This is a genomic window from Streptosporangium sp. CA-115845, from assembly GCF_050943795.1.
In the GTDB taxonomy this organism is placed as follows: Bacteria; Actinomycetota; Actinomycetes; order Streptosporangiales; family Streptosporangiaceae; genus Streptosporangium.
The window spans coordinates 4,445,873-4,899,730 of sequence record NZ_CP191988.1 but is presented as its reverse complement, the minus strand read 5'-3'; the positions used below and the strand labels follow the sequence as shown (position 1 = coordinate 4,899,730).

405 protein-coding genes, 1 tRNA gene and 19 pseudogenes (2 of these 425 only partly in view) are annotated in these 453,858 nt (G+C 69.3%); 184 read left to right on the top strand and 241 right to left on the bottom strand.

From position 1 onward, the window contains the following. A protein-coding gene (locus tag ACQP0P_RS24595; RefSeq protein WP_433382064.1) for an IS256 family transposase crosses the window boundary here: on the top strand, positions 1-443 show its 3' portion. Its footprint begins 826 nt before the window's first position; 443 of the gene's 1,269 nt are visible here — the last part of the coding sequence; its start codon lies beyond the left edge, outside the window; its stop codon occupies positions 441-443. 172 nt (positions 444-615) lie between these two features. Then, positions 616-813 (top strand): hypothetical protein, encoded by a 198-nt coding sequence (locus ACQP0P_RS24590; protein ID WP_433381458.1) that lies wholly within the window; start codon positions 616-618, stop codon positions 811-813. A 131-nt stretch (positions 814-944) separates the two neighbouring features. Here the strand turns inward: ACQP0P_RS24590 and ACQP0P_RS24585 are convergent, their stop codons facing one another. Continuing rightward, the gene (locus ACQP0P_RS24585; RefSeq protein WP_433381455.1) at positions 945-1,952 is read right to left on the bottom strand and encodes a hypothetical protein; all 1,008 of its coding nucleotides are present in this window, start codon (positions 1,950-1,952) and stop codon (positions 945-947) included. Between the two features lie 78 nt (positions 1,953-2,030). Between ACQP0P_RS24585 and ACQP0P_RS24580 the strand changes: the two genes are divergently transcribed. Next, positions 2,031-2,621, top strand: a complete 591-nt coding sequence (locus ACQP0P_RS24580; RefSeq protein WP_433381452.1) for a TetR/AcrR family transcriptional regulator — start codon at positions 2,031-2,033, stop codon at positions 2,619-2,621. A gap of 270 nt (positions 2,622-2,891) precedes the next feature. Here ACQP0P_RS24580 and ACQP0P_RS24575 read toward each other — a convergent pair. Then, positions 2,892-3,463 (bottom strand): annotated as a pseudogene (locus ACQP0P_RS24575) (Tn3 family transposase). Positions 3,464-3,626: 163 nt separating this feature from the next. Between ACQP0P_RS24575 and ACQP0P_RS24570 the strand changes: the two are divergent. The 4 genes and pseudogenes from ACQP0P_RS24570 to ACQP0P_RS24555 all read left to right on the top strand — a co-directional run bounded on the left by ACQP0P_RS24570 (position 3,627) and on the right by ACQP0P_RS24555 (position 6,152). Next, complete coding sequence (locus ACQP0P_RS24570; RefSeq protein ID WP_433381449.1) at positions 3,627-3,905, top strand: DUF4158 domain-containing protein; 279 nt, start codon at positions 3,627-3,629, stop codon at positions 3,903-3,905. A 7-nt stretch (positions 3,906-3,912) separates the two neighbouring features. Then, on the top strand, positions 3,913-4,251 hold the full coding sequence (locus ACQP0P_RS24565) for a hypothetical protein (protein WP_433381446.1): 339 nt from the start codon (positions 3,913-3,915) through the stop codon (positions 4,249-4,251). 283 nt (positions 4,252-4,534) lie between these two features. Beyond that, positions 4,535-5,809 (top strand): annotated as a pseudogene (locus ACQP0P_RS24560) (transposase). A gap of 151 nt (positions 5,810-5,960) precedes the next feature. Beyond that, entirely contained in the window at positions 5,961-6,152 is a 192-nt protein-coding gene (locus tag ACQP0P_RS24555; RefSeq protein ID WP_433381443.1) for a hypothetical protein, read from the top strand. 2 nt (positions 6,153-6,154) lie between these two features. Here ACQP0P_RS24555 and ACQP0P_RS24550 read toward each other — a convergent pair whose 3' ends face one another. Both ACQP0P_RS24550 and ACQP0P_RS24545 read right to left on the bottom strand, forming a co-directional pair. Further along, complete coding sequence (locus tag ACQP0P_RS24550) at positions 6,155-8,044, bottom strand: hypothetical protein (RefSeq protein WP_433381440.1); 1,890 nt, start codon at positions 8,042-8,044, stop codon at positions 6,155-6,157. Then, on the bottom strand, positions 8,029-8,796 hold the full coding sequence (locus ACQP0P_RS24545; protein WP_433381437.1) for an ABC transporter ATP-binding protein: 768 nt from the start codon (positions 8,794-8,796) through the stop codon (positions 8,029-8,031). The genes ACQP0P_RS24550 and ACQP0P_RS24545 overlap by 16 nt, the downstream gene beginning before the upstream one ends. Before the next feature lie 58 nt (positions 8,797-8,854). Here ACQP0P_RS24545 and ACQP0P_RS24540 point away from each other — a divergent pair, with 58 nt between their 5' ends. From ACQP0P_RS24540 to ACQP0P_RS24505, 8 genes are all read left to right on the top strand, one after another. Then, entirely contained in the window at positions 8,855-9,463 is a 609-nt protein-coding gene (locus tag ACQP0P_RS24540) for a TetR/AcrR family transcriptional regulator (protein WP_433381434.1), read from the top strand. 171 nt (positions 9,464-9,634) lie between these two features. Further along, entirely contained in the window at positions 9,635-10,285 is a 651-nt protein-coding gene (locus ACQP0P_RS24535; RefSeq protein ID WP_433381431.1) for a recombinase family protein, read from the top strand. A 188-nt stretch (positions 10,286-10,473) separates the two neighbouring features. Next, positions 10,474-11,418: a DUF6262 family protein gene (locus ACQP0P_RS24530; protein WP_433381428.1), complete on the top strand. Its 945-nt coding sequence runs from the start codon at positions 10,474-10,476 to the stop codon at positions 11,416-11,418. A gap of 60 nt (positions 11,419-11,478) precedes the next feature. Beyond that, positions 11,479-12,258 (top strand): transposase family protein, encoded by a 780-nt coding sequence (locus tag ACQP0P_RS24525; protein ID WP_433381425.1) that lies wholly within the window; start codon positions 11,479-11,481, stop codon positions 12,256-12,258. A 521-nt stretch (positions 12,259-12,779) separates the two neighbouring features. Then, positions 12,780-13,313 (top strand): hypothetical protein, encoded by a 534-nt coding sequence (locus ACQP0P_RS24520; protein ID WP_433381422.1) that lies wholly within the window; start codon positions 12,780-12,782, stop codon positions 13,311-13,313. After that, entirely contained in the window at positions 13,310-14,233 is a 924-nt protein-coding gene (locus ACQP0P_RS24515; RefSeq protein ID WP_433381419.1) for a hypothetical protein, read from the top strand. Before ACQP0P_RS24520 ends, ACQP0P_RS24515 begins: the two co-directional genes overlap by 4 nt. Before the next feature lie 38 nt (positions 14,234-14,271). Next, the gene (locus ACQP0P_RS24510; RefSeq protein ID WP_433381416.1) at positions 14,272-15,609 is read left to right on the top strand and encodes a hypothetical protein; all 1,338 of its coding nucleotides are present in this window, start codon (positions 14,272-14,274) and stop codon (positions 15,607-15,609) included. A gap of 135 nt (positions 15,610-15,744) precedes the next feature. After that, a complete protein-coding gene (locus ACQP0P_RS24505) occupies positions 15,745-16,077 on the top strand; it encodes a hypothetical protein (RefSeq protein ID WP_433382062.1) in 333 nt (110 codons plus the stop codon). A 100-nt stretch (positions 16,078-16,177) separates the two neighbouring features. Here the strand turns inward: ACQP0P_RS24505 and ACQP0P_RS24500 are convergent, their stop codons facing one another. After that, the gene (locus ACQP0P_RS24500) at positions 16,178-17,518 is read right to left on the bottom strand and encodes an MFS transporter (protein WP_433382059.1); all 1,341 of its coding nucleotides are present in this window, start codon (positions 17,516-17,518) and stop codon (positions 16,178-16,180) included. Positions 17,519-17,594: 76 nt separating this feature from the next. Between ACQP0P_RS24500 and ACQP0P_RS24495 the strand changes: the two genes are divergently transcribed. From ACQP0P_RS24495 to ACQP0P_RS24480, 4 genes are all read left to right on the top strand, one after another. Further along, positions 17,595-18,320, top strand: coding sequence for an AraC family transcriptional regulator (locus ACQP0P_RS24495; RefSeq protein WP_433381413.1), 726 nt, complete (start codon positions 17,595-17,597; stop codon positions 18,318-18,320). Positions 18,321-18,468: 148 nt separating this feature from the next. Then, positions 18,469-18,666, top strand: a complete 198-nt coding sequence (locus ACQP0P_RS24490; RefSeq protein WP_433381410.1) for a Tn3 family transposase — start codon at positions 18,469-18,471, stop codon at positions 18,664-18,666. 434 nt (positions 18,667-19,100) lie between these two features. Next, positions 19,101-19,601: a DUF6193 family natural product biosynthesis protein gene (locus ACQP0P_RS24485; protein ID WP_433381407.1), complete on the top strand. Its 501-nt coding sequence runs from the start codon at positions 19,101-19,103 to the stop codon at positions 19,599-19,601. A gap of 39 nt (positions 19,602-19,640) precedes the next feature. Then, positions 19,641-20,564 carry a recombinase family protein gene (locus ACQP0P_RS24480; RefSeq protein WP_433381404.1) on the top strand — a complete coding sequence of 308 codons (924 nt, stop codon included), beginning with the start codon at positions 19,641-19,643 and terminating at the stop codon, positions 20,562-20,564. Positions 20,565-20,592: 28 nt separating this feature from the next. Here the strand turns inward: ACQP0P_RS24480 and ACQP0P_RS24475 are convergent, their stop codons facing one another. After that, positions 20,593-20,904, bottom strand: coding sequence for a hypothetical protein (locus tag ACQP0P_RS24475; RefSeq protein ID WP_433381402.1), 312 nt, complete (start codon positions 20,902-20,904; stop codon positions 20,593-20,595). A gap of 152 nt (positions 20,905-21,056) precedes the next feature. Between ACQP0P_RS24475 and ACQP0P_RS24470 the strand changes: the two genes are divergently transcribed. From ACQP0P_RS24470 to ACQP0P_RS24460, 3 genes and pseudogenes are all read left to right on the top strand, one after another. Beyond that, positions 21,057-21,719, top strand: coding sequence for a class I SAM-dependent methyltransferase (locus tag ACQP0P_RS24470; protein WP_433381399.1), 663 nt, complete (start codon positions 21,057-21,059; stop codon positions 21,717-21,719). A 152-nt stretch (positions 21,720-21,871) separates the two neighbouring features. Then, positions 21,872-22,039 carry a hypothetical protein gene (locus ACQP0P_RS24465; protein ID WP_433381396.1) on the top strand — a complete coding sequence of 56 codons (168 nt, stop codon included), beginning with the start codon at positions 21,872-21,874 and terminating at the stop codon, positions 22,037-22,039. A gap of 32 nt (positions 22,040-22,071) precedes the next feature. Continuing rightward, positions 22,072-22,410: pseudogene (locus ACQP0P_RS24460) on the top strand (recombinase family protein); the annotation flags it as partial. A 318-nt stretch (positions 22,411-22,728) separates the two neighbouring features. Here ACQP0P_RS24460 and ACQP0P_RS24455 read toward each other — a convergent pair. The 6 genes from ACQP0P_RS24455 to ACQP0P_RS24430 form a co-directional block, all read right to left on the bottom strand. Beyond that, positions 22,729-29,313, bottom strand: coding sequence for a papain-like cysteine protease family protein (locus ACQP0P_RS24455; RefSeq protein ID WP_433381393.1), 6,585 nt, complete (start codon positions 29,311-29,313; stop codon positions 22,729-22,731). After that, positions 29,310-29,867 (bottom strand): hypothetical protein, encoded by a 558-nt coding sequence (locus ACQP0P_RS24450; protein WP_433382056.1) that lies wholly within the window; start codon positions 29,865-29,867, stop codon positions 29,310-29,312. The genes ACQP0P_RS24455 and ACQP0P_RS24450 overlap by 4 nt, the downstream gene beginning before the upstream one ends. A 352-nt stretch (positions 29,868-30,219) precedes the next feature. Then, complete coding sequence (locus ACQP0P_RS24445; protein WP_433381391.1) at positions 30,220-30,375, bottom strand: hypothetical protein; 156 nt, start codon at positions 30,373-30,375, stop codon at positions 30,220-30,222. Between the two features lie 320 nt (positions 30,376-30,695). Next, the gene (locus ACQP0P_RS24440) at positions 30,696-31,157 is read right to left on the bottom strand and encodes a pyridoxamine 5'-phosphate oxidase family protein (RefSeq protein WP_433382053.1); all 462 of its coding nucleotides are present in this window, start codon (positions 31,155-31,157) and stop codon (positions 30,696-30,698) included. A 344-nt stretch (positions 31,158-31,501) separates the two neighbouring features. Beyond that, positions 31,502-31,987, bottom strand: a complete 486-nt coding sequence (locus ACQP0P_RS24435) for a recombinase family protein (RefSeq protein ID WP_433381388.1) — start codon at positions 31,985-31,987, stop codon at positions 31,502-31,504. A 108-nt stretch (positions 31,988-32,095) separates the two neighbouring features. After that, positions 32,096-32,518 carry a heavy metal-responsive transcriptional regulator gene (locus tag ACQP0P_RS24430; RefSeq protein ID WP_433381385.1) on the bottom strand — a complete coding sequence of 141 codons (423 nt, stop codon included), beginning with the start codon at positions 32,516-32,518 and terminating at the stop codon, positions 32,096-32,098. Positions 32,519-32,605: 87 nt separating this feature from the next. On the opposite strand from ACQP0P_RS24430, the gene ACQP0P_RS24425 reads away from it, so the two are divergent. Together ACQP0P_RS24425 and ACQP0P_RS24420 are read left to right on the top strand one after the other, a co-directional pair. Next, complete coding sequence (locus ACQP0P_RS24425; protein ID WP_433381382.1) at positions 32,606-33,031, top strand: hypothetical protein; 426 nt, start codon at positions 32,606-32,608, stop codon at positions 33,029-33,031. A gap of 145 nt (positions 33,032-33,176) precedes the next feature. Beyond that, positions 33,177-33,425: pseudogene (locus ACQP0P_RS24420) on the top strand (Tn3 family transposase); the annotation flags it as partial. 138 nt (positions 33,426-33,563) lie between these two features. Here ACQP0P_RS24420 and ACQP0P_RS24415 read toward each other — a convergent pair. Then, positions 33,564-34,756 (bottom strand): annotated as a pseudogene (locus ACQP0P_RS24415) (RNA-guided endonuclease InsQ/TnpB family protein); the annotation flags it as partial. A gap of 263 nt (positions 34,757-35,019) precedes the next feature. Between ACQP0P_RS24415 and ACQP0P_RS24410 the strand changes: the two are divergent. After that, positions 35,020-36,197, top strand: a protein-coding gene (locus tag ACQP0P_RS24410; RefSeq protein ID WP_433358989.1) for an IS3 family transposase whose coding sequence is annotated in 2 segments (ribosomal slippage) — positions 35,020-35,278 and positions 35,278-36,197 — 1,179 coding nt in all. Because the reading frame shifts where the segments join, the coding sequence is not laid out codon by codon here. A 348-nt stretch (positions 36,198-36,545) separates the two neighbouring features. Here the strand turns inward: ACQP0P_RS24410 and ACQP0P_RS24405 are convergent. Beyond that, positions 36,546-37,958, bottom strand: coding sequence for a glycosyltransferase family 39 protein (locus tag ACQP0P_RS24405; protein WP_433382050.1), 1,413 nt, complete (start codon positions 37,956-37,958; stop codon positions 36,546-36,548). Between the two features lie 429 nt (positions 37,959-38,387). Further along, positions 38,388-39,386 carry an SDR family NAD(P)-dependent oxidoreductase gene (locus tag ACQP0P_RS24400; RefSeq protein WP_433381379.1) on the bottom strand — a complete coding sequence of 333 codons (999 nt, stop codon included), beginning with the start codon at positions 39,384-39,386 and terminating at the stop codon, positions 38,388-38,390. Between the two features lie 85 nt (positions 39,387-39,471). Here ACQP0P_RS24400 and ACQP0P_RS24395 point away from each other — a divergent pair, with 85 nt between their 5' ends. Beyond that, positions 39,472-40,071: a TetR/AcrR family transcriptional regulator gene (locus ACQP0P_RS24395; RefSeq protein WP_433382047.1), complete on the top strand. Its 600-nt coding sequence runs from the start codon at positions 39,472-39,474 to the stop codon at positions 40,069-40,071. Positions 40,072-40,097: 26 nt separating this feature from the next. Here ACQP0P_RS24395 and ACQP0P_RS24390 read toward each other — a convergent pair whose 3' ends face one another. Beyond that, a complete protein-coding gene (locus ACQP0P_RS24390; protein ID WP_433381376.1) occupies positions 40,098-40,559 on the bottom strand; it encodes a hypothetical protein in 462 nt (153 codons plus the stop codon). Positions 40,560-40,591: 32 nt separating this feature from the next. Between ACQP0P_RS24390 and ACQP0P_RS24385 the strand changes: the two genes are divergently transcribed. The 3 genes from ACQP0P_RS24385 (at position 40,592) to ACQP0P_RS24375 (ending at position 42,797) form a co-directional block, all read left to right on the top strand. After that, the gene (locus tag ACQP0P_RS24385) at positions 40,592-41,284 is read left to right on the top strand and encodes a DDE-type integrase/transposase/recombinase (RefSeq protein WP_433381373.1); all 693 of its coding nucleotides are present in this window, start codon (positions 40,592-40,594) and stop codon (positions 41,282-41,284) included. After that, positions 41,269-42,243, top strand: a complete 975-nt coding sequence (locus ACQP0P_RS24380; protein WP_433381370.1) for a Mu transposase C-terminal domain-containing protein — start codon at positions 41,269-41,271, stop codon at positions 42,241-42,243. The genes ACQP0P_RS24385 and ACQP0P_RS24380 overlap by 16 nt, the downstream gene beginning before the upstream one ends. 320 nt (positions 42,244-42,563) lie before the next feature. Continuing rightward, the gene (locus ACQP0P_RS24375) at positions 42,564-42,797 is read left to right on the top strand and encodes a DUF6245 family protein (RefSeq protein ID WP_433381367.1); all 234 of its coding nucleotides are present in this window, start codon (positions 42,564-42,566) and stop codon (positions 42,795-42,797) included. Between the two features lie 57 nt (positions 42,798-42,854). Here ACQP0P_RS24375 and ACQP0P_RS24370 read toward each other — a convergent pair whose 3' ends face one another. Continuing rightward, complete coding sequence (locus ACQP0P_RS24370; RefSeq protein WP_433381364.1) at positions 42,855-43,208, bottom strand: tyrosine-type recombinase/integrase; 354 nt, start codon at positions 43,206-43,208, stop codon at positions 42,855-42,857. 58 nt (positions 43,209-43,266) lie between these two features. On the opposite strand from ACQP0P_RS24370, the gene ACQP0P_RS24365 reads away from it, so the two are divergent. From ACQP0P_RS24365 to ACQP0P_RS24355, 3 genes are read left to right on the top strand one after another with little or no spacing between them, the layout of a single operon-like run. Continuing rightward, positions 43,267-43,698, top strand: coding sequence for a hypothetical protein (locus ACQP0P_RS24365; RefSeq protein WP_433381361.1), 432 nt, complete (start codon positions 43,267-43,269; stop codon positions 43,696-43,698). After that, on the top strand, positions 43,692-43,925 hold the full coding sequence (locus tag ACQP0P_RS24360) for a helix-turn-helix transcriptional regulator (RefSeq protein ID WP_433381358.1): 234 nt from the start codon (positions 43,692-43,694) through the stop codon (positions 43,923-43,925). The genes ACQP0P_RS24365 and ACQP0P_RS24360 overlap by 7 nt, the downstream gene beginning before the upstream one ends. Then, positions 43,922-44,875 carry an NAD(P)-dependent alcohol dehydrogenase gene (locus ACQP0P_RS24355; RefSeq protein ID WP_433381355.1) on the top strand — a complete coding sequence of 318 codons (954 nt, stop codon included), beginning with the start codon at positions 43,922-43,924 and terminating at the stop codon, positions 44,873-44,875. Before ACQP0P_RS24360 ends, ACQP0P_RS24355 begins: the two co-directional genes overlap by 4 nt. A 16-nt stretch (positions 44,876-44,891) precedes the next feature. Here ACQP0P_RS24355 and ACQP0P_RS24350 read toward each other — a convergent pair whose 3' ends face one another. Then, complete coding sequence (locus tag ACQP0P_RS24350) at positions 44,892-45,104, bottom strand: Tn3 family transposase (RefSeq protein ID WP_433381352.1); 213 nt, start codon at positions 45,102-45,104, stop codon at positions 44,892-44,894. 444 nt (positions 45,105-45,548) lie between these two features. After that, a complete protein-coding gene (locus tag ACQP0P_RS24345; protein WP_433381349.1) occupies positions 45,549-46,124 on the bottom strand; it encodes a dihydrofolate reductase family protein in 576 nt (191 codons plus the stop codon). Positions 46,125-46,289: 165 nt separating this feature from the next. On the opposite strand from ACQP0P_RS24345, the pseudogene ACQP0P_RS24340 reads away from it, so the two are divergent. After that, positions 46,290-47,482: pseudogene (locus ACQP0P_RS24340) on the top strand (RNA-guided endonuclease InsQ/TnpB family protein); the annotation flags it as partial. Between the two features lie 39 nt (positions 47,483-47,521). On the opposite strand, the gene ACQP0P_RS24335 reads toward ACQP0P_RS24340, so the two are convergent. Beyond that, positions 47,522-47,815 carry a hypothetical protein gene (locus tag ACQP0P_RS24335; protein ID WP_433382571.1) on the bottom strand — a complete coding sequence of 98 codons (294 nt, stop codon included), beginning with the start codon at positions 47,813-47,815 and terminating at the stop codon, positions 47,522-47,524. Between the two features lie 57 nt (positions 47,816-47,872). Continuing rightward, positions 47,873-48,178: an ATP-binding cassette domain-containing protein gene (locus ACQP0P_RS24330; protein WP_433381346.1), complete on the bottom strand. Its 306-nt coding sequence runs from the start codon at positions 48,176-48,178 to the stop codon at positions 47,873-47,875. 105 nt (positions 48,179-48,283) lie between these two features. Here ACQP0P_RS24330 and ACQP0P_RS24325 point away from each other — a divergent pair, with 105 nt between their 5' ends. Beyond that, positions 48,284-48,862, top strand: coding sequence for a TetR/AcrR family transcriptional regulator (locus tag ACQP0P_RS24325; protein ID WP_433381343.1), 579 nt, complete (start codon positions 48,284-48,286; stop codon positions 48,860-48,862). Between the two features lie 463 nt (positions 48,863-49,325). On the opposite strand, the gene ACQP0P_RS24320 is transcribed toward ACQP0P_RS24325, so the two are convergent. Further along, positions 49,326-49,631 (bottom strand): hypothetical protein, encoded by a 306-nt coding sequence (locus tag ACQP0P_RS24320; protein ID WP_433382568.1) that lies wholly within the window; start codon positions 49,629-49,631, stop codon positions 49,326-49,328. On the opposite strand from ACQP0P_RS24320, the gene ACQP0P_RS24315 reads away from it, so the two are divergent. Continuing rightward, positions 49,528-49,842: a MerR family transcriptional regulator gene (locus ACQP0P_RS24315; RefSeq protein ID WP_433381340.1), complete on the top strand. Its 315-nt coding sequence runs from the start codon at positions 49,528-49,530 to the stop codon at positions 49,840-49,842. The two genes, ACQP0P_RS24320 and ACQP0P_RS24315, sit on opposite strands and share 104 nt — an antisense overlap. On the opposite strand, the gene ACQP0P_RS24310 is transcribed toward ACQP0P_RS24315, so the two are convergent. Next, positions 49,725-50,003 (bottom strand): hypothetical protein, encoded by a 279-nt coding sequence (locus ACQP0P_RS24310; protein WP_433382566.1) that lies wholly within the window; start codon positions 50,001-50,003, stop codon positions 49,725-49,727. The two genes, ACQP0P_RS24315 and ACQP0P_RS24310, sit on opposite strands and share 118 nt — an antisense overlap. 49 nt (positions 50,004-50,052) lie before the next feature. Beyond that, positions 50,053-52,131 (bottom strand): alpha-galactosidase, encoded by a 2,079-nt coding sequence (locus ACQP0P_RS24305; RefSeq protein WP_433381337.1) that lies wholly within the window; start codon positions 52,129-52,131, stop codon positions 50,053-50,055. A gap of 109 nt (positions 52,132-52,240) precedes the next feature. Between ACQP0P_RS24305 and ACQP0P_RS24300 the strand changes: the two genes are divergently transcribed. The 13 genes from ACQP0P_RS24300 (at position 52,241) to ACQP0P_RS24240 (ending at position 68,664) form a co-directional block, all read left to right on the top strand. Further along, entirely contained in the window at positions 52,241-53,446 is a 1,206-nt protein-coding gene (locus tag ACQP0P_RS24300) for an ROK family protein (RefSeq protein WP_433381334.1), read from the top strand. Positions 53,447-53,574: 128 nt separating this feature from the next. After that, a complete protein-coding gene (locus ACQP0P_RS24295; protein ID WP_433381331.1) occupies positions 53,575-54,843 on the top strand; it encodes an ABC transporter substrate-binding protein in 1,269 nt (422 codons plus the stop codon). A 1-nt stretch (position 54,844) separates the two neighbouring features. Beyond that, on the top strand, positions 54,845-55,816 hold the full coding sequence (locus ACQP0P_RS24290; RefSeq protein WP_433381328.1) for a carbohydrate ABC transporter permease: 972 nt from the start codon (positions 54,845-54,847) through the stop codon (positions 55,814-55,816). 1 nt (position 55,817) lies between these two features. Next, a complete protein-coding gene (locus ACQP0P_RS24285) occupies positions 55,818-56,654 on the top strand; it encodes a carbohydrate ABC transporter permease (RefSeq protein ID WP_433381325.1) in 837 nt (278 codons plus the stop codon). A 4-nt stretch (positions 56,655-56,658) separates the two neighbouring features. After that, positions 56,659-58,662, top strand: a complete 2,004-nt coding sequence (locus ACQP0P_RS24280) for a beta-galactosidase (RefSeq protein WP_433381322.1) — start codon at positions 56,659-56,661, stop codon at positions 58,660-58,662. Further along, positions 58,659-60,530 (top strand): glycoside hydrolase family 5 protein, encoded by a 1,872-nt coding sequence (locus ACQP0P_RS24275; protein ID WP_433381319.1) that lies wholly within the window; start codon positions 58,659-58,661, stop codon positions 60,528-60,530. Before ACQP0P_RS24280 ends, ACQP0P_RS24275 begins: the two co-directional genes overlap by 4 nt. Before the next feature lie 15 nt (positions 60,531-60,545). Continuing rightward, on the top strand, positions 60,546-62,552 hold the full coding sequence (locus ACQP0P_RS24270; RefSeq protein ID WP_433381316.1) for a phosphocholine-specific phospholipase C: 2,007 nt from the start codon (positions 60,546-60,548) through the stop codon (positions 62,550-62,552). A 7-nt stretch (positions 62,553-62,559) separates the two neighbouring features. Beyond that, on the top strand, positions 62,560-63,276 hold the full coding sequence (locus ACQP0P_RS24265) for an EamA family transporter (RefSeq protein WP_433381313.1): 717 nt from the start codon (positions 62,560-62,562) through the stop codon (positions 63,274-63,276). Between the two features lie 316 nt (positions 63,277-63,592). Continuing rightward, positions 63,593-64,993 carry an FAD-dependent oxidoreductase gene (locus tag ACQP0P_RS24260; RefSeq protein WP_433381310.1) on the top strand — a complete coding sequence of 467 codons (1,401 nt, stop codon included), beginning with the start codon at positions 63,593-63,595 and terminating at the stop codon, positions 64,991-64,993. 100 nt (positions 64,994-65,093) lie between these two features. Continuing rightward, complete coding sequence (locus tag ACQP0P_RS24255) at positions 65,094-66,344, top strand: MFS transporter (protein ID WP_433381307.1); 1,251 nt, start codon at positions 65,094-65,096, stop codon at positions 66,342-66,344. Between the two features lie 32 nt (positions 66,345-66,376). Next, positions 66,377-66,724, top strand: a complete 348-nt coding sequence (locus ACQP0P_RS24250) for an ArsR/SmtB family transcription factor (RefSeq protein WP_355567469.1) — start codon at positions 66,377-66,379, stop codon at positions 66,722-66,724. Then, positions 66,721-67,035, top strand: a complete 315-nt coding sequence (locus ACQP0P_RS24245) for an FAD-dependent oxidoreductase (protein ID WP_433381303.1) — start codon at positions 66,721-66,723, stop codon at positions 67,033-67,035. The genes ACQP0P_RS24250 and ACQP0P_RS24245 overlap by 4 nt, the downstream gene beginning before the upstream one ends. A 342-nt stretch (positions 67,036-67,377) precedes the next feature. Then, on the top strand, positions 67,378-68,664 hold the full coding sequence (locus ACQP0P_RS24240; protein ID WP_433381300.1) for a M28 family peptidase: 1,287 nt from the start codon (positions 67,378-67,380) through the stop codon (positions 68,662-68,664). Between the two features lie 90 nt (positions 68,665-68,754). Here the strand turns inward: ACQP0P_RS24240 and ACQP0P_RS24235 are convergent, their stop codons facing one another. The 4 genes and pseudogenes from ACQP0P_RS24235 to ACQP0P_RS24220 all read right to left on the bottom strand — a co-directional run bounded on the left by ACQP0P_RS24235 (position 68,755) and on the right by ACQP0P_RS24220 (position 71,191). Continuing rightward, positions 68,755-69,168 (bottom strand): arsenate reductase ArsC, encoded by a 414-nt coding sequence (locus ACQP0P_RS24235; RefSeq protein ID WP_433381298.1) that lies wholly within the window; start codon positions 69,166-69,168, stop codon positions 68,755-68,757. Beyond that, a pseudogene (locus tag ACQP0P_RS24230) lies at positions 69,161-69,519 on the bottom strand (arsenic resistance protein); the annotation flags it as partial. The pseudogene ACQP0P_RS24230 and the gene ACQP0P_RS24235, both read right to left, overlap by 8 nt. A 45-nt stretch (positions 69,520-69,564) precedes the next feature. Then, positions 69,565-70,569 (bottom strand): annotated as a pseudogene (locus ACQP0P_RS24225) (methyltransferase domain-containing protein); the annotation flags it as partial. Positions 70,570-70,579: 10 nt separating this feature from the next. Beyond that, positions 70,580-71,191 carry an ArsR/SmtB family transcription factor gene (locus tag ACQP0P_RS24220; RefSeq protein ID WP_433381295.1) on the bottom strand — a complete coding sequence of 204 codons (612 nt, stop codon included), beginning with the start codon at positions 71,189-71,191 and terminating at the stop codon, positions 70,580-70,582. Positions 71,192-71,839: 648 nt separating this feature from the next. On the opposite strand from ACQP0P_RS24220, the gene ACQP0P_RS24215 reads away from it, so the two are divergent. Next, positions 71,840-74,200: a molybdopterin-containing oxidoreductase family protein gene (locus tag ACQP0P_RS24215; protein ID WP_433381292.1), complete on the top strand. Its 2,361-nt coding sequence runs from the start codon at positions 71,840-71,842 to the stop codon at positions 74,198-74,200. 211 nt (positions 74,201-74,411) lie between these two features. On the opposite strand, the gene ACQP0P_RS24210 is transcribed toward ACQP0P_RS24215, so the two are convergent. The 20 genes from ACQP0P_RS24210 to ACQP0P_RS24115 form a co-directional block, all read right to left on the bottom strand. Then, positions 74,412-75,371 (bottom strand): GNAT family N-acetyltransferase, encoded by a 960-nt coding sequence (locus tag ACQP0P_RS24210; RefSeq protein ID WP_433381289.1) that lies wholly within the window; start codon positions 75,369-75,371, stop codon positions 74,412-74,414. Positions 75,372-75,529: 158 nt separating this feature from the next. After that, a complete protein-coding gene (locus ACQP0P_RS24205; protein ID WP_433382044.1) occupies positions 75,530-77,836 on the bottom strand; it encodes a heavy metal translocating P-type ATPase in 2,307 nt (768 codons plus the stop codon). Between the two features lie 183 nt (positions 77,837-78,019). After that, the gene (locus tag ACQP0P_RS24200) at positions 78,020-78,241 is read right to left on the bottom strand and encodes a heavy-metal-associated domain-containing protein (protein WP_433381286.1); all 222 of its coding nucleotides are present in this window, start codon (positions 78,239-78,241) and stop codon (positions 78,020-78,022) included. After that, positions 78,238-79,509, bottom strand: coding sequence for a pyridoxal phosphate-dependent aminotransferase (locus ACQP0P_RS24195; protein ID WP_433381283.1), 1,272 nt, complete (start codon positions 79,507-79,509; stop codon positions 78,238-78,240). Before ACQP0P_RS24195 ends, ACQP0P_RS24200 begins: the two co-directional genes overlap by 4 nt. Positions 79,510-79,516: 7 nt before the next feature. After that, complete coding sequence (locus tag ACQP0P_RS24190) at positions 79,517-79,942, bottom strand: FixH family protein (RefSeq protein WP_433381280.1); 426 nt, start codon at positions 79,940-79,942, stop codon at positions 79,517-79,519. 61 nt (positions 79,943-80,003) lie between these two features. Further along, entirely contained in the window at positions 80,004-80,255 is a 252-nt protein-coding gene (locus ACQP0P_RS24185) for a hypothetical protein (protein ID WP_433381277.1), read from the bottom strand. 6 nt (positions 80,256-80,261) lie between these two features. Beyond that, positions 80,262-82,172, bottom strand: coding sequence for an ABC transporter ATP-binding protein (locus ACQP0P_RS24180; protein WP_433381274.1), 1,911 nt, complete (start codon positions 82,170-82,172; stop codon positions 80,262-80,264). Beyond that, positions 82,165-83,931 carry an ABC transporter ATP-binding protein gene (locus ACQP0P_RS24175; RefSeq protein ID WP_433381271.1) on the bottom strand — a complete coding sequence of 589 codons (1,767 nt, stop codon included), beginning with the start codon at positions 83,929-83,931 and terminating at the stop codon, positions 82,165-82,167. The genes ACQP0P_RS24180 and ACQP0P_RS24175 overlap by 8 nt, the downstream gene beginning before the upstream one ends. Before the next feature lie 294 nt (positions 83,932-84,225). After that, entirely contained in the window at positions 84,226-85,506 is a 1,281-nt protein-coding gene (locus ACQP0P_RS24170) for an ATP-grasp domain-containing protein (protein ID WP_433381268.1), read from the bottom strand. A 38-nt stretch (positions 85,507-85,544) separates the two neighbouring features. Continuing rightward, positions 85,545-86,774 carry an ATP-grasp domain-containing protein gene (locus ACQP0P_RS24165; protein WP_433381265.1) on the bottom strand — a complete coding sequence of 410 codons (1,230 nt, stop codon included), beginning with the start codon at positions 86,772-86,774 and terminating at the stop codon, positions 85,545-85,547. After that, positions 86,774-87,931, bottom strand: a complete 1,158-nt coding sequence (locus tag ACQP0P_RS24160; protein ID WP_433381262.1) for a GNAT family N-acetyltransferase — start codon at positions 87,929-87,931, stop codon at positions 86,774-86,776. The genes ACQP0P_RS24165 and ACQP0P_RS24160 overlap by 1 nt, the downstream gene beginning before the upstream one ends. A gap of 7 nt (positions 87,932-87,938) precedes the next feature. Next, the gene (locus tag ACQP0P_RS24155) at positions 87,939-89,225 is read right to left on the bottom strand and encodes an ATP-grasp domain-containing protein (RefSeq protein ID WP_433381259.1); all 1,287 of its coding nucleotides are present in this window, start codon (positions 89,223-89,225) and stop codon (positions 87,939-87,941) included. Positions 89,226-89,310: 85 nt separating this feature from the next. Beyond that, the gene (locus ACQP0P_RS24150; RefSeq protein WP_433381256.1) at positions 89,311-89,658 is read right to left on the bottom strand and encodes a carboxymuconolactone decarboxylase family protein; all 348 of its coding nucleotides are present in this window, start codon (positions 89,656-89,658) and stop codon (positions 89,311-89,313) included. A gap of 60 nt (positions 89,659-89,718) precedes the next feature. Continuing rightward, entirely contained in the window at positions 89,719-90,072 is a 354-nt protein-coding gene (locus ACQP0P_RS24145) for a M28 family peptidase (protein WP_433382041.1), read from the bottom strand. A gap of 66 nt (positions 90,073-90,138) precedes the next feature. Next, positions 90,139-90,315, bottom strand: a complete 177-nt coding sequence (locus ACQP0P_RS24140; protein WP_433381253.1) for a hypothetical protein — start codon at positions 90,313-90,315, stop codon at positions 90,139-90,141. A 134-nt stretch (positions 90,316-90,449) separates the two neighbouring features. Then, positions 90,450-91,487, bottom strand: coding sequence for an inorganic phosphate transporter (locus tag ACQP0P_RS24135; protein ID WP_433381250.1), 1,038 nt, complete (start codon positions 91,485-91,487; stop codon positions 90,450-90,452). Then, on the bottom strand, positions 91,469-92,218 hold the full coding sequence (locus ACQP0P_RS24130; protein WP_433381247.1) for a CTP synthase C-terminal region-related (seleno)protein: 750 nt from the start codon (positions 92,216-92,218) through the stop codon (positions 91,469-91,471). The genes ACQP0P_RS24135 and ACQP0P_RS24130 overlap by 19 nt, the downstream gene beginning before the upstream one ends. Positions 92,219-92,630: 412 nt before the next feature. Beyond that, on the bottom strand, positions 92,631-94,124 hold the full coding sequence (gene gpmI, locus ACQP0P_RS24125) for a 2,3-bisphosphoglycerate-independent phosphoglycerate mutase (RefSeq protein WP_433381244.1): 1,494 nt from the start codon (positions 94,122-94,124) through the stop codon (positions 92,631-92,633). 26 nt (positions 94,125-94,150) lie between these two features. Then, positions 94,151-95,476 (bottom strand): 3-phosphoshikimate 1-carboxyvinyltransferase, encoded by a 1,326-nt coding sequence (aroA, locus tag ACQP0P_RS24120; RefSeq protein ID WP_433381241.1) that lies wholly within the window; start codon positions 95,474-95,476, stop codon positions 94,151-94,153. Positions 95,477-95,572: 96 nt separating this feature from the next. Next, positions 95,573-95,773 carry a hypothetical protein gene (locus ACQP0P_RS24115; protein ID WP_433381238.1) on the bottom strand — a complete coding sequence of 67 codons (201 nt, stop codon included), beginning with the start codon at positions 95,771-95,773 and terminating at the stop codon, positions 95,573-95,575. An 867-nt stretch (positions 95,774-96,640) separates the two neighbouring features. On the opposite strand from ACQP0P_RS24115, the gene ACQP0P_RS24110 reads away from it, so the two are divergent. Together ACQP0P_RS24110 and ACQP0P_RS24105 are read left to right on the top strand one after the other, a co-directional pair. After that, positions 96,641-97,633 (top strand): LuxR C-terminal-related transcriptional regulator, encoded by a 993-nt coding sequence (locus tag ACQP0P_RS24110; RefSeq protein ID WP_433381235.1) that lies wholly within the window; start codon positions 96,641-96,643, stop codon positions 97,631-97,633. Between the two features lie 144 nt (positions 97,634-97,777). Further along, positions 97,778-98,134, top strand: coding sequence for an ArsR/SmtB family transcription factor (locus ACQP0P_RS24105; RefSeq protein WP_433381232.1), 357 nt, complete (start codon positions 97,778-97,780; stop codon positions 98,132-98,134). 31 nt (positions 98,135-98,165) lie between these two features. Here the strand turns inward: ACQP0P_RS24105 and ACQP0P_RS24100 are convergent, their stop codons facing one another. Together ACQP0P_RS24100 and ACQP0P_RS24095 are read right to left on the bottom strand one after the other, a co-directional pair. Continuing rightward, a complete protein-coding gene (locus tag ACQP0P_RS24100; RefSeq protein WP_433381229.1) occupies positions 98,166-98,549 on the bottom strand; it encodes an ArsR/SmtB family transcription factor in 384 nt (127 codons plus the stop codon). A gap of 120 nt (positions 98,550-98,669) precedes the next feature. Beyond that, complete coding sequence (locus ACQP0P_RS24095; RefSeq protein ID WP_433381226.1) at positions 98,670-98,828, bottom strand: hypothetical protein; 159 nt, start codon at positions 98,826-98,828, stop codon at positions 98,670-98,672. A gap of 237 nt (positions 98,829-99,065) precedes the next feature. Between ACQP0P_RS24095 and ACQP0P_RS24090 the strand changes: the two genes are divergently transcribed. From ACQP0P_RS24090 to ACQP0P_RS24075, 4 genes are all read left to right on the top strand, one after another. Next, positions 99,066-99,830: a class I SAM-dependent DNA methyltransferase gene (locus tag ACQP0P_RS24090; RefSeq protein WP_433381223.1), complete on the top strand. Its 765-nt coding sequence runs from the start codon at positions 99,066-99,068 to the stop codon at positions 99,828-99,830. 516 nt (positions 99,831-100,346) lie between these two features. Beyond that, positions 100,347-102,944 (top strand): rifamycin-inactivating phosphotransferase, encoded by a 2,598-nt coding sequence (rph, locus tag ACQP0P_RS24085; protein ID WP_433382038.1) that lies wholly within the window; start codon positions 100,347-100,349, stop codon positions 102,942-102,944. A 490-nt stretch (positions 102,945-103,434) separates the two neighbouring features. Further along, the gene (locus ACQP0P_RS24080; RefSeq protein WP_433381220.1) at positions 103,435-103,776 is read left to right on the top strand and encodes a YciI family protein; all 342 of its coding nucleotides are present in this window, start codon (positions 103,435-103,437) and stop codon (positions 103,774-103,776) included. 32 nt (positions 103,777-103,808) lie between these two features. Then, positions 103,809-104,975 (top strand): RNA polymerase sigma factor, encoded by a 1,167-nt coding sequence (locus ACQP0P_RS24075; protein ID WP_433381217.1) that lies wholly within the window; start codon positions 103,809-103,811, stop codon positions 104,973-104,975. 362 nt (positions 104,976-105,337) lie between these two features. On the opposite strand, the gene ACQP0P_RS24070 is transcribed toward ACQP0P_RS24075, so the two are convergent. The 3 genes from ACQP0P_RS24070 to ACQP0P_RS24060 are packed head-to-tail and all read right to left on the bottom strand — an operon-like array spanning position 105,338 to position 107,537. After that, positions 105,338-106,300: an ABC transporter permease gene (locus ACQP0P_RS24070; protein ID WP_433381214.1), complete on the bottom strand. Its 963-nt coding sequence runs from the start codon at positions 106,298-106,300 to the stop codon at positions 105,338-105,340. Beyond that, on the bottom strand, positions 106,297-107,139 hold the full coding sequence (locus ACQP0P_RS24065) for an ABC transporter ATP-binding protein (protein ID WP_433381211.1): 843 nt from the start codon (positions 107,137-107,139) through the stop codon (positions 106,297-106,299). The genes ACQP0P_RS24070 and ACQP0P_RS24065 overlap by 4 nt, the downstream gene beginning before the upstream one ends. Continuing rightward, entirely contained in the window at positions 107,136-107,537 is a 402-nt protein-coding gene (locus ACQP0P_RS24060) for a GntR family transcriptional regulator (protein WP_433381208.1), read from the bottom strand. Before ACQP0P_RS24060 ends, ACQP0P_RS24065 begins: the two co-directional genes overlap by 4 nt. Positions 107,538-108,478: 941 nt before the next feature. Between ACQP0P_RS24060 and ACQP0P_RS24055 the strand changes: the two genes are divergently transcribed. Next, the gene (locus ACQP0P_RS24055) at positions 108,479-109,084 is read left to right on the top strand and encodes an RNA-guided endonuclease InsQ/TnpB family protein (protein ID WP_433381205.1); all 606 of its coding nucleotides are present in this window, start codon (positions 108,479-108,481) and stop codon (positions 109,082-109,084) included. A 67-nt stretch (positions 109,085-109,151) separates the two neighbouring features. On the opposite strand, the gene ACQP0P_RS24050 is transcribed toward ACQP0P_RS24055, so the two are convergent. Next, positions 109,152-110,303 (bottom strand): cysteine desulfurase family protein, encoded by a 1,152-nt coding sequence (locus tag ACQP0P_RS24050; RefSeq protein WP_433381202.1) that lies wholly within the window; start codon positions 110,301-110,303, stop codon positions 109,152-109,154. A gap of 10 nt (positions 110,304-110,313) precedes the next feature. Continuing rightward, positions 110,314-110,973 (bottom strand): ArsR/SmtB family transcription factor, encoded by a 660-nt coding sequence (locus ACQP0P_RS24045; RefSeq protein WP_433381199.1) that lies wholly within the window; start codon positions 110,971-110,973, stop codon positions 110,314-110,316. 58 nt (positions 110,974-111,031) lie between these two features. Between ACQP0P_RS24045 and ACQP0P_RS24040 the strand changes: the two genes are divergently transcribed. Both ACQP0P_RS24040 and ACQP0P_RS24035 read left to right on the top strand, forming a co-directional pair. Next, the gene (locus ACQP0P_RS24040) at positions 111,032-112,366 is read left to right on the top strand and encodes an MBL fold metallo-hydrolase (protein ID WP_433381196.1); all 1,335 of its coding nucleotides are present in this window, start codon (positions 111,032-111,034) and stop codon (positions 112,364-112,366) included. Beyond that, positions 112,363-113,586 (top strand): MFS transporter, encoded by a 1,224-nt coding sequence (locus ACQP0P_RS24035; RefSeq protein WP_433381193.1) that lies wholly within the window; start codon positions 112,363-112,365, stop codon positions 113,584-113,586. The genes ACQP0P_RS24040 and ACQP0P_RS24035 overlap by 4 nt, the downstream gene beginning before the upstream one ends. Before the next feature lie 9 nt (positions 113,587-113,595). Here ACQP0P_RS24035 and ACQP0P_RS24030 read toward each other — a convergent pair whose 3' ends face one another. Continuing rightward, complete coding sequence (locus ACQP0P_RS24030; protein WP_433381190.1) at positions 113,596-113,937, bottom strand: YciI family protein; 342 nt, start codon at positions 113,935-113,937, stop codon at positions 113,596-113,598. Between the two features lie 204 nt (positions 113,938-114,141). Here ACQP0P_RS24030 and ACQP0P_RS24025 point away from each other — a divergent pair, with 204 nt between their 5' ends. Beyond that, the gene (locus tag ACQP0P_RS24025; RefSeq protein ID WP_433381187.1) at positions 114,142-115,476 is read left to right on the top strand and encodes an aminotransferase class V-fold PLP-dependent enzyme; all 1,335 of its coding nucleotides are present in this window, start codon (positions 114,142-114,144) and stop codon (positions 115,474-115,476) included. A gap of 60 nt (positions 115,477-115,536) precedes the next feature. Here the strand turns inward: ACQP0P_RS24025 and ACQP0P_RS24020 are convergent, their stop codons facing one another. The 10 genes from ACQP0P_RS24020 to ACQP0P_RS23975 all read right to left on the bottom strand — a co-directional run bounded on the left by ACQP0P_RS24020 (position 115,537) and on the right by ACQP0P_RS23975 (position 124,546). Then, the gene (locus ACQP0P_RS24020) at positions 115,537-115,887 is read right to left on the bottom strand and encodes a DsrE/DsrF/TusD sulfur relay family protein (protein ID WP_433381184.1); all 351 of its coding nucleotides are present in this window, start codon (positions 115,885-115,887) and stop codon (positions 115,537-115,539) included. Continuing rightward, positions 115,884-116,702 carry a phosphonate ABC transporter, permease protein PhnE gene (gene phnE / locus ACQP0P_RS24015; protein WP_433381181.1) on the bottom strand — a complete coding sequence of 273 codons (819 nt, stop codon included), beginning with the start codon at positions 116,700-116,702 and terminating at the stop codon, positions 115,884-115,886. Before phnE ends, ACQP0P_RS24020 begins: the two co-directional genes overlap by 4 nt. 47 nt (positions 116,703-116,749) lie before the next feature. Further along, the gene (locus ACQP0P_RS24010) at positions 116,750-117,508 is read right to left on the bottom strand and encodes a phosphonate ABC transporter ATP-binding protein (RefSeq protein ID WP_433381178.1); all 759 of its coding nucleotides are present in this window, start codon (positions 117,506-117,508) and stop codon (positions 116,750-116,752) included. Beyond that, positions 117,508-118,407: a phosphate/phosphite/phosphonate ABC transporter substrate-binding protein gene (locus tag ACQP0P_RS24005; RefSeq protein WP_433381175.1), complete on the bottom strand. Its 900-nt coding sequence runs from the start codon at positions 118,405-118,407 to the stop codon at positions 117,508-117,510. The genes ACQP0P_RS24010 and ACQP0P_RS24005 overlap by 1 nt, the downstream gene beginning before the upstream one ends. 11 nt (positions 118,408-118,418) lie before the next feature. Next, positions 118,419-119,651 (bottom strand): acyl-CoA dehydrogenase family protein, encoded by a 1,233-nt coding sequence (locus ACQP0P_RS24000; RefSeq protein WP_433381172.1) that lies wholly within the window; start codon positions 119,649-119,651, stop codon positions 118,419-118,421. A 72-nt stretch (positions 119,652-119,723) separates the two neighbouring features. Then, entirely contained in the window at positions 119,724-121,049 is a 1,326-nt protein-coding gene (locus tag ACQP0P_RS23995; protein ID WP_433382035.1) for an MFS transporter, read from the bottom strand. 236 nt (positions 121,050-121,285) lie between these two features. Then, entirely contained in the window at positions 121,286-122,521 is a 1,236-nt protein-coding gene (locus ACQP0P_RS23990) for an ABC1 kinase family protein (RefSeq protein ID WP_433381169.1), read from the bottom strand. Positions 122,522-122,575: 54 nt separating this feature from the next. After that, positions 122,576-123,307 (bottom strand): hypothetical protein, encoded by a 732-nt coding sequence (locus ACQP0P_RS23985; protein ID WP_433381166.1) that lies wholly within the window; start codon positions 123,305-123,307, stop codon positions 122,576-122,578. Positions 123,308-123,318: 11 nt separating this feature from the next. Next, entirely contained in the window at positions 123,319-124,050 is a 732-nt protein-coding gene (locus ACQP0P_RS23980; protein ID WP_433381163.1) for a DUF6073 family protein, read from the bottom strand. Between the two features lie 52 nt (positions 124,051-124,102). Then, positions 124,103-124,546, bottom strand: a complete 444-nt coding sequence (locus ACQP0P_RS23975; RefSeq protein ID WP_433381160.1) for a hypothetical protein — start codon at positions 124,544-124,546, stop codon at positions 124,103-124,105. A 252-nt stretch (positions 124,547-124,798) separates the two neighbouring features. On the opposite strand from ACQP0P_RS23975, the gene ACQP0P_RS23970 reads away from it, so the two are divergent. Together ACQP0P_RS23970 and selB are read left to right on the top strand one after the other, a co-directional pair. After that, positions 124,799-124,890, top strand: a tRNA-OTHER gene (locus tag ACQP0P_RS23970). 42 nt (positions 124,891-124,932) lie between these two features. Next, positions 124,933-126,702 carry a selenocysteine-specific translation elongation factor gene (gene selB / locus ACQP0P_RS23965; protein WP_433381157.1) on the top strand — a complete coding sequence of 590 codons (1,770 nt, stop codon included), beginning with the start codon at positions 124,933-124,935 and terminating at the stop codon, positions 126,700-126,702. 93 nt (positions 126,703-126,795) lie between these two features. On the opposite strand, the gene selA is transcribed toward selB, so the two are convergent. The 4 genes from selA to ACQP0P_RS23945 form a co-directional block, all read right to left on the bottom strand. Continuing rightward, positions 126,796-128,070, bottom strand: coding sequence for an L-seryl-tRNA(Sec) selenium transferase (gene selA, locus ACQP0P_RS23960; RefSeq protein WP_433382032.1), 1,275 nt, complete (start codon positions 128,068-128,070; stop codon positions 126,796-126,798). 117 nt (positions 128,071-128,187) lie between these two features. After that, complete coding sequence (gene selD / locus ACQP0P_RS23955) at positions 128,188-129,255, bottom strand: selenide, water dikinase SelD (RefSeq protein WP_433381154.1); 1,068 nt, start codon at positions 129,253-129,255, stop codon at positions 128,188-128,190. 112 nt (positions 129,256-129,367) lie between these two features. Further along, positions 129,368-129,919 (bottom strand): carboxymuconolactone decarboxylase family protein, encoded by a 552-nt coding sequence (locus ACQP0P_RS23950; protein ID WP_433381151.1) that lies wholly within the window; start codon positions 129,917-129,919, stop codon positions 129,368-129,370. Between the two features lie 282 nt (positions 129,920-130,201). Continuing rightward, complete coding sequence (locus ACQP0P_RS23945) at positions 130,202-130,882, bottom strand: winged helix-turn-helix transcriptional regulator (RefSeq protein WP_433381148.1); 681 nt, start codon at positions 130,880-130,882, stop codon at positions 130,202-130,204. Between the two features lie 76 nt (positions 130,883-130,958). On the opposite strand from ACQP0P_RS23945, the gene ACQP0P_RS23940 reads away from it, so the two are divergent. Beyond that, positions 130,959-131,528 carry a carboxymuconolactone decarboxylase family protein gene (locus tag ACQP0P_RS23940; protein WP_433381145.1) on the top strand — a complete coding sequence of 190 codons (570 nt, stop codon included), beginning with the start codon at positions 130,959-130,961 and terminating at the stop codon, positions 131,526-131,528. A 25-nt stretch (positions 131,529-131,553) separates the two neighbouring features. Here the strand turns inward: ACQP0P_RS23940 and ACQP0P_RS23935 are convergent, their stop codons facing one another. Further along, entirely contained in the window at positions 131,554-133,824 is a 2,271-nt protein-coding gene (locus ACQP0P_RS23935) for an ATP-dependent Clp protease ATP-binding subunit (protein ID WP_433381142.1), read from the bottom strand. Positions 133,825-134,086: 262 nt separating this feature from the next. Continuing rightward, a pseudogene (locus ACQP0P_RS23930) lies at positions 134,087-134,194 on the bottom strand (ArsR family transcriptional regulator); the annotation flags it as partial. Between ACQP0P_RS23930 and ACQP0P_RS23925 the strand changes: the two are divergent. Continuing rightward, on the top strand, positions 134,153-134,299 hold the full coding sequence (locus ACQP0P_RS23925) for a hypothetical protein (RefSeq protein WP_433382563.1): 147 nt from the start codon (positions 134,153-134,155) through the stop codon (positions 134,297-134,299). The pseudogene ACQP0P_RS23930 and the gene ACQP0P_RS23925 overlap by 42 nt on opposite strands. 6 nt (positions 134,300-134,305) lie before the next feature. On the opposite strand, the gene ACQP0P_RS23920 is transcribed toward ACQP0P_RS23925, so the two are convergent. Together ACQP0P_RS23920 and ACQP0P_RS23915 are read right to left on the bottom strand one after the other, a co-directional pair. Further along, a complete protein-coding gene (locus ACQP0P_RS23920) occupies positions 134,306-134,656 on the bottom strand; it encodes a VOC family protein (RefSeq protein ID WP_433381139.1) in 351 nt (116 codons plus the stop codon). Between the two features lie 123 nt (positions 134,657-134,779). Beyond that, positions 134,780-136,228 carry a DHA2 family efflux MFS transporter permease subunit gene (locus tag ACQP0P_RS23915; RefSeq protein ID WP_433381136.1) on the bottom strand — a complete coding sequence of 483 codons (1,449 nt, stop codon included), beginning with the start codon at positions 136,226-136,228 and terminating at the stop codon, positions 134,780-134,782. 297 nt (positions 136,229-136,525) lie between these two features. Between ACQP0P_RS23915 and ACQP0P_RS23910 the strand changes: the two genes are divergently transcribed. Then, positions 136,526-137,893 carry an LVIVD repeat-containing protein gene (locus ACQP0P_RS23910; protein ID WP_433381133.1) on the top strand — a complete coding sequence of 456 codons (1,368 nt, stop codon included), beginning with the start codon at positions 136,526-136,528 and terminating at the stop codon, positions 137,891-137,893. 105 nt (positions 137,894-137,998) lie between these two features. Here ACQP0P_RS23910 and ACQP0P_RS23905 read toward each other — a convergent pair whose 3' ends face one another. The 11 genes from ACQP0P_RS23905 to ACQP0P_RS23855 form a co-directional block, all read right to left on the bottom strand. Continuing rightward, the gene (locus ACQP0P_RS23905) at positions 137,999-138,934 is read right to left on the bottom strand and encodes a hypothetical protein (protein ID WP_433381130.1); all 936 of its coding nucleotides are present in this window, start codon (positions 138,932-138,934) and stop codon (positions 137,999-138,001) included. A 5-nt stretch (positions 138,935-138,939) separates the two neighbouring features. Then, positions 138,940-139,590 (bottom strand): NADPH-dependent F420 reductase, encoded by a 651-nt coding sequence (locus ACQP0P_RS23900; RefSeq protein WP_433381127.1) that lies wholly within the window; start codon positions 139,588-139,590, stop codon positions 138,940-138,942. Positions 139,591-139,682: 92 nt separating this feature from the next. Continuing rightward, positions 139,683-140,123 (bottom strand): acyl-CoA thioesterase, encoded by a 441-nt coding sequence (locus tag ACQP0P_RS23895; RefSeq protein WP_433381124.1) that lies wholly within the window; start codon positions 140,121-140,123, stop codon positions 139,683-139,685. Then, the gene (locus ACQP0P_RS23890) at positions 140,120-145,723 is read right to left on the bottom strand and encodes a type I polyketide synthase (RefSeq protein ID WP_433381120.1); all 5,604 of its coding nucleotides are present in this window, start codon (positions 145,721-145,723) and stop codon (positions 140,120-140,122) included. Before ACQP0P_RS23890 ends, ACQP0P_RS23895 begins: the two co-directional genes overlap by 4 nt. A gap of 6 nt (positions 145,724-145,729) precedes the next feature. Beyond that, on the bottom strand, positions 145,730-146,671 hold the full coding sequence (locus ACQP0P_RS23885) for an enediyne biosynthesis protein UnbU (RefSeq protein WP_433381117.1): 942 nt from the start codon (positions 146,669-146,671) through the stop codon (positions 145,730-145,732). Then, positions 146,668-148,581 (bottom strand): FG-GAP repeat domain-containing protein, encoded by a 1,914-nt coding sequence (locus tag ACQP0P_RS23880; protein ID WP_433381114.1) that lies wholly within the window; start codon positions 148,579-148,581, stop codon positions 146,668-146,670. The genes ACQP0P_RS23885 and ACQP0P_RS23880 overlap by 4 nt, the downstream gene beginning before the upstream one ends. Then, on the bottom strand, positions 148,578-149,492 hold the full coding sequence (locus tag ACQP0P_RS23875) for a DUF1702 family protein (protein ID WP_433381111.1): 915 nt from the start codon (positions 149,490-149,492) through the stop codon (positions 148,578-148,580). Before ACQP0P_RS23875 ends, ACQP0P_RS23880 begins: the two co-directional genes overlap by 4 nt. Before the next feature lie 341 nt (positions 149,493-149,833). After that, positions 149,834-150,244, bottom strand: coding sequence for an SRPBCC domain-containing protein (locus tag ACQP0P_RS23870; RefSeq protein ID WP_433381108.1), 411 nt, complete (start codon positions 150,242-150,244; stop codon positions 149,834-149,836). A gap of 103 nt (positions 150,245-150,347) precedes the next feature. Further along, entirely contained in the window at positions 150,348-150,686 is a 339-nt protein-coding gene (locus ACQP0P_RS23865; protein ID WP_433381105.1) for an ArsR/SmtB family transcription factor, read from the bottom strand. A 226-nt stretch (positions 150,687-150,912) separates the two neighbouring features. Further along, complete coding sequence (locus ACQP0P_RS23860) at positions 150,913-151,617, bottom strand: ArsR/SmtB family transcription factor (protein ID WP_433382029.1); 705 nt, start codon at positions 151,615-151,617, stop codon at positions 150,913-150,915. Between the two features lie 66 nt (positions 151,618-151,683). Continuing rightward, entirely contained in the window at positions 151,684-152,850 is a 1,167-nt protein-coding gene (locus ACQP0P_RS23855; protein ID WP_433381102.1) for an NAD(P)/FAD-dependent oxidoreductase, read from the bottom strand. 210 nt (positions 152,851-153,060) lie between these two features. Here ACQP0P_RS23855 and ACQP0P_RS23850 point away from each other — a divergent pair, with 210 nt between their 5' ends. Next, positions 153,061-153,726: an ArsR/SmtB family transcription factor gene (locus tag ACQP0P_RS23850; RefSeq protein WP_433381099.1), complete on the top strand. Its 666-nt coding sequence runs from the start codon at positions 153,061-153,063 to the stop codon at positions 153,724-153,726. Continuing rightward, positions 153,723-154,013 carry a sulfurtransferase TusA family protein gene (locus ACQP0P_RS23845; RefSeq protein WP_433381096.1) on the top strand — a complete coding sequence of 97 codons (291 nt, stop codon included), beginning with the start codon at positions 153,723-153,725 and terminating at the stop codon, positions 154,011-154,013. The genes ACQP0P_RS23850 and ACQP0P_RS23845 overlap by 4 nt, the downstream gene beginning before the upstream one ends. 288 nt (positions 154,014-154,301) lie before the next feature. On the opposite strand, the gene ACQP0P_RS23840 is transcribed toward ACQP0P_RS23845, so the two are convergent. The 3 genes from ACQP0P_RS23840 to ACQP0P_RS23830 all read right to left on the bottom strand — a co-directional run bounded on the left by ACQP0P_RS23840 (position 154,302) and on the right by ACQP0P_RS23830 (position 159,267). Beyond that, positions 154,302-156,284, bottom strand: coding sequence for a hypothetical protein (locus tag ACQP0P_RS23840; protein WP_433381094.1), 1,983 nt, complete (start codon positions 156,282-156,284; stop codon positions 154,302-154,304). Positions 156,285-156,717: 433 nt separating this feature from the next. Beyond that, complete coding sequence (locus tag ACQP0P_RS23835) at positions 156,718-158,202, bottom strand: IS1182 family transposase (protein WP_433381091.1); 1,485 nt, start codon at positions 158,200-158,202, stop codon at positions 156,718-156,720. A gap of 225 nt (positions 158,203-158,427) precedes the next feature. Beyond that, positions 158,428-159,267: an IS5 family transposase gene (locus tag ACQP0P_RS23830; RefSeq protein ID WP_433381088.1), complete on the bottom strand. Its 840-nt coding sequence runs from the start codon at positions 159,265-159,267 to the stop codon at positions 158,428-158,430. 280 nt (positions 159,268-159,547) lie between these two features. Here ACQP0P_RS23830 and ACQP0P_RS23825 point away from each other — a divergent pair, with 280 nt between their 5' ends. Then, a complete protein-coding gene (locus ACQP0P_RS23825; protein WP_433381085.1) occupies positions 159,548-160,054 on the top strand; it encodes a hypothetical protein in 507 nt (168 codons plus the stop codon). Between the two features lie 23 nt (positions 160,055-160,077). Here ACQP0P_RS23825 and ACQP0P_RS23820 read toward each other — a convergent pair whose 3' ends face one another. After that, positions 160,078-160,794 carry a GNAT family N-acetyltransferase gene (locus ACQP0P_RS23820; protein ID WP_433381082.1) on the bottom strand — a complete coding sequence of 239 codons (717 nt, stop codon included), beginning with the start codon at positions 160,792-160,794 and terminating at the stop codon, positions 160,078-160,080. A gap of 151 nt (positions 160,795-160,945) precedes the next feature. Here ACQP0P_RS23820 and ACQP0P_RS23815 point away from each other — a divergent pair, with 151 nt between their 5' ends. Continuing rightward, positions 160,946-161,677 (top strand): HAD family hydrolase, encoded by a 732-nt coding sequence (locus ACQP0P_RS23815; protein WP_433381079.1) that lies wholly within the window; start codon positions 160,946-160,948, stop codon positions 161,675-161,677. A 125-nt stretch (positions 161,678-161,802) separates the two neighbouring features. Here ACQP0P_RS23815 and ACQP0P_RS23810 read toward each other — a convergent pair whose 3' ends face one another. Further along, positions 161,803-162,777 (bottom strand): helix-turn-helix transcriptional regulator, encoded by a 975-nt coding sequence (locus ACQP0P_RS23810; RefSeq protein WP_433381076.1) that lies wholly within the window; start codon positions 162,775-162,777, stop codon positions 161,803-161,805. A gap of 136 nt (positions 162,778-162,913) precedes the next feature. Here ACQP0P_RS23810 and ACQP0P_RS23805 point away from each other — a divergent pair, with 136 nt between their 5' ends. Next, a complete protein-coding gene (locus tag ACQP0P_RS23805; protein WP_433382026.1) occupies positions 162,914-163,309 on the top strand; it encodes a RidA family protein in 396 nt (131 codons plus the stop codon). Between the two features lie 76 nt (positions 163,310-163,385). Then, positions 163,386-163,808: a DUF488 family protein gene (locus tag ACQP0P_RS23800; RefSeq protein ID WP_433381073.1), complete on the top strand. Its 423-nt coding sequence runs from the start codon at positions 163,386-163,388 to the stop codon at positions 163,806-163,808. On the opposite strand, the gene ACQP0P_RS23795 is transcribed toward ACQP0P_RS23800, so the two are convergent. Continuing rightward, complete coding sequence (locus tag ACQP0P_RS23795) at positions 163,711-164,349, bottom strand: alpha/beta fold hydrolase (RefSeq protein WP_433381070.1); 639 nt, start codon at positions 164,347-164,349, stop codon at positions 163,711-163,713. The two genes, ACQP0P_RS23800 and ACQP0P_RS23795, sit on opposite strands and share 98 nt — an antisense overlap. 203 nt (positions 164,350-164,552) lie before the next feature. Next, positions 164,553-165,158 (bottom strand): TetR/AcrR family transcriptional regulator, encoded by a 606-nt coding sequence (locus tag ACQP0P_RS23790; RefSeq protein WP_433381067.1) that lies wholly within the window; start codon positions 165,156-165,158, stop codon positions 164,553-164,555. A 90-nt stretch (positions 165,159-165,248) separates the two neighbouring features. Here ACQP0P_RS23790 and ACQP0P_RS23785 point away from each other — a divergent pair, with 90 nt between their 5' ends. Next, the gene (locus ACQP0P_RS23785; protein ID WP_433381064.1) at positions 165,249-166,643 is read left to right on the top strand and encodes an MFS transporter; all 1,395 of its coding nucleotides are present in this window, start codon (positions 165,249-165,251) and stop codon (positions 166,641-166,643) included. Positions 166,644-166,698: 55 nt separating this feature from the next. Here ACQP0P_RS23785 and ACQP0P_RS23780 read toward each other — a convergent pair whose 3' ends face one another. Both ACQP0P_RS23780 and ACQP0P_RS23775 read right to left on the bottom strand, forming a co-directional pair. Next, positions 166,699-166,926 (bottom strand): hypothetical protein, encoded by a 228-nt coding sequence (locus ACQP0P_RS23780; protein ID WP_433381061.1) that lies wholly within the window; start codon positions 166,924-166,926, stop codon positions 166,699-166,701. A gap of 246 nt (positions 166,927-167,172) precedes the next feature. After that, positions 167,173-167,562: a RidA family protein gene (locus ACQP0P_RS23775; RefSeq protein ID WP_433381058.1), complete on the bottom strand. Its 390-nt coding sequence runs from the start codon at positions 167,560-167,562 to the stop codon at positions 167,173-167,175. A 67-nt stretch (positions 167,563-167,629) separates the two neighbouring features. On the opposite strand from ACQP0P_RS23775, the gene ACQP0P_RS23770 reads away from it, so the two are divergent. The 6 genes from ACQP0P_RS23770 to ACQP0P_RS23745 all read left to right on the top strand — a co-directional run bounded on the left by ACQP0P_RS23770 (position 167,630) and on the right by ACQP0P_RS23745 (position 171,197). Next, entirely contained in the window at positions 167,630-168,232 is a 603-nt protein-coding gene (locus tag ACQP0P_RS23770) for a CGNR zinc finger domain-containing protein (protein ID WP_433381055.1), read from the top strand. A gap of 312 nt (positions 168,233-168,544) precedes the next feature. Beyond that, positions 168,545-168,892: an ArsR/SmtB family transcription factor gene (locus ACQP0P_RS23765; protein WP_433381052.1), complete on the top strand. Its 348-nt coding sequence runs from the start codon at positions 168,545-168,547 to the stop codon at positions 168,890-168,892. After that, a complete protein-coding gene (locus ACQP0P_RS23760) occupies positions 168,892-169,398 on the top strand; it encodes an SRPBCC family protein (RefSeq protein WP_433381049.1) in 507 nt (168 codons plus the stop codon). Before ACQP0P_RS23765 ends, ACQP0P_RS23760 begins: the two co-directional genes overlap by 1 nt. Then, complete coding sequence (locus ACQP0P_RS23755) at positions 169,398-170,018, top strand: dihydrofolate reductase family protein (RefSeq protein ID WP_433381046.1); 621 nt, start codon at positions 169,398-169,400, stop codon at positions 170,016-170,018. The genes ACQP0P_RS23760 and ACQP0P_RS23755 overlap by 1 nt, the downstream gene beginning before the upstream one ends. Positions 170,019-170,169: 151 nt before the next feature. After that, positions 170,170-170,301, top strand: coding sequence for a hypothetical protein (locus ACQP0P_RS23750; RefSeq protein WP_433381043.1), 132 nt, complete (start codon positions 170,170-170,172; stop codon positions 170,299-170,301). Between the two features lie 155 nt (positions 170,302-170,456). Beyond that, positions 170,457-171,197: a VOC family protein gene (locus tag ACQP0P_RS23745; RefSeq protein ID WP_433381040.1), complete on the top strand. Its 741-nt coding sequence runs from the start codon at positions 170,457-170,459 to the stop codon at positions 171,195-171,197. 42 nt (positions 171,198-171,239) lie between these two features. Here the strand turns inward: ACQP0P_RS23745 and ACQP0P_RS23740 are convergent, their stop codons facing one another. Both ACQP0P_RS23740 and ACQP0P_RS23735 read right to left on the bottom strand, forming a co-directional pair. Continuing rightward, on the bottom strand, positions 171,240-171,839 hold the full coding sequence (locus tag ACQP0P_RS23740) for a hypothetical protein (protein WP_433381038.1): 600 nt from the start codon (positions 171,837-171,839) through the stop codon (positions 171,240-171,242). 203 nt (positions 171,840-172,042) lie between these two features. Beyond that, positions 172,043-172,456 (bottom strand): hypothetical protein, encoded by a 414-nt coding sequence (locus ACQP0P_RS23735; protein WP_433381035.1) that lies wholly within the window; start codon positions 172,454-172,456, stop codon positions 172,043-172,045. A gap of 76 nt (positions 172,457-172,532) precedes the next feature. On the opposite strand from ACQP0P_RS23735, the gene ACQP0P_RS23730 reads away from it, so the two are divergent. Both ACQP0P_RS23730 and ACQP0P_RS23725 read left to right on the top strand, forming a co-directional pair. Next, complete coding sequence (locus ACQP0P_RS23730) at positions 172,533-173,051, top strand: sensor histidine kinase (RefSeq protein WP_433381032.1); 519 nt, start codon at positions 172,533-172,535, stop codon at positions 173,049-173,051. Then, a complete protein-coding gene (locus tag ACQP0P_RS23725; protein ID WP_433381029.1) occupies positions 173,048-173,302 on the top strand; it encodes a response regulator in 255 nt (84 codons plus the stop codon). Before ACQP0P_RS23730 ends, ACQP0P_RS23725 begins: the two co-directional genes overlap by 4 nt. A gap of 63 nt (positions 173,303-173,365) precedes the next feature. Here the strand turns inward: ACQP0P_RS23725 and ACQP0P_RS23720 are convergent, their stop codons facing one another. Beyond that, on the bottom strand, positions 173,366-174,067 hold the full coding sequence (locus tag ACQP0P_RS23720; protein ID WP_433381026.1) for a TioE family transcriptional regulator: 702 nt from the start codon (positions 174,065-174,067) through the stop codon (positions 173,366-173,368). 91 nt (positions 174,068-174,158) lie between these two features. Between ACQP0P_RS23720 and ACQP0P_RS23715 the strand changes: the two genes are divergently transcribed. Next, the gene (locus ACQP0P_RS23715) at positions 174,159-175,325 is read left to right on the top strand and encodes an erythromycin esterase family protein (protein ID WP_433381023.1); all 1,167 of its coding nucleotides are present in this window, start codon (positions 174,159-174,161) and stop codon (positions 175,323-175,325) included. A gap of 198 nt (positions 175,326-175,523) precedes the next feature. Here ACQP0P_RS23715 and ACQP0P_RS23710 read toward each other — a convergent pair whose 3' ends face one another. Both ACQP0P_RS23710 and ACQP0P_RS23705 read right to left on the bottom strand, forming a co-directional pair. After that, a complete protein-coding gene (locus ACQP0P_RS23710) occupies positions 175,524-175,667 on the bottom strand; it encodes a hypothetical protein (RefSeq protein ID WP_433381021.1) in 144 nt (47 codons plus the stop codon). Continuing rightward, positions 175,664-176,296, bottom strand: a complete 633-nt coding sequence (locus ACQP0P_RS23705) for a class I SAM-dependent methyltransferase (RefSeq protein ID WP_433381018.1) — start codon at positions 176,294-176,296, stop codon at positions 175,664-175,666. The genes ACQP0P_RS23710 and ACQP0P_RS23705 overlap by 4 nt, the downstream gene beginning before the upstream one ends. A 202-nt stretch (positions 176,297-176,498) precedes the next feature. On the opposite strand from ACQP0P_RS23705, the gene ACQP0P_RS23700 reads away from it, so the two are divergent. After that, entirely contained in the window at positions 176,499-177,095 is a 597-nt protein-coding gene (locus ACQP0P_RS23700) for a helix-turn-helix domain-containing protein (RefSeq protein WP_433381015.1), read from the top strand. A 436-nt stretch (positions 177,096-177,531) separates the two neighbouring features. On the opposite strand, the gene ACQP0P_RS23695 is transcribed toward ACQP0P_RS23700, so the two are convergent. The 3 genes from ACQP0P_RS23695 to ACQP0P_RS23685 all read right to left on the bottom strand — a co-directional run bounded on the left by ACQP0P_RS23695 (position 177,532) and on the right by ACQP0P_RS23685 (position 179,636). Continuing rightward, positions 177,532-178,083, bottom strand: coding sequence for a hypothetical protein (locus ACQP0P_RS23695; protein WP_433381012.1), 552 nt, complete (start codon positions 178,081-178,083; stop codon positions 177,532-177,534). A 19-nt stretch (positions 178,084-178,102) separates the two neighbouring features. Further along, on the bottom strand, positions 178,103-178,678 hold the full coding sequence (locus tag ACQP0P_RS23690) for a hypothetical protein (protein WP_433381009.1): 576 nt from the start codon (positions 178,676-178,678) through the stop codon (positions 178,103-178,105). Positions 178,679-178,841: 163 nt separating this feature from the next. After that, a complete protein-coding gene (locus ACQP0P_RS23685) occupies positions 178,842-179,636 on the bottom strand; it encodes a TetR/AcrR family transcriptional regulator (protein ID WP_433381006.1) in 795 nt (264 codons plus the stop codon). 85 nt (positions 179,637-179,721) lie between these two features. On the opposite strand from ACQP0P_RS23685, the gene ACQP0P_RS23680 reads away from it, so the two are divergent. From ACQP0P_RS23680 to ACQP0P_RS23670, 3 genes are all read left to right on the top strand, one after another. Further along, positions 179,722-180,666, top strand: coding sequence for an ATP-binding cassette domain-containing protein (locus tag ACQP0P_RS23680; RefSeq protein ID WP_433381003.1), 945 nt, complete (start codon positions 179,722-179,724; stop codon positions 180,664-180,666). A 64-nt stretch (positions 180,667-180,730) separates the two neighbouring features. Then, positions 180,731-181,552, top strand: coding sequence for an ABC transporter permease (locus tag ACQP0P_RS23675; protein ID WP_433381000.1), 822 nt, complete (start codon positions 180,731-180,733; stop codon positions 181,550-181,552). A gap of 65 nt (positions 181,553-181,617) precedes the next feature. Then, a complete protein-coding gene (locus tag ACQP0P_RS23670) occupies positions 181,618-182,100 on the top strand; it encodes a DUF1707 SHOCT-like domain-containing protein (RefSeq protein ID WP_433380997.1) in 483 nt (160 codons plus the stop codon). A 336-nt stretch (positions 182,101-182,436) separates the two neighbouring features. On the opposite strand, the gene ACQP0P_RS23665 is transcribed toward ACQP0P_RS23670, so the two are convergent. Next, entirely contained in the window at positions 182,437-182,913 is a 477-nt protein-coding gene (locus tag ACQP0P_RS23665; RefSeq protein WP_433380995.1) for a DUF6194 family protein, read from the bottom strand. Between the two features lie 87 nt (positions 182,914-183,000). On the opposite strand from ACQP0P_RS23665, the gene ACQP0P_RS23660 reads away from it, so the two are divergent. Next, positions 183,001-183,729, top strand: a complete 729-nt coding sequence (locus tag ACQP0P_RS23660) for a MerR family transcriptional regulator (RefSeq protein ID WP_433380992.1) — start codon at positions 183,001-183,003, stop codon at positions 183,727-183,729. A gap of 98 nt (positions 183,730-183,827) precedes the next feature. Here ACQP0P_RS23660 and ACQP0P_RS23655 read toward each other — a convergent pair whose 3' ends face one another. Further along, a complete protein-coding gene (locus ACQP0P_RS23655; RefSeq protein ID WP_433380989.1) occupies positions 183,828-184,016 on the bottom strand; it encodes a RidA family protein in 189 nt (62 codons plus the stop codon). A gap of 132 nt (positions 184,017-184,148) precedes the next feature. On the opposite strand from ACQP0P_RS23655, the gene ACQP0P_RS23650 reads away from it, so the two are divergent. Both ACQP0P_RS23650 and ACQP0P_RS23645 read left to right on the top strand, forming a co-directional pair. Then, on the top strand, positions 184,149-184,715 hold the full coding sequence (locus tag ACQP0P_RS23650) for a YciI family protein (RefSeq protein WP_433380986.1): 567 nt from the start codon (positions 184,149-184,151) through the stop codon (positions 184,713-184,715). Then, positions 184,712-185,326, top strand: coding sequence for a class I SAM-dependent methyltransferase (locus ACQP0P_RS23645; protein ID WP_433380983.1), 615 nt, complete (start codon positions 184,712-184,714; stop codon positions 185,324-185,326). The genes ACQP0P_RS23650 and ACQP0P_RS23645 overlap by 4 nt, the downstream gene beginning before the upstream one ends. A gap of 463 nt (positions 185,327-185,789) precedes the next feature. On the opposite strand, the gene ACQP0P_RS23640 is transcribed toward ACQP0P_RS23645, so the two are convergent. Further along, entirely contained in the window at positions 185,790-187,322 is a 1,533-nt protein-coding gene (locus tag ACQP0P_RS23640) for a long-chain-fatty-acid--CoA ligase (protein ID WP_433380980.1), read from the bottom strand. Positions 187,323-187,435: 113 nt separating this feature from the next. Continuing rightward, entirely contained in the window at positions 187,436-188,245 is an 810-nt protein-coding gene (locus ACQP0P_RS23635; RefSeq protein ID WP_433380977.1) for a helix-turn-helix transcriptional regulator, read from the bottom strand. On the opposite strand from ACQP0P_RS23635, the gene ACQP0P_RS23630 reads away from it, so the two are divergent. Next, on the top strand, positions 188,181-188,951 hold the full coding sequence (locus ACQP0P_RS23630; protein WP_433380974.1) for a histidine kinase dimerization/phospho-acceptor domain-containing protein: 771 nt from the start codon (positions 188,181-188,183) through the stop codon (positions 188,949-188,951). The two genes, ACQP0P_RS23635 and ACQP0P_RS23630, sit on opposite strands and share 65 nt — an antisense overlap. 293 nt (positions 188,952-189,244) lie before the next feature. Here ACQP0P_RS23630 and ACQP0P_RS23625 read toward each other — a convergent pair whose 3' ends face one another. Then, complete coding sequence (locus ACQP0P_RS23625) at positions 189,245-189,376, bottom strand: hypothetical protein (RefSeq protein WP_433380971.1); 132 nt, start codon at positions 189,374-189,376, stop codon at positions 189,245-189,247. Positions 189,377-189,393: 17 nt separating this feature from the next. Here ACQP0P_RS23625 and ACQP0P_RS23620 point away from each other — a divergent pair, with 17 nt between their 5' ends. Then, positions 189,394-190,251 (top strand): metalloregulator ArsR/SmtB family transcription factor, encoded by an 858-nt coding sequence (locus ACQP0P_RS23620; protein WP_433380969.1) that lies wholly within the window; start codon positions 189,394-189,396, stop codon positions 190,249-190,251. After that, the gene (locus ACQP0P_RS23615; protein WP_433380966.1) at positions 190,248-190,847 is read left to right on the top strand and encodes a dihydrofolate reductase family protein; all 600 of its coding nucleotides are present in this window, start codon (positions 190,248-190,250) and stop codon (positions 190,845-190,847) included. The genes ACQP0P_RS23620 and ACQP0P_RS23615 overlap by 4 nt, the downstream gene beginning before the upstream one ends. Positions 190,848-191,573: 726 nt before the next feature. Here the strand turns inward: ACQP0P_RS23615 and ACQP0P_RS23610 are convergent. The 5 genes from ACQP0P_RS23610 to ACQP0P_RS23590 form a co-directional block, all read right to left on the bottom strand. Then, positions 191,574-192,002: a hypothetical protein gene (locus ACQP0P_RS23610; protein WP_433380964.1), complete on the bottom strand. Its 429-nt coding sequence runs from the start codon at positions 192,000-192,002 to the stop codon at positions 191,574-191,576. A gap of 543 nt (positions 192,003-192,545) precedes the next feature. Beyond that, a complete protein-coding gene (locus ACQP0P_RS23605) occupies positions 192,546-192,812 on the bottom strand; it encodes a hypothetical protein (RefSeq protein ID WP_433380961.1) in 267 nt (88 codons plus the stop codon). A gap of 147 nt (positions 192,813-192,959) precedes the next feature. After that, the gene (locus ACQP0P_RS23600) at positions 192,960-193,343 is read right to left on the bottom strand and encodes a VOC family protein (protein WP_433380958.1); all 384 of its coding nucleotides are present in this window, start codon (positions 193,341-193,343) and stop codon (positions 192,960-192,962) included. After that, positions 193,340-193,666, bottom strand: coding sequence for an ArsR/SmtB family transcription factor (locus ACQP0P_RS23595; RefSeq protein ID WP_433380955.1), 327 nt, complete (start codon positions 193,664-193,666; stop codon positions 193,340-193,342). The genes ACQP0P_RS23600 and ACQP0P_RS23595 overlap by 4 nt, the downstream gene beginning before the upstream one ends. A gap of 22 nt (positions 193,667-193,688) precedes the next feature. Further along, entirely contained in the window at positions 193,689-194,123 is a 435-nt protein-coding gene (locus ACQP0P_RS23590; protein ID WP_433380952.1) for an SRPBCC domain-containing protein, read from the bottom strand. A 195-nt stretch (positions 194,124-194,318) separates the two neighbouring features. On the opposite strand from ACQP0P_RS23590, the gene trpM reads away from it, so the two are divergent. The 3 genes from trpM (at position 194,319) to trpA (ending at position 196,814) form a co-directional block, all read left to right on the top strand. Beyond that, complete coding sequence (trpM, locus tag ACQP0P_RS23585) at positions 194,319-194,450, top strand: tryptophan biosynthesis modulator TrpM (protein ID WP_433380949.1); 132 nt, start codon at positions 194,319-194,321, stop codon at positions 194,448-194,450. Between the two features lie 268 nt (positions 194,451-194,718). After that, positions 194,719-195,963: a tryptophan synthase subunit beta gene (trpB, locus tag ACQP0P_RS23580; RefSeq protein ID WP_433380946.1), complete on the top strand. Its 1,245-nt coding sequence runs from the start codon at positions 194,719-194,721 to the stop codon at positions 195,961-195,963. Continuing rightward, positions 195,960-196,814 carry a tryptophan synthase subunit alpha gene (trpA, locus tag ACQP0P_RS23575; protein WP_433380943.1) on the top strand — a complete coding sequence of 285 codons (855 nt, stop codon included), beginning with the start codon at positions 195,960-195,962 and terminating at the stop codon, positions 196,812-196,814. The genes trpB and trpA overlap by 4 nt, the downstream gene beginning before the upstream one ends. A 320-nt stretch (positions 196,815-197,134) precedes the next feature. Here trpA and ACQP0P_RS23570 read toward each other — a convergent pair. Beyond that, positions 197,135-197,200 (bottom strand): annotated as a pseudogene (locus ACQP0P_RS23570) (hypothetical protein); the annotation flags it as partial. 340 nt (positions 197,201-197,540) lie between these two features. On the opposite strand from ACQP0P_RS23570, the gene ACQP0P_RS23565 reads away from it, so the two are divergent. Continuing rightward, positions 197,541-198,524 carry a DUF2804 domain-containing protein gene (locus tag ACQP0P_RS23565; protein ID WP_433380940.1) on the top strand — a complete coding sequence of 328 codons (984 nt, stop codon included), beginning with the start codon at positions 197,541-197,543 and terminating at the stop codon, positions 198,522-198,524. Positions 198,525-198,599: 75 nt separating this feature from the next. Here ACQP0P_RS23565 and ACQP0P_RS23560 read toward each other — a convergent pair whose 3' ends face one another. Next, positions 198,600-200,339, bottom strand: coding sequence for a glycoside hydrolase family 2 protein (locus ACQP0P_RS23560; protein ID WP_433380937.1), 1,740 nt, complete (start codon positions 200,337-200,339; stop codon positions 198,600-198,602). Beyond that, positions 200,336-201,625 carry an MFS transporter gene (locus ACQP0P_RS23555; protein WP_433380934.1) on the bottom strand — a complete coding sequence of 430 codons (1,290 nt, stop codon included), beginning with the start codon at positions 201,623-201,625 and terminating at the stop codon, positions 200,336-200,338. Before ACQP0P_RS23555 ends, ACQP0P_RS23560 begins: the two co-directional genes overlap by 4 nt. A 302-nt stretch (positions 201,626-201,927) precedes the next feature. On the opposite strand from ACQP0P_RS23555, the gene ACQP0P_RS23550 reads away from it, so the two are divergent. Then, positions 201,928-207,393 carry a carboxyl transferase domain-containing protein gene (locus ACQP0P_RS23550; RefSeq protein ID WP_433380931.1) on the top strand — a complete coding sequence of 1,822 codons (5,466 nt, stop codon included), beginning with the start codon at positions 201,928-201,930 and terminating at the stop codon, positions 207,391-207,393. 226 nt (positions 207,394-207,619) lie between these two features. On the opposite strand, the gene ACQP0P_RS23545 is transcribed toward ACQP0P_RS23550, so the two are convergent. Beyond that, positions 207,620-208,825 (bottom strand): Cmx/CmrA family chloramphenicol efflux MFS transporter, encoded by a 1,206-nt coding sequence (locus ACQP0P_RS23545; RefSeq protein WP_433380928.1) that lies wholly within the window; start codon positions 208,823-208,825, stop codon positions 207,620-207,622. A 345-nt stretch (positions 208,826-209,170) separates the two neighbouring features. On the opposite strand from ACQP0P_RS23545, the gene ACQP0P_RS23540 reads away from it, so the two are divergent. Further along, a complete protein-coding gene (locus ACQP0P_RS23540) occupies positions 209,171-209,506 on the top strand; it encodes a VOC family protein (RefSeq protein WP_433380925.1) in 336 nt (111 codons plus the stop codon). A gap of 128 nt (positions 209,507-209,634) precedes the next feature. On the opposite strand, the gene ACQP0P_RS23535 is transcribed toward ACQP0P_RS23540, so the two are convergent. The 4 genes from ACQP0P_RS23535 to ACQP0P_RS23520 form a co-directional block, all read right to left on the bottom strand. Then, positions 209,635-210,921: an RNA polymerase sigma factor gene (locus tag ACQP0P_RS23535; RefSeq protein WP_433380923.1), complete on the bottom strand. Its 1,287-nt coding sequence runs from the start codon at positions 210,919-210,921 to the stop codon at positions 209,635-209,637. A 15-nt stretch (positions 210,922-210,936) separates the two neighbouring features. Next, a complete protein-coding gene (locus ACQP0P_RS23530) occupies positions 210,937-211,356 on the bottom strand; it encodes a YciI family protein (protein WP_433380920.1) in 420 nt (139 codons plus the stop codon). Between the two features lie 277 nt (positions 211,357-211,633). Then, entirely contained in the window at positions 211,634-212,590 is a 957-nt protein-coding gene (locus ACQP0P_RS23525; RefSeq protein WP_433380917.1) for an epimerase, read from the bottom strand. A gap of 487 nt (positions 212,591-213,077) precedes the next feature. Continuing rightward, positions 213,078-214,037 carry an NlpC/P60 family protein gene (locus ACQP0P_RS23520; RefSeq protein ID WP_433380914.1) on the bottom strand — a complete coding sequence of 320 codons (960 nt, stop codon included), beginning with the start codon at positions 214,035-214,037 and terminating at the stop codon, positions 213,078-213,080. A gap of 785 nt (positions 214,038-214,822) precedes the next feature. On the opposite strand from ACQP0P_RS23520, the gene ACQP0P_RS23515 reads away from it, so the two are divergent. The 3 genes and pseudogenes from ACQP0P_RS23515 to ACQP0P_RS23505 all read left to right on the top strand — a co-directional run. Beyond that, positions 214,823-215,104: a heavy-metal-associated domain-containing protein gene (locus ACQP0P_RS23515; RefSeq protein WP_433380911.1), complete on the top strand. Its 282-nt coding sequence runs from the start codon at positions 214,823-214,825 to the stop codon at positions 215,102-215,104. A gap of 143 nt (positions 215,105-215,247) precedes the next feature. Next, positions 215,248-216,675: an MFS transporter gene (locus ACQP0P_RS23510; protein WP_433380908.1), complete on the top strand. Its 1,428-nt coding sequence runs from the start codon at positions 215,248-215,250 to the stop codon at positions 216,673-216,675. 133 nt (positions 216,676-216,808) lie between these two features. After that, positions 216,809-217,324: pseudogene (locus ACQP0P_RS23505) on the top strand (cation transporter); the annotation flags it as partial. 810 nt (positions 217,325-218,134) lie between these two features. On the opposite strand, the pseudogene ACQP0P_RS23500 reads toward ACQP0P_RS23505, so the two are convergent. Next, positions 218,135-218,302 (bottom strand): annotated as a pseudogene (locus ACQP0P_RS23500) (cation transporter); the annotation flags it as partial. A 1,012-nt stretch (positions 218,303-219,314) separates the two neighbouring features. Between ACQP0P_RS23500 and ACQP0P_RS23495 the strand changes: the two are divergent. Then, a complete protein-coding gene (locus ACQP0P_RS23495) occupies positions 219,315-219,947 on the top strand; it encodes a DUF305 domain-containing protein (protein ID WP_433380905.1) in 633 nt (210 codons plus the stop codon). 382 nt (positions 219,948-220,329) lie between these two features. Here the strand turns inward: ACQP0P_RS23495 and ACQP0P_RS23490 are convergent, their stop codons facing one another. From ACQP0P_RS23490 to ACQP0P_RS23480, 3 genes are all read right to left on the bottom strand, one after another. Then, positions 220,330-221,430, bottom strand: coding sequence for a winged helix DNA-binding domain-containing protein (locus ACQP0P_RS23490; protein WP_433380902.1), 1,101 nt, complete (start codon positions 221,428-221,430; stop codon positions 220,330-220,332). Then, positions 221,427-221,852, bottom strand: a complete 426-nt coding sequence (locus ACQP0P_RS23485; protein WP_433380899.1) for a hypothetical protein — start codon at positions 221,850-221,852, stop codon at positions 221,427-221,429. The genes ACQP0P_RS23490 and ACQP0P_RS23485 overlap by 4 nt, the downstream gene beginning before the upstream one ends. 127 nt (positions 221,853-221,979) lie before the next feature. Beyond that, complete coding sequence (locus ACQP0P_RS23480) at positions 221,980-222,597, bottom strand: DinB family protein (RefSeq protein ID WP_433380896.1); 618 nt, start codon at positions 222,595-222,597, stop codon at positions 221,980-221,982. A gap of 62 nt (positions 222,598-222,659) precedes the next feature. Here ACQP0P_RS23480 and ACQP0P_RS23475 point away from each other — a divergent pair, with 62 nt between their 5' ends. After that, complete coding sequence (locus ACQP0P_RS23475) at positions 222,660-223,715, top strand: helix-turn-helix transcriptional regulator (protein WP_433380893.1); 1,056 nt, start codon at positions 222,660-222,662, stop codon at positions 223,713-223,715. Between the two features lie 213 nt (positions 223,716-223,928). Here ACQP0P_RS23475 and ACQP0P_RS23470 read toward each other — a convergent pair whose 3' ends face one another. From ACQP0P_RS23470 to ACQP0P_RS23455, 4 genes are all read right to left on the bottom strand, one after another. After that, positions 223,929-224,813 carry a F510_1955 family glycosylhydrolase gene (locus ACQP0P_RS23470; RefSeq protein WP_433380890.1) on the bottom strand — a complete coding sequence of 295 codons (885 nt, stop codon included), beginning with the start codon at positions 224,811-224,813 and terminating at the stop codon, positions 223,929-223,931. A gap of 49 nt (positions 224,814-224,862) precedes the next feature. Next, positions 224,863-225,813, bottom strand: coding sequence for a M56 family metallopeptidase (locus tag ACQP0P_RS23465; RefSeq protein ID WP_433380887.1), 951 nt, complete (start codon positions 225,811-225,813; stop codon positions 224,863-224,865). Further along, positions 225,810-226,178 carry a BlaI/MecI/CopY family transcriptional regulator gene (locus ACQP0P_RS23460; protein WP_355618943.1) on the bottom strand — a complete coding sequence of 123 codons (369 nt, stop codon included), beginning with the start codon at positions 226,176-226,178 and terminating at the stop codon, positions 225,810-225,812. The genes ACQP0P_RS23465 and ACQP0P_RS23460 overlap by 4 nt, the downstream gene beginning before the upstream one ends. Before the next feature lie 230 nt (positions 226,179-226,408). Continuing rightward, a complete protein-coding gene (locus ACQP0P_RS23455; RefSeq protein WP_433380883.1) occupies positions 226,409-226,987 on the bottom strand; it encodes a PadR family transcriptional regulator in 579 nt (192 codons plus the stop codon). Between the two features lie 102 nt (positions 226,988-227,089). Between ACQP0P_RS23455 and ACQP0P_RS23450 the strand changes: the two genes are divergently transcribed. The 5 genes from ACQP0P_RS23450 to ACQP0P_RS23430 all read left to right on the top strand — a co-directional run bounded on the left by ACQP0P_RS23450 (position 227,090) and on the right by ACQP0P_RS23430 (position 230,536). Further along, positions 227,090-227,734, top strand: coding sequence for a class II aldolase/adducin family protein (locus ACQP0P_RS23450; RefSeq protein WP_433380880.1), 645 nt, complete (start codon positions 227,090-227,092; stop codon positions 227,732-227,734). Further along, positions 227,731-228,621 carry a VOC family protein gene (locus ACQP0P_RS23445; RefSeq protein ID WP_433380877.1) on the top strand — a complete coding sequence of 297 codons (891 nt, stop codon included), beginning with the start codon at positions 227,731-227,733 and terminating at the stop codon, positions 228,619-228,621. The genes ACQP0P_RS23450 and ACQP0P_RS23445 overlap by 4 nt, the downstream gene beginning before the upstream one ends. A 68-nt stretch (positions 228,622-228,689) precedes the next feature. After that, a complete protein-coding gene (locus tag ACQP0P_RS23440) occupies positions 228,690-228,896 on the top strand; it encodes a hypothetical protein (RefSeq protein WP_433380874.1) in 207 nt (68 codons plus the stop codon). Position 228,897: 1 nt separating this feature from the next. After that, entirely contained in the window at positions 228,898-229,104 is a 207-nt protein-coding gene (locus tag ACQP0P_RS23435) for a tautomerase family protein (RefSeq protein ID WP_433380871.1), read from the top strand. Between the two features lies 1 nt (position 229,105). After that, positions 229,106-230,536: an aldehyde dehydrogenase gene (locus tag ACQP0P_RS23430; RefSeq protein WP_433380868.1), complete on the top strand. Its 1,431-nt coding sequence runs from the start codon at positions 229,106-229,108 to the stop codon at positions 230,534-230,536. Between the two features lie 41 nt (positions 230,537-230,577). On the opposite strand, the gene ACQP0P_RS23425 is transcribed toward ACQP0P_RS23430, so the two are convergent. Continuing rightward, entirely contained in the window at positions 230,578-231,159 is a 582-nt protein-coding gene (locus ACQP0P_RS23425) for a hypothetical protein (protein WP_433380866.1), read from the bottom strand. A gap of 282 nt (positions 231,160-231,441) precedes the next feature. After that, positions 231,442-231,867, bottom strand: coding sequence for a hypothetical protein (locus ACQP0P_RS23420; protein WP_433380863.1), 426 nt, complete (start codon positions 231,865-231,867; stop codon positions 231,442-231,444). 335 nt (positions 231,868-232,202) lie between these two features. Between ACQP0P_RS23420 and ACQP0P_RS23415 the strand changes: the two genes are divergently transcribed. Further along, entirely contained in the window at positions 232,203-232,469 is a 267-nt protein-coding gene (locus tag ACQP0P_RS23415; protein WP_433380860.1) for a hypothetical protein, read from the top strand. A gap of 324 nt (positions 232,470-232,793) precedes the next feature. Here the strand turns inward: ACQP0P_RS23415 and ACQP0P_RS23410 are convergent, their stop codons facing one another. From ACQP0P_RS23410 to ACQP0P_RS23400, 3 genes are all read right to left on the bottom strand, one after another. Continuing rightward, complete coding sequence (locus tag ACQP0P_RS23410) at positions 232,794-233,093, bottom strand: hypothetical protein (protein WP_433380857.1); 300 nt, start codon at positions 233,091-233,093, stop codon at positions 232,794-232,796. 188 nt (positions 233,094-233,281) lie between these two features. After that, on the bottom strand, positions 233,282-234,433 hold the full coding sequence (locus ACQP0P_RS23405) for an ArgE/DapE family deacylase (protein ID WP_433380854.1): 1,152 nt from the start codon (positions 234,431-234,433) through the stop codon (positions 233,282-233,284). Between the two features lie 242 nt (positions 234,434-234,675). Beyond that, the gene (locus ACQP0P_RS23400) at positions 234,676-235,791 is read right to left on the bottom strand and encodes a diaminopropionate ammonia-lyase (protein ID WP_433380851.1); all 1,116 of its coding nucleotides are present in this window, start codon (positions 235,789-235,791) and stop codon (positions 234,676-234,678) included. A gap of 116 nt (positions 235,792-235,907) precedes the next feature. Between ACQP0P_RS23400 and ACQP0P_RS23395 the strand changes: the two genes are divergently transcribed. The 3 genes from ACQP0P_RS23395 (at position 235,908) to ACQP0P_RS23385 (ending at position 238,133) form a co-directional block, all read left to right on the top strand. Next, entirely contained in the window at positions 235,908-236,828 is a 921-nt protein-coding gene (locus ACQP0P_RS23395; protein ID WP_433380848.1) for a LysR family transcriptional regulator, read from the top strand. Positions 236,829-237,037: 209 nt separating this feature from the next. Next, entirely contained in the window at positions 237,038-237,256 is a 219-nt protein-coding gene (locus ACQP0P_RS23390) for a helix-turn-helix domain-containing protein (RefSeq protein WP_433380845.1), read from the top strand. A gap of 88 nt (positions 237,257-237,344) precedes the next feature. Further along, entirely contained in the window at positions 237,345-238,133 is a 789-nt protein-coding gene (locus tag ACQP0P_RS23385) for an inositol monophosphatase family protein (RefSeq protein WP_433380842.1), read from the top strand. A gap of 378 nt (positions 238,134-238,511) precedes the next feature. Here the strand turns inward: ACQP0P_RS23385 and ACQP0P_RS23380 are convergent, their stop codons facing one another. Both ACQP0P_RS23380 and ACQP0P_RS23375 read right to left on the bottom strand, forming a co-directional pair. Next, positions 238,512-239,072, bottom strand: coding sequence for an isochorismatase family protein (locus ACQP0P_RS23380; RefSeq protein WP_433380839.1), 561 nt, complete (start codon positions 239,070-239,072; stop codon positions 238,512-238,514). Positions 239,073-239,164: 92 nt separating this feature from the next. After that, entirely contained in the window at positions 239,165-240,433 is a 1,269-nt protein-coding gene (locus ACQP0P_RS23375) for an RNA-guided endonuclease InsQ/TnpB family protein (protein WP_433380836.1), read from the bottom strand. A gap of 11 nt (positions 240,434-240,444) precedes the next feature. On the opposite strand from ACQP0P_RS23375, the pseudogene tnpA (ACQP0P_RS23370) reads away from it, so the two are divergent. Further along, positions 240,445-240,880 (top strand): annotated as a pseudogene (gene tnpA / locus ACQP0P_RS23370) (IS200/IS605 family transposase). A 452-nt stretch (positions 240,881-241,332) separates the two neighbouring features. Next, positions 241,333-241,794, top strand: a complete 462-nt coding sequence (locus ACQP0P_RS23365; protein ID WP_433380833.1) for a hypothetical protein — start codon at positions 241,333-241,335, stop codon at positions 241,792-241,794. 185 nt (positions 241,795-241,979) lie between these two features. On the opposite strand, the gene ACQP0P_RS23360 is transcribed toward ACQP0P_RS23365, so the two are convergent. Further along, positions 241,980-242,411 carry a nuclear transport factor 2 family protein gene (locus ACQP0P_RS23360; protein WP_433380830.1) on the bottom strand — a complete coding sequence of 144 codons (432 nt, stop codon included), beginning with the start codon at positions 242,409-242,411 and terminating at the stop codon, positions 241,980-241,982. 93 nt (positions 242,412-242,504) lie between these two features. Between ACQP0P_RS23360 and ACQP0P_RS23355 the strand changes: the two genes are divergently transcribed. Together ACQP0P_RS23355 and ACQP0P_RS23350 are read left to right on the top strand one after the other, a co-directional pair. Continuing rightward, entirely contained in the window at positions 242,505-243,074 is a 570-nt protein-coding gene (locus ACQP0P_RS23355) for a PadR family transcriptional regulator (protein WP_433380827.1), read from the top strand. Further along, positions 243,061-243,333, top strand: coding sequence for a GDSL-type esterase/lipase family protein (locus ACQP0P_RS23350; protein ID WP_433380824.1), 273 nt, complete (start codon positions 243,061-243,063; stop codon positions 243,331-243,333). The genes ACQP0P_RS23355 and ACQP0P_RS23350 overlap by 14 nt, the downstream gene beginning before the upstream one ends. A gap of 12 nt (positions 243,334-243,345) precedes the next feature. Here the strand turns inward: ACQP0P_RS23350 and ACQP0P_RS23345 are convergent, their stop codons facing one another. Next, complete coding sequence (locus tag ACQP0P_RS23345; RefSeq protein WP_433380821.1) at positions 243,346-243,552, bottom strand: hypothetical protein; 207 nt, start codon at positions 243,550-243,552, stop codon at positions 243,346-243,348. A 122-nt stretch (positions 243,553-243,674) separates the two neighbouring features. Here ACQP0P_RS23345 and ACQP0P_RS23340 point away from each other — a divergent pair, with 122 nt between their 5' ends. After that, positions 243,675-243,968, top strand: coding sequence for a DUF2795 domain-containing protein (locus ACQP0P_RS23340; protein WP_433380818.1), 294 nt, complete (start codon positions 243,675-243,677; stop codon positions 243,966-243,968). A 125-nt stretch (positions 243,969-244,093) separates the two neighbouring features. After that, positions 244,094-244,906, top strand: a complete 813-nt coding sequence (locus ACQP0P_RS23335) for an aminoglycoside 3'-phosphotransferase (RefSeq protein ID WP_433380815.1) — start codon at positions 244,094-244,096, stop codon at positions 244,904-244,906. A gap of 172 nt (positions 244,907-245,078) precedes the next feature. Here the strand turns inward: ACQP0P_RS23335 and ACQP0P_RS23330 are convergent, their stop codons facing one another. From ACQP0P_RS23330 to ACQP0P_RS23320, 3 genes are all read right to left on the bottom strand, one after another. After that, on the bottom strand, positions 245,079-245,948 hold the full coding sequence (locus tag ACQP0P_RS23330) for a bile acid:sodium symporter family protein (RefSeq protein WP_433380812.1): 870 nt from the start codon (positions 245,946-245,948) through the stop codon (positions 245,079-245,081). 128 nt (positions 245,949-246,076) lie between these two features. Next, on the bottom strand, positions 246,077-246,526 hold the full coding sequence (gene soxR / locus ACQP0P_RS23325; protein WP_433380809.1) for a redox-sensitive transcriptional activator SoxR: 450 nt from the start codon (positions 246,524-246,526) through the stop codon (positions 246,077-246,079). Positions 246,527-247,013: 487 nt separating this feature from the next. After that, a complete protein-coding gene (locus tag ACQP0P_RS23320; protein WP_433380806.1) occupies positions 247,014-247,892 on the bottom strand; it encodes an alpha/beta fold hydrolase in 879 nt (292 codons plus the stop codon). 157 nt (positions 247,893-248,049) lie between these two features. On the opposite strand from ACQP0P_RS23320, the gene ACQP0P_RS23315 reads away from it, so the two are divergent. Both ACQP0P_RS23315 and ACQP0P_RS23310 read left to right on the top strand, forming a co-directional pair. Continuing rightward, positions 248,050-251,427: a BTAD domain-containing putative transcriptional regulator gene (locus ACQP0P_RS23315; RefSeq protein WP_433380803.1), complete on the top strand. Its 3,378-nt coding sequence runs from the start codon at positions 248,050-248,052 to the stop codon at positions 251,425-251,427. Positions 251,428-251,833: 406 nt separating this feature from the next. Further along, the gene (locus tag ACQP0P_RS23310; RefSeq protein WP_433380800.1) at positions 251,834-252,751 is read left to right on the top strand and encodes a nitroreductase/quinone reductase family protein; all 918 of its coding nucleotides are present in this window, start codon (positions 251,834-251,836) and stop codon (positions 252,749-252,751) included. Positions 252,752-252,932: 181 nt separating this feature from the next. On the opposite strand, the gene ACQP0P_RS23305 is transcribed toward ACQP0P_RS23310, so the two are convergent. After that, on the bottom strand, positions 252,933-253,289 hold the full coding sequence (locus tag ACQP0P_RS23305; RefSeq protein WP_433380797.1) for a hypothetical protein: 357 nt from the start codon (positions 253,287-253,289) through the stop codon (positions 252,933-252,935). Between the two features lie 578 nt (positions 253,290-253,867). Here ACQP0P_RS23305 and ACQP0P_RS23300 point away from each other — a divergent pair. After that, entirely contained in the window at positions 253,868-254,233 is a 366-nt protein-coding gene (locus ACQP0P_RS23300) for a YybH family protein (protein WP_433380794.1), read from the top strand. Positions 254,234-254,308: 75 nt separating this feature from the next. Here ACQP0P_RS23300 and ACQP0P_RS23295 read toward each other — a convergent pair whose 3' ends face one another. After that, positions 254,309-254,854, bottom strand: coding sequence for a MarR family transcriptional regulator (locus tag ACQP0P_RS23295; protein ID WP_433380791.1), 546 nt, complete (start codon positions 254,852-254,854; stop codon positions 254,309-254,311). A 94-nt stretch (positions 254,855-254,948) separates the two neighbouring features. On the opposite strand from ACQP0P_RS23295, the gene icmF reads away from it, so the two are divergent. Continuing rightward, entirely contained in the window at positions 254,949-258,200 is a 3,252-nt protein-coding gene (gene icmF / locus ACQP0P_RS23290) for a fused isobutyryl-CoA mutase/GTPase IcmF (protein WP_433380788.1), read from the top strand. 28 nt (positions 258,201-258,228) lie between these two features. Here icmF and ACQP0P_RS23285 read toward each other — a convergent pair. The 3 genes and pseudogenes from ACQP0P_RS23285 to ACQP0P_RS23275 all read right to left on the bottom strand — a co-directional run. Beyond that, positions 258,229-258,602, bottom strand: a pseudogene (locus ACQP0P_RS23285) (response regulator); the annotation flags it as partial. Next, positions 258,524-258,826, bottom strand: coding sequence for a serine hydrolase domain-containing protein (locus ACQP0P_RS23280; RefSeq protein ID WP_433382023.1), 303 nt, complete (start codon positions 258,824-258,826; stop codon positions 258,524-258,526). The gene ACQP0P_RS23280 and the pseudogene ACQP0P_RS23285, both read right to left, overlap by 79 nt. Before the next feature lie 36 nt (positions 258,827-258,862). Continuing rightward, a complete protein-coding gene (locus ACQP0P_RS23275; RefSeq protein ID WP_433380785.1) occupies positions 258,863-259,021 on the bottom strand; it encodes a hypothetical protein in 159 nt (52 codons plus the stop codon). Positions 259,022-259,422: 401 nt separating this feature from the next. Here ACQP0P_RS23275 and ACQP0P_RS23270 point away from each other — a divergent pair, with 401 nt between their 5' ends. Beyond that, complete coding sequence (locus ACQP0P_RS23270) at positions 259,423-261,438, top strand: glycosyl hydrolase family 28-related protein (protein ID WP_433380782.1); 2,016 nt, start codon at positions 259,423-259,425, stop codon at positions 261,436-261,438. Positions 261,439-261,700: 262 nt separating this feature from the next. Here ACQP0P_RS23270 and ACQP0P_RS23265 read toward each other — a convergent pair whose 3' ends face one another. The 3 genes from ACQP0P_RS23265 to ACQP0P_RS23255 are packed head-to-tail and all read right to left on the bottom strand — an operon-like array spanning position 261,701 to position 268,913. Next, on the bottom strand, positions 261,701-265,780 hold the full coding sequence (locus ACQP0P_RS23265) for a S8 family serine peptidase (RefSeq protein WP_433380779.1): 4,080 nt from the start codon (positions 265,778-265,780) through the stop codon (positions 261,701-261,703). Positions 265,781-265,817: 37 nt separating this feature from the next. After that, positions 265,818-265,949 carry a hypothetical protein gene (locus tag ACQP0P_RS23260; RefSeq protein WP_433380776.1) on the bottom strand — a complete coding sequence of 44 codons (132 nt, stop codon included), beginning with the start codon at positions 265,947-265,949 and terminating at the stop codon, positions 265,818-265,820. Positions 265,950-265,982: 33 nt separating this feature from the next. Further along, entirely contained in the window at positions 265,983-268,913 is a 2,931-nt protein-coding gene (locus tag ACQP0P_RS23255; RefSeq protein ID WP_433380774.1) for a helix-turn-helix transcriptional regulator, read from the bottom strand. 826 nt (positions 268,914-269,739) lie between these two features. On the opposite strand from ACQP0P_RS23255, the gene ACQP0P_RS23250 reads away from it, so the two are divergent. After that, positions 269,740-270,366, top strand: a complete 627-nt coding sequence (locus ACQP0P_RS23250; protein WP_433380771.1) for a hemerythrin domain-containing protein — start codon at positions 269,740-269,742, stop codon at positions 270,364-270,366. Positions 270,367-270,618: 252 nt separating this feature from the next. Here the strand turns inward: ACQP0P_RS23250 and ACQP0P_RS23245 are convergent. From ACQP0P_RS23245 to ACQP0P_RS23180, 14 genes and pseudogenes are all read right to left on the bottom strand, one after another. Continuing rightward, positions 270,619-271,215: pseudogene (locus ACQP0P_RS23245) on the bottom strand (RNA polymerase subunit sigma); the annotation flags it as partial. A gap of 135 nt (positions 271,216-271,350) precedes the next feature. Then, a pseudogene (locus tag ACQP0P_RS23240) lies at positions 271,351-272,607 on the bottom strand (RNA polymerase sigma factor); the annotation flags it as partial. A 48-nt stretch (positions 272,608-272,655) separates the two neighbouring features. Continuing rightward, positions 272,656-272,994, bottom strand: a complete 339-nt coding sequence (locus tag ACQP0P_RS23235; RefSeq protein WP_433380768.1) for a YciI family protein — start codon at positions 272,992-272,994, stop codon at positions 272,656-272,658. 190 nt (positions 272,995-273,184) lie between these two features. After that, positions 273,185-275,470 (bottom strand): heavy metal translocating P-type ATPase, encoded by a 2,286-nt coding sequence (locus tag ACQP0P_RS23230; RefSeq protein WP_433380765.1) that lies wholly within the window; start codon positions 275,468-275,470, stop codon positions 273,185-273,187. Positions 275,471-275,533: 63 nt separating this feature from the next. Then, on the bottom strand, positions 275,534-276,388 hold the full coding sequence (locus ACQP0P_RS23225) for a universal stress protein (protein ID WP_433380762.1): 855 nt from the start codon (positions 276,386-276,388) through the stop codon (positions 275,534-275,536). A gap of 301 nt (positions 276,389-276,689) precedes the next feature. Then, positions 276,690-277,451: a sulfite exporter TauE/SafE family protein gene (locus ACQP0P_RS23220; protein WP_433380759.1), complete on the bottom strand. Its 762-nt coding sequence runs from the start codon at positions 277,449-277,451 to the stop codon at positions 276,690-276,692. After that, entirely contained in the window at positions 277,448-278,041 is a 594-nt protein-coding gene (locus ACQP0P_RS23215; protein WP_433380756.1) for a rhodanese-like domain-containing protein, read from the bottom strand. The genes ACQP0P_RS23220 and ACQP0P_RS23215 overlap by 4 nt, the downstream gene beginning before the upstream one ends. A 66-nt stretch (positions 278,042-278,107) precedes the next feature. Continuing rightward, positions 278,108-279,454: a rhodanese-like domain-containing protein gene (locus ACQP0P_RS23210; protein WP_433380753.1), complete on the bottom strand. Its 1,347-nt coding sequence runs from the start codon at positions 279,452-279,454 to the stop codon at positions 278,108-278,110. Positions 279,455-279,675: 221 nt separating this feature from the next. Beyond that, a complete protein-coding gene (locus ACQP0P_RS23205; RefSeq protein WP_433380751.1) occupies positions 279,676-279,903 on the bottom strand; it encodes a hypothetical protein in 228 nt (75 codons plus the stop codon). Then, positions 279,900-280,505, bottom strand: coding sequence for a rhodanese-like domain-containing protein (locus tag ACQP0P_RS23200; RefSeq protein WP_433380748.1), 606 nt, complete (start codon positions 280,503-280,505; stop codon positions 279,900-279,902). The genes ACQP0P_RS23205 and ACQP0P_RS23200 overlap by 4 nt, the downstream gene beginning before the upstream one ends. Next, positions 280,502-281,899 carry an MBL fold metallo-hydrolase gene (locus tag ACQP0P_RS23195; RefSeq protein WP_433380745.1) on the bottom strand — a complete coding sequence of 466 codons (1,398 nt, stop codon included), beginning with the start codon at positions 281,897-281,899 and terminating at the stop codon, positions 280,502-280,504. The genes ACQP0P_RS23200 and ACQP0P_RS23195 overlap by 4 nt, the downstream gene beginning before the upstream one ends. A gap of 232 nt (positions 281,900-282,131) precedes the next feature. After that, entirely contained in the window at positions 282,132-282,401 is a 270-nt protein-coding gene (locus ACQP0P_RS23190) for a metal-sensitive transcriptional regulator (protein ID WP_030914234.1), read from the bottom strand. A 60-nt stretch (positions 282,402-282,461) separates the two neighbouring features. Further along, entirely contained in the window at positions 282,462-283,790 is a 1,329-nt protein-coding gene (locus tag ACQP0P_RS23185; protein WP_433380741.1) for a phosphoribosyltransferase family protein, read from the bottom strand. Between the two features lie 333 nt (positions 283,791-284,123). After that, a complete protein-coding gene (locus ACQP0P_RS23180) occupies positions 284,124-284,489 on the bottom strand; it encodes a hypothetical protein (RefSeq protein ID WP_433380738.1) in 366 nt (121 codons plus the stop codon). Between the two features lie 156 nt (positions 284,490-284,645). Between ACQP0P_RS23180 and ACQP0P_RS23175 the strand changes: the two genes are divergently transcribed. Next, positions 284,646-285,074: a pyridoxamine 5'-phosphate oxidase family protein gene (locus ACQP0P_RS23175; protein WP_433380735.1), complete on the top strand. Its 429-nt coding sequence runs from the start codon at positions 284,646-284,648 to the stop codon at positions 285,072-285,074. On the opposite strand, the gene ACQP0P_RS23170 is transcribed toward ACQP0P_RS23175, so the two are convergent. The 6 genes from ACQP0P_RS23170 to ACQP0P_RS23145 all read right to left on the bottom strand — a co-directional run bounded on the left by ACQP0P_RS23170 (position 285,071) and on the right by ACQP0P_RS23145 (position 291,664). Beyond that, positions 285,071-286,768: a GAF domain-containing protein gene (locus ACQP0P_RS23170; RefSeq protein WP_433380732.1), complete on the bottom strand. Its 1,698-nt coding sequence runs from the start codon at positions 286,766-286,768 to the stop codon at positions 285,071-285,073. The genes ACQP0P_RS23175 and ACQP0P_RS23170 overlap by 4 nt on opposite strands. A gap of 70 nt (positions 286,769-286,838) precedes the next feature. Next, positions 286,839-287,393, bottom strand: coding sequence for a hypothetical protein (locus ACQP0P_RS23165; protein WP_433380729.1), 555 nt, complete (start codon positions 287,391-287,393; stop codon positions 286,839-286,841). Between the two features lie 326 nt (positions 287,394-287,719). Beyond that, complete coding sequence (locus ACQP0P_RS23160; protein ID WP_433380726.1) at positions 287,720-288,571, bottom strand: universal stress protein; 852 nt, start codon at positions 288,569-288,571, stop codon at positions 287,720-287,722. 175 nt (positions 288,572-288,746) lie between these two features. Then, positions 288,747-289,784 (bottom strand): zinc-dependent alcohol dehydrogenase family protein, encoded by a 1,038-nt coding sequence (locus tag ACQP0P_RS23155; RefSeq protein ID WP_433380723.1) that lies wholly within the window; start codon positions 289,782-289,784, stop codon positions 288,747-288,749. 59 nt (positions 289,785-289,843) lie between these two features. Next, positions 289,844-290,698, bottom strand: a complete 855-nt coding sequence (locus tag ACQP0P_RS23150) for a universal stress protein (RefSeq protein WP_433380720.1) — start codon at positions 290,696-290,698, stop codon at positions 289,844-289,846. A 75-nt stretch (positions 290,699-290,773) separates the two neighbouring features. Further along, positions 290,774-291,664: a universal stress protein gene (locus ACQP0P_RS23145; protein ID WP_433380717.1), complete on the bottom strand. Its 891-nt coding sequence runs from the start codon at positions 291,662-291,664 to the stop codon at positions 290,774-290,776. Positions 291,665-291,958: 294 nt separating this feature from the next. Between ACQP0P_RS23145 and ACQP0P_RS23140 the strand changes: the two genes are divergently transcribed. Together ACQP0P_RS23140 and ACQP0P_RS23135 are read left to right on the top strand one after the other, a co-directional pair. Then, positions 291,959-294,061 (top strand): glycoside hydrolase family 65 protein, encoded by a 2,103-nt coding sequence (locus ACQP0P_RS23140; protein WP_433380714.1) that lies wholly within the window; start codon positions 291,959-291,961, stop codon positions 294,059-294,061. Positions 294,062-294,172: 111 nt separating this feature from the next. After that, positions 294,173-294,814: a response regulator transcription factor gene (locus tag ACQP0P_RS23135; RefSeq protein WP_355559500.1), complete on the top strand. Its 642-nt coding sequence runs from the start codon at positions 294,173-294,175 to the stop codon at positions 294,812-294,814. 12 nt (positions 294,815-294,826) lie between these two features. Here ACQP0P_RS23135 and ACQP0P_RS23130 read toward each other — a convergent pair whose 3' ends face one another. Further along, positions 294,827-296,527, bottom strand: a complete 1,701-nt coding sequence (locus tag ACQP0P_RS23130; protein WP_433380709.1) for a sensor histidine kinase — start codon at positions 296,525-296,527, stop codon at positions 294,827-294,829. Positions 296,528-296,684: 157 nt separating this feature from the next. Between ACQP0P_RS23130 and ACQP0P_RS23125 the strand changes: the two genes are divergently transcribed. Then, the gene (locus ACQP0P_RS23125) at positions 296,685-297,548 is read left to right on the top strand and encodes a universal stress protein (RefSeq protein WP_433380706.1); all 864 of its coding nucleotides are present in this window, start codon (positions 296,685-296,687) and stop codon (positions 297,546-297,548) included. Between the two features lie 196 nt (positions 297,549-297,744). Here ACQP0P_RS23125 and ACQP0P_RS23120 read toward each other — a convergent pair whose 3' ends face one another. Both ACQP0P_RS23120 and ACQP0P_RS23115 read right to left on the bottom strand, forming a co-directional pair. Beyond that, a complete protein-coding gene (locus tag ACQP0P_RS23120) occupies positions 297,745-298,293 on the bottom strand; it encodes a dihydrofolate reductase family protein (protein WP_433380703.1) in 549 nt (182 codons plus the stop codon). Between the two features lie 103 nt (positions 298,294-298,396). Next, on the bottom strand, positions 298,397-298,594 hold the full coding sequence (locus ACQP0P_RS23115) for a hypothetical protein (protein ID WP_433380700.1): 198 nt from the start codon (positions 298,592-298,594) through the stop codon (positions 298,397-298,399). Here ACQP0P_RS23115 and ACQP0P_RS23110 point away from each other — a divergent pair. Continuing rightward, positions 298,577-301,648, top strand: a complete 3,072-nt coding sequence (locus ACQP0P_RS23110; RefSeq protein WP_433380697.1) for an ATP-binding protein — start codon at positions 298,577-298,579, stop codon at positions 301,646-301,648. The two genes, ACQP0P_RS23115 and ACQP0P_RS23110, sit on opposite strands and share 18 nt — an antisense overlap. A 110-nt stretch (positions 301,649-301,758) precedes the next feature. On the opposite strand, the gene ACQP0P_RS23105 is transcribed toward ACQP0P_RS23110, so the two are convergent. The 4 genes from ACQP0P_RS23105 to ACQP0P_RS23090 are packed head-to-tail and all read right to left on the bottom strand — an operon-like array spanning position 301,759 to position 304,192. Continuing rightward, positions 301,759-303,045 (bottom strand): SLC13 family permease, encoded by a 1,287-nt coding sequence (locus ACQP0P_RS23105; protein ID WP_433380694.1) that lies wholly within the window; start codon positions 303,043-303,045, stop codon positions 301,759-301,761. After that, positions 303,042-303,503 carry a CBS domain-containing protein gene (locus tag ACQP0P_RS23100; RefSeq protein WP_030914291.1) on the bottom strand — a complete coding sequence of 154 codons (462 nt, stop codon included), beginning with the start codon at positions 303,501-303,503 and terminating at the stop codon, positions 303,042-303,044. Before ACQP0P_RS23100 ends, ACQP0P_RS23105 begins: the two co-directional genes overlap by 4 nt. A gap of 44 nt (positions 303,504-303,547) precedes the next feature. Continuing rightward, positions 303,548-303,814, bottom strand: a complete 267-nt coding sequence (locus ACQP0P_RS23095; protein ID WP_433380690.1) for a hypothetical protein — start codon at positions 303,812-303,814, stop codon at positions 303,548-303,550. A 33-nt stretch (positions 303,815-303,847) separates the two neighbouring features. Next, positions 303,848-304,192, bottom strand: coding sequence for a hypothetical protein (locus tag ACQP0P_RS23090; protein WP_433380687.1), 345 nt, complete (start codon positions 304,190-304,192; stop codon positions 303,848-303,850). A gap of 126 nt (positions 304,193-304,318) precedes the next feature. On the opposite strand from ACQP0P_RS23090, the gene ACQP0P_RS23085 reads away from it, so the two are divergent. Together ACQP0P_RS23085 and ACQP0P_RS23080 are read left to right on the top strand one after the other, a co-directional pair. Then, the gene (locus ACQP0P_RS23085) at positions 304,319-305,365 is read left to right on the top strand and encodes a HAMP domain-containing sensor histidine kinase (protein WP_433380684.1); all 1,047 of its coding nucleotides are present in this window, start codon (positions 304,319-304,321) and stop codon (positions 305,363-305,365) included. Next, complete coding sequence (locus ACQP0P_RS23080) at positions 305,362-306,012, top strand: response regulator (RefSeq protein WP_433380681.1); 651 nt, start codon at positions 305,362-305,364, stop codon at positions 306,010-306,012. Before ACQP0P_RS23085 ends, ACQP0P_RS23080 begins: the two co-directional genes overlap by 4 nt. A gap of 49 nt (positions 306,013-306,061) precedes the next feature. Here the strand turns inward: ACQP0P_RS23080 and ACQP0P_RS23075 are convergent, their stop codons facing one another. Continuing rightward, positions 306,062-307,063 carry an Acg family FMN-binding oxidoreductase gene (locus ACQP0P_RS23075; RefSeq protein WP_433380678.1) on the bottom strand — a complete coding sequence of 334 codons (1,002 nt, stop codon included), beginning with the start codon at positions 307,061-307,063 and terminating at the stop codon, positions 306,062-306,064. Between the two features lie 3 nt (positions 307,064-307,066). After that, a complete protein-coding gene (locus ACQP0P_RS23070) occupies positions 307,067-307,573 on the bottom strand; it encodes a CBS domain-containing protein (protein ID WP_433380675.1) in 507 nt (168 codons plus the stop codon). A 405-nt stretch (positions 307,574-307,978) separates the two neighbouring features. On the opposite strand from ACQP0P_RS23070, the gene ACQP0P_RS23065 reads away from it, so the two are divergent. Both ACQP0P_RS23065 and ACQP0P_RS23060 read left to right on the top strand, forming a co-directional pair. Next, positions 307,979-308,650: a pyridoxamine 5'-phosphate oxidase family protein gene (locus tag ACQP0P_RS23065; RefSeq protein WP_433380672.1), complete on the top strand. Its 672-nt coding sequence runs from the start codon at positions 307,979-307,981 to the stop codon at positions 308,648-308,650. Positions 308,651-308,935: 285 nt separating this feature from the next. After that, a complete protein-coding gene (locus ACQP0P_RS23060; RefSeq protein ID WP_433380669.1) occupies positions 308,936-309,925 on the top strand; it encodes a sporulation protein in 990 nt (329 codons plus the stop codon). Positions 309,926-310,014: 89 nt separating this feature from the next. Here the strand turns inward: ACQP0P_RS23060 and ACQP0P_RS23055 are convergent, their stop codons facing one another. After that, positions 310,015-311,514 carry an MDR family MFS transporter gene (locus ACQP0P_RS23055; protein WP_433380666.1) on the bottom strand — a complete coding sequence of 500 codons (1,500 nt, stop codon included), beginning with the start codon at positions 311,512-311,514 and terminating at the stop codon, positions 310,015-310,017. Positions 311,515-311,663: 149 nt separating this feature from the next. On the opposite strand from ACQP0P_RS23055, the gene ACQP0P_RS23050 reads away from it, so the two are divergent. Next, on the top strand, positions 311,664-312,260 hold the full coding sequence (locus tag ACQP0P_RS23050) for a TetR/AcrR family transcriptional regulator (protein WP_433380663.1): 597 nt from the start codon (positions 311,664-311,666) through the stop codon (positions 312,258-312,260). Between the two features lie 78 nt (positions 312,261-312,338). Here ACQP0P_RS23050 and ACQP0P_RS23045 read toward each other — a convergent pair whose 3' ends face one another. The 5 genes from ACQP0P_RS23045 to ACQP0P_RS23025 form a co-directional block, all read right to left on the bottom strand. Then, positions 312,339-313,523, bottom strand: a complete 1,185-nt coding sequence (locus ACQP0P_RS23045) for an RNA-guided endonuclease InsQ/TnpB family protein (RefSeq protein ID WP_433380660.1) — start codon at positions 313,521-313,523, stop codon at positions 312,339-312,341. Continuing rightward, positions 313,516-313,941 carry an IS200/IS605 family transposase gene (gene tnpA / locus ACQP0P_RS23040; RefSeq protein ID WP_433362464.1) on the bottom strand — a complete coding sequence of 142 codons (426 nt, stop codon included), beginning with the start codon at positions 313,939-313,941 and terminating at the stop codon, positions 313,516-313,518. Before tnpA (ACQP0P_RS23040) ends, ACQP0P_RS23045 begins: the two co-directional genes overlap by 8 nt. A gap of 200 nt (positions 313,942-314,141) precedes the next feature. Continuing rightward, the gene (gene crcB, locus ACQP0P_RS23035; RefSeq protein ID WP_433380657.1) at positions 314,142-314,516 is read right to left on the bottom strand and encodes a fluoride efflux transporter CrcB; all 375 of its coding nucleotides are present in this window, start codon (positions 314,514-314,516) and stop codon (positions 314,142-314,144) included. Next, the gene (locus ACQP0P_RS23030) at positions 314,513-314,854 is read right to left on the bottom strand and encodes a DUF190 domain-containing protein (protein ID WP_433380654.1); all 342 of its coding nucleotides are present in this window, start codon (positions 314,852-314,854) and stop codon (positions 314,513-314,515) included. Before ACQP0P_RS23030 ends, crcB begins: the two co-directional genes overlap by 4 nt. Next, the gene (locus ACQP0P_RS23025) at positions 314,851-315,321 is read right to left on the bottom strand and encodes a FluC/FEX family fluoride channel (protein WP_433380651.1); all 471 of its coding nucleotides are present in this window, start codon (positions 315,319-315,321) and stop codon (positions 314,851-314,853) included. The genes ACQP0P_RS23030 and ACQP0P_RS23025 overlap by 4 nt, the downstream gene beginning before the upstream one ends. Positions 315,322-315,589: 268 nt before the next feature. Between ACQP0P_RS23025 and ACQP0P_RS23020 the strand changes: the two genes are divergently transcribed. Next, entirely contained in the window at positions 315,590-316,504 is a 915-nt protein-coding gene (locus ACQP0P_RS23020; protein ID WP_433380648.1) for a DMT family transporter, read from the top strand. Here ACQP0P_RS23020 and ACQP0P_RS23015 read toward each other — a convergent pair. Next, positions 316,501-319,398 carry a BTAD domain-containing putative transcriptional regulator gene (locus ACQP0P_RS23015; protein WP_433380645.1) on the bottom strand — a complete coding sequence of 966 codons (2,898 nt, stop codon included), beginning with the start codon at positions 319,396-319,398 and terminating at the stop codon, positions 316,501-316,503. The two genes, ACQP0P_RS23020 and ACQP0P_RS23015, sit on opposite strands and share 4 nt — an antisense overlap. A gap of 208 nt (positions 319,399-319,606) precedes the next feature. Between ACQP0P_RS23015 and ACQP0P_RS23010 the strand changes: the two genes are divergently transcribed. Both ACQP0P_RS23010 and ACQP0P_RS23005 read left to right on the top strand, forming a co-directional pair. Beyond that, positions 319,607-320,566, top strand: a complete 960-nt coding sequence (locus ACQP0P_RS23010; protein WP_433380642.1) for a M23 family metallopeptidase — start codon at positions 319,607-319,609, stop codon at positions 320,564-320,566. Between the two features lie 78 nt (positions 320,567-320,644). Next, complete coding sequence (locus tag ACQP0P_RS23005; protein ID WP_433380639.1) at positions 320,645-322,084, top strand: N-acetylmuramoyl-L-alanine amidase; 1,440 nt, start codon at positions 320,645-320,647, stop codon at positions 322,082-322,084. 86 nt (positions 322,085-322,170) lie between these two features. On the opposite strand, the gene ACQP0P_RS23000 is transcribed toward ACQP0P_RS23005, so the two are convergent. Further along, on the bottom strand, positions 322,171-323,058 hold the full coding sequence (locus ACQP0P_RS23000) for a hypothetical protein (RefSeq protein WP_433380636.1): 888 nt from the start codon (positions 323,056-323,058) through the stop codon (positions 322,171-322,173). A 366-nt stretch (positions 323,059-323,424) separates the two neighbouring features. Here ACQP0P_RS23000 and ACQP0P_RS22995 point away from each other — a divergent pair, with 366 nt between their 5' ends. Further along, positions 323,425-324,246 carry a putative protein N(5)-glutamine methyltransferase gene (locus tag ACQP0P_RS22995; protein WP_433380633.1) on the top strand — a complete coding sequence of 274 codons (822 nt, stop codon included), beginning with the start codon at positions 323,425-323,427 and terminating at the stop codon, positions 324,244-324,246. A gap of 118 nt (positions 324,247-324,364) precedes the next feature. Here ACQP0P_RS22995 and ACQP0P_RS22990 read toward each other — a convergent pair whose 3' ends face one another. From ACQP0P_RS22990 to ACQP0P_RS22970, 5 genes are all read right to left on the bottom strand, one after another. Continuing rightward, positions 324,365-324,907, bottom strand: a complete 543-nt coding sequence (locus tag ACQP0P_RS22990; protein ID WP_433380630.1) for a dihydrofolate reductase family protein — start codon at positions 324,905-324,907, stop codon at positions 324,365-324,367. A 60-nt stretch (positions 324,908-324,967) separates the two neighbouring features. Beyond that, positions 324,968-326,011, bottom strand: a complete 1,044-nt coding sequence (locus ACQP0P_RS22985; protein WP_433380627.1) for a sigma-70 family RNA polymerase sigma factor — start codon at positions 326,009-326,011, stop codon at positions 324,968-324,970. A gap of 136 nt (positions 326,012-326,147) precedes the next feature. Continuing rightward, entirely contained in the window at positions 326,148-327,086 is a 939-nt protein-coding gene (locus ACQP0P_RS22980; protein ID WP_433380624.1) for an NADP-dependent oxidoreductase, read from the bottom strand. Positions 327,087-327,232: 146 nt separating this feature from the next. Continuing rightward, positions 327,233-327,892 (bottom strand): TetR/AcrR family transcriptional regulator, encoded by a 660-nt coding sequence (locus ACQP0P_RS22975; RefSeq protein WP_433380621.1) that lies wholly within the window; start codon positions 327,890-327,892, stop codon positions 327,233-327,235. Between the two features lie 135 nt (positions 327,893-328,027). Then, a complete protein-coding gene (locus tag ACQP0P_RS22970) occupies positions 328,028-329,269 on the bottom strand; it encodes a TIGR03619 family F420-dependent LLM class oxidoreductase (RefSeq protein ID WP_433380618.1) in 1,242 nt (413 codons plus the stop codon). 144 nt (positions 329,270-329,413) lie between these two features. On the opposite strand from ACQP0P_RS22970, the pseudogene ACQP0P_RS22965 reads away from it, so the two are divergent. Further along, a pseudogene (locus ACQP0P_RS22965) lies at positions 329,414-329,518 on the top strand (AsnC family transcriptional regulator); the annotation flags it as partial. A gap of 135 nt (positions 329,519-329,653) precedes the next feature. Here ACQP0P_RS22965 and ACQP0P_RS22960 read toward each other — a convergent pair. Next, the gene (locus tag ACQP0P_RS22960) at positions 329,654-330,634 is read right to left on the bottom strand and encodes a DUF6183 family protein (RefSeq protein ID WP_433380615.1); all 981 of its coding nucleotides are present in this window, start codon (positions 330,632-330,634) and stop codon (positions 329,654-329,656) included. A gap of 189 nt (positions 330,635-330,823) precedes the next feature. On the opposite strand from ACQP0P_RS22960, the gene ACQP0P_RS22955 reads away from it, so the two are divergent. The 4 genes from ACQP0P_RS22955 to ACQP0P_RS22940 all read left to right on the top strand — a co-directional run bounded on the left by ACQP0P_RS22955 (position 330,824) and on the right by ACQP0P_RS22940 (position 333,848). After that, positions 330,824-331,000 carry a hypothetical protein gene (locus tag ACQP0P_RS22955; protein ID WP_433380612.1) on the top strand — a complete coding sequence of 59 codons (177 nt, stop codon included), beginning with the start codon at positions 330,824-330,826 and terminating at the stop codon, positions 330,998-331,000. A 228-nt stretch (positions 331,001-331,228) separates the two neighbouring features. After that, positions 331,229-332,056: an orotidine-5'-phosphate decarboxylase gene (gene pyrF, locus ACQP0P_RS22950; protein WP_433380609.1), complete on the top strand. Its 828-nt coding sequence runs from the start codon at positions 331,229-331,231 to the stop codon at positions 332,054-332,056. Then, entirely contained in the window at positions 332,050-333,093 is a 1,044-nt protein-coding gene (locus tag ACQP0P_RS22945) for a hypothetical protein (RefSeq protein ID WP_433380606.1), read from the top strand. Before pyrF ends, ACQP0P_RS22945 begins: the two co-directional genes overlap by 7 nt. Then, the gene (locus tag ACQP0P_RS22940) at positions 333,090-333,848 is read left to right on the top strand and encodes a thioesterase II family protein (RefSeq protein WP_433380603.1); all 759 of its coding nucleotides are present in this window, start codon (positions 333,090-333,092) and stop codon (positions 333,846-333,848) included. Before ACQP0P_RS22945 ends, ACQP0P_RS22940 begins: the two co-directional genes overlap by 4 nt. 60 nt (positions 333,849-333,908) lie before the next feature. Here the strand turns inward: ACQP0P_RS22940 and ACQP0P_RS22935 are convergent, their stop codons facing one another. After that, the gene (locus ACQP0P_RS22935; protein ID WP_433380600.1) at positions 333,909-335,066 is read right to left on the bottom strand and encodes a winged helix DNA-binding domain-containing protein; all 1,158 of its coding nucleotides are present in this window, start codon (positions 335,064-335,066) and stop codon (positions 333,909-333,911) included. 11 nt (positions 335,067-335,077) lie between these two features. After that, entirely contained in the window at positions 335,078-336,289 is a 1,212-nt protein-coding gene (locus tag ACQP0P_RS22930) for a cytochrome P450 (RefSeq protein WP_433380597.1), read from the bottom strand. A 176-nt stretch (positions 336,290-336,465) separates the two neighbouring features. Here ACQP0P_RS22930 and ACQP0P_RS22925 point away from each other — a divergent pair, with 176 nt between their 5' ends. Next, the gene (locus ACQP0P_RS22925) at positions 336,466-339,000 is read left to right on the top strand and encodes a S9 family peptidase (protein ID WP_433380594.1); all 2,535 of its coding nucleotides are present in this window, start codon (positions 336,466-336,468) and stop codon (positions 338,998-339,000) included. Further along, a complete protein-coding gene (locus ACQP0P_RS22920; RefSeq protein ID WP_433380591.1) occupies positions 338,997-342,269 on the top strand; it encodes a non-ribosomal peptide synthetase in 3,273 nt (1,090 codons plus the stop codon). Before ACQP0P_RS22925 ends, ACQP0P_RS22920 begins: the two co-directional genes overlap by 4 nt. Here ACQP0P_RS22920 and ACQP0P_RS22915 read toward each other — a convergent pair. Together ACQP0P_RS22915 and ACQP0P_RS22910 are read right to left on the bottom strand one after the other, a co-directional pair. Beyond that, on the bottom strand, positions 342,240-343,673 hold the full coding sequence (locus ACQP0P_RS22915; protein ID WP_433380588.1) for a hypothetical protein: 1,434 nt from the start codon (positions 343,671-343,673) through the stop codon (positions 342,240-342,242). The two genes, ACQP0P_RS22920 and ACQP0P_RS22915, sit on opposite strands and share 30 nt — an antisense overlap. A gap of 274 nt (positions 343,674-343,947) precedes the next feature. After that, on the bottom strand, positions 343,948-344,406 hold the full coding sequence (locus ACQP0P_RS22910) for a winged helix-turn-helix transcriptional regulator (RefSeq protein ID WP_433380585.1): 459 nt from the start codon (positions 344,404-344,406) through the stop codon (positions 343,948-343,950). 97 nt (positions 344,407-344,503) lie between these two features. Between ACQP0P_RS22910 and ACQP0P_RS22905 the strand changes: the two genes are divergently transcribed. Next, positions 344,504-345,157, top strand: a complete 654-nt coding sequence (locus ACQP0P_RS22905) for a DUF899 domain-containing protein (RefSeq protein WP_433380582.1) — start codon at positions 344,504-344,506, stop codon at positions 345,155-345,157. Between the two features lie 41 nt (positions 345,158-345,198). Then, positions 345,199-345,738 carry a pyridoxamine 5'-phosphate oxidase family protein gene (locus tag ACQP0P_RS22900; protein WP_433380579.1) on the top strand — a complete coding sequence of 180 codons (540 nt, stop codon included), beginning with the start codon at positions 345,199-345,201 and terminating at the stop codon, positions 345,736-345,738. 61 nt (positions 345,739-345,799) lie between these two features. On the opposite strand, the gene ACQP0P_RS22895 is transcribed toward ACQP0P_RS22900, so the two are convergent. The 4 genes from ACQP0P_RS22895 to tnpA (ACQP0P_RS22880) form a co-directional block, all read right to left on the bottom strand. After that, entirely contained in the window at positions 345,800-346,561 is a 762-nt protein-coding gene (locus ACQP0P_RS22895) for an ion transporter (RefSeq protein WP_433380576.1), read from the bottom strand. Between the two features lie 269 nt (positions 346,562-346,830). Continuing rightward, on the bottom strand, positions 346,831-347,469 hold the full coding sequence (locus tag ACQP0P_RS22890; protein WP_433380573.1) for a TetR/AcrR family transcriptional regulator: 639 nt from the start codon (positions 347,467-347,469) through the stop codon (positions 346,831-346,833). A 162-nt stretch (positions 347,470-347,631) separates the two neighbouring features. Beyond that, positions 347,632-348,816, bottom strand: coding sequence for an RNA-guided endonuclease InsQ/TnpB family protein (locus ACQP0P_RS22885; protein WP_433380505.1), 1,185 nt, complete (start codon positions 348,814-348,816; stop codon positions 347,632-347,634). After that, on the bottom strand, positions 348,809-349,234 hold the full coding sequence (gene tnpA, locus ACQP0P_RS22880) for an IS200/IS605 family transposase (RefSeq protein WP_433380502.1): 426 nt from the start codon (positions 349,232-349,234) through the stop codon (positions 348,809-348,811). Before tnpA (ACQP0P_RS22880) ends, ACQP0P_RS22885 begins: the two co-directional genes overlap by 8 nt. Before the next feature lie 154 nt (positions 349,235-349,388). Here tnpA (ACQP0P_RS22880) and ACQP0P_RS22875 point away from each other — a divergent pair, with 154 nt between their 5' ends. Beyond that, on the top strand, positions 349,389-350,819 hold the full coding sequence (locus ACQP0P_RS22875; protein WP_433380570.1) for a carboxylesterase/lipase family protein: 1,431 nt from the start codon (positions 349,389-349,391) through the stop codon (positions 350,817-350,819). A 25-nt stretch (positions 350,820-350,844) separates the two neighbouring features. Here ACQP0P_RS22875 and ACQP0P_RS22870 read toward each other — a convergent pair whose 3' ends face one another. Beyond that, positions 350,845-351,690 (bottom strand): poly(ethylene terephthalate) hydrolase family protein, encoded by an 846-nt coding sequence (locus tag ACQP0P_RS22870; protein ID WP_433380567.1) that lies wholly within the window; start codon positions 351,688-351,690, stop codon positions 350,845-350,847. Positions 351,691-351,849: 159 nt separating this feature from the next. On the opposite strand from ACQP0P_RS22870, the gene ACQP0P_RS22865 reads away from it, so the two are divergent. Beyond that, the gene (locus ACQP0P_RS22865) at positions 351,850-352,983 is read left to right on the top strand and encodes a PucR family transcriptional regulator (protein WP_433380564.1); all 1,134 of its coding nucleotides are present in this window, start codon (positions 351,850-351,852) and stop codon (positions 352,981-352,983) included. 144 nt (positions 352,984-353,127) lie between these two features. Here the strand turns inward: ACQP0P_RS22865 and ACQP0P_RS22860 are convergent, their stop codons facing one another. The 3 genes from ACQP0P_RS22860 to ACQP0P_RS22850 all read right to left on the bottom strand — a co-directional run bounded on the left by ACQP0P_RS22860 (position 353,128) and on the right by ACQP0P_RS22850 (position 358,119). Continuing rightward, on the bottom strand, positions 353,128-354,222 hold the full coding sequence (locus ACQP0P_RS22860) for a lytic polysaccharide monooxygenase auxiliary activity family 9 protein (protein ID WP_433380561.1): 1,095 nt from the start codon (positions 354,220-354,222) through the stop codon (positions 353,128-353,130). A gap of 194 nt (positions 354,223-354,416) precedes the next feature. Continuing rightward, positions 354,417-354,773, bottom strand: a complete 357-nt coding sequence (locus ACQP0P_RS22855) for a beta-L-arabinofuranosidase domain-containing protein (protein ID WP_433380558.1) — start codon at positions 354,771-354,773, stop codon at positions 354,417-354,419. Further along, on the bottom strand, positions 354,730-358,119 hold the full coding sequence (locus ACQP0P_RS22850) for a BTAD domain-containing putative transcriptional regulator (protein ID WP_433382020.1): 3,390 nt from the start codon (positions 358,117-358,119) through the stop codon (positions 354,730-354,732). Before ACQP0P_RS22850 ends, ACQP0P_RS22855 begins: the two co-directional genes overlap by 44 nt. A 177-nt stretch (positions 358,120-358,296) precedes the next feature. Between ACQP0P_RS22850 and ACQP0P_RS22845 the strand changes: the two genes are divergently transcribed. From ACQP0P_RS22845 to ACQP0P_RS22825, 5 genes are read left to right on the top strand one after another with little or no spacing between them, the layout of a single operon-like run. Beyond that, positions 358,297-361,056: a hypothetical protein gene (locus ACQP0P_RS22845; protein ID WP_433380555.1), complete on the top strand. Its 2,760-nt coding sequence runs from the start codon at positions 358,297-358,299 to the stop codon at positions 361,054-361,056. Then, a complete protein-coding gene (locus ACQP0P_RS22840) occupies positions 361,049-364,507 on the top strand; it encodes a DUF6603 domain-containing protein (RefSeq protein ID WP_433380552.1) in 3,459 nt (1,152 codons plus the stop codon). Before ACQP0P_RS22845 ends, ACQP0P_RS22840 begins: the two co-directional genes overlap by 8 nt. Beyond that, positions 364,504-367,500, top strand: coding sequence for a hypothetical protein (locus ACQP0P_RS22835; RefSeq protein ID WP_433380550.1), 2,997 nt, complete (start codon positions 364,504-364,506; stop codon positions 367,498-367,500). Before ACQP0P_RS22840 ends, ACQP0P_RS22835 begins: the two co-directional genes overlap by 4 nt. Continuing rightward, positions 367,497-372,365: a hypothetical protein gene (locus ACQP0P_RS22830; RefSeq protein ID WP_433380547.1), complete on the top strand. Its 4,869-nt coding sequence runs from the start codon at positions 367,497-367,499 to the stop codon at positions 372,363-372,365. The genes ACQP0P_RS22835 and ACQP0P_RS22830 overlap by 4 nt, the downstream gene beginning before the upstream one ends. Next, positions 372,362-374,143, top strand: coding sequence for a hypothetical protein (locus ACQP0P_RS22825; protein WP_433380545.1), 1,782 nt, complete (start codon positions 372,362-372,364; stop codon positions 374,141-374,143). Before ACQP0P_RS22830 ends, ACQP0P_RS22825 begins: the two co-directional genes overlap by 4 nt. Positions 374,144-374,257: 114 nt before the next feature. On the opposite strand, the gene ACQP0P_RS22820 is transcribed toward ACQP0P_RS22825, so the two are convergent. Together ACQP0P_RS22820 and ACQP0P_RS22815 are read right to left on the bottom strand one after the other, a co-directional pair. Beyond that, entirely contained in the window at positions 374,258-375,469 is a 1,212-nt protein-coding gene (locus ACQP0P_RS22820) for an acyltransferase family protein (protein WP_433380542.1), read from the bottom strand. Next, positions 375,469-378,273, bottom strand: coding sequence for a condensation domain-containing protein (locus ACQP0P_RS22815; RefSeq protein ID WP_433380539.1), 2,805 nt, complete (start codon positions 378,271-378,273; stop codon positions 375,469-375,471). Before ACQP0P_RS22815 ends, ACQP0P_RS22820 begins: the two co-directional genes overlap by 1 nt. Positions 378,274-378,383: 110 nt before the next feature. Between ACQP0P_RS22815 and ACQP0P_RS22810 the strand changes: the two genes are divergently transcribed. The 3 genes from ACQP0P_RS22810 (at position 378,384) to ACQP0P_RS22800 (ending at position 380,672) form a co-directional block, all read left to right on the top strand. After that, positions 378,384-379,148: an SDR family NAD(P)-dependent oxidoreductase gene (locus ACQP0P_RS22810; RefSeq protein WP_433380536.1), complete on the top strand. Its 765-nt coding sequence runs from the start codon at positions 378,384-378,386 to the stop codon at positions 379,146-379,148. Positions 379,149-379,263: 115 nt separating this feature from the next. Further along, positions 379,264-379,692, top strand: a complete 429-nt coding sequence (locus tag ACQP0P_RS22805) for a VOC family protein (protein WP_433380533.1) — start codon at positions 379,264-379,266, stop codon at positions 379,690-379,692. Then, entirely contained in the window at positions 379,689-380,672 is a 984-nt protein-coding gene (locus ACQP0P_RS22800; protein WP_433380530.1) for a class I SAM-dependent methyltransferase, read from the top strand. Before ACQP0P_RS22805 ends, ACQP0P_RS22800 begins: the two co-directional genes overlap by 4 nt. A 3-nt stretch (positions 380,673-380,675) precedes the next feature. On the opposite strand, the gene ACQP0P_RS22795 is transcribed toward ACQP0P_RS22800, so the two are convergent. Genes ACQP0P_RS22795 through ACQP0P_RS22785 form a run of 3 tightly spaced genes read right to left on the bottom strand, consistent with a single transcriptional unit; the run spans position 380,676 to position 383,186 of the window. Further along, complete coding sequence (locus ACQP0P_RS22795; protein WP_433380528.1) at positions 380,676-381,188, bottom strand: S26 family signal peptidase; 513 nt, start codon at positions 381,186-381,188, stop codon at positions 380,676-380,678. Beyond that, on the bottom strand, positions 381,185-383,005 hold the full coding sequence (locus tag ACQP0P_RS22790; protein WP_433380525.1) for an ABC transporter ATP-binding protein: 1,821 nt from the start codon (positions 383,003-383,005) through the stop codon (positions 381,185-381,187). The genes ACQP0P_RS22795 and ACQP0P_RS22790 overlap by 4 nt, the downstream gene beginning before the upstream one ends. Positions 383,006-383,018: 13 nt before the next feature. Continuing rightward, entirely contained in the window at positions 383,019-383,186 is a 168-nt protein-coding gene (locus tag ACQP0P_RS22785) for a hypothetical protein (protein WP_433380522.1), read from the bottom strand. A 33-nt stretch (positions 383,187-383,219) separates the two neighbouring features. On the opposite strand from ACQP0P_RS22785, the gene ACQP0P_RS22780 reads away from it, so the two are divergent. After that, positions 383,220-384,434: a tetratricopeptide repeat protein gene (locus ACQP0P_RS22780; RefSeq protein WP_433380519.1), complete on the top strand. Its 1,215-nt coding sequence runs from the start codon at positions 383,220-383,222 to the stop codon at positions 384,432-384,434. A gap of 19 nt (positions 384,435-384,453) precedes the next feature. Next, positions 384,454-384,717, top strand: coding sequence for a hypothetical protein (locus tag ACQP0P_RS22775; protein ID WP_433380517.1), 264 nt, complete (start codon positions 384,454-384,456; stop codon positions 384,715-384,717). Positions 384,718-385,078: 361 nt separating this feature from the next. On the opposite strand, the gene ACQP0P_RS22770 is transcribed toward ACQP0P_RS22775, so the two are convergent. The 6 genes from ACQP0P_RS22770 to ACQP0P_RS22745 form a co-directional block, all read right to left on the bottom strand. Next, positions 385,079-388,318, bottom strand: coding sequence for a M28 family peptidase (locus ACQP0P_RS22770; RefSeq protein ID WP_433380514.1), 3,240 nt, complete (start codon positions 388,316-388,318; stop codon positions 385,079-385,081). Positions 388,319-388,456: 138 nt separating this feature from the next. Beyond that, a complete protein-coding gene (locus ACQP0P_RS22765) occupies positions 388,457-389,419 on the bottom strand; it encodes a LysR family transcriptional regulator (RefSeq protein ID WP_433380511.1) in 963 nt (320 codons plus the stop codon). 697 nt (positions 389,420-390,116) lie between these two features. Next, the gene (locus tag ACQP0P_RS22760; RefSeq protein WP_433380508.1) at positions 390,117-390,944 is read right to left on the bottom strand and encodes a polysaccharide lyase family 8 super-sandwich domain-containing protein; all 828 of its coding nucleotides are present in this window, start codon (positions 390,942-390,944) and stop codon (positions 390,117-390,119) included. Then, positions 390,913-392,097, bottom strand: coding sequence for an RNA-guided endonuclease InsQ/TnpB family protein (locus tag ACQP0P_RS22755; protein ID WP_433380505.1), 1,185 nt, complete (start codon positions 392,095-392,097; stop codon positions 390,913-390,915). Before ACQP0P_RS22755 ends, ACQP0P_RS22760 begins: the two co-directional genes overlap by 32 nt. Next, on the bottom strand, positions 392,090-392,515 hold the full coding sequence (tnpA, locus tag ACQP0P_RS22750) for an IS200/IS605 family transposase (RefSeq protein ID WP_433380502.1): 426 nt from the start codon (positions 392,513-392,515) through the stop codon (positions 392,090-392,092). The genes ACQP0P_RS22755 and tnpA (ACQP0P_RS22750) overlap by 8 nt, the downstream gene beginning before the upstream one ends. A gap of 355 nt (positions 392,516-392,870) precedes the next feature. Further along, positions 392,871-393,143: a hypothetical protein gene (locus tag ACQP0P_RS22745; protein ID WP_433380499.1), complete on the bottom strand. Its 273-nt coding sequence runs from the start codon at positions 393,141-393,143 to the stop codon at positions 392,871-392,873. Positions 393,144-393,292: 149 nt separating this feature from the next. Between ACQP0P_RS22745 and ACQP0P_RS22740 the strand changes: the two genes are divergently transcribed. Both ACQP0P_RS22740 and ACQP0P_RS22735 read left to right on the top strand, forming a co-directional pair. Then, on the top strand, positions 393,293-393,967 hold the full coding sequence (locus ACQP0P_RS22740; RefSeq protein ID WP_433380496.1) for an ISL3 family transposase: 675 nt from the start codon (positions 393,293-393,295) through the stop codon (positions 393,965-393,967). Between the two features lie 371 nt (positions 393,968-394,338). Further along, positions 394,339-394,902, top strand: a complete 564-nt coding sequence (locus ACQP0P_RS22735; RefSeq protein ID WP_433382017.1) for a transposase — start codon at positions 394,339-394,341, stop codon at positions 394,900-394,902. Between the two features lie 50 nt (positions 394,903-394,952). Here the strand turns inward: ACQP0P_RS22735 and ACQP0P_RS22730 are convergent, their stop codons facing one another. Next, complete coding sequence (locus tag ACQP0P_RS22730) at positions 394,953-395,141, bottom strand: hypothetical protein (protein ID WP_433380493.1); 189 nt, start codon at positions 395,139-395,141, stop codon at positions 394,953-394,955. Positions 395,142-395,225: 84 nt separating this feature from the next. Continuing rightward, positions 395,226-395,588: a hypothetical protein gene (locus ACQP0P_RS22725; protein ID WP_433380490.1), complete on the bottom strand. Its 363-nt coding sequence runs from the start codon at positions 395,586-395,588 to the stop codon at positions 395,226-395,228. Positions 395,589-395,769: 181 nt separating this feature from the next. Here ACQP0P_RS22725 and ACQP0P_RS22720 point away from each other — a divergent pair, with 181 nt between their 5' ends. The 5 genes from ACQP0P_RS22720 to ACQP0P_RS22700 all read left to right on the top strand — a co-directional run bounded on the left by ACQP0P_RS22720 (position 395,770) and on the right by ACQP0P_RS22700 (position 399,562). Further along, on the top strand, positions 395,770-396,318 hold the full coding sequence (locus tag ACQP0P_RS22720) for an HAD domain-containing protein (protein WP_433380487.1): 549 nt from the start codon (positions 395,770-395,772) through the stop codon (positions 396,316-396,318). Beyond that, complete coding sequence (locus ACQP0P_RS22715) at positions 396,315-396,686, top strand: nuclear transport factor 2 family protein (RefSeq protein WP_433380484.1); 372 nt, start codon at positions 396,315-396,317, stop codon at positions 396,684-396,686. Before ACQP0P_RS22720 ends, ACQP0P_RS22715 begins: the two co-directional genes overlap by 4 nt. Before the next feature lie 247 nt (positions 396,687-396,933). Beyond that, positions 396,934-397,755 carry a lysostaphin resistance A-like protein gene (locus ACQP0P_RS22710; protein WP_433380481.1) on the top strand — a complete coding sequence of 274 codons (822 nt, stop codon included), beginning with the start codon at positions 396,934-396,936 and terminating at the stop codon, positions 397,753-397,755. Beyond that, positions 397,752-398,906, top strand: a complete 1,155-nt coding sequence (locus tag ACQP0P_RS22705) for a sensor histidine kinase (protein ID WP_433380478.1) — start codon at positions 397,752-397,754, stop codon at positions 398,904-398,906. The genes ACQP0P_RS22710 and ACQP0P_RS22705 overlap by 4 nt, the downstream gene beginning before the upstream one ends. After that, the gene (locus ACQP0P_RS22700) at positions 398,903-399,562 is read left to right on the top strand and encodes a response regulator (protein WP_433380475.1); all 660 of its coding nucleotides are present in this window, start codon (positions 398,903-398,905) and stop codon (positions 399,560-399,562) included. Before ACQP0P_RS22705 ends, ACQP0P_RS22700 begins: the two co-directional genes overlap by 4 nt. A 296-nt stretch (positions 399,563-399,858) precedes the next feature. Here ACQP0P_RS22700 and ACQP0P_RS22695 read toward each other — a convergent pair whose 3' ends face one another. Continuing rightward, positions 399,859-400,272: a MarR family winged helix-turn-helix transcriptional regulator gene (locus ACQP0P_RS22695; RefSeq protein ID WP_433380472.1), complete on the bottom strand. Its 414-nt coding sequence runs from the start codon at positions 400,270-400,272 to the stop codon at positions 399,859-399,861. A gap of 276 nt (positions 400,273-400,548) precedes the next feature. Here ACQP0P_RS22695 and ACQP0P_RS22690 point away from each other — a divergent pair, with 276 nt between their 5' ends. From ACQP0P_RS22690 to ACQP0P_RS22680, 3 genes are all read left to right on the top strand, one after another. Next, positions 400,549-401,475, top strand: coding sequence for a quinone oxidoreductase family protein (locus tag ACQP0P_RS22690; protein ID WP_433380469.1), 927 nt, complete (start codon positions 400,549-400,551; stop codon positions 401,473-401,475). Positions 401,476-401,498: 23 nt separating this feature from the next. Then, entirely contained in the window at positions 401,499-402,719 is a 1,221-nt protein-coding gene (locus tag ACQP0P_RS22685) for an FAD-dependent monooxygenase (protein WP_433380466.1), read from the top strand. A 184-nt stretch (positions 402,720-402,903) separates the two neighbouring features. Beyond that, positions 402,904-403,131, top strand: coding sequence for a Tn3 family transposase (locus tag ACQP0P_RS22680; RefSeq protein WP_433382014.1), 228 nt, complete (start codon positions 402,904-402,906; stop codon positions 403,129-403,131). An 85-nt stretch (positions 403,132-403,216) separates the two neighbouring features. Here ACQP0P_RS22680 and ACQP0P_RS22675 read toward each other — a convergent pair whose 3' ends face one another. From ACQP0P_RS22675 to bla, 14 genes are all read right to left on the bottom strand, one after another. Next, positions 403,217-403,753 carry a transcriptional regulator gene (locus ACQP0P_RS22675; RefSeq protein ID WP_433380463.1) on the bottom strand — a complete coding sequence of 179 codons (537 nt, stop codon included), beginning with the start codon at positions 403,751-403,753 and terminating at the stop codon, positions 403,217-403,219. 1,208 nt (positions 403,754-404,961) lie between these two features. Next, complete coding sequence (locus tag ACQP0P_RS22670; RefSeq protein WP_433380460.1) at positions 404,962-405,720, bottom strand: MBL fold metallo-hydrolase; 759 nt, start codon at positions 405,718-405,720, stop codon at positions 404,962-404,964. Positions 405,721-406,150: 430 nt separating this feature from the next. Beyond that, positions 406,151-406,705 carry a hypothetical protein gene (locus tag ACQP0P_RS22665; RefSeq protein WP_433380457.1) on the bottom strand — a complete coding sequence of 185 codons (555 nt, stop codon included), beginning with the start codon at positions 406,703-406,705 and terminating at the stop codon, positions 406,151-406,153. Positions 406,706-406,710: 5 nt separating this feature from the next. Continuing rightward, the gene (locus ACQP0P_RS22660) at positions 406,711-407,169 is read right to left on the bottom strand and encodes a hypothetical protein (protein WP_433380454.1); all 459 of its coding nucleotides are present in this window, start codon (positions 407,167-407,169) and stop codon (positions 406,711-406,713) included. 39 nt (positions 407,170-407,208) lie between these two features. Further along, positions 407,209-407,991, bottom strand: coding sequence for a hypothetical protein (locus ACQP0P_RS22655; protein ID WP_350924984.1), 783 nt, complete (start codon positions 407,989-407,991; stop codon positions 407,209-407,211). A gap of 25 nt (positions 407,992-408,016) precedes the next feature. Beyond that, positions 408,017-408,517: a hypothetical protein gene (locus ACQP0P_RS22650; protein ID WP_433380450.1), complete on the bottom strand. Its 501-nt coding sequence runs from the start codon at positions 408,515-408,517 to the stop codon at positions 408,017-408,019. A 48-nt stretch (positions 408,518-408,565) separates the two neighbouring features. Further along, the gene (locus ACQP0P_RS22645) at positions 408,566-410,107 is read right to left on the bottom strand and encodes a hypothetical protein (protein WP_433380447.1); all 1,542 of its coding nucleotides are present in this window, start codon (positions 410,105-410,107) and stop codon (positions 408,566-408,568) included. Next, complete coding sequence (locus tag ACQP0P_RS22640; RefSeq protein ID WP_433380444.1) at positions 410,104-411,678, bottom strand: pyridoxal phosphate-dependent decarboxylase family protein; 1,575 nt, start codon at positions 411,676-411,678, stop codon at positions 410,104-410,106. The genes ACQP0P_RS22645 and ACQP0P_RS22640 overlap by 4 nt, the downstream gene beginning before the upstream one ends. An 815-nt stretch (positions 411,679-412,493) precedes the next feature. Next, positions 412,494-413,474, bottom strand: coding sequence for a glycoside hydrolase family 11 protein (locus ACQP0P_RS22635; RefSeq protein ID WP_433380441.1), 981 nt, complete (start codon positions 413,472-413,474; stop codon positions 412,494-412,496). Between the two features lie 313 nt (positions 413,475-413,787). After that, positions 413,788-413,967 carry a hypothetical protein gene (locus tag ACQP0P_RS22630; RefSeq protein ID WP_433380438.1) on the bottom strand — a complete coding sequence of 60 codons (180 nt, stop codon included), beginning with the start codon at positions 413,965-413,967 and terminating at the stop codon, positions 413,788-413,790. A gap of 14 nt (positions 413,968-413,981) precedes the next feature. After that, complete coding sequence (locus ACQP0P_RS22625) at positions 413,982-414,290, bottom strand: transcriptional regulator (protein WP_433380435.1); 309 nt, start codon at positions 414,288-414,290, stop codon at positions 413,982-413,984. Then, the gene (locus ACQP0P_RS22620) at positions 414,287-414,772 is read right to left on the bottom strand and encodes a hypothetical protein (protein ID WP_433380432.1); all 486 of its coding nucleotides are present in this window, start codon (positions 414,770-414,772) and stop codon (positions 414,287-414,289) included. The genes ACQP0P_RS22625 and ACQP0P_RS22620 overlap by 4 nt, the downstream gene beginning before the upstream one ends. A 331-nt stretch (positions 414,773-415,103) precedes the next feature. Further along, a complete protein-coding gene (argG, locus tag ACQP0P_RS22615) occupies positions 415,104-416,552 on the bottom strand; it encodes an argininosuccinate synthase (protein ID WP_433380429.1) in 1,449 nt (482 codons plus the stop codon). A 171-nt stretch (positions 416,553-416,723) separates the two neighbouring features. After that, on the bottom strand, positions 416,724-417,659 hold the full coding sequence (gene bla / locus ACQP0P_RS22610) for a class A beta-lactamase (protein ID WP_433380426.1): 936 nt from the start codon (positions 417,657-417,659) through the stop codon (positions 416,724-416,726). 112 nt (positions 417,660-417,771) lie between these two features. Here bla and ACQP0P_RS22605 point away from each other — a divergent pair, with 112 nt between their 5' ends. Both ACQP0P_RS22605 and ACQP0P_RS22600 read left to right on the top strand, forming a co-directional pair. Continuing rightward, positions 417,772-418,653: a LysR family transcriptional regulator gene (locus ACQP0P_RS22605; RefSeq protein ID WP_433380423.1), complete on the top strand. Its 882-nt coding sequence runs from the start codon at positions 417,772-417,774 to the stop codon at positions 418,651-418,653. Between the two features lie 36 nt (positions 418,654-418,689). Then, on the top strand, positions 418,690-419,580 hold the full coding sequence (locus ACQP0P_RS22600) for a serine hydrolase (RefSeq protein WP_433380420.1): 891 nt from the start codon (positions 418,690-418,692) through the stop codon (positions 419,578-419,580). Between the two features lie 153 nt (positions 419,581-419,733). Here the strand turns inward: ACQP0P_RS22600 and ACQP0P_RS22595 are convergent, their stop codons facing one another. From ACQP0P_RS22595 to ACQP0P_RS22585, 3 genes are read right to left on the bottom strand one after another with little or no spacing between them, the layout of a single operon-like run. Then, complete coding sequence (locus ACQP0P_RS22595) at positions 419,734-423,357, bottom strand: condensation domain-containing protein (RefSeq protein WP_433380417.1); 3,624 nt, start codon at positions 423,355-423,357, stop codon at positions 419,734-419,736. After that, positions 423,321-425,786: a non-ribosomal peptide synthetase gene (locus ACQP0P_RS22590; RefSeq protein ID WP_433380414.1), complete on the bottom strand. Its 2,466-nt coding sequence runs from the start codon at positions 425,784-425,786 to the stop codon at positions 423,321-423,323. The genes ACQP0P_RS22595 and ACQP0P_RS22590 overlap by 37 nt, the downstream gene beginning before the upstream one ends. A 56-nt stretch (positions 425,787-425,842) precedes the next feature. Further along, complete coding sequence (locus tag ACQP0P_RS22585; RefSeq protein WP_386308593.1) at positions 425,843-426,046, bottom strand: MbtH family protein; 204 nt, start codon at positions 426,044-426,046, stop codon at positions 425,843-425,845. Between the two features lie 120 nt (positions 426,047-426,166). Between ACQP0P_RS22585 and purF the strand changes: the two genes are divergently transcribed. From purF to ACQP0P_RS22565, 4 genes are read left to right on the top strand one after another with little or no spacing between them, the layout of a single operon-like run. Continuing rightward, entirely contained in the window at positions 426,167-427,666 is a 1,500-nt protein-coding gene (gene purF / locus ACQP0P_RS22580; protein WP_433380411.1) for an amidophosphoribosyltransferase, read from the top strand. Positions 427,667-427,698: 32 nt separating this feature from the next. Further along, positions 427,699-428,409: a class I SAM-dependent methyltransferase gene (locus tag ACQP0P_RS22575; RefSeq protein WP_433380408.1), complete on the top strand. Its 711-nt coding sequence runs from the start codon at positions 427,699-427,701 to the stop codon at positions 428,407-428,409. Continuing rightward, positions 428,406-429,647 (top strand): DegT/DnrJ/EryC1/StrS family aminotransferase, encoded by a 1,242-nt coding sequence (locus ACQP0P_RS22570; protein WP_433380406.1) that lies wholly within the window; start codon positions 428,406-428,408, stop codon positions 429,645-429,647. The genes ACQP0P_RS22575 and ACQP0P_RS22570 overlap by 4 nt, the downstream gene beginning before the upstream one ends. Before the next feature lie 40 nt (positions 429,648-429,687). Then, on the top strand, positions 429,688-430,716 hold the full coding sequence (locus tag ACQP0P_RS22565) for a hypothetical protein (RefSeq protein ID WP_433380403.1): 1,029 nt from the start codon (positions 429,688-429,690) through the stop codon (positions 430,714-430,716). A gap of 7 nt (positions 430,717-430,723) precedes the next feature. Here the strand turns inward: ACQP0P_RS22565 and ACQP0P_RS22560 are convergent, their stop codons facing one another. Then, entirely contained in the window at positions 430,724-432,169 is a 1,446-nt protein-coding gene (locus ACQP0P_RS22560; RefSeq protein ID WP_433380400.1) for a cation:proton antiporter domain-containing protein, read from the bottom strand. A gap of 236 nt (positions 432,170-432,405) precedes the next feature. Here ACQP0P_RS22560 and ACQP0P_RS22555 point away from each other — a divergent pair, with 236 nt between their 5' ends. Genes ACQP0P_RS22555 through ACQP0P_RS22545 form a run of 3 tightly spaced genes read left to right on the top strand, consistent with a single transcriptional unit; the run spans position 432,406 to position 435,593 of the window. Next, on the top strand, positions 432,406-433,116 hold the full coding sequence (locus tag ACQP0P_RS22555; RefSeq protein ID WP_433380397.1) for an LmbU family transcriptional regulator: 711 nt from the start codon (positions 432,406-432,408) through the stop codon (positions 433,114-433,116). Between the two features lie 12 nt (positions 433,117-433,128). Then, the gene (locus ACQP0P_RS22550; protein WP_433380394.1) at positions 433,129-434,841 is read left to right on the top strand and encodes a non-ribosomal peptide synthetase; all 1,713 of its coding nucleotides are present in this window, start codon (positions 433,129-433,131) and stop codon (positions 434,839-434,841) included. Continuing rightward, positions 434,838-435,593, top strand: a complete 756-nt coding sequence (locus ACQP0P_RS22545; RefSeq protein ID WP_433380391.1) for a thioesterase II family protein — start codon at positions 434,838-434,840, stop codon at positions 435,591-435,593. Before ACQP0P_RS22550 ends, ACQP0P_RS22545 begins: the two co-directional genes overlap by 4 nt. Before the next feature lie 2 nt (positions 435,594-435,595). On the opposite strand, the gene ACQP0P_RS22540 is transcribed toward ACQP0P_RS22545, so the two are convergent. After that, positions 435,596-436,948 (bottom strand): MFS transporter, encoded by a 1,353-nt coding sequence (locus ACQP0P_RS22540; RefSeq protein ID WP_433380388.1) that lies wholly within the window; start codon positions 436,946-436,948, stop codon positions 435,596-435,598. 121 nt (positions 436,949-437,069) lie between these two features. On the opposite strand from ACQP0P_RS22540, the gene ACQP0P_RS22535 reads away from it, so the two are divergent. From ACQP0P_RS22535 to ACQP0P_RS22525, 3 genes are read left to right on the top strand one after another with little or no spacing between them, the layout of a single operon-like run. Continuing rightward, complete coding sequence (locus ACQP0P_RS22535; RefSeq protein ID WP_433380385.1) at positions 437,070-437,828, top strand: FkbM family methyltransferase; 759 nt, start codon at positions 437,070-437,072, stop codon at positions 437,826-437,828. Continuing rightward, positions 437,825-439,057, top strand: coding sequence for a cytochrome P450 (locus ACQP0P_RS22530; RefSeq protein WP_433380382.1), 1,233 nt, complete (start codon positions 437,825-437,827; stop codon positions 439,055-439,057). The genes ACQP0P_RS22535 and ACQP0P_RS22530 overlap by 4 nt, the downstream gene beginning before the upstream one ends. A gap of 12 nt (positions 439,058-439,069) precedes the next feature. Beyond that, positions 439,070-442,330 carry a non-ribosomal peptide synthetase gene (locus ACQP0P_RS22525; protein WP_433380379.1) on the top strand — a complete coding sequence of 1,087 codons (3,261 nt, stop codon included), beginning with the start codon at positions 439,070-439,072 and terminating at the stop codon, positions 442,328-442,330. 107 nt (positions 442,331-442,437) lie between these two features. On the opposite strand, the gene ACQP0P_RS22520 is transcribed toward ACQP0P_RS22525, so the two are convergent. After that, a complete protein-coding gene (locus ACQP0P_RS22520) occupies positions 442,438-444,363 on the bottom strand; it encodes a B12-binding domain-containing radical SAM protein (protein WP_433380376.1) in 1,926 nt (641 codons plus the stop codon). Positions 444,364-444,522: 159 nt separating this feature from the next. Between ACQP0P_RS22520 and ACQP0P_RS22515 the strand changes: the two genes are divergently transcribed. Next, the gene (locus tag ACQP0P_RS22515) at positions 444,523-445,290 is read left to right on the top strand and encodes a HalD/BesD family halogenase (protein WP_433380373.1); all 768 of its coding nucleotides are present in this window, start codon (positions 444,523-444,525) and stop codon (positions 445,288-445,290) included. A gap of 110 nt (positions 445,291-445,400) precedes the next feature. On the opposite strand, the gene ACQP0P_RS22510 is transcribed toward ACQP0P_RS22515, so the two are convergent. Then, positions 445,401-446,840 carry a DHA2 family efflux MFS transporter permease subunit gene (locus tag ACQP0P_RS22510; protein WP_433380370.1) on the bottom strand — a complete coding sequence of 480 codons (1,440 nt, stop codon included), beginning with the start codon at positions 446,838-446,840 and terminating at the stop codon, positions 445,401-445,403. Positions 446,841-446,975: 135 nt separating this feature from the next. Here ACQP0P_RS22510 and ACQP0P_RS22505 point away from each other — a divergent pair, with 135 nt between their 5' ends. Next, a complete protein-coding gene (locus ACQP0P_RS22505) occupies positions 446,976-447,626 on the top strand; it encodes a TetR/AcrR family transcriptional regulator (RefSeq protein WP_433380367.1) in 651 nt (216 codons plus the stop codon). A gap of 92 nt (positions 447,627-447,718) precedes the next feature. On the opposite strand, the gene ACQP0P_RS22500 is transcribed toward ACQP0P_RS22505, so the two are convergent. Next, entirely contained in the window at positions 447,719-448,510 is a 792-nt protein-coding gene (locus ACQP0P_RS22500) for a TetR/AcrR family transcriptional regulator (RefSeq protein ID WP_433380364.1), read from the bottom strand. 76 nt (positions 448,511-448,586) lie between these two features. Between ACQP0P_RS22500 and ACQP0P_RS22495 the strand changes: the two genes are divergently transcribed. Together ACQP0P_RS22495 and ACQP0P_RS22490 are read left to right on the top strand one after the other, a co-directional pair. Further along, positions 448,587-450,884, top strand: coding sequence for an ATP-binding cassette domain-containing protein (locus tag ACQP0P_RS22495; protein WP_433380361.1), 2,298 nt, complete (start codon positions 448,587-448,589; stop codon positions 450,882-450,884). Positions 450,885-451,098: 214 nt separating this feature from the next. After that, a pseudogene (locus ACQP0P_RS22490) lies at positions 451,099-451,233 on the top strand (acyl-CoA dehydrogenase family protein); the annotation flags it as partial. 360 nt (positions 451,234-451,593) lie between these two features. On the opposite strand, the pseudogene ACQP0P_RS22485 reads toward ACQP0P_RS22490, so the two are convergent. After that, a pseudogene (locus ACQP0P_RS22485) lies at positions 451,594-451,713 on the bottom strand (ketoacyl-synthetase C-terminal extension domain-containing protein); the annotation flags it as partial. 45 nt (positions 451,714-451,758) lie between these two features. After that, the gene (locus tag ACQP0P_RS22480) at positions 451,759-451,914 is read right to left on the bottom strand and encodes a hypothetical protein (RefSeq protein WP_433380358.1); all 156 of its coding nucleotides are present in this window, start codon (positions 451,912-451,914) and stop codon (positions 451,759-451,761) included. Between the two features lie 202 nt (positions 451,915-452,116). Here ACQP0P_RS22480 and kstD point away from each other — a divergent pair, with 202 nt between their 5' ends. Next, on the top strand, positions 452,117-453,858 hold the 5' portion of the coding sequence (kstD, locus tag ACQP0P_RS22475) for a 3-oxosteroid 1-dehydrogenase (RefSeq protein WP_433380355.1). It continues 28 nt past the right edge of the window; 1,742 of the gene's 1,770 nt are visible here — the first part of the coding sequence; it begins with the start codon at positions 452,117-452,119; the stop codon falls past the right edge of the window.

Sequence of the window (453,858 nt, the reverse complement as noted above, 5' to 3'; positions counted from 1 at the left end):
CCTCCTTCCGTTACGCCGCCCGCCGGCACTGGGACGCGATCGCCAAGGCGCTGCGGCCGATCTACACCGCCCCGACCGAGGCCGCCGCTTTGGAGCGGTTCCATGAGTTCGCCGAGACCTGGGGCGGGCGTTATCCGGCGATCGTCAAGCTGTGGGAGGACGCCTGGGCCGAGTTCGTGCCCTTCCTCAACTTCGACGCCGAGATCCGCCGGGTGATCTGCTCCACCAACGCGATCGAGTCGGTCAACGCCCGGATCCGCCGCGCGGTCAAGGCACGCGGCCACTTCCCGAACGAGCAGGCCGCGCTCAAGTGCGTCTACATGGCGATCATGAGCCTGGACCCGACCGGGAAGGGCCGCAAGCGCTGGGTCAACCGGTGGAAGGCCGCGCTCAACGCCTTCGCGATCACCTTCGAAGGCCGTCTGACCCCGACCTCCCGATAGAACCAATCAAAACTGAGTTACACCGTTAACTGGACACACCCTAGGGGAACGATGAGCCGGGGTTAGTGTCACATGATTTGACGCTCTGCGGGACGATGGCTGTTGACCTGCGGTCGGAGCGTGTGGCGCAGGAGTTCGAGCAGTCGATCTACAGGGTGGGACGGCAGTTCTGATGGCAGTGCCGACGATGACGCCGCAGCAGCGGGCGAAGGCCTTGGAGAAGGCTGCCCAGGCTCGCACGGCGCGTAGCGCGCTGTTGGCCGCCATGAAGTCCGGTACGACCAGCGTGTCGGGGGTGGTTGAGAAGCGCCGGGTCGGCGGATTGACCAGGCAACAGCGAGAACGCCTGCTGCAGGCACTGGCCGGCTGATCGCCGAAGATCAGCCGGGTGTGGGCCTCATCCACCCCGATGGGGCTCGGCAGGGCGGCCCGTACCTGGCAGAGCCATCATGAACCAGGTCATCTCACGGGTGCGCCGTCCGCGATTCTCGATCGGCGGAGTCAGTGATCGTCTCGTGCGTCGGCGAAGGTGGCGCCGATCTCTGTCATCCGCTCGGCCGCGTAGGCGGGGTCGATCAACGCCTCGGGGGTGTGGATGCCGGGCGGCGCGGGGTCGCCGCGCAGGCCGAGCAGCCGTTCGACGCCGAGGGCGACGCCGAGCGCCGTCAGGGGGCGCTGCCCCTCCGGGTGGAGGAGGTAGCGGCTCGTCCTCAGTGGTGCGCCCGCGCGGTCCACGCCTTCGAGGTCGATCTTGACCTCCGTGGACGCGGGTCCGCCGCGGCGCCGGCCCGCGGATTCGCCGATCGCGAACGCGAAGCGGACGTTGGGCGCGCCCGTCGCGACGGCCAGGCTCGGCACGTCGAGGATGGGGACGATCTGGCCGGGCAGCACGGCGCCGTCGACGCTGGTGACCTCCACCTGCGCATCGGGGCCGCTGACCCAGCCGAAGACGCCGTCGCGGCGGACGTGCCCCGCCGAGGTGGCGGCCAGCAGGCGTGCCATGTCCGCCGTGGCCGCGGGCCCGCCGCTGTCCTGTTCGTCCAGTACGCCGCTGACCTCGATGGTGTCGATCCGGTCGTACTCTCTGGCGAGGTCGAGCACCGCGAGGACGACGAGCCCGGCGTACCAGTGGCTGGCCAGCAGGATCGGCGCCGCGCCGGCTCGCAGGCCGGCGGCGACGACCTCGGGGCCGATGTCGACCAGGCCGCTGGAGATGCTGACGTACGGCAGGCCGCGGTCCTGTGCGTAACGCAGTCCGTTCAGGTGGCTGTCCCACACCGTTGCCACGATCGCCGAGTAGCTGTCGGTCCGCTGGAGGCCGAGGTCGCCTCGCCGCAGATCGATGGTCACGGCTGTCGCGGCGCCGAGCTCGTCGGCGACCCGGCGGGCGCGGCCGAGATCGCGGCCCGCGATCGTCAGCGGCAGTTCCGGGTGCCACCGGCGCAGGAGGGCTGCGGTCCCCGCGCCCGCCTGGCCGGATCCGCCCATGATCAGTACGGAGTGCTCCACGGTGATGTCCTCTCACTAACCTACATTCTGTAACTTACATTTTGTAGCTTATGCTGAGAGGCAACGCAAGGGAGGACGATGACCACGGGATCGACTCGCCTGTCCAAGCCGGCCAGGCGGGAGCAACTGCTCGACACCGCCATGGCGATCGTGCGCGCCCACGGCACCGACAGCCTCACGCTGCTCAGCCTGGCGGAGGCCGCCGGAGTGAGCAGGCCGATCGTCTACGACCACTTCGGCACCCGCCCCGGCCTGCTGATCGCACTCTACCGGCGGCTCGACGAGCGGCACCGGACCGCCTCGAAGGAGGCCCTGCGAGATGCCCCGGCCGTCCCCCGCGAGATCGCCCGCGTCCTGAGCGCCGCCTACTTCGCCTGCGCCACCGACATGCCGGAGTGGACCGCCGTCTCGGCCGCACTCAAGGGGGACCAGGAGATGGAGGCGATCGAGCGCGAACTGCTCGACGACTACACGGACCTGATGGCCACCGCCCTGCGGCCGTACTCCGGCCTCACGCGGGAAGCCCTCCGGCTGCGCTGCGCCGGCGCGCTCGGCGCGGCCGAGGCGATCGCCGCGGAGCTGAACCGGGGGCGGGCCACCGTCGCCGAGGCCATCGCGGCGCTGATCGACCTGACCGTCGGCAGCATCGACGCCGGAGCCCAGGACTGACGCTGTCGCGGCCCGTTGTGTGGTGGTGCTGTGGAGGTATCGGGTGGGCCCCGTGCAAACGGTCGCCCCGGCGGGCACGGCGCGCCTAGCGTCGCAGGGTATGCAGACAGTGGACGTCCTGGTCGTGGGGGTGGGCCTGGCCGGCGGCTGCGCACAGCCGCCGGCCAGGCCGCCGACAGCCTGTCCGTCTGGGCGGGCCGCTACCTGGAGCAGGTGCAGGGCGAGCATGGAGACCTCGGCGTGCTCGCGGTCAGCGCCGGTGAGGACGCCTTACCGCCCGTAGAAGATCTTGTCGTTGGCGGAGTTCCAGTTCTCGACCACCTGCAGCCCGCTGTTGATCTCCCGCCTGAGCCCTTCGTCGGCGAGATAGTCGCAGGCGAAGATCGTGCGGATCACCCGGCCGAGTTCTTCGAGCGCGAGATAGACGGGCTGCTGGCCTTCAAGAAGCGGCGCAGCACCTGGTCGGCCTCGTTAGTCCGCAGCCGCAGGGCGGTCGCGTACTTGATCAACTGGTCGTAGTCGCGGGCGATCAGGTCCCAGTCGATCGGGCGTTTCTTCAGCACCTTCTCCAGCTTCGGCCACGGCGCCTGGTTGGCCGACGGGGCGTACATCTGGATTGCGCCGATGTTCTTCAGCCGAGGCAGGAGCTTGAAGCCGAGTAGTTCGGTGAAGGCGAATCCGACCAGGCTGGCGCCGTGGGTGTCGGTGTAGTTGGCCCCGATGTCGGCGTCGGTGCCGTGCCGCAGCAGCCCCTCGATCATTGCCGCGACCTCGCTGGAGGAGCATGCCTTGAGCTGGGAGTAGATGCACAGCCGACCCTTGTCGACGTGCCAGTAGATCATCACGCCGTAGCCGCCGTAGCGGGCGTGAAACTCGGTCATCAGATTGGAGTCCGGGGCTGAGGAACAGCGGTACAGCCGCTATCGGTGAGATTGATCTTGTTCTTGGTTGGACCGGTCCGGCCCGGCATCGGCTCGATCACCGCGTCCTCGGGCGTGGATCTGGATGGATATCGTCCGCGCCGTGCCGGTGGAATTTCTGACAGATGAGCAGGCTGCGGCGTATGGGACGTTCGCCGAGGTGCCGATGCGATCGGAGCTGGAACGGTTCTTCTACCTCGATGACGTCGATCGGGACTTGATCGCGCTGCGCCGAACCCGGTCACATCAAATCGGCTTCGCTTTGCAGCTCTGCACGGTGCGCTACGTCGGCCTTTTTCTGGAAGTTCCCTTGGATGTGCCGTGGCCGGTGAACGCTCATCGGTCCCGATGTCGACGACGGTGACAGCCGGATGCGTCAGTCCTTGACGGAGCGATACAACACCGTCCGGCCGTTCCTGACGCTGCTGGGTGACTCGGCTGCGCTGGGCGCCGCCTCCGGTGGCAGGCGGGTGCTGGCAGCGGTGAAGCGATTGCCGGTCTTGGCGCGGCGGAAGATCAAACAAAAGCCGCTGCTGTCCAAGGAGATCGACGAGAAGTTGGTGCCGCCGATGTGGCGGCGCGCTGTCTACGCCAATCCGGATCTGCCCACTGGCTCGGTCGATCGCGACGCGTACGTGATGTGTGTGTTGGAGCACCTGGTCAAGGCTCTGCACCGGCGTGACATCTACGCCGCTCCCTCCCACCGCTGATCCGACCCTCGCGCCCGGCTGCTGGATGGCCCGGCCTGGCAGGCGGTCCGCGAGGATGTGCTGGCCGGGCTGAACTTGGAGGCGCCGGTGGCTGAGCATCTGGCCGAGCGGGTCACGGCGCTGGACGCTGCCTGGCTGCAGATGGCCGAGCGGCTGAAAGAAGCCGGCGAGGAGGCCAAGGTCTCCATCGTCGCCTCCGACAGGGGCGGGCCCAAGCTGAACGTGGAACGCCTGGGTGCGCTGGGCGAAAGCGAGTCGCTGGCTGCGCGCGACCACTTCGGCGATGCTGCCGCGTATCGACCTGCCGGACCTGTTGTTCGAGGTGAACGCCTGGACCGGATTCCTGGACGCCTTCGTCCACCTGGGCGACGGCGGGACCCGCATGGACGACCTGCCCACTTCTCTGGTCGCCCTGCTGGTCAGCGAGGCGTGCAACATCGGCCTCACGCCTGTGATCAACCCGCACTACCGGGCGTTGACCCGTGACCGGCTGGCTCACGTGGACCAGTACTACCTCCGTGGCGACACCCTCGCCGTAGCCAACGCGGCACTGATCGGCGCCCAGTCGGCGGTGCCGATCGTACGGTCGTGGGGCGGCGGTTTGCTCGCCTCGGTGGACGGGCCGCGTTTCATCGTGCCCAAGCACAGCATCAACTCCGGCCCGTCGCCCAAGTACCTCCACTTCAAGCGCGGTATCACCTGGCTGAACGCGATCAACGACCAAGTGTCGGGTATCGGGCAGATGGTCGTGGCCGGCACCCCGCGTGACAGCCTGCACATTTTGAACGCCCTGCTGAATCTGGACGGCTGAGTGAAACCGGAGATGGTCACCACCGACGACGCCTCCTACTCCGACATGGTCTTCGGCGTGTTCGACATCCTCGGCTACCGCTTCTCGCCGCGCTTCGCCGACCTGGCCGAGGGGCCGCGCGGAATCTACGGGCCGCTGGGGGCGCTGGCGCGTAACAGGATCAACACCAAGAAGATCACCACGTGGTGGCCGGACATGCTCCGCGTGGCCGGATCTCTGATCACCAACCAGGTGAGGGCCTATGACCTGCTGCGCATGTTCGGCCCTGACGATCGTCCCACCCCGCTCGGGCAGGCGTTCGCCGAGTACGGTCGGATCGCCAAGACCCTGCACCTGTTGGCGGTGATCGACCCGGTCGATGACACCTACCGGCACCGGGTCAACCGGCAGCTGACGATTCAAGAAGCCCGCCACACCCTGGCGCGGGACGTCTGCCACGGCCGGCGCGGCCGTATCCACCAGGCCTACCGCGAGGGGCAGGAAGACCAGCTCGGCTCACTCGGCCTGGTGCTCAACGCGATCGTGCTGTGGAACAGCCGCTACTTGGACGCGGCCGTGACGCACCTGCGCGCCCACCCGCCCAAGGAACGTGAGGTTCTGGATGAGGATGTGGCCCGGCTGTCGCCGCTGAGCCAGCGGCACATCAATCTCCTGGGCCGCTACAGTTTCGCCGCCTCCCAGCCGGGCGAGGGGTTGCGGCCGCTGCGTGATCCAGCGGCTCGCGACGCCGAGGAGGATCTCGACTAAGAGGCAAGGGGCCTTCTGGGCTCAGCAGGCGCGGGTGGTCCCGTCCTGCACGACGGCCGAGGGCCTCGATGGAAACAGGTTCGGCAGGAGGTGGGCTGCAGCAGGTCGCGTCGACCTCCCTGGCCGTGGTTCAAGCCCTCCGCTCTCGAACGTGGCCCCCAAAAAGGCAGGAATTGATCTTGGTGGCCTTCGTGGTGGTGTCGGATTAGACATCAGTTGCTTCGGCGCATACGCCACCGACGACCTGCTCCACCAGCCGGAAGCCGTCAACCCCGCTCTGGCCGAGGTCGACCGCTCTGCCGTGCAGCTGGCCGCCCGAGGACACCAGTTGTTTGCCCGGTAGCGCTATGCGACGGGTCGGCGTGATCTGGCCAGGTAGTGGAGCCCGATTCCCAGACCGGTGGTGAGCAGGACAAGTCCGATGACGATCATCACAATGATCGTCGGCCATTGGAGGCTTTCCGGCAAGTGCAGTGCCACGAACCACGAACGGTTGATCTCTCCAGTGGAGAGCATGATCGCGGGTACCACGCCTTGCGCCACCAGGGGTACCCAGCACAGGGTCAAGCTGGCGACGACATAGGCCCGTCGCCCGGCGGGGGCGAGGTCGAGGCCGAGTCGACGCAGACCCAGATCAGGCTGGGGTCGCTGCTGCAGGCCTGCGGGCCTTCCAGGAAGGCCGGCCGCGATGATCGTCGGGCGTTTGCGTTCCGGCCGGGTGCCGGAGCGCAGACGCAGCAGGAGATCGGGGGCGATGCTCTGGAGCCGAGCGATCGCGATCTGGCCCAGCAGCCACGCCAGGCTCACCCCGCTGGCTACGCCCACCAGTGGTCCGGCCCAGATGGGGCCCTGCCGTACGGCTAGGAAGGCCGGTGTGGCGCTGGCCGCGGTCAGGATCAGCATCAGCAGGACCTGAGCGAAATCGGTGCCGTTGTCCAGCAGATTGCCGCCCCGGCGGTGCGGATCGCCCAGCGGAACCGGACGCAGGACCGACACCAGCACGGTGCCCCCCGCTCCGCCGCCCAAGACGGCGGGAATCAGCGCAGCCAGCCACAGCCAGACCTCATGGTGGCCGGAGGCGACGACCAAGCCGACGGTCAGCAGCACGGTGGGCGGCGCGGCGATAAGGAGCCAGCCGAGCTGTCGGCCGCGCACATCGTACCGAATCGCACCCGGGATCATGATCTTGGCCCACAGTTCGGTCCCATCGTCGCCGTAGAGGTTGGCGGAGATTGCCGCGACCCACACCGCGAACAGCAGCCCGGTCCACGGTAGGAACACCGTCGTGCCGGCGGCCAGCGGCAAAAGGCAGAAGACCAGCGCGTACGCCAGGGCGAAGCAGACGAAGTGGAAGCGTTGCAGGTCGCGGGTGTAGGTGCGCAGCTCGCGGGCGGCGACCGCGGTGACCGGGCCGCGTACCCACCGGTCGGTGGCGGCCCGGGCGGGGCGCCCGCTGGCGCGCCGGGTGGTCAGCCGCCGCTGGATCAGTACGGCCCAGCCGTACAGACACCCCACGCCGAGTGCGGCCAGGCCCGCCAGCGCGGCCGCGGCCACCAGCCAGTCACCGCGGGCCGCCGCTTCGACGGCGGTCAGACCCCAGCCCGAGGGAAGGGCGCGCACCCAGCCGGCGACCACGCCGGGGAACCCGGTGTCCAGCATCGCGCCGGCCAGCGGCGACAGCACCCAACCCGAGTGAAGAGCGGCCAGAACCGCCGCACTGACCAGAGCCGCCAGCGCGGCACCTGTGCGTGACCGCATGACCTGGCCGAGGGCGGCGGTGACCAGCCGGGAGGCGATCACGGTGAAGGCGAGTTGGAGGATGACCGCCACCACCGCGACCGCCGTCGCCCCGAACCCGGTCGCCACGACCACCAGTCCGGCCAGCGCCACCACGGTCACCGCCGGTGCGACGCCGATGAAGGAGGCGGCGGCCAGGCCGATGGTCAACACGCGCGGGGACATCGCCTGCAGAGAAAAATACTCGGGGCGCAGAGTCTCATCCCCGCCGCCGAACAGAGCAGGCCCCACGAGCCAGCCGGCCGTCCAGACCGCCAGCGCTGCACCGAGCAGGTCGAACCGCAGCGACGCCACCGGATAGTCCCGACCGGCGAGCAGCACGACCGCGCCAGCGAGCGCCAGGCCCACCCCACCACCGAAGATCATCTGAGCGGCGCGCTGCCCGCTCATGGAATTGCGCTGGACGGCCAGCTTCATCCGGATCAGGACGCCAACCACGCCAACTCCTCCATCTCGGGCAGCTGGCCACCGACCAAACTCACGAACCGCTCCTCCAGACTCAACCCACCCCGCACCCGCGCCAACGGACCCGACGCGACGACCTGGCCCGCGTCGATCACCGCCACGTGGTCGCACAACTGCTCCACCAGGGCCATCACATGGCTGGACAGCACCACCGTCCCACCACCGTGCACGAACCGGCGCAGGATCACCTTGATGGTCGCCGCGCTCACCGGATCGACCGCTTCCAGCGGCTCATCGAGGACCAGCAGCTTCGGCGCGTGCAGCAGGGCGGAGGCAAGACCGATCTTCTTGCGCATGCCGGTCGAGTACTCCATCACCAGAGTCCGCTCGGCCGCCTCCAGCCCGAGGGTGTCCAGCAACTCCTCCGCCCGGCGATCGACCGTCGAACGCTCCATGCCACGCAGCAGACCGGTGAAGCGCAGCAGTTCCTGGCCGGTCAGCCTCTCGGGCATCGCCAACCCGTCGGGCAGCACACCGATCAGCTTCTTGGCCCGTACGGCGTCCGCCCACACGTCAACACCGAAGATCTCGGCGCGGCCCGCATCCGGCCGGAGCAAACCCACCGCCATCGACAGCGAGGTGGTCTTGCCGGCTCCGTTGGGGCCGACCAGGCCGAAGAACGAGCCGCTCGGCACCTCCAGTTCGATGTGGTCCACGACGCGTTTGCGGCCGAACGTCTTGGTCAGTCCCGCCAGCCGTAGCGCCGTTGATTCCTCCATGCCCATCCTCCATCCAGCACGGCACGTGCCGTGCTGGATGGAGGATGAAGGAATCTAGTCCAAGATGTCAATACGGCACGTGCCGTTCTGCTACGGTGACAGGGTGAGGGCGAAGAGCGCCGACCGGACCACGGCCATCATGCGGACCACCCTGGAACTGGGCCAGGAGATCGGCTACGCCAAACTCAGCATCGAAGCGGTCGCCACCCGCGCCAGTGTCGGCAAGCACACGATCTACCGGCGCTGGCCGTCCAAAGGGGCCCTGTTCCTCGATTCCCTCCTGTCGTTGAACGAACCGGAACTGGACTACCCCGACACCGGCGACATCGTCGCCGACCTGCGCACCCAGATCCACGCGGCTATCAACCTGCTGGGCCGGCCGCCACTTGGCCCGCTGTACCGGGCGCTCGTAGGCGAAGCTCAAAATGATCCCCAGGTCGCCGTCGCGCTCAACGAGCGCTTCATCGCCCCGCAGGAAGCCAAGACCGTCGCCCGGCTGGAAAAAGCACGCGAGCAGGGGCAGATCTCACCCAACTTCGACCTGGACCTGGCGATGGCCATCCTGTCCGGGCCGCTGTACTTCCAGTTCCTGATCACCCACGAACAGCTGACACATACCTACGTCGACCGCGTTCTCGAAGCCCTCCTCGTCGGGATGAGACCAAGAGATTGAGTCTCTTCTCCGAGTCGGGCACCAGCGCAGCGCATCTCCTTCAGAAAACGCTCGTTTATTGAAGCCTCCGCGGCCGGGAAGGGCGACCTGGGCGGACAGCCTTCAAAAACTCGCTTCAATAACCTGGTTTCTTCAACTACCCCGGACACCGTTTGTTGAGAGAATCCAGGAGTGACGGCCGCCCTTCCGGACCTTCCCGAGGACTTCCTCGCCGCCTTCCCCGCCGTCCGCTCCGAGATCCGCATCGGCTACGCCCGCGTCTCCACCCGCGGCCAGAGCCTGGACCGCCAGATCGACGCCCTGACCACCGCCGGCTGCCGCAAGATCTTCGCCGACAAGAAGTCCGGCAAGAACGCCCAGCGCCCAGAACTCGCGGCCTGCCACGCCTTCCTGTCCGCCGGCGACACCCTGGTCGTGCCCGAACTGGCCCGCTACGGCCGCTCCCTGCACGACCGCATCGCCATGGTCGGCGACCTGCGCCGCCGCGAGGTCGGCTTCACCAGCCTGCACGAGCAGCTCGACACCACGACCCCCGGCGGCCGACTCGTCTTTCACGTCTTCGCCGCCTTGGCCGAGTTCATCCGCGAACTCATAGTGGCCGGCACCCACGAAGGCCTGGCCGCCGCCAAGGCTCGCGGCCGCACCGTCGTCGACGCCGATCTCCTCAAGGCCGCCCGAGACCTACTCCCGGACCCCGAGCGCTCCGTCACCTCGATCGCCAAGCTGCTGGGCTTCTCGGTTGGCACCCTCTACAACCACATCCCCGATCTCCAAGAGCTCCGCTCAGGACAGCACACGATGACCCCTATCAAGAAGGCCTGACCTCGGAAAGATTCCTCGTTCGGGGCAGATGACACACCGGTGGCAGGCATCGCGACCACCAAGATCAATCTCACCGATAACGGCCGTACCGCTGTTCCTCAGCCCCGGACCTGCTGCCCGAGGCCACCTGGACCGACATCCGCCGCCGAACCGAAACGCCTCCCGCCGACCAGTACCGACTCCCGGCAGTGCGCCGATACCTCTACCAGCGCATGACCGGCTCAGCCCTCTACTCACCCTCTGGCTTCCTGAACCTGGACTCCACCGACAAGATCTGGAACCTGCCGGTCATCTTGACGCCGTCGCTCCTGGCCGCTCTCGACGAACACGCCGCCTCCTACCTGGCCTCGCACGGCATCGGCGAGCCCGTCACCTGGTCTCCGCCCCTGGCGCTGGTCGACCACCTCGACCTCGCTGGCCGAGACATGCTCCTGCCTGACGCCGAAGGCGCAGCCAAGCTGATCAGAAGCCACCTCTCACCAACAGCCGCCGCCAATGCGCTCGGCACCACCCCCGAGCACCTCAGACTCGCCTTCGAACCCAAACACCCGACGCCAGGGCGGCTCTGGGCGCAGCACCGACCAGATCGCTGCGAAGGAGTCGAGGACCCCATGCCCAGGGACGCCGACGTCACCTCCTTAGACGAGGTCCGCGACAGGACGTCGGACGGAGCCACCGTCAAACGGACCCCGGCCCAGGTGCTGCGTGAGGCCAGAGCGCGCGACAGCGAGATCAAGCGAGGCCGAGTACTCAAGACCCTCGAGGAGATGTCCGAGGCCGGAGAGAAAATCACCTTCCTCAAACTCGCTCGCACTGCCCGCGTCTCGAACTGGCTGGTATACGCCGAGGGACTGCGCGAGCACATCGAGGAAGCGATCGAGAAACAAGGCAGGCCCGTTCGCGAGGCCGAACTGGGCTCAGGCACCTCGGCCGAAGCGCTGGCGGCCGACCTGGAACTGGCCACAGCCGAGCTCAGAACCCTGCGCGCGGAACGCGACCGGCTCAAGGCGGGAACAGCCCGACTACGGGAGGTCGAAGCCGAACGTGATCGGTTGCGAGAGGCACTGAGCCATTTTCATCGTGGCGGAGTGGGCTTGGGGCCTGGTCGGGCGGCGTGTCGGTGCTCCAGATAGGACGAGACTCCCGGTAGGACAGCGGTCGACCAAGAACGACAGCCCTGTCCGGGAGTCTCGTTGCTCACCTATGTTGCCAGCATCCCTCTGTCCACCCGCAGCCTGACCCGCCTTAGTGAGCTGATCCGGGGCCGACGAGCCGTGCTGGGCGGTCGGTGGCGGCTGCCGGCCCACGAGCAGGCGTTGATGACGTTGGCGCACCTGCGCAACGGCGACACCCTCACCCGGTTGGCGGCCGGGTTCGCGGTGTCGGTCAGCACCGTCTGGAGGTATCTGCGCGAGGCGATCGACCTGCTCGCCGGGCACGCGTGGGACCTGGCCCGGGCGGCGGCTCGGGCCACCCGGCTGGCCTACGCGATCATCGACGGCACGCCGGTCCCGATCGACCGGGTCGCCGACCAACGGCCGTACCACTCCGGCAAGCACCGCCGGCACGGCGTCAACGTCCAGATCCTGGCCGACCCGGCGGGCCGGCTGGTATGGGCCTCGCCGGCGCTGCCCGGCGCGGTCCACGACCTGACCACGGCCCGCAGCCACGGCCTGATCGACGCCCTGACCACAGCGCGGGTGATGACCTTCGCCGGCAAGGGCTACCAAGGCGCCGGCGGCACTGTCTGGACCCCGTTCAAACGCCAACCTCAGCGACCGAAGCTGTCCGCCCGGCAGAAACAGGTCAACCGCCACCACGCGAAGATCCGCGCTCTGGGCGAACGCGCCGTCGCTGTCCTCAAGACCTGGAAGATCCTGACCAAGCTGCGCTGCAGCCCGCACCACGCCACCGCCATCATCGCCGCGATCACCGTCCTCCAACACACCGAAGACGACCGCTACTCACGATGAAAATGGCTCACTGAAGGCATCCGAAGAGGAATTGGAGGCAGCGCTGCAGGAGAACAGCACCCCGCTCAGGGAAATGACACGGAGCGCGGACTCAGCGGAACGCCCAGCTCACGGACTCGCCATGTGACATCGGAACGCGGATCCTACACCCAGAACCCACAGCCGATCTCGATGTACCGGATAACGTGCTCTGGTCGCGTGACCGCGGTCTCGGCGCCCTCGCAGGTCTACGCCGTCCAGCTCGGCGGCATGTACTGGATAAGGGCCTGTTATCCACTACATGCGCCCGGCGCGTTCTCGGCAGACTGTTCCCGGCCGCGACCAGTGGAAAGGTCGGCCAACGACAGGTTGACGGGAAGCCGCTCAACGAGACGAGTGTGGGCGGCGTTCGATCCCTCACGCGTAAACCGGCGAACAAGTCAGGCGCGGCGATCATGACTGTGCGTAGATGGACCGCTACTTTGTGCACGCATCTCATCGAGGCGTGACACCCGAGTCGCGCGACTCACCGAAAGAAGAACATGCGCAGCATCCACCTATCTGGCTCCTTCGTCATGCTCACCTCGGCATTGGCCATCGCCGCCGTCTGCGTTCTCGCCCCCGCGGCCGCGGCGACGAGCGTTGCCTCCCCCAGCGATATCGTTCAGCCTCCGGCTCCTCCCACGGAGCCGGAGGAGCCCTGTCCCGGCGGGGAACCCAAGCCGTGCGGCGCACCGGCGAAGGAACGGGACAGCGTCAACTCCGACCGCGAAAACGCCCAGAAGGACATCGACGCGGCCAAGGACGACATCGCCGCGGCCAAGGAGAAAATCGCCGAGTGCCCTCCGGGATCCAAGCAGTGCATGGAGAACCTCACCGGTGACGGTGCCGAGCAACGCAAGGGCATGGACACCGTCCAGCAGGCACTGAACGGTTTCCAGCCCGCGCCGTCGGACAACGCCGCCTCGGTCATGGACGAGACGTGTGACACGTTCGCGTCGGCTCTTCCCGCCGCGATCACCGCCTCCGACGACTCCGCCCTGCTGACCAACGTTTGCGAGCTGATGAACCCGTGATCACCATGAACACCCGCATCCGCCGGATGTCGCTGCTCTCGGCCGCCGCCCTGGTCGCGCTCGCACCCTCGGCCGCGTTCGCTGACCCTCAGCCCGAGGTGCCCACCGCACAGGCCTTCGACGGCGACAAGCCGCTGCCCTCGACGAGCCAGGTGACCGAGCGCTGTGCCGCGAATCCCGGTAACTGCCGATTCCAGATCGACCCGGCGGCATCCCAGGAGTACTACAGCGCCGTCAAGTCCCTCGGCAACGCGGTCATCAACTGCACCCAGGACCCGATCGAGATGACCCGCATGATCACTCTCCAGACCGGCAGCACCGACAACCTCGGAGGCGAGATCACCGGCAACATCTCGGTGGAAGGGCAGATCAACGCCTCCGGCGAGGTCTCCGCCGGAGTGAACGCCGAAGGTCACGGAAACTTCGACACCCCGAACAAGGCGCAGGGCCCCTCGGCCCAGGTCGGAGCCAAGGGCGGTGCCACCGGCAGTGGCAAGCTGGGCGGTTCGCTCGGGGTCAAGGGCGCTTTCGAAGGAGCCTTCAAACTCCACTACCAGCGCGGCTGGACCAGGGAGCACACCGAGTCCACCACCTACAAGGCCGTCGTCCGCCACGGCGACGCCCTGGTGTTCGGAGCCAGCGCCGCCATGCAGCGGGTCGCGGGCAAGCTCACCGTCGGCGGCGGGCTCCTGGTGCGCGACGTCGTCGTCGACGGCCCCTCCACCGTCAACACCAGCACCTTCGTCGCCAACACCTTCACCGTGCCCGGCAACACCTGCGACCGGCTGCGGCCCCCGGGCAGGACCGGCACGGGCGGCGCCCCCCGCCTGGCCCACAGCACCGGGCTCTGGGCCGTCCCCGTGCTGCCTCAGGGCTCACGACTGAAGAAGCACACCGTGCTCACCGCCGAGCGTTCCTGACCGTCCCGTCAGAGCACACCCATCCCATGGAGATCATCATGAAGACACCGCACGTCTCGGGCCGGACCGGTGCGGTCCGGGTCGCCGTCATCGGCGGCGCCCTGTGCCTGGGCCTGTCCACCACCGTGCAGCCCTCACACGCCGACCAGCCCGGCGGCGAACCCGTCGCCGTCATCAACGGTGACTTCGCCCTGCCCGCCTTCACCGGCACCGCCGCGAGTCACGTGCCGACGCCGTATGTCCACGGCTGGTCTGCGGGGGGGACCAACGGGGCCGGCACGTCCTACGGCGTCCTGCGTTACCTTGGCACCAACTCCGGACATCCGGACGGGAAGGCGGCCGTGCTGCTTCGCTCTCCGGTCGCCGCTACCCACTCGTTCAAGCAGCGGCTGCGCGGGGTTCGCGCCGGCGCGCAGGTCACCGTCACCTTCGACGACAGCCCCGGCGTCGCCCCCCAGTGCACCCCGGCGGCCGTCGCCGCCGGCCAGCCCTACACCGTCGAAGGCGCGGGCGGTGCGGTCAGCGATCGAAACACCGCCCCGGACCCGGACAAGAAGGCCAACACCCTCGGCAAGGGCGCCTGGCGCATCGGGCAGACCTACACCTTCACCGCCGGTGAGAACGAGCCGCTGCTCACCTTCACCTCCCAGGTAGCCGCCCCGGCCAACGCAGGCACCAACTGCGGTCCCATGATCGCCGACGTGCGGGCGGTCCACATCCCGCCGCCCGTGGACAAGACCATCCCGAAGAACGCCCTGCCGCCCTCCGAGGCCTTCTACGGCAATGACCGCAGGACGGTGGCCGATGCGGTGAACTACTGCGCCGCCGCCCGGAACAACTGCGTCTTCACCCCGGACGAGACCTACTCCTACTCCTACTACGAGCCCGCGCAGGTCAACGGCGACACCTACATCAACTGCACCCGCAACGCCCTCACCCGCACCCGCCCGGTCACCCTCACCGGACGCTCCTACGGCGACCTGCCCGCAGGCGCCGGACTGCCCGGCGGCGCGACCCCCACCATCATGGCCCAGCAGTTCACCACCGGGTCCGCGACCGCCCCCGACTGGAACCCCTCCCTCACCCGTAGCGTCACCGAGATCTTCCAGCCCTCGGAGGTCTCGTGGATCGAGACCCAGGCCGGTCGCCGGCGCGCCGAAGGCTGGTTCACCTCCAACCCGGCTCCCGCCGACCCACACACCCAGTGGCGCCTGTACACCGTCCTGGACCACCCCTCCACCGATCTCTCCGACCGCATCTACCAGCGCACCGGTCCGATGACCGCATTCGAAAAGCAGCGCTGCCAGTCCGACCGCCTCACCGCCCCCACCCCCGTCGGCGCCGACACTCCCGCAGGCGCCAACCGCATCCCCTAGCACTCCGCCCGGGACCCCCGGTCGCGGCCCGCTGCCCGGGTTTGGTCGCGCGGGCCGCGGCGGGGCCGACACGATGCCAGGCGTGTACAAGGCGGACATCAGTGAGGAGCCCGACCCGCCGGGCGAGGCCTCGGGATCCGAGAGGCCAGGGCGCGGCTGGCCGAGCTCGTCGAGCGGGCCGGGGCGGGCGAGCCGGTGGTGTTGCGTCGGCGCTGCCCGCAGCGCAACGCCGCGGCGCTGCTGCCCGTCGAGGCGGTCGAGGTCTGGCAGGCCCACCTCGCGGCGCAGGAGGCCGAGCTGCGGCGCCGGGCCGGACCGCACTCGGTGAGCGCAGGCCGGCCGGGACGCGCGGCGTGGTGTGCCCGGGGTGTAGATCGTCGTTCATGCATGTGGTCTTCACGGGCCCGGTCGTCATCGCCCTGGTCAGCCATGGCGATGAAAATGATCTTGATCTTCGGTCTTTTATAAATAGCTGATTGAGAGAGGCCGTTGTGTAGGGCGAAGCGCCCGGCCTTCGCCTGGATCGTCCATGACGCTGCGCAAGCGGCTTAGCGAGAAGCCGCTCCCTTCAGGGAGCGGAGGAGTCGCGTCCAACTGGTTGCCGCGGGCCGCTTGCACGCGACGGCAGCAGCACGACGATGATCACAGCGCCGAGCGCCACGCAGACCGCGCCCGCCGTGAGCCCGCCTGAGTAGCCCATGATGGCCAGCGCGGCCACCCCGACGGCACCGCCGACCTGCTGAACGGAGGTGAACAGGGCCGAGCCGAGGCCGGCGTCCTCCTCGGTGGTGCCGTCGACCGCGGCCACCGCCATAACAGGCAGGCTCAGCCCGTTGCCCACACTCAGTATGAGCATGCCGGGCAGTACGTGGGCGATGTAGGAGTCGCCCGCCGCCACGCCGGACAGCAGCAGCAGGCCGGCGATGTTGACCAAGAACGCCAGCAGAAGCGCCCAGCGCGTCCCGGTCCTGAGCGAGAGGCGGGAGGACAGCCACATGCCTGCCAGGATGCCGGCGCCGTAGGGCAGGTAGGCAATGCCGGCCAGGAACGGGCTGTAGCCCAGAACGGTCTGCACCTGGATCATCAGCAGGAACGACATCGCGTACATCGCCATCGAGAACAGCAGGGTCGCGCCGTTGGCGACCGCCCGCGTCCGCGAGGCCAGGAACGATGCGGGCACCAGCGGCGCCGCCGCCCGCGACTCCACCACCAGGAACGCCGCCGCCAAGGCGGCGGAGAACACGACGGCCCCGATGACGATCGGATCGCTCCAGCCGGTCTCTCCGGTCCGCAGCAGCCCATACACCAGCGACACCGCAGCACCGGTAACCAGGACCGCGCCGGGAACGTCGAGGCGGCGTCGGCCGGGGGCGCGGGACTCGGGGACCAAGCGCGGGAGCAACGCCAGGGCCACGGCGACGATGGGCAGGTTGATCAGGAAGATCCCGCGCCAGGACACCAGGTCGGTCAGCGCCCCGGACAGCACCAGGCCCGAGGTCCCGCCCAGGGCCGCGATACCGCCCCAGACGCCCAGCGCCTTGGCCCGCTCCTCTGGCCCCGGATACAACAACGTGATCATCGACATCGCGGCAGGGCTGGCCATCGCAGAACCCGCGCCTTGCACAAACCGCCCGATCACGAGCTGCCACGGCTCCTGCGCCAGCCCGCAGGCCAGGCTGGCCACCCCGAACAGCGCCACCCCGATGAGGAAGACGCGACGGCGGCCCAGCAGATCCGCCATCCGGCCGCACAGCAGCAGCAGCCCGCCGAAGGCCAGAAAGTAGGCGTTGACGACCCAGGGCAACCCGGACGCGCTGAAGCCCAGCTCATCGCGGATGCTGGGCAGGGCCACGTTCACGACGGTGTCATCGAGCACGAGCATGAACTGGACAAGACACAACACAATCATTGGCACCCGACGACGCTATGATCTGCCGCATTTGGCCACAATCCGCGATGAGGCCAGACTATGTCGCATGGAGGACATGGGTGCAATCATCGTCGGCCACTTCCCGCTGTCATCAGGGGACTGGATCCCCCCTCACAGCCACACCCACCACCAGCTCGCCTGGACTCGCCACGGCGTCCTGAGCGTCAAAGTGGGCGAGGTGCACTGGGTCCTGCCGCCCACCAGAGCTCTGTGGCTGCCCGTGGGTGTCACCCACGCCACCGGCGCGACCCGCGACGCGGTGCTGTGCAGCCTGTACCTGGCGCCGGAGCGCTGCCCACTGGACTGGCCCGAGCCCACCGCGGTCGGCGTCGACGGCCTGCTGGCCGAGCTGATCGGGTACCTGGCCCGCACCGACCTCACCGACGACGCGCGGCTGCGCGCCGAGGCGGTGGTACCCGACCTGCTACGCCCGCTGCCCACCCGGCCCATCGACGTGCCGCAACCCACCGACGAGCGCGTCCGGGCGGTGGCGGCCGCCCTTCTAGCCGACCCCGCCGACCCGCGCAGCCTGGAGGCTCACGCCCGCGCGGCGGGCGTGAGCAGACGGACGTTGACGCGGTTGTTCGTACGTGACACAGGCATGAGCTTCGACCACTGGCGCACGCAGGTACGGCTGCGCGCCGCCCTGCCGCTGCTAGCCGAGGGGCAGCCGGTGTCGCGGGTGGCACACGACGTAGGGTACGCCACGGCGAGCGCCTTCCTGGCCGCCTTCCGCCGCACCGTCGGCACCACACCCCGGCGCTACCTGCTCAGTCGTTGACTTTGATCTTCTCCACGTGAGCCGAGGAGATGACCCTGGCAACGCGCTGACGGCTTGTCCAGCACGGGCTAAGTGGTCGACGGGCCGCCAGCGCTGGTAACGGTTGCGGTGAAAGGCCCACCGACCCTCGTCGCTGCAGTAGGTGCTTATGGACCGGGCACTCGATCAGCTCAAGGCCGAGGGCCACCCTCTGGCCGAAGAAGACGTCGCACGCCTGTCGCCCTTCATCCGCCGGCACATCAACGTGATCAGCACCTACTCCTTCGCCCAGCCCGACCTTGGTCCTGCCGGCGTCCGGCTGCTGCGTAACCCCGATGAGCCGGATTGGGAGGACGACATCTTGTAGGTGGCGGCGATCAACATCATGGGGGCGGAATTGGTCGACTCCGCCCCCGCACCGGATCCAATCAGAACGCCGTGCCCGGCCTGCTGGAACGAGCCGCCGATCCAATCGGATCCGATCCCGGCTTCCGCCTCCTCTTTTCGCCCCCTACGATGGCCGCCCCAGCACGCTGCACGGGCAGAAGATCGGAACGTCATGAGCCGCGAACCAGACCCAGCCGTCCTCTACCCGGACGTGGCCGCCCACGGCAGCCTCGCCGCAGCACTCCAAGCCACGGCCGCTGACCAAGGCTGTCCCTTCCATTGGCCCTCACCCCGTCCGATCCACTGCGTCATGCCACGATCGCCAGCGTCGTCCCGCATCGCCACGCGTCCTACGTCGCAGCGTGGCATCACGAACGGCGCTGGAGTATCTGGGGCTCGTCCAACGACAGGCTCATGATCTGCGGTAACACCAAGGACCTCCGTGAGCTTCCTCAAGTGATCCGCGGTTGGGCCGAGGGAGCCGGCCTCGACGAGATCGGGCAGGCTGCGCCCTTCGACCTCCTGACTGGACGTTTCGAGGTCCCCGACAACAACGTTACCGACGTCATCGCCTCAGAGTGGCAGTGGCTACTGAAGGACGCCGATGACGCCGACTGGCCGCAGTACCAGGCGCTCATCGAATCCGCCCACGCCGAACCGAAGCTCCGCAGGCTCTACCCCTTCACCAGCCACTGGGCGCTGAGCTTCTCCGACACGCCCCACTACCCGTTCTCCCCGGCCTTCGTCTCGATCGAATCACCACGGGGAACCGGCGACTACACCATCAAAGAGTGGCGGAACAGCCCCGTCCTGCACCACGTCACCACAGCCGCCGAAGCGATCGCCATCGCCATCGACCGAATCCCCGCAGACCTCCTGCAGACACCTTCTGAGGGCCCTGCACAGGACTCCTGAAATCAACACCGGGCAACCTGGGAAGGGACACGATCGGGCATGGCCGACCGCATCTATCTTCGGCATTCCACCGACAAGCAGACCGACGCCCGCCAGCGGCACGCCCTGGCCGCGCCGCTGGCCGCCGGCGCCCCCATCTATGAGGACCCCGCCACCTCCAGCCGCCGGCTCTCCCTGGACCGTGCGGGATTCGCCCGGCTCCTACACGAGGCCGCCGTCGGCGACACCATCCGTATCGCCGACGCCGCCCGCCTGTTCCGCTCCGTCGCCGACATCCTCGCCCTGCGCCCCGTGCTCATCCGCCGCGGCCTGCACCTGCGGGTCGAATCCGGGCTCCTATCGGGGATCGACCTGGCCAGCGACGACCCCGGCACCAAGATGATGGTCTCGGTCCTTGCCGCAGTGCTGGAGTTCCAGCGCGACATGATCAGCAAGAACACCCGGGAAGGCGTCGCAGCCGCTGAAGCCTCCGACAAGACCCTCGGCCGCCCCGCTGCTCTCGACACCGAACAGACGGTCGCCGTCGTGGCGGCCTACCGGGAGGGCACCGCCGTCAAAGCCCTGGCCCGTCGGCACCAGGTCGCCCCCAAAACCATCCGCCGCGTCCTTGACGCCGCCCGTGCCCGCGAACTGCCCAACTACCTCGCCATGGCCCCGGCCGACACCGGCGAGCCTGCACCCGACCCAGACGTGACCCTCGACCTGCCCGGCCTGCTGGCCGACCACCTGCGCACCATCGGCAACGAAGCCGTCCGCCAAGCCCTCGCGTCCGGGCAGATCATCCGCCGTGGCCACGGTTATTCGGTTCGCCTCGCGGCCCCGCTTGCGCTTCATCGCGCCGCGCTGGAGCAAAGCGCCACCCTTGCCGACGGTGCCGGACCGGCCGAGCGCAAAGCGCACCGAGCCTACGCCGCCCGCATCACCGCTGAAGCCGACCCTGGCCGGCGGCGCAGTCCCCGCTGAGCGCTCCGCTGTGGCGTGACCGGCGCGTTCACGCTACCAGCCACACCTGCAGGTTCTGATCGTCGTCGGAGTCCGGCTCGACCCTCATCCCGGCCGATCTTAACGCCACCGCGTAGGTGCCGACCTGCTCCCGGGCGCCGTTGGTGAGTCCGGTGAAGGCCACCAGGAACGGCTGGCCCGTCCCTCCGCCCTCGACCACGAAGTCGTTCCGGCCGTCGCTGAACTCCATCAGCCCGGTGCCACGCAACGTGTCACGAACACGCTCGGCGTCGCGATCGCGCTCGCTCCACAGCGGCCGCCGCCCCAGGCCGTAGCCGAACTTCGGTTCGTCATCGCTCATAGCCCCACCGTAAGCGCCCACCGGCCACAGTCCAGGGCTGGCGAGGTCGCCGTGCGTCGTGTGGACCCACTCCACCCAAGTCGCGCATCACAGCTGTTGCGCGCGGAGATGATTGTTCAGTGGGCCGCGCGGACTTGATGTTTGAATGAATCATGACCGCGAGATATGACGGCCAAGCCGAGTGGTACGACGACTACATCGGGCCCGGTGCCACCGCCAACATCGCTGACATAGCCGATCTTCTAGGCCCCGGTGAAGGCCTGTGTCTGGACGTCGGCTGCGGCACCGGCCTCTACCTCGATGCCATCCGATCCACTGGTCGAACCGTCGTCGGCCTCGACCGCTCAGCCGACCAGTTGCGCCTCGCCCGCCGCAGGGACGGCGCCCCGCTCCTCCAAGGCAACGCGACCACGCTCCCGTTTGCCGCGGACACCTTCGGCACCGTCACCGCGCTCTGGGTCTCCACCGATATCGGCGACTTCGCCGGGCTGATCAAGGAGGCGGCCCGAGTGCTGCTTCCGGGCGGGCTTCTGCTGTTCTACGGGGTACACCCCGGTTTCAACGGGCCGCACATCGAGCTCCGTACCGACGGAGCGGTGGTCATTCACCCCACCTACCGGCTCAAGGGCTGGCACAAGCGCTCGCCGTGGTGGCGCGAAGGCGGGGTCCGAGACCGGGTCGGCATGAGCCACGTGCCGCTGCCCGACCTGATCAACGCGTTCATCGACGCGGGGCTGAGTGTCGATCGGCTCTCCGAGCCACGCGAGCACCCCGTCCCATCGGTGCTGGCGGTAAGGGCGTTCCACCGAAACTGACGTGATCGCCCTCCGTGGGTGGCCGACCCCCACCGGCTCACCCACAAGCCGTGACCTGCGAAAACGCTCTCGTGAGACGCATCCGAACGGAAAGTCACGGTAAGCCACTCAACGCTGCTCTGCTAACGGGACTTTTCGTTCCGATGCTCGTCATGCCCCACTTCCTGTTCACCTGGCTCAAGTCCCAAGGCATCGACGACGCCCTCATCCAGCCCTACTCCGGCCACGCCAGCCGCACCTCGCTGGAGATCTACTCCAAGATTGCGCTCGGACCCGCCCAGGAAACCTACGACGGCGTCATCGACCAGTTCCCTGTGTAGATAACCTCTCACATCCCTGTCCACCTGCGGGAATGTCACAGATGGCGGCTGGTGGGGTCAGCCTTACCGACAGGCCAACTCCTGGCCCTCGGTGCCCCCGAAGACCGGATCTACTCGACCGCGGCTTCTCCGGCACCACCCGCCGTAACCGCGCCGGCCTCGACCAGGCCCTCGCCGCCGTGTGGGACGGCAGCTTGTTCACCGTGACCAAGTTCGACCGCTTCGCCCGCAACACGGCCGAGGCCAACCAGATCCTCACCGGCCTGTCCGGCCGCGGCGTCCTGTTCGACCTGGGCGCATCCGTCTACGACTGGAACGACCCGTTCGGGCGGTTGTTCCTGCAGACCCTCGCCATGGTCGCCGAGTTCGAGGCCAACCTCGGGCACCTGCGCACCCGCGAGGGCATGGCCCTGGCGAAGAAGAACGGCAAGCTCAAGGGCAAGCAACCCAAACTGCCCGAACCCCGCCCGGCGCTCCATCCGCCGGCGATACGCCGAGGGCGAGGTGTCCCTGGCCGACCTGGCCACCGAGTACAGCGTGGGACGCTCCACCATCCACCGCATCATCCACGGGCCAGAAACCTCCAGGTAGGGCGATCACACCCCGAAGCTGGCCGTCACACGTTGTGCAAGATCATTGTCAGCGCCAACGGCTGTTCCTGGGTTCCTCGACCCCGTACCTGGAGGGGCTCAAATGGTCGCGTCGGACGGGGTGGCCGTTGCGGCGATTTTGAAGACGGTTCCTTCGAGGAGGTGTTTCGGGCCGTCGGCGGCCGCCCAAGGGGTGGCGGCGTACCACATGTCCAGGAGCGAGGTGCTGGCCTTGATGGCGTCGCGGGCGCCGAGGAGTGAGTTGAAGGAGGAGGGGTCGGTCACCCTGACGGTGGCGGTGGGGGTGTCGTACTTTTCGTGGAGCCTGTGGTCCTGGCCTCGGTAGCAGTGGAAGTTCTCGACGTCGCCGAAGCGGCCGTAGGTGCCCGGGGTGAATTCGTCGGTCTTGCCGGGGAGCAGGTCGCTGGGGTTGAGCAGGACTCGGCGGACGTGGCCGCGCGCATAGGAGTCCTGGAGCAGGTGGAGGAGGGATCCGATGGCCCGGCGGGGCAGGTCGAGCGACGTGCAGGCACTGTCGTGGGTGAGGAGGGTCTGCAGGGTGTCGGACCCGCGCGGCAGGGACGCAGCGGTGAAGAAGTCCGCCAGCGTGGTCGAATAGGCCGTTCCATCAGCCGCCGTCACGTGTGAGGCGATCGGAACGGCGTCGAGGCGGTCGGCCCCGGTCACGCCCTCGCCGATGGACAGCCGGTACATGACCTCGGCCCAGAGCATGATCTTGGCCAGGGTGTCTTCTGGCCGTTCGCCGACGGTCTCGGCCATGGCGTGAAGGAACTGCAGGTCGAAGTAGTGTGATCGCCCCGTCAGGTTGGTCACGTTGTTCACGACGGCCTTGCCCGCCAAGGTGAAGGCGAAGAGCGAGGAGGCGCCGGTGCTGAACTTCCAGTTGTCGGTCCGGTCCTCGTCGAACAGCAGCACGGCCGGGTCGTCGTTCCACAGGACGCCGCGCAGGAACTCGTTGACGGCCTGATCGGGTCCCGGGCGCGGCCGGGACGGGACCGGGACGGTGGAACCGAGCAGTGCGGCGAGGGTGACCGTCTCGTGGACGGGCTCGTTCTTGTTGAACGGTCCCTCGATCAGGTACCCCTCGGGTTTGGGTTTGGGGATCGGCTCCAGGAAGTGCACAACTTGGGGGCGCAGGGCCTGGCCCTTCGCCTCTTCCCGGGCCATGTCCTCGTAGCCGCGGACGAACTCCGCGAACGTCAGCGTCTCCTCGGTGCCCGTGTTCGGGTCGATCAGGGTGAAGTCGGTGCCGACCCCGTCCGGGGTTCCGGTGCCGCTGATCCGGATCAGCACCCACGCGTGCGGCGAAAACAGCTGCCCCGGACCGGCGTCCCGGGTCATCCACAGCGGGCCATAGGTCTTCAGCCAGTCGACGTATTGCTCGAGCCGGTAGGAGGCCGCCGGTTCGGCGACCATTCGGCTGCGCAGCACGAAGTCGTCCTTGTCCTCGGTGTACAGGCCGGTGTCGTCGGTGTAGAGCTGCCGGTACTTCTCCCCGGCGGCGCCGACCGCGTCCTCGACGGAGATCGACCCCTGTTTCCTCCAGCCGATGAGCATCGCTGCGGAGACGGCCCAGCAGTCGTTCTGCCGGGTCTGCCGCAGGTGGGGCACCATGGTCGCCTCGGCGAGCACCTTCGACGACGCCGTGCCGCGGATGGTCACCGATTCGCTGTTGCCCGAGCTGTCGAGGCGGCTGGCGGTGACGTCCTTGCCCTGCGACGCCGCAGTCACCGCGGCCTGGCTGAGCGGTGTGGCGGCGGCCTGGCTGGCCGCTTCGGCTTGGGTACGCTTGCCCGCGCCGCCGTCGATCTGCTGCTGCAGATGGTCCTTGACCAGGCCTTTGGCCTCGTCCTGGCTGATCGTGCCTGCGTTCTTCGCCGCGCTGATCGAGTCCATGATCTTGCCGCTGTTCTGGGTGTTGTGGCTCTGCATGGCCATCTCCTTCGCCATCTCGGCGAAGGCCTTCGCGTTCTCCTGGTTCGACAGGTAGGTCCGGATGACGTTCTGCTGGTTGGCGTCCAAGCCGGTGATGTCCTTGAACACCCCGCTCTGGCCGAGCAGCTCCGACAGGCCAGCGAGCCCGGCGCCGGGGGGCGGGGTGCCGGGCACGTTCTGCACGTTGACGATCGGGGTGGCGAACTCGCGGAAGGCCGCGCGCCAGTCTTCCAGGCTGGGCGTGGGGACGGTGACTGGGGCGATCGCGGTCGGCTCGTCGGCGCCGAACCGCGCCCAGTCCTGAGCCCGGTCGGTTTCGATCTTCTCGCAGGCGTTGCACGCGCCCTGGACGGCCTCGGCGAACAGCCCGTGCGACGGCACGCTGACCCGGTAGGGCTCGACCGGCGTGAGCGGCTTGTAGTGGTCGAACAGTGTGACGGGCTCCGTGCCGCCCTCCGCCGTGACTTGGACGAAGGAGCCGCTGACCCGGTAGCCGGGGGCGACCGGCAGCACTAGGCAGTTGCCGGCCACCGCGATCACCTCGTTCTTCACCACCGAGGCGAGGCTGCGGAAGCCGGCCGGTCCCGGCACGGGGGTGCCGTCGGCCGCGTAGACCTGGATGCTGAACCCGTCGAGCAGCATGTACCTGCGGTCCGGATTGAGCCGGCTCCAGAGGACCTTGTTGTAGTGCTCGAGGTTGCTGTTGAGGTGCTCGAGCAGCGCCGCAGCGAGGTAGCGGTCCTCGCGGCGCGGGTTGCGCTTCTCATCGGGCCGTTCCGGGATGTCCAGGTCCACGCCGTCCAGCAGGTCATCACCGGGGCTGCCGCGATAGAGGGGGCCGCGGTAGTGGGCGGTGGAGTAGTCGAGCCGGACGTCCTCGACGTTCAGCGTCACGTAGCTCCGCAGTGCCTGGGCCCTGGTGTCGGCCACGGTGAGGCGCAGTCGCGGCGGCAGCTGGTCGCGACGCCTGCTGGTGGTCCCGGACAGGTTGACGTCGATGACGCGCTCGCCGCCGGTGTACCGCTGGGCGGCGGTGACGTCGGTGGCGAACTCGGTCAGCCGGAGCGTGTTGACGATCCGGTCGAATACCAGCGGCGCGATGTCGTTGTTGAAGATCTCGTCCCATTCGGAGATCAGACGGCCGCGGAAATAGTAGGTGAGCATGGCCAGGACGTCATCGCCGTACCCCAGCAGGCGCGCGTAGATCTCCCACTGCCGGCGGTCCCGGACGCCGTTCTGGAAGAAGTCGAGTCCGGACACTTGAACGGTCACGCCGTTGGCGGTGATGCTGCCTGGATCGAAGTTGGTGACCCGTATGCACTCGGCGGGCGGCACGTGCTCGAAGTTGGCGTCCAGGCTCATGAAGGCGTCGAACACGGCCTTCCTGCCCTCCACCTGCGCCGTCTTGTACTCGATGTTCGAGCCGGGCGACCCCGGCAGCCCGGTGAACAGCGTGGACAGGCCCCCGGTCAATCCGGCGAGCAGGGTATCGGTCCAGACGTGCTTGACCGTGGCCGCCACGTCGACATTGTCCGTGGTGACGGTCTTGCGAATCACCGGAAGGCTCTTCACCCGGTCGTACCGCGTCCGCGGCCGAGGCAGGTTCACGCGCAGCCGGAGACCCCCGCTGAGGAAGCGGATCGTCTCCTGATCGTAGGAGCCGGCGGGGAAGTCGACGTTGGCGTAGTGGGTCCGAATACGCTTGATCGCGTCGAAGCTCCTGCCAAGCGGATGCAGGCGCCCGGATCCAACCTCCGCGGCGTCCGGTTGAAGGTAGGTCTCCGACGGCATGGGCAGCAGCGCGGGGGCGAGCACGTCCCGCCACCCGCTGACGTTCTCCACCGAGAAGCGCGCCAGCAGCAGTGGCACGAAGACGCACTCCTCCACGGACACCAACTCCTGGAAGATCGCGTAGTGCCGGAGCACCTCGAAGTACATCATCGTGAGGCTGTGGCAGTGGTTGTGGTTGGCGATCACCTCGCTGGTGACCCCGAGCCGCTCGCCCTGCTGCACCGTGGTCACGATGGACGCGTTGAGCTGCCGGTAGCCCTCGGCGTTCTGCAGGATCGACTGGCGCAGCTTCTCGCTGAAGAACTGGGCGACGTCGCGGGAGCCGTCCTGGGCGGCCTCGCTGCTCGACTGCGCCCAGCCGCCCGCGATGCCGATCACGGCGCTGCCCGATCCCCCGTAGGCGCCGGTGCCGCCGTATCCCTGGCCAGCTGTGCCGAAGCCGGCACTGATTCCGGAGGTGTCGGCCCTGGAGCTGCCGCGCAGGGACTCCGCTAGCGAGCCGGCGAGCCGGCTGGTGATGACCCGCTCGTCGACCAGTCCCATCGCCAGCCGTTCGTCTTGGCTCAGCTGCTGCGACTCCGCGCCGACCAGGGTCTGAGAGGCTTCTACAACCACGATCTCCTTCTTCTGGCCGGGCGCCAGCGGCAGCGAGTACTCCAGGTCGCCCAGGGAGTAGCCGTCGGCCTTGAACTGCGCCCGGTAGTGGAGGATGTGCCCGGTGGCGACGCTGACAGCCTGGGCGAACTCGGCGCCCGCGTCGTGCGGCGGCACCGGGACCGCCACCGGCCGGACGGACGGCCCGAGCTTGGTCCAGTTCAGCGGCCCGAGGCCGGAGACGGGCACCGGTTCCGGGGGGTCCTGCCATCCGACGGGGTTGTTCAGCCCGACGGGCAGCCGGTACCGGGTGGTGGTGTCGCCGACAAGGTCGTAGTGCACGGATGTGCCGACGGTGTCGATCGCCTGGGTGACCAGCGAAATCGTCCCCGCCGCCGCGTCGATCACCTCGACCGCCTGGGGCAGGAACGGGTGGTCGTCGGCGTCGAGCTGGGTGCGGGTGGCATCGAGAACGGCGACCACGGCCTCGAGGTGGTTGCGCGCCTCGGCGAGCACGGTCGCGGTGATCGGCGGACCCCCCGCCGCGAACGCGGCGGCGACCGCCACGGCGTGCGGATGAACCGCCTCGAGGGCCTCCAGGTTCCGGTAAACGAACGCCAGCTTGGGGGTCTCCTCGCGCCTTTGGCGGGCCGCGGCCAGCGCCACCGCGGACCGGTTCTGCAGCCTCGCTGCTTCCGCCGTCAGCGCGGCCGCCTCGGAGACGTCGATGGCCTGCAGCCCGGTCTCCTGCCTGATCAGCCGGTAGGAGGCGACGTCGGGGTCGGAGATGCGGACGATGGCCTGGTAGGGGAACTCGTTGATGGTGCGGTTGGGCTTGGAGAGGTTGACGCAGGAGCCGCCGATGTCCTGCGTATAGGTGTCGGAGCCGATGAGGTCGACGAAGTCCGGGAGCCGGTTGGACGTGCTGGACCCGCACCCGCAGTCCTCGCCGTCCTGGTTGGGAAGATGGGCGTTCCGCACCATTAAGTAGAGGAAGTCGGTTGAGATGGTCCGGTTGGCCGCGTCGGCGACGATGGGGATGTCGGCCGGTTCGTCGGGCGCGGCCGTGCAGACCGCCTGGGCCTCGACGAAGGCGCCGTACGGGTAGGGCATCCCGAAGTTGCCGCCGGTGTCGATCGCGGCAGCGCCGACCAGTCGCCACGTGCCCTTCTCGGCGGTCCTGGCTCTGATGACGACGAGGACGTCCTTGGTCGCGCAGGTCCGGTTGACCAGGATCACGCGGCCCCGCAGCCGCAGATTGGCGTCAACCGGCGAGGTCTGCGGTGTGGTCAGCTCGGTCGGCGTCTGGCGCGGCACGGTGATGCGCAGATCCGCGAGGGCCAGGTCGCCGCGGTCGAACTCCTCGCTCCACAACGTGGCCCCGGCCAGGCCCTGCACGCTCACCCGCAACCGTCCGCGCACGGCGCTGCGCAGGACCGCCCTGCCCTCGATCAGCACGAAACTGGCCGAACGCTCGGTCACCTCGATTTGGTCGTCGAAGCGGAAACGGCGGCTGCGAGGCAGGCCGTTCGCGTCAGTCCACTCGACTCCGAGATCGAAGGCGGAGAAGTCCTTGGCGGTGACGATGACGTCGTCGGTTGCCTGGACGGTCAGGGTCCCCGCGACCACCAGCGGCCTGATCTCGGGAATGGTCAACGGCACGTCGACCAGGTCGGGATGGCCGGCCGCGAGCGCGCCGACCGTCTGTTTGGCGACCTGCGCCGAGGTGAAGGCCGCGAGCTGCGCCGACAGCCGCGCGGCAGCGGTATCGGAGTACACCAGGACCCCGTCGGGTGTGACCTGGGTGACGTAGCAGACGGCAGCCAGCGCCATGGCGTCGGTCTCCAGCCCGCGGAGCCTGGCGCGCAGGGCGAGGAACGGGTTCTTGGCGACGATGAAGTACCTGGGTGGGGGGCCCGCGACCGCCACGGTATGGCTGAGTAGCTCCACACGGTCGCCGAGGGCGAGGTCCGGCAGGACCAGGACGTCCAGGTTCTGCTCGCCGAGCGGCTGGCCGTCCTCAGTGAGGTGGCGCACGAGCACCGAGACGGTGAGGGCGTCGATGTTCCCGGCCGCCACCGCCGCGACGACGAAGCGGGCCGCGTTCTGAGCCGATTCACCAGTCGGTCCGGACACGAGCTCATCGGGCAGGTCGACGCGGTAGATGTCGCGATCCGCGGGCTGCGTGAACGACGCGTCGACGGTGTCACCAGAGAACCGCCCAGACACGGTGCCATCGGCATCGATGCCGAGAACAAGCCTGGGAACCTGCACGAGAACCTGGACGACGGCGTTCTCCCCCGCCTCCCCTGCATAGGTGATGTTGCGCTGGAGCACGATCATCGGAGCCCCCTGAGCTCGTCGGACGAAGTCATTCTGAGCGCCCTTGACGAGCCCGACAATCCTGAAGCGCTGGCCTGTTCCGGCCTCGCAACGGCGGGGGCGGCATCGCCGAGGACGATGCGCCACCAGGTGATCGCGGAGCTCCGGCCAGGCGAGCGCGCCGAGGTCGTCAACGCGGCGCACGATGGCGCAGCTGGCCACCGCGGCCGCCGACGACGTGGCCCGGCCAGAGCCCCGGTCGACGCCCCACGGCCCGCCGCTCCCCATACGGCCGCGCCCGCCGGGGACATCGACCCGGAGACCCGCCGCGCCGTGGGCGCGGCCACGCTGGCCTTCCCCGGCCGCCAAGCCCCGGCCACCATCGAGCAGCGCACCGGCAGCTGTCGGCCATCACCGAGGAAAGAGGTAGCATTTTGGATCTTCCGCGACCGGCGACCGGCGTGGGTCCGCTCGGTCAACACGTTCGCGGAAAACAGCACCGCCGACAACAGTGCCGCCCACCGTGGGCTGTCGTGCTCTTCCAGGCGGCCCTGCGGGAAACCGCGAAACAGCACTTCTTCGACCAGGTTTCCGGCCAGGCACGTTTCCTGCACGACGGCCGCGCTCTACCCCGGCGGTCCGCTACGGCCTCGGTGGCTTCGAGTTCGGCAGTGAGGCGACGGACGGCCTGACAGCGCGTGGCGTGACCGGCACCTCCCGGGGTCCTTCTCCCCCGCGCCGATGCCGTGTCGGGCTCGGGCCCGACACGGCGGGCTGATATCCGAGTGAGGAGCCGAGAGGTTCCTCACTCGTCGCACCGGCAAACCCTGCCCCCTGAGATCACATATCCTGCGCGTTCGAGCCCGCCGGTTCGCCGAGATGACCCCGGCGGATCGGCCTCGAAGCCGGTGGGGCACCTGCGGCGCCTCACCCCTGCGTAATGTCCTTGACGTCGTAACGCAGATGGACCATGCCGTTACTGAAGCGCCGCTCGTCCAGCAGCGCCAGGTTGACGCGCACATCGTCCGGAAAGAAAGCGTTGCCGCCGCCGACGATCGCCGGTCCGACGAAATCCGAGCCCACTCCAGAACGAACGGCTCCTGGTCAGGCACTGTGTGCGCGGTCTCCCAGTAGACCGTCGTGTCGTACCTCCGGCGGCCGTAGAGGTATGTGCCGATCGACCGCCCGTGCTCGTTGATGAACTTGTGCGACTCCTCCTCGGGGCGGCCCCAGCCGAAGTCGCCGTCCGTGTCGCTCACGTAGCCGTCGAATGACGTGACCATCGAGTAGACGAGTCACCCATGGTGGGCCTCCTTGCCTGTCCAGACAATTGATCTCACGATTGATGTGCAGCCTGTCGCCGACGACCCGCGCGGGATGCTCGCGGTCGTGGCTGGGCCCTCCTACCGGGGGCGGGTGACACGGAGTCGCGCGTCGGTGACGTTGTCGAAGCGCGAATCCCCTCCCCGGATCAGGACGAAGTGTCGCCGCACGTCGGCACGGTAGGCCAGCAGAGGGCCGGACGGCGCGAGGTCGTCGCCGGTGAGTTCCCTGCCTGTGGGGAGGCGGGCGTTGAGCATCGTCAGGGCCGCGACGGGATCGTCGGCAGGGCCGGCGGTCGCTTCGAGGTAGAGCGCCTCGGCACCGCCTACAGGCGCGTGGGAGTCGAAGACCGTGATGGCCACGTCCGGGCGTTCGGCGAGGTTACGGGAATGCCTGCTGTCCGGTGCCGACACCCAGACGAGCCGGTCCTCGTCGAGGGCGGCGAAGAAGACGGGAGTGGCCCACGGCCGCCCTTGGCGATCGGCGGTGGCGAGCACGAGGTAGCGGCTGTCGCCGAGCAGCCGGGGAACCGTCGCCCACATGTTCGTCACCGGCCGCGGACCCGGTGGGTGAGGTGCTTGTCGGCGGTGAAGTCCGTAATCGGTGCGATCACATGCCTGCCTGTGGGCGCCGATCTGTCCACCGCGCTCGTGTTCGCCATCGTTCCCCTTTGCTTGTCGGCTTGCCGACACATCTTCGCGTTCACCCCGATGCCTCATCAATGACAAGATCTGGAACAATTGTTCGGCCACACTGAAGAATGAGGGAGCGGTGGAGCGTCAGGACATCGAGGTGTTCCTCGTACTTGGGGCTTGAGCAGCAACCGAACGGCCCGTGGCGTTAACACGCGCTATCGCCGCTGGCCGTTCCGATGGAGGCGGCCTGATTACTGGTCCGGCTGGGCCTGGTGAGGTAGCAGGTCGGCGAGCGCGGTCCGTACGGCGGCGCGGCTGACTCCGTGGGTGCGTGCGAGGGCGGCGACCGACGTGCCCTGATCCTGGAACGCCGCCCGCGCCTCCTGGCGCCGGGCGCCGTCGAGGGCGGGAGGCCGGCCGCGGTGGCGCCCTTCGGCCTCGGCGGCGGCGATCCCGACGGCGGTGATCACGTTGATGAGCAGGGCGGTGGTCGCCTCGTTGGCCACCAGGTCGTGGACGTTCGACAGCGGTCCGGACAGGACGCGCAGGGCGACGCCGCGGGCCTGGCACCAGTCGCGGACGGCGTTGGTTATGACGACCAGGTCGCGGCAGATCCGGAACAGCTCCGACACCGTCAGGACGTCCCCGGGGTGCGCGGCGGCGGCGACCTTGGCGAACGCGGGCCGCTCCAGCGCGGGGATCTTGGAAGTGGTCGCCGGGTCCTCGAACAGCAGCACGCCCTCGGCGGGGCGGAATACTTCTAATCCCGACACTCCATGCGGGCCGCCGCGAGGCACCACCTCGAGAACGTGCGACTGAGCGCTTCAAGGGACGGCGCCCGCTGGCTACAGGGCTTCGGGGCCTGTTTTAGGCCCGATGTTGAGGATGCTGCACACCTGGTCGGCGGGGCAGTCCGCGGGGTCGGTGAGGGTGGCGCGGTGTTTCAGGTCGTGGAGTGCTGCGCGGGCGTGGGTGAGTTCGGCGAGGCGTTGTTCGACCTGGGTGAGGTGCTGATCGATCAGGTCGGTGACGTGTTGGCAGGGTGGGTGGCCGCTGTCGCGGATGGTCAGGACGCTGTGGATTTCAGCGAGGGTGAGTCCGGCGGTCTGAGCGTCGCGGATGAAGGTGAGCCGGGTGAGGGTCTGGGGGGGATAGTCGCGGTAGCCGGCCGGGGTGCGGGGAGGCGCGGGTAGCAGGCCGGTGTCTTCGTAGAACCGGATGGTCTTGGTCGTGAGACCGGACCGGGCGGCCAGGATCCCGATGCGCATGCTGCCAGCCTACGGTTGACCTTCCAGTGCACTGGAACCTTTATCGTCGAGACGAGGTAACGAAACCGGCCCGGGGAAGGGGCGATCATGCTGGAGTTGACGGTGCTGACCGTGCCGGACTGCCCGAACGATCCGGTCATCCAGGAGCGTCTCGCCGAGGCCCTGGCCGGTCTGCCGGAGGCCCGGTTGGTCCGGCATATGGTCACCGACGAGGGGGAGGCGGCCCGGCTGGGGATGCACGGGTCTCCCACCTTGCTGATCAACGGGGTTGATCCGTTCGCCGCGCAGGGCACCCCGACCAGCGTGTCCTGCCGGATCTACCGTGATGAGACCGGGCGCGGCGCGGGCGCTCCATCGGTGTCCGCGCTGCGGCTCGCGCTTCAGCGCGCCGACGATCTGCCGGGCGTGACGGCACTGCCTAGCACGGCGTGCCGGAGGCGGTGGGTCGTGCCGGGCTGGGCCGTCTGGCACCGGTGGAGGGCGGGTTGCGGGCGGTGCAGCAGCGGGTGCTGAATGCCTTGTTCCAGCAGGTAGACGGCGGCCGCCTGCAGGCCGCCGTGGCAGGCCCCCAGAACGTCCGGTCCACCTCGACCGCGGCGGGAGGATCGGCGGCGAAATGGGCGTGGAGAACTGAAACAGCGCGAATACCGTGCCGCACTACGGCAAGGACGGCGCCCTGGCCGGCCCGGACAGGGAGCACGCCGAGATCTCGATGCTCGCCCTGCACCTGCTCCAGTCCGTGCTTGTCCACGTCAACACCCTGCTGATTCAGCAGGTCTTGGCCGAACCGGCCTGGGCATCGCGGCTGAGCGAGGAGGACCGGCGCGGCCTGACCGCGCTGTTCTGGTCCAATGTCAACCCGTACGGCACTTTCCGCCTGGACATGGACAAGCGCCTCGACCTGGGGCCCGCCGCCGTGTCCCGCCCCCGCACCCCGGCGGACACCGCCGGCCGATCGCGTACGGAGACACAGTGAATGTGACTTCCAGGACTTCACCGACCCAAGGTTGACATCCTCCCCCTCGTAAACGAGGGGGATTCCCACGGTCGCCCGTGAGGGTTCCTGCTTCACCGCCAGTCGCCCGCCAGGAGAAATCCCCTTTGAGGTCTTACACCGGCTCCACAGGCGTTTCACCTCTCCGCCAGCCCGGCGGCGAGGATGTTCTTCGCGGCGTTGACGTCCCGGTCATGGGCGGCGCCGCAGGCACACACCCAGTCCCGGACGCCCAACGGCATGGACCGCTGGATCGCCCCGCACGCCGAGCACAGCCTGGAGGAGGGGAACCAGCGGTCCACGACGAGGAGTTCCCGCCCGTACCAGGCGGCCTTGTACTCCAGCATGGACCGCATCCGACGCCGGCTCGCATCCGAGATCGCGCGGGCCAGGCTGTGGTTCCTCACCATGTTGCGCACGGTGAGGTCCTCGATCACGACCGTTTGGTTCTCACGGACGAGACGAGTGGTGACCTTGTGCAGGTGATCACGGCGCCGATCACCGATCCGGGCATGGACGCGGGCGACCTTGAGTTTCGCCTTCCGCCGGTTGTTCGACCCCTTCTCCGTGCGGGCGAGGCTGCGCTGAGCCTTGGCCAGGCGCTTGCGGTCGGCCCGCTCGTGCCCGGGGTTGACGATCTTCTCCCCGGTGGAGAGGGTGACCAGGGCGGTGAGGCCCGCGTCCACCCCAACCGTACTCGCGGCCGGGGGGAGCGGGGTGATGCGCTCCTCGACCAGCAGGGACACGAACCAGCGCCCGGCCGCGTCCCTCGACACGGTCACCGTGGACGGCTCGGCCCCCTCGGGCAGCGGACGCGACCACACGATGTCCAGTGGCCCGTTCATCTTCGCGAGGGTGATCCGGCCGTCCTTCCATCGGAAGGCGCTACGGGTGTACTCGGCGCTCGCCCGGGACTTCTTACGGGACTTGAACGTGGGGTACTTCGCGCGTTTGGCGAAGAAGTTGGAGAACGCGGCCTGCAGGTGGCGAAGCGCCTGCTGGAGCGGGACCGAGGACACCTCGGACAGGAACGCGAGGTCCTCGGTCTTCTTCCACGCGGTGAGCGCGGCCGAGGACTCCACGTAGGAGACGCGGCGGCCTTCCTGGGTGTAGGCGCGGGTGCGGTGTTCGAGGGCTTTGTTGTAGACGAGGCGGGCGCAGCCGAACGTGCGAGACAGCTCCGCTGCCTGCTCGTCCGTCGGGTAGAAGCGGAACTTGAATGCCCGCTTCACGATCTGCGCCATGTTTCACACTCTACTGCAAGATCAGTTAAGTGTTGGGTGGGGTGGGTCGTGCGGGTCCAGGCACGCTCAGGCGCTAGAGCGCCTTCCCGCTCCCGTTTCCTCCAGCGACACCCACGCCCACACCTTCGTGTGCCCTGCTGCCGCCCCCGACACCGGGCGGCCCCACCAGCGGCCCGCAGCCCACAGCGACACCCACTGAGGTGCTCCAAGGATTCCGGACAGACCACTCGCTAGGGTGGTAACAGTCCGAAGGAGATAGAAACATGCCGAAAGGTTCCAGGCGTAGGTTCAGCCAGGAGTTCAAGGACGAGGCTGTGCGCATGGTCCTCGATGGCCCCCGTACGATCGCCGAGGTCGCCAGAGAGTTCGGCGTCCACGACACCACGCTCGGCAATTGGGTGAACACCTACAAGCGAACGCGTGCGGAAGAAGAACCGCACTCCCTCAGTGGCCCCGAGCGCGCCCGGTTGCGTGAACTCGAGCGGGAAAACTCCGAGCTCCGCGAGAAGCTTTCCTTCTTGAAAAAAGCCGCGGCCTTCTTCGCGGCCGAGAACAATCGGTGACCGCGAAGTTCGAGTTGATCGACGCGGAGAAGGCCAACCATAAGATTGTGAAAATGTGCGACTGGCTGGAGGTGTCCCGCTCGGGGTATTACGAGTGGCGCGACCGGCCCGCCTCGGCGACCGCGCAGCGTCGCGACCTGCTCCAGGACCTGATCGCGGGCATCTTCTACGAGCACGAGGAGGTGTACGGCTACCGGCGCGTCCACGCCGAGTTGCTGCGCCGCGGTGAGCGCTGTTCGGCTGAGCTGGTACGGGTGCTGATGCGCGAGCTGGGCCTGCTGCCGGCGCAGGTGCGGCCCTTCACGCCGAAGCTCACCGAGCAGGGCGCCTTCCGGGGCATCCCCGACCTGGTCAGACGCGATTTCACCGCCGTCCGGCCCGGCGTCAAGCTGGTAGGCGACATCACCTACATCCCGACCTGGGAGGGGTTTTGCTACCTGGCCACGGTGATCGACTGCTACAGCAAGGCCGTGGTGGGGTGGGCGATGGCCGATCACTACCGCACCGAGTTGATCACCGAGGCGATAGAGAACGCGGTACAGGCCTTCACCATTGAAAAGGACGCGATCTTCCACTCCGATAGAGGGTCGAACTACACGTCCGATGAATTTGGTGCCGCACTGAAGAGGTTGGGTATTCGGAGGTCCGTTGGCCGTACCGGCATATGTTACGATAACGCCATGGCCGAATCGTTCTTTTCGGCGTTGAAGAACGAGTGGCTGAAACGGTATGTTTTCACCAGCCGGGCGAAGGCTCGCCGAGCCGTGATCCGTTATATCGAGGGCTTCTACAATCGGCGCCGACTTCATTCATCTGTTGGTTACCGGACGCCATTCGAAGTCCTCGACGAGTACACAGCACTTCAGTCGGTGGCGTAGCTCACGGCCGCAGATTCCGCTGTCCGGAATGATCTCAGCCCCTCACACGCCCACCGCGAGGCCTGAGCCGGAGGTGACCTTGGATCCCCGGCCGACCTTCGATCCGCAATCCCTCACCGCCTCGCGCGCACGCGCGTAGGGGCTCCCGAAACTCCCACGCCTTCCTCCCCTCTCCCCTCGCCCCTTGACGGCTCGTCGCCGGCGCGCGGCCGACTGTCCGGTCCGGAGCGGACGAGCGCCAGCGAGGACGCGCCGGACCGGACCGACGGTAAGCGTCGGCCACCCTTCGGGCCGGGGGCGAGAGGGGACCTGCGACGCGCGGTGCTGATTGGCAGGGTTCCAGCGACGTTATTTGTCAGGGGCAGCTCCTACCTCAGCTTGGGGTTGTTGCTCGGCATCGTTTCGTTCATACAGGGACAGCTGCCTGGTGCCGAAGGACCAGTGGGCTGTTCGGTGGAATCGCACGTCTTTCTGCAGCTCTACCGCGTTGCCGTAGCTCTTCGCCCCTTCTACCACCCAGATACGAGACAGCCCCGTAGCCGCGTGATGAAGTCGGTCGGGTGGAAGCTCGCCGAAGAACCGGTCGGCGTGCAGACTCCACGTGTCGAGCCGGGCGACGGAGTCGGGATAGGGAAGCGTCGACATCCAGTTACCGGCGGGAACGTAGAGCACGGCGTCACCGGGTCGGGCTCCGTCTCGCAGCGTGTGAGCGAGGGCGCGAAGGTTGTCAGGTCTGCTGAGCGACTCCCGAATGGCCACCTGTGACGGCCCCGTGAGCGCGGTGAGTACGGCCAGTAAAGCCGCGGGGATCAGATACGTGGCGGCAGGCATCCTGTGGGCAGTCCAGGTGGCGATGCGGGCCATTCCCACTCCGGCTGCCAACGCCAGGGCCGCGACGCAGTGCAGCACATAGCGCGGATAGAAGATCGGCTGACTGATCAAGGAGATGGCGACCATGAGGCCACTCGGAACCACCAGCCACGGCAGGGCCACGATCCGAACCATCGGCCGGATCGGTGCGCCCATGCCCAGGACGGCGAGTGCCGTGATCGTCACGATCACCGCTGGGTTCCCCCCGAACACGAGCCATCCCAGATGCCTGGCCGTGGCAAGACTGGGCCGGGGAAGCCAGGAAACCAACCCGAACTGCGTCCAGGCCACCAGGGCCAGTGGTGCCGTCAGCGCACACGCGGCCGCAGCCGAGACGATCCAGCGCACCCACGCGCCACGCGGGTGGCGACAAATCAGCATGACCGCGTGGGCGGGCAGGATGAACAGGGCGTACAGATGCAGCCATGCGGTGATCACCAACATGATCGTGTAGACCGTCCATAGCCGCAGACGGCGGCGACCCTGGTCGGCATCGATCGCCAGCACCAGAAGGTAGGTGGCGCCGATCACCAAAGCGCTCACCAGTGCGTACTGGCGAGCCTCTTGGGCGTAACGACTCACTACGGGCAGCAACGCGTAGATCAGACCGGCGAACAGCCCCGTTGCGGGTGAAGCCACACGTCGGCCGAGCGCCGCCAGGACGGCTGTTCCCGCGGTGGTGGCGACCACGGACGGAAGCCGCATCGCGGTCTCGCCTGTGCCCGCAATCGAGGAGACAAGGTGAAGTAGTACGTAGTAGAGGCCATGCACCAGGTCCATATGGCGTAAAACAGTGGGCAGATCCGCCAGTGGACGACTGGCGATCGATACCGATACTCCTTCATCGGCCCAGTAGGAGGGACCATCGATCCGCCACAGGCCAAGAACCATCGCGATCACAGCCGGGACCACAACGGTCAGTACGGAAGCGCCAGGCGCCCGCATCCTCAACATGTCCCCCGAACCAAGCGGGCGCCGAACCGGACACGCCCGCCAGTCGGCACCTCACACCCCGATGAAGCGACCCCACTCAATGTGGCGATCCGCTACCAAGATCAATAAAGTGGCACCTTGGGACAATACAGACTTGAGGACCTCCCGGCTGCCTATTTCTCCGGATTGCCCTTTTACTTCCTCACGCTATTTCATCCTGATGATCGTTAATGGAGAAAGGTGCCTCCGACCTGCGATGATCGGATTGCCTAGATCACGAGATCGCAGAGAACGGATGCACCTCACAGGCGGTCACCTATAAAACAGACCCCCATCCGTCCCCGGGCCGCGTGACTGAGCACGCGGTCCGGGATGTGGCTCATCGCGTCATGCGGAGGCCGCGTCGGAGTGGACTCCCTGGTCAAGCAGGGCGTTGATCATCTCCTGGAGTTGGTCGCGTCCGACGGTGCCGAGTGCGCCGGTCAGGGCCTGGGCGAGCTTGCCGAACGGGTCGTCCATCGGCAACTCCTTCACCTTCTCGGCCAGTTCCTCCACGCTCCACAGCCCGTCTTTGTGGATGTGGCCACCGAGGGACCAGCCGTGGTTGACCGCGACCGTTCCGCCCCGTACCGACAGCACCTGGCCGGTGAGCGGGCAGGTTGCGCTGGCCAGGTAGGCGGCAACAGGCGCACTGGCGGCTGGGTGCAGTGGGTCGAACCGGCCCGCTGGCGGTTCCTGGCTCATGCCTGGAACGGCGAGAGTGAGGCGGGTGCGGACCATCGAGGGCGAGATGCAGTTGACCCGCACGCCGTACCGGCCGAGTTCGAGGGCGGCCACGGTGGTCACCGCCGCGACCCCGGCGTTGCCCGCCGCGTAGGAGACCTGCGCGGGCAGCGGGTTGAGCAGCCCGGAGCCGGAGGAGGTGTTGACCACGGCGCGGTCGGCGTGGGCCCCTGCCTGATACCGGTCGCGCCAGTGGCGGGCCGCCCAGTGCGTCACCGCGAAGGTGCCCTTCAGCTTGACGGCCACGACGTCGTCGAAGTCCTCCTCCGACAGGTCGGTCAGGCCCATGTTCCGTTCGATGGTCGCGTTGTTGACCACTACATGCAGGTCGCCGAAGGACTCCAGGGCCGTCTCCACCATGCGGCGGGCGCCGTCCCAGTCGGCGACGCTGTCGGTGTTGGCCACGGCCTGTCCGCCGCGGGCAGTGATCTCTTCGACGACCTTCGCGGCCACGCCGGCGTCGCCGCCCGTGCCGTTGATGGCGACGCCGGGGTCGTTGACGACGACCTTGGCGCCTTCGGCGGCGAAGAACAGCGCCTCTTCCCGCCCGATGCCGCGCCCTGCTCCGGTGATGAGGACGACGCGTCGGTCCAGACTTCCCATGGATGATCACCTTTCATTGACTGCAGTCTATGTAGTGATTCACAGTATGCATCAATTCGGAAGATGAACTAAACTGCCCTGCGTGATGGAAAAACACGGACTGCGGGAGCGCAAGAAGCTGCGCACCCGGCAGGCACTGATCGAGGCGGCGGTGCGCCTGTTCGAGGACAAGGGCTACGACCAGGTGACCGTGGCCGAGATCGCCGACGCCGCGGAGGTGTCCCCCCGCACCTTCTTCCTCCACTTCCAGGCCAAGGAGGATGTGCTCCTGGCCAATGCCGACGTGCGCGTCGATCTGGCGCTGCAGGTGATCGCCGAGCGCCGCGCCGGGGAACGGCTGCCCGAGGTGTTGGTGCGGGCGATGGACCAGATGATCGCCAACACCTGGGACAGCGACCTCCCCAGCGGGCTCGCGGCACTGCGGGCACGGCTGGCGGCCTCGGTGCCGGCGCTGCAGGCCCGGCTGCTGCAGCGTTACCTCACCGCGCAGGCCGAACTGGCCCAGGCGCTGCAGCGGGCATTCCCCGACAGACTCGACACGATCACCGCCTCCGCCCTGGTCGGCGCGATGGTGGGCGCGATCAGCGCATCCGCACTGACCGCGCTGCAGCGCGGCGACGGACCCAACGAGGTACGGAACGCCATGCGGCAGGCCATGGCCTTGGTGGCGCAATCCGTCTCCTGACCCTGTCCATCCCAGCCATGATTCGTTCAGAACTGCGCGATGAGCCGCCAAATCTCCTGTGAGCTGGGATTTCGATGCGCCCCGTGCCGGGCCTCCCGGGCCCCACGCCGAGGCCGGTGTAGCTGGTTGATCAGGTGTGTGATCCTGACGGTGACGACACCGACGATGAGGATTGACCGGGCCTCACCCGCCTTGGCCCGTTCGATCAACGCCTCATCCGTCTTGATCTTCGCGCTGGACTCCCGGGCCGGCACGGACTGGTCGAACGGCATCACCACCTCATCGACCTGGTGGATCGCAGAATGCGACCACTCCCCGGTTGGCCCGGTCCCGGTTACCGTGAAGCCATGAACAGGCCCGGCGCAGGGGTGGAGCCATCGCCGCCGCTGGCGCAGTTGACCGTGACCGCGCGGGAGAAAGCCGTGCGGCGATTTGGGATCTTGCAGCCTCACCTGGAAGACACCATCGCTTTGTCCGAGGTCGCCCATACAGGCAAGATCTTGGTACGGACGGCCCGGCGGTGGGTGGCGCGCTACCGCCGGGGTGGTCTGGCCGCTGCCTGGCCCACGAGGGCCGCAAGCGCTACGCCGATGTCTTCGAGCTGATCGGCCGCCGGGAGGTGGACGCGCCGAACGCCAGCTGGCAGGCCGACCAAACCGAGCTGGATTTCTACATCCTGACCGAGGACGGCACCCCGGCCAGGCCATGGCTGACGCTGATCATCGACGAATACTCCCGGGCGATCGCCGCCCACAGGCTGAGCCTGGAGGCACCCAGCGCCATAGGCGCCGCCTTGACGCTGCGGCGGGCAATCTGGCGCAAGGGCGACCCACACTGGCAGGTCTGCGGGATCCCTGCGGTCTTCTACACCGACCGCGGCTCCGACTTCACCTCGGCGCACCTGGAACAGGTCGCCGCCGACCTGAAGATCCGCCTGGTGTTCTCCCTGCCCGGTCAGCCGCGCGGCCGCGGAAAGATCGAGCGACTGTTCGCCATCGTGCACCAGATGTGCCTGTCGACGCTGCCCGGCTACGCGCCCGCCAGCCTGCCCGACCGCGCTGGTCAGGCCCAGCTGAGCCTGACCCAGCTCGATGAGGCCCTGAACACCTGGATCGTCGGCCACTACCACCTGCGCGTTCATCCTGGAACCCGCCAGCACCGGCCGCTCGCTGGGCGCAGGGCGGATTCCTGCCGCAGATGCCCGACTCCCTAGAACAGCTGGACCTACTGCTGCTCACCGTTGCCAAGCCCCGCAAAGTACACCCCGACGGCATCCACGCGTTCGGCCTGCGCTACCTGGACCCCACGCTGGCCGCGTTCGTCGGAGAAAGCGTCGTCATCCGGTACGACCCCCGCGACCTGGCCGAACTGCGGATCTTCCACCGCGGCGTCTTCATCTGCCGGGCGATCTGCTGCGAGTTCGCCGACACCGTGCGCGGCTCCCGCTACATCGGCCTGTGCTACGGCCCCGCCGGCGTCAGCAAGACCTTATCGGCCCACTCCTACGCGCGCTGGCCGGAACAACGCCCACTGCTGGAGATGCCCCACGCCCTGGCCGACTGGTTCCACGTCGGCGCTAACCGGCCCGACTGGCACGCCGTGCTCTACACGCCGCTGATCAACACCCCGCCCGGCCGGGCCCTTACGGACCTGACCGGCTTGACCAACCGCCATGCCATGGTCCGCGCCCGCGACATCGACGCCCCCAAGCGCGAAACCAACCTCCACGGTGCCAGCCTCTACACCGAACTCGTCATCATCGATGAGTCCGAACGGCTCACCACCCGCGCCCTTGAGCAGGTCCGCGACTTCTATGACCGCAGCAGCCTGGGGCTGATCCTCATCGGCATGCCCGGCATCGAAAAGCGCCTGGCCCGCTATCCCCAGCTCTACAGCCGCATCGGCTTCGTCCACCACTACCGCACCCTGGCCGCCGACGAACTCGCCACCGTCCTGACCACAGCCTTCGCCCGCCTTGGCCTGGGCATCCCCGATGCCACCACTACCGAGGCCATCGCCGCGATCAACCGCACCACCGCAGGCAACTTCCGGCTGGTCACCCGGCTTCTGGAACAAGCCGAACGGGTGATGAAACTCAACGACGGCGTCGATCGAATCACCGCCGAGGTCATCGACGCTGCCCGCGATGCTCTTGTCATCGGAATCAGCTGACCACCCGCTGCTGTCCGTGACGTACGCGGCCAAATAATGTTGCAGATTCCCGGCCAAGCTGCGTTGCAGGTCACACGGCCGCCCCGCTCCTCACGTGCCCGCGCATAGGGGTGTCGCGAAAGTCGCGAAATCAACGTCGCCCGAGGACCGCCACGCCCTACGGTGAGCGGCCATGCCCCTCCCTCCGCTGTCGTCCGATCTGCCCGCCTCCGCCCAGCAGCTCGGCGCCGCCCTGGCCGCCCTCGGCCTGTACGACGCGAACACCGCCGACGAGCACGCGGCAGAGGCGGCCCGGCTCAAGCGGGGACGGCCCCTACCGGATGCGGCTGGCCAACGCCTTGCTCGGCGCCGTGCAGATCGAGGCGATGCTCACCGAGACCGCCGCCACCGACACCGAGGGCCTGGCGGCCGCGCACCGCCGGCAGTTGGCGACCGCGGGCGTCGCCGATGACGCCGAAAAGCTGACGGGCTTCTTGCGCTGGCAGGCGCTGCGGGTGGCCGGCCCCTTGAAGCTCATCGCCCAGGATGGGGTGCCGGTAAGAAATGTGTCATGAGCCCCAAACAGCGTTGATCTTGTGGCTCATTGATCCAGGACCGCCGGGCGGTAGACGTCAGGTATGACGGGCTGTCTGATCTCGGTGTCGGCGGGCAGCACGGATTTCGGCGTCTGCGATCTTGTCATCGAGCAGCGCATACAGCTGGATGGTCTCGGTGGAGACGCCGGCGTTGATGAGTTCGGTGGCGTGGGCGTGGCGCAGTTGGTGGATGTCGATCTCGACGCCGACGGCGGCGCAGTAGGTCTGCCAGCGATGGTGGGCGGCGTCGTAGGACAGCGGCCCGCCGGTGCCGTTGATGCTGGCGCGGAGCAGCGGGCCAGCGGTGTACGCGAACCCGAGCGGGGCCCCTCTCCGCAACACCGCGCCAAGCGCTATGGCGCCGCCGGTCGTGTAAAAAAACTTTGACATGATGTCCAGGGCGCTTTACATTGATTGATGTCAGCTTTGTTTTACATGAGGAGCGGGCATGGCCTTCGAGGAAAAGCGCGCCTGGGTGATGATCGTGGTCTCCGTCGGCGCGTACACGATCTACGTGGTGACCATCCTGGGCCGGGTCGGCGAAGGCTCGCTCGCCGACGTCGCCTACGCGGGAACTCTGCTGTGGACCATCGGTGGCGCCATCGTCGCCGCGATCGTGGCCCACATCGCGATGGCTATCGCGGGCGGCCGTGGCGCCGACCGCACTGACGAGCGCGACCGTGAGATCAACCAGGTCAGTGAGCGCATCGGGCAGTCGATCGTCGTCATCGGCGCGCTCGCCGTACTGGTCATGGCCATCGCCGAGCTGCGCCACTTCTGGATCGCCAACGCCGTCTACCTGGCGTTCGTGCTGTCCTCGGTGCTCAGCTCGTTTGCCAAGATCATGGCGTACCGCAAGGGCGGCTTCCAGACGTGGTGAAGCCGACGCAGGTCACCAACGCGATCCGGGCCCTGCGGTTCGCGCACGACGAGATGACCCAGGCCGAGCTGGCCGACCGGGTCGGCGTCACCCGCCAGACCATCATCGCGATCGAACAGGGTCGCTACTCCCCCTCGCTGGAGATGGCGTTCCGCATCGCCCGGGTGTTCCGGGTCGGACTCGACGACGTCTTCCAGTACCCCGACACCGAAGGAGACCCCTCATGAGGGCGATCGTCCAGGACGAGTACGGCCCGCCGCACATGCTGAGCCTCGGCGAGGTCCCGATCCCGACGCCCGGAGCCGACGATGTGCTGATCCGGGTACACGCGGCCGGCGTCGACTACGGCGTGTGGCACATCATGACCGGGCTGCCGCTCATCGGCCGCCTCGGCTTCGGCCTGCGCCGGCCCCGCAACCGCGTGCCGGGCATGGACGTGGCCGGCGTCGTGGAGTCCGTCGGCGCCAACGTGACCGCGTTCCGCCCCGGCGACGAGGTGTACGGCGCGGCGACCGGCACGTACGCGCAGTTCGCGCTCGCCCGCCCGGGCAAGCTCGCCCGCAAGCCCGCCAACCTGAGCTTCACCGAAGCGGCGGCCGTACCCGTGTCAGGGGTGACCGCGTTGCGGGCCGTCGGCCAGGTCGCCGCCGGCGAGAAGGTGCTGGTCATCGGCGCCGGCGGCGGAGTGGGCAGCTTCGCGACGCAACTCGCGGTCGCCGGCGGCGCCCACGTCACCGCCGTGTGCAGCACAGCCAAGGCCGACCTCGTCCGGTCACTGGGCGCCCAGGCCGTCATCGACTACACGCGCGAGCCGCTCACCGGGACATACGATCTGATCATCGACATCGCGGGCATCCGGCCGCTGGCCCTGCTGCGCGGGCTGCTCACCGAGCGCGGCCGGCTCGCCATCGTCGGCGGCGAGGGCGGCGGTCGATGGTTCGGCGGGCTCGGCCGGGTGCTGGCCGTCCGGCTGATCACCCCGTTCACGCGCCAGCGCCTGGAGGCGCGGATCGCGCTGACCCGCACCGCCGACCTGGACGCGCTGCGCGACCTCATCGAGGCCGGGACCGTGCGACCGGCCGTCGGGCGCACGTACTCCCTGGCGGAGGCCTCCACCGCGGTGGGTGACCTGGCGGCGGGCAACGCGCCCGGAAAGCTCGTCATCACGGTTGAGTGACCCCGGGGCGCCGGGATCAAGGTCCTGCGGCGAGTCTTGGCAGAGAGGTGCATCCGATGACGGTCGACAGGACCCGGCCGTCGTGGATGACCATGTCCCGGCCGGTCAGAGACTTGCCGCGCACCGGGAAGCGCTGCCCGTCCGAGGACGACATCGTGCCGCCGCCGAACCTCTTGGCCAGTTCCAGCGTGTAGTGGTGGTTGACGATCACGGTGTCGGCCTCCCGCACGTACCACTCCTGCGTCCAGGCCAGAGTGTCGCAGAGCAGGCCCTTATCCAGTACATGCCGCCGAACTGGACGGCGTAGACCTCGTGGTTGTACAAGTGGTTTCTGGCTCCAGTCGGAGAACTCGGGGCCAACTGAGGTTCGCCAAATCAACCGGAGACCGGGGGTGTCCAGTTAACGGCGTGCGCCGAAAACCGTACAGTCCCCGCCCTGGCCGTTGTCATCGCCTGGGGCCGCTTCGGCCCTTATGCCTTCTGACCTCTGCCGCGTTCTAGAGAGCCATCAGCAGCCGTTGAGGGCGAGGACGGCGCCTTTCGATACAGCGTCTTCTCCCTCAGATGCACCTCCCGGCGAGCGATTAGCCGCTCGATGGCCATGCGCGAACGGACCGGGGTTTCCGAGTCTGGAACCGTCAGCCGCTTGGTCCACGCCGGGACCGTCGGCGCTTCATGGCCGCGCTCGCGGCACCATCCCAGCCAGGACAGCACCGACGCGCGGCGGGCGTTCCCGGTGTTGACCGCAGCGGTGCCCCACAGCACTTCCAGAGCCTCGCCGAGCCGCGTCGCCGTCTTGCCCACCCCGATCCCGGTACAGGCTGCCCGCCAAGGCTCCGCCGCCGACCAGCCAGATATCCTTGCCCTCCTGGTTCTTCAGCTCGCGCACGACCGCGGCGGGATCGCCGGAGACGACTTGGACGGCCGGATCGAGGCTTGCGGACAGGGTGCGGGAGAAGACGATGTGACGCAGGTGCGGGTAGGCGTCGGTGAACCCGGCCTTGAGCCCGACCTCGTAGGAGTGCCGTCCTTCCAGCACGGTGTCGAAGCGGGTGCCTGGGGCGGTGACGCCCAGGGCCTGGCGCGCCGGGCCGGGCAGGGTCTCGGGGTACTCGGCGACGATGTACTGCGCGTAGTCGTCGGCGATCGGCCAGAACCCTCCCGGGCCGGTCGGGTCGGCGCCGTCCGGACCGGCGATGAAGCCGTCCACGCTGGAGGCGACGAAGTACACGAGCTTGCGTTTGGTCATCGAACCAACTTTCATCAGATACCTCCGAGGAGACCCCCGCCTTCAGGCGGGGGGAGGAGTCGGGCTCCTGCGGAGCAGGACAGGGGCAGGCGATTCGCCGCCAGGCGGACCGCCGTACCGAACACACGCACGATCCTCAGCTGATCGCACGGTATGGTGTGAGGCGTGGCGCAGATCGTGAAGCGGGCCTACAAGTACCGCTTCCACCCGACCCCCGAGCAGGCCGGCGAGCTGGCCCGGACGTTCGGCTGTGTGCGCCTGGTCTACAACAAGGCCCTGGAGGAACGCACCCGCGCCTACACCCTCCAAGGGCGTCGCGTCTCCTACGTGGAGTCCTCCGCCCGGCTGACCGAGTGGAAGCGCGGCGGTGCCTACGACTTCCTGTTCGAGGTGTCGTCGGTGCCGTTGCAGCAGGCGCTGCGCCATCTGCAGGCGGCGTTCTCCAACTTCTTCGCCAAGCGTGCCAGGTACCCCACGTTCAAGTCCCGCAAGAAGTCGCGGGCGAGCGCGGAGTACACCCGGTCGGCGTTTCGCTGGCGTGAGGGCGCACTGACGCTGGCGAAGATGGACGCGCCGCTGGCCATCGTGTGGTCGCGTCCCCTTCCCGAGGGCGCACAGCCGTCCACCGTCACCGTGAGCAGGGACGCGGCGGGCCGCTGGTTCGTGTCCCTGCTGGTCGAGGAGAAGATCAGCCCTCTGCCGCCGGTCGAGCAGAGCGTGGGGGTGGACGCGGGCATCACCGCACTGGCGACGCTGTCGACCGGGGAGAAGATCGTCAACCCGCGTCACGAACGAGCCGACCGGCGCAAGCTGGCCAAGGCCCAGCGGGCGCTGGCCCGTAAGGAGAAGGGGTCGAACAACCGGGCCAAGGCGAGGCTGAAGGTCGCCGGGGTGTACGCCCGGATCGCCGACCGCAGAAGGGATCACCTGCACCAGGTCACGACACGGCTTGTTCGCGAGAACCAAGTGATCGCCGTGGAAGACCTGACCGTCCGTAACCTGGTCAAGAACCGCTCGCTGGCCCGCGCCGTCTCGGATGCGTCCTGGCGGGAGTTGCGCTCCATGCTGGAGTACAAGGCCCGGTGGTACGGGCGCACGCTGGTAGCGGTGGACCGCTGGTTTCCCAGTTCGAAGCTGTGCTCGGCGTGCGGCGCGATCCAGCGGTCCATGCCGTTGGGGGTTCGCGAGTGGGTGTGTGCCTGCGGTGCCGCCCATGACCGGGATGTCAACGCCGCGAAGAACATCCTCGCCGCCGGGCTGGCGGAGAGGTAAAACGCCTGTGGAGCCGGTGTAAGACCTCAACGAGAGTCCTCTCGGGCGGGCAACCGGCGGTGAAGCAGGAACCCTCACGGGCGACCGTGGGAATCCCCCTCGTTTACGAGGGGGAGGATGTCAATTCAGGAACAGGTGGAGCGGAGCGCGACGGCGTCGCGGGAGGCCATCGTGTCGAGAAGTGCGGTACCACGTCGCTGGAGCAGTCTCAGGGTGAGGACGGGGACCACGGACAGGACGGTCACCCACCACAGGCCGCCGGCTCGCGCCGATGACGCCGGGCAGGATGGCGGCCGGCAGGACACTGGAAAGACCGTCATCTGCCCGCCGGTCGGATCGCCCGGATAGACGCGGTCGCGGGCGCCGGCGCCCACGGCCGGCATCACGAGCGCCAGCAGCGGCGCGATGGCGCAACCCACCGCCGCTGCGGCGACCGCGCCACCGACCGGCGCTATAGCGCAGCACCTCGGTGGCGGTCAGCCACTCAGGCAGGGATCTCCGTCCATCATGACGCCGAGCTGCGCGAGCGCCGCCTCCCGATCGGCCCGCAGGTCGTGGCCGGCGATCGTGATCGAGCCCGAGGTCGGTTCCCGTAACCCGCACACGGCTATCAGGGTGGTGGTCTTGCCGGCCCCGTTGGGGCCGACGATGCCGTAGCAGATCCCCGCCGGACCCTCAGGCTGAGCCCGTCGACGGCGCAGACGGAGCCGAAACGCTGGGTGAGGTTCGCCACCTCGATGGCAGGGACGGAGAGGTCGAGCACGGACGTCCTTCCTGGGCAAGTCTTACGCATATATTGGAACGGCACGTGTCGTGCCGTTCGCCATTCTGGGCGCGCGCCGCCGCATCTGTCAAAACGGCACGTGCCGTGCCGATAGAATGACGCGGTGACCACCAGTCAGGATCGAGCCACCGCCCGCACCAGGGCGATCATGCAGGCCACGCTCGCGCTAGCCCAGGAGGCCGGCTACACCAAGCTCAGCATCGAGGCGGTCGCCGCCCGCGCCGGTGTCGGCAAGCACACGATCTACCGCCGCTGGCCCTCGAAAGGCCTGCTGTTCCTCGACTCGCTCCTGTCGCTGAACGAGCCCGTCCTCGACTACCCCGACACCGGCGACATCGTGGCCGACCTGCGTCGGCAGATACACGCAGCGGTCGATTTGCTGGCCAATCCGCCGTGGGGCCCGCTCTTCCAGGCCTTGGTGGGCGAAGCTCAGTACGACCCCATGGTCGCCTCCGGCCTGAACGAACGTTTCATCCGCCCGCAGGAGGACAAGACCGTCGCCCGCCTACGGGCGGCCAAGGAGCATGGGCAGATCTCGCCCGATTTGGATCTCGACCTGGCCATGGCGATCCTGTCCGGTCCCCCGTACTTCAAGCTTCTGATCACCCAGGAGCCGCTGACGCATGACTACGTCGATCGCTTAGTCGAAGTACTGCTCGCCGGGATGAAACCGAGGACTTGAGACAGAATGGACAACGCGAAAGGCGTTCCTCACGCTCAACATCGTGCAGGGTGAGTCGTCGAGGAGGTCCAGACCGAGCTTGGGGCCGTGTGTCCGGGCGGCGGCAAGGTCGTCAGCGTCTTGTCGCTCCTGCATCCGCGCCGTGGTCGTCGGCGCCGGCGACGGCCCCCGCCCGGGGGCTGCTCGATCGCCTGGTAGCCGGTGGCGACCGCCTGCCACTCGTCCTGGGACAGGCGATACGCGCATCGCGAGGACTTCTCTGAGCGTCCCTGAGACGCTCGCACCCTTCCGCCGCAGCGGTCGCCGATGCCGGAGAACGCCTCTCCCGACACCGCGCCTCCACCGCACTCCGCCCCGGCTCGGGAGGTACAGGCATCGAGTGTGCTGCGACCGCGCCTCGATGACGTGGACCCGGACCCGCCCGGGGGCGACTTCACCGCTCTCGCCGTGGCTGGGTGGGCGATCAGAGCAGGCTGGCGGGGATTGGCTGAGGACGTCGGCTACGCCACCACGGCACAAGCTGGACCACGCCGAACGCGACCTCGGCGATGAGGAACAGCCACAACAGCCGCGTGGCGCCGTGGGCCAGTGCGTATGCCTGCCATGCTGCGAACAGCATGCGCGCGGCGCCGTCGAGCAGTCCGTGCACCGGTAGTGGCCTGACGATGCGCAGAAAGGCCCAGACCACGACGACCGAGCCCATCAGATTCGCGTACAGGGTCTGCATCGGGTCGAGTGCCGGCAGGGCGCCCAGTATGACCAGGGACACCATCCGGTTCTACGAGAAGGTCGGCCTCGTCGCAGGTCGACGGCTGGCCAATGGTTACCGTGACTTTCCTCCCGAGACGGTGGCCTGGCTGCACTACGTCCGCACGGCGCAGACGCTCGGATTCTCACTGGCGGAGATCCACAGCAGGTTTCCGGCGGTATCGGTGATGGCGAGGAAGAGCAGACCGTGTGTTTTGTGCTTGCCTGAGTAGTTTTTGCGGTTGTCGTTCCCGCTGCGGCGCCGGGTACGGATCAGGGTGCCGTCGATCAGAACGGCCTCACCGCCGGCTTTGGTGATCTTTTTCAGGGCGCGGTCCGGGCGCGGCGCCCGCGCCGCCATGTCTCCGGGGACTACGCGCTCCAGAGCGGCCACTCACTCGACGACATCCGCCTCACCACCGCCCTGCCCCTGTAGGAGTGATTCAGGCGATACGGGTCAGGCGGACGAGGGCGCTGGTGTGGTCGGTGCCCGGCAGTTCGAGGGGCAGGCCATGCGCCAGGAGGACGGCCCCATGATGGACGGCCCCCGTGTCGTCGTCGCGGTAACGGGCGTCCGGGTCCAGGCCGCGCAGCCGCAGCGGGACGGGCGGGGCCCCGAAGCGGGAGGAGAGCCGCCAGGCGAGCACGACCACCCGGTCGTCCGCGACGTACTGCGCGCCGGTCAGCGGCGGCTCCCCCAGCCGGTGGTGAACGCCGTGCTGGACGACCGGGCGGATCTCCTTGTAGATCGCGACCAGCTCCGCCGCCTCCGCCCGCTCGGCGGCGCTCCACCGCGACAGGTCGCCGCCCACGCCGAGCACGCCGGCCATCGCCACGTGGAAGCGGAACCGGAGCGGCAGCTCCCGGCCGGTCAGGAAGTGGGGGCTGTCGGTCACCCAGGCCGCCATCGTGCGGGTGGGATAGATCTGCCCGTACCCGTGCTGAATCGCGATCCGGTCGACGGCGTCGGTGTTGTCGGAGGTCCAGGCCTCGTCGGTGCGGCGCAGCACACCGAGGTCGACCCGGCCTCCGCCGCCCGCGCACGCCTCGATCCGCAGCCGGGGGTGGTCGGCGCGCAGCCGGTCCATCACCTCGTAGACGCCGCGCACGTGCTCGATCCACACCCGGCCCGGGTCGCCGGTCCCGGGCCGTCCTGCCTCGGTGAAGGCCCGGTTCATGTCCCATTTGAGGAAGTCGATCGCGTGGCCGGCCACCAGCCGGTCCAGCCAGTCGTGCGCCCACGCGGCCACCTCGGGCCGCCCGAAGTCGAGCACCAACTGGTTGCGCAGCAGCGTGCGGCGCCGGTCCGGCTGACGCAGCACCCAGTCGGGATGGGCGCGGTAGAGGTCGCTGTCCGGATTGACCATCTCCGGCTCCACCCAGATCCCGAACCGCATGCCGAGCCGGTGCACCTCGGCGATCAGCCCGTCCAGCCCCGCGGGGAACTTGCCGGGGTTCGGCGTCCAGTCGCCGAGCCCGGCCTCGTCGCTGTCGCGCGCGCCGAACCAGCCGTCGTCCATGACGAACAGCTCCGCGCCGACCTCGGCCGCCAGGCCCGCCAGGCGCTTCTGCCCCTCCTCCGTCACCGCCCAGCCGGTCGCCTCCCACGAGTTGTAGAGCACCGGACGCGACTCGGAGGCGGCGGGCAACACGTGCCGCGCGATGTAGGCGTGCCAGGACCGGCTCGTCCCGCCGAACCCGTCGGGGCGGTACAGGCCCGCGAACACCGGCGTCTCCAGCGTCTCGCCCGGCTCCAGCCGCCAGGTGACGCCCTCATGGCCGAACCCGCCACTCCAGCACAGGCGTTCGGCGGGCGAACGATGCAGCGTGATCCGCCAGCTCCCGCTCCAGGCCAGCGCGGAGCTCCACACCTCGCCGTGCTCCTCGCCGGCCGCGCCGTCATCGATCATGACCCACGGATTGGCGTGGTGCCCTGACACACCCCGCCGGCTGGTCAGCACGGTCTCGCCCCCGGGCGCGGCGTCGCGGCGCAGCCGGAACTCGCTCCCCCACGCCCCGGTCACGTGGCTCAGCCGGTAGGCCGCCAGGTGGGGAACCGCCCACGAGGCCGAGTCCGCGCGCAGCAGCTCGATCGGCGCGCCGTCCCCGGTGTGCCGCAGCACGGTCCACCGCTCCAGCACGTCGACGTCCGCGTGCACCCGGTAGTGCAGCTCGACGGCGAGCGGATGGCACCGGTCGCGCAGCAGGATCGTCAGGTGGCCGCCGTCCACCGCGTGCCCCTCATACCGCCACTCGATCTCCTGTCCGCCGCCGGGGAAGCGGACCTGGAGCGCGGACGGCCCGAACCCGGTGACGGGCAGCTCCGCCCTGTCCGCCCGCGGGTGTTCGAAGCTGCTGTCCGCCGGGTCGCGGAACCGCGGCACCGCCGCCGCCTGCTCCAGCGTCAGCGGGCGTCCCCAGTGCACGTGCCGCGGCGTGCCGTCGTCGTCCAGCCCCAGCGCGTACGCGGTCGTCGGCGTGCTGAACAGCCAGATCCGGCGCTGGGGGTCGTACTCGATCACGGTGGGGCACTCCTCGTGGGGGGCGGCGTCGGTCCGGGGAAATGTAGCGCCGATCCGCGCCGAATTAAATTCTTGACGAAGTTAATTAGTAAACCCTACGGTAACTCGCATGCCGAGAAGCCAGGGCTCCGGGGCGCCCATCACCAGTCCCGCCGCCAGCGCGGTGTTCACCATGGTCCTCACCCGGGGCCCGGTGAGCAGGGTCGACGTGTGCCGGCTCACCGGCCTCTCGTCGGCGGCGGTGACCAAGGCCGCCCGCCCCCTGATCGAGGCGGGCTACCTGCGGGAACTGGCCCCCACCGAGCGGACGGCGCCCGGCGCGGGCAGGCCCGCCAGCCCGCTGGCGATCACGCCCGAGCGCGAGTACTTCATCGGCATCAAGATCACCGGTGATGACCTCATCGGCGTGGTCACCGACCTCGGCTCCCGGATCGTCGCCGCACGCCACCACGCCGTGCCCGGCTTCGACGTGCGGACCGACGCCTCCGCCTCCCCCATGGAACCCGCCGACGTGGTCACGGCCCTCGCCGCGACCGTCGCCGAGCTGCTGGACGAGCAGCCCGGATTCCGGGAGCGGACCCACCGGCTCGGCGTCGCCATCTCCGGCGACGTCGACCGCGCCGCCGGGATCGTGCGCTACTCGCCCTTCCTCGGCTGGCGGGACGTCCCGCTCGCCGCCCTTCTGAAGGAGGCCACCGGGCTCACCACCACCCTGGAGAACGACGTCAAGGCCCTCGCCACCGCCGAGCAGTGGTTCGGCGCGGGCGTCGGCGCGTCCTCCTTCGCGCTGGTCACCATCGGCACCGGCATCGGCAGCGCATTCGTCGTCAACGGCGGTCTCGTCTCGGGCGCGTTCGGCGTGTCCGGGGAGATCGGCCACGTGCCGATCGGCATCGACGGACCGCGCTGCCACTGCGGCGCGACGGGCTGCCTGGAGGCGCTGGCCTCCACCCAGGCACTGCTCACCGAGGCTCGCCGCGCCACGGGAGTGGACGACCTCACCATCGACCAGGCGGTCGATCTGGCCCGCTCGGGCGACCGTGTCCTCCGCAAGACCTTCGCCGTCGCCGGCCGAGCCATCGGCCTCGGCCTGGCCGTGGTGGCGAACCTCCTCGGCCCGGAGAGCCTCGTGGTCTCCGGCGAGGGACTCGACGCCTACGACCTGTTCGAGGAATCGATCCGCGAGGCGTTCTCCGCCCAGGCGTACGGCAGCGCGGCGCGGTGCGGCCTCATCATCCGTCCGCTGCCGTTCGAGGAATGGGCGCGCGGCGCTGCGGCCGTCGCCGTCCAGTCCCTGGTCACATCCTCAGGCTAGGGAGCGTTCGCGGATCTCCGCCACGGCGAAGCCGAGAGGATCCGCGCATCACGACCTGGCACCGTCTCCGGGAACGCAGGCCCGCCTCATGGGCCGACGCGCGCCCGGCCCCAGGAAGGAACCCCCCAATGAGCACTTCCCTGACATCCCGCCGCGCCTTCTTGGGCGGCTCGCTTCTCTTCGTCGGCGGCGTGGCGCTCGCGGCGTGCGGCGCGGACGACGCCGTCAAGGCCGGCGCCAAGGTCACGCTGCAGCAGTGGTACCACGCCTACGGCGAGGCCGGCACCCAGCAGGCGGTGATCCGGTACGCCAAGGAGTACACCAAGGCCAACCCGGACGTCGCCATCAACGTCACCTGGATCGCGGGCGACTACTCGGCCAAGCTCCACTCGACGCTGCTCACCCCGAAGGCGCCCGACCTGTTCGAGATCGGCGACTTCCTGTACATCGACGTCAAGAACGGCCTGCTCGCCCCGCTCGACGACCTCGTCAAGGGGCAGGAGGCCGAGTACGCCGAGGCGACGCTGGCGCCCGCCATGGTCAAGGGCAGCCACTACGGCCTGAAGATGATGAACGACGCGATGGTCCTGTACTACCGCAAGAGCATCCTGGAGAAGGCCGGGATCGCCCCGCCGCAGACCTTCGCCGAGCTGGCCGCCGCCGCCAAGAAGCTCACCAGCCGGGAGCAGAAGGGGCTGTACGTCGGCGCCGACGGCATCGGCAACGCGTCGTACCTGCTGCTCTGGTCGAACGGCGCGGAGCTACTCGACCCCGAGGGCAAGAAGGTCATTTTCAACTCGCCCGAGGGCGTCGCCGCGATCGGCGGCCTCAAGCAGCTGCACGACGACAAGTCGCTGCTGCTGGACTTCACCACCGACTGGGGCGACCCGGCCGCCTTCATCCAGGGCGCCACCGCCATGCAGTGGTCCGGCCTGTGGGCCATGCCCGCCATCAAGAAGGCCCTCGGCGACGACTTCGGCGTCATCGCCTGGCCGAAGTTCGGCGACGCGGGTCAGCCCGTCTCCCGCATCGGCGGCTGGTACGCGGCCGTGAACTCCAAGAGCAAGCACGTCGAAGAGGCCAAGAAGTACCTCAAGTGGCTCTGGATCGAGCGGACCGATCTGCAGAAGGACTGGTGCGTCAGCTACGGCTTCCACGTCCCGGCGCGTAAGAGCGTCGCCGCGCAGACCACCGAGTTCTCCTCAGGCCCCGCCAAGGAGGCCGCCGACGTCCTGGCGAACACCAGCAGGGCCTACTCGAACCTCTGGAACACCGCGATGGACACCGTTTTCGCGCAGGCCGTCGTGCAGATCGCCAAGAGCGGCGGCGACGCCAAGACGCTTTTCGACGAGGCCGCGGTGAAGTGCCAGGCCGAGCTCGACAAGCAGCTGGCCTGACATGTCCGGCACAGCGACAAGCGGGCGGGCGGCCACGGCCGCCCGCCCGGCCGCCGTCCAGCCGTCCGGCCGCCGCGGCCGGACGGACTGGCGGGCCGTGGGTGCGTTCACGCTGCTGATCGCGCCCATGCTCATCGGCCTCGGCCTGTTCAAGTACGTAGCCATCGGCTGGAGCTTCCTGCTCAGCTTCAGCGACGCTCGCGGCACCGTCGACCTTGGAGCCTGGGTAGGCCTGGACAACTACCTGTACCTGCTCCAGGATGAGGCCTTCCGCTCCTCGATGAGCGGGATCATCCTGTTCACGATCTTCATTGTGCCGGTGACCTTCGGCTTCTCGCTCGCGATCGCGGTGCTGCTGCACGGGATGCGCCGGGGCCGGGCCTTCTTCCGCACCAGCTTCCTCATCCCGGCCGCCGTCTCCTACGTCGTGGCAGCCTTGATCTGGAAGATGAGCCTCTTCAACGGCCTGCCGTCCGGCGTCGCCAACACCATCGGCGGCCTGTTCGGCTGGGACGTCATCTCCTGGATCGCAGGCGTCGACCCGCCCCTGTACTGGATCGTGATCATCACGGTCCGCCTATGGCTCCAGGTCGGCCTCTACATGATCCTTTTCCTGGCGGGCCTGCAGGCCATCCCGATTCACCTGTACGAGGCGGCGGCGCTGGACGGGGCCTCCCGGTGGGCGCAGTTCCGGCACATCACGCTGCCGATGCTGCGCAACACCTCGGTGGCGATCCTGATGCTGATCCTGATCGGCGCGTTCCAGGCCTTCGACGAGTTCTACAACATCTTCACCACCACCACCGGCAACGCCACCGCCCCGGTACGGCCCCCGCTGGTCGTTCTGTACGACACCGCGCTCAAGGGCCAGGACTACGGTGTGGGCTCGGCGGGAGCGTTCATGCTGACCATGCTGATCGTCGTGGTGACCCTGCTGCAGGGCCGTGTTGTCGGATTCGGCCGGAAGGACTGACATGCGCAAGACCAAGCGCACTCCGGCGAAGATTCTGGCCTACCTGGTCGTCGGCGTCGCCGCCGTGCTCTTCCTGGTGCCCTTCTACTTCATGCTCCGCGGCTCGCTGATGACCAGCCTCCAGATCACCGATCCGGACTGGCACTGGCTGCCCGACCCGTTCAGCCTGCAGGGTTTCATCGACGTGTTCGAGGACCCGTCCGTGCCGATGGCCCAGGCGCTCGGGAACTCCTTCGTCATCGCGATCATCACCGCGCCGGTCTCCACCCTGCTCGGCTCGATGGCCGGCTACGCCCTGGCCCGCATCCCGGTACCAGGGCGCGGCGCGGTGATGTCCTTCATCATCGTGACCCTGATGATCCCCGCCTCCGCCACGTTCGTGCCGACCTTCGTACTGGTCAGCGCGATGGGCGGGGTCAACACGCAGTGGGGCATCATCGCGCCGGGCCTGTTCAACGCCTTCTCGGTGCTGCTGTTCCGCAACTTCTACCTGAAGTTCCCGCAGGAGATCGAGGAGGCCGGCCGCCTGGACGGCCTCGGCCACCTGGGCGTGTACTGGCGACTCGCCCTGCCCAACTCGGGCGCTCTGCTCGCCTCGCTGGGCACGCTGTCGTTCATCGAGAGCTGGAACGCCTTCCTCTGGCCCCTGGTCGTCGGCCAGGAGCCGGAGTCGTGGACCGCCCAGATCGCGCTCTCCACCTTCCTCACCTCGCAGGCGATCAACCTTCCCGCGCTCTTCGCCGGCGCCGTCGTCACCATCCTCCCGCTGGTCGTGGTCTTCCTGGTCGCCCAGCGTCACATCGTCCAGGGCATCGCCGCCACTGGCATGAAGGATTGAGCACATGCGTTCCACCAACCGCCTGCCCGGTCTGGGCTTCGGCGGCGACTACAACCCCGAGCAGTGGCCCGACGAGATCCGCGCCGAAGACATGCGCCTGATGGGCGAGGCCGGGGTCAACCTGATCACTCTCGGCGTCTTCGGATGGGCGCGGGTCGAGCCCGCTCGGGGCGAGTACGACCTCTCCTACTTCGACGGGGTGATGGACGAGCTGGCGGCGGCGGGGATCACCGTCGACCTCGCCACCATGACCGCCTCGCCGCCGCCGTGGCTGGCGGCGGAGCACCCGGAGATCCTGCCGGTCACCGCCTCCGGCGCCGTCCTGTCGCCGGGCGGCCGCCAGCACTACTGCCCGTCCAGCCCGGTCTACCGCGACCGGGCCGCCCGGCTGGTCGAGGTGCTCGCCGAACGCTACAAGGACCACCCCGCCCTGGGCTTCTGGCATGTGGGCAACGAGTACGGCTGCCACGTCGCGGAGTGCTTCTGCGAGGAGTCGGCCCGCGACTTCCGCCGCTGGCTGCGCGAGCGCTACGGCGACGTCGAGACGCTGAACGCGGCCTGGTGCACGGACTTCTGGTCCCAGCGCTACACCTCCTTCGACCAGATCCTGCCGCCCAGGATCGCGCCGACGTACGCCAACCCGGCCCAGCAGCTCGACTTCAAGAGGTTCGGCAACGAGGCGCTGCGCGCGTGCTTTGAGATCGAGGCGGCGATCCTGCGGCGCGTCACACCGGATGTGCCGGTCCTGACGAACTTCCTCGCCCACCACAAAGCGGTGGACGTGCACTCCTGGGCCGACAGGATGGACATCGTCGGGCTCGACAGCTACCCCGACCCGTTCTGGCCGCGCTCGCACGTGGCGGCCGGCCTGGCCTACGACCTCGCGCGCTGCGCGCACGGCGGCGACCCGTGGTACCTGGTCGAGCAGGCGCCGTCGGCGGTCAACTGGCGGCAGCGCAACGGCGTCAAGGCGCCCGGCCGGATGCGCCTGTGGAGCTGGCAGGCGATCGCGCACGGCGCCGACGCCGTCATGTACTTCCAGTGGCGGCAGTCGCGCGGCGGCGCGGAGAAGTTCCACTCCGGGATGGTGCCGCACGGGGGCACGGACACCCGGGTGTTCCGGGAGGTCGCCGCCCTGGGCGCCGAACTGGCGGCCGTGCCGGAGCTGGCCAGTACCCGGGTGGCGAACGAGGTGGCCGTGCTGTTCGACTGGAACAGCTGGTGGGCGCTCGAACTCGACTCCCATCCGTCCGACGGGCTGAAGGCCGTCGACCGGGCGCAGGATCACTACGGCCCGCTGTTCGACCTCGGCGTGGGCGTGGACGTGCTGCCGCCCGGCGCGGACCTGTCCGGCTACAAACTCGTCGTGATCCCCAACCTGTACCTGCTCACCGAGGAGCACGCGAAGAGGCTGGCCGGCTACGTCTCGGCCGGAGGCCACCTGCTGGTGTCGTTCTTCACCTCCGTGGTGGACGGCAACGACCGGGTCCATCACGGCGGCTGCCCGGGGCCGCTGCGCGCGCCGCTCGGCCTGCGTGTCGACGAGTATCTGCCCGCCGCCGAAGGCGAGACGTTCCCGCTGGGGGAAGGCACCGCCGATCTGTGGCGGGAGGACGTACGCCTCGAGGGCGCGGACGTCCTGCTGGCCTTCCCCGACGGCACGCCCGCGGTCACCAGGAACCGGTTCGGCGCGGGCACGGTCCGGTACGTCGCCACCCGCCCCGACGAGACGATCATGCGTGCGGTCATGGCTGAGGCGCTCGCCGAGGCGGGCGCCGAGCCGGTGCTGCGCGGCCTGCCCGAGGGTGTGCAGGCGGCGGTGCGCACGGGCGGCGGCCGGGAGTTCCTGCTGCTGCTCAACCACACCACCCAGTCCCACACGGTCGATCTTCCGCACCGGTTCCACCACCTGCTCGCCCCCGGGCGACCCGAGGTCAAGCAGGTCGTCCTCCACCCCCTCGACGTCGCGGTTCTCGCGCGTCACCCCCTGTCCGAGGAGCCCACATGAGAGCACGAGCGTTACTGGCGGTGCTCGCCGCCGCACTCAGCACCCTGACCGTGGCCCCCGATCCCGCCGTGGCCGACACGCCGCCCCCTCTCGAGACGTCCTGGGAAGGGCCGCTCAGCACGCAGGGCCGCTACATCGTGGACGCCATCGGAAAGCGGTTCAAACTGCGGTCCGGCAACTGGCACGGCTCCAGCGGCACCTGGACCGGCAGCGGCGACGACGAGGACCCGGCCAACAACTATGCGTCGGAGACCTCCCATCGGGTCCCGCTCGGCCTGGACCGGGTCCCGCTCAGCACGCTGGTCGCGGACTTCCGCGCGCTCGGTGTCAACAGCGTGCGGCTGCCGTTCTCCAACCAGATGCTCACCGACTCGCGGCCGGTCACCGATGCGGGCGTGGCGGCCAACCCGCAGCTGCGCGGCCTCACCCCGCTGCAGGTCTTCGACAAGGTCGTTGCGGCGCTCACCGCCGACGGGCTCGCCGTCATCCTCAACAACCATACGACCACCACCCGCTGGTGCTGCGGCGTCGACGGCAACGAACGGTGGAACAGCGGCCAGACCACCCAGAAATGGGTGGACGACTGGGTGTTCATGGCGCGGCGGTACCGGGCCAACACCCGGGTCGTCGGCGCCGACCTGCGCAACGAGGTACGCCGGGACACCTGGGACAACCCCAACTGGGGCTCGGGTGACAACCATGACTGGGCCGCCGCCGCGCAACTGGCGGGCGACCGGATCCTCACCGAGGCCAACCCCGATCTGCTGATCATGATCGAGGGGATCAACTGGTCGGGCATCCCCCTCGACGGCTTCTGGCACGACCGGCCGACGCTCAAGCCGGTCGCGGCGCTCTCGCAGACCCTCGTCCGCTCGCACAAGCTCGTCTACGCTGCGCACTTCTACGGCTACACGGGCCCACAGCACACCGGCGCGGACGGGCTGGGCGAGACCCACGACTACCGGTACCGGGATCTGAGCCGCACCGACCTCTTCGCGGTCATGCGCGACTCCGCCACCTACGTGGCGACCACCCCGGACCGGCACTTCACCGCCCCCGTGTGGATCAGCGAGTTCGGCATCGGCAAGGACGCCTCCGACCAGGACAAGACCTGGTTCGCCAACATGGTCGACTTCCTCGTCGAGAACGACATCGACTACGCGTACTGGCCGATGGTCGGCTTCCAGGAGAACGACCAGGGCAACATGTGGGGGCTGATCCGCTACGCCGCCGACGGCGGCCGACGCAGTGTCACCGACACCGACGACTGGCGGGCGGCGCACTGGCGCCGCCTGATCGCGGCCACCGGACTCGCCGGGCAGCCCGCCCCTGTCCGCACCTGGTCCATGCTCCGGGCCATCCACGCCGACGCGAACCAGTCCGCGCGCATGCGGGCCAGGAGCGACTGGGACGGCGGCGCGCGCAAGCTGTCCTGCCCGGATGACCAGCGCCTGATCGGCATCAGCCAGAAGGGCCAAGGCGGGCTGTGCACGGACGCCGAGGTGGCGAACCTGTGGGGCTCCGGCGATGCCACCGTGGTGACCAGCGAGAACGTCACGACCGACTGGGCGGCCGGGTTCACCAAGTACCAGTGCCCCACCGGCGCGTTCATGAACGGCTACAGTCTGCGCGGCGACAGGGTGTCGGCCGTCCTCTGCGCTCCCGGACGGATCCCGCTGGCTGGGGCCGGGCGGACGCTGTGGGACGACCGGGGCAACAGCCGTCCCGCCTCCGGCGAGGGCGGCGACTACGCCACCGGCTACTACAAGGCGCAGTGCACGTCCGACGAGTACGCCGCCGGCGTCGCATTCTCCAACAAGGTCGGCCGCTACGGCACCCCCGACGCGCTCTACTGCCGCAAGTTCTGAAAGGCATCTCCTCTCTTGTCTGCTCTTCCCCCGTCCCTGCTGGCGGCGCTGGCCCGGCCGGCGCCGCCAGGGGGGCTCGGCGCTCTCCGGCATGTCGTGTTCTTCATGCAGGAGAACCGCTCTTTCGACCACTATTTCGGGACACTGCGCGGAGTGCGTGGGTTCGGCGACCGCAACGCCATCACCCTGCCGGACGGCAGGCCGGTGTTCGACCAGTCCGGAGTCCTCCCCTACCCGGTACGCGACGGCATGGGTCACCGGAACCTGACCGAAGGCGACCTCCAGTACGTGGAGGGCGTGGACCACGAGTGGGACACCGGGCAGCGGACCAGAGGCGGCGGCTGGCACGACGGCTGGATCGCGGGCAAGGGGCCGGGGGCGATGGTCCACTTCGACCGCCGCGACCTGCCGTTCCAGTTCGAGCTGGCCGAGACCTTCACGCTGTGTGACGCCTACCACTGCTCGATGTTCGGGCCGACCAACCCCAACCGCCTCTATCACTGGTCGGGGACCGTCGGCTACGAGCCGTCCGGGCGGCGCACCACCGCCAACGACGCCTGCGACGAGGACACCCACCCGGGCTATCCGTACACGTCCTATCCCGAGCGGCTGACGACGGCGGGCAAGACCTGGCGGGTCTACCAGGAGTGGGACAACTACCAGTGCAACTCCCTGGAGTACTTCGCGTTCTTCAAGCGCATCGCCCGTGAGGCCCTGGCCCACACGCCCTGCCGGAGCCTGCACTCCTTCTACACGTCGATTGCCGGGCTGCCCCCGGAGGAGCGGGAGGAGATGCTCACGGCGCTGCGCGAAGGCGTCGAGGCGCTCACCCCGGCCGAGCGGGACGCGTACGAGCGGGGCCTGCACCGGGTCCCGCCGGGGCGGCTCGCCGCGGCCTTCCGCGCGGACGTCGCCGAGGGGCGGCTGCCCCAGGTCTCCTACATCGTCGCGCCGGAGGCGTACTCCGAGCACCCCGACCCGTCCAGCCCGGCGCACAGCGCCAGCCTCATCTACGAGGTCCTGGACGCGCTCGCCGCGCACCCCTCGGTGTGGGAGCGGACCGCGCTGTTCCTCACCTTCGACGAGAACGACGGATTCTACGACCACGTGCCGCCTCCGCTGCCACCGAAAGGCACCGAGCACGAGTTCGTCGACGGGCTGCCGATCGGGCTCGGCTACCGCGTGCCGACGACGGTCGTGTCGCCGTGGACCGTCGGCGGGTACGTCTGTTCGGAGGTGTTCGACCACACGTCGACGATCCGTTTCGTGGAACGCTGGCTGGACGTCGCCGAGCCCAACATCAGCCCGTGGCGGCGGCAGGTCGCCGGAGACCTCACCTCCGCGTTCGACTTCACGTCGGCCCCGCCTGCCGTACCCGCGGCGACGGCGGCCGAGGCGGCCGTGACCGTGCCCCCGTTCCGAGTGCGCTGGCCGGCGACCCCGCCCGCCGAGAGGCGGCTCGCCGCGCAGGAGCCCGGCACTCGGCCCGCCCGGCCGTTGCCGTATCGGCCGGAGGCGTCCGCCGTCCTGGCGGACGACGGGCTGATCGTCAGCATGACGGACGCCGGGGATCGGGGCAGCCACTTCGCGCTCTACCCGTACGCCGGGGAGTTCGCGTTCCCGTGCCACTTCGACGTGCTCGGCGCGCAGTCCCGCACCGTCCCCGTCGGAGAGGACGGCTACCAGCTGACCCTCACCGGCCCGAACGGGTTCCGGCGCGAGTTCACCGGCTCGTGTACGGGCCCGGCGGCCCGGACGGCGGTGTCCTCCTGCGGCGACGGCCGGCGGCTCACCGTGACGATCGCCAACCCAGGACCAGCGCCGTTGACGTTCACGCTCGACGCGCTCGCCTACGGCGTCGGCCGGCGCGAGGTGGCCGTCGCGGCCGGGGACCGGGCGGTCGTCGACTGGGACACCGCGTCCGGCTGGTACGACCTGCGGCTGACCGTCGCCGAGGACCCGTCCTTTCACCGCCGGATGATGGGCCGCCTCGAAGACGGCCGTGCCGGCGCCTCCGGCTGACGCGCCCGTGTTCTCCGCTGTCGCGGTCCTGTTCGCCGGTCTGCTGCACGCCACGTGGAACGCGCTCGCCAAGGCGGTGCCCGACCGGCACGCGGCCTTCGGCGTCATGGGGATCACCCAGTCGCTGATCTGCCTGCCGCTGCTGCCTTTCGTGGCTCCACCCGCGCCCGGGTCCTGGCCGTATGGCGTTGTCTCGATCGCGATGCAACTGGTGTACATGCTGCTGCTCATTCGCTGCTACGAGCTGGGCGACTTCGGCCAGGTCTATCCGATCGCCAGGGGGATCGCGCCGCTGCTCGTCGCCATCGTGGCCACGTTCCTGGGAGAACGGCTCACGATCCTCCAGGTGTGCGGACTGGCCACGACATGCGGCGGGCTGGCGGCGCTGGTGCTCGCCGGGGCGGGACGGCAGCGCATGCCGTCCCGCCAGGCCGTGACGGCGGCCATGCTGACCGGAGCGACCATCGCGACGTACACCGTGGTGGACGGCATAGGCGTACGGGAGTCCGGTACGGCGCTCGGCTACACGGTGTGGATGTTCGCCGTCGAGGGGGTCCTGGTCTTCGCGCTGATGACGGCTGTACGCGGCCGGGCGATCGTGGCCGCCTCGCGCGACCGCTGGCGGGTCTCGGCCGGCGGAGGGGCGATCTCGATGCTGTCGTACGGGCTGGTGCTGTGGGCGCAGACCGGCACGCCGAACTGGCCGACCAGGCGCAGCACCTGACCAAGCAACTCGCCGACCTGAGCGACCTCCAGGTAAGCCTGCAGGCGTGTTGCCCGCCGGCGGAGTGCGCGCCGGATTCTCCCCGCACCGTCGGCGAGCGAGGCGTACTGAGGCGATAGCCCGAGATGGCAGGAGTCGCCGGGTACCCGCACCTCACAACTTAGGCATCCATCTATATTGACAATCCTCAAATCAATGAGGCAGGCTAGGTATTACTTTGACAGACTTCTAAGCAGTCGAGGGGTGGGTAGGGCTCGATGGACCGGAGCCCCCGGCACCCTTGACGATCAGCGCGCGACTCACAGGAGAGACGATCATGAGTGATGGACAGCGCGGCCCGGCGGCCGTGGAGACCGAGCCGTTCACCTCCGAGGGCGGCGAACTGCCCGTGGTGGTGATCGGTGCGGGCCTGGTGGGCCTGGCCGCCGCCGCCCACCTGGCCGAGCGCGGCCTGGACTTTCTCCTCCTGGAGTCCGGACAGCAGGCCGGGGCCTCGATCGCCCGATGGGGACACGTGCGCACCTTCAGTCCATGGCGCTACAACGTCGACGCCGCCGCCCGGCGCCTGCTCCAAGCCGAAGGCTGGGCCGCACCGGATCCCGAGTGGCTGCCGACCGGCACCGAGCTGATCGACGACTACCTCGCCCCGCTGGCCAAGCATCCGGCGATCGCCCCCAACGTGCGCTTCGGTGCGGCGGTGACCGCGATCAGCCGCCTGGGCTATGACCGGGTCCGCTCCACCGGCCGCGAGCAGGTGCCGTTCCTGATCCGCCTGACCGACGGCCGCGAGATCCACGCCCGGGCGATCGTCGACGCCTCCGGCACCTGGACCACGCCCAGCGTGCTGGGGGCGAATGGCCTTCCCGCCTACGGTGAGGCCGAGGCGGCGGCGCTCATCGACCACGCGCTGCCCGACGTGCTGGGCGCCGACCGCGAGAGGTACGAGGGCCGCCACACCCTCGTGGTCGGAGCCGGCCATTCGGCGGCCACCACTCTGCTGGCTCTGGCCCAGTTGCAGGACACCCCCGTCACCTGGGCGATCCGGGCGGGCAGCGCGGCACGCGCCTACGGCGGCGGCGAGGCCGACGCGCTGCCCGCGCGCGGCGCGCTCGGCACCCGCCTGCACGCCCTGGTCGAGGACGGACGCATCCAGCTGCTGACCGGTTTCTTCACCCACTCCCTCACCAAGGCCGACGGCCAGGTGACGGTACTCAGCCGTGACTCTTCCGGCACCGAGCAGTCCATCACCGTCGAGCGCGTCGTGGCCGCCACCGGATATCGGCCCGACCACTCCATCGCCTCCGAGCTGCGCCTGGAGCTCGACCCCATCCTCGGCTCCACCCGCGCGCTGGCTCCGCTGATCGACCCCAACCAGCACTCCTGCGGCACCGTCCCGGCCCACGGCGTCGACGAGCTGTCCCACCCCGAAAGCGGTTACTACGCGGTGGGCGTCAAGAGCTACGGTCGCGCCCCCACCTTCCTGATGGCCACCGGATACGAGCAGGTCCGCTCCGTCGTCGCCGCGCTGGCCGGGGACTGGGAAGCCGCCCATGACGTCCAGCTCGACCTGCCCGAGACAGGTGTGTGCTCCGCCGGCCTGGCCGAGGCACAAGAGCAGCGGGTCGGCCTGGCCACCGGCATCAGCGGTGGCCTGCTCGCCACCCCGCTCCCGCTGGTCACCCTCGGCGGCAGCGACGGTGGTGGCTGCTGCGGCTGAACGCGCCGGCCATCGACCAGCACCGAAGCCGCAGACACAGGGAGCGTCAGATGTCTGAGGGATACCCCACCGCCGCCCAGAAGGACGCCGGTGACCGCGGGTGAGCTCCACCGCTGAAGCCGCCACGAAAGCCGCCGCTCCCACCCCCGGGAGCGGCGGCCGGCCGCGCTTGGCCCAGGGGTGGCGCATCGTCGCAGCCCTGGCCGTGACACAGACCATCGGCTACGGCGTGCTCTACTACGCCTTCTCCGTCTTCCTCACCCCCATGGCGGCCGATCTGCACGCCGGCGGCGCCCAGATCGCGGCCGCGCTGACCGGCTCGATCCTGATCGCCGCGCTGTGCGCCCCGCTGGTCGGCCGCCTGCTGGACGCCCGCGGCGGCCGGGGCCTGATGACCGCCGGGTCGATCATCGGCACGCTCGCCGTCCTGGCCTGGTCGCGGGTCGAGAACCTGCCCCAGCTGTACGCGGTCTTCGCCGCGATCGGCATCGCGTGCGCGATGGTGTTGTACGAAAGCGCCTTCGCCGTCATCGTCAGCTGGTTCGACGGCCCCACCCACGGCCACGGCCGAGCCAACGCCCTGCTCGCGCTCACCGTCGTCGCCGGGTTCGCCTCCACCATCTTCCTGCCGCTGACCGGCCTGCTGGTCGACTCCTACGGCTGGCGCACCGCCCTGGTGGTCCTGGCCGTGATCTACGGAGCGGCGGCGATCCCGTTGCACGCGCTCGTCGTGCGCCGCCCCACCCGCGCCGGACATCGGCCGGCCACGACCCACGAGCGGGCTCAGGTCGTCAAGGCCGCCACCCGTCGGCGGCCGTTCTGGCTGCTGGTGATCGCCTTCACCGCCAACGGCGGCGCGGCAGCGGTGATGTCCATCCTGCTCATCACCTACCTCATCCATCTGGGCCACTCACCCGTCCTGGCCGCCACACTGGCCGGACTGCTGGGGGTGCTGTCGGTGACCGGCCGCCTGCTCACCACCGGCCTGCAACGCCGCCTGCCCGCCGCCCTCATCGCCGCCGCGATCTTCGCCCTGCAGGGCGTCGCCGCCGCACTGCTTCCGCTGGCCGGGCGCACGGTGCCGGGCGCCATCGGCTGCGTACTGGGGTTCGGGCTCGGCTTCGGCATCGCCTCCATCACCCTGCCGCACCTGCTCCTGCAGCGCTACAGCACGAGCGCCTACGCCTCGCTGTCAGGCCGCATCGCCGCCTTCTCCGTCGCCGACAAAGCCCTGGCGCCGCTGGGCGCGGTCGCGCTGGCCCAAGCGGTCGGCTACCAGTGGGTGATGGCAGCCGTTGCGGCGGCCTGCGCGATCGCCGCGTTCGCGCTGGTCGCCTACCACCGCGTATGATTTAGACAAATGTCAAATTAAGGGGTTGTTGTATGACCGCCGCCACCACCCAGTGCTGTGCCCCGATCGCCCGCGAACCCATCTCACCAGCCGACGCGGCCGAACTCGCGGCGGCGCTCAAGGCGGTCGCCGACCCCGTCCGGTTGCGTCTGCTGTCGATGATCGGCTCCCATCCCGGCGGTGAGGCGTGCGTGTGTGACCTGACCGGCGCCTTCGACCTGAGCGCCCCCACCATCTCCCACCATCTCAAGACCCTGCGGGTGGCCGGGCTGATCGACAGTGAGCGGCGCGGCACCTGGGTCTACTACTGGATCGTCCCCTCGGCGGTGGCCCGGCTGAGCGCGCTGTTCACCCCGCTGGCCGAGCCCGCGAACACGTGAGCCCGACCGAGGCGACGGCACCATCGCCTTCGCCGCGGCGGGTCGACGTGCTGGTGGTCGGCGGCGGGCAGGCCGGGCTGGCTGCGGGCTACCACCTGCGTCGAGCGAAGGCCGATTTCGTCATTCTCGACGCCCAGAACCGGCCGGGCGGCGCCTGGCGGCACGCCTGGCCCTCGCTTCGGCTGTTCTCTCCCGCCCAGTACAGTTCACTGCCGGGCCGGCGGCGTCCAAGCGCGGGGAGAATGCCGCCTGGGCCGAGAGCGCGTCTCACCATTTTGATTAGATATCCCTCTAACTTGACATCCTTCTAATCAAAGTGAAATGCTGACCCTACTTAGATATACGTCAAATCCGAGTGTCGGTGCAGCGCAGGAACGTGCGCCACCGGCCCGAAAGGGGTACGCCATGGCAAGCGAGAGCGCCGGTGGATTCATCGGGAACCTGCAGGAAGCCTTCACCCCGCCCGCGGCCGGCGGATGCTGCGGAGGCCCCGCTCCCACCGCATCCAACGACGCCGTTTCCGTAGCCGTGTCGTGTTGCGGAGGTACGACCGGGGCCGAGCAGACCTCCCAGACCGAGGGTCGCGGCCAAGCACCGGCCACCTCGACCACCCCGGCCGCCGCTGCCAGTAACACCTCCGGCGGATGCTGCGGATGAGCTCCCCGACCCCCGCCTCCCCGCCTGTGCCGCCAGCGGCGGCCGAGGCCCCCGGCCTGGCGGCCGCCCTGGAACAGGTGAGCGCGCGGCGGATGCTCGACTGCGTCGCGGAGCTGGCCGCCGACCACTATGCGGGCCGCCGGGTGGGCACCCCCGGCGGCCACGCCGCCGCCACCTGGCTCGCCGACCGGTTACACATGCTGGGCGCCGACGTTCGGCTTGACCCGTTCGATGTCGCCGAGGTGCGAGAGCTGTATCGCACACCGATGTTGCAGTGGAGCGCCGGCCGGGCAACCCGGCGGTTGGAGCATCGCCGCGATTTCGCCGAGCATCTGGCCTCGGCCGAACTGCCCGATCCGTGCTCGGCGCCGCTGGCGGACGCGGGCACGGCGGATCTCGGCGGGCGCTGGGTGCTGGCTCCGGCCGGCGAATGGGCGCAGACCTGCCGGCGCGCCGAAGCCGACGGCGCCCTCGGCGTGCTGACGGCCCGAAACACCGACGACGACGGGTGGATGCCCAAAATGATCGCCGGGCCCGCCCGGCATGCGGTGGCGGTCATCGGAGTACGCACCGACCTGCACCGGCAGCTGGCCGATGCCCTCGCCGCGGGGGAAGTGACCGTGACCGCGTCGGCACCGCTGCGCGCGGTCGGCGTCGGCGGTGTCAACGTTCACGGCCACCTACCGATCGGGCCGGACGTGCTGGACGAGGGGGCAGGGGAAGGGACGGCGGGTGGGCCGCGGGTGCTGCTGACGGCGCACTTCGACGGAGTGGGCGACGACCCGGACCGTCGCCTGCCCGCCGCGGCCGACAACGCCTCCGGGGTGGCCGCGATCCTGGAGGCCGCCCGTGTCCTCACCACCACCTTGACCGTGCCGGTGGATCTGAGGGTGTCCTTCCTGGACGCCGAAGAGGTCGGCGCCTGGGGTTCGGCCCGCCACGCCCCCGCTGTGGCACCGGGCACCCAGGTCATCAACCTGGACGGGGCCGCGCAGCTGCACCAGGCCGCCGCGGTCGAGGCGGGCGGCCCGGCCCATGCCCTGCTGGCCGTCTTGGATCAGGCCGGGCGCCGCACCGGCGTGGCATTGCGGGCCGGAGCGATGGCCTCGGACAACCGTCGCTACGCCGCGGCGGGACTGGCCGCGATCGGCATCGGCATGGGCATGCCCGGCTACCAGACCCCCGCTGAGACCCCCGACCGCGTCGAGCCGGCCACCCTGGTGGCCGCCGCCCGCCTGCTCGTCTCCACCGTCTGGCTGCTGGCCGGCACGCAGCGCCCCTGAGCGGGGCGCCTTGTCGGACCTGGACCGTCGGCGTGGACCTGCGGTCCAGGCGTTCGGGCCACGGGCCCGGCTCAGGCAGCCCAGGCCGGGTCACCGGGCGTCGAGATCGGCGATCAGTTTTTCGACGCGGGCTCGGATCTCGTCGCGGATGCTCCGGACGGCCTCAATGTCCCGGCCGGAGGGGTCGTCGAGCTTCCAGTCCTCGTACCGCTTGCCGGGGAAGAACGGACAGGTGTCCCCGCAGCCCATGGTGATGACCACATCGCAGACCCGCACGGCTTCGACGGTCAGCACCTTGGGCTGCTCAGCGGCGATGTCGATGCCGACCTCGGCCATCGCCCGCACCGCGACCGGATTGATCGTCTCTGCGGGCTCCGACCCGGCCGAGTGGACCTCGATCCGATCGCCCGCCAAATGGGTGAGCCAGCCGGCGGCCATCTGGGATCGGCCGGCGTTGTGCACGCAGACGAACAGGACCTGGGGCGTATCGGCTGTGTCAGGCATGGACCGATCCCTTTGGTGCGGGGGTGGTGGAGAACAGGCGGCGGCCGACCAGGCTGACGTAGACCAGGGCGACCAGGACGGGCACCTCGATCAGCGGGCCGGCCACCCCGGCCAGGGCCTGGCCGGAGGTGACCCCGAAGACGCCGACCGCGACCGCGATGGCCAGCTCGAAGTTGTTGCCCGCCGCGGTGAAGGCGAGCGTCGTGGTGCGCTCGTAGGTCAGGCCGATCGCCCGGCCGGTCAGGAAGAGCCACCCCACATGAGGGCGAAGTAGGCCAGCAGCGGTACCGCGATGCGCGCCACGTCCCCGGGTCGGGAAGTGATCGTGTCGCCCTGCAGGGCGAACAGGATGAACGCGGCCAGCAGGGCCCGGCCGATGCCGTGGGCCTGGCAGTCGGGGCGGACATAGACGCTGTGCTCGACGACTCCGGCGTACACCGCCCTGGCCGAGACCGGTGAGGCGGCCACCCAGCCGACGACCTCACCTGTGTCGGTGTCGACGGCGACATAGCGCGGGTGCGTCAACTTATCCCCGGTGAAGCCCTCCCAGCTGGGTGCGAGCGTCTCGAAGCTGGCTTGGCCGGTGTCCAACCCCGCCTGATAGATGGCCAGCACCTGCTCGGCGTCGGTCTCACGCATCGGCCGGATCTCCAGCCCCGGCGAGATCGCGGGCTTGACGGCCTGGATGATGGCCGAGTGCACTCCGTCGCCGTGATCGGCCGTCAGCGTGATCGAGGTGGCCACGAACCCGGTCGCCGCCAGCAGAGCCCGGTATTCGACGATGGTGAGGGATCCGGCAATACAGCCCACCCGCTGCTCGGTGGCCGCGCGTCGCTGCGCCTCGACGGCTCCGCCGGTTGCACTGTCGGTGACGACGTCACTGATGCCCAGGCGGCCGCCGGGCCGCAGAACCCGGAAGGTCTCAGCCAGCACAGCCGCCTTGTCACTGGACAGGTTGATCACGCAGTTGGAGATGACGACGTCGACCAGGTGATCCGCCAGCGGGATCGCCTCGATCGTGCCGCACACGAACTCGGTGTTGGCCGCGCCCGCCTCCGCGGCGTTACGCCGGGCGAGTGCGACCATGTCGGCACTGGCGTCCAGGCCGTAGACCTTTCCGTACGGGCCGATGCGGCGCGCCGACAACAACACGTCGATGCCGCCCCCGGAACCCAGATCGAGCACGGTCTCGCCTGTGCGCAGCTCGGCGACGGCGACCGGGTTGCCGCAGCCGAGGCTGGTCCGCAGCGCGCCCTCGGGCAGTCCCGCGGTGTCGTCGTAGCCGGCCGCGCCGAAGCAGCCGTCGGCGAACGCATCGGGAGCGCAGTCCACGACGCTCTCACCGGCCAGCGCCGCGCGGGCCAGACCGGAGTAGCGCTCGACGACCTCCTCATGTGCCATGGCGTGCTCCTCAGTCGCAGGTGGAGGTGGCCGGGACGGGGTTGCCCATCACCACGTCGGCGGCGGTGGGAAAGCACCGCACGCACTCTTCGTTGATCCGGTACAGGCTGGAGGTGCCGTGCCGCTCCACCAGCACGAACCGCACCTCGGACAGGATCTTCAGGTGGTGCGACACCGTCGACTGGCCCACCCCGCAGGTGGCGACGATCTCGCTCACGGTCATCGGCTCGCGCCGCCGGGCCAGCAGCGACACGATCTGGATGCGGGTGCCGTCGGCCAGCGCCCTGAACCAACTCGCGTACTCCTCGGCCGCCTCGCGCTCCAGCGGCTCCAGCTTCTCATTCATCGAAAATCGACGATAATCGATGAATGCCTGACTGGCAACGAGGCCGACGCCGAGATCCCGGCGACGAGGATGCGCGTCGAACAGGTCACCCTTGGTGGGCTTCCGCCACCCCGCGGGCTCCCTCAGAAGGCTCATGAGAGCAGGCGGCTCCCTGCCGACGGGAATGTGGAGTTGACCGTTCGCGGTGCCGTCCATGCTGTTGGAGGCCGCGCTCCATGCGGCGACGACGACGGAAGGGGCGGGCGAGCCGACCACGAGGACGAGGGGATCCAGCATTGCCCGCTCCTGCGGTCGCAGGTGAAGCGGTGCAAACGTGATCGCTGCCGAACCTCCGTTGTCGATGTGCGGACGGGCGCGACGGTTTGGAAAGTACCCGGGCACCGAAGGAGCGCGCACCGGATAGTGCCGGCCGCTGGAGCGTGACAGACGTTCGGCACCAAAAGGTTTCGGCCGGACAGGCAGTGGTGGCACCAAGATGCCGGGCAACTTGCTGCCTGGCCGGACCACTTTCCCGGAATGGGGCCGGTCACAAGAGTGGTGCCGTACGACACAGCAATCCCTTGAATGGGGGCGGCGGCACAACGACCTCATTCACGCACCGAATGCCGATCGATTCACGGGGAATTCACAAGATTTTCACGATCCATAAACGTGGTGATTTATCCACGTCCGCGATCGCCTGCGCGAAAAGCCACGGCGCCCGCCCACTCCGCGAGAATTCATTGCGACGGGAGAACTTCCTCAGTGGAGCAGGACAACACACTTCCCGCAGATCATCGAGGTGTCACGCGGCGCGGGATACTGCGGGGCGCGATGCTCGCCGGCGCCGGAACCGCTGCGGGAGGAGTCCCGGGCATCGTCCCCTTCGCAGGTCAGGCCGCGTTCGCCGCGGCCGCGCCACTTCCGGCTCGCCTCGAATCCACCATGCCGGACTTCGCAGTGGGATCGGCGGCGCTACGTCCTGACCGTGTGGTCAACGGCGCCTGCCAGTTCTGCAACAGCAACTGCCGGATTCAAGTCGCCCTAAAACTGGGCCGGGTGCTGGAGATTCGCGGTGAGCAGGCGGATCCGGTGCAGGATGGAAACCTGTGTGTCAAGGCTCCCATGATGACCGAACTGGTCTACAACCCTCTGCGCCTCACCACGCCGCTTCGCCGCGTTTCCGGCCGGAAAGGCGATCCCGACAGCCGTTTCGCGCCGATTTCCTGGGACGACGCCCTGGACGTCATCGCGCGCCGGTGGCTTGCCCTGCGTGACGCCGGAGAGGCCCGCGCCATCGCCAACCGGACCACCGGCCGACTCCCCCGGGGCACCGGCTCACTCGTCTCGCGGGTCTTCGCCCTGCTGGGCAGCCCCAACGACACCGACGTCGGCCCGGTGTGCAACGACGCCGGCGGCAACGCGCTGGCCACCACGTTCGGGCTGGGGAACTTCACCAACGGCTACGGCGTCGACGGCGCGACCGGCAAGGAGGACCTCGGGGCGGCGAAGTTCTTCCTCTTCCTGGGTACCAACCAGGGCGAGACGCATCCGGTGACCTTCGCCCACCTGCTACGCGAACGCAAGCGCACCGGGGCGCGTCTGGTGGTCGTGGACCCGCGCAGCACCCCCACCACCGAACTGGCGGACCAGTGGGTGGCTCCCAAGCCGCACACCGACTTCGCCCTCGCTCTGGGCATGCTGCACCACATCGTCACCACCGGCCGCCACGACAGGGCCTTCGTCGAGCGGTGGGTGCTCGGCTTCGACGAGCTGCGCGAGCATCTCATGGCGCGGGGCTACACCCCCGAGTGGGCGGCCGGCATCACCGGTGTCCCCGCCGCGACGATCCGGCGGCTGGCGGTCGACTACGCGACCATCCGGCCCGCCGCGATCTTCTGCAACGCCGGCATATCCCACCAGTTGGGAGCATTCGACACATACCGCACCCTGGCGATGCTCGCCGCGGTGACCGGCAACGTCGGCGTGCCCGGCGGCGGCTGCAACTTCATGCACAACACCTGGCCCGGCGGGCTGAACCTCCCTCCGTTGAAGGTCACGCCGCCCAGCCGGGGGCCGGCGCTGCCCGTCGGACCCGACTCCTTCGCGGAGTCGATCCTCACCGGTCGCCCTTACCGCCTCAAAGCGATCATGACGGAGGGCAATCCGCTCATCAGTTCGGCCAACACCGGCAAGGTGCGCGAGGCATTCGCCAAGCTGGACTTCTACGTCTACACGGGCCTGTTCATGGAGGAGGCCTCCTACTACGCCGACATCATCCTTCCGGTCTGCAGCGGCCTGGAGTTCGAGGGCGTCTACATGCGCCGCGACGACCGGGCCATTCGCTGGCAGGACGCCGCGGTGGAACGGGTCGGCGAGTCACGGTCCGATACCGAGATCTGGATAGACCTCGCCCACGCGCTCGGCCGCAACGACCGCCGCCATTCCTCCTCGTACTGGACGGATGCCTTCCCCGCGGAGTGGAGAAAGTACGCCACGCTGTGGGACACGTTCGTCGCCCACACCCCCGGGATGGGGGGCATGACCCGCCAGCGGCTGCGTGCGCGCACCGAACCGCTGCGTTGGCCCTGCCCGAGCACCGACCACCCGGGAGTGAGCACTCTCTATCTCGACCACCCCAGCTGGTACAGGGCCGCCGAGTCGCTCGACCCGGCCAACCGCGGCAAGCGATTCCTGACGGCGAGCGGCAAGGTCGAGATCCACACACCAGAGCTGGAAAGCCGACTGGCCCCGAGCGGGCATCATGCCCTGCCCGCCTTCTACACCCACCCGGAGGTGACGGGTGCGCACCCGACCATCGCCTACGAGGACCGTTACGTCACCAACCCGCTCAACCCCGGGGCGCTCACCCAGCCGGTGCGCCTGGGCGTCGCCGGCTCCGACGCGGTCCATCGCAAGTACCCGCTCATGGGAATGACCGGCCGCCCCAGCGTGGTGCACTTCGCCTCTGTCACCCACTGGACTGCCACCGGCAAGCGGCTCAACGGCATCCGCCTGGTGCAGATCCATCCGGCCACCGCCCGCGGGCTCGGCATCGCCGACGGCGATTCGGTCGTGGTCGAAAGCCCGCGCGGCGCGGTGAGCGGCACAGCCCTGCTGGACGAGGGCATCCGCGCCGACACCATCTATCTTCCCAACACCTTCGGCCCGGCCCAGCGAGTTGGCGACGGCTACGACGATCCCCGCTACGAGGCGGCCAACACCCTGATCGACGATCGGCTCTACGACAACCTCTCCGGCCAGCAGGCCTACAAGTGCTTCGCCTGTCGCGTCCGCAAGAAGTGACCCGGTGACCGCGGGAGGCCGACGGGCTTCGCCTGCCGGCCTCCCGCGTCTCGGACGCTAGATCTGAAGGGGCAGCAGGTCTCAGCCGGCGCCCGGAGGGAAGGCCAGGGTGTCCCAGCCCGCTCCTTTTACGAACTCGTCGGGGAGCGCGTCGAAGTCAGGACATGTCAGGGTGGGTAGGTCGAGCATGGCTGTCTCCATATGTGTCGGACTATCGGGTGGTGGTGTCGAGCGACGGCTTCCGAAGGTGATGCACTCGCACGCCGGTGAGGTAGGCCGGGCTGTAGGGCCGCAGGTCGAGACCTTCGATCGAGCTGAACATCTCCAGTCGCAGCGCCGCCCCACGCTCCGGCCGGCCGTCGGGGCCAATGGCGTAGGCCAGCACGAAGGACGGGTCGGTGAGGGCAGCAAGGTTGACGATCCGGTCGGCCTGGTCGGAGCCGGATTCGGGGTCAACGAGGTGGGAGGGCAGGGCGACAAACCCGAGGCGGCTCTTGAAGCCGAACAGGCCCGGCTTGGCCAGGTGGCCGTAGAGGTTGGGGTCGCTGCCCAGGCTTACCCAGGTGAACCCGCGTCGGCGGGCCTCCTTGATGACCTCCATGTAAAGCAGGCGGGCCAGGCCGGTCGCGTGGTACTGGGGTGCCACCGCGCTGAACCGCGCCCGCACCTCGTCCTTGTCTCGTGACTGCAGGCTGATGCACGCCCCGGCAAGGCTTTCGCCGTCCCACGCGCAGGCGGCGAAATACTGTTCGCCCGCGGCCAGGATCCGTTCCCGGTGCTGGACGGCGATGAGCCACCCGTGCCGCATCGCGGTGACCTGGCTTTCGTACAGGAGCAGGAACTCCTCCAGCAGCTCCGGGGACACCGGACGGACCTCGAAACGCAACCCGGCGGCGAGGCCTCGGCGACGTGCCGCGAAGACGTTGCGCCGGTCCCTGCTGTTCAGGCCGTTGAGAAACTCCTCCTCGCTTCCCGCTGTGGCCGCGCGCCAGACGACGACCTGCGGTTTGGGAAGGAAGCCTGCGGCGGCGAGCTCCGCCCAGCGTCCGGTCGGCGGGTTTTGCACACGCACGACGTCGACCTGGTGCCGGTACCGTTTCCAGTTGCCGTCCAGTGCCTCCTGGACGCTGACCACGGCCATCGGCACGCCGGCGGTCGTTTCCCGTGTCACCGGTCCTCTCCGTTCGTCTCAGTGGGTGCCGCCCACGACATGGCCACCGCGTCCGCCGGTCTGTCCTGGGCTTCCAGCATCCGGGACAAACCACTCAACGTCTGGGACACGGCGCGGTAGTACACCCAGGTTCCCGCCGCTCCGCGGTGATGAGCCCGCTAACCGCTTCTAGTCCCGCCGGTCGCCTGGAGCGCCCTGCCAGGAGCAGCCGTGCCGGCAGCCGGCGGTTCGGTGGCCGGCCCCGGGGCGGGAGACTGAGCGTCTGCCTGGAAGCGGCGCAGTCTCAGGCTGTTGCTCAGTACGAACACACTGGACGTCGCCATGGCAGCCCCGGCGATCATCGGGTTCAGCATGCCCATCACGGCCAGCGGGATGGCGGCGACGTTGTAGGCGAAGGCCCAGAAAAGGTTACCCTTGATCGTCTTCAGCGTGCGCCGAGACAGCCGTACGGCGTCGGCCGCCGCGCGCAGATCTCCGCGGACCAGGGTGATGTCGCCGGCCTCAATGGCCGCGTCCGTGCCGGTGCCCATGGCGATTCCCAGATCGGCCTGGGCCAGGGCGGCGGCGTCGTTCACCCCGTCGCCGACCATCGCCACCACGCGACCGTCCCGCTGGAGCCGTTTGATCACGGCCACCTTGTCGGCCGGCATGACGTCGGATTCGACGTCGGCGATCGCGACCTGTGCGGCGACGGCCCGCGCGGCTCGCTCGTTGTCACCGGTGAGCAGGACCGGGGTGAGCCCGAGGCTGCGCATCTGGGCCACGGCCTCGGCGCTGGTGGCCTTAACCGTGTCGGCGATGGCCAGCATGCCGCGCACCTGTCCCCGCCATCCGGCGAAAACCGGTGTCAGGCCGAGCGCTTCGGCCTCTTTTCGGTGCTGCTCCAGCTCGGCGGGCATCGACAGTTCGGAACCCAGCCAGCCGGCCCGGCCGACGAGGACGGTCACTCCGTCGACCTCGCCTCGCACTCCCAAACCGGTGCTGCCCTCGAACGCGGCGACGGCGGGCAGCGTCCCGGCGCGGTCACGCGCGGCGGCCGCGATGGCCTTCGCGATCGGATGCTCAGAGGCGTCCTCCAGCGCGCCGGCGAGCTTGAGCACCTCGTCGGTGTCCTGGCCGGGTGCCGCGACCACGTCAGCCAGCCGCATGGAGCCGGTGGTGACCGTCCCGGTCTTGTCCAAGACGATGGTGTCGATTCGCCGCGTCGACTCGAGGATCTCCGGGCCTCGGATGATGATGCCCAGCTGGGCGCCGCGCCCGGTGCCGACGAGAAGCGCGGTCGGTGTCGCCAGGCCGAGCGCGCACGGGCAGGCGACGACGAGGACGGAGACGGCGGCGGTCAGTGCCCCGGCGACATCGAGGCCGTTGCCGAGCCAGAATCCGAACGTGGCGGCGGCTGTCGCCACGACGACGGGGACGAACACCGCGGCGACCCGGTCGGCGAGGCGCTGCACAGGCGCCTTGCCTGCCTGTGCCTGCGTCACCAGCCGGGCGATCTGGGCGAGCTGGGTGTCGGACCCGACGCGCGTCGCCCGGACGATCAGCCGCCCGCTGGCGTTGACCGTGGCTCCCGCGACCGGGTCCTGCGGCCCTACCTCGACCGGCACGCTCTCACCGGTCAGCATGGAGGCGTCCACCGCGGAGGTGCCTTCGACGACGACCCCGTCGGTGGCGACCTTTTCGCCCGGCCGGACGATGAAGAGATCACCGACGGCGAGCCGGCCGGTGGGCACGCGGATCTCCTGACCGTCCTTGAGCACCGCCACGTCCTTGGCGCCGAGCTCCAGCAGTGCCCGTAGTGCCGACCCGGCGCGGCGCTTGGAGCGGTGCTCGGCATAACGTCCCGCGAGAATGAAGACGGTGAGGCTGGCGGCGACCTCCAGGTAGATGTGGTGCAGTCCTTCGCCGGCGATGGGCCGCATCACGAAGGGCATCTGCATTCCCGGCAGGCCCGCGTACCCGAAGAACAGCGCGTAAAGCGACCAGCCGAACGCCGCGATCACGCCCAGCGAGATCAGCGTGTCCATGGTGGCCGAGCCGTGTCTGAGGTTCTTCCAGGCCGCAATGTGGAAGGGCCACGCCCCCCAGGTCGCGACCGGAGCCGCGAGTGTCAGCGACAGCCACTGCCAGTAGGTGAACTGCAGTGGTGTGATCATCGCCATGGCCACGACCGGTAGGGCCAGGGCCGCTGATATCGCCAGCCGCCGGCGCAGGGCGACCGCTGTCTCGTCGCCGGAGTGCTCGTCGGCCGCGGTGCTTTCCGTACCTTCCTCGGTGACCGGTTCGGGGGTCGGCAGGGCCGCACTGTAGCCGAGGGCCTCCACCACGGCGATCAGATCGTCGGCGGAGACCTCGGCGTCGTGTTCGACGTGCGCCTGCTCGACGGCGAAGTTGACCTCGGCCCGCACGCCGGGCATACGGTTAAGCTTGCGTTCGATACGGGCCGAACAGGAGCCGCAGGTCATGCCGCCGATCAGCAGCGTGACCTCCGACCGTGTCGCGAGCCCCGGAGCCGATCCGGACACCGGCCTCATCTCCTTTCCACCGGGCCTACAGCTCCACCGGGGGCACGAAGGTCCCCAGGACGTAGGCGAGCACGAAGATCACTGCCAGCAGCAGCACGAATCCCGCGACCTTGACGCTGCTTTTCACGAAAGGACTCCGGCGAAGCGGTATCCGCTCGTCTCCACTGCGGCCTGGACGGCTTCCAGGGAGACGGGGGTGTCCGCGCTGATCTGTACCCGGCCGGCCTTGGGATCGATGTCGATCGCCGCAAGGCCCGGGATGGCGGTGTCCAGCGCGTTTCGTACCCGCTTGGCGCATCCGCCGCACGTCATGCCTTCCACCGCGTACGTGGTGACGACGCTCATGGGACTGTTCCTTTCCAACCGGTGTCGGGGTGTGCGGCCGAGGGTTGTCGGCTGGCCGTGGTGACCGTGCTGTCAGGGGCGGCGGACAGGAAGTCGCGGATGCGTTCCAGTGCCTCGCCGAGTGCTTCGGGGCTCGCGACGTAGGAGATCCGGATGTGGTGCGGGGCGCCGAAGTCGGCGCCGGGCACGACGGCGACCCGTGCGGCGCGCAGGAGCCGCTCGGCGAAGGCCGCGGCGCTGTCGATCTCCTGGCCGTGGCGGCTTGGCCCGTAGGCGCCCGCCACGTCGACGAAGGCGAAGAACGCCCCCTGGGGTTCGACGGCGAGCCGGAGGCCGGGAAGCGCGGCCAGGCCGTCGCGCAGGATTCGCCGACGTTCGTCCAGCGCCGAGCGCCGCCGCCGGAGCTCGGCGACCGGTTCCTCGCGCAGCACCGTCAGCGCGGCGTGCTGGGAGATCGAGGACGCGGCCGAGGTCGTGTGCCCCTGCAGGGCGGCCATCGCGGCGATCACGGGTGGCGGGGCGGCGGCGAAACCGACCCGCCATCCCGTCATCGCGAAGGTCTTCGACCATCCGCCGACCGTGACGGTCCGCTCCCGCACCTCGCGGCCCAGCGACGCGACGCTGACGAACTCGGCGCCGTCGTAGACGAGGTCACCGTAGATCTCGTCGCTGACGATGGTCAGGCCGGCGCCCAGCGCCACGTCGGCCAGCGCCGCCAGCTCCGCCCGGTCGTAGACGACGCCCGTGGGGTTGGAAGGGCTGTTGATCAGCAGCACCTTGGTACGCGGGGTGATCTGTTCGGCGACGGCTCGCGGCGTCATCTTGAAGCCGGTGCCGGCTTCGGTGGGCAGGACGACCGGGGTTCCGCCGGCGAGGGTGACCATGTGGGGGAAGCTCACCCAGTACGGAGCCTGGATGATCACTTCGTCACCCGGGTCCAGCAGGGTCGCGAAGGCGTTCGCGAGAGCCTGCTTGGCGCCGTTGGTGATGATGATCTCCTCACCCGTGTAGGGGGCGTTCCACACGTGGGTCAGTCGTGCGGCGACGGCTTGGCGCAGCGGTGAGATGCCGGCCACGGCCGTGTACCGGGTGAGGCCCCGGGCGATCGCCGCGGCTCCGCCCTCACATGCCTCGCGTGGTGTCGGGAAGTCGACCTCGCCGCCGGTGAGGTTGATGACGTCGACGCCGTCTTCGGCGAGCTGTTTGGCGCGGGTGTCGAGTGCCGCTGTGCTTGACGGCGGCAGCTGCGCCGCACGACGACTCAGCATGCTCTCCCTACCTGGCCCTGATGTTGAACCGGACCGCTGCCGGTGGATTCGAGCCGTGGCTGACCTGCACGTTCAGGACCCAGTAGCCGGACATGCCCAGCACGAGCTTGGACTCGTACGCGTCGCCCTTGCGGGTGGCCGTCTGCTGCCCGCCGCGCATGTTCATGCTGGGCATGTCGTAGTTGACCTTCACCTCGGCGTCTTGGACGACGGCTCCGGCGGAGTCCTTGATCGTGAACTGTGCGGTGGTGGCCGTCCCGCCCTTTGCGGGACAGGGATCGGTGGTGAGCTGCACCGTGAGACCGGCGTTCTGCTGCTGGGTGAGGCATTCGGCCGGCGACCTGGTGTCGTCGGCCCGGCTCTGCGTGCAGCCCGCCGCGGTGACGATCGCGATGGCCGCGGCTGCCACGGTCCGAAGTGAGCGCCTGTTCATCGCCTGCCTCCTGTCCTGGGTTCCTCGGTCGGTCGCGCGGTGCGCTGCCCGCGGGCGGCTGTTATCCGCAGCACGAACTCTTCGCGGCCGGGGCGGCCTCGGTCTCGGCTGCGGGCCTGGGGCCGCAGCACGAGGCCTTCGCGGGCTTCGCGGCCGGGGCTGTCCCGGTCTCAGCCGTGGCCTCGGCGGCGGTTTTGGCTGCGGGCCTGGAGCCGCAGCACGAGCTCTTGGCCTCGGGCTTGGCGGCGGGCAGCGGCTCGCTTTGGGCGGCCGCCCAGAACAGCTGGCCGAGGTTCTGCTCGGTGACAGACATGGGGCTCTACTTCCTTCCAGCGGGTTGTGCGGTGTTTTCTCCGGTCTGGACTTTGCACAGTTCGGCGAGGCGGCTGTCGCGGGTGAGAAGCTCCACCGGCGTGCCGGACTCGACGATCCGGCCTTCTTCGAGGACGAAGACGCGGTCGAGGTCCTCGACGAGGGTCAGCCAGTGGGCCACGACGATCGCGGTGCGCCCTTCCAGCAGCCGCCGAATCGCCGCCAGGACGGTCAGCTGCCGGGCCGGGTCCACGCTGGACACCGCCTCGTCAAGGATGATCACTTTGGGGTTGGCGAGCATGGCGCGGGTGAGGGCGACGAGTTGCCGCTCCCCGGCGGAGAGCCGGGAGCCGCGCTCGCCCACCCTGGTCTGGTAGCCGTCGCCGAGTTCGGCGATCACCTCGTGCGCGCCCAGCGCGCGGGCGGCCTCGACGATCTCCTCCTCGGTCGCGTCGGGGCGGCCGAAGCGGATGTTCTCCGCCACGGTCCCGTCGAAGAGCTGAGCCTCCTGGGTGACCAGCAGGATCTGCTCGCGTACGGAGGACTTGGTCACCTGTGACAGGTCGTGGCCGTCGATGCGGATCGTGCCCGAGGTGGGCGTGTAGAAGCGGACCAGCAGCTGCATGAGCGTGCTCTTGCCGGCACCGCTGGCGCCGACGACACCGACGTGTTCGCCGGGGCGGGCCTCCAGCGACACGTCGTGCAGGACCTGTGTCCCGTCGTCGTAGCCGAATCCCACGCGGCCGATCTGCAGATGGCCCCGGACCTCACGCAGCGGGTAGCCGGTGTCGTCCTCTTCCGGCAGGTCCAGCACCTCAAGGATGCGCTGGGCCGAGACCGCCATGTCGGAGGCCTGGCCCAGCTGGTTGGCGACGTCGCGGACCGGGTTGAGCATTCGCTTGGAAAACAGCGCGAACGCGGCCAGTGTGCCCGCGGCCAGGGCGGCGCCCTGGGCCATGCCCATCGAGGCCATCATCGTGTCGGTACCCAGCAGCATCCAGGTCATCGGCATCATGCCGGCGGCCAGGTCGAAGAAGAAGCCTGATCCGAGCGGGTGGCCGTTGATGATCTGAAGGCCGCCGAAGAAGATCAGCAGTGCCAGGGCGATGTGGACGGTGAAGCCGAGGTAGGAGGTCAGCCAGAGCCGTTTGGTGGAGAGTCTGTTGTGGACAGCCGTGTAGCGGGCCGATCGCTGCTCCAGGTCGGCCATCATGGTGTCCTCGCGGCCGAAGGCGCGGATGTCGGCGAGGCCGTCGATGCGCTGGTTGAGGTAGCCGACCATGCCGTCCCACGCCTCGCGCTGGTGACGGGTGTCGGCCTTGAGATGGCGGGTCCAGCGCAGCGCGATGAGCACCATGAGCGGGATGACCACGAGCGTCGGCAGGGCCACCCCGGGACTGAGGGCGAGCAGGAACACCGCGAAGGCGATGAACCACACGGCGCTCTGCACGAGTTCCATACCGGTCTTGGTGATGTATCCGCGGAACCGTTCGGCCTCGAACAGGACCCGGGTGACCCAGGTCCCGCTGGCCTGGGAGACATGACGCGACAGCTGGACGTTGTGCAGCCGGGCCACGAGGTCGTTGCGCAGGGTGACGGTGATCCGCTCGTTGACCCGGATCATCGCGATGTTGTAGGTGATGCGGATGATGTTGTCCAGGACCGCGAGGACCACCAGGTTGATCGCCGTTCCGGCGACGGCTTCCATGTTGCCCGTGACGATGTGGCCCACGCCGAGCATCACGGCGTACATCTGGGCGATCGTCATGACGGAGCTGAGGATGGTCACCAGGGTCGCCAGGGCGATCCATCCGGCGTGGGGCCTCAGGTAGGGAAGGAAGCGCCGCACCGCCCGGCGGAGTGTCTGGTTGACCTCGCCCGGGTCGAGGGTGGCCGTCGGCACAGCCGTCTCAGCCATTGCCCTGGCCTCCTTCCTGTACGCCGGCCGGCGCCAGCGGCCGACTCGCCGCCCCGCCGCCCGCCTCGCCGCCCGCCGTGTCGGTCTGGTCGTCAGCCGTCTCGTCGGTGAGGGAGTCGGGGGGCACCAGCGCGCCGTTCCTGAGCGCGATGACGCGGTCGACGTACCGGGTGACGGCGAGTTGCTGGGTGGCGATGATGAGCGTGCGGCCCTGCCGGACCCGCACGATGGTGTCGAGCAGTTCGGCCTCGGTTTCGGCGTCGAGGTTCGCGGTGGGGTTGTCCAGCAGCAGGACCGCGGGATTGACCAGCAGTACGCGGGCCAGGCCCACGCGCTGGCGTTCGCCGGCCGACAGGTCAACGGCGTTGGCGGCGAGCGTGCGGGTCAGCGGGAAGTCGCCGAGGCCGGCGGCGGCCGCCGCCTCGGCGATCTGTTCCGGTGTCGCGCCGGGCCGGGCGAAGCCGATGTTGTCGGCCAGCGTCCCCTCGAAGATCCACTGCCGTTGCGGCAGGCACACGACCTGTCGCCGTATCGACTCCAGGTCATAGCCACGGACGTCGACGCCGTCGTAGGCCACGACCCCGGCCTGGGTGTCTCGCAGCCGGGCGAGCGCGTGCAGCAGGGTCGTCTTGCCGCTGCCGGTAGGCCCGACCAGGGCGACCGCCTCGCCGGCCCGCACGGTCAGGCTGACGTCGTCGAGGACCCGCCGCTCGCCGATCTCGACGGCGAGGCCGGTGGCCGACAGCGCGCCGCCGGGCGCCGGCATGGGCAGGGTCTGCGGTTCCACGGTCAGCACGGGCCGCGCGTCGATGATTCGCAGTAGTCGTTGCGCGATGACCACCGAGCGAAAGATTCCGTTCGCGTGCATGGTCACCATGTGCATGCTCATCTGGACCATCATGATCAGCGCGGTGAGGGCGACGAGGCTGCCCACGGTGATCTGGCCGTCGACGACCGCGTTTCCCCCCAGCCACAGGGCGATGGGGGTGGGCAGTGCGCCCACGACGTTGAGGATGGCCTCCCACCGGCTGTAAGTGGTCTTCATGCTGCCCCTGCGGGCGGAGAGCTCTTCGTTGATCTTGTGGAGCCGATCGGAGGCGGCGTCCTCGCGGCCGAAGGACTTCACCACCCCGATGTTGGACAGGGATTCCCCGACGCCCGACAGCAGGTTGGTGAACTGTCCCTTCACCTCGCCGAACACTCGTGACAGGCGCCCCTGGACGGTCAGGTTGCCAAGGATCACGATCGTCAGGGGAATGGAGGCGATCAGCGTGGTGCGCACATCGATCAGCAGCGCCACCAGGTACATCACCGAGGTGACGAGGATCTGGTTGATCAGTTCCAGGATCCCGCCGTTGGTGAGGCCGCGTACGAAGACCGCGTCGGAGACCAGGCGGGTCAGCGCCCGGCCGCCGGCGGCCTCGGCCGTGTCGGCGGGCCCCAGGTGCAGGAGCTTGCGGAACAGGTCGTGGCGTAGGTCGTTGACGGCCTTGCTCGCGACGTTGAAGCGCAGCTGCTTGCCCAGGTGGAGCAGAGCCGCCGAGGCCGCACCGATGGCGAGGACTCCCAGGGCGACCCCGAGTAGCAGGCCGGGATCGCCTCCCAGCACGCCGGTGTCGATCGCGACGCGGATGATCAGGGGGATGGCGATGGTGCTCAGCAGTCCGGCCAGCATGGTGGCCGTGGCCACGATCATCGCGCCGCGGTAGCGGAGCGGGTAGCCGTAGATGAAACGTAGCGCGTGAAGTGACTCTTTCACGTCCCTCTTCCTTCTGGCCGGGCCTGCGGCGTGCGGCGCGGTCCACACCCGTGGGGGCGCGGACCGCGCCTGGTTACCCGTGGTGGCCGTGGCCTAGTCGCAGCACGCACAGGCGCAGCTGCATTCGGCGCCGTCTTCGGCTGCGTCCTCGATCCCGCTGGTCTCACAGCAGCCCGAGCCGATCATGTCTTCCGCCATGTCGTCCTCCTTGCTGATTTACTAATTCCAAGATTATCGAATCAGATCCTCTGGGCCTCGTCAAGGAACCGCGACCCCCTGTCGAACCGGCGAGCGTCAGCAGCAGGAGGTGTGCGGTTTGTCGACCTCGTCTTCGGCGTTCTCCAGCGGCTCGACACGCAGATCCAGCTGTTTCATGATCCGTTCGTGGTCGCGGGTGACCTCTTCACGGCTGTTGCCGGCCACCACGATGCGGCCGAAGGTCCCGCCGCGCGGGTGGTTGATCGCCAAGACCGCCTCCCCGGGGCTGACGTCGAGCTCGATCACGGGTGCCACCGGCGACTCCAGGCCCTCGATGGCGCGCAGGGCCTCCTCGCGGTACCACAGCCTTCCTTCCTTCTCGAAGACGATGCTGTGGTACATCCCGACGGCCGCCTGCGGGATGTCGGGCTGGATCTGCCGGCCCAGGGCGGCCTCCACCGCCGCCAGCGTCAGCTCGTATCCGGTGGTCGCCGCGATGAGCGCGACGCCCTGTCCTCCCGACACCCGTGGGTTGACCTCGACGACCTTCGGCCCGTCGTCGGTGAGGATGAACTGCAGCAGCGCCACCCAGTTGTCGAGCCCGAGGGCGGACAGGACCCGTTCGGTGAGCTCGCCGAGCCGGGAGTGCTCCTCTTCGGCCAGGGCGCTGGGGAACCAGCCTCCCAGCTTGACGAATTTCGGTGGTGGGCCGACCTCGCCGGTGAACACGTACAGGATCTTCGTCCGACCGTCCGCGCGGCTGGCGAACACGCCGATCTCGGGACCGATCAGATACTCCTCGACGAGCGCGCTGTCGCGACCGCCCTCCAGAATGTCCGTCACAGCCGTGGAAACCTCGTTGGCGGTGGCGCAGTGCATGAGCCCGGCCGCGCTGGAGGCGTCCCGGGGTTTGACGATGACGGGCAGGCCGATCTCCTGGGCGGCGCTCACCCCCTCCTTCGCGTCGCGAACGACCCGGTGCCGCGTCACGTCGATGCCGGCCTCGGCCAGGCGCCGGTGGGTCGCCGCCTTGTCGTTGCAGTTCCAGGCCGCCTCGCTGGTGATGCCGGTGGTCAGTCCCAGCCGCTCGCGCAGCATGCCGGCCAGCGGGACGAGGCGGTCGACCTGGCTGACCACCGCGGTGAAGGGCCGCAGGGCGTGCACGCGCCGGACCTGTGCCACCACCGCCTCCCAGTCGTCGAAATCGACCTCGATCGGGATGTCGGCCGCCGCGAGCAGGTCGAAGGAGATGGACTCGTCGGCGAAGCCCACCTCGTAGGTGGTGCGTTCCTTGAGCATCGTGACGGTGCGTCGGCCACCGAGGACGAGTACCCGCGTCCTGTCGCCTGGCGCGTGCGGTCCTGCGTTCTTTGACACGTGGAGGTCACCGTCCTCATATGGGGTGTCGCATGGGGCTAGCTCGTGGCCTGGTCGATGTGCGGCCGGAGGGTGTCGATGATGCGCCGGTAGGCGGGTGCCAGCGGGTTTTCGGTGTCGGCGTAGACGACGACGCGTCCGTACACCCCGCCGTCGGGGTGCTCCAGGGCCAGCACCCGCTCCCCTGGCTCGACGTCCATGGAGACCACGGGCGAGGGAGCGGCGTCTTCGGCGTCGGTGAGCGCCCGCGGGTCATAGCCGACGGTTCCGGAGGCGTCGAAGGTGACGCAGCGGTAGCGGGCGTATCGGGCCACTGGCGCCCGGCGGGTGACGGGTCGGCCAAGGGCCACCTCCGCCGCGGCCCGGACCATGTCCACACCGCAGACCGCCTCGGTGACCGCGCACAGCTGCCCGCCGGGGGGACGAGCGCTGACATTGATCACCGCCGGGCCCGAGCGGCCCAGCCGGATCTGCGTGTGGGCGATTCCGTTGTCGAAGCCGAGCGCGCGCAGGGTCGCGGCGACGAACCGGCCCATCTCGTGCTCGCCGCGCTCCCCCAGCCCGCTGGGGAAGTCGTAGCCGACTTCGAGCGGCCGCGGGCCGGGCGCGGTGTGCTGGGCGAGCACGCTGACCACCTCGGTGACGCCGCCGGCGGTGAGGGTCTGCACGGCGTACTCCGGCCCGTCGATGTACTCCTCGATGAGGAGATTGGGATTCGACTCGTCGCGCAGCGCCACCACCGCCTCGGCGACCTCTTTCGGGTCGCGGCACAGCCGGGTGCCCCGGCCCGCGGCCGCGATGATCTTCTTGATCAGCACCGGGTGGCCCAGCCGCCGCGCGATGGCCTGCGCCTCGCTGGGGTCGGCGACGAGGGCGTAGGCCGGCCCGGGGATATCGTCGGCTTGCAGGGCCAGGCGCATGCGCAGCTTGTCGTGGCAGTTCAGTGCCGCGGCCAAGGCCAGTCCGGCCACGTCCAGGCGGGCGGCCAGGAAGCTGGCCAGGGGAAGATGGGCGTCGTAGACGCTCAGCACGGCCTCGACGGGATGGGCGTCGTGCAGCCGCCGCAGCGCGGTCTCGGCCGCCGGCCAGTTGTCGAGGTCAAGGTCCAGCGGCACATCGACGGCACAGGTGAGGTCGAGCGGCGTGGGGTCGCCGAGCAGTACCGTGCGCACGTCCATCTGCGCCAGCACCTGCACGATCCGGCGGCCCGACACGCACACCAGGCTTGGCCGCCTGTCGTCGGCCGGCTCGGACATCGGCTCGGACATCAGCAGCACCTGCTCGCCACGCCGAGCCCGTGCGCGGAGGCCTGGCTGCGGATCTCCACCTGCCGGCACCAGGCGTGCAGCAGCGCGTTGCTGCTCCGGTCGGCCGCCTTCAGGGTGAGGAAGAGAGGAGTGCCCATCGCGCCGTAGCGGCGTTTGACCACCCCGTTGCCCCGGCCGAGGTTGAGCACGCGGGTGTCGGTGGTGATCGCCGCCTCGATGCTGTGGGCGATCATCGAATGGTACGGCTCGAAGACGGCGTAGTGCCCGGTCTGCAGGCCCGCGATCCACAGCGCCCACTCCCCGCCGAACTGCCACCCGCCGAACATGGCCAGTACCTCACCCGCCTCGTCGGCGGCGACGATCGTTCTCTCGTACGGCCGCAGGTGGCGGCTGAGGGCCCGCAGGTAGTGTTCGGGCAGCACCTCGACGGGGGTGTCGTGCTCACGCAGTACGGCGTGCGCGAGCCGGACCATCGTGGTGGCCTGCGGCCGGGCTTCGGCGATGACCAGGCCTTCGGCGCCCTGGCGTTGTTCACGTCGCAGCCTGCGCCGGCGGCGTCCGGGCAGGGTGTCCCAGTGCTGCGCCGGTGTGGTGCAGGTGGTGTCGAGCCGGTAGGCAGTGGTCAGGTGCGCGGTCGCGTATCCCTGCCCCAGCAGCCGTCCGGTCAGGTCGTCGGCCGGGGCGTTCGCGACCCCCCAGGCCCACGCCCCCAGCGCGGTGGCCGCGCGTTCCAGGCCGGTGACCAGCGCGTGCGCGGCGGCCCGGTGGCCGGGCAGTGCCAGCGGACCGCCGCGCAGTCCCGCGAGGCTGTGCGCGAGCAGGATGGGGCCACCCGCCCGCAGCGCGACCGGCGCGCCGAGAGTGAAGACGTACTCCAGGCGCGGGCACTGATGGACCAGGTAGGCCGGGCACACGCCCACCAGTTCCCGGCCGGCGTAGGCGAGCAGGTGTGCGGGCTCGAAAACGCCCGGGGGGGCCTCCTCGAAGGCGGCGAGCCACTCCCAGGCGTAGAAGATCGCGCCCTGGCACCGGGTCACCACGTCGTTCCAGGTGGCGCGGTCGATGCCGGCCACGCTGCGGACGAGTTCCACCCGGTAGCGATCGGCCGGCTCGCCGAGCACGTCGGGGCCTGCCAGTGTCGTCGCATGACTGGTCACGATCACCTCAGCAACAGGACTTGAATTCGCGGCTGTCTGATTCCTGACAGGCCAGGCCGTCGAGCCGGTTCACCCGCAGCCCGAGCGCCTGCCTGATACGGCGGACACCGTCGGCGACGTCGGCGGCCGCGTGGCCGAAGACCACGATCCGGCCGTACACCCCGCCTTCGGGGTGGTCGGCCGGCAGCACCGGTTCGCCCGGTGCGACCTCGATCTCGACGATCGGCGCCGTCGCCTGGACGAGATCCGACACGTCGATTCCCGTGTGGTAGGTCACGAAGCCGGGCTCGTCGAAAACGACGCTGCTGTACAGGGCGTGCGTGGCCTGTGGCCGCTCGGCGCTGACCGCGAGCCCGAGGGCGAGCTGGGAGACCGCCCGGGTCATGTCGACGCCCGACACCGCGGCCGTCATCTCCACCAGCCGGCCGCCTGGGCGGCGGGCGTTGACCTCCACGATGCGAAATCCGTCCGGTCCGCGGCGGACCTGGGTGTGGCTGACCCAGTCGCTCACCCCTAGCGTGGCCAGGGCCGAGGCGACGAGGTCGCCCAGGGCCGCCTCGTCACCGGTGCCGAGCCCGCTGGGATGTTCGTAACCGGTTTCGACGAACACCGGCGGCTCGGTCATGTGCTGGCGAAAGACGCTCAGCAGCCGGGTGCGGCCGTGCTGGGTCAGGGTCTGCACAGCGTACTCGGGTCCGTCGACGTACTCCTCGACCAGGACCCCGGGCTGGGTTCCAGACCCGGCCTCGGCCAGGACGGCCGAGGCCGCTTGCCGGACCTCCTGCGGGGTGAGGCAGTGCCGGACGCCGAAGGCGCCGGCCCCGTCTCGGGGTTTGACGACCACTGGCAGGCCGATGTCGGCGGCGATCCGTGCGGCGTCGTCGGCGTCGTCGGCCAGGCCGAAGGCGGGCACGGCGATTCCCGCCTCGCGCAGCCGGTTGCGGGTCCGCCATTTGTCGTGGCAGTTCCACGCCGCCTCGAGGCTGAGCCCTCTGGGGTCGGCGAGCAGCCGGCCCGCCAGGTGGGCCATCAGCGGGATCCGGGGCTCCACGTGGGTCAGGACGGCCGCGGGGGCGACCCCGTCGAGCTGGTCGCGGACCACTTTGAACACCAGCTCCCAGTCGTCGACGTCCACGTCGACCGGCACATCGGCCCACGGCATGCAGTGCAGCGGCACGCGCCGGTCCAAGTGCAAGATCCGGTAGCCCAGCTGGTGCAAGACAGTGAACTCCCGCTGGGCTCTGCCGCCGATGAGGACGACGGTGCCCGCCAAAATCGTGCCGTCGCCTGTCATCGGCGCTCCGTTCTTTGCCGCGGCTGTGCTCGATGTGGCCGCCTCGGTGCCTGCGTCGAGGTCTGCGCCGAAGCGGCCGGGCCCGCTAACAGCAGGTGTTGGCCTTCTTGACGGGTGCGGCGGCGGCCTGGGCGGGACGCTGCAGGGCGTCCAGCTTCAGCACCTCGACGATGCCGGCGACCTGGCCGATCTCCTCGTTTCTCAGGCCGATCTGCTTGGCGGCGGCCAGGAAGGAGCGCACCATCTCCTCCCGGCCCAGCAGCAGGGCCGCGGCCAGGGCCACCGCGGCTCGCGCCTTGGGGTCGAGCGCTCCGCCGTTGAAAACGGCGTTGAAGAAGTTCTGGTAGCCGTCGGAGAAGCTGGCGTGGCTGTCTCTGACCTCGGGGGCCAGCTGGATGAGCTGGCTGGCAATGCTGGGCGCCGCGGTCGCCATGGGAGTACTCCTTCGGGTGGTGTCAGCGTCGTGTCCCGGGCCGGAACGGCCCCGGGTGTTTCAGGTGCCGCTCTGCTGGGCGGGGTCGAGCGCCATGCGGGCGGCGGTGACCAGCAGCAGACGGCCCGCCTTGCGCAACGCGCTCGGCTCGATGCGGTCGGGGGTATCCAGCGGCGAGTGGTAGTGGGCCGCTCCCAGGCCGAGTCCCACCGCCGCCAGTCCGGCCGCCGCGTACTGGCGGTTGTCGGAGGCCACCGGCGCGACGGCCGGCGGGATCTTCAGCGTGCGGCCGGCCTGGTCGAGGATCTCTGCGATCGCTTCGGTGCCCGGCCCCAGGTCGACCGCGACCGCGCCGTTGAACTTGCCGGCCATGTCGAGGTTGACGGCATCGGGCCGGACACCGGCGGCGAGCAGTTCTGCCGCGTGCTGCCGGGATCCGCGGGCCCCTACCTCCTCGAGCCTGTGGGCGTGGATGCCGCCCTATCCTCCGCAGCAGCCGCTGCCGGTGTCGTCCAGATCCAGCTCGGCGAGTTCCAGCTCGACCGGGCCCGAGGCCGGCTCACCGCAACACCCCGACGTCACCGCGGCCGCGCTCTGGGCGGGGTCGGAAACGAATCCGCCGATCACGGGAGCGTCCGCGTCCTGTCGCGTCTGCATGGCCAGTTCCTCTCACTCGACTTTGGTTTGAAGAATCCTTAATTAGGAGATCATCGAATCATGGATGCTGTCAATGGAGTCCAGGCAAGCGGTTCTCACTGCGGGGCCGCCGGAGTGACCCGGCGGCCCGGACCTCAGGCAAGCAGCAGGTATGCGCCGGCGGCCACGGCGGCACCGACCGGCGGGGTGCAGAGCCAGGCGATCAGGAGATCGCGGACGGTCTTCTTGTTGAGCCGGGACAAATCGTTGGCCGCGATACCGGAGATGGCGCCGGCCGAGACCTGGGTGGTGGACATGGGCAGGCCCAAGGTGGCACCCAGCCCGACGAGGCTCGCGGTGGTCAGGTTCGCGGTGAACCCCTCCACGTGTGGGATCTTGATGACGGAGTAGGCCAGGCGATCAGCGATGCGCGAGCCGCCCACGATGCCGCCGAGGGCCATGGCGACGGTGACGGCCAGCAGCAGGGTGGTGGTCGTCATCCCGCCGATCATCGCGAAGGAGCCGATCGCCACGATCTTGGGGGCGTCGTTGAGGCCGCGGGCGAAGCTGGCGAGCCCGCTGGTCATCCAGTGGCCGATCCCGATCGCCTTCTGCGCCCTGGTCGGTTCCACGTCCGTCTGCGCGGGAGCGGTGGCGGTCATGGTCGCCGAAGCGCCGACGGGCGGCTCGGCGGAGGCGGCCTTTTTTCTGGCGGACCTGGCGACGATCTTGCGGGTGACGACTCCGAGCACGGCCGAGATCGCGTACGCCACCAGGATGCTGAGCAGCAGCGGCTGCACGACCTTCGCCAGCAGCCCGTTCCACTGGACGGCGTCGGCGGCGAACAGGCTGCCGGCACCCAGCAGTGACCCGACCAGGGCGTGGGTGGTGGACACCGGCAGTTTCAGGACGGTGGCCAGCACGACCCAGGACACGGTGCCGATCAGCACCGCGGCGGCGAAGGCCGCGGTCGGGGCGGCCGAGACGATCCCCTTGGAGAACAGGGCAGTCATCTTCGAGGCGAGGCTGAGCGACACCAGGCAGCCGAGGGCGGTGGTGACGGTTCCCCACATGATGGCGGTACGGATCTTGGTGACGCCCGCGCCGGCGAGCGTGGCGACGCCCTTGGGGACGTCATTGGCGCCGTTCGCCGCGGCGAGCGCCACGACGAGGATCAGGACGAGGACTTCCATGGAGCAGCAGCCTCCAGTGGTGGGGTGACGGGGGGCGTGATGGTCGCGGCATGCTGGATCGCGGCATCGACGAAGGCCTCGATGAGGGGGTGGATCGAGGCGGGCGTCGAGGACAGCTCAGGCTGGAAGAGGGTGCCGATGAAGAACGGATGGTCGGCCAGTTCGACGGCCCGGGGCGCCTTCTCGGCGTCCCAGCCGCTGATCACCAAAGAGCTCCGCTCGATGAGGCCGACGTAGTCGGGGTTGAGGCCGTACTTGCAGTGGAAGGTCTCGACCGTCTGCTCGGCGTGGGCGTAGACCGATGCCAGGCGGCTGCCGTCGCCCAGGAGAAGCGAGGCCTCCTCTCCCGCCAGGGAGCAGCACAGGGCGGTGATCAGGGGGGTTTCGGCATCGGGGTCGTACTGCACGTCGTCGGCGTGGGGCAGGTCCAGCACGTTTCGCGCGTACTCGATCAGGGCGTGCTGGAAGCCGCCGCACGTGCCCAGGTACGGGATGCCGCTTTCTCGGGCCAGCCGGATCGCCAGCAGCACCCCCTCCTTGGAGGAGTACGGCGATCCAGGAATCACCCATATGCCCGCATAGCCGGTCAAGGCCTCCGGGTCGGTGATGGTCAGGGGGGGAATCCAGTCGACCTCGACGCCCAGGTGCGGGATGAGGGCCTGCAGGCGGGGGTGGGCCGGTACCGTGGAGCTGCGGTCTCCGATCAGTGCGATCCGCGGGCGCTCGATCATTGCGTGTTCTCCTCGTGAATGCCGGCGAAACGGCCGGTCCAGACAAACCATGCGGCACCACCTCGTCCGTGCCGGCCTGCGTGCTCACCGCGCCGTACAGGACCAGCAGCGGGTGCACTTGGGGGCGCCGGGCCCTCAGATGGTCGGCGAAGGTGACCATTTGGGGCCGGTCGCCGATGTTGTGCACGCACAACACCTGATTCATCCCGTCGGCGCTGGTGCGCAGCGGCGCCCACAATCCGGGGCCGGCCTGCACAGGGCAGGCCGTGGAGTCCGGCGCGAACGCGCCGGCGGTGCGCCGGTTGCTCAGCGGCCCGCCCTGCCAGACAGGCGCGTCCGAGCGTCAGCGTCTCGACAAGCTTCCCCACAGCCACCGCCCGCGGAGAGCCGTCGCGATCCGGCGCGTGGGCGCTCACAGCAGGGGCCTGCCCGTCATGGCCACGCCGGGTGGGCACCCCAGCAGGGCCAAGACGGTGGGGGCGACGTCGGCGAGCGTGCCGCCGACGCGTACCTCGCGGGCCGCCGGCCCATCGGGAGCGGGAACCACGACGAGCGGCACCGGATTGGTGGTGTGCCCTCCATAGGGACGCGGGCCGCCGTCGGCACCGGGCCGCACCATCTGCTCGGCGTTGCCGTGATCGCCCACCAGCAGTACCCACCGCCCGGTCTCACGGGCCACCGCACAGATGGCGCCGACCGCCTCGTCGGTGTGCTCGGCCGCGGCCACAGTGGCCCGGGCGTCGCCGGTGTGCCCGACCACGTCGATGTTGGCGAGGTTGGCCACCACCAGCGCGACGTCGGTACGGCGGGCGGCCTTCGTCACCGCCGCCACCACACGCGGCAGGTTCATCCCCGGCGCGGACCGGTAGTCCGGTGGGCTGTCGGCGGCAATCCTCACGTGCTCCTCGACGTCGCGGACCCGGGCGTCACGGCCGTTGAGGTAGTAGGTGACATGCTCGAACTTCTCGCTCTCGGCGATGCGCACCGAGCGCAGCCCGTGACGCTCCAGCTCGTCGGCGAGCCCCCCGGAGGCGTCCGCGCGATCCACCAGCGGAGCGATCGCGGCCCGGGTGTCGTAGCGGGCCAGGCTCATTACTGTGACACCGCGCGGTTCCAGATGTGTCACCAGGTAGTCGGCGAGCTGCTGGATGCGGTCGCTGCGGAAGTTGGTGAACAGCACGGCGTCGCCGTCGCCTATCGCGCCCAGCGGAACGCCGCCGGCGTCGGTGACCACGCTCGGCCGCACCCAGACGTCGCTGGATCCGGGGCCCCCGATCGCGTCGCGCGGGTGCGCCACGCCGGTTCCGGTCCCGTCGGCCATCGCGAGCGCGGCCGCGCGGGTGAGCTCCAAGTCCCCGCTCTTGTCCAGCGCGTAGCCACGCCCCACCACGCTCGCCACCCGACCGGCGCCCGCTTCGGCGGAGAGCTTCTCGACCCGCTCCAGGTAGGCTGCCGCAGTGCCGTCGGCGACATCGCGACCATCGGTGATTGCGTGGATCCACACCGCGCGCACGCCCTCGAAGACCGCGATCCTCAGCAGCTCGCGCAGGTGGTCGACGTGGGCGTGGATCTGGCCGTCGGAGCACAAACCGACCAGGTGCAGGGCCCGTCCGCTCGTGGCGAGCCGCGCGCAGACCTCCTTCAGCAGCGCGTTGGCCGCCAGCGCCCCGCTGTCGATCTCCTGCTGTACCAGCAGGCTGTCATACGGTAGCGGCCGCCCGGCGCCGATCACCATGTGCCCGATCTCGGAGTTGCCGACCGTTCCCGGCAGCAACCCGACCGCCTCGCCGGACGCCTGGACCAGGGTCGCCCCCCGCCCGGAGGTCAGCCTGTCCAGATGAGGGGTTGAGGCCTGGCTGAGCGCGTTGCCTGGATCCGGCGGCGCGTGCCCCCACCCATCCAGCACCAATACGATGCCTCCCGCCGCCGGGCTCATCGGGTCGACACCCCGTCGGGGTAGAGCGTGTCGAGGGTCTGCCAGAACGTCGGGAACGACTTGGCGACGCAGCCCGGATCGCGGATCACCACCCCCTCGGTGCGCAGGCCCGCGATGGCGAAGCACATCGCGATCCGGTGGTCGTCGTAGGTGTCGATGACCGCGCCCGTCGGCCTGCCGCCGGTGATGGTCATCGCGTCCGGATACTCCTCGACGGAGATGCCCATCTTGCGTAGTTCGGTGGTCACCGCCGCGATCCGGTCGCATTCCTTGACCCGCAGGCTGGCGATGTTGCTGATATGGGTGCTGCCTTCGGCGAAGGCGGCCACGATCGCCAGCGTGGGCACCACGTCGGGCATGCTCTCCATGTCGACCTCGATACCGCGCAACTCACCGCCCTTGAGCGTGATCGCGTTGTCGTCGAAGGAGGCGGTGCACCCCATCCGCGTCAGCACCTCCACCAGGCCGACGTCGCCCTGGTGGGAGTCTGGCCCGATGCCCGGGATCGTGATCCTGCCGCCGAGGACCGCCGCGGCCGCCAGGAGGTAGGACATGCCGGAGGCGTCCGGTTCGACGGTGACCGGGCCGCCGCGAAAACTCTGCCCGGAGGCGACGGTGAAACGGGTGTAGCCGTCCCGCTTGATCCGCACACCCATCTCCGCGAGCGCCGCGATGGTCATGTCGACGTACGGCTTGGAGATGAGATCGTCAACAATGGTGATCTCCACGTCGCTTTCGGCCGCCACCGCGTTGATCAGCAGGCTGGAAGTGAACTGGCTGCTCACCGCCCCGCTGATCCGGGTGGCACCGCCCCGGAACGCCCCCCCGACGACCCTGATCGGCGGCGAGCCGTTGCCGCGGACACTGACCGCCTCGACACCGAGCGCGGGCAGCGCGGCCAGCAGGTCACCCATGGGACGCTCCTGCATCCGCGCGTTGCCGGTGATCGTGGTCACCCCGGACGCGTGACCGGCCATGGAGATCAGAAAGCGCAAGGGGGTTCCCGCGCCGCCCATGAAGATCTCCTCCTGCGGTGCTCTCATCGCCTCGCCGCTGGGCGTGACGTGAATGCGCCCCCGCTGCTCGTCGATCTCGACGCGCACGTGGCCCAAGGCTTCGATCCCGCGGGAGAGGTACACGGTGTCGTCGGAGATCAGGGCATTGTCCAGGGTCGTCTCCTGGCCCGACAGAGACGCGATCGCGAGATAGCGGTTGGTGTAGCTCTTCGAGCCGAGCACTTTCACCTCGGCGTCGACGGTGGCCAGTGGCCGTACGGTCAGTTCGGCCGCCTGGCGGCGAGGGTCGGGAGCAGATGAGGTCATCGCATGTCTCCTTGAGAGGAATGCCCGGTGCGTCCTGACCCCGGGCAGGGGCATGCCGGACGGCCGCCCGGCGAGGAAAACGCGCCGCTGCTGCGGCTATCTGCGCAGCACCCAGCCCCGAAGAGCCGGGGAGTTGTCCAGAGCCCTGCGACAGATGCGGACAGCCGCGGCGTCGGCCTGCTCCGGATCCGGACTCCGGTGGAAGAAGGTGAGGTCTATCCGCTCCAGGACGGCCCGTGAATGAAGGTGTTCCAAATCGTCGGCCGGAAGGGCCGCGGCCCACAGAATGTCAGTCACTAACTGCGATGCGATCTGGCGCCGAGCAGCCGCCCCGGTTGCGGTCAGCGTTACCGTGGCCACATACATTATTTTTTCTTCGGCGTTCTCACCCGGAATCTCAGCCGGCACCGGACGTCGGGACAGGCGGGAACGTCCCTGTGTTGCCGGGTCGCAGAGGCGGCAACAGTCGGCTGCTGCGATCACCTCCAGTAAAGATCGGCATATTTTCTACGGTAATTTCGTGGTATGTCCGGGTGGATATTCCGGTACGGAAACCGGGAATCACAACGCCTGCCACCCGCGCAAGGATCACTGCTCCCCCTGAACTTGTCGATGTTCGAACTGGCGTCAGGATCGGTAAACCGTTCCCATTTCGTTTAAGAACGTTCACTTTCGCCCGCCACCACTGTCGTATTTGCCGCTCCTTTGTGAAAGTGGTCAAGCCAGGCAGCAAGGTGCCCGGCAACATGGTGCCAGGGTGAAAGGAATCCGCCTGCCCGTGTATGCACTGGTCGCCGTCACCATGGATCGCACGGTGTGGCCGACCGGGGCGAGCACGGCCCGCGAAGCGGCCGGGTGAACTCCGCGACAGGTGATCGCGTCAACCCCTCTCGCGGAGACGTTTCCAAACCTTGACCGCAAGGCGTTGATTATGCCCCCGGCCCACGAGCACCTCCGGCGCGGACACACTCCAACGACCGGGCATCACCTCACAATTTCTCATCGCAACCGCCAGTGGCGCGCCACCGCGAACCCCGGTTCGGGCCGTCGCGGTGCGCAGCCTTCACTTGACATCGCGAGCGGGATGACATCTGATCGCACTGGTTATTTGACATGGACAGTTAAAGTTTCGTGCTATTTAATGAGCTCGACCACCATCGGGGGTTGGGGGGCGTTGTGCTTCAGGAATGGGGCTTAGACGGCCACGCGGATGCCATCTACCGCCTGGTGCTGACCCAGAAGGAATGGGGCATCGCGGAGATCGCCGCGAAGCTGGGAATCTCCGAGACGCATGTGCGAAGCACCATCGACAAGCTGGTGGAGCTCTCCCTCCTGCGCCGCTCATCGGGGATGTTGCGGCCCGCCAGCCCGAGCGTCGCCTTCCACTCCCTGCTCCAGCGCCAGCGAACGGAGTTGCTGCGCCGCCAGGAGGAGTTCATCGCGGCAGAGCACGCGGTCAACCGGCTGATCAGTGAGTACAGCGAGCTGTGCGCGGTCGGAGCCCGCAACGAATGCGACTGCCTGGAGAGCATGGAGGCGGTCCGGGCCCGCATCGAGACCCTGGCCCGCTCGGCGAAATCGGAGTGCCTGTCGTTCATGCCCGGCGGCGCCCAGTCACCGGAGAGCCTGGAGGCCAGCAGACCACTGGACGACGTACTGCTGATGCGAGGGGTGAGCGTCCGCACGGTCTACCTCGACAGCGCCTGCAACGACGCCTCGACGCTCGCCTATGCTCGCTGGCTGACCGAACTCGGAGGAGAGGTCCGCACCACGCCGACCCTGCCGCTGCGAACGGTGATCTTCGACCGGGAGATCGCGCTGGTCCCGCTCGACCCCCAGCACAGCAGCAAGGGCGCCGTGGAGGTCTGCGGGAGGGGAATCATCGCGGCGCTCGTCGCCCTGTTCGAGCAGATCTGGGCTTCGGCCACCCCGTTCGGCACCGACCCACGCTGCTGCCCGGAAAGTATCACCAAGCAGGAACAGGAACTGCTCCGGCTTCTCGCGCAAGGTCTCACCGACGAGGCCGTGAGCAAGAAGCTGGGGATCGGACTGCGCACCCACCGCCGCATGGTCGCCGACCTGATGGATCGGCTCGGCGCGCGCAGCCGGTTCGAAGCCGGCGTGAAGGCCGCCGAAAAAGGCTGGCTGACATGCTGACCCGAGACCCTCGGGAAACGTTTTGGGGCGCGCGGGTCTGGTCTTCACGGCTTCGGTACGGCGTGATGGTGGTACGTACCGTATGCCTGGGCGTGTCGACACATCACCGTTGTCGCCCGTGTAGAAGCCTGTCAATGTAGGCGTATGTCGAAACAAGCGTGCCCGCGAGTGGAGATCTGCTGTCCGCCTCTCGCGGTGGCGCCGATAGACATCGACCAGGCGGCGGAGGTGGCAACCACCTTCAAAGCCCTGTCCGACCCGGTGCGGGTGCGACTGCTGTCGTTGATCGCCTCCCATCCCGGCGGCGAGGCGTACGTCAACACCCTCATCTCGGCGTTCGACCTGACCGGCCCCACGATCTCCCACCACCTCAAAGTGCTGCGCGAGGCCGGGCTCATCGGCTGCGAACGGAGAGGGACATGGGTCTTCTACTGGGTGGTGCCCGCCGCCCTGGAGCGCCTGAGCGAGGTGCTCACCGTGCCGACCCAGGTGACCTCCTGACCAACCCGCCAACCGGCCCGGCACTTTCCGCTCACCGTGCGGGAAGGGCCATGTCCGAGGCGGCGAGCAGGGCCGAGAGTTGGTACATGCGCTCGCGCATCGGCCGGTAGTACACCCAGGTACCTCTCCGCTCATGATCTACCAGACCGGCCTCACGCAGCAGTTTGAGGTGATAGGAGATCGTTGGAGCCGCCACGTCGAACAGGGTGGTCAGGTCGCACACGCACACCTCGCCATCGGGATGAGCGGAGATCAACGACAGCAGCCGTAGCCGCACCGGATCACCCAGGGCTTTGAACATCTTGGCCATGTCGACCGCATGCCCGGGATCCAGCGGCACGGCCTCCAGCGGAGCGCAGCACCCTTGCGATGGCGAGACGTCTACCGGCTCCGGCGTCACTCCGATCTTCGACATATCTCTATATTGACATCTGTCTAACTGCTGGGCAAGCCGCTTCGGACCGGCCGTCGCCATCACCGCCGAATTCAACGACCGGCCCCGCCGGATCCACCGCTTTCAAAACCCCGCCGAGGTCTACGCCGACCTCACCAAAGACGGTGACGCGTTGACCGGCACACTCTCCAGGTCGGCCTGCACACCCGTGATGCTCGACACCTTGCTCACCTCGGCCGTGACAGCGGAGACGCAGTGGCCGCGGGTCATGCCCTCAACCTGGCAGGCGGTGGTAATCACGACGATCTCCCTTCCAGATCGAGCAGACACCTTTCCCGTTCCTCGGCCTGGTCCTCGATCAGGCCATCGGCGCCGGAATATCGAACGCTCGCCGATCTGACAGGCCGCGACAGGGCCCTCTCAGCGATGATCGTTGACACTACCCAGTAGTTCGATGATCATATAAATAAGGTTTTCTCGAATCAAGGATCCGCATGCACCTCTGATACAGACGCCCGCCACGAAAGGGATCACGTTGTGACGACCGAGGCATACGTCGACCTGCACGCCAAGATCTACGACGAGTTCTGGAGCTTCTACCCCGGCAAAATCGCCAGAGCACTCCTGCGACTCCACCAGGCGGTCATGCCGGATTCCGAGCGCCGCGCGCTCGACGTGGGATGCGGCACCGGCATCGTGGCCGCTCGGTTCCTCAAGGAGGGATACCGGATCACCGGCCTGGACCTGTCGAAGGCCATGCTGGACCGGGCACACAAGCGGTTCCAAGACGCCCAGGACCGGGTCACCCTGATCCACGCCGACGCCACCGACTTCACCGTACCCGCGCCGGTCCCCTTCGCCTTCTCCACCTACGACATCCCCAACCACCTAACAGACCTCGACCAGGTCGGCTCCTACCTACGTGCCGTCTACCGCGCTGTGGAGCCCGGCGGCATGTTCGCCTTCGACCTGACCACCGCCAAGGGACTGGAGGCGATGAACCGAATCTGGATCAAAGACGAGGAATCCACGATGTTCCTGTTCCGCGGCGTCATGAATCAGCAGGAAGGACGCGGGTTCTTCCGGATCTCCGGGGTCGTGCGCGCCGACGACGGCCGCTATGACAGGTTCGAATCCACGATCGTCAACACCGCCCACGCGGTCAGCGACGTGGTCGACCTCATGAAGGACGCCGGCTGGAGCGACTGCCGCGTCGCGACGCCCGACCGACCGCTCGCCCAGGCCGAACGGCCCGAAGATGAGGACCGAGTACTTTTCGTGGCCCGCAAGAACGCAGCCTGAAACGGTCTCTTGGCGGACTCAGGGGACGAGGCATGCCTGCAAGCCTTCCGCGCGAACATCGCGAAGCTCTTTCCCAGCGTGAAAGTCGAGGTCGAATCGGTCTACCTCACTGACGATCCCGCAGTGCCCACCATGCGGGGAGCGCAGAGACAACACCGGACCGGGTACGGCCACCACGACAAGACCACCGCCCGTCTCCTCAGAGAAGGCGGTGGAGCATGGAACGTCACCATCAGACCCAACGGGAACGACAACTCGCGACAGTTGAATAGCCGACTCCACCGGTAAACCGCGAATTGGCGACTCTATTCGGGGCGTCATCGAACTGTGGGTGATCAGCGGCGATAAGGCGGCCCGGGATGCCGGTGTGGGCGAGGTCGGGTCGGGCTGCGCGCGCCGCTCCCGCCACTTTCACCTTATATCAGATTCGCGCGTCTCATGAGGCGCCAGAAAGTGCTTCATACTTGCCCGTTGCGAACCGTCCCGACGAACGATGGAGCAACGGAATTGGGCTACGTGCTGGGTTTCGAGGAGATCGACTCGACGAATATCGCAGACGTCGGCGGAAAAGGGGCGCACCTGGGCGAGCTCTCGCGAATCAACGGCATCCGCGTGCCGGATGGCTTCTGCGTCACGACAGACGCCTTCCAGCGGGTCGTGGCCGAGGCGCCGTCGATCGACGCTCAGCTTGACCTGCTGTCGCGCGTGAAACCGGACGACCGCGCGGCGATCCGCACCCTGAGCGCCGATATCCGCCGCGTCGTCGAAGGCGTCGCGGTTCCCGACGACCTTGTGGCGGCGATCAGCGAATCGCTCGCCCGGCTCGGGGAGCAAGCCTCCTACGCGGTGCGTTCCAGCGCGACGGCCGAGGACCTGCCGACCGCGTCCTTCGCCGGCCAGCAGGACTCGTACCTGAACATCGTGGGCCTGCCGGCGATCCTTCGGCACGTCCGAAGGTGCTGGGCCTCGCTGTTCACCGAGCGGGCGGTGACCTACCGGCGCCGTAACGGCTTTGACCACCGCAAGGTACGGATGGCCGTGGTCGTACAGCAGATGGTGCTCCCGGACGCGGCCGGGATCCTCTTCACCGCGGACCCCGTGACCTCGAACCGGAAGATCGCCACTGTGGAGGCCGGTTGGGGGCTCGGCGAGGCGCTTGTCTCCGGTCTGGTCGCCGGGGACGTCTACACGGTGCGCGACGATCAGGTCGTCACCACAGCGGTCGCCACCAAGCAGCGGTTCGTCCAGGCGTCGCCGGGAGGCGGTACCCAGGACGCACCCATCGAACCGCGGCGGCAGACGCGGCCGGCGCTGACGGATGCGCAGGTCGTGTGCCTGGCGCGACTGGGCCGGCGCATCGAAGCACACTTCGGCAGGCCTCAGGACATCGAATGGTGCCTGGCCGGCGATGACTTCCACATCGTCCAGAGCCGGCCGATCACCACCCTGTTCCCCGTCCCCAGGACCGATGACCAAGAGAACCATGTCTACGTCTCCGTCGGTCACCAGCAGATGATGACCGACGCGATGAAGCCGCTGGGGCTCTCCCTGTGGCAGCTGACGACCCCACGGCCGATGCACGAGGCGGGCGGACGGTTGTTCGTCGACGTAGCCCCCGTCCTGGCGACGCCCGCGGGTCGCGCGAACCTCCTCGGGACCCTGGGGAGTTCCGACCCGCTGATTCGGGACGCGCTACAGACCGTCCTCGACCGCGGCGACTTCATCCGCTCGCTTCCGGACGAAGGTTCCATCGCCGCACCCGCCGGTGACTCACCCGCCCCGATCAAGACCGATCCGGCCGTTGTCACCCAGCTGATCCGACACAGCCAGGCGTCCGTCGCCACCCTGCGGAGCGAGATCCGGACTCTGTCCGGGCCGGCGCTGCTCGACTTCATCCTGGCCGACATCGCAGAGCTGAAGCGCGCCCTGTTCTCGCCACAGAGCCACCAGGTGATCATGGCGGCGATGGAGGCGACATGGTGGCTCAATGACCACCTCAAGGCGTGGCTGGGCGAGAAGAACGCGGCCGACGCACTCACGCAATCCGTCCCCCACAACGTCACGTCGGAGATGGGGCTGGCGCTCCTCGACGTCGCGGACACGATCCGACCGCACACGGACGTCGTGACGTTCTTGCACCGCGTCGTGGACGAAGGCCGGGAGGGCGACGGCTTCCTGAACGAGCTGGCCGGGCTGGCCGGCGGACGGGAAGCACATGACGCCATCCGGGGCTACCTCGACGAGTACGGCATGCGCTGCGCAGGCGAGATCGACGTCACCAGAACACGCTGGAGCGAGCATCCCGCCACGCTCGTACCCACCCTCCTCGGCAACATCAAGAACTTCGAGCCGGGCGCCGGCAAACGACACTTCGAACAAGGACGCCTGGAGTCACGACGGAAAGAACAGGAACTTCTGACGCGATTGCGCGCCCTGCCCCACGGGGAGCAGAAGGCCGAGGAGACCAAGCGGATGATCGACCGCGTCCGCACCTTCGCCGGATACCGGGAGTACCCCAAGTACGGCATGGTCAGCCGCTACTTCGCCTACAAGCAGGCGTTGCTGCGGGAAGCCGATCGCCTCGTCCGCTCCGGCACCCTGCGTGAGAAAGAGGACATCTTCTTCCTCCGGTTCGCGGAGTTGCAAGAAGTCGTACGTACCGACGACGTGGACGCCGAACTCATTCTGGAAAGGCGGGAGGCGTTCCGGTTCTACGAGGCGCTCACACCGCCCCGGGTCCTCACATCGGACGGCGAGGTCATCACCGGCCGGTATCGGCGTGACGACGCCCCGCCCGGCGCGCTGGCCGGCCTCCCGGTCTCGGCCGGGACCGTCGAGGGCCGTGCCCGTGTCGTCATGGACATGGCGCAGGCCGACCTTGAGGCGGGCGACATCCTGGTCACCGCCTACACCGACCCCGGCTGGACCCCCCTGTTCGTCACCGTCGCCGGACTGGTGACGGAGGTGGGCGGCCTTATGACGCACGGGGCGGTGATCGCGCGGGAGTACGGCTTGCCGGCCGTTGTGGGTGTGGAGCAGGCCACCCGGCTGATCAGGGACGGACAGCGGATCCGCGTTCACGGAACCGACGGGTACGTCCAGATCCTCGCCTGAACCGCCGCCTCGGACCCGGGACTCCGGCACTCAAGGCGGGCCGTCTTCGGCACCCGATCACCGGGCCTGAGGTCATGTCTGTGCTGACCGCGGACGGTTGCGGAGAGCGCGCAGATCCGCTCGTTCTCACGGCACGAGGAGTCATGCCTCCAGGCACGGCGCCAGGGCATGTACCGCAGCCGTGGCCGGCAGGACGGCGAGCGACCAGGCCGGTGGCGGCTACCACGGCGTCCGGACCTCGACGGTGTCCGTGGCCAGACTCAGCACGAGCGCGGATGCAGTGGGCAGGACGGCGAGCGTGAGCGAAGCATGCACCACAGGCGCCGCCTACTGCACCTACAGTTGTCATTGATAACTCAGCGTATGCGGAGTCAGTGGCCCACCCTTGAGCGGGGGCAGTACGGCGAATCACTGGAGACTCGGTTTCGGCCCTCTCTAGATGTCGTATCGGAAGGGCCGCTGTTCGTCTCATGGGTAGGAGGTGGTTCACGTGAAGTACGTGTTGATGTTCATAGAGACGGAGCAGTACCGCAAGGACTGGGAGGCAAAGGACCAGTCCGAGCGCGATGCGGCGTTCGAGGCGGTCGGCCGCTGGTTCGCCGAGCAAGGAGCGAAGATCACGCACAGCACACAGCTGCAGCCCGCCCACGCCGCGACCACGTTGCGCCTGGGGGGCGGAGGCGAGCCGGTCATGACCGACGGACCCTTCATGGAAGGCAAGGAAGTCGTCAGCGGCTATGTGGAGGCCGAGCTAGCCGGCCTGGATGAGGCGCTTCGCATGGCCAAATCGTGGCCGGCCTGCCCTGTCGTGGAGATCCGTCCAGCGTCATGACTGTAGATGGGACACACGAGGCCCTGGCCCGCGTGGTGCGTGAGCACGCGGGCCGGTTGGCCGCGTCCCTCATCTCGCTGCTGGGTGACTTCTCCGCCGCCGAGGATTTGGTGCAGGACGCAGTGGAGACCGCGTTACGGCGCTGGCCGGAGGAGAGCATCCCGGACCGGCCTGACGCCTGGCTGTTCACCGTCGCTCGCAGGCGCGGTCTGGACGCACTGCGCCGTGAGGCCACGTATCGAACCAAGCTGGCCCAGGTGCAGTGGCCGGTACAACCCGAACCGGACGATCGGCTGCGGCTCATCTTCATCTGCTGCCACCCCGCGCTGTCGAGGCCGGCGCAGATCGCGCTGACCTTGCGAATGGTCTGCGGCCTGACGACAGCACAGATCGCTGCGGCCTTCCTCGTGCCCGACTCGACGGTCGCTCAGCGGCTGACACGGGCCAAACGAAAGATCGCTGAGGCGGGCATTCGCTACCGCATGCCGCCGATCGATGAGCTCCCCGAACGGCTGGAACAGGTACTGAAAGTCATATACCTGCTGTTCAACGAGGGTTATCTGGCCAGCGTCGGCGAACGTGTCCACCGGCGGGATCTCGTTGACGACGCAGAATGGCTGGCCGCACTCCTCGTGGGGATGGTGCCGAACGAGCCCGAGCCCGTGGGCCTGCTCGCGCTCATCCGACTGCATCGGGCGCGTGAGACCGCCCGCTTCGATGCCGACGGCGGCCTTGTCCCGCTGCGCGACCAGGACCGAACCTTTTGGGACGGCGACGCCATCGCCGCGGCCATCGCCCTGCTGAGCCGTACGGCACGCGCGCACCAACAGCCTGGTCCCTACCAACTACAGGCAGCGATCGTCGCCTGTCACGCCGAGGCTGAGACCTGGGCGGAGACCGACTGGGACCAGATCGTGGTGCTGTACGACATGCTGCTGTACCTCACACCTTCGCCGGTGACCCGGCTGCACCGCGCTATCGCGGTTCGCTACGTCGATGGGCCGGCGGCCGCCTTGGCCGAGGTGGATCGCCTTGGGGACGTATTGGGCCGGTATCATCTCTTCCACGCCACAAGGGCTGAACTGCTGCGAGGGCTCGGGCACGCGCTGAAGGCGAGAGAGGCTGACGAGCAGGCACTCAAACTAGCTGTCAACCCGGCTCAGCAAGCCCTCCTCGAACAGCGGTTGAACTGGGCCTGAAACTCCCCTCGCCCTGTCGTAGCCTCAGGCATGTTGTCGGCTCATCCGCAGGAGGAAGCTCAGTCATGGCCTGGCCAGACCTGCTTCTGCCCGGCACGGCCGGGCATGCCACATCGATCGAGTTCTCACGCACGACCGTGCTTGACCGCCGGGTCGAGCCGGGCCACCAAGGCAGAGGCGGCGGCGCCCTGGCCGAGGCGGGCGGCCCACAGCCATCCGGGATTGTCGGCGAGGACGTACAGCAGAGATGCGGCGGCGAAGGCGGCCAGACCGCCGAGCAGAACGGGCTTGGCGCCGACGCGGTCGGCGAGCGTGCCGATCCGCCGACCCGCACTGAACCACCTCCTGACAGAACCGGCCCCTCAGCCGGGGCGGCGGAGGGTGCGGCGCACGGCCAGGCCGCCGAGGGCCGCCGACGCGAGCGCCAGGATCCCCGCCTCGGTCCACTGGAAGCGCCAGAACCTGGACGGTGGATGGTAGTACACCGCGTACCGGTAGCCCTTGCCGAACAGGCACGCCTGCCACGCCCTGGCGTTCTTGTCGCTCTGTCCCACGTCCACCCGGCGCGGGCAGCCGCTGTCCGACGGTTCGGCGACCTCCCTCCCGGACGGCTCCACCCAGGCGTGGCTCACCAGCCGGGCGTCGTGATCGTCCAGCATCACGGTGCCAGACAGCTCGGTACGCGCCGGCTCGGCGTAGTGGACGCTCAGCCGGAACAGCATGAACATCGTCACCGCCACCCCGGCCACGACCAGCGCCATCGCGGGCAACGTACGCCGGAACAGGGCGCCGCCCACCGTGCCCAGCGCGAACGCGTACAGCCACCACGCCGCAGGCGCCACGCCGACCATGTTGAACACGCCGATGTTGCCGAAGGTGGAGTCGATGCCCGTCCTGAACACCGGCCGCCACAGGCTCACCATGAGCGACAGCAGCAGCCCACCCGCCACGACCGCTCCACCCAGGACCGACAGCTTGACCGCCAGCCACCGCCACACGGGAACGGCCTGGGTCCAGGCCAGGCGGTGGGTGCCGCGCTCGTACTCGCGGCCGAGCAGTGGCGCGCCCCAGAACGCCCCGATCAGTGCGGGGGCCACCAGGGGCATCCAGCCGAACACCGAGTAGACCGCGTCGTAGCGTTGCCCGAGCGCCACCGCCAGGTCTCCGCACGCCACGGCGGGCCCCGGGCAGCCGGGCGGGGCGTGCTCGGCCACGTACCGGCTCGCCTCCACCGCCGAACCCAGCAGCAGCACCCCCAGCAGCGCCAGGAAGCCCGACGTCACGAGGATCTGTGCCCGGTGCTGGCGCCACGCCACCCAGATCACGCGCTCACCCCCGTCAGACCCGGCAGCGCCGCCGACTCGGGGCTGCGCAGGTAGCCCATGACGAGCTCCTCCAGCCCGGGGCGCCGCGCCTGCCAGCGCGGATCGAGTGGGGGCGTGCCCCTGACCAGCATGCTGACCTGCCTGCCGGTACGGCTCGCGCCCACCACCTGCGTCCCCGCCGCCGATGCCTCGTCCGGCCCGGTGAGCACGAGATGCCCGTCGAGCAGCTCCTCGATGTCACCACTGACCTGCAGCCGACCTCCGTTCAGCACGACCAGCCAGTCGCACGTCTCCTCCAGGTCGGAGACGACGTGCGAGGACAGCAGCACGGTCAGCTCCCGCCCGGCCACCTCCGCCATGATCGAGCGCATCACGTCGTGGCGGGCGAGGGGGTCGAGGTTGGCCAGCGGTTCGTCCAGCACGAGCAGGTCGGGCCGGCAGGCCAGCGCCAGCGTGACCGCCACCTGTGCCTGCTGCCCGCCCGACAGCCCGCTCACCTTCCGCTTCAGCGGGATGCCCAGCCCGGCGAGCCGGTCGGCAGCGGCGTCGTCCCAGTGCCGGTTCATGCGGCGGCCGAAGGTGAGCATTTCAGCGACGGTGAAGCTCTCGTACAGCGGCTTGTCCTGCGCCACGAACGCCGCCTCGCCGGCCACGCGAACGCTTCCCAGCGCGGGCCGTAGCAGGCCGACGGCCGCGTGCATGAGCGTGGTCTTGCCCGCACCGTTGGGCCCGACGAGCGCCGCCACGCGTCCCGTGGGCACGGACAGCGAGCAGTCGCGCAACGCCCACGTACGGCGATAGCGGACCCCCAGCCCGGTCGCCTCCAGCGCGGGACTCATGCCACGCCCTTCTTCGCGGCGTCGGCCAAGACCACGGTGAACAGCACTCGCAGGTCTTCCTGATCGAGCCCGGCCGCGCGGGCGTCGCGCACCCACGCCTCCAGACCACGCCGCAGCCTCGTGTGCTCGGCGAGCGTCGCGCCCGCGATGCCCTGCCGGACGAATGTCCCCATCCCCGGCCGCCCCTCGACCAGCCCTTCGCGCTCCAGCTCCCGGTACGCCTTGAGCACGGTGTTGGGGTTGATGGCCAGGCTCTCGACCACCTCGCGGGCGGTCGGCAACTGGTCACCGGACCGCAGCGTACCGAGCCGGAGCGCCTGTTTGACCTGGTGAACGAGCTGCAGGTACGTCGAAACCCCAGAGCCGCGGTCCAGGTTGAACTCGATCAACCGAAACACCCTTTCGCTATTCGAATAGTGAAAGGGTGTTGGATTCGGTCGCCCGTTGTCAACCCGTGGTCGTCACGCGAACCGCGTTTTCGGGCACTCCCCGTTCGTCGGCTGCCAGACGAATCAGCCGCGGTCGGCGTACCTGCCTAACGTGGCTTAACGACCTTCAAGTGGCTGACTAGCCGGTCCATCTCCTCATCGAGCAGGGTCCAGTTGCCGACCAGCTCGTCTTCATCCAGGTCACGCGCCATCACCGCCGGGACCATCGCCTCCTCTGCCGCGCTGATCGGCTTCGGCTTGGACTCGATCGTCTAGGGCGCGGGCGTGCTCTAAGCCCGGCGGTTTTGCCGTTCGATCGACGATTCCCAGATCGGCTAGTGTGACGTTCCTCACCGGAAGCGCAGATCCACGCCGACCAGGAACACCGGAAGGCCGATCCGGCAGCCTCGGGGGTTGGACCACGCGTTCGCGACCTCCGTTGTGGAACGGAGCACCAGGGTTTTGGTCATGAGCGGGCAGGGGACGGTCAAGCGGCAGCGTGGGCACAAAGCCCGCCTGGAGCTGACTCGTGCCCAGTCGGCGATCTTGGATGAGCAGGCGTCCGCCGCGATCACCGTGTGGAACTGCCTGCGCGCCTACTGGACGCATTTCTCCGGTAAAAGGCCGACCCTGGTCCAGGCCGACCAGGCGATCCGTCAAGCCCGCGTGGACTTCCCGTTCCTGGCGGTGCTGCCCGCCCAGGCCGCCCAGGCCGTTTTGAAGACGTATCGGCAGGCGTGGGAGAACTTCTTCAACCCTGATCACCCCGCCCGGCGGCCCATCTTCAGGTCCAAGAAGGGGCGGCCTCGCTTGGCGGTTGATGTGCCTCAGGCCCGGAATATGCGGATCGTGCGCCTGTCGGCCCGGTGGGGTGCGGTGACCGTGCCGATGGTGGGCCGGGTCCGGTTCCGGTGGACCAAGGACCTGCCCGGCGTTGGGAGGAACTCTCCGGTCGCCGGCGCGCGTCCCGGCCGAAGAAGAGCCGGCCCTCGGGGCGCGAGCGGCGTACCTACGACCAGATCGCCCGGCTGCGCGCGAAAGCCAAGCGCCGAGCCGTCGACTGGCAGCACCGGACCACCACCGAACTCGCCGCCACCTTCGCGGTGATCACGGCGGAGAAGCTCGCGATCCTCAACATGGTCCGCTCGGCCAAGGGCACGATCGAGGCCCCAGGCGGGAACGTCGCCCAGAAGGCGGGGCTGAACCGGGCGATCGCCGGCCAGGCGTGGGGCCGGACCGTCGTGCTGCTCGAATACAAGAGCGCCGACCGGGGCGGACAGGTCGTGAAGGTCCCCGCGCGGGGGACCTCGCAGACCTGTCACCGGTGCGGTCACCGTGACCCCGCGGCCCGCAACGGGACACGGTACGCCTGTACCAACCCCGGGTGCGGTTGGGTCGGGCATGCCGACACCAACGCCGCGATCAACATCAACAACGCCGACGGATCAGCGGTGTCAGGACGTGGAGACCTCGGGACTGCCCGGTCTGCGAAGCGTCAACCCCCGCGCGCCGCTTAACCGCGACGTGACGGGAGAATCCTTGGCCTTCAGGCCGAGGAGGAGGTCAAGTGGGAGCGATGAGTTGTCACGTCGAGGCGGTCACCGCCTTGGCGATCAGCAGGACGGCCTGCCGTAGCTCCTGCTCGGTACTCCAGCGGCCCAGCGACAGGCGAAGCGCGGCGATCGCTCGCTCGGCAGGCAGGTCCATGGCCAGCAGGACGGGCGAGGGGGCGTCGACGCCTTCGTGGCAGGCCGAGCCGGTGGCCGCGGCGAGCTCGGGGATGGTGGCCAGCAGGGACCGGCCGCTGATGCCGTCGATGCTCACGTTCAGCGTGCTTGGCAGGCGCTCGGCCGGGTGGCCGTTGAGGAGGATCCGCCCCGGCAGGGCGGCCTCCAGTTCGGCGTGTAGCAGGTCACGCAAGGAGGCCAGCCGCACGGCGCTGCCCGGCAGCTCGCGGCCGGCGATCTCAGCCGCTTGGCCCAGTGCGGCGATGAAGGCGACGTTCTCGGTGCCGGCGCGCAGTCCCGCCTCCTGCCCGCCTCCGTGGACGACCGGGTCGAGCGGGGTGCCGGAGCGCACGTACAGGGCGCCCACCCCCTTGGGCGCGTACATCTTGTGGCCGACCACGGTCAGCAGGTCCACCCCGAGCGCGGCCACGTCGATGGGCACCTTCCCGACGGCCTGGGCGGCGTCGGTGTGGAACAGCGCCCCCGCGTCGCGGGCGACGGCGGCCAGGTCGGCGATCGGCTGCAGGGTGCCGGTCTCGCTGTTGCCGTAGGCGATCGACACCAATGCGGTCGGCTGCTTCCGTACGGCGGCGCGCAGTTCGCCAGGGTCGGCGCGGCCGTGGCCGTCCATCGGCAGCAGGACGACGGTGAACCCCTCGGCGCGCAGGCTGTCACAGGCGCGCAGCACGGCGGGGTGCTCGGTGGCGAGCGTGACGATTCGCCGTCGGCTGGAGCGCAGGGCGGTGCCGCGGATGGCCAGGGTGTCGGCTTCCGAGCCGCCGCCGGTGAAGACGATCTCTGCTGAGGTGGCGCCGAGCAGTCGCGCCAGCTGGCCGCGGGCGCGGTCCAGCGCCCGGCGCGGTGCGCGTGCGTAATGGTGGCCGCTGGAAGGGTTGCCGAAGTGCGTCGTCAGGTACGGTAACGCCGCCTCCAGCGCCTCGGGGTCGACCGGGGTGGTGGCGTTGTAGTCAAGGTAGATGGGCAGGCCGGCACATGCGGAATGGCTCACGGACTTCTCCTCAGGAGGCCACCGGCAGGCCGGAACTTCGCCACTCGGGAAGGCCGTCCTCAAGCGTTCTGGCGTCATATCCGAACCCGCGCAACAGGCGCACCGCGTTGGGCGCCATGACGCAGAATCGGCCACGGCAGTAGGCCACGATCGTCTTGTCACGCGGCAGCTCGGACAGGCGCGTGGCGACTTGGTCGTGTGGAATGGACAGGGCACCGGGGATGTGTCCTGCTTCGAACTCGGCCTCCGGGCGGACGTCTATGACGAGGACCTCGCCCGCATCCAGCATCTCCGCCAACTGCGGGCGGCTCACCGGCTCCACATCACAGTCATCTCCCAGGTAGTCACGCGCGGCACGCTCGACGTCGGCCAGAGAGAGGGCCGCCAGCACCTTCATTGTCTCAACGAAGGCATGGATCGAGTCATCGGAGAGCCGGTAGAAGACGCGGGTGCCGTCCCGCCTGGCCCTCAGGAGCCCGGTGGAGTACAGCACCTTGAGCTGCGCGGAGGTATTGCTGAGCTTGAGGCCACAAGCCATGGCCAGGTCTTCGACGCTTCGCTCGCCCTGTGCCAGCACGTCGATCAGTTCGAGACGCAGTGGATTGGCCAGCGCTTTCCCCAAGCGAGCGAACTGCTCGTAGAGCTGGGACTTGCGCTCTCGGTCACTCATGCGACATCCTCCAAATAGTTATGGAATATCGTAACAGTTGGCCATAGGTAGGGACATCGTGGGCTTTTCGCCATCGCAGTTGATCCCGCTCGTCGATGAAGGACTCGGCAACACCTCATATCTGGTGGCCTTGGGCGACGGGCGCGCCCTCGCCGTGGACGTTCCCCGAGACCTGCGGGAAGTGCGCCGTGCCGCCGAACATCGTGGCTTGACCATCGCGTTCGCGGCAGACACGCACCTGCACGCCGACTACCTCTCCGGCGCGCTCCAGCTCGCTCACGACGCCGGGGCGACAGTGCTCGCCTCCGCCGCCGGTGAGCGGGACTACCCACACTCAGCGCTCCGCGACGAGGACGAAGTCGACCTGGGCGGGTTGACCCTGCGGGCCCTGGCGACTCCAGGACATACGGCGGAGCACCTGTCCTTCCTCCTTCTGGACGGCGACGCGCCGCTGGGTGTGTTCACCGGCGGGTCCCTGATCGTGGGTGCCGCCGCTCGGACGGACCTCGTGTCACCAGATCAGACCGTCACGCTGGCCCATGCCCAGCACGCCTCCCTGCAGCGGCTGAGCCGACTGCCGGATGAGGTCGGTGTGTGGCCGACGCATGGCGCGGGATCCTTCTGCTCGGCACCTCCCAGTGCCGAGCGCACTTCCACCATCGGCAACGAGAAGCGAAAGAATCCCTTGATGGGGATCGCAGATCCGGAGGTGTTCGCGCGGCGGCTGATCGAGGGGCTTGGCACCTATCCGGCCTATTTCTCCAGGCTGCCGGAGATCAATCGGCGCGGCCCGGGGATTCTCTCCTCCCACGTATCCCTCCGCCCCAGTCACCTCGACGCGGCGCTCGGAGCGGGAGCCATGGTCGTCGACGTCCGTCCCGTCCTGGATTTCGCCCGAGGCCATGTCTCGGGAGCGGTCTCCATCCCGTTGCGCGCGCAGTTCGCAACCTGGCTCGGCTGGGTCGTGCCTGCTTCCCAGCCGTTTGTCGTCGTTCGCAACCCCGAACAGGACCCAGAGGAGATCGTCTGGCAGTCCCTGAAGATCGGCCATGAGAAGTTGATGGGCGAGTTGGTCGATCACTGGCACAGAGCCGCCGGCACGATCGACGTCATCGGCCCTGACCACATCGGTGATACCCAGATCCTGGACGTACGCCAGGCCACCGAGTTCCACAACGGACACCTTCCCGGTGCCCGTCATGTGGAACTCGGCCAACTGGCTGACACTGATCTGGGTGATGAGCCATTGGTGGTCATGTGCGGTCACGGTGAACGTGCGGCCACCGCGGCCAGCCTGCTCCGCCGTACCGGGCATCGTCACGTGGCGATCCTGTCCGGCGGACCAGATGACTGGTCGCGGATCACCAGCCTCCCGCTGGAGCGCGATCAATGACCGATGCAGCTCAGCTTGGGTTGCGCGCCAACCTCGCCCAGTTCGTCCTGCTCGTGGCCGTGAACGCACTGGTCGGCGGCATGCTCGGACAGGAGCGGACCGTCCTGCCGCTACTGGCCGAAGAGACGTTCGCCGTCCAGGCTTACACCGCGATCCTCACTTACATCGTCGCTTTCGGCGCGACCAAGGCGGCGAGCAACTTCTTCGCCGGCACGCTGTCAGATCGCTTCGGCAGGAAGCCGGTTCTGATCGCGGGCTGGCTCGTCGGCCTGCCGATCCCGGTGCTGTTGATCTGGGCACCGAACTGGGAGTGGATCGTCGCAGCCAACGTGCTGCTGGGCATCAACCAAGGGCTGACCTGGTCGACGACGGTCATCATGAAGATCGACCTGGTCGGCCCGCAGCGTCGCGGGCTGGCCATGGGCTTCAACGAGGCGGCCGGCTATGTCGCGGTCGCCATCACCGCGTTGGTCACCGGCTACCTGGCCGAGCGGTATGGCCTACGGCCGGCCCCCTTCCTGCTCGGCCTTTCCTATGCCGCGCTCGGCCTCGGCCTTTCCGTGTTCCTGGTGAAGGAGACACGCGGGCACGCTCGTCTTGAGGGCGGTCTCACCCATGGTGAGGGGCTGCGAACCTGGCAGATCTTTCTCACGACGAGCTTCAAGGATCCGTCCCTGTCAGCGGTAAGCCAGGCAGGCATGGTGAACAACCTCAACGACGGTCTCGCGTGGGGGCTGTTTCCCATCCTCTTCGCCGCAGGCGGCCTCAGTCTGCCGGAAATCGGTCTGCTCACAGCCGTGCTACCCGCTGTTTGGGGCGCCGGCCAGACGATCACCGGCGCAGCCTCCGACCGCATCGGGCGTAAACACCTCATCACAGGCGGCATGCTCGTGCAGGGACTGGCGCTTGTGATGGTCGCCTCGGTAAACGACTTCATAGGCTGGTTGATCGCCGTCGCGTTGATCGGCGTAGGCACCGCGATGGTGTATCCGACCCTGCTTGCCGCCGTGGGCGATGTCGCCCATCCCTCGTGGCGTGCCCGATCTGTAGGCGTCTACCGGCTATGGCGTGATGGGGGCTTCGCGGTAGGCGCCGTGCTCGCCGGGGTGCTGGCAGATCTGTACGGCGTCCGCGCGGCTATCTGGGTGATCGCTGGAATCACCGTGGCCTCCGGCGTAGTGGTCGCAGTACGTATGCGGGAAACTCTGACGCACCGCTGAGTGATCGACTCACGCGATCGCGCGGATCTCGACCAGCGTGTCGAACGGCCAGTTCCGCAGCATGTCGATGGCTTCTTCCAGCCGCGTCACCTCGACCTCGATGTAGCCGCTGACGGCGGCGGACTCGCTCCCGAAGGGACCGTCGACCAAGGATGCCTTCTCGCCCGCCGACCAGCGGAGAGTCGTCGCGGTCACCACCGACCTGAGGTGACGGCTGTGCCGGATGCGATCAGCATGGCGAACGAACCAGCAGCCGATCTGGTCGGATGCCTTGTCCTGCTCATCGTCGCTCATCACTTCCCAGACCGCCTCGGCCGCACCGGCGTCGCGGAACACAAGCGCATATCTCACGTGGGCACCTCCTCATAAGAAGACGAATGAGGAGGGGGACATTTCGACATCTCGGGCGAGAGTTACCAGAGCACGTCTTTGGCTCTACTGACCTCAATGCTAAGCTTTAGAAAAATATAGCTCCTTCACTGCTGCAAGCTGTGCACAGGAGGCATCATGGCCGATTACACCTATCGATCGACTCAGGAAGCTCCCAGCGACACTATGGGAAACAGGTATGGGAGAAGGGAGCTGCTCCGCGGTAGCGTCCTCACCACGGCGGGTGTGCTCACCGCAGGGTGCACCACGGCGCAAGCCGGCACTCCCACTCCCAAGACCGCTGAGGCCGCCCCACGGCTGGACCCCCACGACTGGGAGTCGGTACGCGACCAGTTCCCCCTCACGCGCCGTCTCGCGCACTTCTCCGCGTTCATGCTCGCCTCGCATCCCGCCCCGGTGACAGCGGCGATCAAAGAGTTCCGCGACGGCCTGGATTCCTTCCCTCAGCAGTACGGCATGGGCATGCAGGACTTCGAGCGCAGTGATCACGTGCGGCAGGCCCTCGCCGGGTACATCGGCGCCAAGGCCGAGGAGGTCGCCCTCACTGACAGCGCGACCATGGCCATCGGTGTGGTGTACGGCGGACTGACTCTGAAGCCGGGCGATGAGATCGTGACCACAGAGCACGAGTTCTACTCCACCCACGAATCGCTCCGCCTTCGCGCGCGGGCCGGCGGAGCCGTGGTCAAGACGGTGAAGCTCTACGACGACCCCGCCCGTGCCCGGTCCGGTGAACTGGTGGCGAAGCTGCGCGCCGCCGTCACTGGCAGGACTCGCATCATGGCCGTGACCTGGGTGCACTCGAGCACAGGGCTGAAGTTGCCCGTCAAGGCGATCGCTGACGCCCTGGCCCAGATCAACGCCAAGCGCGACACGGCCGACCGCGTCCTACTGTGTGTCGACGGCGTGCACGGCTTCGCGGCCGAGAACGTGAAGATGAAGGACCTAGGCTGCGACTTCTTCATGACCTCGACGCACAAATGGCTCTTCGGACCTCGCGGCACCGGCTTCATCTGGGGCAGCCCGGCGGCGTGGGCCCGGTTCCAGCCGGTCGTACCCAGCTTCTCGATGCCGGCGTTCATCGGATGGCTGTCAGGTCAGGCACCGAAAGGAGCTCCCGGCGAGTTGGCCACGCCGGGCGGATACCACACCTTCGAACATCGGTGGGCGCTGGCCAAGGCTGTGGAGTTCCATCAGAGCATCGGCCTGGACCGCATCGCCGCCCGCATCCGTTCGCAGGCCGATCAGCTGAAGGCAGGCCTGGCCGATATGGAGCACGTGCGCCTTGTGACGCCTCGCTCCGCCGAGCTGTCCGCGGGGATCATCTGCTGTTCGGTCGATGGCCTGAAGCCCGAGGCCGTCGTGCGGAAGCTGAGCGAGCAAGGAGTCTCGGCCGCGGAGACGCCCTACAGGGAGTCCTTCGTCCGGTTCGGTCCGAGCATCGTCACCAACCCTCAGGAAGTCGATCGGGCCATTCGCTCGATGGCAAGCCTGGGCTGACACACTCCGGCCGGATACTCCGCGGCGGGCGTATCCGGCCGGTCCCTGTTTCGGAGGCGGTCACACGTTGATCGTCCGGTCCGCCCAGGTGGTCCACTGGGCGAGCTCCTTCATGGAGGACCTACGCGCCCCTCTGGCGACGCTGTCCTCGCTGATCCCGCGAGCGTCGAGGCACGCACCGCAGCAACCGACCTCTGCCTGCTTGGACACCAGGCCCTTGATCATGTGTCCGACGTTGTAGTAGCCGTCTGGTGTCTTCTGCCCAGCCATCGCCGATGCCACGGCGTCGCCGAAGAGGAAGACCTTGACCTCGTTGCCGTCCTCGTCGAGCATCTGCCTGGCCCACCGGATGCCGTTGTACGTCCGTTCGCTTCCGTACGGCGCGTCGTGCAGGACGAACAGGAACCTCATCTGGAGCTCCTCTCAAGGAGTGATCGGTAGGGACGCGACCTGCGGTCGCTCGTGCGCCCGGAGGCCGCACCCAGACGGCTCCGGAAGACCTTTGAGATCCTGTCGACCCCGATGACCAGGATCACGACGGAAGCCACCAGGGTGGCAAGTTCCTGGTAGCGGAACAGGTGCAGGGCTATGCCGAGCGCCTGGCCTATACCGCCGGCTCCGACGAATCCGATGACCACGGAACTGCGGATGTTGCATTCCCACTGATAGAGCACCTGGGAGGCGAGATGTGCCCGTGCCTGCGGGATGATGCCGAGCAGCGCGGTCGTCGCCCTTCCCCCGCCGGTGAGCCGCATGGCCTCCACGGGCCCTGCGTCCACGGCTTCCAGTTGCTCCGAGCAGAGCTTGGCCATCACTCCGGCCGAATGGAGAGCGATGGCGTACACGCCCGCAGCCGGGCCCAGCCCCACAGTCGCCACGAACAGCAGCGCCCACAGCAACTCGTGCACGCTTCGCAGCAGGGTCGCGACCCCGCGGGCGGCCATGGCGAGCCACCTGGGTGCCTGTACGTTCGCCGCCATCAGCACCGCGAGCGGGAGACCGATCATCGCTCCCAGGAGGAGCGCCGCGATCGACATCTGCAAGGTCTCCACGGCCGCGTTCAGCACCCTCGACAGAAGCACGGCGTCGAGATCCGGCGGGAAGAGCCCAGAGATCATCTGTACGGCTCCGGCCCGCCCCTGGATGAGAGAGCCCAACCCGATCTCGGTGCCTACGAGCGACCAGGAGATGGCCACCACAATCGCCGCCACCACCAGCAGGCGCAAAGATCTGCGTGAGGGCCGCCCAGATCGGACCGGTAAGTCGTCCGTCGTCATATGACCAACTCCGCCGGGTCGACGGTTCCGTAGATGCGCTCGATCTCCTCGCTATCCGGTGGGGAACCGTCGTAGACCACCTTTCCCTCGCGCAGTGCGATGACCCGGTCGCAGTATCTGGCCACGTTCAGGTCATGGGTGGTGGCCACCAGCGTCGCGCCGCTGTTTCTGAGGTGCCCAAGGGCGACGGCGGCCCGTACCGGATCGAGACCTGATGTGCACTCGTCGGCGAGGAGCAGGCGTGGCCGGGTGAACAGGGCTCGTGCCAGGGCCACGCGCTGACGCTCGCCTCCCGACAAGTGCTCCACCCGCTTGCCGAGCGTGTGCTCGATCTCATGCCGATGCGCCAGTTCCGCAAGCCTGCCGGCGAATCGCCCCGGAACGACACCGACGAGGATCGACGCCCAGTCGCGCGGCCGCCATTGGTATGCGGCCCCGGCCAGGATGTTCGTCCTGGCCGTAAGCCCCGGCACCAGGTCGTCTCGCTGGCGCACACACCCGATGGCTCTTCGCAACCGGGTCACCTCCGTCCGGCGGCCGAAGGGGCTGGAGCCGTCGATGCCGACACGACCTCGTGCCGGACGAACGGCTCCGACGATCACGCGGAGGAGAGTCGTCTTTCCCGCGCCCGATGGGCCGAGCAGGGCGATCCGTTCGCCGGCGCCGACCTTGAGAGTCACGTCGTCCAGGACCGCCCGGCCGGCGAAGACCACCTGAACGCCAGAGACTTCGATCTCGACGGCTCTGGAGCTCATCACTGCCCTCGTGCCGCAGTCAGCAGTCCGAGCGCTTTGGCGTGCTGACGGACTTCCGCATAGTCCGCGGCCGTCACCGCCGCATAACTCTTGGCTCGCATCAGGTCCAGGAGTTTCGGGTCACGGATGGCGAGGAACGCGTCCGTGATCGCCTTGCGAGACGTGGCGTTGAGATCGGGACTCGTCACCCATGGGTAGCCCATCACCTGGCGCGTTTCGACGATTCTGAGCGCTCCCTTCGGCACGCTGCCCTGTTTCTCGAGCCTGTGCAGGATCCGGACTTCCATCCCGCCCGCGTCCACTCCGCCGGACAGCACGGCCTGCGCGGTGGCGTCGTGACCGCCGGTGAACGAGACCGACGAGAGCGGCGGGCAGGCGGCGAGATCGCCGACATCGCAGCGGGCTCCCGCATCGACGATCATGACGCGTGGGTACAGACTGCCCGACGTGGAACTGACGTCGCCGAAGGCGAACGTCCCTCCCGCTGTCACCACGTCCTTGGTCGACTTGTACGGCGAACTCGCCTTCACCACCACCGCCGACAGGTACTCAGGCGTACCTGTCTCCTGGTCCACCTCGGTGACGAACGGAACCACCGCCGCCTGCGCCTCGGCCTGGACGTAGGTCAACCCGCCCAGGTAAGCAACATCGAGCTTCTTGGCGACCAGTGCGGACACCACGCCCGCGTAGTTGGTCGCCACGAAGAGCTCGACATCGGTCTTGAGCCTGTCTGCCAGGTAGGCGCGGAAGGGCTCGTACTGCGCTCGCTGATTCTCCGGCGAGATGTTGGGGATGATCCCCACCCGCAGGGTCGTCGGTATGCCGTTCCGATACTCGTGGTCACCTGAGCCACAGCCGATGGCAAGGAGCAGCAGCGACGTCAGGGCCGTGATGGCCATTCCTCTCCGTCTCATCTCTGCCCGGCCCCCGTCGCAGGAGCCGCACCCGGGAATGAAGGCGGCGGGGCGACGGGAGCCAGTGCTATCCCGAGCGTGCTCGCGCCGATCAGCTCCTTACCCGTGCGGTTGTTGATGGGCATGATCAGTCCAGCCTGTATGTCCCGCCACATGCGTTCGAAGGGCTGTGCGCGGCTGTAGGCCGCTCCTCCGACCACGTCGACCAGGCGAGTCATGATCGCCGCGGCGTTGTTCGTGCAGACGTTCTTGACGAAGGCGCACCTGCCCAGCCCTTCCTGCACGCTGAGCTGGCTGGTCAACCGCCCGCTCGTCACCTCTGCCGCATGGCGGTGCAGCACGCTGCGGTTTACCTCCAATGCGATCTCGACATCCGCGATGGCGTCCTGGACGCGGGCATCGCCCTCGAGTCCTCGCCGGCGGACCTGCTCCACGGCCCAGTTCAGGGCCCCTGCGGCGACCCCCGTGTAGACGGCGCCGAAGCTGGGAGCGGTCCAGCAGATGATCGTCTCCAGAACCTGAACATCGAAATGACCCATCGGGATCGACTGGACGACACCTTGGTCAGGAACGAAGAGGCCGTCGAAGACCACGTCGTTGCTTTGGGTGGCTCGCATGCCGAGCGTGTCCCAGGTCTGCTCGATCGTGATTCCCTTGCTGCTGGGATCCACGAGCAGGACCAGGAGCCGAGGCCCCAGTTCGGGATCCTCGTAGCGCGCGGTGGTCGCCCACATGGTCGCCACCGCGCTGTTGGTTCCGAAATTCTTGCGACCATGGAGCAGGAAGCCGCCGTCGACACGGGTAGCGGCCGTTTTGGCGTCGGTGAACAGGTTCGACGTCCCGATCTCACTGGCGATCGCCGCCAATGTGAGGTGCCCCATCGCCGCGAGCCGCAGGACCTGCTCGAGCGGCGGAGCACCGGTACGGCGCCAGATCAGCCCCCAGGAACCGAGCGGCGCGACGTGCATGGCGTAGGCCAACGCCGTGGCGCCGTCCGCGGCCGCCAGCTGCTCCAGGACCAGCAGCATGTCCTGCTGGTCCGCGCCGAGACCCCCTAGCTCTTCAGGGACCGTCAGTCTCATGAGCCCGGCGTCGCGCAGGTCGTTGTAGTTGTCGTGCGGGAACGTATTGTCTCGATCGTGGTGTCGCGCTCGCCCGGTCAGCGCGGGAATCACCTTGTCGGTGAGCGCTAGAAGCGATCGCTGGCGTTCGTCCAGACACTGGCGCATGGTGATGATCTCCTCGAAACTCGATGAGACGTGACGGGCGGGCGGGCGGGCGGGCGGAAAAACGCATTCAGGTCAGGAGGTCCCGGACGTCGCCGGGAGGACTTCTGATTGGGCAGGTCGTGCTCTGAGCAGCCAGCCGCTCGCCGCGGCCACCAGCGCGATACCCGCCAGAAGACTGAGCGCGATCGTGGTCGGGGTGCCACCGAGAACCCCGGGTCCTGCAGACGGGCCGGTCTGAAGGAGCGCCCCCGTGATCGCCACACCGAGCAAACCGGCTACCTGCCTGCCCGTGTTGAGCACGCCGGACGCCGCTGGGACGAGAGCAGGCGGGAGTCCATTGACCGCTTCGGCACTGGCGGGCGCCATCACCAGTCCGACACCGCATCCCACCAATCCCAGGGGAAGGGCAAGCAGCGCGAGCGGAGCCGGTTCGGCGGCAAGGACGGCGAAGCCCGCCACGCCGATGCCCATCGCCGACTGTCCGGCGATGATGACCAGGCGCCCTCCCACTCGATCGGTGATCGCGCCCGCGAACGGGGACACGAGGCCTGCCATGACAGCCATGGGCAGGAAGGCCAGAGCGGTGTCGATCACACTGCCGGCGAGTGGCCCTCGCACATGGAGACTGACGACGAGCATGAGCCCGGACAGCACCAGGAACTGCACGCAGGCCAGCCACCCTGCGATGCTGAAGGCACGCTGGCGAAACAAGACGGTCGGCATCAACGGCGCCTCGTATCGCCGCTCCCACCAGACGAACAACACGAGCAGAAGGGCACCGGCGACCGCGAACACGGACCCGAACTCGCTCCTGCCGATCAGTGAGTAGGTGATCGCCGCGAGGCCCGCCGTCGCCAATGCCACGCCGGGCCAGTCGAGCGCCTGCCGCGGCGCTACCGCGGCATTGGGCACCCACACAAGGGTCAGTGCCATCGCGACAACACAGATCGGCACATTGACCAGGAACACCCATCGCCAGCCCCAGGTGCTGACGATCAATCCCCCTCCTACCGGGCCGATGATCGCCGCCAGTGCCATGGTCGCGCTGATGACGCCGAGAGCCACCCCACGCCGCTCCTTTGGAAACACCGTCGCGATGATGGTGAGGCTCTGCGGAACGATCAAAGCGCCACCTACGCCCTGCGCCAACCTGGCGGCGATGAGTTGCGCCACCGACGAGGACAGGCCACATGCCAGGGATGCCATCGCGAAGACCACGAGCCCGGCCAGGAGAAGAGTTCTCGGGCCACGAAGGCCGCCGAGACGACCGGCGGTGATCAAGAGTGCCGCGTAGGTCAGCACGAAGCCGTTGACAGCCCAGAGCGCCTGATCCAGATTCCCCTCGGCAACGAGCACAAGGTCCGGCACCATCACCTGCACGACGGTGGTGTCGACCATCACCACGAAAGCCGTGAGACACAGGGTTGCGACGGAACCGCTGATCGGTGGTGCTTGTCGCGGAAATTCTCGCGCGGACATGCAACGCTCCCAGCTGATCAGGACAAGCGAGGCCCAAGGCGAATCAAATACCGTGCGGCGGATATAAACTTTATAAATGTATAGTAATAGTCTATGGCGACAATAGCCCTGTCAAGTCCCTGTTCCGAATTCCTTCGCGTGACAAAGAATGTTCGCTACGTAACAATGGCATCTGTCAAGAGGAGTCCATGCATGACGTGGGGAGCCGCCTCCAGCTGAAAATTCATCAGCGGATGGAGTCGCCGTACCGCGCCCTCGAGTGACAGCAGGCAGAGGAGCGGGAACACGAACTCGGGCTCCGCGAACAGGCGGTTCCTTCGCTGCAGGTCGAACAGCTCGACCGAGAATGCCGCCAGCTCGAAGTCCTTGGCGACCGCCCCCGTGCTCCTTACCACCAGATCGGCGACATCCCGTTTGAACACCGAGACATCCGCACTTTTTTCGATGCGACGCACAGTCGACAGCAGAATATCGGCACAGAATTCGCCATCGCCGCGAATCATTCCGGCAAAGAATTCGGTGAATCTCGTCCGCGCCGTTTCGCTCAACTGGAACATGAATCCGGCGTCCAGAATGACCACGGTGCCGTCGGCCCGAAGATAGACGTTTCCCTGGTGTAGATCTACATGAATGAACCCCTGGACGAAAAGCATGTGGTAAACCGCCCGTACCAGGCAGGACACTCCGGCCTCTTTCGTCTCGGCCGGAAGCCCGTCAGCCGCCGAGCGGTCGAGCCCTGGGATGTACTCCATGGAGATGACGCCATCGGACGACAGCTCCTCCAGCACCGCGGGCACCACGATGTCGGGGAAGTCGGCGAGGGCGTCACGGAGCCTCCGGAGATGCTCGACTTCCCGTGGAAAGTCCATCTGAGCGGCTAGCGACATTCCTACCTGATGGACGATCTCCACCAGCGGCACTCGCCGCAACATCGGCAGCCGCGCGGCCATCCTGGCGAGGAACCCCACGATCGCGATGTCGGCGGCAAAGCGCCGGGCCACGTCGGGACGCCGCGCCTTCACCGCCACGTCGGTCCCGTCATAGCGTGCCCGGTACACACACGCGATGGAGCCACTGGCCACCGGAGGGGTCCGCAAGGCGACCTCAATGCCGACCGGCACCGTCTCGAACGCGGCACTTACCGTCAGCCGCGCCTGCTCGGCGCTCATCGGCTTCACCTTGTCGTGCAACCGGCCCAGCGCACCCGCCAACTCGGCGCCGACGAGATCGACCCGGGTGGCCAGCAGCTGGCCGGCTTTGAGGAACGCACCGCCTAGTCGTTCGATCAAATCAGCGATCTCCAGGGAAAGGCGCGCCCGCCTGTCCTGCCGCGGAGCCGACGCAGCCACGAGCAGCAGACGAGGTACCGCTGAGGCGACCGTCACGGTCACGTGAAGCATTCTTCCAGCGACACCGGCGGCAGCCGACAGGCCGGGCATGCGCGCTCACCCCTCTTCTTCACTCAGGTGCTGTTCCACCACCTCGCGGAGCATCTCCGGCGGAGTGTCGAATCCGCCGGCAGGTACAGCCACGACTCCGCTGGTCCGGGTGAAATCGGTGTGATGGCCGCTTTCGAGCCGAGCGACCCGTACGCGTCGAGGCAGCCGGTCTTCCCCGACGCTGCCCAGTTCCAAGGCATCCCAGCGCCTTACCTGCCGGCCCCTGTGGCTCACCACTCTCGTCACCACGAGCCCATGGCGGGGGGTGACGAACTCCGCCACATGGAGTCCCGCCAGCGAGGACGACCCGGTGTAACAGCGCTTCTCCGCCCGATTGCGTCCCTCGACAGGCGGGCAGCTGTCGGCCGCACTGAGTTGCAGTACCGGGTGCGGCCAAGCCATGAGGTCCAGGTAGCCGATGTCCGTCAGGGGCAGGCAGTCGAACATCAGCCGATCCACAACCTGAATCGGCTTCTTCATCGTTGGCAAATAGGTGTGAATCTGACATGAGGCTGGATCGAGGCTCTCCTCAATCCAGACATAGGTACCGAAGAGCACGTCGGGCTTCAAGACAAAGATCGCGGTGATCGCACTCGCGGCTCCGTCGGTGAAGCGCCGGGCGAAGAGGTATCGCATGGGGTTCTGCCCGATCGTCGCTTCAACGCTGAATGCATAAGATTCGAGCCGGCCCGCGCGAAAGTTCGCACGGGCCGGCCCTTCAACGCGCACGTCATTCATCGTCTCGGTGCCTACGCCAGGAGTCTGGCGAGCTCGGCGGGCACCACCGCGCTGGTGATGGGAACGTGGTGGAGCAGGTTCCCGATCTCGATGTCGGCGGCGATCAACTCGCCGAGCTGACGACCTTCGCCGTCATACAGTGCGTAGGACCTGGAAGTACGCGACACGTCCCCGATCGGCGGGACCATCGCGACCCGCGACTCCAGACGGACCACCTGGTCGCCGGTGTCAACGGTCGTGCCGAGCTGCTCTACCTCGAACCGAGGATAGATCATGGTGATACAGTCCTTGATGGGCATCGTTGTCCCATCATCGGGCGCCGGACTCGGCTTAACCCGCGCTCCCTCCGACTTACTGGGAGTGTTCGAGACCTTGACCTGGCCGAAGATCTCGCTGTGCCCCGTCACCTGGAGCGACAGGAACTGAGCCGTGATCGTCGAACTGGCCCAGTCCAGGTCGGTGGCGGAGTGCGGGTCGTGGCGACGGTAGATCGCCATGCCGTGGAGGTCGACGATGTCCTCACCGAGACCGTCGATACGCACGTGAATGCGCTCGCGGACGATGAAGACCTCAAGGGCCGACGGTGTCAGCGTGTAAGGGCGGATCGGGTAAAGGTTCCCCGGCCCTCCCCATGCCGACGCGTGACCCTTCACAACCTCCGCCGACGAGAGGGTGGCGGCGTCGATATCGGCCGCGACCCCCCTGTCGAGAAGTTGCTGCAGGATTCTGAACGGTTCGCTCACAGTTCAACCTTTCGAGTGAGAGCGATGGAGCGGGGTTGCCCAGCGACACCCGTCAGTTGTCGAGTGACGCCATGAGTGCATCGAGCGAGTCGATGACGTGCGCGAAGTCGACCGTGCGCTCGCGGATCCGGGTCTTGTCGACCGTCTGGTCGCCAAGCTCGATCGCCAGCACCTCGATCAGCCGATCGAGGTTGTTGTAGGCAACGCTCACCGGGAAGTGCGCGAGCGGCGTCTCGTAGTGAGGGTCAGCCGGAGGGCCGCCGGACTCCAGCCGGCCAGTCGAGCCGCTCTCCTGCCGCCACGCCTGCTCCACAGTCAGGTCGTACTGGTGGAAGGGACCTAGGTAGTGAGGCTTCCACAGGCGGCGCAGCTCGTTGGCGCTGATCCTCCTCTCGAGGTAGTCCATGGCGACGGGAATGAACTGCTCTCGGTACTCCTCGAGCAGGGGGCCGACGTCGGGCGACGTCGTCGACAGCGCACGGTCAGCGATGGTCATGCTTCTCTCCCAACCTGGGCAGCTGATCAGGACACCCGTCCGAGCAAGCTCAGAACACTGAGCGTCGATATCCACAGTGGATCGCTTTAAATTCATATAGTCAAGAGCTTCCGGCCGAATCGACCCACTTCAGCACTCTGAAGAACAAAATAGCTTTTGAATACCGACGTAGCGGTAGGGTCGAGCGAGAATTTCGCCGATCACGTACTCGAAGAGTTGACTTTGGACTATAGATATCATTAGTTAGTCCATGGAGGCGTTGGGTGCCTGGTGGCCCTCCCGGTCTACAAAACCGATGGGGCGGCGTTCACGTCGCTGGCGGGTTCGATTCCCGTTCGCCTCCGCTACAGGTCCTCGCCGGGACTCTCGAGCGATGGGAAACACGCATGCACGTCGTCGCGACTGCTGGCCACGTGGATCACGGCAAGTCCACGCTCGTCCGGACGCTCACGGGGATGGAGCCGGACCGCTGGGCCGAGGAGCGCCGGCGAGGACTGACGATCGACCTGGGATTCGCCTGGCGGACCCTTCCATCCGGGCGATCACTGGCTTTCGTCGATGTGCCCGGACACGAGCGATTCGTGACCAACATGCTGGCCGGTGTCGGCCCTGTGCCCGCGGTCATGATGGTGGTCGCCGCCGACGAGGGCTGGATGCCGCAATCGGCCGAGCACCTGGCAGTGATCGATGCCCTGGGCATGGCTCATGGATTGCTCGTCGTCACGCGATCGGACCGCGCCGACCCATCTCTCGCGGTAGAGGAGGCGCGCTCCGAGATCGCGGGAACCTGCTTAGCGGACATCGAATCCGTCACCGTGAGCAGCACGACCGGCGCAGGCATCGATGACCTGGTGAAGGCCCTGGACAGACTGGTTTCCGGCCTTCCCCCCGCACGGCTCGACGCGCCGGTCAGACTGTGGATCGACCGCGTGTTCACCGTCAAAGGCATGGGCACGATCGTCACCGGCACTCTCCCCGACGGCACAGTCTCGGTAGGTGACGAGCTGGTGTTGAGCCCGTCGGGCCGCCGGGTAAGGGTCCGCGGGTTGGAGTCCCTCAAGCAGAAGGTGACGTCCACCTCGGGCGTCGCCCGGGTAGCGCTCAACCTCAAAGGAGTCGAGCTCTCAGACACCGCACGAGGGATGGCACTCACCACTCCTGATCAGTGGACGACGACGCGGTCGTTGGATATACGGCTACGTGGGCTGACCACTGAAGACGTTGGCCGCGAATGCATTCTGCACATCGGATCCGCCGCGGTGGCCGTCAGAGTACGGCGTCTCGGCAGGGAGTTCGCGCGCCTGACCCTGGCGCAGGCCACTCCCTTCCATGTCGGCGATCGCGCCATTCTGCGGGACCCTGGCTCACGCCGTGTCGCGGGAGTGACAGTGCTCGACGTCGGACCTCCGTCCCTCAGCCGCCGAGGGGCAGCCGCGGCGGCAGGCCTAGAGTTGGCTTCATGGCCAGAGGAGCCGACCGCGCGTGAGCTCCTGCGCAGGCATCAGTACCTCAAGAAGTCGGACTTCACCCTCATGGGCCGCCAGGCGGAGGGCCACCCGGCGGCCGGCGAATGGCTGGTCGACCATGACCAGTGGGCGACTCTCGGCAGGCGACTCACACAATTTGTCGGCGAATACGCCGAGCAGAATCCCCTGGCTCCGTCCCTGCCCATGGATATCGCCAAGCAGATGCTCGGCCTCCCCGACCGACGCCTGGTGGAGGCGCTCGTCCAGCCCCCGATGCGGGTGGAGACGGGCCGCATCCACCGGCCCGCCGGCAAGCCCCAACTGCCTGAGGCGGTGGCCGCTGCCGTCCGTCGGCTCGAGGACGAGCTCGCCGGAGCCCCTTTCCGCGCCCCCGATGCGGCTCGGCTGGTTGAGTTGGGCCTGACCTCGAAGGCGGTCATCGCCGCTTCCCGCGTCGGCGCCCTGCTCAGACTGGCTGAAGGCGTCGTGCTGCCGCTGAACGCGGAGTCGGCGGCTGTCGAGATTCTCAGCAGGCTCCGTCAGCCGTTCACGGCCAGCGAGGCCAGGAGTGTGCTGGACACGACTCGTAGGGTCGCGATTCCTCTCCTTGAGTACCTCGACGACAAAGGGCACACCGTGCGGGTGGATTCCACAACCCGGCGAGTCAGGCCCAGGCCCAACAGGTCATAGATCAGGCTGCGTCCAGAGGCACGACGGCGCCTCGCCCAGGTGCCGCGCCTCGGATCACACCGCTGTGCGCCATCGCCTCCTCCGCCGCGCGCGTCAGCACATCGCCTTGAGCAGACTCGTCGCGATCCGCACGTCCTCCGCAGGTGGCACCGTGCGCAGGTCGACGATGACTCTTCCCCGTTCAGCGCGCACGATCACGGGAGGATCACCGGCTCGGAGCCTGCCGACCATGGCCGTTTCAGTCACGGCGCGTGGCTTGATCTCGATGACGACCGTGGGCAATCGCCCCCCCGGAAGGCTGCCGCCTCCCACCATGCCCGTGCCTTCTCGTACGGAAGCCTGCGCCCCGAGCTCACGCGCCAACCGCTCGGCGCGAGTCCGCAGCTCCTCCAGCGAAATGCCGAGCATTCGCAACACCGGAAGGTCGTGCCGGCGCCCCGACAGGTGCGCCAGAAGTGTCGCCTCCAGCGCGGCGAGTGTCAGCTTGTCGATGCGCACAGCGCGCGCGATGGGATGACGGGCGAGCCTCTGTACGAGGGACGCGTCACCCACGATGATCCCGGCCTGCGGGCCGCCAAAGAGCTTGTCTCCAGAGAAGACGGCGAGGTTCGCCCCAGCCTTGAGACTGTCCTCAAGGGTCGGCTCATCCCCCATACGACCGCGAAGGAGGCCGGAGCCGATGTCATGGAGCAGAGGGACACCGGCCTCGCGTGCTACGACGACAAGGTCCGATACCGCGGGCTGGGCGGTGAAGCCCTCAATGCGATAGTTGGAGGGGTGTACCACCATGAGCATGGCGGTGCGCTCGTTGATGGCATTGACGTAGTCAGACAGGTGGGTCCGGTTGGTCGATCCGACTTCGACCAGGCGCGCTCCTGCCGCCTCCATGATGGCGGGGATTCGGAATTCGCCCCCGATCTCGACCAGCTCTCCCCTGGAGACGATCACCTCGCGGTCGCGGGCGAAGGCGCCGAGGGCGAGGAAGAGCGCTGCGGCGGCGTTGTTGACCGCCATCGCGCCGGCGGCTCCAGTGAGCTCTCTCAGGAGCGCGTTGGCCGTGCCCCCTCGCTTGCCGCGGCCACCGGTCTTCAGGTCGAATTCCACGGTGGAGTAGCCGGCGGCGGCGAGCACGGCCTCGCGAGCGGCCTCCGACAGCGGCGCGCGACCGAGGTTCGTGTGGAGGACAACCCCGGTGGCGTTGATGACTTCCTGGACCCGGCCGACCGTCAGCAGCTCGACGGTCCGCGTGACCGCAGCCGCTATGTCGTCCAACGGCGGCAGCGGACGCCCATCAAGGACGGCTTGGCGGGCGTCATCCAGCGCCCGTCGCGCCATCTCGGTCAGGAGGTGCCGCCCCCAGATGCGCATCTGTTCGGTGATCTGCGGGTGAGCGAGGACGGTATCCATCTTGGGCAGGGCTCGTCGTGGGTCTCCGCTCATGACCTTCGCCTCCAGGAAGAGAACAACGTCCTGATCTGTTGGTCGTCACACGCCCGCCCGGACATTGATCCGGCCGGGAGGACCCGGAATCACCTGGCCGATCACCGCGGCAGCGACGCCGTGCCGCCGCAAACGGTCAAGGAGACCGCTCGACGGGCTTGGCACCGACATCAGCAGGCCGCCCGAGGTCTGAGCGTCGTGCAAGAGGATGGCCACCTCGTCGTCCACCGCGACGCCGATCTGGACCCAGTCACGCAGGAAGTCCATGTTGGCGTGAGTGCCACCTGGTACGTACCCCTTGGCCGCCAGCTCGCGTGCATCGGGAAGGAGTGGTACCCGGTCCGCGTCCAGATCTGCCGCGACGCCGCTGGCCTTGAGCATCCTGTGCAGGTGACCAAGAAGGCCGAATCCGGTCACATCGGTTGCCGCTCTCACTCCCGTGGAGACGGCCACCTCGCTGGCGGCCTCGTTCAGCGTGACCATCGACGCGACCGCCTCTTCGACGGTCATGCGGCCTGCGGCACCCTGCTTGAGCGCGGTGACCACCACGCCAGTGCCAAGCGGCTTCGTCAGGACCAGATCGTCGCCCGCTCTTGCTCGGTCGATGGTGAGCAAGCGTGACGGTGTGGCCAGGCCGAGAACCGCCATGCCGTACTTGGGCACAGGATCACTGATGGTGTGGCCGCCAACGACCGAGCAGCCACCAGAGGCGGCCGTCACCGCGGCGCCTTTCATCACGCTGGCGAGCATGCTCAACGGAAGCTTGTCACCCGGCCACGCCGCCAGGTTGAGTGCGACGAGGGGCCGGCCTCCCATGGCGTAGACATCGGAGAGCGCGTTCGCCGCGGCGATGCGGCCCCAGTCATAGGGATCGTCGACGATCGGGGTGAAGAAGTCGGTGGTGAGTATGAGGGCCTGGCCGGAGTCCAGCTGGATGACCGCCGCGTCGTCGCCTTCCGATAGGCCCACGATCATTTCGGGGCCGCGAATGTCGGGAAACACTCCAAAACCGGTCATGAGTTGTTCGAGGGATGACTGAGGGAGCTTGCAGGCGCAACCGGCGCCCGGCGACAGAGTGGTGAGACGTACAGCAGACGGGGTGGTGTCGCTCATGACAGCCCTTTCCGGATGAGCGTCGAACGGCTGGACGGTGCGCGGCCGCCCGGCATGCGATCGCGCGGTAGCCGCGTGATCGCATGCCGGGCGGCCGCCGTCTGAAGGCCATCTAGTGGCCGGTCGCGCACATCCGGTATCCGTCGTTGATGATCATTTGCGCCATGCCGACATAGGCGGCAGGGTCGTCGGGGACGATGGCGGCCAGCCCGTCGCAGTAGCGGTTGAACATGCAGAAGGCCGCCGCGATGAGTACCGTGTCATGGATCTCGGTGTCCGTCGCCCCGGTCTGGCGAGCGACGTCCACCATCGCATCGGTCACCTCGTGACCGCCTCGCGTGGTGGCGCCGGCGATGGTGATGAGCGCCTTGAGCTTGGGCGAGATCGGAGCGCTGTCGAGGTCGCCGATCACCTTGTCGACCAGTGACCGGCCGCCGCCGATCTGGGCCGCGCTGACCTCTGAGTGAGTAGAGCTGCAGAACTTGCACTGGTTCAGCACCGAGACGTAGGCCGCGATGAGCTCGCGGTAACCCCGGCTCAGCGAGTGCGGATTGCGAAGGAGCACCTCAGCGAGTTCGCCCAGAGGACGGCCGGTCTCGGGACGGTACTGGAACAGGCCCGGCGTGCCAGGAGCGAGCTCAGGGGACATGGCGATGTGCGGCATGGTCTCTCCTTTGGAGACGGGTGCACGGCACCCACGGAGCCGCCGCGGCAGGCCGTCACAAGGGCGAGTTCCCACGGCCCGCGAACGCGGGGCGAAGTTCTACCAACTCCCCAAAGTAGACAACTTTAGAGATATATAGTCAAGCATTGCAATCCAGGCCGGATCCCCATTCAATGAGGGCACACGTATGCGCAGACAGGAGAAACCGGCCTGGCGCTCGGCCACTCAAAGAAGTCGGCCGGCAAGACGGAACCGGCTACTTAATCCGATAGTTTTGGGAGTTCAGTGCGCGGACGACGCCATCGGAGCCGCCGTGGCGGGCATCAAGCCGAGGAGCACGCTGGACCGGATGACCGCGTCAGTCTCCCCCAGCAGCGACAACCTGCCCGAGGCCAGCGCCTCGAAAGGGCTCAGGCGCTTGGCGCCGATCTCGACGAACGTCTTCGCGTCCGTGCGGGCGATCACGGCTGCCTGACCGGCGTACGGGCCCTCCACCGCCTGCGGCACCCGCCCCGTCACCGCGATGTGGAAGACCACATCATCGACGTGAAACTCATAGGCCTCGTCCATGTCCGACGCCAGTTCAGGGTCGATCATGGCCTGGACCGCGAGGAAGCCCCAGTGCGGTCGTATCTCGAGCCCGTCATCGGGCGCACCCAGGAACGACATGCCCCAGCGGGCCAGCAGCAGGACGGGCTCCCGAAGCTGCCGCCCGAGCTCGGTGAGCTCGTAGCCATGCTCACGCGACTCGGGCTTAGTGATCACACCCAGCTCGACCAGGTTCTTCAGGCGTTCGGCCAGCAGATTGGTGCCGATCCCCGGGAGCTCGGAGAGGAACTCCCCATAGCGGCGAGGACCCAGGAGCAGCTCTCGGACGATGAGGAGGGTCCACCGCTCGCCCACGACGTCCAGAGCCGAAGCAAGGCCGCAGTACTGGCCGTAGTTCCGCCGAATGTGACCCATGGTGATCTCCCGCCGCGTGCCGTACTTTAATTATACATAGAACATTGCAAGAGCGTTCAACATCTTGGGAGCGGAGATGACAACAGACGGCACGAGTGTTCGCCTGCCGGTGATGAATGAGAGCCACGCGGTCGGCGCGACGGCGGAGCTCTACGCTGAAATGCGGGCTCACTTCGGGTTCGGGCTGGTGCCTGATGTGTTCAAGCTGGTGAGCACGCGCCCCGAATTCCTCAAGGTCTTCTGGGACGGCTACCGCTCGATCTTCTCGGACGGACTCCTTGATCGTGAGGTCAAGGAGTTGATCGCGGCGTTCGTCGCGCGCGAGGTGTCATGCAGCTACTGCGTCGACGCTCACGTGCTCTTCTTGCACCTGGTGAGCGCTGATCCGAGTCTCGAAGAGAGCTTGCGCTGCAGCGACATCGACGACATGCCGCTACCTCAATCCACGCGCGTACTCCTCCATCTCGCTCGAGCGATCACGCACCAGGCCTACCGGATCACCGATGACGATTTCGAGCGGGCCAGGAGGCTCGGATGGAGTGACGCTCAACTGCTGGAGGCTGTGTGGACGGCATGCCAGTTCAACTGGGTCGCGCGCATGGTGAACACAGCCGGGCTGTCGTCGTTGGGTCAGCTGGCCGAATGAGAGCCGAGCAGCGCGGCATGAAGCGCTAGATGATACTAAAGGCGAGTGTCGAGCCACCTTCCACCTCTACCGTCACTCGGTGACCGGAGCGTAGCCGCCCGTTCAACAGTGCTGTCGAGAGCGCGTCGTCGAGTTCCCGCTGTACGATCCGGCGGAGAGGGCGTGCGTTCAGGAGAGGGTCACGGCACTTCTCAAGAAGGAGTCGCCTGGCCTCGGCCGATACCTCGAGCATCGCCCCCGTGCCGTCGAGCAGCCGCTGTGCGACCCCGGCTATGGCCACATCCATGATGGCCATCAGTTCTTCTCTTCCAAGAGGAGAAAAGACAACGGTGTCGTCAACGCGGTTGAGGAGCTCCGGCCGCAGATGCCGCCGGAGTTCGGCGTGGACGACCTCATGCGTTCGCTGAGCCGGCGATCCACCTTCGGAGCCGGCGTCGGGACTGAAGCCGGAGACGCCGTAGGCCTCTCTGGTCCCGATATTGGTGGTCATGATGACCACCGCACTCGTGAAGGTCACCGTGCGGCCATCTCCCGAGGTGAGCCGCCCCTCTTCGAGGACCTGGAGCAGTACGTCGACGACGGCCGGATGAGCCTTCTCGATCTCATCGAAGAGAACCACGCTGAAGGGCTTCTCCCGAACGTGGCGGGTCAACCGGCCGCCTTGGTCGTATCCCACGTAGCCAGGGGGCGCCCCGAAGAGCTTGGAGACGGCGTGGCTCTCGCCGTATTCGCTCATGTCGATCTGGATGAGGGCGTCGTCGTGGCCGAAAAGAAAAGCGGCGAGAGCCTTGGCAAGCTCTGACTTCCCCACGCCCGACGGCCCCGCGAACAGAAACGACCCTGCTGGGCGATCCGGATCGGCCACGCCCGCTCGCGCCCGCCGTATCGCGCCGCCCACCGCGGCAAGAGCGGCGTCCTGCCCGATGACACGCTTACTCAATTCGGCTTCGAGCCCTCGTAGGCGAGCCAGTTCCTCCGCGGTGAGCCGCTCGAGTGGGATGCCCGTCGTAGCGGCGATGACTTCGACCACAAGGTCCTCTGTCACCCGCTGTGGCGCTGCCGAGACGGGCGGTCCCGCCAATGCGCGGATACGCGCCAGAGCGCCGGCCTCGTCGATCGCGTCTATGGCCTTGTCAGGAAGAGAACGTCCCGTGATGTGCCGGTCGGTCAATCGGGCGGCGGCCACCAACGACTCGTCGGTGAAGGTGACTCCATGGTGTGACTCGTAACGCTCGCGCAGTTCTTTGAGGATCCTGATGGTCCCGGCCACGGTGGGAGGCTCGACCCGCAGTGGCTGGAATCTCCGCTCCAAAGTCGCATCCCGTGCGATGGAGGTGCGGTACTCCTCCGGTGTCGTGGCGCCGATCATGCGCAGTTCGCCGCGCGCCAGCATCGGCTTGACCATGGCGGAGGCGTCGAGGCCGCCGGCCTTGTCGCCGGCTCCGATGAGCGAGTGGATTTCGTCAAGGAAGAGCAGGACTCCGCCGTCGTCGCTCGCCTCACGAAGGACGGTCCGAAAGCGTTCCTCGAACACCCCACGCCGACTCGCACCTGCGATCATGGAGCCTAGGTCCAGCGCGTACAGCCTTTTGTCCCGAAGCTCCTCGGGCACCTGTCCCTGCACCATTCGGCAGGCCAGAGCCTCGACCAGTGCGGTCTTCCCCACTCCCGGCTCACCCAGAAGCACGGGATTGTTCTTCGTCCGCCGCAGGAGGATCTGCACGAGCCGCTCGAGTTCCGCGTCCCGGTCGATGACCGGGTCGAGCTCCCCCGCCCTCGCGGCATCGGTGAGGCTTCGTCCGAACCGGCCGAGCAGGAGGTCCGCTGACCGGACCGGGCCCGCGGCCACCCTGATCGGTTGCGGCACTTGGTCGAGCTTCTCCAGGACCCGGTCCCTGAATCGCCCGGGATCGGCGCCCAGGCTCTTCAGCACCAGCGATCCCGCGTCCTCGTCGTCGCCGAGCATGCCGAGAAGGATGTGCTCGGTGTCGATATCGTCCTGCCCCAGGCGGAGGGCCTCGGTCGACGAGCGCTTCAGGAGGCCGACGGCCTGTTCACTCAGCGGTAGACGCCCAGCGGAGAAGACCTGTCCTCTGCCGAGGACCTTCTCCACCTGCTCGTGGACCGCGTCAAGGTCGATCTCGAATTCCGCGAGCAGTGCTCCGGCGATCCCTCCGGCCTGGACCAGACCGAGAAGGATGTGTTCGGTTCTGATGGTGTTGTGATTGCACATCCTGGCTTCCTCTTCCGCCAGGACGAGTACTTTCCGCGCACGAGCGCCGAGCCGGTCCACCATCTCCGCTCCTCGCTCGGACCCCGGCGAGGTGAAGGCCGGGGTCCGGACTACATGGGCCGTTGCGGACGTCCGCCCCGCCCTCGCCATACGTCATCACGGACGCCGGCGACTTTCTCGAGCGACTTTTTTTGGGAGGCCGGTCCTCCGCGGCCTCCCTGGCGAGATCGAAGCCGGATCGCCACATGTCTTCCACGAACTCGCGAAGCTTGGCGAGCGTCACGGGGCTGGCTCGATAGAGCCGCCGGGTGCCTTCTCTGCGCTCTGTGATGAGCCCGGCTTCTCTCAGGACTTTCAGATGTTGCGACACTGCCGGCCGGGTGACCTCGAAGTGTTCGGCGATCTGCCCGGCCGGCAGTTCGGTGGATGCGATGAGATGGAGGATCGCTCGCCGCGTGGGCTCCGCGATCGCCCGGAGGACGACATCGAGATCTTCAGCCGCCGACTCGTCTCGCATCTCACCGGCGTGCATGTCTGAGGCGTCTCAGCGCTGCCACAACCCGACCTGGAGGCCGTCCGGGTCCTTGAAGGTGGCCATGACGCCGATGCCGGGGATGTCGTAGGGAGGCATGACGCGCTCGCCGCCCTGGGCTTCGACCTGCTTGAGGGTCGCCTCGGCGTCGTCGACGACGATGTACATCACCAGAGCGGCGCTACCGCTGCCGTCGGCCTGCCCGATGCCACCGGGGATACCCTCGCCGGCCCCGGTGTCCACCATGCCGTAGTTCATCTGCGGGTCGACGTCGATCTTCCAGTCGAAGATGTCGGAGTAGAAGGCGCGGGACTTGGCGGCGTCCTTGGAGGTGAGGTCGAACCAGGCAATCGGCTTACCCATGGTCTTTCCTTTCGTGATGTTGCGTGGAGTTGACGGTTCGTGCGAGTCGGAGCAGTGAGCCCCCTCCCGGCGATCGAGGGCATCGAGGGCAGAGTGCCCAGGCCCTCCCCCTGTCAAGGAGGGTCAGGGAACAGCCGGACCAGGCTGCATGTCGGGTGCCACAGCCGCGCCGGACGGCTGGTCGGATGGGCGGCGGATGATCAGAGCGGCCAGCACGCCGGCAAAGGTGATCACGCTGAGGGCGATGGTGGCCGGTGTGAAGCCGGCGATGAACTGCTCGTCCGTCCCGTAGCCACCCTGCGCCGTGAAGATGGCGGCAACGGCCGCCACTCCGAAGACCGCTCCGACCTGGCGAATGGTGTTGCTGACGCCGGCGGCCATGCCGACTTCCATAGGACCGACCGACCGCATGACAGCCGAGGCCACGGTAGGGAAGGCGATGGCGACACCGATACCGGCCAGCAGCAGAGGGATGATCATCGGACCGTAGCCCATTCCCGCCGAAGCCATCAGGGCGATCGCCAGGAATCCGATCCCGTGCAGGAGGAGGCCGACGATCACCAGAGGGCGCTCCCCCATGTTGTCGGCCATCTTGCCGGCGATCGGCGAGATGAAGAGCGCGAGGCCCACCCAGGGCAGAAGCCTGATGCCGACGCCGAGCGGGTCGTTGCCCTCGGCGAGCTGGAGGTACTGAGCGAAGACGAAACCGTTGCCGTAGAGAGCGGCCGCGAGCACAAACCCGGTCAGGCAACCACCGGTGAAGCTGAGGTTGCGGAACATACCCACGGGCATCATGGGGCTCTTCGCTCGGGTTTCCCAGACCACGAAGAGCACCAGGGCGAGCGCACCGCCGATGAACCCGGCGAGCACGGTGGGCGAAGTCCAGCCTGCCTCGCCGCCGCGGATGAGCGACTGGGCGATACCGAAGACTCCCACGGTGGACAGCAGCAGGCCCAGCAGGTCGACACCCCGCACGGCCCCACGCGTCTCCGCGATCTTCCCCATGCTGAGCGCGATGAGGACGATGCCCACAGGAACGTTCAGCCAGAAGATCCACTGCCAGGCGAATCCCTGGATGATGAGACCGCCTACCAGCGGCCCCGCCGCCACGGCCACGCCTGAGATCGCGCCCCACACACCGAACGCGGCTCCCCGTTCCTGCGGTGGCGTGGCGTCGGTGATGACGGCGAGGGCCAGTGCGATGGCGATGCCACCGCCGACTCCCTGCAAGCCGCGGGCGGCGATGAGGGTCTCTATCGATGTGCTCATGGCGCATAAGGCAGAGCTGAGGGTGAAGAGCGCGATGCCGATCACGAACAGCTTTCTGCGGCCGAAATGGTCACCAAGGGCAGCACCCGTGAGGATGAAGGCGGCGAAGCCCAGTTCGTAGGCGTTCACCGTCCAGCCCAGGCCCGCAACTCCGGCTCCGAGCTCCTCGTGAAGGGTGGGCAGCGCGGTCGTCACGACGAGCACGTCGAGCCCGACCATGAAGGAGGCGAACGACGCGAGGACGAGGGTCCATCGCTGCCGTGCCTGTGAGAACCCCTGTGCGGAACTGTCACTGACAGTCATGGCTTACTCCCAACCAGACAGATTGGCAGGACGGGCAGCGCCCCCCGCTCCGCAGACCTGACCGTCCACAGATCGCTGCATGGTTTTAAACGTTAGTGATGACTTCCGAAAGCGTCAACTGTCACTGTGTACGTGCGACGTACCGCCAAAGACTCGAAGATTGCCCATCGATCGCCAATCGAGGGCACAACCGGCTTCCCCAACCTTTCGCCCCTCTGAGTAGTTGACTATATATTTATAAAGTACTCCACTGGAGTCATGAGAAACAGCCTGCAGCCTCTTCGGCGGATCCGAATCTTGGTCGCTCTCGTTGCGGCTCTGCTCGTGACCATGGCCGGCGGTACCGCAGCGAGCTGGCCTGATGCGCCGTTGGCGAGTGGCAACATGCGGCACGTGGCCAACGTGCCGAAACTTCCACCCTTCGACGGCATGTTCACGCCGTCGACCGACCTTGCTTTCACCGGCAGGTACGCCGTCGCGGGCAACTTCGCGGGCTTCACCGTCTTCGACATCGGCAACCCGCGCGCCCCCAGGCTGGTCGCCCAGGTTGTGTGCCCTGGTGCTCAGAACGACGTGTCGATCGCGGGCTCCCTTCTCTTCCTGTCAACGGATGACCCACGCAGCAACGACTCCTGTCAGAGCGCGCCGGCAGCGCCTGCCGATCCCGTCGCCTGGGAAGGCATCAAGATCTTCGACATCAGTGATGCCGCACACCCGCGCTACGTGCGTTCCGTCGAGACGGCGTGCGGCTCCCATACCCATACGCTCGTCCCCGGCAAGGGCCAGGACCGTGATGCCGTCTTCGTCTACGTGTCCTCGTACCTGTCCGGGCCGGAGTCCCCCGGATGCCGATTGCCGCACGACAAGATATCGATCATCCGTGTTCCGCTCGGCTCTCCCGGCCAAGCCGCCGTGGTCGCCCAGCCTGTGCTCTTCCCCGATGGGGGAAACCCTGGAGGAACGGGGACCACGTGGTATCCCACGTCAGGCTGCCACGACCTCACGGCGCTCCCCAGCAGGAACCTCATGGCCGGCGCGTGCATGGGAGACGGCATCCTGCTGGACATCTCCAACCCCGCACGTCCTCGTGTCCTCACCACGGTTCGCGACACGGAGACCTTCGCCTTCTGGCACTCGGCGGTGTTCAGCAACGGCGGTGACAAGGTCGTCTTCAGCGACGAGCTGGGGGGCGGGTTCGCGCCGACGTGTACGCCCGACGTCGGCCCGGCCAGGGGTGCCAACGCGATCTACACCATCAACGGCAGGGGGGACCGCCGTACCCTCGTGAAGCAGGGCTACTACAAGATCCCACGCCACCAGTCGCCGACGGAGAACTGCGTCGCGCACTACGGGTCCGTACTTCCGACACTCGGCCGGGACATCATGGTGCAGGCCTGGTACCAGGGCGGCGTGTCGGTCTGGGAGTTCACCGATCCCCGCCGGCCACACGAGATCGCCTACTTCGACCGCGGGCCGTTGTCGCCGACCCAGCTGCTCCTGGGCGGCGCCTGGTCCGCGTACTACTACAACGGCTACATCTACGTCACGGACACGCAGAAGGGTCTGGATGTGATCGATATCCGGGACCCGCGGACGCTCAGTGCCAAGCTCGTACGCTATAGGGAATTCAACCCGCAGACGCAACCATGGTATCCGGGACGCTGAGCCGGCATGATCTCACCGGAATACGGCGATCACCTTGGCCCGAAGCTTCAACGGACAGGGATCAGTGGTAGCGATGGTCGACGGCCGGCGTGTTCATGGTGATCATCACTGGGAGTACCAGGGGATGATCGGGTACCAGATGACTCCGGTACGAGCCAGAAGCCTGACATCCCAGTAGAGGAACGTGAAGACGCCCGCCACCAGGAGCGCGGAGGCGGTGACCAGTGCGGCGCGCCCTGGCTTGGCAGCCAACCAGCGTTGCACGCGGCCGCCGGCCACGACCGCCAGGAGGAGGAAGAGGAGCGAGAGGATGACGATGTTCCCGAGTGACTGTACGACGAACGCCATCGCGCCGTACAAGGGGTTGTGGCTGTTGGCCACGTCTCGGAACAGATGCCGGTAGAGGCCGAACGGCCTTCCGATGAGGAAGGCGCCGATCAGCAGCCCCATGAGAACGGATCGCGCGTGCGGGTGGCGTCGGGAGATCTTCTCCATGGGATCCTTCACCAGCCCGATCGTCGCCAGGCCCAGGTAACACAGGACCAGCCCGATCACGCCGAAGACCACCATGGACTGGATGAGGCGTGGGGACAGACCCGAAGTGACCGTGGCAGTGGAGTACTGCGGCATGGAGGTGCCGAACAGGGCGGCTGTCGCGCCGTAGCCGGCCGAGACGGCGGCCATTCCCGCCACCAGCCAGGCCAGCGGCGGCAGCGCCTGCAGGATTCGGCCTTTCACCGACTGCTTCTGGCTCAGGAGGGGAGCGACAGCTCCGAGCGCCGCGATGTTACAGGCCGTGAAGGTGCCGCCAAGGCCACTGGCGAAGGCGAAGAGGACACCCGACATGATGCCCGCGATGGGAGCGTCGGTCTCATGGCCGATGATCGCGCTGGTGACCCCATCGCCGATCACCCGGTCGACGAAGGGGGCCGACCAGAGGATGGTCAGCATGAACCCCGCCAGAACGCTGACGCCGATCACCAGTCCACGCCGTGCGGGTACAGCCGGCGCGGTGGTGGGGCCGGTTTCTGTGCTTGCCACAAGCCTTATTCCTTTCCGAATTCAAAGGGGTCTGCCGAGACGATGGCCGCTCGTCCGGCATGGGTACGGTCGGTCTGATCGAGGCGGAGAAGACGGAATCCGACCGCGTCTCCCAGCCCTTCCTCGCTCCCCAATCTGCGCAGCAGTTCGGCCAGCCCCTCGATCCATTTGCTGTTACGTAAGGGACCGGCGTCCGCCACGTCGAGTCCGAGCCGGCGAAGGACGTATGTCACGCACTGTTTCGCGGCGAGATCGTCACCGGCGATGGGCACTGTCGGCGCCGGCCCACCTCGGGGGAGCATCCGCAGCCTGCGGGCCGACACGCAGTTCAGCGCCTTGACGATCGGGCACTTCGGAAAGAGCCCGGCGATCATCTCGCCCGCCGAGTCGTGCGGTGAGCCGCCGAGGTCGGCCGGCGCGGGATTGGATACGTCCACCACGATCTTGCCGACAAGGTGGTCGTGGATCCGTGGAGCGATCTCCCGCCGGCTCACCTCGAGGCTCGTCGCCAGGATCACCAGCTGTGCTTCGAGGGCGACCATCTCCAGAGGGGCCGCGATCGCACCAGGAATGGTGGAGGCGAGGCGTTCTGCCGTTCTTCTCCTTCCTCCCGCCAGAAAGACGGGAAATCCGCCGTGGCCCAGCAGCCTGGCCACCGCCGTTCCCATAGCGCCGCACCCCACCACCCCTAATCTGGGGGAATGCGAGCGCCGGGCCTGTTCTGCCATGGGCACATCCCTGCTGGAAGTCACCGTCGTTCCGCGGGTGGGGCGTAGGCCTCGAGCGCCTGGAACAGTTCGTGCGGCACGTCTGTCGAGACCAGCTCTCCGTCGACCCGCTTCATGCAGGCGACGGTCTGCATTCCGCGCGCGATGAGTTGTCCAGGACCCGAGTTGAGCCGGAAGTAGTCGAAGGCCATGGCGATGCGGTTGAACTCGATGCTCCGTAGTGACATGCGCACCGATACCTGATCGAAGGCCACCAGTTCCGCGAAGTACTCACAGGAGCACGACACGGTGACGAGTGCGAGGTCGACTGCCAGCCGTTCCACGACGCCGGGGGCGTGCGCGGCGAGAAAGCGCTCCCGGCAGGCTCCTTGCCACATGAGGTAGTTGGCGAAGTAGACGTTGCCCACGAGATTGGTGTCAGCGAAGGTCACCATGTGCTCGTGCGCGAAGTGCTGTTTCATGGTCCTCCTTTCACCATGACCGAGACCGCGATCGGTCGCGTGGCGCCGTCGACACGGATGACGGCGGAAGCGATCTGGGTGGACCCACTGCGCAGAAGCACCCACCCCTGTTCGAAGGCTCCTTGAATGGTCAGCGGTGCCTGCGCGATCGCCTGACCCCGCTTCGACAGGCATTCGCGTACTGTCCACAACCGAGCGAGGGTGTGACCGTCCGGCTCGGCGGTCAGCATCGCGATCTGCTCGCGCTGTCCGGCCAATGCCGGGATCCGCACCTGCTCGCCGCCCTCGGGTTCGACCCACTCCCAATCGCAGGCGAGTGCCGCGGATCCACCGACGTGCAGCATCCATTCGTCAAGATGGCTTCGTCCGGCGGCCTGATCCGGGTCGGCATTACGGGAACCGGTTCGGCCTCCGGCTTTTGGCGCCACGTGCACCTGAACGGGGCTGGCCGGCAGCAGCGCTTCGATGCTCCTTTGCAGGTAGGGGCCCAGAAGCACCGGCGGCCACGAACGCGGCTCCAGCGGCCCGATGTCGCGTAACCGGAGCCCCCGCCAGCTCGCAACGGCGGCACCCCCCGCATCGCGAACGGAGACGTCGTAGACGTGTTCGAGGCCCTGGCGCGCTCGCTCGACCGCGGAGAGCACGAGCTCATCGGCCGGCACCGTCTCGCCGCTGACGATGAACGTGTCGCATCCGATGGGCAACAGCCGCCGGTTGGGCACGCATGCCTGCAGCACGTGGATGGTGGCATCGTTCAGGGTCGGATCGCCGAGGACGGGAGGGCCGGCGAGGCTCCACCGGCGTCCGGGGGCTAAAACGGCGACGCAGGCGGTTGCTTCCAGGTGCTCGTACCTGCGCAGGCGCTGAAAGAGCAGGCCGTGGAAGAAGGTGGGACCGTACAGGTCGCTGCCGTCGTGGACGGGAAGAGGTAGCCCCGGGCCCTGCACGACCTCGGCGACGGAAGGGGGAGGCGCTTCGAGGTCGACACGAGCGGAGAAGTGGTCCACGGCGTAGCCGCTTTCGTCGCTGCGCAGGACGACATCGATCGCACCCGACTCGCTGACAAGAGCGCAGATCCTGATGGTTCGGCTGCCGTCGTCCGGGATGATCACCGGCCGATCGAAGCGGCAGTCGGTCAGCCCGCCGATCACTCGGCCCGAGACCCTGGCCGCGGCCTCGGCCATCGCCTCCATGGCGCAGACCGCTGGAAGGATCATGAGGCTGTCGAGCCTGTGGTCCACGAGGTACGGATGCCGCTCCGCGTCGAGGTCGGCTTCCGCGATCAGCTCCACACCGGGAACCAGAGTCCGGATCCGCTGAACATACGTCGCCGGCGTCTGTGCCCCCTCCACCTGGAGGTGCGGCAGACGTCCGCTGACGACCACGGTCGGCTCCTGGATGGAGGACGACAGGAGTTGCCGCAGCAGGTCGATGCCCTTGTCGACCGGAACGGGAACCACCCCCGACCGCAGCAGGCTGTCCAGCACATCCAGGCGCTCCCCCATGCCGGCCCCCGACCACGCGGTCCAGTCGATGTTGAGGACCAGGCAATCCGGCAGGTCTCGCGCCAGGACGCGGGCGAGCTCGCGCATGCGGCCATTGGCGAGGGCGTAGTGCGCCTCCCCCGGCAACCCGAAGCGGCCGATGACCGACCCGTAGGTGACCAGCAGCCTCAGGCGGGTGGTGTCGAGCGTGGCCAGGATCTCGCGCAGGCCGTGGTGCTTGGGGGCGGCGTGGTCGATGTAGTCACTTGGGGCCAGGTCCAGGAAGCGCCGGGGTAGGTTGATCCCGCTGCTGTGGACCAGGGCGGACACAGGCCCGTACGCGGCTGTGACGGCGTCGATGGCCTGCTGTACGGACGCTGGATCCGTGACATCGGCGCTGAGGTAGGTGTGACGCACGCCCGCCGTGGTGAGGGCGTCGAAATTGACGCGCAGCTCGTCGTCATCCTCAGGGGTGCTGCGGCCAAGAAGGACCAGCCGGCTTCCCGCCAGCCGCCCCAGCGCCAGGGCGGTCTGGAAGCCGATCCCTTTCCCACCCCCGGTCACGAGCACCAGGTCCTCTGGCCCCAGAGGGAGCTCTCTCTCCACAGCGGGCGCCGCGGGCGCGTAGACGACGGTGTGAGCCTTCCCCTCGTCATCGACAAGAAGCTCGGGATGCCTGTCCGGATGGAGGTGGAGGATCCGGCGCACGGCTTCGGCGGCTTGGGACGACCTCACGCCGATCCACCGGGCCACCTGGTCGGGATGCTCCTGGCGGATGGTCGCCAAGAACCCGGTCGCGGTGTCTCCGTGATCGACGACGGTAAGAGGGCGGAGCTCTTCCACCGCTGTCCTGGCGGCATCGATCAGAGTGCTGATGTCCTCGTCCGAGGGGTCCTCCGGTAAGAAGACGAGCTCGGCGTCAGGTTGCCGGTCGTCGATGTCCAGCCGCGGCCCGAGCTCCCCCCGTAGTGGGCCGGTCCCCCATACCCGCCAGGTGACGTCGACCTGTTCATCGGACAGGATCGCGAGCTTGCGGCCGGGCAGCAGGAGGCGGTGCCAGGGCGCCACTCCTGCGATATTCGGACCATCGCCCTCGTCATCGCCGGCCGGAGGCAGCGCGGCCACGTACCGGGCGAGCTCTGCCAGTGACACGTTGGCCAGGACGAGCGGTTCGACGGGTACGGCACGCCCGCACGCGGTCGCCGCCTGCGCGGCCAGCTGGACGACGCGCAAGGAGTTCAGGTGGAGATCGCTGAGCAACCGGTCATCGTCGCTGATGGCGTCCGGCGGCAGCTCCAGCGCGAGAGCGACCAGGTCCCGGACCACCTCAGCCGGATCCAGGTGAGGGTCGGCGGTCGTCTCAGTCGCGGACGTGGCGGCGACGGCAGGCAAGGGACGCGAGGAGGGGGCTTGCTCGCAGGGGCTTTCGAGGAATTGGGGGTCACGCCAGAGGTCGAAACCACGGTGGAAGCGTGCGGAGAACAGGGGGCGAAGATCGTCGGCCACGCCCAGCGCGTGAAGGGCGGCTGCGACCTGACTCAGGGCAGTGCTGGACGGCGAACCCACATCCAGCGAGAGCGCCGGCACGCCCGAGAGCTCGCCCGCCGGCGGAGCCAGGGTGTGACCGGGACCGATCTCCACAAGGAGATCGCTCGCCTGGGCCAGAGCGGACACCGCTTGGCGGAACAGCACCGGAGAGGTGAGCTGTGCGCTGAGCAGGGCGGGCAGATGTGTCGTGTCGCCCAGGTGTTCGCCCGTGATCGTGGAGTAGACCGGGCGGACAGGACGCTCGAACGCGACCCGCCGCAGGTATTGCTCGAATATCGGCTCGGCCGACCGGAATGCCGGCGAGTGGAAACCATGGCTCACCTTCAGGCGCCTGGCTCGGAGGTCGCGTTCCTCGCAACGGCTGATGACAAGGTCGACATCCGGTATCGGACCGGCGACCACGTGCGCGTGACCGTGGTCGGCGGCGATCACCAGTTCGGTGCCGTCGATCAGTTGAAGCGTCAGATCCCGGTCAGCGGCGACGGAGAGCATGCCGGTGTGCGGCGTGCCGTGCTTCCCCATGATGCGTCCGCGCTCCGCGGCGAGCTCCACCGTCTCACGGACGTCCAGGGCTCCAGCCCAGTGGAGGGCGGTGATCTCCCCCAGGCTGTGCCCCACTGCTCCACGGGCCACGACGCCGAGCCTGTGCAGCCAGCGCAGCCCGGCGAGCGAGGCTTTGACGATGGCGGGTTGTGCCAGGGCCGTGTCAGCCGGCCCGGTGGTTGGAGTATGGGCTGCGAAGAGATCGTCGAGGCCGGGCTGAACGACGCCGAGGGCGCCCGGTCCAGCGGGGATGGGGGCCCCTTGGCCGGTGAAGACGAGGCCGAGGCGGCCCGCCTCACCGACTCCGACGGCGACTCCGGGAGCTGTGCGGAGCGGGCCGTCCTCGTGGTCGGTCAGAAGTCGTGCGGCCTGTGATATTCCCTGGATGAGCCGGCCGGGGCTCGTGGCGACGATACCGGCCCGAAACGCTCGCACCGAACCGGCGTGTGATTTTGCGAGGGCGGCCGCGAGGTCGATCTGCTCGGCGAAGGAGATGCGGGCGGCGACCTCCCGAGCTCGCTCGAGCTGCGTGAGCAGATCCTCGCGAGTGTCCGCGGCGAAGGCGAAGACCTCGGCGTCCAGCGGGTGACTCGCGAGCCGCCTCTCCTTGGGCGTGAACGCCAGGCGCCTGCGGGGGGTGGCGCCCTCGAGCACCACATGGGTGTTGATGCCGCCGAAGCCCGTGGCGCTCACCCCGGCACGCAGCGGTATGCCGTCCGGCCATGTCTCGGGTTCGTGGACCACCCTCAGCGGGACGTCCTGGACCAGAAGCGACTCGTGCGGCTCCGCGCATCCCGTGGTGGGCGGGATGATCTGCCGGTGCAGAGCCATGGCGGCCTTGAGGAGCCCGGCGACTCCCGCGGCAGCCTTGGTGTGGCCGATGTTCGCTTTGATCGAGCCGAGCGCGGCAGGTATGGTGATGCGCTTGCCGTCCTGCGCCTCGATCAGCGTGGCGATCTCCACGGGATCGCCCACCGCGGTTCCTGTGCCGTGGCCCTCGAACAGCGCCACGGACTCAGGGCCGAACCCGGTGTTCTCATAGGCTCCCCGGACCGCCAGGAGCTGGCCGGCCTTCTCCGGCCTGGTGATTCCGCCGCTCCCGTCAGAAGACACGCCCCAACCGCTGATCAGCGCCAGCGGGGTGCGCCCCGCCGCGAGCGCGTCCTCGGCGCGCATCAGGACCACCATGCCGCAGCCTTCACCGGGCCAGAACCCGGTCGGGTCCGCGTCGTAGATCCGCATGTCTGTTGTGGCCAGGGCGCCGGTCCGCGCGAAGCCCACGAGCTCGAACGGGTCGAGGCTCAGATCCACGCCTCCGGCGATCGCGACGTCCATCTCGCCGGCGCGCAGGGCTTTGGCCGCGGTGATGACGGCGAGCAGGGATGAGGCGCAGGCGCCGTCCACGGTGTACCCGCCGCCATGGAAGTCGAAGTGGTTGCAGATCCGCCCAGCGATGGTGTTCGACAGGCCACCGGCGAGGCTCTCGTCGTTGGGCTCGGGGAAGGGGCTCTTGAAAGCCTGCTCGAAGTCAGCGACGAAGCGAGCCTGCCGGTCCACGTCCCAGCCCTCCTCGGAGAGGGCCTGCTGCAGCAATCGCCGCACGTACGGCCAGCGGAGCCGTAAGCCCCCTGCCCGGCTGAACTCCCCGTTCATGGTGTTGCCGATGACCACGCCCACGCGGTCGCGCTCGAGTCCTCTTCCATCGGGATGGCCGGCGGCCATGAGCGCGTCGGCGGCCACCTCCAGGGCCAGCCAGTGCGTCGTGTCGGTGACGCGGTACACCGAGCCGGGCACCCGGAACCTGGACCGGTCAAATGACCATCCCTCCAGCACGGCGGCATACTTCGCGTACGTGCCGTCCGCCTTGCCCGCGACCTCGCTGGAGTAGTCGTCGAGGTTGAGCCGGACCTTGGGGATCGGCCGAAAGGCCCTCCTGCCCGCCACCACCAGTTCCCACAGCTGGTCGATGTCCTCAGCGTCCGGATACCGGCACGATGCCCCGACGATGGCGATGGGGTCGTCCATAGCAGGTCACATCCTGTTCGCGGCGGGCCCGATGACCAAGCCTGAAGCGGCGATCGGGGTGGCGAGTTCCTGCTGTGCCTCCTGGCTGGGCTGCCGTAGCGACACGGCTGCGAGTGCGGCGCCCCGGATGACACAGACGATGACCAGGGCGAAGAACAGCCCGAAGGCGATGTGCACATGCACCAGAAGGCCGTAGACCGTCGCGGTGGCCACCCCGAACAGGACCTGCCGACCCGGCTTGACGGGCGTCGTCCCAGGGTCAGTGATCATGTAGTTCGTGAAGAGGATGAAGGCGGTCCCTGTCATGACGGTCAGCGCCGTCACCGTGGCGGTGCCGTCTATGGCCGTCCGGATGACGGCCTGAGCCGCGAACGCGCCCACCCAGCCGAGGATCAGCGGCATCTTCTTGGTGAGCATCGCGTTGAGCATCGTGCCCGAAGCCAGGATCAGCACGGGGATGATCCAGTCGAACGGTCCGCTGACCCACTCGGTGAAGTGATAGGGCGGAGCGATCCCGACCCAGGGGAACAGCAGCAGCACGACGACAATGCCGAGGTTGGACGGGTTGAGTACGTGCTTGTAGGCCCCGCGCAACCTGACCCTGATGAGGTACTTGCTCGAGATCGCCACCACGACGGCGAACACCACCGGCATCAGCCTGTCGTTCGCGTATAGAAGCATCGCGCAGGCGAGAGCGCTGATGTGCGCCGGTAGCAGGAAGTCGACGAGGCCGCGGAAGTCGCCGGCGTACTTGGCGGGCCGGCCGTTGGTCACGGCGTCGACCTTCTCAAGTCCGAGTTCAAGAGTGTAGGCGACGGCCAGAGCGACGATGGGCGTGGCGTACGCCTGCTCGAATCCGAGCACCGTGTGCCCGAGGATGTTGAAAGCAGTGATGGAGATGGCGAACCGGCGTAGCGCACTCGTTCGGAGGTCTGGCTTGCCTGTCATCGGGTGATCTCCCGTACTGATCCATCGGTGTTGAGCAGGAGGGTGCGCCAGCCTGGCGCGAGCTGCAGATCGGCGTTGTGCCGTGCACCGCAGATGTCGCGCCATTGGACTGTCACTTTCGCGACCGTGGTGGCGTCGGCCAGGCTGAGCATGGCCTCGGGAGCGGAGACACCCGCATGACCGTTGGCTGGATACAGCTGCGCCGTTCTCACTCCAGCCGCGCCTGACCGCACGGTGACGGTCGCTCCGATGGCCGGAGATGTGGTGCTGCGTTCGGGGCCCCGGCACTGCGTCGTGGGGCGGACGAGTCGCAGACCGAGGAAGGGACGGGTGGTGCTGCGGGTGTTGCGGAAGTAGTGGGACTGGCGCCATTGATTGGCCACCGCATAATCCAGGCGTCCATCATGGTCGGTGTCGGCGAGGGCCAGTCCCCGGCTGGGTCCTCGGTTCTCGACACCTAGCTGAGGGGCGAGGTCGATGAAGCGGCCGTCCGGACCCTTGACGAAGAATCTGTTGGGGTTGGATCCCGAGAGGTCGTCGGTCGACGTGAAGCGCGGCCACATCGCCGGGTCGATGAGCAACTCGTCGTTCGTCATGGCCAGTTCCTGCAGTTCCGGCCAGCGGTTGGCGGTGCCCTTGATGAAGCCGGTGGCCTGGATGATCTGGGTCTGCCCGTCTCCCGCGAAATCGCCGGTCTTGATGTCCCAGCCCCAGCCGGAGCGAGAGATACCCAGCGGCTCGCTGTGATCGTCGTAGCGGGCCGTCCGCCCGTCGAAGATGTTCGTGCTTGTGCTGACCCACGCGAAGTTGCTCTCGTGGAGTGCGAAGTTCTCGGTGATATTGCTGACCACCATGTCGGGAACGTCGTCCTGGTTCAGATCGGGGAAAGCGACACCCATCCCCTTGAAGGAGTCCAGGCCGAGGGTCTTCGACTTGGGAGTGGTGAAGTGCCGTACGCCTTCCATGAGCTCGAAGCGCGGACGGCCCGGCATGGAGACGTTCTTCAGCAGGCGGTCAGGGCCGAAGTCGTTGGCGACGTACAGGTCTGGAAGCCCGTCGCCGTTGAGGTCCTGAGCGCCGAGGGCGAGCGTCCAGCCGTTCTCCATCTCCGGTGAGAAGGCCGCGGCGGCCTCGGTGAACCCGGCTCGCGGAGCGCTTCCGTCGCTTGCGTCCTGCCAGAGCAGCAGCCGGTTGTGGCCGCCGTTGTATCCGCCGGACATGGAGTCTTGCATCTGCAGTTCGGACTGCACGGCTTTCGGGTCCAGCACTCTGGCGCCGTCAGGGAAGTAATTGCCGATCACCATGTCGGTGTGACCGTCGCCGTCGAAGTCGCCGAGCGTTACCGCGTTGGTGTTCCAGACCTTGTACGGCTGGATGAGTTCCTGTGGCACGAAGGACGCGGCTGCCAGCGGGTCAGACGTACGGAGGTAGAGAATCGGTGAGCGTCCCCAGAAGTAGACGAGCGTGTCCGTCTTGCCGTCTTCGTTGTAGTCGCCGGGAACGCAGCCCATCGGCGCCATGGTCGCGTCGTAGGCCAGCCCCACAGGCTTGAGTTCGAAGGGAGCGAACCTGTTGCCGGTGCCGGGTACCGGCTGCAGGCGCACCGACTCGTCACGGGGATCGACCAGGCAGATATCGTCCGAGCGGCCGTTCGCGTCGAAGTCGGCGAGCGCCACGGCCGCGCCCAGCGAGGAGATCCAATGATCGATCTTCTGGTATGCGGGCGCCACCGTACGGATGGCTCGGGTGGTGGCCGCGGTGTTCAGTACGTGCTTTTCAAACGAGAACCGTTGCGCGACCGACGCGACCGTCTCTGGAGAGGCCTCGGGCAGCCGGGACAACTGCCAGCCGGATACGACCAGCACGAGCGCGAGAATCTGCGCCAGGCGAGGCTTGAGACGATTCTTCACCGTTCTTCTCCTCCCGAGTGCAGGGACCATGCGTGGCGGGTTTCGGCGCGCCAGCGCTCGTAGGTTCGTGGACTGTCCGTGCCCGTCTTGACCACGGCTAGCGCGGCGTCGGTCCATGAAGCCGCCACTTCGGTTTCCGCTCCGGTGAGGAGCTTGACCGAGGTCCCCACCTCAGGGGGGACGACTCCGGACACGTGGTGAGCCTTGGCGGCGAAGGCCGCCCCCTGTGCGAGATGGTCGTGGTAGCCGTCACAGACCTGCAGCAACTGGTCGAGGACGTCGGCCGGTTGGGCTCCGGTATAGCCGGCTGCCAGGCCGATGCCCGCCCAAAGGTCGGCGCGCCGATCTTTGGGAAATCCGCCGATCACCTCGGCGATGCGCGCAGGAGCGGCCCCGGTGTAGAACCACAGCGCCCGTCCGACTCCCTGATCGCGGATGGAGAGCACGGCACCTGTCGCGGAACGCTCCACATGGCCGGCGAAGACCGCTTCAGGCCGGAAGAAGGCCTGGTGGAAGCCCCAGCCGTCCCATGCCAGCCACCGCAGAACAGGCTGGTGAGCCCGGATCGCGGTCCACGGGCTCACGTGGAGGCGGGCGAATGCCCATCCGGCTCCCACGTGTATGAGGTGCACGTAACGCCGGCCCGAATGAAGGTGGAGGCGGGCGAGTCGCCGGCCGCCGGTAAGGGTGATCAGGTCGAGTAGGGCCGCACTCATCGCCGCGCCCTCGAACGCGAAACCTCGAAGCCCCGGACTCATGCCGGAGAAGGTCAACTCCCCCGGCCTGCCGGTGATCATGGCGTTGTAGCCGGTTACGAAGCTCCGCACAACGGCGTCGAGTTTGGGCTGTACTGCGGGAGACGCCGGAAAGAAGCCACGTCCGACGAGATCGAGATCACCGGGATCGAGCATCAGTGGTCGGCGCAGAAAAGATCGTATGAGCGAGTTCGAGTTGGCCACCGTCCATACCCCATTGCCAGAGAGGGAGGTCTGGAAGGCACCAAATAACAGTCATCTTCGACTGTCAACAAGAATCTCGACAGGTAAACCACTACCAGCGGGAACAAATTCTATAAGAATCTTTTGAATAATGCACAGTCGCAGCGCGACTACAAGACGCACATGTCATCCACAATCCAACAGGTGGCGAAAGCGTGCACAGTGGAGCGCTCCCATAAGGTAGGCCGGCAACATTCCAGCAACAAGAGAACTTCCCCTTGGCAGACCATGCCAAGGGGAAGTTCGATCAAGAACTAGGCCGACAGTTCCGCTTGGAAGCATCCCAGTATGAAGGGCCAGCCGGTCTGGTGCGCCAGGTAGGAGTCCATCAGCAGGGGGGTGAGGTTCTCCCATCCCTTGTGGGTCATCTCGACGCGAGTCAAGGCGGGACCCAACTCCTTGAAAAGAAGTTCGATTTCCGTGAAAACGGGGCCCTGAATCACTTCCCACGTAAAGGCGACCAAACGCGGGGGGTCCCAGCGGAGAATGTGCCCCCAGTCCCGTTCTTCGCCATCATCCAAGACTTCGTAAATACGGCCTCCGACCCATTCTTCCAGGCAGACGTCTCGCACTTTTCCTGGCTCTATTGCGAACGAGTCAACCGGCCACCAGGTCGCAAGTTTTCTGGTGAAAGTACCGAAGGTGCGGCTTTGGTCCGCCTCCACGTTGACAGCATGACGGATCGGCTCTACTCCGGTCCCAGTCGGGCTATTCATCGGCGTGACCTCTGTAGACGTCGGGACGACGCGCACAAGTCTGCCAGATCGCTCAGCCGACCGCCGTCTCATCGCGCGCTCCAGCATCAGTGCCCTCAACGGATTCGCGAGCCTTCATCATGCTCTCCCGCCACAACGATTCGACCACGTCCCGAAGCTGGCCAAGGGCATCCTCGCTGGCCCGATAGATCCGCTTCGTACCATCACGACGTTCGATGATCAAGCCTGCGTCCTTCAGCACCTGCAGATGCTGAGAAACCGCCGACCGCGTCACGTCGAAGTGCTCCGCGATACGGCCGGCGGGTAGCTCCTCTGTGGCGACAAGACGCAGGATGGCGCGTCGCCGCGGCTCGGCGATTGCGCGCAGCACCTCGTCCAGGTCTCCGCTCATGATGTTGATCCTAGCCAGCGGGTGACGGAAGGCTCACCGTAGAAGGGGGTCGCGACCACTTCCAGGTGCGTTCGGCCGGTGTATGCCGGAACCCCGGCCGTTTGCGGGTGTCTCACCATGATGCACCTCGCACCCGCCCACCAGCATCGATCCTGATGCCGGTACAGCCCGATCTCCCGAGAGTAGGCTTCTCCTTTCGTTAGCGTCAACTGTCACAAGGGGCCGGCTATCCTCCGGGCGCCATCGATCTCGCGTATTCACGCGGTCGTAGAGGGCGCGGCCGCCGCACGACGGACTGGCCGGTTTGGATCGGAAGGTGTTGCAGCCGCCATTCGAGCATGCCCTCCTCCAGCGGCCGGGCGCAACGCCCGTGCGCCTTGAGCAGCCAGACGGCCTCGGTGGCCAGGAGGCAGTGTGAGCTTCGGCAGTAGGTGACCACTTCGACCCCGACCGGAATCTCGTCCATCCTGACGCGTAGTTCTTCGAGCGGAATCGAGACCGCTCCGGGGATGTGAGCAGAGACGTACTCAACGGCGGGCCGCACGTCGATGAGCATCGTCCTTCCGTCACCCCGTCTCCGGAGGAGTTCCTCCCTGGTGATGACAGGGTTCGGCGGGATGGTCCGCAGCGAGGTCATATGGGTGACCTCCGGCTCCAGTGCGCGTTTCCTTGAGACCTTCCGCAGGTTCGCGTACAGAAGAGCGACATCTTCTCCCGCCAATCTGTAGTAGATGCGCGTGCCCTCCCTCCGACTGCACACGAGCCCTGTGTCACGCAGCACCTTGAGCTGCGCGGATGTGTTGCCAATGGGTACCTTCGCCGCGCCGGCCAGATCCTCGACGCTGCGTTCGGCCTGCGAGAGCAGGTCGAGCAAGTGAAGCCGGACAGGATTCGCCAGGGCCTTCGCCACACGGGCGAACTCTGCGAGCATCGTGGTCACGTTGTCAGAGGGCATCACTACCGTGCCTTTTCGCATCGAGTTTGGAGTTGTGCACCGCTATGAATTCCAGCGCTTGAGCCAATCGGTCTCCTGGGCGGCCTTTTCCTCGTGGAACTCGGCTGAAGGTTCGTAGAGGGTCACCCTGGGCGCAGGCACGGCGAGGAATTCTCCCTCCCCCTTGGCGGCCAGGTGATCCCCAAGTTCGATGTAGCAGGAGCCGAGGCCCCCAAACCATGGCTCTGGTGCCTCGTAACCGAGGTGACGAAGCACCCCGTTGGTCACGACTTTCGCGGCCTCCTCGGCGAAGACGGCGGCCTTGGGAAGCGGCTTGCCGTTGGGCAGGGTCAGCGACGTCACGTCGCCCAGTGCCCATACGCCGTTCGAGTTCGTGGCGAACGTCCGAGCGTCTACCGGGATCCATCCTGCAGGACCCAGCGACGTTCCCCTCACAGCGGCGGGCGGCCGGTGTGGTGGCGCTACAGCCAGGAGGTCGAAACCCTCCCGGCTCCCGTCGGCGAAGACAAGCTCGCCGGCCCCGCCGTCGACGCGCTCGATGGTCCGCTGCCCGTGGAAGCCGATGCCGTGTGCCGTCAGCATGTCCACAAGGGCCTGGCCGACGACTGGTCCCGCTACGGGCATCGGCAACGGATCAGGGGTGTAGGTCTCGATCGAGACATTGTCCCGAGCGCCGGTTTCCCGCAGCAGATCGGCGAGCAGCAGGGCCGCTTCGAAAGGCGCCGCGGGACATTTGAAGGGCGTGGCGGCCACGAGGACGGCCAGGCGCCCGCCACTGAAACGCCGCACTCTGTCCTGCAGCCAGGCGGAGCCCTCCACCGTGTAGAAGTCCCCTGCCTGCCCGGCTTCGAGCGCTTTCGTGAGCCCCGGGACCGCGGAGGGCGCGAGATCGGCGCCGAGCGCGATCACCAGGGCGTCGCAGGAGAACTCTCCCGCGTCGGTGACGACCTTTCGACGGTCCGGCTCGATCAACCTGACCTTCGCCTTGACCATCTCGACTCCGGGCAGCGCGTCCTGGCCGGGGCGCACCGTGATGTCGGCGGCCGTGCGCCAGCCTCGCAGCACCCACAACATGGACAGGCCGAGAGCGCCTTCGAAGGTCTGGTCGATGAGAACGACCTTGTCTGATCCGGGGAGTCGGTCACGGAGTTGACTGGCGACGTTGAGCCCGCCGACTCCGGCCCCGAGGACGATAACTGTCTTTGCCATGGTGCAGAGCTCCCGTCGACTCGGACGTTGGTCTCCTGGCTGCACGAGCACGCGTGGGCAAGCCCAACCGAGGCCGCCCGAGGACGTGCCGGACCAGCGCGCATGTTGCTGGCTACCGCTTGACGAAGCAGTGAAAGACGAGGACATGGGGCTACAAGAACGCTACAATCCTCCATGGATCCATTAATCCATTGCTCCTTGGAGGATTATATGGTGGGAGACCCCAGCAGGAAAGCCTCCCTTTTTGACCAAATCGCCCGTGTTGGTAAAGCTCTTGGTCATGGCAAGCGCCTGGAGCTCCTTGACCTGCTGGCCCAGGGAGAAAGAAGCGTTGAGGTCTTGGCGCAGACCGCCGGCCTTGGCGTGACCAGCACGTCCGCTCACCTTCAGACACTGAAACACGGAGGGCTCGTCTCCACCCGGCGCGACGGGACGAGGGTGCTCTACAGCCTTGCGGGCAACGACGTCGTCGAGCTCTACGCCCGGCTGCGCGATGTGGCGGCGACACACCTGGCTGACGTGCAGGCGGCCGTCGCGGCCTATCTGGGAGAACACACCGAAGAGGTCACCCGCGAAGAGCTGCTCGAGCGGGTGGCATCCGGCAACGTCACCATCCTGGATGTCCGCCCCAAGGAGGAGTACGATGCGGGGCACATCCCGGGATCCGTCTGCATCCCGATAGACGAGCTGCCCGATCGCCTTAGTGAACTTCCGGCCGACGCCGAGATTGTGGCGTATTGCCGCGGCGCCTATTGTGTGTTCGCGCCGGAGGCGGTCCGCCTCCTCAGCAGCAACGGGCTGCAGGCCCGGCGGCTGACCGAAGGGATGCTCGAATGGCAGGTCGGCGGCTTGCCCGTGGAGACCAGCGACCAGTGAACGACGGCCCCGGCATCAGCGTCTTGGACGGTGGCCACCGTTCCTGCGTGGTGCTCCTGATGGAGCTACGGCGCCACGTCAGTGCCATCGCGCCCGGCGACGTGGTGCATCTCATCGCACACGATCCGGCCGCGCCTTTGGACTTGGCGGCCTGGTGCCACCTGACCGGGCATACCTATCTCGGTCCGGTCCCCGGCGACCAGCCCACCTACGCGGTACGTGTCGAAGCCGACGCCCTGGCGACCGCTCCCCGCTCTCCGTGGCGGCGTGGCCAGACGCCTCCATGAGTTTCCGTGTGTGCAGCGCCGGCAGTTCTGCCGTTTCGTCGCCCGAAAACCCGAGACGGACGAGCCGATACTGCCTTCCCTCATCCATCTCAACCTGGAGCCCCTGAACGGGGTCCCGGTAGTAATCAACGAAGTAGGCCTCCCACTCGGGTCCGCGTCACCCGGGGCAAAGTAACTCTGGGTGACGACAGAGACGGGGGTGCTCTGCTGACCGTGGCCGCAGCTCCTAGGTAGATCACCCTGTCAGTGGCTGCTGAGAGGGCGTCAAGGTGGCCGCTTCTGGTCGCGTCATTGGCGGGAGAGTGCGCGAGTGAGGCCTGCCAGGATGGTCGTTGCGAGGATCCACCCTGCAGTGATCATCGCCGCGGCGAGCCACTGTTGTGCGCCGCGCGGGCCGAAGGCGCTCTCCTGTCCGAAGCTGATGATCGGGAGGAGCAGGTCCAGGGTGTAGAGGAAGGCGTTGAAGGAGGGAGCCTCGCCTGGCTTGAAGGCCGGTGGCTGGTGGGCGGTGAAAACGACCGTGCCGATAAGGAGAAGGGCTGCGAGCCAGAGCGCAGCGCGGAAGGGTCGGTAGCCGTACCCGACGGTCCAGTCCTGCACATATCCCCACAGCCGTGCCCCGAGCCGCCGCCCCGAGCGGCGGCGACGCTGTTTGGCCAGCAGCACGTCCCGAGCAGCCTCATCGTGGCCCTGCCGGCGGTAGACGGCGGCCAATTGCTCATAGGGTTGAGGTTGGTAGTCCTCCCTGGCCAGCCAGTCAAGTCGCTCCTGGACAGGCAGGGGAGCCTCCAGGCTGTCATAGGTGAAGCCGTTCATCAGGACGTGAGCAGGCCACCGGCTGGGAGCGTCATCGAGTACGCCGACCCGACTGTGGCGAAGGTCGACGGCCCGCAGCAGTTCCGTCTGGGGCCCGATCTTCAGCGAAGCCGCTTCTACACCACGAAGGTGAAGGTCACCGTCGATGGTGGTCTCCGCAAGGCACAGTGTGGCGGCGATCCGGGAGTTCCTGATCGAGACGTCTCCCGTGGCCGCGAAGCCTTCGCAGCAGTCGATGCCCCCGCCCGCGATCACCTCCCACAGGGACAGAACCCGCCCGCCGGGATTACTGAGGGCGGCACCGTGAAACTCCAAGCTGCCCTCGATTCGGGCGTTGATGAGCACGATCTCCCCGTCGGCACGGAAGCCTTCGCTGCAGCTGAGCCTGCCGGTGACCCCCAGCCGACGCAGGGAAAGCGCCGTCGCACCCGGGTTGGACAACGTCCCGCCGTCGAGGTTGACCGATCCGCGGACCTGGGTGGAGTCCAGAAAGACCTCTCCGTTCGCCACAAAACCTGGTGTGAGCCGCAGTCCGCTGCCGATCTCCATCAGCGGCGCGTTCAGCGCGCGTCTTCCCGGATTGGCGAGGCTCGCCTGCGCGAAACGGAGCGAACCAGCCACGCGGGCTCCGCGCAGAAGGACTTCACCTTCGGCCGAGAAGCCGTCATCGATGCGCAGCCCGCCCTCGACGCTGAGTCTCTCCGCGTTCAGGGCGATGCCGTCCGGGTTGGACAGCTGGGCTCCGCTGAAGACGCACCGGCGCCCTATCCGGGCGTCCTGCACGCTCAGCTCCCCCCAGGAGTGGAAACCGCGGGCACACGACAACCCGCCGTCGATGACGACCCCCTCGGCGGTGAGGCTGAAGCCGCCTGACCGCCCGACCCGTGCGCCATCGAGGGTCATCGTCCCGCCGATCCTGGCGCCAACAACGCGTAACTCACCGTCGATGACGGCGTTCGCGCACAGAAGATCACGGTCGACAATCAGGCCGTCGGCATGGACGGCCTGAAGTGCGTGGATCGCTGCGCCGCTGAGATTCAGTGTCCCGGACACGTGGGCCCCGGCGAGTTGGATCGGGCCGGCCATCTCGCAGCCTTCCAGGCGCAGTGCCCCGCCGATCACAGCGTCTACGGCCTGCAGTCCGGGTGCCCGGGAGGCCGCGAGGTCCACCAGGCCGGTGCGGGCTCCGGTGAAGACCGGCGTTTCCTCGAACTCGCACTTGGTCAAGATCAGAGGGTGTTGCATCTCGGCGTACGACAGGTCCAATCGGCCCGCGATCCGGGCGCCGGACAGGTGTATACCGGGCGTCTGCCCTTCAAGGCGTTCCCGGGCGCCGAGCAACATCCTTGCGATGATCGCAGCCCGAACGGGGGTGCCGGGAAGATCCACAGGACGCGCTGTGGGAAACGCCTCCCAGAGGGCGAGTTCCGGCTCGGACAGATCCTCGATGATCACAGGGCACTCCTGGAAGGTCGTACGCGTCGTTAAGGAGAGCCTCCAAGGTCACCACCTGTCTTAGCAACCTTCATGTTTCATGCCCGGCCCATCCCTTGGATCGCAAAGTGCGCGATTCGCAGAAATGACCGATTGTGCGAGGTCAGGGTTTCCCTCGTTCGACGAGGCGTTCGCCCAGGTCACCGCTCGCAGAACTCCTCTCACAACCGGAACGTTCTGAGAGGGCGTTTGATTTGCGTTGTTTGCCCTAGGTGACTGGTGTTAAGCGGGTCGTCCTGAACGTGCTGCCGCATGGGGTGGCCCGCTCAGCCCCGCCTTGAGTTCTCAGTCAGCGCGTGCCTGACCCGTTCGAGGTGAGCGGTGTCGTCCCGGTGAAGCCGGTCTGGAACGTCTGAGCCGGCCACCATGTAGTCGCCTCCCCTCTTCCCGCTGGTCAGACGGTAGCCACCGTCCAGCTTCCGTGAATGGTGGAGGCGACACCAAGGACGCCCAGACGTGCGAGGTTGACCGCGGCGGCCGGCAAAGAGAAGTCGGCGTCAATTTTGGCTCGGCCGCGCATGCGGGCACGGCGTCCGCCATGGCGTCGGCGGAGCATGTGAGCGAGCTTGCGTTCGACCTTCGGGCGAGTGGCGCGGTAGTCGGCAAGCCAGTCCGGATCACGGCTGTCGGCCCGGCCCCGCGCCAAATGCCCTTCATGGGGGCTGATCGTGATGACGCGGCCGTCCCTGGCGGTGGTGCACCGCGCGGCCAACGGGCAGGCCACGCAGGCAGCGCCGAAGCGGGCCACCGCACCCCCGTCGCTTTGCGGCCGGATCTCGACGCTCACCCGGTTCGGACAGGTGACCTGCCCGGCATCCAGATCGATGGTGAAGACGTCCTTGCTGAAACGGCCACCCGATGCGTTGGCCGGCTGCACCTTGACCATGCTGATGATGTCACCCTCGGCCGGCTCGGCCGGCTCGGCCGGCAGCGGCCCGGTGCCGTAGGCGGCATCACCATAGACCTCGGCCCGCCTGATCTCGGCGGGCGCGGTCTCGGCGGGCGCGATCTCGGCGGGCGCGGACAGGATGTCAGCCGGCAGCTCAGCGGCAGGGCCGGCATCGCCGACGTTGCCCGCGCTCACCACCGTGGCGGTGATGATCTCACTGTCGGGATCGTCAGCGATGTGACCCTTATAACCGTCAAAGGACCGGCTGACGCTCTTATGGCCGTGCCGGGCCTCAGGATCGACAGTGGAGATGACGCGGTCCTTGGCCACCTTGCGGGCGATCCGCAACACCCCGCCCTCACCGCCCACCTCCAGGTCCTGTCCGAGCACCGTCGCCGGCAGGCGCGCCGCCTGGGCCACCTCCTGCTCCAGCGTGCGACCATCAAGCACGGCCGGCAGTGCGTATCCGTCCCCGGCACGCGAGTCGACCAACGCCTCCCGCTCAGCGGCATCGGTCCAGTCGATGACCGGCTTGGCCATATCGGTGTAGGCGTCCGCGCTGGAGATCATCGCCCGCAGCTCGGCCCGAAGCACGTGATCGGCCGCGCGCAGCAGCCCACGAACCGCCGAACGGATCAACGTGACGGTGTCCTGGGTCGCCACCGCATCGTAGATCGGCGTACTGTCCAGCACCCGCCTGCGGCCGGCCAGCCCGGCCTGGGCCGCCACCTGCACCGTCCGCTCGAAAATCCGATTCGGCCGCTCAGAGGCGGCCGGCCTCGCGCGCATGTCCACCAGCACGGTGTGCACGAACCCCGGATGGTCGAGGTCCAGCCCGCCGGCGGCGTACTTCCACCGCACATCGAAGGCGAACCGCTCCACCGCTTCCCGGTCCGACAGCCCTTCCAGCCGCTGGAGCACCATGACCACCGCCACGATCATCGGCGGCACCGAGCGCCGGCCGTCCTCAGCGAACAGGTCGGCGAACATCTCATCGGGGAACAGATTCCCGCACTCGCGGTGCAGTACCGCGTAGATCGAGTTCGGCGCCGGCCGGCCCTCTCAGAAACTCACCGTGGAGGAGAGCAACCCCGGCTGCGTCGGAGTCTGGCCCACTGCCATTCCTCAACCTCTCCCCGCTCCCGGTGACCAACAACGATCACCCTGGCACACGAGGAGAGGTCACCGCGAGATCGCCAGAAAAACACCAGTCACCTAGTACGTCCCTCGCCAGGTTGGTGTGGCTTCGTCGGTTATGCGCTTGCTGGTGTTGTCGATCATTGCGATGTGGATCATGGCTTCGGAGCTGGCGGGTAGGGTCTCGTAGTCGCGGGCCAGACGGCGGTGGAGCATCAGCCAGCCGAACGTCCGCTCGATGACCCAGCGGCGTTTGAGGACATGGAAGCCCTTGATGTCGGAGTTGCGGGGAACGACCTCGGCGTCGATGCCCAGAGCGGCGGCGTGTTCGGTGAACTGGTTCTTGAATCCGGCGTCGACCCAGGTCTTGGTGAGCATGGGGTGGTCGGCTTTGGCCTGGTCCAGCACCTGCATACCGGCTTGATTCTCCGAGACCGAGGCGGCGCAGACGGTGACCGCCAGGAGCAGGCCGAGCGCGTCGGTCGCGACGCTGCGCTTGCGACCCACGATCTTCTTGGCCGCGTCCGTGCCCTGGGTCGTGGTCGGCGGGTTGGTGGAGGTCTTCACGCTCTGGGTGTCGATGACCGAGACCGTCGGCTCCGCGTCGTGCCCGGCCTTCACCCGGGCCAGGCCGGTCAGATCCTGGTTGAGCTGCGCGAACATGCCCTCGTCGCGCCAAGCGGCGTAGTAGGAGTAGACGGTGGCGTGGGGCGGGAAGTCGTGCGGCAGGTACTTCCAGGCGATTCCCGTCCGGTTGACATACAGGATCGCGTCGAAGATGTCACGGAGGTCGGTAGGGGCAGGGACTCCAGTGGGACGTCGGTCGAGCCGGACCTGCCGCCAAGCGGTCAGGGTCGGTTCGATCAGCGACCAGCGGGCGTCAGAAAGATCGGAAGGGTACGCGCGTCGGGGGGACATACCTGAGCCTTACGCTTCGACCGCCATGGCTCTCCGCACCTGTCGAAACACGGCGCGTCCCGGGCAAGCCCACGCCAGACGGAATCTGGGTTAGGTCATCTAACGAAATGGACATCGAAGCGATCTCGCCTCGGCACATAGATGCACAGATTCCAGACGAAACCGCGCGAATGCTCCACTGGACATAAGCAGCTAAGCCCTACGGTCCATGCCAAAACGCCCTCTAAGGCAAGTAACGTGAGCGTGTACTTGCCTTCACAGTATTCGGGGATCTTCAGGCATGTTGGCCACGTCAGGTGCACTGCCCCGGTACTACCAGCCTGAGCGGGCGGTGGCCGCCGACGAGTCGGTGTTGTGGGTGGTGGTCGATGAGGACTTCGGACTGCACGTCGAGGCATCGGCGTACCTGGCGAGACTGCGCGGGGCAGACCGGGCGTTCAACACCGAGAAGACCTACGCCGGCCGGATCGCCTTGTACCTGTCGTACCGCCTGGGCCACGGCGTGGACTGGTCGAACCCGAGCTTGGCGCAGCCGATGGGGATGATGCGCCGGCTGGTGGATGAGTCGACGCGGTCGCGCAGGCCGGGGGCGAGGGCGCGGTGTCTCAGCGAGGGCACCGCGAACGCGATCATGGGGACGGTCGGGGAGTTCTTGTCGTGGTGCTGTCTGCAGAACCTCCCCCAGCAGGACCGGCAATCCCTCGCCGAACTGATCAACCAGTTCGCGCACCAGGAAATCCACCTGACGGCCTGGGAAGCACCTGAAACCATGGGTCTCCTGGTCTGAGGGCCGCCGTGTTGATGCTGTGATCAGATTTTGAACATGGACAGGGGAGCGGTGCAGAGGGTCTGCTCAGCGCCGTACTCCTCGAACGTGCTGATGGGGCGGAAGCCAAGGCGGGCGGCGAGTTTCAGAGATCGCGTGTTCGCGGTCTGGGTCACGAGCAAGACCGGCTGGTCGGGGAGTTCGTCAGCCGCAACGCGCAACGCGGCCGTTGCGGCCTCGAAGGCGAACCCCGCTCCCCATGCACTGCGCCGCAGTACATAGCCCAGTTCCAGTTCCTCGCCATCCTCGGTGACATGCCCGGGGCTATCGGTCGACCGGCGGGCAAGCATCAATGTCCCGATAAGTCGGTTCGTCGTGTTGTCCGCGATGACATAGTTGCCAGGACTGGATGTCGCGTTGGCGGTTATGACTGCATCGAAGCGCTGCTCGACCTCACTCCGAGGCCGGGGACCACCGATGTATTTCTGAACCTCGGGATCGGTCGAGAGCTCGATGAATCCTTCACGGTCGGCATCGTGCAGCGCTTTGCGAAGCAGGAGTCGTTCCGAAGGGACTTCCGCGGCAGATAGCGTGCGCAATTGACTCATAAGCCCATGATCATAGAACACGGGACCTTGTCTGGGTCTGCCGCACTCGCTGCCTTGCTGGTGGAACAGCGGCGCCAGTTCCCCGGGATCGTCGGAATGCTGTCCGCTCCGACCGACTCGTGTGCCGTCACGCCAGTAGTCCAGGCCGTCCACTCCCCCTTCTCCATCGTCGTATTCGAGTAGATGAACACCTCGACACCCCGTGCCGTCAATGTCACTGAGCACTTCAGGTGGCGTGGTCCGCCAGACCGGGCGTCAAGGACCTCTCTGGCGTCAGGGACAAGCGCCACGAGATGATCAGCCTGTGACGGATGTGATTTTCTTCGATCTGGACGGCACCCTGGTCGATCATCGAAGCGCGGTCTTGGAAACGATCGGCCAGATCGTCCAGGCCGCGCCGAACGCGACGGCTCCACCGGAGGAGCTGGTGACCTTGTGGTGGACGCTGGAGGGCCGCCACATGCGGGAATACCTGGCCGGTCAGTGCTCCTTCGCTGAGCACCACCGACGCAGGCTCCGTTCCTTCCTGCCAATGCTCGGCGAGCCGGTTCCCGAAAGTCCTGGCCTGCTGGACGCCTGGATCGCCGACCGCTACCTCACCGTGTTCGAGGAGTCCTGGCGGAGCTATCCCGATGCCCAGCCATGCCTGGAGACCCTGAAACGGCTTCCCCGGGGACCGCGTCTGGCCGTTCTCACCAACGGGGACCCCGAGCAGCAGCGCGCCAAGCTCGCCCGCTTCGGCCTCCTCGAATACTTCGAAGCCATCCTGACCCCGACCGAGCTCGGTGCTGCCAAGCCCGTCGCCTACGCCACCGCCTGCCGGTGGATGCGGACGGACCCCGCGCAGGCGGTCAACGTGGGCGACATGCTGGAAAGCGACGTGACCGCAGCCGCCCTCGCCGGGCTCACCGGCATCTGGCTGGACCGCGGCATCGACTTCATCACCGGTGGACCATCGCCGACGGCAGGCAAGACGGTGCTCCGCATCGAACGCCTCACCGACCTCCCCGACCACCTATCACGCACGAACGCCTGACCGGCTCTCACGAACCTCGGCGTGGTTTGAGGGCGGGGAGTTCGGTCTTCTCCTCGATGGCCTTGAAGATACCTCTCGGCCTGATGGAGTCGGCTGATCTGTCTGCCCGCAGAAGGCGACAACTCTCAGGATGACACTTCGTAGCGGGTGGCGATCGCGGCGGCGCGGTTGCGCAGGGAGTCGCGCAACCACTGCGGGGCCAGGGCTTCCGCGTTCGTGGTGAGCTGCCACAGCGCCCATTCGGCGTGTCTCGGATCTTGGAAGGTCACCTCCAGCCGCAGCCAGCCGTCCGAGTCGGCTTCTTCGGCGAGGACGGCCAGCGCGGTGCCCACCAGGTCCTCCCGCCGCGCCGGGTCCACTCGTACCAGCACGGTGACCTGGTCGCCGCCGGTCCGAAACCGCGTGCTGCGCTCCTGCCAGGCCCGGTCCAGATCGACCCGGTCTGGCCGCTGTGCGGGTTCGGCGAGTTCCTTGGCGGCCAAGACCCGAGACAGCCGGTAGGTGCGGTCCGCGCCAGACCTCGTGGCCAACAAGTAGCCCCGGTCGCGTACGGTGACCAGGCCGATCGGGTCCACCGTGCGCCACTTCGGGATCTGGCCCGCAGCCGCGTAGTGGATGCGCAGCTTGTGTCCGGCGAACACCGCGCGCAGGACCTCGGCCGCTATGGTGTCAGGCACCTCCTCAGCGGCCAGCCGACGCGAGAGGAGATCGCTCTCCGGGTCGATGAGCAATCGCTCGGCCGCGCCGGCCGCGGTGTCCCGATAGCTTTCGGGTAGCGCGTCAACCACCTTGAGCATCGCCGAAGCGAGCGCCGAACCGAGGCCGAACGCCTGCGCGCCGCGCCGCGATCCGGCGACCAGCAGGGCAAGGGCCTCGTCGTGGTTCAGTCCGGTGAGCTCGGTCCGGAAACCGGGCAACAACGCGAAACCGCCGTGCCGGCCGCGTTCGGCGTAGACCGGGACCCCGGCTGCGGACAGCGCCTTGATGTCGCGCAGCACGGTGCGGGTGGATACCTCCAGCTCGCGGGCCAGCGCCGTCGCTGACAGCCGGCCGTGCTGCCGCAGCAGCAGCACCAGCGAGACCAACCGGTCGGCGCGCATACGAAAACTCTACAGAAATACACGACACAGGATGTCGTGATTTGCCGGGATGCTTATCAACATCACGAAAAAGATGGTGGCTACCGAGCCGATCGACGTACCTAATGTCGACGAATCGAATGGAGCTGACGTGGCAATGGAGCGAACGGCGATCAACCCGTGGGCGTGGTCGGTGGAGCTGGGGTACAACCAGGGTGAGATCGTCTCCGGGCACACCCGGACCCTGTACATCGCCGGGCAGACCGCGATGAGCGGTGACGGCAAGCCCCAGCATGCCGCTGACATGGCGGCGCAGTTGGCGATGAGCCTCGACAACCTGGAGGCCGTGCTCGGCGAGGCCGGCATGTCCCTTGCGAACCTCGTCCGGCTCAACGTCTACACCACCGACGTCGACCTGCTTTTCCAGGACTACGGCGTGCTGGCGTCGCGGTTGGGCGCCGCCGGGGCGGCGCCGACCACCACGATGCTCGGGGTGACACGGCTGGCGATCCCCACCCTGATGGTCGAGCTTGAGGGGACCGCCGTCGCGTGATGCGACCTCGCCGCCTCCGGCAGGGCCGCCGGAGGCGGCACGAGTAGCAGGCAGGTGGGTGATTCCGGTGCTCAGGATGGTGACAATCGGCGTCTATGGCTTCGGCGGCGAGTCTTTCCTGCAACGACTGCGGCACGCGGACGCCCGCCTGCTGCTCGACGTACGCCAGCGCCGCGGTGTCCGCGGCCCCGAGTACGCCTGGGCGAACCACGCCGGCTGCAGGCGGCTCGCCCATACTCGGATCGCCTATGAGCACCACCCCGAGCTCGCCCCGACCGCCGAGTTACGCCGGCTCCAGTACGCCGAGGATGACCGCCAAGGGGTCGGCAAGCGCTCGCGCCGCGACCTCGCTGCCGAGTACACCCGCCGCCACACCGCCGAGATCCTCGACCGCGCCGACCTCACGCCGATCGTGTCGGAGCTGCCGAGCAGTGGGACCGCGGCGCTTGTGTCCATCGGCTTGACGCGCGGTGGCTCGATGTCGATGTCGTCGACATAGTCCTCGCCCTTCTCCTCGGCCATCTGCGTGATGTAGGCGGCCAGCTTGTCGGCCAGCTCGACCAGCCGTGGGCCGTCGGCGGTCCGGGCAAGAGTCCGGCCCAGGGTGAGAAAGAAGTCGATGAGTCGAGATCGATATTCAGGTCGAGAATCTCCTGGGCGGTGAGCGACACCTGACGCGCGGTGCCCCACTCGGCCTCCTGCTGCGTCGCCAGGTCCTCCCACATTGCGCGGAACTCCGGCAGGACGGCCGCGGTGATGAACGGTTCGGGCACCGGGGTCGCCCCGTCGATGAGAACAAGTTCGGCGACGGTGCCAGGATGCTCGGAGGCATAGTGCACGGCCAGATCCGCGCCCAGCGAGTACCCCACAAGCACGGGCGCCGAATCCGGGCCGAGGCGTCCCGGCTCCGCCATCACGGCGACCAAATCACTAAGGAACGCCTCGAAGGAGTACCGGTCGGCGGCCGAGGCGAGGCCATGGCCCCGAAGGTCGAAGTTGAGAGGTTGCCCCTGCGTCAGGGTCAACCGTCGCGGCGACATGACCTCGGCTGTGCCGGGAGCTGACGAGCCTGCCCTGCCGCTCCCACTACTGGATCAAGGAAGGTGCGGTGCGGTGGAGCCGCCACCACACCGCGCGCGAGATCGCCAACAACCGGGTGCACGATCGCAGAGCTCGCCCTCTTACGGGCGTCGGTCTCGGTGAATCCCGGTAGCCAGTCATCAGGCACCAGGCGAAAACCGGCCTACAGGATCGTGCTACCTCGGTCTTTGAGGGGGGCGGCCAGAATGGACTGCACCGTCGTGGTGATGACGCGGGCGACTTCTTCTGTCTTCAGGCGCTTGGTGCGGTTCTCCTCCGCGGCGCCTTGCAGGACGTAGTGCACGACGTTGACCAGCCAGGTGATCGGCAGGTCGGTGCGGAACGCGCCTTCGTCCTGGCCGCGGCGGATGAGTTCCTCGACGCGCTGCGCGGGGGCGGCGTGCAGCGTGCGAATGCGCCCGGTGGGAAGAGTTCCCTGGGCCGCCGTCAACAATGCCGCGGATTCGGCCACGAGAGACCAGCTGGAGTCGAGCAACCGGGTCAGGGCATCGTGCGCGTCGCCGGTGAGGTCGACGGCCGACAGTGCCTCCTCGCCGGCGCGCAGTGCGTCGACCAGGGCGGCCTCGACCAGTTCTGCCCGGGTGCGGAAGTGACCGTAGAGCGTCATCCGGCCTACTCCGGCGGTCTTGGCGATGTCGTCGACGCTCGCGTTCGGATCACCGCTCAGGCTCTCGCGTGCCGCGGAGACGATGCGGGCGATGTTGCGTTCGGCGTCTGCGCGACGACGCGGGCCGGCGGCGGTAGGCATGTCATCAGCCTAACTCGTATTGGAATGTACGTGTTACTCTCACCATTAAAACTCGTATATGTGAGTACGAGTTATAGTGAGAGGTGCTCGATGACCCAACAGATCCACGACCCATCCGCGCACAGTGGTTCGGCCCATCCACGGCGATGGCGCATCCTGGCCTTCCTCGGGGTGGCCCAGCTGATGTTGATCCTCGACGTCACCGTCGTGGCCATCGCGCTACCGCACATCGAGACCGATCTGAGCCTGAGTCGCCAGGCCGTGACCTGGACGGTCACCGCGTACACGCTGACGTTCGGCGGCCTGATGGTGCTGGGCGGCCGCATCGCCGACCTGATCGGGGCCAGGCGGGTGGTACTCGCCGGCCTGCTGATCTTCACGGCGGCGTCACTGGTGACCGGCCTCTCCGATTCGGCCGGCATGCTGCTGGGCGGCCGCATCGCGCAAGGACTCGGTGCGGCGCTGCTGTCTCCATCAGCCCTGTCACTGGTGGTGAGCCTGTTCGACGGTGACGAGCGCAACAGGGCGCTGGGCGTCTGGTCCGCGCTCGGCGGTGGCGGCGCGGCCCTAGGCGTGCTTTTGGGAGGACTCCTCACCGCCGGCCCCGGCTGGCCATGGGTGTTCTACGTCAACGTGCCCATCGGACTGGTGATCATCACCGCTCTGGCCCGGATGCTGCCGCACCGCGGTGTCGCCGCACCCCGTCCCCGGCTCGACGTGCTCGGTGCCCTGCTGGTCACCGCTTCATCCGGCGCCCTGATCTATGCGATCACCCGCGCCGGAGACCACGGATGGTTCACCGCCACGACCGGCTGGCTCGTCCTGGCGGCCGGGATCGGCTACCTGGCGTTCGTAACAAGGCAGAAGAGCGCCAGGTCACCTCTGATGGACCTCGCACTGCTGGCTCGACGCCCGGTGGCCACCGGCACGTTCCTCATCCTGATGGCAACGGCCCTGATGATCGCGGTGTTCTTCCTCGGCACGTTCTACTTCCAGCACGCACAGGGCTTCGGCGCGCTGCAAACGGGGCTGCTGTTCCTCCCGGTCGCGGTGGCGACGATGCTCGGGGCCAACCTCACCGGCCGGGCCATCGCCACAGCGGGGCCGCGCCGCCTGGGCGTGGCCGGACTGCTCACCGCCGCGATCGGCATGGCCGTGCCCGCGTTGTCGATGCACCCCGCGACCGTGGTGGTCGGCATGGCGATCGCAGGCGCCGGGACCGGCGCGATATTCGTCGTCGCCTCAGCGACCGCTCTCGGTCAGGTGGCCCCCCACGAAGCCGGCATCGCCTCCGGCATCGTCAGCACATTCCACGAGTTCGGTGCCTCCATCGGAGCCGCGGTCATCTCCAGCGTCGCAGCGGCCAGCCTCATCACCGACACCCTTTCGGGGTTCACCAACGGCTTCATCCTCGCCGCGATCGCCGCAACCGTGGCGGCCGCCGCGGCCGCCGTCCTGACACCCGGGCGGGCCAGCACAGGCTGATGCGGGTCATACCAAGGGCCGGTGTCGAGCGTGGCAGGCCCAACCGGGCCGCAGATCAAGAATCACAGTGGATGCCGACGGTGACGGTGGAGTCGGTCGCGTGGTAGGTGGTGGCTCGCCCTTCGGCCGCAGTGCGGGCGGCGGAGTGGATGCGGCCGCGAACCGCGATGAGTTTACGTGGATCGGTGCGGTAACACAGGAACGGGCCACTCTCGGTGAGAGGGCCTTCGGGGAGACCGATTTCGAGAGCTTTGCGGATTTCGACCCTGTCGTCGCTGGTCATGGGGCGTCGCCCGAGCCAGTCCGGCCAGTCATTGAGTGATGTGATTCCGCACCAAGTGGTAGGGGCGGGGGCGGGGGCGGGACCAGCGGCTCGACCGCCGCCCGGACGGCACCTACCGCCTCCGGGCCCAGAGCGCACATGATGACAGATGGCCTCCGCCCGGTCGTTGCCGCCGGGTCACGCCCGGCAGCGAAACCGGGCCGACCCGACGACCGGTGGACGGTCCCGCCCCCGGCCCCGGAGCCGTCACACGACGGCGACGGCGTCGATCTCAACGAGGAACCCGAGGCCCAAGCCGGCCACGACGTGGACCGTGATGGCCGGCGGCGGATCGGCCCGGTTCCACACCTCTTGGAAGGCGGCCACGCCCTCGTCGAACGTGTGGCCGTCCAGCACGGCGATGCGCCAGTGCACGATGTTCGCCAGGCTCGCTCCCTCGCTCTCCAAAATGGTCGCGAGGTTACGGAACGCCTGCCTGGCCTGTTCCCCGACCGTGGGACCGACGACCTTGCCGTCGGCGCCGACGCCGTTCTGCCCGCCGATGTAAATCGTCTTTACCGGCTGTTCGACCACGACGGCCTGGCTGAAGGCCGGGCTGCGATGAAGTCCCTCGGGGTTGATGTGCCGTGTACCCATGTGTTGCCTCCTCTGACGATGAAACCGGTAAAAGGGGTTTCGTTACGACACCAGTTATAGTGGTTTCATGCGAGCGAGTACAACCGGACGGATGCTGCACGACCGCAAGGGCGGGTCGTTCTGGTTCGACGCCGGTGCCCTCTGCCTGGACTTCGCCCACACCGGGGGTGAGGGCCCGTACGCGGTGTTCGAGACCCTCCACGAGCCTGCCGACCTCGGTAAGTGGCTTGCCCAGCCGCCACTGGCCGCCGTCATGACGGCCCCCGTGACCGCCCGCGAGCTGACTGTGGCCAAGGCCCTCCGCCAGGCCATCTGGGACGCGGCGCACGCCCGGGCGGCGGGTCGTCCGCTTCCCGCCGGGGCGGTCACGACCATCAACCGGGCCGCGGCCGCGGCGCCGCTGATCCCCGAACTCGCCACCGACGGCACGACTGCCGGGTGGACGCCGCCGGTGCGGGCAACGCAGGCGCTGTCGATACTGGCGCGGGAGATGATCGAGCTGCTGTCCGGGCCGCTGTCCGGGCGCATTCGCGAGTGCACGAGCGACAACTGCCCGCTGGTGTTCGTCGACACCTCCCGCCCCGGCGCCCGGCGCTGGTGCGCGATGGAGCGGTGTGGCAACCGTCACAAGCTCCGGGCTCTGCGCGCCCGGCAGGCCACGGACCCGTGACGCAGCCTCAAGCAGGCCTCTGATCGCCCTGACCGCCGCGACCGTCGGGCTGGCGATGCATCGTTCTACCCCGGCCTCGAGCCGGCCACCACCGGCGTGCACTGGCTGACCGGGCTGCCGCTGGTCGGCGCGCAGATCCTGGTGGTTCTGCTGGCGCGATCGGTGCTGGTCATGGCGCTGTTCACGCTGGCGCGGCGCGGCGCTGGCTCCGGCTGCGGGATACGCGTTTCCCGCAACCGCCGACAAGGGGCACGATCGTCATCCGGCAAGACCCGCCTTGACGCATGCCGATATGGGCATATGATGGCGCCCATGGCACGAGCAGCGACGACGTCGGACGTCTTCAACGCGATCGCCGAGCCGCAGCGCCGGGAGATCCTGGCGCTGCTGCGGGCGGGTGAGCGGCCGGTGACCGAGTTGGCCCAGGAGCTGGGGATGACTCAGCCGGGGGCGTCCAAGCACCTGCGGGTGCTCCGGGAGGTGGGGCTGGTGCGGGACCGCAAGGTAGGCAAGCAGCGCCTGTACGGCCTTGACGCCCGCGGTCTGCGACCGGTCCACGAGTGGACCGGCGGGTTCGAGCGGTTCTGGAACGAGAGCTTCGACCGGCTGGACGCGTACGTGCAGGACCTCAAGCAGGCAAGACAAGAAAGAAGTGACTGATGAGCGAGACGGGACAAGGAGCGCCGGCGCAGTCCGCGACGGCCGACCGCGAGATTGTGATCTCCCGGGTCATCGACGCCCCACGGGAGCTGGTGTTCGAGGCGTTCACCGAGGTGCGGCACCTGTCGCGGTGGTGGGGGCCGGAGGGGTTCACCACCACCACGCGGTCCTTCGAGTTCCGCGTCGGCGGAGTGTGGGACTTCGTGATGCACGGGCCGGACGGGACGGACTACCAGGAGTGGATCTCCTGGACCGAGATCGTCCCGCCGGAGGGGATCGCGCTGTTGCACGGCGAATACCGCGGCGACCCGAACGCCTTCGAGTCGGTCCTCGCGTTCGCGCCCGACGGGGCGGCGACCCAGATCGAGATGCGCACGGTGTTCCCCACCAAGGAACTGCGGGACGAGGCGGTCGAGAAGTACCACGCGATCGAGGGCGGCCGGCAGACCCTGAGCAACCTGGCTGCCTACGTCACCGAGATCGTTCGGAAGGGAGCTGAGGGCTGATGGCCGGGAAGGTGTTCTTCAGCGTGTCGATGTCGCTGGACGGTTTCATCGCACCCGGGTCCCTCGGGGAGTTGATGGGGCGGCAGTGGATGGAACTGCAGCGGTGGGCATTCCCGCTGCGGTTCTTCCGGGAGAACCTGAAGCTCGGCGGGGGCGGCGAGGAAGGGCGCGACAACGACATCGCGCGGGAGACGTTCGAGCGCACCGGCGCGAGCGTGATGGGCAAGCGCATGTTCGAAGCCGGCGAGCAGATGTGGCCGGAGGAGGCGCCGTTCCACACGCCGGTGTTCGTCGTGACGCACGAGAAGCGTGACCCCTGGGAGCGGCCGGGTGGGACCACCTTCCACTTCGTCAACGACGGCATCGAGTCCGCGCTCGACCAGGCCCGCGAGGCCGCCGGCGACCGAGACGTCCGCATCGCGGGCGGCGGCGCGACGATCCTGGAGTACGTGAACGCCGGCCTGATCGACGAGTTCTCGATCGCACTCTCACCCGTGCTGTTCGGCTCCGGAATCCGCCTGTTCGACGGCGTGGACGCGTCCAGGGTCGCGCTGGAGCCGGTCCGCGCGGAGCCGACGCAGCGGGTGACCCACCTGACCTACGCAGTCCGGGAGCGGTAACCGTCTCGACCTCAGCGCTCCCCCGCCGAGGTCAGCAGCGCGGTGAGATCCTCGACGCTCTGAGCGTCAGAGCCCTCCCCGCTCGCCGGGTAGCCCCGGTGCATTGCTGCACCGGGGCTACCCGGCGAGCGGAGGGCCAACGTGCCTGCTCATGCCTGTGGATTTCCTCGCCGATCCGGCCACCAGCCTGTACACGCCCGAGCAGTGGGCGCCCAAGCGAGCCGAGTACTGCGACCTGGTGGGCAAACCACCTAACGCTGCCGACGCGCCGGAGCAGGGGTAAACGCTGAGAGCCGAATAGGGGCCCCTCGCATCTCGGTCATTGAGGTGCCCTCCGTTTCAGGATGGAGGAGCCATCTCCGATGCCGGGATGGCGAACGCCGGTTCTCCGCCGATCCATGCCCGCCGCCGCCACGGCGTCGGTTTAGGATCTCCGGCATGGCACTGCGACCTGTTCAGGTGAACATAAAGGCTCTTGATGGCTTGGCGGTCGGCAGGTTCTGGGCGGAGGCGCTCGGCTGGAGTGTTCTCAGACCCGGCGTGACCACCTACGTTGGACCCGTCGGCGGCTTCGTTTGGCCGGACCCGGTCGCCGTCTGCATCGACGTCGTTCCCGTCCCGGAACCCAAGACGACAACAAAGAACCGTGTGCACCTCGATCTCGCCACCACCTCCGCGGCCCATCAGGCGGACCTGATCGCGCGCCTCCAGGCTCTCGGTGCGACGCCCGCCGACGTGGGCCAGGGCAAAGTGCCGTGGACGGTCCTGGCCGACCCGGAGGGCAACGAGTTCTGCGTGCTGGAGCCTCGGGAGATCTACCGGGACACCGGGCCGATCGCGGTGGTGGTGGTCGACTGCGCGGATCCGCGGGCCATGGCCCGGTTCTGGGGTGAGGCGATGGACTGGACCCTGCACGAGGTGACCGACGAACATGCGGTGTTGCGCTCCGCCAAGGGTGTCGGCCCGTATCTCGAGTTCCTGCGCACGCCCGACGTGAAGACCGTGCCGGACCGCATCCATCTTGACCTGCTGCCCTACCCCGGTGACGACAAAGCAGCGGAGGTGGCCCGGCTGCGGGCCCTCGGCGCCACCGACCTCGACCTCGGCCAGGGCGACGTCCCGTGGACGTGCCTGACCGACCCAGAGGGCCACGAGTTCTGCGTCCTCGGCCCGTCCTGACACGGAGCCTTAACGACACCCCGACACGTGAGCCTTGTACGCTCATGCGCCATGGCCCCGGGCGGGGCGGGCTGTGGCGTCTCGGTCGATCCGGGCCACGGGGCGGATCAGGTCGGCGTGGGTCCGATGGCCACCGGCCCAGGTGACGACGGCATGGATGTTCTCGCCGGCGCCATCGACGGTGACCTGCACCCGCTCGACCACGGCGCACCGGCTTCTTGCGGTCAGCGGCGGTCGTCGTTGGAGCCGACCACAGGGCCGGGATGTCGTCGGCCAGGGCGCGGATCGCGGCCAGTTCGGCCGCCGACAGCCGCCTCGGGCGCTCGTGGCCGAACCGGGGCGTGACGAGCATCGGAACGAAAAGTCCCGTTGGTAAAGCTGAGTCGAGCGGCTTGCCGGGACCTTCCGTTGCTCGACCAGCAGGCCGGGCAGGTCGAGGACCACGTCCGGGTCCAGGGCCGGCTCGCCGGTGTCGGCCGGGGACAGGGCGAGTTGGTCGGGCAGGTTGCGAGCACCGGCGGCGTCCAGGATGCGATGGATTGTCTTGGGGGCGCCCGCGGCCAACCGGGCGGCCAGGACGTGCCGCTGACGGGCGTCGGTCTGCTTGTCGGTGGAGTGCCGCAGGTGGATGCGGTCAGCCATGCCCGGCATCTCCGGAGTGGGTGCGGGTGAAGGCGCGGGCGATGAGCAGGGCCCGGCGCGCACCGGTCGGGGCGTAGCCCTCCTGCTCGCGGGTGTCGCCGGCTCCACCGGGCCGTCGGCGGCGGCTTGGGCGGCTGCGGCGTTGAGGACGATCTCAAAGCCCCACCATCTCGCGTTGGCGTACACCGCCCTACCGTTGGCGTTCAGCTGCGTCTCGATCTGGCGAGCCCTGTCTTGGTCGGCTTGGGGGAGCCGGCTGGTCTGCTCCTCGAATCGCCGTCGGCATCGGCGTCGGGCGGCGGCACCATCTCGGTCACCGCCGCGACCGCCTCGCGCAGCGCCCGCCGCGGCACGATGGCGTCAATCGCCTCCCACACCTGATCCAGCCGGAGCTCCTCGCCGTACTCGGTGACCTCCAGTAGCATCTCCACCGCTGCGGCGAGCGTGGCCGAGTGCTTGGCCAGCGTGGGATGCTGGCGGGCCCGTTCCTTGCCCGCCGCGGTCTCGGCCTTGCCGAGCAGCTCGGTGCTGACCAGCAGATCCAGCATCTCCAAGATCACCTGCTGGCGCGGCGACAGCACCTCGTACAGGGTGTCGTAGAGCCGGTCGGTCCTCATCGCGTACCCGGGCGACCAGCCGGGCCAGCGTGGTCACGCAGCGTCCCGGATCACCTCCTGGTGCTCGAACGGCGTGTTGCGCCGCAGGGAAAGCCTGGCCGAGGCCCGGCGCTCCGTCGATGCGCTGCGGCCCGAATCATTGGAAACCGCGCGCCTGAGCGACGCACTCGCCGACGTCGCCGACCGGTGGTCGAAGCTGCACGGGCTCGCCGTCCAGGTCACGACGACCGGCACGGCGCGGCCGATGACACCGGAGGCCGAGTTCGCGCTGCTGCGCACAGCACAGGAGGCACTGGCCAACGTCGCCAAGCACGCGCACGCGACCAGGGTCGGGGTGACGCTGTCCTACCTGGAGCACGAGGTGGCGTTGGACGTACGTGACGACGGCGAGGGCTTCGATCCTGCGGGTCTTGAGGCCGACACGGCCACAACCGGCAGGTCACGGCCGCCGTCCCGCAGCGGCGGGTTCGGCCTGACCATCATGCGGCAGCGCGTCGAAGAGCTGTCCGGGACTTTGCAGATCGAGTCCGAACCCGGCACGGGCACCGGAATCTCCGCCTGCTTCCCCACCCTGCCGACCGGGAGCCACGCATGACCGACCACACGGCCGAGACCCCGATCCGATTGCTGATCGCGGACGACCACCCCGTCGTCAGGGACGGGCTGAGCAGCATGTTCGCCTCCGCACCCGTGGGCGAGGCCGCGGACGGCGCCACAGCCGTACGACTCGCCCAAGAGCTCCAGCTCGACGTGGTCCTGATGGACCTGCGCATGCCCGGCATGGACGGGCTGACCGCCATCACCGAGCTGACCAGGCTCGGCGTCACCGCGGCACCACCGCATTGAGAACGAGCCCCAACGCCGCTAACTGATCTTCCTGTCCTTCCCGATGGCCCAGACCTCCTATAGCTACGGCAAGCCGCCACCCGGTTGATCGCGAGCGCGGAGGTACGTGTCCAGGTCGGCGGCGCCCTTGAGCATGGCGCGGCCCCGGGAGGACAGGCGGGCGTGCCAGTCGCGCAGGGCCGACTCCAGTGGGGCGACGCCTCCGGCGGAGCGGACCTGGGCGATCAGCGGGGCGATCTGCTCCAGCAGGTAGCCGCCCCGCCTGAGCTGGTGGGCCAGCCGGACGTCCCGTACGTCGGCCGCGCTGTAGATCCGGTAGCCCGTCTGCGGGTCGCGGCGCGGCCGGACCAGTCCGGCGTTCTCCCATTTGCGCAGGGTGGCAGGGCGGATGCCGAGCCTCCTGGCCAGCGGGCCGATGAACGTGTCGCCGCGCTCCTGCGGCACGGGCGCCAGATCGCGGAGCGCGGCTTCGACGGCCTGGAGGGTGCGGCGGTCGTCGAGGAGCTGGCCGTGGCTCTCGTCGATGAGGCGCAGCGCGTCCTCGGTGGCACCCCGGTTGACCGCCTGCATGATCGACGTGGCCGTCTGGTGACCGTGCCCGGGCACGAGGGCGAGGAACGCGCGCAGGGCTTGCGCGTGCAGCGGCGTATAGGTGCGATAGCCGTGGACGGTGCGTTCGGCGGCGGGCAGGATGCCGGCGTCCTCGTAGTTCCTGATCGCCTGGGTGGACAGGCCGTGCTCGCGCGCCAGGTCCACTGGCCTCATGGATGCATCACCGATTTAAGGTTCGTCGCGATGAGAGCGGGGATTTTCGCGGCAAAGTTTACACCGAAAGTTCAACGATACCGTTGAAGGTATGGATATCAGGTACACAGCCCGGCCGCTCGACGGCGCGGGCGTCTCGACGTTCCTCCGGTCGCTTCCCGCCAAGCCCCTGCTGCTCGGCCTGGGCGAGGCCAGGCACTTTGTGGGGGAACTGGGAGAGCTGCGCAACGAGATCTTCCGGCATCTGGTCGAGCACGAGGGCTACCGGTCGTTCGCCATCGAGAGCGACTGCCTCAGGGGCCTCGTGGTGGACGACTACGTCACGACGGGCGCGGGCACGCTCGACGACGTCATGGAGCGCGGCTTCAGCCACAACTTCGGCACCTCCCCGGCCAACCGCGAGCTCGTGCGCTGGATGCGCGCGTACAACAAGGAGCATGACGAAAAGCTCCGGTTCTTCGGCTTCGACGGCCCGCTGGAGTATTGGGCCGAGAGCCCGCGCCAGGCGCTCACCGCCCTCCACGCCCTCCTTGACGGCCCGCTGCCCTGCACCATGGAAACCCTCGACGCGCTGCTGGGCCCGGACGATCGGTGGACGAACGAGGCCACGGCCATGGATCCGTCCCAGTCGATCGGCCAGTCCGTCGACGCCCAGCGGCTGCGGCTGATCGCCGACGACCTGGTGGCGCTGCTCGACACGCAGGCGCCGCGGCTGAGCGCGGAGGACAGGGAGCGGGCGGCGCTGTACGGGCGCACCGCCGTCGGCCTGCTCCGCTACCACTCCTGGATGGCCGACGCCTCCCCGGAACGGTGGACCCGGCTGTCGGCCCTGCGGGACGCGATGATGGCCGCCAACCTGCGTGCCGTCGCCGAGCAAGGCCCGGCCCTGGTTTTCGCCGGCAACCTTCACCTGCAGCGGAACAAGAGCCTCATGCCGTTCGGCGACCAGGCGCTGGAGTGGTGGAGCGCGGGGGCCATCGCCGAAACGCACCTGGGCGACCGGTACGCCTTTCTGGCCTCGGCCCTCGGCACGGTCGGCGACGACATTCCGTCCCCTGACACCGTCGAGGGCCTCCTGTCCACGCTCCCGTGGGACCACTCTCTCATCGACGCCCGCCGTCTGGCCGAGGCCGTCACGAAGCCCGCCCCGCGCATCTCCCACGATTTCGCCTATTTCCCGCTGGACCCGGCCCAGCTCGACATGATCGACGGCATCGTCTTCCTCAAACAGGCTGTCAGGCTGAAAAAGCTGGGTTGACAGGCGCGTGCGTGTCAGACTGCGCCGACACGCACGCGCATCAATCACACCCTTGGAACGTCCCCAACTACGGATTGGGAATTCGATGAGATTGATCTTGCTGGGGTCGTCGTACTTCGCGGAGGCTTCGAGCCGGCGGGGTGCGGCACCGGACCGCGCCGAACGCGGCCGCAGATAGGTCCAGCCACAACTGCGCGCTCAGCCGACGGCAGCGCCGAACCACCTGGGCAGCCGGCTGAGCAGTTCCTGCTGGTCTTCACCGACCGGGTGGCGTCGCCGAAGCGGGAGAGCCAGCGCGGCCCCGGAGCAGCGGTCCTTGACGCCGGCGGATGGTGTGGTCACCGGCGTCGGGTGGCGCGCACGACGACATCGTGGAGGGAGACCGCTCGGCCCCCGCCGGTGAGCGTGCGGAGGTGCTCTTCGGCGGTGACGATCTCCCACTCCGTGCCGTCCATGCGCGTGGTGATGGCCGCGGAGGTGGCCGACGCTTCGGCAGGCGGATGGTGCCCATGGCCGGTAGAGCCCGGGGTGTGCAGGTGCCCCACGATGAGCAGCGTGCCGCCGGGAGCCACCCACCCGGCGATGCGGTCGTAGAACTCCAGCTGGGGCATCGCCGGGTGGGCGTAGTGGGTCATGACCAGGTCGAACTGCGCGCCCGGGCTCCAGACGCTCAGATCCGCCTCAACCCACCGCAAGCACTCGGGGGCCCCGCTCGTCTCCGCGCGCTCGGCAGCGAGAGCAAGGGCCTCGGACGAGATGTCGGCTGCCGTGACGTGCCAGCCGTGGGAGGCAAGCCAGATCGCCTCGGCGCCGCCGCCGCACCCCGCATCCAGTGCCGTGCCCGGTGTCAGGCCGCTGGTCTCACGAGCGAGGTACGGGTTCGGTGAGTTTCCGCCCATGGATCCAGGGCCCCCAGCTCGCCCCTGTTGCCACTGCCGCTCCCAGAAGTCCTTGTCGAATCCGTGCGTCATAGGTCGTCCTCCTCGTTCGCGATGATCTCTCTCCGCCGTAGCCGGTGACCTCGTCGCGGCCACGTGCCAACAGCTTCGCCGGGCTCACCCACGCCGACAGATCGTGCACCCCCTCTGCGGGTGCGTTCCTTGGTTCGTTCTTCATGGTGCCGACAGAGAAGGCAGATATGCAAACGTTGTTGCCGAATGGCAAAATGGAGGGGTGGACGAAGCCATTGACCGCACTCTTGACGCTGTCGGACCGAGGTTGAAACGCCTTCGGCTGAATCGCGACGTCACGCTCGCCGACCTCGCAGAGGAGACCGGCATCTCCACCAGCACCTTGTCCCGGCTCGAGGCAGGCCTGCGACGTCCCACGCTTGAGCAGCTGCTTCCGCTTGCTCGCGCCTACGGGGTCACACTCGACGAGCTCGTCGATGCGCCGCCGACCGGCGACCCCCGCATCAATCTGCGTCCCATCCCCTGCAGCGACGGCTCGGTCATCCTGCCGCTGACCCGTAGGCCCGGAGGAATCCAGGCCTACAAGTTCGTCCTCCCGGCCGGAAGCGACGACGCCGAACCCGACCTGCGCACCCACGAGGGCTACGACTGGGTCTATGTCCTCAACGGAACGCTCCGCCTTGTACTCGGCGAACACGACCTCATCCTCAAGCCCGGGGAGGCCGCGGAGTTCGACACGCGCACCCCGCACTGGTTCGGGGCCACCGCCGCCGGTCCCGTCGAGTACCTGAGTCTCATCGGGAAACAGGGCGAACGCGCACACGTCCGTGCAGCACCGAGACATGGCCCGGCCGGGTAAGAAAGCTCAAGGACCTCACGAGAAGTAGCGATCCTGGGAACTGCCCGCTCGCGCACGCGCTGGAAGTCTCTGCGGGACTGCAGGAGCCATCGGCCGGCTGATCGAGGAGACCTCCGGCCGCCGATTGGGCTTGCTGACCATCGCCGAGGTCCTGGCAGAGGAAGTGGACGAACGTGACGGACTTCGGGCTCACATCGCCGCGCTGGAAGGGAAACGCAACAGATCCGGCCCGTGCGTCACACGCTCTTGGTGGCGAAGCGGCGCTGCACCGCCCCCATGGACACTCCGGCCTGCTGTGCCACGTCGCGAAGGGTCGCCTCCTTCGGGGCCGTGCCGGTCGATCGGCTCGCAGACCGCTTCGGCGAGGCGCCTTATCCTGATGTCGCCGCTGTGACGAGACCGCCGCCCCGGGAGTGGACGGCGGCGATCGACCTTGTCAGCCCGCGAACGTCACCGTTCCGTACTGGTACTGCGTCTTGCCGTTCTCGTCACCGCTGTGGTTGCGCCCCGTCATGACCTGGTTGAAACCGGCCTGCGTGGTGTGGCCGCTCTCCGTGTAGGAACCCGTCCACGTCCGGTTGGTGATGCGGACCTGAATCCCCTGCCAGTAGAGAGCCCCGGTCTTGTACTCGGTGGCGCCGTTCTCGTCACCGTGGTGCCAACGCCCGACGATCGCCTGGTCGAGCGGTGCGGAGAAGTTCGACCTGCTCTCCTTCATGTAGCCGTACCAGTCGCCGGTGAACACCTCCACCTGCACGCCGTCGATGAGGATCCAACTGCACTGGTAGGTGGTGTCGGCGTTCTCGTCCCCGTAGTGCGACCGCCCGGTCATGACCTGGCCCTCTGGGCAGACGGCCTCGCCCCCCGACTCCTTCACGGTTCCGCTGTAGACGTACTCGACCTTGATCGTCGCCGCCAGGGCCGGGACCGGTATGTTCAGCGCCGCGACGGCGGCGACCGCCAGCGCGGCGAACGCGAACTTCTTCATGTCGTCCTCCTTTCCGGAATCAGGCGTCGATGGTCACGTAGGCGTGCTGGTAGCGGGTGTTGCCGTTCTCGTCCCCGGAGTGCGCGCGACCGATCAGGACCCGCTGGGTGCCGGTCTGGTAGTTGTGGTTGCTCTCCTTGAGGTCGCCGGTCCACAGGGGGTCGACAAGCCGCACCGTCTGCCCCCGCCACGCCAGGGAGGCGGAGCGGTACCGGGTCCAGCCGTTCTCGTCGAGGATGTGCCGGCGCCCGACGAGCGCCTGGTTCGGCGGGGAGGAGTAGTTGGAGTTGCTCTCCTTGTATTCGAGGCTCCAGTCGCCGATGCTCACCTGCACCTGCTCGTCGTTGATGAAAATCCAACTACAGGTGTACGTCGTGTCGGCGTTCTCGTCCCCGCGGTGCGACCGCCCCGTGAGCACCTGGTTGGTGGGGCAGACGAACCAGGAGGAGGATTCCTCCTGGGTCTCGGAGTAGGCCGGCACGACCCTGATCGTCACCGCCGCCGCGGACGCGGCCGGTGCGGGCGAGACCACGGCCAGGGCCACCGCCGAAGCGGCCACCATCACGGCGTGTACTGCCTTGCTGTACGTTCTCATCTTCTTTGGCTCCTTTCTGCGTGCGAACACGTCCAGAGAGACGGCGTAGCGCAGGCCAAAGTATGAGTCGCGCACAGCGGAGACGGCGTCCGCCTGGCGGGTGATCAACCATCCGCCCGCTTGCGGACGACTCCTCGTCATCTGCCGGCGGAGGTCAGCCAACCTACCCACATTGGATTGATCCGGCGGGTTCTGATCCATCTTCCTGCCCCTCTCGGTGCGCCGGCACCGGAGGCTCGACCGCCCGCGGGAGGGCCGCGGCGATGCAGTCGAGGACGCGCTCCAGCCCGTACCGGAACCGCTCGTCGCGGCTCAGGTGCGGCTGGCGCGCCTCCATCACGATCTTGCTGAAGATCGGATATTCCTCGCTCTTCAGCAGCTGCTGGACACGCGAAGAGCTCCGCGCCATCCACTCCGACTCGCTGAGCCCGCTGCGGCGGACCTCCTCGGCCCAGCTGACCTCGTCGCGGGCCGCGCCCTCGACGTAGCCGTTCAGGATGGCCATGAGGCCGAAGTTCTCGTCGATGGAGACGTGGGCGTCGAGGGCTCCCATCACCCGTTCGATCAGTAGCAGCTGGTTGGGGCCGAAGCCGGGGAGCGACCGGTTCACGGTGGCGATCCACGGGTGCCGCAGCCACATGGCCCGCAGCCCGTCGGCGTAGCGTGTCAGGTCCGCGCGCCAGTCGCCGGAGGGCATGCCCTCGACGTCGATCTCGCCCATCAGCCGGTCGGCCACCAGCTCGATCAGGTCGTCGCGGCTCGGGACGTACCGGTAGAGCGACATCGCGCCCGCGCCGATCTCGGCGGCGATCCGCCGCATGGTGGCGGCCTCCAGCCCCTCGGCGTCGGCGACCCGAACCGCAGCCTCGGTGATCTGCGCGCGGCTGTAGGTCGGCTTCGGCCCGCGGGCCGGGCGCTCGGGCCGCATCCAGATGTTCACGTACTCGGCGTCGGTCACCGTTCCACCCCCTACTTGCGTACATAGTACCCAGTAACTTAGCCTGGCCGACATAACCGCGTACAAAGTACCCAGTGGAGGGATCATGGCGGATCCGATCGTGATCGCCGAGGGACTGCGCAAGTCCTTTGGTGACACCCATGCGTTGCGGGGCCTGGACCTGAGCGTCCCGAGAGGAACGGTCTGCGGCGTGCTGGGGCCGAACGGTGCGGGGAAGACGACCGCGGTGCGCATCCTGGCGACCTTGTCCGATCCCGATGCCGGGCACGCCCGCATCGCCGGATACGACGTCGTCCGCGAGGCCGGCAAGGTGCGGGCCAGGATCGGGCTCGCGGGCCAGTACGCCGCCGTGGACGAGAAGCTCACCGGACGTGGCAACCTACGCATGTTCGGGCGCCTCTACCACCTGTCCCGGCGCGAGGCGCACCGGCGGGCCGACGAGCTACTCGAACGCTTCGGTCTGATGGACGCCGCCGATCGTCAGGTCGCCGGCTACTCCGGCGGTATGCGGCGCCGCCTCGACCTGATCACCAGCCTCATCCTGCGCCCCGAGGTGCTCTTCCTGGACGAGCCGACCACCGGCCTGGACCCGCGCAGCCGCGGCGAGATCTGGGACAGCGTCCGCGAACTGGTGGCGGACGGCACCACGGTGCTGCTCACCACGCAGTATCTGGACGAGGCCGACCGGCTGGCCGACGACATCGCCGTCATCGACCACGGGCAGGTGGTCGCCACGGGCACTCCCGACGAGCTGAAGGCCACGATCGGGGACCGCCTCGACGTCGTTCTCGAAGACCCCGCCGCGCTGCGTCCGGCGGCGACCGTGCTGAACGCCCTGACCGGGACCGATCCCACGATGACGGGCGCCGACCGGCTCAGCGTCGCCCTGCCCGGCGGCGGTTTCCGGCTCGCCGACATCGTGCGCGAACTCGACCGTGCCGGGGTGGCCGCGGCCGACGTGAGGCTGCGCCGCCCCACCCTCGACGAGGTGTTCCTGCGCCTCACCGACCGGAAGGAACCCGTCTCGTGACCGAGCTTGTCGAGGTCATCAATAAGCACAGCACCTTGGTCATGGGACCGACGAAGGAGGGCTCATGACCGCCCTCACCCCGCGGATGGGCCACCGCCTGCGCTGGACATTCGCCGACGGGCTGACCCTGGTCGGCCGCGAGCTGGGACGCCTGCGGCAGGAGCCAGGGGAAATCGTCGCCGTGCTGATCTTCCCTGCCATCATGGTGGTGCTGTTCGGGTACGTCTTCGGCAGCGCGATCCAGGTGCCGGGCGGCGGCGACTACCGCGAGTACCTCATGCCCGGGCTGTTCTCGATGGTGACCTTCACCGCGCTGATGGGGGTCATGGCGCGGGTGGCCACCGACGCCTCCCGCGGTGTGATGGACCGGTTCCGCTCCATGCCGATGGCGCGGTTGGCGGTGCCGTTCGGGCAGACCGGCGCCGACCTGCTGACAGGCCTGTTGTCCTTGGCCGTCATGGTGGGTGCGGGCCTGCTGGTGGGCTGGCAGCCGCACCGCGGCCTGATCCCCACGACCGAGGCGTTCCTGCTGATGACGGTGCTGCGATACGCGCTGAGCTGGGTGGGGGTCTATGTGGGCCTGGTGGTGAAGAACGACCAGGTCGTCGACCAGTTGGTGCCGCTGTTCCTGCCGTTCACGATGCTGTCCAACTCGTTCGTCCCGACCGACGGCATGCCGGGGTGGCTGCGGTTCCTGGCCGACTGGAACCCGGTGAGCGCGATCACCACCGCCTCCCGGGAGCTGTTCGGCAATCCGGGGGTGACGTCCGGAGACGTGGCCTGGCCGCTCGCGCATCCGGTGGCCGCCGTCCTGCTCTGGTCGGCCGCGCTGCTGGTGGTGTTCGTCCCGCTGTCGGTCCGTACCTACAAGCGCAGGGGACGGTGAAGGCCCGGGCCGGTGGGTCGGACCACCGGCCGCCACTGATCAGCGAAGACGACCGCGACACGGCCGTGCAGCGTCTACAGGAGGCGTACGCCGAAGAGCACATCTCACACGAGGAGATGGACGAACGCCTCCACCAGGCACTCACCGCCAAGACGCACAGCGAGCTCGTGCAGGCTCTGGCCTCGCTCCCGGAGGAGAGTGTGGGCACCACGTCCACGATCGCCGCCGTCAGCGGACGGATCCAGCGGCGCGGCGCATGGCGAGTACCTCGGACCCTCAAGGTCGAGTCCGCACTCGGAAGGGTGTATCTGGACCTGTCCCGGGCGGTCATCGAGCATCCGGTGGTCGACATCGAGTTGCAACTCGGCACCGGCAGGGCCAAGATCACGGTGCCTCGCGACGCGATCGTCGACGTCGAGGGTCTGCGCACCGGGTGGAAGGACCCGCTCTACAGGACCCGGCGGCGCTCCCACCCCGGCGGGCCGACGATCCGCATCTCCGGGACCATGGTAATGGGACGGTTGAAGATCCGCCACGCGCGGCGTTGAGGCCCCATCCGGCACCGGAACCAATCGATCTCAGCGCGGCCGGCGTGTTCGCGGCGCCCTTCCTGCGGTGGCTGACGCCCCACAGGCGGGCGTCGCACCGCACCAGTGATGGCCAATGAGCGAGGGCCACTGAGGATCTTCAAGAAACCATGGTCATTTGAAGATCACCGCGCTGTTGCGGCGACATCGAGAGGCTGCCCCGGCGTTGATCGGCTACTTCCTGCTCACGGCGGCCCCCAGGGGTGATCTTGGACGAGCCGCCGGAGACCTACCGGCAGGCAGACCTCGGGTGGGGAACGCCACCTCAAACTCCACGATCTCCATGGCCACCTCACATCAGCGCGCCGTAGATTCAGCGCGTCGCTCATAGCGCGAGCGTGCGAGGTGATGGGCCGTACCCAGCAGTTCACGGGTTGCCGCTTCAGCACGCGTGCCCGGGTTCACCACTGCCAGCCAGCCGACGGCGCCGTAGACGGGGTGCGCGATCACGGTGTCGGCAGCGCTGGGGTCTACCTCGGTGGTGGCTGATTCGCGTGGCGCGTGACCGGTCCACCGGGTGAACGCCTCTTTTCCGGCGAAGATGTTCACGCGGAAGGTGTCCGGCCGGTCCAGGCGCGACGCCTCGTCGCCGGGGTAGTTCTTGGTCACGACCGTCGCGAAGGGCTGGGTCGTTGTCGGGGTGACACCATCAGGTGCGTAGTAGAAGAACGTGTCGCCCCAGCTGATCTCCGGCGAGCCGTCGCCAGGTTCCGGTCTAAGGGTCAAGACGCCGTCGAGGCCGTCGATGAAGCCGATGATCTCGTCTATGGTCATGTGCTCTAGCGTTGCATTAAAGTGCTAATGGAGACTTTGGGGCTGAAAGCGAGGGGCTTCAGGGTGTCAGGTCTCAAATCGCGGGACATGCGTACCGTCGATGTCGCGCGGCGTGCCGGGTGCTCCGTTCAACAGGTGCGCAATCTCGAACGCGACGGCGTGCTGCCGCCGGCGACGCGCACGGCTACGGGCTACCGGATCTATGGAGAGATACATCTACAGTCCGCGTTGGCCTACCGAGCCCTCGCGGCAGGCGCGGGTCCGGCTGAGGCCAAGAAGATCGTTCGGGCCGTCCACCAGTTCCCTGTCTCGCAGGTGCTTGCCCTTCTCGACGCGGCGCACGCCCGGCTCGACGCGGAGCGCACGGAACTGAGACAGGCCGAGGAGGCCGCCCGGGCAATCTCCAGCGAGCCGATCGAGGACGTACGCGCATCGGACTCGATGGGCGTCTCCGAACTCGCCGCCGCCCTCGGCGTGCGCCCTTCGACGTTGCGGCACTGGGATGCCGAGGATCTTGTCGTCCCCGACCGAGACCCCGCGCGAGGAACGCGACGATACACCCCCGACCAAGTGCGGGATGCGCGGATCATTCACCAACTGCGCAGGGCCGGTTACCGCATCGCCCCCCTTCGGGCCCTCATGCCGGAGCTACGGCGCGCCCGCCGACTGGAGGATGTCGCCTCCGCGCTGGCTGCCAGAGACGTCAGCATCGCGGCTCGCTCCAAAGCCCTCCTCGACGGTGCCGCCGCACTCGGTGCTGTGCTCTCGCTCGCCACCTCGGCACTCCGCGACCCTGCCGACGCGAAACCCGCGTAGGTGGGGTGCCGTCAAGAAACGTCTCACCGGGTTGGACGGCGCGTCCTCGACCACGCTGTCCGGCCCCAAGGTCACGTTGACCTGACCGACTCTCTTGTTCAGTCGATGACCGCGGTGGCCTCGATCTCGACCAGGAGGTCGGGCTCGGCCAGCGCGGCGACGCCCACCCCGGTGAGCGGCGAGAGCGGAGTGACGCCCAGCTTCGCGGAGGCCCGGGCGACTCCCTCCGCGAACAGGGGCATCTTGTCGGAGGTCCAGTCGACGAGGTAGACGGTCAGTTTCGCCACGTCGTCGAAGGAGCCGCCGACCTCGGCCAGGGCGGTGGCGATGTTGAGGTAGCACTGCCATCATCGTGAAGCTCACGACCGAGTGCACCCGGGCGTTTCCGGGACGACTTGTGCGAAGTGATCTGTTGGTGGGTGAAGACTGTGGGCATGGAGTTCTTCTGCTACCACCGCGACCGGCCCGGCTCCGTAGCGCTGCGCTACGAGCTAATGGAAGAGCATTGGTCCTATATGGACCGGTACGCGAAGGAGATGATCGCCCGGGGCCCGACCCTCGCCGACGACGGCGACACACCCACCGGCAGCGTGCACATCGTCGACCTGCCCGATCTCGTCGCCGCCCGCGCGTTCGCCTTCGACGAGCCGAACTACCAGGCCGGCGTGTACCGGGACGTGCTGCTGCGCCGGTGGCACAACACGCTGGGGCGCACCATGTGGGACTTCCCCGGCGGCCGGACCGGCGGCAACCGGTACCTGGTGCTCGGCCTCGGCACGGGGCAGGCCGCCGACCTCGCCGTGCCGCCCGACCGGGACGTGCTGATCGCCTACGGGCCACTGCTGTCCGACGACGGAGCCACCTGGCTGGGCACGGCGGCGCTGGTCCGAGCGCCGGACCCGGACACGGCACGCGCCATCCTGACCCCGGACCGGTACGCCGATATCGAGGTGCACAACTGGCAGTTCGGCGGGCGGCCGTCATGACCCGAGGACGTCCAGGTGGTGACGGCAGGCGATGGAACCACAACATCCACTACCACCCCCGCATCCTCCGCGCGGTCCCCGATGGCGCCCAGCGCGCCCTCGACGTCGGCTGCGGCGAGGGCATGCTCGCCCGTGAACTGCTGCAGGCCGTGCCGCACGTCACCGGCATCGACCTCCACGCGCCCAGCATCGACCAGGCCCGCGAGCACCCGGACGACGTCGACTACATCCTTGGCGACTTCCTCACCCATCCCTTCGAGCCCGCCTCGTTCGACGTCGTCGCATCCGTGGCCACCTTGCACCACATGGACGCCGCCACCGGATTGGCCCGCATGCGCGACCTGCTGCGCCCCGGCGGCGTCCTGGCCATCGTCGGCCTCGCCCGCAGCACCATGCCCAACGACCTGCCGCGCGACCTGGCCGGCGTCGCCGCCGGTACCTTCCACCGCGCCACGAAGGGCCACTGGGAGCATCCGTCCCCCACGGTGTGGCCGCCGCCGGTGACCTACCCGCAGATGCGGGCGCTGGCCGCCGAGATCCTGCCCGGCTCCCGGTACCGCCGCCGCCTGCTGTGGCGCTACAGCATCACCTGGCGCAAACCGCATGACTGAGCGGGGCCGGCCGGCCAGGTCGATGACGCGGCGCGCGGCCTCTTTTCGGTGTGTTCGGGTGCCACCCCATATCCGCCCGACTTTCGGCGGTTACTACGGCGACCCCGTACGGGGTGCCGTTAAGAGTCGTGTCGCTGCGTCACGAGGCGCTGTTCGTCTGTAACGGAGGTGAGAGACCGCCGTCGCTTCGCCGTCGTAGCGGTGGGGTGGAAGTAGGAGGCAGCCTGATCCGGGGAGGGTGGGAGCAGCCTCGACGAAGTCAGGTCGGTTCAGCACGACCGGAGCAGCGCTGCCGGGTGCACAAACAAAACCGCGAATGTTTTGGACTGCCTGCCGAAGTCGGCGCAGCCGGCGGACAAGGCCGCGAGCGCAGATCGCGGTGGCGAGGGTGTTCAGGTCTGTCGTCACAAACGGATCCTGAACGCCCTCGCTGTTCCACAGGAGATCCCTTGGACTCGATCATCTAGCGCAGCTCGCGCTTGAGGATCTTGCCGGTCGCCGTCATCGGCAGGCTCTCGCGGAACTCGATGATCCGCGGGTACTTGTAGGCCGCCATGTTCTCCTTGCACCAGGCGACGAGCTCGTCCTCGCTCACCGTCGCGCCGGGCGCCGGGATGACGTAAGCCTTGACCTCCTCGCCGTGCGAGTCGTGGGGCACGCCGACCACCGCCACCAGCGAGACCGCCGGGTGCGTCATCAGCACCTCCTCCAGCTCGCGCGGGTAGACGTTGAAGCCGCCCCGGATGATCATGTCCTTCGTGCGGTCGATGATGGCGTAGTAGCCGTCTTCGTCGCGAGTGGCGATGTCGCCGGTGCGGAACCAGCCGTCCCGTATGACCTCCTCGGTGGCCTCGGGCCGCCCGTAGTAGCCCTTCATGACGTTGTGCCCGCGGATGGCGATCTCGCCGGGGCCCTCGCCCTCGATGGTGTTCCAGCCGTCGTCCACCAGCCGCATCTGCACGCCCCAGATGGGGAAGCCGATGGTGCCGGGCTTGGTGGGCCGCCCGAGCTGGTTGAAGCTGGCCACCGGGGAGGTCTCCGACAGGCCGTAGCCCTCCAGGATCGGGATGCCGAAGGTGCCCCCGAAGTCCTTGAGCACCTCGATCGGGCAGGAGGCCCCGCCCGCCACCGCCACCCGCAGCGTCGAGGGCGCCTCGGCCCCATCGGCGTGGATCTTCGACAGCAGCGCCCAGAACATCGTCGGCACCCCGGCGAACATGGTCACCTTCTCCCTGCGCATGAGCTCCAGCGCCTCGCCGGGCTCGAAGCGCGGCTGGAGCACGAGGGTGGCGCGGCGGCGCACGCTCACGTTCATGACTGCGGTCTGGCCGAAGGAGTGGAAGAGCGGCAGCACGGCGAATGAGACGTCGCCCTCGGGGTCGGCGGGGAACATCTCGTCGCTGACGATGGTGTTGGTCAGCATGTTCATGTGGGTCAGCACGGCGCCCTTGGGCTGACCGGTGGTGCCGGAGGTGTAGAGGATGGCCGCGGTGTCGTCCGGCTCGGTCTGCACCGTCTCGAACTCCCCGGACATGCCGCCCAGCGCCGCCCAGAACGACTCGCCGTGCTCCGACTCGGTGGCCAGCGGCGTGGCGGGCAGGACGAAGAAGAGCTCGCAGCCCTCGGCGGCGTCGAAGGCCTCCCGCCCGCGCGCGCCCATGGGCGGCTCGGAGCCCTCGAAGCAGAAGAACGCCTTGGCGTCGCTGTCGGTCAGGTGGTAGGCGATCTCGCGCGGCTGCAGCAGCACATTGAGCGGGACCACGGTCGCCCCGGCCTTGAGGATACCGAAGTAGACGAAGGGAAAGTAGGGCAGATTCGGGCAGAGCAGTGCGACCTTGTCGCCCTTGCCGATCCCCCTGGCCACCAGGAGGTTGGCCACCTGGTTCGCGATGGAGTTCACCATGGAGTACGGCAGACGCAGGTCGCCGAAGACCAGGGCGGTACGGCCTGGAGCATTGCGGGCGCTGTCTTCCAGAATGATCGACAAATTGAGCATCGCGACCTTTTCCTCGGGGGTTCGAATACCTGCCCTGGCTGCGTCTCGGGGGACGTTCGTACGTCCCAAGGATGCGGTGCCGATGCGGTCAGGGCTTGTACGAACGTGTCGATTCAGGGCAGCCAGTCGATGGCGGCGGCCAGCGTGGAGGGCGCGGTCCCGAAGTTGTGCCGGAAGACCCGGGTGAAATGTGACCCGTCGGTGAATCCGGCGCTGTGGGCGGCCATCGTCAACGTCTCTCCCGCGGCTACCAGCCTGATCGCATGCTGAATGCGCTGCCAGCGCACATAGGGTCGCAGTGGAATCCCCACGTGTGCGCTGAACAGATGCGCCAACCGGCTTGGAGACAGGTGCACCGCGGCCGCGACCGCGCCCAGACGCACCGGCCCCTCGATCAGGAGAGTGGGGATCACGGCTATCGCCATCTCCACCGCCGGGTGAATCGGGACTTCTTCGGCACTACGCCGGCCCGTCCAGTCCTCGACGATCTTCAGGGCGGCCGCGGCCTCGATGGAGTGTTCATGGCCGTTCGAGGGTTTCGTGAACATGAGCGGCGCCGCCACCTGGCGGTGCCTCGGGCTCGGGCCGGCCTGCGTGAGGTGGGGGAAGGGGGGACCCCAGGTCGAGGCGTTGACCCCCGCCCCCGAATGGGTGAGAAGGGAACGGCCTGGCGAACTGCCGGGTTCGAGTTGAGCCAGCAGGGCCCCGCGAGCTCCCGTGAGTATGGCATGGCCGGTGTCGGGGGGAATGACCGCGGTCCGGGTGGTCAGCCGCCGGCCATGGGCGTCGGCCACGGTGAAGGGCTCTGCGGAGACGATCAGGTGGACCGCATGGTGTGCGTGCAGCTGGTTCGTACCGATGGTCCCGCCGTACAGCAGGACGCCAGGACGGAGCAAACACCAGCCGCGCCAGAGATGCGACATCACGCCTCCTTCTCCGGATGAGTTTGCCTCAACCTCTGATCGTCGTGGCGGAAGCCCTTTTCGTGAAGGTGCTGATCTCGGCCACACCCTCGACGACCTGTTCGCCCGCCTGCAAGCCTCTTTCGACACCCAACGCCACTTCGTCGCCAACGCCTCCCATGAATTGCGCACCCCTCTCGCCGGCCTGCGCACCCTCCTCGAAGTCGCTCTCGCCGACCCCGATGCCGACACCGACACCCTGCGCTCGGCCTGCCAGGAGGCCCTCGCTCTCGGCGGATATCAGGAGCGGCTCGTCCAGGCACTGCTCACTCTGGCCACCGGCAAGCGCGGCGTCACCCGCTGGGACACCCTCGACCTCGCCCACGTCGTCGAAGGAGTGCTCGCCTCCCGCCGCGACCAAGCCACGGAGAGACGCATCGACCTAACCGAACACCTGACGCCCGCAGTGACGGCCGGAGACCCGAGACTGATCGAAAGCCTCGTCGCCAACCTCATCGACAACGCCATCCGCCACAACCATCGTCAATGCCGTCATGCAAGCTCACCACGCCACCCTTACCACCAGCGCACGCCCAGAAGGCGGCTTGTCCATCACCGTGCGGTTCGCGCACGGATCTCATCCGAACCGTCCCTAACGTCAGGTGTCGGCGTACAGGAAGTGCAGAACCCCGTACGAGCATTACGCCAACATCTTCCATATCGGTAACTATTTGATCACGAAGGGTGATTATCTGTTCCTCTGGGTGCTGCTACTTCTCACCGAACTATCAAGATTCGAGCCCCGCCTGCCCGGCCAACTCCTCGCCGGCCGCGCACGAGGGCCGATCTTCCTATCCCGTGCGACAGCAACCCCAACGCCGAGATCTCCGCCTACCACGGCTACCCCGAATACGGGCAGAAGTCAGGTGGCGCAGACCCGGGCCGGTACGGCCGGCTCGGTGCCCACCAGCGGTCCGGCGGCGACAGCCTCGGTGGGCTCGTGCTCATGGGAGCCCACCTTTACACCACCACCGGACGCGTGACCTCGGCGGCCAGCCACGCGGTCAGCTTCTCGGCGCCCTCGACCCGAGTGGGGGTCACAACGCCGGCCTGGCCGATCCATAAATATTCCTTGACACGAATATTCTCCATAGTGAATACTTTTCTCCATGGACGTACTCCTCACCGCACTGGCCGACCCGGCCCGCTGGCGGCTCGTGAGCCTGCTGGCCGAGCGACCCCGCCCGGTCGGTGTCCTCGCCCAGCTCGCCGAGGCGCGCCAGCCGCAGACGACCAAGCACCTGCAGGCCCTTGAGCGCGCCGGCGTCGTCACCTCCCAGCGCACCGGCCAGCGCCGCATCTACGCGCTCCAACCCGGTCCTCTGCGGGAGTTGGCGGCTGCGCTCAGCCGGCTCGCCGACACCGCGGACCAGGCCGGTGGCTCGCGCGAGACCTACGACCGCTACGGGCTCAGCCTCCACGCAGAGCGGCTCGCCGCGAAGGAGCCGGGATGGGCCGACGGCCGCTCGTTCAGGTTCCTCCGGTCGCTGACGGGGCGCCCCGAGCTGGTCTGGCGCCACCTGACCGAGACCTCCCTGCTCGCCCGCTGGTGGACGCCCGATGACCTGCGCGTCTCCGAGCTCATCTTCGAAGCGCGACCGGGTGGGCGGATCGTCCATGAGTACCGCGACACCGAGGACGCCGACGGCTCCGACCTGCTCGCCGGGCGCGCGCAGGGAGTCGTCGACGACGTACGCCCCGGTGAGCGCCTCGCCTACCGGCTCTCCCCGTTGCTTCCCGACGGCGGCCTCGCCTTCACCGCCCACGTCGACCTCGGCCTCCGGCCAACCGACAACGGCACAGACCTCGACGTCCACTACCGGATCGCCGACAGCACCGTCGACTCCGCGGACTTCATCGCAGGCATCGAGATCGGCTTCGGCCAGAGCCTCGACAAGCTCGCGGCGACCCTCGCCGCGGACTCGCACCACACCGAGCACGACACCGATAAAAGGAGCACGAAATGACCACCTCGACCGCCCGCAGGGTGACCGCGAACCTGAGCCTCACCATCGACGGGCGCTACAACGGTCCCGGCGGGCCCAGCGATTTCGGGGCGTTCGCCCCGTATGTGACCAGCGAGGTCGCGCGAAACCACATGACCGGCATCTGGGAGAACGCGACGACGGCGCTGCTCGGCCGCATCAATGCCGAGGGATTTCTGGGGTACTGGCCCTCGGTCGCCGCGGACGAGAACGCCGATCCGCGTGATCGCGGATACGCCAAGTGGCTGGTCGACACGGAAAAGGTGGTCTTCTCGACCACCTTGACCGAAGCGCCGTGGGAACGCACCCGCCTGGTGAACGCCCCCGTCGCCGACGTCGTCGCCGAACTCCAGGCCACCGGCGAGGGCGACATCCTCGTCAACAGCAGCGCCAGCCTCATCAAGCCGCTCCTGTCGGCGGACCTGCTCGACCGGCTGAACATCATGATCTTCCCTGAGATCGCCGGGGGTGGGCGGCGACTGTTCGACGACGGCCTGCCGGCCACGAAGTGGACGCTCACCCACCAGGAGACCGGCGAACTGGGCGAGATCGCCATGGTCTACGACCGACTCCGCTGAGCCGGCCGATCAGCGCACTCAGCCGGCGGGGTGATCCCAGCTCGAAGCCCCGACAGTTGCGTCACGGCGGCCGCGCCGAGCTCGCCGTGACGCAACCCTGTCAGAGCCCCCCGGGGTCCTACTCGCTGGGGTCCTGGGTGAGTTCGTCGGCGAGGCTGCGCGACTCGGCGGCGCGCATCGGAACAACCATCCCGGCCAAGCCGGCAGTCGCCCTGCCGAGCACGCCGACTGCCGGCTTGGCCGGGATGGCTCACCGCCGCGGAGCGAGCCTGGCCAGCTCCGCCGGAATTCCAGATGCGGTCACCTCGAGCCGCCGCACCAAGTGGAGGGCGTCTGCCAGGAGCCTGCCGGTGAGCTGCGCGACGATCCCGCAGGAGGGCCAGGCCGGCTCCGAGATGGTCGTAGGCGAGCAGCGTATGTCCGTCAGGCGGTGCCGCCTGCAGACGGTGACGGGTAGGGAAAGAGGATGTTTGCAAGTCAGCGGTCAGAACCGGTTTCCTTTAGACCATGACACCGCGCCCGCCCTCTGGGCGGACGCGGCGGGAACGGGGACCGTCTAGGCGATGGAGCGGGTCCAGAGGTTGGTGGCCTTCTGGTAGACCGCGAGCAACTCACCGTCGAAGTACGGCGAGACGCCGGTGTCGTACCGACTGTCGCCATCGGTGTCGGAAACGCTGATCGTGATGCCGTTGAGATAGCCGGTACGGCTGTCGTTCGTGTACTGGGTCAGCCACGAGGAACCGACTTGGCGAGCGCGCCGGCCGGGGCCTCGACGTCCAACAGACAGTGACCCGCCGTCGCGACGACGTTCCGGTATTTCGACTGCACGGCCGTGCCGGTGCACCAGTGCGGCTGGAGGTCGCTGCCGACGAAGAACACCTTGCCCGAGGTCGTGGATATTTCCCCCTCCGGCGAGGCCGACTCCTCCAGTGGCGGAATGGAGAACGGGGGGCCGTCCGGGACGATGTCCATGGACAGGCGTTCCCCGGCGACCGAGGTCCGCACGGCGTACGGCGTGGCGTTCCTCAGGTTGGCGGCCCCGTCGGCGAGCCAGAACCTCGCAGTCTGCTGTCCCTCCGTCACCGTGGGAGCCAACGGGACCACCAGCACACTCGCGGCCTGTGCCGGCCCGGCGACGACAGTGGAACCCAACACGCTCAAGCCGATACCCAACGCGATCAGTGAACGCCTCAAGGGCGATCTCCCGTCCAGTGACGGGGCGCCTTCGGCGCCCCGTCAGCGTGGAGAGCCGGCCGATCGACACGACCGGCGAACAGTAAGATCGTAACCTCGACCGGAGCTCTGGTCCAGAAATTTTAGATCACACGTTCGATACAAGAGAGCTTGATGGGCTTGCGTTTTAAGGTGATCAGTTCGCCTTCTTGATCGCTGGGTGGCGCTGGGCTGACCCAGCCGAGTACGCGCTTGAGGAACTTCAAGTAGTGCTCGATGTCGAAGCGGCGGAGACACGATCTCCAGCATCGGTCCAGGTCGGGGCTGCCCTGGCCGGACCAGAACAGCCACATCGGCTTGGGGGCTTTCGGCCGCCGGGCAGTCGCTCGACCTGGATGTGGATGACCGTGCCGGACAGGATCGGCGCTTCGGCCCGATCGACGAAGTGGTCCTTGCTGTCCAGCTTGGAGTGCAGGCCGCCCCAGACGGTGACGGTGACCTGGCCGTAGTGCTCGTCCTGGACGGTCAGCTGCTGGTCGGGCCCGCCCCAGGAGTCGGGGCGGGCGCAGAAGAACGGCTCGCCGTGGCGGCGGGTCGTCCCGGGCGGCCGCCGTTGCCGGGCCGACGTGGTGGCGGATCGCGGTACAGGACCCGGTCGCCTCGGATGCGCACCAGCAGTTCGATGTCGTAGTTGCCGTCCACGGTGTGTACCCCGCACAGCTGGTGATGGGCACCGGCGGGCAGATCGGCGCAGTGCTGGGCGTGCTCGCCGTGCAGTTCATAGGCCGGCACGGCCAGGTTGTAGCCGGCCAGGACGAGCGACTGTCCTGCGACAGCAAATCTTGGGCTTGTGTCCGAAGCTTGAGCGATTCGGGAAGCCGGGCGTTTGGCCCGCGCTACCGCCGAGGGTGGCTGCTCACCTCACCCGGGACATCAGGATCAGCCGGACTCCGCGAGCAGATGTATGACACCGGCCGGGTTCTTGATCCAGTGGGTTCTGGATTCGAGGTTCTCCAGGGGCTCGACCTCGTCACACGGGTGGATACCGATGTCGGCCAGTTTGCTCGTTGCCGCGTCCAGGTCATCGGTGTGGAGCTGCAGCCACAGGTCGGGCTGGCTGTAGTTGTCGACGCAGTCGAGCCACAGCGTATTGGGACCGAACCGCACCGAATGAGTTCTCGAGACGGTCGGGGCGTAGGAGACGTCGTCTTCTTTGACGTCGAAGCCCAGAGTGTCGCGGTAGAAGACCACGGTGGCCTCGTACTGTGCCTTGGGAATCTTCATGGCCAGGTTCAGGCCGGCGGTGAATTCGGGCTTGCTCATTGTTGCGTGACTCCTTGGTTCGTGTCAGTGGCGTCCAGTGCGCGTTCCAGCGCGGCCAGCCGGTCATCCCACCTGTTGGCGAGCCTGGCCAGCCACACCTGGGCTGTGCGAATGGCGGCTGGTTCCAGCCGGTAGGGATGGCGACGGCCGGTCGGTTCGCCGGAGCTGATCAGGCCCGCGTCGGCGAGCTGGCCGAGGTGTTTGGCGACCGCCTGGCGGCTGATCGGTAGCCGCCGCGCCAGATCAGTGACGGTTGCGGGCCCGGCGCGGGCGAGCTCCTCCAGCAGCGCCCGCCGCGTTGGATCGGTGAGCGCCGCGAACACCGCAACGACCTGCCCTTCTGAATCAGGCGGCCACATCGAGGTAGGTCTCCAGGTCGACGAGCTCCGTGTCCCATCCCTGACTGTTGGCCTTGTGGGCAGACTGGGCCACGTCGTCGGCAGCCTGGGCGAACCCGCTCTCCACGAGGCGCAGCCGAGTGCCGTCCGGTACCGGCTCCAGGGTGAAATCCACACGCGTCTGGGGTGCGTCATCCTCCTGCAGGCCCTCGATTGCCCACCTGAACGCAAAACGGTGTGGTGGGTCGACCACCACGATCGTGGCGACGGATTCCTCGTCGAGGTCGGCCCAGCGGAAGAACGCTCGCCCGCCGGGCCGCAGATCTATCTCCGCTACCGAGCCGAACCACCGCGAGAGCCCTTCCGCGGTGGTCAGCGCGGCCCACACCCGCTCGATGGGGTGCCGCAGCACCACCACACGTTCGATCGCGTCCGAAACCATGCCCACCCTCCTTCGCAACCTGTAGGTTGCCATTTAATGGCAACCTACAAGTTGCGATCAATGCCCGCAAGTCACGGCGCGGGGCGACTGATGCACCCGCAAATGAGGCACATCCCTCACTCGGCGGCCAGAACGCCGAGGGCCTCCTGCGGGAATGATGATGCCCAGGTCCCCGGCAGCAACTAGGCTTCAGTCGTGCCTATCGCCGCCCGCCTTGCCGCTGGTTGCCGCCCGCGCGGCTGCCGGGCACCCGCGCGGCGCGTGCACGGTCGCCGGGTGCGGTACGTGATTGGCTCCGATCCCGGTCAGGTCAACGGGATGCGATAACTTTGCGCGCCGCGCATTGTGCGGGGTGTCTGAGGGGGTCTCCTCTCCCCGACCCTGCCCCTTCCAGAAACCGGGGCGCTGCCCCAGATCTCCAGACGCGCCCTTCGGCAGTCGCCTCGAACACCGGCCGGGCTGCTTGTGTGCTCACGCCTTTCAGGAAGGGGCGGGATGGAGAAAAGACCCGTCCACCCCACCGCGCGGATACGTGTTCCGGGACCATCACAGGCCAGACATCCGGGGCGTATGCCCCGGCATAGGAGCATGTCGCATGTCCAGCGAATTCTTTATCCCGGCCCCGGAGGGGCAGGTCCCCAGCGCCGAAGGGTATTTCGGTGCGTTCGGCGGCAAGTTCATCCCGGAGGCCCTGGTCGCCTCCGTGGACGAAGTCGCCGTCGAGTACGAGAAGGCCAAGGCCGACCCCGCGTTCGTCGCGGAGTTCGAGGATCTGCTCGTCAACTACACCGGTCGCCCGAGCGCGCTCACCGAGGTGCCGCGGTTCGCCGAGCACGCCGGCGGCGGGCGGGTCTTCCTCAAGCGGGAGGACCTGAACCACACCGGCTCACATAAGATCAACAACGTGCTCGGGCAGACCCTGCTCACCAAACGGATGGGCAAGCCCCGGGTCATCGCGGAGACCGGCGCCGGCTCGCACGGCGTCGCCACCGCGACGGCCTGTGCGCTGTTCGGTCTCGAATGCACCGTCTACATGGGCGAGATCGACACCGAGCGGCAGGCGCTCAACGTCGCCCGGATGCGGATGCTCGGCGCCGAGGTCATCCCGGTCAAGTCCGGTTCCCGCACGCTCAAGGACGCCATCAATGAGGCGTTCAGGGACTGGGTCGCGAACGTCGACCGGACGCACTACGTCTTCGGCACGGCTGCGGGACCGCATCCCTTCCCGGGCATGGTGCGCGACTTTCACCGCGTCATTGGGGTAGAGGCCCGCCGCCAGATCCTGGAGCGGGCCGGGCGGATGCCGGACGCGGCCATCGCCTGCGTCGGCGGCGGGTCGAACGCACTCGGCCTCTTCCACGGTTTCCTTCCCGACAGCGGCGTACGTCTCATCGGCTGCGAGGCCGCCGGGCACGGCGTGGAGAGCGGCGAGCACGCGGCCTCGCTGTCCGCGGGCGAGCCGGGCATCCTGCACGGTTCGCGGTCGTATGTCCTGCAGGACGAGGAGGGCCAGATCACCGAGCCTTGCTCGATCTCGGCCGGTCTGGACTATCCAGGCATCGGGCCCGAGCACGCGTATCTGAGGGACATCGGCCGCGCCGAGTACCGCCCGGTCACCGACGATGAGGCGATGCAGGCGTTTCGGCTGCTTTCGCGGACCGAGGGCATCATCCCGGCGATCGAGAGCGCGCATGCGCTCGCCGGGGCCCTCGAAGTCGGCAAGGAGCTCGGCAAGGACGGACTGATCATCGTCAACCTGTCCGGGCGCGGCGACAAGGACATGGACACGGCCGCCCGTTACTTCGGGCTGTACGACGCCGCCGAGGGAGAGTCGAAGTGAGTGGCAACATCCAGCTGTTGAGCGACACCCTCGCCCAGGCCAGGTCCGAGGGCCGCGCCGCGCTCATCGCCTACCTTCCGGCCGGCTTCCCGACCGTCGACGGTGGCATCGAGGCGATCAAGGCGGTCCTCGAATCCGGCGCGGACGTCGTCGAGGTCGGCCTGCCGCACAGCGACCCGGTGCTCGACGGACCGGTCATCCAGACCGCCGACGACATCGCCCTGCGCGGCGGCCTCAAGATCGCCGACGTGATGCGCACCGTCCGCGAGACACACGCCGCCACGGGCAAGCCCGTCCTGGTGATGACGTATTGGAACCCGATCGACCGCTACGGCATCGAACGCTTCACCACCGAGCTCGCCGAGGCCGGCGGCGCGGGCTGCATCCTGTCCGACCTGCCCGTCCAGGAATCCGCGACCTGGCGCGAGCACGCCGAGAGACAAGGCCTGGCCACCGTCTTCGTCGTCGCGCCGAGCAGCAGGGACGAGCGGCTGAAGGAGATCACTGCGGCCGGTTCGGGGTTCGTGTACGCCGCCTCGCTGATGGGGGTCACCGGCACCCGCGCCTCCGTCGGAGAGGCCGCGGTCGCCCTGGTGCGCCGCACCAGGGCGACCACCGAACTCCCGGTCTGCGTCGGTATCGGCGTCTCCAACGCCGAGCAGGCCGCCGAGGTCGCGGGCTTCGCGGACGGTGTGATCGTCGGTTCCGCCTTCGTCAAGGCGATGCTCGACGCACCCGATGAGGCGGCCGGGCTCGCGGCGGTCCGGACGCTCACGGCCGAGCTCGCCAAGGGTGTGCGCAGGGAGCCGACGAGCGCGGGCAGGGCGGCAGGTAGAGCGGGGCGTCGGTGAAGGTGAGGTGTGCCGCGCCGGGGACGGTGAGCCGGTAGTCCGTCGCAGTGCTGAGCCGGAGCACCCGGGTGAGGCGGGGATGTAGTCCGGCTCCTCGCCCGGCTTGACGTCGTGGGTGAGCGCGAGCACAGGCTGGTGGAACGGTCGCGGTGCGAGATCGCGAGGGAAGCCGTCCAGGTCGATCCGGCTGCGCGCTTCTCGTCCTCCGCCGGGTCGCCGGTGGCCGCGAGCCGGGTGTGGATCGTCCGGCCGTCGGCGAGGGCGACGACGGCCGAGTCGTACGGGTGGTCAAGGGCCGCCACGACGTACCCGCGGCTGGCCAGTTCCTCGGCCCAGGCGGTGTTCTGGGTACGCACGCCTCCGAGCCCGGGCGAGAACAGCACCATGGGGAAGCGGCCGCCTGCGCCGGCCACCGGGGCGTCGGGCACCGAGTGCGTGCGGGCGCGCGCCGGCTCGTCGAGCATGAAGCCCGGAATGCCGAGGTAGTCGGCCTCGCCGCGGGCGACGAGCCGCGCCTCCCGCGCCGTACGGCCGAGGTAGCGCGCCTGCCGGGCGGCCAGAGGACCGCCCTGCGCGGGATACCAGGGCTGGACGACGATCGTCCGCTTGTCGTCGGGCCGGGACGTGGCGGTTTCCACTGGCCCGCGCGCCCCGCGATCCCGCTCCGGAGCGGCGTACGCCCGCCCCGGGCTGGGAACCCCGGCCGTGCGCCACTACCCTCTGGCTATGCCGACCCACGAGCGGGAGATCACCGCCCCCGTCGATCTGTGCCTGCCCGACGGACGCCTCAACCCCGACGCGGTCGGCTGGAGCAGGCGCCCGCTGCACCGCGCGAACCTGCGCGGCTGGGGCAGGACCAAACGCTGGGAGTACTGGGGCATCGTCACCCCCGGCCACATCGTCGGGCTGGTGGCCTCGTCGCTCGACTACGCGGGCGTGCACGGCGTCTACGTGCTCGACCGCGCGACCGGCGCGGAGATCACCAAGGACGTGGTCGTGCCGCTGGCGCGCGGCGCGGTGCTGCCGGACCGCAGCGGCGCGGGCCGGGCGTCGGTACGCGGTCCGGGCCTGCGCATCGACATCGACCAGCGCCCCGAGGGCACCTCGCTGCGGGCCACCGTGCCCGGGGTACGGCTCGACGTGGAGGTGCCGCTGCCGGAGGGGCACGAGTCGCTCGGCGTGGTCGTCCCGTGGAGCGCCCGGAGGTTCCAGTACACGGTCAAGGACGTCGGCAGGCCGGTGCGCGGCACGCTGACCGTCGGGGGGACCCGGCACGTCCTCGACGAGGCGACCTCCTTCGCGGTGCTCGACCACGGACGGGGCCGCTGGCCGTACTCGATCACCTGGAACTGGGCGGCGGGCAGTGCGCCAGGGCGGGCGATCCAGCTCGGCGGCAAGTGGACCGACGGCACCCGCTCGACGGAGAACGCGCTGTTCGTCGACGGGCGGATGCACAAGATCGGCGATGAGCTGGCCTGGGTGTACGACCGGCGCGACTGGATGCGGCCCTGGCGGATGACCGGTCCCGGGGTGGAGGTGGTCTTCCACCCGTTCCACGAGAAGATCTCGCGCACCGAGCTGGGGGTGGTGGGCAGCGAGACCCACCAGTGCTTCGGCCACTTCTCCGGCCGTGCCCGGACCGACGAGGGCGAATGGGTCGACCTCGACGGTCTGGTCGGCTGGGCCGAGGAGGCCCGCCAGCGCTGGTGAGGACCGGCCCGGCCATGCCGCCCGCCAGACGGGGCCGGCCGGGACGGCCGTCCGGCCGGCCCCGTCTGGCGGGCCTCAGCCCAGCCGGAGCCGCCCGTTGACGGTCCGCACCAGTTCGGCGGGGAGTTTGAGCACCTCGCGGTCGTAGGTGAGCAGGCCGTTCAGCTCGTCCTCGACGTCGGAGAGCTGGGTGTAGACGGTCGCGCTCAGGCCGCGCGGCACGGCGGGCACGATCTGCCGGTAGTGCAGCCGGGCGAACGCGCCGCCGAGCTGCGCCGCCGTACGGCATCTGCGGTAGCCGAACTCGCGGTCGTTGAAGGTGTGGCCCTCGACGCGCAGCGAGTAGCCGCCGTACTCCGACAGGACCAGCGCCCGCCCGTCGCGCCTGGCGGGCGGGCGGAAACGGCGGAAGTACACGTGCAGGCTCCGCAGGTCGCCCGCGCCCTGGTCGTGCCACCCGCTCGCGTGGTCGACCGTCCGGGTGGGGTCGAGCGCGGCGAGCTCCCCGGCGGCGCCCGCCGCGTCGAACTGGCCCCAGCCCTCGTTGAACGGCACCCACACGGCCAGGCCCACCACGTTGCGCAGCAGCTCGACGGTCTCCCGCAGCTCGGCTGCGAACCGCTCACGGCCCTCGGCGTCGCCGCGCCCGAACCACCGGTGGCGACGGTCGTCGAGGCGCAGCGGTGTCAGCACCGGCGCGGTGATCACCAGCGGGTGATAGCGGCCGCCGCCGTTCACCATGTCCTGCCAGACGAGCATGCCGAGCCGGTCGCAGTGGTGGTACCAGCGCATCGGCTCGATCTTGATGTGCTTGCGCAGCATGTTGAAGCCGAGCCGCTTCATGGTCTCGATGTCGCAGACCATGGCCTCGTCGGAGGGCGGCGTGTACAGGCCGTCGGGCCAGTAGCCCTGGTCCAGGACCCCGGCGTGGAAGTAGGGGCGTCCGTTGAGCAGCAGCCTGGGCACGCCGTCCGCGTCGCGCCCGACACCGAAGGAGCGCATGCCGACGTAGCCGCGTACGCTGTCGGCCCCGAGACGCACCGACACGTCGTACAGGTACGGGTCCTCGGGACTCCACGGGCGGACGTCCGGGATCGGGATCCGCACCGGCAGGCCCGCGTCCGCCTCGGCGGACGCGACCACCTCGCCGTCGGCGAGGATATCGACGGCGGCCCGCCCCGAGGCGGCGTGCACCGTCACCTCGACGCATGAGGCGTCCAGGTGCGGGACGAGCGTGAGCCGCTCCACGTGTACGGCGGGCACGCACTCGGCCCACACGGTCTGCCAGATGCCCGACTGGGCGGTGTACCAGATGCCGCCCCGGCGCAGCTTTTGCTTGCCGCGCGAGTGGTGCCCGGTGTCGGAGTCGTCCCGCACGGCCACGACCAGCGTGTTAGGGCCGTCGCGCAGGGCGTCGGTGATGTCGCAGGCGAACGGCAGGTAGCCGCCGGTGTGCGTGCCCACCTCGACCCCGTTGAGCAGCACCCGGCAGGTCTGGTCGACCGCGCCGAAGTGCAGCAGCACCCGTCCGCCCGGGACGGCGAACCCGGCGGGCAGGGTGAGCGTGCGCCGGTACCACAGCGTCTGCCCGGGCAGGAGCTGCCGCCCGACGCCGGACAGCGGAGCCTCGGGGGAGAACGGCACGACGATGTCGCCGTCGTAGGCCTCGGGGACCTCGGGCTCGACCGGGCAGACGGCGTACCGCCAGCGGCCGTTGAGGTTGAGGTGGCTGTCGCGGACGAGCTGCGGCCTGGGGTACTCCGGCAGCACGGCCTCGGGATCGAGGGCCGTGCCCCAGCGGGTCAGCAGGGTCATGCGGTCCCCCTGCGGCGCAGCGCCCGCACCGGTACGGCCATGAACGCCACCACGACCGTGGCGGCCAGGAAGATGGCCGGTGAGGGGACTTGTTTGAGCACCCCGAGCTCCTCGTAGTAGGCGTCGGCCCCCTTGATCACGGCGGCGCCCAGGAAGGGGCCGACGATCATGGGGATGAGAATCGCGAAGACCATCCGCAGTCCCTGGACGTGACCGGCGCGGTCCGGCGGCGAGTGGTCGCGGACGATCGCCGCAATGGGCGCGAGCACCAGCATGAATCCGGACATCATGACGAGCCCGGCGGCGATCACCGGGATCATCCCGGTCGCGACGGACATCAGCAGCAGGCCCGTGCCGTACACGGCGATCGCGGGCGGCAGGAAGCGCACCTTGCCCACCCGGTCGATGAGCGGCCCGCAGGCGACGCTGACCACCGAGGAGCCGGTCAGCACCATGGCCAGGACGATCGCGTACCCCTCGATGTTCAGGTATCGCTGCAGGTAGATGATCAGGTAGGGCAGGAAGACCTGGGTGGAGATCCCCCAGATCGTCCACGCGGCCAGGGCCAGGTAGAGGACGGGGTTGGCCCGTATCGTGCTCGGCCGCAGCCCGTGCACGAGCGAGGCCAGGTAGGCACCCTCCTGGCGTACCGGGTCCGGGCGGTCGCGCACGAGCACCCAGGAGACGGCGCCGACCACGACGATGATCGCCCCGATGAGCACGAAGAACAGCCGCCACTCCCCCGCGCGGGTCAGCGAGTCGAACCCGCCGAAGACGGCCAGCATCGACACCAGTGGCATGATCGCCAGCACCGACTCCACCCGGCCCCGGTTTGCCGGGCGGGTCACGTCGGTCACCCACGCCTGGAAGGCCGCGTCGTTCGCCCCGGCGCCGAGGAACGACATCACGCAGTCCAGCGCGATGACCGCGACCACCGTGGCCGTGACGGCCCCGGCCGCCGGGGCGACGGCCGCGACCGCGTCGACGGTGACGAAACCGAAGGCTGCGGTGGCCAGCCCCCACAGCACGTATCCGGCGGCGATGAAGGAGCGGCGGCGCCCCGCCCGGTCGGAGAGCGCGCCGACCAGCAGGGTGGCCACCGTCGCGGTCGCCGCGCTGGCGGCGACCATGGCGGCGATGGCGCCGGGGTCGTCGCTGACGGTGTCGTAGAGGAACACATTCAGGTACATGTTCTCGACGGTCCATGCCACCTGCCCGGCGAAGCCGAGCACGATCAGAGCCGTCCACGAACGGCCGCCCGGCTTGGCGGCGATCTCTGTGGTCACGGCGAGAGACTACAGGGGGCTTTATCACAATTTTTGGCTAGATTTGGGGTCTGTTGATGCCGCGAAAATGCACTTTCTCCCGCCTTGCCGCACAAGAAAGGTGAACCCGCCGCCACTTCGCTCGCGCATGCCTGGTCAGGCTCGGGCGGCCGACGGCTTTTGATCGGTTTCTACAACTGGAGCCGTGTAGCGTGCGCTGTCTGCGACATGGCGCTGCCGGCCGATAGACGGAAGGGTGAATACTGCCGGAGGCCGCCGTGTCACGGCGCGCACATCGTTGGTCTACAGGAGGGCTCGGTCGGGTGTTCAGTCGTGTCGCCATCGTCAATCGTGGTGAGGCCGCTATGCGGCTCATCCACGCCGTACGGGACATCGCCGCGGAGAGCGGGACACGGGTCGAGACCGTCGCCCTGCACACCGACGTCGACCGCACGGCCACCTTCGTCCGCGAAGCGGACCTGTCCTACGATCTCGGTCCCGCGTCCGCGCGCCCGTACCTCGACCTGAAGGTGCTGGAGCGCGCGTTGGTGGAGAGCGGGGCCGACGCCGCGTGGGTCGGCTGGGGCTTCGTCGCAGAGGACCCGGCGTTCGCGGAGCTGTGCGAGAAGATCGGAGTCACCTTCGTCGGACCGAGCGCGGAGGCCATGCGCAAGCTCGGCGACAAGATCGGCGCGAAGCTGATCGCCGAGGAGGTCGGCGTGCCGGTCGCGCCGTGGAGCCGCGGTGCGGTCGAGACCCTGGGCGCAGCCCTGGCGGCGGCGGCCGAGATCGGCTACCCGCTGATGCTGAAGGCGACCGCGGGCGGCGGCGGGCGCGGCATCCGCGTGATCACGAACGAGGCCGAGCTCGCCGACGCCTACGAGCGCACCAGCCAGGAGGCCGCGCGGGCGTTCGGCAGCGGCATCGTGTTCCTGGAGCGCCTGGTCACCGGCGCCCGGCACGTCGAGGTCCAGGTGATCGCTGACGGCGAGGGCACCGCGTGGGCGCTCGGCGTCCGCGACTGCTCGGTACAGCGGCGCAACCAGAAGGTCATCGAGGAGTCGGCGTCGCCGGTGCTCAGCCCTGTGCAGACAGCCGAGCTCAAGGCGTCGGCCGAACGGCTGGCCGTCGCGGTCGGTTACCGCGGCGCGGCGACCGTCGAGTTCCTCTACCACCCCGGCGACAAGATGTTCGCGTTCCTCGAGGTCAACACCCGCCTGCAGGTCGAGCATCCGATCACCGAGTCCACCACCGGGTTCGACCTGGTCAAGGCGCAACTGCGGGTGGCATCCGGCGGCAGGCTCGAAGGCGAGCCGCCGGCGGAGCGCGGGCACGCCATCGAGGCCCGGCTGAACGCCGAGGACCCCGACCGCGACTTCGCGCCCTCCCCGGGCCGCATCGCGCGGCTGGACCTGCCCGCCGGGCCGGGCATCCGCGTGGACACCGGCGTCAGCGAGGGCGACACCATCCCCGCCGACTTCGACTCGATGATCGCGAAGATCATCGCCTACGGCCGCGACCGCGACGAGGCGCTCGGCAGGCTGCGCCGGGCGATGGCGCAGACCACGGTGATCATCGAGGGCGGCGCGACGAACAAGAGCTTCGTGCTCGACCTGCTCGACCAGCCCGAGGTGATCGACGCCAGCGCGGACACCGGCTGGATCGACCGCGTCCGTGGCGAGGGCAGGCTCGTCTCGCACCGGCACTCCGCCGTCGCGCTGGCGGCCGCCGCCGTCGAGGCGTACGAGGAGGAGGAACGCGTCGAGCGGCAGCGGCTGCTGTCGACGGCGTTCGGCGGACGCCCGCAGGTGCAGCACGAGAGCGGCCGGCCACTGGACCTCAAGCTGCGTGGCGTCGGCTACCGCGTGCGCGTCGCGCGGGTCGGTGCGCATCGGTTCCGCGTCGGCGTCGAAGCGGGTGACGACGTCCGCGCCGCCGACGTCGAACTCGACCGCTTCGACCGGCACACCGGGCGGATCGTCGTCAACGGCACCCAGTACCGCCTGCTCACCGACACGCACGGGCCGATCCACCTGGTCGAGGTGGACGGCGTGACGCACCGGGTCAGCCGCGACGAGGGCGGCGTCGTCCGCTCGCCCGCGCCCGCGCTGGTCGTCGCCACGCCGCTGAAGGTCGGCGCCGAGGTCGAGGCGGGCGCGCCGGTGCTGGTGCTGGAGAGCATGAAGATGGAGACGGTGCTGCGGGCGCCGTTCAAGGCGCGGCTGAAGGAATGCGTCGTGTCCGTGGGCAGCCAGGTGGAGACCGGTGCACCGCTACTGTGGCTGGAGCCGCTCGCCGACGACGACGCCGCAGCCGAGGACACCTCGGACACCGGGTCCGTCGAGCTGGACCTGCCCGCCACGCCCGGGAAGATCCCGGTGTGGGAGCGCACCAGGCGCGGCCAGGAGGACCTGCGCAGCCTGCTGCTGGGCTTCGACGTCGACCCACACGACGAACGCCGGGTGCTCGACGACTACCTCGCCGCGCGCCGGGCGGCCACCGAGGACGCCCGCCGGCCACTGGCCGAGGAGCTCGAACTCATCGACGTGTTCGCCGACCTCGCCGAGCTGAGCCGCAACCGGCCGGCGGGCGAGGACGGCGGTGGTGACGGCCACGTGTACAGCGCCCGCGAGTACTTCCACACCTACCTGCAGAGCCTCGACGTCGAGCGGGCCAGGCTGCCGGAGGCGTTCCAGGCCAAGCTCGCCAAGGCGCTCGGGCACTACGGTGTCACCGAGCTGGAGCGCTCCCCCGAGCTCGAAGCCGCGGTGTTCCGGATCTTCCTCGCCCAGCAACGCGTGTCCGCCGACGCCACGGTCGTCGCGACATTGCTGCGCGCGTGGCTGCGGGAGCCGCCGCCGGACGAGACGCTGCGCGAGCCCGCCGGTCTCGCGCTGGAGCGGCTGGTCGCCGCGACGCAGGTCCGCTTCCCCGTGGTCTCCGACCTCGCACGCGGCGTGGTGTTCGCCTGGTTCGCCCAGCCGCTGCTGCGCCGCAACCGCGCCCGTGTCTATGCGAGCGTCCGCAAGCACCTGCGCCACCTGGACGCGTACCCGGAGGCGCCGGACCGCGCGACGCGCATCGCCGAGATGGTGCGCAGCACCGAGCCGCTGGTGCGGCTGCTCGGCCAGCGGCTTGTCCGCGACGACCTGGACAACGCGATCATGCTGGAAGTACTGACCCGGCGGTACTACGGCAACAAGGGTCTCACCGGCGTCCGCACCAGCGAGGTCGCGGGCTTCACGTTCGTGGTCGCCGAGCGCGCGGGCTCGTGCGTGGTCTCCGCCGCGGTGAGCTTCGAAGCGCTGGGCGGCGCGCTGCGCGGGCTCGCGGAGCTGGCCGGCGGCGAGGACGCCATCGACGCCGACATCTATCTCGCCTGGGAGAATCAGCCGGAGGACTCCGAGGCGATGGCTGCCGCGCTGCACGAGGTCGTCAGCGCGCACCCGCTGCCGGACCAGGTCCGCAGGCTCACCACCACCGTCGCGGGCAGCGGCGGCGCGGTGATGCACCACCACTTCACCTTCCGCCCGTCGACCACCGGGATGGCCGAGGAGCGGCTGATCCGCGGCCTGCACCCGTACATCGCGCAGCGGATGCAGCTGGAGCGGCTGAGCGAGTTCGACCTCACCCGGCTGCCGTCGTCGGACGAGGAGGTCTACCTCTTCCAGTGCGTGGCGCGGAAGAACCCGTCGGACGACCGCCTCGTCGCGTTCGCCCAGGTACGTGACCTGACCGAGTTGCGCGAGCACGACGGCAGGCTGGTCGCGCTGCCGACGGCCGAGGACACCATCGCCACCTGCCTCGACTCGATCCGCCGCGCGCAGTCACGGCGACCGTCGAAGAAACGTTTCAACACCAACCGGATCGTGGTCTACATCTGGCCGCCGAGCGACATCACCCGCGCGGAGCTGGAGATGATCGCCGGACGCGTGCTGCCGACGACCGCGGGCACCGGGCTGGAGGAGATCCTGTTCATCGCGCGGCAGCGCGACCGCAAGACCGGCGAGCTGGCCAAGATCGCCGTGCGCATCTCCTTCGACGCCACCGGCGGCACCGAGCTGACCGTCGGCGAGCCGTCGGACGAGCTGGTCGAGCCGCTCGACGACTACCGGCAGAAGGTGCTGCGCGCGAGCAGCCGCAACACGGTGTACCCGTACGAGCTGACCGGCCTGCTCGGCGACTTCGTCGAGCACGACCTCGGCGACGACCACGCGCTGGTGCCGGTCGACCGGCCGAAGGGGCGCAACACCGCGGCGATCGTCGCGGGCGTGGTCACCACGCCGACCCGGCGGCACCCGCAGGGCCTCACCAGGGTCGTGCTGCTCGGCGACCCGACCAAGTCGCTCGGCGCGCTGTCGGAGCCGGAGTGCCGCCGCGTGGTCGCCGCGCTGGACCTGGCCGAGCGGATGCGGGTGCCGCTGGAGTGGTACGCGCTGTCCTCCGGCGCCCGGATCTCCATGGAGTCGGGCACGGAGAACATGGACTGGGTGGCCGCGGCGCTCAAGCGGATCGTCGAGTTCACCCAGGACGGCGGCGAGATCAACATCGTGGTCGCGGGCATCAACGTCGGCGCGCAGCCTTACTGGAACGCCGAGGCGACGATGCTCATGCATACCAAGGGCATCCTGGTGATGACGCCGGACTCGGCGATGGTGCTCACCGGCAAGCAGTCGCTCGACTTCTCCGGTGGCGTGTCGGCCGAGGACAACTTCGGCATCGGCGGCTACGACCGGGTGATGGGCCCGAACGGGCAGGCGCACTACTGGGCGCCGAACCTGACCGCCGCGCGGGACGTGCTGATGTCGCACTACGACCACACCTACGTCGCACCCGGCGAGGAGACGCCGCGGCGGGCGAAGACGACCGACCCCATCGACCGCGACATCTCCAACTTCCCGCACATCCTGGTCGACAGCGACTTCACCACCGTCGGCGAGATCTTCTCCGCCGAGGCCAACCCGGACCGCAAGAAACCGTTCGACATCCGGACCGTGATGCGGGCGCTCTCCGACCAGGACCACCCGGTGCTGGAACGCTGGGCGGGCATGGCCGACGCGGAGACCGCGGCGGTGCAGGACGTGCATCTCGGCGGCATGCCGGTCTGCCTGCTCGGCATCGAATCACGGGCGGTACCCCGGCGCGGTTTCCCACCCACCGACGGCCCGGACACCTACACCGCGGGCACGCTGTTCCCCCAGTCGTCGAAGAAGGCCGCGCGGGCGATCAACGCGGCCAGCGGCAACCGACCGCTGGTGGTGCTGGCCAACCTGTCGGGCTTCGACGGCTCGCCGGAGTCGATGCGGAAGCTGCAGCTGGAGTACGGCGCCGAGATCGGCCGCGCGATCGTGAACTTCCGCGGGCCCATCGTGTTCTGTGTGATCTCGCGGTACCACGGCGGCGCGTTCGTGGTGTTCTCCAAGGCGCTGAACCCGAACATGACCGTGCTCGCGCTGGAAGGCTCGTTCGCCTCGGTGCTCGGCGGCGCCCCCGCCGCCGCGGTGGTGTTCTCCGGCGATGTCAACGCCCGCACCGCGGCCGACCCGCGCGTGCGGGACCTGGAGGCCCGCGTCACGGCCGCCTCCGGCGCCGACCGCGCCGCGTTGGCCGCGGAGCTCGACGAGCTCCGCTCGTCGGTCCGTGCGGAGAAGCTCGGCGAGGTGGCCACGGAGTTCGACCGTGTGCACGACATCCAGCGCGCGGTCCAGGTCGGCTCCGTCGACGCCGTCATCCGCGCCGCGGAACTGCGCCCACGCATCATCGAGGCCATCGAGTCCCGCCTGCGCTGACAGTGGGCGCTACGTTGGGGACCTCGCCGTGGCATTCCATGCCGGCCTGCACCGGTGCGAACGCGTTCTGCGCCTCGTGAATGGCGGACGGCTGTGAACCCGCGACCTCGACGTCCTCCAAGCGACCCGCGCCGTGATCGACCAACACGGCGCGGGTCCTCATCTCGCCGACGCACTCGCCACCATCGCCGGCGTCACCGCCGAGGACGCGTGCCGAGTGGTGTGGTCACACCGTGGTGCGGGACGCCGGCGCCTCCTCACCCGGCGTGCTCCGCAGGCGCTGTACCACATGGGCGAGGCCCGCTGTGACGAGCGCCGTCGCCACCAGCAGGGCACTGACCCACAGTGGCGAGCGGTAACCGAGTCCGGCGGCGATGGTGGCGCCGCCGATGGCGGGTCCGGCGGCCGCGCCCACGTTGAGGGCCGCGGTCGCGAAGGAGCCGCCGAGTGAGGGTGCCCGCGTCGCCGCATACAGCACCTGGGCGATCAAGGTCGAGCCGACGGCGAACGAGAGGGCCCCCTGGACGAAGACGAGCAGGAACGCGGCGACCGGGCTGCCGGCTGTGGACGTGAAGATCACCCATCCGGCGAGCAGGGCGATCCCGCCCGGAATCAGGACCCGCATCGGCCGCGTGTCCGACAGGCGACCGCCGACGGTCACTCCGGCGAACGATCCGAGACCGAACAGCGCCAGCATCGCCGGCACCCAGCGCTCGGAGAAGCCACTGACGTTGACGACCAGCGGGGTCAGATAGGTGAAGGTGCAGAAGGTGGCGGCGTTCACCAGCGCGGCCAGCAGCAGCACGACCAGCAGCCGCGGGTCGCGCAGTGCCCGCAGTTCGCGCCGAGCACGGGGACGGGCCTCGTCCGGGTCGCCGGCCGCCTGAACTGTGTCGGGCACCGAGCGCAGCACGGCGAAGACGGCCGGCAGGGAGATCAGCGCAACGGCCCAGAACGCCGACCGCCAGCCGAGCGCCTGACCGAGCACGGCGCCGGCGGGCACACCGGCGACGCACGCGAGCGTGATGCCTCCCAGCAGGACGGAGGTCGCCCGCCCCTTGGCGTTCGGCGCGACCATGCCGGTCGCCGCCGCGAGCCCCACAGCCAGGAAGCCGGCGTTGGCCAGCGCCCCTAGGACCCGGGTCGCCAGGAGCACGGAGAAGGTGGTGGCGACCGCGCCGACGACATGCACGAGCATGAACGCGACCAGGAAGACGAGCAGCGCCCGCCGACGCGGCCAGCGCAGACTGAGCACCGCCATCAGCGGGGCGCCGACGATCATTCCTGCGGCGAAGGCGGACGTCAGCGCGCCGGCGGCCGGGATGGACACATTCAGTTCACTGGCGATGTCTGGAACCAGTCCGGAGAGCATGAACTCGGACGTTCCCTGGGCGAATACCGCCAGTCCGAGGATGTAGATGGCAAAGGGCATGAGCAGAAAACTCCACAGCCACGTCGAAAGGGATCACGAAGGACACCGCACGCCACCGCGGAAGCGTGCGGTCATCTGGGGCACACGGGGGCCTACCGCGTGAAGGAGACCCGCGTGAAGGAGACCCGGCTTGGCGCCACCAGTGGTACGACGAAGGTGACGGAACTACCGGGAAGACTCAGTCCGTACGACGGTGATCCGGCGGCGAGGGTGACGAAAACACGCGGTCTCAGCGATGGCGCTGCCGCGTGACACCACAAGAAGCCACCGAAGGACCGGTGGCTAGCGTCTTGACGCCTCAGGACTGGACATGGCCACATGATAGCGAAAGTTCTTAGAGGCCTCGTGCTAGGTACCGACGGCTGCCGGGCGGGGATGGTGTGCCACTGCTCGGAGTCGGCGGGCCGGGCACCGGCCTCGCCTCCCGGTGCGGTGGTGTTCACCACCGCACCGATCCCGTTCGCCGTCCGCGAGCCGCTGCCGGGCGTGGATCTCGACGACGTCGCGCGGCCCGGCCTCGGGATGTCCCTGTGGTTTCGCACCACGGACGCCCAGGAGTTGCACGACCGGCTCGCCGCTGCCGGGGTGCCCATCATCAGCCCGCCCAAGGACAGCCCCTTCGGCCGCACGTTCACCTTCACCGGCCCCGAGGGCTACACCCTCACCGCGCACGGAGGCTGACCGCCGCCGTCATCCCATCCGGCTCTTTCTCGCCCTCGGCGAGTGCGCGCCTCCCGGAGGGCTCCCCCGCGAGAGTCGTATCCAGAGCCGACAAGAAAGGACGTGCCTCGGGTGTTCCTCCGAGCCGGTCAGCCGAGGTCGGCGAGTTTACGTTCCAGCACCGCCCGCTCGCGCTCGTTGCCGCACAGCCGTACGGCGAGCTCCAGTTCGGTGCGCGCCTCGCCGGTGCGGCCCAGGCGGATGAGCAGTTCCCCGCGAACGCTCGGCAGCAGGTGCGAGTTCGACAGCCCCCCGGCGGCCACCAGCTCGTCCGCGATCGGCAGCGCCGCAGCCGGTCCCCGGGCCATGGAGACCGCCACCGCCCGGTTGAGGTCGACCACCGGCGACGGCGCGAGCCGGCCAAGCGCCTCGTAGATGAACACGACGCGCTCCCAGTTCGTCGCGTCGACCGACGGAGCGACGGCATGGCATTCGGCGATCGCCGCCTGCAAGCCGTAGACGCCCAGGCCCCGGCCGACCCGCTCCGCGCGGGCCAGGGCGGCTCGCCCCCGGCGGATCGCGGCGCGGTCCCAGCGACGGCGGTCCTGGTGCTCCAGCAGCACCGGCTCGCCGTCCGGCCCGGTACGGGAGGGGAAGCGCGCCGCGGTCAGCTCGAGCAGCGCCAGCAGGCCGTGGACCTCGGGCTCGTCCGGCACCAGACGGCTCAGCACCCGAGCGAGGCGCTGTGCCTCGCTCGCGAGGTCGAGTCGGATCAGATCGTCACCGGAGCTGGCCGAGGACCCTTCGGTGAAGATCAGGTAGACCACGCTGAGCACCGAGCCGAGCCGCTCGGTCCGCTCCTCGGCCGACGGCACCTTGAACGGCACCCGGGCAGCCCCGAGGGTCTTCTTCGCCCGGGTGATCCGGGCCTGCACGGTGGCGGCCGGAACGAGAAACGCCTTGGCGATCTCGTCGCTCGTCAGGCCGCCGACCACCCGCAGGGCGAGCGCCACCCTCGCCTCCCGCGACAGCACGGGGTGGCAGGAGATGAACATCAACGCGAGCACGTCGTCATCGATCTGGTCCGGATCCCACAGCACGTCCTCGGCGTCCCGGGCCGGATCGGCGGGTGCGCTCCCCGAGACGACATCCCCCTCGCCCAGGTCGCGGGCGAGGGCGGCGTACCTCTCGTCAAGGGCGGAGCGCCGGCGGAACGCGTCGATCGCGCGGCGCCGGCCGACGGTGAGCAACCACCCCGCGGGGTTGCGGGGTACGCCGTCGCGTGGCCAGGTCACGAGTGCCTCGGCCAGCGCCTCCTGGGCGAGGTCCTCGGCCAGCGCGAAGTCGCCGGTGTAGCGCGCGAGCGCGCCGACGATCCGGGCGGACTCGATCCGCCAGACGGCGGCAACGGCCTCACGGCCGGTGGAATCGGCCATCTCCTGTCGATCCGCTCAGAACTGACCGGTGGCCTCGCGCCACGCCCGCTCCTTCTGGACCCACTCGTTGTCCTGCGGGAACTCGTCGATCGTGGTGACCCGGCGGATCTCGGTCTTGAAGCCCGGGCCGGTGATCGGCGAACGCTTGGCCCACTCGACGGCCTCCTCCTTCGACGCCACGTTGAGGATGTAGAACCCACCGAACAGTTCCTTGGTCTCGCCGTACGGGCCGTCGGTGACCACCGGCGGCTCGGCGGAGTAGTCGACGACCACTCCCTCTGCGGCGTCGTCGAGTCCCTCCGCGGCGACCAGCACGCCGGCCCGGATCATCTCGTCGTTGTACCTGCCGATGGTTTCGAGCATCTTGCCGAAGTCGATGTCCGCCATCCCCGCGTAGGCCTCGTCGGTGGCGCGCATGATCAGCATGTACTTCATCGTTCTTCTCCTGGGTTGTCCGGGCCCCTCTCTCGGACCCTCTCACCTCTAGGTCGAACGGGGATGCCGTGGATCGACACCACCGCCGATCTTCTTCCGAATCCTCGCCATGGAACAGGCCGACGTCCTGCCCGCCTATGCCGCTTACCTCGCCGTACCTGGGAGGTACGGTTCAGGCCGCGTCGTCGGCAGCGTGACACACTGCCTGGCGACCGATGTTGATCGCCGCGAAGTAATCAGCAGGGCCAGCGAGCCCACACGAAACACAGCCGAAGGCTCACCCGGAAAAGCCAGGCCCGCCACGCACGCGCCGCACGAGGTCGTCGGCGGCCTCCGGCCACTGGGCGTGGTCGAAGGCGAAGCCCGCTTCGAGCAGGCGGCCGGGGACGACTCGGCGGCTTTTCAACAGGAGTTCGGTGTCCGAGCGCAGTGCGAACGCGCCGAGCTCGGCCATCCACCTCGTTGCGGGCAGGCCCACCGGAACACCCCACGCGGAGCGCAGCACGCGCATGAACATGTGCTGCGGTAAAGGAACGGGAGCAGCGAGGTTCACCGGCCCGGCGAGGTCGTCCCGGTCGACCAGGAACTCGACGGCACGGACAAAATCGCGATCGTGGATCCAGGACACGTACTGCGCGCCGCCCGCGACCGGGCCGCCAAAGCCGAGCCGCGCCAGCCGCAGCAAGACGTCGAAGACGCCACCGCGATCGGGACTCATCACCATGGCAGAGCGCATGCCGACCTTGCGCGTGTACGGGGTTTCGGCTCGTTCCTGCGCTCGCTCCCACGCCTTTGCGATCTCGACGCTGTAGGCCCAGTAGCCCGGGACACCGAATTCAGTGCCGCCAAGCACGCCGGTCGCCTCGTCGTTGGGCGCGTCGAAGCGGTGGGAGTAGACAGTGGCCGTGCTCATCTGCAACCAGACCCGAGGAGGCCGCACGGCGGCTGCGATCGCCTCACCCACAACCCGGGCGGAGTGCACGCGCGAATCCATCATGGCCTGCAGATTGGCTGTGGTGTAACGACAGCTGACGCTGCGTCCGGCCAGGTTGACCACGATGTCGCTGCCGTCGATCTCCTCCGCCCATGGACCCAGGGTCTCGCCGTCCCAGCGGACTTCACGGTCGCGCACCGGACGCCTGGTCAGGACCACGACTTCATGGCCTGCGGCGGTCAGCGCGCGATTCAGGATCGTGCCTACCTGCCCGGTTCCCCCGGGTATCACTATCCTCATCAGGCTCCCCCAGGTGTGTGGGACGAGCATAATGCAGCGAGTTGAACGCATTCAAAAGTGAGGCGACGCCCACATCAAGGGGAACTCGGCACGGTTCTGGGCTGCGGAACTGCGGGTTGGTGCACCTCACGCCGGCTTGGCGCCTGCGCCTGAACCTTGTCGGCGAGTGTTGCGACCGCGCTGGTCACAGCCATTCGTTTCGAGATGACGGCACGCGCGCCGTACGACATGAAAGGCAGGCGCAAGTACACCGTCCAGCAAATCGCGGGCCGGTTGAGTGTCGGTCGTGCCATCGGCTGGGGAACCGTCCCATCTCCTCGACGGACCACCCGGTCCTGGGACCCGATGTGCCGGCCTCCATGGAACCGGCCCCGTCCGGCTTCAGGTATCAGGACTGTTCGGGCCTACGGCGGATGCCGGCCACATCCTGTTCGTGCGCGACCCGGCCAAGGCGGTCAGGGCGTGCCCGCCGCGGTCCTGATCGGTGTCAGGGACGGACGGCACCGAGGAGGCGACCCCACCAGTAGTCGTCGAGTTCGACTTCCTTGACAATGTCGCCGGTCCGCGGGGCGTGCACCATCTTGCCGTTGCCCGCGTACATGCCCATGTGGCCCAGGCCCTTACTGAAAAGCAGGTCACCGGGCTGCAGCCGGTTCACATCCAAGGGCACCCGCCTGCCGGCCCCCCAGCTCCACTGTTCCCACGTGGTGCGGGGAATGCTGACCCCGGCGTTACGCCAGGCGGTTTGCGCCAGACCTGAACAGTCGTACGATCCTGGCCCCTCGCCGCCCCACTGGTACGGCTTGCCGATCTGCGCGTAGGCGAACTGCAGCGCGGTCCTCGCGTTACCGGAGGCCGGGCCCTTGTACGTGATGCCGGTGCTGTCGGGGTCGCCGGCCCGGAAAGCGCCGAGCCTGCGCAACAGTTTCGTCTGCTCGGCGATCAGGCGCTTGGTCGTGGCCTTTTCCTTGGCCAGCGTGTCTCGCGCCTTGTCCGACTTGGTCAGCGCGTCCTTGGCCTTGCCATGCTGCGCCCTGAGGGCCTGGGTAGCGGCGTCGAATGCACGCAGCGACTCCGCGTGCCCGGCCGATATCTGATCGACCGCGGCCAGACTGCTCAGGAGCGACCGGGGGTCCTGGCTGGAGATGAGCCCCGCCCCGCCGCTCAGGCCGCCGACCTGGTAGGTGCTGACGGCGACCGTGACGAGGTTGCGGCGCAGGGCGTCGACCGATTCCCGCTGCCGGCCGTAGACCTTGTTCAGCTCGTCGTAGTGCTTCTTGGCCTTCTTCCACCGCTCGTTGGCCAGGTTGTAGCGGTCGACGACCTTGCCGGCCTGGTCGTTGAGCTTCGCAAGCTTCGCCCTTGCCTGGGCGATGGTGGGCTGCGGCTCGGCGATCGCCCCGTCCAGAGGCGACAGCAGAACGGCGATCACGAGTCCCGTCGCCACAGGTATCCGTCCGACTCGCACCGGCATGCCTGCAACGGCCACTGTGTGATGCCTTCCTTTGCCCGGATGTCGGGCGAAATGCTACAGAAGCAGCGCAGGCTATTCATCCTTTACTCCGTATTTCCGCCCCCCTGCAAGATGGTCAGGCGTTGACGGCCGACCGGGGAGGCGGGGCCGGCCGCAGCACGACCTGACATGACACCGCTGCTCAGAAAGGGTTTCCGGAACCCGCAGGGAAGACCCGCCGAGAGTCGAAGCGCCCGCGAGCGGGGCTTCCCCGGTCGAGAAAATAACTATCAGTCATAGTAGAACGCCTCCCCTGCCGCTCCCCCCATCTCACGGGTTTGCCGGCGCTCGCGGTGCCGGTGTCCTGGCGGGGCAAGACGGTGGCCATAAGCCCCGCCGTCTCGGAGAACAGGCCGCCGATGCCGGTTCCACACGAGCTCAAACGGCCGGGTTCACGGCCGTCCTCGCTTTCGCGCCAGGGCGCCCACCTACCACCACAGCGCGGTGAGATGCTCAAACGCCGTGATCGCTGTTCTCTCCGAGCGGCGCGTCGCCTGCACGCCCGGCTTCCCGGGCCGGAGGGACGCGTAGGTCGTCGAAAACCTCCCCCGCGAGAGTGACCGTCTCGGGCGGTTGCCCCGGCATGGATGCGGCCGGGACGGCGGAACGCACTAATTCTCACTGAAAACCCCACCCCTATTGGGAATTGAACCCCATGGGGGTATGTTAAGGTCACAAACCGAGGTACCCCACCGGGGTATATGCGAGAGGAGAAGTCCATGTGCACGGCATGTGCGTGCGGCACCGCGGACACCGTCCCGGCCCAGGTCGAGATCGGCGGCGCGATCGTCTATACGGTCACCGGCATGACCTGCGGGCACTGCGTCTCATCGGTTTCCGCCGAGATCGGCAAGATCGGCGGCGTGAGTGGCGTTCAGGTCGATCTGGCCTCCGGCGCCGTCACCGTCAACGGAGCGGGATTCTCCGACGAGCAGATCCGCGCGGCCGTGGACCGGGCGGGCTACACGCTGGCCGACGCCTCGCCCGTCAGCACCTCCTAGGGCGACTCACCCGAGAGAACAGAAGGTGGGCGTGCACTGGCATGCACGCCCACCCGCGGGGCCGGTCCGATTTCGACATCACACCCAACCCCCTACGACGCATCCTGCCACCCGGCGGGAATGCGAGGAATCAGGAGTACGGCATGAACGCCGTCAATCCACGCCGGTGGCAGGCACTCATCGTGCTGGCCGCCGCGCAGTTCATGGTCATCATGGACACCTCGATCATCGGCGTCGCCCTGCCCGACATGCAGCGCGATCTCGGCTTCTCCCAGGGAAACCTGCAGTGGGTCTTCAACGCCTACGTCATCGCCTTCGGCGGCCTGCTGCTGCTCGGCGGACGGCTGTCGGACCTGTTCGGCGCCCGCAAGGTCTTCACCACCGGCTGGGTCATCTTGATCGCCGGCTCCGTCGTCGCCGCGCTGGCGAACGACGCCTGGGTCGAGATCCTCGGCCGGGCCGTGCAAGGGGTGGGCGGAGCACTCATCGCGCCCGCCTCGATGACCCTGCTCATGATGCTCTTCGGCCATGACTCGCGCGAACTGGGCAGGGCCATGGCCCTGTACGGCGCGGCGGCACCGGCGGGCGGCACCGCCGGGGTGTTCCTGGGCGGCGTCATCACCGAATACCTCAGCTGGCCCTGGGTGTTCATCGTCTACGTCCCGATCGGTCTGGCCACCCTCGCGGCCGTACCCGCCCTGCTCCCTGCCGTTCGGGGCAGGCGCGGCTCCGTCGACGTGCTCGGCGCGATCTCGGTCACCGCGGGTATCGCCCTGGCGGTCTACGCCATCGTCCAGGCACCCGAACAGGGCTGGGGCTCGGCCACCACGCTGCTGGAGTTCGCCGGAGCGATCACGCTGCTGGCGCTGTTCCTACTGATCCAGCGCACGGTCCGCGAACCCCTCATGCCGCTCGGCGTGTGGAGGACGCCCGGCCTGGCCACCTCCAACCTCGCGATGGCGCTGCTGGGTGCGGCCTGGATCCCGATGTGGTACTTCCTCAACCTCTACCTGCAGCAGGTACTCGGTTACGGCGCCTTCCCCAGCGGCGCGGCGCTACTGCCGATGACCATCGCCATCATGATCTTCATGATCGGCGTCACCGCGAGGCTGCTGGGCCGGTTCGGCGCCAAACCACTGATCGTCATCGGCCTGCTCATCCTGGCCGTGGGCCTGGTGGGGTTGTCCATGGCCAGGCCCGACGGGACGTTCGCCGTCGACGTGCTGCCCGCCTCGCTGATCGCCGCGGTCGGCATGTCGCTGGCCTACATCCCGGCCATGATGTCGGCCATGTCCGGGGTGCGGCCCGAGGAGAGCGGTCTGGCCTCCGGGATCGTCAACACCACCTACCAGGTCGGCTCCGCGCTCGGCCTGGCCGTGATGACCGCGATCGCCACTTCCCGGGGGGCCGCGGAGCTGAGGAACCTGCCCGCGCTCACCGACGGTTTCCAAGCCGCCTTCATCGGGGCCGGAGCCGTGGCCGCCGCCGGGGCCCTGCTGACCCTGCTGCTCATGCGCAAGCCAAAGCAGACAGCCGAGACAAGTGCTCAACCCGAGACGGTACAGATGTAACCCGGTTCGGGGGCGTGTCCCGGCACGCCCCCGCCACACGTCCGGCTCGTAGAGCCGCCCGAGTCGTCCGTATCCGGCTCGCACGGCGACCACGATCACCGACCTCTGGCATGACGAGCGAAAGGAGCAGGTGATGTCCCCCCTCACCGACGACAGAGCACAAGACACGGTCGAACTCTCGATCGGCGGCATGACCTGCGCGTCCTGCGCCAACCGGATCGAGCGCAAGCTCAACAAGCTCGACGGCGTGAGTGCGACCGTCAACTACGCCACGGAGAAGGCCAAGGTCACCTTCACCGAGGGCGTCGATCCCCAAGACCTCATCGCCGAGGTGGAGAAAACCGGCTACACCGCCGCGCTTCCCCCGAAGCCTGACGGCGGCGCAAAACGCGATGAATCGCAGAACGAGCCTCAAGACGAACTTCAGTCACTGCGCCGGCGACTGATCACCGCCGTGGTGCTCGCCGTGCCGGTGATCGCGATGGCGATGATCCCTGCGCTGCAGTTCACCAACTGGCAGTGGCTCTCACTCGCCCTGGCCGCCCCGGTCGTGGCCTACGCGGGCTGGCCCTTCCACCGGGCCGCGTGGATCAACCTGCGCCACGGCGCCGCCACCATGGACACCCTGGTCTCGCTCGGCACGATCGCCACTCGGCCTGCTCAACCCCATGATCGCCGGAGCCGCGATGGCGTTCTCCTCGGTCGCCTTGGGCGGGGCCAGGTCGAGCAGGGCGCGGACGGCGTCGTTGGCACCGCCGCGGGCGCGCATCTCAAACCAGTGCCCCAGCAGCACGAAGGCGGCCAGCACGGTGGCGGCCTCGTAGAACACCTCACCACCGCCGGTGAGGGTCACGATCACCGAGTACAGCCAGCCCGCGCCGACCGCCACCGCGACCAGCACCATCATGTCCAGGGTGCTCGCGCGCAGCGCCCGCACCGCCCCGGCGAAGAAGATCCAGCACGAGTAGAAGATCACCGGCAGGCTGAGCAGCAGCGCCCACACCTCCTGGCGCACCCCGAACGGGACCGGCAGGTTCAGGCCGAGCACTTCGGTGCCGATCGGCGACCACACCACGATCGGAATGGAGAACAGCAGCGCCACCAGGAACCGGTTGCGCATGTCGGCCACCATCGCGGCCATCGACATCCCGCCGTGACCCATCATCTCGTGCGGAGAGACCACGCCCTCAACCCCACCATGATCCACGTGCTCGGCCGGCATCACGCGGGCTTCGTGCCCGGCGGCCCCGGCCCGCGCTGTGTCCTCCACACGGGTGTCGCGACCGGGTGCGTGCTGTTTCGTGGTAGCGCCGTGGGAGGGATCTTTGCGGTCGAAGGGTGGCGGGTCCGGCTCGGCCATCGGATCACAGATGTGAGAGGGCACTGACTGACCGGCGCAGTGGTAGCCGCATTCGATCACCCAGGTGCGCAGCTCGGCCAGACAGGTGCGGGTCGGGTCGAACACCACGGTCGCCGTCTGGGCGACCGGGTTGACCTCCACCTCCAGCACTCCCGGACGGCGGCCGAGCCGGGCCGCGACGACGTTCTGCTCCGTGGCCCACCGCAGTCCGCTGACATCGAGGATCGCAGTGCTGCGCTCCTTGGCGGCGCCGTGCCGGGTGTCCATGTGATCTGTCATGGGCCTTCTCCCTCATGCCGGAGGGCGCCGAGATCGAACCCTCCTATCACCAATCGTGAATTCCTCCGCGAAACGCGATCCCGGGTGAGGGGCACCGTCGGCATCCGGGCCCGACGAGCGGCAGGCTCGGCTCACGGCGGCGTTTCCGGGCCGCACATCACGTCGTTCTCCTTGACAACACCATGCCCGGATCTGAGAGATCTCCAATCAGAGGCGATGGCCCGCAGGTTCCACTGCCGGAGTCCCGCTCAGGCCTCCCCGAGGGTACGTCGGCGTTGCCCGGGGTACATGGCGACGCGCACGGCGAGACCGGACGTCGGTGCCGGATCCCGTCATGGGCATCCGGGGCATGCGCACACCTCTTCGTTGTCCGCCCCCGTAAGGGCGTCCTGCCGCATGCCTACGCCGGATCATCCTACTATCATGGATAGTAGGATGATCGGAAAGGCCAGGCCGTGACTGCGGGGGGAGACGATGGGCGGCTCAACTCGCCGGTTCGCGTCGCGGGTGTCGCACCGGCTTCTTCTGATCGCCCTGGTTTTGGGCGTCGCCGGGATGCACACGCTGGGGCATCTGGACCATCAGCAGGAACACGGCGGTACGCCTGCCGCCTTCGAGCATGCCTCTACCGCCGAGCATGGAGTGCCGGAAGCGCGCGCCATGCTCCTTCCCGCTCCGATGCCCCAGGCCGGGCAACCGATCTCAGGGTTTGACGACACTCCCCTCACCCCTGATCCGAGCTCCGTCTGCCTGGCCGTACTCACCTCCTTCCTCCTTCTCCTCATCGGTATGGCGTCCCTGTGGACGCGGCGAATCTCGCAGGCCCGAACGGCAGATGCCTCGCCGATGCCGCTCGTCGCCCGCCCACCCCCGCGCAGGACGGCCCTACGCCTGGCGTGTCTCTCGGTTTTGCGGCTATAGGCCGATCCTCACCGCGGACGGCATCGAAAATCCGCCCGCCGACGATCGACACGCAGATACGACCGACCGGAAAGAGACCATGGAAATGTTCACCGACCACTCCGCCCTTCGCAGGCTCGCACTGACCGCCACAGCGGGAGCCGGCGCCCTCGCGCTGCTCACCGCCTGCGGAGGCGGGGACGACGCGATGACCGGCCACACCGGCACGACCAGCAGTACTCACGCTCCCGCCACCACCGCGAGCCAGAAGCCGGGAGCCTCCTTCAACGACGTCGACGTCGCCTTCACCCAGATGATGATCCCGCATCACGAGCAGGCCGTTGAGATGGCCAAGCTGGCCGAGACGCGCGCCTCCGACCCGGAGGTGAAGGAATTGGCGGCGAAGATCGAGGCCGCGCAGGGACCGGAGATCGCCACCATGACCGACTGGTTGTCCCTCTGGAAGGCTCCCGCCCCGGAGGGTCACGGCGGGCATGTCATGCCCGGCATGATGACCGAGGAGGACATGGTCAAGCTCCGGGCGGCAAAGGGCGCCCGGTTCGACCGGATGTTCGCGGAACTCATGATCGCCCATCACAAGGGGGCGATCACGATGGCCAAGACCGAGCAGCGCGACGGGGCCGATCCCAAGGCCAAGGAACTCGCCAGAACCATCGAGACCGCCCAGCAGGCTGAGATCGAGCAGATGCAGGAGCTTCTCGAGCGGCTGTAGGCCACAGAGTGGTCGGCGATGTCCGGATGTGCGCTACAAGGACATCGCCGGCTTTCGGTGTCGTGGTTCATCCGCCGCATTCACGAGAAGTAGCGCTCACGGGTGACACCGAATGCCCCGAAAAGGAGCCGCGGCCGAGCATCCGCCCTGGTCAGAGCCGTTCTGAGCCGTTCTGAGGTGAGCGCCCGGCCTGATCGCCGTTTGGTGCCGTCGCCACCGCTGCCGGCGTGGTCGGGGCAGATCAGGTCCGGGACCGACGAGAACCCTGAGGCGCGGGGCGGCGTGGGTCCCCCGCCGCCGTAAACAGGCGCCTGACCGTGCGGGCCCTTCGGCAGCGTGAAGCGAAGCGCGCCCCCCGCCCCCGCCCAGGGGAAGCAGTCGCTCAGCTGGGGGACGCGGCGATCTGTACGCGGCGGCTGTCGTCGTCGGAGAGGAACGACGCCAGCGCCCGCCCCTGCTCGGCTACGGTGGTGCGGTCGGCTCGGGAGAAGCGGCGCAGCGGGGTGACAGCCACGGTGCCTGCCTTGACGCTCCAGGTCGCGGCGACCCGGCCCTCGACCAGGACAACGCGAGCGCCGGCGACCGACAGGCCGCGGTGGGCGTCGTCGACGATCCGGCTGCGGTCGTGGTAACCGAGGAGCGCGTTGTCGAACGCCGGCAGGAACCGCACCGGGGCGGGTGTGTCGGGGTCGGGGCGCGGCGCGTCGGGGAGGTCCAGCAGTTCCCGGCCTCGCTCGTCGCGGAAGGTGACCAGCTCCTCGCGTATCGCGGCCACCGCGGCCGGCAGTCCGGCAAGGCCGCACCAGGCGCGCAGGTCGGCCGCGGCGGCGGGGCCGAACGCGGCCAGATAGCGCCGTACCAGCACTTCACCGACCGGATCGGAGCCCTTCGGGGCCGGCGGGTCGATCTCGCGCCCCAGCCAGGAGGAGAGCAGGACGTTGCGCACTCCCGCCCTCGTGCGCCACAGCCCGCGCGGCGGCAGCTGCGCCACCGGGACGAGGGCGGCGATCAGCATTTCGCCCAGCGCCCGCGCTCCCGGCGCCGGCCAGCGCTCAGCCAGCGCCCGCGCGAGCTCGGTCATCGACCGGGGCTCGTCGTCGGCCATCACCGCCCGGCCTGCCGCCGCGAGCTCGCCGAGGTCCACCCCGGCGAGCTCGCGGCGGTAGTTCCCGAGTACCCGCTGGCGCAGCATGGTGTCGTGGCGGGCCCGCCAGGCCAGGGCGTCGTCGGCGGCGAGGAGGTGGACGGTGCGGCGCATGAGATGGGTCCGCACCACGCTCCGCCGGATCAGCAGATCCGAGAGCACCTCCGGGTCGAACGCGCGCAGCCGCGCCCAGAGCCCGACGAACGGTTCCTGCGGTTCCTGCGCCTGCAGGCCGCACAGGTGCGCGACGGCGTCGAGGACCGGCACGTCTGCGTGATCGAGCAGCAACTGCCGGGCGAGCGTCGCGCGGTTGAGCGCCCGGGTGTCGAGAACGGTCATCGGCTCATGCCGCAGCGCGCTCGTCGGTCAGGTGCCGGGGCACCCGGTTCATCCGCGCGTTTCGCGCCTCGGGCCGACCTTTGCGGCAGCGGCCGGTGAGCAGGCCCATCGCCGGCGGACTCCACACCGGCGATGGGCCTGCCATAGCGCTCACAGGTGGGCAGGACCTCGCGCTCGATGCCGCGATTGACGATCGAGTACGGGGACCGCCCGGTGCGGAAGCACCGCAGACCGCGCCGGTCGGCGACCCACCGGGCCTCGACGATCTCCGAGACCGGGGCGTCGAAGACGCCGATCATGTATATCCTGCCGTTACACACCAGGTCGGTCCGATCGGTGTCGGCCACCCGGCCGAACATCATGGTGCCCAGGTGGTGGGGGCTGACCTGAATACCGGTCCGCCCCGGCTCGCGCATCTTCACGGTGACGCCGTTCCTTTCGATTTCAGGCAGGACCCGAGTGGGTGGTGAATCCCGGCCCGGGGTCCACCGGGTCCGGTGGATGACACCGGTCAAGACGATGCCCGATCCGGCGGGGCCCCGTCCCCGATCAGGTTGATCTCTGCCCGTCGAGCGTCTCGCGCAGGATGTCGGCGTGCCCGGCGTGCTGGGCGGTCTCGGCGATGAGGTGCATCAGCACCCGGCGTACGCTGCGCACCGCTCCCGGCTCGTTCCAGGGTGCCTCCGGCATCGGGTGCGTCGCCGACAGGTCGGGAACGGCGGCGACGATCTCCTCGCTGCGGGCGGCGACCTGCTCGTAACGCGCGAGGATCCCGGCCGACGTCTCGCCGGGCAGCATCCGGAAGTCGTTCTGATGGTCGATCGCCCACTGCGGGATCTCGCGCGCGGTACCGGCCGCGAGGTCGGCCCAGGTGACACCGTCGGGCAGGTCGTGGCGCATCGCCGACGGACCCTCGACCACGAAGCGCATCCACCCTTCCTCGATGGACGCGACGTGCTTGATCAGCCCGCCCAGGCACAGCGTGCTGACCGTCGGGCGCTCGCCGAGTTGCTCGTCACTGAGCCCGCGGACGGCGCTGGTCAGGGCGGATCGCGCGGTCGCGAGCGCGGCGAGCAGGTCGCCCCGCTCGGCGTCGAGGGTTGAGGGGGGCATGGTGGTGGCGGTCACGGCGTTCGGGTCCTTCGGGTTGTTGTCGTTGACTGGCACGCGACAACAGTCGCAGGCGAAGCGGCCAGGGAGTGTCCGCTTCTCCGGGCAATATGGGGACCATGCCGAAGACTTCAGCGCGACTACTGTCATTGCTCTCGCTGCTCCAGACGCGCCGGGACTGGCCGGGGGCGCTGCTGGCCGAGCGGCTGGACATCAGCCCGCGCACCGTGCGCCGTGATGTCGACCGCCTGCGCGAGCTCGGCTATCCCATAGTGGCCTTCAAGGGGCCCGACGGTGGGTACCGGCTCGACGCCGGCACGGAGCTGCCCCCGTTGCTGTTCGACGACGAGCAGGCCGTCGCCCTGGCCATCGCACTCCAGGTCGCCACCACCACTGGTGCCGGCATCGAGGAAGCCGCGGCGCGCGCGCTGAACACCGTCCGGCAGGTCATGCCCGCACGGCTGCGCCGCCGGATCGACACCTTCCAGGTCACCGCCGTCGAGCGGCCCGCGATCCAACCGGACCCACAGGTCGACAGCGGCGTGCTCGTGGCACTCGGCGCCGCCGTCCACGCCCGCGAGGTGCTGCGCTTCGACTACACCCCCGCATCCCCACCGGGGATGGACGACAGCGGCGTGCAGACCCCGCCGCGCCGGGTGCAGCCCCATCACCTCGTCACCTGGAGCGGGCGCTGGTACCTCGTCGCCTGGGACCTCGACCGCGAGGACTGGCGCACCTTCCGTGCCGATCGGATCACCCCGCGCACCCCCACAGGGCCACGCTTCACCCCGCGCGAGCTGCCCGGAGGTGAGGTGGCCGCCTTCGTGGCCGGCAGGTTCCGCGGCTCCGGCGGCTCTGGCGACTGGCCCTGCCGCGGCGAGGTGATCCTCGACCTGCCCGCCGCCGCCGTGTCCCGCTACACCCGCGACGGAGTCGTCGAGGAACTCGGCCCGGAGCGCTGCCGGCTCGTCCTGGGCTCGTGGTCATGGCCTGGCCTGGCCGCCACCATCGGCAGGTTCGACGCCGACTTCGAGGTCGTCGGCCCGGCCGAGCTCAAGGACGCCTTCGCGCACCTGGCCCGCCGCTACGCCAACGCCGCAGCCGGCGCACCCGATCCAATGAGCCAAGCGCACGTCGGCCACGGTTCGGGGCGGATGGGCGGCGCGAAGATCTGAGGTGGTGCGGCCGGAGTGGAGTGCCGTCGCCCGCGGTACCGGGACCGCGAACGGCCCGACGCCTCCCAGCTGAGCACCGGGCTGGGAGGCGTCGGTCCGGGCCGGCGATGACGGCTCGACATCGGCACGGCATGTGGTCGACGAGCAGCGGCCGGCCGCGTCGGCCCGCGAGCGGCCAGGCTGCGCTGCCCCGCCACCACCCGGCGTGCTCGATCAGCTCGAGGCGGGACGGTAGATCACGGAGAACCGGCGTCCTCCGTCTGTTGACTCCATGACGGTCGTGTCCTCCATGGCCGCGAGGAGACGCTGCCGGTCGACAGCCGCGAAGGCGGCGACCTGGCCTGGCAGCCGGCCCGCCACCTGCCAGGTCCTGCCGGAGTCCCTGCTGGTGTGCACCTGGCCGTCGGTCCCGGCTCCGACGAGATCGTCTTTGCCGACAGAGTCCACGTGGGACATGAGCGGGGAATCGGCGAGCGCGGCGAAGTTCACGCCGCCGTCATCGCTGACCCGGAGCCCGTCCGGTGTGGTCGCGTACACGCGATTCGGCTTCTCGTGATGAGCGGCCAGATCGATCATCTCTGCTCTCGCCCCCGGCACCCAGCTCTTCCCCTGATCACCGCTGCGCCGTATCTGCCCCTTCTGGCTGTCGTAGGCGTAGAGGGTGGCGCCCGCCGGTTGAATGGCGTGGAAGTCAGCGGTGCCCGCCTCCGACACCGAGGTCCAGGTGGCACCGGCGTCCGTCGTGCGGATCAGCCCCAGGTGCGGGGAGGCCCCGGATGAGGCGTCGGCCTCCCCCGGGTGTCCGCTGGCCAGGAAGGTCCCGGGCCCGACGACGGTGAAACCCATGTGGTCCTGGATCCGATCGGCCACACGCCGAGCCGTGTTCGTGGACCGGATCTGAAACAGGCCGTAGTGCCCCGCGACATAGACCGTGCCGTCCGCCGGATCAACACCGAGACCGTGAATGTGCCCGATTCCGGGATCGGCCGAATCGGCGGCGCCCGATGAGGGCTCCTCGGTGCACGCCGTGCCGGCAAGAGCCAGGAAGGCCAGGGCGACGCCCGTACGCAGGAAAGGACGCCGGTTGATGAAGACCATGACAGCACCCTACCGCCACCTACTATCTGCCATCGTAGATGGTAGGTGGCTAGAACAGCGAGACGCCGTGGCAGTGATGGGCCAGGAACGAGCCCACCCCGGGAATCGCCGCCACGGCCGCGGGGCCGATGAGAAGGAGGGCGACCGCGGCCAGGCCCGCGACGCGTTCCCGGGCTCCGAGCGGAGCCGCCGGGCTGAGCATGCGCCGAACACGGGTGAGGGCCGTCTCGCCACCCGCGCCCAGCGCGAACGCCGGTGCCCGTCCCGTGGCGAGCCGGACCAGCGCGGCGGCGATGTGGATACGCGGGTGGCGGCGGGCCGCGACGTCGTCGGCGAGGAGCTCGATCAGCCGTGCGATCTCGCTCCGGGACCGGGCGAACAGCGGCAGACAAGGAAGGGCACGGCAGAAGGTCTCGGCGGCGGCCAGGACGAGATGATGGCGCCCGCGCAGGTGCGCCTGCTCGTGAGCGAGGACAGCGGCGACCTGCTCGGGAGCCAGGGACCGCAGGGCCGCGGTCGTGATGACCGCTCTGCCGTCGCGGCCGGGCAGGCAGTAGGCGGCGGCCTCGTCGTGATCGAGCACGACCGCGTCCAGCGCGCCGTCGTGGCGGCCGAGGAGGTTCAGCATCTCGGCGTGCCGTCGCCGTTCCCGTCGCGCCCTGACCAGGATGGCCGCCCCGCAGTAGGCGATCCTGGCCGCGATCAGCCCGGCGCCGAGCAAGGCGGCGCGAGTGCCCGGGGCGGCAAGGGACGCGCCGTCGGAGAGCATGTCCGCGCACGCCTCGAAGAACTCGGCCAGGCCATGACCGATCACACTGGCCGGGATCGCGACAGCGAGCATCGAGAGGATCGCAGAGGCGGCCACGGAGGCGCAGCCGGCCAGCCAGACGGAGATCGCCAGACGAGGTGCGCGATCAGCCCATTCGCCCCGGCCCAGCAGGCGGGGCAGCACGACCACCGCGACCACCGCGTACAGGGCCAGGACGGCCGCGGCCGTCATGTGCGCCCCCCGGGCGGATACACCTTCAGGGCGGCCTCCAGCGCGGTCGCCTCCTCGGGGGTCAGCCGCTCCAGGAAGTGCACCAGCGTGGCCGCCTGGTTTCCGCTGGAGGCGAGACTGCTGCGCATCAACTCGGCGGTGTAGGCCTCCTTGCTGGCCACCGTCTCGTAGACATACGCCCGGCCGATCGGCTTCCTGCGGAGCAGGCCTTTCTTGTGCAGCTTGTCCATCACCGTCATGACGGTCGTGTAGGCGATGTCCCGCTCACGACGAAGATCTTCGAGCACGTCCCTGACCGACGCCGGCCGGTGATACGACCACAGGCGCTCCATGACCGTGGACTCCAGATCTCCCAGACCACGCATCAGGTGAGACTCCCATCTACCAGCGGATCACTCAATGCTACCGGCCGTCGTAGATGTCCGGCCGTGCATCACTTCCACGATAGGTGCTCGATGTCATGTGCCGGTTTCGCCTCTCGCTCAAAGTTGATCAAGATAACAGTGGTGGCGGCCGGCCAGGCGCTCGAGCGCGGCCGACGACGCCTCGTCCGCCGGAAGGCAGGCGATCAGGCGCTGGTCGTCGGCGAGTTCGATCAGACGCCTTCCGCGAGGAGGCGGAGGCTTTCGCGGGCCCAGTCGGCGCGGGCCTGGGCGACGGCGATCTGGCCCGTGAAGACGTGCGCCTTCAGCCCGGCGATGCGGTCGTGCTCGGCCGGCGGGCGGTTCTTCAGCCGCTCCTTGAGCAGGTCGGTGTCCTTGGCCAGCAGCGCTTCCCGGTGCGCGCGCCACTCCGTGATCAGCTGCTCCTGCTCGGCGATGTGCGCCTTGAGCACGGACGCGGCCCGATCCGCGTCAACCATGTCGAAGAAGAGTGCCTGCAGGAAGAACGAGTCGCGCACCGGAGCCAGGGCGTGGCCGGTGCCCAGCCAGGTCCTCAGCTCCTCAAGCCCGCGCTCGGTGATCGAGTACACCGTCCGCTTCAGCCGCGTGCCACGGATCTCCTTCTGACCTTCGATGAGCCCGGCCTGCTCCATCTGGCGGAGCGTCGGATAGATCTGGCTCTGCGGCGCGGACCACACCCAGCGCGGGGCGGCATCGAAGAAGCGGGTCAGTTCGTACCCATTCATCGGGCGCGCCTCCAGGACGCCGAGCAGTGCGTACTGAAGCGACATGCCCTCAGCATAGGGGCGCCCGGCTTGCCCTAGAACATGTACAAATATACATGTATTGTCCTCCCTGTTTTTATTGATGCGCACGAGCAGGGAGGTGCCGGTGTGACCACAGAGCTGACAGACGCCGGACGGGCGCTGGCAGCGGCCGGGCTGGTCACCGCGTTCGGGCACGTGTCGTTGCGAGTCGGGGACGATCGGCTGCTGATGACCCCGCCGGTGCCGCTCGGGACGCTCGGGCCTGACACGCAGCACGCCGAGGTCCCGCTGGATGCCACCGACCTGCCCGACGGCACGCCGCGCGAGGCGTGGATCCACCTGGAGATCTTCCGGGCGCGACCCGGCGTGCGGGCGATCTGCCGGGCACAGCCGCCCACTGCCACGGCTCTGGCCTCGGCGGGGGTGCCGATCCTGCCGCTGCACGGGCAGGGGGCGTTCCTCGGGCCAGAGGTGCCCGTGTTCGACGACGCGACGCTGGTGCGCGACCGCACGCGCGGGCGTGCGCTGGCCAAGCGCCTGGGTGAGGCGCCTGCCCTGATCATGCGGGGCAACGGCGCCGTGACCGTCGGCGAAAACGTCGGCCAGGCCGTCGCCCTCATGTGGGTGCTGGAGGCCTCCGCCCGCATGAACGCCACCGCCACCGCCTCCGGCACCCCCACCCCCCTCACACCCGCCGAGCAGGAGGCCTGGCGGGCCGTGCGATCCGAGTTGTCCAACCGCATCTGGTCCTACCTCCGGGAGCTGTCATGATCGAGCTCGACGACATCGCCTACGTCCGGTCCGGCGCCGCCGACCTGGACGCCGCCTTACGGTTCGCCGTGGACATCGTCGGCCTGGAGCTCACCGCCCACGAGGACGGCGTCGCCTACCTGCGCGCCGACCAGCGCCACCACTGCCTCGCCCTGGTCGAGGGGGAGTCCGGGGTCATCAGCTCCGGATTCACCGTCCGGGACGAGGACGCGCTCGCCGCCGCCGAGACCGAGTTGGAGAAGGCCGGCGTCACCGTCGTACGGGGCGACGCCAAGGAGGCCCACTCACGCCGGGTCCGGGACTTCCTGTCGTTCGACGACCCGTTCGGCAACCGCATCGACCTGGTGATCGACCAGGTGGCGCTGACCGCACCGGTCCGCTACGGACGCGAGGCCGGCATCACCGAGTTCGGGCACCTGTGCCTGGACGCCCCGGACGTGCGCGAGGCGTACCGCTTCTGGTCCGGCCTGTTCAACGCCCGCGTGTCGGACTGGATCGGCGACTGGGCCTGCCTCATGCGCATCGACCAGGTCCACCACAAGCTGGCCGTGTTCCAGGGCAGCCAGCCGGGGCTGTGTCACATCAACTTCCAGGTCGACTCGCTCGACGCGTTGATGCGCAACTGTCACTTCCTGCAGGCCAACGGGGTCGAGATCGAGATGGGCCCCGGCCGCCATCCGCAGTCGACGGCGGTGTTCGTCTACTTCAAGGGGCCGGAGGGGATCACCTACGAGTATTCCTGGGGCGTGCGGCTCATCACCGACGAGGACGCCTGGCGGCCCCGTTACTTCGACCCGGCCGAGCCGGGCTCGATCGACATGTGGCAGGGCCCCACGCGCCGCGTCCACAGCCAACCTCAGATCCGCCGCCCTCTCGGCCGGAGCTGAGCCCTCTCCCCTACTCCCCCGCGCCTCACCCGGCCGAAACGACGGCCACCGGAAAGGGGATCGATCGCATGAGTGAATGGACCATAGAACGCACCGCCGAGGTGCCGCTGAAGGCCGGGCGGAACCGCGCCGGCCACGGCCCCATCACCGAAGAACGGCCGGGTCCGGACCAGGCCACCGCCTACCGGGCCCAGCACACGATGCCGCTCCGGCGCGGCTCGTCGCTGACCCTGCGCTTCAGCGGCCTCGGCTCCGTGTCCGTGACGGGGGTGTGACATGCCGCTGGTCGAGGTGACCTTGACCGAGGGCCGCGAACCCGGCGCGATCCGGGCGCTCATCCACGAGGTGCACGCCGCCGTCGAGCGCTCGCTCGGCGCCCCTGCTCCGAGCATCCGGGTGATCGTACGCGAGGTGCCGCGCACCCACTGGGCGGCCGGAGACCAGACGCTCGCCGAACGCGACGAGATCAACAAAGGTGATTGACATGGAATTCTTCGGACACATGATCGACGGTGCCGAGGTGAAGTCCTCCGGCGGCGAGACGTTCACCAGCGTCGACCCCTACACCCGCGAGCCGTGGGCAGAGGTCGCGCTCGGCGGCGCGGCCGAGGTGGAGCGGGCCGTGGCGGCGGCGCGGCGGGCATTCGACGAGGGGCCGTGGCCGCGCATGGGCCGCGCCGAGCGCGGCAGGCTGCTGCATCGCCTCGCCGACCTCATCCTCGAGCACGCCGACGAGCTCGGCCTGGCCGACACCCGCGACATGGGCAAGCCGATCACCCAGAGCCGCGGCAACGATGTGCCCCGCGCCGCCGACAACTTCCGCTTCTTCGCCGACCACGCCCGGCTGACCACGGCCGAGACGCTGCCGATGGACTCCGGCCACCACGCCTACACCCGCTACGAGCCCGTCGGGGTCGCCGCCGCCATCGCCCCGTGGAACTTCCCGCTGATGCTGGAGACCTGGAAGATCGCGCCCGCACTGGCCTGGGGCAACACGGTCGTGCTCAAGCCCGCCGAGGACACCCCCGCCTCCGCCACCATCCTCGCCAGGCTCGCGCTGGAGGCGGGCCTGCCGCCCGGGGTGCTCAACGTCGTCCACGGCCACGGCCCGGACTCCGCCGGGCAGGCGCTCACCGAGCACCCTGGGATCGACCGGATCACGTTCACCGGCGAGTCCGCGACCGGCCGGGTCATCTCGGCCGCGGCCGCGGGGCACCTCGTGCCGGTCAGCCTGGAACTCGGCGGCAAGGGCGGCAACGCGGTCTTCGCCGACGCCGACCTCGACAACGCGGTGAGCTGGTCCATCAAGGCGATCTTCACCAACGCCGGGCAGGTGTGCCTGGCGGGTTCGCGTCTGTACGTCCAGCGTCCGGTGTTCGACGAGTTCATCGCCCGCTTCACCGCCGCGGCCGAGGCGATGTGCCTGGGCGACCCCAAGCTGGACTCCACCCAACTCGGCCCGCTGGCCTCGGAGACCCATTACCGCAAGGTGCGCGGCTACGTCGAGACCGTCGCCGAGGAGGGCGGCTCCATCCGCTCCGGCGGCCTCGGCGACGGCTGGTTCGTCCGTCCCACGGTGATCACCGGCATGCCCGCCACCGGCCGCCACCAGCGCGAGGAGATCTTCGGCCCGGTCGTCACGGTGACGCCGTTCGACACCGAGGACGAGGTCGTGGCGCTGATGAACGACACGCGCTACGGGCTCAACGCGATGCTGTTCACCGAGAACCTGTCCCGGGCGCACCGAGTCTCCGCCCGCCTGCGGGCCGGGACCGTCTGGGTGAACTGCTTCTTCGTCCGCGACCTGCGCGCCCCGTTCGGCGGGGCGGGCGACTCAGGCGTCGGGCGCGAGGGCGGCACCTTCAGCCGCGAGTTCTTCACCGAGCCGAAGGCCGTCGTCATGCAGATCGACTGATCCGCGACGGGACCTGACTGCGGCGAATGGCGTTTGCGGCGTCACAGCCAGGTGGGTGGGGCCGTCGGCGAACCGGGTGGGCTTGTAGAGCGCCAGCGAGTCGGCCTGGAAGCTCGTCGTGCGGGAGGTGAGATCGACCGGCAGCACCATGTTGTCCTCTCGAACTCGGTGGCGCCGAAGTCGTTGAGCAGCGGGGAGCAGGTGTCCACGGTCAGCTCCGCTCGCTCGACGTCGAACTGCAGCAGCCGGAAGAAGCTCGCGCCGAACTGGAGCTGGTCCGTCGGGTTGTACCCGCCGATCTCGGTGAGCCCGAGCCGATCGGCCGACACCGTGTAGAACTGGTAGTCCGCCAGAAGTTCGACCACGCCCTTGCCGACCTGGCCGACCTTCGGCTTCACGTTGGTGCCCACGCCGTGCTCGTGTCCGGCCAGGATGAGGAAGACGTTCGAGTTCTTCTCAACCACCGTCTTGTAGAGCATCGAGCCGTCGGGGGCGGAGAATCCAGCGCCGCGCCCGTCGGGGTTGGTGCTCGGCACGATGTAGTCGTGCGAGAGCAGGATGCCATTGCGGTTGGGGAACTTCTTGAAGATGGAGTCGGCCCATTCGGCCTCCTCCCTGGTCACGCCGTACGAGGGATGCCACCGGAATACGACGGAAACGGGCCGCGTCCGCCGGAGACCGCACGTCAGGCGGTGGGAGCGGAAGCCGAGGTTTCGGCTGTGAATGGCGGTGCCCGGCCTGGGACCGGATTGGCTCCCGTAGTGGTACCACTGCGCTGACCTGGTAAGACGCCGTCCCAGGAACCAGGCAGAACCAATCGCACGGATCTGAGCGAAGGGCCGAGCAAGCCGACTCGGCGTGGCTGCGCCGGGCCGGCGGCTGGAAGACGAGGACCTGGCCCTCGACTACTTCCAACTGCTCACCGTGAACACGCCGTCGCAGTCTGAGAACCGAGTCGGGTTATGCGTATCGCACCGGGCCCAGATGTAGTAGTAGCGACCTGCCCCAGTACTGTTCACCAGGCGCTTGTTAATCACCTCGCCTTCACGAAGGAAATAGTCGCCCGCCACCCGTCGCCAGAACTGGTTCGTGATATCAGTGCTGCCCTGGTAGACCCTGAAGTCCAGGTTGGATATATAGAGTGTCGCAAATCCGGTATTACGACCGTATACTCCGACCTTTCCACCTTTAGGGACCCATATCTTTCTGGTTGTCTTAACCACACCATGCTTTTCTCCATCGAAGGACATCGTGCTGAGCGGTACTTGTGCGGGGGCCAAGGCCTGAGCAGCGGAGACCGGAGTCAGGCCGATGGCCAGCGCGAGTCCCATGACCGCCGCAACGGCGCGGCCAAGCCGACGGGTTGACGATTTAGCCGATAGAGGGCAGACACGTGAGGGGCTGGCCTCTGAGCGGAGGAGAAGTGACATCTTGGACAAGGGAAGCCCTTTCTGCGAATGGGAGTGAGAAGATGACAACCCTGCGGTTACGGTCGTCCTGCAACTGACACTGGCATCCGCCTCCACTCTTTGGCACCCCCTCTGAGCTGCGCAAAAAAGGCAGCAACAACCGCAACAACCGCCCGACACCAGCGGAGGATCATATGGCGAGAGGTGGGCGCAAGGATCAACCGATCGATCGGGGGCAAGGGCCGGTCGCGGAGTTCGTGGACGACCTGCGCCGCCTGCGAGATCCTCTGTCTCTGGAGGAGGTGGGGCGCCGCATGAAGTACCACCCCAATATCCTTTCGCGGCGGCTCACCCCCAAAGAGCTGCCGTCGCAGAAGTTCGTTCACTCCTACGTAACGGCATGCGGCGCTGCCCCGGAACCATGGAACGAGCGCTGGCGGGAGCTGGCTCGAAGCACCGCGAAGCAGCAAACGGCCGAACCACGTGGCACTGATGAAAAACCGGAAACAACCGCCCCGCGGTGAAAGAGAAGCCGTTTTCTGCTGCCCGACGCTTCTATGGTGCTTGCCGTGCCGCTCGCTGTATATCTACTGCTTCCTGCTTCCCGTCTTCCGGAGAGAGGTCCATCCCGGTGACGGCCGGGCTCGCCTCGCCGACATCCAGCCCGCCCGGACCGGTGTCGGGATATGGGTTTTCCGCCCGGATCGACCGTATGGCCTTTCGAGTCCTCTCGCGCCGGTGGACTCAGATGGCCGCCGGCGACATCGAGTTCTGGTCGAACAATTCCTGCCCGCAAGGGACCACAACGTACTGGGTCGCCCTGCGCCCGAATGGCGAGTCTGCGCAATTCACCTGCAACTCCTGGCAGTACTACAGGTGGGCCGACACTCCCCAGGCTGGTTGTCGTGGTTGCCGGCGATCACGCCGTTCGGGATGTCCGCGTCGTCCAGCACGCGCTGCTGCCTCGAGGACACCTCGAACTCGCCGACGACCTGCTGCCGCATGGCCTCGTCGGCGGATTTGCGGATGTTGTTCTCGATGATGTCGCCGGTGTGCGCGACGTACGAGATCTTGCGCTGGTCCTTGCTCGTCAGCAGATCCCATGCCTTATATCGGCATCGGCGGCTGACCGAGAAACCCGTCACCATCAGCCCCCGGATCGGCGGCGCTGGAGGACCGCGTCGCGGAGCGGGCGACGGTGTGGCCGTCCTGTCCCAGCAGCGAAGGCCCAGAACTCCCGAAGCTGCTAATCCGCACATAGGCACCTGGACTGATCGTGGCCACCCGGCGCCGTAGGCGAGCCTGGGATCGACGAAAGGCAGATCCGGCCGAAGGCTCAGGAACAGAAGCCCGCGATGGTATCGGTGAGGATCTCGGCCACTCGGTGCAGGGAGGCGATGTCGACCCACTCAGTGGCCGCGTGGGCACCCCCGCCGTCGACGCCGAAGAGCAGACAGGGAATGCCGGCCCGATCCAGCAGCGCACAGTCGGTCCAGAACGACTCGGCTCGCACCACAGGCGGATGGCCGAGGACCCTTGTCGCGTGGCGCGTGAGGGTGCATACGATCGCGGCCCGCGGGTCGGCCTCGAAGGGCCGGCGGCACAGACCGCGAGACAGCCGGTAGCGGAAGTCCGGGACCACGGCAGCCAGGTGATCGAGGACCGCGGTCAGCTCCCCTTCCACGGTGTCGGCGTTCTCACCGGGTACGGTACGGCGCTCCAGCGTGACGCGGCAGCGCGCCGGGTAGGTGGACGGCTCCTCCCCACCCTGGATAACGGAGGCGTGCACCGTCCCCGTCCCCAGAAGCGGGTGCGCCGGCCCCTGGGCGAGGCGCTGCCCCAGCTCCTCCAGCGCGACGAGGAAATGACCGGCCTTGACGATGGCGTCGATGCCCAGCTCAGGACGGGACCCGTGAGCCGCTCGCCCCTCGATCTCCACCTCGAACCAGGCGAAACCCTTGTGCGCGAGGGTCACTTCGAGATGACTCGGCTCGGTGACGATCGCCGCGTCGGCGCTGAAGGACTTGAGGACCTCTTCGGTGCCCAGGCTGCCGTGCTCCTCGTCGGCGACGCAGGCGAGGATGACATCCCCCCGGAGGCGCCCCTGAGCCGTGGCGCGCGCGGCGGCGATCATCATGGCCGCGATACCGCTCTTCATGTCGAAGGCTCCGCGGCCGAACATCTTTCCGTCACGGATCCGCGGTTCGAGCGGGTCGCCCTCGTAGCCGGCCAGGCCGACGGTGTCGAGATGGCCGTTGAGCATCAGTGACCGTCCACCGCCGGTGCCACGAGCGATCGCGACCAGCGAGGGACGGCCGGCACGCTTCTCCAGGCGGTGCACCTCGAAGCCACGAATGGCCAACCATTCACCGCAGAAATCGGCGATGACCGTCTCGCCCACACCGCCGGGCACCAGTTCGGGGTTGACGGAGTCGATGGCGATGAGCCTGGCGAGGAGGGCAGCCGGGTCTGACGTATCAGGAACCACAGGAGTTTCGTGGAGCATGCGAACCTTCCACAGCACTGTCGCCTCCCTGGCACGGGAACGGGCGAGACGGCAAGGAGTGCGAGACGATCTACCTTCGAGCACCGTGCACCACTCGTTTCACCTCGTCCAGCGAAAAATTCTGAGCAGTACGCTTCGGAAACCCCGAACGGTCGCCGCCTCGAAGCCGGGAAGGGCCTGCGTCGACATACGCGGACCAGCCCGACAGGCCAGAACAGATGAGTTCAGACATCCGCAGTGGCATGCGGATTGGCCGCGCTGCCCTCGGTGCACAGCAACACCACCGTCGAAGCAGGGCCAAGCCCCAGTGCGGCACGGCGCTCGCCGGCGCCGTCGCCGGTGAGCACAGCGCGGACGCCGGCGAGCGAGGCCGCACCGCAGGGGCCACAGGAAACACCGAGGGCGGCGAGGTCACCGGCTGCGCGGGCGCTGTCGGCATCGGCGATGGCCACCGCGGCATCCAGCCCACCACGCAGGTAAGGCCAGGCGATAGTGGAGGGTGTGCCGCAGTTCAGACCGGCCATGATGGTCTCACCGGTGGTAACGCTGACCGGTTCGCCACGCACGAGGCTCTCGATGACACAGGGGGCGGCCACAGGTTCCACCGACAACAGCACCGGGACCGGCCCCGCCGGACGACTGCGGTAGTGGGTGACGACGGCCTGGGCCAGCGAGCCAACGCCCACCGGGATGGCGACAAGATCGGGCATCCCGGCTCCAGCCGCCGCCAACTGCTCGTCGATTTCGGCACAGAGGGTGGAATAGCCCTCGACGATCCAACCAGGGATCTGCTCATAGCCCGGCCAGGCGGTGTCCTGGACCAGAACCGTGTCCAACGCGGCGGCCGCCCCGGCCGCCCGGCGCACCGCCTCGTCATACGAGCCCGCGACCTGAACGACCTCGGCCTGCTCGGCGGCGATGGCCGCCACAGCTCTCGGATGAACACCCCACGGGATGAAAACGCGGGCGCGCTGGCCGAGCAGACGTGCCATATGAGCCACAGCGCGGCCATGGTTGCCGTCGGTGGCGGTCACCAACGTGACCGGACCCGCCCCACCGCGCCCCGCCCGCTCGGCAAGGGCACGGTGCACCGCCCAGGATGCGCCCAGCACCTTGAAAGCGGGAAGCCCCAGACGAGACGACTCATCCTTGACGAAGACCCGCCCAACCCCCAACTCGACGGCAAGCCAGGGAAGTTCGATCAGCGAGGTAGGGGCGTACTCGAACAGGGAGGCATGGAACTCACGCACCTCAGCGGGGGCGGGCGCACAGGTCCAGAACCTGGCGGCGGGCCGCGCGAACCACGGCGGCGTACGGACGGAAGAAGCGATCTCAGACATCGCAGCCAGCGTGCGACACACACTCCAATCGGTCCAGCGAATGTTTCCGACCTATATTCATCAGAGAAACCAACTGATCAAAAGCTCGCCGCGACGACGAAGAGAACGGCCCGCCGATGTTCGACCTGCACCGACTACGCCTGCTGCGCGAACTCAAGCACCGCGGCACCCTCGCGGCCGTCGCCGCCGCCCTCTCCTACAGCCCCTCCTCCGTCTCCCAGCAGCTCTCCCAACTGGAGGCAGAGGCCGGCGTCCGGCTACTGGAGCCGATCGGGCGACGCGTGCGGCTGACCGAGCAGGCAGAGATCCTCGTCGCCCATACCGAAGCGGTGCTGAAACATCTGGAGCGCGCCGAGGCGGACATCGCCGCCTCCCTGACCGATCTGACCGGGACCCTGCGCATCGCCTCGTTCCAGACCGCCACCCTCGCCCTGATACCCAGCGCACTGAGCATCCTGCGCGATCTTCACCCCGGCCTTCGGACCCACGTCACACAGATGCCACCGGAAACGGCCCTGCCCGCACTTCAGGCCCGCGACTTCGACCTGGTCATCGCCGAGGAGTACCCGGGCAACCCCAACCCCCGGCCCGCCGAACTGGAACAGGAAGACCTGCTCGACGACTTCCTCCGCCTCGCGCTGCCCGAACCGGCCGATGACACGGACGGCCCCGCGACGTCACTGCGCTCACTCGCCGACCGTACCTGGGCCATGGAACCCGAGGGTACGGCAGCCCGCCACTGGGCCATGACCCTGTGCCGGAACGCCGGCTTCGAACCCGACGTACGGTTCGAGACCACCGACCTCCTGATCCACCTTCGCCTCGTCGAACAAGGCCACGCCGTCGCCCTGCTTCCCGACCTCGTATGGATCGGACGGTCCCCGACCGTCACACTGCGGCAACTCCCCCGCGGCCAGCGGACACGCCGCATCTTCACCGCGGTACGCCGAGGCCGCAGCCGGCACCCCGCCATCAAGGCATGCCGCCACGCACTCCGGCAAGCCGCCACAGAAGCGACGGCCCCGATCGACACCTGAAATCGGGTCCTCTGCTTGTGGGGGCAGGCCTTTAGTCCGTTGTAAATGATCTTGAACTCGGTCCGGCGCCTTTACAATGTAGATTAACAAGTGGGCAACGGTGGCGAACCCGTGCGGACGGGGATCATATCTGCGGGGCGGGCTGCTTGGCGGAAGCCCAGCCGGACAGGAGCGTCAAGGCCTCGGCCAAGCTCCTCACCGCCCGGGGCATGACCCTCGTCGAGCTGTCCGCGAGAGTCGGCGTGACCGTGGCGAACCTGTCGATCCTGAAGAACGGCCATGACCGCGCGATCCGCTTCAGCACCCTGACAGCAATCTGCCACGCGCTCGGCTGCATCCCCGGCGAACTGCTCAGCCTCCAGGACGGGCAGCCATCATGTTCACCGGTGCGAGAAAACGCCGGGGAATCGGTCGCGGCCTCGCCATGACCGCGGCCTTTCCACCGCACTGAGGATCGGCATGTCCTGACTCGCAGAAAATCATGCGGCCGACCCCGCCTGATCTATTCTGTGACTCATGCCGATCACTGACGTCGAGCTGGCCCGTACGGCGGCGCAGGCGGGAGCGGCCGTCGTGCGCACCATGTTCGGCGCATCGCTGACGCGTCTGGAGAAACCCGGTGGTGACTTCGCCACGGCCGCCGACGTGGAAGCGGAGCAGGCCATCCTTGATGTCATTCGCACCGCCCGGCCCGGTGATGCCGTGACCGGCGAGGAGAGCGGGCCTACGGGCCCGGCGGGGGCGGAGCGCGTGTGGCTGGTCGACCCTCTGTGCGGCACGCTGAACTACGCCGTGCACACCATGCTGGCGGCGGTGAACGTCGCCCTGCGCGTGGGCTCGGACATCACGGTGGCGGCCTCGGCCGACCCGTTCACCGACGAAGTGTTCTGGACCGACGGCGTTCGCGCCTACATCCGCCGCGGCGGTGTGGACGAGCCGCTCAAGCCGTCGCCGGATTCGCGGCTGGTGGACGCCAACCTCGACCCGCCGTTCCCGAACTCACCCGCCTTCCGTGCTGCCGCCCTGCTCGCCGATCCGGGGTTCGCCGAGCGGTTCCGCCCGCGCGTCGTCTCCACCACCCTGGCGGTGGCCTGGGTCGCCGCCGGTCGGCGAGCCGCCTACGTCACCGACGGCCGGCTCCACGACAGCGTGCACTTCGCCGCCGGGATCGCGTTGTGCCGGGCCGCCGGCTGTGTGCTGACCGGCCTCGACGGCCGGCCGCCGCATACCGGCGCGGGCGGGCTCATCGTGGCGGCCGACCGGGAGACCCACGCGGCGCTGCTGGACCTCATCCGCAACCAGTAGTCCCGTCAGCCGGAGCGCATCGAGAGCTCGCCCACAGAACCGTACATCGCCGCGGGTCAACGGTATTTACATGGGAAATCTCCACATTGCTTCCGGGACCCCGGCTCGGCCCGGTACAGCTCGTCGTGGAGCTTGTCCGGGTCCACGACGACCTCGGGGTCGGCCTTTCCGATGGCTACCAGGTCCTGCCACCGGCATGAGCCGAACAGCACCCCGAACTCCTCGAGCCGGGCCGACCGCTCTTCCCGTACCGAGCAGCTCCGCATCAGCCGGCAGGCCCCAGCCTCCTCCCGGCCCGGCGATCGCATCGGCCCGGCAATGCTGTCCGAATCCTGACCGCTCAGCCCGCGGACGGACCCGGTCCGCGTCGCACAGGCTTCAGGAGGTGCCGCCGAAGTCGACATTCTTGGTCTCGACCGTCCCGGCCGTCCGCCCCGGCGCCGTCTGGTGGGTCCAGTACAGGTTCGTGTGCGCGATGATCCGGTCCGGCGGCGGCGCCCCCCATGCCGTCTGGTCCTCCGTCGTGTGGGCGTCGCCGACAAGGGTCGTGTCATATCCCCTGACGAACGCGCCATGGAGTGTCGAGCGGATGCACCAATCGGTCTGTGCGCCGACGACGACGAGTCGCCCGACGCCAAGGCCCGACAGCACGGTCTCCAGAGCGGTGTCTTCGAAGGAGTCGCCATAGTTCTTCTCGACAAGCGGTTCGGCGTCGCCCGGAGTCAGCTCGGGGACGATCCGCCAGTCGTCGCTCCCTCTCGCGAGTTGCTCATCGGAGTGCTGGATCCAGACAACGGGAACCCGTTCCCGCCGTGCCTTCTCGACAAGGCTGCCAACGTTCGCGACGACCGCGTCACGCTCGTGCGCTCCCACGACGACACCGTTCTGCACGTCGACGACGAGAAGGGCGGTGTTCGGCCGGTTCTCGAGGGTGGTCATGGTCTCCCCTTACTCACGCTGGGTTTCTGTGCCCACTCACGTTGAACTCCTCCCCGGCCTGAAGGGCCGGAGATTCTCCCGTCGCGTCGCGGTCAAGCGACGCGCGGGGGTTGACGCTTCACAGACCGGGGAACCCCGAGGTCTCCACGTCCTGACACCGGCGTTCCGACGGCGTTCTTGATATTGATCGCGGCGTTGGTATCGGCATGCCCGACCCACCCACACGCGGGGTCGGTACAGGCGAACACGGTTTTGTCGCGGCTGTCCGCATCGCGGTGACCGCATCGGTGGCACATCTGCGAGGTGCCCGGGGCGGGAACCTTGACGACCCGTCCGCCCCGGTCGGCGCTCTTGTATTCGAGCAGGGTGACGGTCCGGCCCCACGCCTCGCCGCTGATCGACCGGTTCAGCCCCGCCTTTTGAGCGACATTCCTGCCCGGGTTCTTGATCGTGCCCTTGGCCGAGCCGACCATGTTCGTGATGGACAGGTTCTCCACCTTGATCACAGCGAAGGCTGTGGCGAGTTCGGTGGTGGTCTGGTGCTGCCAGTCGACGGCTCGGCGCTTGGCTTTCGCGCGCAGCCGGGCGATCTGGTGGTAGGTGCGCTCCTCCCGCCCCGAGGGGCGGGTCTTCTTCGGCCGGGCAGCACGCCTGCGAGCCGACGTCTTCTCCAACCGGCGCAGATGTTCCTTCTCCCCCGGGGTGAGCCAGGGGCCGTGCTCACGCATCGTGCCGTCCGACAGGGCCAAGGCGACGGTGACGCCCCGGTCGATCCCTACCGTGTGGCCCGGGTGTGCGGTGGGGGGCGGCGCGACCAAGGTTTGAGTGCGGAACACCACCTGCCAGCCGCAGGCGTCCTTGACCAGCCGCGCCCCGGTGATCCGCCCGGCGGGGCCGCCCCCGGTGAGGCCGGGCAGGTCCTTGGTCCACCGAAACCGCACCCGCCCGACCTTGGGCAGGTTGATCGCACCCCAGCGCCGGTTGACCCGCTTGATCTGCAGATCGCGGGCCTGGGGGACGTCCACGGCCAACCGGGACCGCAGACGGCCCTTGAACGTGGGCCGCTTGGCCGGATGGCCGGGGTTGAGGAAATTCGCCCACGCCTGCCGATACGTCCTCAGCACCGCCTGCGCCGCCTGGGCGGGTAGTTGTGCCAGCCAGTCGATCTCGTGGCGAGCTGTGCGGATCGCCGCGTCGCAGTCCTTCAACGTCGCGAACCGGCCCTGGCGGAAGGTGAAGTACTCGTGCAGCAGGTTCCACAGCGCGCGGGCGGTGTGTGCCTGAGCGTCCAGCACCGCCACCTGCTCCGCGTTGAGGTCGAGTCGCGCCACGTGCGCCCGAGCCTGCCTGACCAACTCCACAGCGTGATCGTATCGTTTGGTGTACGTCACCGCGGTGGAATCCAAACCCCGAGGTAGGCCCCGGGCGCCATGTCGTTCACCACCCCTGCACGCACCCGCGGTGTTCGTGACGAGGTACCGGCGTGGGGTGTTCAGCGACCCGAGGCCGGTGCGCCGCGAGGAGCTCATGCGCGAGGTCCGCGCCGGCTTCGAGGTCGAACCTCGCGAGTTCAACGACGAGCACGCCCCTCCCCGCTGGTCCACCACCCGCCGAAGGTCGCCCTGTCCACGCTCGCCGGCTCACTGAAGGGCCTCTGGGCGCGGGTACCGCGCAAGGAGGTACGGCGCTCACGTCCGCCAACACCTGTGGAGCGGGCATTTGTGGTCCGGCTCCTCCTTCGCCGCAAGCGCGGGCGGCGCAGCGCTCGCGGTCAGCAGCACATCGAACAACAGCAACGACCCGTGTGAGCCGACCTGCTCACGGGCACGAAAGGTCAGGGCACGCTCGCGCCCTAACGGGCACTCCCGCGTGGGTCTTCACCCCCGGCGTGAACGCCGGAGCACTGGCCCACAGTTCGGTAGACCGGCCCACCGACAACGGGCGGAACGAACCTCGGACCGCCCCGCCCAATGACACGGAGGTACCGGGGCCGTCATCGCCGAGAAGCCCGTGAAGACCCCGGCCGCCCCCGCCGACATGGACTTCCAGGCCGGGTCACCCAGAAGATCCACAGCCGAGGTCGGGGAGGACCGCGCAGTACTGCGCGGTCCTCCCCGGGCGTGGTACGGCGAACTCGCCCGTCTGATCCACCAACGCGGCGGCCTGGATCCGGCCGGAGCCCGCCGCCGCGACACGGCCGTCCTCGCCTCATCCTGGGACCGCTGGTCAATCCGGCCGCCCCCGGCACCAGGTCGTCGGCGTGGCGGATCCGCGGATGACCCCGGTGGTGGCCGAACTCCTGGCCGCACGCGGATTGTCCGCTCTGGTCGTTCGGGGGCACGACGGACTCGACAAACTCACCACTGTGACCACATCACAGGTCTGGGTGGTGTGCGACGGCGACGTCACCGAGACCTTGCTCGACCCTCGCGACCTCGGTGTGCCGCGTGCCGAACCCTCGGCGCTGCGCGGCGGCGACGCGGCCGGCAACGCCCGCGTCCTGCGGGCCGTACTCGGCGGAGAACGCGGACCGATCCGCGACGTCGTCCTCCTCAACGCCGCGGCCGCCCTGGTGACGGTCACCCCTTCTACCGCCCCCCTCACCGACCGGCTCGCCGTGGGGATGGCACGCTGCGCCGAGGCCATCGACAACGGAGCGGCCGAGGCGACACTGGGCCGATGGATCTCCACCAATCACACCGATCGGCCTTCGCGAACCTGACCTGCCCCGGCCGCCGGCCCGGTCATCAGGGAAGGGACCTGTTCGGTGTCATGGACAAGCGGCTCGACCTGGGGTTTCCGGTCAGCATGTCACTCGCGCTCTGCCGAGGCAGCCGCGTCGGCAGAGCCGAGCGGCTCACACCGGTCAGCCTGAAGGCCGGGCCGCCCGTGCCGCCATGACTCTTTCTAGTGATCGGCCGGGGCCGGGACGAGGCCGTCGGCGACCAGACCGGCGAGGACCGCCTCGCCCAGGGCGTGCACCGCGGACTGCGGACGGACCATCACGGTGAACTCCTTGATCCGCTCCTCGTGGTCGAGATGCAACAGGTCGATGCCGTGAATCTGCCTGCCGTTCACGGTGGCCCGGAAGAGCAGGACCATCGACGGGGTCTCGGTACCGTCGGCGCAGGTCTCGGCGGTGCCGTCGAAGTGCCCGATGTAGCGGAAGTCCTCGAAGGTACGCATGAGGACCCCGAAGAGCCCCAACACCATCGGCCTGCCCTCGAAGGGAGTGAACTTCACCGGACTGTAGAGCCGGACGTCCTCGGTGAACAGGTCGTCCAGAGCGGTGAGGTCGCGGCTGTCGACAGCGGCGCGGAAGCGGTCCGCGGTGGCCATGGCTTCTCCCAGATAGTCATGGATGTGATTAGTCAGTTTCTTTATTATCATGGGCGCGAGTTCCGTGGACAGAGGTGGAAAAGAGGTGGTCCGATGGCTTTGCGGCACGCCGTGCCGGCGGCGCTTCTCGACGAGGAGCTGAGCGGATACCAGCTGGCCAAGGCGTTCGACCTGGGGGTGGCGAACTTCTGGCACGCGCTGCCACAGCAGCTGTACGCCGAGCTGACCAGGCTGGAGAAGGAAGAGCTGATCACCGGCCGTGAGGTGGTCCAGGACACCCGGCCCAACAAGCGCCTGTTCCGGGTCACCGACGCCGGACTGGCCGAGCTGGAACAGTTCGCGGCGAGCACCCCCAAGCCCTCCTTCATCCGTGACGACCTGCTCGTCAAGGTCCAGGCCGCCGGCCACGTCGACAGCGAGACACTGATCGCGCAGCTCACCGAACGGGCCGCCTTCGCCGAGGCCAAGATCGCGCTGTTCGACGTACTGTTGCGGAAGATACGCGGCGACCGCAGCGAGGAGGACTTCCTGCGCCACGGCGAGCGGATCGGGCCCTATCTGACCTGCCTGCGCGGCCTGGACTTCGAACGGGGCAACCGGGACTGGTGCGAACGCGCCGTGGCGATCCTGCGGGAGAGGCGGGCGGCCCATGCCCGGCGATGACCACCTGCGCTTCGTCGCCCTGGGCGACAGCCAGACCGAGGGGCTCGGCGACGGCGACGACACCGTGGGCCTGCGGGGGTGGGCCGACCGGCTCGCCGAGCGGCTCGCGCTGCACGACCCCGGCGTCCAGTACGCCAACCTGGCCGTACGCGGCCGCCTCGCCGCGCAGGTTCACCAGGAACAGCTCGCACCCGCCCTCGCGCTACGCCCCGACCTGGCCACCGTCGTCGCCGGGGTCAACGATGTTCGTCAGTTTTAGAATCTGACGCGTTCATAGCAGGAACAGGATGCAGCCGGTCGGTTCGGGATCGGGCTTGTCCTGGAGCTGCTCGGGGTCGATCTCGTGGATGTCGGGGTCGAATCCCTCGGGGTAGGTGTCGGGGTTTTCACGGGCGTAGACGGTCTCGAAGCATTCGGCGTCGGCCTTGATCTCGATGCTAGATATTGAAATTATGTCCGCCGTTTCCCAGAGAAACACGAGCCGCTACCGCCCCACGAGTCCAGCTTGCCGAGTCGCGAGGGAGCTTCGAGGTGGCGGAGATGTTTGCCCAGCGTAAGGCGGGTATGCCCCCCTGTCACAACGCACGAAGGGAACAGCGGATGGAACGGGACAACGCCAACGACAGGCAAAGACTGGGCACCGATCGTGCGCACCAGCCAGGCTCACCCGAAGGGTTGAGCGCGCAGGAGATGGACAGCCGAAGCGACCTGGCCACCTGGATCAGCGGCACGCACGCGTTTCCGGCCGATCGCGAGACTTTACTGGAGCGGGCGCGCGCCCAGTCGGCACCCGACGAGGTGCTCTCGGCCATCCGGTCGCTGCCCGATCGCACCTACGAGAACATGGAAGGCGTCGCCCAGGAACTCGGCCTCGGCGGGGAGCAGCATGACTGACCGCACCGCTCACGGCCGTTCGGACGCCTCATAGCCTTCCCCTTGGCCAAGGTCGAGGCGACGCGGCTTCGTGCTCGGAAATCCATTTGTCGTCGGCGCCGCCTCCTTGGGAGGATCCTGTCTTCATGAGCCACCCTGTCATCTCCGAGGTCCCGACCGGTCCCGTGCCCGTCCCCGACGTCGTCGCGGCGCTCGCCGACGGCGACACCGTCACCCCGGTGTGGCGCAACGAACTCGGCGGCCTGACCTTCCGCCTCGAAGACGGGCGTGACGGCGTCAGGTACGTCAAGTGGGTCGCCGCCGGCACTCCGGAGATCGATCTCCCCGGCGAGGCGGAGCGCCTGGCCTGGGCGCGGCGCTGGGTGACCGTCCCGCGGGTCATCGAACACGGTACGGACACCGACGGCACGTGGCTGGTCACGGCGGCGGTCCCCGGCCGCTCGGCGGTGGATCCCCGGTGGATCGCCGACCCGGCGACCGCGGCGGCCGCGATCGGCCGAGGGCTGCGCCTGCTCCACGACGCCCTGCCCGTGGAGCAGTGCCCGTTCGACTGGGCCATCGATCGACGGCTCGCCCGCGCCGACGAGCGCATCGCCGGCGGGGAGGGACCGGCCGACCGGTTCCCCGAGCACCGGCACCTGGAACTCGCCGAAGCCCGGGCGCGAATCGGCGATCCGCCCGCGATCGACCGCCTCGTCGTCTGCCACGGGGACGCGTGCGCCCCCAACACCCTGCTGCGCGACGACGGCATGTTCGCCGCGCACGTCGACCTGGGCTCGCTCGGGGTGGCCGACCGGTGGGCGGACCTCGCGGTGGCCGCGTGGAGCATGGAGTGGAACCACGGCCCGGGGTACGACGGCATCGTGTACGACGCATACGGAATCGCCCCGGACCCGGAACGCATCGCCTACTACCGCCTGCTCTGGGACATGGCGTGACCGGTCACACCCGATCGGCGCCCGTGCTCGCGGCGGTACGGCACCGGGAACCGGTGCCGTACCGCCGCGACTCTCCGCTGAGGCGGTCCGGATCCCCCCGGGGCCACGTACACCTCACCTGCCCAGGCATGGGCGGGCGGAGCGACGGTGACCGCCAGGACGATCGCGGTGATCACCGGTCCGAAGGCATCGGCTCCACCGCGCGAGACCTGAGCAGGAATCCAGCTCCTGCCGCGGTGAAGAACATCAGCACGCCATAGGTGGCGGCCGGGACGGCCATCTGGGAGCTGTTCAGCAGGGAGAGCGCCACCGCGATCGACAGCGTGGCGTTGTGGATCCCGATCTCCATGCAGGAGGCGACGGCCTGGCCGCGCTCCACCCCGGCCAGGCGCGGCACCCAGTAGCCGACGGTCAGGCTGATCACGCTGAACACCAGCGTGACCAGGCCCACCGACTGGATGTAGCCGCCGAGGTTGTCGAGCTCCTGGAGCAGGGCGCCGGCGATCACCAGCGCCAGGATGACCGCTGAGGCGATCTTCACGGGCGTGTTCATCCGTTCGGCGAAGCTCCGTGCCATGGCGCGGACCGCCATGCCGATGGCGACCGGAACCAGCACGATCGCCATCACCTGCAGGCTCTTGTCGAACTGCAGGCCGAGCGTGCCCGAACCGACCTCGAAGTAGGACAGCGACAGGTTGGTCACCAGTGGCAGCGTCACGACCGCCAGCACCGAGTTGATCGCGGTCAGCGTCACGTTGAGCGCGACATCACCGCCGAACAGATGACTGTAGAGGTTGGCCGTCGTACCGCCGGGCGAGGCGGCCAGCAGCATCATGCCGACGGCGAGCGCCGGCGGCAGGTCGAAGACGACCACCAGACCGAAGCAGATCGCGGGCAGCACCAGGATCTGGCAGCCGAGCGCCACGACGGTGGCCTTCGGATAGACGACGACACGGCGGAAGTCGGAGATCGTCAGGCTCAGCCCGAGGCCGAACATGATGATCGCCAACGCGATGGGCAGGAGGGTTCCGGCAAGGGCCATGGGGGGTGCTCCTTATCAGCGATCTGTCGCTGGGGCGGCGTGGTGCCATAGCTGAGGTACCACCCACACGATCATCGTCGCGGTTGTGGCGGCGAGCAACCCACCGACCCGGATCGTCCGCTCCCGCATCAGGGGTCGAGGAGGGGGCGCGCACCTCGCCCGGCGAGCCTGTCACCGGGATTGACCAGCAGGCACTGGTCGAAGGACAGGCAACCGCAGCCGATGCACTCGGTGAACCGATCGCGCATGCGCTCCAGCCTCTCGATGCGGCCGTTGATGGCCTCGCTCCAGCACTCCGACGCCTTCAGCCACAGCTCCCGGGTAGGCGAGACGTCGTGCGGCAGGTACTCCAGAACGCCTTCGATCACCGACAGGGGGATGCCGACGCTTTGCGAGGCGCGGATGAACGCCAGCCTGCGCAGCGTGCTGCGGTGGTAGCGGCGCTGGTTACCGGTGGTACGGCGGCTGGCGATGAGTCCCTTGCGCTCGTAGAAGCGCAAGGCGGAGGCGGGCACGCCGCTGCGCTCGGACAACTCTCCGATGGTCAACTCCGTGACGATCACTTCGGAATCCGACATACGGCCAACCTAGCTTGACCTAAACCTTGGTTTAACAACGAACCTGGTCCGCGAGGCGATCGTCCACCCGCCGCCGAACGAGGAGCACTGGCACGGCGCCGCCCCGGACCGGTTCATGGTCCATCTGGCGTTGCGGGAGAGCCCCGGCCCGGACGGCGGTCCGGAGACCACCTGGCTGGAGCACGTGAGCGACGCCGACCACCTCAGCCGGTGCTCCGGCACCCGCCGCTGACCGACCATCGGCGGGGCGGGCACCGCCCGCCCCGGGACTTGGAAGCGAGGAATTCATCATGCCGGGGAGCCGTCATTCACGCTCCTGGAGACGTGCGCTTCCAGGAACACACCGATCCGAGGATCATCAACCCGACGTGATCATCCGGACTGTCGCCACCTGCGTCTGCGGGTCCGGCCTGTGGGACCACCACGGTGTCAACGCGGTCTCCGGGCCGCCGCCGTCGCCCTGGCGGCCGTCCGGGCCGGCGGTGTTCTACCTGGCCAGAAGGTCGCGCAGGGCCTTGACGACATCGGCGGGGGCCTCTTCGGCCATGAAGTGGCCGCAGCAGACGGTGGCGTGTTCCTGGTGGGGCGCCCACGCCTCCCACAGGGCGGCGGCGTCGAAGCCGAGGGCCGCGCCCCAGTCCTGCTGCAGGACGGCCACCGGCATGCGCAACCGGTTCCCGGCCCGGCGGTCTGCCTGGTCGTGCTCGACATCGATGGCGGCCGATGCCCGGTAGTCGGCGACGATGGAGGGGACGGCCTCGCGGGAGGCCTTCAGGTAAGCGGTACGGATGTCGGCGGGGATCGCCTCCGGATCCCGGGTCCAGATGTCCAGGAAGTAGCCGAAGAAGACGTCCGCGCTGGCGCTGATCATCTGTTCGGGCAGGCCGGGCGGCTGGGCCATCAGGTAGAGATGAAAGCCGACGGCGGCGGAGGTGCCGTGCATCACGTCCCACATGTCCAGCGTCGGCAGGACGTCGAGCGAGGCGAGATGAGTGATCGTATCGGGGTGGTCCAGCCCGGCGCGGATGGCGACCAGGGCGCCCCGGTCGTGGCCCGCCAGGGCGAAGCGCTCGTGGCCGAAGGCGCGCGCGAGGGCGACGACGTCGGCGGCCATGGTGCGCTTGGAGTAGGTGTGCCCATCGGTGTCGGCCGGCTTGTCGCTGTCACCGTAGCCGCGCAGGTCCGGGCAGATGACGGTGTGATCGGAGGCCAGGTCGGCGGCGACGTGCCGCCACATCAGGTGGGTCTGGGGGAATCCGTGCAGCAGCACGACGGGGCTGCCGGAGCCGCCTACCGCGACGTTGAGTGACACGCCTTCGGTGACGGTGACGCGCTGGTAGTCGAATCCGGTGATCGTGGGTTCCATGGCGAGGACCCTTTCCGCTAGGCCTGTCTGTTCTTGTCGAGCGACTGCGACCAGCCTGCCCGCCATCGCTCAGCAGCCGGTCAGCGGCGGCTGAGCGGTGGCCGAACGGCGCTGCCGGCAAGGGCCCGCCCGAGACACCCGGATAACATCGGGTGACATGACCTGCGAGGCGACGGCACGAGCGGTGACCTTCGGCGTGCTGGGCCCCATGGAGGCTTCTGACGAGCACGGTCCGCTTCCGTTGAAAGGTCCCCGGCATCGAGCGGTACTGGCGCGGCTGCTGATCGCCAGGGGCAGGGTCGTCCCGGTCGACCGGCTCGTCGGCGACCTGTGGGAGCGGCCCCCGGACGGGGCGGTCGGGGTGATCCAGACGTTCGTCTCCGCGCTGCGCCGCGCTCTGGAACCCGACCGCCCTCCCCGGCGGCCCGCCCGGCTGCTGGTGACGGCCTCCCCCGGCTACGCGCTACGGGCGGAGCGGCGGTCGGTGGACGCCTGGCGGTTCGAGGCGGCGACGGGTGAGGCCGGCTCGCTGCTGGCGGCGGGGCGGCCCGGGGAGGCGTTGGCCGGCCTGGAGGAGGCGCTCGCCCTGTGGCAGGGGCCGGCGTACGCGGAGTTCGCGGAGGAGACGTGGGCACGCGGAGAGATCGCCCGCCTGGACGGCCTGCGGTTGCTGGCCGTGGAGCGGCGCGCGGAGGCGCTGCTGGAGCTGGGGCGGCCCGCCGAGGCGGTGCCTGACCTGGAGGCCCACGCCGCGGGCCATTCGTTGCGCGAGGGCGCCTGGAGGCTGCTGGCGCTGTCGCTGTACCGGTCGGGCCGGCAGGGCGATGCCCTGGCCGTTCTGCGCCGGGCCCGGGAGGTGCTGGTCGGGGAACTGGGCGTGGATCCCGGCCCCGGGCTGCGGGGGCTGGAGGCCGACATCCTCGCCCAGGCACCTCACCTCATCGCCCCCGCCCCCGCCAGGGCCGGCGGCGGCACCGGCATCATGGTGTCACCGCGGGAGGCGGCGGCGTCGTACCCGGCGCCCCCTGATCCTGCCGGACGGCCGTTCGTCGGACGCGCGCAGGAGCTGGGTCACCTGGAAGAGGCTGCCGCGGCCGCCGTGCGGCAGGGCAGGATCGCCCTGGCCCTGGTCTCCGGCGACGCCGGCGCGGGAAAGACCGCGCTCGCCGAGGCGCTCACGGGCACGCTGACGGCGCGGGGCTGGACCACGGCATGGGGCCGCAGCCCCGAGCACGACGGGGTGCCCGGCACCTGGCCGTGGACACAGATCGTCGGGGGCCTGGCCGCCGCTGGGGCCGAGCCCGCCCCGGCCGTGGCCCTTGTGCCGGACGGCGCAGCGGCCACACCGTCCGCGGCCCGGTTTCGCATGCACCACGCGGCCGCCTCCTACCTGGCCGCGGTGGCGAGGCGAGCACCGGTGCTGGTGGTCTTCGACGATCTGCACCGGGCAGCACAGGAGACCCTGGACCTGCTGGCCACCCTGGTGACGGAACCCGTCGCCGGGCCGATACTGCTCGTCGGGACCTACCGGGCCACCGAGATCTCCCCCGCCCTGACCGACGCGCTCGCCGGGTTCGCCCGGGTGGAACCGGCCCGGGTGTACGTGGGCGGCCTGTCCGAGGCGGCCACGGGCGAGCTCGTCCGTGCCGTCGTCCAGCGGGACGTGGACGCACGGACCGCGCGGGTGATCCACCGGCGCAGCGGCGGCAACCCGTTCTTCGTCCGCGAACTCGCGCGGCTGGTCAACACTGAGGGACCCGCGGCACTCGACGCCGTTCCCGCGGGCGTGCGGGACGTCATCCGCCACCGCCTGGCGCGGCTGCCGCAACCGGCACGGGCGGTGCTGCGGCAGGCGGCCGTGATCGGCCGGGACGTCGAGGTGGACCTGCTGGCCGCCCTGGTGGCAGACGAGGACCTCGTGATCGACGCCCTGGAGTCCGCACTGCTCGCGGGCTTTTTGACCGAGCGGGAACCGGGTCGGCTGCGGTTCGCCCACGCCCTGGTGCGCGACACGCTTTACGACGACATCTCCAGGCCACGCCGGGCGCGCTGGCACGCCGCCGTCGCCGAGACGATCGAACGGCTGCACCCGGGTGACATCACCTCGCTCGCCCACCACTTCGGCCACGCCGAGAGCCGGCCTACGGCCGCCCGAGCCGCCCGCTACGCCCGCGCGGCGGCGCTGCAGGCCGAGCGAGGATTCGCCCCGCACGAGGCCGCGCGACTGTGGCGGCAGGCCCTCACCGCCCACGACCGGGCAGCAGAGGGCGACGTGCGCAGCCGGCTGGAGGCGGTCATGGGCATGGTACGGGCACTGGCCGTGACCGGCTCCCTGGAAAGCGCCAGGCAGTACCGCGCGGAGGCGATCGCCACAGCCGAGGGACTCGGCGACCCGCACGTGACCGCCGAGGTGATCAGCGCCTTCGACGTGCCCGCGATCTGGACCCGCAACGACGACGAGGACCTCGCCCGGCAGATCGTCCATGCGATCGAACGCACTCTGATTGCCCTGCCCGAGGGCCAGGCGGCACAGCGCAGCCGTCTGCTGAGCACCCTCGCCCTGGAACTGCGCGGCGCCCCGACCGACCGCGGACGTCAGGCGGCGCGGGAGGCGGAGGCGATCGCCCGCCGGCTGGGAGACCCGGCCCTGCTCGCCTTCGCCCTCAACGGCCGCTTCATGCAGGCCTTCCAGCAGGCCGGAATGGCCCCGCGACGCGCCCGGATCGGCGATGAACTGGTTGATCTGGCCACCCGGCACCACCTGGTGACCTTCGAGGTGCTCGGACACCTCATCCTCATCCAGGCCCACTCCGCGCTCGCCGACTTCGTCACGGCCGACGCGCACGCCGCGGCCGTGGACCGTCTCGCCGAACAGCACGACATCCCCCTCGCGGGCGTGTTCACCCAGTGGTACGCCGCTCTGCGACTGGCCGTCACCGGCCATCCGGTCGAGGCGGAGGCCGCCTACCGCGCCGCGAGCACCGCACTCGCCGGCAGCGGCATGCCGGGGATGGAGCAGGGCATTCTCCCCCTTGCCCTGCTGTGCCTGCGCATCCAGCGGGGCGAACGACCGGAGGCGGACGAGGAGGCGGACTGGGGCCCGTACGCGCCCTGGGCCCGCCCCCTGATCCTGCTCGCCGCGGGCCGCCGCGACGAAGCCGAAGTGGCCGCGAAGACCCTCCCCGACTCACCCCGCGACCTGCTCTGCGAGGTCCGCACCTGCCTCGCCGCCCGGACAGCCATCGGGATCGGCGACCGATCGGCGATGGAGCGTGCCTACGCCCGGCTACGATCCGCCTCGGGGGAACTGGCCGGAGCGGGCAGCGGCCTGCTCACCCTCGGCCCCGTGGCGCTCCACCTCGGCGATCTCGCCGTCGCTCTCGGACACCGCGACGAGGCCGCGGAGCACTACCGGCAGGCGCTGACGATCGCGGACAAGGCCGCCGCGCCGCTCTGGACAACCGCCGCCCGCGACGCGCTCGACCGCCTTGACAGCGGACGGCCGGACACGTCTCTCGCAAACGGCCGCCGGTGAGAGTGGCGTCTGGGACAGCGGCCGAGTTCGGCCCGGCGCGCGTGCGCGATCTTCGGCGTTGACAGGCGGCCGCCGTATGTGTGTAATGGCTCCGGTGTCGCGTGACGCCGACCAAAGAGCAGTGGGCCGGTCGGCGATCGGGCGAACACCCTTCATGCAGAGGACCCGCCATGAGTTCGTACTCAGCGCCCTGTATCTGACGTAGCGCAGCCGCACGTCGTCTCTCACTCTTCGAGTTCCGGGCACCGCCATGCGTGCCCCTGGACTTCGGCGGCGCGTCGTCCGCCGCCCGCGTACGGCGAGAGGCGCAGCGGTCGCTCCGTGCCGCGCGTATCACCGCCATCCACCATCACCGCGTTCACTGCGGATCCACGTACCTTTTCCGGAGACAGAAAACCGTATGCCCATGTCTTTCAACCAATCGGTCATCGAGGAGTTCCGCGCCAACGGAGGGAAGGTCGGCGGCCCCTTCGAAGGCGGGGATCTCCTGCTGCTGACGACCACCGGCGCGAAGTCGGGGACGGAGCGGACCACTCCCCTCGGCTACGTCCGCCACGGCGATTCGCTGCTGATCGTCGGATCCAACCTCGGTGCCCCGTCTCACCCCGGCTGGTACCACAACCTGCTCGCCCATCCCGTGGTACGGGTGGAGGTCGGCACCGAGACCTTCGAAGCACTCGCGGTTCCCGCCGAAGGGGCGCGACGCGAGGAACTGTTCGGGCATGTCGTGCGGGTGGCGCCCGGATACGGCGACTACCAGGTCCGGACCACCCGGCCCCTGCCTGTCGTGGTGCTGGAGCGTGCCGAGCCCGACGCCTGGGAGGGTCCCCGCGAGGTCCACAGCCTCGCCGACAAGCTGATGGAGGTCCATACCTGGCTGCGTGCCCAGTTGCGTCAGGTGAGTGCGGAGGTCGACGCCCACTTCGCCGCACGGGCGGCCCATCATGGTCCCGGCGAACCGCCGGGACCGGGTATCGGGCTGCGGATCCGGCAGCGCTGCCTGGCGTTCTGCCGGTCTTTGGAATTCCATCACAGCAGTGAGGACGCCCACCTGTTCCCCGGAATCGCGGGCTATCACCCCCATCTGGCCGACACCTTCGACCGGCTCCGCGACGAACACCGCACCGTCGCGGACATCCAAGGCCGGCTGGTGGCCTTGCTGGCCGACATCGGCATCGCCGATCCCCGGTGTTTCCGCGCCGAGCTGGACCGGATGTCGGCGGAGCTGAACGCGCACCTCGACTACGAGGAGGAGTCGCTTCTCCCTCTCCTCGCCGAGGTTCCGTGGCCTCCCGTGCACCCGGCTGACGACAGCACCGCCTGACGGGGCACCGGAGGGAGTGTGCCGTGAGCGCTCGGCCGGTTCCGTCAGCTCCTCGTGCAGCGCGTGGTGCCCCTTCGGGCACCACGCCGGCGGCCTTTGAGGTGCTGAGGGCCGCTCCTCCGGTGTACCCGAGTTCCGCGAATGGCGGGAGGCGATGGCGGTCACCCCCCCCCCACGGTGGTCAGCGTGTCGCGGTGGAGGTCCAGCGGGGACCGTCCGGCGTGTCCTCGACCAGCACTCCGCCGTTGAGCAGCGCGGCGCGCAGCGCGTCCGCGAGGTCGTAGCGCCCCTGTCGGCGCAGCTCGCCGCGGAGCGTGAGCACGGCTTCGACCAGGTGGCCGACCCCGCCTCGCGAGCTCGGGGTCCGTACCATCGCGCCCAGCTTCGCGATCAGCAGCCGCAGGCTGTCCCGGGCGTGACGGAGCGATGCACCTCGACCGTCGTCGGGCTCGTCTCGCCCGACCCCATGAACACCAGCACCCCAGGCCGACCCGGCATCGAGCCCCACCTCTCCATCGCCCCACGCCAAACTACGCACAGGAAGGCTCCGGCGGCAATAACCACTACTGCCGAAAAAATGCTGTTGCATAATTGATGCAACAGTGCGCCGGACGACGGGACGTCATGCGAACGAGCGGCTCGACCACCTCGTGCCGGTATCGGTCGAGATCCTGTTGCTGCGGGCCGATTCTGCGGGCACATGGCACTACCGGTGCCAGGTGACGTCGCTGGGCAGGGGCGAGAGCCCGGATCAGGCGGTCCGCCGCGTCTGCGGCCTCACCGCCGAGGCGACGGCCACGGTGGTGCACTCCACGAGCTGGCGCTACCAGCCCGAAGGCCAGGTCGTGCTGACCTACGCCGTCTGCCCCTGTTGCCGGCCACACCGGAGCCGACCGGCCGTATCGAGGGTGAATCCGCGAAGGCCGGACTCGGTCGCGGGGCCGCCTCCACCGGCTCGCCGACGGGGATCTCATCGACGCCCCGCCCGGGAACACCTGGTGCATCAGCCCAGCTCCATAGCTGAAACTTCTAGTTTCCAGCAGATTCATCTGTTGGACTTCTGATCGGCGAGCGACCAGGCTGGTGGGCACCGAGGTCCACCATCAGGAGGAATCCATGCCGGAGTACGAGAAGGCCATGCGACCCGAAGACATCACCCGCCTGTTCGTCGAACGGTCCAACGCCGGTGACGCGGCCGGAGTCGCCGCGCTCTACGAGGAGGGCGCGGTGATGGCCTACCCGCCCGGCGGCCGGACGGTGGGCCGGGAGGCGATCCGCGCGCTGTGGGAGAAGGTGCTGGCCGGCCGTCCCCGCTTCAAGCGGGAACAACCGCTGCCGACGCTGATCAGCGGCGACATCGCCCTCACCTCGACCCCGCCGAAGGACGGGAGCGGCGCCCGCGCGCAGGTCGTCCGGCGCCAGCCCGACGGCAGCTGGCTGCGCCTGCTCGACCAGCCCGAGTTCGTTCCCCCCACCCGCTGAACCCCTGGGGCCGGGGAACCCAGGGGCGCGTCGGCATCGCGTGCTCCAGGATGGCCCTGATGAGCACGCCCCCGGCTACGGGTGCACGGGGAGGTCGCGCGGGCTCGTTCCGGCCTGGCCGGGCCGATGGACGTCGCCCAGAGCGGTGCGGATGTCACGGAGGTGGGCGGTGGTCTCGACGGCCTGGGCGCGGGTGAGGTCGGCCAGGCCGAACGAGCTCTCGTTGAGCGCCTCGGTCGCCTGCCATGCCAGAGTCTGCCCGGCGGAGGTGATCCTGGCCAGGACCACACGCCGGTCGTCGAGGGAGACGCGCCGTTCCACGAGCCCGCGCTGCTCCAGGCGGGTGACGACGTTGGTCACGGAGGCGGGGTGCACCATCAGCCGCTCCCCCATCTTTCCCATCGGCAGCGCCCCCCGCGCGAATGCCAGCAGTTGCAGTGCCTCGTAGGCGGCGAAGGTCAGGCCGTACGGCTTGAGGGTCTCCTCGATCCGGCTCAGCAGCAGTTGCTGCACCCGCATGACGGAGGTGACGGTGGCCATGTGGTCGGCATGTTCCGGCCAGCGGGCGTTCCACTGCCGGTGAGCTTCGGCGATGGAGTCGAAAGAGGGTGAACTAGGCACCGGCTCACGGTACTTGACCGGATCCCGATCACCTATGTACTTTAATGTCAAAATATTTGATGCCCAAGGATTTATTACCCTCCAGGAGAGCCCGGTGCCACGCTCCGACGACCGCTCCCGCGTCAACGGCTCGCTGCACGTTCCCGCCCACCCGGTGCGTTTCGTCACCGCCGCCGCGCTGTTCGACGGGCATGACGCGGCGATCAACATCATGCGGCGGATCCTGCAGGCACAGGGAGCCGAAGTGATCCACCTGGGCCACAACCGCTCGGTGCGGGAAGTGGTCGACGCGGTCATGGAGGAGGACGCCCAGGGAGTGGCGGTCAGCTCCTACCAGGGCGGGCACATCGAGTACTTCGAATATCTCGCCTCGGCGCTCGGGCAGGCAGGGCTGGGACACGTCCAGATCTTCGGCGGCGGCGGTGGCGTCATCGTGCCGGAGGAGATCGCCCGGCTGGCCGAGTCGGGGGTGCGGATCTTCTCCCCCGAGGACGGCCAGCGGTTCGGCCTGCCGGGAATGATCAATCGGCTCATCCGTGAGTCGGACGTCGATCTCGCCGCGCGGCCGGCGCCGGTCGAAAGGGTGCTGGCGGGTGAGCGGACGGCGCTGGCGCGCGTGATCACCTGCCTGCAGGGCGGGACACTGCCGGAGGCCGACCGGCGGGTACTGGCGGACGCGGCCGCCGGTCGCCCGGTGCCGGTGCTCGGCATCACCGGCACCGGCGGGTCTGGCAAGTCCTCCCTCACCGACGAGCTGGTACGCCGGCTCCGCACCGACCAGCAGGACAAACTCCGGGTGGCCGTGCTGGCGGTGGACCCAACCCGGCGCCGTGGCGGCGGCGCGCTGCTGGGCGACCGGATCCGGATGAACACCCTGGACGGCGACCGCGTCCTCTTCCGGTCCCTGGCCACCCGGGGCGCCCGCGAGCTGCCCGAGAACATCGGTGCGGTGATCGAGGCGTGCAAGGCCGCAGGATACGACCTGGTGATCCTGGAGACTCCGGGCATCGGCCAGGGCGACGCCGCGATCGTCCCTCTCGTCGACGTCGCACTGTATGTGATGACGCCCGAGTTCGGCGCGGCGTCCCAGCTTGAGAAGATCGACATGCTGGACTTCGCCGACGTGGTGGCGATCAACAAGTTCGAACGGCGGGGCGCGGCCGACGCGCTGCGCGACGTGTCACGGCAGCTGATCCGCAACCGGGAGGCTTTCGGCGCCCGGCCCGAGGACATGCCGGTGTTCGGTACCAGCGCGGCCACCTTCAACGACGATGGTGTCACCGCCCTGTACCAGCACCTGAGCGGCCTGCTGGCCCAAGGCGGCCTGCCACTCCAGCCCGGTGTCCTGCCCGAGGTGAGCGGCCGCGCGTCCACCGGCGCGGCCCAGATCGTCCCACCTGTCAGGATCCGCTACCTCGCCGAGATCGCCGAGACCGTGCGTGGCTACCACGCCGAGACCGCCCGGCAGATCGAGGCCGCCCGGCGCCTGCAGCGGCTGACCGAGGTGGCGGCCGAGCTCACCGGATCGCCCGCCGCGGCCGTCGCCGAGCTGGCCGAGGCGGCCAGAGCCGACCTCGCACCGGCGAACGCGGAGCTCGTCGACGGCTGGCCGGCGGTCGTCGAGGCGTACTCAGGCCAGGAGCAGGTGGTGCGGGTCCGCGACCGGGAGTCGCGCACCCGGCTCACCCGCGAGTCGCTCTCGGGCAGCACGATTCCACGGGTGGCGCTGCCGCGCTACACCGACCACGGGGAACTGCTGCGCTTCCTGCGGAGCGAGAACCTGCCCGGCCACTTCCCGTTCACCGCCGGGGTCTTCCCGTTCAAGCGCGAGGGCGAGGACCCGGCCCGGATGTTCGCCGGCGAGGGGGACGCCTTCCGCACCAACCGGCGCTTCAAACTGCTGTCGGCCGACAGCGAGGCCACCCGGCTGTCCACCGCGTTCGACTCGGTCACCCTGTACGGCCGCGATCCCGGCCAGAGCCCCGACGTCTACGGCAAGGTCGGCACCTCCGGCGTGTCGATCGCGACCCTGGACGACATGAAGGCGCTCTACGACGGGTTCGACCTGTCCGCACCGGCCACGTCGGTGTCCATGACCATCAACGGCCCCGCCCCCACGATCCTGGCCTTCTTCCTCAACACCGCCATCGACCAGGCGCTCGATCGCCACCTCGACTCGCACGGCCACGAGCCCTCGCCCGAGGAGGCGGCCAGGCTGCGCGCCCGGACACTGGCCACCGTACGAGGCACCGTGCAGGCCGACATCCTCAAGGAGGACCAGGGCCAGAACACCTGCATCTTCTCCACCGAGTTCTCGCTCCGGATGATGGGCGACATCCAGGAGTGGTTCATCCACAACGGGGTGCGCAACTTCTACTCGGTGTCGATCTCCGGCTACCACATCGCCGAGGCCGGGGCCAACCCCATCAGCCAGCTCGCCTTCACGCTGACCAACGGCTTCACCTACGTGGAGTCCTATCTGGCCCGAGGCATGAACATCGACGACTTCGCGCCCAACCTGTCGTTCTTCTTCTCCAACGGCATGGATCCCGAGTACAGCGTGCTCGGCCGGGTCGCGCGGCGGATCTGGGCGGTCGCGATGCGCGAGCGCTACGGCGCGAACGAGCGGTCGCAGAAGCTCAAGTACCACATCCAGACCTCCGGCCGGTCGCTGCACGCCCAGGAGATGGACTTCAACGACATCCGCACCACGCTGCAGGCCCTCATCGCGATCTACGACAACTGCAACAGCCTGCACACCAACGCCTACGACGAGGCCGTCACCACCCCCACCTCCGAGTCGGTACGCCGTGCCCTGGCCATCCAGCTCATCATCAACCGCGAGTGGGGCCTGGCGATGAACGAGAACCCGTTGCAGGGCTCGTACATCATCGACCAGCTCACCGACCTGGTCGAGGAGGCCGTGCTGGCGGAGTTCGACCGGATCAGCGAGCGCGGCGGGGTGCTCGGCGCGATGGAGACCGGCTACCAGCGTGGCCGCATCCAGGACGAGTCGATGCGCTACGAGCAGCGCAAACACGACGGCAGCCTGCCGATCATCGGCGTCAACACCTTCCGCAACCCCGACGCCGACGCCCGCAACGCCGGGCCGGTGGAACTCGCCCGCGCCACCGAGGACGAGAAGCGCTCCCAGCTGGAGCGGGTCGGCGCCTTCCAGGAACGCCACCGCGAGCAGGCGCACGTCGCCCTGGCCGCGCTCAAGGAGGCCGCCCACGACGGCGAGAACATGTTCGCCGTGCTGATGGACACCGCCCGCGTCTGCAGCCTGCAGCAGATCACCGACGCGCTCTTCGAGGTGGGCGGCCAGTACCGGCGCAACGTCTGAGACACCGCGGTCCAGCCGGGGTGCTCGGTCAGGTGTCCCCGGACACCAGGCCCGCCTCGCGGGCGATGATCGCCGCCTGGACCCGGTTGCTCAGACCGAGCCGCAGCAGGATGGCGCCGACGTGGGATTTAACGGTGCCTTCCGAGAGGAACAGCGCGGCCGCGCGATGATCTTCTGCGCGATCCTCGGCGACAGGTACGCCGCGCCGTCGGCGACCGCCCGTACCCCGATGATCAGCTCCCGGGGGTCGGCGGCCTTGAGCAGGAAGCCGCCGGCGCCCTCGTCGAGCGCTCTGGAGACGTACTCGTCCTCGTCGAACGTGGTCAGCATGATGACCGCGACCTGCGGCATGGTGGCACGCAGCTCGGCCGCGGCGGAGAGGCCGTAGAGGCGGGGCATGCGGCGCGCCGATCCGCCATGCGGAACTCCGGCAGTCGCCCGGCGACCGGCTCGTCCAGGGAGATCCTGCCGTCGTCGACCAGTGTCATGACGGCCATGGCGGTGAACGACTTGCTGATCGAGGCGACCCGCATCGGAGTGTTCTCGGTGACCGGTTCGCCGGCCGAGTCGCGCCCGTATCCGGCGGCGTGCACGATCTTGCCGCCGTGCGTCACGACGACGGACATCCCGGGCAGCCCGGTGGACTCCATGGTCCTGGCCAGTTAGGCGTCGATGTCGGCCGGGGTCGGCTCGGCGCCGGGTGGTCCGGCCTGCGCGGCGGGAGCCGCGGCCAGGGGCACTATCAGGGTCACTATCAGGGTCACTATCAGGGTCACTGCCAGGCCGAATCCCACTGCCAGGCCGATGAGGTCGCGTTTCATGCTGAAGAACCTAGAAACCGGAGGCCTCGGGGGTATCCGACGATCGGCCACGACCACCCCTGACGAAAGTCAGGTGTCCCCGTGCGGACAGACAGGCGTCAGCCTCGCCTCCGGCCGGTCGTGTGGTGCGAGAACTTCACAACAACCCAAAACAGCTACTGCAAGAACTTGATGGGCAGGTGCAGCTAGAGAACAAGATTACGAAACTATTTCGCACGAGCCTTGTCGGGCGGGGTTCGAGGGTCCTAATGTCGCCTCACCTCAGGACGGTCGCTCCCCCGGGCGTCCTGAGGTGTTCACCCCCCGAGAGAAACGAGCATGCGATGTCACGGATCAGCACAGGAACCGCGGCGAGGTGGTCCGGCAGGCCACCGCGGAGGGCCGCGACGGCGGTCGCGGCGGTGACCGCGGTCACTGTCGGTCTCAGCGTCGGTCTCAGCGTCGGTCTCAGCGTCGTGCTCGGTGGCACGGCCCTTGCCGACAGGAACGCGAACGGGGCCTCGGCGCCCGCGGTGACTCGCGCCGGCCTCGACCCGTCACTCGTCGCGGGCCGGGGCGCGAGCGTCGACTTCGCCGAGCAGGAGGCGGAGAACGCCGCGACGAACGGCACGGTCATCGGCCCGGACCGCACCGCGTACACGCTGCCGTCGGAGGCGTCGGGCCGCAGAGCGGTCAAGCTGACGCCCGGGCAGCATGTCGAGTTCACCCTGCCGAGCGCGGCCAACGCGATCACCGTGCGCTACAGCATCCCGGACGCCCCCAACGGGGGCGGCATCACCGCGCCGCTCAACGTCACGGTGAACGGCGGGGCCAGGAAGTCCATGACCCTCACCTCGCAGTACGCGTGGCTGTACAACCAGTATCCGTTCTCCAACGACCCGAACGCCGACCTGCTCCACCCCGACTGGTGGATCACCGAGTGCGCCTGCGTACCCGCCGCCACCACGCCCACTCCGACGATCACCAAGCCGTTCCGCCCGAGCCACTTCTACGACGAGCAGCGCCTCCTGCTCGGCAGGACCTACCGCGCCGGTGACCGGGTGCGGCTCACGGTTCCCGCCGGGAGCAACGCCGCCTGGACGGTCATCGACCTGCTCGACTCGCACCTCGTCGGTGCTCCGCACGTCAGGCTCGTCGCGGCGAACGTGCTGGCCTTTGGCGCCGACCCGCTCGGGCGGCGCGACTCCGCCGACGCGTTCGACAGGGCGATCGCCTTCGCCAAGGGCAAGCGGCTCAAGGTCTACATCCCGCCGGGCACCTACCAGGTGAACCGCCACATCATCGTCGACGACGTGACGATCGAGGGCGCGGGCAACTGGTACACGATCATCAAGGGCCGCGAGGTCGCACTCCCCTCACCGGCCCCCGACGGCTCGGTGCACACCGGCGTCGGCTTCTACGGCAAGGACGCCTCGGACGGCGGCAGCGACAACGTCCACCTGTCCGGCTTCGCGATCGAAGGCGACGTCCGCGAGCGCATCGACACCGACCAGGTGAACGGCGTCGGCGGGGCGATGAGCAACTCGACCGTCGACGGCCTCCACATCCGCCACACCAAGGTGGGCCTGTGGTTCGACGGACCGATGACGAACCTTAAGATCACCAACAACGTCGTCGTCGACCAGATCGCCGACGGTCTCAACTTCCACACCGGCGTCACGAACTCGGTCGTGTCGAACAACCTCATCCGCAACTCCGGGGACGACGGCCTGGCGATGTGGTCGGAGAAGACCTCCAACGCCGGCAACACCTTTGACCACAACACCGTGCAGACGCCTGTCCTCGCGAACGGCATCGCCGTCTACGGCGGCACCGACAACACCGTCTCGAACAACCTCGTCGCCGACCCGATCCGGGAGGGCAGCGCCATCCAGGTCGGCTCCCGCTTCGGCGCCGAGGCCTTCGCCGGGCACCTGTGGGTCACGGACAACACCACGGTCCGGGCCGGTACCTACGAGCTGAACTGGAACATCGGCCTGGGGGCCATCTGGTTCTACGCGCTGGAGAAGAACATCGACGCCGACATCCAGGTGGTCGGCAACCATTTCCTCGACAACACCTACAACGCGATCATGCTGGTCAGCGACTGGCCGGTGAAGGACCTGTACTCGATCACCAACGTCCACTTCAAGGACATCAGGGTCGACGGCACCGGTACCTCCGTGGTCAGCGCCCGGGTGAAGGGCTCGGCGTCCTTCGAGAACGTGGACGCCCGCAACGTCGGCGCGGTCGGCGTCAACAACTGCGGGGCGTTCAACTTCCCGTCCACCGGCTCGGAGTTCTCGCTGACGGACCTCGGCGGCAACGACGGGGGCGGCACCACCGGCCCCTGGCTCGCAGCGTGGGAACTGCCGAACACCATCACCTGCGACGACCGTCCGCCGGTCGTCGCGCCTCCGGCGCCGTCGGCATGGTGACGGCCTTCCAGACGTCGCCGATCCGCTCGACCGGCCGTCCGGGATTCCCCGAGAACCGGTCAGGTGAAGGGCCGGGTGCCCGGCACCCGCGGCACCTCCGGGCGTTCGCCGGTACCACACGCCTTTGACGCCGGTGGTCTTTTCCCTGCCGCGGCCGGTGCTGACGACGGTGCCGTCCAAGATCAGGCGGGTTTGGCCGGAGTTTTCGGCAGGCGCGAAAGAACCCCGGGCCACTGGGTGGCCCGGGGTTCTTTCGCGCCTGCTAGCGGAGGTTGAAGGCGCGGACGGTGGTCTGCTTGACGGTGTTGCCTGCCTTGTCCCAGGCCTCGACCTTGAGGGTCACGGCCCCCTTGGTGTGCTGAAGGGCGGGGTAGCGGGTGGTGGCGGTGTAGGTGCCGTCCTTGTCGGGCTTGACGGAGACGGGGGCGTAGGTGGCGCCGTCGTCGGTGCTGGCCCACAGCTTCAGGCCGGCGATGTCAGGCATCTTCGAGGCGGACGGGGAGTGGTAGGGGGAGACGGTGAAGGTGTGCTTACGGCCCGCACGCACGCTGTTGGCGACGTCCAGGGTGTCGCCGAGGTCGTAGCTGACGAACACGACCGGGGCGGGCTTGCAGCGCTCCGCCGTGCCGTACAGCGCTTCGAGGGAGCAGAAGGATCCCGGCAGGGGAGCGGCCGAGACCGGGGTGGCGAAGGTCCACTCGGTGTCGTTCCGGTCGTTCCTGGCGGTCAGCCGGTAGCTGCCGGGGCCCTGCGACAGGGGGAAGACCGGCAGGATGGTGGTGCCGCCGACCTGGGTGCGCGGGATCTCCTTGCCGTCCCGGTAGAGGCGGACGTCGAAGCCCGGCTTGGACAGGTCGGTCGTCGGCCAGTAGTCGCCGTTGTACTTCCTGGCACCCGGCGCGCCGTAGCTGGGCTCGAACTCCGCCCACAGGCTGTCGCCCTGGACGCAGATCATGCACCGGAAGAACGCGCCGAGGTTCGCGCCCGGCTTGGCGAGCTTGTAGACCTTGTCCGAGCCGGTCGCGGCGCCGGGCGTGAACGGAGTGGTCAGCCAGGACTGCCGGGTACGGACCGGCTTGTCGAACACCTCCAGGGCCCACTGCGGAACCCGGTCATCCATCGGCGTGCCGCGCATCTCCTCCATGCCGTGCGACCAGAGGACCCCGGAATCGAGTGGTCCGACCCAGTCGCGGCGTTCCTGCAGGGTGAGCCGGGGTCCGCCCCACATCGTGAGCGATGTCGACATCGGCATGACGTCGTCGGCCTTCTGCGCGTACCGCCAGTCGTTGTAGCGCGCGGGGGCGACGGTGTGGGTGTCCAGGTCGATCCGGGCCAGGTCGCGCTCGGTGAAGGTGTAGTGCAGCGAGCGGGGCACCCGGCCCTCTTCGTAGGGGGCGAAGGTGTAGGTGTAGGGCGACTCCTCGGTGCCGGTCACCCGGACGGTGACCTGCTTGCCGCCGGCGAGCCGGTCGCGCAGACCGAGCGCCTCGCGGGAGGGCAGGGACACGGTGGGCAGGCCGATGGGCTTGGCCTCCCCGGTGTACGGGATCTGCGTGAAGCCCAGCGGGATCGCGCAGCCGCTCCCGGGCTGCGGGAAGTGCGCGATCGCGGCCGCGCCGGCGTCGCGAATCAGGCCGATCCGCTCGATCTGGACTCCGCACTTGGGTCCGGACAGGCCCTCTGACATCGGCGCTTCCATCAGGACGAGCTTGCCGCGCAGGTCGCGGCCCTTGATGTCCTCGGGCCCGCCCTCGCCGACGTCGACGACCTCCAGGTCGCGGGTGCCGGTGAACGGCCGGAAGTCGGGGAAGCCGTCGTACTGCTCGTGCACCCCGTAGGTGTTGACGCCGTGCAGCGCGGAGGCCGGGTGCAGGGTGAGCCCGCCCCGCCCGCGCATGCTCATTTCGACCTCGGGCTTGCCGAGGGTGAAACGGGTGTGGAAGCGGAAGGCGCCCTTGGTGACCTTCTCGGTGGGCAGGGCCCACAGTCGGGACCAGGTGCGGTTGGGCCACGTGAACCCCATGTAGGAGGTGCCGTTGCTCACGGTCCGCTGATACGCCAGGTAGGGGACGTTGCTCAACGGTTCGGCCGGCTGCGGGGTGGTGAATCGGACCTCGGTCAGCTTGCGGGCGTCGAGCGTGATCTCGGTGTCCCCGGTGACGGTGAGCTCGGGCACGGACATGAGCGCCAGGTTGCCCCGTTCGTCGTCGCCGACCCAGTCCATGAGCTGTGTCACGCTGATGACGCCCTGCGGGACGCGGGTGACCGTGGTCCCTTCGTCGGTCAGGGCGACACCGCCGAGGACGCCCTTGTCACCGGACACGTCGATGGTGTCCTGGGCCAAAGGACTGCGCGGCTTGCCGTCGCGGCCCAGGGTGTGGATGGTGAGCGTGGCCTTGGGCACCTCACGCACCACGCCCACCGGGGTGCGCAGCTGGACGCCGTCGGCGGTCGCGGTGACGGCGCCGGTGTAGTTGTCCAGGTCGGCCAGGGTCTTGGGGTCGACGGTGGCGGTGGTGGTCGCGGTGCCTCCGGCCGGCACGGTGAGCGTCGTCTCGGCGAGGCTCAGCCCGCCCTCGACCGCGCTGCCGTCCGACTTGCGCAGGCCGGGGGTCAGGGTCAGGGTGACCGGCTGGCCGCCCAGGTTGGTGTAGGTCAGTTCCCGGGTCACGGGGGCGGCATCGCTCTCGACGGCGCCGAAGTCGGCCCCGGTGGTGACGGTGAAGACCTGCTGGGTGTAGGCCCTGGCCACGTCGACCCGGCCGGAGCCCTGCTTGTACACGCTGAGCGCGTCGTCCTTGGCGGTCGACATGAGCGCGGCCTTGATCTGCGGGCCCGTCCAGTCCGGGTGCTGCTGCACCATGATCGCGGCGACACCGGCGACGTGCGGGGTGGCCATCGAGGTGCCGTTCGCGGCCGTGTAGTGCTCGTCGAGCGGGGTGCCCATCGAGGTGCCCGCGGCGCGCGCCGCGGCGATGGCCACGCCCGGGGCGGCGATGTCCGGCTTGAGACCGCCACCGATGCGCGGTCCCTGGCTGGAGAAGGTGGCCCACTCGTCGCTCTTGTCGACGGCGGCCACGGTCAGCGCGGCGTCGGCGGTGCCGGGGGTGGCGACGGTCTCGGCGCCCGACGCGCCGGCGTTGCCCGCGGCGATCACGAACAGCGCGCCGGTGGACGCGCTGAGGGCGTTGACCGACTGGCTCATCGGGTCGGTCCCGTCGGTGGCGTCGCCACCCAGGCTCATACTGATCACCTTGGCGCCGGAGGCCGCGGCCCACTCCATGCCCTCGATGATCTGGGAGTCGGAGCCGGAGCCCTCGTCGGACAGCACCTTGCCGACGATCAGCTGGGCGCCGGGCGCGACGCCCTTGTGCTTGCCGCCGCCCGCCGCGCCGGAGCCGGCGATGGTGGAGGCGACGTGGGTGCCGTGGCCGTGGCCGTCGCGCACCTCCTGGCCGGGGATGAAGGACCTGCTGTCGGCGATCCGGTCGGCCAGGTCGGGGTGCTTGGCGTCGATGCCGGTGTCCAGGACAGCGACCTTCACGCCGGTGCCGTCGTGCCCGCCGGCCCATGCCTGCGGCGCGCCGATCATCGGGACGCTCTCGGCGAGGTCGGCCTTGACCTTGCCGTCCAGCCACACCTTGGCGATGTCGCCGCGCAGTGTGCCCGGCGTGTTGGCCAGCCCGGCGATCCCGTCCGCGCTCTTCTCCGGTACGGCCCGCACCGCGCTCCAGAACGTGCCCGCCTCGGCCTTGGTGACCTGGAGCGCCGAGGCGTTGACGCTCTCCAGTGCGAGCACGGGCTCGCCGGCCGGGATGGCCTTGGCGGCCGAGGCGACGGCCTTGTCCGTGTGCTGCGGCGGGTACTGCACGATGACCGGCAGTTGCTTGGTCTTGTCGTCGGTATAGCCGTTCTCGGCCAGGTAGGTGACGTTGAACAGCTCCCGGTCCAGGCGGCCGGCGTTGATGGCGGGCACGGCGTCGCTGGGGGTGACGTACACACCCTTCGGGGTGGCCAGCGTGGACAGCCGGGCGCTGGTCCCGTCGGGGCGGACGCTCGGCTCGGGGTGTACGACGTACTTGCCGCCGCCGGCGTCACTGAGCCGTACCCTGTCGCCGGTGATCAAGGTGACCGTGCGGTCGCCCTGGCCCAGTCCGGCCAGCGCGACCGGGCCGGTGACCTGGCCGGGCCCTGAGGCGGCGGGTGCTGGGTCGGGCTCCTGGGCCAGGGCGGAGGTGGGCACCGCGAGGGTGCCCAGCACCATGGCCGAGGCCGCGAGGAGCGCGCCCTTGCGGCGGGGCCTGAAGGAGGGGGGGTCATGCGGTGATCGGCGTGGGGACATGCGGAACTGCCCTTTCGGGTGCTGGGGAGGTGGAAGATCAGACGGGCTCGAACCCCTCGGGGGCGTCTTCGAGGGGTTCGATGACCGGCTTCTCCGGCGGGGTCGCCGGTTCTTTCTGATCCGCGTGGGCGTCGGCCGGTTCGTCATCCGTGGAGTCGGTTTCGGACATGCCTTAAGCCTTGCTCCGTACGCCCGATGGGGGCTATGGGTAGGGCACCCCATTCGCGGTCCCCGTACCGGGTGGGGCACTACGGGGGTGCTCGAACCCGAGGTGCGCGCCGAGGGCGGCGCGGGAGCGCAGCCCGAGCTTGCGCAGTGCGGCGCCGAGGTGCTTCTCCACCGTTCTGGGCGAGACGAACAACCGCTGGCCGATCTCCCGGTTGGTCAGTCCGGTGGCGGCCATTTCGGCTATCTCCCGCTCCCGGGGAGACAGGTCCGCGCCGTAGCCCTGCGAGCCGCCGGAGTAGCGGCCCTTCACCGTCACCCGGTGCCTGCGAGCGAGCTGCGCGGCACGGTCGAGGTCCCATCGGGCGGTCAGGTCCTGAAACGCCGTCATCGCCTCCCGCAGCGGTTCCCCTGCCCCGGGATCCCCCGCGGCGAACAGGCGCCCGGCCGCCAGCTCGCGCGCCTGGGCCGCCTCGTACGGCGCGCCCAGCAGGTCGTAGCCGGCCGCCGCGGTGAGGAACTCCGCCGCGGCGGCCGCGTCGCCGGCGGTGAGATGCCCGCGCGCGTGCGGCAGCGCGGCCGAGGCCATGGGCGCGTCGAGACCGTCGAGCCGCGCCGACAGCCGGTCGACCAGTTCGGCGGCCTCATCCGGCCGGCCCGCCGCCTCCATCGCCTCGGCCAGCGCGGGCAGCGCGCGCACCGCCATCGGCCAGAGCCCCTTGGTGTCCCACACGGCGACCGCCGCCTCGGCCGCCGCGAGCGCGGCCCCGGCCTCACCGCTCGCGGTGGACAACCGGAGAAACCCGGCGACCGACAGCGGAAGCAACTCGTAGGCGCCCAGGACCAGGGCATTCCCGACGACCTCCGGCAGCTCGCGCCGGGCGGCGTCGAGCTCACCGTGCGCCAGTGCCAGGCAGGCCGCGACGGTCTCGGCGCTGAGGCGGTCGAACGGGCGCCCGCCGTACTCGTCGAGCAGCAGCGCGGTCTCCTGCTCCAGCCCGTCCCACCTGCCACGGCAGCAGGCCAGCAGGAGCGCGACCAGCCGGCAGCGCGACAGCGGCTCCCGCGACGACTCCTCGCCGGCCGCCCCCCGCATCGCCGCCCGCAGCAGTTCGTCGGCGACCTCGTAGTTCCCCACGAGACAGGCGTTCTCCGCGATGGACCGGTAGGCGGCCACCTCCTGGCGGTGCCGCGGCCGGTCGCCGGTCCTGCGGCGGACCTCCTCGGTCAGACCCACCCAGCGCGGGTCGCCGTATCCCTCCAGGGAGGTCGCGACCTTGCCGAGGACGAAGACCTCCTCGACCGGGTCACCAATGGCCGGCACTGTCTCCAGGGCCCGGTCCAGCCAGACGATGTGCTCGGCCAGTGGCACGCCAGGATCCATCGGCCTGCCGAGCCCCGCCATCAACCACGCGGCGAGCTCGGGCCGGTCGGCGAGGTCGCCGACCGCGGCGGCGAAGGCACGGCGCTGCACGCCGGGGTCCTCGCCGAGCCTCTCCTGAAGCAATCCGATCAGAAAGTGCAACTGGCCGCGCAGCGGGCCCGGCTGCTCCGACTCCAGTGCCTGCGACAGCAGGTCGATGACCTCGGGCGGGCGCAGCACCTGTGCTGCGGCCCAGCCCAGCCGTACCGCCAGGCGGCCCCGGCGTCCGGGGCCCAGCGGCGCGTGGCGCAGCACGTCCTCGAGAATCCGCACGGCTTCGGCGTCGTCGCCGAGCTCCGATGCCTGCTCGGCCGCCTGTTCGGCGGCCTCGACCCACTCCGAGAGCCGGCCGGCCTGCCGCAGGTGGTGGGCCTCCTGGCCGAGCGGCACCGGCTCCAGCCCCCGTACGGCCGCGGCCGCCCGCGCGTGCAGCTCCTGCCGCCGCCCGAGCGGGATCGCACCGTACACCGCCTGCGCGGTCAGCACGTGCCGGAAGGCCACCGTCCCCGCCTGCTCGACGAGCAGTCCGGAGACCAGCAGCTCGTCCACTCCGGCCACGGTCTCGGCCTTCGGCAGCCCGCCCACCCGCGCCAGGTCCTCCAGCCGCACCGGCACCTGCAACACCGCCGCCGCCTCGGCCACCGCGCACGCCGACTCGGGTAACCGCGCCACCCGCTCGCGTACGGAGTCGCGAACCCCCTGCGGCACGTCGAGCTCCGCCACCGCCTTGCGCGCCCACCGCCCGCTGCGCAGCCTGATCAGCGCGCCCCGCTGGCGCAGCAGCGCCATCAACTCCTGTACGGCCAGCGGCAGCCCCGACGACAGCTCGTACAGGTGCGCACCGAAGTCCGCGGTCACACCGGACTCGCCGAGGATCGCGGCCGCGAGTTCACCGGTCTGCGCCGCGTCCAGGGTCCTCAGCAGGATGTGCTCGTGGAGGACGGAGTCCGCCGGGCGTCTCGTCGCCTCCCGGACCAGGGCGCCGGCCTCCTCACCCCGGTAGGTGAGCACCATCGACATCCGGGCCGGCAGGACCGACAGCGCGTAGGCGAGGAACTCGACGGTCTGCTCGTCGGCCCAGTGCAGGTCCTCCACGACCAGCACCACGGGGCCGAGCGCCCCCAGCACCTCGATGAGCCCGCGGAACAGCCGGTGGCGCTCGGCCGCCCGGTCGTCCGGTGACTCCAGCGCGGGCGGCAGCACGGACGCCAGCTCCGGCAGCAGCCCGCGCAGCGCCCCCGCGACCGGCGACAGCTCGGCCCGCGCCAGCAGATCGCCGGTGCCGCGCAGCGCCTCCACCAGGGGGCCCAGGGGAAACGGCTCCCTGATCCGCCGGGCACCCCCGCCGAGCAGCAGCCGGTCGGCCAGCTCGGGGCGCGCCGCCATCTCCGCCAGCAGCCGGCTCTTCCCGATGCCGGCCTCGCCCTCCAGCACCACGATGACGGGTGGCTGACTCACGGCGGCGACCAGGCGGTCCAGCTCCTCCTCGCGCCCGACCAGAACCGGAGAGATCACGCGTCCCGTGACCGCACCGCCGTCCGCCATCAGGACCGCCTCCCCTCGCCAGGCCAGGACTCCACACTGTGGACTCGGAGCTCTGAACCACCACAGTTCCGATCATTCATACAACAAGATCGCCAGGCGGGCGGTGATCAGGTCAGCCTCCGGAGCACGGCCCGTGGCGGTAAGGCCGGCGCTCCGGGAGCGTGAGCGGCGTACGGCGGCTCGACATCGACACCCGCGCCGCAACACGCCCCTGAGGTTCATGGCCGGTCGGTGATGACGGTGTCACGTGGGCCGCCGTCGACCGGGTTCCTCTCGTAGCGCCTTTCGGTGACGAGCAGATGGATCAGCCCCGCGTCGTCTTCCTCCGCCTCCCAGGAGATCCTCCGCCCTCGATGGGATAGCTGCCATCCGTGGTGCCCTTCCACTGACTCAAGGTTTTCCCCTTCTCGGGAAGCGGGGAGGCGAAGCATTACATTTTCCGGGCTGCCAGGCGTCCGGGCATCGCGGGAGGCGATCGCCTGACGCATGGCGTCCCGCGCCTCGCGGCTCGGGCCGGTGACCGTCGGCGCGCGGAACCGCCGGATCCGCGTGCGGGTCACGTACCCGGCGTCCTGTACCCGGTCGACCGGCCGCACCCTGATCGTCCGATTGACGTCAGGCCGCTCGGCCGGTTCGCGCCGGGAGTCGGCGAGCCTGTCCAGGACCACGAAGTCGCGGGAGTCGGACCGTCCCCTCCCTCCACCGATCCGCCCCCAGACAGCAGGCTTACCTTCATAGATTGATAGTCAAGCATACGATTAGTTGGAATGTTGACATTCAAGGAAGGTGACGGTTAGCGTCATCGACATCTTCAACGGAGGAAGACATGACCTTCAGGCTTGACATGACGATGATGTTCACGATTCACGACGCCCTCAGGCGGGAGCTGGAGCGCATCGCCCGGATCACGGCCCGCCCCGACGACGACCCCCGGCGGATACTGCGGACGGCCGTCGGCTGGGAGCTGTTCAAGACCTTCCTACGAGTGCACCACACGTCCGAGGACGTCGCGCTCTGGCCCATCATGCGACACGAGCTGGCCGGCCGCCCGGACGATCTCGCCCTGCTGGAGGCGCTGGAGGCCGAGCACGCCGCCATCGACCCCCTGCTGGCGGGCGTGGACGCGGCGCTGGCCGACCGCGACCACGGCGGGGAGAATCTCGGCGGCCTGGTCGACGCACTGGTCACCGGTCTGAGCGGCCATCTGCGCCACGAGGAGACCGAAGGGCTCGTGCTGATCGACGCCACCCTCGCCGACCGGCAGTGGCTCCACTTCGCCGAGGTGCACCGCGAGCGGATCGGCGGCGAGGCACCCCGTTACCTGCCCTGGTTGCTGGACGGCGCGGACGCACAGACCACCGCGCTCATCCTCAACCGCATGCCGGCCCCGATCCGCACCGCCTACCACGACGAGTGGCTCGCGGCCTACAACGACCTGAACCGCTATCCCTGAAGGGACACCTCCATGTCCGCGCAGCACGAAGTCCTCGCCGAGCCAGGCGCGCCGACCGGCGGGCGGCCGTCGCCGCCGCGGCCACCGAGAACCCCGCACCCCCGGTTTCCCTGACCGACGGCTACACCACCGCCCTGCCGGCGGGCGGTGCGCTCCACCTGATCGCCCTCCTGGTCGCCGCCTTCACGATCACCTCACCGGAGCAGCGGCATCCCTGGTCGGGCGCATGGCGCCGAAGCGCGCCGAAACGGTTCATCTGCTCCGCAGTTGATGGAGGGTGTGGCCGGTGGCCTGCTTGAACAGATATTCGGCCCGTTCGTAGGAGAGCCTGCGGCGGCCGGTCTCGGGGCACAGGTCGTCGGGGGCGGGCCGGCGGCCGGGGCCGGGCCTGCGCTCGGACAGGAACAGCGGGCCGCGACGACGGCCCGCGATGAGCTGGGGGATGAGCTCGGCGGTGCCCGACCGCCAGTGAATCCAGCGGGACCCCGGCGCCCTGCCGCGCATCCCCGCCAGGTCGAGGTCCTCGACGTTGAGCGCGAGCACCGAGCCGATCCCGGCCGCGCTCTCGTGGAGCATCAGCCACAGGGCGCGCTCGCGCGGGGCGAGGTCCTGCCGCTGCCACAGCGCCTCGACACGTGGCGGCTCCATGGGGCGGGTGCGCGACCGGGGCTCGGGCCGGCGACCGATCCCGGCGGCCAGGCCATCGCTCAGCCGGCCCCGCTCCGCGGCCCAGGCGGAGAAGGATCGGACGGCACCTCGGTGCCTGTTCCACGTCGCGGCGGCGGCGCTCTCCCAGGCGGTGGCGAAGACCTCGGCGACCTGTCCGGCGGTCACGTCCCGCAACGGGATGTCGTCGCCGAGATCGCGACGGAGCCGGCTCATGGTCTGGCGGTAGGAACGGAGGCTCGCGGCGTCCAGGTCGTCACGGGCGAGGAAGGCGTTCGCGGCCTCGGCCAGGGTGACCGCGCTCCCCTGCGTGGCGGCGTCCGCGCAGGCCACGGCGCGTTCCAGCAGGATCGTGCGTTCGGGCACGTTGAGAGTGAGCGCCGCGGCCCGTTCGAACTCCCGCCGGGCCTCCTCGTGGCGACCGAGCCTGACCAGCAGGTCACCGCGCACGCTGGGCACCCGGTGGTAGCCCTTGAGCGCCGGCTCGGCCACCAGGGTGTCGACGAGCGCCAGCCCCGCCTCGGGACCGTACGCCATGGCCAGCGCGACCGCCCGGTTGAGCTGCACGACCGGGGTGGGCAGCACCCGGACGAGCGTTTCGTAGAGGGCGGCGATCTGCGCCCAGTCGGTCTCCTCCGCCGTACGGGCCCGTGCGTGACAGACCGCGATGGCGGCCTGCAGCACGTACGGGCCGAGAGGTCCGCCGGATTGCCTGGCACGCAGCAGTGCCGCGAAGCCGCGGCGGATGAGGAGCTGGTCCCAGCGTCCGCGGTTCTGCTCGTGCAGCGCGACGGGCTCCCCCGACGGCCCCGTCCTGGCGGCCAGCCGGGATGCCTGGAGCTCCATCAGGGCGACCAGTCCGTGTACCTCGGCCTCGCCGGGCGCGAGCCCGGCCAGCAGACGGCCCAGGCGCAGCGCCTCCTGGCAGAGGTCCTGGCGCATCCAGCCGTCGCCGGCGCTCGCCGCGTACCCCTCGTTGAACACCAGGTAGATGACCTCGAGGACCGACGACAGGCGCGCGGCCCGGTCCGGCCCCGTGGGGACCTCGAAGGGGACCCCGAGTTCGGCGAGGGTGCGTTTGGCCCGGACGACGCGCTGCGCGACGGTCGGCTCGGAGACGAGAAAGGCCCTCGCGATCTCGTCGGTGCGCAGGCCACCGAGCAACCGCAACGTCAACGCCACCCGGGACTCGGCGGACAGCGCCGGGTGGCAGGAGACGAACATCAGGCGCAGGACGTCATCGCCCACCTCGTCGTCGAGTGCCGCGTCGGTCTCGGCCTCGGTGCCGTCCGGCCGGGTGGCGAGCTCGTGGGCGAGCTGCTCGTGCCCGCGCTCGAGCCGCTCGCCGCGCCGCAGGTGGTCGATGGCGCGACGTTTGGCGACGGCCATGAGCCAGGCGCCCGGATTATTCGGAACGCCTGAGTCAGGCCACCGTTCGAGGGCGGCGAGGAGCGCGTCCTGCGCGAGTTCCTCGGCCAGTCCCACGTCGCCCAGCATCCGGACGAGCCCGGCGATGATCCTCGCCGACTCCATCTTCCAGACCTCGTCGACCGCACGATGGGCGTCCCGGGGCATCACGGGCTCGATCCCAGCACCCGCCGGGCCGGATGCGCAAGCGCCCGATCAGTCCTGTGGGCCGAAGACCTGCTGGATGGTGCCCTCCCCCTCGCCGATGATCTTCCAGAAGCGCCGGGAGAGCTCGATGGCCTCCTCCTTCGAGCGCGCCTCGATGAGCGCGAAGCTGACGATGGCCTCCTTGGCCTCGGTGAACGGCCCGTCGGTGACGGTCATCTCGCCACCGGAGGCCGAGACGTGGAGGCCGGCCGGGTCCAGGCCGCCGGTCGCCAGCAGTACCCCCGCCCGGGTCATCTCCTCGATGAACGCGGCCATCTCCGCGTGGACCGCCTCGCTCGGGGGTGCCGCGTCGCCGCCCTTGGTCGTCATCAGGAATCGCATCGTCATATCTCCTTCGGGTGCTCAGAGAACCGATCCTCGCCGGTTTCCAGCTGTGCGTCGATCGGGGCCGGTGAGAATCGACACGCCTCGTCCGACCAGGGCGGCGATCGGATGTGACAGGGAATGCACAGGCCCTCTCGCGACGCGAGGGGATCCCGGCCTGTTCTTTCGGCTTTCACCCCGTCGCCGAGCCGGGTCACGCCGACGAACCGGCGGCCAGGGAGAAGTAGGCCTCCTCCTCCTGGTCGAAGTGGAGGATCAGGACGGCGTACAGGCCGTAGAGGCAGGCGCGCAGGTCGTCGAGCTGCTCCGGGCGTGGCCCGCCGGCCTCGATGAGGGCGAGGTGACTTCCCAGGCGTCGTGCCAGGCGTTCGATCTCGGCATGCGCCCTGCTCATGGTCATCACGACCTCCGGGCCGCCCAGCACCTGCCCCATGGCCGGATACAGCCGCTGCTCCTCGGCCCGTTCGTGAGGCAGCAGTCGCTCGGTGAGGAATGCCTGGACCTCTCGCAGCCGATCGAGTGACGCCGCAGGCGGGATCCTGCCCAGCTCGTCGGCCGTCTCGCGGATCAGTTCCAGGGTCGGCCGCAGCGAGGAGTGCTCCACCTCGAAGCGGCGCAGCAGGGATTCGGTGGCGGAGTCCATCAGCGGCCGGGTTCCCCGCGTGGGACGCAGCGCCCGTAGCGCGTTGAGGATCACCGCGATGTCGATGCCCTCCTGCAGCAGGGCGCCGGCCGCGGGCGGCAGGGCGCCGGCCGCGGCGGCCAGCATGGCCAGCAGCGACAGGGCCATCCCGATGGCCGCGCTCTGTACGGCGATGCGCCGGGAGCGGCGGGCGACGTCCATCGCGTCGGCGAGCCGGTCCAGGCGGTCGGTGGTGAGCACCACGTCCGCGGCCTGGGTGGAGGCGGCGGACCCCCGGGCCCCCATCGCCACTCCGACGTCGGCCGCTGCCAGGGCCGGGGCGTCGTTGATCCCGTCGCCCACCATCACGGTCACCGCGCCGGTCGCCTCCCGCCGTACCGCCTCGACCTTGGCCGCGGGGGTCTGCTCGGCGAGCACCCGGTCGATGCCGAGTACCACGCCCACGCTCTCGGCGACCTCGGCCCGGTCTCCGGTGAGCATGACCACCCGCTCGATGCCCGCGGCGCGCAGCCGCCGCAGCGTCCGCGCGGCGTCGGCCCGGATGGCGTCGCGGAGCAGGATCACCCCGGCCGCCCGGCCGTCCAGCGTCACCCAGACGGTCATGGCCCCGTCCAGCGCGGCCCGCGCCCGCTGGATCCGCTCCCACTCCGAAGGCGAGGAGGTCGTCGCCTTGCCGACCTCTATCCGGTGCCCGTTCACCACCCCCGTGGTGCCGGTGCCCGGCTTCTCCTGGATCTCGGCCGGTTGCGGCAGCTCGGCACCGCGCGCGCGGGCCGCGTCGACGATCGCGGCGGCGAGCACGTGCGACGACATCTGATCCACCGCGGCGGCCAGGCGCAGCACGTCGTCGGTACGGATGCCGGGCGCGGCCACGACGTCGATCACCCGGGGCCGGCCCGCGGTCAGCGTCCCGGTCTTGTCCAGGATGAGCGTGCGTGCCTGGCCCAGCCGCTCCAGTGCTCCACCGCCCTTGACCACCACGCCGTGCCGTGCCGTGCGAGACAGCCCGGAGGCGATGGCCGCGGGTGCGGCGAGCAGCAGCGGGCAGGGGGTGGCGACGACCAGTACCGCGACGGCCCGTACCGGCTGGCCGGACAGCAGCCAGGCGACCGCCGCCAGCAGCAGGGTGACCGGCAGGAACCAGGACGCGAACCGGTCGGCGAGCCGTACGATGGGGGCGCTGTCGGTCTCCGTCTGCCGCGCCAGCCGCACCACTCCCGCATAGGCGCTGTCGGCCGCGGTCCGGGTGGCCCGCAGGTCGAAGGCGGCACCGGCGTTCACCACGCCGCTGCGCACCCCCTCCCCCGCGATGTACTCCACCGGTACCGACTCCCCCGTCAGCGCCGACTCGTCCAGCAGCGCGAGATCGCCCGCCACCGCGCCGTCGACGGGGACCATCTCCCCGCTGGGGACCAGCAGCAGGTCTCCCGGGCAAACCTGCTCGACCGGCACGAGGCCCGGCACCCCGTTCTCGTAGCGCCGGGCCGAGTGCGGTGCCCGTTCGTACAGGGCGGTCAGGTCGTGACGGGCCCGGCGCAGGGCGTGCTCCTCCAGTGCCCGCCCGGTGGCGAGCATCACGCCGATCAGGGCACCGGCGAGGTACTCCCCTACGGCGAGCGCTCCGGCCAGGGCGAGGACTGCGATGGCGTCCACGCCCATCCGGCCGTTCCGCAGCGCCGACACCACCCATCCCGTCGCGGGCACCAGCGACACGCCGGTGACCACTGCCCACACGATGTCGGCGGCCGCCTCCGCGCCGGTCAGGCGGAGCACGAGACCGGCCAGCAGGCCGGCCACCGTGCCCACAAGAAGGGCAATGGCCGACAAACGTCCCATTTTCCCAACCTCCTGGCGAGCCGTGCCGGGATCAGGACCTTCGGCCGGTGGACAAGGCGACGATCACGATCCGACCACCGCCACCGGGCAGTGCGCGTGGTGCAGCACGCCGTGGCTGATCGATCCCAGCAGGGCCGAGCCGAATCTGCCCATTCCCCGCGAGCCGACGACGACGAGGTCCGCGGCGGCCGAGGCTTCGCAGATGGCGACGGCCGGGTGCCGGCACACCACTGTCTGCTCCACCTCGACCTTCGGGTACCGTTCCCGCCAGGGCGTGAGCGTGTCGGCGGCGATGCTCCGCGCACCGGCGAAGATGTCCTCGACCAGCGGCGCGTACGCGATGGCACCCGGCCCCATGACGGGCACCTGCCAGGCGTGGATCGCCTGTAGCCGGGCACCGCGCCGGACGGCCTCGGCGAAGGCGTACCCCAGTGCCGCCGTCGAGTGGGCAGAGCCGTCGAAACCGACGACGACCTGGCCACGGGCCGGCTCCCACACCCCTCTGGCGATGACGATCGGCGCGGCCACGTGCCCGGCCAGGGCCAGGGAGACCGATCCGAGCAGCAGCCCGGTGAACTCGCCCAGCCCTCGGCCGCCCACCACGATCTGCTCGGCGGTCTCGGCCTCGCGCTGGAGGATCTCCGTCACCCGGCCCTCCCGCAGCGCGCCCTCCACCTCCAGGTGGGGTGCGCGCCCGCGCACCACGGCGACCGCGCTCTCCAGCACCCCCTGGCAGTACTCGGTCACGGAATCCCGGAAGCCGGGCGGGGTCTGCAGCGGGATGTCGTAGGTCCACGGTTCGCACACGTACACGATCCGCAGCGCGCACCCGCGCCGTACCGCGTCATCGGCGGCCCAGGCGACCGCGCCCTCCGCGGGGGCCGAGCCGTCCGTGCCCACCACCACATGCGCCGTCATGTCGCCCCTTCGGACTCCCCTCCATCCGACCGCGCGGCGGACCAACACCCCCTCACCAGGGGCTTCCGTCCGCTGTCGCGGGCCGTTGCCCGCGGAATGGGTATCGTTGGTCACAACAGACCGTGCCGTCTCCCCGGTCCGGCCGGGAAGATCGAAAGATCTTCCCGGACCGGCAACCTCATCGTATGACGATCCCCCTCAGGTATGGATTTCCGTACCGTCAGCGTGTTGCCAAGGAATAAGGGCAAGAGGGGACGGCCCGTGAACGCCGCTGAGGCCGGTTTCCGATGTTCCTGTCCGGTCAGTTCAGGACTGTGATCTGCTGGGCGAGCACGAACACACCCATGGCCAGGACGAACCAGCCGAATGCCTTGCGCAGCCGGTCGGGGTTGATGTGCCCGGCGAGGCGGCCTCCGAGCAGCCCGCCCGCCGCCGCGGCGACGGTGACCACGGCCGCCAGGCTCCAGTCGATGCTGACGGTGCTCAGGTAGCCGGCCAGCCCGGCCAGTGACTTCATCGCGATGACCAGCAGGGAGGTGCCGACGGCCGCTGCCATGGGCATGCCGCCGAGCAGTACCAGCGCGGGCACCACCAGGAAGCCGCCGCCTGCGCCGACCAGGCCGGTGACGACGCCCACGATCACCCCGTCCATGATGATCTTCCCGAGGGGCAGGTGTTCGTGTTGTCCCGCGGCGACGGCCCTGCGGCCGCGGATCATGGCGATCGCGGTGGCGACCATCATCACCGCGAAGGCGCCGAGCAGCAGGGGCTCGGGAAGGTGCGGGCCGATGAGTCCGCCGCCGTAGGCGCCGGCCATGCCGGCCACGCCGAAGATCAGACCGGTACGCCGGCGTACCCGGCCGGCGCGGGCGTGGGAGATGAGCGCGGTGGCGCTGGTGACCGCCACCACCAGGAGGGACATGGCGATCGCGCTCTTGCCCGGCACCCCGGCGACGTACATGAGCATGGGCACCATCAGGATGGAGCCGCCGCCACCGAACAGTCCGAGGGTGACACCCACCGCAACGGCCGCCGTCACGGTGAGCGCCAAGGTGACTGTCATGAGGTCGCCCGCGTCGTGCGGAGCTGGCTGATGGCGGCCTCGACGTCGAAGCGCGGGCCGCGGTTGTAAGGCAGGCGGGCCAGGGCCATGCCCATGGCGCAGGTGTTGGTGAGGGCGGCGAACGTCAGTCCGGCGCCGATCAGGCCGGCCAGGTAGCGGGCCGGCGGCCACCAGATGCTGGCCAGTACGGAGGCTGCGACGATGCCGCCGGCGACCAGGCGCACCTGCCGTTCCAGACCCCAGCGGGGGTTCCCTCCGATGTTGGTGCTGGCGGTGGGGCCGGCGGCGGCGTTCCAGGCGTTCATGCCGCCGCCCAGGACCACCGAGTCGCTCAGGCCCGCACCGGCCAGCTTGGCGCACGCCTGGGTGGCGCGGCCGCCCGCCTGACAGACCAGGAGCAGCCGGCCGCCGGCGTCGGCGACAATGCGGTTCAGATGGGCGTCGACCTGGTCGAGCGGCAGGTTGATGGCTCCGGGGATGTGGCAGGTGGCGTACTCACCGGTAGTGCGCACATCGACGACGAGCACGTCGGGGTTGGCCGCGATCAGGTCGCGGGCCGCGGGCACGTCGATGGTCGGGGTGAAGGTCATGTTTCGGATCCTTTTCTTCAAAAGGAGGGGCTGATCGAGAGCTCAGCACCCTCTGGTTTGGACAGGTCAGGCGGCGGGCTGCGGGCGCAGGTCGGACACTCCGGCGCCGGTCAGCACCACAGGCCGGTAGCCGGAGCGCAGCAGCAGGCTCGCGGCGATGGAGGCGCGCCGTCCTGAGCCGCACGCGACCAGGACCGGCCGGTCGGGGTCCAGCTCGGCGGGCACGCCGTCGGTGACCAGGTCGGGCAGGAAACGTTCGATCGCGCCGGCAAGCGGGGTGGCCCGCCGCTCGCTGGGCATCCGCACGTCCAGCAGTTGCGCGCCAGGTCCGGCCAGGCGTGCGGCGAAGGCGGGCAGCTCCAGCAGCTCGAAACGCGAGGTGGCCTCGTCGCGCAGGTCGGTGACGACGCCGAGCACGCTGTCGATGCCGATCTGCGCGAGCTGGGTGACCGCCTCACCGGCGTCCTGCCCGTGCCGGGCGACCAGGACGATCGGGGCCTGGTACGGCAGGAGCCAGCCGGCCCAGCTGCCGAAGTCGGTGTCGAGCTCGACGCCGACCGAGCCGGGCAGCAGGCCGGCGGCCTGGACGCTCCTGGGACGGATGTCCAGCAGGTGAGCATCGGCGGGCACCTGCTCCAGAGTGAGCTCGGGCACCTCGGTCGCCGGCATGGGTGGCACTCCGAGGGTGTTGGCCGGGCCCATGTGCGCGTAGAAGGCGGGGATCGGCATGGGTGCGGCCAGCAGGTGGTCGGCGAAGGCCTCGCGGTCGCCGATGGCCAGTAGCGGGTTGCCGGCGTGTTCGAGCGCGATGGTGGAGGTGTAGCGACCGGCGCCGCCGGAGGCGCAGAAGGAGCCCTCGCCGTGGGTGGGCAGCAGTTCGACGCCGCCGGGCAGGCCGGCCAGGCGGTGCAGCGAGCCGTACTGCTGGCGGGCCAGAGTGCGGGCGCGCTCGGGTCCGAGCAGGTCGGGACGGCCGGCCGAGGAGACCAGCAGGCTGCCGCCGGAGAAGACCGCCACCGGCTCGCCGTCGATCAGCACCAGGTAGGAGGTGTGCTCCGGGGTGTGCCCGGGGGTGTGGATGGGGCGCAGGGTCAGGCCGTTCTCGCCGGGGATGTCTTCGAGATGGAAGGCCGCGGTGTGCGGGTAGGCCGCGCCGGCCGCGGCCGGCAGCACGAGCTCGGCGCCGGTACGGTCGGCGGCCTGCTGACCGCCGGAGACGTAGTCGTTGTGCAGGTGGGTCTCCAGCACGAAGCGCAGGTCGACGTCGCGCTCGGCGGCGGCGTTCAGGAAACGGTCGATGTCGCGCTGGGGGTCGACGAGCACACCCTTGCCCTCGTGGGTGAGCAGGTAGCTCTGGTCGCCCAAGCCGGGCGTACGGAAGGAGACGATCTCCATGACGGGTGTGCCTTTCATGCTTTTATACCCCCAGGGGTATTGAGAGGACAAAAATAGAGGGTTCGTCTGGTCAGGCGACGTGTTGCCCTGACTGGGATCCGGTCACCAGGGGCCGGCCGGCCCGCTGCCAGGCAGCGGTGCCACCGGCGACGGAAACGGGATTCTCGCTTTCTTTATACCTGGGGGGGTATATGGGTGACCTGGGTGGGGGCAGACGCCGATCTGGCGCCTACCCGCCTTCAAGACTCAGGCCAGGGCCAGGAACAGCTTCTCCAGGTGGTTCTTGTCCAGCGGCCCAGACCATCCCGCCCGGCCGCGATGCCGGACATGTCATGCTGCGCCCACGATGCTCGCCGGTAGCTGATGCCGCGCGCCCGCAGCGTCTCCTCCATCGTCCTGGCGACCAGGTCCGGGTCCTGCACCAGGGCCTGCCGCCGGTCGGGATGGGTGGGCAGCAGTGCGGTCAAGGGGACGTCTCCCGTTGTGCCAACCGGTCCAGCACCGCCTCCAGGCTGGGCCGGCGGGGGCCTCGGTTGTAGGGGAGCCTGGCCAGCAGCATGCCCATCGCGCAGGTGTTGGAGAGCGCGGCGAAGGCCAGCCCGCCACCGATCGCGGCGGCGAGCCATTTGGCCGGCGGGAACAGCGTGCTGGCCAGGATCGAGGTCAGCACGATGGATCCGGCCACCAGGCGCACCTGACGCTCCAGCTCCCAGCGAGCCCGGCCGGTGCGGAGCGGCGCGCCGGCCCCCTGCCAGGCGAGGATGCCCCCTTCCAGGAGGCGCGGGGCCACCTGTCCGGCTCCGGACAGGGCCGCCGCGGCCTGCGTGGCGCGCTGCCCGGAGCGGCAGACGAGCACCATCTGCTCCCGCCGTGGGCCGTTGAGGTGGGCGCACAGCCGTTCACGGTGCTCGCGCAGCAGATCCAGCGGCACGTTGACCGAGCCGGGGATGTGGGCGGTCTCGAACTCGCCGGGGGTGCGCACGTCGATCAGCCGGGGCGCCTGCCCGGAGTCCATCAGCCGGCGCAGGGCGGCCGTATCCAGCGTGGCGGGTGTGTCGTGGCCGGTCATGAGGTCTCCTCGACGGTCAGGCCGCTTTCGGCCGCCTGGGAGTAGTTGTCGTCGATGTGCACGACCCGGCGGCCGGCGCGGGCCAGCAGGCTGCTCGCGGCGGCGGCCCGGTAGCCGGAGCCGCAGTGCACCCACACCGTCCCGTCCGGGATCTCGGCCAGGCGGTGCGGTAGTTCGGGCAGCGGGATGTGCGTCGCGCCGTCGATGTGCCCGGCGCGCCATTCGTTGCGCAGCCGCACGTCTAGCACGACGTCGGGGGCGGGCAGATCGCGCGCGTTACGGCCGTCGCGCACGGCGGCCAGCTCGGCGAACGTGGCGACGGTCAGCTCACCCAGCCTGGTGCCGTCGCCACCGGCCCACTGCTCGGGAGTACCGGTCGCGGCGGCGGCCGGACGGTCGATGCCGATGCGCGCCAGCTCGCGCTGGGCGGCGGCCACCTGCTCCGCCGATTCGCCCAGTAGCGTGATGGGCGCCCCCCAGGGGGCCATCCAGCCCAGCCAGGTCGACATCGGGCCGTCCAGGCCGAAGCTCAGCGTGCCGGCCAGGTGCCGCTGGGTGAACGCCTTACGCGAGCGCAGGTCCACCACCCATTCACCGGCGTCGATACGTGCGCGCAGCCCGGCGGCGTCGGCCCGCCTCACCGGGGTCAGATCGACCAGGTCCGCGCCGGCGGTGTTCCTGGCGCCCATGTGGGCGTAGTAGGCGGGGTAGGCGTCCAGCCCGGCGAGGGTCTGGGTGACGAAGTCGTCGGCCTCCAGCCGCAGCGCCGGGTTGGCGCCGCGCTCGCGTCCTATCGTCGAGGATGAGGCGTCGGTCTGGGTGGCCGAGCAGAAGCTGCCGAACCCGTGGGTGGGCCAGATCTGCGTACCGTCGGGCAGTAGGTCGGCCAGCCGTCGCACCGAGGCGTGCTGGTGCTGGGCCAGGGCGTGGGCGTGCTGGGCGCCGAGCAGGTCCGTGCGGCCGGTGGTGCCGAACAGCAGCGACCCGCCGGTGAACACCCCCATCGGCCCATCGGGACCGCCGAGCACGTAGGACAGGTGGTGGAAGGTGTGCCCGGGGGTGGCCACCACGGAAAGGCGCATCGACGGTGACAGCGCCATCTCGTCGCCGTCGCTCACGGGCACCCGGTCGAAGGCGACCTCGTCGGCCGCCGCCACCAGGTAGGCCGCGCCCGTCAGCCTGGCCATGGCCAGCCCGCCGGAGACGTAGTCGTTGTGCAGGTGGGTCTCGGCCACGTGGGTGACGCGCACGCCCAGCCGACCGGCCAGGGCCAGGATCCGGTCGATGTCCCGTTGCGGGTCGACCACCAGCGCCACCTGCCCGTCGTGAGCCAGGTAGCTGCGGTCCCCCAGTGAGGAGGTCTCCACCACCACTGTCTCGATCGTCGTCATCATCGCCTCTCACTTCGTCGTTGTTGTCTTCGCCGGCAGATGCGGACCGGCCGGTCCCGGGTTTCACACCGGATGTGTGCCCGGCGTCGCCGCGGCGGCCCATCCGGGGCCGCGCCACGGATGGGCGCTCATGCCACTTCGGCGCGAATATACCCAGGGGGGTATCCTCCGGACAGAAGAACGCCACGCCGCCCATCTCGCCCCGCCCACCGCGTGGTGGGCGGGGTGCGATGGGTCACGACAGGGCCAGAAACAGTTTCTCCAGCCGCTCCTGACTGATCGGCGGCTGCTCGCCGCGCTCGCGCGCCATCTGGCACTGCTGCATACCCGTCGATATGATCTTGAATCCGGCCCGGTCCAGCGCCTTGGAGACCGCCGCCAACTGGGTCAGCACCCGCTCGCAGTCGTCCCCGTTCTCGATCATCGCGATCACTCCGCCCAGCTGCCCCTGGGCCCGCTTGAGTCGTGTCAGCGCGTCCGACAGGACCGTCGCGTCCATCTCCATCCCGCCTCACCTCCGCCCTCAATATACCCCCGGGGGTACATGGGTGCGGTGTGAAAAACCTCACGCCGACGGTCCGAAGTGACCGGTGAACCAGTCGCGGGCGAGGGCGGCGACGCTTTCGAGTGCCCCCGGCTCTTCGAACAGGTGGGTGGCGCCGGGGACGATCTGGAGCAGACTCTCGCAGCGCAGCCGTTCCTGCGCGGCCCGGTTGAGATCGAGCACCATCTCGTCGGCACCTCCCACGATCAGCAGGGTCGCCGCCCGCACCTCGGGCAGCCGCGGCCCGGCCAGATCGGGCCGCCCGCCCCTGGAGACGACGGCGGCGACCTCGCAGCCCGGCTCCGCCGCCGCCCACAGCGCGGCCGCCGCTCCGGTACTCGCTCCGAAGTAGCCGACGGGGAGACCGGCCGCCCAAGGTTGATCGCCCAGCCAGCCGGTCACCCGGACGAGCCTTTCGGCCAGCAGCCCGATGTCGAACACGTTGCCTCTGTCGGCCCCCTCCTCCAGGGTGAGCAGGTCGAACAGGAGCGTCCCCAGACCGGCGCCGTTGAGCACGCCGGCCACGTACCGGTTACGCGGGCTGTGCCGGCTGCTACCGCTGCCGTGCACGAACACCACCACTCCCCCGGCGCCGTCCGGGACGACGAGCTGACCGGGCAACCCGACCTGCCCGGCGTCCACCAGGACCTCCTCGTCGCGGCCGGGCGGATCGGAGGTCGCGCTCCCGTCGCTCCCGTCGCGCTCCCCCGCCGCGGACGCGGCCCTTCGGAGCAGCTCGGCCACCTGCTCATCGGTGGTCTGGGAAAAATTGATGTACCAGACACCGACCGCCAGAAGGCGTTCCGGTGTCCGCAGGCAGACCACCTCGTCGGCGACCTCGCGCAGGCTCGCGATCGTCTCCGGTGACCCCACCGGCACCGCCAGCACCACCCGTGAGGCACCCCGCGCCCGGGCGACCTGGCAGGCGACACGCGCCGTCCCCCCGGTGGCGACCCCGTCGTCCACCACGATCGCCGTACAGCCGGTCAGGTCCACCGGAGCTCGGTCGCCGCGCAGTTGGTGCGCGCGGCGCAGAACCTCGGCCCGCTCGTACTCCTCCACCTCGGCCGTCTCCGCGTAGGTGAGCTCCGTGAGCAGCACGATGTCGTGATTGATGACACGGACCCCGCCCTCCCCCACGGCGCCGAACCCGAGTTCCGGCTGGAACGGCACCCCGAGCTTGCGGACCACGATCACGTCCAGTGGCGCGTCAAGGGCCCGCGCCACCTCGAACGCCACCGGCACGCCGCCCCTGGGCAGCCCCAGAACGACCACTTCCTCATCAGCACCGACAGACCCGCGTAACCGCTCGGCCAGCCGCAGGCCCGCATCCTGACGATCGGCGAACACCACGCCCCCCTTCCGACGCCCCGCGTACCTCCGCTCACCCGCGGAGCCTCGAGATCACGTCCGCGCCCGGCCTCACCGGGCAACCGGTCGCTCATCGGTCGCCGTGACCTTCTGCACAGCCGACGGCGAGACCTCACCCCCAACAGCCAATGTCAGCCGCCGGGGCATCCCGGCGGTAGGGCTGAAGGCCCCGGTTCGCAAGGGCGGAAGGTCCCGCTTCGGAGCCCCACATAGGAGAACAACCGGCCAGGCGGACCCATTTCACGAGTATCGGCCCGCTTCCCAACGGCTGCTGGAACGCCGCTCCCCTCGGGGATTCACGGGGATGGAGGCTCAGGACACGATGCCGCCCTCGCGCTCTTCGAGCACCCGGCCGTTCTCGTCCACGATCAGGTATTCGAGCTCGCAGCCGATGCCCACCTCGCCGCAGGCCGCGATCAGAGCCCTCAGGCGGGCCTCGGCCTCGGCGACCGTCGCCCTGAGGGTGCCGGACAGCAGGTAACGGGGCTCCTGGTCACGGCGGTTCACGGGCTGGGCGTAGAGCGAGATGATCTCGCTGTCGTAGTCGATCTCCCAGCCGAAGAAGTGGAGCGCGACGCGGACCGGGCCACCCGCCCAGACCTCCAGAACGCGCGCCATGGTCATGTGGTCGTCACCGTCCAGAACCCCGGCGTACTCGACGTACTCGATGTCGGCCATGGTCACGATCATCACATGGGGAGAGGCCGGCCAGATGGAACCGGGACGGCAACGGCGTTGAACGCGTACCGTGGACCTTCCCGAAGGCCGAACACCGCCAATGACGGGACTTTAGCCCCTAACGTCCCCGGTGCGCCGACGGGCAGCCTGGGAGGCATGAAGCTCGACTCGGCAGGCCTTGAAGTGCTTTCCCGGCCGGAGTGCCTCGAACTCCTGGGCTCGGTCTCGATCGGACGGATCGTGTTCACCGACCGTGCCCTTCCGGCCGTGCAGCCGGTCAACTTCGTCCTCGACGGCGAGACGGTGGTGATCCGCACCACCATCGGTTCCAAGCTCGCCGCGGCGGCCCGCGACGCGATCGTCGCCTTCGAGGCCGACGACTTCGATGCGTCGGCGCGCACCGGCTGGTCGGTCACCGCGGTGGGGCCCGCGCGAGCCGTGTACGAGTCGCGGGAGATCGAGCGTCTGGCCCGGCTGCCCCTGACCGCCTGGGCACCGGCAAGCCGGGACCACTACATCCTGGTGCAGACGGGCCACCTCACCGGCCGCCGCATTTCGCCCAGGTCCGCGGACCAGAGCGACTAGAGCGGCACGCTCCAGGTCAGGCTGGTGCCCCCCGTCTCCGGCGAGACGACCTCGAAGGAGCCGCCGAGCCGGGCCGCCCGCTCCTGCAGGTTGCGCAGGCCGCTGCGCCTGCCGTCGCCGGCCAGCCCGACGCCGTCGTCCCGCACCACGAGGATGAGCCGGTCGTCCAGCGCCTCGGCGGAGACGTCGATCCTCCCGGCCCTGGCGTGCCGTACCGCGTTGGACAGGGCCTCGCGCAGCACCGCCAGCAGGTGGTCGGCGATCTCGGGCGACACGCGGTTGTCAAGCTGCCCGTCCATCCGCAGGCCGGGCATGAAGCCCAGGTGACCACGGGCGCCTTCCACCATCTCGACGATGCGGGCGCGCAGGCTGGGGGCGCCGTCCCCGCTGGGCGTCTGAAGGGCGAAGATGGTGGAGCGGATCTGGCGGATGGTCTCGTCGAGCTCGTCGATGGCGCCCTTCAGGCGGCCGGAGGCCTCCGGTCTCTCGACCAGCCGGACCGTACTCATCAGCGTCATGGCGACGGCGAACAGCCGCTGGATGACCACGTCGTGCAGGTCCTTGGCGATGCGGTCGCGGTCTTCGAGCAGGCCCAGCCGTTCGGCGTCCTTGCGGCTCTCGGCCAGCTCCAGCGCCACCGCCGCCTGGGCGGCGAAGGCGTGCAGGGTACGCAGCTCCGACTGGACGAACGGGATGCGGCCCGAACGCTTGCCGAGTGACAGCACGCCGCGCGCGACGCCCGCCGCGCCCAGTGGTACGGCTCCCACCGGGCCCATCGGCAGATGGTCGGAGAACACGCTGCGCAGTCCGGTCTCGTCCGGATCGTTGACCATGAGCGGCTCGCCGTCGGCGAAGGCCTGTCCGGCCAGGGAGCCGGCGACCTGGATCTCCACCTGCTCCAGTTGCCCGGCGTTCTCGCCCTCGGCGATCGCCACCCGGAGCAGCTGCCCGCCCGCCTCCGGCAGCAGGATCGCCACGACGTCCGCGTCGGTCATCTGACGGGCGCGCCTGGCCATCAGGGTGAGGACCTCCTGGGGGTCCGCGCCGGACAGCAGGCTGGTGGTGATCTCCGAGGACGCGGCCAGCCACGTCTCCCTGCGGCGGGTCTCCTCGAACAGGCGGGCGTTCTCGATCGCCACGCCGGCCGCGGTGGCCAGCGCGACGACGATCGCCTGGTCCTCCTCGTCGAACTCGCCGCCGCCGCGCTTCTCGGTGAGGTAGAGGTTGCCGAACACCTCGTCGCGCACCCGGACCGGTACCCCGAGGAAGGAGCCCATGGGGGGATGGCCCGGAGGAAAACCGTAGGACTCGGGATGGTCGGAGATGCGCGTCAGGCGCAACGGTCGCGGCTCCTTGATCAGCAAACCGAGCAGGCCGAGGCCGTGCGGCCAGTGCTCGATCCTGGCGATCTCCTCCTCGCTGAGCCCGACCGGGATGAACTGCACCAGCGTGTTCTCCTGGCCGACCACGCCCATCGCGCCGAAACCGGCGTCCACCAGCCTGGTCGCGGTCTCGACGATGCGGCGCAGCACCGTCTCCAGGTCGAGGTCGCTGCCGACCGCCACGACCGCCTCGAGCAGGGCGTGTACGCGGTCGCGGGTGGCGAGTACCGCTTCGAGCCGGATCTGTAGCTCAGACAGCAGTTCATCCAGCCGCATGTTCGGAAGCAGTAGGTGGGAATCGGTGTCTGCCATGTCCGGGAGTCTCGCACCAAGACGGCAAAACGCCCACCCCGATCATGGGGTGGGCGTCTCGACGGCCCGGTTACCGCAGGACGGGGTAGTTCCGCACCAGGGCGGTGTTGCTCCACCACCTGCCGATGCCGAGGGTGTCACCGGCGCTCGCCATCGCCAGCCCGGCGAGCACCGCGATGTAGACGATGTGGTCGTCCATGAACGGGTTGGTGGCCAGGGGCAGCTCGGCGGCCCACATCAGGATCAGCATCAGGCCCCCGGCGACGGCGGCGATCCGCATGCCGGCCCCCAGGATGAGGGCGACGCCGACCCCGAGCAGGCCGAGCATGAACAGCCAGTCGACCCAGGCCTGACCGGCCAGGCTGGAGAAGAGACCGCCGAGGGCGTTCTCACCGGTGCCCTTGAGGAACCCGGTCGTGGGGCTGCCGCCGGAGATCCAGGCGCGGTCGGCGGGGGTGGCGAACCCCCAGCCGAAGGTCTTGTCGAGGAACGCCCACAGGAAGATCCATCCGATCGAGATGCGCGCGATCGCCCAGACGTAGTCGACCGGACGCGTCGCCGCCGGAGGGGTGACGTTCGGGACGGACTGCTTGGAGGGAACGTCCCGACCGTGCGTGGTGGCCATGACGGCCCCTTTCGGTAGTGTTTCGCGGTCTCTGTTGTGTCTTCATCACATCGTTTTCCGGGGCCGCCGCGCAGTGCCGTACGGCTCACGCCCGGACTGCGAAGGTCATCGCGTTCATGGGACCTTCGGCCCGCCCCCGCCGGGACCCCGGCTAGGAGGCTGGTGTTTTTCGCGCGAAGTAATCTTGGTCCCTCCACCAAGCCGTCAAAAACGGTGAGGATCGGGAGCACACACTCCACTTGGAGGCCGAATCTGCCTCCGGAATGGACGCTCTGTGGGTGTGACGCTCCACCATGATCGCTAAGCGGCCGTTTAACACCAGCCTCCTAGGACCTGACGACGGCGACGGAGCAGCGGGCGTGGTGCAGGACCCCCCGGCTGACCGAACCCAGAAACAGCGAGCCGAGGGCACCGCGGCCGTGGGAGCCGACGACGAGCAGGTCACAGGTGTCGGAGGCGTCGCTGAGGGCCTCGACCGGGTGGGCGCGGCGCACGTCCTCGATCACCTTCACCTCGGGGTACCTCTCCCGCCACCCGGCGAGCCGGTCTGTCACGACCTTGTCATGGGCGGCGCGGAACTCGTCCATGTCATAGACGATCTCCGGGGCGTAGATGTGCACCGGCACCTGCCAGGCGTAGAGGGCGCGCAGGGTGCTGCCGCGCAGCCTGGCCTGCTCGAAGGCGTAGGCGAGGGCGGGCTCGCAGGCGTCGGAGTCGTCGAGGCCGACCGTGATCTCGCCGTGTGCCCCGGCCTGGCCTGGACGGACGACGACGACCGGGCAGTGCACGTGACCGGCGACGTGGACGCTGACCGAGCCGATCAAGGCTCCGGCGAACCCGCCGAGCCCCCTGGTCCCGACGACGAGCTCCGTGGCCTCCTTTCCCTGCTCGCGCAGGACCAGCGACGGCGGTCCCTCGATCAGCGTGGTGGTCACCTCGATGCCGGGTTGCCGGGAGCGGGCCGTCTCCTCCGCGGCGGCCAGCACCTTCTGGGAGGACTCGGTCACCGCGTCCTCCCATTCGGGGGCGGGGAACTTGGGGATGTCGTTCGGCCAGCGCTGCACGGCGGTGACGATGCGCAGCGGCAGGCTCATCCGGGCGGCGACGTCGGCCGCCCACTCGATGGCGGCGGTCGCGTTACTGGAGCCGTCGGCTCCAACAATGATCAGATTAGACATTGGTCCTCCTTATTCCCATCTGACCTTCGCTAAACCTGCCGCGCCCAGGGCCGGAAGTCCCTTCCGGCCCGCGTGATGACAGGGTCTTTCGTCACCCGCGGCGAAACCGGACGGCGCTGTGGCGTCGAGGACACGCGACAGGAAACCCCGGCGCCGGCGACGTCCGCCGACCGGCTCAGCCGCGGGTGAGCACCACCTTGAGCGCCCCGGTCTCCTGCGGGTGGGAGAACACCTCGTAGGCCTTCTCCATGTCGTGCAGCGCGAAGTGGTGGGTGACGAACCGGCCGCCGTCCAGCAGGCCCGCCTCAAGCATGCTCAGCAGCGTCGGCGTGGAGTAGGTGTCGACCAGGCCGGTGGTGAAGGTGAGGTCGCGTGCCCACAACTCCTCAAGGTGCAAGGTGACGGGCCTGCCGTGCACGCCGACGTTGGCGACGTGGCCACCCGGCCTGACCAGGCGGGCGCAGAGCTCGAAGGTTTCCGGCACGCCGACGGCCTCGATGGCGACGTCGGCGCCCAGGCCGCCGGTCAGCTCGGCCACCTCCTCGGCGGGATCACCGCCCGCGCCGATCACCACGTCGGCGCCGAAGCGGGTGGCCGCCTCCAGCCTGGCCTCGGCCAGGTCGACGGCGATGATGCGGCTGGGGCTGTAGAGACGGGCGGTGGTGATCGCGGCCAGGCCGATCGGGCCCGCGCCCACGACGACCACCGTGTCGCCGGGGGCGACCCTGCCGTTCAGCACGCCGACCTCGTAGGAGGTGGGCAGGATGTCGGCCAGCATGAGCACGGCCTCGTCCCCGATCCCCTCGGGCACGAGATGGGTCGAGGTGTCGGCGAAGGGAACGCGTACGAACTCGGCCTGCGTCCCGTCGATGTGGTGGCCCAGGATCCAGCCGCCGCCGCCCAGGCACTGCCCGTAGGAGCCCGTACGGCAGTAGCGGCAGCGCCCGCACGCCGAGACGCACGAGACCAGGACGTGGTCGCCTGGCTTCAGTGCGACCCCGGCGCCGACCTCGGTGACCGTGCCGACCGCCTCGTGTCCCAGGATCCGGCCCGGCTCGACGGCGGGCACGTCCCCTTTGAGGATGTGCAGGTCGGTGCCGCAGATCGTCACCGCGTCGACGCGGACCACCGCGTCCGTGGGCGCCTGGATCCCCGGCTCGGGGACCTCCTGCCACACTCTCCTGCCGGGGCCCCGATAGACCAGTCCTTTCATGATCCACCCCTTCGTCTCTGTCCGCCGGTAAGCGGATGTGGCCCTCTTCGGCCGTCCGGTCAGATGTGCCGGGGTGTCACGACCAGCGGGCAGACGGCGTGCTGCAGCAGCGAGTGACTGACCGAGCCCAGCAGCAGCCCCGCGAGGTCCCCGCGGCCGCGTGATCCCACGACCAGCAGATCGGCCTGTGCCGAGGCGTTCTTCAGCACATCCACCGGATGCCCCTGCTCCACCTGCTCGGTGACCGTGACATCCGGATGGCGCTCGCCCCAGCCGGCCAGCGCCTCGGCCAGCAGCCGCCGCTCGCCCTCGGCCGTCTCCTCGGCGGACGCCAGGGCGAACCTCCCCCCGCCGACGACGGACTGCTTCCAGGCGTGCACCGCCCGCAGGCCGGCACCGCGCAGGGACGCCTCGGCGAAGGCGAACTCGATGGCGGACGTGCCCGCCACGGAGCCGTCGACTCCGACGACCACCTCACCACCGCCTGACCGTGCGGGCGTCCTCCGGATGACGGCGACCGGGCAAGGGGCATGCCCGGCCACGCCCAGCGCGACCGACCCCAGCAGCATGCCGGAGAAACCATCCCGGCCGTGACTGCCGACCACCAGGAGGTCGGCGTCCCGCGCGGCCTTGATCAGGACGTCCCTGGGATCGCCGGGCAGCAGCGACGACTCCACCTTGACCCGGCTGTCCTCCTCGCGGGCCCGGTTCAGCGCGTCCGTCAGCATGGACGTGGCCCCGTCGCGCATCCACCGGCCCACGTCGGCGTACGGAGCGTCCTCGGCCATCTCCAACGGCCAGGCCACCATGACGTGCACGACGCGCAACTCGCCGTCGCGTAGCCCGGCCTCCCGCACGGCCCAGCTCACGGCCTCAAGCGCGGCCTGTGAACCGTCGACTCCCACCAGGATCATATTGTTCCCCTTTCGAACCTCCGGCCGCCCCCGCGGCAGAAGCCGATGCGGCTCTCCTACCCCCGTGGCCTCCGGTCACCCAGATGAGGCGCGCGGCCCCCGACCGGTGGACCTGGTTGATCCGACGACCGCGACGGGGCAGCGAGCATGGTGGAGAACCTCACGGCTGACCGATCCCAGCAGGACCGAACCGACGGCGCCGAGGCCGCGAGAACCCACCACGAGCAGGTCCGCCCGCGTCGAGGCGGCCAGCAGTGCCGGCACCGGGCGCGCCCGCGTCACCTCCGAGACGACCTCGACCGCGGGAAACCGCTCCCGCCAGCCGGCCAGCCGCTCCTCGGCCACCCGGCGCTGTGCGCACCGGATCTCTTCGCTGTCTCCGCCCGCCTCCGCCGAGAACGCTTGAAGCGGCGCCTGCCAGGCGTAGATCGCGCGCAACCCGCATCCGCGTAAAGCGGCCTGCTCGAAGGCGAACCCGAGAGCGGGTTCGCTCTCGGCGGAACCGTCGACACCCACGACCACCTCGCCGTACGCCTCGGCACAGCCCTGCCTGACGACCACCACCGCGCCGCGTACGTGGCCCGCCATCCGGACGGGAACCGAGCCGAGCGGCGATCCGGCGAAACCGCCCAGGCCACGATCGCCGACCACCAGTTCGACCGCCGTTTCCGCCTGCCCGCACAGAACGTCGGACGGCGTTCCCTCGATCAGCTCGGTGGTCACCCGGGCATCCGGCCTCCGCTCCATCGCCGCCTTGGCCGCTTCGGTGAGCACCTGCTCGCCGAAGCACGCCAGCCGGCCGGACAGGTCCGGCGCGGGAAACCCAACAAGATCGTGCGGCCAGCGGTCCACGGCGTGAACGATCCGCAGGGTCATCCCCCGGCGGACGGCGTCGTCGACCGCCCACTCCAGGGCCGCGGTGGCGGCGGCCGAGCCATCCGTTCCGACAGCGATCGATTCGGTCATCACTTCCCCCGTTGCCCATCGGATCGCGGCACCGGCGGTTCCCCCAGGGGCGATCGTCCCTGGACAGGGGGACCTTTGTCCCCTCCCGCGCACAATGCCCGACTTTCCGACGAAGGTCCCTGCGCCATAGGGCCGATCAGCCCTAAAACCGCCGCGAACAGTGCCGTACCGTGCAGACGGAAGGGGGACCCATGACTCTCCCGGCAGTCAGGGCAGGCCACTTCGCCTCCGCTCCCATCACCGGCGTCGGCCTCGTCACCGATCTGGCACAACCACAACTTCACGGGAGAAGACGTGAACCCCTGGCTCCTCACCTATGACGGCTTCGACCCCGCCCAGGAGGGGCTGCGAGAGGCGCTGACGACGCTCGGCAACGGCTACTTCGCCACCCGGGGCGCCGCGCCGGAGTCACACGCCGACGGGGTGCACTATCCCGGCACCTACGTCGCCGGCTGCTACGACCGGCTCGTCTCCCAGATAGCGGGACACCCGGTGGAGAACGAGGACCTCGTCAACGTGCCGAACTGGCTGTCCCTGACCTTTCGCGCCGAAGGCGGCGACTGGTTCGCTCCCGGCAACGCCGAGATCCTGGCCCACCGCCACACGCTCGACATGCGCCAGGGAACTCTCACCCGATTCCTGCGGATACGCGACCCCCAAGGCCGAATCACCCGAGTGGAACAGCACCGCCTGGTCTCGATGGACGACCCACACCTGGCCGCCCTCACGATGACGATCGTTCCGGAGAACTGGAACGGATCGCTGGAGATCCGCTCGGCCCTGGACGGGCGCGTCACCAACGCCGGAGTCGCCCGCTACCGCGAGCTGGACGGCCGGCATCTCGTCCCGATCTGCGGGCACGCCGCCCACGGCGTGATCGAACTACTGACCCGCACCGCCACCTCCCGCGTGGAGATCGCACTCGCCGCCCGCACCACCCTGGCCGACGGGCGCTGCCGCGCCGGCGTCGAGGAGGGCTGGGTCGGCGACGACCGCACCATCGAGGTGAAGGCCGGCGACGAGGTCACCGTGGAGAAGATCGTGGCCCTCTACACCTCCCGCGACAGGGCGATCGCCGAGAGCGAGGCCGCCGCGAGAAGCGCCGTCGTACGCGCGGGCTGCTTCTCCACCCTCCTCAAGCGGCACACCCGGGCCTGGGACCGGCTGTGGCAGCGGGCACACGTCACCGCCCAGGACACCGAGGTGCAGCAGATCCTCAACCTGTACGTCTTCCACCTGCTGCAGACGGCCTCCCCGCACATCGCGGAACTCGATACCGGCCTACCCGCCCGGGGCCTGCACGGCGAGGCCTACCGGGGCCACGTGTTCTGGGACGACCTGTTCGTCATCCCCCTCCTCGCTCCACGCCTGCCCGAGATCACCCGGGCACTGCTCAGGTACCGGTGGCGCCGCCTGCCCGAGGCACGCTGGGCCGCCCATGCCGCCGGACACGCCGGAGCGATGTTTCCCTGGCAGAGCGGAAGCGACGGCCGGGAGGAGACACCGCGCCTGCACTTCAATCCCCGCTCCGGCCGCTGGCTCCCCGACCGCTCACACCTGCAGCGCCACGTCGGCCTGGCCGTCGCCTTCAACGTGTGGCAGCACTACCAGGCGACGAAGGACACCGCCTTCCTGGCCGGTTTCGGCGGCGAGTTGCTGCTGGAGGTGGCCCGCTTCTTCGCCTCACTCGCGACCTGCGAGAAGGGACGCTACGCGATCCGCGGCGTGATGGGCCCGGACGAGTATCACGACGGCTACCCCGACCGTGCCGAACCCGGACTGGACAACAACGCCTACACCAACGTCATGACCGCCTGGCTGATGCGCCGGGTCCTGGACATGATCGGCCTGGTCGGCACCGAGGGGGTCGGCGAACAGGAGATCGAACTGTTCACCGCCCTGACCCGGCGGATGCGGGTGGACTTCCACGAAGGGGTGATCAGCCAGTTCGAGGGATACGCGGGCCTGGAGGAGCTGGACTGGACCGCCTACCGGAAGAAGTACGGAGACATCCGGCGGCTGGACCGCATCCTCGAAGCCGAAGGCGACACGCCGAGCCGGTACAAGGCCTCCAAACAGGCCGACGTGCTCATGCTCTTCCACCTGCTCGGCGAGGAAGGGCTCGACGAGATCCTGACCGGCCTTGGCTACGAATGGAACGCCACAATGGCCAAGAACACCGTGGACTACTACCTGGCCCGCACCTGCCACGGCTCGACGCTGAGCGCCGTCGTCCACGCCGGAGTGCTGGCCCGCCTGCGCCCCGGCACCTCACAGCCCTTCCTGACGGAGGCGCTGAACAATGACGTACGAGACCTCCAGGCGGGAACCACCTCCGAGGGAATCCACCTGGGAGCGATGGCCGGGGTGGCCTGCCTGTTCGAGGCAAAAACCTGATCACCGGCCCTCGCCGCCGGTTCGGCACCGAAGGCATCCGGCCCGCTCACCGCACGATGGCAGGGACCCTCGTCCTTACCACCGGCACTCCGGGAGGGATAACCTCAGGACATGATTCGCGTGTTCCTGGTCGACGATCACGAAGTGGTACGGCGCGGCGTGGCCGCGCTGCTGGAGTCCGAAGGCGACATCGAGGTGATCGGCGAAGCGGGAACCGCCGAGTCGGCGGTGGCCCGCATTCCAGCACTACAGCCGGACGTCGCGGTTCTGGACGTGCGCCTGCCCGACGGCAACGGGGTGGACGTGTGCCGTGAGGTCCGCTCCAAAATGCCGGGACTGGCCTGCCTGATGCTGACCTCCTTCGCCGACGACGAAGCCCTGTTCAACGCCGTGATGGCGGGCGCCTCCGGCTACGTGCTCAAACAGATCCACGGCTCAGACCTGGTCGGCGCCGTACGCACGGTGGCGGGCGGCGAATCGATGCTGGATCCGCAGACGACCTCCGCCATGCTGGCGCGACTACGCGACCAGGCCGTCAAGAAAGACCCCCTCGCCGCCCTGTCGGACCAGGAACGCCACATCCTGGAACTGATCGGCGAAGGCCTGACCAACCGGCAGATCGGCGAGCGAATGTACCTCGCCGAGAAAACAGTCAAGAACTACGTCTCCAACCTGCTGTCCAAACTGAACATGCAACGCCGCACCCAGGCCGCCGCCCTGGTGACACGGCTGAAGACCAACCACCCCGAATGAGCGGACCTTCGGCTAGGTGAGGGACGCGCTCCAGATCAGGCGGGTCCCCACCTCCGGAGAGGACTCGACCGAGAAGGACCCGCCAAGCCGTTCGGCCCGCTCCTTGAGATTACGCAACCCACTGCGCCTGCACCCCCCAGGCACCCCGGCCCCGTCGTCCACCACGGTGAGAACGAGCCGATCCCCCTCGATCTCAACGGTCACCTCGGCCCTGGAGGCCCTGGCGTGCCGCACGATGTTGGACAGAGCCTCCCGCAGAGCGGCCAGCAGGTGCTCCGCGACCCGCTCCGGCACGCCACCGTCCAGCGGACCCTCCATCATCAGGCCCGGCATGAAACCCAGATGGGCCCGCGCGCCCTCGACCAGTTCCACGATCTGCGCGCGCAGACCGCGACCGCCTTCCTGAAGAGGAGCCTGCAGGGCGAAGATCGTCGAGCGGATCTGCCGGATGGTCCCGTCCAACTCGTCGATCGCGTTACGCAGCCGCTCAGAGGCCTCAGACCGCTCCACGAACCGCGAGGTGCCCATCAGCGTCATGGCGACGGCGAACAACCGCTGAATCACCACGTCATGCAGGTCCTTGGCGATCCGGTCACGATCCTCCAGCAGGCTCAGCCGCTCGGCGTCCACCCGCCTCTCCGCCAACTCCAGGGCAACCGCGGCCTGCCCGGCGAAAGAGTGCAGGGTGCGCAACTCCGCCTGGCTGAACGGGACACATCCCGGATGCCTACCCAGCAGCAGCACACCCCGCACCCCTCCCGCCGCGCCGATCGGCACCGCGGCCACCGTACCCGGCGAGACACGGCCGGTGATCACGGCCAGAATCTCCGCCTCGGCCGAATCGGTGACCATGAGCGGCTCACCACTGGTGAACGCCAGACCGGCAAGAGAGTCGGCGACAGACGTCTTCGCATGAACCGCCTGCTCACCACCCGGCCCGTCGGCGACAACCGCTCGCAGGACCTGCCCGCCCTCCTCGGGCAACAGGACCGCGACGAGATCGGCACCGGCCATCTGCCGCGCTCGCCGCGCGATCAACGTGAGCACCTCTCCCTGCTCCGCCCCCGACAGCAGACTGGTGGTGACCTCCGCCGAGGCCTGCAGCCACATCTCCCGCCGCCGGCTCTCCTCGTACAGCCGGGCGTTCTCGATCGCGACACCGGCGGCGGTGGCCAGCGCGGTCACGATCGCCTCGTCCTCGTCGTCGAACTCCCCTCCCCCACGCTTCTCCGTGAGGTAAAGATTTCCGAAAACCTCCTCACGCACCCGGATCGGCACCCCCAGGAACGACCCCATCGGCGGATGGCCGGGCGGAAAGCCGTACGACTCCGGATGATCACAGATGCGAGCCAGCCTCAGTGACTGCGGTTGCTTGATCAGCAGGCCGATCAGGCCAAGGCCGTGCGGCCAGTGCTCGATGCCCGCGATCTCCTCCTCGCTCAACCCCACCGGGACGAACTGAACGAGTGTGTTCTCCTCACCGATCAGACCCAGGGCGCCGTAGGTGGCGTCGACAAGGGAGATCGCGGTCTCCACGATCCGGCGCAGCACGGTCTCCAGATCAAGCTCACCGCCCACCGAGACGACCGCGTCCAGCAGCGCGTGCACCCGGTCACGGGTGGCAAGCACCGCCTCCAGACGCACCCTCAGCTCCGACAGCAGCTCGTCCAGCCGCATGTGCGGTACCAACGCGCCGGGTTCGAACTCCCCCATACTGCGAAGTCTCGCACTCTGGCACGGGGCGTGCGCTCACCCACCGGGGTACCTCCGCTTCAAGATCAAGAAGCGCCGGACCAGCGGAGACACGGTTCCAAGGTGGGTACATAGCCTCATACGGGCGCGGCCCGGCTTCCGTCCCAAGGTGGTGCTCATGGCAGAACCCGTCATCGTCGGCGTCGACGGCTCGGACTCCTCACTCCACGCCGTGACCTGGGCCGCGCGAGAGGCCACCCTGAGGAACGCGCCCCTGCATCTCGTACACGTCACCCTCCGCTGGGCCTACGACGTCCCCCTCGTCCCGCAGCCCGCCCACTGGGGACCGGCGGCGGAGTCCGCCTCCCGGAGGCTACTGCGCCATGCCTCCGAGCGGGCCCTCGCCGACGCCCCCACCGTGACGGTCAGCACCGAGATCGCCGACGGCGCCACCGCAGAGGCGATCATCGCCGCGGCCGAAACCGCACAGATGATCGTTGTCGGCAGCCGGGGCCGCGGCGGATTCGCCGGGCTGCTGCTGGGCTCGGTCAGCCGCGCCCTCGCCGATCGATCCCCCTGCCCGGTGGTGGTCGTGGGCGCACCCCGCACCGAGCACGGCACCGAGATCGCCGTCGGCGTCACCGGACGCCCCGGCCAGGAGCGCATCCTGGAGTTCGCCTTCCACGAGGCCATGCTGCGCGGCCTCCCCCTGCGGATGGTGCACGCCTGGATCCATCCGGCCGTCAGGGCGCCCGGCGACATGCAACCGCTCGTCTTCGACCTCGAAGGTGTCGGCCAGGAAGAGGCACGCCTGCTGGCCGAGTCCATCGGCGGCTGGCGGGAGAGGTTCCCCGACGTGCCCATCGTCGAGCAGGTGGTACACGAACACCCGGCCAGAGCACTCATCGACGCCTCGGCCTCCGCCGAACTGGTCGTCGTGGGCGCCCCCGGCTCTGCGTGGATCCTCGGATCGACGGTGCACGCCCTGCTCCCCCATGCCCACTCGCCCGTGGCCGTCATCCAGCACGAGCGCCGGGTCTGAGCTCTCGCTCCGCACTGTCGTGCTGGTCAATGGTTTGCCGGGTTTTTGGTTATTTAACCTTGGCCAGCGCCTTTACAAGGTAGATCGCTAAATATGGCCGCTCTGCCCGACACGGTCGTGCGGAACGGCCACCTGGAACGTCAGAACCGCCGCCCCGGCCAGGGGAGCAGGACCGTCTCCCCTGGCCGGGTGTCGTTCAGTCGGCGCTCACCGGCCGGTAGGTGAGGATGACGACTCCCGAGTCGAACGTCGCGGTGTCCGTGAGCTCCAGGGTCGCCTCGGTGCCCTCACGGAACAGACGCTCCCCCTGGCCACGGACGACCGGGTAGAGCCAGATCCGGTACTCGTCGAGGAGGCCGTGCTCCATGAGCGTGTCGGTGAGCCGGCCACAGCCCCAGATCAGGAGGTTCCCGTCGAGCTGCTCCCTCAGCTTGGCCACCTCGGTGACGAGGTCGTCTCCGTGGATGATCGTCGAGTTGTTCCACTCGGTCTTCTCCAGGGTCGAGGAGACCACGTACTTGGGAATGCTGTTCACCCGGTCGGCGTAGGGGTTGCCGCTCATCGACGGCCAGGCCTGCGCCATGCCGTCGTAGGTGACCCGTCCCAGCAGGAGGGCTTCGGCGGCGAAGACCAGGCCGAGGGCGTACTCGCCGCTCCCCGCGTTCGCGTACTGCATGGACCACAGGTGGGGGTTGTCGATGAAACCGTCGAGCGTCGCGTAGGTCGAAGCGATGATCTTACCCATTGGTGTCTCCGTGATTCCGGCGTTCGGCGAACGCGCTGTTGGGTGAAACGCCCCGCTGTCTTCCGCGGCGCGAGGGATTTCCTACGGTCGTGTCCTGCGTGGTTCAGACGGTGTAGGGACGTCTGGCGCGGGCCTCGCGTAGTGCGTGGGCCCACCAGGTCAGCTGGTCCAGAGTGGTCTTGACCGCGGTGTCGCACGGCGCGCCGACTCTGGGCCAGCTGCCGTCGGCGGCGAACTGCTCCCAGTAGCGGGGCAGCGCGACACCGTCGCGGATGGCCACCGCGTGCAGCTCGGTGAACACCTCACGCAGCTGCGCGGCGGCCAGCTGAAGGCCGACACCGACGCCGACGGCTTCCGGTCGCTGGTCGCCGAGGCGGGAAGGACCGGCGACCCACGGACCAGATCGGCGCTGCTCACCGACGCGCTCGCCCTGTGGCGCGGCCCCGCCCTGGCCGACTTCGCCGACGAACCCTTCACCGGCTCCGCCGTCGCGCGCCTGCACGAGGAGTTGCTCACCGCCCGCGAGGACCACGCGGAGACCCGCCTCACCCTCGGTGAGCATGCCCGGCTCGCCGCCGAACTGGGCGACCTGCTCACCCGGCATCCCCTGCGAGAACGACTGCGCGCCGCCCACATGCGCGCCCTCTACCGCTCCGGACGGCAGACAGAGGCGCTCCGCAGCTACGAGGAACTCCGCGACCACCTCGCCGACGAGCTCGGCCTCGCCCCCGGCGCCGACCTCGGCACCCTGCATCGGGCCATCCTCACCCAGGACCCCGCCCTCGACCCGCCGGCACCACCCACCAGCCCCGCCGGACCCGCCACCAACCTGCCCACCCCTCTCACCCCCCTGATCGGCAGAGACCACGCGGCCACCGAGCTCCGCGCCCTGCTGGGCGCCAACCGCCTGGTCACCCTCACCGGTCCCGGCGGAGTGGGCAAGACCCGCCTCGCCATCAAAATCGCCGGACACCTGAGCGGCCCCTCCCCCGAGTCGCCCACCGCCCCCTTTCCCGACGGCGTGTGGCTGGTCGAGCTCGCCTCGCTCGACCGCTCCGGAGCGTCGGACGCGGTGTCCCGGCTCGCTGAAACGATCATGTCGGTGCTGGATATCCGAGCCCCCTTCGCCCCATCGGAGCCGACGTCACCTCGGGACCGGCTCACCGGCGCCCTGCGCTCCCGGCGGCTACTCCTCGTGCTCGACAACTGCGAGCACCTCGTCGAGCCGGTCGCCGAACTCGTCCGGCACCTGCTTGAGGCCATCCCCGCGCTGCGCATCCTCGCCACCAGCCAGGAACCGCTCGCACTGACCGGCGAGGTGATCTGGAACGTCCCGCCCCTGGAGGCGCCCCGCCTCACCGAGACCGACCTGCCGACACTGCGAAAAACCGGTTCCGTACAGCTGTTCGTCGCCCGGGCGTCCGCCGCCGACAGAGATTTCACCCTTGACGCCGACACCGCCCCGGCGGTCGCGACGCTCTGCCGCCGCCTGGACGGCATCCCGCTGGCCCTGGAACTGGCCGCCACCAGGGTCCGTGCCCTGGGAGTCCACAACCTCGTCGACCGCCTCGACGACCGCTTCCGCCTCCTGTCAGGCGGGCACCGCGGTGCCCCACCTCGCCAGCAGACCCTGCACGCCATGATCGACTGGAGCTGGGAGCTCCTTACCCATCTGGAACGTCTCACCCTCCAGCGCCTGGCCGTTCACACCGGCGACTGCACCCTGCACGCCGCGGAGAACGTCTGCGCCGCCGAGGACCTCGCCTCCGCCGACATCCCCGACCTCCTGGCACGCCTGGTGGACCGCTCCCTGGTCACCGTCGTCCACGCCGCCGACGGCCCCCGTTACCGTCTCCTGGAATCGGTCGCCGCCTACTGCGCCGAACATCTCCGCCGGACAGGCGAGCTCGAACACCTGCGACAACGCCACCAACACCACTACACCGACCTCGCCGAACAGGCCGCGCCGCACCTGTACGGACACCGGCAGCAACGCTGGCTGCACCGCCTGGACACGGAGACCGCCAACATCCGCACCGCGCTCGACACCGCCCTCGGCGAGAAGGACGCGGCCGGCGCGCTACGCCTGGTCAACGCGATGGCCTGGTACTGGTTGCTGCGTGGACGGCTGACCGAAGCCCGGCGATCCCTGGCCTCCGCACTGGCCCTCGCCGACAAGGCGTCCACTTCCCGGACCGCCGCGCTCCGCGCCGGTGCGCTGGCCTGGGAGACCGGGATCGGTTTCCTCCACGGTGACGTCGCGGACCGAGAGGATCGCCGCCGCGCGGCCCTGTCGATGTACGAGGACGCAGGCGATCCCGCCGGGCGTGCCAGGGCCGAGTGGTTTCTGGCCCACACCGGCATCGACCTGGGCGACCTGTCGGTCGCGGAGGACCTGCTGAACCAAGCGCTGCCGGCCTTCCAGGCGGCCGGTGACCGGTGGGGGACGGCCGCGGCCCTCGCCACCCGGGCCAAGCTCGCGCATGTACGAGGTGACCTGACCTCGCTCGGACGCGACGGCGAACGGAGCGCGGAGCTGTTCGGCGAGCTCGGCGACCGCTGGGGCAGGCTGGAGGCCACCGGCTGGCTCGGCGCTCTGGCCGAGATGACCGGTGATCTCCAGCGGGCCGACCGGCTGCACCGGGACGGCCTGCACATGGCGGAAGAACTCGGACTCTGGCCCGAGGTCGCCGGGCGGCTGGCCTGGCTCGGCTGGACCGCCCTGCAACGCGGCGACTACGCCCAGGCCAGGGAGACCTGCGAGCGGGCACTACGGCTGGCGTCCGAGCAGGGCCACCGGACCGCGCAGATCTTCGCCACGATGGGGCTCGCCTTCGCGGCCCGTAGGGAGGATCTTCTCGATCTCGCCGAGACCCACCTGCGCGACCTGCTGAACGGTGCCCCCGAGCAGAGCGCGGAGGAGACTCCGCCCCCGTACCTCCCCATGATCATGAGCGAGCTGGGATTCGTCGCCGAGCAGCGTGGCGACGCCGCCGCGGCCCTCGCCTCGCATCTGAAGGCCATCGACCTCGCGGCCAGATTCGAAAGCTCCCGTGAGATGCCAGGCGCCCTGGAGGGCCTGGCCGGGGCACTGACCCTCGCCGGAGACCACGACGGCGCCGCCCTGCTCCTGGGTGCGGGGTCCGCGGCCCGCGCGTCGAACTCCCCACCGCCTCCCACGGAACGCGGCGACATCGACCGGATCACCACGCGGGTGCGTGACGCGCTGGGCACGGACCGCTTCACCGCCGGGTTCGAACGCGGCGGCACTCTCACCTCTCAGGAGATACGGTCCCTGCTGGCCCCGCCACCGGCCACGCCCGAGGCGGCCGCGGCACGACCGCACCCGGGGTGAACCCCGGGTGCGGTCGTCGCGAAACGGACGAGCAGCTCGAAACAGCCGCCCGGAACCGGCGTGGACAGAGGCGGTCAGGTGAAATCCCCCTCCCGCGGGAGGGGAGGATGTCACATGAAGTAACGCAGCCAGACGTACGCCCAGGCCATGAGCGTGCTCAGCACCGTCACCACGATTCCGTACTTGGTGAAGTGCCAGAAACTGATCGGGTGGCCCGTCCGCGCCGCGATCCCGATCGCGACCACGTTCGCGCTGGCCGCCACCGCCGTACCGTTGCCGCCGAAGTCGGCACCCAGCGCGAACGCCCACCACAGCGCCTGTCCGGTCGCCGCGTCGGGAGCCTGCGCCACGATCCCCTCGACGACCGGTGCCATCGTCGCGACGTACGGGATGTTGTCGAAGAACGCGCCCAGCACGCTGGAACCGAACAGCAGCGACGTCGCCGCGAGGAAGTAGTCGTCGCCGACCGCCTCGATCGCCCACGTGCCCACCGTCGCGATCACGCCGGTCTCGGCCAGACCCGCGACCATCACGAACAGTCCCATGAAGAACACCAGCGTCGGCCACTCGACTTCCGCCAGCACCTCGGAGACCGAGACCCGTGACAGCAGGAGCATCACTCCCGCTCCCACGAGCGCCACGATGGACGGCTCGATGTGCAGCACCGCGTGCAGCCCGAACCCCACCACCACCGCGGCGAGCACCGCCAGGCAGCGCACGAGCAACTTGGGATCGGTGATCGCCCGCCGCTCCTGCAGCGCCATCACCGCGGCGACGTGCTCGGGGTTGTCCTGGAAGGACCCTCTGAACAGCACCTTGGTCAGCAGCACGAAGGCGACGAAGATGACGACCACGATGGGCGCCATGTGCACCAGGAAGTCGTTGAACGTCAGTCCCGCCCTGCTGCCGATGACGATGTTGGGCGGGTCTCCGATGAGGGTCGCCGCACCGCCGATGTTGGAGGCCAGCACCTCCGCGATCAGGTACGGCTGGGCCGGAATCCGCAGCCGGTCGCACACGACCACCGTGACCGGCGCCACCAGCATGATCGTGGTGACGTTGTCGAGGAAGGGTGAGGCGATGGCGGTGATCACCATCAGCATGACCATGAGCCGGTAGGGATCGCCTTTGGAACGTTTCGCCGCCCAGATGGCCAGGTAGTCGAAGATCCCTGTCTGCTTGACGATCCCTACGATGATCATCATCCCGAGTAGCAGGAAGATGACGTTCCAGTCGATGCCCTCGTGCTCGGAGAAGAACACCTCGGAGCCCGGTATCAGCCCCAGAACCGCCATCGCGCCCGCGGCGACAAGAACCACCTTGACCTTGTTCACCTTTTCGGTGGCGATGAAGAAGAACGCGACGAGGAAGATCCCTAGGGCGAGCAGCGCGCTCAAGACTCACCGAGGCCGAAGACGGCCAGGCTGGTGAGGAGCCGCTCCAGGGTGATCGCCCCGGCCAGCGAGCCGTCACGTTCCACCACTGCCACGATCGGACTGCGTATCCTGGCCATCAGCGCGGCCACCTCAAGCAGGTTCGCGTCCACCGGGACGGTCACCGGCCTGGCGTGCTCGCGCGGCAGGCAGTCACCGACCGTGCGATTGCCCAGGTCCTGCCAGAACTGGTCCGCGTAGGCCTCGTCGATGGTCCTGGCCAGCGCGGGATCCTCCTGGTAGGAGCCGGGCACGGCCAGCCTCAGCACCTGGGTGCCCGGAAGTACCAGCTTGGGCCGCGAGCGGTCGTCCACGATGATGAGTCCGGGCAGGCGGCCGATCACCATGACCCGTACGGCCTTCGCGACGGAGTCACTCGTGGTGACCGTCGGAAGGCTCACCGCGATGTCGCGCGCTTGCATGGCACCTTCCTGTCGGGTGAGATGGCGCACCGCGGGCGGCGCGCTCACGATGTCCGTCCTGCGATCTCGGCCATCCGCTGTTCGAGAATGGCCAGCCTGTCGTCCACCGACCGGCTGTGCAGGACCTGGGCGATCTGGTCGGCCTCGTCCTGCTCCAGGTGGATGGCCTGCGAGGGCTCATCACCCCCGTCGTATACCAAGATCCGCCGGGATCCGTTCCTGTCCACCATGACCGCCAGGTTCTGGCCGTCTCGGGTGACGAAGTGGAACAGGACCCCTTCACCGGGCACGGTCGTACGTGTGATGTTCATTTGGTGGTCACTCCCTTCCACTCGAAGCCGCGGTCACGAGGCGAGTCGTTCCGCCCAGCGGGTCAGGTCCTCCTGGAGTCGCACCTCGACACGGGTGAGTGCCACGAGCGTCACCTCGACGCCCCAGTGGCAGGCCCCGTCATAGGCGTCGCCGGCGAGATCGACACACCGGGACAGCCGCGACAGATCGCACTCCCCGACGTACCGGCGGATCTCGGCTTCGGCTGCGGCCAGCATGGCGGCGCCCGGCGAACCCGGATAGGAGGCGCATGCCGCGGGATCGGTGACCAGAGCCCGGGCGACCGCGTTGACGGTTATCGTGACACCGTCACGGGTGGCGGCTTCCAACCAGAGGATGCCGACATCGTTGCCACTCATCGCCTCTCCCGCCTGTTGGTGTCCGCCGCCCCTCCATCCCATCGGTGCCGCGGCTCTGTCACCATCGGGGCCAGCACCCATCTGATCAGGGGTGGAACGTGTAGAAACGGCAAGAGAAGATGGGAGATGCCCCCCATGGACAAGCCGTTCGGCGACCGGGAGGCTGATGAGATGAGCGAGCGCACCCGTAAGGTGGCAGGAGCGCGCAGCCCGGCGCGCAGCCTGTTCAAACGCCTGTTCGTGATCAACGGACTGGTCTTCACGGTCGGCACGCTGGTGCTCGCGCTCTCCCCCGCCACCGTGTCCTCACCGGTGCTACTGACCGAGATCCCGGTGCTGACGGTCGGCCTGGCGCTGATACTGGCCGCCAACGCGCTGCTTCTGCGCACCAGCCTGGCCCCGCTCGAGGCGCTCACGGCCCTGATGCAGCGGGTGAATCTGCTGCATCCGCTGGACCGGCTGCCCAGCGACGGCAACGGCGATCTGACCCACCTGATCGACACGTTCAACGCGATGCTGGACCGGCTGGAGGCCGAGCACAGCGCCAGCAGCGCCCACGCCCTGGCCGCGCAGGAGGGCGAGCGACGGCGCATCGCCCGCGAGCTGCACGACGAGATCGGCCAGAGCCTCACCGTGGTCCTGCTGAGCCTCAAACACGCCGCCGACCGTGCACCCGACGAGCTACGCGAGGAGCTGCGCGGAGTGCAGGAAAGCGTTCGCGCGAGCCTGGACGAGGTGGGGCAGGTGGCCCGCCGCCTGCGCCCCGGCGTGCTGGAGGATCTCGGCCTGCAGAGCGCCCTCAACGCGCTGAGCAGCGACTTCTCCCAGAGCAGTGGCGTTCCCGTGACCCGCAGGGTCGATCCAGAGCTGCCCTCGCTGAGCGAGGACGTCGAACTGGTCATTTACCGCATCGCCCAGGAGGGGCTGACCAACGCGGCCAGGCACGCCTGCGCCTCCCGAGTCGAGCTGTCCCTGACCACGGGGCCCAGCGGCCTGGAGTTGCGCATCACCGACAACGGCCGCGGTGGCGTGCGCCAGGACGGGGCGGGGATCCGCGGGATGCGCGAGCGCGCCATGCTCATCGGCGCCCGCCTGACCGTGACCTCTCCCCAGGGCGGCGGAACCGACGTCCGGCTCGCCGTGCCGGCCGAGAACAAACAAGGAAGCCGATGAACCCCACCAGGATCCTGCTGGCCGACGACCACGCCCTGGTCCGCCGCGGGCTGCGGCTGATTCTGGACGCCGAGCCCGACCTCACCGTGGTGGCCGAGGCGGCCAACGGCGCCGAGGCGGTGGAGGCGGCCGTACCCGAGGCGGTCGACCTGGCGATCCTCGACATCGCGATGCCGCGGATGACCGGCCTGCAGGCGGCCCGCGAGATCTCACGGCGCGCGCCCGGCATCCGGCTGCTGATCCTGTCGATGTACGACAACGAGCAGTACTTCTTCGAGGCGCTCAAGGCGGGGGCCTCGGGGTACGTGCTGAAATCGGTGGCCGACCGCGACCTGCTGGAGGCGTGCAGGGCGGCGATGCGAGGCGAGCCGTTCCTGTATCCGGGCGCCGTCACCGCCCTGATCCGGCACTACCTGCAGCCCGACAGACTGGGAGAGGCGGTTCCGGAGAGCATCCTGACCCCGCGCGAGGAGGAGATCGTCAAGCTGATCGCCGAGGGCAACTCGGCCAAGCAGATCGCCGAGACCCTGTTCATCAGCGTGAAGACAGTCGATCGGCATCGGGCCAACATCCTGCAGAAACTCGGCATGCGCGACCGGCTCGACCTCACCAGGTACGCCATCCGCGCGGGCCTGATCGAGCCGTGAGGACATCGGTGGACCCGGCCGTCCCCGCCGCTCCTTCGTGACCTTCGGATCAGCCCGGCCCGCGTTCCTCCAGTACATCGGTGACCGGTCGCCGGACGCCCTCGCTCTCGTCGGAGGTGAAGCCCAGGCGCATGATCATCTGGGGGTGCTCGCCCGACAGCAGTTCCTGCCGCAGGAACTCCCGCAGGTGGAACATCTCCAGCGCCTGGGTGTGGAAGGCGGCGCTGACGTCGTAGGCGGAGGCGTGGAGCAGGACCCGCTGCAACGCCTGGCCCGCCGCGATCCAGTCCTCGCGGGAGTCCCCCGGCGTGGTCAGCACCGCCACGGTTCCGGTGGAGGCGGAGCGGAACTGGTCGGCGTCGCCGCCCCAGGGATGACCGTGGGTGTAGTCGCGCTGGGCGAAGTGCGGACGGGTCCGTCTGGGCTCGCGCGGGTAGCCCCGCGCCGGAACCCCGTCCTTGCGGAGGCTTCCCGGCGGCTGTGCCCAGCGGATCATCTCCAGGGTGAGCAGCCGGTTCTGGGACTGCACGTCCTCGGCGGCGCAGGTGAGCGCGGCGAGCACCCGGACGGCGGCCTCGGACCTGACCGGCGTCAACCGTGCCCCCTCGGCGCTCGACTGGCAGACGAACGCCTCGATGAGACGGTCCGCCACGGGCACCTCGGTGAATCCGGCGCGGTGGGTGCGGCGGCGTTCGATCTCGGCGTACAGCAGCCGGGTGTGCTCGTCCGGGGCGACGGCCGCCCCCATCCGTACCGTCGCCAGCAGGACGGGACGGTCGGGGTCGGGCAGCACGCGCACCTGCGGTTCGCAGCCGAGCACGCGCAACGCGAGCCGCATGTTCATCAGGGCGGCGCCGCAGCTGATCAGCATTTCCCGGCCCTCGGGATCGCCGAGCCGTAGTTTCCGCTCGCTGTCGGCCCGCAGGGCGATCTCCTCACCGTCGACGGTGAAGGACCACGGTTGAGTATTGTGCACCGATGGTGCCCACACGGCGGCCTGGACCGCCGTGTGGATCGCCGAGGTGATCTCCTCGGTGGTGCGAGCGATCATGACTCAACCTCCATCACGGGTAAAGGAATCGTCAGCCCCGTGGGACCTGGGCAGGACGGGGACCAGGCGGAACATCCCCGTCATCAGCTCCGGCGGCTCCTCCTCCTCGACGATCAGGCCGGCCACGGCACGCAGCACGTCGGTGACGGTCACCATGCCCACCAGCCTGTTGGACTCCCCCAGAACGGGGATCGCGTCGACACCGGCGCCGATCATGGCCGCCGCCGCGTCGACCAGGCGCGCGTCGAGGGTGGTGTGCGGGCAGCGGCGCTCGGCCAGCAGCGAGTGGACCTGAGCACGCGACTGTTCGACCGGGCCGCCCGACCAGCGGGCGGCGAGATCCTCCTGGGTGAGAACACCGCGCAGGCAGCCGTTCCGGTCGACGACCGGCAGGTGATGGACACCCGCGCGGCGCATGATCTCCCAGGCCATGAGCGGGGACTCATCGGGTTCGACGACGACCAGCGTCCGGCTCATCACCCGCGCCACCCTGAGGCTCTGCACGTCCATCACGCCTCACCCCGGGCATGGCATGTCGTCGAACCCGGCACGGCGCCGTCGTCGGCCCACCAGGAAGGCGAGCCTTCCGTACCCGCCACCACCTGCGCTGTCATCTTCTCCCCCTCCCCCTCTCCCCTCCATCAGACCGGTTTCCCACGTTCTCCGCAGTGGCCGAAAGGCCCGCTCGCCGGGGACTTCCGGCCCCCATCTTCGTACCCTGCCCGTGGTGGAATACCGGCTGAGGGGAACATCCCCCGCGAGGGCGATTCGCCCCGAGGCGGCCCACCGCCCCGCCGGGTACTGTTTTCCTCTCGGAAGGGGAGAGGGGCGGTGGCCGAAAAACCCGCAAAGCCCCTGCAGGGTCAGATTGACGATGCCAGATCTTTGCTCGTTCTGTTCTAGTGGGAGATTTTGATGACCGAACATATGGCAACCCCGGGCGACCTGGGCCGCCGGCTGGCCAGGCGACGCGAGGAGTTGCAGCTGAGCCGCGAGCAACTGGCCGACCGGGCCGGCATCGACCCCGGATATCTCGGCTATCTGGAGGAGACCGCCGCCTCCCCCACCCTCGACACCGTGCGCAACCTGGCCACCGCCCTGAACACCGGCATTGAGGAGCTCCTCGGCGCGACGATGAACCTGCCCTCCGGGCACGGCCGCCCCGCCCTCCACGCCCACCTGGAGAAACTACAGCCCGACGAGTGCCTGCGGCTGATCGCCCCCGGCGGTGTCGGCAGGGTTGCCTTCGAGGAGCCCGCAGGACTGACGATCCTGCCGGTCAACTACGTACTGCACGACAACTCGGTGATCGTCCGCACCGCGGTCGGCGGTCCCCTCGACAGCAACCTGCGCACCGGCGTCCAGGGGGTCGAGTTCAAGATCTCATTCGAGATCGACCGGATCGACGACACCGCCCGCGAAGGATGGAGCGTGCTCATCCGAGGTGGCGCCCACCACGTCTCCGCCGACGAGCAGGCCGAGGCCGCCGCCTCGGGAGTCGAGCCCTGGGCGGGCGGCGACCGCGAGCTCTACCTCAGGATCACCCCCAGCGAGATCACCGGACGGCGCATCCGGCACACTCCGTGACGACCGGCAGGACATTCGCCCGCCGCCGAGTCGGCGGGCGGTACCTCCCTGCCCCATCGGCGCCGCGCATGACCGGGGTGTCAACGCCGCGCACAACATCCTGGCCGCCGGGCCGGCGGAGAGGTGAAACGCCTGTGGAGCCGGTGTAGGGCCGCAAAGGCACCGTCACCACGACCGCGACATCACCGGCTTCGCCGCCTGACTGCGGCAGAGGCCGGGAACCCGGAACGCCTGGTGATCGTTTGCTCTTCGGTCACGTTCAACGGACAAGCAGGAGAGGAAGCCGTGATCTTCAAACGGATGCTGGGAGCCTTCGGTGTCGGGGCTCCGTCGGTGGACACCGTCCTGTCCACCCCCCGTGTGCAACCCGGCGGGCTGCTGTGCGGCGAGGTAAGGATCAAGGGCGGCGACTTCGACGCCGACATCGAGTACATCGCGCTTGGCCTGGTCACCCGGGTGGAATCTGAGCACGGCGAGGGTGAGCAGATCGGCCTGATGGAGCTTCATCGTACGCAGGTCTCTGGACCGTTCCGGCTGCGCAGCGGAGAGGACAGGACCGTCCCCTTCCAGTTCCCCGTCCCCTGGGAGGCACCGATCACCGAGATCGCCGGGCAGCACCTGCACGGCATGGGCATGGGGGTGCGCACCGAGCTGGCGATCGCCGCGGCGGTCGACAAGGGCGACATGGATCCGGTCGAGATCGAGCCGCTGGCCTCCCAGGAGGCGTTCCTGCGGGCGTTCTCCCAGCTCGGCTTCCACGTCAAGAGCGCCGACCTGGAGCATGGCCACATCTACGGGGTGAGCCAGCAGCTGCCGTTCTACCAGGAGATCGAGTTCTACCCGCCGCCCGCCTACTCCGGGCAGATCAACGAGGTCGAGCTGACCTTCATCGCCAACCCCGGTGGGCTGGACATCGTCCTGGAGGCCGACAAGCGTACCGGCGGCTACGGCTCCGGCGGTGACGCCTTCGGCCGCTGGCAGACCGGCCACTCCGAGGCGCCGCACCGCGACTGGGCCTCGGAGATCAACGGCTGGCTGGCCGCGCTGTCCCAGTACTCGCACGGCGGCGGCCACTACGGCGGCCACGACCCGTACGCACACGGTGGTGGCCACGACCCGTACGCCCACCAGGGTGGTCACCACGGCGGTCACCACGGTCACGGCGGTCCGGGAATGGGAGCGGTGGTGGCCGCCGGCGCGGCCGGTCTGGTCGGCGGCTACGTGGCCGCCGAGCTGGTCGAGGAGATCTTCGAAGACGAGGAAGAGGAGGAGTGACCGTGCCGGGTCCCGCCCGGTGAGCCCGAGCGGAGCAGGACGGTGACGGCCCGCCCCGCGACCTCGCGGGGCGGGCCGTCGTCATCCGCTCAGTCCGCCAGGTCCACGGTGTCGCGCAGCTTGGTCGGCTTGAGGAAGAGCACGGCGACGACGCCCACCGCGGCGATCGCGGCGGAGATCAGGAAGATGTGCCCGGTGGCGTCGCCGTACGCCGCGCGCACGACGGTCCTCGCGGCTTCGGGCAGCGCCTCAAGGTTGAGGGTGCTGCCCCCGGAGCCGGACGGCCGGATGCCCGCCTTCGCGAAGCCCTCGGCGATACCGGTGGCCACCCGGTTGGCCAGGACCGCGCCCAGCACCGAGACTCCGATGGTGCCGCCCAGCGAGCGGAAGAAGGTGATGGCGCCGCTGGCGGCACCCAGTTCCCGCAGCGGGACGACGTTCTGGATGACCAGCACCAGGTTCTGCATGGACATGCCGACGCCGATGCCGACCAGCATCATCGCGGCCGAGATGAGCACCAGCGAGGTCTCGTGGTCGATGAGGGACAGGCCGAGGAATCCGAGGGTGAGCACCACGGAACCCGTCACGATGTACGGCTTGACCTTGCCGCTCTTGGACACGAGCCGCCCGGAGATCGTGGAGGAGAGCAGCACGCCGAACATCATCGGGATGGTCAGCAGCCCGGCCTGGGTGGGGCTGTAGCCACGGCCGATCTGGAAGTACTGCCCCAGGAAGACCGCTCCGCCGAACATCGCCATGCCCACCGCGAGGCTTGCCACGATGGCCAGGGCGGGGGTGCGCCTGCGGACGATGTGTATCGGCACGACCGGCTCGCTGACTCGTGACTCCACCCAGGTGGCGACGGCCAGGATCAGAATCCCGCCGCCGGCCATGACCGCGGTCTGCCAGGAGATCCAGTCGAAGGAGTTGCCGACGAAGGTGATCCAGATGAGCAGGACGCTGACACCTGCGGCGATCAGCGTGGCGCCCGCGTAGTCGATCTTGACATCCGGGCGGCGGACCGAGACCACCTTGAGCGTCTTGTGCAGCAGGACGAAGGCGATCGCCGTGAACGGCACGGCGATGAAGAAGCACCAGCGCCAGCCCAGCCATGAGGTGTCGGCGATCAGGCCGCCGAGGAGCGGGCCGCCCACGGTGGCCACGGCCATCACCCCACCCAGATAGCCGTTGTAGCGTCCCCGCTCCTTGGGGCTGATCATCGCGGCGATGATGACCTGGACCAGGACCTGCAGGGCGCCCATCCCCAGGCCCTGGATGGCGCGAAAGGCGATGAGCTGGCCGGCGTTCTGCGCGAACCCGCAGGCCAGCGAGCTGAGCATGAAGATGACGATGGAGATCTGGAGGAGCAGCTTCTTACTGAACAGGTCTGCCAGCCGACCCCAGATCGGGGTGGAGGCGGTCGCGGCGAGCAGTGACGCGGTGATCACCCAGGTGTACTGGGACTGGGTCCCGTCGAGCGCGCCGATGATCTGTGGCAGCGCCACCGACACGATCGTGCCGCTGATCATCGCGACGAACAGCACCAGAAGCAGGCCGCTGAGCGCTTCGAGAATCTGCCGATGAGTCATCGGCTCCGTGCTTTGCCGCGTGACCGCTTGGGTGCTCACGCACAACCTCCGTATACGGGTAACTGGAACGGGCCATGACACAATACATGCCCAGTGGGCAAGTTTGCCCATTGGGCATGCATGGCGCCAGGCGTTAGGCTGTCCGTGTTATGCAGATCACACTGGGGTTGCGCGAGCGTAAGAAGGCCGAGACGCGGCAGGCGGTTCACGAGGCCGCGCTACGGCTGACCGCGGAGCACGGCCTGGACCACGTCACCGTCGAGGCCATCGCCGACGCCGCCAACATCTCGCGACGAACCTTCTCCAACTACTTCGCCAGCAAGGAGGACGCCCTCCTCTACGGCGACGAACAGCGCGTCCGCCTGCTGGTCGAGCGGATCCGCACCCGCCCCGCCGAGGAATCGGCCTGGCGGGCGCTACGCGGAGCGGTACACGATCTCTACAGCGAACTGGGCGGACCGGAAAGGGAGTGGGTGATCCGCGCCAGGCTCGCCAAGAGGCACCCCTCGCTCCTGGCCAGGCAACTGGCCAACCACGCCAACCTCGAACGCGAGCTCGCCCAGGTCATCGCAGAGCGCGGCGGCGGCTCCGAGACCAGCACCCGATCTCGGGTGCTGGCGGCCGCCTTCCTGGTCGCGCTGCGCATCGCCACGCACATGTGGACCGACGAGCACGAGACCCGAACCCTGCGCGAGGTCATGGACGACGTCTTGGACGAGATGGCTCACCCCTTCGACGAGGAGTGAACCGCGCCGGTTCTCGCGCCGCTCTCGAAGACCCGGCCGCCAGTGACTCCTCCGCTCCCTGAAGGGAGCGGCTTCTCGCTAAGCCGCTTGCGCGACGTCGCGAAGGGCAAGCCCTGCCCGCAGGATGTTGATCGCCGCGTTGACGTCGGCGTGCGCCGCATGAGCGCACCGCTGACAGACGAACGTGGCCTGGGCGAGGCGGTTCTCCTTCGCGACATGCCCGCAGCGGGCGCACGTGCGGGAGGTGTTGGCGGGGTTCACCGCGATCAGCTCTCGACCGGCGCTTTCAGCCTTGTGCGACAGGATCGTCAAGAACACCCCCCAACCCGCGTCGAGAATCGAACGGTTGAGGCCGGACTTCTGGGCAACATTGCGGCCGGGCACCTCGACGGTGCCGGACGCCGAGCGGGTCATGTTCGCGATCCGCAGGTCCTCGCAGGCGATGACGTCGTAGTCGCGGACCAGCGCGAGTGCGGCCTTGTGCGCGCCGTCGAGGCGTTGACGGCCGACCTTGCCGTGCAGGGCGGCGACCCGCGCCACCGCTTTACGGCGCCGCGTGGAGCCGCGTTTCCTGCGGGCGAGGTTCCGCTGGGCGACGGCGAGGCGCTCGGCGGAGGCGGCCAGGTGGCGCGGGTTGTCCAGGTGCTCGCCGTCGCTGGTGGTGACCAGCCAGGCCACGCCCAGGTCGATCCCGACGACCGCGCCGGTGGCGGGCAAGGGTTCGGCAGGTACGTCGTCGCACGACAGCACGACGTACCAGCGGGAGCCTTCCCGCTTGACACTGATCGTCTTGACGGTGCCGCGCACCGGCCGGTGCCGGTGGGCGCGGATATGCCCGACACCCTGGAGACGCACGTAGGTGGCGGTAGGGTGTTCGGGCTGGGAGTCCCACCGGCAGCCGTCGCCGTCTTTGGGCCAGGTCACCGTGTCGAAGCACCCCTTGCCCTTGAAGCGGGGAAACCCCGGGGTGCGCCCGGCCTTGACGCGGGCGAAGAACGCGGCGAACGCCTTGTCCAGGCGGCGCAGGGTGGCCTGCTGGGAGGAGAACGACCACCGGCCCTGACCGCCGGTGTCATCGGCGCGGATGTGTTTCAGGTCGGCGGACTGCTCGCCGTAGCGGATGCTCACGCCCGCTTTGGCGTAGGCGGTGCGGCGGTGCTCCAGCGCGGCGTTGCAGAGGGCGCGGTGGTCGTCCAGGCAGGCGGTCAGCGCGGCGGCCTGCCTGCTGGTGGGGCGGAGCAGGAACTTGAACGACCTACGCACGAGCACCACCACTTTTGGAGGTGCGCTCGTACTGAGTGTTGATGTAGCGCCGCACCGTCTCGGCCGACACCGCGCCGACCGTGGCCACGAAGTACGACCGCGACCACAGCGTGGGCAGCTGGGAGCGCAGGTGCGGGAACTCGGCGCGCAGGTGGTGGGAGGTGAAGCCCTTGAACTGGTTGGCCACGTACGACGGCGAGTTCTTCGGGTTGGGCTTGACGAACAGATGCACGTGGTCGGGCATCACCTCAAGCGCCACGATCTCCCACCCGTGCTCGTCGGCCTTGGTGCGGATCAGCTCCTCCAGGCGGTCCTTCACCCGCCCGCCAAGGACCGGGCGGCGGTACTTCGGGCACCACACCACGTGGTACCCGAGGTCATACGCCGCACCGGGAGAAGTGCGTATCCGACGAGTCACATGATGTTTATAACAGCGCCGCTCATCTAATGCACGACGAACGGAGATCTCTGATGCGCAGACCAGACAGGTCAGGGCACGCTCGGGCCTTGGCGGCCCTCCCGCTCCCGATTCCCCCGTCGCCTAAAGGCGACGGTCCCCTCGGGAGGATCTGATGGGGGCCACCCGTACGAGGTTCCCCGGCTCTTCGTGCGGGTGGCTCACCCGAAGATCGCCTGGGCGAGGGTGAGACCGGCGAACACCGCTCCCAGGCCGGCGACGATCGAGGCGGCGACGTTGGCGACGGCGAAGAACACCGCGCCGGTCTCGGCCAGCCGCAGCGTCTCGTAGGAGAACGTCGAGTACGTGGTCAGCGCCCCGCAGAAGCCGGTGCCCAGCAGCAACCACACGCCGGTGCCCACCGCCCCGGACAGCGCGGCCCCGGCCAGGACGCCCAGGATCAGCGAGCCGGCCACGTTGACCGTGAAGGTGCCCCAGGGGAAGACCGTGTCGTGGCGTGCCTGCACGGCCCGGTCGGTCAGGTAGCGCAACGGCGCGCCGACCGCGCCGCCGAGCAGCACCAGCAGCCAGTTCACCGCGCCCGCCCGTCACGGGGGCGAACGACCTCGACCTCGTCCAGAACGGCCAGGCTCTCGGCGAGCAGGTCGTCCAGCCGGGGCAGGAAGGCGCGGATCCGCTCCTCGGTATCGATGATCACGATGGTCATCGGCAGGTCGGCGGTCATCGACAGCAACCGGGTGGTGTGCACGATCGAGGTGGTTCCGAAACCCTCCACGCCGCGGAAGACCGATGCCCCGGCCAGCCCGGCGGCATGGGCGCGGTGCACGATCTCGCTGTACAGGGGGCGGTGGTGCCAGGTGTCGGTGTCGTCGGTGAAGATCGTCAACCGCAGCGCCCGTCCAGGCGGGATCATCGCATTCCCCTCGCTGTCCTCACCAGGAGCCGGCGGGTCGCCCACGCGCCGGTGACCGCCGCGGCCAGGGCCGCCAGGAGCGTCGCCGCCAGGTAGCCGAGCGCCGGGCCGGTCCTGCCGCCGGAGACCAGGCGCTCGATGTCCAGGCAGTAGGTGGAGAAGGTGGTGAACCCGCCCAGCACTCCGGTGGCGAGGAACGGCCGCACCCAGACCGGTGCCGTCCACACCTCGGTCAGCGCCACCAGCAGGACCCCGATCAGCAGGCAGCCCACCACATTGACGCAGAACGTGGTCCACGGGAAGGAGCCGGCCGCGGTCGGCCACAGCAGGGCGGCGCCGTAACGGGCGCCCGTGCCGATCGCGCCGCCGGCGGCGATCATCGCCAGGACACCGTAGTGCGAGCGACGCGGCTCGGGGGGATCGACGGGCTCGGGCACTGTCTCGAACCTCGTCTGTTTCGAGCGCATGCCTCTCCCTACGCGCGGTGGACACCCGGCATGACCGCGGACACGACCTGTCAGCGAGTAGGGACCGACGGCGTCAGCGAGGTGCCGCGCCTCGGGGACGGGCGGGCCGCCCCGGCATGGATCCTCGGCCCTTCTCAGCCTAGCGCGATCACGTCCCGATCATCGTCACCGCCGCTCAGGACACCGTGTGGCAGGACCGTCCAGCCGCCGAAGGTACCCGATGACAGGCATGAAATCCCATAGGTCACAATGATCGCCGGAGGTGGTGATGGTGATGCGGCGCGGGGTCGCGGCGATCCTGATCTCGGCGGCGGCGTTCGGGCTCATGCCCGTCTTCGCCTCCTTCGCGTACGGCACGGGGATGTCGGTGACGACGCTCCTCATGCTGCGGTTCGCGATCGCGACGGCGGTGTTCCTCGGATGGCTGGGGGTGCGCGGCAGGCTCGGGCGGCTGACCGGACGGCAGTGGGCGACCCTCGCGCTGCTGGGTGGCGGCATGTACGCGGCCCAGTCGCTGCTCTACTTCACGGCGGTCCAGCGCATCTCGCCGGCCCTCGCCGTACTGCTGCTGTACCTGTATCCGGCGCTCGTGTCCATCCTGTCGGCGGTGGTGGAGCGCACTCGCATGAGCTGGACCGTCACCGGGCCGATCCTGGTGTCACTGGCCGGGCTGACCCTGGTGGTGGGCCGCCTGGACACCGGCCTCGACGTTCCCGGCCTGCTCGCGGCGGTCGGGGCCGCCGTGGCCTACGCCCTGTACATCATCGTGGGCAGCCGGGTTTCCGCCTCGCTGTCCCCCTCGGTCACCACGGCCTACCTGTCGATGTTCGCCACCGGCTCGTTCGCGCTGCTCGGGCTGGCATCGGGCGGGCTGGACCTCGGCTTCGCGCCGGCGGGCTGGGTCTGGGCGACGGCGGTGGCGCTCGTGTCGACGGTGCTCGCGATCGCCCTGTTCTTCGTCGGGGCCACGACGCTCGGCCCGGTACGCGCGTCGATTCTCAGCATGCTGGAGCCCGTCGTGACGGTGCTCGCCACCTGGCTGCTGCTGGGCGGGACCCTGACCTGGCAGCAGCTCGCGGGGGGCGCGGTGGTGCTGGCCGGGGCCCTCTGGGGCATCCTGGCGAGCTCGGCCCGCGACACCTCCCCGGCCGCGAAGGAGACCGCCGTGGAGGCGTCCTCCTAGTTCGGTACGTCCCGAGCACCGGCGCCCACGGCGAGGTCTGCACCTCCCCGCAGTTCACGGCGGAGCACGAGGGCGTGGTGGAGGTAGTTCCGCGCCAGGCGGGTACGGCCCGCCGACCGGTGCAGCTCGCCGAGCCTCTGGACCGTGGCGGCCTCCCCGCTCCGGTCTCCGAGCCGCTGGAAGATCAGCAAAGAGCGCTCCAGCTGGTCGGAGGCATGCGACCGGTCACCGCGGACCACCTGCAGGCCGCCCAGCCCCTGCATGGCGTAGGCCCCGCAGTGCAGGTCGCCGAGGCCTTCGAAGATGTCCAGCGCACGCCCCTGGAAACGCATCGCCTGACCGGGGTCCGCCCCCAGATCGTGCAGCCGCCCGAACTGCATGGACACGCAGCCCTCGCGATGGGAGTCGCCGATCTCCCTGGCCAGCCGCAGCGCCGCGTCCAGCCAGTTCGAGGCCTGCCGCAGGTCGCCCGAGGTCAGGCAGGCCCGCCCGATGGCCTGCCGCGCGTAGGCCTCGCCGCTCTGGTCTCCCATGGCGAGGAACATGGCCAAAGCCTGCCGGAAGTACCCGAGCGCCCGGAGATTCTCGCCGCAGAACTGGTTGACCGCCCCCAGCCCGCAGATCGAGGTCGCCTCCCCCCGCCTGTCCCCCAGCTCGCGGAAGATCCTGAGGGATCGCCGGAACATCTCCGTCGCCTCGGCGTAGCGGTCCTGGTAGAGACTCACCTGGGCCAGGCCGCGGAGCATGGCCGCCTCGCCGTGGCGGTCCTTGGCCAGGCGCGCGGCCTCCAGGGCGATCCGGTGGGTGGAGCGCCACTCGTCGAAGTGGCAGCGCAGGTCGAAGTAGGGGACGAGTGCCGCGGCGAGCCCCCACGCCGATCCGGCCAGCCCGGCGTCGGCGGCGAGGCGTACCGCCCCCACCAGCGCGTCGTGCTCGGCGTCGAACCAGGACAGCGGGTCTGCGGTCAGGCGGCCGAGGGTGTCCTCGGCCAGGTGCCAGCGGGTGGCCGAGGCCGAGGTCAGGCTGAAGAGCGTGGTCGGCAGCCGCGCGGTCGCACTCTCGGTGGTGGCCGTCCACGCGCCGAGCACCCTGATGAGCGCGTGCCGATCCGAGGCGCCGCCGGCCTTCTCCCTGGCGTTGCAGCGGACCAGGTCGTGCAGCCGGTAGCGCGGCTGGCCGATCGGGTCGGTCCCGACCAGCTGGAGCAGGTTCGCGTCGACCAGGACATCCGTCACCTCGTCGGCCCGGTGCCGGCCCAGTGCGGCGTCGACCACCCAGCCGGGCAGGGACTGCGGGCCCAGGAGGCCGAGCGCACGGAAGGCACGTGCCGCGTCCTCGGGCAGCAGCCGGTAGCTACGGTCGAGGCTGACCCGCACTCCCAGATCCCCGGCGCGCAGCTCGCTGAGCCGGTTCGACTCGACCTCCAGCCGCTGCCGCAGCACTCCGAGCGACCAGCCGGGCCGTCCCGCCAGCCGCGCCCCGGCGATCCTGACGGCCAGCGGCAGGTGGCAGCAGGCCGTCAGGATCGCCGAGGCGGCCTCCCTCTCCCGTTCCAGCCGCTCGGGCCCGACGATCGCGGCCAGCAGGTCCGCGGCCTCCCGCGGCGACAGGACGTCCAGTTCAAGCCGGAGCGCCCCGGGCAGTTCGGTGATCCGCCGCCGGCTTGTCACGAGCACCGCGCAGCCGTTGCCCGGCAGCAGCGGCCGTACCTGGGCGGCGTCTGCGGCGTCGTCGAGGAAGACGAGCATCGGGCGCTCGGCCAGCAGGGACCGGTAGAGCGCGGCACGTTCACGTTCGGTGCCCGGCAGGCCCGCCGCATCGGCCCCCAGCGCCCGCAGCGCCTCGGCCAGCAGCTCACCGGGGTCCGCGGGCACCGGGTCGGTCCCACGGAGGTCGAGGTAGAGCTGTCCCGCCGGATATCCGGCCCGTACGGCATGCGCGCAGTGCACGGCTAGCGCCGACTTGCCCACGCCCGGTGCCCCCATGACCACGACGATCGAAGGCGGTCCGGGCGCCGGGCGCTCCGCGAAGGTCAGCGCCCGCGTGAGGAGGGCGACGCTCTCGGCCCTGCCGGTGAAGTCCGGCATGTCAGGAGGGAGTTGCCGGGGAGCGGCGAGAGCCGGAGGATGGCCCGGCACGGCCACGGTGGGCAGGGGTTCTCCCGCCAGGATGGCCGAGTGCGCCCGGCGCAGATCCGCGCCGGGTTCGACGCCGAGCTCGGTGACCAGCTGCCGCCTGACCGTGGTGTAGGTGTGCAGGGCCTCGGCCTGCCTGCCGCTCCGGTGCAGGGCGAGCATCAGCTGCCGCCAGAGGTCCTCGCGGAAGGGATGCTCCTTCAGCAGCCCGCGCAGCTCGCCGATCGCGCCCGCGTGGTCGCCCCGCTCCAGTCTCAGGGCGACCAGTTCCTCGGCGGCGCCGAGCCGTGCCTCCGCCAGCGACTGCAGGCGGCCGTCCCAGAGCGGGCTGCCCGGCAGCTCGGCGAGCGGTGTTCCGCGCCACAGCGCGAGCGCCCGGCGGAGCCGGTCGAAGGCCTCGTCCGTACGGCCCGCCGCGCGCGCTCCGGCGAGCAGGTCCTCAAAAAGCAGCACGTCGAGCTGCTCGGGTGCCAGCTCGATCACGTAGCCGGGCGGACGGGCCTGGATCCGCGCGCCGGCCGCCGCCAGCACGCCCCGGAGCGAGCTCACGTAGGTGCGGAGGTTCGCCTGGGCGGACCGTGGCCGCCGCCGGGGCCACAGCACCTCGACGAGGAGGTCCGCGCCGACCACGCGGTCCGCGTTGAGCAGCAGCGACGCCAGCAGGATCCTGGGTTTCGTACCGGCGATGCGGAGAGACCGTCCCGAGCTCCGGACCTCAAGGGTACCGAGCACGTTGAACGTGGGCTGATCGACCACCATGACCGCATTTACTCCTCTTATGGAGGCGCTGCAACCATTCATCGGGCTGTGTTGTACGGGTCGGATAGGCCTTTATATCGATTTTGGATGATTTTTGTATCGCTAATCCGGACCCTGGACCCCGGCAAGAGCCTTTCGCAGAGAACTAACAGACAGTGCACGGCACCGGTCAGGGCTCGGCCCGCCGGGCCTGCGGGAAAGGATCCGCATGAGACTCAACGGGGTACTCACGGCGGGGTTCGCCCTGCTACTCGGTCTCGCCGGCGGCGCCGTCACGGCACCGGCCGCCGGCGCGGCGGCGCCGGGAGACCCGGTGCCGGCCAACAGCGCGGCGGACCCCGCGCCGAGCGGCGAGATGAGCATCCTGGCGACCAACTTCCAGCTGCCCTTCCCCTGCGGACAGGCCTGGACGGGCAACTCCAGCGCCAGCAGCGCGCACCAGTCATGGGAGATCGACTTCAACCGGGGCGGTACCGCCGACGCCGACCTGGGCGACACCGTGGTCGCCGCGGCGGCGGGCACGGTCTCCATCTCCGCCCACCAGGGATCGACCAACGGCTTCGGGAACCTGGTCAAGATCGACCACGGCGGCGGCTGGTCCACCTACTACGCGCACCTGAACTCGCGCTCGGTGAGCGCGGGCGCCACGGTCTCCCAGGGCCAGAAGATCGGCACGGTCGGCAACACCAGCAAGCCCGGCAACAACATCTCGCCCCACCTGCACTACGAGGTCCGGCTGGGCAGCAGCTACCCGTCCAACATTCAAAAGGCCGTCTTCAACGGGTCCACGTTCGGCTACCCAGCCCAGACGGTGACCTCCAGGAACTGCGGCGGCTCCACCAACCCGTACACCCCGCAGGAGGTGTGCGGTTCCGGCTACAACGTGATCGACTCCGCGGCGCTGGGTTCGGCGGGCACCGTCTACCTGCTCTACAACAACTCCAACGGCTACAACTGCGTGACCACGATCAAGAGCAGTTCCATCGGCACCCCGAGCGCCACCAGCGCCTACCTGGAGGTGCAGGGCAGCACCCGCGTCCCCGACTCGGGCAACTTCGCCTACTACGCCGGCCCGATACGCGCCTCCGGAGCCGGCAAGTGCGTCAAGTGGGGCGGCACGGCGGGCTCCGCCGGCTACGACAGCCCCTTCGAACACTGCGGCAGCTGATCCACCGAAGGGGCCGTCTCCGTCCCCACCGGACGGAGACGGCCCCTTCGACGCCCCCCATCTGCTTGAGGAGAATCCGTGAAGGCCCGACTCCGCCGTTCAGCCGCGCTGCTGGCCGGCTCGCTCGTTCCCCTGGTGCTCCTGGCCGGCCGGCCCGCGAGCGCGGCTCCCCCCGATCCCCTGGCCGACGCCTTCACCCGCGCGGCCGCGACCTACGAGGTGCCCCGCGACCTGCTCGTCACGCTCGGCTACGCCGAGACCCATCTCGACGGGCACAGGGGGGAGCCGAGCGCGAGCGGCGGCTACGGGATGATGCACCTCGTCAGCAACCCGACGGTCCACTCCCTGGAACAGGCCGCCCAGCTGACCGGGCAGCCGGTCTCGGCGCTGAAGACCGACGACGCGGCCAACATCGCGGGCGGCGCCGCGGTGCTGCGCGCCCACGCCGACGCGCTCGGACTGGACGCCGCCGCCCGCGAGGACGCCGGGAAGTGGTACCCGGCGGTGGCCAGGTACGGCAACGCCTCCTCCCCCCAGGTGGCCCGGCTGTACGCCGACACCGTCTACGAGCTGCTCGCCTCGGGTGTCAGGGCCACGACGCCGAACGGCACCGTGACCGTCCGGCCGCAGGTGGTGCGGCCCGACCTGGGCGCGTACGCCAAGGCGCCGGACCTGGACAGGACCTTCGCGGCCGCGGCCGTGGACTACCCGTCGGCCCACTGGGCACCGGCCCACTCCACCAACTACGCCGTCTCCAACCGCCCGTCCGATGACGCGATCGACCGCATCGTCATCCACGTGGCCCAGGGTTCCTACGCGGGAACGATCTCCTGGTTCCAGACCGGGCCCAGGGCGAACCCGACCTCGGCGCACTACGTCGTCCGCTCCTCGGACGGCGACGTCACGCAGACGGTCCGCGAGAAGGACAGGGCCTTCCACGCCGGTAGCTACAACAGGCGATCGATCGGCATCGAACACGAGGGCTTCGTCGACAACGCCTCCTGGTTCACCGACGCGATGTACCGCTCCTCGGCCGCGCTGACCCGCGCCATCGCCGACCGGTACGGCATTCCCAAGGACCGCGCCCACATCGTCGGGCACGTCGAGGTACCGGAAGCCGACCACACCGATCCCGGGCCCAACTGGAACTGGACCAGGTACATGCAGTTCGTCACCGGCGACACCGGCGGCGGCAACCCGCACACCCCGCAGTCGGTGTGCGGTTCCGGCTACAACGTGATCGACTCCGCGGCGCTGGGTTCGGCGGGCACCGTCTACCTGCTCTACAACAACTCCAACGGCTACAACTGCGTGACCACGATCAAGAGCAGTTCCATCGGCACCCCGAGCGCCACCAGCGCCTACCTGGAGGTGCAGGGCAGCACCCGCGTCCCCGACTCGGGCAACTTCGCCTACTACGCCGGCCCGATACGCGCCTCCGGAGCCGGCAAGTGCGTCAAGTGGGGCGGCACGGCGGGCTCCGCCGGCTACGACAGCCCCTTCGAACACTGCGGCTAGATCCGTCGCGGACGTGACGGGGGAAGCGGGGCCGTGCTGACCGGGGGTCGGCCCCGCTTCCGCTTTCGCGGCTCGCGATCGCCAGGTCAGATCCTGGCGTTCCGACGCAGGATGTCGACGGCGCGGACCGTGGTGTGGCCGCGCCAGTCGAGGAAGCCCGCGGGCGAGATCCTGGCGTAGTCGACGGTCCAGCCGCCGTCCTCCTGTTGCAGACCGGCCAGGCGGTCGAGGTCGGCGGAGATCACCTCGGAGGCGAACAACTCCCGCGCCGGCCCGCCGGGGTAGGGGGCGAAGTCGAGCGGATGCAGCGTCTCCTCCTCGGTGCCGCCCTCGACGTGCACCCGGCCGTCGGCGGGAAGGTACTTGCCGAGGCGGCCCAGCAGATCGGCCGCCTCGGGCAGGCGACCGTGCACGACGTCCAGGAACCGCACCGCGAAGGCCAGCACGTACGCGGAGGGCGCCGCCTCGACCGCCTCGATCTCGGTCAGGCAGTACCTGGTGGCCCGCTCCAGCCAGGGATGGGCGGCCACGGCGGGATCGTGAACGGCGACGCGGTGCGCGACGGCGGCGGACACCGCGGTGATCTGCAACGACGACACCGAGGGGTCGGCATCCCGCCACCAGGGGGCGCAACCGGCGGTGCCGGTCAGCGGCAACACGAACGGCAGGCCCCCGTCGGGCAGGGACACCGACTCCAGCCAGTCGCACAGCGCCACGGCCCGCGACGCGGTGGCAGGGGCGATGTCCTCGAACACCTCGAAGGCGTGCGCCGCGGCCCCGGTCTGGCTCTCGCTGGAGCGCAGGTCGGGCTCCAGGCCCCAGCCGTAGCCGCCGTCGGGGTTGCGATAGCCGTCCAGGGCGGCCAGCGCGGCGGCGGGGTCCTCCCGGCCCATCAGCACCTCAAAACGGCGGCGGTCCAGGACACGCGCGTGCGTGGCCATGAAGGCGTCCGCCGCGGCAAGGTCGACGTTCATTGAGTTCTCCCGGTGTGCGATGTCGGTGAAGCGCAGGCCGGGCCGGTGAGGGCCGGCCCCCGGCTCCGGCCATGGGCCGCGAATCAGACGTTCATCCTGCTCCGGCCGCCGGGCCGGCGTCTTGCAGGAATCGGTCATCGGGGCGACACGCGAGCGGCGGGATTCGCTGACGTGCTGTTCCGGCTCAACATAATGTGTTTGTGCCGCGCTCCGGCTCGGATAGTGTTGCCGTCTCCAGCAATGGACCTATCGAGGAGGTGAGACCCATTACCGCTGTGTCAGGTCGGGTGCTCTCATCTCACGACCGTGCGGTTCACCGGGCATAGGTGACCGGGAGAGCACCCTTCGGCATCCCGAAAGGCTCTCGTGTCATTTCCGCTGTCCCCTCACTCCCGGTCCGCCATCGTCACCAGGCTCCGGGCCGCCGGTTGCGTGTTCGCCGAGAACGAGGCGCACCTGCTCATCTCCACGGCACGGACTCCGTCCGACCTCACCGCCATGGTGGACCGCCGAGTCGCCGGTCTGCCCCTCGAACACGTCCTCGGCTGGGCGGAGTTCTGCGGCCTGCGGATAGCCGTGGACCCCGGAGTCTTCGTACCCCGGCGGCGCACCGAGTTCCTCGTCCACCAGGCCGTCGCCGTCCGAGACCGCCGGGCCCCCGTCCGGCCGCAGGTCGTCGTCGACCTGTGCTGCGGCTCGGGCGCGGTGGGTGCCGCGCTGGTCGCGGCGCTGGAGCGGGTCGAGTTGCACGCCGTCGACATCGACCCCGCCGCGGTGCGGTGTGCCCGCCGCAACATCGCCGCCGGCGGTCAGGTGTACGGCGGTGACCTCTACGCGTCGCTGCCCGGCACGCTGCGGGGGCGTGTCGACCTCCTGGTCGCCAGCGCACCCTACGTACCCACCGAGGCGATCGGGCTGCTGCCCCCGGAGGCCCGCATCCACGAACCCCGGGTGGCACTCGACGGTGGCGAGGACGGCCTTGACGTCGTACGGCGCCTGGCCGCCGCGGCGCCACTGTGGCTGGCACCGGACGGCCACCTGCTGGTCGAGACGAGCGAACGCCAGGCGCCGCGAACCGTCGAGGCCTTCACCGGCAACGGGCTGATCCCGCAGGTGACCGGTTCCGACGAGTTGGACGCCACGGTCGTCATCGGAACCAGGCCCACCTCCCACCCCCTGCGCCGATGAACCGGGCGGGGCCGGTACCCGTACCGCTCGGGTACCGGCCCCGCCGGGGTCACGGAAACCCTGACCGGCGCTCTGATGGGGCGTGGGCCCGCCGGACGTCCACGGCCCGGCTAACAGGTCAGCCGAGGACGCGCAGCCGGAGGTACGTCGCTCCGGGCACCTGGGTCAGGCTGAGGCGTTCGAGCCTGATGTTGGTCCCACCCGGATGGTCGAACAGCCGGACGCCGTCGCCGAGCAGGACGGGCGCGATGAACACGAGGATCTCGTCGAGCATCCCCGCGTCGAGGCACTGCCGGGCCACCTGGGCGCCGAGGACGCCGACGTTTCCGTCACCCGCGGCGGCCTTGGCCGCGGCGACGCCGCTGTCGAGGTCACCGACGAAGGTGACCCCCGGCACCGGTGTGTCCGGCGCCTTGTGGGTGAGCACGAACTGCTGCCCGGTCCACCCCCCGCCGTACGCCTCGCCCTGCTTCTCGGTGCCCTCGTGCGGATCGCCGCCGCCGAAGGTGCGGTTGCCGACGAGCAGGGCACCGGTCTGGTCCATGATCTCCTTCACCACCGGGTTGGGCCCGAGGTGCTCGGCCAACCAGGACATGTCACCTCCCGGACCGGCGATGAATCCGTCCAGTGACATGGTGCACTGGTACTGCAACTTACCCATGACCTACCTCCGTCGAGATCGATTCGACTGCCCCGTTGAGACGGCGGATCGCGGGAAAACTCATCGGTGCGCCGGTGGCAACGCCATGGGCAGGGCGAACGCCGGGAACAGCGCCGGGTCGTGGAAGGCGGTGAGCTCCACGACGCGGTCGTCCTCGATCCGCAGCACCCCGATCGCGACGGCGCGGTAGGTGTGCTCGCCGAGGCGCCGGACGTAGGCCGCCGCCGCCGGTCCCCCGTTGGCCCGGGTCTCCACCATCTGGAACCGGCCCACATAGTCCGGCGAGCCGGTGTCCCAGCTCTCCGCCAGCGACGCCACCACCGCGTCACGTCCCTGGAACCACATCGGGTAGGGCGGCATCGTCGCCCGGACCTCCTCCGCCAGCAGTGCGGCCACCGCGCCGAGGTCGGCATGTTCGACCGCGTCCATGTACCGCCGCAGCACCGCCCGTTCCCGCTCGGTGGGCTCCGCCGACGGCGCCCACTCCAGGCGGCGCTCGGGCAGATGCTCCCTCAGCGTCGCCCGAGCCCGCTGCACCGCGCTGTTCACCGATGCCACGCTGCCCTCCAACAGCGCCGCGGTCTGCTTCGCCGGCCAGCCGAGCACATCGCGCAGGATCAACGCCGCCCGCTGCCGGGGCGGCAGATGCTGGATCGCGGCCAGGAACGCCAGCTCGATCGTCTCCCGGCCGACCACCACGGTGTCCGGCTCGGCCTCGCCCGGCGCGGCCGGCTCCCACAACCGATCCGGAAACGGCTGCAGCCACGGGATGTCGGTACCGGACGACAGCGCGACGCTCGGATCCGACGGCACCGTCACGTGGTGCGGGAGCACCCGGCGAGCCCGTCCTTCGAGGGCGTCGAGGCACGCGTTCGTCGCGATCCGATACAGCCAGGTCCGCAGCGTCGAGCGCCTTTCAAAGCCGTCGAGGTTCCTCCACGCGCGCAGGAACGTCTCCTGCACCAGATCCTCCGACTCATCGAACGAGCCCAGCATCCGGTAGCAGTGCACCCGCAACTCCCCGCGATGACGCTCGACGAGCGCCGCGAACGCGGACTCGTCGCCCGCCTGCGCGGCCGTCACCACCGCATCGTCGTCACCCACGCCCGACAATCGTCCTCTGTCCTGTCCCCGCCGGCTGGAGGGCCCGGCGATCCCGGCCGTTATCGGCGGCTCCACCATACGGCCGGTCAGAACGCGGCGCGGACGCGCCGCCGCCGGCGCTCCGGCCGGTCCTGCCTCAGCCCGCCGAGACCCGAAGGACGATCTTGCCTCGTACGTGCCCGCTCTGACTCAGCCGGAAGGCCTCGGCGGCCTCCGACAGATCCAGAACCGTCGCGATCTCCGGGACGACCAGGCCGTTCTCGATCATCCCTCGCAGCTCGTCGAGGTCCGCCGTGCTCGGCCTGGCGAACACGAAGACGCCGCCGTGCTCCAGTACGCCGTCGTTGGTCAGCGAGACGACCCGCCCCCTCGCGTCCTCGCGCAGCAGGTCGAGGGAGGAGACCAGCGTCTCGCCGCCGTACATGTCCACGATCGCGCTGACACCGGCCGGCGCGAGCGCCCGGACCCGCTCGCCGAGCCCGGGGCCGTAGCTGACGGGCTCGGCGCCAAGGCCTCGCAGATAGTCGTGGTTGCGGGTCGAGGCGGTGCCGATGACACGCGCTCCCAGGGCGGCGGCAATCTGTACGGCGAACGACCCGACACCGCCCGCCGCGGCCTGCACCAGCACGGTGTCACCGGCCCCCACCCGCAGCGCGTGGACGAGTGACTGGTAGGCGGTGAGGCCGGCGATGGGGACGGCCGCCGCCTGCTCCCAGCTCAGATTGACCGGCTTGCGGGCGATGGTGCGCACCGGTGCGGCCACCCGCTCGGCGTAGGTTCCCCTCCCGATGGAATCCTCGCGCACGTACCCGATCACCTCGTCCCCCACCGCGAAGCCGGTGACCGTCGGGCCGACCTTCGCGATCACCCCTGCGACGTCCCAGCCGGGGACGACGGGAAAATGCACGTCGAAACGGCTGTCCAGATGCCCTGCGGCTATCTGCCAGTCGACCGGGTTGACCGATACCGTCCTGACGTCGAGGAGAACGGACTCCGGGCCGAGTTTCGGCTCGGGGACCTCCCCTGTCTCCAGGACCTCCGGCCCTCCGTAGCGCCGGTAAACGACCGCCTTCATCAAATCCTCCAACGTGGAAATCCCGCCTTCGGGCGGGGAAGGAGACGGGGAGTCCCCTCCCTCGGAAAGGGGAGGATGTCGGCTCCCCACCTTCCGCTGATGAGCCGATGGTGTCTTCGAGATACCGCGAACCGCGGCTCAGGTGCTCACGCCGACGCCTCGACGCCGACGTTCCCGTCACGGGGCTCGGAGCCGAGCGACACGACGACGATCTCGGGCCCGCACTCCTGACGGCCGACCAGCCGGGAGCCGACCAGCCTGCAGGACAGCTCGACGAAGCGGTCCTGCAACTGGGCGACCGACAGCCGGCCGTCGGGTCGGTACCAGACGGCGACCCCGTTGCACATCTCGAGCAGCGCCAGCCTGGCCACCCGCAGGTCGGTGATCTGGAACTCCCCCGTACGCGCCCCCCGTTCCAGCACGCGCTGGAACATGGACTCGTAGTCGTCACGCATGGCGACGATCTCCGCGTGGTTGTCCCCGGTCAGTGCCCGCACCTCGCGGTCGGTGACCTGGCAGGTGAGCGGGTTGACCGCCTCCGTCGCGACCTGGGCGAGCACCAGCCTGGCGAGCTGGACGGCCGGGTCCGCGCTGGGCTCCAGGGCCTCGCGCCCGGCGCGCAGGAGCTCACCCAGGCCCGCGCGCATGATCCCGGCCAGTAACTCCTCCTTGCCGCCCGCGTAGTGGTACAGCGTGGCCGAGTTCAGCCCGGCCGCGCGGCCGATCTCGCGGATGCCCGTGGCCGCGAAGCCCCGTTCCGCGAAGAGCCGCACCGCGGCCCGCTGGATCTGCTCGAGGTTTGACACGGCATCTCTCAATCGAACGATTGATCAGACATCGCACCCTAGCAGGGCACGCCGAGGATGACGTGATCCCGCTCCGGCGCCGCGGGCATGGCGGCACCGAGATCGTGGGACGACCGTGAAAACCATCGAACCGGATCAGCGGTAGTAACCCTCGACCGGGACGCGCGCCTCGTCGAACAGGGCGGGGCCCTCCTGCCGCGCGCCGGCGCCGGTGGCGGCCGGTTTGAGGCTCGCGAGCTGTTCGTTGGAGAGCGCGAACACCACACGGCCGAGGCCGGACCGTTCGATGGCGCCCCCGCACATGGGGCACGGCTGGCAGCTGGTGTACATGGTCGTGGCGGCCGCGGCGGCGGGGTCGAGCTCGCGGGCCGCCCACCTGGCCAGTTTGAGCTCGGGGTGGGCGGTGATGTCGGCGTCGCTGAGAACCGTGTTGCGGTCCTCGGCGAGCACGGTGCCGTCCGGGCCCACCAGCAGTGACCCGAACGGCGGGTCACCGGCCGCCCGCGCCGCGGCGGCAAGCTCGATGGCCCTGCGCAGGAACTTCTCGTCGTCGCCGGTCATGGTTTCCCTCGTTTCTGTCTGATACGTGCTCGGATTCCAGCGGGCGGCCACGGTCGCGAGCGCCTGCCAGGCGGTCTGCGGATGGCGTGTCTCGTCCGGGTCTCCGTTGAAGGGGTCGAGTACGACGGTCTCGGAGCCGAGGAGGCGCAGCTGTTCGAGGTCGTCAAGGATCTGGTCGATCGTGCCCTCACCGGCGAGCCGCCCGGGGGCGGTGATCGGTGTCTCGGTGAGCCGCAGGGCGATCCGGGGGGCCAGGGCGGGCACCGGCCGGTGACACTCGTTCGCGATGGCCTTCAACCGGCCCAGCGCCTCGCGCAGCCAGGGGAGGGTGAACCTCAGCGGATGCCATGCCTCGCCGAGATGTACCGCCCGGCGCAGTCCGGCGTCGCTGTTGCCGCCGACCCAGATCGGTATCCGCCCGGCACGGTAGTCCCTGTCATCGTTCCAGGCGGCGCGGATCACCCGGAGGTGATCGTCGGTCAGCGCCCCGCGCCGCTGGAACGGGACTCCGAGCGCGTCGAACTCCTGCCGCGCCCAGCCGACGCCCACGCCGAGGACGAGCCGTCCCCCGCTGAGCCGGTTGAGGTTGGCGGCCATCCGGGCGACGAGCAGCGGGTGCCGGTACGGCACGATGAGCACCGTGGTCCCGAGCCTGACCCTGCCGGTGATGCCGGCCAGCCAGGCGAGGGTGGTGAAGGGTTCGTAGAACGGCGCCGGGTACTGTTCGGCGACGTCGGGTGTTATCGCGATGTGGTCGGAGACCATGAGCAGGTCGAAACCCAGGCCCTCCACCGTCTGCGCCCAGTCGCGCAGCACGCCGGGGTCGGTACCTGGCCCAAAATTCGGGACATTGACGCCTATTTGCACTGGTTCAGGCTATCCAGCCGTTATTTCCCATTGGAAGAGAGTTTTCCCGGCGCGATAGTCGATATGCCGTGAATATGCCGGCACCTTTGCCTGATGACCGAGAGCCTCGACGCCACCGACTGGTCGCTCCTGGTCGAGGTCCAGCGAGACGGCCGCATCCCGCTGACCGAGCTGGGGCGGCGGATTAACCTCAGCGCCTCCGCCACGACCGAGCGGATCAGGCGCCTGGAGGCGGCGGGCGTCATCACCGGCTACCACGCCCACGTCGACCTGGCGAAGGTCGGCTTCACCGTGCTCGCCGTGGTACGCCTCGGGAACGTCTCAGCGGGTCGGTCAGTCGGTGTCGTGGGAGACCAGCAGGCTCAGCACCTTCCCGCGCGGGCTGAGCGCGCCGACCGCGAGTTCCTGGTCCGTCCAGTACGGCGTACGCCTGGTGATCCTGAACGCCAGCCAGCGCCATCGGGCCGCCAGCTCGTTGACCCGGTGGACGGACGCGTCGGCGGGGGCACGCACCAGGCCGGCGACCGACCGCCACGTCGCCAGCCTGCCGTACCCACCGCGAAGCCCGGGGAAGTGAACGGCATCGCAGTAGGCGGAGGTGAACAGCTCGCCCACCACCGAGCCCAGGTCGTCCAGCTGCCCGTTCAACACGATCTCCGCCACGAAGGCATCCGGCAGGAAGGCGTTCACCCCCAGCGGCACCAATTCCTCAGGGCCGGCGGCCCCGGGAAGTTCGAAGATCTTCGCCCATCCCGGTGAACTCCAGTGCTCCACCGCCGCGGTGATGAGCCGCTCCTCCTGCTGGCTGCTCACCGTCGCGGGCTCCCCACCGGGAGCCCGCGTGAGCGCGCGACCGTCCAGGAGGATCCGCGCGACCTCTGGATGCTCGGGAATACAGCCCTCGGGCTGGGGAACCCAGCCCGCCTGGAAGTAGGGCACGCGCATCCGGCGCTCTCCCCTGCCGAGCCTCAGGGGCAGCCCCGCGAGAGGATGCCCCAGCTCGCGCAGGGCGGCGACGCACCGTACCGCCGCCGGCACCCGGGTCAGGTTGACCCGGCGCACCACCAGCTCCTGCGCCAGGCAGGCGATCAGCTCCGCCCAGGTGTCCGGCTCGGCGGGCACACACCCGAACAGCGGCAGCAGATGATGGACCCGCCGGGACTCGGCCAGCAGCGCGGCCAGGTCACGAACCTCCCGAAGCCGCCGCTCACCGACGTAGTGGCCGCGTACCAGCTCGGCCAGCGACCCGGCATCGCCGGGAACGCGCGCCAGGATCGGCCCATGTGGCCCGTCAACGAGCCCGTGCGAGATCACGAAGACTCCCCCGGCGACCTCAGCCGCATGCTCGCCCCTCATCATGTCGGAAACCCGCTCTTTGCCAATCGGGGACCATTACGCTAGGTAATCAAGCAGTGACCGAAACGACAACGACCCCCTGTTGGCCATCACGAGAGCGGCAGACGGCCGACAAGGGGATCCGGGCGATCGACGATCATGCCGGTGATGGCGGAGTTGAGCAAGACGACCTCGACGGAATCCTGGCGACGACGTGTACCGCGACTGGTTCTCCAGCCACTCCAACTGCGTGGCAGCCGGCCAGGGGGAATCGACCGAGGCCACTGGGAGCACTACACCTGCTCCGAGGGCGACTGGTTCTGGCATCTGTGGACCAACCGCTGAGCGGCGGATAGCAGCGCGGTCCAGCACCCGCAGGCTCCGATGACTGCGGGTCTGTGCGTTGGGCGTGGGGGTTCGCACCAACCCAACGCCTTTACGATGTAGATCAAGAAGCGGCGAAATCCCCGCTCCCCATCGCGGGCGCAGTGAGGAGCGGGGATTGTACTCGCTGGAACCTCAACGGCGAGTGGACGCCGTGCGCACGCGGGCTCGGTTGTGTGCAATGGCCCCATGGCTGCTGTACCGATATGGACCGACCTGTTGCAGAACCGATCCGCCCTCTGCCTGGGACTCGCCCCCTCCCCCAAGTGGCTGGAGGCGTGGCGGATGCCCGACGACGTGGGCGGGGCCCGGCGAATGTGCGCGACGGTGCTGGAGGCCGCGGGCGAGCAGGTGGCCGTCTACCGGATCCAGGTGCCGTTCTTCACCCGGTTCGGCACGGTGGGCACCACCCTGCTGCGTGACGTCGTCGGCGGCGTGCACGAGCGGGGCTCGCTGGCGGTGCTGGACGCGAAGGTGTGCGACGCCGACGACACGATGGACTCCTACGCCGACCTCTACCTGGGGCCCGGCAGCGTGCTGCGCGGGGACGCGGTGACGGCGAACCCGTTCATGGGCTTCGGCTCCCTCGGCCCGCTGCTGCGCCGGGCCCGGGACAGCGGAACGCTGGTCATGGTGCTCGTACGCACCTCCAACCACGCGGCCGGCGGGGTGCAGTGCGCCATGACCGGCTCGCGCACCGTCGCCCAGCGCACCGCCGACGAGGTGCGGGAGTGGAACGACGAGCACGGCGTGGCGGCGGCGGCCGTGGTCGGGGCCGCCCCCGAGGAGGCCCGCGACCTGGTGGCCCGCATGCCGTCCGCGGTCGTGGAACTGCCTGGCCTGGGCAGGGCCGGACGCGACACCCGCGACCTCGTCACCGTCGCCGCCGGCGCGCCGGGGCGGGCCGTGCTGCCGGTCACCAGCGGGGTGCTGCGGCACGGACCTGACGTCGCCGCGCTGGAGGCGAGCATCGCGACCTGGCGGAAGGAGATCGGCGCGGGGGTCCCGGCATGCTGATCGAACTGCGGCCCGGCACCTCCGCCGAGGTCGCCGAGGAGGTGGCGGCACGGGCCGGGGCGCACGAGGACGTCACCGCCTGGCCGGTGCGCCTGGCCGGAAGGGTGTTCGTCGTGGTGAGCGGCGACGAGTCCCTCACCTGCGTACCCGCCTCGCCCGCCGTGCTGGCCCGCCGCCCCACCCCCGACGGCCACTGGCTGGTACGGCGCGACAGCGGCGTGGCCCCGCGCGAGGTGACGATCGGCCCACCGCTGTCCGGCCAGGCAGAGGCTCCACGGGAGATCGGGGTGGTCGGGGGGCCGAGGCTGTGGTGGGCGGCGGGACCGTGCGCGCTGGAGTCGACCGAGGACGCGGTCGAGACGGCCCTGGCGGTCAGGGCGCAGGGGGCGCACGCGCTGCGGGCCGGGCTGTCCAAGACGCGCAGCAGCCCCTACCACTTTCCCGGCAGGGGGCTGCGTGGCCTGGAGGCGCTCGCGGAGATCCGGCGTGCGGCGGCCATCCCGGTGATCACCGAGGTCTGTGACCCGCGCGAGGTGGCGGCCGTCGCCGAGGTGGCCGACTGCCTGCAGGTGGACGGGCGGCAACTGGACAACCGGCCGCTCCTGGCCGAGCTGGGTGCCCAGCGGCGCCCTGTGCTGCTGATGCGGGGGCCACGGGCGAGTCTGGACGACTGGCTGCGGGCCGCGGAGTTCGTCTTCACCCGGGGTAACAGTGCCGTGGTGCTCTGCGCGGGCGCCACCGGGGCACCGCAGCAGCCCGGCTTTGGGGCGATCACCGCGCTGCGCGCCCGTACCGAGCTGCCCGTGATCTTCGACCCCAGCCACAGCACCCGCTCGGCCTCGCTGGTGGCACCGGCCGCGCTGGCGGCCTCGGCGTACGGCGCGGACGGGCTGCTCATCGAGTCGTGCACGAAGCCCGAGCGGCTGTATCGCCCCGGCGACGCGGCTCACATGTTCCCCCCCGGATCCCTGGCGGACCTGGCCGCCACCTGCGAGCGGGTCCGGGACTCCGCACGATCCCTGGAGGTCTCCCGGTGACCGCTCGCCTGACCACCGCGAGCTGGCTGGTACCGCTGCGGCGGCCGGAACGGCCTCGCGCGCGGCTGGTCTGCGTGCCCAACGCGGGAGGCGGCGCCACGACGTTCCGCGGCTGGGCCGGTCTGCCGGCCGACGACGTGGAACTGTGGGCGGTGCGCTCTCCTGGCCGGGAGACCCGCATCGGGGAGAAGCCGCCGCACCGGCTGTCGATGATCGTCGATCCGGTGATCGACGAACTGTCGCGCCTGGCCCCGCTGCCGTTCGCGCTGTTCGGGCACAGCATGGGCGCGCTGGTGTCGTTCACCACGGCGCGGCGGCTGCGCTCGCGCGGGCTGCCGGGCCCGGGGCGGCTTTTCGTCTCCGGCTGGAACGCCCCCCAGATCCGCGACGGCATGCCACGGCTCGGGCAGCTCGGCGACGAGGACCTGATGCGAGTGCTGCACCGGCTGGACGGCATCCCCCCGGAGGTGATCGGCAACACGGAGCTGATGAGCCTCGTCATGCCGGTGCTCCGTGCCGACCTGAACGTGGCGGAGTCCTACGTCCACGAGGACGAGCCGCCACTGGCCTGCCCGATCTCGGTGTTCGGCGGGATCGGGGATCCGACGACGACGGCCGCCGGGCTGGGCGCGTGGAGCGCGCAGACGGGGTCGGCGTTCCGGCTCCGGCTGCTGCCTGGCGGGCACTTCTTCATCCACACCCAGCGCCGGTCGGTGCTGCGCGCGATCCGGGAGGACCTCGGCGCCTGCCGATGAGCGAAGGCCGCGGCCGAACCGCCGGCCGGGGCCCCGGCCGGCGGGGCCCGGGTGGAGGACTCAGCGTTTCCTGCCGGTGAGCCTGCCCATGGACAGAGTGGCCTCGGCGCCGTAGAAGCGGCCGACACGCTCGGCCTCCCGCTCCAGCTCCTCGCTCCGGCCGGAATCGAGGTCGACGAACGACTCGACCTTGATCTCGACCTTGCCGCCCTTCTCCCTGCGCTCCCACATGCCGGACACGACCCCGTCGACGAGCATGATCTGGTGGGCGACCGCGCCCTCGTACCTGCCCCGGCCGTGCTCGAAGACGCGTCCGGCGGTGTCCTTGGGCACGACGACCTCCTTGGGACCGCTGCCCAGGACGTACGCCTCGTACTGCGGCAGCAGTCGCAGGCAGCTCGCCTGTGACGGCCAGCGGCTCTCGTCGTCGGCGAGGACGTACGCCTTGCGGCCCTCGACCTCGACCTGGACGATCTCGTCGCCGAGCGACTCCAGCGCCTCGCGTGCCTCGGGTGGCCTGAGCGCGAACCAGCGGGCCAGGTCCTGGTGGGTGGCGGGGCCGTACGCGCGCAGGTAGCGGCGGATGATCTCCATCGCCGACTCCTCGGGCTCGGGCTGGTCGCCGAGCTCGACCTTCAGCCCCGCCCACCGGTCGGGCCTGACGTAGGTGGCCTTGGCGCCCCGTACCGGCCCGAAGCAGAGCACGCCGAGGTAGGCCACCGGACGCAGCAGCTCGCCCCAGTTGGAGGCGAGCCTGTCCTTGGCCCAGGCGCCGACCCGGCCCGACACCTCCCCGGCCAGCTCCTCGCGGGTCAGGCACTCGCCGTCCAGTGCCTGGCGGACCGCGTCGACGAACGACTCGCCCTGTTTCGCAGTCAGTCCGTGGTGGGCGTGCCAGCCGCCCTTGGCACGCCAGTAGGGCTTCCAGCGCATGGCCGCCAGCCACAGGGCCAGCTCGTCGGCGGCGTGCACGTGCAGGGTGCCGCGCAGGCTGTACGTCTTGACGAGGCGCTTGTCGTCGTACAGCTCCGCGCGGACCTGCTCGCGGGTGGCGTCCCTCACCCGTGACCCGATGGCCAGCTCGGCCGCGGCGGCGACCTGCGCCTGCACCCCGCACACGTCACGCACGGGTTTCCGCAGATCGTCGGAGACGGGTTTCACGAGATGGTGGCGGGCCAGCCGCCGCGCATGGACCTGATCCCAGGTGAGTGAGTTCATGGTCTCCGCTTCTACCCCATGGGGTGGAGCCGAACCTGGACGTGCTTGACACCGTTGATGACCGGGGAGCGCAGGTAGTCGGGCGGCCCGAGCAGCTCGGCCTCCGACACCGAGGTCGCGAGCTCGTCCAGGAAGACGGTGAGCTCCAGCTCGGCGAGGGCTGCGCCCAGGCAGAAGTGCGGCCCGGAGCCGAACGCGACGTGCCCGTTGCGTGAGCCGCGGGGGCGCCCGATGTCGAACACCTCCGGCGCGTCGAACACCCGCTCGTCGCGGTTGGCGGAGGTGTGCCAGATGACGACGTCCTGGCCCGGATGGATGGTCTTGCCGTGCAGCTCGGTCTCGCGGGCGGCGCGGCGCAGCACGTGGCGGCTGGGCGAGGTCCAGCGCAGCAGCTCGCCGACCGCACCTGGCACCAGCTCGGGCTCCTTGCGCAGCCGCTCCCACTGGTCGGGATGCTCCATGAGGGCCAGCAGCCCTCCGACCGCGGCGTGCCGGGTGGTCTCGTTGCCGCCAAGCATCAGCACGTCGAAGAAGAGCAGGCACTCCTCCTCGCTGAGCACCCCCGCGTCCTGGGAGTGGGCCAGCAGGCTGACGATGTCGTCGCCGGGTGAGGCTCGCCGCCGCTCCACCAGGCCCTGGCAGTAGAGCAGGAGCCGGCCGTGCGCCTGGGCGGCGTTGGCGCGCACGTCGGAGGTCAGCTGGTACTCGCTGTCGTGCGAGCCGAACGCGGTGGAGGTGAGGCTGAGCATCAGGTCCCAGTCCTGGCGCGGCACGTCCAGCAGCGCGGAGATGCCCGCGACCGGCAAGGCCGCCACGACCTCGGCGAAGTCGCACTCGCCCCGCTCCAGCGCGTCGGCGAACACGTCCCTGACGACCGAGCGCAGGTACGGCTCCAGGGCGGCGATGGCCCGGGGCGTGAAGCACTTGTTGACCAGCTTGCGCAGCTCGGTGTGGCGGGGCGGATCGGTCGTGTTGATCATCTTTCCGGATCCCTGGTCACCGGTGTTGCGGTGCGGGCCGAGGGTGTTGGTCTGGTTGGAACTGAAGGTCCGGGGGTCCTTCTGCACCTTCACGCAGTCCTCGTAGCGGGTGACCGACCAGAAGCCCGGCTCCCTGCCCTCGGGGTTCCAGTACAGCGGGTCGTGGTCGCGCAGGTGGCGGAAGACCTCGTGGGGTCTGTCTCCGACGTGCAGCTCGGCGTCGGCCAGATCGACATCGGTCATTTACGAACCTCCCATTCCTCGGAGAAGTCTCCGGTAGATGTCATCTCGCCGGCGGGATGGCACTGATTTAAGCGGCGGGATGGTCCGATTAAGGCGAAGGCGGGATTATAAGCCGCCCAACGGAAGGCCGCTCGGGCGTTTTTCCGCATTTCCAATGACGTGGTTATCGTCCTCCCATGGTGCTACGTGTCAAGCTCGTCCTGTCATTGCTCACCGCCACTGCCCTGGTGGGAGGTGCTTCCCCACCGGTGGAGCAGCCTGTCGCGGTGCGGGCCCCCGGGCCGTTCACGATGCGGGACTTCCTGACCACGAAGAAACTCGGTCAGGTCGTCCCGTCCCCCGACGGTAAATCAGTGGCGGCGGTCGTGAAACGCGGTCCGAGCGAGTCGAGCAGATATGGCGCATCATTTGTCGATGGAAACGAGCGCGCCGACATCTGGATGGCGGACGGCGCGGGACCGGCCCGTGACGTGACGCACGGGGCGAAGGACGGCACCGGTCACTACAACCCGGTCTGGTCGCCCGACGGGCGCATGCTGGCCTTCGCCTCCACCCGGGGCGGCGACGACGTGTTCCTGCATGTGTGGGACCGCGAGAGCGGCGAGATCCGCAAACTGACCCCGCGCGGGGTGCAGACGATGACGAACGCCTCCGGCTACCTGATCCAGTGGCTGGACTCCCGGCGGGTGATCGCGCCGATGGTGAACCCCGGCCGCTGGTCGCTGGAGTACGGGCAGTGGCTGGAGGCTCAGCGTGCCGCCCCGAAGGAGTGGGCCAAGGTCGAGCGCGGCAAGGAGAACACCGCCTCCGTGCTCGACAGCTCAGCCGCCGGCAGGGCGGACACGCTGGACGAGGAGATCGCCGTCATCGACGCCGTCACCGGCAAGATCACCTCAGCGGGGCCGGCCCGCACCTACACGGCGGGCAACCTGGTCGCCGACCCGACCGGGCGGCACATCGCCCGGGTGGACGACCTCGGCCCCACCCCCGCACGCGCCGGGCAGCTCAAGCGCGTCCTGGAACGGCGTACCCGGCTGGCGATCGCCTCCGCCGCCGGCGGGCAGCCACGCGTGGTGACCGAGGTGCCGAGTCCCTCGGTCACCGTGCAGCCCCGCTGGGCCGCCGACGGCGCCAACCTGCTGGTCGTCGGCAAGGCCACGCCGAAGACGCCCGACCCGTTCACCGCCTACCTGGTGCCCGCCACCGGCGGGAAGGCCGCACCGCTGGCCGCCGACCGGCTGGTGGCCACCGGCCTGCTCTGGGGAGCGGGCACCCCGCTGGTGCGCGGTATGCAGGTCGCCGATGCCGCCGATCCGGCGGCCCGCCAGGACTGGTGGGCGTTCGACCCGGCCGATCCCGCCGCCAGGCCGCGCGACCTGACCTCCCGGTTCAAGGTCCCCCCGCTGGAGCTGGTGCCGGTGAGCGGCGGCGTGCTGGGCGTGGCCGACGGGCGCGCCTGGCTGATCGACCCGCGTACCGGGCAGGCCCGCGACCTGAAGGCCACCGGCGCCGCCCCGCTGGCGGAGCTGGCCTGGCCGCTGGACGACGGTGTCCGGCGCAACGGCGTACGCCCCACCGACCGAGGCGGTGCCGAACCGGCCAATCCCCGGCTCGACCGCGACTTCCCCCTGGTGCTGGCGCGTGACACCAAGGGCGGCCTGTACGAGCTGGCGCCCGGCGCCACACCGGTGCTGACCCCGCTCCCGGCGCCGCACCCCGAAGCGGGCGTCGCCGGGTACTCCCCCGCCAACCGCACCGCGGTCTTCGGCGCGGGCGGCGATCAGGGCACCGCGCTGTGGACCACGCACGCCGGCCGCCACACCCAGCGGATCTCGCTGAACGGCCATCTCGCCCAGGTGCTCCCCCCGCAGCGCAGGCTCGTCACCTACAAGGGCGCGGACGGGGAGAAGCTGACCGGCGCACTGCTGCTGCCACCGGGCCACCGCGACGGGCAGCGTCACCCGCTCGTGGTCAACGTGTACGGCACCCGGAGCGTCTCGACCCTGAAGGACGTGCCGGAGTTCCAGGTCAACAACCCGAGCTACCTGACCCTGCAGTTCCTGGCGGCGAACGGCTACGCCGTGCTCGTCCCGTCGATCCCCCGCCCCGAGGGCAGGGCGGCGGCCGAGCCGATGACCTGGCCCACCAAGCCGATCATGAACGCGGTGGACGCCGCGATCGACGAGGGGGTGGCCGACCCGAAGCGGCTGGCGGTGATGGGACACTCCTTCGGCTCCTACAACGTGCACAGCCTCGTCACCCAGACCGACCGGTTCGAGGCGGCGATCGCGATCTCCGGCTTCTCCGACGTGATCAGCAGCTACGGCGTGTTCGACTCCCGCTTCCGCTACACGCCGCGCGCGCAGGAGTGGTTCGCGCCGGCCTACATCGAGGACCCCGCCTTCGAGTTCGGGCTGGGCAGGCCCCCTTGGGAGGACCCTCAGCGGTACGTGCGCAACAGCCCGCTGCTGCACGCGGGCAAGATCAAGACTCCGGTGCTCATGCTGCACGGCGAGCGTGACTACCTGACCCACACCGGCTCCGAGGAGATGTACACGGCGCTGGCCAGGCAGGCCAAGAAGGTGCGGCTGGTCAGCTACTGGGGCGAGGCACACATGCCGTACTCGATGGTCTCGCCCGCGAACTTCCAGAGCATGATCGAACAGGAGCTGGACTGGCTCCGGCTGAACCTGCCCGGGAGCGAGCGGTGAGGCTCTTCTCGCCCGTCCAGGAGCGGGCCTGGCTGGAACACCTGCTCGGCGATGTCGCGCCCGGCGGGATCTCCCTGCGGCTGCGGCTGACCGGCCCCCTCGACGAGGCGGCACTGGGCGCGGCGCTCGGCGACCTGGCCGCGCGGCACGAGGTGCTGCGCTGGTCCCTGCCCACCCGGGGCGACGGGCCGCGCCCGGTGGTCTCGGCCGGGGTCCTGCCCGCCCCGCGGGCGGTGCCGGTCGAGCCCGAGAAGCTCGGCGCGACGCTGGCCGAGCTGGAGTCCCGGCCGTTCGACCTGGTGACGGGGCCGCTGGCCCGCGTCTCGCTGCTGACGCTCGGCCCGGCGGAGCACATGCTGGTGCTGCGCGCGCATCCGTGCGTCGCCGACGAGGGCTCGGCCGCCGTACTGGCCGCCGACCTGGCCGAGCTGTACCGGGCGCGGGCCGAAGGTGGCTCCCCGCGCTTGCCCGATCCGCCTCGCGCACCGGCCGTGGACGACTTCCCCCGCCCGCCCGCGACACCCCCTGGTGCCCCTCCGCGCACCGCCACTCCGGACGACGCGTTCACCCGGCCCCTGGCTTCCGGGGCAGCTCAACCGGCAACGGACGATCCGCCCGCCCCGGGGACGGCGGACGACACCAGGCGGGGGTTCTGGTGTGAGGCACTGCGGGCGGTGCCGCCGCTGGAGGTGGCCACCGACCGTCCCCGCCCCGGGCACCGTTCCGGTGCGGGCGGGGCACACCACTTCGAGGTGGCCGTACCGGCCGGGCTGGGTGACCCTCCGCTCGCGGTGCTCACCGCGTTCGCCGCGCTGCTGGCGCGCTGCTCGGGCCAGGAGCGCTTCACGATCGGCGTGTACTCCCCCGGCCGCGTCTCGGGGCCGCTCGGTGGGGAGCCGAACGAGTTCTCCGGGACAGTGGGGCCGCTGGATGACTTCCTCCCGGTGCGCGTGGACCTGTCCGGCGACCCCGACCTCACCGCCCTCTCCGCCCGCCTGGAGCGAGCCGTCGGCGACGCCCGGCGGCATCGGCTGCCACTGCAGGACGTGGTCGCCGCCGTCGCCCCGCCCCGCACCCCCAGCCGGGGCGCACTGTTCGACGTGACGTACGGCGTCGTGCCCCGTCCCGTCACGCACGAGGCGGCGGGCCTGCGCCTGGAACCGCTCGACGCCCCGGACGCCGTCACCCCGTGGACGGCCCGCGACCTGGACCTGCGCCTCACCACGGGAGCATCGAGCAGGGGCCGCGAGGGCTGGGACAGCGGCGACCGGCCGCGCGCTCCCCTCGCCGGGAACGGCAGGGCGGCCCTTTTCGAAGGCGACGATGAGCGGCTGCGGGCGACCCTCACCTATGCCGTCGACGTCTTCGACCACGCCACGATCCAGCTGATGGCCGCCCGCCTGATCCGGCTGCTCGGTGAGATGTCCCGCTTCCCCGCCCGGCCGGTGCTCGACCTGCCGCTGGACGAGTGCTCCGGTCCTCTTACCGGCCCACCGGTGACCGTGGACCCGGACTCCACCCTGGCCGTACTGATCGCCGCGCAGGCCGGGCGCACCCCCGACGCGACGGCGGTGGACGGCGACGACGGGCGGCTCACCTACCGCGAGCTGGACGAGCGCGCCCGGGAGCTGGCCGGCCGGCTGGCCGCCGAGGGGGTGGGCCCCGGCACGGTGACCGCGATCTGCCTGCCCCGTTCGGCCCGCCTGGTCATGGTCGTGGCCGGGGTGCTGTACGCGGGCGGTGCGTTCCTGGCACTCGACCCGGCCCAGCCTGCCGCCAGGCTGGAGTACCTGCTGTCCGACGCGGCGGCGGCCGTCCTGGTGAGCACCGGGGAGATCCTTCGTGAACTGCCGCGAAGCGGGGGACGCCGCCTCGACCTCGACCTCGACCTCGACCTCGACCGGAGCGACCGGGGCGTGACCGCCCCGGTCAGCCCCGCCGGGCCGCGCGACCTCGCGTACATGATCTACACCTCGGGCTCGACCGGCCTGCCCAAGGGGGTGCTGCTTGAGCACTCCGGCGCGTGCAACCTGGTCACGGCCCTCGCCCCCGAGCTGGGCATCGGTCCTGGCACGCGGCTGCTGCAGTTCGCGCCGCCGACCTTCGACGCCTGGGTCTGGGAGGTGTTCACCACGCTGACCTCCGGCGGCACCTTGTGCGTACCGGAGGCCGGGAACATCCTCGTCGGCCGGGCGCTGAGCAGGTGCCTGTCCGGGCGCGAGGTGAACGCCGTGCTGCTGCCCCCCTCGGTGATCGCGACGCTGCCCGGCGACGACCCGCTGCCGGACCTTCGGGTGCTGGTGACCGGTGGCGAGGCGTGCCCCCCCGAACTGGTCGGGCGCTGGGGCGCCGGTCGGCGCATGGTCAACGCCTACGGGCCGACCGAGGCGACCGTCATCGCGACCCTGGCCGACTGCTCGCCCGGCGGGGGCGTACCGCCGATCGGACTGCCCATGGCGGGGACGTACGCGCTGGTGCTGGACGCCGCGGGCCGCGTGGTGCCACGGGGCGTGCCCGGCGAGCTGCACGTCGGCGGCGCGGGCGTGGCCCGCGGCTACCACCGGCGACCCGCGCTGACCGCCGAACGCTTCGTGCCCCTCGCCGGGCCGCCTCCCCCCGCGCCGGGCCGGCCTCCGGTGCCCGGCGTGCGGCTCTACCGGACCGGCGACCTGGTGCGGCAGCGCCCCGACGGCCGCCTCGACTTCATCGGCCGGGTGGACCACCAGGTCAAGCACCGCGGCTACCGGATCGAGCTCGGCGAGATCGAGCAGACGCTACGCGCCTGCCCCGGCGTGGACGACGCGGCGGTGACACTGGAGGACGACCAGCTGGTGGCCTACGTGTCCGTCCCCGTGCCCGCCTCCGCTTCCGGGCCGGTGACGGCGAAGGGCGCCAGGGCATGGGCGGCCGGGCGGCTGCCCGGCTACATGGTGCCGGGGACCGTGCACGTGCTGGACGAGCTGCCGCTGACGAGCGCGGGCAAGATCGACCGTCGCTGGCTGGCCTCCTCGGCCGCCCGCGCCGGGAAACGCACGGACGAGCCACGTGACCGGCTGGAACTGAAGGTGCTGGAAGCCTTCCGGCGGGTGCTGGACGACCATCGGGTCGGCCCGCACGACACCTTCTTCGAGGCGGGCGGCGACTCGCGGCTCGCGGTGACGCTGCTGGACCGCCTCCGTGACGGCCTGCGCAGACCGGTGACGGCCCGCCTGCTGTGGGAACACCCCACGGCCACGGGCTTAGCCTCGGCGTTGCGCGAACCCGGATAGCTCCCCTCCCGGCTGAGGCGGTCGGTGAAACTCCTGCGGCCTGCCCGGAGCCGAGCCGCATGAGGGCGGGTACGGGTGCCGCCATCGGAAGCCGTCCGGGGGTATGAGCGCCTCAAGGTGCTCGCGTACCCGCGGCACCACGGCCTTGAGGTATCGGGTCGGGGTGACGGCGGGGTTCTCCTCGGCGAGCGTTACCAGGGCCTCCGCACTCGACAGGAGGGTGTAACGGCGGGAGCGGCGGTTGTGGAACACGAAGTTGGGCTTGCTCCATCTCCATGATGACTTGCCGGCGTTTCTACTCCGTGCGGCGGTGACGACGATGCGGCCGTCCCTGCGCCAGTCGTCGCCGTACCAGGCGTCCAGCCACACCCGGTGCCCGTCATAGATCCATTTCACCTCCCACGCATGCCTGTGCAACACCTCCGCGTACCCGGCGAACGCGGCGGGATGGGGTGGACGAGGTTCGCCCGCCTGCGGCGCGGCGGCAGGTGAGGGCTCTTCTTGCCGGTAGCGGACGTACTCATCGGGGTAGGCCGCCCTCAGCCTCTGCTCCAAGGGGCTGTGAACCTGCTGGAGCAGCCGTAGGTCGTGTGCGCGGCGGAGCCTGCCGCGTTCCATCAGGCGAGTGCGCAGGTGGGTGAGAAAGGTGAGCTTGGGGGCCCAGTCCTCGACGGACGCGTCGTGCCGGGTATCGATCAGGTACCGGTCGGGAACGGCGAACCATGCCCGGACGTTGCGCTCTTCGGTTTCGAGGCCGATCTGCTCGAAGGTTTGAGAGCCCAGTTCGACCAGGGCGTCATACCAGCGGGCCAGCACGGCGGGATGCCTCAGCTCGCCGGCGTCCGCGCGTCCTTGGACATCCTGGGCGGCCAGGTCGCGAAACCGCTCATCGCTCAGACGCAGAAGCTGTTCGGCCCCGGGGCTGAGGCATTCGTCGCCGGCGACGCCACTCAGGCGGCGCAGCTCGTCGAGCATCGAATCGGTCTCCTGGGGGTGGGCGTCCTTGAGCCGCTGCAGTGCGGTGTCCCGCACCCGGCCGTCCACCGACCGGTCCACCGATGTGGTCACGATGAACTGCGCCTCTCGGCGACGCTGACGGATCCTGGCCAGCCGCCGGTCCGCACGCAGGGTGTCGGGGTGCTCGATCCCGAAAGTGATCATCTTGCTCCACCACGAAAGCTGGTGGTTGCCCTCCTGGACGGTGAGGACCTCCTCCCACATCGTGCGCGCGCCGGGGGCCGCCAGCCACTGGGTGACGCCGGCGGGAACACGATTGAGGATCGCCTCCGCGACGGCCAGCAGACTGAAGACATGGTCGTCCTGGCCATAGCGGGCGCTCAACTGCTCGGGGGTGATCCGCGGATCGAGTGTCGCAGCATCGACCAGCCGCATTACGTTGTCCATGCCACCCTCACAGAAGTCGGCCACCACCTGGCGTCATGTCATTCTGATACGAGAGGCCGACGTTCGGTGAGCATTTGGAGAGGGCGGTCCCGAAAGGCCCCCGGTGAGCAGGGGCCTCAGATCTCCGACATCCCTCCGTCCCACCCGAGGTGAGGTCCTCCAGTGACCGGGAGGCCCGCGAGTCCTCCCAACCGAGTTCACCGTCCTCCACACCACCGACGAAGGCGGCCATTCGGATGAGGCGAAGACCAGAGCCGGGCCGGTTCACGGCGGTTCACACCGAGGCCGCCCCGGGGCCGGGCAGCACGTCGATGTCAGTGGCGCGCATGGGACGGTCGCACACCGAGCAGTGCAGTTCGACGTGGCCGATCTCACCACAGGCATGATGCCGGTAGAGGACCGGCGGACCGGCCTCGCCCGCCGTCCACCGGTCTCCCCAGCGCACCATCACCAGCAGCAGGTCGCAGAGCTCCAGGCCCTTGGCGGTGAGCGCGTACTCATGGCGCGGCGGACGGCTCGAATACTCTCGCCGCTCCAGCACGTCGTTCTCGACCAGCCACTTGAGCCGCTCGGCGAGCACCTTGCGCGAGATGTCCAGGCTCTGCTGGATCTGATCGAAACGGGTGATGCCGACGTAGACGTTCCGCAGGATCAGCGGTGACCACGGCTCGCCGACGACGTCCAGCGTGCGGGCGATCGAGCAGGCCATGTCACCGAATCGGGTTCGCTGCATGAGGTCAGTCTAGGCGAGAGGGTTCCCTTAAGAAACGATCCCCTGCTACCGTCTTCCAAGTAAGTTCCTTTAGGGAACCAACAATAGGGAGAGCATCATGAGCCGTCCCCAGGTCGTCTCGGCCCAGGAGTGGCAGGCCGCGAGAGAAGCGCTGCTGGCCAAGGAAAAGAAGCACACCCACGCGCTGGACGCGCTAGCCGCCGAACGGCGCAGGATGCCGATGGTCCGGATCGACAAGGACTACACGTTCGAGGGCCCGAGTGGGGCAGCGAGCCTGCTCGACCTGTTCGAGGGGCGACGCCAGCTCATCGTCTACAGCTTCATGTGGCTGGGTGCCGACGACTTCTGTTCCGGGTGTTCGATGTTCACCGACAACATCGGGCACCTGGCCCATCTCCACGCCCGCGACACCTCTCTGGCGCTGGTGTCCCATGGCCCGCTGGCCGAGATCACACCGTTCAGGAAGCGCATGGGTTGGACGATCCCGTGGTTCTCCTCGCTGGGCAACGACTTCAACGACGACATGGGAGCGGGTGACGGGTTCGCGCTGAACGTCTTCCTTCGCGACGGTGACACCGTCTACCGCACCTACCTCACCAAGGGGCGGGGCGTCGAACAACTCGGCAGCGGCTGGACCTTCCTCGACCTGACGCCGTTCGGCCGACAGGAGATCTGGGAGGACTCCCCCGAAGGCCGGCCACAGACCCGGCCCTACGAGTGGTGGCGCCTGCACGACGAGTACCACGTTTGAGCACCGCGACCACCGCCCGATGAAACGTCAAGATCTTAAGAATGAGCACACACACCATGGCAGCCGAAACGACACCCACCGCCGAACTCCTGTTCAGCGCGGCTGACGCGACGCCGTTCAGCACGGACGAGGCGACGGTGAGACCCTGGGCCCAGGCGCGGGCGTGCCTGGAGACCGCACCGAAGGCATGGCTCTCCACCATGCGGCCCGACGGCCGCGCGCACGCCGCGCCCATACTGCTGGTCTGGGTCGACGACACCCCCTGGTTCACGACCCGCCCGGCGTCCCGCAAGGCCAGGAACCTCGCCCGCAACCCCCACTGCGTCATCACCGTCACCGACGAGACCCTCGACCTCTCGCTCGAAGGCGCCGCCACCCTGGTACGGGACGAGGCCAGGCTCCTGCGGGTGGCCGCCGCCTTCAGGGCGAAGTACGAGTGGGATCTCGCGGTACGCGACGGCTTGGCCCATGAGGACGACCTGCCCGGCTCGCCCGAGTACGGCTTCTACCAGGTCATGCCCATGCGCGCCTTCGGCTACGGCGTGGACGGCATGACGGCGACGCGCTGGCGGTTCCGATGACCGGGATCGCCGGTTCTGGACAGGTGTGCGGGGCCGGATGGGCCGATCTTTCATCGGCCGGTCACCGGGAGCGGCGGGCTGCGTTCTTGCGCGGCGCCTTGACAGGCTGAGCGACTCGGGGAACACCCTGTATCGCGTCGATCCTGGCGTGCAGGCGGGCGAGCTCGTTCAGGATGGCGGTGAGCTGGTCCTCGGCCCGCTGTTCCTCGGCGGAGGTGTTCTGGTCGTCCATGGCGTTGACCACGACGGCGATGAACAGGTTGAGCACCACGTAGGAGGACATCAGGATGTAGCCGACGAAGAAGACCCACGCCCAGGGCTTCTCCGCCATGACCGTCTGGGCGATGTCCGGCCAGGCCTCGCCGGTCATGACCTGGAACAGGGTGAACAGCGACGTCGGTAGCTCGTCGAAGTGCTCGGGGGCGATTCCGCCGAACAGCTGGGTCGCGAGGACCGCCGAGACGTACATGACCAGGAGGAGCAGCCCGACGATCGCGGCCATCCCGGGCATGGCCGCGAACAGCGCACCGACGACCTTGCTCATGCTGGGGACCACCGAGACCAGGCGCAGCGCCCGCATGATTCGCAGGGCCCGCAGCACGGAGGTCGGGCCGGACGCCGGGATCAGCGCGATGGTCACGATGATCGCGTCGAACCAGTTCCACGGGTCCTTGAAGAACGCGCCCCGGTAGGCGTAGAGGCGGGCGGCGAGTTCGACGGTGAAGATCACCAGGGCGATCCGGTCGACGGCGTGCAGGAACCCGCCGATCCGGTCCGTCAGATAGGAGGAGGTCTCACAGCCGATCGTGATCGCGTTGATCACGATGACGGCTATGACAACCCGCTGGAAGAGCCGGGTTTCAAGGAAGAAACGAATACGTTCTCGCCCTGGCAAGAGGTCAGCTCCCGGAGGGGGGAAGGGGTCAAATGCCGATCATCGTAAGCCCGCACAGGTCACCCCTGAAAAGATCTGGATGTATGACATAAGCCATAGGAGGCACCCGGCCGATTCGCGGCGCGCTGACCTCGGTTCGGTGAGTCCGAGGCCTACGGACACCTGCTCGGCGACCGCGAGCAGGGCTTGTCCGTGGGTCAGCGCGGGATGGTCGCGCCGGCGATGCGCAGGGCGAGGTCGGCGTAGGCGTCGGCGACCTCTTCCGGTGTGTAGGGCACGCCCGTGCCGTACCAGCCGGCCACGCGCATGCCCATGCCGCTGATGGCGGTCATCGCGAGGAAGGTGTCGGGCATGTCGAAGAGGCCCCGAGCCAGGCCCTCGTTGAGGATGTCGATGAGCAACCGCCTGCCACCGGCGCGGGTCGACAGCACGGGGGCTGCCATCTCGGGTGAGAGGGCGTGCAGTTCGTTGTTGGCCACCGTGGCGAGCAGCGGATATTCGGCGTGAGCCAGCACATGCTCTCGTACCACGGCTCGCAGCCGTGAGACCGGGTCGGTGCCGCCTGCCCGCAGCAGCCTCCCGTGGTGGTCTTCGTGGCCGATGTGGATCAGCTCGGCCAGGACGTGCTCCTTCGCCGGGTAATGCGCGTAAAGAGTGGACGAGCGGATGCCACACGCCTCGGCCAGGTCCCTGATCGAGGCGCCGTGAAAACCCCGCTCGGCGAACAGGCGTAGCGCCTCCCGCAGGATCCGGCCTTTGGTGCCCTCCGGTAACACGTCGGGTGGCAGCCGAACCTCGTCGGCCGCGATCCGCCGCTGCTCTGCGGGTATGGTCATGTTTCCTGCCGATCGATCGTTCTTCCTCATCCCATTGTGCCCTGGGGCGAGACCGGGGAGCATATAACACGATCGATCGATCGTTAGGGAAGGCTGGGATCGGTGGAACCGACCGGAAGGAAACCGGTGACTCCTCCGCTCCCTGAAGGGAGCGGCTTCTCGTTAAGCCGCTTGCGCGACGTCGCGAAGGGCAAGCCCTGCCCTGAGGATGTTGGTCGCCGCGTTCACGTCGGCGTGCGCGACGTGTGCGCACCGCTGACAGTGGAACTCGGCTTGGGTGGAGCGGTTCTCCTTCGCGCAATGCCCGCATTGGGCACAGGTGCGGGAGGTGTTGGCGGGGTTCACCTCGATCATCTCTTTCGCGGCGCTTTCAGCCTTCGAGCGGAGGATCGTCAGGAACACCCCCCAACCCGCGTCCAGGATGCTGCGATTGAGACCGGACTTGGCTACCACGTTGGTGCCAGGCGCCTCCAGCGTGCCGGACGCCGAGCGGGTCATGTTCGTGATCCGCAGGTCCTCGCAGGCGATGACGTCGTAGTCGCGGACCAACGCGAGTGCGACCTTGTGTGCGCCGTCGAGGCGTTGACGGCGGACCTTGCCGTGCAGGGCCGCGACGCGGGCCACAGCCTTGCGGCGCCGCTTGGAGCCGCGTTTCTTGCGGGCGAGGTTCCGCTGGGCGACGGCGAGGCGCTCGGCGGACGCGGCCAGGTGGCGCGGGTTGTCCAGGTGCTCGCCGTCGCTGGTGGTGACGAGCGAGGCCACGCCCAGGTCGATCCCGACGGCCGCGCCGGTGGCGGGCAGGGGCTCGGCGGGAACGTCGTCGCACGACAAGACGAGGTACCAGCGGGAGACTTCCCGCTTGACGCTGATCGTCTTGACGGTGCCGCGCACCGGCCGGTGCCGGTGGACGCGGACGTGGCCGACGCCCTGAAGGCGGACGTAGGTGGCGCTGGGGTGTTCGGGCTGGGAGTCCCACCGGCAGCCGTCACCGTCTTTCGGCCACTCCACCGTGTCGAACCGCCCCTTGCCCTTGAAGCGGGGGAAGCCCGGTGTGCGCCCGGCCTTGACGCGGGCGAAGAACGCCTGAAACGCCTTGTCCAGGCGGCGCAGGGTGGCCTGCTGGGAGGAGAACGACCACCGGCCTTGGCCGTCTGCGTCATCGGCGCGGATGTGCTTCAGCTCGGCCGATTGCTCGCCGTAGCGGATGCTCACCTTCGCCTTGGCATAGGCGGTGCGGCGGTGCTCCAGCGCGGCGTTGTAGAGGGCGCGGTGGTCGTCCAGGCAGGCGGTCAGCGCGGCGGCCTGCTTGCTGGTGGGGCGGAGCAGGAACTTGAACGACCTACGCACGAGCACCACCACTTTTGGGGGTGCGCTCGTACTGCGTCTCGATGTAACGCCGCACCGTCTCGGCGGACACCGCGCCGACCGTGGCCGCGAAGTACGACCGTGACCACAGCGTGGGCAACTGGGAGCGCAGGTGTGGAAACTCGGCGCGCAGGTGGTGGGAGGTGAAGCCCTTGAACTGGTTGGCCACGTACGACGGCGAGTTCTTCGGGTGTGGCCTGACGAACAGGTGCACGTGGTCGGGCATCACCTCAAGCGCCACGATCTGCCAGCCGTGCTCGTCGGCCTTGGCGTGGATCAACTCCTCAAGGCGGTCTTTGACCCGCCCGCCCAGAACAGGGCGGCGGTACTTCGGGCACCACACCACGTGGTACCCGAGGTCATACGCCGCGCCGGGGGAGGTCCGCACTTGACGAGTCACACGATCATTATAACGACGCCATCCATCTAACGTGCGACGATCGGAGAACTTTCATGCGCAGACCTGACCGGCCAGGGCAGGCTCGGGCCTTGACGGCCCTCCCCCTCCCGATTCCCCCATCGCCTAAAGGCGACGGTCCCCTCGGGAGGATCTGATGGAAGCGACAGTGGCCACCGAACAGGGGAAGGTACGAGGCAGGCTCGATGACGGTGTGGCGGTTTTTCTGGGCATTCCGTACGCCGCTCCGCCCTTCGGGCCCCACCGCTTCAGGGCTCCGGTCGAGCCCGAACCATGGGAGGGCGTCCGGGACGCGCTGGAGTTCGGCCCCACCGCGCCGAAGCGGCCTTACCGCCGGCCCCTCGACCGTTTGATCCCCGATCCGGACATCCCTGGCGACGACTGCCTCAACCTCAACGTCTGGACCCCCGAGGGAGCCGACGGCCTGCCCGTCATGGTGTGGATCCACGGGGGGTCACTGCGCAACGGCTCCTCCAGCGTTCCGGTCTACGACGGCCGCGCCTTCGCCCGCGACGGGATCGTGCTGGTTTCCACCAACTACCGGCTCGGCGTCGAGGGCTTCGCGGTCTTCCCCGACGCCCCCGCCAACCGCGGCTTGCTGGATCAACTCGCCGCACTTCGCTGGGTGCGAGACAACATCGCGGCCTTCGGCGGTGACCCGGGCAACGTCACCGTGTTCGGCGAGTCCGCGGGAGCGATCAGCATCGGGGCGTTGCTGACCAGCCCCCGTTCGGCCGGTCTGTTCCGCCGTGCCGTACTGCAGAGCGGCCCGCCACATGTCGTGCCGTCCGAGGCCGGGGCCAGGATCACCCGAGTCATCGCCAGAGGTCTCGGCATCGCTCCGACCGCCGCCGCCTTCGCGGCAGTGGACCGCGAACGGCTGCTCACCGCGCAGGCCGAGGCGACGGCCAAGGGGAACCCGATCAGCGGCGGCGCGGGGTTCGAGATCGTCCTGGACGGCGACGTCGTCCCCGCGCACCCGATGGACGCGCTGAAGGCGGGCGTCGCACGCGACGTCGACCTGCTGCTGGGCGCCAACACCGAGGAGTACCGGCTGTGGTTCGTACCCACGGGGGTGGTCGACCGCATCGGCGGTCTCACCCTGCGGCTCGCCATGGCCAAGTTCAAGATCAAAGGTTCGCTGGCCAGGCTCTACCGGGCGAACCGGCCAGACGCCCGGCCCGGTGAGATCCTCGGTGCCCTCGCCACCGACCTGTTGCTCCGCGTGCCGCTGAACCGGCTGGCCGACGCACGCGCAGAAGGCGGCAACACCTACCTGTACGAGTTCGGCTGGCGCTCGCCGGTGGACGGGCTCGGCGCCTGCCACGCGCTGGAGATCGGGTTCGTCTTCGACACGCTGCGCACCTCGGCACAGCTGGCACTGGCGGGCCCCGAGGCCCCCCAGGAACTGGCCGACGCCATGCACCGAGCCTGGATCGCCTTCGCCGTCTCCGGCGATCCAGGCTGGCCCGTCTGGGACAGGACCCGTCCGGTGATGTTGTTCGATCATCCGGGCGCCGACCTCGTCCGCGCGCCGCGTGACGACGAACTACGCCTCTGGCGCTGAGCAGGGCGAGGCCGCGGGGACCGGGTCAGAGCACCGGGCCCGGTACCCGCAGCGCCGGCTGGTTGCGGCGGACGTCGGACCAGGTCCGGGTGTCGGCGCAGGCGCGACATCCGGTGCCGAAGAACTCGCCGCGCGCCTCCTCGTCGCCCATGAGCTGGAAGCGGAACCACGCCGTCGTCGGGCCGGCGAAGGGGCCGGGGGCGCCCACCACGGTGAAATGGTCGGCCCCCCTGACCTCGCCGTAGATCGCCGGGATGTGGTCGGCGTCGTTGTAGAAGGCCTTGACGAGAGCCGGCCACACGACGATGTCATACTGCCCGGCCAGGATGAACATCGGGCCGTGCACCGCGTCGACGTCGGCCAGCGGTCCGGGCTGGATCGGGATGATGGTGTCCACCCGGGGATCCGCGCCGACGACGACGGCGGCCGCACCACCCTGTGAATGGCCGGACGCGCCGATGCGGTCCAGGTCGACGTGGTCGTGGAAGACGCTGCCGGGGTCGGCGTTCCGTTGAGCCAGCAGGTCGATGCCCGCCCGCATCGAGATGCCCAGGTTGGACTGCGGGGTGTTCGCCGCCGCCACGATGAAGCCGTGGCTGGCCCAGTGGAGCAGCAGATCACGGTAGACCACGGGGAAGGCGAACGTACCGTTGCCCCAAATGATCACTGGATGACGTCGAGGGCTCTGCGCGATGTCTCGCGGGTAGTACAGAGTGGTCACCAGCCCCACGTCCACGGCCGTGGCGTAGGGACCCGCGGCGCTCCACTTCCTGTCGACGGAGGGGAAGCCGATGTCGGCGACGGCCGCGTGCGGGGCGGCGGTGAGGGCGAGGACGAGGGCGATCAGGGGGACGAACAGCCTTCGGAGCATGGGGGGTTCTCCTGACAGGGGGACGCCGAGAATGAATCTCGTGTTACGCCGGATTCACCTCTCGTTTGATTGCACATCCTGAATGGGGGAACGTCCGCCGTCTCTCCGCACTCGCGGCAATGATTGACGTCGCGGTTTGTGCAATGTGACGATCCGTGGATGCTCGCCCTTCACGCCCGCCTGGCTCCACGGGTCAGAGAGCTCACCGCAGCGGTGGTCGCACGGTGTGAATCCGAGGTGCCCTTCTACCGGCAGTTGCCCAAGGACCTCCTCGACGAGGAGGTCAGCCGGTCGGTCGCGGCTGTCCTGAGGCTGTTACTACGGGCGCTGCGGGAGGGCCGCGCCCTCGGCCCCGGCGACCTGACCGAGCTCATCGAATGGTCCGCGCGGCGCGCCGAGGAGGGCGTCCCGCTGGAGGCGGCGCTCACCGCGTACCTCGTCGGCGCCGAAGTCTGGTGGCGGGCCCTGGCGGAGACCGCCGACCGTGCGGAGCTGGCCGAGGCGGGCCTGAGCCTGCTCGGCTGCTTGGGCTCGGCCATGCCCGCGGTCGCCATCGCTCACGTACAGGCACAGGACGACATGCGCAGCGACGACGGGAAAGTACGGCGGGCGCTGATCACGGCATTGCTGACCGGGCAGCCGCACGAGGCCCTGGCGGAGGCGGCGCGGGTCACGGTCGCGCCCGCCTACGAGGTCATGGAGATCCGGTTCGCCGAGGACCCGCCGGCCGACCGCCGCACCGTCAGGCTCACGCAGTCGGCCCTTGACGCCCACACGGGAACACCCGTGCTCACCGGGCTGGACCACACCGGGGGCTTCGCGCTGTTGCCGGCGACGCTCGACCTGCCGACCCTGGTCGCCAGGATCGCCGAGGCCACCGGCCAGCCCGTCGTGGCCGCCACGGCCCGGGCCGCGGAGCCGGACCTCATTCCCGGGGCCGCCGAAGAGGTGCGCAGGGTGATGGAGATCGTCCAGCGCCTCGGCCGACCGGCCGGCCTCTACCGATTCGACGACGTCCTGCTCGAATACCAGCTGGCCCGGCCCGGCAGCGGCCTCGCCCGGCTCGCCGCCAAGCTCGACACGCTGGACGATCACCCCCACCTGGTCGAGACCCTGCGTGCCTTCGTCAACCGCGGCCACAACCGAAGCCGCACCGCTCAGGACCTGCACATCCACCGCAACACCCTCGACTACCGGCTACGCAGGATCACCGCTCTGACCAGCCTGGACTTCACGATCCCCGCCCAGGCCCGCCTTCTGGAGGCCGCCCTCACCGCCAGAGACCTCACCTGACGCGTCACGCCGCCGTCCGGCTGCGGGCGAACAGCGGGCGGTGGCGAGTCGCCTCTCCGAGAGGGGGTTTCATGAGGTTGCCGTCGCGTGAGCCGGCCCACCGTTGGAAGGCGGCGGGCCGGCACGCGCGTACTCAGCGGGGGGTCAGGTCGCGGTGCAGGTGAGGGTGGGTGTGCCGCTGGTGCCGGAGCCGATGAACCCGAAGGTGGTGGCGGTGCCGGCGCCCAGTGAGCCGTTGTAGGCGGCGTTGCGTGCGCTGACCGCGGACCCGTTGGCGGTCACGGTCGCACTCCACGCCGAGCTGACCTGCTCACCGCCGGTGAAGGTCCAGTTCACCGTCCAGCCGGTGATCGCCCCGGAGCCGGCGGTCACGCGTACCTCGGCCTGGAAGCCGCCGGACCACTGGGAGACGGTGCGGTAGGTGGCCGAGCAACCACCGGCCGGGGGCGAGGTGGGAGTCGACGTGGGAGTCGACGTCGGAGTCGGAGTCGGGGTGGGAGTCGGAGTCGGCGTGGGAGTCGGCGTGGGGGTGGGGTTCGTGCCGCCGGTGAAGTTGACGTCGCTGCAGAAGTAGTAGGACTGGTCGGAGTGACTGGCCTGCCAGATGGTGTAGACGACGTGGTGACCGGTACGGCCGGGCGCGTACACATCAATGGGCGTGGTGAGACCGGTGGGCACCTTGCCCACCTGGTTGACCAGTTCCAGGTCGCTCCACCTCAGCCGCTGGGTCTTGGGATCGTAGCCCTGTTTGGTGACGTAGACGCGGATGTAGTCCGCACCGTGCGAGGCCTGGTCCATCAGGTTCATGGTGAACCTGGCGGGGCGGTCCACGGTCTTCCACGCGCCCGGCACGTCCATGGAGGCGTAGCGGCCGCTTTCGGTCAGGCCGCCGCTGCACAGCTGCCCGTCGGGGGTCGCGGCCTGGTGGTTACCGGCGACGCCCTCGCGATACAGCCCGTTCCAGTTCCACATCGCGTTGGTGTTGTTCTGCCAGGCCTGCCAGCACATGGGGTCCTGCTGGGCCATGGCCGGGTTCTGGAAGTCGCTCCCCCAGCGCAGCCAGCAGCCGTAGTTGCGCGAGGCCGGGTCGCTGATCGAGCCGTGCGCCGAGGCGGGGACGACCATCACGGTGGTGAGCATGAGCGCGGCCGCGACCGCGACGAACACCCGCCGGAACCTGGTCCGGCGGAGGGGTGCGTCGTCGGATACGTAGGTCTGGTCGCGTAAAAGTCGGAGCACGCGTGACCTCATCTGCACAGTTTTCCTTTCGAATGCCGGGGTGACGAGTCCTGGCGCGCCGAGTGAGGGCCGAGTCCTCACGCCAGAGGTGTCCCCACCGTCGCCCAGTCCCCTGTCAGCGGCAACAGTGATTACGGCTCTCGGCGGGCAACGGGCCGGGAGCTGGCCATACACCGCAAAATCGGATGAAAAGTTCATCTATGCCGCCTGCCCCCGTAGGCGCCGATGAGCGCGAAGCCGGGCCAGGCCGCGATCGTCCGTCCGATGAAAGCGGACTCGGCGCCGGAAGTGCTCGCCCTGGCTGTTGCCGCCGATCGCGTAGGTGTGGGTGGCGACGCACATGTTCCAGGCGTTCTCACCGCTATGTCGCGGTAGCGGGTGATGCCCGTCGCCTTGTACTCGCGGGCGGCGCCCACCCACTTGGGGATCTGGGTGTTGGCGTGCGGCCCGCTGAGCCGGTCCTGGTTGGCCGCCGGCGGATCGAAGTCGGCTGCGTGATCGAGATGATCACGTACGTGGCCCGCTAGCCGGCCCGCTCCAGGCCACTCCAAGACCGTCGCACACGGTCTGCTGGAGTGGCCGGGCCCCGCAGAGATTCGCGAGCTCCAGCGCCGCGTTCAAGTGAGCGCGTGCGTCTGGAAGGTGGCCGGACCGCCACAGGGCCTCGCCCAGCCGGTAGCGGGAGGTGGCGTGTTCCAGGCGGGCGTCGGTCTCTTCGAGCAATTGGACCGACTCCGTCAGCATTTCGAGTCTCCGCGGTCCGGTCGTGGTGCCGGCGGCCAGTCGAAGTGCCCTGCCGACCGCCCTGGGCGTCCCCCATGCGGCTGCGGCGGTGAGCAGGTCCTGGGCCACGGCGTGCGCCTCCTCGTGCCGTCCCAGCAGGACCAGGCATCGTACGAGCGGGGCGCGCCAGTCGAGGATCTCCGGATTGGTGATGCCCATGGTGTGGCAATGGTCCCTGGTCGCCTGCGTCAGCTCCAGCGCACGCCGGGTGTGGCCCTGTGCGATGAGCAGACCGATCTCGCCGCCGGCGTAGATGTATCGGTTGAGCTCGGGGCCGTGAGTGGCCTTGACCTGGTTGAGAATGGACTGTGCTTTGCCGAGGTCGCCACGCGCCAGCAGAGCCGAGATGAGCGGGTTTCCGGCGAATAGCAGCCCGAGGTCGAGGCCGCTGTTCTTGGCCGCTTCCACGGCCAGCCGCCCGTCGTGGACGGCCTCGTCGAGATCGCCCTTGGCGAGCATGACCATCGATCGGTAGGTGAACGCGGGGGCGGTCCCGCGTAGTGAGCCGGCCTTGCGGCTGTGCTCGAGTACCGTCTCGATGGACGACAGGAGTCGCGGGTGGTCGCATGGGCTCAGCGCGTACCAAGCGCACGTCAGCAGGGGGAACGCCTGCGACTGCCCGATCAGTCCATCATCGGCGAGGGCCCGCAGGGCGCGCCGCTCGGCCGATGCACGCCGGTTCCGCATCGCGTCATGGAGCGCGAGGCTGCATTCGAGCATGAGGCCGCCGGAGGAGGCGTCGGGTTCCTGCGCGCCGAACTCGTCGAGCAACGTGACGAGGTCGGTGCCGTACGGCGTTCCGTAGGCCACCATGCCGATGCAGGATTGCAGTGCCCTGCGCGCGGTGACGGAGAGATGACCTTCGCCGCTGAGGGCGGACTGACACACCAGCGCCGCCTGTCTGGGCCGGCCGATCGTCCATGTGGTGCAGGCGAGAATGAAGGCGATCTCGGCGCGCCGCTCGGGGTCGGGCTCCAGGGTGAGCACCTCGGACAGGCGTTCGATGGCCTGCGGCATGTTCACCAGTGCCTCGGTCATGCCGAGCCGGGTCAGCACGTTCAGTCGCTGGTCGGTGCGGGCTTCGTCGAGTTGCCTGCGCAGGAACGCGACCGCGCCGTCGACCGAGCCGCGGGCCAGGCTGAGGTCGATGGCCTCGCCGAGTATCGCCGTCGAATCGTGATCGCCCATACCTGGAGGAACCCGGAGCAGGTGGGTTGCCGCCCTGATCGGGTCATAGCCGGCCATCGCAGCGCCGACGGCACGCAGGTGAAGGTCGATCAGCCTGCTCGCCCTGATTCCGGCGTAGACCGCAGACCGGATCAGCGAATGACCGAACGAGAATCGCGCGGGCACCCCATGTGACGTGACCAGATCGTTGACGACCAGTGCGGACACGGCATCGAGCGCCTCTCGCGACGAGAGCCCGGCCACCGTGCCGAGCGCGTGGGCGTCGGCGCCGTCGCCGAGTACGGCCAGGGCGTGCGCCACGCTCGTGGCGGGTGCCGGCAGGTGACGGAGTTGCCCGGCGACGAAGCGCTCGATGTTCGGTGAGCCCTGGAGCAGGGTGGGTTCGTGGCCTCCCGGTGCGGTCAGCTGGCGGCCGAGCTCGCGTACCAGGAACGGGTTCCCGCGTGTCGAGTCATGGCATCGCCGGACGAGTTCCTCGTCCGGCGGGGCGGCGATGAGGCCGGCCAGCAGTTCGGCACAGCCGCCGTGGGTCAGCGGGGACAGCGTGGCCGTGACGGCCAGGGGCAGGCCGGCGATGACCGAGGCGATGTGATCGACGCGCTCGGAACCCGGGCGCAGTCCGACCATGACCACCGCCGGCAGCCCGTCCAGCCGCGCGGCCAGGTAGGCGAGGAACTGGGCCGACGAGGCGTCGCCCCAGTGCAGATCGTCCACCACGATCAGAAGCGGGTTGCGTGACGCCAGATCGTGGACGAGCCAGAAGAGCGAGTTGATGATCGAATACTCCCCCTGCGGGGCGGCCGGATCGGCGCTCGCCGGTCGCAGGATGGCCGGCGCCGGCACCGCGGGGTCCCTGGCGAACGGCTCGAACAGCTGCCGGACACAGCCCCAGGCGTAGTCGACTTCGAGATCGATGCCGCGAGCAGCGGCGACCGTGAAGCCCAGCTTCTCCGCCTGCACCCGGGCATGGTCCAGCAGGCTCGTCTTTCCGATTCCGGCCGGCCCCTCCACGAGCAGCAGGCCGCCCCGCTGACCGGTCATCGCGGCGTTCAGGATCTGACCGATGAGGTGCGTCTCCGCCGTTCGCTCCACCAGGGCGGGCACGGGGAAAACGCCTTCGGCCCTCCGGGTCTCGGACACGACCGCCGGGCCGAGGTCGAGGCTGGGATCCTGCCGGAGGATCGCCGTTTCGAGTTCGCGGAGCGGAGGCCGCGGGTCGATGCCCAGTTCGTCGAGCAGCCGGTCGCGTAATCGGTGATAGACCGCCAGCGCATCGCTCTGCCGCCCACTGCGGTACAGGGCGACCATCAGCAGCCCGTGCAGATCCTCGTCGTACGGATGCGGCTCGACCAGGCTCTCCAGCTCCGGCACCAGCTCCATGTGCTTCCCGAGCGCCAGCCTGGCCTCCGCCAGCATGCGCTCCGCACCGTGACGTAGCCGCTCAAGCCTGGCCGCCTGCTCCTTGAACCAGGACAGCCCCGCCACGTCCTCCAGGGGGCGCCCGCGCCACAGTTCCAGGGCGGCCGTGAGCGTGGACGCCCGCGCGGCGGGATCGGTCTCCCGCTTTCCCCGCTCGATGAGGGCTTCGGCCATCCGGACGTCCGTCGCCACCGCGTCGAGGTTGAGCACATACCCCGGCGGGCGGGCCAGGATCGCTCCGGGCACCCCCAACAGCCTGCGCAGATAGGACATGTGGCTCTGCAGGGTGTTCGTCGCCGTCGCGGGCGGCTCGCCGTCCCACACCGCGTCGATCAACCGGCCGGCGTCGACCACGCCGCCGGCCCGCAGGGCCAGGGCGGACACCACCGCCTTGCGGCGCAGCCCGGAAACCCGCAGGACGCTGTCTCCCACGATGACGTCCACCGGACCGAGGAGCCGCACCCGGACGGGTTCCGGATCGCCGTCGAGACCGCCGGAGACAGCCATCGCCACCCCTCGAACCGTACGCCGTCTGAGCTGAGACGAACTCAGGCTAACCGGCCGGAACGGGGTTGAACACCGGAATTAGCCGCCGCGTTCCAGCGCCACGTCAGCCGCGCTTCAGCGCCCGGTGACAGTGTTCTCGCGTACGGCGGGGCGGCCGCTCGGCGCGCACGGGGATCGATGCCGACGACGGACGCATGCCGTGGGGCGGACCGCTGGAAATCGTGTCCGCCCCACGGAACCAAGACCAAGCCCGAACCGACCTCTACGGGGGATGCGTTGCTTCCCGATCTAGTCCTGTTCCCGCACTGCGACCTGCATGTCTTTCTCGACCCCCTCGACCCTCTCAAGCCTCTCGACCGCCCACAGCTTCGCGTCAAGGTCTATTTCCGCACGGCTCCGGAAGGTTTCGACGATCCCTACACCCTCACCCCCGTTCCCATCGCTCCCCCCGGGGTCCCCGTGCCCCCCGTGCCCCCCGTGCCCAAGGCGACATTCGACTTCTACGCACCCCACGCACCGTTCGGCCGGCGATTCGCCGACCTGCCCACCGTGCAGCCGGACGGGCTGGTCATCGCCACCAAGCCGGGGATCTACCTCTTCCAGTGCACATACAACCGCCACTCGATCGTCGGCCGGTTGCAGGTGCATCAAAAGATCAAGGACTGGTGGTTCGGCAACGACTCGCTCACGACCGCGCTGGACACGCAGTTCGGCCACGCGCAACCGACGATCTATGCCAAGTTCAGCGACGACGTCGGAGTCGGCACCGACCTGGTCGGGGATATCACCGGGCACGACTATGTGAAGCTGAACTCGTCCGCCCCGAACACGATGGTCGTGGTGGACGAGTTCAGTCGCGTGCGCGGCCTCGTCCGCTCCCCCCAACCGGTCGACCTGATCGGCACCTTTCTCGGCAAAGAGCGGCGACTCCCGATACGGGTGGTGGAGTACGGGCGGCGCAGGGAAATCCTCGAACCCGTCGTTCACGACCCGAAACATGATCCCGAGAAAGCGCCCAACCTGCTGTTCCTGGGCGAGGGCTTCACCGATTCCCTCGCCGACAAGATCGCCTTCCACGAGATCGCCGAGGACATCTACGACGGCATGTTCATCAAACTCCGCCACCGGCCGTTCGACATGCTGCGCGAGAGCATGAACGTTTACAAGGCGCCGACCGCCTCCGCCCAGAGCATGCTGACCTGCGGCTTCCGGGTGGCCGACGGACCTCACCTGACGGGCTTCCCGATCCCGTACGAGGGCGAGGTAGAGGCACCGGACCTTCTGGAGAAACACTATTCGGTGCTGGAGCTGATCCACCAGGTCGGCCTGCCCAAACGCGGGGAGACCCGCTCGGTCGAGGATCTGATCGACGAGTGGAAGACCCAACACCTGACCGGCTTCGACCCCGGCAGGGTGCACTGGGCAATCGTCGATAGATGGCGGCACCAGCAGTCGAAAGGCATGTTCCAGGCCCGCGACACGCTCTTCGGCCTGCATCTCGGTCAACGGCCGGCCGATCGCGTGTCCGACCTCAAACCGGTGCAGAACCCCGGTCCTGCCGGCAGTGGCGAGCCGCTGAAGGCGTTCGTGCGAAAGCTGTACACCTTCTACGACGTTCTCGCCGCGCGGTACATGATGCTCGACCCTCGGCGGCATCCGCCCCAGCTCTACGCCAGGGGCATGGACAACCCGCGCATCTCCATCTTCCGCTACATCCACGGACTCGCCGAGCGGCTGGACGCCAAGCGAGACGTGGGTTCCCAGTGGACCCCCGTTCAGGACCGCCTGGGACGGAGCCGAGGGCTGGTCATCGTGATCGCCAACGACGTCGCGGATGGCGGGCAGAACATCGAGAAGGGGCATCTCGCCTGCCTCACCCTGGACACTCAGAGCAAGATCGGCTTCGTGTACGGCTCTCCGGCGGCCGACGCGATGCGACGCGGTCCGGCGACGTACATCTATGACAAGGACAAGGTGACCGACGTCGCCGTTCACGAACTCGGCCACTGCTTCAACCTCGGCGACGAATACGAGAAGACCGACGGTGCCCCCGCCCTCGATGGCGGCGATTTCGTCTACGACAATCTGACGACGCTAAGCAGGATTCGCAAAGAGCTGGACCCGGCGAACCCGTCGGCCCCACCGAACTCACCGACCCCGCCGTTCGATCCCATGTTCGTGAAGTGGCTCCGCGTGCCGCGCATGGCACTGGTGTCCCAGGCGCTGGAGGTGAAGCCCCCGGTGGAATCGCTACCCGACCTGATCGAAATCGTGGTGCCGCCCGAGGACATCCCGCACTGGAGAATGGCCGAGCTGGACGCCCCGGACAGCTCGGACGGCCCGGACGGCCCACCCGTCTACCTCTGGATCGGACCGAAATCCGGTGTGCAGCTTCCGCTATCCGTAGATCAAAGCGACCCCTCGAAGAACCACAGGGTGCTGGGGCCGCTTTACATCCAGCGCGTCAGCCGGGTGAGCGAAACCGTCACCCTGAAAGGAAAGCCGGCCACCATGGAGATCAACGAAGTGGCCATGCTGTTCATTCCGCTGCGCGACGCCGCGGGCAAAATCCTGCAGCTCGCCGAAGCAAAGGTATTTGCTCTCCTGGAGAAAGGGGATCCGCCTGCCCTGGAGGCGGGACGTCCGCTCAATGCCGATCCCTCACATGTTCCCAGCGCGAAGGCGGACCAGCCCAAACAAATCCCAGGGTTCACTCCCAAGGCCCCGCCCAGCAGCATGATCGGTGTCTACGAGGGCGGCGAATTCTCCCAACAGGCCTACCGCCCGGCAGGCATGTGCAAGATGCGCAACCAGCACCACAAAGACAACGAAGGAGCCTTCTGCTTCGTCTGCCAATGGTTGATCGTGAACTGGATCAACCCCGCCAAGCATCGCGAGCTGGACCGCGCCTACCCCTCGGGGAGGACCCATGCCTGAGCCGGGCACATTCGAGCGGGCGCTCAGCGAGCTGGGTCTCGCGCTACGACCTCTCACCGAAGAGCTGTCGCCTCCGAACGCCGGCCGTGGGCTGCTGCGCGAGCTGGGCTGGCTCGCCAACCAGGCCCCGCAGCCCCTGCTCGACCTGCGCACCGACCTCGACACACTGACCGAGGGGCTGCGCAGGCTGTTCGGCGAGGCCGAGCTGCTGAGTGGGGATCCGACGAACCTCGTCACGCTGCCCGACGACGTGGCACGCGTGCTCGCCGCGGTCGAACGGATCCTCGACGCGATCCGCGCCATCGCCACCGCCCCAGACGACATCATCCCGGCCTCGCTGCGAGAGGACGGATTCCGCGAGAAGTTCCCCCGGCAGCTCGTCGAGCACCTGGTGGGCACCTATCTGACCAGGCACCGGCCACGCATCGGTTTCGCCCTGCGGGCATTGGGCGTACTGCGCACCGACCGCGAGCCACCGCTGGGCAACCGCCCCGCCTACCGGAGGACGACCCTCGACCTGACCAAGCTGCCGCAGACCGTCGGCAGCCCCGAAACGGCGCTGCGCGACGCGTTCGGCTGGGGTGAGGACACCTTCGACCACGGCGGCTTCCTGTCCGTCGTGGACGACTTCCTGATGTCGGTGGGCGTCGACATCAGGTTCGGACGGGTCGACGGCGCCACCTCGACCGGCCTGCTCGGGCTGCCCGCCGAGGAGAATCTGCCCATCGGGCAGACCGTACCGCGCGGGCTCAAGGCCGTCCTGCTGGAGCAGTTCCTGAACGGGGCGAGCGTGACCGCCGACGTCCGGCTGCTGCCGCTGCCCGGCAACGGCACCGGCAAGCCCGGCCTGGCGCTTGTGCCCGCCCTCGACGGCCAGCTCGACACCGCCCTGCCGATCGGCGGCGACCTGACCGCGACGGTGCGCAGCGACCTCGACCTGCAGGGCGGCGTCGGCCTGCTGGTACGGCCCGGCGAGCCCATCGACGTGATCGTCGGTTTCCGCTCCGAGGACGCCCCCACCCACGCGACCGGTTCGATCCAGGTCAGGGTCGACGGCGCAGGCGGCGGGGACACGCCACGGGTCCTGTTCGGGGCCAAGGACCGCACCCGGTTGCAGTTGCGGGGCGTCGGCGGCGCGGGCGGCATGCGGGTGGACGCCGAGGGCAGCGTTGATCCGTACGTCGAGCTCGAACTCAAGGGCCTGGAGTTCGTGTTCGTGCCGGACGGCTCCGACGGCTTCCTCGCGGCCATCATGCCCTCGGACGGGTTCGCCTTCGAGACCGATCTGACCATCGGGGTCTCGCACCGGGACGGGTTCTCCTTCCGCGGCACCTCCAACCTGGAGATCCAGGTCCCGGCGCACCGCAGGATCGGCCCGGTCGAGGCCCGGTCGCTGACGATCTCCGCCATGCCGTCCGGCGGAACGCTGCCCGTCACGCTCGGCGCCACCTTCGCCGCCTCCCTGGGGCCGGTAAAGGCGCTGGTCGACCGGGTCGGGCTCACGGTGGAGCTGGAACCTCGGCCGGACCTCGACGGGAATCTCGGCCCGATCGACCTTTCGACCGGCTTTCTGCCGCCTTCCGGCGTGGGCCTGGTCATCGACGCGGGCATCGCCTCCGGTGGCGGCTATCTGCGGTTCGACACCGAACGCGGTGAGTACTCCGGCGTGCTCGATCTCGCCTTCAGTGACGTGTTGTCGCTGAAGGCCCTCGGCATCCTCACCACCCGGCCGTTCTCCCTGCTGATGCTGCTCACCGCCGATTTCGGCGAAGGGCTGCCGGTCGGGTTCGGGTTCACCCTGCTCGAAGTGGGCGGGCTGCTCGGACTCAACCGGGGCATGAACGTGGCCGCCCTGATGGAAGGGGTGCGTTCCGGCTCGCTGGGGTCGCTGATGTTCCCGCGCGATGTGGTGGTGAACGCGCCGAAGATCCTCAGCGACCTGCGCACCTACTTCCCTGCCCGCCCTGGAACGTTCCTCGTCGGCCCGATGGCGAAGCTGGCCTGGGGCACGCCCCGGCTGATGCACCTCACCCTGGGCGTGATCGTGGAGATCCCCGGCAACATCGCGGTGGTGGGTGTGCTGCGGGTGGCTCTGCCGCACGAGGACGCCCCGGTCGTGCTGCTGCAGGTGCAGTTCGCCGGCGCGATCGAGTTCGACAAGAAGCGGCTGTACTTCCACGCCACCCTGTTCGACTCCAGGATCGCCTTCATCCCCCTCGACGGGGAGTTCGGCCTGCTCGTCGCCTGGGGTGAGGATGCCAACTTCGTCGCCTCGCTCGGCGGGTTCCACCCGAACTTCGAACCGCCCGCGCTGCCGTTCCCGGTGCCGCGCCGGGTGACGATCAGCCTGCTCAACTCCTCGGTGGCGCGGCTGACCGCGCAGGGGTACTTCGCCGTCACCCCGAACACGGTTCAGTTCGGTGCCCGGGTCGACCTCTACTTCAAAGTGTCGGCGTTCAGCGTGACGGGTTTCGTCGCCTTCGACGCGTTGCTGCGGCTCCTGCCGTTCCACCTCGAGGTGGAGATCGCCGCCGCCATGTCGGTGAAGGCGTTCGGCGTCGGCCTGTTCTCGGTCAAGATCCGGGGCAGCCTGGACGGTCCCTCGCCCTGGCACATCAAGGGCCACGGCGCGATCTCCCTGCTGTTCTGGGATCTGGACGTGGAGTTCGAGCACACCTTCGGCGACCCGCTGTTCCTGCCGGAGCTGCTGATCGACGTGCTGAGTGCGCTGACCTCCGAACTGGACAGGCCCGAGGCCTGGAGCGCGGTGGCTCCCGGGGCCCGCCGACCGGCGGTGACCGTACGGGAGTCCGCGGAGACCACGCTGCACCCGGACGGCGTGCTGCGCGTCTCGCAGAAGGCCGTGCCGCTGGGGCTGACCCTCGACAAGGTGGGCACCCAGCGCCCCACGGGTGCGAACCACCTGACGATCACCCCGAACGGCCCGCTGGTACGGGTGGCCGACGCGCACGAGGAGTTCGCGCCGGCCCAGTTCGTGGAGATGTCCGACGCGGACAAGCTGAGCAGGCCCGCGTTCGAGACCCAGCGCTCCGGCGTGGACCTCGCCGCGGCCGGCGACGACCTGCGCACCAGCGGGATGGCCAAGCGGGTGGTCCGCTACGAGGAGATCCTGCACGACAGGTCCTTCACCAGGGAACACCAGCGCCTCGCCGCCTACCGGGAAGGGTTGTTCTCCTTCCTGCTGCGCGACAACGCGATGGCGCGCTCCCCCATCTCGCGGGCCTCCCGCGACCGGCTGCGCCCGCCCGGGGAAACCGTCACGGTGTCGGGCGAGAGCTACACCGTGGCCTACACGGCCGACAACCGCGCCCACGCCCCGGCCTTCGCCGGCGCCGCGGCCGCGCACGAGTTCAGGGCCGGGCTGATCGCCGACGATCCGGCCATGGCCGACGCCGTTCACGTCATTCCGAGCTTCGAGGTGGCCTCATGACCGCGCCCGCCTACACGTTCCTTCCGTGGCTGCGGCAGGGCCTGGCCAACCAGGTGAGCACCGCCGACGGCGACCCGGCGGTGCGGCTCCGCCCCCGGGTGACCGTCTCGCTCACCGCGAGCGGCCGCGCCCCCGGCGGAGCCGTGCAGAACCGGACCATCACCAAGCAGGTCTCGCTGTACGGCCCGGCCGACATCGTGGGCATCGACCCGAACGCGATCGTACGGACCGAGCCGCGCCCCTGGATCACCAACGCCGAGCCCAACCTGCTCCCCCACGTGGACTTCTACGACGAGGACTTCCTCTGGCGCTACACCCCGGCGACCGCGACCGCCGGCCGGCTCCGGCCGTGGCTCACCCTGCTGGTCCTCACCGAGGAGGAGTTCCGTGACGGTCCGGCGGGCGGCGCCGCCCCACTGCCCCGGGTGGACCTCCTCGACCTGGCCGTGCTCCCCAAGGCAGACCAGCTGTGGGCCTGGGCGCACGTGCACGTCGACAGGGGGCTCGGCGCAAGCGACGGCGAGATCGTCTCCGGCCACGGCCAGGCGGTGGCCGCCCGGCTCGCCGCGGCCCTGGCCGGCGATCCCGACCTGGCCCGATCGCGGTTGCTGTGCCCGCGTATGCTCGCGCCGGACACCGGCTACCACGCGTTCCTGGTGCCCACGTTCGAGGGCGGCCGCCGGGCCGGGCTGGGTCTCGACGTCGGCGACATCCCGGCCACCATGTCGGCGTGGGCCACGTCGGCCTCGGACTCCGGCCCGCGGCCACAACCCTCGTCGTTCCCGGTGTATCACCGCTGGTACTTCAGGACCGGCGCCAGAGGCGACTTCGAAACCCTGGTCAGGCTGCTGCGCCCGGCTCCGATCGACCCGGCGGTCGGCACCCGCGCCATCGACGCGCGGCACCCCGGCTCCGGCGTGCGCGGCGTCGACAAGCCAGAACTCGGTGGCACGCTGCGCCTCGGCGGGGCACTGCGACCGCCCCACCTCCCGCTACCCGGCGACCCCTTCGAGGCGTGGGACCAGCCGTTCCCGCGCCCGTTGCAGGAGGATCTGGCCCGCCTTATCAACCTGGCGGACGACTATCGCACCGGGGCCGAGGCGGACCCGGTGATCTCGCCCCCGCTGTACGGGCGATGGCACGCGCTGACCGCCCGGGTGCGCACCGACGAGGCGCCCGACGGCTGGGTGCGGACGCTGAACCTCGATCCCCGGTTCCGGATCGCCGCGGGCCTCGGCGCCATGGCGGTGCGAGAGAACCAGGAGCGGTACATGCAGGCCGCCTGGGATCAGATCGGCCAGGTGCTGGCGGCCCAGCGACGCATCCGCAACGCTCAGTTCGGCCGCCAGGTGAGCAAGGTCTGGCACGAACGGCACCTGGCCTCCGCGTTGTCGGCGACCCAGCGGGCGCTGCACCTCACCGCCCCGCTGCACCGCCGGATCCTGTCCGAGGGCGAGACGCTGCGCCAGACGCAGACCACCGCCCGGGTCTCGCCGGCCCTGTGCTCGGCGCCGTTCCGGCGGTTCCTGCGACCGCGCGGCCGGATGGCCGGGCTGCTGCCGTTCGACGAGCGCCACCAGCCGCTGGACCTGCTGAACCGGGTCAACGCCGGCGAGGTCGATCCGGCACCGCCGGACCAGCCGCCGCCCGGCGTCCTCGTCACCGACACGGCCGCCGGACTGGTCGGCGCCCCCATGGCGGCCGACACCGTGAAGGAGTCCGGACTCACCACCGAGTGGCTGGCGGGACTGCCCGGCGCCGCCGGCTTCACCATCGGCACCCTCGACAAGCCCGGCGGACCCGGCCGCGCGGGCGAGGACAGCCCCGAGGCGGAGCAGTTCAAGGAGGCTCTGGAGGACAGCTTCGACTTCCGCGAGACCGCGACGGAGGCGGGCACCCCGCCGGAGCCGCGCGAGGTCGATCTGGGCGGCATGGCGCAGACGGCGGTGGACGCGGTGGATCCCGACATGACCATCCCGCGCCGGATCGAGGCGACCGTCCACGTCCCTCAGGCGGTGCGCGACGAGGTCGGCTCCGGCCTGGTCGAACCCATGGCCTACCCGGTGATCGACCAGCCGATGTACGAGCCGTTGCGGGACCTGGGCGCCGACCTGTTCCTGCCCAACGCCAACCTGATCGCCCCCAACACCGTGACCCTGCTGGAGACCGACCAGCGCTTCATCGAGTCCTATCTGGTCGGGGCCAACCACGAGTTCGCCCGCGAGCTGCTCTGGCGCGAGTATCCGACCGACCAGCGGGGCTCGACCTTCCGCCAGTTCTGGGACGTGCGCGGCACGTCGGCCGCCGCGCCGGGCGACACGCGGGAGGCCCTGCGCGACATCCCGCCACTACACGAGTGGGCGGCCACCTCCGCCCTGGGCAGCCACGACCATCGCGACACCGGCGGCGGGCGGGACGAGCTCGTCCTGGTGATCCGCGGCGAGCTGCTCAAGCGCTATCCGAACGCGGTCGTCTACGCGCATCGGGCGCGGTGGCCGGCACCAGGGCAGAGCGGCCCGCGGCAACTGTCGAGCGACCCGTCCGCGGTGCGCACACCGCGGTACGCCGCGAAGATCGACCCGGACATCACCATCCTCGGGTTCGACCTCACCGCCGAAGAGGCGATCGGCGGTGACGACGCCGACGCGGATCCGGGCTGGTACTTCGTCATCAAGGAGCGCCCCGGCGAGCCCCGGTTCGGTCTGGACACCGAGCCGAGCCCGCGGCGCGAGGTGTGGAACGACCTGTCCTGGCCGGAGGTCCGGCCTGGACCGGCGGGCGGCTACCTCGACCTCTCCACCGCCCCGGCCTCCCTGCCGCTCACGCCACCGGCCGGGCCCCCCGATCTGGTCCAGCACGGCGAAGACGTCCACGTCGCCTGGGGTCCGGCGATGACCGCCGCCGACCTCGCCTACATCCTCTTCCAGGCGCCGGTGCTCGTCGGAGTGCACGCCGCCCAGATGCTTCACACTACTTCGGGGGAATCCACATGAGCCGGCTCACCACCGATCCGCGCGAGGGCGTCAACGACCTCGACGACACGTCACCGATCCTGCTGATGCCGGTGCGTCTGGAAACCCGGTTCACCAAGGACCCCGAGCTTCTGGTCCGGATATATCCGGACGACTGCAACATCTCCACCTTCGACGAGGCGCTGACACCGTCAGAGGTCGACAACGTGCGGCGCTACTGGACCGAGGTACGCGAGGCCGGCACGGCCGAGGCCCCGCAGCGGGCGGCCTGGCGGCGCCTGGTCGCGGCGCACGGCTCCGGCCGGGCCACCTGGCTGCGGGCCGTACACCAACCCGTCAATCCATCCGGCCCGCCGGACTTTCCCGAGGTGAGCACCAAGCAGGACGCCTGGGCCCAGGCGCCGCGGGTGCTGCTGATGCCGCAGCGTTTCGTGGTCATCGGCTTCCGGGCCGGTGAGGATCCGCTGGTCGAGGTCGGCGCCGAGGTCGACCGGGAGCTGTTTGCCGGGCCGGATCCCAGCGCCACGGGTGAGGACCAGCTGCACCACGACGAGCGCGGCAATCTGGTCATGCCCGACCGGCTGCGGTGGCTGTCCGACTTCGACCGGGCGGTCGAGGTGGGAATGGGGCTGCGGATCCCGCTCACCAAGGAACAGGCCCAGGGCGGATTCGACCGGCTGCTGGTGCTCGGCGTGCGGATCGGATCCGACGCCGAACAGGGCGCCGCCCAGTTCGGCGACCTGTTGCGACGGCACGCTCACAGCCGCGCCGGCGTGGCCGTGGTGGCCCGCGGCACCCCCACCAACAACAGCGAGGACGCCGACTCGGGCTACGGCCGCCGCGACGACCCCGACGCCTCCTTCGACGACCTGCGCGAGCCGGCCTACGACGTCACCGCCGAGTCCGGCGAGAAACGGGACGGGCAGTGGATGGCCGAGTACCTCGGACTGTCGGCCGACTTCTTCGTCCACACCCACGGCGCCGCCGAAACGGACAGCCTCACCTCGCGGGCCATGAACACGCTGCTGTGGCCTGCCACGTTCGGTCACTGGATGCGGGCGATGATGGGCGAGGTCTTCGGCGAGGGCGACACCGACGACCTCGGGGAGTTCTTCGTCGGGCACGTGCTCGGCGGCGGGGTCGTGCCGGCGATGCGGATCGGCGCCCAGCCGTACGGCATCCTGCCGGCGACCGCGTTCTCCCGGTTGGAGTGGCCGGGACATGACGCGGACGTGAACAAGGTCGCCGGGCCGCTCTACAACGTGCTCGACACCATCCGGCAGGACTGGACGCCGCTGGTCGAGCGGGTCGCGCGCATCGGCGGGCCGAGCGACGATGCCCACCAGACACTGCTGGACGTGCTCGCGCTGCATCCAGGCTCGGTGGAGTGGTCGCAACGCTACGCCGAGAGCCTCACGACCCTGCTGAACCGGCTGAACCTGCGGGGACTGGCCGGGTGGATCCAGCAGATCAAGTCGGCCGCGGAGCGCGCCGCCGCCCAGGAACTCCTGGCCCACCACGGTTACGGCGGCACCGGCGCACCACCCATCCTGGACCTGGTGTTCTCGAGCCGGCAGAACCTGCTCACCGGCGGCGTGGTGGACGGGCTGCCACCGTCGGAGACCGCGCCGCTGCGGCCGTCCACGGTGGACGGCCGCAACTACCTGTCCTGGCTCGCGTCGGCCGCGCGAGGTGGGCTCGACCGGCTCTACGACCAGGACGACTTCGTCGACGACCGGCCGCCGGCGTCACTGCTCTACCTGATGGCCCGCCACGCGCTGCAGCTCGGCTACCACGAGGCGGGGGTCCGGTCGTACCAGGCCGCCGGCCTCTACACGCCCGCGCAGGCACGGGCCGCCAGGACCGACAACCCGATCCTGCACATCAGCACGGGCGCCTCGCTCAGCGAGAGCCGCTACCAGCCGCTCTTCGCCGCCGTCGAGCCGATCACCGGCCATCCGACCCGGCGGGTCGCCGACCACATCACGATGACGCTCGGCTCGCCGCAGAGCGCGGAGCTGGCCGCCCAGCTCGACGCGCTGGCGCGGCTGGAGAACGTGCCCACCGCGCAGCTGGAACGGGCCTTCGCCGACCACGTCGACACCTGCTCCTACCGGCTCGACGCGTGGCTGCTCGGCCTGGTCGATCTCCAGCTCACCCGGATGCGTGAACAACGGCCCACCGGCCTGCACCTGGGCGCCTACGGCCTGGTCGAGGACCTGCGGCCGGGCCGTTCCGAGCGCTTCGACTTCGTGCCGGAGGACAAGGACGTCGCCGAGGACTTCAAGGAGGGGCCGCTGACCGTGGACCCGGCCAACCAGGGCTTCGTGCACACCCCGTCGCTCAACCACGCCGTCGCCGCCGCGGTGCTGCGCAACGGATACCTGTCCGGCGCGGCGCCGGGCGAGGGCCCGGCGGTCGACCTCTCCTCCGCTCGGGTGCGCGCCGCGCTGGCACTGGTCAACGGGGTCCGGGCCGGGCAGAGCCTGAGCGACCTGCTCGGCTACCAGTTCGAGCGGGGCCTGCACGACCGGCACGGCCTGGCCGAGGTCGACGGCTTCATTCTGCCGCTGCGCAAGGAGTTCCCGCTGCGGGCCGACCGGATGGCCTCGACCCGCACCGGCGACGGCGTGCCGATCGAGGCGATCGAGGCCGGCAACGTGCTGGACGGCCTGGCGCTGGTGAACCGGCTGCGCACCGCGGGCGGCTACCCGTTCGGGGCCACCGGCCTGCCGGTGGCGAGCGCGGCCCAGAGGGCCGCGATCAACGCCGAGGCGCACCGGCTGCTCGACACCCACGACGCGGTGGCCGACCTGGCCCTGGCCGAAGGCGTGTACCAGGCCGTGATGGGCAACTATGACCGCGTGGCGAGCACCTACGACGCCTACGCCAAGGGGAGGAGCCCCGCCGAACCCGACATCGTGCGGACGCCGTCGAGCGGCGTGACCCTCACCCACCGGGTGGCGCTGCACCTGCCGCCCACGGCGACGCCGGGGCCCGGCGCGACGCCGCGGGCCCGGATCGAGCCCTCGGTCGACGCCTGGCTCGCCGAGGTGCTGCCGCCGCTCGACGAGGTCGGCTGCATGGTCTCCTTTCGCTCGGCCGGCACCGGAACCGAGACGGTCCGTGAGGTCACCCTCGCCTCGCTCGGTCTGCGACCCGCCGATCTGGTGGCGATCGGACGCGTCGAGTCACTATCGGAGCTGGACGACCGGGTGCGCAGGTTCGTCCGGGCGACCTTCGACCCGCGTCCCGACCAGCCCATCGCCATTGACCATCAGCAGGCGGCAGCGGGCCGGGTCAGCGTGTTCGAGCTCCTGCCCATGCTGACGGCCGCCCGCCGGCTGGTGACCCTGTCGCGCCCGTTGACCGGCAATGACCTGCGGGTCACCGCCGGCGCCCGCGCCGGCGACGAGCCCGCACCGTTCATCGACCGCCGACGGGTCGACGCGGTGGATTCGGCGTTGCGGGCGGTGCGGTCGGAACTGGCCACGGTCGCGGACGCGCCGACCGGCCCCGACCCGGCCTTCGACGTGGACGAACAGGTGGAGTCCGCGGTGGACGCGCTCGCACGTGCGGCCTCGTTCGGGCTTGCCCAGGCCGGATGGGACTTCGCCTACGAGGGCCTCGGCCTGGCCTACGCCGAGTTGCTGGCGGCGTGCGCCGAGACCGCGGGGCGCTGCGGTGACCGGCTGGACCGGTTCGCCGAGGAGTTCGCGCGCTACCAGGCGGTGCCGGCGGCGGGGTCGGACGAGGAGCGGTTCCTGTTCTTGGGCCGGGCCGAGGCGGCCATCTCCACAGCGCCGATCCAGCCCCGGCCGGCCACCCCGGCCGCCTTCGCGGCGGCCCTGCAGGCGGGCCCCGTCGCCGATCTGGAGGCCGCCAGGATCCGATACCAAGCCGTGGCGGCCTCCACCCGGACGACGGCGTGGGGTCTGCACAGCGACATCATGGCGATCCCCCCGGCCGCGCCGGTCGATCTGGCCGCGCCCAACCTCACGCCGGCCGAGGACCGGCTGATCCAGTTGCTCGTCGACACCCGGTCGGTACTTCTCACCGTACTGGCCGAGGCCGACCGGCGCTTGGCGGCGTCCGCGGCCGCGTTGGACAAGCACGACGGCGCTACCTCACCGGCCGAACGGGTGGCGGCGCTGCAGGAGGCGGCCAAGGCGCTGCTCGGCGACGAGTGCCTGCTCATCCCGGAGTTCACCGTGGACGGCCAAAGCGCCGGACAGGTCTCGGCGGCACTGACGGCGAGCCGGTCCGGTGCGCCGTACACCCACCTCGACGTGGACTTCCCGGTGGACACCTGGCTGCACTCGACCGCACGGGTCCGGGAACGGCTGCACGACTGGGAACAGCTGCAGCTGCTGGCCGGTGCGTTCGGCCGGCCGGAACCGGAATTCGACGCGCTGCAACTGCCGCCGGTCGCCGGTGAGGGCTGGCTCGGACTCGACATCCGGCCGGATCAGGTGGTCGACTCCGACCGGCTGCTCTACACCGCTCACCTGCCGGCGGGCGTCGTTCCGGGCGGGCCCCAGCGAGGACTGCTGCTCGACGAGTGGACCGAGACGATCCCGTCATCCACCGCGGAAAGCGGCATCGCCTTCCACAGCGACCGGCCCAACACCGAGGCACCGCAGGCCATGCTGCTCGTCACGCCGACCCTGACCCGCGGCGCATGGAAGTGGGACGACCTGGTCGACGCCGTGTGCGACACCATCGACCTGGCCAGGCTACGCGCGCTGGAACCGCGCCACATCGGCGAACTCCCCTACGCCTCCTTCCTGCCCGCGACCCTGATGGCCAGTCAGGTCAGGCAGCTCACCATCGCCGCCGACCTCGCACTCAACAACGTGCTCGCGAACGTGAAGGCCCAGTCATGACCGAGAAGTACATCACCAAGGAACTCAGCTCGGTGATCGCGTCCCGCAGCAGGCCCGGCGTGACGTTCTGGAACCGGCTTGAGGGCCGGCCCCGCACCCGCGCCTTCGACCGCGCGCTGCGGGCAGAGGTGCGAGACGCGCTCTGGATGCTCACCCGTCAGTGGCAGATCGGCGAACTCCGCGGTGCGGATGCCGGCTCTCCCATCCAGGCGAAGGTGCGCGTCGACACGACGCCGGTGCGGGCGTTCCGGGCCCCCGGCGACAAGAACGTGGCCTCGAACCTGCCACCGCAGGCCGAGGTGGAACGGCTTCCGATGCCCTCGGACACTCCGCTCGACCTGCGCCTGCTGATGGGCAGGTACTGGTTGAAGCTGCTCGCCACGGTACGGCCGGCCGCGGCGGACGCCTACCGGGCCGCCTATCCCGTGCACGAGCCCGACCCCACCGAGGACGCCACGATCTGCGCCCATCCACCGGCCTGGTCCTTCTACCGGGCCGCCGCGACCAGGCTGATGGACGGCGCCAAGCTCTACCGGTCCATCCTGGCCGGCAGCCCGGCCTCGACCGGCATCGACGAGGTCGCCGGCGCCGAGCCCCATGTCGACGCGCTCGGCGTGCGGTTCGTGGCCTGGTTCGACCAGCTGATCAGCCGGCCCGCGGAGGGCTGCGCCTGGCAGCCGGAACGGATGGAGTACGGCTTCCACGCCAGCGCCGGATCACGTGACACCCCGGTCGATCTGGTCGCCGAGGAGTACTTCCACGGCCGGATCGACTGGTACAACCTCGACGCCGCCCCCACACCGCCGGACCCCGGCGACGACGAGACGGCACCGGCCCGGCACGTCCTCACCACGCTGCCCACCACCGCGTCGTTCAACGGAATGCCGAACACCCGCTGGTGGACCTTCGAGGACGGCCGGACGAACTTCGGCGGTATCCGGCCCGACACCACCGACCTGGGCACGCTGATGCTCATCGAGTTCGGGCTGGTCTACGCGAACGACTGGTTCGTCGTCCCGTTCACCGTTCCGGTCGGCACCGTGGCGAGCGTGCGCGGCCTCGTCGTCACCGACGTGTTCGGAGAACGCACCTGGGTCTCGCCGGCCATGTCCGAAGACTGGAAACTGTTCCGGACGAGCGTGGCCGGCGGCGCGGGAGGTGTCGCCGGCCACGATCTCACCGTCCTCGACACGGCCGACCACATCCAGGAAAGCGCGCCCCTGGACGAGGTGGTGTTCGTCCGCGACGAGATGGCCAACCTCGTGTGGGCCATAGAGAAGACCGTCCCGTCGCCTGCCGGGGGCGGTATTCCGGGGGTGGAGGCCGGCCATGAGCTGCGCGACTTCCTGCTGCGCGACTTCGAGCGCAGACACGGGCACCCTCTCACGCCACCACCACCGGCCGAGGGCACCCAGGTCCGATACGAGGTGATGACCTCGGTGCCGGAGAACTGGATCCCGATGATCCCGATGCACCGCCCCGGCGACAACCGCGAGATCCAGCTTCGGCGAGCCGCCATGCCCCGCGCCTTCGACGGCGACCCCTCCCCGTCCACCCCGGTGCCGCCGCGAACCTGGTTGCTGCAGGCACCCGGTCTGCATGTCCACGAGGAGGAGGTGCCCCGGGCAGGCATCCGGGTGACGCGGACCTACCGGCGTACCCGCGACCGGCAGGGCCGCGCGCACGTCTGGCTCGGCGCGACCAAACAGACCGGTCGCGGTGAAGCCGCCAGCGGGCTGGTCTTCGACCGGATCGCCGACCATCGCTCCCTTGAGTAGTGACCTGCTCGGCCTACCTACCATCCTCCCGGCCCTCGCCTGGGGCCGGGAGGAACTTCGGAGTCAGGGGGAGCCGTGTGCGCTCGGCACGGCTCCCCGCAGGCGCGCCCGGCCTCACATCGGGGGCTCCGCACCCGGGGCCGGGGGTGTGTTCTTCGGTTCGCGGCGCAGCATGGCCCGCAGTCGCTTCTCGATCGGGTACTCGTACAACCGGTACAGCCCCCACGACAGCAGCACGCTGACCGCCAGCCCGGCCACCGCGTACGGCAGGTGCGCCCAACTGGGCGGCGGGAAGTCGTAGAGCGACTGCCGGCCGAACGCGTGCTTGGCGATCGGGAAGAGCACCAGGAAGTGCACCAGATAGAAGGCGTAGGACCACTGGCCGAGCGCCACCAGCGGGCGGGAGCCGAGCAGGCTGCGCCGACCGGCCAGGTCGTTGGTCGCCGCCGCCGCGATAAGCAGCGCGAACACCACGATGCTGCCCCGGTTGGCGGCCTCGGCCAGCGCGGTCGGCCACAGGCCCGAGACGGACCACGCCCACAGCAGCGCGAAGTAGCCGACCGTGATCGCGGTCGCCGCGCGCAGCCCGAGCGGGCTGCGCCAGCCGCGGCGTACCGCGGCGGCGATCACGATGCCCAGCACGAACTCGCTGACCCGGGCGATCGGCGAGTGGGTGGCGAAGTAGTACAGGTCGGAGGTGAACCAGTTCTCCGGCGTGATCTGCGGATTGGCCAGCCAGAGCCAGACCCGGGTGCCGATGCTGATCGCGATGAGCACGGCGGCGATCGTCACCATCTGGCGCAGCGTGCGCCGCACGATCGGGCGGACCACGAACGGGAAGACCGCGTAGAAGAACGCCTCGCACGACAGCGACCAGGAGACGGTGTGCGGCACGGTGTCGCTCTGGAACGACGCCGGGATCCACGCCTGCACCAGGAGCAGCGTCGCGACCGTCCACCAGACCAGCGAGGTGCCGCCCTCGGTGGGCCAGAGCCGGCCGCCGACGAGCAGCGCGACCGCCGCGACGGTGGTGATGAGCAGCGACGGCCAGATCCTGGCGAAGCGGCGCCAGTAGAACCTCGGCGCGGTGTCGTTCGCAACGAACGTCCAGGTCAGGACATATCCAGACAGGACGAAGAAGAAGGTCACCCCGGCGGTGCCGAGAATGAACAGCTCGTTGAGGTAGGGCAGCGGCAGCAGGATCGCGACGTGGCTGAAGAACACGCCGAACGCGGCGAACCACCGCAGCCCGGTCAGCGACTCCAGCCTCGTCCTGGGTGGTCCCTCGCTCGTGGCCTGCGCGGGCTTGGCGGATACCGAGGTCATCACGACTTCTCCTGTCCGGTGAGGCCGGCCTGCGCGCGGCGCTCGTCGATGAGTGCCGCCTGCTCGCGGACCGTCGCGTGGCGCAGCAGGTCGGGCAGCTCCACCTCGACGCCGAACGCCACCTCGTAGCGCAGGCTGAGGCGGGCCAGGGTGAGCGAGTGGCCGCCGAGGTCGAGGAAGCCGTCGGAGGCGCCGATCTCCCGTACGCCGAGCAGTTCGCGCCAGATGCCGGCGACGGCCTCCTCGGTGCCGCCCCTGATCGGCACCTGGCCGTCCTCGTCGCCCGGGGCCTCGGGGCTGGGCAACTCCCCGCGGGCGATGTCGCCCCGCGCGGTCCTGGGCAGCGCGTCGAGGACGACGACGGAGCCGGGCACCTGGTATTCGGGCAGGTGGGCGGCGAGTTTCCCGGGATCGATCCCGTCACCGGCCACGTACGCGACGAGCCGGTCGTGGCACACGTCCACGATCGCCTCGACCACACCGGGGCGGCCGGCCAGGGAGCGGGCCACCTCGTCGGTGTCCACCCGGAACCCGCCGACGGTGAACATCCGGTCGAAGCGGCCGAGCAGCTCCAGCGAGCCGTCGGGCAGGATCCGGCCCCGGTCCCCGGTGGCGGCGCCGCCGACCTGGATCTCGCCGGGTACGCCGGTGGCGCCGGGTCGCCCGGCCCGGCCGGTGACCTCGATCGGGGTGCCGGCCAGCGGGACACCGAGCGGGACGCCCCTGCGGGGCTCGGCGAGCGGGTCGATCCGGTGGGCCGCGGCCCAGCGCTCTCCGTACAGGGTCCAGGTGGGGACCTGCGCGGCCAGTTCCCGTACCAGGGTGTCCGGGGTGGTGGCCGCGTCGCAGAGCGCGGTGAACGGACGGCCTTCCGGCAGGGCGTTCTCGCGCAGCAGCAGCCGCCACGTGGCCGGTGGGGCGTGCACGACCGTGGCGTCCTCGACCAGGGTCCTCAGCCGCTCGATGTCACGGGCGGCCTTGGGCGGCGCGATCACCAGGTGCGCGCCGGAGGAGAGGGCCAGCAGCATGGCGTCGGCGAGCGCGCCGGCGGCGGGCGGGGCGAAGGTGAGCACGGTACCGGTGGCGCCCAGGCCGATCCGCGAGGCCAGGTCCGCGGCCCGCGCGTAGCCCGCGGCCCGCGGGCCGCCGCCGGCCTTGAGCCGGGCGTACCACCACACGGCGAGGTCGGGGGTGTCGGCGGCCGGTGGTTCGGCCCCCTTGCGCACGGCGGGCGACAGGGCTTCGGCGTGCGCGTCGAGCTGGGCGTAGGTCAGCGTGCCGTCGACGGAGGTGACGGCGGGCGAGTCCGGTGCGCGCCGCGCCCGCCCGGCCAGGACGGCGGCCGGCCCCTCGGCCCCGACGGTCCCGGGCTGGGGCTGGGGCTGGGGCTGGGGCTGGGGGAACCTCGGGGACGCGGGCAGCGCCAGGTCGCCGACCTGACGGTCGGGCTGGGCGCACGCCTCGGTGAGCAGGAGTGTGAACTGCTCGGCGAGGACCTCGACGGTCGCGGGGGCGAACAGGTCGTCGTTGTAACCCCACAGGCCCGCCATGCCGTCGCCGTCGACGCTGAAGTCCACCATCAGGTCGAAGTGCGAGACCTCGACGTCGGGCACGAACTCCGAGGCCCGCACGCCCGGCAGGTTCAGGAAGACGCCGTCGTTGTCGCGTACCCCGAGCCCCGCCTGGAACAGCGGCGTGTGGCTCCGCGGCCGCTGCGGGTGCAACTCGCGCACCAGTTCCTCGAAGGGCATCTCCTCGTGGTCGTGGCCCTCGACGGAGGCATGCCGCACCCGGCGCAGCAGCTCGCGGAAGGTGGGCTCGCCGCGCAGGTCGAGGCGGAGACAGATGATGTTGATGAAGCACCCGACGAGCTCTTCGAGCTCGGGCCGGATGCGTCCGGCGGCGGGTACCGCGGTGACGATGTCGGCCTGGTCGGCGTAGCGCGACAGCAGCACGCCGTAGGCGGCCAGCAGGACGGTGAACGGGGTGGTGCCCTCCTCGCGCGCCATCGCGCGTGCCGCGCCGACGACGTCCGCGGGCAGCCGGGAACGGTGGAAGCGGCCCGCGCGGCTCCGCTGCGGCGGGCGGGGCCGGTCCGAGGGCAGGTCGAGCAGCCGGGGCACGCCCTCCAGGGTCCGCCGCCAGTAGTCGACCAGGCGGACGCGCACCTCCTCGGTGCGCAGCCGCTCGCGCTGCCAGACCGAGAAGTCGGTGTACTGCAGATCCAGTTCGGGCAGGGGCGCCGAGGAGGTGTAGAGGGCCTCGATCTCGCGCCCGACGATGCCGAAGGACGGGTCGTCGAAGACGATGTGGTGGAAGGTCAGCACGAGCACGTGGTCGTCGGGCCCCAGCCTGAGCAGCAGGGCCCGCCCCAGCGGTCCGTGCCGCAGGTCGAACGGGGCCAGGATGTCGTCGGCGGCCATCCGCGCGGCCTCGTCTTCGGGATCGGGCTCGCCGGCCAGGTCGACGGAGCGCAGCACACCGGTGGGCGCGTCGCCGACGCGCTGGACGGGCATGCCGTCGATCTCCTCGACGGTGGAGCGCAGGATCTCGTGCCGCCTGATCACCTCGCAGAGCGCCCGGTCGAGGGCTCCGGCGTCGAGGGGGCCGCGCAGTCGCAGGGTGGCGGGCACATGGTAGAACCCGAATCCCGGATTGAACCTCTCACCGAACCAGATGCGCTCCTGGGTGGAGGAGACCGGTACCCCCTCCTCGGGTATCGCGCGTCGCGGGATGCGATCTCGCTCGCGCCGCCGGCGGGCGATCAGGTCGTGCACATTGTCAGCGCCGTTGGAAATCGTCATTGGTTACCTCACGTCTGTGGGGCGCAGCGTGAATGCGGAATTTCGCGTCAGGATATGTCTTGATCAGTAAGCACATTCGCCCAGCATTGCGGAAAGGCGGCCAACCGGATATGGAGCTGCGAGGGGTGACGGCACTGGTGTCGGGGGCCGGTGGAGGGCTGGGCGCCGCCACCGCGCGCGAGCTCACCGGGGCGGGCGCGCACGTGGTCGTGGCCGACACCGACACCCGTACGGGAGCCGCGGTGGCGGGCGAGGTGGGCGGCACGTTCGTGGAGACCGACGTGACCCGCGCCGAGTCGGTCGAGCACGCCGTGGAGGTGGCCGCGGGACTCACCGGGCCGTTGCGGGTGGCGGTGAGCTGCGCGGGCATCGCGCCCGCCGCCCGCACGCTCGGCCTCGACGGCCGCCCGCACGACCTGGAGACCTTCGAGCGGGCGCTGGCGGTCAACCTGGTCGGCACCTTCAACGTGATGCGCCTGGCCGCCGCCGCGATGGCCGCGACCGAGCCGCTACAGGACGGCGAGCGGGGCGTGGTCGTCAACACCTCCTCCGCCGCCGCCGAGGACGGCCAGGCCGGTCAGACCGCCTACGCCGCCTCCAAGGGCGCGGTCGCCGCGCTGACCCTGCCGGCCGCCCGCGACCTGGCCTCGGTCGGCGTACGGGTGTGCGCGCTCTCCCCCGGCCTGTTCGACACTCCGCTGTTCGGGGCGATCCCGCCTGAGTTCCGGCGCCCGCTGGTACGGCAGATCGTCTTCCCGCCCCGGCTGGGAACGCCGCGGGAGTTCGCCCGCGCGGTCCGGGCCGTGTGCGAGCTGGGCTACCTCAACGCGACGGTCGTCCGCCTGGACGGCGGCCTGCGCCTGCCGAACACGTGACCGGTTCGTGGAACCCGTGAACGCGGTGGAAATCGTGAACGCCCGGACGTCTCGCCGGCGGGATGCGGGGTAGCGTTCCGTACGTTTCCAAGGTCACCGATCGAGGGAGAGAGAAATGCTCAACCCACCCGACGGAATGCCGAGAATCACCCCTGTCCTCTTCTATGCCGACCCCGAAAAAGCCATCGAATGGCTCATCCAGGTGTTCGGATTCGAAAAGCGGAAGGTGCTGAACGACGACGGCTCCATCGTGCACGCCGAGCTGTCGTTCGGCGAGGGGGTCGTGCAGCTCGCCGGGACGGGTGACGGCCGCAGGCACGAGCCGCGGGGCCAGGGCGAGCCGCGCCAGAGCCTGTACGTGTTCGTCGACGACGTGGACGGGCATCACGAGCACGCGCGGAAGGCCGGGGCGGTGATCCGCGACAAGCCGGGCACCCGCTTCTACGGCGACCGCAACTACACCGCCGAGGACCTGGAGGGCCACCACTGGGTCTTCGCCCGCCGGGTCGAGGAGATCCCGTACGACGAGATCGACACCCCGTGAGCGCCGTAGAGCAGGTCAGGGAGCTGTACGAGCGCTACCCCTGTCCCTCCCTGACCGTCGGCGACGACCTGATCCTGGACCTGGCGCTCGGCATCGGCATGGTCGCCAGGGACAAGACCCTGGCCGGCAAACGGGTGCTGGACGCCGGCTGCGGCACCGGCCACCAGTTGCTCGGGCTCGCCTCGCAGTATCCGCGGGCGAGCTTCACCGGCATGGACCTGTCGCGGTCCTCGCTCGACGTGGCCGGGGAGTTGCGCGAGCGCAACGGGCTGACCAACGTGGAGCTGGTACGCGGCGCCATCGGCGGGGACGGGTTCGAGGGTCCCTACGACCTCATCGTGATGACCGGGGTGCTGCACTGCCTCGACGACCCCCGCGCGGGCCTGGCCTGGCTGGCCGAGCGGCTCTCCCCCGGCGGCCTGATGTACCTGTGGCTCTTCCACAGCTTCGGCGAGCACCAGCGGCTGATCGACCGCGAGCTGGTACGGCTGCTCTCGGGCGGTGACACCGGCGAGCAGGGCCTGTCGGTGGTGCACCGGCTGGGCCTGGGCCGCTCCGCGGGCCGCTACGGCACGCACTCCTCGGCGACCGGCGACCCGCGCGACCAGGACGTGCTGGACGCCGACGCCTACCTGCACCCGGTGATGCGCACCCACCGCTTCGGCGACGCGGCCCGCCTGTTCGAGGGCCTGGACGGGATCGGCTGGGTCGCGCTGAACGGCGTCAACTGGGACGGCGGCGGCAAGATCCTGGACCTGGGCCGCCGCCACCCCGTCTCCCCGGTCTTCCTGTCGGACGCCGACCTGTTCGACGACGAGGAACTGCTGGCCCGCTACGCCGCCCTGCCCGCCGCCGAGCGGGCCGCGGTGATGGAACTGCGCCTGGCCCCGACCGGCTTCACCGTCGTGGCCGGCGCCCCGGGCGCCGAGCAGCTCTGCGAGTCCAGGATCACGGGCAACATCCTGCTCAGGAACCACTAGTGGTCAGGGCCTTGCCTGGTCGACGCGCCGGCGGGAACCGGCTCCGGCTGTGGGCCTTCCGCCGAGCCGGAGCAGGATCACGCCGAGCACCCGATCCGTTCGGACGGTGCCGAAGTGCCGGGAGTCTCTGCTCGCCTCGGCGTTGTCGCCGAGGAGCACGATGTGCCGGGGCGGAACGACACCGGTGGGATGCCGGGCCCAGGAGGGCAGGCAGGCCGGCTCCGGATCGCCCGGCACCGCGGCGACCCGTTTGACCATCCACCGGGAGCCTCCGGCCCCGGTCGGATCGCCCGGCCGGCAAGGTCCCGGCTCCTCGACCACCACGATGTCACCGTTACGCAGCCGCTCACCCGGCGTCCGGCGGACCAGCACCCGGTCTCCGGGGCGTGGCACCGGTGCCATGCTCAGCCCGCTGACCGACAGCGCGACGAGGTGCCCACGGAGCAGGACGGCTGCGGCCACGACGGCGAACGCGAGCACCAGCACCGCGCCGGCACCGATCAGAACGGCGCTCACCGGGCCCCCTCCGACGTCGAAGGACGGTAGCCGGCCGCCTGCAGCTCGAAGAGCCGGGCGTACGCACCGCCGCGTATCAGCAGCTCGTCGTGCGTGCCCCGCTCGGCGATCCGCCCGCCGGACAGCACGACGATCAGATCGGCTTCGCGTACGACGCCCAGCCGGTGGGAGACCAGCACACTGGCCAGTCCGCGCCGGTGCTCCCGGAGCCGGGCGTGCACCTCATGCTCGGCCTTGGCGTCCAGGGCGGAGCTCGGCTCGTCAAGAACGAGCAGATCGGGCCGGTCGAGCACGAGACCCCGGGCTATCGACAGCCGCTGCCACTGCCCGCCGGAGAGGACCACCCCGGTGTCCGGGTCGGCGCGGTCGGCTTCGGAGAAGAAGATCCGGGTCAGCAGCGTCTCGTAACCGTGTGGGAGGGCGGCCAGGACGTCGTGCACACCGGCGCGATCCGCCGCGCCCTCGATCCGGTCGTCGTCTCGCAGAGCGGTCAGGTCGCCGATGGCGATGTTCTCCCGCGCCGTGAGGTCATAGGGGAACGCGTCCTGAAAGACGGCCCGGATCCGGCGTCTCAGCTCCGCCGGGTCGAGGTCGCGCAGATCGACGCCGTCCCAGAGCACCTGCCCACGAGTCGGATCGTAGAGCCGGCACAGCAGTTTTATCAGCGTGCTCTTCCCGGCTCCGTTGAGCCCGACCACGGCGGTCGAGCGCCCCGCGGGGAGTGTCAGGTTCACCCCGCGCAACACCCACGGCTGGTCGTCGGCGTAACGGAACCACACATCGCGCAGCTCGATCCCGCCCCGCAGGGGTGTCACCGGCAGGGGCCCGTCGCGTACCGGCAGATCTGGCCCGGCGTCGACAACGGTCAGGTAGTGACCGAAGAGCAGCAGCGCCTGATGCACGGACACGATCTCGGTCACCAGAGCGGCAAGGGCACCCTGTACCGTGCCGACCGCGGCGACGACGAGCACCACGTCACCGACGGTCAGGGCGCCCCCGGCCGCGGCGCGTACCGCCCACAGCAGCAGACCGGCCGCCACCGCGGCGCCGAGCACCGCCAGCCCGCCCTGAAGTCTCAGCTCCCGCCGGTCGATCCGGCGGTGTGCGCCCTGGATCGTGCGGATCTCCGTGGCCATGCGCTGCCACAGGTACGGTCCGGCACCGAACAGGCGCAGTTCCTTGGCGGCCTGCGGGCTGATCAGCAGGCCGGAGTAGAACAGTTCCCGCCGCTCGGCCTGTCCGGTCTCGACCATCATCGCCGCCCGGCGCCTGCTCAGCGCCAGCTCGGCCAGCAGAGCCGGTACGGCGGCAAGCAGGACCGCCACCGCCACCCAGGGCCCGAGCAGGAGCAGGGAGCCGGCGAAGCCGATGATCGTGAGCAGTGCCTGGATGACCCCCAGCCCGCCGTCCACCACCATTCCCGGACTGCTGACCCCGCTGGACCTGGCGATCTGGAGACGGTCCAGGAAGACCGGATCCTCGAAGCGGCGCAGCCCCACGAAGCGGTCCACCGAGGTGTAGAGACGCGAGGTGGCGAGCAGGCTCACCCGCCGGTCGCTCTCGGCCCGCAGGTAGCGGGTGGCGTGCGGCATCAGCGCGGCGGTCACCCCGACGGCCCCAAGCGCGGCGGCCGGCCCCAGCAGGTCGGGCCACCGCAGCGGCCCGGCCACCAGCCGGTCGATCACGACTTTGGTCAGCCAGGCGACCGAGGGCGGCGCGAGCCCGCTCAGCAGCGTCACCACCAGATACGCGGCGATCTGCGCCGGGGCGGCCTGCCGGGCGAGTGACAGCGCTCGCCCGGCTGCGCGGAACGGCATCGGTGCGGCGAGATCAGCCGGCGGCCGGGAGGGCCACGGCATCGCGGTCGACGACGGGGGCGAGCTCGTAGCCGGACGCGGCCACCACGCCCTCCTCGACGAGGACGAACGCGGGGAAGCCACTCACCCCGAACGCCTGCTGCACCGGCCCCCGATCGGATTCCACCACGACGGTGGCCACCGGCTCGACGAACTACGGCACGGCGACCTCGCGGTGCGTCCCGGACTGCAACTCGCCTACCGGGGCCTCAGCCCGGCCACCGCCCGGGTGTTCGCGCTGCTCGGCGGGTTGAACGTCCCCTCGTTTCCGGAGTGGCCGGTGGCCGCGCTACTGGACGCCGAACCGGCCGCGGGGGCTGTCGCGCTGGAGGAACTGCTCGACGCCCGGCTGCTGGACGACCTCGGCCCCGATCGGGCAGGCCAGCCGCGTTACCGGTTTCACGCGGTCACCCAGCTGTACGCGCGCGAGTGCCTGGAAGCCGAGATCGGCCGGTCCGAGTGGATCGCCACGCTGGCCCGGACCGCCGGCGGCTGGCTGGCCCTCGCCCGGCAGGCCCAGGAGCGCCTGCACAACGACCGGTTTCACCTTGACGACCGGAGCGGTCCTCCGGTTGTCGCCGACCCGCGCGCGGCCGTCGTCGCCGCCCGCCGGCCCATCGAATGGTTCGAAGCCGAACGGGAGAGCGTGGCGGTGCTGGTCCGGGCGTGCGCCGAGACCGGTCTGACCGCGACAGCACGTGGCCTGGCCGGCTGCAGCGCCGAATTCTACGACTTCCGAGGCTATTACGATGACCTGCGGCAGATCTTGGAGACGGCACTGACCGCCTGCCGACAGGTCGGCGATCGCCTCGGCGAGGCGGCGATGCTCCGAGGGCTCGGTCACTGCCTGGTCGAGCTCGACGACATGGATGAGGGTCTGGCCGTGCTGCACGCCGCGCGCATGCTGGCTGAAAGGGTCGGCGATCCGTCCGGGGCCGCGCTGGCCCGCCGGTACATCGGTTTCACCCTGGGGCTGACCGGCCGGCTCGACGAGGCCGAAACGGAGCTACGTGCCGCCGTGCGGGAACTGCGGCTCACCGGACAGCGGTCCGCCGAGGCCGTTGCCCTCGCCAGCCTCGGGTTCGTGCTGCGGCAGCGCGGTGACGCCGCCGAGACCGTCGACGTCCTTCGCGCGGCGTCGCTCATCGCTCGATCGTGCGATGACCGGTTCGCTCAGGCCATCAGTTCACGAGGCCTATCCGGGGCTTTCCTGGCCCAGGGGAAGATCCAGGAGGCGCAGCGGGCGGCCCGACGATCCGTCACACTCTTCGAACAGGTCGGTGATCTGATCGGCACCGCCCAGAGCCTGCGGGTGCTCGGCGAGGCACTCGCGCACGAGCCGCACAGACTGGTCGAGGCCGAACGGGTGCTGGGCGGCGCTGTTCCGTGAGCGAGGGCACAGCTGGGGATTGGCCCTCACCGAGCTGAGCCTCGGCGAGGTGGAGCTCAGCCGTGATGCCGAGGGGGCCACCGACCGCCTTCACCGTTCTCTGCGCTACTGGACCGACAATCAGGTGCCTGCTCTGCAGGCGCGTACGCTCGTCGCGCTCGCGTCCGCCGCCGAACGGGCGGGTGACCCTGACGCGCGGAGACTGCTGGCCAGTGCCCATCGGATCTACCGGGAGCTGGGCATACCGGCCGCGAGTGCCCTCAACGACACCGCGCCGCCCTGAGAAACGACAACGACGCGGGACACCGGCGTTCCACCGCGCTGCCGGGATCACGCCCACCGGACGTGCGCGTGCCGAGCGCGTCCGGCGACCGACGATCGCCGGAGCCTCGCGGATCAGCTCGTCATCGACGAGCGCCTCCACCATGAACAGCGCGAAGTCCACCCGCCGGGTGATGTCGCCGGTGAGAACGGGGTCACTGACGCGAACGCCGCAAGTAGCCAATCGCTTTGGCGGCTTCCGGCTCATCACGCGAGCCCGAGTCGACGCCCTGGAATGGGCACGGAAAACGAGTACGGCGAACGGTCGATGACCGCCCGCCGTACTCGTCAGTGGATCGTCATCCGATCAGAGCCGTTGCCACTCAGAGCCGTTGCCACAGGGCGGGAACGTTCGGCGGCTCCCAGCCGGGCAGTGAGGTGTGACCCTGCAGGCATCGGTAGCTGACGCCGTTGTAGGTCACGGTGGCCCCCACCGCGTACGAGGTCCAGGTCTGCCAGGTGGTGTCACCCTGCCCGCCGCTGACGGTGAGACTGAAGGTGGCCGAGCGGTCGGCGCTCGCGCCGTCCGCGTTGAGGTTGATCGTGTAGGTCCCCGCGGGGGTGCTCGCCGAGGTGGCGATCGTGACCGCGGAGGACTGGCCGGAGTTGATGTTCGCCGGGCTGAAGGACGCGGTCGCGCCGGAGGGCAGGCCGGAGGCGCTCAGCGCGACGGCCTGCGCGCTACCGGAGGTCACCTGGGTGCTGAGCGTCGCGCTTGCCGACTGGCCGGGCTGAACCGAGGCCGAGGACGGGCTCACCGAGACCGAGTAGTCGTTGACCGGAGGAGGAGTGTCCCCCACGGCGAGCTTCCACAGGGCGTTGGCGGCGGCGTCCGCGTTGCGGTCCAGCGCGGTGGTGTTGATGTTGGAGGTGGTGTCGCAGGCGGAGTGGTAGCAGCGGTCGAAGGCCTGGCCCGCGGTGCCGCCCCACTTGGCGGCCTGAGCCGAGCTCTTCACACTGGAGGCGCCGGTGAAGACGCCGCCCACCTTGATGCCCGCGTTCTTGAACGGGGCGTGGTCGCTGCGGCCGTCGCCCTCGGTCTCGATCTCGGTCGGGACGTTGATCGTGGCGTAGTAGTCCTTGAAGATCTTCTCGATGTCCGGGTTGTCGTCGTAGACGAAGTAGCCCGGGTTCGGCGAGGCGGTCATGTCGAAGTTGAGGTAGGTCTCGACCCCGGTCGCGCCACCGTTCTGGACGTAGTGGGTCGAGCCGCGCAGGCCGAGCTCCTCGGCGCCCCACCAGGCGAAGCGGACGTGCTTGGTCAGCGTGGGGTTGCGGTTGGCCAGCGTCAGCGCGACCTCCAGCAGGCTCGCCGAGCCCGAGCCGTTGTCGTTGATGCCGGGACCGGCCGCGACGCTGTCCAGGTGGCTGCCCAGCATGATCGTCGGACCGGTGGGGCCGGCCGGCCAGTTGGCGATCAGGTTGGAGTGGGTCTGGCCGTTGTAGGTGAAGTTCTGCACCGTCGTGCTGTAGCCGGCCGCGTCGAGCCTGCCCTTGATGTAGTTCAGCGAGGCGGTGTAGCCAGAGGTGGCCGAGGCCCGGTTGCCGCCGTTGCCGGAGGCGATGGACTGCAGCTGGTTCAGGTGCGCCGTCACGTTGGCCACCGGGATGTCCGGGCTGGTCGGGTCGGGCGGGTTGCCGCCGGTGACGGTCAGCGAGTAGCCCGCCGTCCGGTCCACGTCGGCGCCGTCGGCGGTGACCGTCACCGCGGAGGTGCCGCTGGGCGTGCTCCCCGAGGTGGCCAGCGTCAGCGTCGAGGTCTGGCCCGCCGTGATGGTGGCCGGGCTGAAGGACGCGGTCGCGCCGGAGGGCAGACCGGAGGCCCGCAGCGTGATGGACTGGGCGCTGCCGCCGGTCACCGTGGTCCCCACGGTGGCGGTGGTGGACTGGCCGGCCTGCACGCTGCCCGAGGCCGGGCTGAGGGAGACCGAGAAGTCGTTGCCGGGCGGGTTCACCGTGCAGGTCGCCTCGCCGTTCTGCACCGGGACGTTGACCGCGGCCCACGCGGCCTTGGTCGCGTTGACCTCGACGCAGCTGTTCGGGAAGAGCTGCTTGGCCGCGGCCACGGTGGTCAGGCGCGCCTTGGCGTGCGTCCACGGAATGGTCTTGCTGTTCAGGCCGCCCATGAAGATCTGGCCGGCCTTCTGAAGGCCGATGCCGGTCAGGCCGGCCGGTCCGGAGCAGACGGTGCTGGCGGGCTTGCCGGGCGGGTTGGTGCCCTCGGCGAGCAGGTAGAACCAGTGGTTCTGCGGCCCGGCCGCCGCGTGCACCTCGGTGTTGGGGATCGAGGAGCTGTAGCAGTTGGGGTCACCCAGCGCGCCGGGGTTGTACATGTTGCGGATCGGACCCTGGCCGACCAGGTTGACCTCCTCGCCGACCAGGTAGTCCGGCGGGTCGGAGGCGTTGGCGGCGAAGTGCTCGGTCAGCGCGCCGAAGATGTCGCCGGTCGACTCGTTCAGGCCACCGGCCTCGTTGCCGCTGCCCGCCCCGCCGGAGCCGGAGAACTGGAAGATCGCGTGGCCGTACTCGTGGCCGACCACGTCCATCGGGGTGGCCTGCTGGTTGTTGGCCTGGTTGTGGCCGAAGTTGGTGTAGGACCCGTTCCAGTAGGCGTTGACCTCGTTCAGGCCAACGCGGGCCGGGAAGGCGCCGCCGGAGCCGTTGAACCCGTTACGGCCCAGCCAGTCGCGCAGCATGTCCCATTCCTTCTGGGCTCCGTACAGGGCGTCGACACAGGCGGTCTCCAGGCTGGTGCCCTGGCCGTTGCCCCAGGCGTCGTCGGTCCCGGTGTAGGCGGTGCCGCCCTGCCCACCGCAGCGCAGACCCGGCCTGGTGGTGTCGGTCATCGAGTACGAGCTGCCGGAACCCGAGGTCTGGATGGTCAGCGGGCTGCCGTTGTAGAAGCCGGTGCCGGTGCCGGCGCGGACGTCGTCGTAGGAGTCGACGACCGACCCGTCGAGGGCGTCCACGAAGACGTGCAGGACGCTCGGAGCCTCCTTGGTGGCGCCGGTGACGACCACCTCCCACGCCGGCCTGGGCTGCCTGCCGGCCGCGTGCACGACCAGCCGGGGGGTGCTCACGCTCTCCACGGTCGGCAGCTTGCCGCGGGCGGTGACCGCCGCGGTGGCGGCGTCGATCTTGCTCTTGACGTCCACCTTGATCTCGGCGCGCTGGCCCGAGGCCACGGACCCGACCTCCTGGCCCGTCCGGTCGGTGGTGACGATCACGTCACCGCCGTAGACGGGCAGCCCGCGGTGGGTGCGGGAGTAGGTCAGGTACTGCAGGCCGCGGGTTCCCACGATGGTGTTCGTGAGCGTGAACTCGTCCTCCACCGTTTTGAACAGGGCGTCGGACCTGGCGGCGAGGGCGCCGGCGGCGCTGGAGACCGCGCGCTTGCGGGATTCGGGATCCGGCTGCGCGAACGCCGGCGGATCTGCGGATATGGTGCGGGCGGCGATGCCCGCGGGGGCTGCGGCGGCGCCGGCGGCGCTCACCGCTGAGGTCGTGGTCATGGCGACAGCGGCCAGTACGGCGACCGCGCCCAGCTTGACCTTGGGATTCACTCGGGGTGACTCCTCTCGGTGTCCCTTGGGGGGTTGGAGGGATGCAAGGAGCCCTGACGTTTTGGGCTGGACCAAAGCTGACACCGTGAGCGCGGGGCGAGTACCCTACGAAATTGCATAACTTCGCGATATAGGCGGCTAAACAGGTCTAGAGAGCGGCACGTGGCGCCTCAGCCATGACGCGTAGACGGGGGCGCGCCGCACCTCGGCCCAGTAGGTTCTGGTGACCGCCTGGACCAGGTCGGGCCCGTACCGGGCGACCGGCCCGTGCTCGGTCCACCCGATCATGTGCCGGAAGCGCAGCGGAGTCCCGGCCAGCGGCCGGATGGTGATCCCCGGGTGGCCCTTGCTGGTCGCCTGGAACATGCCGACGCATCGGCCCGAGGAGATGAGGTCGATGGCGAGGCTGAGGTCGGCGGAGTAGGCGACCTTCGGGGTGAAGCCCTGCTGGGCGCAGGCGGACCAGAAGTGCTCGCGGTGCCCCGCCTCGACCAGCGCGTGCATGACCCAGTCCTCGCCGGCGAGGTCACGCAGCTCGATCTCCTCCTGTCGGGCGAGCAGGTGGGAGGCGGCCACCCCGACGAAGATCGGCTCGACGGCCACGCCCGCGTAGACCACTCCCGGGGGCGGGAGGAGCTCGTGTCCCGGATAGTCGCCGAGGGTGGCGAGCTCCAGGCGCTCGGACTCCAGGAGTCCGGGCAGCAGGTCCATCGCCTCCTCGGTGCGGACGGTGATGTCGGCACCGTCCAGCAATTCATTAAGGCATCCAATGACATTTATCGCTAAATGGCTGGACATACAGCCCAGGCGAATTCTGATCTTCTCCGGGGGCTGGTCGGCGTAGCGCATGCCGTCCCGCCGTAACTCGTCGAATGCCGGCAGCAGCGACCGCGCCCTGATCAGCACCCACGCGCCGAGATCGGTGGGCCGCGCCCCCTCCCGGCCTCGCTCGAACAGCGGTCCGCCGAACATCCGCTCGATGCGTCGCAACTGCGTGGCGAGCGCGGGCTGCGACATCTTGAGTGCGACGGCCGCTTTGGAAATGCTGCCCGAATCGGCGATCGCACAGATTGCTCGTAGGTGACGCACCTCTAGGTCCACGCCGGGAGCTTAATAGTAAAGAACCTTTCCGGTAAGGCCCAAGTTTCGGGGAGACGGGCAAGCCCGTCGGCGCGAGGAAGACGCCACGGCGACCGGCCCCGGCCCAGCGACTGCCGACGATCGGCGACTCTCTCGTCGAACAGACCGTGGCGATCAACCCGATCCGCCTTGGAGACTTCGCCGGGCGCCTCTCTCGCCATGGGCTGGACAAGGTCAGCAAGGCTCTTCGCCTGGTCTTCGCTCTCTCCCCATCAGATCCTCCCGAGGGGACCGTCGCCTTTAGGCGGTGACTCCTCCGCTCCCTTCAGGGAGCGGAGGAGTCACAACGAAGTACCACATCAGGACGGTCCTGGTCCCTCACCGAGAACAGCCACGACCTGCGGCCGGTTCAACCGCATCAGCCCTGCGAGTCGGCCTTCCTGTCGGCCTGTAAGACGGCCACCCTCAGGCCGACCAGGTGGCCGAGGCTCTTCATCACGCCATCCGTGCCGGGCCGGGACGCCCATCCGTCCCGGCCCGGCGCGTGGACCCGGTTCGTACACACAGGCCCCTGATGGAGAAGGAGAGCGCGCTCACCTTCATGCAGTTCAAGCGGCATGTGAGTACTCCGCCGAGCTCATCGGGGTGCTCTTTGTCATGATCTTGTACGTGACTCGCTCGTCGATCTCGTACCCCATCGGCTTCGAGCGCCTCGGAGTCAGACGCACACCTCCGCGGTGTGGGCGTGCCCGCGGCTGCCACCCACTTCCACCTTGAGCGCGGTCCTGGCCTTGCGCACACCGCGGTCGCTTTCCCTGACCGATTTCACCGGCCAGGGCAACGTGATCTTCACCTCGTCGCTGGTCCTGGACGGGTCGGAGACCGCGAGCCGTACCCGCTTGCCGTCGCGGCGGACCAGCAGCGTGCAGGGGCCGTCGGCGGCGAGCGGTCCATCCGCGCTCTCGACGGCCCCCGCGCGCCAGAAGACGGCGGCGAGCACGCCGTCGCGCGCGATGGCCTGCACCGCTCCGGAGTTGGCCACGATCTCGATCCGCCCGTGGTAAGCCGCCGTCTGCGCGATGGAGGCATCAGGCAGTACGGCGTAGGCGTAGCGTGCCTTGCGGGGATCGACGCCGTGGTCGATGAGGATCGTCGTGTAGTTCCTGGTGGCAGAGGATGTGTCGCCTCCGGTGGTGGCACCCTTGTCGATGTCCCGCCAGCGGCCGGTGCGCCTCTTGCGGATCACCTTCGCGCCGGCGCCGTCGAGCAGCACGTAGCCGGCCACACCGGACAGGTGGACCCAGCCGTCGCCCCGGGTCAGCGGTGGATGCCGATCGTGGGTGTTGCGGTTCTCCACGATGGTCTCGATACGGCGGCCGTCGGAGGCGGTAATGCCGGCGCCGAGGGCGATCACCGCGTCATCGAGCAGGAACCACGCCTTCTTGGCCCGCAGCGAGGAGCCTCCGGCGATCAGCTTCGTGACTCCTCCGCTCCCTGAAGGGAGCGGCTTCTCGTTAAGCCGCTTGCGCGACGTCGCGAAGGGCAAGCCCTGCCCTGAGGATGTTGGTCGCCGCGTTCACGTCGGCGTGCGCGACGTGTGCGCACCGCTGACAGTGGAACTCGGCTTGGGTGGAGCGGTTCTCCTTCGCGCAATGCCCGCATTGGGCACAGGTGCGGGAGGTGTTGGCGGGGTTCACCTCGATCATCTCTTTCGCGGCGCTTTCAGCCTTCGAGCGGAGGATCGTCAGGAACACCCCCCAACCCGCGTCCAGGATGCTGCGATTGAGACCGGACTTGGCTACCACGTTGGTGCCAGGCGCCTCCAGCGTGCCGGACGCCGAGCGGGTCATGTTCGTGATCCGCAGGTCCTCGCAGGCGATGACGTCGTAGTCGCGGACCAACGCGAGTGCGACCTTGTGTGCGCCGTCGAGGCGTTGACGGCGGACCTTGCCGTGCAGGGCCGCGACGCGGGCCACAGCCTTGCGGCGCCGCTTGGAGCCGCGTTTCTTGCGGGCGAGGTTCCGCTGGGCGACGGCGAGGCGCTCGGCGGACGCGGCCAGGTGGCGCGGGTTGTCCAGGTGCTCGCCGTCGCTGGTGGTGACGAGCGAGGCCACGCCCAGGTCGATCCCGACGGCCGCGCCGGTGGCGGGCAGGGGCTCGGCGGGAACGTCGTCGCACGACAAGACGAGGTACCAGCGGGAGACTTCCCGCTTGACGCTGATCGTCTTGACGGTGCCGCGCACCGGCCGGTGCCGGTGGACGCGGACGTGGCCGACGCCCTGAAGGCGGACGTAGGTGGCGCTGGGGTGTTCGGGCTGGGAGTCCCACCGGCAGCCGTCACCGTCTTTCGGCCACTCCACCGTGTCGAACCGCCCCTTGCCCTTGAAGCGGGGGAAGCCCGGTGTGCGCCCGGCCTTGACGCGGGCGAAGAACGCCTGAAACGCCTTGTCCAGGCGGCGCAGGGTGGCCTGCTGGGAGGAGAACGACCACCGGCCTTGGCCGTCTGCGTCATCGGCGCGGATGTGCTTCAGCTCGGCCGATTGCTCGCCGTAGCGGATGCTCACCTTCGCCTTGGCATAGGCGGTGCGGCGGTGCTCCAGCGCGGCGTTGTAGAGGGCGCGGTGGTCGTCCAGGCAGGCGGTCAGCGCGGCGGCCTGCTTGCTGGTGGGGCGGAGCAGGAACTTGAACGACCTACGCACGAGCACCACCACTTTTGGGGGTGCGCTCGTACTGCGTCTCGATGTAACGCCGCACCGTCTCGGCGGACACCGCGCCGACCGTGGCCGCGAAGTACGACCGTGACCACAGCGTGGGCAACTGGGAGCGCAGGTGTGGAAACTCGGCGCGCAGGTGGTGGGAGGTGAAGCCCTTGAACTGGTTGGCCACGTACGACGGCGAGTTCTTCGGGTGTGGCCTGACGAACAGGTGCACGTGGTCGGGCATCACCTCAAGCGCCACGATCTGCCAGCCGTGCTCGTCGGCCTTGGCGTGGATCAACTCCTCAAGGCGGTCTTTGACCCGCCCGCCCAGAACAGGGCGGCGGTACTTCGGGCACCACACCACGTGGTACCCGAGGTCATACGCCGCGCCGGGGGAGGTCCGCACTTGACGAGTCACACGATCATTATAACGACGCCATCCATCTAACGTGCGACGATCGGAGAACTTTCATGCGCAGACCTGACCGGCCAGGGCAGGCTCGGGCCTTGACGGCCCTCCCCCTCCCGATTCCCCCATCGCCTAAAGGCGACGGTCCCCTCGGGAGGATCTGATGGAAGGGCGGACTCCAACCGAGAACAGTTGAACGCCCCGGTCGATCTCAACCCACCCCTCTCAACGTCAGCCGGGCAGCGGGCGCCATTGCCTGGATACCGGCGAGCCAGGTGACCCGGAACCCGCTCTCCTGGCTTCCTTCCCGTCATCCTGTCGAACGCCGGAAGGCATCCGTCGGTTCTGGCTGGTGAGTGTCGTTCTAACCAGCGAGGAGCTTACTGACCGCCTGGTGGGAGACTCCGAGTAGCAGGCCGATATCCCGATGGGGAAGCCCCTGCTCGTGCAGACGGCGCGCGGCCTCGCGTGAACGACTGACCGCGTCATCACGCAACCGGTCCGCCTCCCGGCGAATCTCCCTGGTCCGCGCGACCTCTGCGGCGAGTTCCTCCCCCAGGACGGGAACCACCGTGATCTGCCAAGCAGTCACGGCCGGGTCGTCGATGTCGAAGCGAAGAGCCAGTAGATCGCGCACCGTCTCCTCGGCCTGATACGGATTGCGACAGAGGGTTACGTCCGGGACTGATCGCGATCGGGTAACGGCCCGCGCATGGGTGCGGCCGCTCGGTGATGATCGGGTTCGACCAAGAACGTGATCGTCAACAAGCGGCCGCGGAATTCATTGTGCAGCATGCCGGGCACCCGGCAGGCGAAGCCTGCCTGCAGGTCTTCTTCCCCCACCTGACCGAGCTGGCCGTGGAAGAGCTCGTCGATCGCGGCGGCTATGTGCTGATCCGGGCACGGACCGGCGGAGCGCCCGCCCTCTGTCCAGGATGCCGGGCGCCGTCGACCCGGCTGCACGGACATTACCGGCGGCTGCTGCAGGACCTGCCGACCGGTGGCCGCCAGATCCTCATCAGCCTGACCGTACGCCGATTGAAGTGCGGCAACCCGACCTGCCAGGTACGGACCTTCGCCGAGCCGATCAGCGGCCTGGCCAGGCGACATGCCCGCAACACCTCCCTGCTGCGGCGCATGCTGGAGCGGTTCGCCCTCGCGCTGGCCGGGCGGGCCGCCTCCCGATTGCTGGGCCTGCTCGGCGTCACGGTGTCGAGGGACACACTGATCCGGCTGATCCGAGCCCTACCCGATCCCGAGATCGGCCAGGTCACCGTGCTGGGGGTCGACGACTGGGCGAAACGGCGCGGGCACTCCTACGCCACCTTGCTGGTCGACATGGAGACCGGCCGGCCTATCGACGTCCTGGACGACCGCCAGGCCGACACCTTCGCCGCCTGGCTACGCGAGCATCCCGGCATCGAGGTGATCTGCCGGGACCGGGCCGGCGCCTACGCCTAGGGCTCCAGAACCGGGGCACCGAACGCGATCGAAGTGGCTGATCGCTGGCATCTGTGGAACAACTTATGCAAAGCAACCGAGGCCGCCGTCCGAACGCACCGCGGTGACCTGCCAGAGCCCGAGCCCGATCCGGGGCCGGGGCTCGCCGCGCCAGCGGTGATCGAGCCCGAGTCACGGCCCGAGTCGCGCACGGCGGTCCGGACCCGCGAACGCCACGCCGCCGTTCATAAGCTGGCCGGACACGGCATGACAATCTCGGCGATCTCCCAGCGGCTGGGTCTGGACCGCAAGACCGTCCGCAAGTTCGCGGGCGCCGCCAGTGTCGAGCACCTCATCAACGGGCCGCGCTCCCGGACCCGCTCCTTCGAGGAATTCGTCCCCTATCTGCGGCAACACGTCACCGAAGACGGGATCGTCAATGCCGTCCGGCTGTATGCCGACTCCGGGAGCGCGGCTATCGCGGCAGCCGCCGCACCGCCCGCCGCTACCTGGAGCCTCTGCGAGCCGCGGTCACCACCCCCGATCCCCCGCCGCCGCCTCCGACGGTCCGTGAGACCACCCGCTGGATCACCAGCCACCCCGACCACCTCACCAATGAGGAGAACACCCGGCTCAAAGCCATCCTGACTCGCAGCCCGCATCTGAGCGCCCTGGCCGGGTACGTCACCGCGTTCGCCCAGATGATGAGCGAACGTAGTGGACAGACGGATCTCAAAGCCTGGCTGGCCACCGTTGACGCCGACGACATCCCCCAGCTGCGCTCCTTCGCCCGGGGCATCGAACGTGACCTTGACGCCGTCACCAACGGCCTGTCCCTGCCCTACTCCTCTGGTGCGGTCGAGGGCAACGTGACCAGGGTGAAGGCCCTCAAACTCAGCCGATACGGCCGCGCCAGCCTCGACCTCCTACGAAAGATCATCCTCTGTAGCCACTGACGGGGATCACCCTGGGTTACGACGTCACACACTTTGCGCCTGAGCCACTTTTACATGGCCACGGACATCGCGTCGACCCAGCTCAACAGCCACGGCTCGAAGAAATCCACGCCAACCTCCACGACCGGCTCCAAGAAGCCAAGGACCGGGGCCGGCTCGGTGAAGTCGCCGCGATAGAGACCATCCCGGCCGCAGCAGCGCAGAAGCTGGAGGCCATGCGCGACCTCACTGCGAAGCACACCACCGTCCACCTCGGCATGCCCGACTTTCGCAGTAGTGCCGGATGTCTTGAAGCCGAGCTGTGATGGTGGTGCCGCTTCGAATCAGTAGCGTCTGTCCAGGGCTTCAACGAGGCCGCGGAGTTCGCGTGCCCGCCGCCGGGTCATCGCCAGCATCACCGCTTCGAGGTACTCGCGGGCCTGCCACGGGTCGCCGCAACAGGCCCACTCCGTGCAGCCATCGCTCTCGTAGTCCCACAGGCGTCGATTCGGCTGGTGGACGAAGCTTCTCCAGCGCACCATCGCTGACCCGATCGAGCCAGGCCACAGGTACTTCTTCTGACGCTCGATCCGTCGGATCTCTGCGAGTGCTTTCGAGGACAGACCGTGAATGGTCGTGATGTCGTCCTGCATCCGGGGCCGGCGCGGAAGCTCGGCACGGACGCGGCCAAGCCGTTTACCCGGCATCGGCCTTTCTGATGATCGTCATGCCGGACATCTTCCCACCAGAGGGCGCCATCCGGCCAGCGCCGAGTGCAAGGACTGATTACCGATCGACGCCCGCCCTTCCGTTCGCGAGGCGGATGGAGCCGCTCGTCGGACCTCGTCGCCGAGTCAGACCGCCAGGACGAGCCGCTATCGTGCAGCCGTGACCGGTTCCGGGCAGCGTCCGCTGCTCTTCCTCGATGTCGACGGACCACTCATTCCCTTCGGCGCGGCGCCGCAGCAGTATCCGACGTATCAAACGAGTCCTGAACCACAGGGAACCGGCTCGAATCCGCTTCTGGCCAGGATCAATCCCAGGCACGGGCCCCGGCTGGCGGCACTACCGTGCGATCTGGTCTGGGCCACGACATGGATGGCCGACGCGAACGAGTGCATCGCACCACGGATCGGCCTGCCGAAGCTGAAAGTGGTGATCTGGCCGGAACCATCCGACACTGACGAGCAGGACGAGCGGAACGGGCTGCACTGGAAAACCCGCGCCCTCGTCGACTGGGCAGCAGGTCGCTCATTCGCTTGGGTCGATGACGAGATCACGAACACCGATCGAACCTGGGTGTCCGCACACCATCGAGGACATGCCCTGCTCCATCGTGTCGATCCCCGTCAGGGCCTGACCGACTGTGACTACGCCGCTCTCAACGAGTGGCTGCAGAGGACCATTGGGGCGCCGCCGTCGCATGGTTCGGCTTGAAACCGGCCCACGAGTCAGGCAGCCCGCGACACATCGAGCTCAACTGGGGCCACCCCGACAGCGGCGTCCACAGGGGAGCCGCCATCGGGCCGGCGCGGCATCGGATGCACGAGCTGACCGGGTTGGACATCCCAGCCATCAGCATCGACGAGCTCATTGCCGACGGTCCCACTCGCGTGGTGGTGGTGGCCACGAACAGTGGCACTGATATCCACGGCAACCCGTGGAGGATGACCGTTCTTGAGCTGGTCGACGTGGCGAACGGCAAGATCACCAAGAAGCGTTTGTTCTACCAGGACACTGCGCTTCCACGGGATATCTCACTCGAACGCGAGGCGGCACTCGCGCAGAAGGCCGGAGAGGCCTGATCGCCCAGCACGCCCCTTTCGCGCACGTCGCCGAAGCAGAGCGGTACGAGCAGCCGTCGAGTACGCCATCCGCGGCGGCGTCGAACGCAGCGGCGTCGTACGACGAATCGCATGTGCGTCTGTCCCCCGTGCGAGCTACCCGCGAATGTCCACCGCACGGGGACGATTCCAGACCGCCGAATCCCTAGCGTTTCCTGGCGTAGCGGCGGCGTCCCGTCGCGGAGTCCCCCCAGGTAAGGGAGTCGTCATGCGGTTGTTGAAACAGCTCGTGCCCGTCGCGCTGGTCGCCTTCGCCGGCAGCGCGATCGTGGGCGCGGTGCAGGGGAGCCCGCTCCTCACCCTGCTCCTCGGCGTCGCGACGGCCGTGCTCACCGTACTCGTGTACGCCCGCGTGGTGCGGTGGTCCGAGCGCCGCGCACCGGTGGAGGTGGCGGCGCAAGGTGCCGCCCGCGCCATCGCACGAGGGGCGCTGATCGGTGTCGCGCTGTTCGCGGCCGTCATCGTGAACATCGCTCTCGTGGGCGGCTACCGAATCGACGGCCTGGGCTCGCTGACGAGCGCGGTCGGGCTGCTCGGCTTCATGACCGCCGCCGCGGTGACGGAGGAACTCCTCTTTCGCGGCATCCTGTTCAGGATCGTCGAGGAACGCATGGGGACGTGGCTGGCGCTGGCGCTGACCGGCCTGCTGTTCGGCCTGTCGCACCTGTTCAACCCGCATGCCAACCTGTGGGGCGCGATCGCCATCGCGATCGAGGCGGGCGGCATGCTCGCCGCCGCCTACGCCGCCACCCGCACCCTGTGGGTGCCGATCGGCGTGCACTTCGGCTGGAACTTCGCGGCGGCCGGCATCTTCGGCACCGAGGTCTCGGGCAACGGCGCGACGCAGGGGCTGCTGCACGGCGTGACGTCGGGCCCCGCCGTGTTCACGGGCGGCGAGTTCGGGCCGGAGGCGAGCCCGTACGCGGTGGTGTTCGGCCTGCTGCTGGCGGTCGTGTTCATGTGGCTGGCCCGCCGGCGCGGCAATGTGGTCCCGCTCCGGCGTGGCGCGACCGCTACGCTCGCCCAATGATCGATCTACGGCGGGTCACGGACCTGTGGCGGCGGTGCGACGTCGTGGTCCGGGACTTACCGTTCGGGCTGCTGCTGGCCGTCGTATCGTTCCTATCGGCGCTCCACGGCAAGGGGACGCAGGTCGGCGACCTGCCGGCCCGCCCCTTCGACGCGCTGGCGTTCGTGGTGATCGCCCTGGAGTGCCTTCCGCTCGCTGTGCGCCGGCGATGGCCGGCCGTGTGTCTGGCTCTGGTGTCGCTCGGCTTCGTCCTCGACCAGCTCCGCGCCTACCACGTGTTCGCGAGCAACGCGATGCCCATCGCGCTCATCAGCGCAGGCGCCCATCTGGAGCGCCGCCGGCGCGTCACCGTGGTCCTCCTTTCCATGGCGTACGTGCCGCTGGCGCTCGCGCTTGGCCGGCTCGGCGCGACCGAGAGGGTGGCAGGTTACGTGGTGTTCTACCTGATCTTGACCCTCGCGTGGGGCATCGGGGCCTGGTTGCGCTCCACCCGCGCCGCCGAGGCCGAACGCCGCCGCCACGTCGCCGAGGCCACCCGCGCCGCCGAACGCACCCGGATCGCCCGCGAGCTCCACGACGTCGTGACGCACCATGTGACGGCGATGGTCGTGCAGGTCGAGGCCGCACGCTACCTGACCACCGCCCCCGACCGCCTCGACGCGACGCTGAGCGTCGTCACCGACACTGGCCGACGGGCCATCACCGACCTGCGGCACATGCTCGACCTACTCAAAGCCGATCACGACACCGACGTCAGCATGCCCTCCGCCGGCGAGCTCCATACCCTCGTGGAGCAGACCCGCCGGGCCGGGCAGCTGGTGGAGTTCACCGAGAAGGGCAGTCCGGCGGAATCGGCAGGCAGCGCCGAGTTCGTGACCTATAGGGTCGTCCAGGAGGCCCTGACGAACGCCCTCAAATACGCCTACGGCAGCCCGACCGTGGTCCGGGTGCGCTACGGCGAGAAGGAGATCAGCGTGGAGGTCAGCACCGACGGCCCCGGCTCCAGGACCGCCTCTCCCGGCGGGAGCGGGCGGGGCCTGGCCGGGCTCCGCGAGCGGGTGGACGCCATGGGCGGCGAGTTCAGCGCCGATCGGCAGGCGGATGGCGGCTTCGTGGTACGGGCCCGCATCCCCGCGGGGAGCCCGTCGTGACCATGCCGATCCGGGTCCTGGTCTGCGACGACCAGGCGCTGATCCGCACCGGCTTCGCGACGATCATCGACGCGCAGCCGGACCTGGAGGTGGTGAGCGAGTGCGGCGACGGTCGCGCCGCGGTCGACCTGGCCCGCCGGCTGAGCCCCGACATCGTGGTGATGGACGTGCGGATGCCGGTGCTCGACGGCATCGAGGCCACCCGCCTGCTGGCCGGCGCCGGGGTCGAGAGTCCGATCAAGGTGCTCGTGGTGACGACGTTCAACCTGGACGAGTACGTGTACGAGGCGCTGCGCGCGGGGGCAAGCGGGTTCCTGCTCAAGGACGCCCCACCGGCGCAGCTCCTGCACGGCATCCGTACCGTCGCGGCGGGCGCCGCGCTGCTGGCACCCGAGGTGACGCGGCAGCTCGTCGGCAGGTACGCGGCCCGGATCCGCCCCGCCCAGGCCACGCCGGACAAGACCACGCTGACCCCGCGCGAGCTGGAGGTGCTGCGCCTCATCGCAGACGGCAGGTCCAACAGCGAGATCGCCGCGACCCTGGTGATCAGCCAGGAGACCGTCAAGACGTACGTGTCGCGCATCCTCACCAAGCTCGACCTGCGTGACCGCGTGCAGGCGGTGGTCTACGCCTACCGCAGGGGCCTGGTGACCTGAGACACACCGCCCGGGACGGGATGGAGGATCAGCTCGGTGCGCTCGGCCTCGTACGCAAGCCGGCCGGCATCGATCACGTGCACGTCGCCGGGACGCCTATGGCCGGGCTGACGGCGTGGCAGTTCCTGATCGAGCTCGGACACGATCACCCGTCGCCCTTCCACGCGGCGCGGCCTCGCCCGATGGCACTCGACGCCGACACGACGGTGCTCATCAACGGCGCGACGGGCGGCACTTCGCCCTGCAGCCGGCGAGATGGAAGGGTGCATGTGTCAGCGCGGTGGCATCGGTGTTCGCTACGGGCGGGTCGAGACGAGTTCGAGCAGCTTGACGAGCTGATCGAGCTGTTCCGGGTCCAGACGGCCGGTCCTGGGTACCAGGGCGCGTCGGACTTCGTCCTCCACTCGCTTGGCCAGTTCGAGCCCGGCCGGGGTCACGTACACATCGACGACCCGGCCGTCATCGGGGTTCTTGCCGCGCGTCAGCAGCCCCCGGCGCTGAGCGCGGTCGATGAGGCCGGACATCGTGGACTTGTCCAGGCCGAGGTAGGCGGCCAGTTCGGTAATGCGGGCGCGGCGGTCGCGGAGGATGCCGAGCACCCGTAGTTGGGTGAGCGACAGATCATGCTCGCCGCCGATGCGGGTCAGCACGCCTGCCACCTCGAAGGTGGTCCGGACAAGGGCGTCCACGACATCGTCGGCGGCGGTCATGCCATCATGCTAGTTCGGCATGGTTGGCAATGCCAACCATGCCGACCATGCCGAAGCCGACCCGAGCGGAGGCGAATGGTTCCCCCTGCTCCAGCACCGGCGCGCTGCCCGTCGGCCGCAGCCCTGATCATCGCGCACGGCCCATGCACCTCCGAGCGCGATGGTGACAGCACGCAACGTGATGTCGCGTCAATCACGCCGCATCCGTTGACATGGTTTGTATTACCACCCACTATGGAGGTGGTTGGTAATACAAACCATCTCCAGGAGGTCACCATGCACGCTGCCGTCATCCCGGCAACCGATGCCCCGCCGGTCTATCACGACCACCCCGACCCCACGGAACGCCACGGCGACGAGATGGTCGTTGAGGTCCTCGCGGCCGGTCTGCACCATCTGACCAGGGCAAAGGCGAACGGCTCGCACTACTCCAGCACCGGTGTGTACCCGCTCGTCCCCGGCGTCGACGGCGTAGTACGCGACAAGGAGGGCAACGTCCGCTACGTGGCCCTGGACGACACAGCTCTGGGGACGTTCGCCGACCGCACCCTCATCGACCCTCGCCGCAGCGTGATCCTGCCCGACGGCATCGACCCCGTGCAGATCGCCGCCGCGATGAACCCGGCCATGTCGTCCTGGGTCGCGCTGCGCCGCCGCGTCGACTTCCACACCGGTCAGCGCGTCCTCGTCCTCGGCGCCACCGGCAACGCCGGACGGATGGCGGTCCAGATCGCCAAACTGTTCGGCGCCGCCCAGGTCATCGCCGCCGGCCGCGACACCACCCGCCTGAGGGCACTGACCGCGCTCGGCGCCGACGAGACGATCACCTTCGACCAGATCCGCCACGCAGCCGACGTCGACGTGGTCCTCGACTACGTGTGGGGTGAATCCGCCGCCGGCGCCATGATTCCGATGCTCACCGCCCGCGCCGACCGCACCGCCCCGCTGGCCTGGATCCAGATCGGATCCATCGCCGGCCAGACCGCGCCGATCCCCTCCGCGGCACTGCGCTCCGCCCGCCTGCAGATCGTCGGCAGCGGCATCGGCTCGGTCCCCGCCCGGGACTTCCTCGCCGAGCTGCCGGAGCTGGCCTCAGCGGTGGCCGCGGGCGCGATCGACGTACGGGCCCGCGCCGTACCCCTCGCCCAGGTCGCGCAGGCGTGGACCGCCGAGACCGACGACCGCATCGTTTTCGTCCCCTAGCCGTCACATCCGAGGAGGAAGCCATGACTTCGTTGAGCAGCAGTAGGAGACGGGCCCTGGTCGTGGGTCTCGGCGTCAGCGGCATCGCCACGGCGATCGGCCTTCGGCGCATCGGCTGGGATCCGGTGATCGTGGAGAAAGTGCCGGACCGTCGATCGGGTGGTTACTTCGTCGTGTTGTTCGGCGCCGGCCAGGCCGCGGCGCGGCGACTCGGCATTCTCGACGCCATCCCCGACCGATCGCCGCCCAACGGCATCACCTACACGGTGGATCGCGCCGGCGTCCGGAAACCCGGCCTGGGGTTCGGGGATCTGCCGGTCTCGCCTCGCATGATGCTGCGTGGTGACGTGGAACGTGCCGCCTTCGCCGCGCTCCCGCACGACGTGGAGATCCGCTACGCGACGACCCCCACCCGCATCGAGCAGGATGCCTCCGGCGTCGAGGTGACGCTCGAACACGACGGTGGATCCGTGACCGAGCGATTCGACCTCGTCGTGGGCGCCGACGGGTTGCGGTCCACGGTCCGGCGTCTCGTCTTCGGCCCGCACGACAGATATCTGCATCGGCTCGGCTACATGATCGCGGCGACGACGCTGCCAAGCCCGGTCGGCGGGCTCTCCCCGCACGAGGGGGCGAGTCTCCTAGAGCCCGGCCGGGCCATGTGGGTCTTTCCGTTCGCCGACCACCCGCCCACTGTGCTCTTCTCGTACCGCACCGACGACGTCGACGCCGAGTTCACCGGCCGGCCCGCCGAACAGGTCCGCGCCGCGTACGGACCTCAGCCCACGGGCCGGCTGCTCGGCGAGGCGCTCGACGCGCTCGACGCCGCCGACGAGTTCTTGTTCGACTCAGTGGAGCAACCCCGCATGGACGCCTGGTCGCACGGCCGGGTTGTGCTGGTCGGCGACTCCGCATGGTGCCCCAGCCTGTACTCCGCCATGGGGATCTCCGCCGGGCTCGCCGGAGCCGACCTGCTCGGCAGCATGCTGCACCGTCACCCCGGTGACATCCGCGGCGCTCTGCGCGCCTGGGAGGCACAGCTCCGCCCGCACATGACCTACTACCAGGCCAACGGCGTCGAACAGCGGTATTTCGTCACCCCCGGCAACCAGCGGCAGATCGCCCTCCGGCCGGTCATGGCGCGCAGCCTCCGGCTCCCGGTGATCGGCAATGCCTTGCGCTCCCTGCGAAGCAACACCAAGTCCATCCGAGAACGGGAACTGGACATCGCCCACGCCGGCTGACAAGAGCCCGGTCCGCATGCACGCGCTTCAAACACGATGCTCGCTTGGGCAAGGTGAGCGGGCCGGCGACGCCGACGATCACAAGGTGCCGATGGCAGTCGAATGACCGATGTGTCCATATTTATAGCGCGCCGGGCAGCTCTATCAGTGCTATCAGGACGGCGTTGAGGACCAGCTCGGCGCCCTGGACCTGGTCCTCAACGCCCTCGTGCTGTTCAACACGCGGTACATCGACGCCGCGGTGAACCAGCTGCGTTCCGACAGCTTCGACGTCCAAGATGAGGACGTGGCCCGCCTCTCGCCGTTCGTGCGGCACCACATCAACATGCTCGGCCGGTATTCCTTCCAGCTCCCGAACCTGCCCGGCGGTCTGTGGCCACTCCGCGACAAGGACGCCACCGACGACGAGTAATCCCGCCTCGGCCGCCCGTTGCAGCGGGCGGCCCGGTGTGAGGAGGGCCGCCCGGACGCGCGCCATTCCGCGGCAAGGCGCTTGCTCACGCCTTGATCTGGGTGAGCGCGCTCCAGCCGTGTTCCAGGAGGTCGAAGGCCCGGGTGATGGCCTTGCGGGGGTTGTCGTGAGCGTAGGCCGCGCGGGGGGCTCCGAGGGCAAAGTGGGCCAGGGCAGCGCAGATGGGGTCGCACGCGGCGAGGCCGCTCTCCTCGGCGATGGCCTGAGCGAGTGCGGCAGTGTGGCGCAGCCACATGTTCTGGGCATGGTCGCGCAGCGCGGGGGTACCGGCCACCAGGTTGGTGAAGGCGGTGAAGCCGGCGTCGCTGTCGGCAGCGGCCAGCCGGGTGGTCAGGGCGTGTTCACGCAGCGCGGCGGGGATGGACTGGAGTGCGGCGACGTGGCCGGTGTAGGCCGCGTGTCCTTCGCGGGTGAGGCTGAACCATGTCCTGGGGCGCTTGCCGACGTATCCCTTGCGGATCTGCACATAGCCGGCCGTCTCCAGGGCACTCGCGTGTTTGGACAGCACCGAGTCACTGATGCCCCTCCCCCAGCGCTGGGCGGCGGGTGCCGGATACAACACTCGGAGATGTTCCAAGAGCAGCGGAAACGTCCGGGCGGTGTGTGCTAAAAAAGGCGCGTCGGCCCAGCTCATTGGGGATTGCCGAGAGATCGGCGAGCCCGGGTGAGCGGGCGGGCCAGAGCGACAGGCCGTGCCACGGCGCCCGGAAGGGCGTGAGCGAGCCGGTCACCCGGAGGAAGAAAGACGGCCCCGAGCCGGTGCTACCAACACCGTCCCAGGGCCTTGATCCATTCACCCTGCTACACCAGGAGAAAGATCCGTGCTCGACTGTACCCGCGCGCCCGCGCCCGTATCAAACATCCTCTCCCGTCAGACGATCGTCTTCTCGGTCTCGGAGGGCGGGCGATGAGCATCCGGCAGGCGAAACCCCCCTCCGACCGGTTCACCCGGATCTCCAACCTCTGGATCCGTGACCTGCGGCTGTCGTGGAAGGCGCGCGGCCTGCTGGCCTGGCTGACCTCGCACGCGACCGGCTTCCGCGTCTCGGAGAAGACCATCGTCTGCGCCGCCCCGGACGGCCGGGACGCGGCCCGGTCCGCCATCGGGGAACTGGAGGCGTACGGCTACCTGGTACGCGAACGCGCACGGGGCCGCGACGGCAGACTCGGGGGCGTCACCTACATCATCTGCGACCCCTGGTCACCGCGACTCACCGTCGACGAGCCTGCGCCGGAAAACCCGCCGTTGGTCCCGACCAGCACGGACACCGTGAAACCCCAGGTCGCGGCCTACGCCGGGAAACCCAACGCAGGAAAACCCACCCGCATAAGAAGAACAGAGAAACAAGAAGACCAGAACCCCGAGAAGATCAGCGAAAACCCACCTCTTCTCGCCGTAGGCGAGCCTGCGGACCGTAGGAGGCCGGGCGCCGCACCGACGCCTGCGGCGAACCCGGAAGAGTCGTCCCGGATGGCCGCCGAGTTGCTCGGCAGGCTGCCCGACCACTACCGCCGCGCCCCGGCCTGGCTACGCTCCCGGCTGCTGAAAAGGATCTCCGAGGCCCTTCTACGGCACTCCCCGCCGGCCATCGCCGGCTACTGCACCAAGTTCGTCGGTAATCCCACCTTCGGCGACTACGAGCATCTACGCCGCTTCGACGACGTGCTCAGAAAGCTGGCCGCCGACATCACCGACGGCACCGCCTGCCCAGGCTGCGGACACGATCCCCGGCATCCGTTCTGCGACACGGAGGTGGGAGATTGGGGTGATCATGTGTGGACAGACCCCAGGGAGACCGGTCGTCCCGGAGGGGGAGAAACGAGCAGATCGTCGAGGCCGGCTTCGGAGAAGGCGGCGTGCACGTCCGTCTGGCCCTCGGTGAAGTGGGTCCAGCCCTCGACATGGAGCGGCACGACGTGCCGGGCTTTCAGCAGGCGCGCGGCGATCACCATCTCGGTGGCGTTCAGGGTGAGCCGCTCGTCGATCATGGGCGTGCGGACGGCGCCGCCGAACAGCAGCGCGACGTCGACGACCGGGAACCGCCCGGCGATGAGCTCCACGTACTCCAGTGAGGCGTTGTCCCCGCTGATGTAGACGGTGGGCAGCCCGTCGCCGGTGAGCACGAAGCCGGTGACCTGGCCGACGATGGGCTCGCATCCCGGCGGGCCGTGCAGGGCGGGAACGGCGGTGACGCGCACCCGGCCGACGTCGTGGTGCTGCCAGGGGTGCATCGGGGTGACCCCGATGCGCGCGGCGGCCTCGGGCGTGCTCAGGGTCAGCGGCGCGGCGGACATCATCTGGCGGCCCAGCCTGTCCAGGTTGTCGGGATGCTGGTCGTGGCTGAGCAGTACCAGGTCCACCCGGCCGACGTCGGCCGGGGAGAGGGCCGGGCCGACGGTCTTGGTGAGCGTGAGCGGCCCGACGGGGTGATCTCCCGGCGGATCGAAGGTCGGATCGGTGAGGATGCGCAGCCCGCCGAGTTCCAGCAGGGCCGTCGGGCCGCCGATCACGGTGATGGTGGTCGTCATGGGCGGATCCGTTCGCTGCGCGGTCGGGCATCGTCTGGATCATGCTAGCCCTGCACTCCGCACATGACCTCGATTCACCTGGGGCGATTACCCTCTGCGCTGGATCAAACACCGACCTGTAGCGATGCGGCATGTGCGGAAAACGGGACTAGCCGAACGGGACGCGGGACGCCCCCCGGTCGAGCACACCGCCTGCTGCTCCAACCTTCCTGGCCGGAAGGGCGCCGGGATCCGGCGTGTCCGGCGTGTCCCGGACACGCCGGACATGTGCGCCCCCGTGACCGGCGGTGGCCCCCGGCTCCGCCCGTACCGATGACGCTCGTCCCGCGGCCACGGGATCGGGCCGCGCGCACCGGCCGGTCATGGCCGCCGCCTGGCGGCGACCATGACCTCCACCTTCACCGCATCGTGCGCGCGGCCCCGAAGGCCGTCAGACGGGCATCACCCGCAGGGCGGGATAGTGGGCCGAGTTCAGGTACAGCTTGTCGGTGCCGTGCTCCTTCTCCAGTTCCAGGACGAACCGATAGCGGTAGAGCCCCGGCCGGGCGTCGCTCATCACCGCCCCGGCCCAGTAGTAGTAGACGGCGGTGTACTGGTCGCGCATCCGGTCGGGAGCGCCGTAGATCTTGAGCTCGGTCATGATCCGGCGTTCGGCGACGTCGTCCTCGTCGCCCTTCTCGATGTCGAGGAAGACCAGGTTGTTGATCTTCGGCATCGGAGGCCAGGTGCCGTCCGGACGGCGGTGCATGTCGATCGGGCGGATGATCCAGTTGATCACCTGCCCCTGCTTGCAGATGGTCTCCAGGTGGTCGCCGCCCTGCCCGACCCCGCCGACGCTGTTGTCCATCATGTAGAGGCAGCCGTCCAGGGACTTCGTCGCGGCGGCCTTCTCCATGTCGACGAGGGTCACCACGTTCAGCTGGACGGAGTTGAGCTGGCCGCGATCGGCGAAGTCCGCAGCCGCGTATTCCTGTTCCTGGGTCATCGGCCTCACTTTCCCTCGGTGACGGGACCGGCCAGGGCCGGCCGGGTGGTGGGGGTGAACGGCGTGCCGACGGTGCCGAGCAGGAACGAGAGCCGGTACGGGACCGGTTCGGTGAGGTCCTGCTTGACCTCGGCGGTCCAGAACACGATGTCGGTGCCGGGATACACCTTTCGCGTGGGCTCGGCGATCTGCGGGTCGATCTCGATGTCGGCGAGGGCCACGTAGGTCTCGCACTCCAGCGGGATCACGTTCCACAGCAGGGTGTCGCCCTTGCGTACCCGGCTGTGCAGCTCGGGGGTGCCGAACCCGGTGGACCCTGCGGCCCCGTTGGTGTCGTAGAAGTAGAGGTTGTCGTCCAGGTTCTCCGACGCCAGCGCGGCCACGGGGTCGACCACCGCGGTGATCGTCACGGGCCGGACGGGCTGGGCGGGCCGGCGTTCGGACTGTCTGTTCCTCGGGGGCATGCGACTCCTTCAGTCGAGAATGCTCCGGTTCGGAGCGGGTCAGCCGGCGGCCGGGACGGACGGGAGGGGAAGTACGCCCAGTCCGGCGCCGGTGAACCCGTTGCGCTTCGGATCGTTGATGATCTTGAGGCTGGACTCGCAGGTCAGGTCCACGGACTGCCAGACCAGCTCGTCGTCCTGCTCGACCAGCTCGTGCAGCTGGACGTGCACCGTGTACGGGTAGACCCCGGGCCGGCTCGTGTCCACGGTCGCGGCCCAGTACCAGCCGTCGTAGATCATGTCGGGTGACCCGTACTGGGCCGGGTACATGATCTTCTCGGTGACGGCCTGGCCGGTGATATCGGTGATCACCGGGGCCGGGTAGTTGTACGCGCCGGGGCTGCTCGTGGTCCTGCCGGTGACGTCCAGCAGCTTGGCCTCGGTGAGGCCGCGCCCGCCGCCCGACTTGCGGGCGCGCTTGCCGACCCGCTGCTGCAGCCGCTTGAGATCGGCGCCGCTCACGCCGCCCTCGCCGCTGAGCGCGGCCAGTTCCTCCAGCGTGCGCCGGTCGTCGGCGCGTTCCTGCTCGGCCAGGTAGTTGCGCGGCACCGTCGGGGGGATCGACCCCAGCGCCGCGGGCAACCAGTTCAGCACCTGCTCGGTCGCCTGCGACCCGTCGAGGAAATGGGTGCCGGGCACGATCGTCACCAGCTGCTCGGTGCCCACCCCGACCGAGCCGAGCAACTTCATGTTGTCGAACCAGTACGTGTTGCCGTCGAGCGACCGCGTCCGGAGCGCGTTCTCGACGTCGAAGAGCACGATGATCCCGTGTTGCTGGGCCATGAAACCGCCTTTCGCAGAACGTGGCTCACACGCGCAGCAGCGCGGGCGAGTCGATGTGCAGCACGCTGTTGGGTCCTTCGTGGAGCTTGAGGGAGAGCCGGTACCGGTACGGGACACCGGGCGTCATGTCGTAGGGCACGACGCCCTCCCACACCAGGAGGTCGTAGTTCTCGTGCCCGTTGGAATCGGTGGCGTCGGCCCCCGCCCCGGGCACCCCGGCGGGTGCCGGAACGGTTCCGGGCTCCACCGGGTACGACGGCACGGTCTGGTCGGCCGGGGGCGAGGCGGTCGCACCGGACAGAAACTCGATGGCCTTGATCTCGACCGGAGTCTGCACGTCCACGTGGATGGGCGTCCACTGGACGACCTGTCCCGGGACCACCACCGTGACGAGGTCGGGAGTCCCCTGGTGCCTGCTCCCCGCCGAGCTGTCGTCGACCAGCGAGAGGTTGCCGTTGTGCAACGTCCGGTCGGACAACGCCCCGACGGCGTCGACCATCACGACGATGCTGATCCTGTCTTGCATCGATCCTCCCTTGTCGGGTGTCATTCGGGCGTACGGGCCACCAGCTGCTCAGCCCCGGTCCCTGACCAGTGGCGTCTTGCCGACGGTGGTCCGCTCGATCTGCGGTGAGGAAGGCGGCACGAACGCCAGCCGGAACCCGTATCCGGTCTGCTCGATGGCCGCCGCGTTGGCCTCCCGGTCGTTGAAGAGCGACAGGGAGCTCGGCAGCGCCTGGGTGAACAGCTGCCGCGTCCCGCTTGCGCCGAGGGCGTGCTCGACGGCCGCGGCCGTGCCCTCGGCGTCGTCCACCGCCACCAGCAGGGTGAGGGTCCGGTCCTCACGGTGGTTGTGGAACTGGACCTCGTGCGCGACCAGGTCCAGGTCGACGCCGGCCGTCGAGCACAGCCGCCCGCGCAGGGCCGCGTAGGCCAGCGTCGCCGAGTACTGGCTGTCGTTGAGGTGCAGCACGTCGGCGGTGCGCCCGGCGAACTCGAATCGCTCGGTGCGCAGCCCGGGCCCGTTCAGGGCGGGGCGGCGGATCATCCGATCGCCGAGCTTGAGCCGGAGCAACGGCGTCTCGTCGGCGTGCAGCCGGGTGACGACCAGCTCGCCCTCCTCGCCTTCGGCGACGGCACGGCCGTGCTCGTCCACGATCTCCACCAGGTGCAACCCCGGCACGGCGGAGAGCGCCGGCGAGGTGTGGTCGAGCTGGAGCCCGACGCACTCGGCCTGGGTCGCCGCGAAATAGCTGAGGATCGACACATTGGGGAAGAACGCCCGCAGCTCGTCGCGCTTGCGCTGCGGCAGGGAGCCGCTGCCGTACATGGCGACCCGGAAGCTCGCCCTGGCGTGCGGGGGCAGGCCCGCGCCCAGCTCGGGCAGGAGCGCGATGCCGGCGGTGATGCCCATCAGCGCCTTGTGGCCCGGGTAGGAGAACATGTGCTCCAGCACCGGCGCGCTCACCGGTCCCGCGCCGATGTAGTTGACCTCCGGGACGTGGGACAGGACGCCGCCGACCATGGTCCCGCTGCTCCACATCTGGTAGTCGGCCAGGGTGGTGAACAGCCAGCGCGGCGCGGGGCCGCGCAGGTAGCGGCCGAGCTGGTAGGCGCCCATGAACGCCCCGGCGATGCGGTAGGTGTCGCGCAGCTCCCGCAGGGAGTACACGATCTCCAGGGGCATGCCGTCACCGGTGCCGCCGCTGGCCACCACCTCGAACCCGCCGTGGCCGAGCGGCACGACCATCCCGGCCCGTGCGCCCATGAACATGTCCCGCTGCACGGTCTTGTCCGAGAGAGGGATTCGCTCCCACTCGGACATGTCGGCGGGGGCGCCGCGGACCCCGAAGTAGTGCAGCCGCTCGCGCCACAGCGGGTTGAGCAGGGCGACGCCGACGAGCTGCTGAAGCCGGCGGAACACCAGCGCGTTCTGAAGGTCGAGCGGGGACTCGCAGTACGGGACTCCGGTGAGCCGCCCGCACTCCTCCAGCTTCCCCGCGAACGACGGCAGCCGGGTGACGTCGTCCACCGAGCGGGGCCGCAGCTCCTCCTCGGGGATCAGCCGTGCCGCCAGCTCTGTCGAGGCGGCGATGTCCAAATCCGTCATGGTCATGAATGACTCCCATTCCACTGGTCGTGCCGGGCCGCGGCGCTCGCGCGCAGCACCCGTTGCCCGATGTCCCTGATCTCGGCGATGAGCATGGCCAGGTGGTCGGCGTCGATCAGGTGGTTCATCACCACCACGCGCAGCGCCGCCACCCCGTCGATGTCGACCTTGGAGATGAAGAAGCGCCCGCCGCCCCGGATCCGGTTGCGGATCTCCAGCTGCAGCCGGTGCACGGTCGCCGGTTCCAGGCCGTCCGGCCGGTACCGGAAGCACAGGATGTTGGACTCCGGCTCGTGCGCCACGGCGAAGTCCGGCTCGGCGGCGAGCATCCGGTACGCCTGCCGGGCCATCGCGCACAGCCGGTCGATCCGCTGCGCGAACAGCGCCGGGCCGTAGACCGACCAGACCGTCCAGAGCGGCATGATCATCGGGCGTTTCGTGCACTCGAAGTTCTTGTCCGCGCTGTCGTAGGCGCTGTAGACGTCCGGTTCCTCGTCGAAGACGTAGCTGGCACGCTGCCGGAACGCACCGCGCGCCGCCGTGCCGTCGCGGTAGAAGAGCAGCGTGCACGGCGCCGGCATGAACAGCATCTTGTGGGCGTCCCAGGTCAGCGAGTCGGCCTGCTCGATGCCGCGCAGCCTGTCCCGGTGCCGGTCCGACAGCAGCAGGCTCGCCCCGTGCGCCCCGTCCACATGGAGCCAGAGCCCATGTCGGCGTGCCACGGCCGCGAGCTCCTCCAGCGGGTCGAAGGCGCCCATCGACGTGGTCCCGGCCGAGGCCACCAGGCAGAACGGTCGCAGACCGCGCCGGTGCGCCTCGTCCAGTACCGGGCCGGCCAGATCGGGGCGGATCCGCCCGGCCCGGTCGACCGGGAGCCGGACGATCTGCCGTTCCCCGATGCCGAGCACCCCGGCCGCCCGGGTCACGCTGTAGTGGGCCTCCTCGCTGACCGCGATGGCCGGGGGACCCGACATCCCGCCGGCGCCGCGCGTCCAGATCTGCGGGAAGGCGCGGTTGCGGGCGGCCAGCAGCGCGGTCAGGTTGGCCAGGGAGCCCCCCGAGGTCGTCACCATGGCGAACCGGTCTCGGTCCCAGCCGATGAACCGGTTGAGCTCCTCGGCCATGAGCCGCTCGGCGACGCTGGGGAGCTGCCCGGCCTCGTAGAAGGAGGAGGGCTGGTTGACCACCGAGCCGACCAGGTCGATGAGGCTGGCCAGTGGCACCACGCCGGAGAACTGCCGTCCCATGTAGCCGGGTGAGTAGACCGGGATGCCGGTCCCCGTGTACAGGTCGACGATCTGCTTCACCCGGTCGGCGTCGAAGTCGGCGATGCGCCGCCGTTCCGGGGTCATCAGTTCCCTCGCGGCCTTCAGCAGCACCGCCGGATCGAGGAGGTCGAGTCCCCGGACCGACCGGTCGCCCAGGTACGTCGTCAGGCGGCTGACGATGTCCACGGCGCCGTCGTGGAAACGTTCGGGGTCGAAGGCCGCGGTGAGGCCCGGCGTGGGTGACCGGGAGCCTTCGCCGGTCGTCGGCTCTGGGAAGGAACTCTGGACATCGGAAAGCGAACTCGTCACGGAGGAGACTCCAAACGATCCGGCGTCGAGAACGCCCATGTGGTCGCGCCTGGACGAGAACTCGGACATGGTGCATTGAACTCCCGGGCGATCACGTGAAGGTTCTCGCGAATAAATGCGTGATCTGCGGCGATGCGTCGAGTGGGAAAGAGATCCTCGGCATACGGGGGCACGGGGCGGTATTCGTGCCGCTGCTGAGCCGTCCTGACAGATTGGAACGGTCCAAATTCAAGAGGGAATAATATCGACCGACGATGGTGGGAGATGGCATGAGAGGGCCTCATTGCCCCCTGTTCACGCCCTGTTCAAGCAGTTCGGGTCAGTCCGGCGGTGGTGTCGCCGACGATCAGGATCTGGAGGAGACCTAGCGTGGACGAATCGCGATTAATTCGACCTGAATTTCATCCGCCGTACACGTTGGCGCGCCTGTCATGTAAGTGAGCTAATCATTGATGCCAGGGGGGCGCAAGACCTCGAATGCAGGTGGAGTGACAGATTCCGGCCACAGTTACTTGCGTGCGGCGATGGAGATGGAGGATTTTCGGCGGTTCTCAGCCGTTTTGAGGCTTATGAGTTTTTCTCGTGAACTTGGATCAAGCTCGGAATTCGAGGCCGCCACCTCGGCGACCAAGCCCATTAACATGACATTCTTATTACATATGCCTTTATTCTCAAAAATGCATCAGAAGACTTTACTGGCCGATATGTCGGTCTTTCTCGATATATCGGCACTAAACCGCCGCGCGCCGGCAGCAGTGTGGCGCGGCGGCCATGGGCCGCCGCGCCACAGGTGCGGTGTTTCGGGTTTTCGGAGGTCAGCTCGCGCTGCAGGAGACCGTCGGCCAGGTCGAGTTGCCGTTGCGCTGGATCGTCACGCCCCAGTTGTTGCCGTTGCCGTTGGGCCTGGCGGTCAGCACCTGGGCGCTGGGGTAGCTCGCGCTGATGTTCCAGGTAGCGATGATCTTCGCTGGGGACGGGACGTTCATCGTCACGGTCCAGTTGCTCGAGCCGCTGACCGAGACGTTGAGGTTGTACCGGTCACTCCACTGCTGCCCCGCGGACAGCGACGCGGTGCAGGCACCACCGCCACCACCGCCGCCGGAGGAGGAGCCGTCCACCGTTACATTGGAGTTTCCGCTGCTTTGATATCCCTCTGTTGCGAGGATCATGTAATCATGGCTGCCCAGATTCATGCCGTAACGGGACCATGCGTCGAAGTGGTTGCCGCTGGTTATGGTTCCGCCCGTTTTCTTTGACTGCCGGACGCTCCAGTACTGATTGAAGGTTCTGGTGCCCTCGATGGAGGGGGCGTTGGTTCGCGTCGTCTGGTAGATGTCGTACGTGCCGCCATCGCTGGTGACCGCGCCCTTGTACGTTCCGGTGGGCCGGTAGGTACCCCAGTTGTCGACGATGTAATACTCCACGAGTGGGTTTCTCGTCCACCCATAGAGAGTCAGATATGCATTGCCGGACGGATTGAAGCTGCCCGAGTAGTTCACGGTCCTGCGTCCGCCGGTGCTCCAGCCCTTACCGGCAACGAAATTCCCGGTATTGCTCCATGAGGTGCTGTAATTGCCGCCGGATCCCAGTTCCATGGAGACCGACCCGGGACTGTCGGTCCAGAACGAATAGAAGTAGCCGTTGTTGGTGCCGGTCTGATTGGAGGTGATGGCCGCGTGGGCGGGGCCGGGCAGCATCGCCACGGCCACGGCCAGCGCTACGGCGCAGGCACGGCCGACAAGCAGCTTGATGCGGCCGCGTCTGCGGCTCTTCGGGCGGGCGGGGACGTCGTTCATGCGCGTGCTTCCTCCTCGTGAAGGCCGGCCGGGGCCGGGCAGCGTGATACGACCCGGCGGGGCTGCCGGCGGCCGGGGGAACGGCCGCCGCGCGTCGGCGTCGTACACGTGGGGGGGGGTTGGCCGGTCGTCGTGCGGTCGACGACCGGAGGAGCAGGTCGCGGCGGGCGACTCGGATCGACAGTGGTTGAGGCCTAACGACGGCGAAAGTATCGGCGTGATGGCGAAAGTGTCGGCCTGACCCCGCGAGTTGTCAACGACTCCAGAAAGATCGCAAAGACATGATCTTGGTTAAAGATTTCCCGAGAAGGCATCATGCCTGTTCAATGACCCTGCCCTGGCCGATCGAGTTCGAGTTGGTAGGTGAAAATTTCGGAGATTTTCCGAATTGTTCGGCGCCCGGTACGATGGAGTAGAGCATGATCATGGCTGGCCCGTCGGCGACCTCGGCGGCCGGGAACGCAGGCGTGTCGTATTCGGCCAACGCGACCACCCACGAGTTCTTCCTCAGTCCGGGAGGACCGAGAGGCCGGACCGGGCGACGATGGCCTGGAGCGCGGCGACGTGGCCGGTGTAGGCCGCGCGCCCTTCGCGGGTGAGGCTGAACCACGTCCTGGGGCGCTTGCCGACGTATCCCTTGCGGATCTTCACGTAGCCGACCGTCTCCAGGGCACTCGCGTGTTTGGACAGCACCGAGTCACTGATGCCCAGGTTGTCGCGTACAAAGGCGAACTCGGCCTCCTCGGCGGCGGCCAGCAGGGAGACGATCTGCAGCCGGGTCGGCGCGTGGATCGCCGGGTCGAGTCGCGACGTCATCGCTTCGGCGTCTCCGCCCGCCGAGCGGTCCGCGCGGACATCCATCGGGCCAGGAGGGGCGCGGTGACCGCCACGACCACGGTCATGATCACCCCCATGACGGTACGCGGATAGGCGATGCCGAGTTCCTTGAGCCACAACGCCAGCGCGTAGCCCGCGAGACCGGTGGTGACCAGCCAGGCGGCGAAGCCGGCCCATGCCCATGGATCCGTCATGGAGGAGTGCGGGCGCAGGTTCGCGTTCCTGACGTCGATCACGAACTTGAGGACGGCGACGGCGAGGCCGGCCGACAGAGCCGTCACGGCGATCCAGAGCCACCAGGAGGGGGTGATCTCGGTGACGAACTGCATTCCGGTGATGAAGATCCAGACCGTCACCGGATACCAGGCGGGGAACATCGGCGGTGCGGCGCGCAGGACCCTGTGCTGCGTCTCGTGAACCCGAGCCAGCGACCGCGCGGCTTCTTCGGGGGTGATCTCCATGGGCCGTTCCCTCCTTGTTTCCTGCTTGGAAAGTACTTTTCAGTTTCCATATCGTCAAGTACTTTCCATGAGGCCGCCTGGAGCGGCCGAGCAGCACCCGGCTCCGGATCCCGCACCTTCGGGGACAACCTCGTCCTCGAACTGTTCACCTACGAGCCGCTCGCCATCGCCGATCCCCAGCAGTGCTGGGCCCCGGTCCTCAGCGAGCTGTCCGACGGCATATGGTGAGCCGGCCCCCGGTGGCCCTGAGGCCGATCGGGGGCTGCCGCTGCTCTCCGGAAGCCGGTCCCCGGAGTCGCGTCATCTCAGAGGTGCCGTAGACGGCGGCGGTTCAGTCGGTGCCGAACTCCATCGCGGCGCGGTCGAGCATCTCGTCGTCGCCGGAGACCTCTCCGCGTGAGGCGATGGCCTCGGCGCCGCCCTGCGGCATCGCGCCGATCAGTCCGGTCGAGGCCGCCTGGGCGGCGCCGATGAGCGCGGCATGGGTGGTGCCGACCATGCCGAGGCCGGCGTACTGCTCAAGCCTGGCGCGCGAGTCGGCGATGTCGAGGTTGCGCATGGTGAGCTGGCCGATCCGGTCCACCGGGCCGAACGCCGAGTCCTCGGTACGCTCCATCGACAGCTTGTCCGGGTGGTAGCTGAAGGACGGGCCTGAGGTGTCCAGAATCGAGTAGTCCTCACCGCGCCGCAGCCGCAGCGTCACCTCACCGATGACCGCCGTGCCGACCCAGCGCTGCAGCGACTCTCGCAGCATCAGCGCCTGCGGGTCGAGCCAGCGGCCCTCGTACATCAACCGGCCGAGCCGCCGCCCCTCGGTGTGGTAGCTCGCCAGGGTGTCCTCGTTGTGGATCGCGTTGACCAGCCGTTCGTACGCCGCGTGCAGCAACGCCATCCCAGGCGCCTCGTAGATGCCCCGGCTCTTGGCCTCGATCACCCGGTTCTCGATCTGGTCCGACATGCCCAGGCCGTGCCGCCCGCCGATCGTGTTCGCCTCCATCACCAGGTCGACCGGGGTGGCGAACTCCTTGCCGTTGATCGTCACCGGGCGGCCCTGGTCGAAGCCGATGGTCACGTCCTCGGCGAGGATCTCGACCGTGGGATCCCAGAACCGCACGCCCATGATCGGGTCTACGGTCTCGATGCCGTTGTCAAGGTGTTCCAGGGTCTTGGCCTCATGGGTGGCGCCCCAGATGTTGGCGTCGGTCGAGTAGGCCTTCTCGGTGCTGTCGCGGTAGGGCAGGTCGTGGGCGAGCAGCCACTCCGACATCTCCTTGCGGCCGCCGAGCTCGGACACGAAGTCCGCGTCGAGCCAGGGCTTGTAGATGCGCAGGTGGGGGTTGGCGAGCAGGCCGTACCGGTAGAACCGTTCGATGTCGTTGCCCTTGAACGTCGAGCCGTCGCCCCAGATCTGCACGTCGTCCTCGATCATCGCCCGGACCAGCAGGGTCCCGGTGACGGCACGACCGAGCGGCGTGGTGTTGAAGTAGGCGCGCCCGCCCGAGCGGATGTGGAACGCACCGCAGGTGAGCGCGGCCAGGCCCTCCTCGACCAGCGCCGCGCGGCAGTCGACCAGGCGCGCGATCTCGGCGCCGTACGTCACCGCGCGGCCGGGCACCGAGGCGATGTCGGGCTCGTCGTACTGGCCGATGTCGGCGGTGTAGGTGCACGGAACGGCACCCTTGTCGCGCATCCAGGCGACGGCGACCGAGGTGTCGAGGCCGCCGGAGAAGGCGATGCCGACGCGCTCGCCGGCGGGCAGGGAGGTGAGAACCTTGGACATAAACAAGATTATGCACTGAGTTGCATGGTCATTCAAAATCTCGATCCGCGGCTCGCGATCTCACCCGCTGCGGCCGTGGCCACCTGCGCTGTTCACCGAACGCCACCCACCCGCGGGAGTACGGACTCTCCGCCCGGCGCGAGCCGGTCAGCGGTCACCCCGCCAGGCGCCTCAGAGCTTGCCGAGGCCTCGGGCGAGGATCGTCGCGGTGTCCGCGATCACCTGGTTGTCGAGGACCGCGTCCGCGGCCCTGCCGTTGGTGTAGATCGACATGATGATGGGCGCGGCCGACTCACCGGGCCAGACGATCGCGATGTCGTTCGCGGCCGCGTACTGCGAGGTCGTACCGGTCTTGTCGCCGACCTTCCAGGTCTTGGGCAGGCCCGCGCGGATGCGGGCGTCGCCGGTCTGGTTCGCGATCAGCCAGGTGTTCAGCCGCGCCCGGTCCTTGGCGTTGAGGGCCTTTCCCACCGTGACCGCGCGCAGGTCACGGCCCATGGCCGCGGGCGTCGTGGTGTCGCGCCGCTCCTTGGGGTTCCAGTCGTTGAGCTCGGTCTCCCACCGGTCCAGCCGGGAGATCGGGTCCTTCAGCGTCCGGAAGTAGCCGGTCAGGCCGGCCGGGCCGCCGAGCTGCTTGAGCAGCATGTTGCCCGCGGTGTTGTCGCTCCGGGTGATGGCCGCCTCGCACAGCTGCGCGACGGTCAGCCCGTCCTTGACATGATCCTTGGTGATCGGGGAGTTCTCCTTCACCTCGGCGTCCGTCCAGCGGACGACCCTGTCCATCAGACCGGGCTCCGAGGTGCGGGCCTTGTGCAGCACGGCCGCGGCGGCGATCGCCTTGAAGGTGGAGAGCATCGGGAAACTCTCGGCCGCACGATAGGTGACCGTCTTACCGGTGGCGGTGTCGATGGCGTACGCGCCGATGCGGCCCTTGAAGGACGCCTCCAGCGTGCGCAGTTCCTTCCTGGCCTGGGCCTCTCCCGATACCACCTGGGTAACCGGCGAGGCGGCGGACGCGGTGGACGCGTGGCCTGCCGCGGTGACGCCCATCAGCGGGACGAGCGTGAGTGATGCCAGCATCGAGAGTGCGGCGTGTCGCAGACGCATGGTGATGCCTTCCGGTTGCGGGTTGGATGCGACAGGCAGTCTCACGCCGCCGGTTGATGCGGTCAAAGACGAAAGTAGCGAGTTCTATGCTGAAACGGCATACGATCATCTCGTGGACGTCCTCGGAGCCTGGCGAGCGTTCGTCAATGTGAGCGAGCGAGGGAGCTTCACGGAGGGGGCGGCGGCCACCCGGGTGCCGCAGTCGGTCGCGAGCCGCCGGATCGCCGCCCTGGAGAAGCACCTCGGGGAGCAGTTGTTCGACCGGTCGTCGCGCGGGGCGGTACTCACCCAGTTCGGCCGGGACATGCTTCCGTCGGCGAAGCGTCTCGTCCGCCTGGCCGACGACATGGAGTACGAGGCGGAGCAGGCCAAGCTCAGTCCGCTCCGGCTCGCCGTTCCCGGCATCGTGCCCGTCCGCGACCTGGCACGCCTTGCCGCGGAGGCCCGCCAAAAGGGCGTCTACCTGCACTTTCATACTGCTCCACCGGCCGAACGGACGGAACTCGTCCGCTCTCGCGAGGTCCGTGCCGCCCTCATCGCCGTACCGCCCGGCGACGCGACCTGGTCGGTACGGCTCGGACTCGCCGGCGCCGCGGATCTCCCCGTGCAGACGATCTACATCGAGACGCTCCGGGCCGGCCGCGCCGCGCGGTCGTCACCGAGGCGCCGGATCTGGATCCAGCCCGAGGACGACGTCCCGCACATCCGCGACCCGATGTTCCGGATCCGGGACGCCGTCGGTCTCCAGCCCGCGCAGGTCGGCGTCTCGGCGACGCTCACCTCCGCCGTGGCGGAGGTCCTCGGTTCGGCGGATCTCCTGCTCTGCCCGGCCGGGCAGGCCCAGGAACTGGGACTACACTGGCGCCCCGTCGGCGAGATCCAACTCGTCCGCGGCTTCGAGGTGTCGGCCGCCGTCGGGACCGACGCGGAGCGCATCCGGACCCGGCTCCGGCACCCGATCGCCCGCTGCCTCGGCGCGTACGACCAGGCATGATCAGGACGGAGGGGCACCATCAAGGTCGAGCAGCTGATGCGACAGCTCCGGCGAGAGCTCGACGACGCCGGACTGAACGGCTCGTTCCTGGTCCGGGATCTGCACACCGGTGACGAGATCGGTATCGAGCCGGACCTGGAGTTCCCGATCGCCTCACTCGTCAAGGTCCCGCTCGCCGTCGCGACGCTCGAACGCATCCGGAAGGGGGAACTCAACGGCTCCACCCAGATCCTGGTGCGGCCGACCGGGATCACCGTGCCGGGACCGACCGGGCTGGGCAGGTTCCGGCACCCGACCCGGGTCGCCATCGACGACCTGCTCTACCTCAGCATCGCGGTGAGCGACAGCACGGCGGCGGACGCGCTCTTCGCCCTCACCCCGCCCACCGAGGTCTCGGCGATGCTGCACGGGCTGGGGCTGCACGGCATCGCGATCCGCCACACCGTCCAGGAGCTCATCGAGACTCCGGCGGAACGTCTCGATCCCGGCGAGGTCCACCTCGCCCACTTCCTCGCCATCGAGGCGGGAACGGCCGGGCGGGGGCACCGGGTCCCGCAACTGGACGTGACCCGCGCGAACTCGGGATCCGCACGGGCCTTCGTCGAACTCCTGCAGGCACTGTGGACCCCGGCTTCGATCAACCCTGACGTGGCCGAGCGGGTACGGGGCCTGATGGCCGACAACCTTCTGCGCCAGAGGCTGACCCCCGATTTCAGCTCCGACGCCTCCAGATGGTCCTCCAAGACCGGAACGCTGCTCAACCTCCGGCACGAGGTCGGCGTCGTCGAGCACGCCGACGGCCAGGCCTTCGCCGTCGCCGTACTCACCGAATCCCGCGTACCGGCCATCAGCCAGCCAGGAGCCGAGGCGCTCATGGCACAGGTCGCACGAACCCTCCGCGACCGGCTACGACATGACAGGCTGTAGTACGACCTTGCCGACGGGAGCCGCCCAGGTGTCGCATACCGGGTCAGCTCGCGCATGATTAGAGATCTTCGCAAATAAACCGGCAGGGCTTGTGTCGACTTTAATGAATCATTCCTTCGGTACAGCCGATCGCCGCATCCGGGTTGCGGTCGGTCAGCTGAGCAGTGCCGAGAGCCTCGTGTCCGGGGCCGGCACGGCACGGGTGAGCAGCGCGGCCACCCGGGCCAGGCGGTCCTCGGCCTCCTTCCGGTCCCAGAGTTCGACGGCGTACTCCAGGTCGAGCACCACCCGCTCCCCCGCCATCCCGGCGTACATCTCCAGCTCGTAGCGGTTGGCCCTGGTGTGCACGTAGTCGAAGCCGACCTCGCAGCCGGCCAGTTCCGGCACCGCGGGGCCGTCGCCCGCCCAGTCGGAGGTCACCTGGAACAGTGGCATCCTGCGCGGGTCGGGGTGGATCTTCAGTGCCCGTACCACCTCGTTGAACGGGGTGCTCTGGTGCGCGTACGCCTCCAGGACGGTCCGGCGCACCCGCCCGGCCAGCTCGGTGAAGGTGGGGTCGCCACCGCAGTCGAGGCGGAGCGCCACCATGTTGACGAAGCAGCCGACCACGCCCTCCAGGCCGGGCAGCGGGCGGTTGTCGGCGGTGGTGCCGATCACCACGTCGTCCTGGCCGCTCCACTGGGCCAGCATCGCGGCGAAGGCGGCGGTCACCAGCATGTAGGGCGTGGTCCTGCTCCGCCTGGCCAGCGCGAGCAGCCGGCGCGAGTCCGCGGGCGGCAGATGATGGGCGATCATCTCGGTGTCGCGGCTCTCCCGCCGCCCGTCGCGCGTCCTGGGCAGGACCAGCTCGGGGGCCTCGCGCAGCCGTTCCCGCCAGAACCGCTCCGAGGCGGCGGCCTCGGGTCCGCCGAGCCAGGCCTGCTCCCAGGCCACGTAGTCGGAGAAGCGCAGGTGCGGTGCGGCGGCCGCGGTGTCGCGGCCGGAGTACCGGCGGCCGAGCTCGCCGACGAGCAGTCCCATCGAGACTCCGTCGGTGACCAGGTGGTGCTGGACCAGCGCGAGGACGTGGTCGCCGTCGCCCAGACGGTAGAGAACGGCCCGCACCAGGGGGGCGACGGACAGGTCGAAGCCGCGCTCGGCGTCACGGGCGGTACGGCGGGCCGCCTCCGCCGCCCGCCCGGCCTCGGGCAGGCCGGTGAGGTCCTCGACGGGCAGCTCGACGCACACCCCGGTGTCGAAGCGCAGCACCGGCACGTCGCCCACCAGTGCGACCCGGGCGCGCAGGTTCTCGTGCCGGGCGACGAGCGCGTCGAGAGCCCCGCGCAGCGCGTCCACGTCGAGCGGGCCGCGCACCCGGTAGGTGACGGCGGCGATGAAGTCCCGGGCGTCGCCGCCCGCGAGCTGCTCGTTGATCCAGATCTGCAGCTGCGCGGTGGAAAGCGCGCAGCCGCCTGGCTCCGCGCCGTCCGGTACGGCCTGCCCGGCGGGCTCGGCGCGGTCCGTGTCGTCAGGCGTCTGCTCCGGCTCCGGTTCCCCGGCCTGTCCCGCGGTGGGGTCCGGGCGACCGGCACCGCCGGTCGTCCGCCCCATCATGGGCTGCCCTGCGCGGTTGGCGCGGCTCGCGTCGGCGAGCGTGTGTTCCAGTGCGGGATACCTGGCCGCCAGGTAGTCGGCCAGGTCTGCGGGGGTGCAGTGCTCGAAGAGGGCCATCAGCGGGACGCGTACGGCGAGCACCGAGGCGATCTCGCGTACCAGCCGGGCCGCCAGCATCGAGTGGCCGCCCAGGGCGAAGAAGTCGTCGTCCGGCTCCACCTCGTCGAGGTTCATGACGCGCGCCCAGATGACGCAGAGCGCGGCCTCCAGGGCGGGCAGCCCGGCCCGCTCGCCGATCTCGGCCGCCTCGGGCAGCAGGGCGGTCCTGATACGGCCGTCCTCGCCGCGCGGGATGTGGTCGACCGCCACGATGGCGGCGGGCACCATGTACTGCGGCAGCCGCTCGACCAGAACGGTCCGCAGATCGCCGGGCGACTGCTCCGCGACGGCGTAGGCGACCAGCTCGCGTCCCGCGCCGCCCTCGACCGCGATGACCGCGGCATCTCGTACGGCGGGGTGGGCGCGCAGGACCTCCTCGACGTCCTCCAGCTGCACCTGGAAGGGACCAAAACCGACCAGCCGGTCCTCGCGCCCGCGCTCGACCACCCGTCCGTCGGGCCTGCGGACGGCCAGGCGGCCGGTGGGTCCGTGCTCGCCGGAACGGCGGACCAGCTGGCCGACGGCCCCGGCGGGCAGCACGTTGCCGTCGGGATCGAGCACGCTCACGTCGCCCTGGGTGAGGGTGGCCCACTCCTCCGGGGAGATCATCGGGATGTCCGAGAGGGGCTGGGCGGGGTCGGCGGCGACCGCCCGCAACACCCGCTCGTAGTGGCGCATCAGGCGGGCGATCGTGGCCTCGTCGAAGAGGGCGTCGTCGTACTCGACGAAGAAGTCGACCCGCTCGCCCCGCCGTACCGCCTCGACCGCCACGTCGAAGCGGGACCGGCCGCGCGTCACCTCGATCTCGGCGGCGGGCACGCCGCCGAGGGAGCGTTCGGCCGCGCCGGCGTCCCACATGGTGAAGACGACCTGCACCAGGGGGGTGTGCCCGGCGTCGCGCTCGGGCTGCAGGAACTCCACGAGCTTCTCGAACGGCACGTACTGGTGGTCGAAGGCGTCGAAGGCGGCCTCGCTGACCGCGTCGGCCAGCTCGGTGAAGGGGACCTCGCCCGCCGGGCGCAGCCGTACCGGCACGATGTTGGCGAAGAAGCCGAGCGCGCCGTCGAACTCGCGTCCGGGACGGCCGGGTGCGCCGGTGCCCAGCACCATGTCGCCGCGTCCGGTGTAGCGGTAGAGGGTGGCGGCGAAGGCCGAGAGCAGCACGGTGAAGAGGGTGCCGCCGACCCGCTCGGCGACCTCGCCGAGCGGGTCGGTCAGGTCACCGGCGAGCGGGAAGCGCTCGCGCCTGCCCGCGCTGTCCCGCCGGCGCGGCCGGGGCCGGTCGGCGGGCAGCTCCAGCACCGTGGGCGCGCCGTCGAGCGCCCGCCGCCAGTGCTCGACGTCGGCGGCCAGGCGGCCGCCGGCGAACCGCTCGCGCTGCCAGCGGGCGAAGTCGCCGTACTGGGCGGGCCGCTCGTCCAGCGGCCCACCCGATGACTCCCCCTGCGACCTGGCCAGGGTCTCGCCCGGCGGTCCGGCCGGCGTCTCGCCCGCCGGCTCGATCGAGGTCCCACCGTGCGGCTCACTTCGGTAGGCCGCGTCCAGCTCGTCGAGCAGCAGGTTCATCGAGAAGCCGTCGCTGATGATGTGGTGCACCCCGAGCACGAGCGCCTGCCGCTCCGAGCCGAGCGTGACGAGCGAGGCGCGCAGCAGCGGCCCCGAGGCCAGATCGTAGGGGGCCTCGGCGACCTCCCGGGCGTACTCCATGAGCGCCTGCTCGCCGCCGACGGGCGCCTCGCGCAGTACGGGGCCCCGCGCCCAGATCGCCTGCACCGGTTCGGTTCCCTGGTAGACGAAGGTGGTGCGCAGCACGTCGTGCCGGGCCACCGCCCGCTCCAATGCCCGGCCGAGCCTGGCCGCGTCCAGCGTGCCGTCCAGGACGAGTACCTTCAGTTCGTTGTACGAGCCGTTGCCGGGATCGTCCTGCTCGACGAACCAGAGCTGCTCCTGCAGGTAGGAGAGCGGGGCGGTGCGGACGGGCAGTCCGGTCACGACGCTGTCTCCGTCCTCCTGGCGATCACCCACAGGAAGCGCGACTCCCCGAGCGGTGTCCGCTGTGCCACGACCTCCTCGCGCTCGGGTACCAGGCCCGCCGCGCGCAGCAGTTGAAGGTTCTCCTCGGTGGGGAAGCCGGAGAAGAACATGGTCGAGCCGAACCACTCCTCGATCGCGCCGGGGATGTCCTCGGTCATCAGGGTGGCGAGCAGCAGACCGCCCGGCTTCAGCCAGCGGGCGATGTCGCCCAGCAGGCCGGGCAGTTCCTCGCGCGGCAGGTGGGTGAGGGTGTAGATGGACACGACGGCGTCGAAGGCGGCGTCGGGGAACCGCGCCTGGGCCATGTCGGCCTGCACGAGCGTCGCGCCGGGCAGTGTCTGCTCGGCGAGCTTGAGTTGCTCGGCGGAGATGTCGACGGCGGTGAGGGCGTGCGCCTCGGCCAGGCGGCGCGAGGACTCGTGCCCGCCGCCGACGCCCAGCTCCAGCACCGAGCCACCGGCGGGCAGCATCGCGAGCAGGTGGCCGGTCCACTGCATACGGGGGCCGTCGGAGAACTCCGACTGGAAGGCGGCGTAGCGGTCGGCGATGTCGTCCCAGCCCTCGCGGACGATGTCCTTGAGATCGGAGCGGACCTCTGAGTCGACGGCGTCGGCGACCCCGGCGATGGTGGGCCGGTCGAAGAAGTCGGCGACCGGCACCTCGATGCCGAAGATCGTGCGAACCCGGCCGAGGAGCTGGATGACCTGGATGCTGGTGCCGCCCAGCTCGAAGAAGTGGTCGTGCGGGCCGAGAGAGTCGACGCCGAGCAGCGGTTTCACGATCTCCTCGGCCACCCTGCGCCTGGTCGGCGTCCACTCGGTGCCATCGTCAGTGCCATCGTCAGTGCCGGCGTCGGTGCCGGTGCCGGCGCGTTCCTGTCGGGCCGCGGCCAGGGCGTCGTGGTCGACCTTGCCTGCCGGGGTGAGCGGGATCTCCGGGATGTGGACGAACTCGTTGGGGACCAACGGGGCCGTCAGCCACCGGGCGGCGGTCTCGCGCAGCTCGGTCACGCCGGGCGGCTCCCCCGTCGTGGAGACGACGTAGGCGATCAGGCGGGCGTCGCCGTCGCCCCGCGCCTCCGCCTCGACCACGGCGTGCGCGACCGCCGGATGCCTGCGGAGGGTCTGCTCGATCTCCTCCAGCTCGACGCGGACACCGCGTACCTTGACCTGGCGGTCGGCCCGCCCGGCGAAGACCAGCTCGCCGTCGGCGGTCCAGCGCACCAGGTCGCCGGTGCGGTAGAGCCGCTCGCCCGGTGTGGTGGCGAACGGGTCGGGGACGAAGGAGAGCGCGCTCGTGCCGGGGCGGTCCAGGTAGCCGCGGCCGAGGCCGGGACCGCCGACGTACAGCTCGCCGACCGTGCCGATCGGGACCGGGCACATCGACGCGTCCAGGGCGTAGGCCCGGTGGTTGGGCATGGCGCGCCCGATGGGCGGTGAGCTGTCCCAGCTTCCCCGGCACTCCTGGGTGATGACACCGACCGTGGTCTCGGTGGGCCCGTAGCTGTTGACGAACCTGCGCCCGGCCGCCCAGCGGGTGGTGAACTCACCCGAGTAGCTCTCACCGCCGACCGCGAGCACCCGCAGGTCGGGGAAGTCCTCGGGCTCCAGCAGTCTCAGCATGCCGGGGGTGCCCATGTAGACGGAGATGCGCCGCTCGCGCAGCAGGTCGCGGAAACGCTCGGCGGAGGTACGGGTCTCGGCGGCGGCGACGTGCAGGGTGGCCCCCGACAGCAGCGCCCCGAAGGCGTCGAAGGTGGAGACGTCGAAGGCGATCGAGGAGAACTGCACGAGGCGGTCCTGCGGGGAGAGCCCGTACAGGTGCTGGGCGCCCCGGACGAACGCGGTGACCGCGCGGTGCTCGATGAGGACGCCCTTGGGCGTCCCGGTGCTGCCGGAGGTGTACATGACGTAGGCGAGGTTGGCCGGGTGCAGCGGCACCCCGGGATCGCCCTCCTCCCTTCCCGGGTGGTCGTCGACGTTCACCACGAACCACGGGCCCGGCGGCACCTCGGCCTCGGTGGTGGAGTCGGCCAGCACCACGGCGGTGCCGGCGTCGCGCAGGATCGCCTCGACCCGCTCGGGTGGGTTGCCCTCGTCGATCGGGACGTAGGCGCCCCCGGCGGCCAGCGTGCCGAACATGGACACCACCATGCCGGCCGAACGGCGCTGGTAGACGGCGCAGCGGTCCTCCGTGCGCAGGCCGAGGCCGAGCAGGTGCCCGGCCAGGCGGTTGGCGGCGCGGCGCACCTCGTCGTAGCCGAGGGCCGTGCCCTCCTCGTCCGTCAGCGCCGTGGCGGCGGGCGACCTGGCGACCTGGGCGGCGAACCGTTCGATGACGGTCGCCGGCTCGTCGGCCAGCTCGGTGCGGTTCCACTCCTCGACGACCAGGCGCGCGTCGTGCTCCTGGATCGTGTCCATCGGCTCCTCCTTCGGGGACCGTTCCTTCCGGGACTGTTCGTCGGTGCGCCCGCGGGTCAGGACCGCTCGCCGTCCATCCACCGGCGCAGGCTCAGCGGGCGCATGTCCGTCCAGACCTCCTCGATGTGGGCCAGGCACTCCTCGCGGGTGCCGCTGTGGCCGACACTCCGCCAGCCCTCGGGAATGTCACGGTCGGTCCACCAGATGGAGTACTGCTCCTCGTGATTGCGCACCACCGTGTACTCGGCGTTCTCCGACATTCTGCGTCTCCTTCGCTTCATTCATCATTCGACAGGGCCTGCCAGCAGAACAATGCCATGGCCAGACAGAAGCGATTTAACGCATTTTTCGGGAAATGTTAGGGTTTTGAAGGGGAGCGTATGTGCGGAATAGTCGGTGTATCCGTTATCGAAGGAACAGCCGGGCAACCGGCCTTCGACGGGCTCGTCACCCTGCAGCACCGCGGCCAGGAGTCCTGGGGCATCGCGGTGGCCGGCCCCGGCGGCGTGCGGGTCCGGCGGGCGCTCGGTTTCGCCTCCCGCTCGGCCTGTGGTGACCCGTCCCACGATGACCCGGCCCGTGACGGCCTCGCGGCCTGGCGGGCCGGGAGAGTGGCGGTCGCCCACACCCGGTACTCCACCACCGGCGCCACGGTGCCGGAGAACTCCCAGCCCTTCGTGCACGAGGCACGGCGCATCGCGCTGGCGCACAACGGGGACCTCGTCAACGCCGCCGAGCTGCGCGCCCGGCTCGGCCGTGAGGGGTACGGGTTCCGCTCGACCAGCGACTCCGAGATCATCCTCGCCCTGCTCGCCGACGCGGGCGAGACACCCGGCATGCTCCTCGGCGCCGCATCCGGCCCGGAGGACCGGCACCCCGCGGACCCCGGCCCGATCGTGGCCGGGGTCGCGCGGGCCACGCGGGTGCTGCGGGGCGCGTACTCGGTGGTGTGCGCCGTCGGCGAGTACCTCGTGGCCTTCCGGGACCCGCACGGCCTGCGCCCCCTGGTGGCGGGGTTCACCGAGGGCAGAGCGGTCGTCGCCTCGGAGACCTGCGCCCTCGACGCGCTCGGCTGCACCGAGCAGCGGGAGGTGGAACCGGGCGAGGTGCTGGTGCTGCGCGACGGCCGCCCGATCGGGGCACACCACGTGGCGGAGCCCGCCCCGCGCAGCTTCTGCGTCTTCGAGCACCTCTACCTGACCAGGCAGGACTCCAGGATCGGCGGCACCAGAACCGGCGCGACGCGGGTGGCGTTCGGCGAGCGGCTGGCGCTGGAGTCCCCGGTGGACGCCGACCTGGTCGTGGCCGTCCCGGCCTCCGGCGTGCCGGCGGCCCGCGGGTACGCGCGGGCGGCGGGGCTGCCGCTGGCCGGGGCGCTGGTCCGTGACGAGCGGGTGGGCAGGACGTTCATCGAGCCCGACCCGCGACGGCGTGAGCGCAGGCTGCGGCGCAAGTTCTCCGTCGGCTCGCCGGTGGACGGGGCCAGGGTCGTGGTGGTCGACGACTCGATGGTGCGCGGGTCCACCATGCGGCGCATCGTCGCGCTGCTGCGCGAGTCGGGGGCGAGCGAGGTGCACGTGCGGATCGCCGCGCCGCCGCTGATCTCGCCCTGCCACTACGGGGTGGACATCGTCGACACCGATGAGCTGGTGGCGACCGGGCGCGAGGGCGAGGAGGTGTGCCGGATCATCGGCGCGACGAGCCTGGCGCATCTGTCGGTGGCGGGCATGCGGCACACGCTCGGAAGCGCGGCGGGTGAGGGCCTCTGCGAGGGGTGCATCACCGGCGACTACCCCACCCGGGTGAGCTCGGCGCGCGACAGGTCGAGGCTCGTACCCGCGCGGACCCCGCGGCGCACGGCGGCCGCCCACCTCCGTTGACGGTGCTCAGGGCCGCGCCTAGCCTCCGCCAGATGAGACCTCACACGCGATCGAACGGCTACGACGACGGTGGTTGCGACGCCCGCTACACCCGGACCACCTGCCTGTGGGGGCGCAGGCCGGACGGGATCTCCGACACCCTGGCGGACGCGCTCTCGCTGCCCCCGGCACCCGAGGAGATCGCTCCGCCCTCCGCTCCACCTGGCGCGGGCGCGCCCACGGTGCTCGACGTGGGGTGTGGCGAGGGGCGCAACGCGGTGCGACTCGCCCAGCGGGGCGCGCGGGTGCTGGCGATGGACGTGTCGGCCGCCGCGCTGGAGAACGGCGCGCGGGCCTGGGGCGGTACCGGCGGTGGGGCCGGCGGGATCGAGTGGCGCCGGGGCGACGCGCGCACCACCCGGCTCGCGCCCGGCTCGTTCGACGGGGTGCTGGCGTGCAGCGTCCTGCACTGGCTGCGGGACGAGAGGCAGGTGGCCGACGTCATCGCCAGGCTCCAGGCCGCGACCTCCCCGGGAGGGGTCAACGCCCTGCTGATGTTCAACGGCGGCCACGCCTACCGGCCTCCCGCCGGCGAGATGCGCCTGCCGGTCCTGCTGCCCCACGACTGGTACCTCGCCAGGTACGACGGATGGACCGTGCTGAGCGCCACCGACACCGACTCCACCCACACCCACACCGGCCACGAGGAGCCGCACACCCACGCGGTGACCAGGCTGGTGGCGCGCCGGGAGGTGGACGGGTGAGCTCGCTGGAAGGTGGACCCGCGGGCCCGCCGCACCCGCTCGAATGGCCGGTCTACGACGACGGCGTGGCGGCCAGGGTCGCCGAGCTGGTGACGCGGGGGCGCACGTTCGACTACGACTACGGGCCCGAGCTGGCCGAGCTGGAGCGGTCGTTCGCCGAGCGGCACGGCCGCGTCCACGCCCTGGCGCTCACCTCGGGTACCGCGGGACTGCTGGCCGCCTACTTCGCGCTGGGCATCGGCCCCGGTGACGAGGTGATCGTCCCGGACCTCACGTTCTTCAGCACCGCCTCGCCGCTGTTCCTGCTGGGCGCGGTGCCGGTGCTCTGCGACGCGGGCGACGCCACCGGGAACGTGCTCCCCTCGGCCGTGGAGGCACTGGTCACGCCGCGTACCGTCGCGATCGTCGTCACCCATCTGTGGGGCCACAGCTGCGACATGGACGCCCTGCGGGCAGTGGCCTCCCGGCGCGGGCTCGCCCTGGTCGAGGACTGCTCGCACGCCCACGGCTCCACCTTCCGTTCCCGGCCGGTGGGTTCCCTGGGCGATATCGCGATCTTCAGTGTGGGCGGCAGGAAGCTGGTCTCCGGGGGCATGGGCGGCATGCTGCTGACCGACTCCGAGGACGTCTTCGCCCGCGCCTGCCTGCTGACCAACTTCCGGCACCGCACCGACCTGACCATCGACGCCGTCCGCTACCGGCCGTTCCTGCTGACCGGTCTCGGCGGCAACTTCCGTATCTCCACGCCCGGCGCGGTACTGGCCCAGAGCCACCTCGACCGGCTGGACGAGCTGGTGGAGCGCCGGGTGGCCAACATGTCGGCCCTGTCTTCGGGGCTCGGCGAGCTGCCGGGGGTGCGCCCCTCCCCCATCGCCGAGGGCGTCACGATGGGCGCGTGGTACGACGGGGTCGTCGAGGTGACGCCGGAGTGCCCGTTCAGCAGGGACGGCCTGGTGGCGGCCGGCCAGGAGCGCGGTCTGAAGGTGCGCGCCCCGGCCACCCGGCCGCTGCACGTCTTCCCCCTCTTCCAGGGCACCGCGCCTGACTGGTCACCCCAGGTCGCCGCCGCGGTGCGGGCCGCGGCCACGGTGAACGACCGTCCGTTTCCGCGTTCCGCGGAATTGTTCGCCCGCTGGATGAAATTGCCGGTTAATTTCCTCTGGGAACAGAACTCGCCGCTGGTCGGTGCGTATCTGGAGGCGTTCGACGAGGCATTCTCGATGGCCCGTACCGGGTAACGTCGCCCCTGTTTCCAGCGTCGATTCCGGAGTAATCCAAATGAGCCGACAGACGTTTCCCGTTATCCATGCCGTCGCCCCCGCCAGCCTGGAGAGCTGGTTCGGCCATTTCGTCGACCTCGCCTCCGAGGACCGGGCCGTCTTCACCGGGGAGGACGCCGGCGTGGACGTGGCCCCGCTGCTGGAGGCGATCGGCCGGGCCCCGCGGGCGACGGTGATCTTCCATTCCAGCCACGCGACGCTCGGCCGCGACCAGTTGCTCGCGTTCCGGCTCCGCGAGCTCGGCCACCGGGCCGAGTGCCAGTCACGGCTCTGCGCCTCGCTGGGCAGCGACAAGATCCTGATGAAGGAGTTCTTCGACCGCTACCGCCTGGTCTCCCCACCGTGGGCGCGGGCCGGTGAGCCGCTGCCCGAGGCCGGCCCCGACACCCCCGTGGTGATCAAGGATCGGCACGGGACGCAGAGTGCCGGCACCCGGCTGGCCCGCGCGGGCGAGTGCCGACTGGCCCCCAACGAGCTGGGCGAGCTGTACGTCGACGGGGTCGAGTACTCGGTGCTGATCTACCGCGACGAGCACGGCACGGCGACCTTCCCGCCGGTGTGGAAGGGTCCGACCACCCAGGACCTGGTGCCGCCGTGGCAGCGGCTGCGGCTCTGCCCGGACCCGGCGCTCGGCGGCACCTGGGACCGCAAGCTGCGGGCCGTGGGCAAGCGGCTGGCCGATCTGACCGAGGCGCACGGCTACCTGGAGGCGGAGTTCCTGCTGACCCCGGCCGGCGAGGTGCACCTGCTGGAGATCAACCCCCGGGTGTCGGGCACCATGCGGCTGGCCGCGATGGCCACCCGGCTGCCGATCTTCTCCCTGCACGCCAGGCCCGAGCTCCGCGACCACCTCTGCGCCGCCCGCTTCAGCGGCGAGGTCCCCTACAGCGGCGCACCGATCGCCGACGCCGACGGCGAGGTGTTCGCCACCTCCCGGCTCACCGTCGCCGGGGAGAGTCCCGGCGAGGTCCGCGCCAAGCTGCGCGAGCTGGGCGCGGAGCCCCGGGTGCTGCCCCGCGCCTCCTGAAGGCCGCTCAGGCGGACCGGCGTATCCGGGCCTCCGCCGTCCCCCGTACCTCCCGATCGCGCCGTGCGTCCCGGCGGTCCAGCAACTCCAGCAGGGGCGCGGTCGCGGCGGTGGAGACCAGCGCGACGATCACCAGCATGGTGAAAAGCGCCTGGGTGATGATGCCGAGACCGAGGCCGATACTCAGGATCACCAGCTCGGTCACGCCCCGGCAGTTCATCAGCACCCCGAGCCGTGAGGCTTCCCGCCACGGCACGCCCAGCGGCCTGGCGACGGCCGGCACGCCGCCGATCTTGCCCGCCACCGCGACGGCGAGGATCAGCAGGCACCAGCCCCACATCGCGAGGTCCTGGCCGAGCAGCCCGATCCGGGTGTTGAGCCCGACGAAGGCGAAGAAGGGCGGCAGCAGGAAGGACGTGGTGAAGTCCTGGGTGCGCTCGCGGACCCGCCTCAGCCGCACGTCACCGTCGCGGGGGAACAGGACGCCGAACAGGAACGCGCCGAAGATCAGGTGGATGCCGATCAGCTCGGTCAGCAGCCCCGAGACGAGCAGGCCCACGATGACGACGGGCAGCGTCGCCTCCTGGGAGAGCCCCCGGCGCAGCAGCCGGGCCAGCAGCGGCCGTACCACCCCGGCCATGACGGCGGCGAAGGCCGCGGTGAGACCGAGCGTGCGCAGCGCCTCGGCGGGTGCGGAGCCCCTGGCCATGGTGATCGCCACGGCCAGCAGCAACCACGCGGTCACGTCGGCGATGGCGGCGCAGGTGATGGTCAGCGCCCCGGCCGGGGTGTGGAAGAGCCCGCGTTCCAGCAGGATCCTGGCCAGCACGGGGAACGCGGTGACGCTCAGCGCGGCGCCGACGAACAGCGCGAAGACCGGGAACCCGACGGGCGCGGCCGCCAGCGGCGCGTAGATCAGCAGGGCCAGCGCGACCCCGAGCGCGAACGGGATGGCCACGCTCGCCTGGCCGCAGAGCAGCGCGATCCGGCCCCGCCCGCGCAGCAGGTCGCCGCGGAGCTCCAGCCCGACCAGGAACATGAAGAAGGCCAGTCCGAACTGGGCCAGCAGGTTCAGGTAGGGCATGACGGCGCCGGGGAACAGCGCGCGGTACGCCTCGGGCCAGACGGCGCCGAGCAGGGAGGGGCCGAGCACGATGCCGGCGGCCATCTCCCCGATCACCCGGGGCTGGCCGAGCCGCCTCAGCACGGCTCCGCCGAGATGGGCCAGCGCGACGACCACGGTGATGGAGAACAGCAGCAGGGGGATGGCCGGCACCTGCTGCTGCCGGCCCACCCCCACCGAGGGCATCGGGACGGGGCCGGTGGCCGTCCCCGCGTCGAACCCCAGCATCAGCAGCGCCAGCGCGGCGGGCAGCACGACGGCGAGACCGTACGCGATCGCGTAACGACGTACCGTGCGTGTATTCGCGGACCGAAACCCTGGATAGGTCATGGACTAATTCCGTTTCCGAGAGGTCGCTTTTCGCCTGGTCGCGCATATCACAGAACAAAAATAATCGCCAAGGAAAATGGAGTTATCGCTGGTCATCGACCCGATTCCAGCTTTCCAGCGCACCCCGGAAAGGACATCTGGAAATTGCTCATGATCGAAAGTGCGCTACCGAAAACCGTGGGTAAGGTACCGACCTGACTCACTCCATATGCACAGAAATCCGGAGGAAAAGTCGCATGCAGGTGCTCTCCCTCAACCGGGCGGCGAACCGCCAGGCGCCGCCCCCACGTGATGACAGGCCGTCCGTCCCCGGCCCGCGCGCCACCCCTTCCCAGGGTTCCAAACTCGCCCTGGACGCGTCCGCCAAGCCGAGGCGGACCGGACTCCAGCTCCCGGTGAGCCTTCCCTTCGACACCTGGCGCCGGATCGGCCACCAGATCTCCCTCATCGCCGACTCCTCCGCCTGGTGGCTCGGCGACTGGCTGGTCTACGGCGAGAACGAGTACACCGACCGCTACAAGAGAGCGGTCGAGGAGAGCTCCCTCGACATCCAGACCCTGCGCAACTACGCCTGGGTCGCCCGGCGCTTCCCGGTATCCCGCCGGCGAGACAGGCTCAGCCTCCAGCACCACGCGGAGGTGGCCGCGCTCCCCGAGCACGAGCAGACGCTCTGGCTGGACCGCGCGGAACGCTTCAGCTGGTCCCGCAACCGCCTGCGCAGCCAGATCAAGGCGCACCGCACCGCCGCCCTCTCCGGCCGGGCCCCGGAGACCGCCAGGCAGAAGGCCGTGATCCAGATAGACGTGCCCGTCGACCAGGAGCAGTCGTGGCGTGACGCGGCCCGCCGGATGAACCGCAGCGTGGAGGAGTGGGCCAGGCTCATCCTCAACCAGGTCGCCACCGGCGAGATCCCCGTCCGCGGCATCCACGACGCCAAGGCCGGGTGAACGGAGGGACAGGTGGACGTCGTCCACACCCTGTTCGAGAAGCGGGCGCTCGAGACGCCGGACAGCACGGCCCTGGTCTCCGGGGCCGTGTCGCTTAGCTACCGGGAGCTCGACGCCCGCGCCAACGGCCTGGCCCGGTCGCTCCTGCGCCGTGGCGTCGGCCCCGAGACACCGGTCCCGCTACGGCTGGACCGCTCCCCCGAGCTGCTCGTCGCGCTGCTGGCCGTCTGCAAGGCGGGCGGCACGGCGGTGCTGCTCGACCCCGGCTGGCCCGAGGACCGTCTCGCCCCGGTGCTCGACGGCTGTCCCGTGGTGATCGACGGCCCCCTGGACGCCGCCCCCTCCGCCGAAGGGCCCGGCGTCCCCGCGCATCCCGACCAGCTCGCGTACGCGGTGCACACCTCCGGGTCGACCGGGCGGCCCAAGCTCGTCGGGGTGACCCACCGGGCGGTCGCCCACCGGGTCGCCACCCACACCGAGGCCTACCGCATCACCCCCGCCGACCGCTCCAGCTGGCTGGCTCCCCCGGCCTCGTCGGTCTCGGTGGTGGAGCTGTGGCCCTATCTCTGCTCGGGTGCGAGCGTGCACGTCGCCGACGCGGCGACCGCGGGCTCGCCGTCCGAGCTGCGTGACTGGATGGTCGCTTCGGGAATCACCCGCGCGTACGTGAACATGCCGCTCGCCGAGCCGCTGTACGGCCTGCCGTGGCCGGCGGAGACGTCGCTGCGGCTCATGACGGTCGGCAGTGACGCGGTGCGCGTGTGGCCCGCACCCGACCTGCCCTTCGAGGTCGCGGTGGAGTACGGCTCCGCCGAGGCCAACGGCGTGACCAGCTGCCTGGTACCGCTGGAGGACCGCTGTACCTCGGTCACCGCCGACGAGGCCGCCAGGCGGACCCGTCCCCCCATCGGGCGTGCCTGGCCCGAGGTCGGCGCCGGCGTGCTGACCTCGGACCTGAGGCCGGTCGCGGCGGGCGAGGTCGGCGAGCTGTTCGTGTCAGGACCCGAGCTGGCCCGCGGCTACCTGGGCGAGGCGGCCCGCACCGCCGAGCGCTTCCTGCCCGACCCCGCCGGTGGGGGAGGCCGCGTCTACCGGACCGGTGACCTGGTCAGGGAGCGGCCTGACGGGCGGCTGGAGCATCACGGCCGCGTCGACGCGCAGGTCAAGATCCGCGGCCACCGGGTGGAGCCCGCGGAGGTGGAGGCCGTGCTGCTCCGGCACCCCGGGGTGCGCGAGTGCGTGGTCACGGGTGTGCCGGGTCCCGGCGGCGACCTGAGGCTGTGCGCCTACGTCGTCCGTGCCGTCGCTCCGGAGGGTGCCCGGTTCGAGATCGGGGAACTGCGCGCCTTCGCCTCGGCCCGGCTGCCCGAGCCGATGGTTCCGACCGCCTGGACGGCGCTGGAGCGGTTGCCGCTGAACGCGGCCGGCAAGGTGGACCGCCGCGCCCTGCCCGCGCCCTCCTGGGGGGAGTCCCCGCGCGGGCGGGAGAGGAGCACGGACCCGGTGACGGCGGGGGTGCTGGAGCTGTGGGAGCGGGCGCTCGGCGCGCGCGGCGCGCTGGGCGACCACTTCATCCGCTCCGGCGGCGACTCCCTGTCGGCCACCCGTCTCGTCGAGGAGATCGGGAGCCGCTACGGCGTGCGGGTCCGGCTGCGCGAGTTCCTCAGGGCACCGACACCCGAGACCCTCATCCAGACCATCAGGGCGGAAGGAATCCCACGATGACCGAGAGAAAGCGGCGGCGGAGCCGCCCCACATGGCTGCTGCGTGCCCCCGCCCCCGAGGCGAGGGCACGGCTGTGGTGCCTGCCCTACCCGGGTGCCGGGGCGTCGATGTACCACGGGTGGCCGGCCGAGGTGGACGGGATCGAGCTGTGCCCGGTGCAGTTGCCCGGCAGGGAGAACCGGCTGCGCGAGCCGTCGTTCGAGAGCTACGCGGAGGTCGCCGCCGAGATGCTGAAGGGCCTGGAGCCCTACCTGGACCGGCCGTTCGGCTTCATCAGCCACTGCGGCACCGTCTTCATCGGCTACGAGGCGACGCTGCTGCTCATGGAGCGCGGCGGCCCGCTGCCCAGCCACCTGTTCGCCTCCTCGATGGTCCCCCCGCACCGGGCGTCGTGGCCGAGCATCCTGCGGCTCGACGAGGAGCAGGTGGGCGCGCTGGTGTCGGATCTGATGCGGGCGCGCGGCGCGGAGCCGCTGCCCGAACTGGTGGAGATGGCCGCGAGCGTCATGCGCGCCGACGTGGCCGCCTACGGCCGCTTCGAGCGGACCGACCCGGTGCAGCTGCCCTGCCCGATCACCACGATCGGCTGGTCGGGGGACACGCAGATCCCCCCTGAGCAGATGGGCGGCTGGGAGTGCTACGGCCGGACCCGCCACACCGTGCTGGACGGCGGGCACTGGAGCTACCTCCAGGCGCCCGCCGCCCTGCTCGACGAGATCGCGCGGAGCATGTCCGCGCGCATCCCGGGTTGACCTCAGGCGTCCTTGCCGTCCTCGCGCCCGCCGGGCTTCCCGTCGGGCTCCTCGATGTCCTGCAGGATCTCGGCGTCCTCCAGCCTGCGCAGGTTCGGCACCGGCGACAGGAAGAGCAGGATGATCCAGGGCAGCAGGAACGCGGCACCGGCGTAGATGGCGGGCTTGACCCCGATCAGCTCGCCCAGCACCCCGGCCAGCATCGCGGCCAGCGGCAGGATGCCGAGGTAGACCGCGCGGCTCGCGCCGATGACCCGGCCGCGCAGGTGGTTGGGGATCACGTACTGGAAGAGCGTGAGCTGGCCGATGTTCCCGGCCACCACGCCGAACACCGTGACGAACCAGATCGCCGAGAACAGGGTGATCTGCAGCCACTGCGGACCGGCCACGAACGGCGTGAGGCACAGCACCCGGAACGCGATCAGGGCGGTCATGATGCCGCGCCCGTAGCCGAGCTTCTCGAACAGCCTGCCCGCGAAGACGGCGCCGATGACACCGCCGATGCTGCCCACCGCGTAGATGAAGCCGATCCAGGTGCCCGACAGCTGGAGCTCCCTGGCCGCGTACAGGATGAACAGGGTCAGGATCATCATCGACCCGAAGTTCGCCCCGGCGGAGTTGAGGATCAACGGGCGGGCGTAGGCGTTGCGGTAGGTGACCTTCAGGCCGTGCTTGATGTCGTGGAGCATCGCCCCGACGGCGCCGCGCCCGCCGCTGTCCTGGCGCTCGACGGGCGGCTCGACGTGACGGATGCGCGACAGGGCGAAGGCGGAGACCAGGAAGGAGATCGCGTCTCCCAGCATCACGTACGCCGGCCGGAACAGGTCGATGAGCACGCCTCCGGCGCTGGAGCCCGCGATGGCGCCCACCGACTCGGTCGCCGCCATCCTGCTGTTGCCGGCCACCAGCTGCTCCTCGCTCAGCAGCGTCGGCATGTAGGCGGCGTAGGCGATCTCGAAGACCACCGAGAGGCCGCCGACCACCACGGCGACCACATAGAGCACCCACATGTCCATGAACCCGGCGAAGGCCGTGATCGGGATCAGGGCCACGACGGCGGCCCGTCCGATGTCGGCGCCGACCATGAGGGGTCTGCGCCGATAGCGGTCGATGAGCACACCGGCGATCAGCGTCAGCAGCAGCGCGGCGATCGTGCGCATGGTGTTGAGCAGGCCGACCTCGAAGGAGCCGGCCTGCAGCATGAGGATCGCGGTCAGCGGAAGGGCCAGGGTGGTCAGCTCGGAGCCGAGGACCGAGATCGACTGACCGGCCCAGAGCCGGTTGAAGTCGGGATTACGCCAGAGCGAGGGCGGATTTTCCGCCGGCGCCCCGACTTCTGTTCTCTGCGTGTCCATAAGATCGTTCCGTCCCTGTCGGGTTTCACCTCTGGTTGACTGGAATAAGCTTTTTGTTAAGGGTGATGATATGCGAAATCAGCGGAGAGACATCCTGGAAAACAATCAGCGGGTACGCCAGATGACACTGCCGGACGGACATGTGGTATTCCAGCTCAATCCCGCCGAGACCAGCCTGCAGTATCGCAGCATCGTGGGCGACAGAAGTTACTTCAGACACGACGTACGCCTTGAGCCGGGAATGACGGTGTTCGACGTGGGCGCTAACATAGGAATCGCGGCGCTGGCGTTTCACTGGGAATGTCCGGGCACTCGAATTCTTGCCTTCGAGCCTGCCCGGCCGCTTTACGACGCGCTGTGCGCGAATCTGGCCGCCCACGGCCTGAACGCCAAGGCGTTCGACTGCGCGCTCTCCCATACCCCGGGAACGGCGACTCTCACCGTCTATCCGGAGACCACCGCGATGTCCGGGATGTACACCGACGTCGACCACGACGCGGAGGTGACCAGGACTTTCCTGGCCAACAGCGGGTTCGCTCCCGAGGACGTGACGGACATGGCCGAGGGCAGGCACGTCACGGAGAAGCAGGAGTGCCGGGTGCGGACGATCTCAGAGGTGATGGCCGCCGAGGGCGTACATCGTATAGGGCTGCTGAAAATCAACGTCGAGAAAGCCGAGTGCGATGTGCTGGATGGAATCGCCCCCGATGACTGGGACGCGGTCGACCAAATCGTCATGCAGGTCCATGACATCGACGGCAGGCTGGCGTCCGTACGCGGCGATCTCACCGGCCGTGGATTCCAGGTCGACATCGGCCAGGATCCCCTGCTGAGGAACACGGACATCTTCGATGTGTACGCACGGAGGAATTCCACATGACAGTGGACACGACGGTTGATCTGAACGGGCTGGATCTCGCCGATCCGGACATCTACACGGCACCCGACTCGGGCCTCGGCGTCCTGCATTACCTGCAGGAGCACCGGCCGATGTTCTGGAACTCCAGATCGGCGGGGCCGAGTTTCTGGGCGTTCACCAAATACGCCGACGGTGTGGCCGTCTATCTCGACAAGACGAATTTCACCTCCGAGCGGGGAATGCAGGTCGGGCAGACCGAGTCCGCCGCCCGCGCCGCCGCGGGCAAGATGCTCATCGTCACCGACGGCCGCCACGGCCGGTTGCGCGACGTGATGAACCCCGCGCTCACTCCCCGGGTGGTACGCCGCCTCGAAGGCGCGATGCGCGAGACGGTGGGCGGGATGCTGGAGGAGAACGCGCCCAGGGACTCCTTCGACTTCGTCGACACGGTGGCGGGCAGGCTACCGCTCTCGGTCATCTGCGAGCTGCTGGGCGTGCCCCGCGCCGACTGGGACCTGATGATCCAGTGGACGCGCACCGCGTTCGGCTCCGCCACCTCCGACGACGTCATCTCCGACGCGAAGAAGGCCGAGGCGAACGCCAACATCTTCGCGTACTACGCCGACCTGCTGGCCGAACGGCGCGGCGACCTCGGCGACGACGTGATCAGCGTGCTGATCCGCGGCCGGATCGACGGGGTGCCCCTCACCGACGAGGAGATCCTGCTCAACATCAACGGCCTCATCACCGGAGGCAACGAGACGACCAGGCACGCCTCGGCGGGAGCCGTCATCGCCCTGGTGGAGAACCCCGGCGAGTGGCGGCGGCTGCGCGAGGACCCCTCGCTCATCCCGACCGCCGTGGAGGAGGTGCTGCGCTGGACCGCCCCCAGCCTCAACGTCATGCGCACCGCGCTGCGCGACACGAGGATCGGAGAACAGACCATCCGGGCCGGTGAGCGGGTCAGCGTCTGGCACCCGGCCGTCAACCGCGACGAGGACGCCTTCCCCGGCGCGCGCCGCTTCGACGTCGGCCGCACCCCCAACCGGCACCTCACGTTCGGCCTCGGCAGGCACCTGTGCATCGGTGCGGCGCTGGCCAGGTTCGAACTACGCGTGCTGCTGGAGGAGCTGACCCGCCGGGTGGCCCATATGGAACTCACCGGACCGGTCAAGCGGCTGCGCTCGAACCTCATGTGGGGCGTCGACCGCGTCCCCGTCCATCTCGAACTCGACCACGCAGGGCACTGATTGGAGCACCTCATGCCGGACATGTCGCCGATCCAGGAGAGCGGGTGGAGGTCCTACCGGGCAAAACCCGCCGGTGACCACACCGACCAGGTCACCCTCGCCGCGCGGCTACGCGGGTCGCTGGACGAGAAGGCCCTGACCACCGCGCTGGAGGACGTGCTGGAGGCGCGCGAGGACCTACGGCCGGCACTGCCGGGTGGTCCCGAGCCCGGCACCATGCCCGTCGCCGTTCCCCAGCCGGTGGAACTGGGCAGGCACGAACCGGGCCGCCGCGAGGAGTCGCTGGCGCGCCTGGTCTCCGAGCAGGCCAACCGCGGCCTCGACCTCGAAGCGGGGCCGCCGCTCCGGATCGCCCTGGCCCGGCTGGCCGACGACGACCACGCGCTCGTCATGACGGCGCACCGGCTGGTGGCCGACGAGCACGTCCTGACCGGTCTCGCCGGGGAGATCTCCCGGGCCTACGAGAGCTCGGCCGGCTCCCCCGCCGCTCGCGACGGCGTCCCTCTCAACGGGCACCCGTCCAACGGCGTCTCCGCAGGCGGCCACGGCTCCCCTGACGCGTCCCCCGGCGGACGCGCCGCCGACGCCTCCGCCGACGGCGAGGACTCCCCCGCGGCCGTTTCGAACGGTCACGCCGATCTCGCCTACTGGCGTGACCGGCTCGACGGCACGCCCCCCGTCCTCGACCTGCCCGCCGACCGCGGCCGTCCCGCCGTACCCGGCCTCACGGGCGCCCGGGTGACCTTCGGCGTCCCGCCGGAGACGGCCGCGCGGGTCGAGGCCCTCGCGCGCGAGTCCGGCACCGGTAACGGGGCCGTCATCGGGGCCGTCGCCCAGGCCGCGCGGGCGATGGCGCTGTCACGCTGGTCGGGGCAGACCGAGGCGGCCACCCCCCGCACCGACACCCGGGCCGTCACCCTGGCAGCCTGGGCCGTCGCACTGTGCCGCTGGTCGGGACAGGACGAGGTCGTGGTCGGCGTGCCCGTGCCCGGCGACGGCCGTGCCCCGGTGTTCCCGATCCGGATCGGCTGTGAGGACGACCCGTCGTTCGCCACCGTCGTCGCCCGGGTGCGTGACGCGCTCGACGGGGCGGCCGCGCACGGCTCCTACCCGGCGCACCGGCTCGCCGAGGAACTGCGGCTGGACGCCTCCAGCGGCGTGCGGCCGCTCTACCAGGCGGAGTTCGACCAGGCGGTCCCGGCCTGGAGCGCGCTGCGACTGCCTGGCGTGCGGACCTCGGAGCTGGTGGCGGACCGCTTCCCGCTGGCCTCGGATCTGGCGCTGATCCTGGTGCCCGGCTCGCTGGAGGGCGAGGTGCGCTACGCGCTCGACCTGTTCGACGCGCCCGGCGCCAGAACCAGGGCCGAGCAGTACGTCACGCTCCTGACCGACGCCGTGGGCGACCCCACCCGGCCCATCTCGCGCCTGTCCCTGCTGGACGCCGGGCAACTGCGGCTGGTGGTCGCCGAATGGAACCGTACCGAGACCCCCTTCGACGAGGAGGCGAGCATCGGCGCGCTGTTCGAGGCGCGCGCCGCCGCCGCCCCCGACGCGCTCGCGGTGCTCTGCGGCGAGCGGCGGCTGACCTACCGTGAGCTGGACGAGCGCGCCAACCGGGTGGCCCACCGGCTGATCCGTGACGGGGTGCGGCCAGGCCAGGTCGTCGGCTCGATGACCGGCCGCTCGGCCGAGGCGCTCGTCGCCTTCCTCGGCACCGTCAAGTCCGGCGGCGTCTACCTGCCGCTGGACCCGGCGCTGCCGCCCGACCGGCTCGGCCACATCCTGGACGACAGCGGAACCGGGCTGGTCCTGACCATGGCCGAGCACGCCGGCCGGGTACGCGGCGGCCGGGTGCGCACGGTCGAGCTGGACACCGGGTGGAGCGCGATCGAGGCGGAGGAGCCGGCCACCGGCCCCGGCGTGACGCCCGCGCCCGACGCCACCGCCTACCTCATCTACACCTCGGGATCGACCGGCCGTCCCAAGGGGGTGGAGGTGCCGCACCGCGGCGTGAGCAATCTCGCCTCGGCCCTGTCGCGGGAGTTCTCCCTGACGCCCGACGACCGGGTGGCGCTCTTCGCCTCGCTCGGCTTCGACGCCTCGATCTGGGAGATCACGATGGCGCTGCCGAACGGGTCGGCGCTGTGCGTGCTGGACCCCTCGGCCATGACCCCGCAGGAGACGGCGAAGGTCATCGGCGACCAGGGCGTGACCGCGGCCACCTTCCCGCCGACGTTCCTCAGCACGCTCAGGGGCGACGAGCTGGGCACGGTCAGGTTGATGGTGGTCGCGGGCGAGCAGTGCCCGGCCGGGCTGGTGCGGACCTGGGGGCCGGGCCGCAGGTTCGTCAACGCCTACGGGCCGACGGAGACGACCGTGTGCGCCACGATGGGCGCGTGCGACCCCGCCGCGGCCTACGCCCCGCCGATCGGCCGGCCGCTGGCCAACTTCAGGACCTACGTGATGGACCGCCGGCTCAACCCGCTCCCGGCCGGCGTGCCCGGGGAGCTGTACGTCGGCGGCGCCGGTCTGGCCCACGGCTACCGGGGCAGGCCCGGCATGACCGCGCGGTCGTTCATGCCCGATCCGTACGGCCCTCCGGGGGCGCGGCTCTACCGCACCGGTGACCTGGTCCGCTACCTGCCCGACGGCCGGCTGCAGTACGTGGGCCGGGTCGACGCGCAGGTGAAGATCCGCGGTTTCCGGGTGGAGCCGGCCGAGATCGAGGCGGCGATCACCCGTTACCCGGGCGTCCGTGAAGCGGCGGTCGTCGTGCGCGACGACCGGCTGGTCGCCTACGTCGTGCTCGACGACGCCTCCAGGATCATCGCCGACCGCAGCGGCCTGACCGGCGAGCTGCACCGGTTCCTGCAGGGCTCGCTGCCCGCGTACATGCTGCCCGCCTCCTACCTGACGCTGGACGCGATGCCGCTGACCTCCTCTGGCAAGGTGGACCGCCAGGCACTGCCGGAGCCCGGCCAGGGCGGCATGGACGGGGACGGGGACGACTTCGACGCGCCGCGGACGCCGACGGAGCAGACGATCGCGGTGATCTGGGCCGAGGTGCTGAAGCTCAGGCGAGTCGCCCGGGAGGACGACTTCCTGGAGATCGGCGGTCACTCCCTGGTGGCCGCGCAGGTGATCACCCGGGTACGGGAGACGTTCACCGTGAACGTGCCGATCAGGGTGCTGTTCGAGAACCCGGTGCTCGCCGACTTCGCCGAGGCGGTGGACGGCGCGTCGGCCAAGGCCGAGGCGAAGGCCGGGGTCTGAGCCCGCGGGCATCCCGCCGGGCGGGATGCCCGCGCATGACGAGGGCCGTGAGGATCATCCTCACGGCCCTCGTCACGCGCGGGCCCTCCGCGGCCCGGCCGGGCGGCTCAGCGGCGGCCCGGCAGCGCGGCGACCTCGGACTCCGGCCGCCAGGTGGGCAGATACTCCCGCAGCCGCAGCACCATGCCCTGGCAGTAGGAGGCGTTGTGCTCCAGGCTGCGCTCGGGCATGAACGGCAGCTTCCGCCCGCGTGGGTGGTCGAGCACCAGCCGGGTGAGGTGCTCCTGGCCGGCCTCCAGGCCGGTCACGTCGAGGTCGATGAGAAGGGCGGCCAGGTCGGCGGGCATGTCGACGACCGAGGCCGTCCTGCCGTGCGGCTCGACGCGCAGCTCGGTGAAGTCGTAGCCCGGCGGCTTGGGCCTGGCCAGGTAGATGTAGGGCCTGGCCAGCAGGTCGAGCTCGAACGCGGCCCGCGCCCCGGCGTCCCGCCACCAGGACTGACCGTGGGCGAAGTCGACGAGCAGCCCGTCGAACTCCTCGCGGTGCGAGTGCAGGACGAGGTGCGCGACCATCCCGAAATTATGGAAGTCGTAGTTCCAGAGTTTCTGCACGGAATCGCGGAGGAAACCGGCGACCTCGGTGTCGGTACGGCTCTCGAAATACGTCGCGGCGTCGGTGAAGAAATCCTCCAGCCGCCTTGTTCCGGACCTCTCCAGATAATTGGCGAGGTAATACAGGCCGCGTAGGTTGTAGAGCGAGTGGACGGCGTAGTAGAACCAGGTGCCGCGCTCGCACTCCGTGCGGCTCACCCAGTTGGTGCCGACCACCACGTCGGCTTCCGTGACATCACTGGGAACGCGTTCCACCTGCACTCCGAGAAGCTCCCGTTTGGCGTATATCGAGGTGTTGTGCAGCAGGAGTTGCGGATAGACGATGAGCGTGTCGGCACGGAGCCGGCACAGTTCTGCGATTCCCTCCTTGTATGACTCCAGAGTCTCTCCGGGAAGCGGCCAGATCAGCTCGATGTAGGAGCTGATGCGCTTCTCCCTGAGTGTTCTCTGCAACTCGGTGTAGGTCGCGGGCTTGATGTTCGAGCGGTCGACCAACTCCAGGGTCCTGGAGCTCATCGACTGCAGGGAGATGGGCTGGCTGGTCAACAGTCCGCCCTGCACGAGGATCTCGGTGATCTCGGCCATCCGGTCGGGCTTGTTCTTGGCCGCGGCCATCGAGACCATCACCGGGTAGCCGTTCTCCTCGCTGCACTCCACCAGGTGGCGGGTCAGTTCCACGTCGCGCGGGGCCATGCCCCAGTTGGCGTCCGCGATGAAGATCGACACGAAGTCGTGCTTGCTGATCCAGGTGATGTCGTCGCGGACCCGCTGGTCCTCGAACTTGTGGACCTTGTCGTTGGTCGCCGCGCCCCAGAAGCAGAAACCGCAGCTGAACGGGCATCCGCGGTTGGTCTCCAGGATGGCGGTGGTGTACTTGCCCTCCTCGAAGACGCCGGAGGTGAAGGGCGAGGGCACCTCCATCAGGTCGCGCACCCGCTCGGCGGCCTCGGTGGTGACGAGTTCCCCCGACCGCCAGAAGCTGATCCCGTCGACGGCCGAGAAGTCGGGGTCGTCGCCGATCACCTGGCGCAGGTACTGCAGCATCGTCTTCTCGCCCTCGCCGTTGCAGACGACGACGTTCTCCTGTTCGGGGGCGACGTACTCCTCGGCGTGCAGCATGACCTGGGGACCGCCGAGGATGAACCGGGCCGCCGGGAGCCGCTCGTGCAGCGCGGCCAGCACCGCGCGCGCGAATCCGATGTTCCAGATGTAGCAACTGATGGCGTAGACGTCGCTGCGCTTTTCCAGGAGTTCTGCGATCACCTCCTTTCTGTCCGCGGACACCGGGGCGGAGAAGATCTCGAAATCACATCGCGGCCCCACCTCCGGATCGTGCTGTGCGTAAGCCTGCATGTAACCGGAGGCAAGGGGCAGGATGGCCTCGAATGCAGACAGCTCGACGAATGTGACTTTGGTGTTCATGACGCTCGTCCCTGCGTAGTCCGAGTAATCTCTGAAGCCGATCGGATGGAATCCGCTCATGCTTTCACAGGGGGACCGGACGGACAACGCACGCCAATTGCGGACACCACTCGCGTGTTACGGTTCCGGAAACCTCGATAACCACGGAGGAGAAACCGTATGCCGACTCACGACTACGAGACCGGCCTCGGGACGCTCTCACTCGACGACCGGATCGCGGAGCATCTCGAAAAGACCTTTCAGGACCCCTGGGAAATCCGCAGATTCTCCCATGATTTCCGCAGGAACGGCTATGTCAAACTGCGGAATGTGGTCTCCGAGGGGGTCAAGGATCTCGTCTCGGACGAGGTGGAGCGCCTGCTCGACCTGCACGCGCGCCGGATCGACATCAACCTCAAGGAGACCAGCAACTCCCCGCGGAAGATGAGCACGGTCAGCCAGCAGTCCATCACCGGCGACAGCTCCCTGATCCCGGAGCTCTACGACTCCCCCGCCCTCAAAGGCTTCCTGGGCCGGCTGGCGAACGAGCCCGTCGTCAACTGCCCCTGGGACGAGGAGAAGTACGTCATCATCCGCCAGGAGAAGCAGGGCGACACCCACGGCTGGCACTGGGGCGACTTCAGCTTCACCCTCATCTGGATCCTGGAGGCGCCGAGCAGCGAGTACGGCGGCATGCTCCAGTGCGTTCCGCACACCAACTGGGTGAAGGAGGACCCCCGGGTCCACGACCACCTCATCCGCTACCCGATCAGCACCTACGCCCACCGGAGCGGCGACATCTACTTCCTGCGCTCCGACACGACGCTGCACCGCACGGTCCCGCTGTCGGAGGACCGCACCCGGATCATCCTCAACACCTGCTGGGGCAGCGAGTCCGACGCGAAGAAGGAGCAGTCACACGAGACCATGGAGGCGATGTTCAGCTGAGCTCCGGGACGGTCCGGGCTCGCCGGCCACACCCACCGGCGCTCGGGCCCCGAGGAGTCCGGGAGAAGGGGAACGGCCCGGTCCACGACCGGGCCGTCCCGATGCCGGGCTCAGCTCCGCCTGGATGGAGAGGGCACCGGTGATGACGTCTCCGGTACGACCTGCGCCCGGGGCCGGCCCGGCAGGAGCGGGACGGCGGCCAGGATGACCGCGATCACGGTGACGGTGAACCAGAAGACGCGGTGGAAGCCGGCTGTCGCGTCGTCGGCGGTCTGCAGGATGAGCGTGACGACGGCGACCCCGATCGCGGCGCCGAGCTGGTTGAGCATGTAAAGCACCGAGCTGCCCTGCGCCACCATCGGGGCGGGCAGTGTGCGATACAGCGATCCCATCGTGGGGGCGCTGAAGAAGCCCATGCCCAGGCCGATGGTGAGGGCGCCCAGCACGGGCCATACCTCGGGGGTTTCCGCTCCGATCCGGGTGAAGGCCAGCGCGCTGAGGGCGGCCACGAGCGCGCCGCCGCCTGCCAGTCCGCGAGCGCCGAGCCGGTCCGACAGCCGTCCGGCCAGCGGCATGGCGATGGAGCCGCCGAGGCCCACGGGCGCCATCAGCAGCCCGGCGGCGAGCACGCCGTACCCGTGCGCCTGCTGGTAGTACAGCGGCAGCGCGAAGAAGACGGCGAAGTTCGCGAGGCCGCCCAGGCCCATGATGGTGACGCTCGCGGTGAAACCGCGGCCGGCGAACAGTCGCAGGTCGATCAGGGGTGGCGTGCGCCGGGTGCGGAACGCGTGGATCGTGTAGCCGATCAGCAGCGCGGCGCCGGCGGCCAGCGGGCTGAGCGCCTGCCAGGCGGTGAACGTGCCCTGCTCGGCCGTCTGCGACAGGGCCAGGATGAGCGCCGCGAAACCCGGACCGATCAGGGCCAGGCCGATGACGTCGAGCCGGACCCGCGGCTGCCGCTCGGCCGGCGGGTCGGCGGGCAGCACGCGCAGGGCGAGCAGCAGGGCGACGACGCCGACGGGCACGCTGAGCAGGAACATCCATCGCCACTGCAGTCCCTGGAGGACGGCGCCACCCAGGATCGGCCCGAGGACCGGGCCGAGGGAGAGGACCACGCCCATCAGGCCCATCACGCGTCCCGCGCGATGCGGACCTGCGGCCCGGGCCAGCAGGACCAGCACGAGCGGGTCGAGGAGGCCGGCGCCGAGGCCCTGGACGACGCGGAAGACGATCAGGCTGCCGACGTCCCAGGCCAGCCCGGAGGTGAGCGATCCGGCCAGGAACAGCAGGAGGCCGATCAGCCAGAGCCGCCTGCCGCCGAACCGGTCGACGGCCCAGGTGGCGAAGGGAATGGTGGCCGTGACGGCCAGTAGGAAGCCGGTGGAGGCCCAGCCGATCGTGCTCAGCGAGGTGTCGAAGGCGGTGGCCAGGGTGTCGGTGGCGACGGCGGCCATCGTGCTGTTGAGGATGCCCAGCAGCCCGCCGAGCAAAATCACGCCGATCAGCCGCAGCAGTGCCGGATCCAGCCGGTCGTCTCGCGGTTCTGTCATGGGTTCTCTCCGCTTCGATCACAACGAACTAGACCAGTGCGACCAAATTAAGAGACCCATGAGTCTTAGTCAATCTAGTCCAAAAAACCAGACTGGTTAGTCCAATCGGGTGGTTCGGGAAGTATGATGCGGCCTATGAGCGGAATCTCGGCCGAACAGAGCCCCTCCGTCGCGCGCGGACGCATCGACAAGCGGCAGGCGATCCTGGATGCCGCGTTCACGGTGTTCGCCCGCCAGGGGTACGCCCAGGCCGGGGTGGACATGATCGCCGCCGAGGCGGGCGTCGCCAAGGCCACCGTGTACAACCACTTCGGCGACAAGGAGACCCTGCTACGCCAGGCGATCACCGCTCAGGCCGACAGGGCGCTGGCCAGGAACCTGGCCGTACTGGAGCGGCTCACCGAGCACGGCGAGCCACGCGCCATGCTGGAGGAGGTCGGCCACAGCCTGCTCCAGTGCTACTGCGACGACCGTTCCTGGGCACTGCGGCGGCTGCTCTCGGCGGAGCTCAACCAGTTCCCCGACCTGCTCGACATCGTCCAGGGGCGCGCGGCCGAGCGCGTCGCCCAGGCCCTGGCCGACCGGCTGGCCCGGCTCACGCTCGCCGGCCGCCTGCACGCGATCGACCCGGCACAGGCGGCCGAACAGTTCAACGCCCTGCTCACCGGCCCGATGGAGGCCAGGTCCCGGCTGGGAACCCGCCAGGTCGGCGACGCCGAACTGCGAGCCGTGGCCCGCGCCGCCGTCCACACGTTCCTGCGGGCCTTCGGCCCCGACGCCCGTTAGGCCCCCCTGCCCTGCGGACCCTGCCGTGGCGATGATCGGTCAACCGGGCCGTGCCACCAGGGCCCCGCACGCCCTGCGGAGCATGGAAGTGCTCATACGCCGGCCCTGTTCACGGCCGCCTCGATGCCGTCCAGGAGGACGGCGAGACCGGCCGCGAAGGTCTCCTTCGCCTCCTGTTCCAGGTAGGGCACGCTCTCGTCCTCGGACTGGTAGGCACCCTCACTGTCGAGCCAGGTCAGCGTCGGGAACCGCTCGGCGAAGTCCGGCGCGACCTCCTCCAGCAGGGCCGAGCGGGCGTACCACCACTCCTCGTCGGACATCCCGGTCGCCGCCGGGGCCTGGCGCGACTCCGCGACCGTCTGCGCCGCCGCGCGCACGAAGTGGAACAGCACCCCGACGAGGCGCCGCAGCGCCCCGGCCGTAAGGCCCGTCTCGCGGAGAATGCGCAGCGCCGTCTCCAGCATGACGTACTCGTTGGGGCCCAGCACCGGGCGCGCCTGCGAGACCTGCAGCACCCACGGGTGGCGCAGGTAGAACGTCCAGGCGTCCTCGGCCCAGGAGGCCACGGCCGCCCGCCAGCCCGCCCCCGGCTCATAGGAGGTGGGCAACTCGGCCAGGGCCCGGTCGTACATCAGGTCGACCAGCTCGCTCTTACTGGGCACGTAGGTGTAGAGGGCCATGGCGGTGCGGCCGAGCCGTTCACCCACCGCGCGCATGGAGAGCGCGGCCATCCCCTCGGAGTCGGCGACGGCGATGGCCGTATCCACGATCACATCCACGCTCAGACCGGGCTTGGGGCCGGGGCGCCCCTCTTCCGACCTCGGGGTATGCCACAGCAGTGCCATCGAACGGCGCGCGTCGCCCTGTCCGGCGAAGACCACCAACTTGCCACTCCTTACGGCATAAACTAACTTTACCGGGCTATCTCTTTACACCCTAAGGATATCAAGGAGAAGGCCCGTGTCCCCCTCCACCCCCACCGACGGCCATGGCGTGGCCGCGGACAGCCACGATCTGATCGAGGTCCGCGGCGCCAGGGAGAACAACCTGGCCGACGTCTCGCTGGACATTCCCAAGCGCCGGCTCACCGTCTTCACCGGGGTGTCCGGCTCCGGAAAGTCCTCCCTCGTCTTCGGCACCATCGCCGCGGAGTCGCAGCGGCTGATCAACGAGACCTACACGGCCTTCGTCCAGTCGTTCATGCCGAGCCTCGGCCGGCCCGACGTCGACGCCCTGCGCAACCTGAGTGCGGCGATCGTCGTCGACCAGGAGCGGATGGGTGCCAACTCCCGCTCCACGGTCGGCACGGCGACCGACGCGCAGACGATGCTGCGGATCGTCTTCAGCCGGATCGGCACCCCGCACGTCGGCACCTCGACCGCGTTCAGCTTCAACAGCGCCGAGGGCATGTGCCCGAAGTGCGAGGGACTCGGCCGGGTGTCGGACGTCGACGTCTCCCAGCTGGTCGACGTCGACCTCTCGCTCAACGAGGGAGCGATCACCGCCCCGAACTTCAATGTGGACTCGTGGTACTGGCAGTCGATAGCCCACTCCGGATTCTTCGACCGCGACGTCAAGCTGAAGGACTACACCCCGGCCCAGTGGGAGGACTTCCTGCACAGACCCGCCACCAAGATCAAGATCGGCACCATGAACACCACCTACGAGGGGCTCCTGGTCAAGGTGCGGCGGCTCTACCTCGCCAAGGACCGCGAGTCCATGCAGCCGCACATCCGGGCGTTCGTGGACCGGGCCGTGACGTTCACCAGCTGCCAGGCGTGCGGCGGCACCAGGCTCAACCCCGCCGCACTGGGCTCGAAGATCAACGGCCGCAACATCGCCGACTGCGCCACCATGCAGATCAGCGACCTGGCCGACTTCGTCCGGGACATCGAGGACGAGTCGGTACGGCCGCTGATCGCCACCCTGCGCAACACCCTGGACTCACTGGTCGAGATCGGCCTGGGCTACCTGAGCCTGGACCGCGAATCCGGCACCCTGTCCGGAGGCGAGGCCCAGCGGGTGAAGATGGTCCGGCATCTCGGCTCCAGCCTGACCGACGTCACCTACGTCTTCGACGAGCCCACGGTGGGCCTGCACCCGCACGACATCGAGCGGATGAACGGCCTGCTGCTCCGGCTGCGCGACAAGGGCAACACGGTCCTGGTGGTCGAGCACAAGCCGGAGACGATCGAGATCGCCGACCACGTGGTCGACCTCGGTCCCGGGGCCGGTTCGTCCGGCGGGCGGATCTGCTTCACCGGCGACGTGGCCGGGCTGCGCGCGTCGGATTCCCTGACCGGCCGCCACCTGGACCACCGGGCCCCGCTGCGTGAGAAGGTACGCCGGCCCAGCGGGCAGCTGTCCATCACCGGCGCCGGCCTGCACAACCTGAAGGACGTGAGCGTCGACATCCCGCTGGGCGTGCTGACCGTGGTCACCGGCGTCGCCGGCTCGGGCAAGAGCTCGCTGATCCACGGCTCGCTCCCCCGCCGGGACGACGTCGCGGTGGTCGACCAGGCCCCGATCCGAGGATCGCGCCGCAGCAACCCGGCCACCTACAGCGGGCTGCTGGACGCGATCCGTACCGCCTTCGCCAAGGCCAACGGGGTCAAGGCCGCCCTGTTCAGCGCGAACTCCGAGGGGGCCTGCCAGAACTGCAAGGGCATCGGCCTGGTCTACACCGACCTGGCGATGATGGCCGGGGTGGCGTCGGTGTGCGAGCAGTGCGAGGGGAAGCGGTTCACCCCCGAGGTGCTCACCCACAAGCTGCGGGGCAAGGACATCAGCGAGGTGCTGGCCATGTCGGTGGCCGAGGCCCGCGACTTCTTCGCCTCCGGCCAGGCCCGCGCCGTCCTGGACCGGCTCGCCGACGTGGGCCTGGGCTACCTCGGCCTGGGCCAGCCGCTCACCACCCTGTCCGGCGGCGAGCGGCAGCGGCTCAAGCTGGCCATCCGGATGGCGGAGAAGGCCACCACGTACGTGCTGGACGAGCCGACCACCGGCCTGCACCTGGCGGATGTGGACCAGCTCCTGGCCCTGCTGGACCGGCTGGTCGACGACGGCAACACGGTCATCGTCATCGAGCACCACCAGGCGGTGATGGCCCACGCCGACTGGATCATCGACCTCGGCCCGGGTGCCGGCCACGACGGCGGCCGGGTGGTCTTCACCGGCACTCCCGCGGACCTGGTCTCCACGGGCGACTCGCTCACCGCCCGGCACCTGCGTACCTACCTGGGAAAAGACGATGTGTAGCGGCTGAACCCGAAAAATCACTACTTTCGGAGCTTCAAATGGGGGAACTGCCCGTCTCTTTCATCCGGGTGGCCGAGGTCAGACGGCTCACACCGCACATGGCCCGCATCACCTTCACCGGTGACGAGCCCGACCAGTAGGTGAAGCTCTGCTTCCCGGAGCCCGGCCAGATGGGCAGCGATCTCCTTTTCGGGCAACGGCTGGGGGTCAGTGGTTGCCCGGCATGCTCGGCGGAGACCTGCTCGGCGCGTACTGCCTGAGTGAGTCGCACGCGGGCTCCGATCCCGCCGCCATGCGGACCCGCGCCGTCCGGGACGGGGACGACTACGTGCTCGACGGCGCGAAGGCATGAGGGCCTCGCGTTCCTGCTCGCCGACATGATGGAAGTCCGCCCAGCTCGTGCCGGCGATCATCCATCACGACTGTCTCAACGGTGAAGTGATCCGCATGGACGGCGCCCTCCGGATGGCGCCTCGCCAACGACCGGCCCCAGCTGAAGGAGCAACCGTGGGGAGGAGCGATCGCACTGGGGCATCCTCTTGGTGGCAGTGGTGTCCGCTTGATGACAACGTTGCTCCATCACATGCGAGACAACGACATCTCGTATGGCCTTCAAACGATGTGCGAAGGCGGCGCAGGTCGGGACGGGACGAAGCTCCGCGTGCAGGACGCGGGCTTGGTCGCGGACCACGCCCGCCGTCTTGCCCGGCATCGGCCACAACAGCGGTGCCTCGACGGGGTTCTCCGGTGCGTCGGCCCCGCGCCCGGTCGACGAAAGCACGACGTGACAGTTGGTCCCACCGACTCCGAACGACGAGACACCCGCCACCGCACCGTCTGGCAGCGGGGTGTTCTCTTGGACGATCTGGAGGCGTCAGGCGTCGAAGCCGATCTCGGGGTTGGGTTCGGCGAAGTTCAGGCTGGGCGGAATCATCCGCTGCCGCAGCGAAAGCACGGCCTTCAGGAAACCTGCCGGCCCGGCCGCGCCTTCCAGGTGGCCGATGTTCGTCGTGACCGACCCGACCAGCAACGGCGAAGACCGCGCCGGGCGCCGCCGCCTCGATCCGGCCGCCCGGGGGCGGACATCCGGATCCGTCGAGATCGACGCCGTCCGTCGTTGACAGGCATACCAACCAAGCGCATGATTGGCACTCCGAAATGGAACATGTTTCAACAGCAGGTACCCGGCGCGAGGTGCCGGCAAGGCCGTTTCTCATGCGAAGGGTCTTCGAATGCCTGCTCACAGTTCTCATCCGACCCGTCGGCAGGTGCTGCGCGGTGCCGCCGCCGGCGCCGGGATCGCGTTCGGCTCAAAGATAATCGGCAGTGTCGCCGCCCATGCGGATACCGCTGACGCGCCGGAGTATGACGTCGTGGTGGTCGGGGCCGGGGCAGCCGGGATGACTGCCGCGCTGGTGGCGGCAGAGCGAGGGCTGAACACGCTCGTGGTCGAGAAAGCGGCCAAATTCGGCGGCTCGGCGGCCCGGTCGGGTGCGGGGATCTGGATACCGAACAACCAGGTCATCCTCGCCGCGGGGGTACCGGACACCCCGGCCAAAGCCGCCGCCTATCTCGCGGCGGTCGTCGGGAGCGAGGTGCCCGCGGGCCGGCAGGCGGCGTTTCTCGACAACGGCCCCGCGATGATCTCTTTCGTGATGCAGAACAGCCCGCTGCGCTTCCGCTACATGGAGGGCTACTCCGACTACTATCCCGAACGGACCGGCGGCCTGCCGAACGGCCGATCCATCGAGCCGGACATGTTCGACGGGAATCTCCTCGGCCCGGAACTGGCCAACCTGAACCCCGCCTACATCCCGGTTCCGAACGGCCAGGTGGTCTTCAGCGCCGACTACAAGTGGCTCAACCTCGCCCTGGTCAACGCCAAAGGCGCCGCCATCGCGCTCGAAACCTACAATCGCTGGATCAAGGCCACCGCACAGGGCAAAAAACCGCTCACCATGGGCCAATCGCTGGCCGGAGCGCTGCGGGCCGGACTGCTGCAGGCCGGTGTGCCGGTCTGGCTGAACACCCCGCTCGTCGATCTGCGCGTCGACGCGGGCCGGGTCACCGGCGTGCTGGTGACCCGCGACGGCACGCAGACCCTACTCAAGGCCAGGTACGGGGTCGTGGTCGCCTCAGGCGGCTTCGAGCACAACGCCGGCATGCGCAACCGATATCAGCAGCAGCCCATCGGCACCGATTGGACCATCGGTGCCGCCTCCAACACCGGCGACGGCATCTTGGCCGGCCTCGCGACCGGCGCCGAGGTCGCGCTGATGGACGACTCCTGGTGGGGGCCGGTGATCCCGCTGCCCGGCGAACCGTACTTCTGTCTGGCCGAGCGCACCCTTCCTGGCAGCATCATCGTCAACCAGCAGGGCAGGCGCTTCGTGAACGAAGCCGCGCCCTACAGCGACGTGGTCCATGTCATGTACCAGAAGAACGCCACGGCGCCGGACATCCCCTCCTGGATGATCATCGACCAGAGCTACCGCAACCGCTACCTTTTCAAGGATCTCGCGCCGACCCTGCCGTTCCCGGACGCCTGGTACGGCAACGGTGCCCTCGTCAGGTCGAGCACGATCGCGGGTCTGGCGGCCAAGATGGGCGTCCCCGCCAATACTCTGCAGGGCACGATCAGCCGCTTCAACGGCTTCGCCGTGACCGGCAGGGACCTCGATTTCAAGCGTGGCGACAGTGCCTACGATCACTACTACACCGACCCGGCGGTCATTCCCAACTCCTGTCTCGCCCCGCTGTGGCTTCCGCCGTTCTATGCCTTCAAGATCGTCCCCGGTGATCTCGGCACGAAGGGCGGAATGGTCACTGACGACAAGGCCCGGGTGCTCTCTCCGGCCGCCGCGGTCATCCCCGGCCTCTATGCGGCCGGCAATGCCAGCGCCGCCGTCATGGGCCACAGCTACGCCGGCGCCGGTTCCACCATCGGCCCCGCCATGACGTTCGGCTACGTCGC

Bases quoted from the DNA above. Each gene is read 5' to 3' on its own strand.
- ACQP0P_RS24590 (WP_433381458.1), top strand. From the start codon at position 616: ATGGCAGTGCCGACGATGACGCCGCAGCAGCGGGCGAAGGCCTTGGAG.
- ACQP0P_RS24580 (WP_433381452.1), top strand. From the start codon at position 2,031: ATGACCACGGGATCGACTCGCCTGTCCAAGCCGGCCAGGCGGGAGCAA.
- ACQP0P_RS24570 (WP_433381449.1), top strand. From the start codon at position 3,627: ATGGATATCGTCCGCGCCGTGCCGGTGGAATTTCTGACAGATGAGCAG.
- ACQP0P_RS24565 (WP_433381446.1), top strand. From the start codon at position 3,913: ATGCGTCAGTCCTTGACGGAGCGATACAACACCGTCCGGCCGTTCCTG.
- ACQP0P_RS24545 (WP_433381437.1), bottom strand. From the start codon at position 8,796: ATGGGCATGGAGGAATCAACGGCGCTACGGCTGGCGGGACTGACCAAG.
- ACQP0P_RS24540 (WP_433381434.1), top strand. From the start codon at position 8,855: ATGTCAATACGGCACGTGCCGTTCTGCTACGGTGACAGGGTGAGGGCG.
- ACQP0P_RS24520 (WP_433381422.1), top strand. From the start codon at position 12,780: ATGCGCAGCATCCACCTATCTGGCTCCTTCGTCATGCTCACCTCGGCA.
- ACQP0P_RS24510 (WP_433381416.1), top strand. From the start codon at position 14,272: ATGAAGACACCGCACGTCTCGGGCCGGACCGGTGCGGTCCGGGTCGCC.
- ACQP0P_RS24500 (WP_433382059.1), bottom strand. From the start codon at position 17,518: ATGATTGTGTTGTGTCTTGTCCAGTTCATGCTCGTGCTCGATGACACC.
- ACQP0P_RS24495 (WP_433381413.1), top strand. From the start codon at position 17,595: ATGGGTGCAATCATCGTCGGCCACTTCCCGCTGTCATCAGGGGACTGG.
- ACQP0P_RS24490 (WP_433381410.1), top strand. From the start codon at position 18,469: ATGGACCGGGCACTCGATCAGCTCAAGGCCGAGGGCCACCCTCTGGCC.
- ACQP0P_RS24485 (WP_433381407.1), top strand. From the start codon at position 19,101: ATGATCTGCGGTAACACCAAGGACCTCCGTGAGCTTCCTCAAGTGATC.
- ACQP0P_RS24480 (WP_433381404.1), top strand. From the start codon at position 19,641: ATGGCCGACCGCATCTATCTTCGGCATTCCACCGACAAGCAGACCGAC.
- ACQP0P_RS24475 (WP_433381402.1), bottom strand. From the start codon at position 20,904: ATGAGCGATGACGAACCGAAGTTCGGCTACGGCCTGGGGCGGCGGCCG.
- ACQP0P_RS24470 (WP_433381399.1), top strand. From the start codon at position 21,057: ATGACCGCGAGATATGACGGCCAAGCCGAGTGGTACGACGACTACATC.
- ACQP0P_RS24465 (WP_433381396.1), top strand. From the start codon at position 21,872: ATGCCCCACTTCCTGTTCACCTGGCTCAAGTCCCAAGGCATCGACGAC.
- ACQP0P_RS24455 (WP_433381393.1), bottom strand. From the start codon at position 29,313: ATGATCGTGCTCCAGCGCAACATCACCTATGCAGGGGAGGCGGGGGAG.
- ACQP0P_RS24440 (WP_433382053.1), bottom strand. From the start codon at position 31,157: ATGTGGGCGACGGTTCCCCGGCTGCTCGGCGACAGCCGCTACCTCGTG.
- ACQP0P_RS24430 (WP_433381385.1), bottom strand. From the start codon at position 32,518: ATGCGCATCGGGATCCTGGCCGCCCGGTCCGGTCTCACGACCAAGACC.
- ACQP0P_RS24425 (WP_433381382.1), top strand. From the start codon at position 32,606: ATGCTGGAGTTGACGGTGCTGACCGTGCCGGACTGCCCGAACGATCCG.
- ACQP0P_RS24405 (WP_433382050.1), bottom strand. From the start codon at position 37,958: ATGGTTCTTGGCCTGTGGCGGATCGATGGTCCCTCCTACTGGGCCGAT.
- ACQP0P_RS24400 (WP_433381379.1), bottom strand. From the start codon at position 39,386: ATGGGAAGTCTGGACCGACGCGTCGTCCTCATCACCGGAGCAGGGCGC.
- ACQP0P_RS24395 (WP_433382047.1), top strand. From the start codon at position 39,472: ATGGAAAAACACGGACTGCGGGAGCGCAAGAAGCTGCGCACCCGGCAG.
- ACQP0P_RS24390 (WP_433381376.1), bottom strand. From the start codon at position 40,559: ATGGGCGACCTCGGACAAAGCGATGGTGTCTTCCAGGTGAGGCTGCAA.
- ACQP0P_RS24380 (WP_433381370.1), top strand. From the start codon at position 41,269: ATGCCCGACTCCCTAGAACAGCTGGACCTACTGCTGCTCACCGTTGCC.
- ACQP0P_RS24375 (WP_433381367.1), top strand. From the start codon at position 42,564: ATGCGGCTGGCCAACGCCTTGCTCGGCGCCGTGCAGATCGAGGCGATG.
- ACQP0P_RS24370 (WP_433381364.1), bottom strand. From the start codon at position 43,208: ATGTCAAAGTTTTTTTACACGACCGGCGGCGCCATAGCGCTTGGCGCG.
- ACQP0P_RS24365 (WP_433381361.1), top strand. From the start codon at position 43,267: ATGGCCTTCGAGGAAAAGCGCGCCTGGGTGATGATCGTGGTCTCCGTC.
- ACQP0P_RS24355 (WP_433381355.1), top strand. From the start codon at position 43,922: ATGAGGGCGATCGTCCAGGACGAGTACGGCCCGCCGCACATGCTGAGC.
- ACQP0P_RS24345 (WP_433381349.1), bottom strand. From the start codon at position 46,124: ATGACCAAACGCAAGCTCGTGTACTTCGTCGCCTCCAGCGTGGACGGC.
- ACQP0P_RS24315 (WP_433381340.1), top strand. From the start codon at position 49,528: ATGCGCAGAAAGGCCCAGACCACGACGACCGAGCCCATCAGATTCGCG.
- ACQP0P_RS24300 (WP_433381334.1), top strand. From the start codon at position 52,241: ATGCCGAGAAGCCAGGGCTCCGGGGCGCCCATCACCAGTCCCGCCGCC.
- ACQP0P_RS24295 (WP_433381331.1), top strand. From the start codon at position 53,575: ATGAGCACTTCCCTGACATCCCGCCGCGCCTTCTTGGGCGGCTCGCTT.
- ACQP0P_RS24290 (WP_433381328.1), top strand. From the start codon at position 54,845: ATGTCCGGCACAGCGACAAGCGGGCGGGCGGCCACGGCCGCCCGCCCG.
- ACQP0P_RS24285 (WP_433381325.1), top strand. From the start codon at position 55,818: ATGCGCAAGACCAAGCGCACTCCGGCGAAGATTCTGGCCTACCTGGTC.
- ACQP0P_RS24280 (WP_433381322.1), top strand. From the start codon at position 56,659: ATGCGTTCCACCAACCGCCTGCCCGGTCTGGGCTTCGGCGGCGACTAC.
- ACQP0P_RS24275 (WP_433381319.1), top strand. From the start codon at position 58,659: ATGAGAGCACGAGCGTTACTGGCGGTGCTCGCCGCCGCACTCAGCACC.
- ACQP0P_RS24260 (WP_433381310.1), top strand. From the start codon at position 63,593: ATGAGTGATGGACAGCGCGGCCCGGCGGCCGTGGAGACCGAGCCGTTC.
- ACQP0P_RS24250 (WP_355567469.1), top strand. From the start codon at position 66,377: ATGACCGCCGCCACCACCCAGTGCTGTGCCCCGATCGCCCGCGAACCC.
- ACQP0P_RS24240 (WP_433381300.1), top strand. From the start codon at position 67,378: ATGAGCTCCCCGACCCCCGCCTCCCCGCCTGTGCCGCCAGCGGCGGCC.
- ACQP0P_RS24235 (WP_433381298.1), bottom strand. From the start codon at position 69,168: ATGCCTGACACAGCCGATACGCCCCAGGTCCTGTTCGTCTGCGTGCAC.
- ACQP0P_RS24220 (WP_433381295.1), bottom strand. From the start codon at position 71,191: ATGCTGGATCCCCTCGTCCTCGTGGTCGGCTCGCCCGCCCCTTCCGTC.
- ACQP0P_RS24215 (WP_433381292.1), top strand. From the start codon at position 71,840: ATGCCGGACTTCGCAGTGGGATCGGCGGCGCTACGTCCTGACCGTGTG.
- ACQP0P_RS24205 (WP_433382044.1), bottom strand. From the start codon at position 77,836: ATGACCTGCGGCTCCTGTTCGGCCCGTATCGAACGCAAGCTTAACCGT.
- ACQP0P_RS24200 (WP_433381286.1), bottom strand. From the start codon at position 78,241: ATGAGCGTCGTCACCACGTACGCGGTGGAAGGCATGACGTGCGGCGGA.
- ACQP0P_RS24195 (WP_433381283.1), bottom strand. From the start codon at position 79,509: ATGCTGAGTCGTCGTGCGGCGCAGCTGCCGCCGTCAAGCACAGCGGCA.
- ACQP0P_RS24190 (WP_433381280.1), bottom strand. From the start codon at position 79,942: ATGAACAGGCGCTCACTTCGGACCGTGGCAGCCGCGGCCATCGCGATC.
- ACQP0P_RS24185 (WP_433381277.1), bottom strand. From the start codon at position 80,255: ATGTCTGTCACCGAGCAGAACCTCGGCCAGCTGTTCTGGGCGGCCGCC.
- ACQP0P_RS24180 (WP_433381274.1), bottom strand. From the start codon at position 82,172: ATGGCTGAGACGGCTGTGCCGACGGCCACCCTCGACCCGGGCGAGGTC.
- ACQP0P_RS24165 (WP_433381265.1), bottom strand. From the start codon at position 86,774: ATGTCCGAGCCGATGTCCGAGCCGGCCGACGACAGGCGGCCAAGCCTG.
- ACQP0P_RS24155 (WP_433381259.1), bottom strand. From the start codon at position 89,225: ATGACAGGCGACGGCACGATTTTGGCGGGCACCGTCGTCCTCATCGGC.
- ACQP0P_RS24150 (WP_433381256.1), bottom strand. From the start codon at position 89,658: ATGGCGACCGCGGCGCCCAGCATTGCCAGCCAGCTCATCCAGCTGGCC.
- ACQP0P_RS24140 (WP_433381253.1), bottom strand. From the start codon at position 90,315: ATGCAGACGCGACAGGACGCGGACGCTCCCGTGATCGGCGGATTCGTT.
- ACQP0P_RS24135 (WP_433381250.1), bottom strand. From the start codon at position 91,487: ATGGAAGTCCTCGTCCTGATCCTCGTCGTGGCGCTCGCCGCGGCGAAC.
- ACQP0P_RS24130 (WP_433381247.1), bottom strand. From the start codon at position 92,218: ATGATCGAGCGCCCGCGGATCGCACTGATCGGAGACCGCAGCTCCACG.
- aroA (WP_433381241.1), bottom strand. From the start codon at position 95,476: ATGACCTCATCTGCTCCCGACCCTCGCCGCCAGGCGGCCGAACTGACC.
- ACQP0P_RS24105 (WP_433381232.1), top strand. From the start codon at position 97,778: ATGTCGAAACAAGCGTGCCCGCGAGTGGAGATCTGCTGTCCGCCTCTC.
- ACQP0P_RS24100 (WP_433381229.1), bottom strand. From the start codon at position 98,549: ATGTCGAAGATCGGAGTGACGCCGGAGCCGGTAGACGTCTCGCCATCG.
- ACQP0P_RS24065 (WP_433381211.1), bottom strand. From the start codon at position 107,139: ATGAGTCCCGCGCTGGAGGCGACCGGGCTGGGGGTCCGCTATCGCCGT.
- ACQP0P_RS24045 (WP_433381199.1), bottom strand. From the start codon at position 110,973: ATGAGTGACCGAGAGCGCAAGTCCCAGCTCTACGAGCAGTTCGCTCGC.
- ACQP0P_RS24035 (WP_433381193.1), top strand. From the start codon at position 112,363: ATGACCGATGCAGCTCAGCTTGGGTTGCGCGCCAACCTCGCCCAGTTC.
- ACQP0P_RS24025 (WP_433381187.1), top strand. From the start codon at position 114,142: ATGGGAAACAGGTATGGGAGAAGGGAGCTGCTCCGCGGTAGCGTCCTC.
- ACQP0P_RS24020 (WP_433381184.1), bottom strand. From the start codon at position 115,887: ATGAGGTTCCTGTTCGTCCTGCACGACGCGCCGTACGGAAGCGAACGG.
- ACQP0P_RS24010 (WP_433381178.1), bottom strand. From the start codon at position 117,508: ATGAGCTCCAGAGCCGTCGAGATCGAAGTCTCTGGCGTTCAGGTGGTC.
- ACQP0P_RS24005 (WP_433381175.1), bottom strand. From the start codon at position 118,407: ATGGCCATCACGGCCCTGACGTCGCTGCTGCTCCTTGCCATCGGCTGT.
- ACQP0P_RS24000 (WP_433381172.1), bottom strand. From the start codon at position 119,651: ATGCGCCAGTGTCTGGACGAACGCCAGCGATCGCTTCTAGCGCTCACC.
- ACQP0P_RS23995 (WP_433382035.1), bottom strand. From the start codon at position 121,049: ATGGTCGACACCACCGTCGTGCAGGTGATGGTGCCGGACCTTGTGCTC.
- ACQP0P_RS23985 (WP_433381166.1), bottom strand. From the start codon at position 123,307: ATGAATGACGTGCGCGTTGAAGGGCCGGCCCGTGCGAACTTTCGCGCG.
- ACQP0P_RS23975 (WP_433381160.1), bottom strand. From the start codon at position 124,546: ATGACCATCGCTGACCGTGCGCTGTCGACGACGTCGCCCGACGTCGGC.
- selB (WP_433381157.1), top strand. From the start codon at position 124,933: ATGCACGTCGTCGCGACTGCTGGCCACGTGGATCACGGCAAGTCCACG.
- selA (WP_433382032.1), bottom strand. From the start codon at position 128,070: ATGCGCATCTGGGGGCGGCACCTCCTGACCGAGATGGCGCGACGGGCG.
- selD (WP_433381154.1), bottom strand. From the start codon at position 129,255: ATGAGCGACACCACCCCGTCTGCTGTACGTCTCACCACTCTGTCGCCG.
- ACQP0P_RS23950 (WP_433381151.1), bottom strand. From the start codon at position 129,919: ATGCCGCACATCGCCATGTCCCCTGAGCTCGCTCCTGGCACGCCGGGC.
- ACQP0P_RS23945 (WP_433381148.1), bottom strand. From the start codon at position 130,882: ATGGGTCACATTCGGCGGAACTACGGCCAGTACTGCGGCCTTGCTTCG.
- ACQP0P_RS23940 (WP_433381145.1), top strand. From the start codon at position 130,959: ATGACAACAGACGGCACGAGTGTTCGCCTGCCGGTGATGAATGAGAGC.
- ACQP0P_RS23935 (WP_433381142.1), bottom strand. From the start codon at position 133,824: ATGGTGGACCGGCTCGGCGCTCGTGCGCGGAAAGTACTCGTCCTGGCG.
- ACQP0P_RS23920 (WP_433381139.1), bottom strand. From the start codon at position 134,656: ATGGGTAAGCCGATTGCCTGGTTCGACCTCACCTCCAAGGACGCCGCC.
- ACQP0P_RS23915 (WP_433381136.1), bottom strand. From the start codon at position 136,228: ATGACTGTCAGTGACAGTTCCGCACAGGGGTTCTCACAGGCACGGCAG.
- ACQP0P_RS23895 (WP_433381124.1), bottom strand. From the start codon at position 140,123: ATGAAACAGCACTTCGCGCACGAGCACATGGTGACCTTCGCTGACACC.
- ACQP0P_RS23890 (WP_433381120.1), bottom strand. From the start codon at position 145,723: ATGGACGACCCCATCGCCATCGTCGGGGCATCGTGCCGGTATCCGGAC.
- ACQP0P_RS23885 (WP_433381117.1), bottom strand. From the start codon at position 146,671: ATGACAGGCAAGCCAGACCTCCGAACGAGTGCGCTACGCCGGTTCGCC.
- ACQP0P_RS23875 (WP_433381111.1), bottom strand. From the start codon at position 149,492: ATGCTCGATCCCGGTGATCTCGATCTCGTCGGACGTGGCTTCTTTCCG.
- ACQP0P_RS23865 (WP_433381105.1), bottom strand. From the start codon at position 150,686: ATGAGCGGAGACCTGGACGAGGTGCTGCGCGCAATCGCCGAGCCGCGG.
- ACQP0P_RS23860 (WP_433382029.1), bottom strand. From the start codon at position 151,617: ATGCTCGCAGAGTTCGCCCGTGTGGCGAAGGCCCTGGCGAATCCTGTC.
- ACQP0P_RS23855 (WP_433381102.1), bottom strand. From the start codon at position 152,850: ATGGCAAAGACAGTTATCGTCCTCGGGGCCGGAGTCGGCGGGCTCAAC.
- ACQP0P_RS23850 (WP_433381099.1), top strand. From the start codon at position 153,061: ATGGTGGGAGACCCCAGCAGGAAAGCCTCCCTTTTTGACCAAATCGCC.
- ACQP0P_RS23835 (WP_433381091.1), bottom strand. From the start codon at position 158,202: ATGTTCGCCGACCTGTTCGCTGAGGACGGCCGGCGCTCGGTGCCGCCG.
- ACQP0P_RS23830 (WP_433381088.1), bottom strand. From the start codon at position 159,267: ATGTCCCCCCGACGCGCGTACCCTTCCGATCTTTCTGACGCCCGCTGG.
- ACQP0P_RS23825 (WP_433381085.1), top strand. From the start codon at position 159,548: ATGTTGGCCACGTCAGGTGCACTGCCCCGGTACTACCAGCCTGAGCGG.
- ACQP0P_RS23810 (WP_433381076.1), bottom strand. From the start codon at position 162,777: ATGCGCGCCGACCGGTTGGTCTCGCTGGTGCTGCTGCTGCGGCAGCAC.
- ACQP0P_RS23805 (WP_433382026.1), top strand. From the start codon at position 162,914: ATGGAGCGAACGGCGATCAACCCGTGGGCGTGGTCGGTGGAGCTGGGG.
- ACQP0P_RS23800 (WP_433381073.1), top strand. From the start codon at position 163,386: ATGGTGACAATCGGCGTCTATGGCTTCGGCGGCGAGTCTTTCCTGCAA.
- ACQP0P_RS23795 (WP_433381070.1), bottom strand. From the start codon at position 164,349: ATGTCGCCGCGACGGTTGACCCTGACGCAGGGGCAACCTCTCAACTTC.
- ACQP0P_RS23790 (WP_433381067.1), bottom strand. From the start codon at position 165,158: ATGCCTACCGCCGCCGGCCCGCGTCGTCGCGCAGACGCCGAACGCAAC.
- ACQP0P_RS23785 (WP_433381064.1), top strand. From the start codon at position 165,249: ATGACCCAACAGATCCACGACCCATCCGCGCACAGTGGTTCGGCCCAT.
- ACQP0P_RS23780 (WP_433381061.1), bottom strand. From the start codon at position 166,926: ATGACCAGCGACGACAGGGTCGAAATCCGCAAAGCTCTCGAAATCGGT.
- ACQP0P_RS23775 (WP_433381058.1), bottom strand. From the start codon at position 167,562: ATGGGTACACGGCACATCAACCCCGAGGGACTTCATCGCAGCCCGGCC.
- ACQP0P_RS23770 (WP_433381055.1), top strand. From the start codon at position 167,630: ATGCGAGCGAGTACAACCGGACGGATGCTGCACGACCGCAAGGGCGGG.
- ACQP0P_RS23765 (WP_433381052.1), top strand. From the start codon at position 168,545: ATGGCACGAGCAGCGACGACGTCGGACGTCTTCAACGCGATCGCCGAG.
- ACQP0P_RS23760 (WP_433381049.1), top strand. From the start codon at position 168,892: ATGAGCGAGACGGGACAAGGAGCGCCGGCGCAGTCCGCGACGGCCGAC.
- ACQP0P_RS23755 (WP_433381046.1), top strand. From the start codon at position 169,398: ATGGCCGGGAAGGTGTTCTTCAGCGTGTCGATGTCGCTGGACGGTTTC.
- ACQP0P_RS23750 (WP_433381043.1), top strand. From the start codon at position 170,170: ATGCCTGTGGATTTCCTCGCCGATCCGGCCACCAGCCTGTACACGCCC.
- ACQP0P_RS23745 (WP_433381040.1), top strand. From the start codon at position 170,457: ATGGCACTGCGACCTGTTCAGGTGAACATAAAGGCTCTTGATGGCTTG.
- ACQP0P_RS23740 (WP_433381038.1), bottom strand. From the start codon at position 171,839: ATGGCTGACCGCATCCACCTGCGGCACTCCACCGACAAGCAGACCGAC.
- ACQP0P_RS23735 (WP_433381035.1), bottom strand. From the start codon at position 172,456: ATGAGGACCGACCGGCTCTACGACACCCTGTACGAGGTGCTGTCGCCG.
- ACQP0P_RS23725 (WP_433381029.1), top strand. From the start codon at position 173,048: ATGACCGACCACACGGCCGAGACCCCGATCCGATTGCTGATCGCGGAC.
- ACQP0P_RS23720 (WP_433381026.1), bottom strand. From the start codon at position 174,067: ATGAGGCCAGTGGACCTGGCGCGCGAGCACGGCCTGTCCACCCAGGCG.
- ACQP0P_RS23715 (WP_433381023.1), top strand. From the start codon at position 174,159: ATGGATATCAGGTACACAGCCCGGCCGCTCGACGGCGCGGGCGTCTCG.
- ACQP0P_RS23705 (WP_433381018.1), bottom strand. From the start codon at position 176,296: ATGACGCACGGATTCGACAAGGACTTCTGGGAGCGGCAGTGGCAACAG.
- ACQP0P_RS23695 (WP_433381012.1), bottom strand. From the start codon at position 178,083: ATGAAGAAGTTCGCGTTCGCCGCGCTGGCGGTCGCCGCCGTCGCGGCG.
- ACQP0P_RS23690 (WP_433381009.1), bottom strand. From the start codon at position 178,678: ATGAGAACGTACAGCAAGGCAGTACACGCCGTGATGGTGGCCGCTTCG.
- ACQP0P_RS23680 (WP_433381003.1), top strand. From the start codon at position 179,722: ATGGCGGATCCGATCGTGATCGCCGAGGGACTGCGCAAGTCCTTTGGT.
- ACQP0P_RS23675 (WP_433381000.1), top strand. From the start codon at position 180,731: ATGACCGCCCTCACCCCGCGGATGGGCCACCGCCTGCGCTGGACATTC.
- ACQP0P_RS23665 (WP_433380995.1), bottom strand. From the start codon at position 182,913: ATGACCATAGACGAGATCATCGGCTTCATCGACGGCCTCGACGGCGTC.
- ACQP0P_RS23660 (WP_433380992.1), top strand. From the start codon at position 183,001: ATGCGTACCGTCGATGTCGCGCGGCGTGCCGGGTGCTCCGTTCAACAG.
- ACQP0P_RS23645 (WP_433380983.1), top strand. From the start codon at position 184,712: ATGACCCGAGGACGTCCAGGTGGTGACGGCAGGCGATGGAACCACAAC.
- ACQP0P_RS23640 (WP_433380980.1), bottom strand. From the start codon at position 187,322: ATGCTCAATTTGTCGATCATTCTGGAAGACAGCGCCCGCAATGCTCCA.
- ACQP0P_RS23630 (WP_433380974.1), top strand. From the start codon at position 188,181: ATGGTCCCGCCGTACAGCAGGACGCCAGGACGGAGCAAACACCAGCCG.
- ACQP0P_RS23635 (WP_433380977.1), bottom strand. From the start codon at position 188,245: ATGTCGCATCTCTGGCGCGGCTGGTGTTTGCTCCGTCCTGGCGTCCTG.
- ACQP0P_RS23625 (WP_433380971.1), bottom strand. From the start codon at position 189,376: ATGGAGAATATTCGTGTCAAGGAATATTTATGGATCGGCCAGGCCGGC.
- ACQP0P_RS23620 (WP_433380969.1), top strand. From the start codon at position 189,394: ATGGACGTACTCCTCACCGCACTGGCCGACCCGGCCCGCTGGCGGCTC.
- ACQP0P_RS23615 (WP_433380966.1), top strand. From the start codon at position 190,248: ATGACCACCTCGACCGCCCGCAGGGTGACCGCGAACCTGAGCCTCACC.
- ACQP0P_RS23600 (WP_433380958.1), bottom strand. From the start codon at position 193,343: ATGAGCAAGCCCGAATTCACCGCCGGCCTGAACCTGGCCATGAAGATT.
- ACQP0P_RS23590 (WP_433380952.1), bottom strand. From the start codon at position 194,123: ATGGTTTCGGACGCGATCGAACGTGTGGTGGTGCTGCGGCACCCCATC.
- trpB (WP_433380946.1), top strand. From the start codon at position 194,719: ATGTCCAGCGAATTCTTTATCCCGGCCCCGGAGGGGCAGGTCCCCAGC.
- ACQP0P_RS23565 (WP_433380940.1), top strand. From the start codon at position 197,541: ATGCCGACCCACGAGCGGGAGATCACCGCCCCCGTCGATCTGTGCCTG.
- ACQP0P_RS23560 (WP_433380937.1), bottom strand. From the start codon at position 200,339: ATGACCCTGCTGACCCGCTGGGGCACGGCCCTCGATCCCGAGGCCGTG.
- ACQP0P_RS23545 (WP_433380928.1), bottom strand. From the start codon at position 208,825: ATGCCCTTTGCCATCTACATCCTCGGACTGGCGGTATTCGCCCAGGGA.
- ACQP0P_RS23535 (WP_433380923.1), bottom strand. From the start codon at position 210,921: ATGGCCGATTCCACCGGCCGTGAGGCCGTTGCCGCCGTCTGGCGGATC.
- ACQP0P_RS23530 (WP_433380920.1), bottom strand. From the start codon at position 211,356: ATGAAGTACATGCTGATCATGCGCGCCACCGACGAGGCCTACGCGGGG.
- ACQP0P_RS23525 (WP_433380917.1), bottom strand. From the start codon at position 212,590: ATGAGGATAGTGATACCCGGGGGAACCGGGCAGGTAGGCACGATCCTG.
- ACQP0P_RS23515 (WP_433380911.1), top strand. From the start codon at position 214,823: ATGTGCACGGCATGTGCGTGCGGCACCGCGGACACCGTCCCGGCCCAG.
- ACQP0P_RS23510 (WP_433380908.1), top strand. From the start codon at position 215,248: ATGAACGCCGTCAATCCACGCCGGTGGCAGGCACTCATCGTGCTGGCC.
- ACQP0P_RS23495 (WP_433380905.1), top strand. From the start codon at position 219,315: ATGGAAATGTTCACCGACCACTCCGCCCTTCGCAGGCTCGCACTGACC.
- ACQP0P_RS23490 (WP_433380902.1), bottom strand. From the start codon at position 221,430: ATGACCGTTCTCGACACCCGGGCGCTCAACCGCGCGACGCTCGCCCGG.
- ACQP0P_RS23475 (WP_433380893.1), top strand. From the start codon at position 222,660: ATGCCGAAGACTTCAGCGCGACTACTGTCATTGCTCTCGCTGCTCCAG.
- ACQP0P_RS23470 (WP_433380890.1), bottom strand. From the start codon at position 224,813: ATGGTCTTCATCAACCGGCGTCCTTTCCTGCGTACGGGCGTCGCCCTG.
- ACQP0P_RS23465 (WP_433380887.1), bottom strand. From the start codon at position 225,813: ATGACGGCCGCGGCCGTCCTGGCCCTGTACGCGGTGGTCGCGGTGGTC.
- ACQP0P_RS23460 (WP_355618943.1), bottom strand. From the start codon at position 226,178: ATGCGTGGTCTGGGAGATCTGGAGTCCACGGTCATGGAGCGCCTGTGG.
- ACQP0P_RS23455 (WP_433380883.1), bottom strand. From the start codon at position 226,987: ATGTCGCTTCAGTACGCACTGCTCGGCGTCCTGGAGGCGCGCCCGATG.
- ACQP0P_RS23445 (WP_433380877.1), top strand. From the start codon at position 227,731: ATGATCGAGCTCGACGACATCGCCTACGTCCGGTCCGGCGCCGCCGAC.
- ACQP0P_RS23440 (WP_433380874.1), top strand. From the start codon at position 228,690: ATGAGTGAATGGACCATAGAACGCACCGCCGAGGTGCCGCTGAAGGCC.
- ACQP0P_RS23435 (WP_433380871.1), top strand. From the start codon at position 228,898: ATGCCGCTGGTCGAGGTGACCTTGACCGAGGGCCGCGAACCCGGCGCG.
- ACQP0P_RS23430 (WP_433380868.1), top strand. From the start codon at position 229,106: ATGGAATTCTTCGGACACATGATCGACGGTGCCGAGGTGAAGTCCTCC.
- ACQP0P_RS23420 (WP_433380863.1), bottom strand. From the start codon at position 231,867: ATGGGACTCGCGCTGGCCATCGGCCTGACTCCGGTCTCCGCTGCTCAG.
- ACQP0P_RS23410 (WP_433380857.1), bottom strand. From the start codon at position 233,093: ATGGTGACGGGTTTCTCGGTCAGCCGCCGATGCCGATATAAGGCATGG.
- ACQP0P_RS23400 (WP_433380851.1), bottom strand. From the start codon at position 235,791: ATGTCTGAGATCGCTTCTTCCGTCCGTACGCCGCCGTGGTTCGCGCGG.
- ACQP0P_RS23395 (WP_433380848.1), top strand. From the start codon at position 235,908: ATGTTCGACCTGCACCGACTACGCCTGCTGCGCGAACTCAAGCACCGC.
- ACQP0P_RS23390 (WP_433380845.1), top strand. From the start codon at position 237,038: ATGACCCTCGTCGAGCTGTCCGCGAGAGTCGGCGTGACCGTGGCGAAC.
- ACQP0P_RS23385 (WP_433380842.1), top strand. From the start codon at position 237,345: ATGCCGATCACTGACGTCGAGCTGGCCCGTACGGCGGCGCAGGCGGGA.
- ACQP0P_RS23380 (WP_433380839.1), bottom strand. From the start codon at position 239,072: ATGACCACCCTCGAGAACCGGCCGAACACCGCCCTTCTCGTCGTCGAC.
- ACQP0P_RS23360 (WP_433380830.1), bottom strand. From the start codon at position 242,411: ATGGCCACCGCGGACCGCTTCCGCGCCGCTGTCGACAGCCGCGACCTC.
- ACQP0P_RS23355 (WP_433380827.1), top strand. From the start codon at position 242,505: ATGGCTTTGCGGCACGCCGTGCCGGCGGCGCTTCTCGACGAGGAGCTG.
- ACQP0P_RS23350 (WP_433380824.1), top strand. From the start codon at position 243,061: ATGCCCGGCGATGACCACCTGCGCTTCGTCGCCCTGGGCGACAGCCAG.
- ACQP0P_RS23340 (WP_433380818.1), top strand. From the start codon at position 243,675: ATGGAACGGGACAACGCCAACGACAGGCAAAGACTGGGCACCGATCGT.
- ACQP0P_RS23335 (WP_433380815.1), top strand. From the start codon at position 244,094: ATGAGCCACCCTGTCATCTCCGAGGTCCCGACCGGTCCCGTGCCCGTC.
- ACQP0P_RS23330 (WP_433380812.1), bottom strand. From the start codon at position 245,948: ATGGCCCTTGCCGGAACCCTCCTGCCCATCGCGTTGGCGATCATCATG.
- soxR (WP_433380809.1), bottom strand. From the start codon at position 246,526: ATGTCGGATTCCGAAGTGATCGTCACGGAGTTGACCATCGGAGAGTTG.
- ACQP0P_RS23320 (WP_433380806.1), bottom strand. From the start codon at position 247,892: ATGGAACCCACGATCACCGGATTCGACTACCAGCGCGTCACCGTCACC.
- ACQP0P_RS23315 (WP_433380803.1), top strand. From the start codon at position 248,050: ATGACCTGCGAGGCGACGGCACGAGCGGTGACCTTCGGCGTGCTGGGC.
- ACQP0P_RS23310 (WP_433380800.1), top strand. From the start codon at position 251,834: ATGTCTTTCAACCAATCGGTCATCGAGGAGTTCCGCGCCAACGGAGGG.
- ACQP0P_RS23300 (WP_433380794.1), top strand. From the start codon at position 253,868: ATGCCGGAGTACGAGAAGGCCATGCGACCCGAAGACATCACCCGCCTG.
- ACQP0P_RS23280 (WP_433382023.1), bottom strand. From the start codon at position 258,826: ATGTCCGTCGTCGTGACGCACGGCGGCAAGATCGTGCACGCCGCCGGA.
- ACQP0P_RS23275 (WP_433380785.1), bottom strand. From the start codon at position 259,021: ATGAAACGCGACCTCATCGGCCTGGCAGTGGGATTCGGCCTGGCAGTG.
- ACQP0P_RS23265 (WP_433380779.1), bottom strand. From the start codon at position 265,780: ATGTCCCCACGCCGATCACCGCATGACCCCCCCTCCTTCAGGCCCCGC.
- ACQP0P_RS23260 (WP_433380776.1), bottom strand. From the start codon at position 265,949: ATGTCCGAAACCGACTCCACGGATGACGAACCGGCCGACGCCCACGCG.
- ACQP0P_RS23255 (WP_433380774.1), bottom strand. From the start codon at position 268,913: ATGGCGGACGGCGGTGCGGTCACGGGACGCGTGATCTCTCCGGTTCTG.
- ACQP0P_RS23250 (WP_433380771.1), top strand. From the start codon at position 269,740: ATGACCTTCAGGCTTGACATGACGATGATGTTCACGATTCACGACGCC.
- ACQP0P_RS23235 (WP_433380768.1), bottom strand. From the start codon at position 272,994: ATGACGATGCGATTCCTGATGACGACCAAGGGCGGCGACGCGGCACCC.
- ACQP0P_RS23230 (WP_433380765.1), bottom strand. From the start codon at position 275,470: ATGGGACGTTTGTCGGCCATTGCCCTTCTTGTGGGCACGGTGGCCGGC.
- ACQP0P_RS23225 (WP_433380762.1), bottom strand. From the start codon at position 276,388: ATGACGGCGCATGTGGTGGTGGGCACGGACGGCTCGGCCCCCGCGGAG.
- ACQP0P_RS23220 (WP_433380759.1), bottom strand. From the start codon at position 277,451: ATGACAGTCACCTTGGCGCTCACCGTGACGGCGGCCGTTGCGGTGGGT.
- ACQP0P_RS23215 (WP_433380756.1), bottom strand. From the start codon at position 278,041: ATGACCTTCACCCCGACCATCGACGTGCCCGCGGCCCGCGACCTGATC.
- ACQP0P_RS23210 (WP_433380753.1), bottom strand. From the start codon at position 279,454: ATGAAAGGCACACCCGTCATGGAGATCGTCTCCTTCCGTACGCCCGGC.
- ACQP0P_RS23200 (WP_433380748.1), bottom strand. From the start codon at position 280,505: ATGACCGGCCACGACACACCCGCCACGCTGGATACGGCCGCCCTGCGC.
- ACQP0P_RS23195 (WP_433380745.1), bottom strand. From the start codon at position 281,899: ATGATGACGACGATCGAGACAGTGGTGGTGGAGACCTCCTCACTGGGG.
- ACQP0P_RS23190 (WP_030914234.1), bottom strand. From the start codon at position 282,401: ATGGAGATGGACGCGACGGTCCTGTCGGACGCGCTGACACGACTCAAG.
- ACQP0P_RS23180 (WP_433380738.1), bottom strand. From the start codon at position 284,489: ATGGCCGACATCGAGTACGTCGAGTACGCCGGGGTTCTGGACGGTGAC.
- ACQP0P_RS23175 (WP_433380735.1), top strand. From the start codon at position 284,646: ATGAAGCTCGACTCGGCAGGCCTTGAAGTGCTTTCCCGGCCGGAGTGC.
- ACQP0P_RS23170 (WP_433380732.1), bottom strand. From the start codon at position 286,768: ATGGCAGACACCGATTCCCACCTACTGCTTCCGAACATGCGGCTGGAT.
- ACQP0P_RS23165 (WP_433380729.1), bottom strand. From the start codon at position 287,393: ATGGCCACCACGCACGGTCGGGACGTTCCCTCCAAGCAGTCCGTCCCG.
- ACQP0P_RS23160 (WP_433380726.1), bottom strand. From the start codon at position 288,571: ATGTCTAATCTGATCATTGTTGGAGCCGACGGCTCCAGTAACGCGACC.
- ACQP0P_RS23155 (WP_433380723.1), bottom strand. From the start codon at position 289,784: ATGAAAGGACTGGTCTATCGGGGCCCCGGCAGGAGAGTGTGGCAGGAG.
- ACQP0P_RS23150 (WP_433380720.1), bottom strand. From the start codon at position 290,698: ATGATCCTGGTGGGAGTCGACGGTTCACAGGCCGCGCTTGAGGCCGTG.
- ACQP0P_RS23145 (WP_433380717.1), bottom strand. From the start codon at position 291,664: ATGACCGAATCGATCGCTGTCGGAACGGATGGCTCGGCCGCCGCCACC.
- ACQP0P_RS23135 (WP_355559500.1), top strand. From the start codon at position 294,173: ATGATTCGCGTGTTCCTGGTCGACGATCACGAAGTGGTACGGCGCGGC.
- ACQP0P_RS23130 (WP_433380709.1), bottom strand. From the start codon at position 296,527: ATGGGGGAGTTCGAACCCGGCGCGTTGGTACCGCACATGCGGCTGGAC.
- ACQP0P_RS23125 (WP_433380706.1), top strand. From the start codon at position 296,685: ATGGCAGAACCCGTCATCGTCGGCGTCGACGGCTCGGACTCCTCACTC.
- ACQP0P_RS23120 (WP_433380703.1), bottom strand. From the start codon at position 298,293: ATGGGTAAGATCATCGCTTCGACCTACGCGACGCTCGACGGTTTCATC.
- ACQP0P_RS23100 (WP_030914291.1), bottom strand. From the start codon at position 303,503: ATGCAAGCGCGCGACATCGCGGTGAGCCTTCCGACGGTCACCACGAGT.
- ACQP0P_RS23095 (WP_433380690.1), bottom strand. From the start codon at position 303,814: ATGAACATCACACGTACGACCGTGCCCGGTGAAGGGGTCCTGTTCCAC.
- ACQP0P_RS23090 (WP_433380687.1), bottom strand. From the start codon at position 304,192: ATGAGTGGCAACGATGTCGGCATCCTCTGGTTGGAAGCCGCCACCCGT.
- ACQP0P_RS23085 (WP_433380684.1), top strand. From the start codon at position 304,319: ATGCCCCCCATGGACAAGCCGTTCGGCGACCGGGAGGCTGATGAGATG.
- ACQP0P_RS23080 (WP_433380681.1), top strand. From the start codon at position 305,362: ATGAACCCCACCAGGATCCTGCTGGCCGACGACCACGCCCTGGTCCGC.
- ACQP0P_RS23075 (WP_433380678.1), bottom strand. From the start codon at position 307,063: ATGATCGCTCGCACCACCGAGGAGATCACCTCGGCGATCCACACGGCG.
- ACQP0P_RS23070 (WP_433380675.1), bottom strand. From the start codon at position 307,573: ATGGACGTGCAGAGCCTCAGGGTGGCGCGGGTGATGAGCCGGACGCTG.
- ACQP0P_RS23065 (WP_433380672.1), top strand. From the start codon at position 307,979: ATGACCGAACATATGGCAACCCCGGGCGACCTGGGCCGCCGGCTGGCC.
- ACQP0P_RS23055 (WP_433380666.1), bottom strand. From the start codon at position 311,514: ATGACTCATCGGCAGATTCTCGAAGCGCTCAGCGGCCTGCTTCTGGTG.
- ACQP0P_RS23050 (WP_433380663.1), top strand. From the start codon at position 311,664: ATGCAGATCACACTGGGGTTGCGCGAGCGTAAGAAGGCCGAGACGCGG.
- ACQP0P_RS23030 (WP_433380654.1), bottom strand. From the start codon at position 314,854: ATGATCCCGCCTGGACGGGCGCTGCGGTTGACGATCTTCACCGACGAC.
- ACQP0P_RS23025 (WP_433380651.1), bottom strand. From the start codon at position 315,321: ATGCGCTCGAAACAGACGAGGTTCGAGACAGTGCCCGAGCCCGTCGAT.
- ACQP0P_RS23020 (WP_433380648.1), top strand. From the start codon at position 315,590: ATGGTGATGCGGCGCGGGGTCGCGGCGATCCTGATCTCGGCGGCGGCG.
- ACQP0P_RS23015 (WP_433380645.1), bottom strand. From the start codon at position 319,398: ATGGTGGTCGATCAGCCCACGTTCAACGTGCTCGGTACCCTTGAGGTC.
- ACQP0P_RS23010 (WP_433380642.1), top strand. From the start codon at position 319,607: ATGAGACTCAACGGGGTACTCACGGCGGGGTTCGCCCTGCTACTCGGT.
- ACQP0P_RS23000 (WP_433380636.1), bottom strand. From the start codon at position 323,058: ATGAACGTCGACCTTGCCGCGGCGGACGCCTTCATGGCCACGCACGCG.
- ACQP0P_RS22990 (WP_433380630.1), bottom strand. From the start codon at position 324,907: ATGGGTAAGTTGCAGTACCAGTGCACCATGTCACTGGACGGATTCATC.
- ACQP0P_RS22980 (WP_433380624.1), bottom strand. From the start codon at position 327,086: ATGAAGGCGGTCGTTTACCGGCGCTACGGAGGGCCGGAGGTCCTGGAG.
- ACQP0P_RS22955 (WP_433380612.1), top strand. From the start codon at position 330,824: ATGGCGGAGTTGAGCAAGACGACCTCGACGGAATCCTGGCGACGACGT.
- pyrF (WP_433380609.1), top strand. From the start codon at position 331,229: ATGGCTGCTGTACCGATATGGACCGACCTGTTGCAGAACCGATCCGCC.
- ACQP0P_RS22945 (WP_433380606.1), top strand. From the start codon at position 332,050: ATGCTGATCGAACTGCGGCCCGGCACCTCCGCCGAGGTCGCCGAGGAG.
- ACQP0P_RS22935 (WP_433380600.1), bottom strand. From the start codon at position 335,066: ATGAACTCACTCACCTGGGATCAGGTCCATGCGCGGCGGCTGGCCCGC.
- ACQP0P_RS22930 (WP_433380597.1), bottom strand. From the start codon at position 336,289: ATGACCGATGTCGATCTGGCCGACGCCGAGCTGCACGTCGGAGACAGA.
- ACQP0P_RS22925 (WP_433380594.1), top strand. From the start codon at position 336,466: ATGGTGCTACGTGTCAAGCTCGTCCTGTCATTGCTCACCGCCACTGCC.
- ACQP0P_RS22915 (WP_433380588.1), bottom strand. From the start codon at position 343,673: ATGGACAACGTAATGCGGCTGGTCGATGCTGCGACACTCGATCCGCGG.
- ACQP0P_RS22910 (WP_433380585.1), bottom strand. From the start codon at position 344,406: ATGCAGCGAACCCGATTCGGTGACATGGCCTGCTCGATCGCCCGCACG.
- ACQP0P_RS22905 (WP_433380582.1), top strand. From the start codon at position 344,504: ATGAGCCGTCCCCAGGTCGTCTCGGCCCAGGAGTGGCAGGCCGCGAGA.
- ACQP0P_RS22900 (WP_433380579.1), top strand. From the start codon at position 345,199: ATGAGCACACACACCATGGCAGCCGAAACGACACCCACCGCCGAACTC.
- ACQP0P_RS22890 (WP_433380573.1), bottom strand. From the start codon at position 347,469: ATGACCATACCCGCAGAGCAGCGGCGGATCGCGGCCGACGAGGTTCGG.
- ACQP0P_RS22875 (WP_433380570.1), top strand. From the start codon at position 349,389: ATGGAAGCGACAGTGGCCACCGAACAGGGGAAGGTACGAGGCAGGCTC.
- ACQP0P_RS22870 (WP_433380567.1), bottom strand. From the start codon at position 351,690: ATGCTCCGAAGGCTGTTCGTCCCCCTGATCGCCCTCGTCCTCGCCCTC.
- ACQP0P_RS22865 (WP_433380564.1), top strand. From the start codon at position 351,850: ATGCTCGCCCTTCACGCCCGCCTGGCTCCACGGGTCAGAGAGCTCACC.
- ACQP0P_RS22850 (WP_433382020.1), bottom strand. From the start codon at position 358,119: ATGGCTGTCTCCGGCGGTCTCGACGGCGATCCGGAACCCGTCCGGGTG.
- ACQP0P_RS22845 (WP_433380555.1), top strand. From the start codon at position 358,297: ATGCCGACGACGGACGCATGCCGTGGGGCGGACCGCTGGAAATCGTGT.
- ACQP0P_RS22840 (WP_433380552.1), top strand. From the start codon at position 361,049: ATGCCTGAGCCGGGCACATTCGAGCGGGCGCTCAGCGAGCTGGGTCTC.
- ACQP0P_RS22835 (WP_433380550.1), top strand. From the start codon at position 364,504: ATGACCGCGCCCGCCTACACGTTCCTTCCGTGGCTGCGGCAGGGCCTG.
- ACQP0P_RS22830 (WP_433380547.1), top strand. From the start codon at position 367,497: ATGAGCCGGCTCACCACCGATCCGCGCGAGGGCGTCAACGACCTCGAC.
- ACQP0P_RS22825 (WP_433380545.1), top strand. From the start codon at position 372,362: ATGACCGAGAAGTACATCACCAAGGAACTCAGCTCGGTGATCGCGTCC.
- ACQP0P_RS22820 (WP_433380542.1), bottom strand. From the start codon at position 375,469: ATGACCTCGGTATCCGCCAAGCCCGCGCAGGCCACGAGCGAGGGACCA.
- ACQP0P_RS22815 (WP_433380539.1), bottom strand. From the start codon at position 378,273: ATGACGATTTCCAACGGCGCTGACAATGTGCACGACCTGATCGCCCGC.
- ACQP0P_RS22810 (WP_433380536.1), top strand. From the start codon at position 378,384: ATGGAGCTGCGAGGGGTGACGGCACTGGTGTCGGGGGCCGGTGGAGGG.
- ACQP0P_RS22805 (WP_433380533.1), top strand. From the start codon at position 379,264: ATGCTCAACCCACCCGACGGAATGCCGAGAATCACCCCTGTCCTCTTC.
- ACQP0P_RS22790 (WP_433380525.1), bottom strand. From the start codon at position 383,005: ATGCCGTTCCGCGCAGCCGGGCGAGCGCTGTCACTCGCCCGGCAGGCC.
- ACQP0P_RS22725 (WP_433380490.1), bottom strand. From the start codon at position 395,588: ATGCCGGGTAAACGGCTTGGCCGCGTCCGTGCCGAGCTTCCGCGCCGG.
- ACQP0P_RS22710 (WP_433380481.1), top strand. From the start codon at position 396,934: ATGCGGTTGTTGAAACAGCTCGTGCCCGTCGCGCTGGTCGCCTTCGCC.
- ACQP0P_RS22705 (WP_433380478.1), top strand. From the start codon at position 397,752: ATGATCGATCTACGGCGGGTCACGGACCTGTGGCGGCGGTGCGACGTC.
- ACQP0P_RS22695 (WP_433380472.1), bottom strand. From the start codon at position 400,272: ATGACCGCCGCCGACGATGTCGTGGACGCCCTTGTCCGGACCACCTTC.
- ACQP0P_RS22690 (WP_433380469.1), top strand. From the start codon at position 400,549: ATGCACGCTGCCGTCATCCCGGCAACCGATGCCCCGCCGGTCTATCAC.
- ACQP0P_RS22685 (WP_433380466.1), top strand. From the start codon at position 401,499: ATGACTTCGTTGAGCAGCAGTAGGAGACGGGCCCTGGTCGTGGGTCTC.
- ACQP0P_RS22670 (WP_433380460.1), bottom strand. From the start codon at position 405,720: ATGACGACCACCATCACCGTGATCGGCGGCCCGACGGCCCTGCTGGAA.
- ACQP0P_RS22665 (WP_433380457.1), bottom strand. From the start codon at position 406,705: ATGACCCAGGAACAGGAATACGCGGCTGCGGACTTCGCCGATCGCGGC.
- ACQP0P_RS22660 (WP_433380454.1), bottom strand. From the start codon at position 407,169: ATGCCCCCGAGGAACAGACAGTCCGAACGCCGGCCCGCCCAGCCCGTC.
- ACQP0P_RS22655 (WP_350924984.1), bottom strand. From the start codon at position 407,991: ATGGCCCAGCAACACGGGATCATCGTGCTCTTCGACGTCGAGAACGCG.
- ACQP0P_RS22650 (WP_433380450.1), bottom strand. From the start codon at position 408,517: ATGCAAGACAGGATCAGCATCGTCGTGATGGTCGACGCCGTCGGGGCG.
- ACQP0P_RS22645 (WP_433380447.1), bottom strand. From the start codon at position 410,107: ATGACCATGACGGATTTGGACATCGCCGCCTCGACAGAGCTGGCGGCA.
- ACQP0P_RS22635 (WP_433380441.1), bottom strand. From the start codon at position 413,474: ATGAACGACGTCCCCGCCCGCCCGAAGAGCCGCAGACGCGGCCGCATC.
- ACQP0P_RS22625 (WP_433380435.1), bottom strand. From the start codon at position 414,290: ATGACGTCGCGACTCGACCCGGCGATCCACGCGCCGACCCGGCTGCAG.
- ACQP0P_RS22620 (WP_433380432.1), bottom strand. From the start codon at position 414,772: ATGGAGATCACCCCCGAAGAAGCCGCGCGGTCGCTGGCTCGGGTTCAC.
- argG (WP_433380429.1), bottom strand. From the start codon at position 416,552: ATGTCCAAGGTTCTCACCTCCCTGCCCGCCGGCGAGCGCGTCGGCATC.
- bla (WP_433380426.1), bottom strand. From the start codon at position 417,659: ATGCGTCTGCGACACGCCGCACTCTCGATGCTGGCATCACTCACGCTC.
- ACQP0P_RS22600 (WP_433380420.1), top strand. From the start codon at position 418,690: ATGCGACAGCTCCGGCGAGAGCTCGACGACGCCGGACTGAACGGCTCG.
- ACQP0P_RS22590 (WP_433380414.1), bottom strand. From the start codon at position 425,786: ATGGACACGATCCAGGAGCACGACGCGCGCCTGGTCGTCGAGGAGTGG.
- ACQP0P_RS22585 (WP_386308593.1), bottom strand. From the start codon at position 426,046: ATGTCGGAGAACGCCGAGTACACGGTGGTGCGCAATCACGAGGAGCAG.
- purF (WP_433380411.1), top strand. From the start codon at position 426,167: ATGTGCGGAATAGTCGGTGTATCCGTTATCGAAGGAACAGCCGGGCAA.
- ACQP0P_RS22575 (WP_433380408.1), top strand. From the start codon at position 427,699: ATGAGACCTCACACGCGATCGAACGGCTACGACGACGGTGGTTGCGAC.
- ACQP0P_RS22565 (WP_433380403.1), top strand. From the start codon at position 429,688: ATGAGCCGACAGACGTTTCCCGTTATCCATGCCGTCGCCCCCGCCAGC.
- ACQP0P_RS22560 (WP_433380400.1), bottom strand. From the start codon at position 432,169: ATGACCTATCCAGGGTTTCGGTCCGCGAATACACGCACGGTACGTCGT.
- ACQP0P_RS22555 (WP_433380397.1), top strand. From the start codon at position 432,406: ATGCAGGTGCTCTCCCTCAACCGGGCGGCGAACCGCCAGGCGCCGCCC.
- ACQP0P_RS22545 (WP_433380391.1), top strand. From the start codon at position 434,838: ATGACCGAGAGAAAGCGGCGGCGGAGCCGCCCCACATGGCTGCTGCGT.
- ACQP0P_RS22540 (WP_433380388.1), bottom strand. From the start codon at position 436,948: ATGGACACGCAGAGAACAGAAGTCGGGGCGCCGGCGGAAAATCCGCCC.
- ACQP0P_RS22535 (WP_433380385.1), top strand. From the start codon at position 437,070: ATGACACTGCCGGACGGACATGTGGTATTCCAGCTCAATCCCGCCGAG.
- ACQP0P_RS22530 (WP_433380382.1), top strand. From the start codon at position 437,825: ATGACAGTGGACACGACGGTTGATCTGAACGGGCTGGATCTCGCCGAT.
- ACQP0P_RS22525 (WP_433380379.1), top strand. From the start codon at position 439,070: ATGCCGGACATGTCGCCGATCCAGGAGAGCGGGTGGAGGTCCTACCGG.
- ACQP0P_RS22520 (WP_433380376.1), bottom strand. From the start codon at position 444,363: ATGAACACCAAAGTCACATTCGTCGAGCTGTCTGCATTCGAGGCCATC.
- ACQP0P_RS22515 (WP_433380373.1), top strand. From the start codon at position 444,523: ATGCCGACTCACGACTACGAGACCGGCCTCGGGACGCTCTCACTCGAC.
- ACQP0P_RS22510 (WP_433380370.1), bottom strand. From the start codon at position 446,840: ATGACAGAACCGCGAGACGACCGGCTGGATCCGGCACTGCTGCGGCTG.
- ACQP0P_RS22505 (WP_433380367.1), top strand. From the start codon at position 446,976: ATGAGCGGAATCTCGGCCGAACAGAGCCCCTCCGTCGCGCGCGGACGC.